Below are 451,668 nucleotides of genomic sequence, written 5' to 3'. Positions count from 1 at the left end.
CGAGGGCGACGAGCCTGTGAGCGCCGACCCGGCGTATCAGGACCAGCCCGACATCGGCATCCCCTCCAACGAAGAGCTTGCCGCGACCGAAGTGGCTGTCGAGACAGTCGAACAGGTTGCCGAAGTCGCCGTTGAAACCACGGACGCCGAGGTTGCGGAAGAGGCACCGAAGGCCAAGCCGAAGCGTGCGCGCAAGCCACGCGCCAAGAAGGCCGCTGCCGGCGAAGAGACCGCGACATCGGACGAGGCAACCGGAGATGACGACGCCTCGGGCGGCACGATCGCCGCCATGGTCGAAATGGATGAAATCTCCGAAGACGCCGGTCGTCGTCGCGGCCGCGATGACGACGATGATGATGACGACGATCACATCGAGGAAAAGGAAGAGATCGAATCCGTCGGCGCCGAAGACGCGATGGAAGAAGTTCCGGACCGCGTCCAACGCAAGCCGCGCAAGCTGTATCGCATCCAGGAAGTGATCAAGCGCCGGCAGATCCTGCTGGTGCAGGTTGCCAAGGAAGAACGCGGCAACAAAGGCGCGGCGCTGACCACCTATCTGTCGCTCGCCGGCCGCTACTCGGTCCTGATGCCGAACACCGCACGCGGTGGCGGCATTTCGCGCAAGATCACCAACCCTGCTGACCGCAAGCGCCTGAAGGAAATCGCACGCGGTCTCGAAGTGCCGCAGGGCATGGGCGTGATCCTGCGCACCGCCGGCGCCAACCGCACCAAGGTCGAGATCAAGCGCGATTTCGAATATCTGATGCGCCTGTGGGAAAACGTTCGTACGCTGACGCTCGCCTCGACCGCACCTTGCCTGGTCTACGAGGAAGGTTCGCTGATCAAGCGCTCGATCCGCGACCTTTATAACAAGGACATCAGCGAAATCGTCGTGTCCGGCGAGGAAGGCTATCGCGAAGCGAAAGACTTCATGAAGATGCTGATGCCGAGCCACGCCAAGGTGGTTCAGCCTTACCGCGACCTGCATCCGATCTTTGCGCGCTCGGGCATCGAAGCCCAGCTCGACCGCATGCTGCAGCCGCAGGTGACGCTGAAGTCCGGCGGCTACATCATCATCAACCAGACCGAAGCGCTGGTCTCGATCGACGTCAACTCGGGTCGCTCGACCCGCGAATATTCGATCGAAGACACCGCGCTGCAGACCAATCTGGAAGCGGCAGAAGAAGTCGCACGCCAGCTGCGCCTGCGCGACCTTGCCGGCCTGATCGTCATCGACTTCATCGACATGGAAGAAAAGCGGAACAACCGCTCCGTCGAAAAGAAGCTGAAGGATTGCCTGAAAAACGACCGCGCCCGTATTCAGGTCGGCCGGATCTCGCATTTCGGCCTGCTTGAAATGTCGCGCCAGCGTATTCGTGCTTCGGTGCTGGAATCGACGACCCAGGTCTGCCCGCACTGCCAGGGCACCGGCCTGATCCGCTCGCAGTCGTCGGTTGCCCTGCACGTCCTGCGCGGCATCGAGGAATTCCTGCTGAAGAGCACGACCCACGACATCATCGTGCATTCGACGCCGGAAACAGCGCTTTACCTGCTGAACCAGAAGCGTGGCACGATCGTCGATTACGAACAGCGCTTCGGCGTCTCGATCGTCGTCGAAGCCGATCATGCCGACCACAGCGGTTCGCAGCACTTCACCATCGAACGTGGCGAAGCCGTGCCGAACCCGGTCAAGATCGAAAGCCTGATGTCGCTCCTGCCGGAACCGGAAGAAGACGAATACGTTCCGGAGCCCGAGGACGAGGATGACGAAGAGCTGGTGGCAGCACCGGTTGCCGCCGCAGCCGCTCCACAGGCCGACGCTTCGGCCAATGGCGACGAACAGGGCAATCGCAAGCGCAAGCGCCGTCGTCGCCGTCGCGGCAAGAATGGCCAGAATGGCGAGACCACAGGCACCCAGGCTTCCGGCATGGAAGACGATGGTGACGAGGACGAAGGTGACGAGGGTGACGACGATGCCGTCGAAGGCACCAACGAAGCCGTAGCCGGCGATGTCGACGCCAATGGCGACGACGCCCAGAAGCGCAAGCGCCGCCGTCGCGGCAAGCGCGGTGGCCGTCGCAACCGTCCGGGCGAAGAAGGCTCGCTCGAGGCTGGTGATGACAATGGCGAAGACGGTGACGACGCCGAAGAGACCGACGGTGTGAGCGTAACCGCTGAGGAAGCGGCTGACGAACGCGTCGTCGAAATCTCTCCGTCGATGGCAGCCGTCGATGCGACGGAAGTGACCCCTGCGGCCCCTGCCCCGAAAGCGCGCCGGACCCGCAAGGCGAAGGTGGCTGCCGAGACGGTCGAACCGGCTATCGCTGAAGCCGTTCCGGCGGCTGTGGTTGCCGAGCCGGTTGCTGCCGAAGTCGTGGCGCCGGCTGTTGCCGAGGTCGTTGAACCCGCCGCTGCACCGATCGTAGCGCCGGCTGAGACCCCGGTTGCCGAGGTGACCGTCGAGGAAGCCGTGGTCGAGGACAGCAAGCCGACCCGCGCCAACCGTGAATCGAATGTCACGTCTTCCGAGCCGGTCGTCACGTCGGTAAACTCTTCCGACGAGACCGGAGAAGCCACCAAGCCCAAGAAGGGCGGCTGGTGGCAGAAGCGCGGCTTCTTCTGAGCCGCAGCTGAAATCGAGACTGAAAAAGGCCCCAAACGGGGCCTTTTTTCTTGTCTGGGTGGCAGGTTGTGTGCGTGCCTCAGGCCGGACGGAAGCGCTGCATGACCAGCGTCGGCTTTTCCATGAAACTCGCATCGTGGCTGCGGACATAGCCGCATTTTTCGGCAACGCGGACCGATCCCTCATGCGACGGATCGAAGATGGCAACGGTGCGTTCGGTCAGAAAGTTGGCATCGGCCCAGCCATGCGCCGCCTTGACGACTTCGGTCGCCAGCCCCTTGCCATGGGCGCTTGACACCAGCGCCCAGCCGGCTTCCGGGACATGGCCCAGCGGCGGGGTGATTTCCCGCTGATAATCGGCAAAACCGGTGTCGCCCAGATATTCGCCGGTCTGGCGATCCTCGACTGCCCAATAGCCAAAGCCGACCGCTTGCCAATGACCGATGTAGCGCAGCAGTCTTGACCAGGTTTCAGACGGTGCGAATGGCCGGCCGAGAATGAAGCGTACAACGGCCTCCTCCGCCCACATGGCTGCCATCGCCGGGAAGTCCTCGACCCGATGTGCGCGCATGCGCGTCCGTTCGGTCAGAATTTCCGGTGGCGACTGCAAGGGCCGAGCGACTAGATTCTGAAACAACAGTCTGCTCCTTTCCGCGAGGATGGCTTACTGCAAGTCGCCCTCAGGTATCGATTCAACACATTGGTAAACTGATTCCGCAAACGGACCGAAGTCCCTGATGCGGAATCTTTTTCGCTCATTACCTTAATGATCAACGCAGCCATGCGGCGAGGCGGTCGGTCGCCTCGACCATCTCCGCCATGGTGCCCGCATAAGACAGCCGCAGCGCCAGATGCCCATCGACCGGATCGAAATCCATGCCCGGCGTCGCGGCGACATCGATCTCGGCCAGCATGCGTTTTGCAAAGGCCATGCTGTCATTGGTGTAGCGGGTCGCATCGACATAGGCATAGAAGGCGCCGTCCATGGGTGAAAGCAGCGGCAGGCCGAGTTCCGGCAGGCGTCGCATGAGGAAGTCACGGTTGGCGCGGCAGCTTTGCTTGTAGTGCTCCAGCTCTTCGGTGGCGCCCAAGGCGGCGATCGCGGCAATCTGCGACAGCTCGGGCGCGGAAATGTAGAGGCTCTGGGCAACACATTCGATCGGCCGGACGAGTTCCTCCGGCAGCACCATCCAGCCGATGCGCCAGCCGGTCATGCAATAGTATTTGGAGAAGGAATTGATCACCACGGCCTGCTTGCCGATGGTGAGGGCTGATGCCTCTTCGGCGTCATAGGTCAGGCCATGATAGATCTCGTCTGAAATCAGCGCGATGTCGTGTCCCTCGCAATAGTCGTAGACCGCCTTGAGTTGGGCCGCGGACGTCACCGTTCCGGTCGGATTGGCGGGGCTTGCCAGCAGCACGCCTTTCAGGCGGACACCGGCGGCAGACTGGGCCTGCTCCAGACTTTCGGGCGTCAAGGTATAGCCGGTCTCGGCGCTGACCGGCACTTCGATGACAATCAGCCCCAGGGCCGACAGGATGCTGCGATAGGCGGGATAGCCGGGACGGGCAATGGCGACCGCATCGCCGACATCGAAGAGCGACAGGAAGGCAAGGTTGAAGCCGGCGGAAGACCCCGTGGTGATCATGATGCGGCCGGCATCGACATCAATACCGTGGCGATCGCGATAGTCATCGGCCAGACCCTGGCGCAGTGCGGCAAGCCCCAGGGCATCCGTGTAGCCAATTCGACCCGCGACCAGGGCTGTCTGGGCCGCCGCCAGCGCGGCCTTGGGCGCAGGATGGCCGGGCTGGCCGACCGCCATCGAGATGACCGGCTGGCCCGCCTGGCGACGCCTTGTCGCCTCCGCGAGGATATCCATGGCGTGAAAAGGCTCGACTGCGCTGCGTTTGGAAATGGAAAGCACGGAATGGACGCTCCTGTCATCGAATGCGCCTGACATTTGCCGCAAAGCTGCGGCCTTCACAATGGCGAGAGGGAGAAAGCGGCGGCGATTTTGCGATTTCGCTTGCCTGAGGCAAAGGTTAGGTTACCGATGCCCACCGCTCGATATCGCCCTGGCCGATTGCCGGCTGGCAGAATGCAAGACGAGGAAAGACATGGCTCTGAATTTCAAGACGATCGCCGCCACGGCACTGGTTCTCCTTCCGGCCATCCTGCCAAACCCCGCGAGCGCGCTCGACGACACGCAGAAAAAGGAAATCGGCGCGTTCGTCCGCGAGTATCTGATCGAAAATCCGGAGATCATGCTGGACGTGCAGGATGCACTGCAGAAGAAGCAGGAAGAGGCGCGGCTGAAAAAGGCTTCCTCAGCCGTTGCCGACCACAAGGATGCGCTCTTCTCTTCGGAACATGACATCGCCATCGGCAATCCGAAGGGCGACGTGACGCTGGTCGAGTTCTTCGACTACAATTGCGGCTATTGCCGCCGGGCGCATGACGACATGAGCGCACTGCTGGAGAAGGACAAGAACATCCGCTTCGTTTTGAAGGAGTTCCCGATCCTCGGCCCTGAATCGATTGCGGCGCACAAGGTTTCCGACGCGGTGCGCAAGCTTTCGCCGGAAAAATATCCGGACTTCTTCCACGCGATGATGACATCGGACGGCCGCGCTTCGGAAGAGAGCGCCATTGCGATCGCCGTCGGTCTCGGCCTGACAGAAGAGGCCCTGCGCGCGAAGATGAAGGACAGCCCGAACGATGCTTCGGTGCAGGAGGCCTATCAGCTGGCAACCAGTCTCGGCATTACCGGAACGCCGTCCTATATCCTTGGAAACGAGGCCGTTTTCGGCGCCGTCGGCTCCGAGGCGCTGGAAGCGAAGGTCGCCAACGTGCGCGCCTGCGGCAAGGCGACCTGCTGAGGCCGCAAGCCCTCGGCCCGGGGACAACCGTTCCTGCCTTAACCCTAGTGGCATTTTCCGGGGAAGGTCCTTCGCTATTGTGGCAAAGGGCTTTCCCTGCAGGGCCGCGCGGTCTATAGGAGGCGGTTGAAAACCGACGGAACTGTAGATGACAAAGACCATTTTTGTTCTGAATGGCCCCAACCTGAATGCCCTCGGCAAGCGGGAACCGGGGATCTATGGCGGCAAGACGCTCGCCGACATTGAGGCGGACTGCAAGGCAGCCGGCCTGGAACTCGGGCTTGAGGTGGATTTCCGCCAGTCGAACCATGAAGGCGTCTTGATCGACTGGCTGCACGAAGCCGGCGAAAAGGCCGCCGGCGTGGCCTTCAATGCAGGTGCTTATACGCATACGTCCGTCGGCCTGCATGACGCGATCCGCGCCATCCCGGTGCCGGTGATCGAAGTGCATATCTCGAACGTGCATGCACGCGAGGAATTCCGCCACAAATCGATGATAGCGCCCGCCGTCAAAGGGGTTATCTGCGGTTTTGGCCCCTTAAGTTACATCCTGGCGCTGCAGGCGCTGAAAAACATCACGCAATAACAAGAATACAGGACATCATCCATGGCTGAGAAGAAATCGGGTATCGATCAGGCGCTGATCCGTGATCTGGCGAACATCCTCAACGAAACGGATCTGACCGAGATTGAAGTCGAGCAGGACGACCTGCGCATCCGCGTTTCGCGCAACGGCACGCAGGTCATGATGCCGCAGATACAGTCCTACGCACCGGCCGCGCCGGTTGCCGCCGCTCCTGCAATCGCTGCAGCACCGATTGCCGCCGCACGGGACCTGTCCAAGGCCCTGACCGCACCGATGGTCGGAACCGTCTACCTTTCGCCGGCTCCGGGCGCCCGCGCTTTCGTTGAAGTTGGCGCGACCGTCAAGGAAGGCCAGACCCTCCTGATCATCGAAGCGATGAAGACGATGAACCAGATCCCGGCCCCGCGCTCGGGCAAGGTCGTCGAAATCCTGATCGAAGACGGCAGCCCGGTAGAGTACGGCGAGCCGCTCGTCGTCATCGAGTAAGCCGATGACCGCTATTTCAAAGATCCTCATCGCCAATCGCGGCGAAATCGCGCTGCGCGTGCTGCGCGCCTGCAAGGAACTCGGCATCGCCACCGTTGCCGTGCATTCCACCGCTGACGCGAATGCCATGCATGTGCGCCTGGCAGATGAAAGCGTGTGCATCGGGCCGCCGCCATCGCGCGACAGCTATCTCAACATCCACCAGATCGTCGCGGCCTGCGAAATCACCGGCGCCGACGCCGTGCATCCGGGCTATGGCTTCCTGTCGGAAAACGCCAAGTTCGCCGATATCCTCGACGCGCATGGCATCACCTTCATCGGACCGACGGCGGAGCATATCCGCCTGATGGGCGACAAGATCACGGCGAAGAAGACCGCAGTCGAACTCGGCATTCCGGTCGTTCCCGGCTCCGCCGGCGAGGTCCTGCCGGAAAACGCGCTGGAAATCGCCCGCGAAATTGGCTTCCCGGTGCTGATCAAGGCGACCGCCGGCGGCGGTGGCCGCGGCATGAAGGTGGCGAAATCCGAGGAAGACCTGGAAGAAGCCGTCTCGACGGCCCGTTCCGAGGCGCTCGCCGCTTTCGGCAACGACGCCGTCTACATGGAAAAGTATCTCGGCAAGCCACGCCATATCGAAGTGCAGATCGTCGGCGACGGCGCCGGCAATGCGATCCATCTGGGTGAACGTGACTGCTCGCTTCAGCGCCGCCACCAGAAGGTCTGGGAAGAAGCAAATTCCCCGGCCCTCAACGTCGAACAGCGCATGAATATCGGCCAGATCTGCGCCGATGCGATGAAGAAGATGAAGTACCGGGGCGCCGGCACGATCGAGTTCCTCTACGAGAACGGCGAGTTCTATTTCATCGAAATGAACACCCGCCTGCAGGTGGAACATCCGATCACCGAAGCCATTACCGGCATCGACCTGGTGCATGAGCAGATCCGGGTTGCCTCCGGCGCCGGCCTCTCGGTCACGCAGGACGAGATCGTCTTTTCGGGCCATGCGATCGAATGCCGCATCAATGCCGAGGATCCGCGCACCTTCGTGCCGTCGCCCGGCACGATCACGCATTTCCACGCGCCGGGCGGTCTTGGCGTTCGCGTCGACAGTGGCGCCTATGCCGGCTACAAGATCCCGCCGTACTACGACAGCCTGATCGGCAAGCTGATCGTGCATGGGCGCACGCGCGTCGAATGCATGATGCGCCTGCGCCGCGTGCTCGACGAGTTCGTCGTCGACGGCATCAAGACGACATTGCCGCTGTTCCAGGACCTCGTGTCCAATCAGGACATCGCCAATGGCGACTACGACATCCACTGGCTGGAGAAATATCTGGCCGAAACATCGGCCTGATAGACATATGGCTGGGCGGCGCAGCAGGGACCAAGGGATAACACCGGAGCTCCTGCTGCGCGCCTATTCGATCGGGCTCTTCCCGATGTCGGACTCGGCCGACGATCCCGAACTGTTCTGGGTCGAACCCGAGATCCGGGGGATCATTCCCCTCGATGATTTCCACGTTTCCAAAAGTCTCGCCAAGGCGATCCGCCGAAAGCCGTTCGACATCCGCTTCGACACGGTGTTCGATACGGTGGTGGAAAAATGTGCCGAAGAGGCGGACGACCGCCCAAGCACCTGGATCAACCAGCAAATTCGCGAACTCTATGGCGCCCTGCACAGGCTCGGCCATGCGCACAGCGTCGAAGCCTTCGAGGACGACGAACTGGTCGGCGGGCTTTACGGGGTTTCGCTGGGATCGGCCTTTTTCGGCGAGAGCATGTTTTCCAGGCGCACCAATGCGTCGAAGATTTGTCTCGTGGCACTGGTGGAGCGGCTGAGAGAACGCGGGTTCACGCTGCTCGATACGCAGTTCACGACGGAGCATCTGAAGACGTTCGGGGCGGTGGATATTCCGAAGGCGGAATATGGGGCGTTGCTGGAGCGGGCGATGGAGGGTGGGACGGTTGGGTTTTGAGGGGTCAGATCAAGACAAGACTTCACGAATAGAGGCTGCAGAGGGTGTCGGAAAACTCGTACCCGACGACACTATCAACCTACCCAGTTCAATACCGGCCTACAGATTTCTTCAATCAGCGCTACGGCTCTATCCACGTCAGTTCCGATTCTATTTTTCTTTTCAAGCTCACCAACTCCTTCCCAGATATCCGCTATCAGTTCCTCAGTCAGCGCTCTATCAATTTGGTCATGATCAGTAGCCCATTTTACCAAGAGTGAGGACGATACCCTCACCCTGTGAAGGGCTTCTTGCAAAAGTAAAAAAGCTTCTTCAGCTTTCGGCCCAAAATGAGCGTGACATGTAGTTCGTCTCGCAAAGAATGCGCTTATAAACTCGTTCTCGGTATTCAATCGCTCTGTCGGAACATAGTAGGTATCACGAAGTCGCTTTATCTGCTCTTCTTCACCTCCTTGTTGAACGCGAGTACTCCCCTCGTCTCCGAAGGCCGCACCATTCCGGACATACTTCAGGAGCGACCTAAACCGGTAAGCATCGGCTAGAAATTGTTCCGCGATATCGAACCGACGTTTGAAAACCGCCTGCTGTTTATCGTACTCGAATTTTTGGCGTGCCAGCACTTGGTCTGACTCTATTTTTTCACGGTGAAGGCCAATTGTGGTCGATCGCGCTACGAGCATACCAATGACCGTGATTACCCCGGAAACACCAGCGGCAACTACCGCCGGGCCGATCAAAGCCCCAAATTCCATCTTTCACCTCAGCGTTCTATAAATTAGCCATCCTTCTCCCTCACCCCCGCCGCGCCGCATCAATCTTCGCCACGTCAATCTTGCCCATCTCCATCATCGCCTCGAACGCCCGCTTGGCCTCCGCGCCGCCCGCCGCCATGGCTTCGGTCAGGGTGCGGGGCGTGATCTGCCAGTTGATGCCCCATTTGTCCTTGCACCAGCCGCAGGCGCTGGTCCGTCCGCCATTGCCGACGATGGCGTTCCAGTAGCGGTCGGTCTCTTCCTGGTCGTCGGTCGCGATCTGGAAGGAGAAGGCTTCCGAGTGCTGGAAGGCGGGGCCGCCGTTCAGGCCCATGCAGGGGATGCCGGCGACGGTGAAATCGACGGTCAGCACGTCGCCCGCCTTGCCGGAGGGATAGTCGCTTGGCGCGTGGTGGACGGCCAATACTTCCGAGTCGGGGAAGACCTCGGCATAGAAGCGGGCGGCGGCTTCGGCGTCCTTGTCGTACCAGATGCAGATTGTGTTCTTGGGGCTTGGCATGGTTTCTCCTCCCAACGGGACTTCTAATGTTGCCAGGCGATGCGGTACCAAAGCGGGACCCCGTCCCGCACGACGGCGACGCCCACATTGCCAATCAGAACATGCGGCTCATAGCGTTTCGACCGAGCCAGCCAGAGCCGATCACCTGGCTGCATACGATCCAGCAGGGTCTTCAATTCTTCTTCCGGACTGGGCCAGCGGAGCCGTAAATCATTGTCAATAAAACCGCCTATCAAGTCCATGTGCCACGCGCGATAGCTCTGCGGCGTCGCCTCCTTCAACAGGACGATTTCGTCAGCGGTGACGGCATGATCGATCTGCACGACAATTGCTCCATGGACATCCACCTTTGACGACAGTGTATCCCAACACTTGCGCCTATCAAACCTGAGGATGAACAGCACCTAGTGTCCATAGCTTCAAAGCGCGGGGCGTGCCCCCCTCTGCCCTGCCGGGCATCTCCCCCACATGGGGGGAGATCGGAATGCGGAACGCCTCAGTTCGTCGTCAAATCCGCAGTCTCGCCGAAGGCGATGATCAGCTTGGGGCTGGTCATGTCGCCGCTTTCCTCGTCGACCTGGATCGAATAGGCGGCGACGCCGAGGTGGCGGGCGGACATGGCGGTGGCGATCTTTTCGGCGGAGGCGGCGCTGGAGGCCTGGCGCATCTCGCCGGGCACGACATTGCCGCGGTTCTTCTTGAAGGGAAGGACGATGAATTTTTCGGAGAGGGACATGGTGGAGAACTCCTGTTCGTTCTCTTCCTGTTCTCTATTGCCGGTTATGTCAATCGCTAAGCGTTGACAGAGCGACTACCCCTTGCCTGCGCATTCCGGCTGGAGGACATCTGGCGCAGATCGCGGCGGCGGATGAAACAGCGCCTCCGGCCTGCCGGCCATCTCGGCCCGACAAGGGGTGTCGGTGGCGGGAGAGAAGACTGCGGCCTTTAGTAGAGGCCGGCGCCTGCGGGCGCTGTCAGGACGGGAGGCTGCGGCTGCTGCCCCTGAAACTCGGGATTGGCGTCCTGCGGGACATCGGCCGGCGGCAGGGCTTCGCCGAAGGTCTCGTCGGGAATTTCCTGCGGTGCCTCGAGCGGCGGGACAGTGCCCGGCGCGGGCTCTGCCAGTGCGGGCTGTGCCGGTGTCGGCTGTGGCGGTGTGGGCTGTGACGTTGTGGGGTCTGGCGCTACAGCTGCTGGCGATGTGGCGGCGCCTGCATTGCCGGCGGGCTGAGCGGTGGTTGCGCCGGTCGCCGGCGTTTCGGCAGCCTTGACGGGTTCGGGTGCCGCTTGCACAGCCTTGACGCCGAGGGGGGCCGGAACCTCGGAACTCGCCTTGCAGCCGGTCAGCCAGACGTCATAGATCGCGTGCTCGACGGCATTCAGCGCCGGGCTGTCGGCAAACATCCAGCCGGAAAAGATGCGGCGGATCTTGCGGTCGAGGGTGATTTCGTCGACCTCGACAAAGGCATCGACCTTCTGGGCTTCGGTCTCGTCGCGGGAATAGCAGACCTTCGGCGTGACCTGCAGCGCGCCGAACTGCACGGTCTCGTTGACATAGACGTCGAAGCTGGTGATCCGGCCGGTGATCTTGTCGATACCGGCGAATTCGGCAACGGGATTTTCGAGGCGCGCGGCATGGGCCGGTGTCTGGATGAAGACGGCGGTCAGGATTGCAGCACCGAGAGCCGAAAGCGCCATGGCAGGCAAACCGCTGTTTCGTTCCGGACGCTTCATCTGCCGCTCTTTCACAGTCAATTCATCTCAGGCCCAGATACGACAAGGGCCTCACGAGAGAGGCCCTAACGGCGAATTATGGCCAAATCGGGTAATCGTGGCCGGCTGATCAGTTGCCGGGCGTCCAGGCGTCGTAGTCGCCCGTCACACGCGGACGCTCGCCAGCAACGGCGATCGAACCCGGCGGACGATAGGCGGCAGAGGTGCCGGTCAGGTTCTCGCGATGCGGGAGCTGCCAATCGGCGGGCTTGTAATTGTCCTTCGGCGGGGCGACGTCGGTGCGGTAGTGCATCCAGCCGTGCCAGCCCGCCGGAATTTTCGACGCGTCGGCATAACCCTTGTAGATGACCCAGCGGCGCGGAAGACCAAAAGAGGTGGTGCCGCCTTCATAATAGACATTGCCCGCTTCGTCTTCACCGACGCGCTTGCCGTTGCGCCAGGTGAAAAAGCGGGTCCCCATGGTCTGACCATTCCACCAGGTGAAAACTTGCAACAGAAACTGCTTCATGTCGTGTCCTTGGATTTCAGCCGAAGCCCAACATACGGGCGCTTTAAACATAGGCTGCACCGTATAATATCTTCTTGCTTATGCCGCCTTGCCTTTCGCTTGTCCAGTGATTCGCGGTCGCAGTCGGTCATTTCAGCTTTAACTTGAAGCCCAGATGACTCGGCGCAAATCCGAGCCGCGCATAGAAGCGGTGGGCATCCGTGCGCGCGGCATTCGAGGTCAACTGAACGAGGCGCACGTCCTCGGCGCGGGCGCGCTCGATCGCAAATGCGATCATTGCCGCGCCAATCCCCTGCCCGCGACAATCCGCCCGCGTCTGGACCGCCTCGATGATCATCGCCGACGATCCGCGCGCGGTCATCGTTGTGGTGACGAGGGTCTGGAACGTGCCGACGATTTCGCCATGCCTGTCGGCCACGTAGAGGGTTTCGTTCGGCGAGGCGGCAATGCGCTGAAAGGCCGCAAGATAATCCGGCAAAACCTCCGGGTCGGTCGTATCGCCATGGCCGCCCAATGCGTCATCGGCAAACAGCGCCGCGATCTCCGGTACATCCTCCGGCCGGGCCGCGCGTATCCGCACATCAGTGTCCTGCATGCAATGCCTCTCCTGCTCTCTTCAAGACGCGCAGAGCTACAGTGCGGTTCGCGACAGATTGATGACGGACACGGGCCAAAGGGCGGTTACAGGAGCGGCTTTTCCATGATGATCGCTTCGATGCCACTGGTCGGCCCGCCGCAATTCTTCGTCCTGTCGACTTCGACAAAGCCATGGGCCTCATAGAAGGCAACCGCGCCCAGATTCTTCGGCTCGACCTCGAGCCGCATGATCTCGGCATCGGGAAAGCAGCTTTCGATCTCGGCGAACAGATCGCGGCCGATGCCCTGGCGCTGGCAATCGGGATGAACGTAAAGCTGGTAAAGCATGGCCGTCTTTGCCAGCCTGTCCGACATGGCAGCAAAGGCCATGCCGCCGATGCGCTTGCCGTTGTCGGCGACGAGGAACTCGCCGCCCTTCTGGTTCACCCGCGCCTTGAGCGCGACCGGCGAATGCCAGCTGTCGATCAGTTCCTTGACCTTGGTCGGCCCGTAGACCGCATCATAGGTCGCGTGAAAAGTCGTTGCGAGCAGCGACCGGAGCTGCTGGATATCGCCTTCACCTGCGGTGCGGACGAAATACAAGGGCCTACTCCTCGACGATGCCGAGCTTGGCCTTGACCAGCGCCTGGACGGCTTGCGGGTTGGCCTTGCCACCGGTGGACTTCATCACCTGGCCGACAAACCAGCCGGCGAGCGTCGGCTTGGCCAGCACCTTGGCGACCTGGTCCGGGTTGGCGGCGATGATCTCGTCGACGGCCTTTTCGATGGCGCCGGTGTCGGTCACCTGCTTCATGCCGCGGGCTTCGACGATTTCGGCCGGGTCGCCACCTTCGTTGAAGATGATCTCGAACAGGTCCTTGGCAATCTTGCCGGAAATGGTCTCGGCCTTGATCAGGTCGATGATGCCGCCGAGCTGAGCCGGGGAAACCGGAGTCTCTTCAATGCCTTTGCCGGCTTTGTTCAAGGCGCCAAGCAAGTCGTTGATGACCCAGTTGGCGGCGATCTTGCCATCGCGGCCTTCGGCCACGGCCTCGAAATAATCGGCGATCGCCTTTTCCGAGACCAGAACCGAGGCATCGTAGACGGAGAGGCCGAGTTCGGCGACGAAGCGGGCCTTCTTGTCGTCCGGCAGTTCCGGCAGATCCTTCTTCAGGTTCTCGATGAAGGCATCGTCGAATTCGAGTGGCAGCAGGTCCGGATCGGGGAAGTAGCGATAGTCATGCGCATCTTCCTTCGAGCGCATCGAGCGTGTCTCGCCCTTGCCCGGATCGAAGAGGCGGGTTTCCTGGTCGATCGTACCGCCATCCTCAATGATCGCGATCTGGCGACGGGCCTCGTATTCGATGGCCTGGCCGATGAAGCGGATCGAGTTGACGTTCTTGATTTCGCAGCGCGTGCCGAATTCGCCGCCGGGCTTGCGCACGGAGACGTTGACGTCGGCGCGCATCGAGCCTTCGTCCATGTTGCCGTCGCAGGTGCCGAGATAACGCACGATCGAGCGCAGCTTGGTCATGTAGGCCTTGGCTTCGTCAGACGAGCGCATGTCAGGCTTCGAGACGATTTCCATCAGCGCGACGCCCGAGCGGTTGAGATCCACATAGGACATGGTCGGATGCTGGTCGTGCATCGACTTGCCGGCATCCTGCTCCAGATGCAGGCGCTCGATGCCGATCTCGATGTCCTCGAAATTGCCCTGACGGTCGGGGCCGAGCGAGATGATGATCTTGCCCTCGCCGACGATCGGGTCCTTGAACTGCGAGATCTGATAGCCCTGCGGCAGGTCGGGGTAGAAATAATTCTTGCGGTCGAAGATCGAGCGCTTGTTGATCTGTGCCTTCAGACCGAGACCGGTGCGCACGGCCTGCGCCACGCATTCCTCGTTGATCACGGGCAGCATGCCGGGCATGGCGGCATCGACCAGCGAGACGTTGGAATTCGGCGCATTACCGAACACCGTCGACGCACCCGAAAACAGCTTGGAATTGCTCATCACCTGGGCATGGACTTCCATGCCGATGACGATTTCCCAGTCGCCTGTGGCGCCGGGGATGAAGCGTTTGGGATCGGGTGTGCGCGTGTCTACCAGGGTCATCGGATGCTCGTGTCATGCGTGGGTCTATAAGCTCGTGAGGTAGAGCATATGGGCCGGCGGTGCAAGGCTTGTGACGCCCGGCGTGTCTCAGGATGATGGCAATGCCTGCAGAGGAAATCGCTTAACCCGGGTGGAATAAGCTGCCGGCCATGGCAAGCGAAACAATCCTCACCGTGGCCGCGCTTGCGGCGCTCTACAATATCGTGGTGTTTGGCATCTACGCCTTCGACAAGCTTGCCGCGCGCGAGGGCGGTTGGCGGGTCAGGGAGAGCACGCTGATCCTGCTTGCCGTGGCCGGCGGCGGAACCGGGGCCTTTGTCTGCCAGCGCCTGTTACGGCACAAGACGCGCAAGCCGCCCTTTCGCCTGTTGTTGCCGATCCTGTTCGTCCTGCAATCCACACTCGGACTGATCCTGCTGCTGGTGCCGGACCAGGTGATTGCTGCCGCAGGACACCTGGTCGCGCTCGCGCCCCTGCACTAGAATTCCTGGCCGTAGCCCAGTGGCTCGACCGCCACCAACTGCTTCGACAGGCCGACGGACTGGACGTCGCGATCGAGTTTCGGGTTGTAGGCAATCGTCAGCCAGTTCACCGCATAGCCGTGTTTCTCGAAGAAGCCGATCGCCTCGCTGTTCATGGCATGGGTCTGCAGGCTGGCCTTGTCGAAGCCCTGCCGCACGATCTCGGCCTCGATCGCTTCCAGCAGCGCAGATCCGAGCCCCAGGCGCTGCTGGTCCGGATCGATCCAGAAGTCCGTGATGTTCTCGTCGAGATCCTCGCGGGCAGCCCATCCGGCGGCAAAGCCACCCCTGTCGGCCACCATGATCGTCACCCGTCCCTGATGGGTGAAATGCCGGAAGGAGGCGCGGGCATTGTCGACCATCGACCGTGTATCGCCAACCGGGATCATCGCCTTTTCCCAGGCGCGGACACCGATCTCGGCCAGCAGATCCGCTTCTTCCAGCCTTGCGCTCCGAATGGTGATCATCGACGCTCCACTTGTTGACAATAGTAGACCATCACGTGTGAGGTTTTTCCAGTGGCGCTATCTATCTATCTGATTCGCCTTACATAATTCATTAAAACAAAGACTTATCTGTGCTCTCTCATGAATTGATTCAGATGACCGCAGGCAGCGGAAAGGCAACAGGCCCGCTTAAATGAATGGAGCTGAGTTTCATTCCTGCGCACCGAGTCGGGCAGAAATGACCAAACGCACATATATCAGCTTGAGTGTAACTACGAATGTAGTTACACTTTCCTATGCCATTCGAGTGGGATGCCGCCAAGAATGAGATCAACAAAATCAAGCATGGCATTTCCTTCGAGGAAGCCTGTTTGATCTTTCGCGGCGAGGTCTTGAGTGGCGTCGACAACCGCCGAGACTATGGCGAGCCACGAATCTTGAGCATCGGCGCCATAGATCGCATCGTCGTCGTCGTCGTGCACACCGACCGCATGGGTGCGACCCGCATCATATCCGCACGGCTTGCGAACCGCAGAGAAAGGCAGAAATACAATGAGCATCTCGGACGCCCGGCTTAAGGAACTGCAATCCCGGCAAGACAGCAATATCGACTACAGCGATATTCCAGAACTCGACGATGCCTTTTTTGAAGCGGCCAAGCTCAAGTCACCCTCTGACAAGACGCAGATCACCGTGCGCCTGGACAGCGATGTGCTGGAATGGTTTCGCTCTCAGGGCAAAGGCTACCAAACACGGATGAATGCCGTATTGAAGGCTTACATGCAGAGCCAGCGGCGAGGATAGGTCAGAGCGGTCGCTCCAGCCGAACCTTCTCGACATCCATCTGCATCGCCTGCGAGTGCTCCAAACCTTGCCAGACAAGATTGAAGCCGCAGCGTTCATAGAGGCGGATCGCGCCGCTGTTGCCGGCATGGGTGGCGATGCGTGCCATCTTGATGCCCTCGCGCTTCATCAGGAGGAAGGCGTGTTCGAGCAGGGCCCTTCCGACGCCCCGCCCTTGGTGGTCAGGCGCAACCCACAGATCCGAAATATAGTCGGGTTCGCCGTCGCGCGCCGTCCAACCGACGATCTTTCCGTCCGTTTCAGCCACAACGATTGCCGTGACATTGTCTGCCGGGAAATCATGGAAGGCCTGGCGAACGCGCTCCGACATCTCCACGCCGAAGCTGTTCAGAACCAGATTGCCAGACCATGCGGCAAAACCAACTTCGCCGACGCTTTGGGCGTCGGCGAAGGTCATCGGTCGAATGTTAAACTGGCTTACCACCACTTCGCCGGTGTGAACGTGCCGGCAGCCTGTTCGATGACATGGGCGGTCTTGAACAGGGTTTCTTCATCGAACGGCTTGCCGATGACCTGGAGACCGAGCGGCAGCCCCTTGGCATCGAGGCCGGCGGGGACGGAAATGCCCGGCAGGCCGGCCATGTTCAGCGTGATGGTGAAGACGTCCTGCAGGTACATCTTGACCGGGTCGGCTGCCAGTTCCTTGTCGCCGATGGCAAAGGCCGAAGACGGAGTGATCGGCGCGAGGATTGCATCGACGCCGGCGTTGAACACGGTCTCGAAATCGCGCTTGATCAGCGTGCGGACCTTCTGCGCCTTGAGGTAATAGGCGTCGTAATAACCGGCCGACAGAACATAGGTGCCGACCATGATGCGGCGCTTGACTTCCTTGCCGAAGCCCTCGGCGCGGGTCTTTTCATACATGTCGGCAATATCCTTGCCATCGACACGCAGGCCGTAGCGAACGCCATCGTAACGGGCGAGGTTCGACGAGGCTTCGGCAGGCGCAACGATATAATAGGCCGGCAAGGCATATTTGGTGTGCGGCAGCGAGATATCGACGATCTCGGCACCCGCATCCTTCAGCCACGCGATGCCCTGGGCCCAGAGCTTTTCGATCTCGTCCGACATGCCTTCGACGCGGTATTCCTTCGGAATGCCGATCTTCATGCCCTTCAACGACTGGCCGAGGGCTGCCTCGTAGTCCGGAACCGGCAGGTCGACGGATGTCGTGTCCTTGGCATCGACGCTCGCCATCGACTTCAATAGGATCGCGGCATCGCGAACGTCACGGGCAATCGGGCCGGCCTGGTCGAGCGACGATGCATAGGCGACGACGCCCCAGCGCGACACGCGGCCATAGGTCGGCTTGATGCCGACCGTGCCGGTGAAGGCGGCCGGCTGGCGGATCGAGCCACCGGTGTCGGTGGCCGTGGCGCCGGCGCACAGATGGGCGGCAACGGCTGCAGCCGAACCACCGGACGAACCGCCCGGCACCAGCTTTTCATCCGAGCCCTTGGCCTTCCAAGGGTTGACGACCGGGCCGTAGTAAGAACTCTCGTTCGACGAACCCATGGCGAATTCGTCCATGTTGAGCTTGCCAAGCATGACGGCGCCCGCGTCCCAAAGGTTCTGCGTGACGGTCGATTCGTATTCCGGCTTGAAGCCGTCGAGGATATGGCTGCAGGCCTGGGTGTGCACGCCCCTGGTGGCAAACAGATCCTTGACGCCGAGCGGAATGCCTTCGAGGCTGCCGCCCTTGCCATCGGCAATGCGGGCATCCGAGGCCTTGGCCATGTCGAGCGCGATATCGGGCGTCACGGCGACATAGGCGTTGATTTCAGGGTTGGCGGCCTCGATCGCCTGGAGATAGGCCTGCGTCAGTTCGACGGCCTTGATCTCCTTCGCGGCCAGTTTGGCGCGGGCTTCGGCGATGGTCAGGCTGGTCAGTTCGGTCATGATCGGTTCACTTCAGACTGTCAGCGCCCCGGGCGGGCGCAAAAGGGAGAGGATGCGGCATCGGATACGCGGCAGACGAGGCCAGCGCTTATTCAACGACTTTGGGCACCATGAAGAAATTGCGGTCGCTTGCGGGTGCATTGGCAACGATGGCGTCGGACTTGTTGCCATCGGTAACCACGTCTTCGCGCTTCTTCATGGCCATCGGCGTCACCGACGTCATCGGCTCGACACCAGTGACATCGACTTCCGAAAGCTGCTCGACGAAACCGAGAATGCCATTCAGTTCGCCGGTCATCCGTTCGGCTTCCTCCTCGCTGACAGCGATGCGGGCAAGGCGCGCGACGCGCTTGACGGTGGCGAGATCAACAGACATCGGCATTCTCCAGGGTAGCGGTTTTCTCCGCTATAATGGCCGTCAAGCGCGGGCGCAACGGGGATTTGTCAGAGCTGGACGGCAATACCGGCCGAAGGCGTGACAACCTTGGTCCGCGTGCCTTCCATGCCGGCAACGAATTTCTCCGGAGTCGGATCGATGATCGGAAAGCTGCCGTAGTGGCAGGGAATGGCCGTCTTGAAGTCGAAGAAGCGCTGGCATGCAAGTGCGGCGACCGCACCGCCCATGGTGAAACGATCACCGATCGGAACGAGCCCGATATCCGGCTGGTGCAGTTCGTTGATCAGCTTCATGTCCGAGAAGATATCGGTATCGCCCATATGCAGCAGCGAGGCGTCGCCGTCGAAATGCAGCATGAGACCATTGGCACTGCCGAGCGAATGGGAGACACCGTCCTCGGTCAATTGCGCCGACGAGTGCAGGGCATTGGTGAAAGTTGCGGAAAAGCCTTCGAAATGCACCGTCCCGCCGGTATTGCCCATCTCCAGCTTCTCGACGCCCTTGGACCCCAGCCAGGCGGCAAGATCGGCATTGGCGAGCACGGTGGCGCCCGTGTCCTTGGCTAGACGAATGGTGTCGCCGACATGGTCCCCATGGCCATGGGTCAAAAGTATGTGGGTGATGCCGGATGCGGTATCCTTGGCGTCGATGCCGGCAAAACCCGGATTGCCGGTCAAGAACGGATCAATCAGGATGCTCGCGCTGGACGTGTCGAGGCGAAAGGCCGAATGGCCGAGCCAGGTGATTTTCATGGATGTCTCCTCGCAAAAGGCTGAAATGGATAAGGGGTTTCCCAGCCAGCAGATATGGCATAAGCGCTTGACGGAAAGTAGTTGACCCCCCGAAACACGGAAAACAAAATGTTTGTGCTGACCCTCGAGGAGCTCGCCGAACGCCTGCAGCCGAACCAGGCCATCGCCGGTCTCGATCTCGGGACAAAGACAATCGGTCTTTCGGCATCGGATCTCGGCAGGCGCTTCGCCACGCCGCGCCCGGTCATTCACCGGACGAAATTCACCCAGGATGCGGGCGTTCTTCTGGCGTTTGCCGAGAAGGAAAAAATCGCGGCGTTCGTCATCGGCCTGCCGACGAACATGGACGGCTCAGCAGGGCCGCGCGTTCAGGCGACCCGGGCCTTTGTGCGGACAATGGCACCAAAGACCGACATACCTTTTGTCTTCTGGGACGAGCGCCTGTCGACGGTTGCCGCGCAGCGTGCGCTCCTGGAAATGGATGTCTCGCGCGCCAAGCGCAAGGAGCGGATCGATTCCGCGGCCGCCAGTTTCATACTTCAGGGAGCGCTGGACAGGCTGTCCATGCTGGCGCGCGCCTCGGACGAAAGCGGCACCGATTTTTCCTGACGGGCTTTCCACCAGGCAATGATCTTCTTGCGGCGGCGAAAGCCGATGATGGCAAACAGAACCGCACTGTCGACCACGATCGCGCGCATCACCAGCGGCGGAATGGTTTCCGGCGGAATGCCCAGCACATTGCCATAAATCTGGAAGACCAGTTCATGCGCCTGGCGCGTGAGCATGAAGATGCCGAAGCTGATGTCGTAGTAGGACAGACTGTACCAGGTGCCCAGAAGCACTATGGGCATCGCCCACAAAAGCAGGAATGTCTTCATGCCGTTTCTGCCTTTCGCATAGACGACGAATCATTCGCCGCCGGCCAGTTTTCCACCAGCCACTTCAATGTCGCCATCGACGTCAGCGCGACCGCGGGAACGGCGATATCGAGTGCCAATCCCGAAAAGAAGACCATCATCATGATGGTCATGATCAGTCGTACCGACACGTCGCCCGTCACTGCCCTGCCCTTTAACGTCTGTCCCATGGCAAAGTTGCAGCGTTCGGTCGCGCGGCGCAATGTAAACCCTTTGTTAAGGTTAACGGCGATTGGGGATAAGTCGGCATAACGGGATAGCGCAGGAGCCGGCATTGGCGGTTTCAGCGGTTGCAAGCCGTCACCCCGCCCGTTAACGGTTGCGAACCCTTTCAGCGCAGCCGGGCTTTTTCATGCTGATCATCTTCGAAAGCATCCTGCCGATCTTCCTGCTGGTCCTGATCGGTGTGGTGCTGAAGCGGACACCACTTATCAATGAAAGCTTCTGGGGCGGGCTGGAGCAGTTCGGCTACTATGTTCTCTTCCCCTCTCTGCTGTTCAAGACGCTGGCGACGACAAACTTTTCCGCGATGAACAGCGGCAGCGTCAGCCTTGTCTCGCTTCTGGCCGTCGGGGTCATGTCTGGCGTTTGTCTGGCGCTGTGGCCGATTCTGCATCGGAAGGGCATGGGGGCGCCCGCCTATACCTCAATCTTCCAGACGGCGACCCGCTGGAACGGCTTCATGGCGCTTGCGATCGGCGAAAAGCTTGCCGGCCCGGACGGGCTGGCGGTGATCGCCGTGATCATGGCGGCGATCATCGTGCCGCTGAACCTGATCAATGTCGGTGTCATGGTCTGGTTTTCCGGCCGGGGACGCAGCTTCAAGGCTTTCGCGCTTCGAATCATCACCAATCCGATCATTGTCGGCTCGGCCCTTGGCGTCATCGTCAACGTTCTCGGCGTTCGGATCTACGACCCGTTGATGACCACGATCGGGCTAGTCGCGGCCTCATCGCTCAGCCTCGGGCTGATCAATGTCGGGGCCGGACTGCGCATCCAGGACGCATTGAAGCCGCAGCCGAGCGTGCTTCTGTCGGTCTTTCTCAAGCTCGTCCTGTTTCCGGTCGTCTCGGTCAGTCTCGCGCTGCTCTTCGGCCTCAGCGGCGAGACCGTGGTCATGATCGCTCTCGGTGCCGCCGTACCCACCGCCATGAACGGCTACACGCTGGCGAGACAGATGGGCGGCGACGCGGAACTCTACGCGGCAGCGGCCACCGTGCAGACGGTCGCCGCCTTCTTCACCATTCCGGCCGTACTCTATCTCGTCGCTCAGGTGGCGGCGGGATAAAGCAGGTCCAGGACGTAGCGGGCGTCGAAACGCGCATCGAGAACGCCGTAGGTGTGGCGCCAGCCGCCAGCCAGGCGGGTCTCCAGGAAGGCATCGGCGATCTTGCCGGCTCCGAGGCGATACAGCTCGGCCGCACCGGCGGCCAGCGCCAGCTGTTCGATCAGAAGGCGACCGGCGCCCTCGTCGCGTTCAGCCAGAGCGGTCGCCGCACGCAGGACCTCGACGGTCTTCTTGCCGGACGCGCCGAGATCGCGTTCAAGCCCGGCAAACAGGGTCTCGAAGAGATCCTTGCCGCGATTGAGCACACGCAGCACATCCAGCGCCATGACATTGCCAGAGCCTTCCCAGATCGCGTTGACCGGGGCCTCGCGATAATGGCGGGCAATCGGACGCTCCTCGACATATCCGCTGCCGCCGATCGATTCCATCGCTTCATAGATCAGACCGGGGGCGATCTTGCAGATCCAGTATTTGACCACCGGCGTCATGACGCGGGCATAGGCCGCATCCACCGGGTTCTCACGGGCGCGGTCGAAGCTGTCGGCAAGGCGGAAGGCGAGCGCGGTGGCGGCCGCCACATCGAGCGCCATATCGGCAAGGACTCGTGTCATCAGCGGCTGGTCGATCAGCTTCTTGCCGAAGACGACACGGCCACGCACATGATGCACCGCTTCTGCCATGGAGGCCCGCATCATGCCGGCCGAGGCGAGCGCGCAATCGAGCCGGGTCAGGGTCACCATGTCGAGAATGGTGCGCACGCCGTCGCCGGGCGTGCCGAGCAAAAAGCCGAAGGCCTCGTCGAACTCGACCTCGGACGAGGCGTTCGAGCGGTTGCCGATCTTGTCCTTCAAGCGCTGGAACTCCAGCCCGTTGGCGGATCCGTCCTCCAGCAGGCGCGGCACCAGGAAGCAGCCCATGCCGTCCTTGGTCTGGGCGAGCATGACGAAGGCATCGCTCATCGGCGCGGACATGAACCACTTGTGACCGGACAGGCGGTAGATGCCCTCGCCCACCCGCTCGCCGCTGGTGGTATTGGCGCGCACATCTGTGCCGCCCTGCTTTTCCGTCATGCCCATGCCGATCGTGACGGCACTCTTTTGCATCGGCGGCTTGTTGGCGGAATCATATTTCCGCGAGAGGATCTTCGGCGTCCATTCCTTCTGCACCGCCGGAGACGCAACAAGAGCCGCCACGGAGGCACTGGTCATGGTCAGCGGGCAGAGATGACCGCTTTCGAGCTGAGCGGTCAAAAAGAAGCGGACGGCGCGCGCCTTGTGTTCATGGCCACGGGCGTCCGTCTGGTTTTCCCAGACTGAGCAATGCAGACCGGACGACATGGAGCGCCGCATCAGGGCGTGATAGGCCGGATGAAATTCGGTGACGTCCAGCCGCTCGCCGCGCACGCCATGGGTGCGCAATTGCGGCGGGCTGGCATTGGCCATGCGGGCCAGTTCCTGCGCCTCGGGCGAAGTGACATACTTGCCGACCACATCATATTCGTCGCGAAGCGAGCGTGCGAGCGTGGAGGTCAGATCGACGAGAAGCGGGTCGGATCGATAGGCATTGACACCGGACCATGGCTTGGGCTGGTTCAGGGCGGCGAGTTTTTCTTCAGTCCGGTTCATTATTGTCATGCCGTTCTACTAGCGCAAAGAATTTCGTTTAACATGGGGAACGCGCCGCAATCCACATAGCATATGCTTGCCCGGCCGCCTGCCAGTCATTATAGACCGCGTGACATCTACGGAGGGCGTCCATGGTCTTCTTTCCCCACCGCCATCTCATCGGCATCAAAGGCCTTACCGAACAGGACATCACGTACCTGCTCGACAAGGCGGACGAAGCCGTGAAAATCAGCCGCCAGCGGGAGAAGAAGACCTCCACCTTGCGCGGTCTTACCCAGATCAATCTGTTTTTTGAAGCCTCGACGCGGACGCAATCCTCGTTCGAGCTTGCCGGCAAGCGGCTTGGCGCCGACGTGATGAACATGTCAGTCGGCAATTCGTCGGTAAAAAAGGGCGAAACGCTGATCGACACGGCCATGACACTGAACGCGATGCGGCCGGACGTGCTTGTCGTGCGCCACTCCTCGGCTGGGGCGGCAGCCCTTCTCGCCCAGAAAGTCGCCTGCTCGGTGGTCAATGCCGGCGACGGTCAGCACGAGCATCCGACGCAGGCCTTGCTTGACGCGCTGACCATCCGTCGCGCCAAGGGCAAGCTGTCGCGCATCATAGTCGCGATCTGCGGCGACGTGCTGCATTCGCGCGTTGCGCGTTCCAACATCCTTCTGCTCAACGCCATGGGTGCGCGCGTCCGGGTGGTTGCGCCTGCAACACTGCTGCCATCCGGTATTGCCGACATGAGCGTGGAAGTCTTCCACGACATGAAGGAAGGGCTGAAGGACGCCGATGTGGTGATGATGCTGCGGCTGCAGCGCGAGCGCATGTCCGGCGCCTTCGTGCCGTCGGTGCGGGAATATTTCCACTTCTACGGCCTCGACGCCGAGAAGCTGAAATATGCCAAGGAAGACGCGCTGGTGATGCATCCCGGTCCGATGAACCGCGGCGTCGAAATCGCCTCGGAAGTCGCAGACGGTCCGCAGAGCGTGATCGAACAGCAGGTGGAAATGGGGGTCGCCGTGCGCATGGCGGTGATGGAAACATTGCTGACCTCGCAAAACAACGGTCCGCGCAGCGAGGGAATGGGCGCATGATGAAACCGCTCGTCCTGAAAAACGCTCGCATCCTCGATCCTTCACGCAAGCTGGACGAGGTCGGCACGATCATCATCGGAGCCGATGGCAAGATCCTGGCGGCCGGTACCGATGCGCAGAACCAGGGTGTGCCCGAGGGCGCCGAGATCCGCGATTGCCGCGGCCTCACCGCCATTCCGGGGCTCGTCGATGCCCGCGTATTTGTCGGCGAACCCGGCCACGAACACCGCGAGACGATCGCATCCGCCAGCCGTGCCGCGGCCGCCGGCGGTATCACGTCCTTCATCATGATGCCGGAAACCGATCCCGTCATCGATGACATCGCGCTGGTCGAATTTGTGAAGAAGACGGCGCGCGACACGGCCATCGTCAATGTCTATCCGGCAGCGGCCCTGACCAAGGGCATGACCAGTTCGGAAATGACCGAAATGGGCCTGCTGCAACTCGCCGGCGCCGTCGCATTCACCAATGGCCGCCATGGACTCAACGACACACAGGTCCTGCGTCGGGCGATGACCTATGCCCGCGAATTCGGTGCGGTCATCTCGCTTGAGACGCGGGAAAAATATCTCGGCGCCAATGGCGTGATGAACGAGGGGCTGCTGGCCAGTTGGCTCGGGCTGTCGGGCGTGCCGAAGGAAACGGAAATCATTCCGTTGGAGCGCGATCTCAGGATCGCCGCCCTGACCAAGGCCAAGTATCACGCCGCCCAGATCTCGGTGCCTGAATCGGTCGAGGCGATCCAGGTGGCGCGCAAGCGCGGCGCCAAGGTCACCTGCGGCATCTCGATCAACCATCTGGCGCTGAACGAGAATGACATCGGCGAATATCGCAGCTTCTTCAAGCTCTATCCGCCGCTGCGCTCGGAGGACGATCGCATGGGCATGGTGCAGGCGATTGCCGATGGCAGCATCGACATCATCGTCTCGTCGCATGATCCGCAGGATGTCGACACCAAGCGCCTGCCGTTCGGCGAGGCGGCGGACGGGGCAAGCGGACTGGAGACCATGCTGTCTGCAGCCCTTCGCCTGCATCACGCCGGCCATGTTCCGCTGATGCGGCTGATCGATGCGATGTCGACGCGGCCGGCCGAAATCTTCGGCCTGCCGGGTGGCACGCTGAAGCCGGGTGCGAGTGCCGATATCGCACTGGTCGATCTCGACGAGCCATGGTTGGTGTCGAAGGATCAATTGCTCGGCCGCTCCAAGAACACGCCGTTCGAGGATGCGCGCTTCTCGGGACGGGCGGTCGCGACCTATGTTGCCGGTCGCTGCGTACACGCGCTCGCATAAGATAAAGACAAGCAGGGGGAAACACGGTGCCAAGCGTCAACTATCTCGCCATCGGTTGGCCGGCGCTCGTCGCTGTCCTTGCTCTGGGCTATCTGCTCGGCTCAATCCCGTTCGGCCTTCTTCTGACCCGGATGGCCGGTCTGGGCGACCTGCGCTCGATCGGCTCCGGCAATATCGGCGCAACCAATGTCCTGCGCACCGGCAACAAGAAGCTGGCCGCGGTGACGCTGTTGCTGGACGCACTGAAAGCCACGGCGGCAGCGGTGATCGCACAAGCGATATTCGGACAGAATGCCGGACTGCTGGCCGGCTTTGCCGCCTTCATCGGTCATCTCTTCCCGATATGGCTCGGCTTCAAGGGCGGCAAGGGCGTGGCAACCTATATCGGCACGTTGCTCGGCGTGGCGCCGCTGATGGTTCTGGTCTTTGCCGTGGCCTGGCTCTCCGTCGCCTTCATCACTCGCTACTCTTCGTTGTCCGCTCTGATCGCCACACTTGTCATTCCGGTTGTGTTGTGGATACTTGGAGTTGAAGAGGCGGCACTTGTGACGGCGGCCATGACCGCCATAACGTTTTGGCGCCACAGACCCAATATCGAACGGCTGATCGCCGGAACCGAAAGCAAGATCGGACAAAAAGGCTAGGAGAGCCATGCCGGACGACAGCGCAAGACGAAAAGGGATTGCGCTGACGGACCGGCAGAGGATTTCCTGGCTGCGATTGATCCGCAGCGACAATGTCGGGCCTGCCACCTTCCGCGACCTGATCAACCATTTCGGCTCGGCGGAAGCTGCGCTCGAAGCCCTGCCGGAACTGTCGCGGCGGGGCGGATCGTCCAGGACCATCCGGATCGCCAGTGTCACCGATGCGGAGCGCGAACTGGAGACCGCCTACCGGTTCGGCGCCCGGTTCGTCGGGATCGGCGAGCCGGACTATCCGCCGGCATTGCGCCAGATCGAAGGCGCCCCTCCCCTGATCGCGGCAAAGGGCGACCTTGCCACCGCAGAACGTCCCGCCGTCGGCATCGTCGGCTCCCGCAATGCTTCGATCAGCGGCGCCAAGTTCGCCGCGATGATGGCCCGCGACATCGGCCAGGCCGGTTATGCGATCGTCTCCGGCCTTGCACGCGGCATCGACGCGGCAGCCCATCGGGCAAGCCTCGATACCGGCACGATTGCCGCCATGGCCGGAGGGCTCGATCAGCCCTATCCACCGGAAAACATCGATCTACTGCGCGCCATCTGCGACGGTCGCGGACTGGCGATTTCGGAAATGCCGTTCGGCTGGGAACCCCGCGCCCGCGATTTTCCGCGGCGCAACCGGTTGATTGCCGGCGTCGGTCTCGGCGTTGTCGTCATCGAAGCGGCCGCACGATCGGGATCGCTGATCACCGCGCGGCTGGCCGGCGAATTCGGTCGGCTGGTGTTTGCCGTTCCCGGCTCGCCACTCGATCCGCGCTGCGAGGGCACCAATGGCCTGCTGAAGGACGGCGCCACGGTCACGACACGATCTTCGGATGTTCTTCAGGCGCTGGCGCCTTTGTCACGGATCGATTTGTTTCAGCAGCCGGAGGCAGATGAACCGGGCGATCAGGAGAATGGCCCTCGGGCCATGGCACCGCCGCCGAATGATGACGAACGTTCGATCATCGTTGATGCGCTTGGGCCGACGCCCGTCGAAATTGACGACATCATCCGGCATACCGGTCTGCCAGCATCATCCGTCTATCTTGTCCTGCTGGAGCTGGATATCGCCGGGCGCCTAGATCGGCACGCCGGGGGATTTGTTTCGCTGACCATGACCGAGTGACAGCGCGCGGCGTCCAGACTGGACGTCACCGGCTTCGACGTAAGCCATTTCAATCAGGTAGCATAGCATTTCGGCACCCTCGCTCTCGGCCACGCCGCGCAACTCGCCCAACATCTGCCGGATGTAGGCAATGTTCGCCATAGTGCTGGATTCTCGACCATTCAAACCGATCGGGTCTCTTGCCATCCTACATTGCTCACAGTTGCAGACGGTGTCGCCAACATGCCGTCAAAGTTCCAATATGCCCACGATAGCGCAATTCTTAAAAATTGCAAATTTCATAAAAGCTCTCATTGGTTGCATCACGTTGCAAACGCGGAAAATCACCCTCCCCCCTTGACCGCAGCGCTTTCGCCCTCCATGTCGGAAATCCGGTATTCCAATGCCGCGGCACTGTGCAGCCGATTGAGAGCACTGATGAAGGCGCAAAGAAGCAATGAACGTCGTAGTTGTAGAATCCCCGGCCAAAGCCAAGACGATCAATAAATACCTTGGACCGGGGTATAAAGTGCTCGCTTCTTTCGGCCATGTGCGCGATTTGCCGGCCAAGGACGGATCCGTGCTTCCCGACAGCGATTTCGAAATGCTTTGGGAGGTCGATACGGCATCGGCCAAGCGCATGAAGGACATCGCCGACGCGTTGAAGTCCGCCGACGGACTGTTTCTCGCGACCGACCCGGATCGCGAGGGCGAGGCGATTTCCTGGCATGTGCTCGATCTTCTGAAAAAGAAGAAGGTGATCGGCGACAAGCCGGTCAAGCGCGTCGTCTTTAATGCGATCACCAAGAAAGCCGTGCTCGACGCCATGGCAAATCCGCGCGACATCGATACGCCGCTGGTCGACGCCTATCTGGCCCGCCGCGCGCTCGACTATCTTGTCGGCTTCAACCTGTCGCCGGTTCTGTGGCGCAAGCTGCCCGGTGCCCGCTCGGCCGGCCGCGTGCAGTCGGTGGCGCTTCGCCTCGTCTGCGACCGCGAAAACGAAATCGAACGTTTCGTCGCCGAGGAATACTGGAACATCTCCGCCCTTTTGAAGACGCCGCGCGGCGACGAATTCGAAGCGAAGCTCGTGTCGCATCTGGGCAAGCGCATCCAGCGTAACTCGGTGACCACCGGCGACCAGGCAGCCACCATCAAGGCGCTTCTCGAAGGCGCGCGTTATGCCGTGGACAGCGTCGAAGCCAAGCCGGTCAAGCGCAATCCGGGGCCTCCGTTCACCACCTCCACGTTGCAACAGGCCGCGTCGTCGAAGCTCGGCTACTCGGCCTCGCGGACGATGCAGATCGCGCAGAAGCTTTATGAAGGGATCGACATCGGCGGCGAGACCGTCGGTCTGATCACCTATATGCGTACAGATGGCGTGCAGATGGCGCCCGAAGCGATCGATGCCGCGCGTGCCGCCGTCGCCGACCAGTTCGGCCCGCGTTACGTTCCGGAAAAGGCGCGCATCTACTCGACCAAGGCGAAGAATGCGCAGGAAGCGCACGAAGCCATTCGCCCGACGGAATTCACCCGTTCGCCGGACAAGGTTCGCCGTTACCTCGATGCCGACCAGTTGAAGCTCTACGACCTGATCTGGAAGCGCGGTATTGCCAGCCAGATGGCATCCGCCGAGATCGAGCGCACGACCGTCGAGATCCTTGCCGACAACAATGGCGAAAAGGCCGGCCTGCGCGCTGTTGGATCGGTCATCCGCTTCGACGGCTTCATTGCCGCCTATACCGACCAGAAGGAAGACGGCGAACAGTCTGACGATGGCGACGACGAGGATGGCCGCCTGCCGGAGATCAATGCCCGCGAGGCGCTGGCCAAGCAGAAGGTCAATGCCAGCCAGCACTTCACCGAGCCGCCGCCGCGCTATTCGGAAGCCTCGCTGATCAAGAAGATGGAAGAACTCGGCATCGGCCGCCCGTCCACTTACGCTGCGACGCTGAAGACGCTTTCCGACCGCGAATATGTCATCACCGACAAACGCAAGCTGATCCCGCATTCCAAGGGCCGGCTGGTGACGGCCTTCCTCGAAAGCTTCTTCACCCGCTATGTGGAATATGATTTCACCGCGGATCTGGAAGAAAAGCTCGACAGGATTTCGGCCGGTGAGCTGAACTGGAAGGACGTGTTGCGCGACTTCTGGACGAATTTCTTCGGCCAGATCGAGGACACCAAGGAACTGCGTGTCACCAATGTGCTGGATGCGCTGAACGAAGCGCTGGCGCCGCTGGTCTTCCCCAAACGCGAGGACGGTTCGGATCCGCGGATCTGCCAGGTCTGCGGAACCGGCAACCTGTCGCTGAAGCTGGGCAAGTACGGCGCCTTTGTCGGCTGCTCGAACTATCCGGAATGCAACTTCACCCGCCAGTTGTCCTCCGAAGGCGGCGCCGAGGCGGAAGCCGGCGGCAACGAGCCGAAGGCTCTCGGCAAGGATCCCGTGACCGAGGAAGAGATTTCGCTGCGGTCCGGCCGGTTTGGCCCCTATGTCCAGCGCGGCGACGGGAAGGAAGCCAAGCGCTCCTCGCTGCCGAAGGGCTGGTCTCCGGGGGACATCGATTTCGACAAGGCGCAGTCGCTGCTTGCCCTGCCGCGTGAAGTCGGATTGCATCCGGAAACCGGCAAGATGATTTCGGCAGGCCTCGGCCGCTATGGTCCCTTCGTCCTGCATGAAGGCACCTATGCCAATGTCGAGAGCATCGAGGACGTGTTCACCATCGGTCTCAACCGTGCGGTCACAGTTCTGGCTGAAAAGCAGAGTAAGGGACCAGGCGGACGGACTGCTGCCGTTGCCCTGAAGGAATTGGGCGACCATCCCGATGGTGGCGCGATGACCGTTCGCGAAGGGCGTTATGGCCCCTATGTGAACTGGGGCAAGGTCAATGCTACCTTGCCGAAGGGCAAAGAACCGCAGGCGGTCACGGTGGAAGAGGCGCTGCTTCTGATCGCCGAGCGCATCGCCAAGGACGGCGGCGGCAAGGCCAAGGCCAAGAAGGCGCCAGCAAAGACCGCAGCCAAAGCGGGAACCAAGGCAGCAGCCAAGACGCCGACCAAGACCGGGGCAAAAGCCACAAAAACGGCGAAAGCCAAGGTTGCCGATGGCGCCGAAGCCAAGCCGGCAAAAACATCCGCCGCCAAGCCGAAGGCCAAGGCGGCCAGCAAAGCGAAGAAGAGCTGACATTGACCAAACTGCCGCGTGAACATGGCCACTCGACCGGCCCCGCCAATCGCAAGGCTCGGCGGGCGGCGAACGCGGCAGCCGGTGCCGTGCCCGATAAGCCGGTGATCATCCACGGCGAGGTTCCGCCGCGCGATGTTCTGATGCAGTTCATCACCGACAATCCGGACCGGGCCTCCAAGCGCGAGATTGCCAAGGCATTCGGCCTGAAGGGCGAGCAGCGCGTCGAGTTGAAGCAGGCGCTGAAAGATCTCGAAAACGACGGCATGCTGACCAAGAACCGCAAGACGCTGGCGCGTCCCGGTGCCCTGCCACCTGTGACTGTTCTCGACATCACCACCCGCGACAAGGATGGCGAACTGATCGGCCGTCCGGCGGAATGGCCGGAAGAACTTGGCGCTGCACCTGCCGTATCCATCCGCCAGTCGAGCAGTGACCGCACCAAGGGCAAGACGCCGGTCGGCGGACTGGGCGACCGGGTGCTGGCGAAGATCTTCCCGTCCAAGGACAGGGCAGGCCCCGCCTATACGGCACGCGTCATCAAGATCATCGACAAGCAGCGCGGCGCCCTGCTTGGCGTCGTTCGCGCCATGGCAGACGGCAGTGCGCGCCTGATGCCGATCGAGCGGCGCGGCGAGGAATTGCAGATCGATGCGACGGATCTCGGCGAGGCCAAGGACGGCGACCTGGTCGAAGTCGAGGTCGCGCGCTCCAGCCGCTTCGGCCTGACCCGCGCGCGCGTCTTGAACGTGGTCGGTTCGGTCGCCACGGAAAAGGCGATCTCGATGATCGCCATCCATGCACATGGCATTCCCTATATCTTCCCGCAATCGGTCATCGCTGAAGCCGAAGAGGCAAAACCGGCCTCGATGTCGCATCGCGAGGACTGGCGCGACGTGCCGCTGATCACCATCGATCCGGCCGACGCCAAGGATCACGACGACGCGGTCTATGCCGAACCGGACCCTTCGCCGGACAATCCGGGCGGCGTGATCGTCACGGTGGCGATTGCCGACGTCTCCTATTACGTGCGGCCGAAATCCGCGCTGGACCGTGAGGCGCTGAAGCGCGGCAATTCGGTCTATTTCCCCGACCGCGTCGTGCCAATGCTGCCGGAGCGCATCTCCAACGATCTCTGCTCGCTACGCGAAGGCGTCGATCGTCCGGCCCTTGCCGTGCGTATGGTCTTCTCCCACGAAGGCCGCAAGGCCGGACACACCTTTCATCGCATCATGATGAAAAGTGCGGCCAAGCTCTCCTACCAGCAGGCGCAGGCAGCGATCGACGGGAAACCGGACGACAAGGCCAGCCCGCTGCTCGAGCCCATCCTGAAGCCGCTATGGGCCGCCTACGCGACACTCAAGCGCGGCCGCGACCGACGCCAGCCGCTCGAGCTCGACATGCCGGAGCGCAAGATCATCCTGAAAGAAGACGGCACCGTCGATCGTGTGCATATTCCCGAACGCCTCGACGCACACAAGCTGATCGAGGAGATGATGATCCAGGCCAATGTCGCAGCCGCCGAGACGCTGGAAAAGAAGCGCCAGCCGCTGGTCTACCGCATCCATGACGCGCCGACGCTGTCCAAGCAGGAGGTGCTGCGCGAATTCCTGGCGACGATCGGCTTCTCGCTGGTCAAGGGCGGCAACCTGCGCTCGAACTCATTCAACGGCATCCTGGCCAAGGCTGTCGATACGCCGCACCAGATCATGGTCAACGAGATGGTGCTGCGCAGCCAGAGCCAGGCAATCTACAGTCCCGAAAACATCGGACATTTCGGCCTCAACCTGTTGAAATATGCGCACTTCACCTCGCCGATCCGCCGCTATGCCGACCTGATCGTACATCGGGCGCTAGTCGGTTCGCTGGGTCTTGGCGAAGGCGGGATCACGCCGGAGGAAGAGGCAAGCCTCGACGATATCGCCGCCGAAATTTCGACCTTCGAACGCCGCGCCATGGCCGCCGAGCGCGACACGATCAACCGACTGATCGCGCATCATCTCGCCGGTCGCATCGGTGAAGCGTTCGATGGCCGGGTGTCGGGCGTGACCAAGGCGGGCCTGTTCATCAGCCTGCCGCAGTTTGGCGCCGATGGCTTCGTGCCGGTGTCCACCCTGGGCCGCGACTACTATATCTATGACGAAGCGCATCAGGCACTGGTCGGCGAACGAACCGGGCTCGGCTATCAGTTGGGTGACAGCGTCGAGGTTCGCCTGGCGGAAGCAGCACCGCTTGCCGGTGCCTTGCGGTTCGAGATGCTGAGCGAAGGCCGAAAGCTGCCGGTCGGCACCCGCTCGTTCCACAAGTCTGGTCGACGCGGCGCAAAGACGCCTGGAACGCGGCCCAACCGCCCAAGACGGTGAGAACTGTCACCACGGAGATGACGGACATGACTGCAAACCGGATGGGTGGGAACCATATGGATACGAACCGCGGGGATGGCGTGGCCACATTCGGCGGTGGCGCCCAGGTCGAGCGTCCGCTCGGGCGCTCGATCAAGCGCGGCATGCTGAACAGTTGCCCCGCCTGCGGCTCGGGGAAGCTGTTTCGCAACTATCTCAAAGTCGTCGACAATTGCGCGTCATGTGGCGAAGCCTATCATCACCATCGTGCCGACGACCTGCCGGCCTATCTGGTAATCCTGGTGCTCGGCCATGTGCTCGTCGGCGGGTTCATGCTGACCGACCTTGCCTTCCCTGCGCCCGGCTGGGTGCATTTTGCCATCTGGGCCCCGATCGGGGTGATTGCCTCGCTGCTCAGCCTGCAGCCGATCAAGGGCGGTGTCGTCGGCCTGCAATGGGCGCTGAGGATGCACGGATTCAGCGGCCGCGAGGACGAGGTCGAGACTCCCCTTCCGGCACCCGACGAATGATGGCCAAAGCGCCGGTATCGTCACAATAGCTTCAACCTTATGCCCGTGTTTATCGATAGAAACAGAACTGGCCGCGATCTCAAGCCGATTCGTCTTGCCGGTTGGCGACACGGCCACTTGACTTGCGCACTATTTGCGATCTGAACATGCCGCAGTCCTTATGGACATCCTCGGAGATAGATAAGCACCAATGCCATTCGACATGCCCGTTTTCCTGTTGCGCAGGCTCGACATTCCTTCTTGCACCTGCGGCGCAGTGTTTTGCTGTGGCCTGGGGGCATTGCATGTCTGAGCCGAGCAACGGCCTCAACGGCCACCGCGACGATATCCACTGGCCGTCGCTGGTTGCGGCCATCTCGGCGATTTCGGCTGTCGGCATTGCCATCGGCCTCGGCCTTCCGTTGCTCAGCATCATCCTGGAAAAACGCGGCATCTCGTCGACGCTGATCGGCTTCAATTCGGCGATGGCCGGCATCGCCGCGATGATTGCCGCGCCGATTTCCACCAAGATGGCGCATGCCTTCGGCGTCGCGCGCACCATGCTCTGGGCCGTCGTGCTGGCTGCGATCAGCGCAGTCGGCTTCTATTATGCCGAACAGTTCTGGATGTGGTTCCCACTGCGACTGGTCTTTCACGGCACGACCACGACACTGTTCATCCTGTCAGAATTCTGGATCAATGCCGCCGCCCCACAGAGGCGCCGTGGGCTCGTGCTCGGAATTTATGCCACAGTCCTTGCGGTGGGCTTTGCATCCGGCCCCCTGCTCTTCTCCGTCATCGGCAGCGAAGGTCTGCTGCCGTTCCTGATCGGCGCGATTGCCATCCTGGCTGCGGCGATACCGATATATATCGCCCGCAATGAAAGCCCGGTGCTGGACGAAAAACCGGAACGGCATTTCCTGCGCTATGTCTTCCTGGTCCCAAGCGCGACCGTCGCCGTGTTCGTCTTTGGCGCGGTCGAGGCAGGCGGCCTGTCCCTCTTTCCGATCTACGCCACCCGCACCGGCTTCAGTGAGACACAGGCAGCACTGCTGCTGACCGTCATGGGTATCGGCAACATGGTGTTCCAGATCCCGCTCGGTCTTCTGTCCGACCGGATGAAGGACCGTCGGCTGCTGCTGTCAGCGCTGGCCATGATCGGCCTTGCCGGGTCGCTCGCGCTGCCCTGGCTGTCGTCGAACTGGCAATTGATGGCCGTGGTGCTGCTGTTTTGGGGTGGCAGTGTCTCCGGGCTCTACACGATCGGCCTCAGCCATCTCGGATCGCGACTCACCGGTGCCGACCTTGCGGCGGCCAATGCCGCCTTCGTTTTCTGCTATGCGGTCGGGACAGTCGCCGGTCCACAGGCAATCGGCGCGGCGATCGATATCTCCGGCAATGACGGTTTTGCCTGGGCAATAGCGGGTTTCTTTGCCCTCTATGTGGTTGTTTCCCTGGGGCGTTGGCTTTTTAGCCCGAAATAGACTTGACTTTTCGGGCGCGATTTGTAGTTTCGCGCCAGATTTGCCGGGGGCCTCGTTCAGTCGTCCACGGCTTAGTTTATTAGAGGCAGGACGACCATGGCCAAGGCTACAACCATCAAGATCAAGCTTCTGTCGACGGCCGACACGGGTTTCTTCTACGTTACCACGAAGAACAGCCGTACGATGACGGATAAGATGAACAAGACGAAGTATGACCCGATCGCGCGCAAGCACGTCGAGTTCAAGGAAACCAAGATCAAGTAATCCCTGATCTCTTCCTATCAAAAAGGCGTGTCACGCGAGTGACGCGCCTTTTTCATTTTGTGCTGCTGCTCAAGGGCGTACATCGGTTCAACGCGATCCCGTGAAACGAAAAACACCGGCCTCCTTTCGGAGACCGGTGTTTTTCAATTAGGGGGTCGGTCGGTACGCAAACACGGCACGAGGAACCGTTTTGGACGTTGCATACCAACCGACCGACCCCACGACCCAGGAGATGCGGCGGACCTGAGCATCATGGGGTATCAAGAACCTCTTTGAGAGGTTTTGTTCCACACAGTGAAAATCACTCAACTGGAGAAAAAAATCAACACTTTATTAACTGCGAGACAGTCAGCGATTCAATTATGGTTAAATTAACTATCAATGATTGTGCATAAACGCCTCGAGAGACAATGAAGGCGATTTTTCTACTTGGACTTGACCAAGATTTCTCCAAGTACATCTCAGTCAAATCCCTCAAAAATCACGACAGGTAGCACCGACCCAATCCCGGGCGGCCGTATACGCGCAAAAATTTGAAATATTGCCGAACTGGATCATTGCGCAGCACGCGCCAGAGTGTGTCGTGAAGGACACTATGAGGAAATTAATAGTTGCCGGCCGTCAGAAGGTCGGTTTTGTAACTGCTCAAAATCACATCAGCATTAGGAATGTATGCTCACTTGGAATGCAGACCACAAAGCTGTGAACAATCGCATTGTTATCAACCGACAAGGCCAACGCAACACCCTGATTTTAGTGGTGGAATTTTAGAGCCGAGGCCGCCGGCTCACGCAGCGGCAGCAACGACCCGGTTGCGACCGGAATTCTTCGCTTCGTAAAGCGCGCGGTCGGCCTGTTTCAGCAACTGCTCGGGTGTAACGATACCCGGCCCCATCGTGGCAATGCCCATGGAAGCAGTCAGCATCAACGACTTCTCGCCGGACCGTAGCTGGAAGGGCCGTGCCTCGATCATGCCGCGCAGGCGCTCGGCCACCACCGTTGCAACTTCGGCGGACGTATCCGGCATCACGACAACAAATTCTTCGCCACCGTAGCGGCAGGCGAGATCTGCCCCCCGCACGGTCCCGCGGATGCGTCCAGCGAACTCCTTCAGCACTTCGTCGCCCGCATCGTGGCCATGCACATCGTTGACCTGCTTGAAGCGGTCGATATCGGTGATGCAGAGCGTCAGAGGCCGGCCACGTGCCATGGCGCGGGCAAACAGGGTGCGCAGGTGGTTGTCGAGATAGCGTCGATTGTGGAGGCCCGTGAGGCCATCCGTGACAGCGAGTTCGACGGTCTGGCGCACGCTGTTGCGCAGCTGGTCGTTGAAACGCTTGCGACGCACCTGGGTCAGCGTACGGGCCACCAGTTCGTTGGGGTCGAGCGGTCGGACGATATAGTCATTGACGCCAAGATCGAGCGCACGAATGATCATCTGCTCATCGCCCTGCTCGGTGATCAGCAGGATGGGGATGAAACGCGTCCGCTCCAAAGTGCGCAGCTGCGAGCACAGGCGAAGCGGATCATAGTCCTCGAGATTGCAGTTGACGATGACCAGATCGAATGGGTTTTCCGCAGCCTCAAACACCGCCGCCTGCGGGTCGGACATGGCGCTGACCATGGCGATCGGCTTCAGCGACTTGATGATGCGCTCCTGCGAGGCGCCGCGGCTGTCGACCAGCAGGATCTGCGCCGGTTCGTCCAGGCGCCCGTCATGCAGGCGCAGCGCGTCCTCGATGCCGGCGTGCCGCGCGTCGTCGGAGCGGATGCGCAATTCGTCGCTGAGCGTCTTCAGCCGCACAAGGCTTTTCACCCGCGAGATCAGTTGCAGGTCGTTGACCGGCTTGGTCAGAAAATCGTCGGCACCCGCCTTCAGTCCGCGGACCCGATCGGATGGCTGGTCGAGCGCGGTCACCATGACGACGGGGATATGGGCCGTGCGCGGACTGGATTTGAGCCGCTCGCAGACTTCGAAGCCATCCATCTCCGGCATCATGATGTCGAGCAGGATGACGTCCACCTGGGTGCTGTCGCAGATATTGAGCGCATCACGACCATTGTCGGCGGTCAGCACTTCGAAATATTCGGCCATCAGCCGCGCTTCGAGCAACTTCACATTCGCGGGGATATCATCGACAACGAGGATGCGCGCGGTCATGGCTGGTTTCCTTACGCGTCCCCGAGATAGGTCTTGATGGTTTCGATGAACTTCGGCACCGAGATCGGCTTGGAGACATAGGCCTCGCATCCTCCCTGGCGGATGCGCTCCTCGTCACCTTTCATGGCAAAGGCCGTGACCGCAATGACCGGGATCACATGCAGATCAGGATCTTCCTTCAGCCACTTCGTCACTTCAAGACCGGAGACTTCCGGCAACTGAATGTCCATGAGAATCAGATCGGGCTTGTGGCGGCGCGCCAGATCCATCGCTTCCATGCCATTGCGGGTCTGCACCGTCTCGTAGCCGGAGGCCTCGATAAGATCGCGGAAGAGCTTCATATTCAGCTCATTGTCTTCAACAATCATTACCTTTTTCGGCATTCACCCGGTCCCTTATCCCGCACCTAACAGATCTAAACGCGAGATCCGGCGGCGGGTTGCATCTTCCGTCATCACGCAAGGTAGTGCTATTTGGTTTCGAAATCGGTAATTCGACAGGCAGACAGGAAAAGACTTGATGGAAAACAGGCATATACACCAGGAAGCCGAAGCAACAGCGGTGGCTGTTCTCGGCTGGCTCGCAAGCGAGCCCGACATGCTCTCTCGTTTTCTGGCGCTTTCCGGCGTGCGGCCGGACCAGATGCGCCAGGCGGTCAATGATCCCGGCTTCCTCGCCGGCATGCTGGATTTCCTGATGGCGCATGAACCGACGCTGATGGCGTTTTGCACGGCGACCGGGACGAAGCCAGAAACAGTCATGGCCGCTGCGCAGCGCTATTCGCAACCAACCCTTGATTCCGGCGAAATCTGATGGCAGCCGGCATCGGCACTATCCGCCTCACCGATAAACCACTGATCGTCTGCGATGTCGATGACGTGGTGCTACAATTTGCGACGCCATTCGCCGCCTTTCTCGAAAGCTGTGGCCATCGCCTCATCCCCCGGTCATTCAAACTCACCGGGAACATCGTCTCAAGCCTCGACGAAACCGTTCTGGACGCGCCGGCCGTCCAGTCGCTGATCGATGAGTTCTTCATGGCCCAGGAAAGCTGGCAGACGCCGTTTGCCGAGGCGGTCGAGGTCCTGCATAGCCTGGCCGGCGCGGCGGACCTGGTTTTCCTCACAGCGATGCCGCCACGGCACGTGGACGCGCGTCGCCGGCTGCTCGACCAGCTGACACTGCGCTATCCGCTGATCGCCGCCGACGAAGCCAAGGGGCCATTGGTGGCGGCACTACATGCGGACAGGTCTCTGCCGGTCGCCTTTGTCGATGACATGGCGCATAACCTGCATTCGGTCGGCGAACATGTCCCCGCCTGCCTGCTCGTCTATATGCCGCCGCCGGTCGAGATACACACCTATGCTCCTCTGCCCCCGGCCCCTGTGCGAAAGGCGGCCGACTGGATCGAGGCGAAGACCATGATCACCACGCATTTCGGCACCTGAGGCGGGTCGGCACCTGCAATCCGAACGAAAAGAGTGGGCGGCCTGGATTCGGCTCTGATCATGGCTTGTAAGGCAGAATACATCCGCTAATGTGGCGATGTTCAATTTTTGTTCCTGTCATGACGCGCACCGAACCACAGTTTCCAGGCTTTTGCCGTGACTGCCTCAAGGGGCAGCCTGATGGCCGCAAGCGATGCCATGCCTGCGGAAGTCCGAGGCTGGTCTATCACTCGGAACTTCGCCGCCTGACCCTTGCCCATGTCGACTGCGATGCCTTTTATGCGTCGATCGAGAAACGTGACAATCCGGACCTGATCGACAAGCCGGTGATCATCGGCGGCGGCAAACGTGGCGTGGTCTCGACGGCATGTTATGTCGCGCGTATTCATGGCGTGCGTTCCGCGATGCCGATGTTCAAGGCGCTGGAAGCCTGTCCGCAGGCCGTGGTGATTCGGCCGGACATGGAAAAATATGTGCGTGTCGGCCGCGAGGTGCGGGCTCTGATGGAGGAACTGACGCCGCTGGTGCAGCCGATCTCGATCGACGAGGCTTTTCTCGAGCTCAAGGGGACCGAGCTGCTGCATCACGAGCCACCGGCCATGGTGCTGGCACGGTTTGCGCGGCGGGTGGAGCATGAAATCGGCATCACGATCTCGGTCGGGCTGTCCTACTGCAAGTTTCTGGCAAAGGTAGCGTCCGACCTGCAGAAACCGCGTGGTTTTTCGGTTATCGGCGAGGAAGAGGCCTTGCGGTTTCTGGCGGACAAGCCGGTGACGATGATCTGGGGGGTCGGCAAGGCCCTGGCGGCCACCTTGGCGCAGGACGGCATTCGCAGTATCGGCCAATTGCAGACCATGGATGAAACCGATCTGATGCGGCGCTACGGCGTCATGGGACAGCGGCTCTCGCGGTTGTCGCGCGGGATCGACGATCGCGAGGTGCATGCCAATGAGGCTGCCAAGAGCGTTTCGGCGGAAACGACGTTTTTCGAGGATACCAGCCGGGCGGATGAGCTGACCAAACATCTGAGGGAGATGTCGGAAAAGGTGGCATGGCGACTGAAACGCCACGGCATCGCCGGACAAACCGTCGTCCTCAAACTGAAAACCGCGGATTTCAAGACACGAACGCGCAACCGCAAGCTGGACGATCCGACGCAACTGGCGGACCGGATTTTCCGCACGGGCTTGTCCCTGCTCGAGAAGGAGACCGATGGCACACGCTTTCGCCTGATCGGTATCGGCGTCTCCGATCTCAAGGATCCTTCAGTCGCCGATCCGCCTGACCTGGTCGACGAACAGGCATCGAGACGGGCAGCCGCGGAGGCCGCAATGGACAAATTGCGCGACAAGTTCGGCAAGGGTACCGTGCAGACCGGCTATACCTTTCCCGCCAAACGCTCCTAGCGCGCTTGCGGTGAAGGCGAGATAGCTGCAGCGGTCCGTTTCGCGGATTGAAGCGGCAAATTGGTTCTCAGGACAAGGCAATGCATACCCTATCGGAAAGCCAGAAGACAAAGGTGCAACGCCGCACATTCGCACGACGCAAGTCGCTGAGGATCTTTCGCATGGCGGCTTCGCATCGGCGCAACGCGCCGAATGACATCATGCTCGGCATGGTTCTGTCCTTCGTTGCCGGCGCGATCAATGCAGGCGGCTTTCTGGCGATCGGCCAATACACCTCGCATATGACCGGCATCGTTTCGTCGATCGCAGACAATCTTGCGCTTGGGCTTGTCGGGCTCGTGGGCGTCGGTCTTGCGGCACTGGTATTTTTCACGACCGGCGCTGCCTGTTCGGCGATCCTGATCAACTGGGCAAGGCGTCATCGACGACACCAGCAATATGCCTATCCGCTGGCGCTGGAATCCGGCCTGCTGATTGTCTTCGGTGCAATCGGCGCCTTTCTGCCACATGCGCCGATCATGGCGATTTCGACCGGGCCGCTGCTGTGCTTCATCATGGGCCTGCAGAACGCCACCATCACCAAGATTTCCGGTGCCCGCATCCGCACGACCCACCTGACCGGCATGGTCACCGATATCGGCATCGAACTCGGTAAGCTCGGCTACAGGAGGGCTGCGCGGCTGGCGCAACATGCGCCCGTGACGGCCGACGGAAAGAAACTCGGGGTGCTGGTGCCCATCGTCACGATGTTTTTTCTCGGCGGTCTCGTCGGTGCATTGGGTTTCAAGCATCTGGGTTATGGCTTTTCCCTTCCGCTTGCCGCGCTGCTACTGGCGCTTGCCTCGCCGCAGCTTCGGCCAAGGGGCGCGCGTTCGGCCTGAGACGAGACGTGTCAAATCCGCCCTGTGGATATCGCCTTGGCACAGTTCACAGTCACGTGTTCGCGCCGATCACACAGCTCAGACAAAAGCTTTCTTAAACTTCGCGTCCTAGGATCGCCGCCAACCCAGTATTGCGTATCAACGGTCGGTCCATGTTCCAGCGTTTTGCCCTCGCCTTCGGTCTCTGTCTTGCCGCCAGCACGGCACTTGTCTCGCCAAGTCATGCCAATGGGTCGGCACCGCTGCAGATCTATGTTTCGAAGACAGACCAGACGCTGACCGTCTATGACGGTGACCAGATCGTGGCGACGTCCAGGGTCTCGACCGGCAAGGCCGGGCACACCACGCCATCGGGCGTGTTCTCGATCCTGGAAAAGCGCAAGTATCACGAGTCCAATCTCTATTCGAACGCACCGATGCCCTTCATGCAGCGACTGACATGGTCCGGCATCGCGCTGCACGAAGGCAAGGTGCCGAATTATCCGGCCTCGCATGGCTGCGTGCGCCTGCCGAACGGATTTGCCAAATCACTGTTTTCCATGACCGAACGTGGCGCGCATGTGATCATCACCGATGATCCTGTGACGCCGCGCACGCTGTCGCATGCGACGCTCTTCGTGCCACGCATTCCGGTTGAGGACGGCCAGTTGCTCTCGGATGTTCAACTGCGTCCGACAACGATTGACGCATCGCTGAAGCCGGTCGAAGTGGCAATGAACCAACTGCCTCCCAAAGCCGGCGCGTCGGCCTCGCTGGTTCTCGAGGACGAAGAACCGGCACTGCGAATTCTCATTACCCGGCGCAGCGAGCGCGAACAGATCCTCGACGTACAGCATCTGCTGGCCGATCTCGGCTTTGACGTGGGCGTTGCCGACGGACTGCTGGGCTCCAAGACCATTGCCGCGATCAAGGGCTACAAGCGCTGGAAATCCATCGAAAAGAGTGACACCATCCTGTCGAAGAGCTTCCTCGCCGCGCTTTACCAGTCTGCAGGCAAGGGACCGCCGCCAGCCGGCCAGATCATGATCCGGCAGCAATTCAAGCCGCTGTTCGAGGCACCTATCTCGATTGCCAGGCCGGAACTGGCGCTCGGCACGCATTTCATCGAGGCAACCTCCGTCGACCGCTACAAGGGCAAGGCCGAATGGCGTTCGGTCACGTTGGAAAACCACCTGACGAAGCCGGCCATGAAGCGTCTCGGCATTGTCACACCGGCAGACGATCAGGCCGTGTTCAGCGCCGAAGCCGCACTGGCACGGATCGAGATCCCGGGCGACATCCGCGCCAAGATCGAGACCATGCTCAGCGAGGGCACCTCGATCACGATTTCGGACATCGGCCTCGGTACGGAGACCGGCGACGGAACGGACTTCATCACAGTGACACGGCCGCCGCCCCGAGGCTGATCGTCAGCTCACCAGTTCGACATCGAGCACGCCGGGCGTCGAGCGCATGGCAGCGGCGATTTCCGGCGAAATGCGGAATTTCTCCGTCAGTTCGACCTCGATCTCGCGTTTGCCGTCATCCTTGATGACGATAAACGAGACAAGCCCGTCGCCGCGCGCATTCAAATGTGCGGCCACGGCGCGCAACGGCCCTGAATCGCGGACATAGACGCGCATCGCCTTCTGCATGCGGATCGACTGTTCCTCCAGCGACTGTGCCGTCTGGATGCGAAGGCCGATGCCTTCCGGACGTTCCTCGGCCGCGACGGTAATGACCAGCGACTTGCCCGATTCCAGCAGATCGCGATACTGATTGAGGCCTTCGGAAAACAGTACCGCTTCATATTGGCCCGAGGCATCGGAGAAGGTGACGATGCCCATCTTGTTGCCGGTGCGGGTCTTGCGTTCCTGACGGGAAATCACGGTGCCTGCCAGACGACCCGCGGTGGCTCCCTGCTTCACTGCAACGGAAAAATCGGCAAAGTTCTGGACGCGCAGCTTTTCAAGCAAGGAGCGATAGGCATCGAGCGGGTGAGCCGAGAGATAAAAGCCCAGCACCTGGAACTCGCGCATCAGCTTCTCGGAGGAGAGATACGGCGTGTACGGCGCAAAGACGATGCGTTCCGGGCCGCTCGCTCCGCCGGAGCCGAACATATCGGACTGGCCGCTGACGGCATTTTCCTGGGCGCGCTGGGCATAGCCCATGATCCGGTCGAGGCTGCCGCTCATCTCGGCGCGGTCATGGCCGAAACAATCGAAGGCGCCAGCGGAAATCAGGCTTTCAAAGACGCGGCGGTTGACCTGCTTGGGATCGATGCGCAGGCAGAAATCCTCGATATCGGCAAAGGGCGTGTCTCCCCTTACCTGCACGATGTGATCGACTGCCGCTTCGCCGACGCCCTTGATTGCGGCTAGCGCATAGAAGATCCTGTTCGGGCCAGTCTGGAAATGGCGGAAAGAGGTCTGCACCGAGGGCGGCACGACCTGGATACCCAGGCGACCGGCATCCTGGCGAAAATCCACCAGCTTTTCCGTGTTCGACATATCGAGCGTCATCGACGCTGCGAGGAATTCAACCGGATAATGCGCCTTCATATAGGCGGTCTGGTAGGAGACGATGGCGTAGGCCGCGGCATGCGACTTGTTGAAGCCGTAGTTGGCGAACTTCGCCAGAAGTTCGAAGATGTTGACGGCCTGCGGTTTCGAGACGCCGTTCTTGACCGCGCCGTCGACGAAACGGGCGCTTTGCTGGTCCATCTCGGCCTTGATCTTCTTACCCATGGCGCGGCGCAGCAGATCGGCCTCGCCGAGCGAATAGCCCGACAGGACCTGGGCGATCTGCATGACCTGCTCCTGGTAGACGATAACCCCTTGAGTTTCCTTCAGGAGATAATCGATCGACGGATGGACGGACTCGATTTCCTCTTCGCCGTGTTTGCGGGCGTTGTACGTCGGGATGTTCTCCATCGGACCCGGGCGATAGAGGGCCACAAGCGCGATGATATCCTCGATGCAGTCGGGCCGCATGCCGATCAGCGCCTTGCGCATGCCGGCACTTTCCACCTGGAACACGCCGACCGTCTCGCCGCGCGACAGCATGTCATAGGTCGGCATGTCGTCGAGCGGGATGGCCGCCAGATCGACCTTGTGGCCACGCTGCTCAACGACGAAGTCTACCGCCGTCTTCAACACGGTCAGCGTCTTCAGGCCGAGAAAGTCGAATTTGACCAGACCCGCCTGCTCCACCCATTTCATGTTGAACTGGGTAACCGGCATGTCCGAGCGTGGATCGCGGTACATCGGCACGAGCTTCGACAGCGGGCGGTCACCAATGACGATGCCGGCGGCGTGGGTCGAGGCGTGACGATAGAGACCCTCGATCTTCTGGGCGATATCGAGCAAACGCCCGACGACCGGCTCCTTGTCGATCTCTTCCTGGAATTTCGGCTCTTCCTCGATCGCCTTCGACAGAGGCGTCGGATTGGCGGGGTTGTTCGGAACGAGCTTACAGATCCGGTCGACCTGACCATAGGGCATTTCCAGAACACGGCCGACGTCGCGAAGGGCCGCACGCGCCTGCAACGACCCGAAGGTGATGATCTGCGCCACCTGCTCGCGGCCGTATTTCTGCTGGACGTAGCGAATGACCTCTTCGCGGCGGTCCTGGCAGAAGTCGATATCGAAGTCCGGCATCGAGACACGGTCGGGGTTGAGGAAACGTTCGAACAGCAAGGAGAAGCGCAGCGGATCAACGTCGGTGATGGTCAGCGCATAGGCGACAAGCGAACCCGCACCGGAACCACGTCCGGGACCAACCGGAATGTCGTGCTGCTTTGCCCATTTGATGAAGTCGGCAACGATCAGGAAGTAACCGGGGAACTTCATCCGCTCGATGACCGAGAGTTCGAAATCGAGCCGTTCGCGATACTCGTTTTCCTCGTAGCCCTTCGCCATACCGAGCGTTGCCAGACGCATGTCGAGGCCCTCGACCGCCTGACGGCGCAATTCGCGCGACTCCTCGCGCTCGGCCTCTTCCGGATCGTCACTGCCGCCGGTGAAGCGCGGCAGGATCGGCTTGCGTGTGTCGAGCACGAAGGAGCAGCGCCGGGCGATCTCGATCGTATTGTCGAGCGCTTCCGGCAGATCCGAAAACAGTTCGACCATCTCGGCACGGCTCTTCAGATAATGGTCCGGGGTCAAGCGAAACCGGTTGTCATCCGAGACGATCGCGTTGTGGGCAACGGCCATCAGCGCGTCATGGGCATCATAGTCGGCTCGCGACGGGAAGAAGGCTTCATTGGTCGCCACCAAGGGCAGGTCGTGATCATAGGCGAGCTGAACCATGCGACGCTCGTGGCCACGATCATAATTGCCATGGCGCTGCAGTTCGACATACAGCCGGTCGCCAAACAGTGCCTTCAGCGCCAGCAGCCGGCTCTCGGCCTGCGCCTTGTGGCCGTCCTTCAGCATGAGGTCGACGGGCCCGTCGGATGCTCCGGTCAGCGCAATCAGCCCATCGGTTCCGGCTTCCTCGAGCCACGACATCTTCACGTGCACGGCGTGACCGGCATCGCCACCGAGATAGGCGCGACTGACGATGTCAACCAGACGTTCGTATCCGGCCGGATTGGCTGCCAGAACGACGATCGATGGCAATTTCGCCACATGGCCATTGCGCTTTTCGCCGGACGAATCCTCCATTTCGATCGACAGTTGACAGCCGATGATCGGCTGGACGCCGTCACCAAGTGCCTTCTGGGAAAATTCGAGTGCAACGAAGAGATTGTTGGTGTCGGTGATCGCGATTGCGGGCTGGCTATCGGCAACCGCCTTGCCCAGAATCTTTTTCAGCGGCAGCGCACCTTCCAAAAGCGAGAAGGCCGAGTGCACGCGCAGATGGACAAAACCCGGGCTTCCACCCAACCGATCGGAAGTTTCCTTGCCGCCGTTTGCCTCGCCCATCGGTTTCATCCTCACGCATCTTGAATCAGCGCAGTTTTCAACGTTCGAAGATGTGAAGTCCAGCGGAGTTTGATCCGGCAAAGCCTCTCTCTACAGCTTTGCCGGAAGAGTGCTTCAGAGTGCCAGCATGATCAGCGACATACTACCAACAAACATAGCAAGGGAGGCGAATGCAGCAACGTCACGAAGTATCTCGGTCATGTCTGTCTCCTGTCTCTTTATGTTTTTATTTTGTTCTCATTACGTTCCGTTGTCAACCAAAAAAAAGCCCGCCGTCGAACGGAACAGAATTCCATCCAACCGCGGGCCGCTGCCTGTTCGAATTTATATCAGGGCTGGAATTCGACGATCTTGCCGTCAACCAGGGTTACACAACGATCCATGCGTCGCGCGATCTCGTGATTGTGCGTCGCGATCATCGCGGACAGTCCCGATTGGCGCACCAGCGCTTCGAGCGCCGAGAAGACGTAAGAGGCGGTTTCCGGATCGAGGTTGCCGGTCGGTTCGTCGGCGAGCAACACCAGCGGCGCGTTCGCGACCGCGCGCGCAATCGCGACGCGCTGCTGCTCACCACCGGACAATTCCGCCGGGCGATGTTCTGCCCGCGGACCGATGCGCATATAGTCGAGAAGCTGCTTGCCCCGTTCCTTCGCCTCGGCCTGGCTGAGGCCCGCGATCAACTGTGGCATCATCACGTTTTCCAGTGCGGTGAATTCCGGCAGGAGATGATGAAACTGGTAGACGAAACCGACGGAATTGCGCCGGATCGTCGTGCGCTGTTCATCGCCGAGCTCCTGGCAGGCAATGCCGCCGACCGTGACTTCGCCGGCGTCCGGATGCTCAAGCAGACCGGCGATATGCAGAAGCGTCGATTTGCCGGTGCCTGACGGCGCCACAAGCGCGACAGTCTCACCGGTGCGCAGGGTGAAATCGGCACCTTTCAGGATGGAAAGCACGGTTTCGCCCTGACCGTAGTGGCGGTCGATGCCGGCAAGCGAAAGAACAACGTCGTTGGCCATCGGGGTCGGCATCCTTATTCGTAGCGCAATGCCTGCACCGGATCGAGGCGCGAGGCCCGCCAGGCAGGGAAAATGGTCGCCATGAAGGACAGGCTGAGCGCCATCACCACCACGGAAATCGTCTCGCCGACATTCATGTCCGCCGGCAACTGGCTGAGGAAATAGAGTTCCGGATCAAACAGCACCGTGCCCGACACCCAGGAGAAGAACTGGCGGATCGATTCGATGTTCAGACAGACGACAACACCGAGCAGAACGCCGGCGAATGTGCCAGTCGTGCCGATGGCCGCACCCGTCATGAAGAAGATGCGCATGATGGCGCCCGATGTCGCACCCATGGTGCGCAGGATAGCGATGTCGCTCGCCTTGTCCTTGACCAGCATGATCAGGCCGGAAATGATGTTGAGTGCCGCAACAAGCACGATCAGCGTCAGGATCATGAACATGACGTTGCGCTCGACCTGAAGGGCCGAGAAGAAGGTCTGGTTGCGCTGGCGCCAGTCGGTGATGAAGATCTGGCGACCGGCGGCCTGCTCGATCAACGGCCTCAGGTCGTCCACTGCGTCGGGATCCGAAATGAAAAGCTCGATCGACTGGACGATGCCCTCGACATTGAAATAAAGCTGCGCCTCCTCCAGCGGCATATAGATGATCGAGGCATCATATTCCGACATGCCGATCTCGAAAATGCCCGAAACCGGGTAGGACTTGACCCGCGGATTGACTCCCATCGGCGTCACATCGCCTTCAGGCGAGACGAGCGTGATCGTGTCGCCGGCGCTCAAGCCCAACTGGGCGGCCATGCGCGAACCGATCAGCACGCCCTGCCCGGCGGTGAAGCCGACCATGTCGCCGGAGCGGATATTGCTGGAGACGACCGTGAGCTTGGCGAGGTCATCCGGACGGATGCCGCGCACCAGCGCGCCGGTGCCTGCCCCTTCCCGACCCGATGCCAGCGTCTGGCCCTCGACCAGTGGCAAAGCCATCGTGACACCCGCAACGGACGAAAAGCGGGTTGCGAGATCGGCATAGTCGTTCAATGGCTGATCGATCGGTTGCACGATCATATGGCCGTTGATGCCCAGAATGCGCGAGACCAGTTCCGTCCGGAAGCCGTTCATCACCGCCATGACGATGATCAGCGTCGCCACGCCAAGCATGATGCCGACGAAGGAGAAACCGGCGATCACCGAAATGAACGCCTCCTTGCGCCGCGCCCTCAGGTAGCGCCAGGCGACCATGCGTTCAAAGGCGGAAAAAGCCCGTGCGGCGGTGCCCTTTTGGGCTGTGCCCGTCTCGTTGCCAGCGGCTTTGCTCGCCATGGTGCCTCCCTGCTTTCGCCCTTAGGCAGTCAGCTTGTTGATCGCCGCTTCGATCGTCATCGTCTCGCGCGCACCGGTCTTGCGGTCCTTGAGCTCGATTTCGCCAGCGGCGACCGAGCGAGGGCCGACAATGATCTGCACCGGCACGCCGATGAGGTCAGCCGTGGCGAACTTGGTGCCCGCGCGATCATCCGTATCGTCGAGCAGAACGTCCTTGCCGGCCTTGAGCAGGGCCGCGTAGAGCGTTTCACACGCAGCGTCGCAAGCCTCGTCGCCCGCTTTCATGTTGATCACGGCTGCATCAAACGGCGCGACGGATGCCGGCCAGATGATTCCGTTGTCGTCATGCGAGGCTTCGATGATGGCGGGAACAAGGCGTGACGGTCCAATGCCATAGGAACCCATGTGGACAAGGTGTTCCTTGCCGTCCGGACCCTGGACCTTGGCGCCCATCGGCTCGGAGTATTTCGTGCCGAAATAGAAGATATGGCCGACTTCGATGCCGCGGGCAGACAGGCGATCGCCTTCCGCAATGGCGTTGAAGGCCGTCTCGTCATGCATTTCCGACGTCGCGGCATAGACCGAGGTCCATTTGTCGAAGATCGCCTGCAGGCCGGCCACATCGTCGAAGTTCGTGTCTTCTGCCGGAATCTCGAAATCGATGAAGGCCTTGTGCGAAAAGACTTCCGATTCGCCGGTATCTGCCAGAATGATGAATTCGTGGCTGTGGTTGCCGCCAATCGGGCCGGTATCGGCGCGCATCGGGATCGCCCTTACACCGAGACGGGCAAAGGTGCGCAAGTAGGCTGCAAACATCTTGTTGTAGGAATGGATCGCCTCTGCCTGGGTCAGGTCGAAGGAATAGGCATCCTTCATCAGGAACTCGCGCGAGCGCATGGTGCCGAAACGCGGACGGATCTCGTCGCGGAACTTCAGCTGAATATGATAGAGGTTGAGCGGCAGGCTCTTGTACGACTTGACCGAAGAGCGGAAGATGTCCGTGATCATTTCCTCGTTGGTCGGGCCATAGAGCATCGGGCGGTCCTGACGGTCCTTGATGCGCAGCATTTCCTTGCCGTAGTCCTCGTAGCGACCGCTTTCCTGCCAGAGTTCGGCGGACTGCAGGGTCGGCATGGACAATTCGATGGCACCGGCGCGGTTCTGCTCCTCGCGGATGATCTTGTTGACCTTGTCGAGCACGCGCTTGCCGAGCGGCAGCCAGGAATAGATCCCCTGGCTCTGCTGGCGGATCATGCCCGCGCGCAGCATCAGGCGATGAGAAACGATTTCGGCTTCCTTCGGGTTTTCCTTCAGGATCGGCATGAAATAGCGCGACAGACGCATAACGAATTCCAGCTGGTTGATGATCCGGCCAAGGGGCGGAATCAGCGATTGAAATGGGATATCCGGATGCGTTCATAGCCGTTTCGGCATCCGATGAAAACCCGCAAGCGAGATCCCGCGAAATCGCCCACAAGCGGTTGCGCCAGTCGTTGCGTCCCCTTCGAACATGCTGCAAATGCTGGCGTTTTGTGGCAGCCGTGCGACATTTAGGGCTTAGGCGATTTTTTTCGGTGACTGTAGCATTTATGCAAATTTTAGGGGTGACAACGTCCACGGATTGGGCTAGTTTCAGCCCATAAAAGAGGCAAGGAGTTCAAATTCTTGCCATTATCGCGGTAAAGTCTTGGGAGGATCAGATCTTAGGCGCGCTTGTCGCAGCCCCTTAATTGGTGAAGGATCACGCGATTATTAGAACAAGGTCTTCACAGACCTTGTTTTTTTTTGGCCTGTCAAAACAACGAAAAGAACGACCGAGGTCGCCCGTTAGACGATACTCCCGAGCGCGCCGTCTCTTACTTCTGGAAGTCCGGAAGAATGCGGGGCAAGTCATTGACGCTGATACCGAAATAGGCGCTCGCCACGTACCATCCGCCATAGATCAGCGCGGAGACGACTGTCGTCGTCATCATCACCCGGAAAGCGCGAAACCTTGTGGGTGCGCTGGCGACGGTGCCAAGCACCACATCGTTATCGTCATCCTGGGTTCGCAGACCAATCGGCAGGACGACGAACAGTGTCAGCCACCAAATGACGAAATAAACCGCCAGCGCTGAAATGATGGCCATGGGTCTGCTCTCCGCTTGCCGCGCCTGCGGCCCCTGCTGTTGCATGATGCGCCCGGGACGCCCGTGCTCGCACCGTTGGTTGCTATAGTCCCTTGCCGGCTCTGCCACAAAGGACAAAGCGACGCATCAGACCTGTTCAAGTTCGATCAATGTGCCGAAGAAGTCCTTGGGGTGCAGAAAAAGAACCGGCTTCCCATGCGCGCCGATCTTCGGTTCGCCCGAACCCAAAACGCGTGCGCCAGCCTCGGTCAACTGGTCGCGCGCAACAAGGATGTCATCCACTTCATAGCAGATATGGTGCATGCCGCCGCCGGGATTCTTGGCCAAAAATGCCCCGAGAGGTGACTCTTCGCCGAGCGGGGCCAACAGCTCCACCTTGGTATTGGGCAATTCGACGAAAACCACGGTCACGCCATGCTCCGGGAGAGCCTGCGCCTGGGATACTTTCGCACCCAGAGTATCGCGATAACCGGCCGTTGCGCTGGCGAGATCCGGAACGGCGATGGCGATGTGATTGACGCGACCCAGCATACTGCTTCTCCTCGAAAATCGGTGCGGGGACCCTAAAGCGTCGGTCCCCGCCTCGTCTCTCAGACTTTGGTCAGGAAAACCGTGACGATCGGCTTCTTGCCCCAGGCCTCATTGGCAGCCGAGCGGACAGCGCGCCGAACGGCTTCGCGCACCACTTCGAGTTCCTTACGACGGGTGCGTGGAATGCTCTCGACAGCGCCGAGGACGGCGTCATACAGCGTGTCTTCCATGTCCTCACCCTCGATGTCGAGTTCCGGCAGACCGTAAGCAACCACATCCGGATCACCGAGGAAATCGTAACGGCTATCGAGAAGAACGTTGACCGACACATGTCCGGCATAGGACAGCCGCTTGCGATCGGCGATGCCCATGTCCTCGAGATTGCCAACCAGCTTGCCGTCCTTGTAGACCCGTCCGACCTGGGCCTTGCCGATCACTTCTACAGCCCCGGGTGCAAGACGCAGGATGTCGCCGTTGCGGACCTTCGGAACGGTTTCGATGCCGGCCTGAACCGCAAGTTCGCCCTGGGCAACCAGATGTGCGGCCTCGCCATGAACCGGGACAAGGACCTTCGGCCTGGTCCATTCATACATCTTCAGCAGTTCATTGCGGCGGGGATGACCCGACACATGCACCAGCGCCTCGCTGTCGGTGACGATATGCACGCCCTGCTCGACGAGACCATTCTTGATGTCCTGAATTGCCTTTTCGTTGCCTGGGATCGCGCGGGAGGAAAAGACGACCGTATCGCCGGCGGCAAGGGCGACATTGCGCATCTCATCGCGCGACAGCTTGGCAAGTGCTGCGCGCGACTCGCCCTGGCTGCCGGTGAGGATGACGACGACCTTGTCGCGCGGGATGAAGCCGAATTCGTCTTCGGCGATGAACGGGCGCAGTCCTTCCATGATGCCGATATCATGGGCGACGGCGGTCACCCGCTTCAGTGAACTGCCGAGAAGCAGCACTTCGCGACCGGAGGCTTCCGCTGCCTGTGCGATCGAACGAATACGACCGACATTCGATGAGAAGGTGGTGATGGCAACGCGACCTTCGGCGGCCGCGATGATCTTGCGCAGGCCCTCGGAGACTTCTTCCTCGGACGGCGAGACACCATCGCGCATGGCATTGGTCGAATCGCACATCACCGCAAGCACGCCTTCGTCGCCGATTGCACGGAAGCGCTGCTCGTCCGTCATCGGACCGAGCGAGGGGTTGTGGTCGATCTTCCAGTCGCCGGTATGGACCAGATTGCCAAGCGGCGTGCGGATGATCAGCGACATCGGCTCGGGGATCGAATGATTGACACCGATCGCCTCGATCGAGAACGGACCGACATTGATCGTGTCACCGGCCTTGAAGGGCGTGATCGGGATCTCGGCCCGACTGCCTTCGTAGGCGCGCTTGGCTTCTAGCATGCCGGCGGTGAAGCCCGAGGCATAGACCGGCACGTTCAGGCCCGGCCACAGGTCGTTCAGGGCGCCGTAGTGATCCTCGTGCGCATGGGTGATGATGATGCCCTTGAGGTTCTTCTTCTGCTTTTCGATGAAGCTAATATCGGGGAAAACCAGATCGACGCCGGGAAGGTCGGGACCGGCGAAGGTCACGCCGCAATCGACCATAATCCATTGGCGATTTGCGGCCGGGCCGTAGCCATAGAGCGCGAGATTCATGCCGATTTCACCCACGCCGCCAAGCGGCAGGAAAACCAGTTCGTCGTTGTTAGCCATTCTTTTTCCTGATCCAGTTTTACCCGAAAAACACATCACCTGCGGCGATGGTCATCGTTCCATCGGCACCGCGGTCGAGCAATAGAACTCCCTTATCATCGATTCCGGCAAAGATCCCGGGAATCGAGCGATCCGGCAGATTGACAGTTATTTTCTCGCCAAGCCCGCATGCCGCATGCCGCCACCGCTTGACGATTGCGGCAATGCCCCTGCCCTCATCCCAGATCGAGATCGCATCGGCCATCTCGGCATACAGATGAGCAAAGACCTCTTCAGGGGAGATCGACACGCCTTCATCGGCAAGCGAGGTCACCGGATAGAACCCGTGGTCAGGACGCACGACGATATTGATACCGATACCGATCACCAAGGCGGTGCGTCCATCGGCAAGCTTCTCCGCTTCAATCAGGATGCCGGACGTCTTGCGGCGGCCGATCAGCACATCGTTGGGCCACTTGATTTCGACGGGAGCGGCGCCGAGCGGCATGACGGCACGAATGGATGCGTGCACAGCTGTCGCCACCGCAAGCGGCAGGGATGCCAATTCTTCCATCGGCGCCGGATCGATCAGCAGCAAGGACGCATAAAGATTGCCCCGTTCCGAGACCCAGGTGCGACCGCGTCGACCGCGACCGCCGCTCTGGCATTTTGCCGTGACCCACAAAAAACCAGAATCGCCCGCGCGAGCGCGGGCGAGACATTCACTGTTGGTGGACGCCACTTCGTCCAGAGACACGTGCCGGAAGTCGTCAATGGACAACCGGCGGGATCTGCGGACGCCTGTCAATTAAACAGCGTCTTTGCAGCGGCCTCGGCGGCTGCACCGAGCGGGCCGCCGAAGACGACGTAGCCGACGACAAACAGGCCGGAGAGGCCGAAGACCAAACGCAATTCGCCGGCCGTGCGGGCAAACTCGCCCTTGGCTTCATCGAACCACATGACCTTGACGATGCGCAGGTAGTAGAAGGCGCCGATGACGGACGCCAGAACACCGATGATCGCCAGCGCATAAAGCTTTGCTTCGATCGCCGCGACAAAGACGAAGTACTTGGCGAAGAAGCCGGCCAGCGGCGGAATACCCGCCAGCGAGAACATCAGCGCGGTCAGAACGAAGGCCATGAACGGACGCGTGGTCGACAGGCCGGCGAGATCGTCAATGTTCTCGACATTGCCGCCTTCCTTCTGGCGCATCGCCATGATGCAAGCGAAGGTGCCGAGGGTCATGACGAGGTAGATCGCCATGTAAAGCAGGACGCCGGACACGCCGCCGGCGGTGCCGGAGGCCAGACCAACTAGCGCATAGCCCATGTGGCCGATCGAGGAATAGGCCATCAGGCGCTTGATGTTGCGCTGACCGATAGCCGCGACCGAACCCAGAACCATCGAGGCAATCGAGATGAAGACGACGATCTGTTGCCATTCCGCGAAGATCGGCAGGAAGGCATCGATGACGACACGCACGAAGATTGCCATGGCACCGATCTTCGGTGCGGCAGCCAGGAAGGCGGTGACCGGGGTCGGCGCACCTTCGTAGACGTCAGGCGTCCACATATGGAAGGGAACGGCAGAGATCTTGAATGCGAGACCGGCCATGATGAAGACCAGACCGAAGATCAGGCCGATCTGCGGCTCGCCGACCGACAGGACTGCGGCAATTTCGTCAAAGCCGGTATTGCCGGTGAAGCCATAGACCAGCGACATGCCGTAGAGCAGCATGCCGGACGACAATGCACCGAGAACGAAATATTTCAGGCCGGCTTCCGTGGAGCGGAGGCTGTCGCGATTGATCGCAGCGACCACATAAAGCGCGAGCGACTGCAGTTCGAGCGCCAGATAGACCGAGATCAGGTCGTTGGCAGAAATCATCAGCATGATGCCGAGCGTCGCCAGAACCAGCAGGACCGGGAATTCGAACTTGTCGAGATGGTCGTTCTTGGCATGGCCGACAGCCATGATCATCGCGGTGATCGAACCGATCAGGGCCAGGATCTTCATGAAGCGGGCAAAGCCATCGGCGATATAGGCGCCGTTGAAGGCTTCGCCTTCGCCGGAAATCCAGATGACACAGACGCCGGCTGCAAGCAGCAGCGCAACGGCGAGACCCGTGACGGTACCGGTCGCCCGATCGCCCGAAAACACGCCAATCATGAGCAACGCAAGCGCGCCGACGGCGAGGATCAGTTCCGGCGTGACCAGATGCAGGCTTGCGATGAGAGTTTCAACGGTCATATCCAAAGGATCCTGTCGTCAGTTCGCAGTCAGCGCCAGGGACTGGGCTGCTTGCAAGGCTGCGGAATAGTTGTTCACCAGATGGTCAACGGAGGCGGCGGTCACATCCATGATCGGGGCCGGATAGACACCGAAGAAGATGGTCAGCGCGATCAGCGGGTAGAGAATGAGCTTCTCACGACCAGACAGATCGAGCATCGCCTTGACGCTTTCCTTCTCCAGCGCACCGAAAACGACCCGGCGATAGAGCCAGAGCGAATAACCCGCCGAGAGAATAACACCGGTAGCGGCAAACAGGGCGACCCAAGTATTGGCACGGAAGACGCCAATCAGGGTCAGGAATTCGCCAACGAAGCCCGACGTGCCAGGCAGGCCGACATTGGCCATGGTGAAGACCATGAAGGCAACCGCATATTTCGGCATGTTGTTGGCCAGGCCACCATAGGCGGTGATCTCGCGGGTGTGCAGGCGGTCATAAATGACACCGACACAGAAGAAGAGTGCGGCCGAGACGAAGCCGTGGCTGATCATCTGGAAGATCGCACCCTGGATGCCCTGAGCATTGGCGGCAAACGTGCCCATGGTCACGTAACCCATGTGGGCGACGGACGAATAGGCGATCACCTTCTTCATGTCGTCCTGCATCATCGCGACCAGCGAGGTGTAGATGATGGCGATGACCGACAGGGTGAAAACGAGCGGCGCAAAATAGTCAGATGCCAGCGGGAACATCGGCACCGAGAAGCGCAGCAGGCCGTAGCCGCCAAGCTTCAGAAGAATACCGGCCAGGATCATCGAGCCGGCCGTCGGCGCCTGAACGTGGGCATCCGGCAGCCAGGTGTGGACCGGCCACATCGGCATCTTCACCGCGAACGAGGCGAAGAAGGCGAGCCATAGCCACGTCTGCATCTGCGGCGGGAAATCGTGAGCGAGAAGCTGCGCAATGTCGGTCGTGCCGGCATCCCAGTACATCGCCATGATGGCGAGCAGCATGAGGACCGAGCCGAGCAGCGTGTAGAGGAAGAACTTGTAGGACGCGTAGACGCGGTCCTTGCCGCCCCAGACACCGATAATGATGAACATCGGAATGAGGCCGGCTTCGAAGAAGACGTAGAAGAGCACGATGTCGAGCGACACGAAGACGCCGATCATCAGCGTTTCGAGCAGCAGGAAGGCAATCATGTATTCCTTGAGGCGCTTCTGGACTGAATTCCAGCTGGCCAGGATGCAGAACGGCATCAAAAGCGTCGTCAGGACGACGAACAGCATCGAGATGCCGTCGACGCCGACATGGTAGGCTATGCCGGTGCCGAGCCAGTCATGCTTCTCGACCATCTGGAAGCCGGTGTTCGCATTGTCGAAACCGATCCAGATGAACAGCGAGACGACAAAGGTGAAGACCGTCGTCAGCAGCGAGACGTTGAGAATGTTGCGGCGACCAAGGGAGGTATCCCCGCGGGTGAGCAGCAGCAGCGCCACGCCAACCAGCGGCAGAAAGGTGACCGTCGAGAGAATGGGCCAATCGGTCATCAGAAGGAGCTCCCGAGCATCATCCAGGTAATAAGGGCCGCGACGCCGATCAGCATCGCGAAGGCATAGTGGTAGAGGTAGCCGGACTGCAGGCGGACGACCTTCTGGGTCAGGCCGGCAACAGAAGCGGCAACGCCGTTCGGGCCGTACGCGTCGATGGTAGCAACGTCACCCTTCTTCCACAGGAAGCGGCCGAGTGCCTTGGCCGAGCGCACGAACAGGAAGTCGTAGAGCTCGTCGAAGTACCACTTGTTGAGCAGGAACTGGTAGAGCATCCATTGCTGTTCGGCGAGCTTCTTCGGTGCCGATGGGTTCTTGATGTACATGTACCAGGCGATGACGAAGCCGAGCAGCATCGCGACGAACGGGCTGAGCGCAACCCAGGCCGGAACGTGATGGAACTCGTCCACCAGCTCGTTTTCCGGCAGGGTGAACAGGGCGCCCTTCCAGAAATCGGCATAGTGGTGACCGAAGAAATAGCCTTCGAACACGACACCGGCGAAGATCGCGCCGACTGCGAGAAGGATCAGCGGCAGAAGCATCACCATCGGCGATTCATGCACATGATGCATGACGTCGGCGGAGGCGCGGGGCTTGCCGAAGAAGGTCATGAACATCAGCCGCCACGAGTAGAAGCTGGTGAACAGAGCCGCAATCACCAGCATGGCGAAGGCAAAGCCCGCGATCGGCGAATGCGATGCGTATGTCGCTTCGATGATCACGTCCTTGGAGAAGAAGCCGGCAAAGCCGATTGGCGTGAACGGAATGCCGACGCCGGTAATGGCAAGCGTGCCCAGCAGCATCATGGCAAAGGTGACTTTGATATGCGGACGCAGGCCGCCCATGTAGCGCATGTCCTGCTCACCATCGACGGCATGGATAACCGAGCCGGCGCATAGGAACAACAGCGCCTTGAAGAAGGCGTGAGTGAACAGGTGGAAGATGGCAGCGCCATAGGCACCAACGCCGAGTGCAACGAACATGTAGCCGAGCTGCGAGCAGGTCGAATAGGCGATGACGCGCTTGATGTCATTCTGCACCAGACCGACGGTCGCAGCAAAGAAGGCGGTGATCGCGCCGACCAGCGTGACAACGGTCAGCGCATCCGGCGACAGTTCGAACAGTGGCGACATGCGGGCAACGAGGAAGACGCCGGCGGTCACCATGGTCGCGGCATGGATCAGCGCCGAAACCGGGGTCGGGCCTTCCATCGCGTCTGGCAGCCAGGTGTGCAGCAGGAACTGTGCCGACTTGCCCATCGCGCCCATGAACAGCAGCAGGCAGGCACCGGTCAGGGCGTGACTGCGGTCGAGCTGCATGCCGAAGAGGTTCATCACCACTTCCGGCGAACCAGCACCTTCAGCCGGCAGATAAGTCTGGGCTGCGGCAAAGATCGTTTCGAAATTGATCGAGCCGAACATGACGAAGACGCAGCCGATACCGAGGATGAAGCCGAAGTCGCCGACGCGGTTGACGATGAAGGCCTTCATGGCAGCGGCCGAAGCGGACGGCTTCTTGAACCAGAAGCCGATCAGCAGATAGGACGCCAGACCCACGCCTTCCCAGCCGAAGAACATCTGCAGCAGGTTGTCGGAGGTCACCAGCATCAACATCGCGAAGGTGAACAGCGACAGATAGGCAAAGAAACGCGGACGATGCGGATCGTGATGCATGTAGCCGATCGAATAGACATGAACCAGCGTCGAGACCGAGTTCACGACGATCAGCATGACAGCCGTCAATGTGTCGACGCGCAGCGCCCATTCGACGTCGATGCCGCCGGACTGGATCCAGCGCAGGACCGGAACCTTGATGACTTCGTGTGCCTCGTGGCTCATCGCCACGTTGAAGAAGACGATCCAGGACAGGATCGCGACAATGATCATCAATCCGGTGGTGACGTATTCCGATGCCTTGGCGCCAATCTGGCGACCGAACAGGCCGGCGATGAGCGCACCGATCAATGGAAGAAAGACGATAGCCTTGTAGATGAGCATAGCCGTATCAGCCCTTCATCACGTTGACGTCTTCGACGGCGATCGAGCCGCGATTACGATAGAAGACCACGAGGATCGCGAGGCCGATCGCGGCTTCGGCCGCTGCAACCGTCAGGATGAACAGCGCGAAGACCTGGCCGACGATGTCGCCGAGGAAGGCAGAGAAGGCCACCATGTTGAGGTTGACGGCCAGAAGGATGAGTTCGACCGACATCAGGATGATGATGACGTTCTTGCGGTTCAGGAAGATGCCGAAGACCCCGAGGGTAAAGAGAATGGCACTGACCGTCAGGTAGTGGGAAAGACCGATTTCCATGATTTACGTTCCTTGACCTCGTGCTCGGCTCAGACGCCCTGGCCCGGCTTGACCTTGACCACCTTGACGGCGGTCTCGGGCGAGCGGGCAACCTGGCGAGAAATATCCTGCCGCTTGATGTTTTCGCGGTGACGCAGGGTCAGGACGATTGCCCCGATCATCGCCACCAGCAGCACCAGGCCGGCGATCTGGAAATAGAAGATGTAATTTGTGTAGAGCACGTCACCTAGCGCCTGGGTGTTCTGGCGTTCCGACAAAGCCGGGATCGGCAATGCAATAGCATCCTTTGCCGCCGGGCTGATGACGCTGCCACCGATCACGAAGACCAGCTGGGCTGCAACGATCAGACCGATCAGCGACGCCATCGGCGCATATTTCGCGGCACCCGCACGCAGCTCGGTGAAATCGATATCGAGCATCATGACGACAAACAGGAAGAGAACCGCCACGGCGCCGACATAAACGACAAGGAGGATCATCGCCAGGAATTCAGCGCCGGTCAGCAGGAACAGACCCGCTGCATTGACGAAGGTGAGAATGAGGAACAGGACCGAATGGACCGGATTCCGAGCCGATATCACCATGAAGGCCGAAACCACGGCGACAATGGCGAAGAGATAGAAAAAGAGAGCCTGAAGACCCATGTTGGTGCCTTTTCATCTTCCCCCGGACGAGGGCCCTGCCCCGCCGCCCGATAAGACATGACCGATATCCCCACCGGCATGCCCGTTACAAACATCAATGCTCTGGCGGGGCCGCGTGCCTCGCCCGAGCGACTTGATCCCTTGGGATCAGCGATACGGAGCGTCGAGCGCCAGGTTGCGCGCGATTTCGCGTTCCCAGCGGTCGCCGTTATCCAGAAGCCGCGCCTTGTCGAAATAGAGTTCTTCGCGGGTCTCGGTGGCGAACTCGAAGTTCGGACCTTCGACGATCGCGTCAACCGGGCAGGCTTCCTGGCAGAAACCACAATAGATGCACTTCACCATGTCGATATCGTAACGCACCGTGCGGCGGGTGCCGTCGTTGCGGCGCGGGCCAGCCTCGATGGTGATGGCCTGGGCAGGACAGATCGCCTCGCACAGCTTGCAGGCAATGCAGCGTTCTTCGCCGTTGGGATAACGGCGCAGCGCATGCTCACCACGGAAGCGCGGGGAGATCGGCCCCTTTTCGAAGGGGTAGTTAATCGTCGCCTTCTGACGGAAGAAGTAACGCATCGAGAGGAAAAACGCCCCGACAAATTCCTTCAGGAAAAGTGCGTTGATAGCCTGTGTAAGAGCAGCCATCCTAATCTCCTAATCAGCCGAGTTTCCGGGTGGACATGATCATGCCCAACCCATCAGCTTCAGCACGAATGCAACGATGACGACCATGGCGAGCGAGAGCGGCAGGAATACCTTCCAGCCCAGACGCATCAGCTGGTCGTAGCGGTAACGCGGAACGAAGGCTTTCACCATGGCGAACATGAAGAAGACCATGGATGCCTTCAGCACGAACCAGATGATGCCGGGAACCCAATTCAGGAACCAGACGTCTGCCGGCGGCAGCCAGCCTCCAAGGAAGAGGATCGTGGTCAGCGAGCACATCAGCACGATGGCAGCGTATTCGCCAAGCATGAACATCATGTAGGGGGTCGAGCCGTATTCGACCATGAAGCCGGCGACCAGTTCGGATTCGGCTTCCGGAAGGTCGAAGGGCGGGCGGTTGGTTTCAGCCAATGCCGAGATGAAGAAAACCACGAACATCGGGAAAAGCGACAGCCAGTGCCAGTCGAGGAAGGATGCCGGCAAGCCCATCATCGTGCCGAGACCGGTATTTTGCGCGGTGACGATATCGGTCAGGTTCAGCGAACCGACGCACAGAAGAACGGTGACGATGACGAAGCCGATCGAAACTTCATAGGAAACCATCTGCGCGGCCGAGCGAAGCGCGCCGAGGAACGGGTACTTCGAGTTCGAAGCCCAGCCGCCCATGATGATACCATAGACTTCCAGTGACGAGATGGCGAAGACATAGAGAATGCCGACATTGATGTTGGCGATCACCCAGCCATCGGCAACCGGCACCACGGCCCAGGTAGCGAGCGCCAGCGTCACGGCAACGAGAGGTGCCAGAAGGAAGACGCCCTTGTTGGCACCGGCCGGAATGACCGGCTCCTTGAAGACGAACTTCAGAAGGTCGGCGAAGGACTGGAAGAGACCCCAGGGACCAACGACGTTCGGGCCGCGACGCAACTGGACGGCTGCCCAGATCTTGCGGTCTGCGAGAAGGATATAGGCGATGAAGACGAGAAGGCAGACCAGAAGCAGAAGCGACTGACCGATCATGATGGCCGCGGGCCACACATATGTGGAAACGAAATTATCCATGGTCCCCTGCCCTTACTCTGCCGCAGCCTTGAAATTGTTGCGGGCCAATGCCGAGCACTCGGCCATGACGGCCGAAGCGCGCGCGATCGGGTTCGTCAAATAGAAGTCTTTGATCGGCGACGCAAACACAGACTTGCCCATCTTCCCGGCTTTTTTCGCCAGCGCAGCAATATCAGCCGTAGAGCCCGGCGCGACTTCGTCGATCGCAGCGAAATGCGGGTAGGCCTCATAGAGCTTCACGCGCAGTTGCGACAGCGAATCGAACGGCAGCTTCTTGCCGAGCACATCGGAAAGCGCACGCAGGACGGCCCAGTCCTCGCGTGCCTCGCCCGGCGCGAAGCCAGCGCGATTGCCGATCTGGACACGGCCTTCGGTATTCACCCAGGTTCCAGACTTTTCGGTATAGGTCGCGCCCGGCAGGATGATGTCTGCATGATGCGCGCCATTGTCGCCGTGGCTGCCGATATAGACGACGCATTTGGCGGTCTTGGCCGAGAAGTCGAGTTCGTCGGCGCCGAGCAGGAAGACAACATCGAGCGAGGACAGCATGGCGCCTGCGGCAACACCGCCCTCACCGGGCACGAAGCCGAGATCGAGGCCGCCGACACGGGCCGCTGCCGTGTGCAGGACGGAAAAACCGTTCCACTCTTCGGTCAGTGCACCAACGGCATTTGCCAGTTTTGCGGCATTGGCAAGAACGGCGGCCCCTTCGGCACCGATCAATGCGCCCTGGCCGATGATGATCAGCGGGTTCTTGGCCGCGGTCAGCTTTTCGACAAAGCTGTTCTTGCCGGAAACCAGATCGGACAGCGTCTCTGTGCCTGCACCCAGATATTCATACGGATAGCGCAGATCGCCGGCTTCGCCGATCACGGCGATTGGCAGGCCACCACGGCGCCAGCGCTTGCGGATGCGCGCATTGAGAACGGAGGCTTCGTAGCGCGGATTGGCGCCAACGATGAGGATCGCGTCTGCAGCCTCGATGCCTTCGATGCCGGAATTGAAGATATAGCTGGAGCGGCCGCGCGACGGATCGAGTGCCGTCCCATCCTGGCGACAGTCGGTATTGGCCGAACCGAGCGAGGCAAGCAGCGACTTCAGTGCAAACATTTCTTCAACGGAAGCCAGGTCGCCGGCAACAGCACCGATCTTGTCGGCAGTCGTTGCAGCTACAGCCGACTTGACCGCAGCAAAGGCTTCCGCCCAGCTTGCCGGCTGAAGACGGCCGTCCTTCTTCACATAAGGACGGTCGAGACGCTGGGTCTTAAGGCCGTCCCAGATGAAGCGGCTCTTGTCGGAGATCCACTCTTCGTTGACCTGCTCGTTGACGCGCGGCATCACGCGCATGACTTCACGGCCACGGGTATCGACGCGAATAGCCGAACCGAGTGCATCCATCACGTCGATGGATTCAGTCTTGCCAAGTTCCCACGGACGGGCGGTGAAGGCGAAGGGCTTCGAGGTCAGCGCGCCGACCGGGCAGAGGTCAACGACGTTGCCCTGCAGCTCCGACGTCATCGCCTGCTCGAGATAGGTGGTGATTTCAGCGTCTTCGCCTCGGCCGATCAGGCCGAGCTCGGCAATGCCGGCGACTTCGGTGGTGAAGCGGACGCAACGGGTGCAGTGAATGCAGCGGTTCATCACCGTCTTGACCAGCGGGCCGATATACTTGTCTTCGACGGCGCGCTTGTTTTCGGTGTAGCGCGAGCTATCGATACCAAAGGCCATGGCCTGGTCCTGCAGGTCGCATTCGCCACCCTGGTCGCAGATCGGGCAATCCAGCGGATGGTTGATCAGCAGGAATTCCATCACGCCTTCGCGGGCCTTCTTGACCATCGGCGTGTTGGTGAAGACTTCCGCCAGTTCGCCGTTCGGGCCACCGCGGATGTCGCGTACGCCCATGGCGCAGGAGGCTGCCGGCTTCGGCGGTCCACCCTTCACCTCGACAAGGCACATCCGGCAATTGCCGGCGACCGACAGCCGTTCATGGAAACAAAAGCGCGGGACTTCAGCGCCGGCTTCCTCACACGCCTGCAACAGCGTGAAATGATCCGGAACCTCGATCTCTTTGCCGTCGATCTTCAGCTTTGCCATATTCGCCTTCCTGCCTCACGCGCACCGCGCACTTTGCCGGAGTTTTCGCTCCGACTGGCTCGGCGCCGATCCGCAGATGCAGCGCCCTCGCCCGTTCATTTCCTGCAGCCAGACACAGCGCCGCTGCGCGGTCCGACCGTAAACTTACTTGCCTGAGCGGACCTTGCCGCCCGTCAGACGGCGGGCCTGCCCCGCCCAGTCGTCCCGTAGCACGCGGCCATCGAGACCAATATCCTTGTCCAAGGTCACAAGCGCCTCGTCACCGAGTTCCGCGATCTGCGCAAAACGGCTGATGCCTCTGCCGTTCAGCACCTGCTCGAGCTTCGGACCAATACCCTCGATCTTTTTCAGATCGTCGGCCTTGCCCGAGGCCTTTGCGCGAGGCTTTGCAACCGGTGCTTGAGCCGGCTTTTCGCCAGCCGAAACCTTGGCGACCGGCGTCTTCACCGCAACGGACCTGGATGGCGCCGGCTTGGCCACAACGCGCTTCGCAGCCTTGACCGGAGCCGCGTCCGCCTTTGCCTTGGCGTTGACCTCCGCCTGAGCCGACGCAGCCTTGGTCACCTCTGTCGAGGCGTCTCGCCCCGAGACTTCCGACAGCTTGCGGTCGTCCTCGATCTTGCGCGCAAGCTTGCCGGACGCATCCATCACCCCTTGAAGGGAGCCGAGGAAAAGACTGGTCATATGCGTTGCAAGTCCGAAACCGATCGCAGTGGCTGCCGCCATGGCGGCTGCCGGATTGCTCATCAGCGGGTTCAGCGCTTCTGCCAGACGAGCGGCATCGACCGGATCAACCGGTTTGCCTTCTCCCGTCTTGTCAGAACCGCTGACCATAGCCCAAGACCCTTCGTTTGCCTTACTCGGCCGCTTCCATGACGACGCCATGTGCGATCGCGTTGCGGGTATACTGATCGATACGGGCTTCGATCTCGGGACGGAAGTTCCGGATCAGGCCCTGGATCGGCCAGGCAGCCGCATCGCCGAGCGCACAGATGGTGTGGCCCTCGATCTGCTTGGTCACCTGGAACAGCATGTCGATTTCGCGCTTCTGGGCATTGCCCTTCACCATGCGCTCCATGACGCGCATCATCCAGCCGGTGCCTTCACGGCACGGCGTGCACTGGCCGCAGCTCTCGTGCTTGAAGAAAGCCGAGATGCGCCAGATGGCCTTGATGATGTCGGTGGACTTGTCCATGACGATCATGCCGCCGGTGCCGAAGGAGGACTTCACCTCGCGCAGACCGTCGAAGTCCAGAACAACATCCATCATGTCCTCAGCCTTGACGACCGGGCAGGATGCGCCGCCCGGGATGACCGCGAGCAGATTGTCCCAGCCGCCACGGATGCCGCCGGCATGCTTCTCGATCATTTCGCGGAAGGTGATGCCCATGCTTTCCTCAACCGTGCAAGGACGGTTGACGTGGCCGGAGATCATGAACAGTTTGGTGCCGACATTGTTCGGACGGCCGAAGGACGAGAACCAGCCGGCGCCACGGCGCAGGATTGTCGGGGTGACCGCGATCGACTCGACGTTGTTGACCGTGGTCGGGCAGCCATAGAGACCCATGTTCGCCGGGAACGGGGGCTTCAGGCGCGGCTGGCCCTTCTTGCCTTCGAGGCTTTCGAGAAGGGCTGTTTCCTCGCCGCAGATATAGGCGCCGGCGCCGTGATGGACATAGATGTCGATGTCGTAGCCGAGCTTGTTGTTCTTGCCGAGGAGGCCTGCGTCGTAGCACTCGTCGATCGCGGCCTGCAGAGCCTCACGCTCGCGCATGAACTCGCCACGCACATAGATGTAGGCGGCGTTGGCGCCCATGGCGAAGGACGCAATCACGCAGCCTTCGATCAGCGTATGCGGATCGTGACGCAGGATGTCGCGGTCCTTGCAAGTGCCGGGCTCGGATTCGTCGGCATTGACGACGAGGTAATGCGGGCGGCCGTCGGATTCCTTCGGCATGAAGGACCACTTGAGACCCGTCGGGAAGCCCGCGCCGCCACGGCCGCGCAGACCCGAATTCTTGACCTCGTTGATGATCCAGTCACGACCCTTTTCGAGGATCTGCTTGGTGCCATCCCAGTGGCCACGCGCCATGGCACCCTTCAGGGACTTGTCCTTGAGGCCATAGATATTGGTAAAGATGCGATCCTGATCCTTCAACATATCTCTTTACCTCTCAGCGCGGCTTCTTGCCGAAGACTTTGATGTATTCGGCTTCGCCACCTTTGGCGAGGGCCTTGGCCTGCTTGACCCAGTCGTCACGCTCGATGCGACCGGAGAACTTCAGGTAGGTATCGACCCATTCGCGCTCGGCCTTCTTCCACTTGGAAATCTGCTCGAACTTGTAGATGCCAAGACCATTCAGAGTGGCCTCGATCTTCGGGCCAACGCCGGAGATCATCTTGAGATCATCAACGGCGTCCGGCTTCTCGATACCGGCCGGACGGTTCTTGTCCTCCAGCGAAGGCTTTTCGGACCGCGCCGTATCGGCGTTGTCGCCCTTGACCTTGATGTTTTCAGCGGCGGCCTTTTTGTCGGTCGCCGGTGTCTTGAGCTTCTGGTCGGTCTCCGGCGCATCGGTGACCGGCTTTGCGGCATTCGAAGGCGTTACCGGGGCAGCAGCAGCCGGGGCCGGCGCAGCAGCGGCGGGCGTATCCTGGAAGCGGATCGGTTCGATCGGCTCGATCAGCGCGGTCGGACCACCTGCGGCGGCGGAGAAAATACGGTCGATCTGCGGGCCCGGCTTGATGTCGGAACCCTTGCCTGCCTCAAAACGGTCGATGATGTGCTCGAGCTGGGTCGGCGTCAGGTCTTCGTAGCTATCCTTGAAGATCATGATCATCGGTGCGTTGACGCAGGCGCCCTGACACTCGACTTCTTCCCACGACAGCGTTCCCGATTCATTCACTTCGAGAGGATCGTGATGGATCTTCGACTTGCAGACCTTGATCAGGTCCTCGGCGCCGCGCAGCATGCACGGCGTGGTGCCACAGACCTGTATATGGGCGCGGGTGCCGATCGGGCGCAGCTGGAACTGGGTGTAGAAGGTCGCGACCTCCAGCACCCGGATATACGGCATGTCGAGCTTCTGGGCGACGAATTCGATCGCCGCCTTCGTCACCCAGCCATCCTGCTCCTGCGCCCGCATCAACAGCGGGATCACCGCCGATTGCTGGCGGCCTTCCGGATATTTGCGGATGGTGGCTTCAGCCCAAACGGCATTTTCCGCATTGAAGGAAAAGCCTGCCGGCTGAAATTGCTCTTCGGCTAGTCGACGAACGGACATACTTCCTCACGCCTTGTATCAGTTTATGGAACCACACCGCGTATTCGCCACATTGGCAAATTCGCAGGCATAGGCCGACTTATCTTTCTGCAGAAATACGAACAGCTTCGAGCCGGTCCAGGACGAGCTCTTGATCTCATATCCCTGCTTGATGAGATTGGCCATCGATAGCGATGACCTGCTCGCCGTCACGTCGCTTTCCTGCGCCACCGCAACGGTGGCACAGACAAAAGCAGCGATCGCGACGAGGATTTTCAGCATCAGCGGTCAACTTCCCCGAACACGATGTCCAGCGAACCCAGAATGGCGGACACGTCCGCCAGCTGGTGGCCGCGGCAAATGAAATCCATCGCCTGTAGATGGGCATAGCCCGGGGCGCGGATCTTGCAGCGGTAGGGCTTGTTGGTGCCATCGGAGACGAGATAGACGCCAAATTCGCCCTTGGGCGCTTCAACGGCAGCATAAACCTCACCCTCAGGCACATGGTAGCCTTCGGTATAGAGCTTGAAGTGATGGATCAGCGCTTCCATCGACCTCTTCATCTCGCCACGCTTCGGCGGAACGACCTTACCATCCAGCGCCGAGATCGGCCCGGTCCTGGCGTCGCCAAGCAGACGATTGACGCATTGCTTCATGATCTTCACCGACTCACGCATCTCGAACATGCGGATGAGATATCGATCGTAGCAGTCGCCATTCTTGCCGACCATCAGGTCGAAGTCGAGATCGGCGTAACATTCGTAGGGTTGCGACTTGCGCAGGTCCCAGGCCGCGCCGGAACCGCGGACCATGACGCCCGAGAAGCCCCAGGCCCAGCAATCATCCAGCGTAACGACACCGATATCGACGTTACGCTGCTTGAAGATACGGTTGCCGGTCAAAAGGTCGTCGATATCATCGACAGTCTTCAGGAAGGGATCGCACCACTTGCCGATATCCTCGACCAGTTCATGCGGCAGGTCCTGGTGCACGCCGCCCGGACGGATGTAGGCCGAATGCATACGGGCGCCACAGGCGCGCTCGTAGAACACCATCAGCTTTTCGCGCTCCTCGAAGCCCCAGAGCGGCGGCGTCAGCGCACCAACGTCCATCGCCTGCGTGGTGACGTTCAGGAGATGCGACAGGATACGGCCGATTTCCGAATAGAGAACGCGGATCAGCTGACCACGGATCGGGATCTGCAGACCGAGCAACTTCTCGACCGCCATCGAATAGGCGTGCTCCTGGTTCATCGGCGCGACATAGTCGAGACGATCGAAATAAGGCAGCGCCTGGAGATAGGTCTTGGTCTCGATCAGTTTTTCGGTGCCGCGGTGCAGCAGGCCGATATGCGGATCGACGCGCTCGACGATTTCACCGTCGAGCTCGAGCACGAGACGCAAGACCCCGTGCGCCGCCGGATGCTGCGGACCGAAGTTGATGTTGAAGTTGCGGACGTTGTGTTCTGTCATAGCCCCAAACCTTCCGCTTACTTGGCTGCCTTCTCATCGCCGGGCAGCACGTAATCCGTGCCCTCCCAGGGCGAGAGAAAGTCGAAATTCCGGAATTCCTGCTTGAGCTCGACCGGCTCATAGACGACGCGCTTGGCGTTGTCGTCGTAGCGAACCTCGACGAAGCCCGTTGTCGGGAAGTCCTTGCGCAGCGGGTGCCCCTCGAAACCGTAGTCGGTGAGGATGCGGCGCAGGTCCGGATGGTCGGTAAACAGGATACCGTACATGTCCCAGGTCTCGCGCTCGAACCAGTCAGCGCCGGGAAACACGGGACAGGCCGAAGGAACCGGCTTGAATTCACCGGTGGCAACCTTGATGCGGATGCGCAGGTTCTGGCGCGGCGACAGCAGGTGATAGACCACGTCGAAACGGTCTTCGCGCTTCGGATAGTCAACGCCGCAGATATCGATCAGATTGACGAAACCGCACTGGACGTCATCCCGCAGGAAGGTCAGCAGCGGAATGATATCCTCCGCCTTGGCGGTCAATGTCAGTTCACCATAGGTGATTTCGCTCGTCGCGATCAGCGCGCCGCGCATTTCCTTGAGATAGGATGCCAGCTCGTTCAAGGCTTCAGTCATTGTCTCGTCCCTTCGCCTTACCGCTCGATCGTTCCGGTGCGCCGGATCTTCTTCTGCAGCAGCAGCACCCCGTAAAGAAGCGCTTCTGCCGTGGGGGGACAGCCCGGCACATAGATATCGACCGGCACGACACGGTCGCAGCCGCGAACGACGGAATAGGAATAGTGATAATAGCCGCCGCCATTGGCACACGAGCCCATGGAGATGACGTAACGCGGCTCCGGCATCTGGTCATAGACCTTGCGGAGCGCAGGCGCCATCTTGTTGGTCAGCGTGCCGGCGACGATCATCACGTCGGACTGTCGCGGCGAGGCGCGCGGTGCGAAACCGAAGCGCTCGACGTCGTAACGCGGCATCGACAGCTGCATCATCTCCACGGCGCAGCAGGCGAGACCGAAGGTCATCCACATCAGCGACCCGGTGCGGGCCCAGTTGATCAGCTCGTCGGTCGAAGTGACCAGAAAACCCTTGTCGGCGAGCTCGTTGTTGATCTCGCCGAAGAAGGCATCATCGCTGCCGATAGGCTTGCCGGTGTTGGGGTCAATAATGCCCTTGGGCTGCTGGGCGACCAGCGTGTTGGACTGGATCACTCCCATTCGAGCGCCCCCTTCTTCCATTCATAGATAAAGCCGATGGTGAGAACAAAGAGGAAGGCCATCATCGACCACAGGCCGAACCAACCGATCTCGCTGAACGAAACAGCCCAGGGAAACAGGAAGGCCACTTCGAGATCGAAGATGATGAAGAGGATCGACACCAGATAGAAGCGGATGTCGAACTTCATGCGCGCATCGTCGAAGGCGTTGAAGCCACATTCATAGGCCGAGAGCTTCTCCGAATCAGGCGCCTTGTAGGCAACGGCAAAAGGCGCAATCAAGAGCGCCAGGCCGATGACGAGGGCTATACCGATGAAGATGGCGATCGGAAGGTAGGAACTGAGAAGTTCAGTCATCATATCACCCTGCTTGTCTCTAATGCCGGGAAGCATCTGGGGCGGAGCCGACAAGCCGAAAGAGAGTTGTAACGAGCCGTGGTTAGCGCAGCCTGTCGGTCAGCGCAAGTCCAACCAAAGCCTTTTCACCCGATACCCGACCACACCTTACCAGCGGGTAAAATGGGTGTCGCGCGAAATCCGCTTTAGATATGTTTGAAAACAAATTTAATTCTGGAAAGAGGAGGAGTGGCGCGAGTGACGGGGCTCGAACCCGCGACCTCCGGCGTGACAGGCCGGCACTCTAACCAACTGAGCTACACCCGCGCATTTTGGATACCAATGATATCCGATCTCCTCGGCAATCAAGTGACTGCCCTGCTTTTGCTTTTTCTGGGAATGGCGCGAGTGACGGGGCTCGAACCCGCGACCTCCGGCGTGACAGGCCGGCACTCTAACCAACTGAGCTACACCCGCGTATTTCCAGATGAGGAGTAAAGCGCTCCTCGCCGAGCGGGCTAACCCGTTCGATGAGCGGCTAACTAAGGCGTTCGTCTGGGAGTGTCAAGCAGCTTTCAAGACAAAACTGCGACCAAGTCATTTTTATCCAATGCCCCCTTCCCCACCCTCTCGAAGCGTCAAGCCTCGCGACAACGGGACGCAGGACGAAGGTCCCGAATTTCCGGGCTTTTTCACAATGCCCTCATCAATTGCGATCAAAAAAAACAAAAAAACTTCACAAACACCCTTGCGGATTTTCCCCGATCCGCATAGATCACGGCCACCGACGCGGCGGACATGATCCGGTCAGCGGGCGGGCGATTAGCTCAGTTGGTAGAGCGCCTCGTTTACACCGAGGATGTCGGCGGTTCGAGTCCGTCATCGCCCACCATTTCTTCTTCTCTGCATTTTTGAACAGTCAAACAGCGGCTACGCGTGCTCTCTGCGCAGGCGCATACGCATGTGTCCTCCTTCATGCTGTTCAATTTCAAACGCTCCAGCCTTTAGCACCAATTGGCTCAGCTTGGTGTGGCCGTAAGTTCTCGGATCGAATTCGGCCTTCATGTTCGAAAGCTGCTTGCCGAGTGCAGAAAGCGGCACCCACCCGTCCTCGCTGTGGATTTTTGCCAGCACTCGCTTGATGATCGGCGTTGCTGCGCTCGGCGGTTTGTGCGGCGACGTGGGCTTGGAGCCGACGTCCACGGCAGGCTGAACTAGAAGATTTTCGGTATTGATGAATCGCCGACATGCTTGCCTGAAACTTTCCGGCGTCTTCAGCCTACCGAAACCGAACACGTCCAAGCCCTGCTCGCGGATTCTCGACGCGAGTCGGGTGAAGTCACTGTCCGACGAAACGATGCAAAAGCCATCGAAGCGGCCACTGAGAAGCAGGTCCATGGCATCAATGACCAATGTGATGTCCGACGCATTCTTTCCGGCCGTGTGGGCGAACTGCTGCTGTGGAACAATAGCGTGGCGCGTAAGCGCTTCGGACCAGCCTTTCGAACATGGGCTGGTGAAGTCACCATAGATTCGGCGGACGCTCGCCTCGCCGATTCGCGCTATCTCTTCAAACAGTCGGTCGACGATCTTGGAAGACGTATTGTCGGCGTCGATCAGGACAGCCAGGCGCGGCAGACGATTATTGACGGCCAACACTATACGCTCCCTTTGCCTCTGAGCCTCGGCTCAGACTATCAGCCAATCAGCCTATGGTGCATTTAGTGGCGCCTCATGCAAAGCAGAGTTGTTTTTCTCGGTAAACAACTGGTCATCAAACGCGCAATCAGAAAAAAACCCACCGGAGCGATCCGGCGGGCTTTCAACCTGTATATGCCTCAAACCTCACGCAAACGGCTCAGCCGGCCCCTTGGACGGTTCAGTGAACCAGTGGGCACCGGTTGCGCCCATGTAGATGTGATCCTCCAGCCGAATGCCGTAGCGTTCCGGGAAGACGATCATCGGCTCGTTGGAGAAACACATGCCGGGCGCGAGCTGGGTCTGGTTGCCGCGGACGATATACGGTTCCTCATGGATCTCGAGGCCGAGGCCGTGGCCGGCGCGATGCGGCAGGCCGGGAAGCGCATAGTCCGGCCCGAGGCCATGGCTGGCGATCAGGGCGCGGGCAGCATCGTCCAGGCTGCCGCAGGCGGCACCGAGCTTTGCCGCGTCGAACACGGCCTGCTGCGCCGCGCGCTCGATCGCCCAGTTACGGGCAAAATCGGCATCGGGCGTGTCGAGCACATAGGTGCGGGTCAGGTCGGAGTGGTAGCCGTCCAGCCGGCAGCCGGTGTCGACGAGGATGACATCGCCGGACTGGTAGGTCTGCTCGCCGTCGGCGCCATGCGGGAGCGAGGTCGCCACCCCGAATGAGACGATGCAGAAGCTGGAGCCAGAGGCAGCGCCCAATTCGCGGTGCTGCTCATCGATATAGCGAACGACTTCCGAGGCTAGAATGCCCGGGCGAATGAAATCGTGGGCACGGCGATGCACCTCCAGCGTCAGGTTCATCGCGTACTGGATGATAGCGATCTCAGCATCGGACTTGCACAGACGGATATCGCGAATCAATCGACCGCCATCGATCAGCCGGTCTGGGCCAAGGGTCGCGGCCAGCGCGTGGTAGACAAAGAGCGGCAGGGCATCATCGAGGGCGAGCCGTGCGCCCTGCCCGAGCAACCGTGCCACGCATTCAGCGCTGCTTTCGTCTTCCTGCCAGAGAGCGATGTCTCCATCGAGCTTGGCCAGAGTCTCGACCTTGCTCTGCTCGAAGCCCGGCACGATGTAGGTCAGGCCGGTCTCCGTCACCAATGCGCCGACAAGGCGTTCGCTTGCGTGCCAGACCATGCCGGTGAAATAGCGCAGGCTCTCGGTCGAGCCGAGCAGAAGGGCGTCGATGCCAGCTGCCTGCATGGCGGTGCGCAAACGCGCGAGCCGCTGCTGCCGCTCGGCATTGGAGATCGGGGCGGGACGAAAGGAAGACGACATGACAATTCCTTGAGAGAGTATCAGAGACGCGGCATCGACAGGGCACTGCCATAGGCACGCGAGACATATTCCTGGATCTGGTGGACGATCTGCGCCGCATGCGCGCTCGCCAATCCATCGGCGCGCTCGACATCGCCGTCGACGATCGCCCTGATCATGTCTTCGTGCTCGTCGACATACTGACGTGGCAGGCGATCGTCGAAGGTCGAATAGTAGAGACGCAGGATACGCCGTCCCTCGTCGAGCAGGCGGGCGAAGAAGTTCGCGTAGTAGGGATTGCCGGCACGCTCGGCGATGGCGACATGGAACTCGCGATTGGCCTCGATCATGGCAAAGGCATCCTGTGCGGCAACGGCTGCGGTGAATTCGCGCTGGCGCTGGAGAATCATCTGCATGCCGCTGTTGCCGCTCCTTTTGGCCGCACCGCGGGTCGTCACCCGGTACATCAGCGTCAGAGCCTCGAAATAGGTCGGAAGCGTGGAAAAATCGATGACCGCGACAATGGTGCTGCGATTGGGCAGCGTCGTGACAAGTCCTTCGGAGGCCAACCGCAGCAGGGCTTCGCGCACCGGCGTCCTCGACATGCCGAAATGTTCGGCCAGCGTCACCTCGTCCAGCGGACTTCCCGGTGCCCGGGCCATCGACAGAATATCCTGGCGCAATGTGCTGTAAACGATCTGACTGCCGGAGCCGCGGGCCCGGGCACCTTCGACCACATTGCCATCCTTCGTCTCGTCCATCGCCGCCATCCGCTTTCACCCATCTTGCCGGGGGCCAGAGGTCCGCCGGATAAGAATGAAGCTCATCCGGCATCCCGCGAGAAAGTCAAGGTCGGGCCTATCGGAAGCAGACCGGCAGACGTCAGGACGATGGAATATCGAGGGCGTCGCGCAGCCGCCTGTGCGCGCTCTCATCCAGCGAGAATCGCCACATGATGGCAATGGCGGCAAGCTTCGGCAGGATCGGCAGCCAGGCATAAAGGCCGCCGAGGACAGTCAGCGACGTTTCCGTCTGGACCACGTCCTGCTCGCCGACAAACCCCGCAAGATCGAGAAGCGGGAAAACCACACCGGCCGACAGGGCAACCGCCAGCTTGGTGATAAAGCTCCAGGCGGCGAAATAGAGGCCGGACCGCTGTTCGCCGGACACCACCGTGTCATTGTCGATCACATCGGCCTGAATGGCGGGCGGCAAGGTCAGGTCGAAGCCAAGCAACAGACCTGTCGTGACGCAGACCACGGCGAAGAGCGTCACATCTCCTTCGCGCAGGAAACCCGCGCCGGAGAAGATCAGGCAGGCGGCTAGCATGGCGAGACACCAGGCGCGATGCTTGCCGATCCAGCTCGCGCACCAGACGGCAAGCGGAATCCCGGCAATCGCGCTGAGGAAATAGGCAAATAGCAAAGGGCCCTGCAATGCCGGCACGCCAAGCCGCTCACCGACGAAGTAGATGAACAGCGACGCGGGTACGGCATTGGCAAAGCTGTTGAGCAGGAAGGCTGCCGCCAACCTCAAAAACGGACGATTGCCGCTCAGATGTGCAAGGCTTTCGCGTAGCGACAGGCGACGACGCGAGACATCCTGAGGCTCGGGGACCGCAATCACCGTCACCAGGCCGGCCAGCGGCAGGACGATGGCTATGAAGACGGCGATCCAGGCGAGGCCATGGAAGCCGGCAGAGGTTCCCAGACCACCAACGAAAGGCAGCGAAATGGCCAGCAGCGAGCCGATCAGGGTCGCCCCCTCGCGGAATGCCGACAGTCGGACACGCGCCTGATATCCCGTCGCCAGTTCGGCGCCCCAGGCTGTGTACGGCAGAAGCGTCCAGGTGGCGCCGACCGAAAGCGCGGTTCCCCAGAGCCCGAGATAGGCAAGACCCGCATTCTGCGGCGGCCAGAACAGCATGAATGCGGCAAGCGAGGTGAGCGGCAGTGATAGCGCGAAAAAGACGCGACGGCGACCACGGCGATGGGCGAAGCGGTCGGACAGCCAGCCGAAAAACGGATCGGTCACCGCGTCGATCAGGCGGATCGCCAGCAGCGTGGCGCCAATGGCGGCAAGCGGGATACCGAAATTGCCTGCGTAGAACGTCGGAACGACGATATAGAACGGCAGCGCGATGGCGGCGAGCGGCAGGGCCGGCAGGGCATACAGCGCAAATAGGCGGTTGAAGGTCATTGTCTCAGGTGCGGGCGGGCGCATGGTGGTCCTTGTCGGCGCAGTCGCCTGACTGCTGCGTCCAAGGCAATACGCATTCAGCGGTGCGGCGGTTTTCCCACGGGGGCCTCTACGCGTGCATATTCGGCCGCTTGGGCGCGACGCACGGCTTCAGATCACCGATACAAGCTTGAAAACCGGCTTGAGCTGTCGGCGACACGGAAAAAGCAAAAGTCTGGCGGCCTGCCGCAGGCAAAAGAGCGCAAGGCTTGCGGCCAATCCAGCCAACGCGGCGACGAGCAGATAGAGGTCCCAGCCGATCGTCATCAGGCTGCGACCGAGAAATTTCATCACCGCCGTGCTGCGGTCGCCAAAATGAAGGCCGATACGCTGGAGCCGCCGCAGGTCTGACGGGCCTTCGGCCAGCGACAACGCCTGGACTGCGGCACGCGGGCCACCAGCCGTGCCGATTTCACCCAGCACCCGCGCATCATCGACCAGAGCACCTGCCGCCTTGCGGTCAACAACGCGAGCCGCGATCGCACGGGCGCGCGACAGTCCCAACGCTCCCTCATCCACAGCCGAAGCAATTTCCCGACGCAGGCGTTTCGTATCAATGACCTGACCGGCGGTTTTCGCGAGATAGGCCGCGAAGGGGCGGCTCATTTTGCCGGCACGACGGACATTCTTGACGACCGCAAATCCCGCGTCGGCAAGACCGGCCGCCCCCGCCGTTCCGTAGGTTGCAGCCGTGAGGCCAAGACCGATAACGGACAGCGTGAGCAGGACAGGATCATAATCACCGCCGGCGGCCAGCCTGATGCCCTGCACCGAAAAATCGCGAAGATCGCCGAAACCGACAAGATCGCTGGAAACCGAGCCGGCAATCTCCGCGCCGTTGTCGATCGAACCGAAAACAAAACCGTTTGCCACGCCACTGCCGGTGACAAATGCCCGGCGCAAAAGCGTTCCCTCAGCCCGTTCGCCAAGGTCCATGGGCAGATGATGACCTTCGTGGATGGCCAATTGGTAGAGGCTACCGGCATAGGCATAGTCGTCCGCAGCAATGGCAGTCTCGATCTCGTCGCGAACCTGATCCGTTGACGCTAAGGCCAGCCGATACTGCGCAAGGGAGACCGGATCGACAAGGCCGAGCGCGACGCCGCTGCGATATAAGGGCAAGGCCACTTCCCATACGGCAAGTCCGGCAACACACAGAGATACCAGCCGTAACAAGCGCAGAAATCGATAAACGAGCGTCATCATCCCGATCCGGCCGGACCATCCGGCCAGGGCAACGTCTAAGGGCGGTTCACGGTGTTTTTGCGACATGACGGATGATTGGCCGTTGACCCCCGTTCGCCCCTGCTCCACTTGATAGCCGCGACATTCAATCGAGGGAGAGAAACACGATGAGACAACATGCTTTCGGCCGGACGGAGTTCAAGGTCAGCGATATCGGCTTCGGCGCCTGGCAGATCGGTGGTTCCTGGGGCGAAGTCTCCGAGGCGGATGGCCGTGAGGCGCTCAATGCCGCACTTGATGCCGGCATGACCTTTGTCGACACGGCCGACGTCTATGGTGACGGCCGGTCCGAGCGGATCATCGCCGATGTCCTGAAGGCACGCGGAGGCCAGCGGCCGATGGTCGCGTCCAAGGCCGGCCGCCGGCTCAATCCGCATGTCGCCAAGGGCTATACCAAGGCCAATATCGAGGCTTTCATCGATCGCTCGCTGAAGAACCTAGAGGTGGACAGCCTCGACCTCGTGCAGTTGCACTGCCCGCCGACCGAGGTCTACTACCGTCCGGAAATGTTCGAAGGACTGGAAGAGATCCGCAAGGCCGGCAAGATCAAGCATTACGGCGTCAGCGTCGAAAAGGTCGAGGAAGCGTTGAAGGCGATCGAATATCCGGGCGTCGCCAGCGTGCAGATCATTTTCAACATGTTCCGCCAGCGCCCGGCCGGCCTGTTCTTCCAGGAAGCGAAGCGCCGCAATGTCGCGGTGATCGCGCGCGTGCCGCTGGCAAGCGGCCTGCTGTCAGGCAAGATCACGGCGCAGACCCAGTTCGCGGCTGAAGACCATCGCAACTTCAACCGGAACGGCGAGGCATTCGATGTCGGCGAGACCTTTGCCGGCGTGCCGTTCGAAACGGGGCTTGCCGCCGTTGAAGAGATCCGCAAGCTGGTGCCGGCCGGCGGAAGCATGGCGGCCTTCGCACTCCGCTGGATACTGATGCATGAGGCGGTCACGGTCGTCATCCCCGGCGCCCGCAATGGCGAGCAGGCCAAGGCCAATGCGGCTGCATCGGATCTTGGTGCCCTGTCCACAGACGTCATGGCCGCAGCGAAGGACACCTATGACCGGCTGATCGCGCCGCATGTGCACCAGCGCTGGTAGTCATCTCTTGTCGAGATGAAACAAAGAGAGGCCGGGTGAGCGATCACCCGGCCTCGTCTGTTTCAGAAAACCAAGATCCGACGCGGGATCAGTTGGTGCCCTTGAGGTTGACCTGCCAGAACAGGGTTTCGCCGGAGCTGTCGTCCACGCCGTCATTGTCCGTTACGGCAAAGGCATTGCCGGCAGCATCGAAGGTGAAACCTTCCAGCTTGTCGACGACATAGCCGTTGGTGGCGGCCTTCAGATCCGGCAGAAAGTCATGCGCTTCCTGCTTGGCAACGACCGGGAGCTTTTCGCCGAGCTTGGCAGGCTTCAGGTCGGCAATCGCGACCATATAAAGCTTCTTCAGCTTGGCATTGTCACCGACCTGGTTGTCACGTTCAACGATGTAGAGATTGCCGTCATGCGCGGTGATCTCAGACAGGCCGACCCAGCCGGCTTCGGTCTTGTCGAGCGGATAGCTGACTGCGCCCCATTCCTTGGACTTTATGTTGTAGGATACCAGCTTGACGGTGCCCTTCTCGCCGTCCTTCCATTCGCGCTGCACGGCCATCCAGAGCGTCTGGTCGTCGCCTTCGCCAACGGAGGTGATGCCTTCGAGGCCGAAGCGTGTCTGACCGGCGAGGAGCTCGACCGGGAAGCCGATTTCCGACTTGATCTCGCCCTTGGCGTCGACATTGTAGATGCCATGGCCGACCAGCTTGGCCGGATCGCCTTCGGAGGCGAGCCAGAAACCGCCCTTGCCGTCCAGCGTGATGCCTTCGATGTCAAGCTTCTGCGCTGCAGCGCCGCCACGGGTGACTGGGAGCGCTGCGGTGATGACAGCAGGCTTCTGCGTCGCATCGATGGTGAAGATGGTCGGCTGCATGCTGAAGAAGCTGTCGTTAACGGCGTAAAGCTGGCCCGCCTTTTCGGCATCGCCAACCAGGCCGGAAAGAGCACCCCAGCCAATCGGCGCGCCGTCGACGATGTCGGAACGGATCATCGGATAGGCCGGCGTGCCTTCCGCCAGTTCATAAAGCATTACATGCGAGCGCGGACCGCCGTCTTCACCGAGGTCCACTTCGTTGGCGGTGGCAAGCAGGTTGCGACCCGGGATGGCGACAGCCCCTTCCGGCGAGACGCCAGACGGCAGCAGCTGCACCAGCTCCGGTTCGGCGCCGGTGTCCTTGTAGACGCCGACGATGGACGCGCGCTCGGAGAGCACGAAGAAATACTTCTGATCGCCGAAGGTCGCAGCTTCCAGGCCTTCGAGTTCAACACCCTTGGACTTTGCCCGCTTGTCGGGGAAGTGGCCGATCTGGGCGATGGCGAGTTCCAGCGACGGACCTGATTCGTAGGCAACCTTGCCGGTCTTGTCGAAGATGGTGAAACTGCGCGAGCCGCCTTCATAGTCGCCTTCGTTGGCGACGACGAAACGGTTGTCGTCGAGCCATTTCAGGGCGTCGGGTTCGCGAATGACGCCTTCCTTCTTAGCCGTAAACTTCAGGGCGCCATCCGACTTGGTGTCGATGCCCTCGAGGTCGACAGTGCCGGCGGTGAAATGGGTCTTCACTTCACCGTTCTTGCCGTCGACGATGACGATCTCGTTGTTTTCCTGCAGCGTGACGGCGATTTCGCCGAGACCGTTGATCGAGACGAATTCCGGCTCCGGATCGTCGCCGGCCACACCGGCGAGGCCGGTCATGGCAACATGCTTCAACGAAGCGCAATCCACAGTGCCGTCCTTCAGTCCGACGATGACGAGATCACCAGCAGGCATCTGCGGCAGCTTGCCTTCGTTCAGCTCCTCGTCACGCTCGTTTTCGATAGCGATGACGGCAAAGGTCTTGTCCGGCGAGATCGCAACCGAATCCGGCTGGCCGCCGAGATCGCAGGTCGCATCGATCGCCTTGGACGCGATATCGACGACGGCCAGGCGACCAGACGGATTGACTTTGCTCTCGGAAGTGTTGACGGCCACGAGCACCTTGTTGCCAAGAGCCGCAACCGATGTCGGTTCGCCATCCATCAACAGGGCGCCACCGGCCTTCGGAGCCTTGGCGTCGGAGATATCGATAAAACCGATGCCACCGAGCGGGCTGTCGGAATAGATCAGCGTCATGCCATCTTCCGAGGCGGTGACGATCTCGGCCGAGGTGGTCGAGAGCTTGTCCTTGTCGGCCGGCAGGTTGGTGGCGACCGGGAAGGCGGAAATACGGTTGAAGACCTGTTCAGCCGCTGCGGGCAGCGCCACGGATGCGAGAAGAGCCGCCGTCAGGGCGACACGGGAAAGACCAAACGTCATGGGGAAACCTCCTGTTTCCGGAAAAGGGAACAGGAGGCTTTTGCGTCATGCGAATGACAGGGAGATGACAATTGCCATCGCGGCGGACACCAACGCTGAGTTTAGTTCGACCGAGCCTCGCGGCCGGCTTCGCGCAGCATCAGGAAGAGCGAAGCCGAGAGAATCAGCAGTGCTCCGATCCACAGATAACCGCTGGGCGCATAACCGAAGACCAGCCAGCCGGCGAAGACATTCAAAGGCAGCTTCAGGTCATCGAACGGCTGCACATAGGCGGCATCGGCCGCATTGTAGGCAAGCGTGAGCAGATACTGGCCGATCGCGGTCAATAGACCCGCCGCCAATAGCAGCCAGAGCGCCACCCCTTCCGGCATGACGAAACCGGAGGCCATTGCAAGGCCTGCATTGATTGGCGTCAACAGGACCAGGAGCCAGACCGTGATGGTCTCCGGCGCTTCAAACTTCGTCAGGTTCTTCATCAGCAATGACGATCCGCCCCAAAGAAGGGCTGAGAGAACAGGCAGCAGCGCTGAAAGCGAAAAGCTGTCCGACCAGGGCTGGAGAATGATCATCGCACCAAGGAAGCCAGTGAAAGTGGCAAGCCAGCGATCCGTACCGACGGTTTCACCCAGGAACAGACGGGCACCGATAATGATGAAGAAAGGCGACGTCATCACCAACGCGATCGCCTGCCAGATCGGTACCGTGGCAAGGCCCATGACCCAGGCCTGAACACCGAAGGCTGCAAGCAGGACCCGGAACGCGTGGCGTAGCGGATAATCGGTGCGCATCGCCTTGAGCCCGAGACGGAACAGCAGCGGCAGCGAAAGGACAAGGGCAAAGCCATATTGCCAGAAGGCTGTGGATGCGGCCGGGAAGCCCAGCGTCATGGCGAGCCATTGCGTGACAACATTGAGCAGGGCAAAGGCGATGCCCGCCAGTACCATGAAAGCTGCACCGATAAAGGCGCGTGAGCGGAAGAGCGACAAGGAGCTCTGATTCATGTCCATTTTCCTTCTCAAAAGGAGCAACACAAATCAGGACAGATGAGGCGGCGACAGACTCTCCGGGGACCGAGGTCGCGACCGGGGCGTCAAGACGACAAATCGCGTTCATCCGACACGCCGGACAAAGCAGCAATCAAGGACCTCATTCTCTTTCATCCGGACTATACCGTCGGCTCCGGGATCGCACCGGATCTGCTGACCCTGCCCCGGCGACGTTGCCGTCTGAGAAACAGGCGCTCGCGGGCTTGGAGGGATCTCCTTACCGCCGGTGGGGAATTGCACCCCGCCCTGAGAACGAATGCCGGCAAGCCGGCGAAAGCAGAGTTAGGATACCCGTTGCGTTAACGCAAGGCGTCCAAAAAGAAAGCCCGGCACGAGGGCCGGGCTTAAGTCTCTTTGGCCACCGCCGCGAAATGCGGCGTGGCCTGCCGTTCTCCCTTAGGAGTTGACGGCGTCCTTCAGGCCCTTGCCGGCCGTGAACTTCGGAACGTTGCGAGCCGGAATATCGACTTCTGCGCCGGTGGACGGGTTGCGGCCCTTGGAGGCTTCGCGACGCGCTACGGTGAACGCACCGAAACCGGCGAGACGGATGTCACCACCGCTCTTCAGTTCAGCCTGGACCGTTTCAAAAACGGCATCGACGGCAGAGGCCGCATCGGCCTTAGTCAAGCCAGCCTTCTCGGCTACCGCGGATACGAGTTCGTTCTTGTTCATGTTTCCACCCTTTCTGATTGGTATGAAACGACTCAATTGATAAGTCGGGCGGAGAATACGAATGCTTCTGCCCTGCGCAACCCAAAAGCACCCGAACACCCCGGAAAACAAGCCTTTCCGAAGACTTTTCACAAAAAAGGCTGGCAAAACTGCCAGCCTTTTTTGATGTTTTTCGCCTTTATGGCGCAAGCATGGCAGAAATGCCTCAGTGGGCGATCGCCGCGCCGGTTTCATCGACACCTTCGACTGTGCCGATGGCAGGCGTTTCAACGGTGCCATCCCACTCGATCGGGTCCGGAACTCGCAGTAGCGCATGGCGAATAACCTCGCCCATGCGCGACACCGGAACGATCTCAAGATTGTTCTTCACGTTGTCCGGAATGTCCGCCAGATCCTTGGCGTTCTCTTCCGGGATCAGAACCTTCTTGATGCCGCCGCGAAGTGCTGCAAGCAGCTTTTCCTTCAGGCCGCCGATCGGAAGCACGCGACCACGCAGGGTGATTTCACCCGTCATCGCCACATCCTTGTTGACCGGGATGCCGGTCATGATCGAGACGATCGCGGTCGCCATGGCGACGCCGGCCGACGGGCCATCCTTCGGGGTGGCGCCTTCCGGCACGTGCACGTGGATATCCGACTTGTCGAAGCGCGGCGGTTCGATGCCGAAATCGACGGCGCGCGAGCGGACATAGGATGCCGCCGCCGAGATCGATTCCTTCATGACTTCCTTCAGATTGCCGGTCACGGTCATGCGACCCTTGCCCGGCATCATCACGCCTTCGATCGTCAGCAGCTCGCCGCCAACTTCCGTCCAGGCCAGACCCGTGACAACACCGACCTGATCTTCGCCTTCGGCTTCGCCATGGCGATAGCGCGGAACGCCCAGATAGTCGTTGATGTTTTCGCCGGTCACGGCAACAGACGTCACCTTGCCCTTGATGATCTCGGTGACCGCCTTGCGGGCGAGCTTCATCAGTTCGCGTTCGAACGAACGTACGCCGGCTTCGCGGGTGTATTGCTGGATGATCGCCATGATCGCGCTGTCTGCGACGGAAAACTCTTCCGGACGCAGGGCGTGTTCCTTGATCGCCTTCGGCAGAAGGTGACGCTTGGCAATTTCCAGCTTTTCATCCTCGGTGTAACCGGCGATCCGGATGATCTCCATGCGGTCCATCAGAGGGCCCGGAATATTCAGCGTATTCGCGGTCGTGACGAACATCACGCTGGACAGGTCGTATTCGACCTCCAGATAGTGGTCCATGAAGGTCGCGTTCTGTTCCGGGTCCAGCACCTCGAGCAGAGCCGAGGACGGGTCGCCACGGAAATCCATGCCCATCTTGTCGATCTCGTCGAGCAGGAAGAGCGGGTTGGATTTCTTCGCCTTCTTCATCGACTGCACGATCTTGCCCGGCATCGAACCGATATAGGTTCGACGGTGACCGCGGATTTCCGCTTCGTCACGAACGCCGCCGAGCGCCATGCGCACATATTCGCGTCCGGTCGCCTTGGCGATCGACTTGGCGAGCGACGTCTTGCCGACGCCCGGAGGTCCGACGAGGCACAGGATCGGGCCCTTGAGCTTGGTCGCGCGGGCCTGCACTGCGAGATACTCGACGATGCGCTCCTTGACCTTGTCGAGACCGAAATGGTCTTCGTCGAGGATCTTCTCCGCGAGATTGAGATCGACCTTGACCTTGGACTTCTTGCTCCAAGGCAGCCCAAGCAACCAGTCGAGATAGTTGCGGACAACGGTCGCTTCCGCCGACATCGGGCTCATGTGGCGCAGCTTCTTCAGCTCCGCATCGGCCTTTTCCTTGGCTTCCTTGGACAGCTTGGTCTTGGCGATGCGCTCTTCCAGTTCGGCCATCTCGTCACGGCCGTCCTCGCCGTCGCCGAGCTCCTTCTGGATCGCCTTCATCTGTTCGTTCAGGTAATATTCGCGCTGGGTCTTCTCCATCTGGCGCTTGACGCGCGAGCGGATGCGCTTCTCGACCTGGAGGACCGAGATCTCGCCTTCCATGAAGCCGAGCGCCTTCTCAAGACGCGTCTTTACGCTCACCGTCTCCAGCATTTCCTGCTTTTCGGTGATCTTGATCGACAGATGCGAGGCGACAGTGTCGGCCAGCTTCGAGTAGTCCTCGATCTGGCTGGCGGCACCGACGACTTCCGGCGAAATCTTCTTGTTCAGCTTGACGTAGTTCTCGAACTCGGAAACCACCGAGCGCGACAGCGCCTCGATCTCTACGGCATCTTCTTCCGGTTCAGCCAGAATGTGGGCCGTTGCCTCATAGTAGTCTTCGCGACCGGTATAGGTCTCGATCTTGGCACGGGCGCGCCCCTCGATCAGCACCTTCACGGTACCGTCAGGCAGCTTCAGCAGTTGCAGGACGTTGGCGACCGTGCCGACCTCGTAAATCGCCGAGGGGGCCGGATCGTCATCACTGGCATTGATCTGTGTGGCCAACATGATCTGCTTGTCGGAGCCCATCACCTCTTCAAGAGCGCGGATGGATTTTTCGCGACCGACGAACAACGGAACGATCATATGCGGGAAGACCACGATGTCGCGCAGGGGCAGTACCGGATAGGTATTGCTCTCGTGTGCAGCAGACGTTTTCGACATTTCACTTCCTTTCCGAGATCCCGGTTTTACCCGGGACTAGATGTCCGTCCCCGAAGGCGACGGGCATATTTCTTGCTCCCCCAACAAGTGGAGTGGCGGTGTGCGTAATTCAAGCCTGACCAGCATGGCGGTCGCGAATCTGTGACGACAGCATGACAGAGTACGTCGAACTTTTACACTAGTCCCTTAGGCTGGTCCGAACCATGCGTACCTGTCTGAATGCACTGTGGATTGCGCTGAAAAGGGCAAGGCTCAATGCGCAGGCTGCGGACGACAGAGCCGCCATCCTTCCGCGCCACCCCCTGCCCCATCGATTGCCGGCGATATCGGTAGTGAGACCGAGCGGATCGGCATGCGGATGGCGCGGCCATGAACGAAAAAGCCCGCCAGAACGGCGGGCAATCTCAATCTCGTCGGCGCCGTCTATCGGAGCCGAAAGCTCACGCCGAAGCGTTGGCCTTTTCTTCCTGACGATCCGCGTAGATATACAGCGGACGGGACGAACCCTTGACCACATCGTCGGAGATGACGACTTCGCGAACGCCTTCCAGTTCCGGCAGTTCGAACATGGTATCCAGCAGGATCTTCTCCATGATCGAACGCAGGCCGCGCGCACCGGTCTTGCGGGTGATCGCCTTCAGCGCAATCTCGCGCAGGGCGTCCTCATGGAATGTCAGCTCCACATCTTCCATCTCGAACAGGCGCTGATACTGCTTGACCAGAGCGTTCTTCGGCTCGGACAGGATCTGGATCAGGGCATCGGCATCCAGATCTTCAAGCGTCGCCAGGACCGGCAGACGACCGATGAATTCCGGGATGAGGCCGAACTTGACCAGATCTTCCGGTTCCAGTTCGCGCAGAACTTCGCCGACGCGGCGATCTTCCGGCGAGGTCACTGTCGCGCCGAAGCCGATCGAGGTCTTTTCGCCGCGGGCCGAGATGATCTTGTCGAGACCGGCGAATGCACCGCCGCAGATGAACAGGATGTTCGTCGTGTCGACCTGGAGGAATTCCTGCTGCGGATGCTTGCGGCCACCCTGCGGCGGAACGGAAGCAACCGTGCCTTCCATGATCTTCAGAAGCGCCTGCTGTACGCCCTCGCCCGACACGTCGCGGGTGATCGAAGGGTTGTCAGACTTGCGGGAGATCTTGTCGACTTCGTCGATATAGACGATGCCGCGCTGGGCGCGCTCGACGTTGTAATCCGCAGCCTGGAGAAGCTTCAGGATGATGTTCTCGACGTCCTCACCGACGTAACCGGCTTCGGTCAGGGTCGTGGCGTCTGCCATGGTGAACGGCACGTCGATGATGCGGGCCAGCGTCTGGGCGAGATAGGTCTTGCCGCAGCCGGTCGGGCCGACAAGCAGGATGTTGGACTTCGCCAGCTCCACGTCACCGCCCTTGGAGGCATGCGACAGGCGCTTGTAATGGTTGTGGACCGCGACCGACAGGATCTTCTTGGCCTGCTTCTGGCCGATCACGTATTCGTCGAGGATCTTGATGATGTCCTGCGGCGTGGGGACGCCCTCGCGGGACTTGACCATCGAAGACTTGTTCTCTTCGCGGATGATATCCATGCAGAGTTCGACGCATTCATCGCAGATGAACACCGTCGGTCCGGCAATCAGCTTCCGGACCTCGTGCTGGCTCTTGCCGCAGAAGGAACAATAAAGGGTATTCTTGGAGTCACCGCCGTTGCTTCCGCTGACTTTGCTCATGTCTTTATCCTTCCAGCACGCCGCGCCACCGCGTTGTTGCGGCAGGGCGATCACTCAACCGTCCGGTTCCGACCGCATGTACCGGCCGAAACCCTTTCCGATCAGGAGCTACTAGCCGATCCGAAATAGACCCGGAACGGCGGCAACGAAAACCCCTTAACGCGGCAGACTATGTCATAAAAATTCAACATAGCCTTAATTCTACTAATAGCGCTTTCGCGACGACTTTAAACCCCTTGGCTGTTCACATCCTCCGGCACCCGTGGCGCCGAAGGATAAGCCGAGTGTCATCAGGCCGACGGAGCCGCGCCTTCAATTTCCACACGCGAGGTCAGGATGCGGTCGATCAGACCCCATTCCTGCGCTTCGCTTGCTTCCATGAAATGGTCACGATCCAGCGTGTTTTCCACTTCTTCAAGCGTGCGACCGGTGTGCTTCACGTAAACTTCATTCAGGCGACGCTTCATCTTAATGATGTCACGAGCATGACGTTCGATGTCGGATGCCTGGCCCTGGAAGCCGCCCGAAGGCTGGTGAACCATGATGCGGGCGTTCGGGGTCGCAAAGCGCATGCCCTTTTCGCCGGCCGCCAGAAGCAGCGAGCCCATCGACGCGGCCTGGCCGACGCACAGCGTCGAAACCGCCGGACGGATGAACTGCATCGTGTCGTAGATCGCCATGCCGGCGGTGACGACGCCACCCGGCGAATTGATGTAGATGGCGATTTCCTTCTTGGGGTTTTCGGCTTCAAGGAAAAGCAGCTGCGCGCAAACCAGCGATGCCATGTTGTCCTCGACCGGACCGGTCAAAAAGATGATCCGCTCCTTCAGCAGTCGGGAGAAGATATCGTAGGAGCGCTCGCCGCGATTGGTCTGCTCCACGACCATCGGCACCAGAGCCAGGGCGGTATCAACGGGATTTCTCATGTCGGTCCTTTATCAGCTTCTCCCCGACACCGGTCGGCGAAGGGAATCACATAAAATCTGTCAACCCCTACATAGAGTGTCCGCACCCTGACATTCAAGACGCGAGAGAGGGATATCCTTAATGGTGCCATGCAGACCACGGCCATTCGACTAGCGGGTTTCTCAGGCTTTGGCCAACGGCAAGGCACAGCATATTCGACGCTTCACAAGAAAGGCCTAACATGGTGAATCTTCGGTAATTCTCGGTTTGACGCAAATCAGCGACGCAGCCCCAAGTCAGCGGCCTTTCGTAGCGACTGCTTAACCCCTGTGGATCATTTTAGCGTCGATACTGCTTCGACTAATTTTAGGATTGTTCGTCGTGCTCGATGTGAAGACGGCGTTTCTGCTCCGGATCACCCAGACCGGGACGTTTTCGATTCTCCTGTTAGCGATCTGGCTCCACGCCCCAAACCAGAGGCACTATCTGTGGTTTGGCCTGGGCTTTGCCGGTCACGCGCTTGGCCTCGGTCTCATTGCAACCCGCAACGAGATTCCGGATTTCATCTCGATTCAGGTTGCCAATTTCATTTCGCTCTCTTCCTTCAGCTTCTGGGTCGTCGGCCTTGCGAGATTCGACGGACGACAGCCGCCACGGCTGTTCCTGCTGCCGGCATTGCTATGGACGGCCGCCAACCTTCTGCCCTTTGTTCGCGCCGAGTTTGCCTACCGCTTCGCCACCTACGAAATCGCCACCAGCGTCGGCTTTGTCATCATGGCGTTCACGGTCGGCAAATCGGCCTTCAGCACCATTCGCTATCGCCAGATGCTCGCGACGGTCTGGATCCTGCAGGCCATCAGCGGGATCGTGTTTGCCGGGCTGGTCATCATGCTGATGCCAGGCGGCTTCCCTGAGCTGACGATCAAAGCCCATATCGGCCTGGTGGCAATTGTCGGCTTCGTGACGGCTGTCGTCATCCTGGCCAAGATGCTGATGGATCAGTCCGAGGCAAGATTGCGCGAACTGGCCTGCACGGACCCGCTCACCGGCGCGCTCAATCGACGCGGATTGAGCGATGCTTTCGAGGACATGATGCGCGCGGGCGAAAAACCGGCCATCGCGCTGCTGCTGTTCGATCTCGATCATTTCAAGCAGGTCAACGACCGATATGGTCATCAAACCGGCGATCTGGTGCTGTGCGAGTTTGCGCGCCTGTGCAAATCACTCCTGCCGCAAGGCACTGCCTTCGGGCGGACAGGTGGCGAGGAATTCGCCGCCGTACTTACCGTCGCCGAGGCGCGGGATGCGGCACTCATCGCCGAAACGGCCCGTCTGGCCATGGCCGAACGGAAAATTCCCGCCGGGGCCGTTGCGACATCCGTGACCGTGAGCATCGGGATTGCCGTGGCGACGATGGCGGAAGCCACCCTGGACCAATTGATTAAAAACGCCGACAAAGCACTCTACAGGGCGAAAGCTCAGGGCCGCAACCGGACTGCGGTGACGAACGGCAAGCGCGTCGTGACCATGCCCCTGAACCGCACGGATCCACTCGACGACCAGGCCGACCGTCAGGTCGCGATCCTCAAGCGCCTTGCTTCCGCGGCTGGCTCGGATAAGTCCTAGTTCATACGCATCCGTTCTCCTTGCCCCACTCTCAGCTCAGTTAAACAGGCCCAATGACCGACCTTCCCTTCCTTTCGATAGATCCCGCAACCCGTCGTGTGTCCCTCGATGCCCGCGATCCAGCGTTCTACGGCGATCCGAACACCACATATGCAGCCCTGCATGCCGCCTGTCCGACGTTTTACTGGGAAGAGCAGAAGGCGTGGTTCTTCACAGGCTATGACCACGTGAACGCCCTGCTGCGCGACCGTCGCTTCGGCCGACAGATCCTACACGTTGCGACGCGCGAAGAACTCGGCATGCCGGAACCCGCGGCGCATACCCGACATTTCGACAAGGCCGAAGAGCATTCGCTGCTCGAGATCGAACCGCCCGAGCACACCCGGCTGCGAACCCTGGTCAATCGCGCCTTCGTCTCGCGCCATGTCGAGAAGATGACGCCGGAAATCGCCGAGCTTGCCAATGGCCTGATCGATCGCTTCGAAAATGACGGCAAGACGGAGTTGCTGACGACATTTGCCGACATCATTCCGGTGACGATGATCGCCCGGATGATCGGCATTCCCGAGGAGATGGGGCCGCAACTGCTCAAGTGGAGCCACGACTATGTCGGCATGTACATGTTCAAGCGCACGCGCGCCGACGAAGATGCCGCCGACCGTTCATCAAAGGCGTTTGCCGACTACGTGCGCAGCGTCATCGCCGAGCGACGCGCCCATCCACGCGACGACCTGCTGAGCCACATGATCCACACGGAGCATAAAGGCCAGTATCTGAGCGAGGACGAATTGGTCTCGACCACGATCGTTCTGCTGAATGCCGGGCATGAAGCGACGGTACACCAGATCGGCAATTCGGTGCGGCTGATCCTCGAGAGCGGGCTGGACCCGGCGCAACTGTTTTCGGACGCCAAGGCGACGGAACGCACCGTCGAGGAAACGTTGCGGATCGGCGCGCCGGTGCATATCTTCCAGCGTTACTGTCTGGAGCCCTGCGAGATAGACGGCGTCGCACTCAAGCGCGGCGACAAGGTCAGCCTGCTGTTGGCGGCGGCCAACCTCGATCCGAACAAGTTCAGCGATCCCCTCACCTTCAAGCCGATGCGCGACGAAGGCGCCAACCTGTCCTTCGGCGCCGGCATCCATTTCTGCATCGGCGCGCCGCTGGCGCGGCTTGAACTGAACATCGTGCTGCCGCTGCTCTTCAAGCGGCTGCCGGGCCTGAAGATTGCCGCCCCGCCCGTGGTCAAGGATGTCTACCACTTCCACGGCCTGGAGAAGCTCGAACTTACGTGGTGATATCGGCGGGCGCTGGCGTGTAGCGTGCCATCAAGGTCTCGATGGCCCGCTGCATCGCGAGGCGCAGCTCCGGCGGGTCGATGACCTCGACCTCCGGCCCCAGCTTCAGCATCTCGGATACGGCCATGCGCTCGTGCGCGACGGGCAATCGGGCGATCCGCCAGCCGCGCTCGTCGGTGTCTGCGGACAGCTGGAGATTGGCACGGACGTATGGTGGCGCCATGTGTTCGATCTCCTTCAGAGCCCAGGGGGAAAGCCGGACGGTTGCCCAGTTCGGATAAAGCTCCAGTTCCAACCGTTTCGTGCTCTCGCCCCAATAGGTCGCCAGATCGAAGTCCTTCGGCCAGTCGAAGCGCTCGTCGGTGACGATGAGGTCGAGCACGCGGGATATGCGATAGGTGCGGACGCTCCCATCGACGCCTGCGACGAGGTACCAGGCGCCGCCCTTCATGACGATGCCGAGCGGCTCGGCGACCCGGTTCTTCTCGGCCTTCCACGAACGGTAGCGCATGCGGATGCGTTTGGAATTCCAGACCGCATCGGCAACGGCCTGGAGGTAGACGGGCTGCTCTCCCTCGGCGAGCCAGGCGGGCGCATCGAGATGGAACTTCGACTGCATGCGCCGGGCGCTTTCACGCAAATCTTCGGGCAAGGCGGCCGTCAATTTCTTCTGGGCGCCCGCCATCAGCGAACCCAGGCCGAGATCGGCAGCGGCACCGGGGATGCCGGAGAGGAACATGGCCTCCGCCTCGGCAGAGGTCAGACCATTGAGGCGGACGCGGTATCCGTCGAGCAGTCTGTAGCCGCCCTCGGAGCCGCGTTCGCTGTAGACAGGGATACCAGAGAGCGAGAGGGCATCGATGTCACGATAGATGGTACGCACAGAGACGTCGTTTTCCTCGGCGAGTGCCTCAGCTGTTACCAGCCCCCTCGCCTGCAGGGTCGTCAGAATGTTGATCAGTCGGCTGGCACGCATCGAAAAAACCTCGTCTCGATGAATATACTAAACCAACCTGACACAATCTGACAGGTATGGTGGCGCAATCTCCCTTCGTTGCCTCACGGCGAAATCCAATACCAAAGGGAGACTTCCGATGACCAAAGACCAGCAGATCACGCTCTTCTACTCGCCCCAGACCCGCGCCACGGGCGCGCGCATCCTGCTGGAAGAGTTGAGTGTGCCCTACACGATGCATGTCCTCAACATGCTGGCCGGCGAGCAACGGCAGCCCAACTATCTCGCCATCAATCCACTGGGCAAGGTCCCGGCCGTTCGCGTCGGGGATACGCTCGTCACGGAACAGGGTGCCATCTACCTCTATCTCGCTGACCTGTTTCCCGAGGCTGGCCTGGCGCCGGCACCAACCGATCCCGATCGTGGCGCCTATGTCCGCTGGCTGTTCATCTATGGAAGCTGCTTCGAGCCCGCCGTGATCGACCGCTATTTGAAGCGGGAACCGGCTTCGCCGAACGAAACGCCCTATGCGAGCTACGACGCGCTGATCGATACACTGGAGGGGGCACTTCAGGCCGGGCCCTATCTGCTCGGCGAGCGCTTCACCGCCCTCGACCTGCTCTGGGGTGTCGCCCTGAACTGGACGATGATGTTCGGCCTTGTCGAGGAGCGGCCGGTCTTCCGGGCCTATTCCGATCGGATCGCGGCTCGCTCGAGCTTCCGAAAGGTCCACGCCGAGGACGCTGAAGTGGCCGCACGGCACAAGGCTTCGGCAGAGATGCTGAAGGCCGCGAGCTAGAGCCGGATCACATAGTCCTTGCGAGTCGTTTCAAGGACTTCCCAGGTCCCCTTGAAGCCGGGTCTGAGGATCAGGCGGTCGCCAGCCTTCAGATGGATCGGCGCACCGCCCTCCTCGGTGACGACCGAGTGGCCTTCGAGAATGTGGAAATACTCCCATTCATCGTAGACGATCCGCCATTTGCCTGGGGTCGACTGCCAGACACCCGCATAAATGCCGCCGTCAGCCTCCTCGATGTTCCAGGTGGTGAAGCGCGGATCGCCTGAAATCAGGCGATCCGGTGCGGGGGCGCCCTCTTCCGGCGTGACGGTTGAGGGATCGAACGGCAGCGACAGGGTCATGATGGTCTCCGGATGGGGGGAAGCGGCGGTGTCAACGCACCGCCGCCCCTGGACAGGTCAGGCGTTAGCAAGAGCCTGTTCGAGGTCGGCAATGATATCCTCGGCATCCTCGATACCGATGGAGAGCCGAACGACGTCAGGGCCAGCACCCGCAGCGACCTGCTGTTGTTCCGTCAGCTGTGCATGCGTGGTGGAAGCAGGATGGATGATCAGTGAACGGGTGTCACCGATATTGGCCAGATGCGAGAAGAGCTGCAGTCCCCCGACCAGCGCCTTGCCGGCTTCCAGTCCGCCCTTGATGCCGAAAGTGAAGACGGCTCCCGCGCCCTTCGGCGAATAGCGCTTCTGCAGCGCGTTGTTCGGATCGTCGGGCAGTCCGGCGTAATTGACCCAGGCGATCTTGGGATGACCCTTGAGCCAGGTTGCAACCTTCAGGGCATTGTCGCAATGGCGCTGCATCCTAAGCGGAAGCGTCTCGATGCCGGTCAGGAGAAGGAACGAATTCATCGGCGCGATTGCTGGCCCCAGATCGCGCAGACCAAGAACGCGGCAGGCAATGGCGAAGGCAAAATTGCCGAAGGCCTGATGCAGGACGAGGCCGGAATATTCCGGACGCGGCGTGGACAGCATAGGATACTTGCCCGGTACCGCAGACCAGTCAAACGTGCCGCCGTCGACGATGACGCCGCCCATGGAATTGCCATGGCCACCGAGGAACTTGGTTGCCGAATGCACGATGATATCTGCACCATGCTCCAGCGGGCGGACCAGATAGGGGCTCGCCATCGTGTTGTCGACGATCAGCGGCAAGCCATGGCGATGTGCCACTTCGGCAATCGCAGCAATATCGACGAATGTACCGCCGGGATTGGCAAGGCTTTCGATGAAGATCGCCTTGGTTTTCTCATCGATATGGGCCGCAAAGCTTTCCGGATCGGCTGGATCGGCCCAACGCACCCGCCAGTCGAAATTCTGGAATGCGTGGCCAAACTGGTTGATCGACCCACCATAGAGCTTGCGCGCGGCGATGAAATTCTCACCGGGCTGCATCAGGCTGTGGAAGATCAACAACTGGGCGGCGTGGCCGGATGCCACGGCAAGTGCCGCAGTGCCGCCTTCGAGCGCGGCGACCCGCTCCTCGAGAACCGCCTGGGTCGGGTTCATGATCCGGGTGTAAATATTGCCGAACTGCTTGAGGCCGAAGAGGGCTGCGGCATGGTCCGAATCGTTGAAGACATAGGCCGTGGTCTGGTAGATCGGCGTGATCCGCGCACCTGTCGTCGGATCAGGCTGGGCGCCGGCGTGAACGGCAAGCGTGGCAAATCCCGGATTGCTGTCGGACATTGTTTTACCCTCCCTTGTTGATGACGCGGATCATAGAGCGTCGTCATGGCTTGTCAGCCAGCAAAATTTCAATCTCAACGTCCGGTGGAGAAAATTCCTCCTTGATCAAGGTCAAGGCGGACCACGGCGGCCGATGGGATCAGTGTTGCAGCCAACGGAGATATCCATGACACTTGCCATCGCAGAACCAATCCGCCAGTCGCTGACCCAGATCCTGTCGTGGTTTGCCAAGAGTTTCGAGGCTTCTTCCGAAGCCGACATTCTTGCGGCAATGGACGAAAAGGACGTTATCGCCCTGGCCGAGGATTGCGGCATATCGACCGACCAGCTTCTGGCGCTGGTCAAGGCTGGCCCGCACGGCGCCGATGAAATGCCGCAGATGATGCGGGCGCTCAACATCGACCCGGCGGAAGTCGAGTTCAGGATGAGGAAACTCTTTCGCCACATGCAGACCGCCTGCGCGGCCTGCGGCGCCAAGGACCGATGCCGGCGAGACCTCGTCCATGCCGTGGCGGATCAATCCTTCATGGAATATTGCGGCAATGCGGAAACGCTGAACGCACTTCGCGCCGATCCCGACCTGCTCGCGGAAGGCTGAGACCTCAGAGGCCGAGGCGCGGAATTTCAATCGCCGGGCACCGGTCCATGACAACCTTGATACCCACCGCCTCGGCGGGTTGCACCGCAACGTCGTCGCGCACGGAAAGCTGCCCCCAGATCACCTGTGGCCGCGTCTTCAACGCCAGCGCTTCCGCAACCACTTCGCCCAGGAATTCCGGCGCCCGGAACACGTCGATCATGTCGATCTCATCGGGAATGTCGGCCAGTCTGGCATATACTTTCTGACCCAGGATCTCCTTGCCGGCCTGGCCCGGATTGACCGGGATGACCGCATAGCCCCTCGACAGCAGATACTGCATGACGCCAAAGCTCGGACGATCCGCCTTGGGAGACGCGCCAACCAGAGCAATGGTGCGGGTCTCCTGCAAAATTTCCGCAATATCATCATCATTGTAGTGGTCGTGGTCCGTCATCGCGCATTCCTGAACTGGTTCCGTTTCCATTCAGCACTACATGGGGTTGCTGGACGCAACAACAAGATGCGAAAGCCATGTGAACCGGCGACCCCACCGGCACGAGCGTTACGGAAATCTCTGGGAAATCTCTGTTTGACGAGGTGATAGGCATGATCATGAAACGAATTGCGGTGGCTTTGCTGGTGCTCAGTGCGGCTTCGCCTGTGATGGCCATTTCGCGCTACAACTCCCTGTCGCTGACCTGCGAGGCCGCGCGACAAAAGGTGATCAACGAAGGCGCTGCCATCCTTCGTTATCCGTCGACCCGCGTGAAAGGCATGACCCTCTACGATCGCTACGTCACGCGCAACGAGCAATGCGACGCCCACGAATATGCCGAACGATCCTATGTGCCGACGCGCGACAATCCGCGTTGCCCTGTCCTCAATTGCCAGACCTATGATCCTGTGACCGGCAACGGTATTTTCGGCAAGCCGCGCATCCGGTTCTGACCGGCAACGGCATTGCCGTTCATGCCGCATGGGCCGATCGGTCGCCGGAGGCTTCAAGGTGATGGGTGAGCTCGTAGACCAGCGGATATTCGCTGACGAGCGAGCGGTTCATGACCATCTTGATGCCAGCTGATTCAGCCCTGGCGGCCGCTGCATCATCGCGTACGCCAAGCTGTCCCCAGATCGCCTTCGGTCGTGGCTTCAGCGCGAGGACCTGATCAACGACATCACCAAGATGCTGCGAGCGGCGAAACACGTCGACAAGATCAATCGGATCGGCAATATCGGCAAGCGTTGCGTAAACCTTCTGCCCAAGGAGGGTTTCTCCCGCATGTCCGGGATTGACCGGGAAAACACGGTATCCCTTGCCGAGCAGGAAGCCGCAGATCCAATGGCTGGGGCGGTGGTCGTTGGTCGAGGCGCCGACCACCGCGACATTGCGGGACGAGGCGAGGATCTCCGACAGATAGCTGTTCACATAGGCGTCGTGGTTCATGGCTTGCTCCTCCCGGCCCGTTGCCGGGCCTGCCAATTTACCGTCCCCTGCTCCCAATACCGTTATAGTCCTGCTTCGTTAAGCAGGCCTCGCCACGATCATTAAAATGCCTACGATCATTTCGGCGATCATTCCGGCAAAACGAGATGGCCATGCTCGTCGAACGGAAAGAATGGATTGTGGGCAATCTCCCAGAGATGGCCATCAGGGTCGGCGACATAGGCCGAATAGCCACCCCAGAACACCTTTTCGGGCGCCTTGACCACGGTCGCTCCGCAAGACACCGCAAACTTCACAACCGCATCGACGCCAATCTCGCTCGCGACGTTGTAGGCGAGCGTTACGCCGGAGAAGCCCCTTGGCGTGTTTTCGATGCGGGCGTCTTCGGCCAGCGACTGGCGCAAAAACAGCCCGAGGACGATGCCTTTGAGCTGGATAAACGTGACATCGTCATTGGACGCCGACGACTTCGACCAACCGAGCCGTTGATAGAATTCGGTGCTGAGAGCGACGTCGGCAACGCCGAGTGTGATGAGGGAAATTCGACGTTCAAGCGACATGCGCATCTCCATGAAAGGTCGCCTGCCGATACGTTCGTTTTATGTTTTCATTATGTTCATGCTCATATTAGCATGATCATAGGTTGCGAAATTGTATGTAATACAATCTTTCCATTTTGGGTCAAATTTTGTGCACACGCACCACAAATGGATGATTTTCGCTCGAATTCCCGGAGGCCGACGGCCGTCCGCTGAGCGCAAAGGCACACGACGACGGACTTTGCGGCGCAGAAATATCCGCATTAAGAGACAATTTCGACCGTGCAACGGCAAAAGCTAGGGCAAAAATCAGCACCTCGCATGGGGTAAAATAATACCACATAGTTAACCCATTGATTTTGTTTAGTTGAAAACAAATGCGATCTTGCCCGACTGCTTGACCGAGTATTCCATGCGGATTATACACCGCCGCAGAACGCGAGCCTTCGGGCCCGCTTTCTTTTTGCATTCTGCGGAATGCGAACCAAGCAACAAGAAACGCCCGGTCGTTCGCTTCAACGATGACCAGGGATCAAAACTGAAAGAGACCGCAATGTCTACCTTCGTTCAGAAGCCTGCAGAGGTGGAGAAGAAGTGGATCATCATCGACGCCGAAGGGCTCGTTGTTGGCCGCCTCGCCACCGTTATCGCCACGTACCTGCGCGGCAAGCACAAGGCCACCTATACACCTCACGTTGATGATGGCGACAATGTCATCGTTATCAACGCCGAGAAGGTTGTCCTCACTGGCAAGAAGTATTCGGACAAGACCTACTACTGGCACACCGGTTACCCGGGTGGCATCAAGGAACGTACTGCCCGTCAGATCATCGAAGGCCGCTTCCCGGAGCGCGTTCTCGAGAAGGCTGTCGAGCGTATGATCCCGCGCGGCCCGCTCGGCCGTCGCCAGATGAAGAACCTGCGCGTTTACGCCGGCTCCAACCATCCGCATGAAGCTCAGCAGCCCGTCGCACTCGACGTCGCTTCGCTGAACAGCAAGAACACAAGGAGCGCCTGATAATGGCCGATCTTTCTTCCCTGAAGGACCTTGCCCCGGCACAGGACGCAGCTCCGGCGCACGTCCGCAAGGTCGACTCGCTGGGTCGCTCCTACGCCACCGGCAAGCGCAAGAACGCCGTCGCCCGCGTCTGGGTCAAGCCGGGCACCGGCAAGATCACGATCAACGGTCGCGAGTTCCGCACGTACTTCGCCCGTCCGGTTCTGCAGATGGTTCTGCAGCAGCCGATCGTCGCAGCTGCCCGTGATGGCCAGTTCGACATCATCGCCACCGTTCACGGCGGCGGTCTGTCCGGCCAGGCCGGTGCAGTTCGTCACGGTCTTTCGAAGGCCCTCACCTACTTCGAACCAGGCCTGCGCCCGGTTCTGAAGAAGGGTGGCTTCCTGACCCGCGACAGCCGCGTCGTCGAGCGTAAGAAGTACGGCAAGGCCAAGGCCCGTCGTTCGTTCCAGTTCTCCAAGCGTTAATCGCTGGATCACCGGAAACGGAAATCAAGGCGGGGCTTCGGCTCCGCCTTTTTTTGTTTGGCGGCACCTGGCCGCGACGAAAGACCGGTACCCGACGTTGAACGCCAAAGCGCGCCGATCTAGTCTCGGCCCAAACAATCAGCAGTCGGAGAGCATTTCGCATGGCAAGCAAATCGATAGACAATGCCTTTACCGCCAAAGCCCTGCGCGGAGCCGCCACCGACCCGACCTATGCCGGTGCGCTGTCCTTCATGCGCCGCCCGTATTCCAAGGTGCTGGAGGATATCGATGCCGCGGTCCTTGGCATCCCCTTCGACGCCGCTGTTTCCAATCGGCCCGGTGCGCGCTTCGGGCCGCAGGCGATCCGCCGCGCTTCGGCGATCTTCGACAATGATCCGCAATATCCGTTTGCCCGTGACCTGTTCGAACAGATGGCGGTGATCGACTACGGCGACGTGCTTCTCGACTACGGCAATCACCAGGAGACGCCGGGCCTGATCGAGCAGGAAGCCGCCAAGATCCTCGCCTCCGGCGCCTATCTGCTCGGTCTCGGCGGCGATCACTTCGTCACCTGGCCGCTGCTCAAAGCCCATGCCGACAAGCATGGGCCGCTGGCGCTGGTGCATTTCGATGCGCATCAGGACACCTGGGACGATGACGGAAAGCGGATCGACCACGGCTCGTTCGTCTGCCGCGCCGTGCGCGAGGGCGTGATCGATCCGGCCCATTCCATCCAGATCGGCATCCGCACGGAGGCGCCGGAAGATTTCGGTTTCAAGATCCTGCATGGCTATACCGTGGAGGATCTCAGCGCCCAGCAGATTGCCGACCAAATCCTTGCCCATGTCGGCAACCAACCCTGCTACCTGACCTTCGACATCGATTGCCTGGATCCCGCCTATGCGCCGGGCACAGGAACGCCGGTGGCGGGCGGCCCCTCCTCAGCCAAGATGCTGTCGGTGCTGCGCAAACTCGGCAGCCTCGACATTCGCGGCTCCGACATCGTCGAGGTGGCGCCAGCGTATGACCATGCCGATATCACCGCCATTGCCGGTGCGACAGTCGCAATGTATATGCTGGGGCTCAGGGCAGAACGACTGGCTGGCAGCCGTTAAGAAACTGAATCATGCGGCGGATAAAGTGATTCCGCCAGGCTTTGTAACCTTCTGAATTTATGGATAAAGACATGAGCGCGAAAATCTTCATCGACGGCGAACACGGAACCACGGGACTGCAGATCCGCACCCGCATGGCCGGCCGCCGCGATGTCACGCTGCTGTCGATCCCCGAGGCCGAACGGCGCAATGCCGCGATGCGCGAAGACCTGTTGAACGGCGCCGACATCGCCATCCTCTGCCTGCCGGACGATGCCTCCAGGGAGGCTGTCGCCATGCTGTCGGGCAACAACAAGGTTCGGATCATCGATACGTCGACCGCCCACCGGGTTGCTCCGGACTGGGCCTATGGCTTTGCCGAAATGGACAAGGCGCAGGGCGACAAGATCAGGTCGGCGCGCTGCGTCGCCAATCCGGGCTGCTACCCGACCGGCGCCATCGGCCTGATCCGGCCGCTTCGCGCTGCCGGCATCCTGCCGGACGGCTATCCGGTCTCGGTCAACGCCGTTTCCGGCTATACCGGCGGCGGCAAGCAGATGATTGCCCAGATGGAGGATGTGAACCATCCCGAGCATCTGGCGGCCAACAATTTCCTCTACGGCCTGCCTCTCAAGCACAAGCATGTGCCGGAGATGACCATTCACGGCCAGCTCGACCGTGCACCGCTGTTTGCCCCATCGGTCGGTCGCTTCGCACAAGGCATGATCGTCCAGGTGCCGCTGTTCATCGACGACCTTGCCGCCGGCACCTCGATCGAGAGCATCCACGCCGCGCTGGTATCGCACTATGCCGGTCAGGATATCGTCTCTGTCGTGCCGCTTTCCGACAGCGCAAAGCTTGCCCGCGTCGATGCGGAGGAACTGGTCGGCCAGGACACGATGAAGCTCTATGTCTTCGGCACGCCGGGCGGCGCGCATGTCAACCTCGTGGCCGTGCTCGACAATCTCGGCAAGGGCGCCTCGGGCGCTGCCGTGCAAAACATGGACCTGATGCTATCCGCCTGAGATGTTTAGTGAGAGCAATGGTCTCTGCGTCTCACGTTTAAATAACCTCGGAAAATGAATGAAGCCCGCCGGATCGAAAGTCCGGCGGGCGTTTTTTTCTCAGGCAAGTAATGTTGACCCACCGCCCCTACTGAGCATCAATCCCTGAATTCCAGAACCAGTGGCTTGACCAGCTCGCCGTAGAAGCCGCGCCAGTGGGCGACCGCGAAGGCAAGCACCACTAATGCGCCCCCCTGGTGTGCCAGGCCGGCATGCAAGGGCACCTGCGTGATCAGGGTGACAATACCGATAACGGCCTGAATGGCCACGAGGGCAAACAGAACCACGCTGCGGCGGGCGTGGGTCGTGTTCGCGTCGGCCTTCAGCGACAGCAGCATGTGCAGCAAGGCGGCGGCAAATAGCAGGTAGGCACCGAGACGGTGGACGAACTGAACGGTCTTCGGGTTTTCGAATAGGTTGATCCACCATGGCTGCTGGACGAACAGGTCGCCCGGTATCACCGCCCCGTCCATCAGTGGCCAGGTGTTGTAAGAAAAGCCTGCATCCAGGCCTGCAACCAGGGCGCCGAGATAGATCTGGAAGATCGTCACGGCAACGAGGATACCGGCAAATCGGCGCGAGCCGGTGGTCGGCGCCGGATCCTTGCTGTGTGGCGTCAGGCTGCGCATGATCCAGACACAGCCGGAGAAGATCAGACAGGCGATGATCAGATGGGTCGCCAGCCGATACTGGCTGACATCGACGCGCTCGCTCAAGCCCGACGACACCATCCACCAGCCGATGAAGCCCTGGAAACCGCCCAGAGCCAAAAGACCGACCAGAGGCAGACGCAATTGTCGTTCAATGCGGCCGGTGAGCCAAAAGAAGAGCAGCGGCAGGGCAAATACCAGTCCGATCAGGCGCGCCAGCAGACGGTGTCCCCATTCCCACCAGAAGATGTTCTTGAACTCATCCAGCGTCATGCCCTGGTTGATCTGCTGGTATTCGGGAATTCGCTGATAAAGCTGGAACTCCTCCTCCCATTCGGCGACGGAAAGTGGCGGAATGGCGCCGTGGATCGGCTTCCATTCGGTGATCGACAATCCGGAATCGGTCAGCCGCGTCGCGCCGCCGACCAGAACGAGACAGAACAACGTGACGATGACGACGCCGAGCCAGATCCGGATCGCCAGCCGATTGGCTTCAACCCGTTTGATTTGTCGGCGGATATCCACCTCGGCTCCGGTCATCGCAACTGTCATGCGTCAATCCTCTTTTCGAGAGTTGCCTCGTTTGGCCTGTTGATTTGCATCACTTGGGCGTGCAAAACAACCCCGGCCGTTTGCGGCAAGCGGTCGCGTCAGCACGCGTCCAGACCGATGTTTCAGACGCAAGCAAAAGGATACGACATGCCCATCAGACTGCGCAAATTCATCGGCACTGTTCTGATCATCATCCTGGTGCTTGTCTATGCGCTGCTGGCGACGACGATCGCGACTGCCACGCTCGCCACGTCGCCATGGTGGATACATGTGCTCTATTTCACCCTCACCGGCGTGTTGTGGATTCTGCCGGCAATGCTGATCATCCGCTGGATGGCCGGGCCGATCCAGAAGTGAACCGGGTGCCGCATTAACCCGGTATTCACCGCGTTCACCGGCAGGCTCACCGCAATCCATCTCGATAACCGAATATTGCCAATCAGCATCTAGCCTTCTCCCGCGTACAGGTCGGGACGGGAGAGAGCGCGTGCAAGCATTGCGGCCAGAGACAACGGCAGTAGCAGCGGCTGACGCAGCTCCTCTGCGCCTGACGCTCAAGGTGCACAATTCGATGGCCATCGTCGAGCGCGACTGGCGCCTCCTCGAATCCGATCCGCACAATTCCCTGCATCAAGGTTTCGACTGGTGTTCGGCATGGGTGAAAACCCACGGCCATCCGCTTGCCATTGTCGAGGGCCGCATCGATGGCGTGATGGCGTTTCTGCTGCCGCTGGAAATCCAGCGGCAGCACATGGTCCGCTGCGCCCAATTCATCGCCACGCGCTTTACCAATTTCAACAGTGGCCTATTCTCTGCTGATTTCCGCGCGAAAGCCGCCGCGTTGCCGGCGACCGAGATTGCTGCGGCTCTGCGCGAAGCACTATCCGACCAGGCGGACCTGATCAGCCTTTGCAACATCCCGCTTGATTGGCGCGGCGAACGCCATCCGCTTGCCGATCTCGCGACGGTCGAAAACCAGAACCATGCTTTTCAGCTGCCGCTGGGCGCAGACATGGAACAGACCATCGCACCGCTCAATGCCAAGCGGCGACGCAAGAAATATCGCGTCCAGATCCGCAAACTGGAGAGCGCTGGCGGCTTTGACCACGTCCAGGCGCGATCGGCGCGGGAAAAAGCGCAGCTGCTGGAGCTGTTCTTCGTCCAGAAGGCTGCCCGGTTCAAAGCGTTTGGCCTGCCGAATGTGTTTCAGGCGCCGGAGACCCAAGCCTTCTTTCACATGCTTCTCGACCTCGACCGCGGCGGTTCGGATGTTCCGCTCGAACTGCATGCCATTCGGCTGAAGGGTGAACATGATGGCAAGATTGCCGCCATTGCCGGTCTTTCGCGCAAGGGCGATCACGTCATCTGCCAGTTCGGCTCCATCGACGATACGCTGGTTCCGGAGGCGAGCCCGGGCGAACTGCTGTTCTGGTTGGTCATCGAACGCAGCTGCCGCAATGGCGCGGCGCTGTTTGATTTCGGCGTGGGAGACCAGGACTACAAGCGCAGCTGGTGTACCCAGGAGACCGTGCATCACGACATCCTGATGCCGCTAACGGCATCTGGCCGGCTGGCTGCCCTGGCCCAGCGAAGCGTGACGCGGACCAAGGCAGCGATCAAGAGAAATGCGCATCTCTATGGCCTGCTCCAACGTCTGCGTGCGCAGGCGACGACAGCGTCAAGCAAATCTCCGGACGCCGACGACTGAAAAGGCTCTAGTCAAGCCGCGTTGCGGTCGCGATCATCGGGTACCGGTAAGCGCGCGGCCATCAATACCAGATCCGAATAGCCAGCATTTTCGAAGGCAGCCATGATTTCGGCCAGCTCTTCCGGATTGGGCTCCGGGGCCGACAGAATGATCTCATGCGTGCCGCTGCGGCTCAGGCGCGCAACACCTTCGGCATTGGCCGGACCGCATTCGACCACAACCATGTCATAGGCATCTGCGAGCGCATCGACGATCATCGACAGGCGATCAGCACCACGCATCGCTTGGCGGATGTCCGAATTGCCCTGTGGGATGATATCGGCACCGGACAGCCGGTCCGGATGGATCGTATCGGCAAAGGCTGCGTCGCCGCACAGAAGATCGGTCACGCCCGGCAGGTCGGAATCGGTTGCCATCAGCATCGTCGGGCAGGCCGAACCGGTCATGTCGACCAGAACCACCCGGACGCCGCGGCTGGCAAGTTCGCGGGCCAGGAGGACCGTACCCGCCGAGCCATCGTCACCCGAAGGCGAAATCGCAAAGGCGATCCGGGTTCCCTCCTCCATCAGATAAGTCGCCACGGCAGAGACAGAGAACTCGTCTTCCTCTTCCGGCTCTACCGGTTCGTGCGCAAAGTCCGGCTCATCCCGATCCGGGCTTTCCGCCTGGAAATCAAGCGTCTGCTCCATCTCATAGGCCAGATCATCGTCGGCTTGCGCTTCGATCTCGCTTGCGGCCGTTTCAGCGGGGATCTGCGACAGAACAGTCTGCGGGCCGGCCAGTTGCGGCTCGAATTCATCGTCATGCTCGCGGTTGTCTGCCTGGCTTCCGCTCGGGCGCAAGGCGCGACCGCTAAAGAGTTCCAGCATCATCACCAGAACCGCGCTCAGGATCAGCGTCGCCAAGGCCGCGACGATGGTGATCGGAATAACTTTAGGGAAATTCTGCTCGGAAGGCTCGATGGCGCCGGAGACGACACGCGCATCCGCCGGGCTCGCATCCTTGCCTAGGCGGGTGGAGGCTTCGCGGTAGCGGGCGAGATAGGTTTCCAGAAGCTGGCGCTGGGCCGTTGCCTCCCGCTCCAATGCCATCAGGCCCACTTCGTCCTCGCCGGCGCGGGCACTGTCGGCCTTGACCGTGTTCAACTGGGCGATCAACTGGGTTTCACGCTCACGCGCAACCGCTGCGTCATTTTCCAGGCTTGCCGCGATCTTGGACGATTCGGCTGCAATCTGCTCGCGGATGCCGGAAAGCTGCGCGCGCAACGCCTTCATCTGCGGATGCCCATCCAGCAAGGTGGTCGACAGATCGGCGATCTGGCCACGGATCTGCGATTCCGTCGTTTTCAGCCGCTGGACCGATTCCGATCCGGCGATGGCATCGAGAGTATCCGTCGGCCTTCCGCTTTTCAGGGCCGCCAGGACGTTCTGTGCCTTGGCCTCCGCATCGGCACGCTCGCCGCGGACACGGGCCAATTCTGACGAGATATCCGCCAGTTGCTTGGAACTGAAGGAGGACGAATCGGCGCCCAGCGGCATCAGTCCGGCCGACGAGCGATATTCGGCAACCTTCTGCTCGGCATCGCGCACCTTCTCGCGCAGGTTGGCAATCTCGGTCTCCAACCAGCGAGCGGCATCGGAATTGCTGTCGAGTTTGGCGCCACTTTGTAGTTGGCGATAAACGTCAATGATCGCATTGGGCACGGCTGCCGCCAGCGCCGGATCCTTAGACGTGAATTCGATGCCGATCACACGCGACTTTTCAACCTGGTAGACCTGCAGCTTTTCTTTGAATGCCCTGAGCACTCTTTGCTCGGGCGGCAATTCAAGCGGGTTTTTCTTCAACCCGAAGAGGACGAGAAAGTCGGAAATCGCCGATGGCTTGGTGTCCGGATCGAACTCTTCGCGTTCATAGAGTTTCAGATCGCGGGCGACCTGCTTCATCAGATCTACCGACTGCAGAAGCTGGACCTGGCTGACGATATTGAGTTCATCCGACAGTGGCTCGCTGGTTGTCGCGGCGGAACCCGGCGACAAGAAAGTCGGCTGCCGCGGCTCGATCAGAAGGCGTGCGTCGGCCTCGTAGGTTGGATCCATCAGGCTTGATCCCACGAAGGCAAGAGCGCCGGTCAGTGCCGTCGCAGCGAGGATCCTGCCCTTACGTGCCCAGACGGCACGGAATAGCTGTGCGAGATCGATATCCACGTCCTGATGACCGTTGCCCAAACTCGACATGCCCAACTCCCGGTACAAATTCAGCGCGAAAGTAAAGGAACATGGTAACTCAACCGTTAATATATCCGTGCGGCCGGGATGCGGACCAGTACCGCGCAAGCAAACGGCAATTTTCTTTACCCGGTGTTAACCCTAACCGATTGATAACGAGGCATCGAATTCTGAAAGATCGGGAGCGCGTAGGCGCATGGCAAGGGCTGGTACAAACGGGATATTGTTGCTCGCGGCAGCAGTTCTGTCGGCAGGACTGGCCGGCTGCGCAGGTTATCGGCCTGCACCCAAGGTCTTTCATGAGGCAACCATCCAGCCTTACCGGCTGGACAGTGGCGACCGTTTGCGCGTCACAGTCTTCGAACAACCCAGCCTGAGCAATACCTATACCGTCGACCAGGCCGGCTATATCGCCTTCCCGCTGGTCGGCCAGGTTCCGGCACGCGGCTCCTCCCTTACACAACTCGAAGGTGCAGTAGCCCAGAAGCTCAAACAAGGCTACCTGCGTGATCCGGACGTCACCATCGAAATCGACCGGTATCGCTCGATCTTCGTCATGGGTGAAGTCGGACAGGCGGGACAATATGCCTATGTGCCGGGCATGACCATTCTCAATGCCATCGCGGTTTCCGGCGGCTTTTCCAGCCGGGCCAACCAACAGGATGTCGATGTCACGCGCAAGATCAATGGCCAGATCCTGACCGGTCGCGTGCCGATCACCGATCCCATCCTCGCTGGCGACACGGTCTACGTACGCGAGCGGCTGTTCTGATTTATGCAGCAGACGGGAGCACTTCGCATCATTCATTGTTTCAGGTCGCCCATCGGCGGAATCTTCCGCCATGTCCGCGATCTGGCTGAATACCACAGTCGCGCCGGTCACCAGGTCGGCATCGTTTGCGACAGTTCCACCGGCAGCGAGCATGAAGACAGGCTGTTCGAGCAGATCTCTCCCTATCTCTCGCTTGGCCTGACACGGATCCCCATTCGACGCTCCATCAGTCCCGGCGATCTGTCAGCACTGATCAAAAGTTACAAGAAAATCGAGGAATTGCAGCCGGATATCCTGCATGGACACGGCGCCAAAGGCGGCGTGCTCGCGCGGATCATCGGCTCAGCCCTGCGGGTGAAAAAGTATCGCGTTTCCCGCTTCTATTCGCCCCACGGGGGCAGCCTGCACTTTTCCGGCGAGAAGATCTCAGGAAAGGCCGTCTTCGCCATCGAACGAGTGCTTGAACACATGACGGAGGCTATCTCCTTCGTCTGTGACTACGAGCGCAATGCTTACGAGGCGAAGATCGGCAAACCCCGTTGTGATTCCGCGCGCATCTACAATGGCATCAGTGATGGCGATTTCGAGCCGATCCCGACCGGTACCGACGGGGTGGATCTGCTCTATGTCGGCATGCTGCGCGACCTGAAGGGTCCGGACGTCTTCATCGACGCCTTCGCCCAGGCGGAAAAGCTGGTCGGTCGTCCGCTGAAAGGACTGGTCGTCGGAGACGGTCCCGACAAGGCAAAATACGAGCGCATGCTGGAGCAGAACGGGCTTTCGGGCCGTGTCTCCATGCTGCCCGCCATGCCGGTCAAACAGGCCTTTGCGAAATCAGAAATCATCGTCGTGCCGTCGAGGGCAGAGGCGATGCCCTATATCGTGCTGGAGGCCCTGGCCGCCGAAAAAACCGTGATCGCATCACGCGTCGGCGGCATACCGGAGGTTCTGGGACAAGCCAGCGAGGCGCTGGTCGAGCCCGGCAATTCGGCAGCCTTGGCCGGTATCATGGCAAAGGCAATCCTTACGCCCGGATGGGGTCGCGACACGATGCCGAGACGCGAGCAGTTCCAATCGCGTTTTTCCGCGTCGGTGATGGCCCATGAACTCGAAGGCCTCTACCGCAGACACTTGATCCTCCCTTAACCGCGGCGGATCGTTCTGCGCCAAATCGGCACAGATTCTTCGGTTCGCACCCCGGAAGCTCAAGCGTTTCTTAGGACCTTGCTGGTAGCTTTCGCGCACACACATGCGAGAGCGAGCAATGAACAAGGTTGATAAGCCAGACGCATTCGACCTCGGTGCCATGCGCCAGAAGGCGAGCCAGGCGACCACAGATCCCGACGCATCCCCCGGACCAACGGAGCCGGTGGAAATCAGCGCTTTGGCACGCCAGATCGCCGGTCAGTACAGTGACGTCAACTATTCGCCGACGATCATTATCGGCCAGCTTCGCTTTCTCGAATTCTTCAGCCTGTTTGCCATCGCGCTTGGCGCCAATTTCTTCTTCGCGCTGGCGCCCTACGACCATCTCCTGGGTTCGGCAGCCAACGGCTTCATCAGCGCGGCACTGGCTTTGGTGCTGATGCAGGCCGCCGACTGCTATGACGTCTCGATCCTGCGGACCCCCATGCGGTTCATGGGCCGCGTGCTGACCAGCTGGATGGCATCTGTTGCCATGATCGCACTGGTCAATTTGCTGTTCTTCGCCAACGATGCCCACTACCGGACGGTACTGGCGGCGTGTTTCCTGCTGGGTGCGGCCTATCTTTTCGTTGAACGCAACCTGATCGGCTTTGCCATCCGTCGCTGGGCGCGCAACGGCGTTATGGAACGTCGGGCCGTGATCATCGGCGGCGGCAAGCCGGCAAAAGACCTGATCCGGGCGCTGGAACAGCAGCCGGAGAACGACATCCGCATATGCGGCATCTTCGACGACCGCAACGCGCAGCGCTCACCGGATGTAATCGCCGGATATCCGAAGCTCGGAACGGTGGCCGAACTGGTCGAGTTCGCCCGTCTGGCGCATATCGACATGCTGATCATTTCACTGCCGCTGAGCGCCGAGGCGCGCATCATGCAGCTGCTCAAAATGCTCTGGGTCCTGCCCGTCGATATTCGCCTGGCTGCGCATTCCAACAATCTTCGCTTCCGCCCGCGTGCCTATTCGCATGTCGGCGCAGTGCCGCTGCTCGATATCCTCGACAAGCCGATCCGCGACTGGGACTCGGTGGCGAAGCGGGCCTTCGACATCTTTTTCAGCCTTCTGGCCCTCGTCCTGCTTTGGCCGGTGTTCATCGGCGCAGCATTTGCCGTGAAAATCAACTCTAAAGGCCCGGTCTTCTTCGTTCAGAAACGCCATGGCTTCAACAACGAGATCATCAACGTCCTCAAGTTCCGCTCCATGTATACCGAGATGAGCGATCCGACGGCGCGCAATGCGGTTACCAAGAACGACCCGCGTGTCACCTCTGTCGGGCGGATCATCCGCAAGACCTCGATCGACGAATTGCCGCAGATCTTCAACGTGCTACGCGGTGACCTGTCGCTCGTCGGCCCTCGCCCGCATGCCATTCTCGGCCAGACGCGCGACAAGCTCTATGGCGACGTGGTCGAGGGCTACTTCGCCCGTCACCGGGTCAAGCCGGGCGTGACCGGCTGGGCGCAGATCAACGGATGGCGCGGCGAGATCGACACCGACGACAAGATCAAGTTTCGCACGGCCTATGACCTCTATTATATCGAGAACTGGTCGCTGCTTTTCGATCTCAAGATCCTGTTCCTGACGCCGATCCGTCTTCTCAACACGGAAAACGCCTATTGACCGCGATCGCCGCCCACCAGCCGGCTCCCTTCAGGCCGCAGGCAGCGGCCGTTCAGATGGTCGCGTCATGGCTGATCGCTTTCGGTGTCTTTCTGTCCGGCTTCGTCATCTCCGAACCTGCCCCCTATGAAATGCTGATGGTCGTGCAGGTGGCCTTGTGGTTCCTGCTCGGGCTGAAGATCTCGCGCGCCGTGGCCCCGCTGCTGGCACTTCTGCTGACCTTCAATGTCGGCGGCATGCTGTCGCTGACCGTGCTGCGCGATATCGTAACTGACCAGGTTCTCTATGTCGCTGTGTCGATATTCCTGGCGATTACCGCCGTCTTCTATGCCGCGATCATCGAAGACCGGCATCAGAGGCTGAAGCTGATCTTCCAGGCCTGGGTGGCAGCTGCCGTCATCACCGGCATGCTCGGCATCCTTGGATATTTCCACGCCTTTCCGGGCGCCGAGATCTTTACCCGCTACGACCGCGCCATGGGCGCGTTTCAGGATCCGAACGTGTTCGGCCCGTTTCTGGTCGCGCCAGCGCTTTACCTGATGTACGGCCTGCTGACCGGGCGTCTGGTCGACGCTCCCTTGCGTGTCGTCGGCATCCTGATCATCGCCTTTGCCGTCTTCCTGTCATTTTCGCGTGCCGCCTGGGGCCTCTTCCTGTTTTCGGCGCTGGCGCTTGTCTTCATCATGCTCCTCAAGGAACGCACGAATGCATTCCGGCTGAAGATCCTGATGTTGTCACTGGCAGCCGTCGCGATGATCGTGCTTGCTCTGGTCATTGCGCTGCAGTTCGAAAAGGTTCGCGACCTGTTTCTTGCACGCACCCAGCTGGTGCAAGATTACGATGGCGGGCATCTCGGCCGCTTCGCCCGCCATAGGCTCGGCTTCGAAATGGCGATGGAGCGACCATTCGGGATCGGCCCGATGATGTTCAGCAAGATCTTTCCGGAAGACGAACACAATATCTGGCTCAAATCGCTGATGACCTATGGCTGGCTCGGCTTCGTGTCCTATGTGACGATGATCCTCTGGACCTTCTCGATGGGCTTTCGATACCTGCTGCGCGACCGACCGTGGCAGCCTTACCTGATGATGTCCTGGATCGTTCTGGTTGGCCACATGCTGATCGGCAACGTCATCGACACCGATCACTGGCGGCATTTCTATCTCATTCTCGGCATTGTCTGGGGATGCGGCGCACTCGAATGGCGCCATCAGCGGCAGATCAAGCGCAACGCAGCCTGATCGACGCGCGGTTATCAATAAACTCAGAGAAGATTTGATTCCTGCACCATCTGCGCCATATTGTTCTTCATGATCTCAGCTGCACAAATCCGCGCCGCCCGCGCCCTTATCGACCTGACAATCGACAAGCTGTCGGCAGCAAGCGGCGTTTCCGCGCTCCTGATCCTGCAGATCGAAACCGAACGCGCCTATGATGCCGGCCCCGACGCTTATGCGCGGCTCAAAGAGGCTCTGGAAGACATGGGCATTGCGTTTCTCGACGCTGGACAGGGCGGTGAAGGCGGCGAAGGCATTCGCCTTGCCCGTCGGCCCCATGAGGTCGATGGCATCCGCCCGGAAAACCTCAACGCGACCAACGACGATTAATTTCGCGGTGCATGGAACAAAACTTTGTTCCATGGCTTACCTGCCTGAACGACACAGACAGGAGAAATTCATGAATCGAAGCAACGGTCTCTACCTCATCATCGGTGCACTCGTCGTGGCCGTGGTCGGCCTTGGTGCCTACGTATACCGCGAGGAAAGCAAGCCACAGGGCGTGGAGCTTCGCATCGGCGAGAATGGCGTTTCGGTGGAAGAGAACTGAGCGACGAGCGGTGAATTAGACCGGCTTGATGAAGCTTCGATAGAATTGCACGGGGGCGCTTATGGCGCCCTCAAGCATGTAGGGCTGGCGCTCTGTCGTGCCGGCGCGCCGGGTGATCGGCAGTCCGTGATCAAGCCCGTCAATCAAACGGAACTCGATGAGCACCCTGCCCTGTCGATCCTTCCAGACCAACGACTTGCCTGAGGCTGTGACCACTTCGACACCGTCCTGCTCGTTCAGGCCGTAGAGATCCAGCCACTGGACAAGACTGGCCCTCGCATTGACCGGGGCGACAACATGGTCGGCGCTGCCGTGCCAGATCGATATCGCCGGCTGGGCCTGCGTGTCCGGCCGAACCTGCCTGATCAGATCTCCCCATTCAGAGGGACTGCGGTTGGCTCCCGATTTCATCACCGACAAGGCAGTCATCGCATCGCGTGCGGCGCCAAAGGGTAATCCGCCGACGATCTGGCCTGCGGCGAACAGGTCCGGATAGGTGGACAGCAAGGCGGCGGCCATCGCGCCGCCCGCCGACAGCCCCTGGATGAAAATGCGGTCCGGCGCGACACCGTGTCGGGCGGCTGAATGCTCGATCATCTGGCGGATCGACATCAGCTCGCCACGATCCCTGGCAACGGCGCTGGGGCGAAACCAGTTGAAACAGAGGTTCTGGTTGTTCTGCTTGGTCTGCTCCGGGTAAAGCAGGACAAAGCCCTTTTCTCGAGCCATCCGGCTCCAGCCGCTGGCGTGATCGAACCCTTGAGCGGTCTGCAGGCAGCCGTGCAGCACGACCACAAGGGCGCCGCGCTCTGCTTTTGTGGATGGTACGAATTCCAGCATGCGCAGCCGGCCTGGATTGTGGCCGAAGGCATGGACCTCCACGAGCCCGGATCGGTTTGCCCGCGCACGAGCAGGCTTCGGTGCATCGATCGTCGGCAGCGCCCGCATCGCAGTGGTCAGTTTCCTGCCCCACTTGCGCTGTTCCCGCAGGATCGAGGATAGCGGCATAGGGATCTTGAAGCGCATCGGGCTCTCACTCTCTATCAGTCTCTATCATCGCATATAATGCTGCAATGCAGCAAACATAGGACAAGAGATGAGAAAAGTTCAGCTTGACGGGCAGAGCCCGTGCATCTGTCTACCGATGAATTTGAATACTACTGGGATATCAAGGATTAAATGGTCGGGGCGGCCGGATTTGAACCGACGACCCCTTGACCCCCAGTCAAGTGCGCTACCGGGCTGCGCTACGCCCCGACCCGCCATAAAGGCAAGTTTCCTTTAGACAGTCAGTCGAAACGGTGCAAGGGGAAACTCGGAAAGAGCAGAAAAAATCACATCCGGCTCCTCGCTCCGTTCTGGCCTGGCAGTTACTTCAACCTGGCCATCAGGGCCTGAACCTCGAGCAGACGGCGGCGATCTTCCTGGTCCTCGCTATCGATCGCGTAACATGTTGTGTCCATGCAGAAGCGCGTCACCTTCAGCGGCTGCGCATCCGGATCGAACTGGCATTCGATCTCCTCGTCGATCTCGGTATCTTTTGCATCCAGCTTGGTAGAATAGGTCAACCGCGCTCCCGGCGGGCTCAATTCGGGAAAGGACTGGACCACGCCGACTTTCAGATCCTTCACCATGAGCATGCTCTTCGCTACAAATATGCAGGCGTCTTCAACCGTCTTCGGTGCCGCCCCTGGGGACTGGGCAAGGACCGGCGTGACAAGCCCCGAAGAAGCCAGGAGAACTGCAGCGAAAAGATTGGATTTCATGGTGCCTCGCATGTGCCGATAAAGTTCGGAAACGAGGAAGGCAGGGGTATGTTCCATCACGAAGCAATGAAACGATCTTCGACCGATCACTGGCCCCTTATCGGACCTGATCGAGCAGGCGCTTGCATTCGAGCAGGTCGAACAGTGCCTCTTGCAGCAATGCACGGTCCTCCTTGCCGATCGCGCCCTTGCCGACGGTGATTTCCGACGCATGGTCGCTGCCGCTGCCAAAGCCGAAGAAGCGGCCGCTTGCGCGGATCTTCGGACGCCCGACCAGCTGATCCTCGTCGAGGCCACCGCCGAGCTTGGGGTCATCGCCCTTGGCGGCGCTTGCGGCAACCAGCGCTTCCATCGTGGCCACGTCACCGGTCGCGACAGCCATGACAAATTTATTGCCATTGGTCTTCAGAAGCTTCTGTACGCCCTTGATCGTATATCCCTGATCGTAGAGCAGATTGCGGATGCCTTTGAGCAACTCGACGTCGTCTGGGCGATAGTAGCGCCGGCCGCCCCCGCGCTTCAGCGGCTTGATCTGGGGAAAGCGGGTTTCCCAGAAACGCAACACATGCTGCGGCAGATCGAGATCATCAGCGACTTCGCTGATGGTGCGGAAAGCATCCGGGCTCTTGTCCAATTGCATTTCACCGCTCCTCATGCGCCGCACTCCCGGCCGCGCACATCGCTGCGCATTTCAACAATTTGTCGCAATGGCTGCAAGCCATGCGTGACTGCGGGCAAAATGTTGCACCGCTTGTGCTCAGGCAGCCGGATTTGCCGGCTTCTGCTTGGCCTTGCGGGAAATATGGGCACGCAGGATACGCTGTTTCAGGACGTTCGACGCCTTGAAGGTCATGACGCGGCGCGGGGAGATCGGAACCTCCTCGCCAGTCTTCGGATTGCGACCGATGCGTTCGTTCTTGCTGCGCACCTGAAAGGTGGCAAAGGACGAAAGCTTGACCATTTCGCCCCGCACGATGGCGTTGCAGATTTCGTCGATTACCGTTTCGACAAGCTCAGCCGATTCCGTGCGTGACAGCCCTACTTTCCGGAAGACCGATTCAGCCAAATCCGCACGCGTCACTGTCTTCCCGGCCATAGTTCTCGCCCGCCTAAATCAATGATCTTGTTGAATTCCGTAAAGACTATTGTCCTTAACGGCGACGGTCAAGCGCTTGTTGATGCGCATTTTTTGGCTCTGCCCTACCAGCGGAGCATCACAGCACCCCAGGTGAAGCCACCGCCCATCGCTTCGAGCATTACCAGGTCACCCTGCTTGATGCGACCGTCACCGGCTGCCGTGGCAAGAGCCAGAGGAATGGAGGCTGCCGAGGTATTGCCGTGAAGATCAACGGTGATCACGACTTTCTCGGACGGGATGCCCAATTTCTTCGCCGAAGCGTCGATGATGCGCTTGTTGGCCTGGTGGGGAACCAGCCAGTCGATATCACCGGCGGTCGTGCCCGTGGCATGAAACGCAGCCTCGATCACGTCCGTGATCATGCCGACAGCGTGCTTGAACACTTCCCGGCCTTCCATGCGCAGATGGCCGACGGTGCCGGTTGTCGACGGGCCGCCATCAACATAGAGCTTTTCACGATGGACGCCATCCGAGCGCAGATTGGCGGTCAACACACCGCGGTCCGCAGTCGTCCCATTCCCCTCCGCCGCTTCGAGCACGATTGCGCCGGCGCCGTCACCGAAGAGAACGCAGGTGGTCCGGTCGTGCCAATCAAGGATGCGCGAGAATGTTTCGGCGCCGATCACCAGGATGCGCTTGGCCATGCCACCGCGGATATAGAGGTCGGCCGTCGACAACGCATAGATAAATCCCGAACAGACCGCCTGCACGTCGAAGGCGAAGCCGTGATGCATGCCGAGGCGGTTCTGGATATTCACAGCCGTTGCCGGGAACGTGTTGTCCGGCGTGGAAGTGGCGCAGATGATCAGGTCGATATCGGCGGATGTCAGGCCAGCGCGATCAAGCGCTGCCTGGGCTGCGGCCGCACCGAGCGACGCTGTGGTTTCGCCTTCACCGGCAATATAACGCTGGCGAATGCCCGTGCGCTGCACGATCCACTCATCAGACGTTTCCACCAAACCCTCAAGCTCGCCATTGGTCATCACCCGCTTCGGGAGCGACGCTCCGAAACCGCGAACAACAGAACGAATCATTATGTTTCCTACCTAGTGTTCATGCGGCTTCGGGGCCCGCTGGAGACGGGTGCCGGGCATGATATTTTTTCAAATCGTTTTCGATCTTTTGCGTCAGACCGTTCCGGGCCATGTCATAGCCGACGTCGATGGCCGCTGCAAAGCCTTCCGCATCGGTGCCGCCATGGCTCTTGATGACGATGCCGTTCAGGCCGAGGAAAACACCGCCATTGACCTTGCGGGGGTCCATCTTGTCGCGCAGGCGGTCAAAGGCGCCCTTGGCCAGAAGATAGCCCAGCTTGGCGACCAGCGTCCTCGACATGGCAGCGCGGAGATACTCGGCGATCTGGCGCGCGGTTCCCTCCGCGGTCTTCAAGGCTATATTGCCGGTGAACCCTTCCGTTACCACCACGTCGACCGTACCCTTGCCGAGATCATCACCTTCGACGAAGCCGAAATAGTCAATCGTGTCGAGCCCCGCCTCACGGATCAGGCGGCCGGCCTCCTTGACTTCTTCCTGTCCCTTGATCTCCTCGACGCCGACATTCAGCAGACCGACCAGGGGACGCTCGATTTCGAACAATGCGCGCGCCATGGCGCCCCCCATAAGGGCGAAATCAAGCAATTGCTGGGCATCGGCGCCAATCGTCGCACCGACATCGAGAACGATGCTTTCGCCAGAGAGCGTGGGCCAGATCGCGGCGATAGCCGGACGTTCGATGGTGGCCATCGTGCGCAGGCAGAACTTGGCCATGGCCATCAGGGCACCGGTATTGCCGGCCGAGACCACCACATCGGCCTGTCCGGTCTTCACCGCCTCGATCGAGCGCCACATGCTGGAAATGTAGCGACCGCGGCGCAGCGCCTGGCTGGGCTTTTCGTCCATGCCGACAGAGACTTCGCAGTGATGGAAGACCGATTTGGCCTGTAGCTTCGGATATTGCGCCAGGATCGGCAGACACCGCTCCTGCTGCCCGTAAAGGATGAAGGTGACGTCCGGGTGACGATCAAGCGCCTTGGCAGCGCCGGGTATGACGACTTCGGGACCGAAGTCGCCGCCCATGACGTCGAGAGAAATTCTGATCACTGAAACCTGACCCTTCTTCTTCGCTGCCTAGCGAAATTTCGGCCAAAATACCGCTTTTGTGTCCATGCACAACCCACCCATGGGAGCAGATGGGGCCTGATCAGTCCTTTTTCCAGTCTTTCAACACCGCGAAAGGCGAAGGCTTGCGGTCTTCTTCGTCCACGCTCTCGATATGCGCCGTAAACTCGGCGCCGGGCTTTTTCGGGTAAGGATCAATGCCGAGAGCGGCAAACTCGGCCACCAGTTCACCAGCATCGATCGTATCGCCGACGAAGGTTTCCGGCAGATCCGGGCCATCCGGATCAAGCACCATTTCGCCGACGCCATCGGCGACGATCCGGGCAAGCTTGGAGCCTTCGGGCACGAAGATCTGGTCGATTTCCTGCTCGATCATCGAGACCACCGGCTCCAGCGTCACGATGCAGGCCTGGACGATTTCGCCGGAGACATGCCCTTTGATACGCACCCCGTCCCTCTTCCACCGGGCAATCTGAAGTTCGGCCGTCAGACTGTTGACGCCTTCGATGTTCCAGATCTCGGCCAGGGCATGCCGTTCGCGCTCGTCCGCGGAAAGGCGAACCCTTACCGGGTTTGCCGACACATGGCCGACCTTTACCAGATAGCTGAAGGCGGCCGCATCACCGGGCTTGTTCGTGCTCATGTCAATTCAATCCTTCGGTCGAGGCCGTGGGCACGGCAAGACTCGCCTGTCCGGTTTCTATCGACGCCTCTTCTATGCCGGACAATGCACGCTCCGCGGCGAATATCCACTCCGCCAGGGACTGCATGGAAGGCGCAGCAGCGCCGGCCTCCGGATGCAGGTTGCGACGAAGGGCTGCGTCCAGTGCTGTGGCGTCATTGCCGTCGAGCGCTGCCGCATAGGATTCAAGCCGACCATAAAACATGCCGGCCAGTTTCTTCATGCGTTTCGGCACCCCCTGGTCGCCCACGCCAAGCTCGCGAATGGAGTGATCAACGTCCTCGAAAAAGGCGTCGATGATCTCCTGCGCAATCTCCTGACCACTGCGATCAGACTTTGCCGTGCGACGGAAATAGAGAATCAACATGATCGACAGCATTTCGAACCGGCCCATGACCGTGTCCGGAACATGCATGTCGCGATAGAAGGCCGGCGCGCGCGCAGCCGATGTCAGCGCGGCGTATTGGCGCTCGACAATTGCCCTGTTGTTTCTTTTCTTCCGGAAGAAGCCGAATACCATCCAATTCCACCAAAAAGAGCCTGCCGAACGGGTCGGCCCGCACGTGGTCGTGTTGCATGATTGCGAAAGCTGGTTTACCGAAGCAGACGTGAATTGCAATGCCGTTCTAGAGCGCCGTTGCCGCATCCTGCGGCAGACTGGCGCTGAAAAGTGCGGAATACCATGGTGTTGGCCGCGCCTTTTCCCCGGAAAGGCCACAATGCTATGCGCAGAAGCGGTGCGGCGCTCAAGGGCGCCATCGACAGTCATGGGAGACGTGCGTGGAAATTCGGATTTTCAGATCGGACAGCAAGGTTCTGAGCTCGACGGCCCTCGCCGTGGCGCTCGCCATCAGCGGCCTTTCCGGTTGCCAAACCGCCGAAGTCTTCCATAACGGCTATGTGGTGGATCAGGCAGCCCTTGACCTCGTCCCCGTCGGCTCAAGCCGCGAACAGGTTCTGCTGTCGCTCGGAACGCCATCGACCACGGCGACCTTCGAAGGCGAGGTCTTCTATTATATCTCGCAGAAGCGCACCCGTTCGGTTGCCTTCATGAAGCAGAAGCTGGTCGAGCAGCAGATCCTGGCGATCTATTTCGACAAGGACGGCATCGTCACGCAGCTCGCCAACTACACGCTTCAGGATGGAAAGGTGTTCGATTCGATCTCCCGTACCACCCCGACAGGCGGCAAGGACCTCACCTTCATCCAGCAGCTGCTTTCGGGCGGCGGCAGCGCAGCCAACAGCATCAAGAACGTGCTTGGCGGCGGCGGCATGGACGGCATGTAAGCCTCATTTCATTCAACAATACAGAAAACCGCGGAAGAGCATTCCGCGGTTTTCTTGTTTTTGCACGGTGTGGTCGGATCAGCCCGCCAGAACAGCCAAAAGCAGCAGCGCCACGATATTGGTGATCTTGATCGCCGGATTGACGGCCGGACCTGCCGTATCCTTGTAGGGATCGCCGACCGTGTCGCCGGTGACGGAGGCCTTGTGGGCATCCGATCCCTTCAGATGGCGAACGCCATCCTTGTCGATGAAGCCATCCTCGAAGCTCTTCTTGGCATTGTCCCAGGCACCGCCGCCTGACGTCATCGAGATGGCCACGAAGAGGCCATTGACGATCACGCCGAGCAAGGATGCGCCAAGCGCGGCAAAGGCCGAAGCCTTGGAGCCGGAGATCAGCAGAACACCGAAATAGACCACCAGAGGCGCCAGAACCGGCAGCAGCGACGGAATGATCATCTCGCGGATGGCGGCCCGGGTCAGGATATCGACCGCACGGCCATAATCCGGCTTCTCGGTGGCCTGCATGATGCCCGGCTTTTCGCGGAACTGGCGGCGGACTTCCTCGACGATCGAACCGGCTGCGCGACCAACGGCCGTCATGGCGATGCCACCGAAGAGATAGGGGATCAGGCCACCGAAGATCAGGCCGGCGACGACATAAGGGTTCGAAAGATCGAACGAAATCGCACCCATGTCGGCAAAGTACGGGTACTGGGCGCTGTTTGCGGCAAAGTACTGCAGGTCGTTTGAATAGGCGGCAAAGAGGACCAGAGCGCCGAGGCCGGCCGAGCCGATCGCATACCCCTTGGTCACCGCCTTGGTGGTGTTCCCCACGGCATCGAGCGCATCGGTCGACTTGCGGACCTCCGGTGGCAGGCCGGCCATTTCGGCAATGCCGCCGGCATTGTCGGTGACCGGACCGAAGGCATCGAGCGCGACGATCATGCCGGCAAGGCCAAGCATGGTAGTGACTGCGATTGCCGTGCCGAAAAGGCCGGCCAGCTGGTAGGTGGCAATGATGCCGCCAACGATGACGATGGCGGGCAGAGCGGTGGATTCCAGCGATACCGCCAGGCCCTGGATGACATTGGTGCCATGACCGGTGACCGATGCCTGGGCGATAGAGTTGACCGGGCGCTTGTTGGTGCCGGTATAGTATTCGGTGATCACCACGATCAGCGCCGTGACGATCAGACCGAGGATGCCGCAGAAGAAGAGATTGAGGCCCGTGACATCCATGCCGGCAACGGTACCGATCGAGCCCCAGCCGATCGTCAGAGACGTGGCGAGTGCAAGGCCGCCGATCGACAGCAGGCCGGTGACGATCAGGCCCTTGTAGAGAGCGCCCATGATCGAACCGTTGGTGCCGAGCTTGACGAAGAAAGTGCCAATGATCGAGGTGATGATGCACGCGCCGCAAATGGCGAGCGGATAGATCATGGCGACTTCAAGCGCTGTGGACCCGGCAAAGAAGATCGCCGCCAGAACCATGGTTGCCACCACGGACACCGCATAGGTTTCGAAAAGGTCGGCGGCCATGCCGGCGCAGTCGCCGACATTGTCGCCGACATTGTCGGCAATGGTTGCCGGGTTGCGCGGATCGTCTTCGGGAATGCCGGCCTCGACCTTGCCGACAAGGTCACCGCCGACATCGGCACCTTTGGTGAAGATGCCGCCGCCGAGACGGGCAAAGATGGAGATCAGCGAGGCACCGAAGCCAAGCGCCACGAGCGAGTCGATGACCTCGCGCGAGCCGCTTTCATGGCCGAGCATCGTCGTCAGAATATAGAAATAGATCGAGACGCCGAGCAGTGCCAGGCCTGCGACGAGCATGCCGGTAATGGCACCAGACTTGAAAGCAATGTCGAGACCGGCGGCCAGGCTGTGCGAGGACGCCTGTGCAGTGCGCACATTGGCGCGGACGGAGACATGCATGCCGATAAAGCCGGCCGCGCCCGACAGGACGGCACCGACGAGGAACCCGATGGCTGCGGTAGCGGACAAAAGCAACCATGTGGCGATGAAAACGACGGCACCGACGATCGCGATGGTCAGGTATTGGCGAGCGAGATAGGCCTGCGCACCTTCGCGAATATAGCCTGCGATTTCCTGCATTCGGGCATTGCCCTGGTCAGCCGCCAGCACTGAGCGTGTCGCCCAGACAGCGTAGACCACCGACAAAAACCCGCATAAAATTACGCCTAAAAGAACCGTCATTCGCAATACCCTCCCGTATTGCCCGCGCCTCACTCTTCGCGGGCGGTGTCACGCAGACTCAAGGCCCCTCCTCCGAGACCTCGTCGACGCGAGGCGAGATTGCGTTGCACTTTCCTTTGCGTCAAGTGCGCATATTCGGCGCGACGGAAGGCTCAGCCGGGCTTTCGGGATGCAACCCGCATCTGCAGCAGGACCAGAACAAGGCAGAGAATTGTCACCGGCCAGATGACGAGGTTCATGACCGACCAGCCAAAGGCGGTGAAGACCTTGCCCGACGAGAAGGAGGAGAGAGCGACGGTCGAGAACAGGATGATGTCGTGAAAACCCTGGACCTTGTCGGCTTCGGCCGGACGGTAGCTCGAGGCGACAATGGCCGTTGCACCGATGAAGCCGAAATTCCAGCCGATGCCGAGCAGCACCAGCGCGCCCCAGAAATTCCACAGCTCGATGCCCCAATGGGCCACCACCGCACAGGACATCAGGATCAGCAGGCCGGCCGCGACAATCTTTTCCGGCCCATAACGGGATATCAGCATGCCGGTGAAAAAGCTCGGCGCAAACATGGCTATGACATGCCACTGGATGCCGAGTGCCGCGAGGTCCGACGAAAAGCCGCATCCTATGACCATGGCGAGCGGCGCGCCGGTCATCATGAAGGTCATCAGGGCATAGGAGCCGATGCCACAGACCATGCCGGTCATGAAACGCTGTGTCATGACGATTTCCCGCAGCGGCCGCGTGGGCTCAGATGCCGCGGACACCTTGCCCGCAAGGCTCGGCAGCTTGAGAAAAAAGAGAACGCCGATCGCGGCCAGCAGGAGCGGAACAAGGCCGAGGAAGGCCCCGGCAAATGTCACCGGTGCGAGACTATCCTTCAACCATATCGCGATCTGCGGGCCGACAATGGCCGAGACGATGCCAGCCGCCAAAATCCAGGAAATCGCCTTGCCCTTGTAGAAACTCGGCGATGCATCCGCCGCGGCAAAGCGGATCTTCTGGGTAAAACCGGCGGATAGCCCCATCAACGCCAGCGCGACGACGAAGAGCCAGAAATTCGACTGAACAAGGGCAAAAGCAGCCAAGGCGCTTCCGGTTGCTCCCAGCAGGGCACCGATCATGAAGCTTTCGCGCCGGCCGAGAAGACGCGATGCCGCCGCGACACCAACGGCACCCAGTGCGATGCCGACATTGAAGCCGGTCAGAGGCGCGGTGGACAGAGACTTGTCGGCGCCGAGCATCTGGAAGCCGGCAAGTCCGCCGACCGAAAAGGCCAGCGGCGGAGCTGCGCCCAGGATAGCCTGGGCGACAGCCAGGAGGGAGACGTTTCGCTTGGCCGTCGCAAGTTGACCGTCCAGCCCCGCGTTCGACGTCCCGTCCATCCCTGTCCTGCCTTATTTTTGCGCCGGTACGCGGACCTGCTTTGCAATGCGATCGAGCACCGCATTGACCAGCTTCGGCTCGTCATCAGAGAAGAAGGCCTGCGCGATCTCGACATATTCCGTTACGATAACCGCGATAGGCACGTCCTTGCGCTCGATCAATTCGAACGTACCGGCACGCAGGATCGCGCGAACGGTGCTGTCGATACGCGACAGCGCCCAATCGTCCTGAAGCGCCTGGCGGATCATCGGATCGATCTTGGTCTGGTCACGGACAACACCGGCAACAATCGAGCGGAACCACGATGCATCGGCCTTGAGATAGGTGTCGCCATCCACTTCCTGACCGAGGCGGTGTGCCTCGTATTCCGCGACAACTTCAAGCACACCCGTGCCGCCGATATCCATCTGGTAGAGAGCTTGAACGGCCGCAAGCCGGGCCGCGCCACGCTGGTTTGCCGTTTTGGCCGGCTGTTTGTCTTCGGTCGTCATTGATCAGCTACCCAGTTTGTTCTTCAGCGCGATCATGGTCAGCGCCGCGCGGGCGGCAAAGCCACCCTTGTCCTTTTCCGAGCGCTTGACGCGCGCCCAGGCCTGCTCTTCGTTTTCGACCGTCATGATGCCATTGCCAATGGGAAGGGATTCCGAAACGGCGAGGTCCATGAGGGCGCGCGAGGATTCGTTGGACACGATGTCGAAGTGATATGTCTCGCCCCGAATGACCATGCCGAGCGCAACAAAGCCGTCATAGACGGTGCCTTCGTCGTCAGACGCATCCAGCGCCATGGCGATTGCCGGCGGAATTTCGAGTGCACCAGGCACCGTGATGATGTCGTAGGTAGCTCCGGCTTCATCGAGCGCTACGCGTGCACCGTCCAGAAGTGCATCAGACATATCGTCGTAGAAACGTGCCTCGACGATCAGCAAATGCGGCGAAGCCTTCTTCTTTCCCATAACCTGATCCGATCTTGATTGTGAATGTGATTGTGGCCCACGGCCAAACAGAAACGCGGTCAAACCACGCTGTTTCACGGAAGGCAAGCGTTTTTCGGCCAGCCAAGCGATCCGGCGCCTGCACCGCTGAAGACGAGATCTGCGCCAATGGTGCGACTGCGCATTCCTGCACGCGCTAATGCGGGCAAAACAGTGTCGAAGATCATGACAAATCTTTAATGCAATTCAGTAGCTTACAGGCTGGATTTCGCCGCAATCCGAACCCAGCTTCTTTCCTGCAAGCGAGCGACGGAATTCCCCGCCATCGCAACTTCCCTTGAAAGGATGAGGACAATGAATCGCTTTGCATCCGCACTCAGTGCATCGGCAATCTCCGCACTCGCCTTTGGCGGCGACAGCTACGCAGCCATGCCGGTCGTCGGAAACACCGGCTCGCAACAAATCGAGCAGGCGATTACCGGATTGACCGCCAACCATTTCGACATCGTTCGCCTGGAGGAATTGGACAAGGGAGATCCCGTACTGCAGAAATTCGAGACGGTTGCGCCGGGCTCGCAGGAGGCCAGGATGATCCAGGCATCGGTCATCGCCAACACGTCGCTGTCGCGGAGGCTGCAGGCCGAAAAGGTGGAACTGACCAATATTGTCGGCGCCGAGCGTGCCAGCGACGGCACAGTCACCTTCTATCTCCGTTAGCGGACCCAGCTCCCTCGCCCCGTTTCCAACACCCTCGCGCTTCCGGCGCGAGGGACGTTTTGCCCCAGGCGGAACAAATGAGGCCAACTGCGTGTTGTCAGACTACCGAGGCGGAAAAATGCTCCGGCTGATGCAGTCACAGGAAACAGGAGGTCACCATGGGACGCAGTATTCTTCTCTGGCTGGTTGGGGTTCCGATCCCGGTCATCATTCTGATCATGCTGTTCTGGCGCTAAGGCGTCAGAGCCAGGCCGACGCCGGAAGGCGTTCGAATACCAACAGCTGATCGGAGCCGAAAGTCTCCGATCGCTGCAAGGAAAAGCCGGCGGGAGGCCGATCACCGGTAATCGGTGAAGGAATTCCTTCTCCGATGGTCGCAGCACCGCGATACAGATGGATGAAATCGACAAGGCCGTGGCTGAGGAAGTTGGCCGCGACGCGGGCGCCACCCTCAACCATCAACGAAGACACTCCCCTGCGAGCCAGCAGCAGCAACATATCCTCGATACCATCGACCTCAACTATCTCGACACCCAGCGCCTCAAGCGCCTGACGATTTCCGTTGGCTCCGGCACTGGCAGCCAGAAGCACGGGCACCCGGTGCGCCGTCTGCGCAAGCCTGGACAAAGGCGAAAGTTCGAGATTGCGATCCAGCACGATCCGCAGCGGCGACGTATGCTCCAGCCCCGGCAACCTGACCGTCAGCTCCGGATCGTCGGCATTGGCGGTTCCGATGCCCACCAAGATCGCATCGCTTTTCGAACGCAGCAGGTGAACTTCGGCACGCGCTTCCGGCCCGGTGATCGCAACCTGTCCGGCACCAGCCTTTCCCAACATGCCATCGGCAGAAACGGCAAGCTTGAGAGTCACTTGCGGCCGTCCCTTTGTCTGGCGCGTGAGATAGCCGGACATTGCCTCGCGCGCCTCGCGCTGGAGAATGCCGGTGGTGACCTCGATACCGGCATCCGCCAAGATCTGCAGACCCCGCCCGGATACCCGCGGATCTGGATCGGCCACGGCAACAACCACGCGTCCCACGCCGGCCGCGATCAGCACGCCCGCGCAAGGCGGGGTCATACCATGATGTGAACAGGGCTCCAGGGTGACATAGGCGGTCGCCCCCCTCGCCCTTTCGCCTGCATCGGCAATCGCCTGGGGCTCGGCATGCGGCCTGCCGCCAGGGGCGGTCACGCCGCGGCCGACTACCTCGTCATCCTTGACAATGACGCAGCCTACGGAGGGATTGGAGCCCGTCTGGCCAAGATGGGTCAGCGACAGACTGATCGCCTCGCGCATGAAGGCCTCATCCTTTGCCGTGACCGACAAGGGATCAGTCCACCCCGTTGTCGCGCGAGATCTTTGCGTTGATCTCGGCGATCACATTCTCGAAGTCTTCGGCATGAGAAAAATCGCGGTAGACGGAGGCATAACGGACGAAGCCGACGTCATCGAGGCCCTTCAGAGCCTCCAGCACCTGCAGGCCAATCGCCTCGGACGAGATTTCCGTCTCTCCGGAACTTTCCAGCCTGCGCACGATGCCGGATACCGCGCGTTCGATCCGGTCGCGGTCCACGGGACGCTTGCGCAACGCGATCTCGAAAGACCGCACCAACTTGTCGCGATCGAACGGCGCCTTGCGACCGGTCTTCTTGGCAACCATCAGCTCACGCAACTGCACCCGCTCGAAGGTGGTGAAACGGCCGCCGCAATCGGGACAAATGCGACGCCGACGGATGGACGTGTTGTCCTCCGCCGGGCGCGAGTCCTTGACCTGTGTTTCATCCGAGCCGCAGAAGGGGCAACGCATCAGCCTTAAGCCTTACATGTAGGGGTACATCGGGAAGCGGCCCGTCAGAGCCACGACCTTTTCGCGAACGTTTGCTTCGACGGCCGCATTGCCCTCGTCGGAATTGGCGACCTTCAAGCCATCGAGGACCTCGACGATCAGGTTGCCGATTTCCTTGAAGTCAGCTTCCTTGAAGCCGCGGGTCGTACCGGCCGGCGTGCCGAGGCGGATACCCGAGGTGACAAAAGGCTTTTCCGGATCGAACGGGATACCGTTCTTGTTGCAGGTAACAAAGGCGCGGCCGAGCGCGGTCTCGGCGCGCTTGCCGGTCGCATTCTTCTTGCGCAGATCGACCAGCATCAGGTGGTTGTCTGTACCGCCCGAGACGATGTCGAGACCGCCGGCCACCAGCGTTTCAGACAGCGCCTTGGCGTTCTTGACGATCTGGGCCGCGTAGTCCTGGAACTCGGGCTTCAGCGCCTCACCGAAGGCAACGGCCTTGGCAGCGATGACATGCATCAGCGGGCCGCCCTGGAGGCCCGGGAAGACGGCCGAGTTGAACTTCTTCGCCAGATCCTCGTCATTGGTGAGGATCATGCCGCCGCGAGGGCCGCGCAACGACTTGTGGGTCGTGGTGGTGGCGACATGGCAATGCGGGAATGGCGACGGATGCTGATTGCCGGCAACGAGACCGGCGATATGCGCCATGTCGACCATGAGGTAGGCGCCGACTTCATCGGCGATCTCGCGGAAACGCTTCCAATCCCAGATGCGGGAATAGGCCGTGCCGCCGGCGATGATCAGCTTGGGCTTGTGCTTGCGGGCGCTTTCGGCAACGGCATCCATGTCGAGAAGGTTGTCGCCTTCACGGACGCCGTAGGACACGACATTGAACCACTTGCCGGACATGTTGACCGGCGAACCATGCGTCAGGTGCCCGCCCGAGTTGAGGTCGAGACCCATGAAGGTGTCGCCCGGCTGCAGCAGTGCCAGGAACACGGCCTGGTTCATCTGGCTGCCAGAATTCGGCTGGACGTTGGCGAAGTTGACGCCGAACAGCTTCTTGGCGCGCTCGATGGCGAGCTCCTCGGCGATATCGACGAATTGGCAGCCACCGTAGTAGCGCTTGCCCGGATATCCTTCGGCATATTTATTGGTCATGATCGAGCCCTGCGCTTCCAGCACGGCACGCGAGACGATGTTCTCGGAGGCGATCAGCTCGATCTCGTGACGTTGGCGACCAAGTTCTTTCTCGATCGCGCCAAAAATGTCCGGATCGGACTCAGCCAGGGGGCGAGAGAAGAAGGCATCGGTATTCGACATGATCGCAGGCTCCTCAAAGAGTTTGATGCAGTGGGGTATTAACGTTCCGCAGGGCCGAGGGCAATACGATCAGCGACATTTGCGCATCAAATGACGCGGCCCTGGAGAACAAGTACGAATGCGGGTCACGCCAAACGAAAAAAGCCGCGTCCGGGAAGGACGCGGCCATGGTTTCAGCCAGAAGCGGCCAGGCTTATTGCGGCAGAAGATCGTCTTCGATCGATCCGGAGACCTGCTCGACGCCAATATTGGCCTGAAGGGCCAGCTGTGCGTCACCATCCTTCTGGTAGATATCATCGCGGAACTGCACGACCTGGTCCTTGGCAGACCACGCGGTGATGTAGACGATATAGACAGGCACTTCCTGCGCGAGCTTGATCGGGGTGTTCTGACGCGTGGAGATGACGCGCTCGATTTCCTGACGCGACCAGCCTGACGTGTCGCGCAACAGCCAGGTGACCAGATCGCGCACGTTCTGCACACGCATGCAGCCGGACGACTCGAAGCGCATCAGCTTGTTGAACAGGCCCTGCTGGGGCGTGTCGTGCATGTATTCATTGTTCGGATTGTGGAAGTTGATCTTCGTCGAGGACATGGCGTTGATCTTGCCGGGGTCCTGACGGAACATCAGGTTCGGTGCCTTGGGCGCGAACCAGTCGACGCTTTCCGGCGATACTTCCGTACCCTGGCCATCGATCAGACGGATGTTGTTGCGCGTGAGATAAGTCGGATCCTTCTGCATCAGCGGCACGATGTCCTTTTCGACGATCGAACGCGGCGCCGTCCAGTAAGGATTGAGAATGACCTCATAGATCTTGGAATTGATCGTGTGGGTCGGGCGGTCGATGCGGCCGACAACCGCGGTGTTACGCAGTGCCACACTGTCGTTTTCCACCGCCTCGACATAGGCAGCCGGAATGTTGACCATCAGGTAACGCGGACCAAGATCGCCCGACATGGACTGAAGACGGATCAGGTTGGTGTTCAGCTGGTTGAGACGCACATCGGCGCTGACGTTCAATGCCTTGACCGTGAACTCACCCAGGACGCCGTCTTCCGGCAGGCCGTGACGGGCCTGGAACCGCTTGACGGCACCATCAACATAGCTGTCGAAGGAGTTCGACATGCCAGCTTCCTGCGGCAAGTCTCCCGAAATCATCAGGCGCTGGCGCAAGGCCTGAACCGACGGATCGGTGACGCCGAGACGCAACTTGACCTGAGGATTGACCGCAGGCCAGCCACCATTCGACACGATCGCCTGATACTGTGCGATTGCCTGCTGCATATTCGTGGCGCTGTTGCCGCTGATCATCGGGGTGTTGGATGCGACCGCCGTGACTGTCCGCGAAGCCTGGGCATCGAACTGGTCATCCCAGTTGCCGCGGCGCGGCGCATTGATCAGTTCATCAATAGCCGTCTGGGCCAAGGCCTGTCCCGCGATTGCCGCGACACTGACAGCTCCCGCGCCCCGCAGAAGCGATCGACGCGAAAGATCAACAATTCCAGACTTTTTGGACATATTTCCTACCGTTTCGTTCTGACCCACATGGAAACGCATACCGCGCCATGGTTAACAAAGAGACGCTTTTTTCGCAGATCGAGACGATCCACAGCGTCAGGCGGGGGCTTTGAGCCAGCCCGATTTCCACCTTGGCGGTCACATATCAATATGGCCAATTCGTGTCAGGTCGGCGGGCTGTCACAAGACTGTGTTCATGACCGAACCCATGTGATCGATAAACGGCAAAACGGATGCTTCGCGGGAAGCATCCGTGTTTGGCGGTGGATCGCAGTCGCTGGAGGTGCGCTTGGCCGTGCGTCAGAGACGATAGGCGATGCTGTCGTTCCAGAAACGATCGAGGCGCTGCAGCAGCTTGTTCATTTCGGTGAATTCGTCCGCACCGATGCCGCCGACCTTCTGGATCGAGCCCATGTGACGCTCATAGAGCTTGGCGACGGTCTCGGCAATTTCCTGGCCGCTGTCGGTCAGGCTGATGCGAACCGAGCGACGGTCGACACGCGAACGCTGGTGGTTGATGAAGCCGAGATCGACGAGCTTCTTGACGTTGTAGGAAACGTTCGAGCCGAGGTAGTAACCGCGCGAGCGCAGCTCGCCGGCGGTCAGTTCGGAATTGCCGATGTTGAAGAGGAGGAGCGCCTGGACAGCGTTGATGTCGCTGCGACCCTTGCGGTCGAACTCGTCCTTGATGACATCGAGAAGGCGGCGGTGGAGACGTTCCACCAGATGCAGGGACTCCAGATAGAGCGAGCGGATTGCTTCTTCCTGCGGATCGAGAGTGGCCGGCTGTGGCTTGAGCTTGGTGTTCATGTCGGTCTGCCTCACTGTTTTGTTTGGCGGTGTTGGTTTTTTCTCCCGCCTTGGTGAGGACCATATCCAATGCGCATAAAATTCTATTTAAAACGCAGGCTTAACAGAGGCTTACCAAAGCCGCTGATGCAATCAGAGTAAATCAACCGTTACGCTCTCCTGCTTGTGTCTGCTTTCAAGCCACAATGCCAGGCGGAAGGCCAAGTAGACCAGCGCAACCACACTATGCAGGACGATGGCCAGGGGATTGCGCCCGAAGATCTCGGTCCACAGGCCGAACATCAGGATCTGCCCGCCGGCAGCCAGCACCCAGATGACCGGCCCCCATGAGCCCCCCAACCAGAGCCCAAGGGCCGCCACCGGGAAGACAACGGCAAGTCCGGCAGCGGCCACGCGCCATGGCAGGCTGAGCAGGTCGAAACGACCAAGTCCGGCATGGCTGTAGCCGACAAGCATCGACCAGTATTGCAGGCCGAACCAGAGGCAGGCGATGGCAACGACGCGCAGGAAGACTACGAAGATGGTCTCCGTCAGGCTGCGCTTGGGCGAATTCGGCGAATCAGATTCCATCGTGGCAGAATAGGCCTGGGCGCCTTCAGCCGCCAACTGGATTGCCCTGCCCTCCCCAGACCTTTCCATCCGCTGTTCCTTCCTGGCACACAGACACCGCAACAAAGCGGTTGGGCGAAGTGGGACAATTCGCCCGGCTCAAAATGATCCAGCGACAGTCTACAACGGTTTTGCTGTGCGCGCCGACATGATATCAGCGGCTGACGACAAGACGAGGATACCCCATGCAGGACAAGACACATCTGGTCGATGACGTGACCGGCCACCGGCGCATGCGTCGCAACCGCAAGGCGGACTGGACCCGTCGCCTGGTGCTGGAAAACCGGTTGACGGTTGACGACCTGATCTGGCCGATCTTCGTGGTGCCGGGCACCGGCATCATCGAGCCGATCGCGGCCATGCCGGGGGTCAACCGGATGAGCGTCGACAAGGCCGTCGAAGCCGCCAGGGAAGCCGCCGATCTGGGCATCCCCGCGCTGGCGACGTTCCCGAATGTCGGCATGGAACTGCGCGATCAGACCGGATCTCAAATCCTCGAGGCCAACAACCTGCTCAACCAGGTGACCGCGGCAATCAAGAAGGCCGTCCCGAACATCGGCGTGATTACCGATGTCGCGCTTGATCCGTTCACCAGTCACGGCCATGACGGCATCCTGCGCGACGGCGTGATCGTCAATGATGAAACCGTGGACCAACTCGTCAGGGCAGCCATTCTGCAGGCCGATGCCGGCTCCGACATCATCGCGCCATCGGACATGATGGACGGCCGGATCGGCGCGATCCGCCGTGGTCTGGACGCCGCCGGCCACCAAGATGTCGGCATCATGTCCTATGCGACGAAATTCGCTTCCTGCTATTATGGTCCCTACCGCGAAGCGATCTCGACCAGCGGCCTGCTGAAGGGCGACAAGAAGACATACTATATCGACCCGGCGAACGGCACCGAGGCGTTGCGCGATGCGGCACTCGACGTCGAGGAAGGCGCAGACATGCTGATGGTCAAGCCCGGCCTGCCCTATCTCGACATCTGTTGGCGAATGAAGGAAGCCTTCGGCCTTCCGGTATTTGCCTATCAGGTGTCTGGCGAATACAGCCAGATCAAGGCTGCGGCGGCCAATGGCTGGATCGATGGCGAACGGGCGATGCTGGAGACGCTTCTGTCGTTCAAGCGTGCCGGCTGCGATGGCATACTGACCTATTTTGCGATGGAGGTTGCACGGCACCTGGCCAAGAAAGGCTGACCTAACGGGGCAATATTGTATTTCCCGTGTTGCTCACCATATCTGATGGGCAATATCAAAGGAGCCGACCATGAGCCTCGACAGCAACCCGATCTACGCCGCCCCCGAAGACTGGCGTGCCTATAGCGGCGTGCTGTCTCGGCGGGTGTTCGCTTTCATCATCGACTACATGCTGGTCGCGCTGTTGTGGATACCGGCGGCCGTCGTCGTGTTCTTCCTCGGCATCCTGACACTGGGCCTTGGCTGGTTGCTCTATCCGATCCTGTTCTTCATCGTCGCAGGGCTTTATTTCGGCATGTCGCTGGCCGGTGCCGCACAGGCAACGCCCGGTATGCGCGCCATGGGCATCGCCATGGTCCGTCTGGACGGCCGCAAGCTCGATTTCGTCACGGCAATTGCCCATCTTGCGCTGTTCTGGATCCTGAACTCGATCCTGACGCCACTCATTCTTCTGGCCGGTCTGTTCATCGAGCGGTCGCGTCTGGTCCATGATCTGTTGCTGGGTACGGCAACGATACGCACGGCCTGAACCTAGCATTTCAGTCCTGGACCAAGAATACACTCCGGCAATCCACACCGGAGTGTTGACCTTTTGCAATCTTGCGCCATCCTATCCAATCACGACAGGCAAGAGGATTCTCGTCAGCGGCAGATGAATACCCAAACCTCTCCATCCCCGCAGTTTTATCTCACGGCTCCGGCGCCGTGTCCCTATCTGGCGGGGGAAATGGAACGGAAGGTGTTCACGCATCTGGTCGGCCAGCGGGCGACGGAAATGAACGACCTTCTGACGCAAGGCGGGTTCCGCCGGTCGCAGAACATTGCATACCGCCCGGCCTGCGAAAGCTGCCGCGCCTGCGTCTCCGTCCGGATCCTCGTGAATGAGTTCGTGCCCAGCCGCGCTTTCCGCCGGGTCGAGGCAAGCAATCTCGATGTGATTGCGACGATCTTTCCCGCCCAGCCCTCGACCGAGCAATTCTCACTGTTTCGCGCCTATCTCGACGACCGGCACCCGCATGGCGGCATGTCGGACATGTCGGCACTGGACTATGCGATCATGATCGAGGACAGCCATGTGCAGACGCGAGTGATCGAATATCGCCTGCGCAGTCCCGGCGACGGACTTTCAGCGCACCCGAAAGGCGAACTGATCGCCGTTGCGCTCACCGACCTGATGAGCGACGGGCTGTCGATGGTCTATTCCTTCTTCAACCCCACGATGGACAAACGCTCCCTGGGCACGATGATGGTGCTTGATCACATATCCCGCGCCAGGACGCTGGGATTGCCGCATGTCTATCTTGGCTATTGGGTGCGGGGATCGCACAAGATGGGCTACAAGACCCGATTCCAGCCGCAGGAGCATCTGCTCAATCAGGGCTGGACACGTTTCATTCCCGAAACAAAAGAATAACCGCCAAGTCTATCAGGCAGTTGTACCAAATTCATACAACAAGGCCCCGGATGCTATTAAGCCATCCGGGGCCTTGTTGTTTCGTTTCAGGACAGCTTGCGAATGATGCCGTAAACGACATTGCGGTTCTGGCCGAAACGAACGCTGCCTTCGAACTTCTGATCACCGACGCTGCCGTTGATGATGCGCCACATGTCTTCTTCGCTGCGTAGCAGCAAAGCCCAGTTCATGAAGCTCTCCATATAGCCGTCGACGCCGATGTCGGTGGCAAAATTGGCAAACAGGAAGACACCGTTCGGCTTCAGCATGCTGAGGCAACGCTGCGTCAATTTCATCGACACCTTGTCGTTGAGATAGTCGTAGAGACCGGCCGCGTAGATGAAGTCGAACGTGCCGAGCTGGTGGCGACCAGCGAGGAGACCACGGACCGAACCATCGATTGCTTCGATGCAGGTTCCTGAGAAATCGCGCGTGATCGAACCGACACTGATCGGGTCCTGGTCCAGCGCAACCCAGCGCTTCAAACGCCCTTCCTTGAGGGCGCTGGAGCGATTGGCTTCGCGCAGATGACCGGCGGCGATCGTCAGGATTTCCGCTCCAGGACCACGAGATGTAGCAATTTCATCAACATGCTGAGTCAGCAGGTCGCGACGCTCGCGGACAGCAACGGAGGATGACGCATCCTTGGTGTAGTCATAGAGCGCCTTGCCAAGCGGTGTCGCCTTGGCGATCTCGTCGGCAACGCTCGGGTGGCCGTAGATAAAATCGAGAAGCTGGGCATCCCCGGAATAACCGCGCGGCTTTGTAAAGGACCAGCGGGTAAACGGGTCCTGGAGAAAATAGCTTGCAACCGGGTGTTGCTGGGCAATCGGGATCAATTGCTGCCAGACGCTCGGTTCGTAACGCATGCGGGCCTCATGAAGAGAACCGGCGATACGGTGAATGACCTGCTGCGGCTCGGCGCCGCGTTCGAATTGCTGCATCGCAATATTCAGCATCAGGCCAAGCTCTACCTTGGCATTCTGCAATTCGTCCGCCTTCCAGCGGGTTCCGGGCGCAACCATGTGCGCGGCAATGGATTCAGGAGTAATAAGGCTTTCGCCGTCCAATGAAATTTCGATCTGTCTCATACGCCGACCCACCAAACACAAGAGTTACCGTTAAGAATTTAGTTACCATAGTTGTAATTGAGGAGGGGTTCTACTCACTTTGGTAACTTTTAAGTAGTTTGGTTAATGCTATTGGCATCCACACGCCGTGCCCGGAACGATCGCGCTGAACCTTTTTGGGATGCAACTCGAAGCCGGTTGGCCTTCTTCTCGAAGTTGCGCTATGCACGAATGACTGGATGGACGGCCCGTGATACAGAAAAGCAGGTGCTTATTGTCTATTCCTACCGGGGTTCGTGCGACCGACATCGGCTCTGTATGGGACGGAGCGTTAATCGATGGATTGCTCTATGCAGACGACCTTGCTCAACGCAATTGAGGCCAGCTGGCCTCAGCGGCCGCAGGACGCTCCGACGGCGGAGCTGTATAGCCTGTACCGGCGCCATATAGAGCCTAGGCGTGCCAGAGCGGCGCGCCAGGGGTTATGGGTCGCCGTCATTGTCTATCTGCTGTTTGCGATCACCGACATCATCCTGATTTCCGACGTTGCCCGCGATACGATCGTAGCGCGTTTCATGGTCGGGGCATCGGTTCTGACGGTGCTCGAAACGCTGGTCTGGTTTCGCGCCGGCGCCAAATGGCTGGACATTACCTGCGCTGCCGCACTGGTGACGGGCTATCTGTTCTGGCTGATGCCGGCTGCCACCACCACGGCGACGGAGAGTATCCGCTACTACATGATCTTCGGTACCATCTTCATGATGGGCGCCAATCTGTTTTTCAGCTTCTTCGTGCTGTTGTCGGCCGTGACCTCGGCCTTCGTCCTGGTGATCTTCTTCACCAGCATCATGATGCTCTTCCCGACCGATATTCCCTATCTGGTCGCATTCGGCACATTCTACATTTCCTGCTTCATCTTCACGTCCTACATCAACTGGAAACTGAATGGCGAGCGCTACAACGTCTTCCTGAATGCGCTGGAAGCACAGCACCAGCATTATGAAGCCGAACAGCGCGGCAAGTCGCTGGAGCGGCTGTCGAACACGGATTATCTGACCGGCATCGAAAATCGCCGGGCAATCGACAAGCGGCTTCGCGACCTGTGGAATGCGTGGCACAACGACGGCACCGGCTTTGCCGCAGTCCTGGTCGATGTCGACTTCTTCAAGAAATACAACGATTTTTACGGTCACCAGGCGGGTGACCGTTGTCTTATTCTGGTTGCCAATGCGCTTCAGGAAGCACTGACGCCATACAACGCCTCGCTCGGCCGCTACGGCGGCGAGGAATTCATCGTTCTGGCACAGATCGCAAAGCGCGACCAGGTCTCGATGCTGGCTGAAATCATCCGCAGCACGGTGGAAAGACTGAACCTGGTCCATGACCAGCGCCGTGACGGGCAGGCCGTGGTCACGGTGAGCGTTGGCGCCTCCTATACCAGACCGAATTCCGGACCTAAGCTCGAGCGGATCATCGACGAGGCTGACCGCGCGCTCTATTCCGCCAAGGCGAACGGCCGCAACTGCATTCGCCTGTTCAATCCCGACGATCCACTCAGCAGCGACGACAACGAGAATATCGCCTCGCTGCTGCGCATGGCGGTGAAGAAGGACCTCGTCAGGCTTGTTTACCAGCCGATCCAGAACCTGCAAACCGGCAAGCTTGAGGCCGTCGAAGCGCTGATGCGACTGCAGATGATCGACGGCACACCCATTTCTCCCGGGCAGTTCATTCCGATCGCCGAGCGCACCGGCTCGATCCTGGAACTCGGCCTCTGGGCGATCCGCAGGGTCTGCACCGAAATGCTGGCGCCGGGGCATGTTCCGCTTTCCAGCGTCAATGTCTCCGCCATCCAGCTCAAGTCGCGCGGCTTTGCCCTCGCGGTCTCGACGATCCTCGAGGAGACCGGCGTCAAGGGTGAGCGGCTTGCCTTCGAAATCACCGAAGGCATCGACATGGAAGGGCAGTCGGACGTCATCCGTTGCATCAAGGACCTGGAATCCATGGGAATCCGGATCTGGCTTGACGACTTCGGCACCGGCTTTGCCGGCCTCTCCTGGCTGCGGCTGTTTCCCTTCGACACCGTCAAGATCGACCGGTCGTTTCTGCAGGATACGGACAAGCCGCACGGCCGCTCGATGCTCGAGGACATCATTCGCCTGGTGCGCAATCGCGGCCACAAGATCCTCATCGAAGGCCTTGAGACGCCCGAGCATGTGGCCCTGATGCACGAACTCGGCATCCTGCACGGTCAAGGCTTCTATCTCGGCCGGCCGGCGCCGGTGACGGAATTCAGGGAACTGGCAAAGTTGCCGGCAGCCGTCGGGCGCTGAACAATGCCGCCGTCTTCAATGATTGCAAGAAAACAAAAAAGCCGATCGCGAAACGATCGGCTTTTCTTCTAACTGCCGTTGCGCAGCTCAGCCTGCGAACTTGCCGCTGCGCGGGAAACCCTTTGGCACGATACGGCCGGCGGTCGCACGATCGGCGAGCCATTCGACCAGCTCGTCCTTGGTCTTGGTGAAGGTCCGGCCTGCCGAATCCTCCCATGTCAGCCCGTCGGCAATGGCAAAACACTTAACGTCGGAAATGCCGCCGTCCTTGTAGCGCTGCAGCCGCACACCCTTGCCACGGGTCATTTCCGGGATCTGGGCGAGCGGGAACACGACCATCTTGCGGTTCTCACCGACGACAGCGACATGATCGCCCGTGACGGTGACAACCAGCTTGGTTTCGTCCGGCATGCCGACATTCATCACTTGCTTGCCCTTGCGGGTATTGGCGACCACCTCGCCTTCCGGCACGATGAAACCATTGCCTGCGGTCGAAGCGAGGATCAGCTTGCGGCTCGGATCGTGAACAAAGGCCGTCAGCACGTCCTGGTCGTTTTCCATGTCGACGATGATGCGGAGCGGTTCGCCATGACCACGACCGCCCGGCAGCTTGTCTCCGCCGAGCGTGTAGACCTTGCCGCCGGTTGTCACCAGCAGGATCTTGTCGGTGGTCTGGGCCGGGAAGGCCACACGCAGTCCATCACCTTCCTTGAAGGTCAGGGATGACGTGTCGGAGATGTGGCCCTTGAGGGCGCGGATCCAACCCTTTTCGGAAATCACAACCGTGATCGGCTCTTTCTCGATCATGGCCTGCTGGATGGCTTCGATGTCGGCTTGCGGCGCATTGGCGAACAGCGTGCGGCGGCGACCGAGCTCGGTTGCCTTGGCATACTTCTTCTTGACCTCGCCGATCTCCCAGGCAACGGTCTGCCACTGCTTGTCGGCCGAGGCGAGCAGGGATTCGATCTCGGCCTTTTCTGCCGAAAGCTCCTCATGCTCCTTGCGGATCTCGAATTCCTCAAGCTTGCGCAAATTGCGCAGGCGCATGTTGAGGATAGCTTCAACCTGGTTGTCGGTCAGATCCCACTTCGCGACCATCACAGGTTTCGGTTCGTCCTCCTCCCGGATGATGCGGATCACCTCATCGAGGTTGAGGTAGGCAATCAGCAGGCCGCCAAGAATTTCCAGACGCCGGTCGATCGCCGCCAGACGGAAGCTCGACCGGCGCACCAGTACGTCCTTGCGGTGGTCGAGCCACTCGGTCAAAACCTCGTTCAGCGCCATGACCCTGGGCACCTTGCCCATGGACAGAACATTCATGTTGAGCGGAATGCGGCTTTCGAGTTCGGTCAGCTTGAACAGCGATTCCATCAGGATGGTCGGATCGACAGTGCGGCTCTTCGGCACCAGAACGACGCGCACATCCTCGGCCGACTCGTCGCGAATATCTTCGAGCAGCGGCAGGCGGCGGGCGATCAGCAGTTCGGCAATCTTTTCGATCAGGCGCGATTTCTGCACCTGGAACGGGATCTGGGTGATGACGATCTGGTATCCGCCACGGCCAAGATCCTCCGTCTCCCACTTGGCACGGACGCGGAAACCGCCGCGACCGGTGCGGTAGGTCTCCAGCATGCTTTCGCGGCTTTCGACGATGATGCCGCCGGTGGGGAAATCGGGACCTTCGATACCGCCCTTCTGGGGATTAGCCGGATCGGCCAGCAGTTCCTCGACGGGCGCGCCGGGGTTCTTGATCAGGTACAATGCTGCGTCGCAAAGTTCATGCGCGTTGTGCGGCGGGATGGAGGTCGCCATGCCAACCGCGATGCCGGAAGAGCCATTGGCGAGCAGGTTGGGAAACGCACCCGGCATGACGACCGGTTCGTCGTCTTCTTCGTTGTAAGTCGGGCGAAAATCGACAGCGTCCTGATCGATGCCTTCCAGCAGCAAGGCTGCGACATCGGTCATGCGTGCTTCGGTGTATCGATAGGCAGCCGCACTATCGCCGTCGATATTGCCGAAATTGCCCTGACCATCGACGATCGGATAGCGCTGGGAGAAATCCTGCGCCAGGCGCACCAGCGCATCGTAGACCGACTGGTCGCCATGCGGATGGAATTTACCGATCACGTCACCGACGATACGGGCACATTTCTTAAACGCCGAGTTCGGACGAATGCCCATCTCGCTCATCGCATGAATGATGCGACGATGGACCGGCTTCAGGCCGTCGCGCACGTCGGGCAACGCCCGGTGCATGATGGTCGAAAGCGCATAGGCAAGGTAACGCTCTTCGAGCGCTGCCTTAAGGTCCACTGGCTGGATGTGATCGCCCCCGTCGCCGGGCGGAATTAGATTTTTCCCCATGCCCCCTGCCTAGCCGAGATATGGCGCAACGGCAAGGAATCCGGGGATTCTGGCTGTGGATTAACGCTGTGTGATCCCGATCACCAAACAACAGCCGCTTAACTCTGCCGGTGGAAAAGCGATGGAACTTTTTACAATCCCTCATATAAATGACACGGAATTCATGCCGAGTGTCGAAACACCGGCCATTCTTACAGAGGAACACTCGATGACGATCTATCGCTCCACCCGGATCCTGCTCGCCGGAGCCGCCCTCAGCGCTCTTTCCAGCCAGGCCTGGGCTCTTGACGGTCAGGATGTGCTGAAAAAGCTCAATGCCGCATTTGCCACCGGCGGCACTGTCATCTCCGCTGATTCGGTCGATGTGAGCGGTGAGGACGTCATCCTGAAAGGGGTGAAATTTACCGTCAATGGTTCGACCGAAAGCCCGTTGAAACTCGAAGAGCTCACGCTCGAAGGCGTCAGCGAGGAAGATGGCGGCGCCTACTATATCGACCGCGTCGAATTCCCGGAAATCGACATGACGGAAGAAAAGTCGACGTTTTCGGTGGAAGATCTCTACCTTGCCGGCGTCTTCATTCCGGGCGATGTCAATGCCACCGGCATCGACTCGATGATGTTCTACGAGGAAGCGCATAGCGGCCCGGTCAATGTCACCGTCGATGGCAAGCAGGTCTTCTCGATGAACGAGGCGACGGGCACCATGAGCCTGTCCGAAGACGAAAAGACGATCTCGTTTGAAGGTTCCGCAACCGCCATCAAGGCAGACTTGACCGTCGTCGAAGATCCGAAGAGCAAGGAAACGATCGATGCACTCGGCCTGCAGACGCTGGATGGCAATCTGAGCATGTCCGGCAGCTGGGAAATCGACAGCGGCACGATCGACATCGAGGACTACTCGATCGATTTCGCCAATATCGGCAAGCTGAGCCTGTCCTTCGGCATGTCCGGCTACACGCTGGATCTCGTCAAGCAGATGCAGGAGCAGGCACGCACCATGCAGACCGATCCGAAGAACGAGCAGGCGCAGCAGGCCGCAGGCATGGCCATGCTCGGCCTGGTACAGCAATTGTCACTGATCAATGCCAAGGTTCGTTTCGAAGATGCCGGCATTACCAAGCGCGGCCTCGACTATGCGGGCAAGACCCAGGGCACCGACGGCGCGCAGATGGGCCAGATGATCAAGGGCATGCTGCCGATCCTGCTGGCGCAGGCCAAGCTCGGCGCCTTGCAGAACGAGGTCTCCACGGCCGTCAACGCTTACATCGACGATCCGAAGGCGCTGACGATCCTTGCTCAGCCGGCCAATCCTGTCGCCTTCCCGATGATCATCGGTGCCGCCATGGGCGCGCCCGAGAGCATTCCGGCGCTGATCGGCGTCAAGGTGACCGCGAACGACTGAAGTCGTTCAACGCCAGGTTCGAAACGAAAGCCCGGATGTTCACATCCGGGCTTTTTCATTGGAGCGCCGACAAAAGAAAGAGGCCCCGGAGCAATCCGGGGCCTCTTCAGTTCCATCGCTCGATCGCGGCGATCAGTCCTTCTTCGGCTGCGGCACGACGCGCAGCGCGAGTTCGCGCAGCTGGGTGGGCGTTGCCGGCGACGGTGCCCCCATCAGCAGGTCCTGGGCCTGCTGGTTCATCGGGAAGATCGAGATCTCGCGCAGGTTCTTCGCGCCGACCAGCAGCATGATGACCCGGTCGACACCGAAGGCACAACCGCCGTGCGGCGGTGCGCCATACTGGAAGGCACGGTAGAGGCCACCGAAGCGATCCTCCACGTCCTGCTGGCTCAGGCCGACCTTTTCGAATGCCTTGACCATCAGTTCCGGCGACTGGTTACGGATCGAGCCAGAGGCGATTTCGAAGCCGTTGCAGACGGCGTCATACTGATAGGCCTTGAGCGTCAGCGGATCCTGGCTGTCGAAGGCCTCCAGACCACCCTGCGGCATCGAGAAGGGGTTGTGGGCAAAGTCGATCTTCTTTTCTTCCTCGCTCCATTCGTAGAACGGGAAGTCGACGATCCAGCACATTTCGAAACGGTCGCGGTCGACGAGGTTCAGTTCCTCGCCGGCGCGGGTGCGGGCTTCGCCGGCAAACTTGTAGAACTTCGATGGCTCGCCAGCGACGAAAAAGCAGGCGTCGCCGGCTTCGAGACCGAGCTGGGTACGGACCGCTTCGGTGCGCTCCTCGCCAATGTTCTTGGCGAGCGGGCCCGAGCCCACGACCTTGCCGTCCTCTTCCTTCCAGAAGATGTAGCCGAGGCCCGGCTGGCCCTGCCCCTGCGCCCAGGCGTTCATGCGGTCGCAGAAGGCTCTGGAACCGCCGGTCTTGGCCGGAATCGCCCAGATCTCAACCTTCGGGTTGGACGCGATCATGCCCGCGAAGACCTTGAAGCCGGAATCGCGGAAATGGTCGGTGACGCCTTCCATGACGATCGGGTTGCGCAGGTCCGGCTTGTCGGAACCATACTTGCGGATCGCGACATCGTAGGGAATGCGCGGCCACTTCTGCGTCACCGGCTTGCCTTCGGCGAACTGCTCGAAGACATGGGTCATCATCGGCTCCATCGTCTCCCACACATCTTCCTGGGTGACGAAGCTCATTTCGACGTCGAGCTGATAGAACTCGCCCGGCAGACGGTCGGCGCGCGGGTCTTCATCGCGGAAGCAGGGAGCGATCTGGAAATAACGGTCGAAACCGGCGACCATCAAGAGCTGCTTGTACTGCTGCGGCGCCTGTGGCAGCGCGAAGAACTGGCCCTCGTGGATACGCGAAGGAACCAGGAAGTCGCGCGCGCCTTCCGGCGAGGAGGCGGTCAGGATCGGGGTCGAATATTCGGCAAAGCCGGCATCGGCCATGCCCGAGCGCATGGCGGAGATGATCTGCGTGCGCTTGACGATGTTCCGGTGCAGCGTATCGCGACGCAGGTCGAGGAAGCGGTACTTGAGGCGGACATCTTCCGGATAGTCCGGCTCGCCGAAGACCGGCAGCGGCAATTCCTTGGCGGCGGACAGGACTTCGATTTCCTGGGCGTAGAGTTCAATCTCGCCGGTTGCCATCGTCTTGTTGGTGGTGTCTTCCGAGCGGGCCTTGACCAGGCCGTCGATACGGATGACCCATTCGCCGCGCACGGTTTCAGCCAGCTTGAATGCCGGGCTGTCCGGGTCAGCGACAACCTGGGTAATACCGTAGTGGTCGCGCAGGTCGATGAACAGGACGCCGCCATGGTCACGGACGCGATGGACCCAGCCGGAGAGACGAACGGTCGAGCCGACGTCGGACTTGCGGAGTGCGGCACAGGTGTGGCTGCGGTAACGATGCATGGTCAGGTTTCCCGATGTATGACGGCCGGAAAGGCGCTTCACGGAGCAGCACACGGCCGATAGAAAATCGGGCGGAAAAGCGCATGGTGCGCCTGATTTGTCAAGGCTGAAGGCAAAATGGGATAGTGCCCGCGACGCCGGGTGGAGGACCGGCCCGGCCTCTTCCCATCGGTTTCGTTGATGCGCCCATTCAATGCTTTTGCTGTTGTCTGACGCATAGGCGACTTATTGTCAGCCAAATGATCCGGGATAAACCGTCTGATTCCCCCGTCGCTCGCGCAGAAAAACCAGTTCATGTATGACATTCGTCCGCTCATCCCGCTTCTTCTCACGGCTGGCATTCTAATCGGGGGCAATGGCCTTCAGGGTACCTTCATATCCCTGAGAGCGCTCGAAGAGGGGTTTTCACCCTCGGTGATCGGCATGATCGGCACGGGCTATTTCATCGGCTTCGTGATCGGCTGCATCTATGTCACCAAGATCATGCGCGCCATCGGCCATATCCGCACATTCTCCGCCCTTGCCGCGATTGCCTCCGCAGCATCGATCATGATGGTCATGGTGATCGATCCGGCGTCCTGGTTTGCCATGCGCCTGATCCAGGGCATCTGTTTCGCCGGACTTTTCGCCGTCGTCGAAAGCTGGCTGAATGCGCGGGTGACCAATTCCACGAGGGCGCGCACGCTGTCGATCTATCGTTTCGTCGACCTCGGCTCGGTCACGGCGGCGCAATACCTGATCCCGGTCTTTGGCCTCGGCGGTTTCGACCTTTTCGCCATCATCTCGATGGCCCTGACCCTGTCGCTGGTGCCGATCTCGTTTGCCGACCGCTCCAGCCCTGCCCCGCCGCAGGATGTGAAATTCGATATCCGGGTGCTTTGGTCGGTCTCGCCGCTCGCCACGGTCGGCTGCATCATCGTCGGCCTGACCAATTCCAGCTTCCGGTCGCTGGGACCGATCTATGCCGACGGGATCGGCCTGTCGGTCACCGGCATTGCCACCTTCATGAGCATCGGCATCTTTGCCGGTATCGTCCTGCAGTATCCGCTCGGGCATTATTCCGACAAGCTCGACCGGCGCGTCGTGATGCTGATTGCCACGTTTGGTGCGCTGGCCGCCTGCATCTTCCTCGCCTTCGTCGCGGGCGAGAGCGAGCTTTTGAACTTCATCGGCATTTTTGCTTTCGGCGCATTCGCCATGCCGCTCTATTCGTTGTGTTCGGCCCATGCCAACGACCACGCGGCACCGGGGCAGCATGCGCTGGTCTCGGCCGGCACCCTGTTCTTCTGGTCCGTCGGCGCCGTCATCGGACCGCTGTTTGCATCCTTCCTGATCGATGCCTTCGGACCGCATGCGCTGTTTACCTACATGATCGTCGTGCTCGCCTTCTTCATGGGCTACACCTTCTTCCGCATCACCGCCCGCGAAGGCGTGCCGACCGAACAACGGCGCATGCGGTTTCGCAATCTGCTGCGCACCTCGACCTATTTTACCAAGCTTGCGGCGCCGCCATCCGAGAGAGACGACTGACGGCCTGCGACAGCATGGTCGCCGCCGCTCTATTGCTGAAAGCACGGCTCAACTTTAAAACAGAGAAAACCACTCGGAGTCTTTTGTGTTTCGTCTCTCGCGCCGCACCCTGCTCAAATCTGCGGCCGTTGCCGGTGCCTATGGCGCGGGCATGGCGCTTCTGCCCCGCGTCCACGATGCAATTGCCGCCCCGGATCCGATCCTGCTCGAAGCCCGCAGCATCGATACGATGCTGGATGGCAAGGGATTGACGCGCAAGGTGATGAGCTACAGCGACGGCCGGTCAACCGAGGCCGCGCCGCCGGTCCTGCGCGTCCAGCGCGGCGAGAAATTCGCGGCCACACTGATCAACGCGCTCGACGAGCCTTCCACCGTGCACTGGCACGGCATCCGTTTGCCGAACGATCAGGATGGCGTTCCATTCCTCAGCCAGCCGTATGTCTATCCGGGCGATCGGTTCGACTATGCCTTCACCCCGCCGGATGCCGGGACGTTCTGGTACCATCCGCATTGCAATACGCTGACGCAGATGGGCCGGGGACTGGCGGGCATGCTGATTGTCGAGGACAAGAGCGATCCGGTATTCGACGCAGAGTTTGCATTGAACCTGCGCGACTGGCGGCTTGGCGGCGACAGCCAGTTCATTGCGCAGTTCAGGCCGCGCGATGCGGCGAAGACCGGCACTTTCGGCACGGTGCGCACCGCCAACTGGCAACTTTCACCGACCTATGATGCGCCCGCAGGCGGACTTGTGCGCCTGCGCGTCCTTGCCTCCGACGTCACACGCATCTTCAATCTCAAGCTTGACGGCGCCGATGCAGAGATCATCGCGATCGATGGCCATCCCGTCCCGGTGCGCATACCGCTCGACATGGTCGTGGTTTCGCCGGGGCAGAGGCTTGATCTCGCAGTGCGCATGCCCGACAGCGAAGGGGTCATTGCCGCGCTGGAAGACATTCGTCCCTCCACGCCGAAGGTGGTGGCCTCACTGCGCTCCGTCGGACCTTCGTTGAAGCGCAACCTCGCCGACCTCGGTCCGCTTGCGGCCAATGCCGGTGTCGATATCGACATGGGCACGGCAACGGAAATCCCACTGCTGCTCAGCGCCACGGCCGAAAATGCCGCCAAGGACAGCATCTGCGGCACCCTTGGCTATTCCTTCTGGGCGATCAACAAGAAGCCATGGCCCGGCGACAGCGCCGACCCCATGGACCCGATCGCGGAATTGAAGCTGGGCAAGAGCTACATCTTCAATGTCGAAAACGTCACGCCGCATGCTCATCCGATCCATCTGCACGGGATGAACTTCAAGGTCATCGCTTCGAACAAGCGTACCATTCAGCAGTCGCTGGTCTCCGACACCTACCTGATGCTGCCGGACGAAAAGGCGCAATTGGCGCTTGTGGCCGACAATCCGGGTGACTGGGTCTTCCATTGCCATATCATCGAACATCAAAAGACCGGGATGACCGGCTATATCAGGGTGGTCTGAAACCAATGAACACCGGCACGGACATCTCGGCGACAATGCGCATCCACCAGCCCTATCCGGGACTGTTTGCCTATTACGACGGACGTATTGCGGGAAAGAGGCTGCATTCAGCCGAACCGAACTGGCTTGACGATGGCGCATACAGCCTCGGTGTCGCCAGCTTCGCCCTGGTGTCGGGTTCGCAGGCATTGGTCTACGACACCCATATCTCCCTCGATCATGCCAATGCCATTCGCCGCCATCTGGAAAGTCTCGGCGTCACCTCGATCCGGGTCGTGATGAGCCACTGGCATACCGATCATGTGGCGGGCAACGGCGGCTTCGCCGATTGTCCCATCCTCGCCAACAGCCTGACGATCGAGACACTGAAAGCCAAGCGCGAGGTTCTGGAAAACAAGACGCCGCCGATCAAGCCGGTCGTCATGCCGACCGAAAGTTTCGACCGGGAACTGACCCTGACCATCGGCAACTGGACCGTCCGGCTGCTGCAATTCGACATACACAGCGCAGATGGCACCGTTCTGTTCATCCCGGCGCTGGGCGTGCTGCTTGCGGGCGACACACTGGAAGATACCATCACCTATATTTCCGAGCCGGAACATATCGACCGACATATCCTCGACCTGAAGAGAATGGCCGAACTGCCGATCCGGCGCATCCTGCCCAATCACGGTGCCGAAGAGATCATCGCCGCCGGCGGCTATCCGCCCTCGCTGATTGAGGCCAACAGGGCCTATCTCGAGCGACTGCTGGCCCGCCGCGACGATCCGCGGCTTGACGACGAAAGCCTTGCAGTCTTCGCGGAGCCAGAAATCTCGACTGGCGCCATCGGCTATTTCGCCGCGTATGAAGAGGTCCACAGCCAAAACATCGCAGTCCTGCGCGGTGCCGCCCCGGATGAATAGTGGCGAATTCGCGGCTGCAAAGCCGGCTCCATCCGCGTTTGAAGCCCGTTCATATTGACATCTCGGGCAAGAAGGGAAAGTAAGGTTGATCCGTATTTTTCCATGACCGAGACGAAATGATCGATACCACTGCCGCGCTTGAGGAGGCTTGCCGCCAACTCGCCAAATCCGATTTCATCACGATCGACACGGAATTCCTCCGCGAAACGACCTTCTGGCCTGAGCTCTGCCTGATCCAGATGGCGAGCCCGGATTTCGAAGCCATCGTCGATCCGATGGCCAAGGGGCTGGATCTGGCGCCCTTCTTCGAGCTGATGGCCAATCCTGCCGTCGTCAAGGTGTTCCATGCCGCCCGGCAGGATATCGAAATCATCTTTCATCTCGGCAATCTGATCCCGCATCCGATCTTCGACACGCAGGTTGCGGCGATGGTGTGCGGCTTCGGCGACTCGGTTTCCTATGACCAGCTCGTGCAGAAGGTGAAGAACGTCCATATCGACAAGAGCTCGCGCTTCACCGACTGGAGCCGCAGGCCGCTGTCGGAAAAGCAGCTCGACTACGCGCTGGCCGACGTCACCCATCTGCGCGATGCTTATATCAAGCTCAAGGCCGATCTTGAACGCGAGGGCCGTGCCGAATGGCTGACCGAGGAAATGGCCATCCTCGAATCCCGCGACACCTATGACCTGCATCCCGACCAGGCCTGGCTGCGCCTGAAGATGCGCCTGCGCAAGCCGCAGGAACTCGCCGTCATGCAATATGTGACGGCGTGGCGCGAACGCGAGGCCCGCGCCCGCAACGTCCCGCGGTCGCGCGTTCTGAAGGACGATGCGATCTATGAGATCGCCCAGCAGCAGCCGAAGGATACGGAAGCGCTTGGCCGTTTGCGGACGATCCCCAAGGGCTGGGAACGCTCGACCGCCGGTGCGGTCATCGTCGAACAGGTCAATGCCGCGCTGGCGCTGCCGAAATCGGAAATGCCGCATGTCCAGCGACACACCCATGCGCCGGAAGGGGCACAATCCGCCGTCGAACTGCTGAAGGTGCTGCTGCGCCTGACGTCGGAAAAACACGGTGTCGCGTCGAAGGTGATTGCAAATAGCGAAGACCTCGAGCGGATCGCCGCCGAAGGCGAAAAAGCGCCGGTGGCCGCGCTTCAAGGCTGGCGCCGCGAACTGTTCGGCGATCTGGCACTGAAACTGATTTCCGGTGGAGTCGGCCTGCGCTTCGTCGACAAGCGCGTCGAAGCCGTGGAATTCTGAGCCGTGCCGGCGCTTACCTTGCGTCCGGCCCTGGCGAAGGATGTTCCGCTCATCATGGCGACCGAGCGTCTGCCGGGCTATGATCGCTTCATCGGCAAATACAGTGAGGACGAACATCACAGCAACATGGCATCGGCAGCCTTTTGCTATCTGATCGGACAGGACGACAAAGGCGCAGAGATCGGCTTCGTCATCCTGAATGACCTCGACCGGCGCGACGGCAATATCTGCATCAAGCGCATCGCGGTCGCAACGCCCGAAAAAGGCTATGGCTCGCAGCTTCTTGCAGCCGCCGTTGACTATGCTTACCGCGAGACCCATGCCTATCGGCTGTGGCTGGACGTGGTGCGGGAAAATGGTCGCGCCCGGGCCGTCTACGGCCGGACGGGCTTCATCGAGGAAGGCACCATGAGGCAAGCAGCCGTCATGCCCGATGGCAGCCGGACCGATATGCTGATGATGTCGATGCTCCGCCCGGAATGGGCCGCAAAACAAAGCGATTGAATCCATGGAACTTCCCTCCCCGCTTCGCGCCGCCGTCGACCAGATGCTGGCCGGGGAGCCCCTGGATCGTCTGACCAAGGCCAGCGCCCTGCTGTCCGATCGCTATCGTCGCGAAGTACGCGACGGCCGGTTTCACATCGATGACGCACTGGCCGCCAAGGCCTATCTGGCGACGCGCATGCCGGCGACCTATGCGGCCGTGCGCGCGGCACTGGCGATGGTCGAGGATGTGGCGCCCAACTTCGAGCCACGGAGCCAGATCGATCTCGGCTCCGGTCCCGGCACCGCATTCTGGGCAGCGCAGGATGCCTGGCCGCAGATACAGTCCGCGGACATGGTCGAGGCCAGCGCTGCCATCCGCAGTGTCGGTGATGCGCTGTCCCGGCACGCAAATGTCACGGCCCGCTGGCATGCCGGCGACGTCACGGGCAAAATTCCGACACTGGAGCCGTCCGACCTGGTTACCCTCGCCTATGTCCTGGACGAACTGGCACCCTCTGCCATTGCCAGTGTTACCGCCAGGCTCTGGGCACTGACAACCGGCATGCTTGTCATCATTGAGCCCGGCACGACGGCCGGCTGGCAACGTATCCTTGCCGTGCGCGACACGCTGATAACCGCTGGCGCCCACATGGTTGCCCCCTGCTCGCATGCGCATGACTGTCCAATCGCCATTCCCGACTGGTGCCACTTCTCGCGCCGCGTCGCCCGATCGCGGGTGCATCGGCTGGCCAAGGGGGCGGAGGTGCCCTGGGAGGATGAAAAGTTCATCTTCATCGCCGCTTCGCGCCTGCCCGTCACCTTGTCCGGCGCGCGTGTGCTTTCACCGCCGCGTGTGTCGGGTGGCGTCGGCCGCGTCAAACTCTGTCGTACCGATGGCTCTGCGGGCGAGGTCACGCTCAGCAAGCGCGATGGCGACGCCTTCAAGCAGATCCGCCGCGCCGATTGGGGCGACCGCATCGACCTGGAGACCTGAGCCATGAAGGTCGCCCTCGATGTTGAGCTCGCCGAACGTCTTGCCGCCATCGTACTTGGCCATGTCCGCCGCGAGTATCCGAACCAGATCTCGCACGGCCTGGACGGACCGCAGGATGCACAGGTGCCGTCGGAACTTCATCCGATCTTCCATGGCAGCTATGACTGGCATTCCTGCGTGCACGGGTACTGGACGCTGGCGCGCCTGCTGCGGCTCTATCCCGGCATGAAACATGCCGATGCCATCCGCAACCTGTGCACGACGATGCTCACCAATGACAAGGTTGCCGGCGAATGTGCCTATTTCGACCGACCGTCAGCCCGTGGCTACCAGCGTCCCTACGGCTGGGGCTGGTTGCTGAAACTCGCCACAGAACTGCATGGGCATGAAAATGCGCAATGGAGTGCCGCGCTGTCACCGCTGACGGAGCGTATCGTCCAGCGCTTCTTCGACTTCCTGCCGATCGCAACCTATCCGGTACGCGTGGGAACGCATTTCAACACGGCCTTCGCCATGCGGCTGACTGCTGACTACGCGGAAACCTTCGGCGACAGCGATCTGTTCGATCTGCTCCACGACAGTGCCATGCGCTGGTATGGCGCAGACCGGCAATGCACCGCCTGGGGCGAACCCTCCGGCGACGACTTCCTGTCTTCGACACTGATCGAAGCGGAATGCATGCGCCGGCTGATGCCCGCCGGGGATTTTGCCGGCTGGTTCGACGGCTTCCTGCCTGATCTTTGCGCGAGCGAACCGGAAGTGCTGTTCTCACCGGCAAGGGTTTCCGATCGTTCGGACGGCAAGATCGCTCATCTCGACGGGCTTAACATCAGCCGTGCCTGGTGCTGGCGCTCGCTCAGCGCCGCCCTGCCGGCAGACGATCGGCGGCGAGACATTCTGTTGCGCGCCGCCGAAGCACACCTTGACGCCGGTCTTGGCCATGTCGCGGGCGACTATATGGGCGAACACTGGCTGGCGAGCTACGTGATGCTGGCCTTGACGGAGACACCAGCATGATCAGCGGACAAGTCATCGTTGCGGGTCAGGCCGAAGGCGAAATTCTCTACAGCGATGTGCCGCTCAGCTTCTGGGGCGGCGTCTCATCCGACACAGGCGAAGTGATCGACCGGCATCACCCACTCAGCGGCGAGATCCTGGCCGGACGCGTGCTCGCCATTCCGGGTAGCCGTGGCTCCTGTTCCGGCAGTGGTGTGGTTCTCGAACTGATCCTCAACGGAAACGGTCCGGCAGCGATCCTGCTGGAACGACCCGAAGCGATCATAACGCTTGGGGTGATTGTTGCGCAGGAAGTGTTCGGGGTCTCGATCCCGGTTCATTGCCTCGGGCCGGACAGCTTTCAAAACCTGGCGAAAACAGGCCCAGTTCGCGTCAGTGGAACGCCGCCCCTATCCCCGGACACAGTTCCGGCCATCGCCCTGTCGGAGAAAGACCAGGCGCTGCTCGACGGTCGCTTCGGCGCAGCCGCACAGGTGGCGATGCGCATCGTGTTGCGCATGGCGGCGATCGAGGGCGCAACTGAATTGATCGACATCACCCAGGCCCATATCGACGGCTGCATCTATACCGGCCCGGGCGGCCTCGCCTTCGCCGAGCGCCTGCGCGACCTCGGCGGCAGGGTTGTCGTTCCAACCACGCTGAACGCCATCTCCGTCGATCAGCGGCGCTGGCGCAGGCAGGGGATAGATCCCGCGTTCGCAGACGCCGCCAGTAGGCTGGCGGATGCCTATGTCGACATGGGCGCCCAGCCGAGCTTCACCTGTGCACCCTATCTGCTCGATACCGCACCGAAGCGCGACGAACAGGTCGTCTGGGCTGAGTCCAACGCCGTGGTTTATGCCAACAGCGTTCTTGGCGCGCGCACGATGAAATATCCGGACTATCTGGATATCTGCATCGCGCTGACCGGGCGGGCACCGAAAGCCGGTTGCCATCTCGATGCCCAGCGACAACCGGCGCTTCGCATCATTCTTCCGGCACTTGGGGCGGTAGACGACAGTTTCTATCCGCTGATCGGCTATCTGGGCGGCACACTGGCTTCCGACGACATCCCGATCATCGGCGGCCTCGGCCACCTTGCGCCGGACACCGACGCGCTGAAGGCCTTCGGCGCGGCTTTCGCCACAACCTCCGGGGCACCGATGTTCCATATCGCCGGCGTGACGCCGGAAGCCCGCGACGCTGGCGACTTCAATGCCCTGCCCTTGCGGCAGCACCGCGTCAGCCACGCCGACCTACTGCGGGCATGGGGCGAATTGAATGGTGCCGATGCCGGCGCCATCGACCTGATCGCGCTCGGCAATCCGCATTTCTCCGCGACCGAAATTGCCGCACTTGTGGGCCTTTGTCGTGGAAGAACGAAACATGCGGATGTCACGGTCATCGTGACCTGCGGCCGCTGGACCCTTGAGCAAGCGCGGAATGCCGGCCATGTGGCGGCACTGGAAAGCTTCGGCGTGCAGTTCGTCACGGACACCTGCTGGTGCATGATCATCGAACCGCTGATCCCGCCGCACACCCGAACCATCATGACCAATTCCGGAAAATATGCGCATTACGGTCCCGGTCTCTCCGGTCGGGCAATGCGCTTCGGCAGTCTGGCGGCCTGCGTGGAGGCCGCCGTCTCGGGTCGCGATGCGGGCCACCTGCCCGACTGGATCGTAAGATCCTAGTCAGCAAACCCGAGGGAGACTGTCATGCGTGCATCCTGGCACCCTTGCTGATCTTGTCGGCGATCTTCTTGTCGGTATGCATGGCGATGCCAACCACTTTCGCATCGTCGGGGTTGAACGCGGCGAATATCTCGCGATTGGCAGCATCGTGACCGGTGGAGAACATTTCCTCGATATAGAGCGAACATGGAACCTCGCGTTGCAGCGCGCGGCGATGAATGGTCCGCAACAGTTCCTGCTCGGCCGACAGGACAACGATCGGCTGGATACACAGCGGATTGTACGCATTGCCGTCCGCATCCCTGTAGACCTCTCCGATCAACTCCTTGTTGGTGCCCGCTATGCCACTGACCAAAAAGGCGGTAACATTCAGCTTTTGCCACGCGAGAAGATCCTCGCGCAGGACGATGACGAATTTTGTGTCGAACATGAAGCACTCCGAAGCAGGCTGGTTGGATGATGTGGCTGAGCTAGCAAACGCCGGGTCGGACCGTCTTGAACGTTCGTGCAGCGACGCGGACGTAATCCGGACGGGCATCGAAACGGGCGGGATCGAGCGTATCGAGGCGATGTTTTCCGGCAACGGCTTCTCCCCGCACCGGCACGACACCTATGCGCTCGGACTGACCTTGAGCGGGGTCCAGACATTCGCCTACCGGGGCGCTTCGCGTTTCAGCATGCCCGGCAATGTCATCGTGCTCCATCCCGACGAGTTGCATGACGGTGGTGCCGGCACCGAGGCGGGATTGCATTACAGAATGATGTATATTCCGCCGGAATACCTGCGCGAGGCGGGCGCAAGCCGGTCCACCGCTCTCCCGTTCGTCGCCAATCCCGTTCTATCCGACGATCGCCTGGCGCAGGCGCTTGCGGATGCATTGATGAATCTTGAACAGCCGCTCGGCGACCTAGCCTACGCCGATCTTCTTACACGCATTGCCGACGGCCTGGGGCGTCATGCAGGCGCGCCTGCCCGGCTCTCGCCAGTTGCCGAACGTGCGGTGTCCGAGGCCTGCGCCTATCTCAGGGAAAATGCCACGGGAACCGTGCTCGCGGAAGAGCTGGAGACCGTCACGGATATCAACCGCTACACTCTGGCAAGGCAGTTCCGGCTCGTCACCGGCACCAGTCCGCATCGCTACCAGGTCATGCGCCGGCTCGAACAGGCCAAGCGCCAGATGCTGGGCGGCATCCCGATCGCGGAAGCGGCAATCGATGCGGGCTTTGCCGACCAGAGCCACCTGACCCGGCATTTCAAGGCATGTTTCGGCATGCCGCCCGGCCGCTGGCTGACACTGGCGACGGGCCACCGGATTGTGCACAGTCACTGAAACTTCATCGAACGGCAATCGGTGCGACATCAAGCCTGCCTAAGCATGCGGCGTTCCATCCTTCCAAAAAAGGTGACGCCATGAAAAAGGCTCTTCTGACTTCCGTATCCCTTTGCCTTCTGTTTTCCGCCTCGGCCATGGCCGAGGAAAAAGCCTATTCCGCCAAGCTCGTTTCCCACGCCATCCTGCCGGCCAACACAATCATCGCGGCACCCGCCGATGCGCCTGAACATCTGAAGACCTCCGGCAAGTTCACCACTGCTGACCGCAAGCGTGCTGAAGGCCTCGGGACCGTTCCGGGCAAGGACGGCGTTCGTGAAACCGGGCTGAAAATGCCATTCGATGGCCAGCCCATGCAGGGTTTTTCCGGCATCAAGACCATGGAGGACGGCACGTTCTGGAGCCTGTCCGACAACGGTTTCGGCTCGAAGATCAATTCCTCGGATTCGATGCTGATGCTGCATCACATTAAGTTCGACTGGGAGGGCGGCAAGGTCGAGCCGATCGAGACCGTCTTCCTCTCTGACCCCGACCGGAAGGCGCCCTTCCCGATCGTCATGGAAGGGTCGGACCAGCGTTATCTCACCGGGGCCGATTTCGACATCGAGTCGATCCAACCGGTTGCCGACGGCTTCTGGGTAGGCGAGGAATTCGGTCCCTCGATCCTCAAATTCTCCAAGGACGGCAAGCTGACCGATGTCATCGCCACCAAGGCCGGCGAGATCGAGGTGAAGTCTCCCGACAATGTCACACTGGTCGTTCCGGCCAATCCGACGGCAAAGATGCCGGCCTTCAACCTCAAGCGTTCGGGCGGCTATGAAGGCCTTGCCATGTCGAAGGACGGCTCGAAGCTCTATGGCCTGCTTGAAGGCCCGCTCTATCTCGAAGACGGTACCGTCGAAAAGGCCGACGGTCTGACGGCCCTGCGCATCATCGAGCTCGACATCGCGACCAAGGCATGGACGGGTCGCAGCTGGCTCTATCCGCTGTCGGAAGGTGGCGAGGCGATCGGTGATTTCAACATGATCGACGCCACCACCGCCCTTGTGATCGAACGCGACAACGGCGCCGGGACGGTCGACAAGGCCTGCGCCGACCCGAAGGCACCGGCGGCCGACTGCTTCGCCGTTCCGGCCAAGCACAAGCGGATCTACAAGATCGAAATGTCGGAAGAAAACGTCGGCAAGGCCGTGCGCAAGATCGGCTATATCGACCTGATGAAGATCGAGGATCCGGACAACAAGAAGCTACAGGGCGGTGGCGACGGCTTTTACGACATGCCGTTCGTGACAATCGAAGACGTCGATGTCGTCGATCCGACGCACATTGTCGTCGGCAATGACAACAACCTGCCCTTCTCGGCTGGGCGGACGCTGGACAAGGCGGACGACAACGAGTTCGTGCTGCTCGAAGTTGGTGACTTCCTCGCGGCGAAGTAAGCCAGGCAATCTGTTCTCAAACGTGAAAGGACCGGGTTTTCGCCCGGTCCTTTTCATTTTCCCCTTTGTCTACAGCCTTATTCGAACCTGAAGCTCAGGCGCTTGCCGGTCAGCTTCGCAAGCTGTTGCAGACGGCCATCGAGACGTTCGCCGGCAAAATCGAAATAAGCATGCGGAACGACGAATTCGAGATCGACATCCGGTCGCTCGGAGCGCTGGAAGCGCAGGTTGTGCACGACGCCCGGCATGGAGGCCGAGAAGAGATAGACGACTCGCAGCATGCCGCCCAGCAGTTTGGCGCGTTCCAGCAGGCGTTCGGTTGCGATTGCAGCCAGCGGACCGGTACGGCCGTCGTCATACAGACCTTCGAAACGATAGTAGTTGGTCAAGGCGATGAAGGCGCGGCCCGGATGCGTGATGCCAACGAAGGACGAATGCGCGATGACGTTGAGCGCCTGCAGTCCGCGATAGTCCGGATGAGCACGCCAGCTGATATCGGCAAGCAGGCAGGCGGCCTGACGATAACGCGCATCCTCTTCCGTCTCGACAACGTCGAAATGCGGCATCATCTGCCCGGTCCATTCTGCGAGTTCCCGTGCATGTTCCGGGGAACGGGCACGCAGGATCGCCAGTTCGTCGGCTGCTTCGACCAGAGGGTCGAGCGCCTTTTCGTCGTCCGGAAGCAGCGAATAGAGATATCCTTCACGCACGCCCTGCGCCGAGAAGCAGACGCTTTTCGGCTTCATCACCTCAATCACCTCGCGCAAGGCGACTGCGCCGAAAGGGATGAGCGTACGGCGGTTCTTGGAAATACTCGTCCAGGCCGGATCACGGCTGTTGGCACCGCTGATGATTTCCTCGAGGAAGAAGGCAACCTCGTCATAGGGCAGCTCGTAGCCCTGCATCATGTGCAGCGGATATTTGCGAATCTCCATATGCAACTTGGCAATGTTGCGCCACGTGCCGCCGACTGCATAAAAGGTTCGCCCCTGGCCTTTCTGGAGGAGCTGTGCGTCGGCCACCAGCTTCTTGGCATGAGCTCTCGCCTTCGGTAGCGATCCCCCCACCGTCTCGGAGAGGCGCAGGCCGCCGAGCGGAAGCGTTATACCCTTGCCGAATTCGCGGCCGCGGATGTCGATCAGTTCAAGCGAGCCGCCGCCGAGGTCGCCGGCGATGCCGTCGGCATAGTGGAAACCGCTGATGATGCCGAGCGCCGAATAAAGCGCTTCCTCCTCGCCGCTCAGGACCTGTATTTCATGGCCGAGGATCGATTCGGCACGCGTGATGAAATCCGCACCGTTGGACGCATCGCGGGCGGCCGCTGTCGCCAGGACATACATCCGGCTCGCCTGCGCCTGCTTGGACAGTGCATTGAAGCGCCGCAGCGCCAAAAGGGCCCGTTCGACACCTTCCTCGTCCATGCGACCGGTGGTGGCCAAGCCTTTTCCCAGCCCGCACAGGACCTTTTCATTGAAAAGAACCGTGGGGGCGCGTGCCAATCCCTCATAGACCACGAGACGGATCGAGTTGGATCCGATGTCGACAACGGAAACAGGGGCGATACCGGGTAGACGCCCCCGTGCTTCAGATCTTGTCATGAAGTTCCAGTTTTATCGTTTCCTGCCGGAAATCAGACCGGCTATCAGTTTCGGTGCGCTCGATTTCAACGCTTCACCCCGACCCGACAGGCTTGGGTTGGTCATGAAATACTGTTGCGCGTTGAAAGGTTCCTCACCCTGCCGCACTTCAATGCGACGAGACGTTCCATCGGCCAATATCTCGTAGCTCTGCTGATTGTCAATCAGATTGCCCAGCATGATCTGGGACAAAACCTGCTCATGCACGGTCGGGTTGATCAGCGGCACAAGCGTTTCAACGCGCCGGTCGAGATTGCGCGGCATCATGTCCGCCGAGCCGATATAGACAAGCGCCTTTTCCGACGGCAGTCGATGGCCATGGCCAAAACAGAAGATCCGGCTGTGCTCGAGGAACCGACCGACGATGGATTTCACCCGGATATTATCCGACAAACCCGGAACCTGCGGCCGCAGGCAGCAGATGCCGCGAATGACCAGGTCGACCTCGACGCCCGCCTTGCTTGCCCGGTAGAGCGCATCGATGATCTCGGGATCGACGAGGGAATTCATCTTCATCCAGATGCCGGCCGGCAGACCGTTACTGGCGTTCTGCGTCTCCTCCTCGATATGGCGCAGAATGCGCGGACGCAGCGTGTAGGGCGATACCGCCAGCTTCATGCTTTCTTCCGGCTCGCCATAACCGGTGATGAAGTTGAAGATATTCGCCATGTCATGGGCAATCTTCGGGTTGCAGGTGAAGAAGGACAGGTCGGTATAGATCTTCGCCGTGACCGGATGGTAGTTGCCGGTACCGAGATGGCAATAGGTGCGCAGCTTGCCGTCCTCGCGGCGCACGACCATCGACATCTTGGCGTGGGTCTTCAATTCGATGAAGCCGAAAACGACCTGCACGCCGGCGCGCTCCAGGTCGCGAGCCCAGCGGATGTTGGCCTCTTCATCGAAACGGGCCTTCAGCTCGACCAGCGCCGTGACCGACTTTCCGGCATCGGCGGCATCGATAAGGGCGCGGACAATCGGGCTGTCGTTGGATGTACGGTAGAGGGTCTGCTTGATCGCAAGCACGTCCGGATCACGGGCCGCCTGCAGCAGGAACTGCACGACCACGTCGAAGCTCTCGTAGGGATGATGAACGATCATGTCCTTTTCGCGGATCGCCGCCAGGCAATCACCGGCATGCTCGCGCACGCGTTCCGGAAAACGGGCATTGTACGGCTCGAAGCGCAGGTCGTCGCGCGGTGCCTTGCAGATCTCCGAAATGGTATTCAGGGCAAGAAGGCCCGGCAGGACGGCGACACGGTTGTCCGGCACATTCAGTTCATGGACGACGAACTGGCGGAGCGCGACCGGCATTTCGCTGTCGACCTCGATGCGAATGACCGAACCACGGCGACGGCGTTTCAGGGCCGTTTCGAAGAAGCGGACCAGATCTTCCGCCTCTTCCTCGACTTCGATATCGCTGTCGCGAATGATGCGGAACGTGCCGAAGCCCTTGACCTCGTAGCCGGGATAGAGCCGGTTGATGAACAGCCCGACGACATCCTCCAGCGTGATGTAGCGGATCGTCTGTCCCTGATCCTGCAGGCGAATGAAGCGATCAAGCGTCGGCGGCAGGCGCAGCAGAGCGGTCATGGGCTCGCTCGTGCGGCTGCTGGCCAGCTGAAGCCCCATGGAAAAGCCGAGATTCGGGATGAACGGGAACGGATGGGCCGGATCGATCGAAAGCGGCGTCAAAACCGGGAAGATCGAATCCTCGAACGTGTTGGCCAGCCAGTTGCGATCTTCGTCCGACAGGGCCGCCGGACGGACAATCAAGATCTCCTCCTGCGCCAGATATTGCTGAAGTACGGCAAGCGACGCCTGCTGCTCCATCTGCAGGTTGTCGATTTCCTTCAAGATGTCATTCAGCTGCTCGGCCGGCGTCTTGCCGTCGGGGCTCCTGATGGTGATGTTCTGCCGGACCTGTCCCTCGAGGCCCGCGACACGCACCATGAAGAATTCATCGAGATTGGCAGCGGAGATCGACAGGAAGCGGACCCGTTCCAGCAGCGGATGCGCGGTATTGAGGGTCTCTTCGAGAACGCGGCGGTTGAACTGCAGCCACGAGAATTCACGGTTGATGAAACGCAGCGGGCTGGTCATCAGGTCGTCCGAGGCAAGCGCCTCAGCTTCGACGTGGCCGTCCATCTCGTTCACCACAGAGTCCATGATTCCGTCCCTTCGTTCTTCTTTCCTGGCCGAATATAACAGTTTGACGACAGATCTGTGACATCTACCCTTCGTCGGTCGCGGCTTCGAGCGCTTCCAGCACCTCGGCTGCGAGGTTGCGCGTGATGCGCACGCGACGGGCAAGCGCCAGCTTGTCCAGTCGGTCGACAATCTCCTGCGCCGCCGAAAATGACCGCTCCATGCGCTGAACGATATAGCCGACGATCTTGTCATCGATATAAAGCTGGCGGTCGGCGAACAGTTTCATGATGACCTGTCCCAGCAGGTCTTCATCGGGGGTTCCGATTTCGACCACGGTTGCGGCCTTGAGCCGAGACCGAAGATCGGCCAGCGTGACATTCCACGAAGGCGGAAAGCTGCGCGAGGTGATCAGCAGCGTGGTGCCATGCTGCTTGACGCTGTTGATGACATGGAAAAGCTCGACCTCATCGAAACCCTGGCGGTCGGCATCCTCGAAAACCACCGGGCCGAGCGCTGCAACCGCCGGCGCATCGCGCCCCGGCTGTGGATCAATGTCAACGGCTCCGCTCTGCTGGCGGAAGATCTCGGCGAGGTGCGACTTGCCAGACCCGGCAGGCCCGGTGAGGACCACGACGGGTGCCGGCCAGGCGGGCCAGCTGTCGATCAGGGAGACAGCGGCGGCCAGACGCTCGGAGACAAGCAGGTCGTCGCGACCGGTCGCCGATCCATGGTCGAAGACAAGCGGCAATTGTTCTGCGGCACCGCGCCGCTCGGGGGGCTTCCTGACGTCAGCCATTTACGTCTCAGTCGTCTGCGCCGGAATTTCGATCACCGGAGGCTTCGGCTCTCCGGCAATGTCAATCACCGCTCCGTAGTAGAGATCACTCTCAAGATACCGCGACAGCGCGAACCGGACAAGCACACCGACCGCCGCGGCCGCCGGTACGGCGACCAGGACGCCGACAAAGCCGAACAGCGAGCCAAATGCGAAAAGGGCAAACATCAGCCAGACGGGATGCAGGCCGACGCTCTTGCCGACCAGTTTCGGCTGCAGGATATTGCCCTCGAGAAACTGGCCGAAGAAGAAGATGCCGGCAATGAAGCCGATCCAGAGGTAATCGGGCCAGAACTGGACGAGCGCAACACCGATCGCCAGCAGCAGCCCCACCGTCGAACCGACATAGGGGATGAAACTGATCAGGCCGGTGAAAAAGCCGATCAGCAGGCCGAAATTGAGCCCGGCCAAGGACAGCGCGATGGCGTAGAACAGTCCGAGGATCAGGCAGAGCGACCCCTGGCCACGGACAAAGCCGGCAATGGTATTGTCAAGTTCGGTTGCCAGCTTGCGCACCGTCGGAAGCTGGCCGCGCGGCACCCAGCTATCGACCTTGGCGATCATGCGGTCCCAGTCGAGCAGAAGGTAGAAGGCGACAACCGGCGTGACCACAAGAAGCGATACGATATCCAGCAGCGCCTTGCCGGAATTCCAGATCTGCTCGACCAATGTGCCAAGAAAGCCGACGCCCTCGCTGATGTAGCGGGAGAAATTGCTCTTGATCGTATCCATCTGGCCATTCAACCATTCCGGCAGCCAGGAGGCATTCGAAGTGGCAATGAAATTCTGCAGCTGGGTCATGTATCCCGGCACGCGCTCGATGAAGTCATTCAACTGGCTGGCCAGGATCGGGATGATGATCATCAACGACAGGGCAAAGACGATGACGAAGGTCACAAGGATGACCACGGTTGCCATCAGGCGGCTCAGCCCCAGACGCTCGAGCCGGTCGGCCACCGGATCGAGGAAATAGGCAAGCGCCATGCCGGCAATGAAGGGCAGCAGGATCGAGCTGAACATCAAAAGGAAAAGGACGAAGACGGCAAGAGCGACAAGCCAGAACATCACCTGACGCCTGAGGCCAATCCCGCTAATATACTTCGGCATGTGTGGTTCCCAATTTCATCCGTCCAGCGCCAGTTGTGCGACGCACCCGACCATTCTCTAGCAGCAGATAGAGCGGGCCGAAACCCTCGGTCACAAATGTGACCTCCCGAGGGCCGGATCTTGTGCGCCGGCACCAGATTTGACAGGAAATCGGGGCCTAATTCTCCTCGCGACTTGCATCTGGGGGCTCTTCATGCAATGGCCAGCCAAACTCTCTTAGGATCGGAGGCACGGATGAGCCAGGCTGGCAAGAACGGTTTGACCTACAGCGATGCAGGCGTCGACATCGACGCTGGAAACCTGATGGTCGAGAAGATCAAGCCGGCCGTGCGTTCGACGCGCCGTCCGGGTGCCGATGGCGAAATCGGCGGCTTCGGCGGCCTGTTCGACCTGAAGGCCGCCGGCTTCAACGACCCGATCCTGGTGGCCGCCAACGACGGCGTCGGCACCAAGCTGAAGATCGCCATCGATGCGAATATTCATGACACGGTCGGCATCGACCTGGTGGCCATGTGCGTCAACGATCTCGTGGTTCAGGGTGCCGAACCGCTGCTGTTCCTCGACTACTACGCCACCGGCAAGCTCGACCCGGATCAGGGGGCAGCAATCGTTCAGGGCATCGCGGCCGGCTGCCGCGAGGCAGGCTGCGCGCTGATTGGCGGCGAGACCGCTGAAATGCCGGGCATGTATTCGCATGGCGACTATGATCTGGCAGGCTTTGCCGTCGGTGCGGCCGAGCGCGGCGAACTTCTGCCGGCCGGCGATATCGCCGAAGGCGACGTGATCCTCGGCCTGTCGTCGTCGGGCGTGCATTCCAACGGCTTCTCGCTGGTGCGCAAGATCGTCGAGTTGTCCGGGCTTGGCTGGGACGCCCCTGCCCCGTTTGCTGCCGACAAGACCCTGGGCGCTGCCCTGCTTGCGCCGACCCGCATCTATGTCAAGCCGCTCTTGAAGGCGATCAAGGAAACAAGGGCTCTGAAGGCGCTCGCCCATATCACCGGCGGTGGCTTCCCGGAAAATATTCCGCGCGTCTTGCCGAAGCATCTGGCAGCCGAGATCGACCTGTCGTCGATAGAGGTTCCGGCCGTGTTCTCCTGGCTGGCCAAGACCGGCGGCGTTGCGCAGAACGAAATGCTGCGCACGTTCAACTGCGGCATCGGCATGATCGTCGTCGTTTCGGCGGAAAACGCCGACGCGGTGACATCAGCGCTTCAGGCAGAAGGCGAAACCGTTGCCCGCCTCGGCCGCATGGTCGCGCGTGAAGACGGCGCGCATGGCACGATCTACAAGGGCACGCTCGCCCTATGAGCCAAACCCGCAAGCGCATCGCTGTCTTCATCTCCGGCAGCGGATCGAACATGCTGGCGCTTGCAAGAGCCTGCGAGACGGCCGGTTTTCCGGCCGAGATCGTTGCGGTGTTCTCGGACAAGCCGACTGCCGGGGGGATTGCCAAGGCGCAGGCACTTGGCATCGCCACACATGTTTTCGAGCGCAAGGACTATACAAGCAAGGCTGAGCATGAGGCGGCCATTCTGGCTGCCCTCGACGCTGCCTCACCGGACTTTGTCTGTCTGGCGGGCTATATGCGTCTGCTGTCGGGCGAATTCATCCAGCGTTACGAGGGCCGGATCCTCAACATCCACCCGTCCCTCCTGCCGCTGTTTCCCGGTCTTCACACCCATCAACGCGCGCTCGACGCCGGTGTCATGGTCGCCGGGTGTACCGTGCATTTCGTCACCGAGGGCATGGACGAAGGTCCGGTCATTGCCCAGTCGGTCGTACCGATCCTGCCCGGCGACACGGCCGAAGATCTTGCCGCACGCGTACTCACCGTCGAGCATTCGAGCTATCCGCTGGCCCTGCGCCTGGTGGCCGAAGGCAAGATCCGCATGCTCGCCGATGGCAAAGTCGAACGCCAAACCTATCTCGGCGACCCGGCGGCACAACTGATCAGCGCCTGACGTTCAGACAGTCCATACCGCGCGGAGACTGCGGTAGATCGTATAGGTGGCAAGGATCGAATCGCCGCCGCCCAGAAATCCAAGCGAGAAACCGACGACGCTACCGGAGCCAATGGCGGGGAGAAGCGTGCCTGTCACGAGAGTTGACCGGCAGCACAGCGATCATGCGTGATCATGCCGGCCGGCACGGAGACGCCAAAAAGGACGATGGCCCAACAACCCATCGGCGGGGCGGCAACCACCAGCCCCGGACACAGACCGCCAAGCCCCCAGCCCAAGCCGAAGATCACCGAGCCACGCAAAAGCGGCAGATCTATCTTCGTCTGCTTCGGAATATGGAAGCATCCTGCCAGGAGCGGACGCGCCATCCTCTTCACAAGCAGCATGGCAGCCAAGGCGACGACCGCCTTTGTCTCGCGGCTATAACCTTGGGCCAGCCGTCCGACTATGCCACTGATACCGGCAATGCGGCCATTCAGGACGAGCGGCAGGATGGCGGAAAAACCGATCAGCGCGGCGGCGGTCAACGATTGCAGGTATTGCGTGATCTGTGGGCCTCAGGCGGGCATGTCCTCTGCGCAGAAGATGGCGTACAGGGCCGCTACAAGCTTGGCGGTTTTTGCCTCGACCAGACGGTAGAAGATCTGCTTGCCCTCCCGGCGGGTCTCGACAATTCCCGCATCGCGCAGGACGGTGAGTTGCTGGGACAGGGTTGGCTGATGGACATCAAGCCTCTCCTCCAGTTCCCCAACCGCATATTCGCCCTGCGCCAGCGTGCACACCAGCATCAGGCGGACGGGATGTGCCAGCGTCTTCAGGTGGCTTGCGACGTTTGCTGCCCGTGTTTCCATGAGATCAGGGCTCATCGTCGTGCGATGTCGGAATTCCAGCACGTTCACCACTTGGCTCCCGTCAATGCATCCAGCGGGATCTTCAGATATCGCCGACCATTGCTTTCGGGTTCAGGCAACCGGCCACCGCGCACATTGACCTGCAAGGCATGCAGGATCAGCTTCGGCATCGCCAGAGTGCGGTCGCGCGCCTGCCTGAGATCGATGAAGGCCTGCTCGCTGATCCCGGCGAGATGCGTATTTGTCAGCTTCTGCTCTCCAACCGTGCTTTCCCAGCGGGGATGGCGGCCGCCCGGCTGGTAGTCATGACCGGTGAAGACACGGGTCTCGTCCGGCAATGCAAGGATATCCTGGATCGAGTTCCAGAGGGCCTGGGCGCTGCCGCCGGGAAAATCGGTGCGGGCCGTACCGCTGTCGGGCATGAAGATCGTATCATGCACAAAGGCGGCGTCACCAATGACATAGGTGATCGAAGCCAGGGTATGCCCCGGCGAAAACATCACTTTTGCGTCGATCGAACCAAGCTTGAAATGTTCGCCCGGCTTGAACAGGCGGTCCCAATAGGAACCATCGGTGCGCAGTTCCGGCCAGTTGTAGATGTCCTTCCACAGAGCCTGCACCTCCACCACATGATCACCGATTGAGGTCTGCGCACCTGTCTTCGACTTCAGATAATGTGCGGCGGACAAATGATCGGCATGCGGATGGGTATCGAGGATCCACTCGACCGACAGCCCATGTCTTTCGACATAGGCCAGAATACGGTCGGCATTGTCGGTCGAGGTCTGTCCAGATTTCTCGTCGAAATCCAGCACCGGATCGATGATGGCGCATTTGCCGGTCTCGGGATCGGAGACGACATACTGAACGCTCCAGGTGCGCGGATCAAAGAAGCCCTTGACCTGCGGGCGGCGGGCGGCACGCCGATCGAGAAAGGCGATGACGGCAGTCAGGTCCATGCCGTGGCGGTCGCCGAGGGCCAGAACCTGGTCCCGCGTCATGCGACCGTCCAGGACCTCGATGATGGCATAGAGCGCTAGCGCACGATGGCCGGTGCGGCAATGCGCAACCACGGGTCCCTTGCCCGGCGCGGTTGCCTCTGCGCGAAATGCATCGACATCGGCGTCGGTCAGTCCCGCCAAGGTCAGCGGCATGAAAATGTAGGATAGTCCGGCCTCCGCGGCTGCGTCCTTTTCGGCCCGCGTGCCGATTGCGCCTTCCTCGCCTTCCGGGCGGAGATTGACGAGCGCCGAAAAGCCCGCCTCCCCCAAGCGCTCGATCTCTGCAACAGAAGGCTGGGCGGCAATGCAAAGTCGGTCATTGATACGTGTGGCGAACATAGAAATATCCCCAATGATCAATATATTAAAATGCATACTGTTATTGGTTGCGCCTTCAAGTCAATCGGCTTCCGGCTTCCCTCAACATCATGCACGCGTAAAGCAAAGATTAACCAAGATCGTACAACCTGAAACTGTCTTCTTCGTTCGGGATTCAGTGATGATATATGCGACCCGTTTCCGGCCAACTTTGACAACTGCCCTGTTGCCCACTCTCCTGCTGGCAATGCCGGTGGCGGCCGCTGCGCAGGAGCGGCTTTACACGTCGTCTGACGGCGCGGTCTCGTTTCAGGCCGGTCTTGGCATCGCCAACATCAAAGCCGGCGAATACGTCTATGATGGCGACCACAAGCTTAGCCAGCTCGATTGGGAGAGCAAGGGCGTGAAGGTCGGCACTCTCGGCACCGAGATCGAGCTTGGCTACAATTGGCGTATGAAGGGTCGCATCGATGTCGGCTTCGGCGGCAATGGCGAGATGGAAGACCGCGACTGGATGGACTATTCGAACGACGACTGGACCCATCAGTCGCTGCATCCGGACACAAAGCTCGACCACTATGTCAACGTGACGATTGAGGCGGATCGCGCGCTTGTCGACAACGGCTCAACCCGCATCGCACTTGGCGGCGGCGCCGGCTATACCGACGTCAAATGGAAAGCCTATGGTGGCAGCTATATCTACAGCTCCAGCACCAGTTCGCTCTACGATACCACCGGCACGTTCGACCCCGATGAAAAGGGTATTAGCTATCGCCAGAAGATACCGGTCGCCTATCTGAGTGCGAGCGCAGAGCAGACGGTCGGCGCGTTCAGCGTCTCCGGCAGCATGCGCGGCGGCGTTGCCTTTGGCTTTGACGGTGTCGATGACCACTGGATGCGCGATCTGCGCTTTTTTGACGAGGTCAAGATAGCTCCGATGGTCGGGGCAACCGCCTCAGTCGACTATCGGTTCCTGCCGATGGCATCGATCTATCTGTCTGGCAGCTTCGACAAAATGTTCGAAGGGAAAGGCGACACGCGCGTGGTTCATACGCCGACCAGCCTTCAGGCGATCTTTGCCGACACTGCCGGCGCCGACTACCAGGTGATGTCGGTATCGATGGGCCTCAAGGGCCGGTTCTGAAAACGTGCACGATTGCTTCAGCTGGCGCCCTTCGCTGATTGCAGGGCCGCCCATTGCAGCAACATGATCGTTTTCGCATCGACAATCTCGCCGCGAGCGATCATCGCCAGCGCCTTGTCGAACGGCAGTTCTACCACTTCCAGGTCTTCCTTCTCCTCGACAAGTCCACCACCCTCTGCAACGCGATCCGCATCCACGACCGTGGCGTAAAAGCCGTGCAGCTTCTCCGTCACCGATCCAGGCGACATATAAGGCGCGAATGCCTTTCGAACCGATGCGACCCTGTAGCCGGTTTCCTCATAGGCCTCGCGGATGGCCGCTTCCTCCGCCGTCTCGCCATCGTCGATGAAACCGGCTGGAACCTCAAGCAGGAAAGGATGATCACCCATCAGATGGGCGGGAATCCGCAACTGCCGCACAAGCGTCACGGTATTCGTCTCGATATTGTGCAGCAGAATGCCCGCGGCCTCAAACCGATCGAAGACTTCCCATTCGTGACGATGCGGCTTTCGACCTTCGCGGAAGAAATCGAAGGTGACGCGGCGCAGGTGGCTCCAGCCCTTCCACAGCGTCTTGTCCTCGACGATGGAAATGCTGCTCTTGTCAAAAATGCTCATGATGAGATGTCGTGCCTATCAATGTTCGGCGGTGGCGCCCGGATTCCTAAACGGTGCGGAGCCAGACCTTGTTGTCGTGAAAGGCCGCGCCACCATGGGGAGCGGCAGCATCGGCACCGGTCAGGACATTGATGCCCTCGCCGTCGAGGTGCGACTTGTTCGGCCACAGGCCTTCGGCGACCAGAACGCCGGCCTTGACCGCCTCGGTAACCTTGGCGTGGATGCGCAGCTCACCGCGGCCGTTGCCGATCCGGACGACGTCACCGTCATTTATCGCCAGAGCCACGGCATCGGCAGGGCTGACCATGACTTCAGGGCGGCCTTCCTTGTCGCGCGAGGTCTTGGTCTCGGCAAAGGTGGAGTTGAGGAAGTTGCGCGCAGGCGATGTCGCCAGCCGGAAAGGATGCTCCGCATCGGCAAGTTCGATCAGGTCGACCTGGTCCGGGAAAACCGGCAGCGCCTTGACCGGTCCAAACGAACCGAGGACGGCCGGCGGCTTGTTCGGCGCCGGCGTACCTTCCCAGTCCGGCCTGAAGCGGAACTTGCCGTCCGGGTGGGCAAAACCTTTGAGATAGTGCGCGTCCTCGAAGGCCGGCTGGCAATCGAGCCATTTTTCCTCGGCCAGCGTATCAAAGTCGGGCTTGCCACTGACTTGCAGCATATGCTCGATATGCTCGCGTTCGGTCAGACCGAAGCCTGGGCGGTCAGCCACTCCGAGGCGCCTTGCCAGTTCCTCGATGACGAAGAGATTGGTGCGCACGTTATCCGGCGCATCGACCAGCTTCGGTCCGAGCAGGATATGGCTCTGGCCGCCGCCGCGATAGATGTCGTCATGCTCGACGAACATGGTCGCCGGCAGCACGATATCGGCAAGCTCCGCCGTCTCGGTCATGAATTGCTCGTGCACGGCAACGAACAGGTCGTCGCGCAGGAAGCCCCGCTTCACCAAGCGCTGTTCGGGCGCAACGTTGATCGGGTTGGTGTTCTGGATGATCATGGCGGTGACGGGGCCGCGATGGCGTAGCGCCTCGGCGTCGCCCGTCAGCACGCGGCCGATCTGCGACTGGTCGAGCATGCGGATATCGGGATCGACCATGGCCGTGCCCATGAGATCCGCCTTGTTCAGCTTGAATATATCGCTGTTGGAGTGGAATGCCCCGCCGCCTTCATGCTGCCAGGAGCCCAGGACCGTGGCGAGCGAAAGCGCCGCATGCATGGAAACGGCACCGTTGCGGCTGCGGGTGAAACCATAGCCGAGGCGGAAGTAGGTCTTCCTCGTCTGGCCGACATGGCTGGCGAAGGCTTCGATCTCCGCAACCGTCAGGCCGGTGATGGCCGCGGCCCATTCCGGCGTCTTGTCCTTCAAGTGCGCTTCGAGGCCCGCCGGATCATCGGCGAACTTCGCCATATAGGCCCGGTCGGCATAGCCGTCGCGGAAGGCGATGTGCATGGCGGCGCAGGCAAGTGCCGCGTCGGTGCCCGGCCTGACGATCAGCGCCATGTCGGCCTGCTTCATCGTCGGGTTTTCGTAGACATCGATAACGACGATCTTCGCGCCGCGATCCTTGCGGGCCTTGATCGCATGGGTCATCACGTTGACCTGGGTCGCAACCGCATTGGTGCCCCAGATCACCACACAATCCGACACGGCCATCTCGCGGGGATCGGGCCCGCGCAGCGTTCCCGTTCCCATCACATAGCCGGTCCAGGCCAGGTTGGTGCAGATGCTGCCGAAGAAGCCGGAGTAGCGCTTGGCATGACGCAGCCGTTCGATCGAATCGCGTTGCACCAGTCCCATCGTGCCGGCATAGAAATACGGCCAGACGGCCTCGCTGCCGTGCTTCTGCTCAGCCTTGACGAAAGCATCGGCAATCTCGTCGAGCGCCGTTTCCCAGGTCACGTCCTGCCACTGTCCCGCTCCCTTGGCGCCGGCCCGGCGAACCGGCTTCATCAAACGGTCGGGATGATAGAGGCGCTCGGCATAGCGGGCGACCTTGGCGCAGATGACGCCGGCCGTGTAGCTGTTTTCCGCGGCACCGCGAACGCGGCCAATCCGGCCGTCCGGCGTCAGATCGACATCGAGCGCACAGGTGGATGGACAGTCATGCGGACAGGCCGTATGACCAACGGAACGATTGCGGATGGGGCTCTGGATATTCATGCCATTTTTATAGGGCATGGCGTGAGAGCTCAAAAGCCCCATTCGCACAAATCATCAAAGCCATCGGAACCGTTCATGAATTATCGCCACATCTATCACGCGGGCAATTTCGCCGATGTCTTGAAGCATCTCGTACTGTCTCGGCTGATCGTCTATTTGCAGCAAAAGGACAAGGCTTTCCGGGTGCTGGACACCCATGCCGGGATCGGGCTCTACGACCTTTCCTCGGAAGAGGCGCAGAAGACCGGCGAATGGCTGGACGGTATCGCAAAGGTCATCGATGCGGAGCTGCCGGCCAAGGTTGCCGAAATCATGCAGCCCTATCTAGACGTGGTGCGGGCGCTCAATCCCGACCGCGCGCCAAATGGACCGCTGACATTTTATCCCGGTTCGCCAAAGCTATCACGTGATCTCTTCCGTCCACAGGACCGGCTTTCGGCGATGGAACTGCATCCCGACGATTCGCGCGCGCTGGCCCGCCTGTTCGAGGGCGACTATCAGGTTCGCGTGACCGAACTCGACGGCTGGCTGACGCTCGGCGCCCATCTGCCGCCGAAGGAAAAGCGCGGCATCGTGCTGATCGATCCGCCGTTTGAAATCGAAGGCGAATACGAGCGGCTGGTCGAGGGACTGGCCAAGGCACATCGCCGGTTCGCCAGCGGCGTCTATTGCCTGTGGTACCCGATCAAGAAGGGCGCACCGATCATCGCCTTCCATGACGCCTTGAAGGCGCTGGAGATCCCGAAAATGCTTTGCGCCGAGCTTGCAATCAAGAGCGACCGCGACCAGACCGGGCTTTCCGGCACCGGGTTGATCATCGTCAACCCGCCCTTCACGCTGAAGGACGAGCTGCATGCGGCCCTTCCGGAGCTGAAGCGCCTGATGGCGCAGGATCGATACGCGTCGCATCGTTGCTTCTGGCTGCGCGGCGAAGACTGAGACCGCGACCGAAGGGGTCTTACACCATGCGTTTCCATGCCGGATTTCTTGCGCTGGGCGCCATGACGATCGCGGCCCTGGTGTACGGCCTTGCTGGGGAATACGGCCCGGCCGACAGCACAACGGACGCCGTCGTCAGTGTGCAAAAGCCCGTTGCGGCGCCTTCGGAACCGAAGTCGGTCAAGCCACGAGTGGGCACCGACGCCAAGGTGCCGCAAGGCACCGGCTTCGACTTCTATGTCCTGTCATTGTCGTGGTCGCCGACCTTCTGTCAATCCAATGGCGCCAGTCGCAACCGCGAACAATGCGGGCAGGACAAGCGCTTCGGCCTGATCGTGCACGGGCTATGGCCACAATATGAGCGCGGCTTTCCCGAAAGCTGCCCGACCGACCAACCACAGCAAGTGCCCCGAAGCCTTGGACGCCAGGTGATCGACGTCATGCCGGGTATGGGGCTGATCGGTCATGAATGGCGCAAGCATGGCACATGCTCCGGGCTGGACATGGCGGATTATTTTTCGGTGCTGCGGCAGGCCTATGACAACGTCCGGATCCCGGATGTGCTTCGCGGCACGCGCCATCAAACCCGCACGTCGCCGCAAGCCCTGGAAGACGCGTTCATGGCGGACAATCCCGGACTGTCGCGCTCGGCAGTGGCCGTAACCTGTGATAACCAAAGGCTGGACGAAGTCCGCATCTGTTTCAGCAAGTCGCTCGAGTTTCGTGCCTGCCCTGAAGTCGACGCACGGGCCTGCCGGCGCTCAGAGTTGACAATACCGCCCTTACCGCAATGAAAACCAACAGAGACTGGAAACGCCGATGAAGCTGCTCTTCTCGCCAACCTCGCCTTATTCGTCGAAAGTCCGGATGGCGGCCCGCCATCTCGGCATCGCGATCGAGGAGGTTCGGGTCAATACTGCCGAAAACCCGCCGGAACTGGTGGAAACCAATCCGCTCGGCAAGATTCCGGCGCTGATCACCGACGACGGGGATGCCATATATGATAGCCGCGCCATCATGCACTACCTGCACCGCGTCGGCGGCAAGGCGCTCTACCCGAAGAAGGACAAGAAGCGCACGGAGGCGGAAGTGCTTGAGGCCCTTGCCGACGGCATCAACGACTGCCTGCTGGCGATCGTCTACGAGAAGCGTTTCCGGCCACCGGAACTGGTGAGCCAGGCGGCAATGGATCGCCAATGGGAAAAGGTCAATCGCAGTCTGGACTATCTGGATGCGCACCTGCCGAAGATCGGCAAGAAACTGCATGGCGGCCATTTTGCACTGGCTTCCCTGCTCGGCTACCTGATGCTGCGCTTCCCGGGAGAATGGGAAGGCGGCCGCACGGCGCTGACCGAATGGCCGGCCCGGTTTGCCAAGCAGTTCGAGGCCTATCCAGCGCTGCGTCCGAAAGCGTGAACCAGATAGAAGACAACAAAAAAGCCGGGGTGAAACCCCGGCTTTTTCGAAGATTGCTGATCGAGTGGATCAGAACTTGACGCCCATACCAACCTTGACGGAGTGGTCGTCGAAGCCCTTGGACACGGTGCCAGAGCTGAGTTCGAAATCGCGCTTCTGGTAGTCCGAGTAGCGGTATTCGACGCGAGCGGTGATGTTGTTGGTGACCATGGCTTCAACACCGGCACCAACCGTGTAACCGGCTGCAATGCGTTCGTCGTTAGAAGCACCGTCTTCCATCTCATGGTTGGCAACAGCCAGACCGGCCGTGCCATAGAGCAGGAAGGGGTTCATGTCGTAACCGACGCGGCCACGGAGCGAGCCGTTGACGCCCTGGGTGCCGGTCAGAGCCGCACCGTTTGCCGCAGTGCCGGCGCTGCCGTCTTCACCGCTGTAGCCGAGGTCGGCTTCAGCGCCGTATACGATCTGGCCGTTCTGCATGTTGTAGCCGCCGTAAACCGAGCCGCCGAGGCCCTTGGCGTCACGACCGTCGTTCGAACCGGTGAACTTGCCGAAGTCATAGGTGGCTGCGCCACCGATGTATGCGCCAGACCAGCTGCCGGCAGGAGCAGAGTAGCTTTCCGTCGCAGCCGGTGCTTCCGGGATCTGGTCGATCGCGTCAGCGGCCTGGACAGCCTGAAATGCGACGAGAGTGGTTGCAGACGCAATGAGCATCATCTTGAAGGTACGCATAAATAGTCTCCTTTCGGTTCTCGACCGCACTTACTAATAACCAACGGCGGCCTGAACGATATCTTGGGTATTCCCTGCCCGTTCCGACTGAACAAATGGACGCCAAATGAGGAATTGAAAGAGCCGAAATGTGAATTGTTTGTGGCAACCGCATGACGAAATTTGGATGTTGCTTCGGCGCAACAGGATATTTGTTAACCTTAATAAACTCTTTACACAGGAAAATGAAGTTTATCCAAATTTATATTTATGCTTCTCGAAGTATAATTTGCTGCAAATCGCAGAGAACAATTTCTCGTCCCCTGTTCAATTTTTCAATCGCCGCCATATATGCAGCGCAGCACATTGATTACCAAGGTTAAACCGAATGCAGCCGAGCATACCCAAAGCCGCCCTCGTGACCGGATCCGCCAAAAGACTTGGTCGTGTGATTGCCGAGGACCTTGCACGTCATGGTTTTGCCATCGCCCTGCATGCAAACACATCGATCGACGAATGCGCGGCACTGGCGGCAGCGATGCGGGCCGACGGACATCGAGTTACGGCGCTGAAGGCGGACCTTACCGATATTGCGGAGACCGCATCGCTGATCTCCCGGGCGGAGGCTGAAATCGGCCCGATCGGGCTGCTGGTCAACAATGCCTCGGTGTTCGAGGAGGACAATGCGGATGAATTCGATGCCGAGCGATTCGCAAAGCATTTCGACCTGCATGTCCGGGCGCCAGCCATCCTGGCGGCCGCATTTGCGAAGGCCCTGCCTGCGGCGCTGCCTGGCCTCATCGTCAACATCATCGACCAGCGCGTGCTGGCGCTGAAGCCCACCTTCTTTTCCTATACGCTGTCGAAATCCACTCTATGGACGGCAACGCAAACCATGGCGCAGGCCTTCGCGCCGCGAATCCGGGTCAACGCAATCGGCCCGGGGCCGACTTTGATTTCGGACCGGCAGCGTCAGGAAGACTTCGAGGCGCAGATCGACAGCCTGCCGCTGAAGCGCGGCCCCTCTCTTGAGGAATTCGGCCGCACCATCCGCTTTCTTTTTGACACGCCTTCGATCACCGGCCAAATGATTGCCCTGGATGGGGGACAGCATCTGATCTGGCCGGGATCGACGGGCGTGGAGATTGTTGAATGACCGGAGGAAAGCTGCCTGATGGCGGTGTTCTCTATGACGGAACCGAAGACGACGACGATGACGCCATCGTCGAGAATGATTCGGCTCGCCTGCCGCTCAGCATCGACTGGAACGAAGGCGACCTCAACGCGACCGACCTTACCGGCGCCGATCTGATCGCGGAATTTGTCAAACAATTGCCCAACAGCCCCGGCGTCTATCGGATGATGAACAGCGCGGGTGACGTTCTCTACGTCGGCAAGGCGCGCAGCCTGAAGAAACGGGTCAGCAACTATGCCCAGGGACGCCTGCATTCAAACCGCCTGACGCGCATGGTGCGCGAAACCACGCATATGGAATTCGTCACGACCCGGACCGAGGTCGAGGCGCTGCTTCTGGAGGCCAATCTGATCAAGCGGCTTCGGCCGCGCTACAACGTGCTTCTGCGCGACGACAAGAGTTTCCCCTATATCCTGATCACCGGCGACAGCCGGGCGCCGGCTATCTACAAGCACCGCGGCGCCCGCGCCCGCAAAGGCGATTATTTCGGCCCGTTTGCCTCGGCCACAGCAGTCGGCCGCACGATCAATTCGCTGCAGCGCGCCTTTCTGCTGCGCACCTGTACCGACAGCGTGTTCGAAAGCCGGACGCGGCCCTGCCTGCTCTATCAGATCAAGCGCTGTTCGGGTCCATGCACCCACGAGATTGATGACGCGGGTTACGCGGAACTGGTCTCGGAGGCCAAGGATTTCCTGTCCGGCAAAAGCCAGAACGTCAAGGAAGCCATGGCTCGTTCGATGAACGAGGCAGCTGAAGATCTCGATTTTGAGCGGGCCGCCGTGTTTCGCGATCGCCTCGCCGGCCTGTCGCATGTGCAGAGCCATCAGGGCATCAATCCGGCCGGCGTCGAGGAAGCCGATATCTTCGCCATTCATCACGAGGGTGGCCTGACCTGCATCCAGGTGTTCTTTTTCCGCACAGGGCAGAACTGGGGCAACCGTGCCTACTTCCCCAAGGCCGATCCGCAATTGACCGGCGCGGAAGTGCTGAGTGCCTTTCTGGCACAGTTCTACGACGACAAACCCTGTCCCCGGCAGATCCTCCTGTCGGAGGGGATTGACGAACAGGATTTGCTGGCTCTCGCCCTGTCTGAAAAGGCCGGGCACAAGGTCAATGTGCTGGTCCCGCAACGCGGCGAAAAGAAGGATCTGGTCGATCACGTGCTCGCCAACGCCCGCGAGGCGCATGGTCGCAAGCTTGCCGAGACAGCCTCACAATCACGCCTGCTGCAAGGCCTGTCCGAGACCTTCGCGCTGCCCTATGTGCCGCGCCGCATCGAGATCTACGACAACTCGCACATCATGGGAACCAATGCCGTGGGCGGCATGGTGGTCGCCGGGGCCGAGGGTTTCGTGAAGGGCCAGTATCGCAAATTCAACATCAAATCGACCGACATCACGCCCGGGGACGATTTCGGCATGATGCGCGAGGTGATGACACGGCGTTTCTCCCGCCTGCTGAAGGAAGAGGGAAAGCCGGACCGCACTGTCGCTCCGGACGACAGCGCGGATGCGCCCTTCCCCGCCTGGCCGGACGTCATCCTGATCGACGGTGGCCAGGGGCAGATGAGCGCGGTGCGCAAGATTCTTGAAGATCTCGACATCACCGACAGCGTGATTGCGATCGGCGTCGCCAAGGGCGTTGACCGTGACGCGGGCCGCGAGCGGTTCTTCGTCGCCGGCAAACCGGACTTCACCCTGCCGCCGCGCGACCCGGTGCTCTATTTCGTCCAGCGCATGCGCGACGAGGCGCACCGTTTTGCGATCGGGACACATCGGGCGCGCCGCAAGAAGGAAATGGTGAAAAATCCGCTGGATGAGATTTCCGGCATCGGTCCGACACGCAAGCGCGCGCTGCTGCAGCATTTCGGCACGGCCAAAGCCGTCTCGCGCGCCGCAATCGGCGACCTCATGGCGGTCGACGGCATTTCCGAGGCCGTCGCGCGCCTCATCTACAATCATTTTCACGAAAGCGCCGTCGAGTGACCGACACAGCGCAATTTGGCCGCAGAAAATGGTAAAAAGGAATCAGAATTCTTGAGTTGACGGTTTACCCGCAAACCCGTCATCTAGGCGTCGCATCTCTTTCAAAAGTCAGGGCATCATGGCATCGCGCGCATACAATATACCCAATCTCCTCACCTACGCCCGCATTCTGGCCGTGCCGCTGATCGTCGTCTGCTTTTTCATCGAGGGACGGCTGGAAAGCTCCGATTTTGCCCGCTGGACAAGCCTCGGGCTTTTCGTCGTCGCGTCTTTCACCGACTATCTTGACGGCTATCTCGCCCGCATCTGGAACCAGACGTCGAATATCGGCCGCATGCTCGACCCGATTGCCGACAAGCTGCTGATCGCCTCGATCCTGCTGCTGATGGCGGCTGACGGCACGATTGCCGGCTGGTCGCTCTGGGCCGCGATCACCATCCTTTGCCGCGAGATCCTCGTTTCGGGTCTGCGGGAATATCTGGCCGCGCTCAAGGTCAGTGTTCCGGTCACACGGATCGCGAAATGGAAGACGGCCGCGCAGATGGTGGCGCTTGCCTTCCTGCTGGCAGGCCCGGCCGGCGACAAGATCCTGCCCTACACGACAGAACTCGGCATCACGCTCCTGTGGATCGCGGCGATCCTGACAATCTACACCGGCTACGACTACTTCCGCGCCGGCGCCAAGCATATGGTCGATTGAAATGGTCAAGCTCGTCTATTTCGCCTGGGTGCGCGAACGGATCGGCAAGGGTGAGGAAGAGCTCGACCTTCCCGCCTCCGTCGTCACGGCCGGTGACCTGATCGCGCATCTGGCAACGCTTGGCGAAGGCTACGAATCCGCCCTGCAGTTCCCGAAGGCGATCCGCGTCGCGATCAATCAGGAACATGTCGAGCATGACGAGAGGATTGCCGGCGCGCGTGAGATCGGCCTGTTTCCGCCGATGACAGGCGGCTGAGATGACCGCCCTTGAGCCCGTCGAACCGGTCATCCGCGTTCAGCTTGAGGATTTCGATGCGGCTGTGGAAAGCAGCAAGCTAGCGCAGGGCCGACACGATATCGGCGCCCTGGTTTCGTTTGTCGGGCTCTGCCGCGATGAAGCGGGAAGCCTGCAGGCGCTGGAGCTTGAACACTATCCCGGCATGGCCGAGGCGGAAATGCTACGGATCGGCTCATTGGCGATCGAGCGCTTCTCCTTGCTCGGCCTCACGGCCATCCATCGGCATGGACTTATCGAGGCGGGCGAACAGATCGTGCTGGTGATTGCCGCAGCGACGCACCGGCAGGCCGCATTCGACGGCGCCAACTTCGTCATGGACTTCCTCAAAACATCCGCGCCTTTCTGGAAGAAGGAACATGGCAAGGACGGAATGAGCGGCGACTGGGTTGCCGCGCGAGATGCCGACGACACGGCCCGCGACCGCTGGACCAGCATTTCGGGTGTTTCGGACGTCACGGAATAACGCGCTCGCGGCGACTGACAATCAGGATCGCCACCAGAACCGTGATCACGACGGCATCGCGCCATACCATCGGCCCATACCCGCCCCACAGCGTTTCGGCGACACCGACGACCGCTGCACCCAATGCCGAGCGTAGCGGCACCGAATGGCCGCCGGCCGCAGCGATCAGCACGACTTTCAGGCCGAAGATCATGCCGGCGCCGAAATCCATCGTGCCGTAAAGCGCCGTCGTCGAGAGGCCCGCGATTGCGGCAACCAGGCTTGCTGCCACCAGCGACAGGACGAAGACCGCTCCGGCATCGACGCCGCAAAGCCTGGCGGCCAACGGATCCTCGCTGACGGCGTGCCACTGCCGACCGAGACGGGACCGAGTGAGCAGCGACTGACCGACGGCAATCACCAACAACAGCACGCAAACATGTACCAGTTGCATGACGGTCAGGCTGACGGAAAACCCATCGATCTCGGCGAGGATCACGCGCTGGCTGCCGATCGGCGGCAGCCAGAGGCTGCGCGTATCGGCGGCCAGCCGCGCGGTTTCGGACAGGATGATCACAACCGCCAAAGCGGCAACCAAGACGGCATTGCGTGCATGATCGTGGAGAGGCCGCATGACATGACGGGCAATCGTCCAGCCGGCCAACACGGCGTAGGCAAGACCAGCCACGGCGCCGAGACATAACGCGGCCGGCAAGACGAGATTGAAGCGATTCCAGCCGAATTCGACGAACAACAGCCCGACCTGCCCGGCAAAGGCAAACAGCGCACCAAAGGTGATGTCGGCCCGCCTGGTCATGCCGAAGCCAAGCGCATAACCAAAGGCGAGGCAGGCATAGAGGGCCGCCACCGGCACCGCATTCGACAATTGCTGCAACAGATAGCCCATGACATCCCCTCGCGACATTTATAACTGTCATTTCATGTTTTACCAGTTATAATGCCGTAATGGATTTCAGATGGACCGCACATCGTTTTACCGGGGGTGCATTGGCGCTAGATGTCGCCAATAGCGTAATCCTGCGGCATGAACCCGAACGCAGCCGCGACAGGTTCGCGATTGCCGCTCAACGGGACGGATTTGCGCAAGCAGCGTCGGAACTCTCGGCGGAACGGTTGCTGTTTGACCCTTTGCAGCCGGTCGATGCCGAAAACCTGGAAACCTTCCTGCAATTGCGCGAGACGATCGACTGTTATTTCCGTGGCCGCACGGCCGGCCATGACACACGGGACGCACTCGCCGATCTGCTCGAGGTGATCGCCAGAGCCTTGCGGCTTGCGCCATCAGAGGACAGCCTTGAATGCGCTACGGCCCGGTCGGCACTTAGACTTCTGGGCGAACCTGCTGCGGAGCGGATGAAGATCTGCGGCAATTGCGGCTGGCTTTTCCTCGATCGCAGCAAGAACAGAAGCCGCTACTGGTGCGACATGGCGGTCTGCGGCAACCGCGCCAAGGCGAACCGCCACTATCACCGCAAGAAGGATGCATCGCCATGAGGACGTCTCGCGCGAGGACGATGTGGCTGGCTCTGCTGTTCGGCGGTCTCGCCCTGCTTGCGAGTTGTCAGCGCGAAACCGAGGCGGAACCGTTGACCCTGACCGGCCGGGTGTTCGTCTTCAACTACCGCATAGCCCAAGCCAGCTACCTAGTGACCCTCGCCCGCAATGCGCCTCTGCCGGAAGGCAGCCTTGCCGAGACAATCTTTGAAAATCCGGCCGGCGGCGCGCCGATCACCACCCGGACAAAGATCTTCCCTTTCTGGGACAAGATCTCACTAGACAGCCCACCAGTGCATTGCGTCGTCAAGGACAGGCCCTATGCGGTGACGATCCGCATACTCGATGGCCAGAACCGGCTGATCCAGCAGATAGACACAAGCATAGCCTCGACGCTCGACCAGAGCGTATTGCCGGCAAAGCCTCTGGTCGTCGGGCCGCTCTACACGCCGAATCCGGATGTATTCAAAGCCGACGGATCGACCGACTATGCAGCAGAAACCGGCTGTCCGGAGACGGCGTCAAAGGGGTGAGGTTCCGATAGCGGAACAACAAAAAACCGGAGCGTTGCCGCTCCGGTTTGATCAATGCAATCAGGTCTCTAAGGCGTGAGCCTCAGGACATGATTCAGCCGACGATCTCGGTGTCGGAGAACCAGTACTTGATTTCCTGAGCAGCGGTTTCCGGAGCGTCGGAGCCGTGAACCGAGTTTTCGCCGATCGACAGAGCGTGAGTCTTGCGGATCGTGCCTTCGTCAGCGTTCGCCGGGTTGGTGGCGCCCATGATTTCGCGGTTCTTCAGGATGGCGTTCTCGCCTTCGAGAACCTGAACGATGGTCGGGCCAGACGTCATGCCTTCAACCAGTTCGCCGAAGAACGGACGTTCCTTGTGAACTGCGTAGAATCCTTCAGCTTCGCGGGTGCTCATCCAGACGCGCTTCGACGCGATGACGCGCAGACCGGCATCCTCGATCATCTTGGTGATAGCGCCCGTGAGGTTGCGCTTGGTTGCGTCCGGCTTGATCATCGAGAAGGTGCGTTCAATCGCCATCAGTCTCATCCTTGTTTGTGTCATCGGGAAAGTGGGCGGTATCTAACCGCCCCGAATCACGAAAACAAGGGGGATCTGCGAATTTCACAGCTCCGTCACATTCGCGAGCGCGCGGATAAGACCATTGCGACGCCGTCTCTTCAAGCAATCGCGCGGGCGGCGCCCTCGTAGAGGTCGAGGCAGCGCTCGAACCATTGCGCCACCGGGTCATCCGCCGGGAGATGCAGCGATCCGCTGGTCAGACGGAGCCATTGCAACGCACCGAACAGGATGTAGTCGGCAAACAGCGGCGTCTCGCCGCCGACGAAAGGCTGGAAACCGAGCATATGGCGCATGGGCAGCAGGCGTTCCGGCAGCAGCGCGATCGCCTCGTCGCGGCTGGCCCTGATCTCCTCGAGCGTCTTGCCCAATCGTGCTTCGCGGCTGGATCGGAAATACGCCTGATCATCCGGAGCAAGCATGGAATGGATGTCCGACAGGGCAATGCGGGTAATCACTGGATGCACCAGCGTCTGGCAATACCCCTCAATGAGACGAGCCGATGCCTTTCCACCCTCACCGCCAAACAGGCTCGGCTGATCGGGATAGGCCTCTTCCAGATAGAGTGCGATCCGGAAACTGTCGGAGATCAGTTCCTGGCCGTCGCGCAGGACGGGAACGGTCTTCGAAAAGCCGTCTTCGACTTTGGGGATCGCCGTGAACGGCAGCGGCCTCTCCTCGAAATCAAGGCCCTTGTGGCGCAGGGCCATGACAATCTTCCAGCAATGGGGCGAAAATGGCCGTGCTGCATCGGCGCCACAGAGCGAATAGAGGGTGCGAACCATGGTCTACTCCAAATTGAGATCAGGCGTAGACAAACCGAACAGGACGACAAAATCAAATCAGGAAATTTCATGGGTGCGATCACACCGACAAGGGCAATGTTCGGCTACCATGCGGCAAAGCATGAGAACTTGACGAGGCACAAGATGGATCACTATCGCATGTTCGCCGCCTACAATGCCTGGGCCAATATGTTGCTCTACGAGGCTGCCGCTGGATTGAACGAGGAAGAGTTGCACAGGGACACCGGCGCCTTTTTCCGCTCCCTCTTCGGCACTCTCAACCATCTCGTGACCGCCGACAGGGTCTGGCTGCACCGTTTTACCGGGCACGGCCCGCACCCGACATCGCTCGACGCCCGTGCCGCTGACACGTTTGCGGATCTTTGGGCGGCGCGACGCGAGGAAGATGCCCGCATCACGGCCTTTGCCGAGAGCCTCACGGCCGAAGCGCTTGCGGCGACATTTCACTACAGCCCGATCACCAAGCCGGAACCCGTCTCGCACAAGCTGGGGCCCGCGGTTGCGCATTTCTTCAACCACCAGACCCATCACAGGGGGCAGGCGCATATGTGCCTGACGGTTCTTGGCAAGCCAAGTCTCAGCCTGGACATGATCTATTTCGTCCGTAGCGCCGGGCTTTCCTTCCTCTGACGATAGAAAAGCCGCGGGATCAGGTCAGACCCCACGGCTCTTATTCGTCACGTTTTGGCGGGAAAGGATCAAGCGGCTCGGCGGGTCTGCGGCCGCATGGCGGCGCTGGAGAAGCGCCCCATCAATCCTTCCAGCGTTTGCGTCTCATGAACCAGTTGCTGGATTGCGGCAGAGGATTCCTCGACCATGGCCGCATTCTGCTGAGTGTTGCGGTCGATATGGCCGATCGCTGCATCGATTTCGCTCAGGCCAACGGCCTGGTCACGGGCCGCCGCGACGATCTTGACGATCTCGGTGCTGATCGCGTTGACCTCCTTGGAGATATTGCTCAACGCATCACCGGCCTGATCGACGAGGGCGACACCGGCTCGAACCTGGTCGCCGGAGGCGTTGATCAGGGTCTTGATCTCCTTTGCTGCCGTGGCCGAACGCTGGGCCAGTTCGCGGACCTCCTGGGCGACGACGGCAAAGCCCTTGCCGGCCTCGCCGGCACGGGCAGCCTCGACGCCGGCATTGAGCGCCAGCAGGTTGGTCTGGAAGGCAATCTCGTCGATCACGCCGATGATGTTGGAGATCGACTGTGACGACTGCTCGATCTGGCTCATCGCGGACACCGCATCGGTGACAATCGAGCCGGAACGCTCGGCGCCGCTGCGCGCCTGTTCAACCATGCGACCAACGGCTTCGGCGACCTGCGCCGTCTGCTTGACCGTCGTCGACACGCCGGAAAGCGCGCTTGCGGTTTCCTCGATCGAAGCGGCCTGGCGCTCGCTGCGCGACGAGAGGTCGTGGTTAGCCTGACCGATCTGGCTAGTGCCATTGCGGATGACCTGCGCAACCTGGCCGACCTGGCCAACAACGGATTCGAGGTTTTCCACGGAGCCGTTGAAGGAGGTGCGCAACTCGTCCAGCTTGCCGGGGAACGCCGTGTCGATCCGACAGGACAGATCCCCGCCGGACAGGCGGGCCAGTGCAGTTGCCAGCTCCGACACGACCAGTTGCACAGCCTCGGCTTCACGTGCTTTGTCGGCCTCGCGCTGCACACGCTCCGCTTCGGCCGCGGCATCGGCGCGGCGTGCATGATCCGCCATGCTGGTCGCTTGATTCTGAGCGGCCGTGGCGGCCTCGACAGCCTTGTCGGATGCGACGAAGGCGCGAACCACTGCCGAGGTCAGCGCGATCAGGACACCGCTCTGCAGGACGAGGACAACCGCATGCAGAACGACACGGGAGAATTCCGATTCACCGGGAAAGACGGCCAATGGCATGGCGAGGAACAGCATGACGTGGTGTACCGCCACCAACGCCGCATAACCGACAATCGCGCGCCAATCGATCCAGGCGGCACAGATCGCAAGGCTTGCGAAGAAGTACATGTGGATGTCGACCTGCAGCGGCGAACCGGAGAAGTCATAGACCAGCATCGCCACCGTTGCCGCGTGAGCGATCGACGTCAGTATGCGGGTCGATGGCCCGGTGCGGTCTTGCAGCCAGGCGAGCGTCGCGGGTGCCAGAACCAAAAGGGTGGCGACCACCGCAACCCAGTCCGGACCTTCCGGGCGTAAAAGATTGCGAAGCGCGATCAGGGCAAAGTTTACCCACAGCAGCGCGAATATGCCGACCGATGCGATCTGACGAAGTTTCTGCAACTCTTTCATTTCTATTGTCCCTCAAGGCAACCCACTGCCAAGTCATGATTGAGAACCAAGATTGCGCCCGCCTTGAACAAGCGCGAGGCGAAATCCGGGGCATCCGATTGCGCTACCGATATCCAGGAGTATCGACCCGACCAGACAAACCGACCGCCCGCTCCCGTTACCGCCGCCATATTGCCAACGGCATTGTCTGCCGGATTGGTCACGACGACGACAAACGGTCCCGTCGGGCGCGCGATGACGCCGATGAGAAGGATCGAGGCGAAGGTGAAATAGCTGGTGATCGCTAGTCTGGCCGAAAGCACGTCTGACCGTTTTCCTTTCCGGCACTGTGCTTCGGCAACGCGCGGCCAGGGCATCGGATGTTGAAATTCCTATGAGCATCAGCTTAGCCATCAGTTGGCTAATTTTTATTTAAAGATAACACGAATGACTGATATTTAGCCAAACCGACGCAACCGTAAGCAGTAAAAAGATTGGGTTAACCGCGTTTTCCGGGTCCTGGCCGCGTTTAACCATTTCACAAAGGGGAATCCGGTAGGCCTCATGCAGGCAGAGGATCTTTTGATGGGGGACGGGCAGATCATGGAAGCGGCACACCAGCAGGGGCATACGCGTTCCAGTGGAGCGGCGGGTGATCCATTGGCGAAGATCGCATCCTTCATGGCACGTCATGGCATTGCCGGCCTGCCGCGCAATTTCGATTTGGTGCACGAAGCGTTTAACGGACAAAACCCCGAGCTCGCACGCGAGCTTGCAGCGCTCGGTGCCCAACCCAGCCAAAACAGTCTCGATCAACTGGGCCTCAAGCACAGGCTTGCCGCCCACTGCGGCCTGCAGACGGAACGTCTTCACGCCGAAGCGTTGACGACCCTGTCGCGGATCAAGGACCAGATCACGCTCGGCCTGTCGCAGAAGCGCAGTTTTGCCCGGTCTGTAGAAACCGTCACGCAAGCGATCCAGGAAGACATGAACCAGGGTGTCGAGCAATTGTTGAGCGAGCTCGACCTGTTGACCTCGGTCGCAACCCAAATGGTGCAGGCGGAAACCTTGCTGGTAAGCGAGATTGCTAGTGGCATCGCCATACTGGCGCAGGCAGACCGGGCGGCACGCGCCGCCAAGGGACTTGCACTGCGTGACCGTCTGACCGGCCTGCCGAACCGGGTCGCCTTCCTGCAGCAGCTTGAAAGCCTCTATGGGGTCGAGGGTACCGGTGCTGCCCTGATCCTTATCGAGGTTCCCGATCTTGCCGGAATTCAGCACCAGTATGGCGAAGAAGCCGCAACCAAACTGATCAAAAAGCTTGCAACGATCTTCCGCAAGACGATCAAGAAACATGACTATGCAGCGCGCATCGAGATCGGCACCTTCGCCTTCCTGTTCACCGATGTCAGCGCGGATGACGCCCATGTCATCGCCGAGCGGCTTTACAGCGCGGCCGAAAACAACCTGGTTTTCGCCACGGAGAACAGCAATGACCCCGGCGGGCTCGCACTGGCAATCGGCCACGCCCTGAGCGCAGATACCCAGGACGGCTTGCAGTTGCTGGGGCTGGCGGAGACGGCGGTGCAGATGGCACGCGCCAATCCGCGCCAGCCGATCATCGGTCATCGTGCCGCAGGGCGACGGGTCGCCTGACGGCCAATCTGCCGGCCCGCTTGCCTTTGGCCGAAACATCGGCCAAAACGCCGCCATGATCACGATCAACGACATCTCTGCCCGCATCGCCGGGCGCCTGCTCATCGACCATGCCACCGTCTCGTTGCCCGCCGGCACAAAGGCCGGTCTCGTCGGCAAGAATGGCGCTGGAAAATCGACGCTGTTCAAAATCATCACAGGCGACCTGTCAGCCGAAACCGGCAATATCTCGATCCCGAGAAATGCGCGCATCGGTCAGGTGGCACAGGAAGCGCCGGGCACCGAAGAATCGCTGATCTCGATCGTGCTGTCTGCCGACAAGGAGCGGGCCGCCCTTCTCGCGGAAGCCGAACATGCGACCGATGCGCACCGGATCGCCGAAATACAGACGCGGCTTGCCGATATCGGTGCCCATTCGGCGGAAGCGCGTGCCGCCACGATCCTGTCGGGTCTGGGCTTCGACCACGCGGCACAGCAGCGCCCGGCCTCGTCCTTTTCCGGCGGCTGGCGCATGCGCGTCGCACTTGCAGGCGTGCTGTTTTCCGAACCCGACCTGCTGCTGCTCGACGAGCCGACCAACTATCTTGACCTGGAAGGTTCGATGTGGCTGGAAGACTATGTGCGGCGCTATCCGCATACGGTCATCATCATCAGCCATGACAGGGATCTGCTGAACACGGCGGTCAATGCGATCGTGCATCTTGACCAGAAGAAATTGACCTTCTATCGCGGCGGCTATGACCAGTTCGAGCGGCAGAAGGCTGAAAACGACGAGTTGCAGACCAAGGCCAAGGTCAAGAACGATGCGGCGCGCAAGCATCTGCAGAGCTTCATCGACCGCTTCAAGGCCAAGGCGACAAAGGCCAAGCAGGCGCAGAGCCGCGTCAAGGCGCTGGAACGCATGGGCACGGTTGCGGCCGTTATCGAGGATCATGTCCAGCCGATCAACTTCCCGGCCCCGGAAAAGCAGCCCGCCTCCCCGATCATCGCCATTGCAGGCGGCGTGGTCGGCTATGAGCCCGGCAAGCCGATCCTGAAGAACATCAATCTCAGGATCGACAATGATGACCGCATCGCGCTGCTCGGCTCGAACGGCAACGGCAAGTCGACCTTCGCCAAGTTCATCTCGGGCCGTCTGCAGGCCCAGGCAGGCGAACTGAAGCTCGCACCTTCCCTGAAGATCGGCTTTTTCGCCCAGCACCAACTGGACGACCTGATCCCGGACCAGACGCCGGTCGAGCATGTGCGGCGGTTGATGCCGACCGAACCGGAAGCCAAGGTTCGTGCCCGCGTCGCGCAGATGGGCCTGCTGACGGAAAAGATGGCGACGCCCGCCAAGGACCTGTCGGGTGGTGAAAAGGCGCGCCTGCTGATGGGGCTTGCGGCGTTCCATGCGCCCAATCTGCTGATCCTCGACGAGCCGACTAACCATCTCGACATCGACAGCCGCAAGGCGCTGATCGAAGCGCTGAACGACTACGAGGGCGCGGTCATCCTGATCAGCCACGATCGCCATCTGATCGAGGCGACCGTCGACCGTTTGTGGCTGGTCAACAACGGAACCGTCACCAGCTTCGACGGCGACATGGAAGAATACCGCAGCCTGATCGTCTTGTCGGGCAAGAAGTCTGCCGAGAAGGAAAAGACGGACGTCGGTGCCGAGCAGGTCAACAAGGCAGAGCAGCGCAAGGCTGCCGCAGACAGGCGTGCCAGCCTCGCGCCGTTGAAGAAAAAGATCAACGAAATCGAGTCGGTAACGAAGAAACTGGAGACGTTGATTCAGGCGCTTGACGCAGAGCTTGCGGATCCCCTGCTCTATGAAAAATCTCCGGCCAAGGCTGCCGAGAAGGCCAGACAGCGTGGCGAGGCGGCAGCCAAGCTGAACGCGGCGGAAGAACAATGGCTGGAACTGTCCGCCGAATATGAGGACGGCATGGCCGGCTAACTGCCGGCTTGCCCACGTTCACAGCTGTCACCGTCACCACGATCGAGGTGAACGAAAACCGAAGGCTTCAAGCCTTCTTTTCCCAGCGACCTTCCGTCGTCTGCTGCCAATAGGTCAATGCGTGCCCTTCGCCCTTGAGGCGCTTCCACTGGCCGCGCGCCGCCTCCAGCTGCGGCTGATCATAACCGTCGAAGACAAACACGACACGATCATAATCGAGGACCGGCGGCGGCTCTGCGCCGTCGACCATGAAGCGTACAGTCGCGTTGTTGATATTGTCAGGAAGCACGGTCAGCAGGATCGGCTGGCTGTCCGGGGACTCTCCGTCATCGGTGCCATGCGGCAGGAAACTGTCTTCCCGGTAAACCCACAGATGCTGATCGAGTGCATCGCGCAGGTCCTCGTCGCTGGTCTGGACGGTGACCCTCCAGCCGCGCTCGATGCTCTTCTCCAGCAATGGCGGCAGCGCATCCTCCAGCTTGGATTCCGTCAGGTGGTAGAAAAGTATCTCAGCCAAATGCCCTGCCCCTTCCGATCTCAGGCTTCGTAGTTGGCGCGAACCAGCTCGTCGAGCAGGCGCACGCCGAAGCCGGAGCCCCAGGACTGATTGATCTCGTCCGATGGCGAGCCCATGGCCGTGCCGGCAATGTCGAGATGCGCCCACGGCGTATCCTTGACGAAGCGCTTGAGGAACTGGGCAGCGGTGATCGAACCTGCATGACGGCCGCCGGTGTTCTTCATGTCGGCGAATTTCGAATCGATCAGCTTGTCATAGTCCTTGCCAAGCGGCATGCGCCATAGCCGCTCCTTGGTGGTGAGACCGGCAGACAAAAGGTTTTCCGCCAGTTCGTCGTCATTGCAGAACAGACCGGCATGGAGATTGCCGAGCGCCACCAGGATAGCGCCGGTCAGCGTCGCGAGATTGATCATGAACTCCGGGGCGAAACGTTCGTTGCAATACCAGAGCGCATCGCAGAGAACGAGACGGCCTTCGGCATCGGTATTGATCACCTCAATCGTCTGGCCGGACATCGAGGTGACAATGTCGCCCGGACGCTGCGCATTGCCGTCGGGCATGTTTTCCACAAGGCCGATGATGCCGATGACATTGGCTTTCGCCTTGCGGGCGGCGAGCGTGTGCATGAGGCCCGTCACGGCGGCGGCGCCGCCCATGTCGCCCTTCATGTCTTCCATGCCGCCAGCAGGCTTGATCGAGATGCCGCCGGTATCGAAGACAACGCCCTTGCCAATAAAGGCGATCGGCTTGTCCTTGGCCTTGCCGCCATTCCATTTCATGATGACGAGACGCGGCGGACGTACGGAGCCCTGGGCCACGCCGAGCAGCGCGCCCATGCCGAGCTTCTTCATTTCCTTTTCGGTCAGGATCTCGATCTCGACGCCGAGGTTCTCCAGTTCCTTTGCCTTTGCTGCAAATTCCAGCGGGCCAAGAACATTTGCAGGCTCATTGACCAGGTTCCGGGCCAGGTTCACGCCCTCGGCAACCGCTTCGGCTTCGGCAAATGCCTTCTTTGCTGCACCGGCATCGGCCGTGACGATGGTGACCTTGATGGTCTTTTCATTCGCCTTGCCGTCATCGTCGTCAGACTTCTTGGTGGTCTTGTAGTTGTCGAACTTATAGGCGCGCAGCAGCATGCCAAGGGCGAAATCGGCGGCGGCCTTAGGCGACACGGCAAGACCCGGCACATCGAGATAGACCGTGACCTTTTCGGCACCCTTCATCGCCGCCGTTGCGACACCGCCGGCGCGAAGCCAGTCATGGCCGGTCAGCGCCTCGGCCTTGCCGAGACCGATCACCACCAACCGGTCGGCATCAGAACCGTGCGGCGCGACCATATCGAGTGTCGCCATGGACTTTCCGGCAAACTTCCCGACCTTGGCGGCGCGCGCATACACGCCGGCAGGATCCGCATCCGCGATACCTGCCGGCATCTCGGCTTCCGTAGTCTTGAGCAAGATTGCAACGCCGCCGCTGACGGCGTGAGACTTGTTGAAGACGATTGTGAGCTTTGCAGACATGGTGTTTCCCCTGGCCTGGATAGGGCTGTTAGACGTGTCGCGATCATCGCCTTTTCAGCCGCGAAGGCAAGGCCATGCCGGACCGTAAGTGGCTGTATCCCCGTCTGATCTTGCTTCGAGACCGGCGGATTTTGCAGGCACTGCGTCGTGGAAATCACGCTGTTAAAAAAAAACGGAACATGAAGGGGGAAAAAATCCTGTTCGCGGTCGCCAAATGGCCGCAAGCGTCGTAGAGACAAGCTCCTAAATCGCAGACGGGCCTCCCGGTTCGTCTTCAGGAAACCGCATGAAGCTTCTTGAACTCTATATCCTGCGACGTGTCGTGCAGATGTTCCTCACCGCCTTGCTGCCGGTGCTGGCGATCATTTGGACGACTCAGGTCCTGGCGCGCATCAATCTGGTGACAGACAGCGGTCAGTCGGTCGGATCGTTCATGACGCTTGCGACGTTGATCCTGCCGACGATCGTGTCCGCCGTGCTGCCGTTTGCCCTGGTGATCGGCATCACGCAGACGCTGACGGCCATGAACAATGATTCCGAACTTGCGGTTATCGATGCGGCAGGTGCCGCGCGGGGAACCATCCTGCGGCCGATCATCACCATGGCGGTCGTCCTCAGCGTCTTTTCCTTCGCGATGATCAATTTCGTCGAGCCGAAAATGCGGGTGAATGTGCGCGAAATGATCGCGGCCGCCTATGCCGACCTGTTGTCCACCGTGATTGAGGAGAAATCCTTCCGCCGACTGGATGAAGGGCTCTACATTCAGATCTCCGAGCGCCAGGGGCGCATCCTGAAGGGGCTTCTGGTCGCCGATTCCCGCGACCCGGCATCGGCATTCATCTACTATGCGCGCGAAGGCGCGGTGGAGGAAAACGGCCAGGCGCTTCTGATGCGCGACGGCGAAGTCCAGCGAAAGACCGTCGAAGGCAATGTCACGGTCATCCGCTTCGATTCCTATTCCTTCGACCTCTCCGAGCTCTCCAGCAACCGTGGACAGGCGCGTTTGAATTCTGGCGACAGAAATCTCGCATTCCTCCTCAATCCCGACCCGAATGATCCGCAGTACAAGGAGCGCCCCGGGAAATACCACGCCGAGCTTCATCGACGCATGAGCGTGTGGCTGTTTCCGCTTGCGTTTGCGTTGATCTCTCTCGTCATTTGCGGTGATGCGCGGTCACATCGCGAAGCACGATTGCACCCGATGGCTGCCTCGCTGCTTTTGACGCTCGGCCTCTTCTGGCTTTCCAACTACACCGTTTCGCTTGCGGAACAGGCAAGCGCGACCACGCCGCTTATCTACGTTGTTCCGCTGTCGGCGATTATCCTGTCGGGCTGGGCGCTCTACAGTGGCAAACGCCTGAGTTTGCCGAAACCGGTTGCAAACATGCTGACCCGCGTTCAGATGCGGCTTCGCAAGCTGACGCCGCAGGATGAAAGCTCGAGCACCGGGGGTGCCGCATGATCCGGACACTCGGCCGTTACTTCTTCCGCCGCTACATGATGACCGCCTTCTGGTTCTTTATCGGCGTCACGTCCCTGGTCTTTCTCATCGATTTTACCGAGTCGTCGGGACGTTTTGGCTCGCTGCCCGGCGCTTCGGTGACCGGCACGCTTCTGTTGACCGCCTTGCGACTGCCGCTGATCATCCAGCAGACGGTCCCGTTCATCGGTCTGTTCGTCGGCATGACCACCCTGATTGCACTGAACCGGAAGTCGGAACTTGTCGTCGCGCGCGCGGCAGGCATCTCTGCCTGGCAGTTCATGATGCCGTTCCTGTTCGGCGCATTCCTGATCGGTCTTGCCACCACGTTGCTGATCAATCCGCTCGCCGCCTATGGCCAGAGCAAGGCTCTGTCGCTCGAGGCGGAATGGCGCGAAGGCTCCAATCGCACCACAACTGTGTCCGTGCCCTGGCTGCGTCAGATCAGCGGCGATACCGACGTCGCCATGGGTGCCCGCACGGTTCTGGAGGGCGGAACGCAGCTCGTCGATGCGGTTCTCATCCACTTCGATTCCGAGGGGCGAATTGCGCTGCGGCAGGACGCACGCACAGCGAACTTGAAAGATGGTTACTGGCTTCTTAACGATGTCCTGGAGACCCGTCCCGGCGAGATACAGAAAAGGCTCGCAACAGCCCAGGTTGCTACAAACCTGCAAAAGGATTTCATCCAGGAGCGTTTGGCACAACCGGAAACTGTTGCTTTTTATGATCTTTTTCAGAAAATCCGAGTGGCTCGCTCATTCGGAGTCCCCACACAGGCACTGGAAACGCAGTTTCATTCCCTGCTCTCCATGCCCTTTCTTCTCGTTGCAATGACCCTGATCGCCGCAACCGTGTCCATAAAGTTCAGCCGGTTTAACCAATCCCGCTCCGTGATTCTGGGTGGAATCGTTTCAGGCTTCGTGCTTTATGTTGCAACAGTGCTCGTAAAAGCATTCGGAAGCAGCGGCGTGATGCCGCCATATGTTGCGACCTGGGTACCAGTTATCGTAGCGATGGCATTGGGAGCAACGATTCTGCTTCACAAGGAGGATGGTTAGTGGCGGTAAAAGACCGCGGGAATATCAGAAGGCTCACCGTAGCCCTGCTGACGAGCGTTGCTGTGTGTGCGTTTCCGCCTGCAGGGCAATTCGCTTTTGCACAGGACGCGAGCCAGACCTCCGCATTGACTTCCAATCTTCCCGAAGACGCCAAGCTCCTGCTTGCCGCCAACGAACTCATTTATGACAAGGATGCCGAGCGGGTTTCCGCCACCGGCGCCGTGCAGATCAATTATGCGGGCTACCAGATGGTTGCCCGCCGCGTGGACTATGACCAGAAGACCGGACGCGTCACCGCTTCCGGAAACATCGAACTGATCGAACCCACCGGCAACCGGATCTACGCCGAATCGCTCGACGTCACCGACAACTTCTCCGACGGCTTCATCAAGGCGTTGCGGATCGAGACGTCGGACAATACCCGCGTGGTCGGCGAAAGCGCCGAACGCGTCGGCGGCACGCAGATGATCCTGCACAAGGGCGTCTACACGGCCTGCCTGCCCTGCGCGGAGAACCCGGAACGCCCACCGCTTTGGCAGGTCAAGGCCGAACGCGTTGTCCAGGACGGCAAGAAGCATACCGTGCGGCTGGAAAAGGCCCGGTTTGAGCTGTTTGGCTATTCTCTGGCCACGCTGCCATTCATCGAAGTGCCGGACAATACCGTCAAGCGCAAGACCGGCTTCCTTTTCCCCGAAATGCGGACCTCCGAGAACCTCGGTTTCGGCATCGCGGTTCCCTACTACATCGCCATCGCGCCGGATCGCGACGCCACCATCACGACGACCGGTTACACCGAACAGGGCGCATTGCTCGAAGTAGAACTGCGCCAGCGGTTTGAAAAGGGCGAGGCCAATCTGCGGCTTGCCGGCATCGACCAGATGAACCCGGACCGCTTTACCAGCAATACAAGCGACGCAAACCGCGATGTGCGTGGTCTTGTGGCGTCAAAAGGGGCGTTCAGGATTAATCCCCGCTGGTCTTTCGGCTGGGACGTGATGCTGCAAAGTGACAACAACTTTGCCCGGACCTATTCTCTTGACGGTCTCAATCAGTCCACGCACACGAACACCGCATTCCTAACAGGCCGCGGCGAGCGCAACTTCTTTGACATGCGTGGCTATTATTTCGACGTGCAGGATGCCGACGTCAACGACACGGCTGAAAAGCAGCAGGCGGTCGTCCTGCCGACGATCGACTACAACTATTACTCGCCTGAGCCTGTCGCTGGCGGACAATTGTCCGGCACGTTGAATTTTACCTCGCTCTCGCGCTTCGATGGTGACGAAGCGCTGATCGATACGAATGGCGACGGCATTGGTGATTTCACGCGTTTTCGTGGCCTGAAGGGCAACTCCACCCGGCTTTCGGCCGAAGCGGAATGGGAGCGGACGTTCAGTGCGCCGGGCGGCCTGCAGCTGACGCCATTGCTTGCAGCGCGTGGCGACGCGTTCGGCCTGTCGATGGATGCGCCGGTTGGCTATACCGGCAACTACACCACCGACGATGCCGCGACACGCTACATGCTGACGGCGGGGCTTGAGGCTCGCTATCCGTGGCTGATCACGACCAATAACAGCAGTCATATCTTCGAGCCGATCGCGCAGATTTACGTGCGCAACGACGAGCAAATGGCTGGCGAACTGCCCAATGAAGACGCGCAGAGCTTCGTCTTTGATGCGGCCAACCTGTTCGAGCGTGACAAATTTACCGGCTATGACCGCGTCGAAGGCGGCTCCCGTGCCAACCTCGGCATCCGCTACACCGGCAGCTTCGACAACGGCGTGGGCCTGCGCGGCATCCTGGGCCAATCCTTCCATCTAGGCGGGGTAAACTCGTTTGCAACGGAAGACCTCGTCGCCGTCGGCTCGGATTCAGGCCTTGAAACCGATGCCTCCGACTACGTGGCCATGGCCGGCGTCGATCTTCCCTTCGGCGTGTCGCTCAGCACCAGCGTGCGTCTCGACGAAAAGACGCTGGAACTGCGCCGCACCGATGCAACTGCCGCTTACACATCGGATCGGCTGCAGACGAGCCTCACATTCACACAGCTCGACGCACAGCCGGAATACGGCTTCGATGAGGAAAACCAGGCGATCAGTTCGTCGGCTTCGGTCAAGATCAACGAGTTCTGGTCTGTCTATGGCTCGGTGAATTATGACATCGACGCCGACGTGTTCAATCGTCGCAGCATCGGCATTTCCTACGCCGACGAGTGCACCGTTCTGTCGATCGGCTATACCGACAAATACGATCCGGATGACTCGTCTGCCAGCGACTGGACGATCGGCGGTCGACTGGTATTCCGCACACTCGGCGAGATCAAACTCAGCGACAATTCGTTCGAGTAGGCGATCGTTTCTATGAGGTCATTGTTTTGCCGCATGGATTGTGCAATTCCTGCGGCAGTCTTTTGGTCAACATGAAGAAATTGAACCGGTCAGCGCTCTTGGCTGGTCGGGGAAAGGATTACAGATGGCTTCCGCGAAACAAGGGACAAGCTTCATGCTTGCCGCAGTGATCGCGCTGTCCCTCAGTGTCAGCCCCACATTTTTCGCCGCCCCGGCAGCGGCAGCGACTTCGGTTGTCGCCGTTGTCAACAAGACGGCAATCACCAGCGGCGATGTCGCGCGGCGGGCCGCATTCCTGCGTCTGCAGCGCAGAGGCGGCAACACGCAGAAGCTGGCCAAGGAGCAGCTTGTCGATGAAGCCCTGAAACGTCAGGAGATTTCACGCGTCGGCATGTCGGTCAGCACGAGCGACGTCGATGCGGCTTTCGAACGCTTTGCTGCTTCCAACAAGATGACCACCGCGCAGCTCAGTGGTGTGCTCGATCAGGCCGGCGTCGGCGCGGCACATTTCAAAGCATATATCGCGGTGTCGATGAGCTGGCCGCGGCTGGTCAACGCACGCTATGCGGCTGGCTCGAAGAACAAGCTCTCCAACCAGGAGCTGGTTACCCGTCTTCTGGAGAAGAAGCAGAAGCCTGTGACAACCGAGTATTTCCTGAAGCAGATCATCTTCGTGGTGCCTGCTTCGAAAAAAGGCATTGCCGGCAAGCGCAAGGCCGAAGCGGAAAAGTCACGCGCCTCCTTCCCAGGTTGCGACCAGGCCATGGTGTTTGCCAAGAACTATCTGGATGTGTCCGTCCGCGATCTCGGTCGCGTCCTTGAGCCTGAGCTTCCGCCGGATTGGAAGCCCCTGATCGAGAAGGCCAGCGGCGGCACTACCGGCACTCGGGTGACCGAGCGCGGGGTCGAATATCTAGCAATCTGCAACCAGCGCCAGGTTTCCGACGACGTGGCGGCGGAGGTTGTTTTCCGTGCCGAGGACCTCGGCAAGGAAAGCGAAGGGGAAAACCCCGATTCTGACAAGTATCTGGAAGAGCTGCGGTCCAAGGCCCAGATCGTCATCCAGTAAGAAGGGCCACGCCGACATATGACCGATGCCCTTCTTCCGCTCGCTCTGAGCCAAGGTGATCCTGCAGGCATCGGTCCGGATATAACGCTGCAAGCATGGCTGCGACGCGATGCGCTTGATCTGCCGCCTTTCATCTATATCGGCGACGCCGATGTGCTTCGCATACGGGCGCGGCAGCTGGATCTGGATGTGACCATTCAGGAAACTCACGTCGCCGAAGCCACCTCGGTATTCGGTTCGGCTCTGCCTGTCTTTCACATGCCTATCGGCACCGATGTTCTGGCCGGATCGCCGCATGTTGCCAACGCGAAAGGCACGATCGGCGCGATCGAGACCGCGGTACAGTTCTGCCTCGACGGCAAGGCACGTGGCGTGGTTACCAATCCGATTGCCAAATCCGTGCTCTACGAAGCAGGCTTCGGTTTTCCGGGTCATACGGAATTTCTTGCCGATCTGGCGGCCAGACATCTTGGCCATCCGGTCACGCCAGTGATGATGCTGGCCGGACCAAAGCTGCGAGCAGTGCCCGTTACCATACACATTCCGATCAAGGACGTGCCTCACGCGCTGACTCAGTCAGGAATCGTCGAGACTTGCCGCATTGTCGCGCATGACCTGAAACAGCGCTTCGGCATTTCCACGCCACGGCTCGCGGTGGCTGGTCTGAACCCGCACGCGGGTGAAGGCGGTGCCATCGGACACGAGGACGACGACATCATTCATCCGGCAATACGGACATTGCGCGACGAGGGTATCGATGCCTTCGGCCCCCTGCCCGCCGACACGATGTTTCATGACGAGGCCCGCCAGCGCTATGACGTCGCGGTCTGCATGTACCACGATCAGGCGCTGATCCCGGCAAAGGCACTCGGTTTCGACGACAGCGTCAATGTAACGCTTGGCCTGCCCTTTGTCCGCACATCACCGGATCACGGCACCGCCTTCGGCCTCGCCGGCACTGGCCTTGCCCGCGAGCACAGTCTCGTTGCGGCGATCCGGATGGCTGACCAGATCAGCCGTCTGCCGAAAGCGCAATCCTGATGGCTGCACTCGATGGATTGCCGCCGCTTCGCGATGTCATTGCCCGGCACGGCCTGGATGCGCGCAAGGCACTTGGCCAGAATTTTCTGCTCGACCTCAATCTTACGCAGAAAGTAGCGCGAACTGCCGGATCGCTGGAAGGCGTCACCGTCTTCGAAGTCGGCCCGGGGCCCGGTGGGCTGACGCGCGCCATCCTTGCCCTTGGTGCCAAGAAGGTAGTCGCCGTCGAGCGCGATCCGCGTTGTCTGCCGGCGCTGGCCGAAGTGGCTGATCACTATCCCGGCCGTCTTGAGGTGATCGAAGGCGACGCGGTAAAGACCGACTTCGAGTCGATGGCGGCGGACGGCCCGGTAAAGATCATTGCAAACCTGCCGTATAACGTCGGCACGCAACTGCTGGTCAACTGGCTGCTGCCACGGCAATGGCCGCCATTCTGGCAGTCGCTGACGCTGATGTTCCAAAAAGAAGTCGGGCAGCGGATCGTCGCGAAAGAGGACGACAATCACTACGGTCGACTTGGGGTGCTCTGCGGTTGGCGGGCCGAATCGCACATGGCCTTCGACGTTCCGCCACAGGCGTTCACGCCACCACCCAAGGTCACCTCGACGGTGGTCCACCTGACGCCACGTCTCAATCCGTTGCCGTGCGACCCCGACAAACTCGAGAAAGTCACCATGGCGGCATTCGGTCAGCGACGTAAGATGCTGCGGCAGAGCCTGAAGCCGGTGGGCGGTGAGGCGCTGCTCACCAAAGCGGACATCGATCCGCAACGCCGTGCTGAAACGCTGAGCGTCGAGGAATTCTGCCGGCTCGCCAATCTGCTGTGAGCCGCTGTCTTGCGCGGGAATAAATCCGTGTAAACAGGACCGCCTCGACAGGAGAGGTACCCGATCCTTTCCGGATTTACGGCACGGCGGCATTTCAGCGTGATGCCCCGAACTTTCGCCACCTTCCGGCGTTCGAGATCAGCATGAAAACGACGCGGATAAGCGAGATCGCGGATCCCAAAGCGTGGAATATTCCCCGATACTCTGGTTCACGGAGGGTCTGGATATCGCCTCCGGCTTGGTACCGGCAAGGATCTTGATGTCCGCGCCGGCTTGAACCCAAACAATCTGTAACTCGGACTTTGAGGAAAACGACGTGGTGCAATCTCGCCCAAATATCCTGATCCTGATGGTGGACCAGTTCAACGGTACGCTCTTTCCCGACGGGCCAGCCGAATTTCTCCACGCACCACATCTGAAAGCGCTGGCTAAGCGTTCCGTGCGTTTCGCCAACAGCTACACGGCAAGCCCCCTCTGTGCCCCTGCCCGCGCCTCCTTCATGTCCGGTCAGTTGCCGAGCCGCACGCGGGTTTACGACAATGCGGCGGAATTCGCCTCAGACATCCCGACGTTCGCACATCATCTGCGGGCTGCGGGTTACCAGACGAGCCTGTCCGGCAAGATGCATTTCGTCGGGCCGGACCAGTTGCATGGCTTCGAGGAACGGTTGACCACAGACATCTATCCGGCCGACTTCGGCTGGACACCGGATTATACCAAGCCCGGCGAACGTATCGACTGGTGGTATCACAATCTCGGCTCAGTGACCGGCGCAGGCGTCGCGGAAATCACCAACCAGATGGAGTATGACGACGAGGTTGCCTATCATGCCACGCGCCGGCTCTACGATCTCTCTCGCGGGCAGGACGATCGCCCCTGGTGCTTGACCGTAAGCTTCACCCATCCGCACGACCCCTATGTCGCGCGTCGCAAATATTGGGACCTTTACGACGATTGCCCGGAACTGGCGCCGACGGTCGGTCCTATTGCCTATGAGGATCAGGATCCTCATTCCAGGCGCCTGATGGATGCATGCGATCATACCGCCTTTGCCATCACCGATGAGAACGTTCGACGCGCCCGCCAGGGCTATTTCGCCAATGTTTCCTATGTCGACGACAAGATCGGCGAGATACTCGACGTGCTCGAACGCACCCGCATGGCCGACAACACGGTGATACTGTTCGTCTCGGACCATGGCGACATGCTCGGCGAACGCGGGTTGTGGTTCAAGATGAACTTCTTCGAAGGCTCGGCCCGCGTACCGCTGATGATGTGCGTTCCGGGTCTGGAGCCACGTCTGGTGACGCAACCCGTTTCGACCCTCGACGTGACGCCGACGGTTGCCGGACTTGCCGGCATCGATATCTCGACGCTTGCGCCGTGGACCGACGGCGAAGACCTGATGCCGCTGGCCACCGCCACGGGCGGGCGTGGTCCGGTGCCAATGGAATATGCCGCCGAGGGCTCCATCGCCCCACTCGTCGGAATCCGGGATGGAAAATTCAAGCTGACGCTCTGCGACGTCGATCCGCCGATCCTGGTCGATCTGGAAGCCGATCCACAGGAATTGGTCAATCTGGCCGATGATCCGGCTCATGCCGAGGTCTTCACGCAATTGAAGGCAAAGGCGTTGGCTCGTGGCGACCTTTCACGCTTCGACGCGGCAGTCCGGGAAAGCCAGGCGCGGCGCCATATCGTCTATGCCGCCCTTCGCAACGGTGCCTACTTCCCATGGGACTACCAGCCCCTGCAAAAGGCATCCGAGCGCTACATGCGCAACCACATGGATCTGAACATACTGGAAGAGAGCCAGCGCTTCCCGCGCGGCGAATAGTCGAAAAAGGGCCGGCACCGGATGTCATCCGCGTGCCGGCAGAAACCCAGCAGCAAATCCTGTTGTCAGGCGATCAGGCCTTCGACAAAATCAAACAGGCCGTGGCGGCGGTCGCGGCGGAGGCGTTCGGCCTTGACGATCGACTGCACGGCATCGAAAGCAGACTGCAGATCGTCATTGACGATCACATAGTCGTATTCGCGCCAATGGGCGATTTCTGCCCGGGAATTTGCCAGACGCGTCTGGATGACCTCTTCGGTGTCTTCTGCGCGGCGATGCAGGCGTGACTGGAGCTCGGCCATGGTCGGCGGCAGGATGAAGATCGACACGACATCGGCCGACATCTTTTCCTGCAATTGCTGCGCACCCTGCCAGTCGATGTCGAAAAGCATGTCGCGGCCCTCGCCCATCGCCGTTTCCACGGCCTCGCGCGGGGTGCCGTAGAAATTTCCATGGACCTGCGCCCATTCGAGCAGCGAGTCGGAATCGCGCAAGCGCTCGAATTCCCGCTGGGAAACGAACTGGTAGTGCACGCCCTCGATTTCACTCTGGCGACGCTGGCGTGTGGTGACACTGACCGACAGGCCGATCTGCTTGTCCTTGTCCATCAGCGTGCGGGCAATTGTGGATTTCCCGGCACCGGACGGCGAAGAGATGACCAGCATCAGGCCACGCCTGGCGATCTTGACGTGTGCGGGCGCAATGTCGGCCATAAACTACTCCAGATTTTGAACCTGTTCCCGGAACTGGTCGATGACGACCTTGAGTTCTATGCCGGCGGAGGTCACCGCAACGGCATTTGATTTGGAACAGATCGTATTTGATTCTCGGTTAAATTCTTGTGCCAGGAAATCGAGTTTGCGGCCAATCGGACCGCCTGCGGCCAACAATTCGCGCGCGGCAATCACATGCGCCTTCAACCGGTCGATCTCTTCGCGCAAATCCGCCTTGGTTGCAATCAGGGCAATCTCGGAATGCAAACGGTCGCGATCAAGGCCCGATGTGTTGTCGAGAATGGCGGCCAACTGGTTCTCCAGCCGGCGACCAATCTCATCCGGTTGCCGGGAGGGGTCGGCCTCGATCTGAACCGCAAGCTCTTCGATCCGGGTGATGTGGTCTTCCAGCACGCGGCGCAAGGCGTCACCTTCACTGGCGCGCATGTCGACGAGAGCCGCGACGGCACGCTCAAGCCCGGCGACAATGTCGCCGTCGCGCGCGGTGATCGCTGCCTCGTCATCTGTCGCCTCGCGCAAATCGACAAGACCGCGGATCGATAGAAGCGTGTCCAGGCGAAGCGGTGCGGGATCGATCAGTCCGGGGCCGAGTTCGTCGCGCAGCCGCAGCACCGCGTCGAGGGCATCGCGATTGAGCACGGCTTCGACCCGATTCTCGCTGACGGTCAGCGACAGACCGACCTGCAAATTGCCGCGCGTCAGACGCTCGGTGACCAGGCGACGGACCTCTGTCTCCAGATGCTCCAGCCCCTGGGGCAATCGCGCACGGATATCGAGGCCCTTGCCATTGACCGAGCGAAACTCCCAGGCCCAGCGGTAGCGCCCGGTCGTTCCTTCATTGCGGGCAAAACCCGTCATCGATTGCAGCATCATTGGCCGTGCCCCCTTGCCCGGTCGTCAGTTCTTCTTGGCCTGCGGATCCACTTCCGGCGCAACATCCAGCGTTGCAGGCGGATTGGCGGCACGCTCCGCTTCGAGCTTGCGCCAACGACGAACATTGGCATTGTGCTCTTCGAGCGTGGCGGCAAACACGTGTCCCCCCGTGCCGTCCGCAACGAAGTAGAGGTCCTTGGTCTTCCACGGATGCGCAACAGCTTCAAGGGCGGCGCGGCCCGGATTGGCGATCGGCGCCGGTGGCAAGCCCTTGATCACATAGGTGTTGTAGGGCGTTTCCTTCTTGATATCCGATTGGAAGATAGGCCGATCGGCCGGCTTTCCGTCACCACCAAACAGACCATAGATGATCGTCGGGTCCGACTGCAGGCGCATGCCCTTGGCCAGGCGGTTGATGAAGACCGAGGCCACATGAGCGCGTTCGTCATCCTTGCCGGTTTCTTTCTCGACGATCGAGGCGAGCGTGATGAACTCTTCCTTGGTCTTGACCGGAAGATCGGGATCGCGCCGTTCCCAGATCTGATCGATCAACTTCTCCTGCGCGGCTGCCATTTGGCTGACGATCTCGGCACGATTGGTACCGCGCGAAAATTTGTAGGTATCCGGCCGCAGGCTGCCTTCGGCTGGCAGTTCGGTCGGCAGGTCGCCTTCAAGGACATTGTCTTCGGCCAGACGCTGGAACATCTGCTTGACGGTCAGGCCTTCCGGAAGGGAAACAGAATAAAGGATCGACTTGCCCGACTGCAGCAGTTCAGTCACTTCCTTCATCGACGCGCCCGCCTTGACCTCGTATTCGCCGGCCTTGAGCGTGTCGCCCTCTTCCAGGTAGGTCGCGGTCACGTACCGATAGATGCGGGCATCCGAAACGATGTTGTTGCGTTCGAGATTGTTGGCGATCTCAGCCAGTCCTGCGCCGCTGCGCACGACAAAGTTGGTGTTGGTCGCTAGAGGACCGGGCTTCTGGTAGCTGTCCATGACATAGAAGAAGCCGGCAACAGCAACCACGCCGACGAAAACGATCATCGTCATGACAAAATTGAGGAAAATCACCAGCTGACTGCGGGCCTTGCGCGAACGGCGCGGCGGCTGCGGCACGCGTTCCGGGCGCAATGCCTCGTTTGGCGACTTGGGAATGATAGGTCCCTTTGTCGTCGCCTTGGCTTCGGCCTCGCGGCCAAAGGAAACACCGTTGTTCTGGCTACCGCCGTTTTGGCTGTTGTCGGTCACCGGCAATCCTTCTTTGTTTCGCTGTCGCTGCTCTTTCAGCCAGCAATGCGGCAAAATCCGGGTAAGCGCTCAACGCGGTGCGTCGAGCGGGCGTGAGATTTCTATCCGCAAAAAAGGGGTGCGGGCAAGACCGGCACCCCCGTCATTCATGGGCAAAGGCCGCCTGTAGACAGCCGTCGCCTCTTTCGCCTCAGGCGTCGTAGCGGCGCAGGACGAGCGAGGCATTCGTGCCGCCGAAGCCGAAGGAATTCGACAGGGCAACATTGATGTCGCGCTTGCGGGCCGTGTGCGGCACGAGATCGATCGCAGTCTCGACCTGCGGGTTGTCGAGGTTCAGCGTCGGCGGCGCGACATTGTCACGGATCGCCAGCGCCGAGAAGATCGCCTCGACGGCGCCTGCGGCACCGAGAAGATGGCCGATGGCCGACTTGGTCGAGGACATCGAGATTTTCGAGGCGTGTTCGCCAACCAGGCGTTCGACGGCGCCGAGCTCGATCGTGTCGGCCATGGTCGAGGTGCCATGGGCATTGATGTAGTCGATATCGCCAGCCGTCAGACCGGCGCGCTTCAGCGCCATTGTCATGCAGCGGAATGCGCCGTCGCCGTCTTCGGATGGAGCGGTGATATGGAATGCATCGCCCGACAGACCGTAGCCGACGACTTCGGCATAGATCTTGGCGCCGCGCGCCTTGGCATGGTCGAGGTCTTCCAGCACGACGATGCCGGCACCTTCGCCCATGACGAAACCATCGCGGTCCTTGTCATAGGGGCGAGACGCCTTGGTCGGGTCGTCGTTGCGGGCGGTCGACAGCGCCTTGCAGGCGGCAAAGCCGGCCAGCGAGATGCGGCTGATCGGCGATTCCGTGCCGCCGGCGACCATGACATCGGCATCGCCGAGTGCAATCAGACGGGCAGCATCGCCGATGGCGTGCGCGCCGGTCGAACAGGCCGTGACGACGGAATGGTTCGGGCCACGTAGTTTGTGGCGGATCGAGACCTGGCCCGAGGCGAGGTTGATCAGTCGGCCCGGAATGAAAAACGGCGAAAGGCGACGCGGCCCCTTGTCGCGCAGGATGTGACCGGCTTCGACGATGCCCTCGAGACCACCGATACCCGAGCCGATAAGAACGCCCGTGGCGCACTGATCGTCATAGGTCTTCGGCTCCCAGCCGGCATCCTTCAGCGCCATGTCAGCCGCTGCGATCGCATAAATGATGAAATTATCGACCTTGCGCTGCTCTTTCAGTTCCATCCAGTCGTCAGGGCTGTATGCACCCTCGCCTTCGGTTGGAATTCGGCAGGCAATCTTGGCCGGGAGGTCATCAACCTGAAATTCAGTGACGAGGCGCGCACCGCTCTGGCCGGCCAGAAGGCGTGCCCAAGTCAGTTCCGTTCCGCATCCGAGAGGAGATACCATGCCGGTACCGGTGATAACGACACGTCTCATCGTCCGAGCCCATCCCACACTTTTGACCGCAGTCTTTTAAATACAGCAAGGCCCGCATGTCGCGGGCCCCGGCAGGATGGGTGGCCTGGACCACCCTCCCGCATTATGTCTGTCGATTAGGCCTGTGCCTTCTCGATGAACTTGACAGCGTCGCCGACCGTCAGGATCGAGTCTGCTGCATCGTCCGGAATTTCAACGCCGAATTCTTCTTCGAAGGCCATGACCAGTTCGACAGTGTCGAGCGAGTCGGCGCCCAGATCGTCGATGAAGCTCGCGCCTTCGACAACCTTTTCAGCGTCTACGCCGAGATGATCAATTACAATTTTCTTCACGCGTTCTGCGATATCGCTCATGTCGGTTTCCTCGACCTTCTTAATCTCAGAGGGTGCCGTAATGGCGTCCCTGCCCTGCATTAGCCGGTGATCGTCTCAGACCCCACCAGCAAACCTGATCTGCTCCGCCCAGAGCAGTTTATGCAAACAAAAGCATAAACTTCGGCCCATGGAGCGGAACGACTGTTTACAGTCATGGCCCGCTTAACACGGTTTCCCCGCGCCGCATAGCCAGAAATTCGCCCGCCGCGCTTGCTCAACATGCAATTTCGGCAAACGAAAACTGCGCACCTTCAGGCGTCAGATCATCGCCATGCCGCCGTTGACGTGCAAGGTCTGGCCGGTCATGTAGCCCGCCTCGCTGGAGGCAAGATAGAGAACGGCCGCAGCGATGTCCGATCCGGCGCCCATGCGCTTCATCGGGATCGCGCCCATGATCGCTTCTTTCTGCTTCTCGTTGAGCTTGCCGGTCATGGCGCTCTCGATAAAGCCCGGCGCTACGCAGTTGACCGTCACGTTGCGCGTGGCGATTTCCTGGGCGAGCGACTTGGAGAAACCAATCATGCCGGCCTTTGAGGCGCAGTAGTTGGCCTGGCCCGGATTGCCGGTCACGCCGACGATCGAGGTGATGTTGATGATGCGGCCATAACGGCGGCGCATCATCGGATGCGTCAGCTCCCGCGTCAGGCGGAAGACGGAGGTGAGGTTCACTTCCAGAACCGCGTCCCAGTCGGCGTCCGACATGCGCACGAAGAGGCCGTCCTTGGTGATGCCGGCATTGTTGACGAGGATGTCGACGCCGCCGAGCACTTCTTCAGCCTTTTCGCCCAGCGCCTTGACTTCGTCGCGGTCCGAAAGGTTTGCCGGGAAGATGTGAACGCGGTCGCCGAGTTCGGCGGCCAGCGCTTCGAGCTTCTCGACGCGGGTGCCGTGCAGGCCGACGATGGCGCCCTGCTTGTGCAGCAGGCGGGCGATCTCTTCGCCGAGGCCACCGGTTGCGCCGGTAACGAGGGCCTTGCGGCCGGTCAGATCAAACATGATCACGTTCCTTATGGATCCAGATTTTTCTATCAACCGTTCAGCGCGGCAAGCGCCGTATCGATATCGGCCGGCGCATTGACGGCAACGCCGGAAATGTTCTTGTCGATGCGGCGGGCAAGACCGGAGAGGACCTTGCCGGAGCCAATTTCATACAGCGTGGTGACGCCATTGGCGGCAAACCATTCGACCGTCTCGCGCCAGCGGACCTGGCCGGTGACCTGCTCGACGAGAAGATCGGCAATCCTGCCGGCATCCGCAACCGGAGCCGCCAAGACGTTGGCGATGACCGGCACGACGGGCGCATTCTTCTGAACCTTTGCCAGCGCCTCGCGCATGGCATCGGCGGCCGGGGCCATCAGTGCCGAATGGAAAGGGGCGGATACCGGCAGCATGATGGCGCGCTTGGCACCCTTTTCGGTTGCCAATGCCGCCGCCTTCTCGACGGCCGCCTTGCCACCCGAAATGACCAGCTGGCCGCCGCCATTGTCATTGGCGATCTGGCACGGGCCAACGGCAGAGGCTTCAACGCAGATTGCCTGCACATCGCCATGCTCGAGGCCGATGATCGCGGCCATCGCGCCTTCGCCCACCGGAACGGCAGCCTGCATGGCATTGCCGCGGATGCGAAGGAGACGGGCGGTATCGCCGATCGAGAAGGTGCCGGCGGCACAGAGCGCCGAATATTCCCCGAGCGAATGGCCGGCGACGAAGGAGACCTTGTCCTTCAGCACGAGGCCTTTGGCTTCGAGCACGCGGATGAAAGCCATGGACACGGCCATCAGCGCCGGCTGCGCATTGGCGGTCAGTGTCAGGGTTTCTTCCGGGCCGTTCCACATGATGTCGGACAGCTTCTGGCCAAGCGCCTCGTCGACTTCCGCGAAAACGGCGCGCGCCTCGGGATAGGTATCGGCAAGATCCTTGCCCATTCCAACGGCCTGGCTGCCCTGGCCGGGAAAGGTGAATGCGACTGTCATGGGCTTTTCTCCCTGGGTTTTTCCTTTCCAATTCACATTCTCAACCGACGAGTCAAGCCTCGCGGCGGTCAAACACCCGTCGCGGACAGCTCAACTCACAAGCAGGTTACAGGCTTTTTGCGGGCAAGAGCCATCTTGCGGTGCGTCAATTTCCCACTAAATTGTTGGCGACCTTCCAAGGCCCTTTTCGGGCGACATTCCATATTCGAGGCATATCTGATGAAAATGAACCGGCTCGGCCGTACCGATATCCATGTTTCCGAGATCTGCCTTGGCACCATGACTTGGGGGTCGCAGAACACCCAGGATGAAGCCTTCGCGCAGATGGATTACGCGCTGGAACATGGCGTCAACTTCTTCGACACGGCGGAACTCTATCCCACCACACCGCTATCGCCCAAGACTTATGCCGACACCGAACGGATGATCGGCAACTGGTTCGAAAAGACCGGCAAGCGCCAGGATGTGGTGCTGGCGACGAAAGTGGCGGGTGCCGGCCGGGAGTATATCCGTGGCGGCGCGCCGATCACCGCGCAATCGATTCTGGATGCCGTCGATGCCAGCCTTTCGCGGTTGAAGACGGACTATATCGATCTCTACCAGATCCACTGGCCCAATCGCGGCCACTTCCATTTTCGCGGCGCCTGGAATTACGACCCCTTTGCCCAGGACAAGGCACGCACCGAGGACGAGATTGGCGAGAAGCTGGAAGCGCTTGGCGCCTGCGTGAAGTCCGGAAAGATCCGCGCGATCGGCCTTTCGAACGAGACGACCTGGGGCACCCAGAAATTCCTGACCCTTGCCGAGCAGCAGGGGCTGCCGCGGGTCGCGACCATACAGAACGAATATAACCTGCTTTACCGCCACTATGACCTCGACCTTGCAGAGTTGTCGCATCACGAGGATGTCGGCCTGCTCGCCTATTCGCCGCTGGCCGGCGGCATCCTTTCGGGTAAGTATCTCGACGGACACAAGCCAAGCGGCTCTCGCGGCACCCTTGGCGATATCGGCGGACGGCTCGTCTCCCACCAGGAGCCGGCGACCCGCGCCTATGTCGATCTTGCCAAGACACACGGCATCGACCCTTCAGCCATGGCACTCGCCTTCTGCCTGACGCGCAAGTTCATGGCTTCCGTCATCATCGGCGCAACTTCGATAGAGCAGCTAAAGACCGACATCGGCGCTGCCGATCTGAAACTCTCCGACGAGATCCTCAAGGAGATCGCCAGGATCCATCGCCTCTATCCGGCAACGATCTGAATTCGGCCGCTGAAGAAATCAGACCACACGCGACGAACGGCGGCGCCATCAAAATTGTGCGCCGCCCTTGCCTTTCCGGCAAATGCGCGTATAAGCCGCGCTGTTCACAACACCCGGTCTCATGGCTGGTGGCTGAACGGAGGGCCGGCTTTCGCAAGAGAGCCGCAGGAACCGAAGGGTTTTCCGGCCTCCCGTGTCTCCGCTCTCGACCGTCTCGATACAACAGCTTTTCTTGCCTTGGCCTTGGCCAAACAGGAGCAGTCGTTGAGGCTTAGCGCCGGATCCGGGTGACGACAAACGCAAGAAAGGCAAAGCTATCATGGCTCTTTACGAACATGTACTCCTTGCCCGACAGGATATGTCCGCACAGCAGGTTGATGCCCTCGTAGAACTCTACAAGGGTGTTATCGAAGCTAACGGCGGCAAGGTCGGGCGTGTAGAAAACTGGGGCCTCAAGTCCCTGACCTACCGCATCAAGAAGAACCGCAAGGCTCACTACGCACTCATGGACATCGAAGCACCGGGTGCTGCGATCCACGAGATGGAGCGCCAGATGCGCATCAACGAAGACGTTCTTCGTTACATGACCATCGCAGTGGAAGCCCACGAAGAAGGCCCGTCTGCCATGATGCAGAAGCGCGACCGTGACGACCGTCCGCGCCGCGAAGGCGACGACCGTGGCCCGCGCCGCGAAGGTGGCTTCGGCGATCGTGGTCCGCGTCCGGACCGTGCACCGCGCGAAGGTGGCTTCGAGCGTCGTCCGCGCGAAGACCGCGCGTAATTTCGAGCAACAGGAGAAAACACAATGGCTGATGCATCCTCTGCTCCGGCACGCCGCCCGTTCCATCGTCGTCGCAAGACCTGCCCCTTCTCGGGCGCGAATGCACCGAAGATCGACTACAAGGACGTTCGTCTTCTGCAGCGCTACATTTCCGAGCGCGGCAAGATCGTTCCTTCGCGTATCACAGCAGTTTCCCAGAAGAAGCAGCGCGAACTGGCCCAGGCCATCAAGCGCGCCCGCTTCCTCGGCCTGCTGCCTTACGTTGTAGCCTAATCGAATTGACGGCCCGCTGATCTCGGATCGGCGGGCCATCATCCCTTCCGCGTTGGGCGCGGATCGGAACCAATGCCCGAAGATGCTTCATACACGACATGAGCGCCTTCAGGTGAAATCCCATGTTGGGGACCGGCTTCACATCTTGAGTCCGGACTATCCCCTAACTGCTTGAACCAGCAGGACAGCGACATTGCAAAAACTGGACGGAAAATTGCTGATGACCGGCGTACTCGCCGGTATTACCGCCGCACTTCTGGTGCTGGGCGCGACCGCACAGCCGTCTCTTGCATCCATCCTTTATGCGGCATCCGCCCTTCCCGTGCTGATCGTCGGTCTCGGCTGGGGCAATCTTGCCTCGATCGCCGCCATCGTCACGGCTGCAGCGCTTGGCGCAGTCAGCGTGTCGCCGATGTTCGCCATCGGCATGGCGCTGTTCACGCTAGCGCCCGCCGGCTGGCTCGCACATCTGGCAAGCCTTGCACGGCCGGCGTCGGAAATCGGCGGCCCCGACAACCTGATGGCCTGGTATCCGCTGTCCGATATTCTGCTGCAACTCTGCGCCTTCGTGGCCGCAGCGGTCATCCTTCTCGGCATCATCATCGGTTTTGGCCCGGAACTGACCGGCCAACTGGTCGATGCCCTGACGACCGCGATGAGCGCGCAGGACCCTGCCATGCTGCCGGATCCCGCGGCGCTGGAACAGCTGAAGCGCACGATGCTGCTGCTTCTGCCGATCATCCAGGGCGGCACATGGGTCATCCTGCTGTTCACCATGTACTACATCGCCATGCGGATCGTTTCCGCCTCGGGTCGCGCCCAGCGCCCGCGCGAAGACATCCCGTCGGCGCTGCGCATGAACCGCAATGCGGTTTTCGTATTCCTCGCCGGCATTCTCGCCTGCTTTGCAGGTGGCGTGCCGGCCATGATCGGCGCAACCGTCTGCGGCACGTTCGGCGCCGGCTTCCTGATTTCGGGCTTTGCCTCGCTACACTTGCGGTCGCGCGGCAAAGACTGGCGCCTGCCCGTACTCGTGCTCGCCTACCTCTCGGCGATCATGCTGCTGCCGCTTCTCATACCTCTCATCATCGGCCTGGCGGATACCCGCCGTGCCGTTGCCCTGACGCCGGCCCCAAAGGCCGACATCCCTCACGACGACCAACCGTAACCCAACACTGAAAGGAAAAGATCATGGACGTCATTCTTCTTGAACGCATCGCCAAGCTTGGCCAGATGGGCGAAACCGTCAAGGTTCGCGACGGCTTTGCCCGTAACTACCTGCTGCCGCTCGGCAAGGCCCTGCGTGCCAACGCTGCCAACAAGACCCGGTTCGAAGCCGAGCGTGCAACGCTCGAAGCCCGCAACCTCGAGCGCAAGTCGGAAGCCCAGACCGTTGCCGACGCTCTCGAAGGCAAGTCCTTCATCGTCGTCCGTTCGGCTGGCGAAACCGGCCAGCTCTACGGTTCTGTTGCTGCTCGCGACGTTGTCGAGATCCTGGCTGCCGAAGGCTTCACCATCGGCCGCAACCAGGTCGAGCTGAACACGCCGATCAAGTCCATCGGCCTGCACAGCGTTGTGCTGCACCTCCACGCTGAAGTCGAAATGGCAATCGAACTGAACGTTGCCCGTACGGCCGACGAAGCCGAGCGCCAGTCCAAGGGCGAAAGCCTCACTTCGGCCGACGCCATCTACGGCATCGACGAAGACGCGCTCCGTCCGGAAGACTTCTTCGATCCGGACGCTGACCGCGACGGCGACGACGAATAAGCCTTACGGTTTATCCGCATGAAAATGCCCGGTTCGAGACTTCGAACCGGGCATTTTTCGTTTGTAAGCAAGCAGAGCCGACGCGTTTCCCGGCTATCGCATCTCCGGCTCCGACTGCTTGTCCACCCGGACGACCACCGACATGCCGGGCGACAGGCGCTGCAACAATTCCTGACCAGGATCGACGCTGATGCGGGTTGCGACACGCTGGGCGATCTTGGTGAAGTTGCCGGTGGCATTGTCGGTCTTGATGACGCTGAATTCGGAGCCGGTCGCTGGCGAGAAACGCTCGATATGGCCCTTCAGTGCGGCACCGCCCAGGGCATCGACGGTAAACTCCACCGGCTGGCCGGGTTTCAACCCATCCAGCTGGGTTTCCTTGAAATTTGCAATCAGCCAGACATCTCCGGGCACCAGCGTGGTCAACTGGCTGCCGGCAGAGACATACTGGCCCAGCCGGGCGCCCACTTCACCGACATGACCGTCGCGCGGCGCGACGATCCGGGTGTTGTGCAGATCGATTTCCGCCAGTTGGACGGCCGATTCTGCGCCTGCCACCGATGCCTGCAGCGAGGCGCGGGTGCCGAGGATGGTTGCCACCTTCTGGCGGGCAACCTCAACCGCAGCCTCCGCCTTCGTCACCCCGGCCTGTGCGAGAGCCAGATTGTAGCGGTTGGTTTCGATCACGGTTTCGGTGACGACGCCGGTGGTTGCCAGCCGCTGGCTGCGGTCCCAGTCCGATTGGGCCTTTTCCAATGCGGCACGGGCGCTCGCCACTTCGGCATCGGCGGAGCCGACGGCGGCTTCTGCCGATTTTTCCTCCTGAAACGAGTTGGCCAGCGTGGCCTTCTGCACGTCAAGCGTCGCCTTTGCCTGGGCGAGCTTCTGCGCGAAGATACGATCGTCGACGCGGGCGATCAGGTCGCCCTGCTTTACTTCCTGGAAGTCCTGGACGGCGACTTCCGCAATATAGCCGCTCAGTTGCGGACTGATCACCGTGATATAGCCTTTCACATAGGCGTTGTCGGTTGTCTCGATAGAGGTACGGAACGGCGGCAGATGCCAGGCATACAGCGTGACCGCCACGCCGACTGTGCCGAGCAGAAGTACGAAAAGGGATGCTGGATTGCGAAGGGTATTGAACATGGTGTTATTCCGCATTTGATGCTTGCAGTTCGGGCATCTTTGTCCGCTGCCGCAGCCACTCGAAACCAAGATGGCCAAGAAGGGCTGCGAGCGCGAGCCCGGCGATGATGGAGGTCAGGAGAAATGTGTCGTTATAGGCAAGCACATAGGCTTCCCGCGAAATCTGCTGCTGCAGCAGCGTGATGCCTTCTGTCGCCAGCGCGGCCTTGTCGGCGACCACCTTTGCGTAGGTCGCCGAGAGTGTCTGGACGCGGTCAGCAACCATCGGGTCGGTCAGGACAAAGTGCTCCAGCAGCGTCTTCAGATGAAATTGCTGCCGAAGGACCATGAACGTGCCGAGCGCCGCCGACGCGATCAGCCCGCCGATCGCCTGGGTGAACAGGAAGATAACGATGAAGGTCAGCATGTATTGCGGCCCCTTGGCCAAGGCGGCCACAAGGCCCTTGGCCATGGCAGTCGGCAGGAAAAGTGCCGCACCCGCTGCCACCATGGCCTGACTGAGATACATTTGCTGCGGCCGGGTCAGATTGGTCGCATGCGCGTCCAGGTAGGCGCCGGTCGCGATCAGCAGCAGCGCGAGCACATGGGCTGTCTCGATCTTCTTGCGATCCAGAAACCAGGCGCTGGCCAGCCCTCCGGCAAGCGAACCAGCCAGCATGATCCAGTACAGTGTGGGGATCTGAGCATCGTTGATACCGAGATTGAGGTAGAAGCTGGTTGCGGTACTCGTCTGTTCAGCGGCCACGAAGCGAAATACCAGCAGGACCGCGATGAAATGCAGGTTCTGCGGCGTCAGCAGCCAGCGGATATCGACCATCGGCGCAGTGCGCGGCAATTCCATCAGGATAAATAGCGTCAGTGCCGCAATCGAGACCGCAAGCAGCACGCCGATCCAAGGAGCCTCGAACCACCAATAGAGGCGTCCGACGGACAATACGACCGCCAGCGCTCCAAAGCCGACGGCAACGCAAAGATAACTCAGCACATCCTGCCTGCCGATCACCTTGGCATGGGGGATCGGCGTCAGGGGCAGCAGGTAGATGATCGGGAAAATCAAGAGCGCGAGACCAAGCTCGAACATGTAAAGGCTGTGCCAACCGCCATAGGTGATCAGGATCGGCGAAATCAGTCGCGCCAACGGCGCTGAAAGCGCCGTATTGGTCAGGGCCAGTGCAATGCCGACGGTGAGTTTCCTGGCGGGCGGAAAGGCCTCCAGCATGTAGAGGAAACCCAGCGTGGAAAGTGGAGCCGCCCCCATGCCGCTGATAAAGCGTACAACCATGCCCGACTGGAGGTCGTGGACCGCGAGATTGAGGATCGACACACCGAGAAAAATGATCACGCTCCACTCGGCGAAGCGTCTGAGGCCGACCTGGGTGCGGACCTTGACCAGGGCAATCGCCATGCTGGCATAAGGCGCCATATAGGCAGCCATCAGCCATGCGGATTCGTTGGTCGTTGCCTGCAATTCACCCTGCAACTGCACGAGGTTTGCCGAGGCGAACTGCATGCCGAGGCCCTGGGTGACGAACAGCAGGATAGAGGCTCCGATATAGAGCGCGGCGCGCGCCGGTGGCATGGGTTGCGGCATGGGTTGCGGCATCGGTTGCGGAGCGGCGGGGATGGAAGCAGCATTACTCACCGGCCGGCGCTCCTTCCCCCATGTCCACCAATCTGTCGAGTAGGTGGCGCACCATGGCGAGACCACCGTCGATGGCGTCATCGGTCATGTCGATCAGCAGGCGGTCGCGAAAATCGTCGGCGAAGATACTCATTTCGGCGGCAATCGCCGCACCCATCGGCGTCATGAAAATCTGCTTGGCCCTGCGATCGGTTTTAAGCTCCCGGCGCTCGATCAGCCCCTGCTCCTCCATCGAATCAAGCAGACGTACGAGTGTCGGCGTCTCGATCTCCAATTCGGCGGCAAGCGCTCGTTGGGTCTGTCCGTCTTCGGCGAGCAAGGTGTAGAGCACCCGCACCCTTGGCAAAGTCAGGCCCCTCTGGCGGACCGATGCGTCAAAATGCGCCCGCAGTTTGCGGGAAAAATTGAGAAGTTCCTGAACAAGAAGGCGCTGGCTCGCAGGACGGTCCATCACATCACCAATTGATAGCACACTAATTATATTTGCCCTACTTAATAGACATGACGACCCTGCGCAAGAGGAACAGACTGCATGGCTGAGCGTTCATTTTCGCAAAGCTGCCCGCGCGATTCCCTTCCAAAGCGAGTCAAGAAAAACATTGAGAAAAGAGCAGAGCCTGTGGAAACTTGGGATGAGTTCGAAAAGCTCAATGCCCCCCTCCCGAGGGCCGTCCAAAGGTTGAATTGCTGTTGACTTGAGCGACGGGTGCGGACAAACCCATTGCACAATCCGATAGCCAGACATGAAGAAACGGTAGACCGCTATGAGCGATGCATTGCGAAAAATTGCTCCGGCACAACAGGGCGAACCGCTCTACAGGGAAGCTCCGAACAATATCGAGGCGGAGCAGGCGTTGCTGGGTGCCATCCTGGTGAACAACGACGCCTATTATCGCGTCTCGGACTTTCTCAAACCGCCGCATCTCTATGAGCCGCTGCACCGCAAGATCTTCGAGGTTGCCTCGGAAATCATCCGCATGGGCAAGACCGCAAACCCTGTGACGATCAAGACCTTCCTGCCTGCCGACCAGCGCGTCGGCGACCTGACGGTGGCGCAATATCTCGCCCGCCTGGCGTCGGAAGCGGTCACGATCATCAATGCAGAGGACTATGGTCGAGCCATCTACGACCTGGCACTGCGCCGGGCGCTGATCACGATCGGCGAGGACGTGGTCAACATTGCCTATGACGCACCGCTCGACATGCCGCCGCAGACGCAGATCGAAGATACCGAACGGCGGCTGTTCGAACTCGCGGAAAACGGCCGCTACGATGGCGGTTTCCAGTCGTTCAACGACGCCGTTGCGCTCGCCGTCGACATGGCCGGCGCAGCGTTCGAGCGTGATGGCAATCTTTCCGGCATCTCGACAGGCATCATGTCGCTCGACAGCAAGATGGGTGGCCTGCAGCGGTCCGACTTGATCGTGCTCGCCGGACGTCCGGGTATGGGCAAGACCTCGCTTGCGACCAACATCGCCTGGAATATCGCCGCATCCTATGACCCCGAAGTCATGCCTGACGGTTCGATGAAAGCGAAGAACGGCGGCGTCGTCGGCTTTTATTCACTCGAAATGTCGTCGGAACAGCTGGCCACCCGTATCATGTCGGAGCAGACGGAAGTCTCTTCGTCGAAGATCCGCCGCGGCGACATCACCGAGCATGATTTCGAAAAGCTGGTCGGCTTCTCGCAGACCATGCAGAAAGTGCCGCTGTTCATCGACCAGACCGGTGGTATTTCCATCGCCCAGCTGTCGGCACGCGCGCGCCGTCTGAAGCGCCAGCGCGGGCTCGATTGCCTAGTGGTGGACTATATCCAGCTGATGACCGGCTCCGGCAAGTCCGGGGAAAACCGCGTTCAGGAAATCACCCAGATCACCACCGGCCTGAAGGCGCTCGGCAAGGAACTCAATGTTCCGATCATCGCGCTGTCGCAGCTGTCGCGTCAGGTCGAAAGCCGCGAAGACAAGCGTCCGCAGCTTTCCGACCTTCGTGAATCGGGTTCGATCGAGCAGGACGCCGACGTCGTGCTGTTCGTGTTCCGTGAGGAATACTACGTCAAGAACCTCGAACCGCGCGATATGGGAGATCCGAAATATCCCGAATGGGAACAGCTGATGGAAAAGGTCAAGGGTACGGCCGACGTGATCATCGCCAAGCAGCGCCACGGACCGACCGGCACCGTCAAGCTCGCCTTCCAGTCGGAATTCACCCGCTTTGCCGACCTCGCCGAGCCGAGCTTCACCCAATATGAAGAGGCATGACGGTTTGGACCGTCATGCTTTCGAAGCGATAACGACTACGCGCCGAGCCAGCGCAAGAGCGCCACGGTAAAGACGCCCGCTGCTGCCGCAGGCAGCAGCGGCAAGCGGAGTGCAGCCACGGCCGTGACCGCGCAGCCCACGGTTTCGGCCCATCCGGCTGCCAGCGCGGTCGGCGTGACCACGGCCATCAGGACGGCCGGCGGCACGACCCCAAGCGCCTTTTGCGCCTTCTCGCCAAGATCGAGCCGCCTGACCAGCTGCGACCCCGCCAGCCGCGTGAACACCGTGGCGACCATCATCGCGACGATGGCGGCCAATGTTGCCAGGTCAAGGCTCATGCCGTCTGCTCCTTTTGCACACGCGGCACAAAGGCCGCACCGAGACCGGCCACGGCACCGGCTGCAATATACCAGGCACCCGGCACGAGATGATAAACGGTCAGCGAAGCAGCGGCGCTGGCAATCAACACCAGCCCTGTTTCCCGCCCTTTCCAGAATCCCATCAACAAGACGATGAAGACCGCCGGAAAGGCGAAGTCGAGGCCGAAGACCGCCGTGTCGCCGATCACCTCACCCAGCAGCGCGCCCGCTAGGCTCGAGAAGATCCAGCCGCAGTAGAAGGGCAAGGCAAGACCGAGGTAGAAGGCCGGGGTCAGCACCATGGTCCGCGCCCTTGCTTCTGCCACCGCCCAGATCTCGTCGGCCATCAGCAGCAGCGACGGCAATTTGAGCCACGCGGGAAAACGCCCAAGGCTGCGCTCCAGCGATGCCCCCATGAGAATGTGGCGCAGATTGACCAGCAGGGCCGCAAAGCCGAGTGCTGCCCAGGAGGCCGGATGCGTCCAGAGGTCCATGGCAACGAATTGCGAGCCGCCAGCAAATACCAGGGCACTCATCAGGCCCACTTCCAGTGGCGAGAGCCCCTGCCCCACCGCCACCGTCCCGAAAACGAAACCAATGGGCACAGCGGCAAAGAGCAATGGGGCTATGGCGCGCAACCCACTGAGGAATTCGCGCCGGAACGATATTTCATACATTGGAGACCTCCCGTTGTCCGAGGTCCTAGTGATCCGGCCGATGGCCGTCTTGAACGAAAGTGACTATCGACGGTACTTGCCCGGCGTCAGACCTGTGCGCGCCTTGAAGTGGCGGGTGAAATGCGCCTGATCGGCAAAACCGCAAGCCAATGCGGTATCGGCGGGGCTCTCCCCACTGCGCAGGAGATGGCGGGCATGGCGAATGCGCAGGTCGGTCTGATAGGCGTGCGGCGTGATGAAATAATGCCGGCGGAAGGCCCGGATCAGATGGGCACGGCTGAGCCCGGCCTCGCGCGCCAGATCCTCCAGCCCGATCTCCCGGTCGAAATGTGCGAGAATATAGTCACGGGCGCGGCGCACGCCGATCGGCTCGCGGAAATCCTGCGGGACGATGATCGCGCTGCCATAGCGGGAAAACATCGAGGATAGCGCCGTGTACATGCTCTCTTCGCTTTCGAGCTCGCTTGAGCCATCCTCAAGCTTGCGGTGGGCGCGACTGAAGGCTTCGGCCAGTTGCGGATCGACCAGCAATTGCCGGGAAAAGCTCGGCGTGCCGTGAAAGGCGCGTCCGGTCGCCTCTTCCAGGATCTCGGTGAACAAAGCAATGTCGGGATAGACCATACGGTACCGGTAACCCTCGTCGGTTCCCGGCTGACCGTCATGCGTTTCACCCGGATTGATCAAGTAAAGCGCTCCCGGTCCGGTATGCTCCCGCGCGCCACGGATCATGGCAACCTGGCATCCGGCCTCGATAGCCCCGATGGAAAACGTGTCGTGCGAATGCGGCGAGAATTCGTGCGTGATGAAGGTGGCCGCCATGCATTCCATGTTGCGGAAACGCTGGTCGCGCCAGAACCGCGTCCGTTCGGTCTGAACGGTCGGCATCGCGTCGGTGGCTTGTTTCTGCGAAACGTTGTGCATTGCAGAATTCTATCTCGCCTCAGCATTTCAGTCTTGTAGAAAAGTGCTAGGGTCCGAGCCAAGATCCATGCCTCCATTTTCCGGTTATCGATGCCCCAGTTTTCCGACCTCACCGACGTCTCCGAAGCATTCCTCAGCGCACCGCTGCGCCTGACCGTTGACCTGCAGGCCATTGCAGACAACTGGCGGGAAATGGCCAGGCGCTCGGGCAAGGCGCGCACAGCCGCCGTGCTGAAGGCCGATGCCTATGGTCTCGGCATCGAGGATGTCGGCGAAACGCTGTATATGGCCGGCGCCCGCGACTTTTTCGTCGCCGTTCCCTCCGAAGGCGAAACGTTGCGCATCTATGCGCCAGAGGCGCGGATCTACGTGCTCTCCGGCATCTGGCCGGGCGTCGAACACTTCTTTTTCGACAACGATCTCGTCCCGGTGATCGCATCCGAGGAACAACTGGCCTTCTGGATGGCGGTCGTCTCGGAGCATGGCGACCATCCGTGTGCGCTGCATGTCGATACCGGCTTCAACCGGCTCGGCCTGCCCCTGGCCGATGCGCTGATCATGGCCGACGACGTTTCCCGCCCGGCGAGCTTCTCGCCGGTTCTGGTGATGAGCCATCTAGCGTGCGGCGATGATCCGGCATCTCCGATGAACCGCCAACAGCTTGAGGCTTTCCGGCAGGTTAGCGAGGCTTTCGAAGGCATTGATTCAAGCCTTTCAGCCTCCGCTGGAACCTTCCTTGGGTCCGACTTCCATTTCGATCTGACCCGACCGGGGATAGCGCTCTACGGCGGCGAAGTGGTAAACGGGATGAGCAACCCGATGCGGCCGGTCGCCAAGGCCGAAGCGCGCATCCTGCAGATCCGCGAGGCCAAGGCCGGCGAGACAGTCAGTTACGGCGGCACCTGTAGCTTGTCGCGCGACAGCCGTCTCGCCATCGCCTCGGTCGGCTATGCAGACGGCTATCTGCGCAACCTTTCCGGCCACGGTGTCGCCCTGCGCGACACCGGTATCGCTGGCGCCAACGGCTTCATCGCCGGCCACAGGGTACCGGTTGTAGGGCGTGTCACCATGGACCTGACCATCTTCGATATTACCGATGTGCCGAATGCTGCCATCGCAGCCGGCGACTACATCGAACTATTCGGCTCCAACATCCTGCTCGACGACGTGGCGCGGGCAGCCGGTACGATCGGCTATGAAATGCTGACAGGGCTCGGGTTGCGCTACGAGCGACACTATATCCCGACCGAGATTTAGAAGTAGCACAGCAGTTTTTGTTCTGCTATTGTTCCGTCAATCGGGAAGCTTTTCAGGTGCCATGGAGAGGGATCGTGCCGCCAATTCGATTGAACAAGAACGACGAAGTCTTCGTCGACGAACAGGTCAAATCCGGCGTCTATGGCAGTGCGGATGAGATGATCAGCGCCGGTCTCGCCAGGCTTCGCGAACAGGATACAGAAACTCTCCGCCTCCTCATTCAGGAGGGAATCGACGATATCGAAGCCGGGCGATTCCACGTCTACGAGACGGCCGAACAGTTTCTTGCAGATATTCGCCCAACCGCAGATGGCGAGTAGGAAGCGACAGGTTCGGTGGTCCTCGAAAGCACGCAAGGACCTTCGGGAAATCTATCGCTATATAGCCAAGTACAATCCGGCCGCAGCCGAGCAGTTCGCGATCAGCCTCCACAGTCAGATGATCAAACTCGCATTGCTTGGGCTCACCGGAAGCCAAAGCGATGCCCAATCAGACATTCGCATTTTTGTGTTTCGGGAGCGCCGTATCTACATCCGTGTCACCGACACAGCAATTTCCATTCTCCGTGTCGTCCATGGCCGTCAGGATCAGGCGACAATCGACTTCACAGACAACGAAAAAGACTGACCTTCACTTTATGGCAAAAGCAAAAACTCAATTCATCTGCCAGAACTGCGGCACCGTTCACAGCCGCTGGGCCGGAAAATGCGACGGTTGCGGCGAATGGAATACCATCGTCGAGGAAGATCCGATGGGCGGGATCGGCGGCGGGCCTGGCAAGACGCCGAAAAAGGGCCGCGCGGTAACGCTGACGGCGCTTTCGGGCGAGATCGAGGAAGCCCCCAGAATTCCCACCGGAATGGCGGAGCTTGACCGGGCAACCGGCGGCGGCTTTGTCCGTGGTTCGGCCGTCCTGATCGGCGGCGATCCCGGCATCGGCAAGTCGACGCTGCTGATGCAGGCTGCCGCCGCCCTTTCGCGCAAGGGCCACCGGGTGATCTATGTTTCGGGCGAAGAAGCCGTGGCACAGGTTCGCCTGCGGGCGCAAAGGCTTGGCGCGGCCGAAACGGATGTGCTGCTGGCCGCCGAAACCAATGTCGAGGATATCCTGGCAACGATCTCGGAGGGCAAGCGCCCGGACCTGGTGATCATCGATTCGATCCAGACCCTGTGGAGCGACACGGCCGACAGCGCACCCGGCACCGTCACGCAGGTGCGGACCGGCGTTCAGGCAATGATCCGCTTTGCCAAGCAGACCGGCGCGACCATGGTGCTGGTTGGCCACGTCACCAAGGAGGGCCAGATCGCCGGCCCGCGTGTCGTCGAGCACATGGTCGATGCGGTTCTCTATTTCGAAGGCGACCGCGGCCACCACTACCGCATCCTGCGCACGGTGAAGAACCGTTTCGGGCCGACAGACGAGATTGGTGTGTTCGAAATGTCGGACAAGGGTCTGCGCGAAGTGGCCAATCCGTCGGAACTGTTTCTTGGCGAACGCAATGAAAAAGCTCCGGGGGCAGCGGTGTTTGCCGGCATGGAGGGCACGCGCCCGATCCTGGTCGAAGTCCAGGCGCTGGTGGCGGCAACCTCGCTCGGCACGCCGCGCCGCGCCGTCGTCGGATGGGATTCGAGCCGGTTGGCGATGATCCTGGCCGTGCTTGAGGCCCATTGCGGCGTCAGGCTCGGCCAGCACGATGTCTATCTCAACGTCGCCGGCGGCTATCGGATTTCGGAACCGGCCGCCGACATGGCAATTGCATCGGCGTTGGTTTCCTCGCTTGCCGGTCTTGCCCTTCCCGCCGATTGCGTCTATTTCGGCGAGGTCAGCCTGTCAGGGGCGGTGCGACCGGTTTCGCATACGGCCCAACGGTTGAAAGAGGCGGAAAAGCTTGGTTTCTCCGCTGCGGTATTGCCGGCTGCCTCGGCCGAACTGCCTAAGGGTTCGACGGGCAAATGGAGGGAAGTGGACAGCCTTCCCGATCTTGTGGCGCGGATCGCCGGTTCCCGGTTGAAAGCGCGCAACGATCAGGAGGATGGTTGATCCGCTCCGACGCGCGAAAATCGCGTGTTCAGGCGGTGTCGCGGTGACAATCATGCCGGTCTGGGCCGGCAGTCTTGGAGTTGGTATTTATGCCTATTACGATTTTTGACGGTATCGTCATCGGCGTCGTGCTGTTTTCAGCGGTGCTGGCGATGGTGCGCGGCTTTTCGCGCGAAGTGCTTTCCATCGCAAGCTGGGCCGGTTCTGTTGCGGCCGCCTACTATCTCTATCCGGTGCTGGTTCCCTATGTGAAGAACTATACCAGCGATGACCGTATCGCCATCGCGGGCTCCGCCGGCATCATCTTCCTCATCGCGCTGATCGTGATTTCCTTCATCACCTCGCGCATCGCCGATTTCATCATCGACAGCCGTATCGGCGCCTTGGACCGGACGCTCGGCTTCCTGTTCGGCGCCGCCCGCGGCATTCTGCTTCTCGTCGTTGCCGTCGCCTTCTGGAACTGGCTGATCGACGTCAAGCAGCGGCCCGACTGGGTCAACAATTCCAAGTCCAAGCCTTTCCTCGATGCGCTGGTGCTGAAGCTGGAAGCGGTCCTGCCGACCGATATCGAGCCGCAGATCCGCGCGCGCATCCTGGGTCGCGAGGAAACGGAAACGGCGCCGGACGGACAGGCCACACCGGCCGAGCAGGCTCCGGCGGAAACCGCGCCTGCCGATACCGCACCATCGGGCGAGGCGCCGGCCGAGAATTGAAATTTGCGCGGCGACCAGCCGCGTCCTATATAAGACCCAGACGCCGCCGGATCGGGACAGACCGGCGGCTTATCTGTTAAAGGCGCTGCTTGCTGCATCTGTCCCCGTGAACAAAGGCGACTTGCCATGAACCACTTCATCCCTACCGACGTCGTATACGGTGCCGAGGACGACAAGTTTCATGAAGAATGCGGGGTTTTCGGGATCCTGGGACACAGCGATGCGTCGACGCTGACAGCGCTCGGCCTGCACGCGCTCCAGCATCGCGGCCAGGAGGCAGCCGGCATCGTCTCCTTTGACGGCCGACAATTCTACACCGAAAAGCACATGGGACTGGTGGGCGACCACTACACGAACCCGGTGACGATAGCGAAGCTGCCGGGCTCGATGTCGATCGGCCACACCCGCTATTCGACGACCGGTGAAGTTGCCCTGCGCAATGTCCAGCCGCTGTTCGCCGAACTCGAGGAAGGCGGCATCGCGATTGCCCACAACGGCAATTTCACCAATGGCCTGACGCTGCGACGCCAGATCATCGCCACCGGCGCCATCTGTCAGTCTACCTCGGACACCGAAGTTGTCCTGCACCTGATCGCCCGCTCGCGACATTCCTCCACCGCCGACCGCTTCATCGACGCGATCCGCCAGATGGAAGGCGGCTATGCTATGATCGCGCTCACGCGGACCAAGCTGATCGCCGCCCGCGACCCGATCGGCATTCGTCCGCTGGTCATGGGCGAACTCGACGGCAAGCCGATCTTCGCTTCCGAGACCTGCGCCCTCGACATCATCGGCGCAAAATTCATCCGCGACGTCAAGAATGGTGAAGTGGTGATCTGCGAAATCCAGCCGGACGGCTCGATCAATATCGAATCACGCATGCCCGCCCGGCCGCAGCCCGAGCGTCTCTGCCTGTTCGAATACGTCTATTTCGCCCGTCCCGATTCCGTCGTCGGCGGCCGGAACGTCTACACGACCCGCAAGAATGCCGGCATGAACCTGGCGATCGAAGCGCCTCTCGAGGGCGACGTGGTTGTGCCGGTTCCCGATGGCGGCACGCCGGCTGCCCTCGGCTATGCCCAGCAGAGCGGCATTCCGTTCGAATACGGCATCATCCGCAACCACTATGTCGGCCGTACCTTCATCGAGCCCACCCAGCAGATCCGCGCCTTCGGGGTCAAGCTCAAGCATTCGGCCAACCGGGCGATGATCGAGGGCAAGCGCGTCATTCTCGTCGACGATTCCATCGTGCGCGGCACGACGTCGCTGAAGATCGTCCAGATGATCCGTGATGCCGGCGCGAAGGAAGTGCATGTGCGCGTTGCCAGCCCGATGATCTTCCATCCGGACTTCTACGGCATAGACACGCCCGACCGGGACAAGCTCTTGGCCAACCAGTATGCCGACGAAGCCGCGATGGCGAAGTATATCGGTGCCGACTCGCTGGCCTTCCTGTCAATCGACGGTCTCTACAAGGCCGTTGGCGGCGAGGCCCGCGATCCTGCCAATCCGCAGTTTACCGACCATTATTTCACCGGCGACTACCCGACCCGTCTCCTGGACAAGGAAGGCGAAAAAATGGTTGGCCGCAAGGAATCCATGCTCGCCGCAAACGGCTAAGATCGCAGACAACAGGACTGATCATGACCATTGACCTCAAGGGCCGGATTGCCCTCGTCACCGGCGCCTCGCGCGGCATCGGCTATTTCACTGCGCTCGAGCTTGCCAAGGCAGGCGCCCATGTGATCGCCTGCGCGCGCACTGTCGGCGGCCTGGAAGAACTGGATGACGCGATCAAGGCCGTTGGTGGTTCGGCGACGCTGGTTCCGTTCGATCTGTCCGACATGGCAGCGATCGACCAGCTCGGCGGCCACATCTTCGATCGCTGGGGCAAGCTGGACATCGCCGTGCTCAACGCCGGCGTGCTCGGGGTCATCTCGCCGATCGGCCATATCGAAGCCAATGTCTTCGACAAGGTGATGACGATCAACGTGACGGCGACCTGGCGGCTGATCCGCTCGCTGGAACCGCTGCTGATCAAGTCCGACCAAGGCCGTGTTCTGATCCTGTCTTCGGGTGCCGCCCACAAATGCAAGCCGTTCTGGAGCGCCTATTCCGCCTCCAAGGCCGCCGTCGAGGCGCTGGCGCGCACCTGGGCCGGCGAGACGCAGCGGCTGCCGCTGCGCATTCTCTCGGTCGATCCCGGCGCCACCCGCACCGCCATGCGCGCGCAGGCCATGCCTGGCGAAGATCCGACCACCCTACCCCACCCGTCGGAAGTCGCTGCCAAGCTTTTGCCGCTGGTTGGCCCGGCACAGACGGAAACCGGCAAGCTCTACATCGTTCGCGAAGGCAAGATCGTCGATTATCGGATGCCGGAGTAAACGTCAGGATCCGCCCCGGCTGGCGATGATTTCGACTTGATCACCGCCGGTTCCGCATCCTTTTTTGGAAGACGCCATGCGCCCCAGAGATATTGCCGCCTACACGTTTCTGGCATTTGCCTGGGGCCTTTCCTTCGTTCTGCTTCTGCATGTCGTGGCTGCCTTTGGCTGGATCGGTGCCGTCACGCTCCGCTCGTTGATTGCAGGCGGCCTATTGTTTGCCGTGGCGCGCCTGACCCGGCGCAAGCTGTCGTTTGGCGCCGGGTGGCTGCCGCTTGCGGTCGTCGGCGCAACAACGGTCGCCGGCCAGCTGATCGGGCTGTCCTATGCGACGCCACGTATCGGAACAGCCATGGCGGCCATCTTCGTAGCTGCGATCCCGCTGTTTTCGATGATCATTGCGCAGATCTGGGGTCTGGAGCGGATTACACCGGCGCGCGTCGTCGGCCTGGTACTCGGCACGATCGGTATCATCATGCTGGTCGGGTTTCCGGCAGTCCCGGTTGACAGGACCTTCGTGCTTGGCTGTGCGGCGATGGTCTTCTCGACCTTCTCCGCCGCGTTCGGCAGCAACTATGCCAGCCTGCACCTGAAAGGCACCGACGCATGGGAGGTGACGATCGGGTCTTTCATCGCCGGCGGTATCCTCACCCTGCCACTGCTCGCCTTCGTGCCGGTGCCGGGCATTCCGGCTCCGATCGACTATCTCTATCTGGTGGCCCTGGCCGGCCTGATGAGTGCCCTGACCTATGTGCTCTATTTCGATCTGGTCAAGAGCATCGGCCCTACGCCGGCGATCAGCGTCGAATTTGCCGTCACCGTCGTCGCCGTCCTGGTCGGCGCGCTGGTGCTGGACGAACCGCTGACCGTTCTGCAATTGCTCGGAGGTGCGGTGATCATCGCCGGTTGCGCGCTGGTACTCGGTCTCTTGCCCTTCGGTCGTTCGGCCCGCAAAACAGCCTGACACGCCGTCGCGTCAGCCGACCCTGCTCAACCTCAGGGGCTTGTTCGGAACGACCCGCTGCTCTCGCTCGGCCTCGATCTCGCAGTAGGATGCCCGCACAACCGTGTTGCGGCCGGATGCCTTGGCCCTGTAGAGAGCCCGGTCGGCGGCATTGAGCAGATCGGAGCGATCGCGAACGCCCGATTGCGACAGCGTGGCAAGACCGAGGCTGATCGATACGAAGCCAGAAGGGCTGCCGGCATGCGCCTCGGACATCTCCTGCATGGCGAGCCGCATGCGCTCGGCGGCCAGGAAGGTGGTGTTCTCCGACGCGCCGGGCAGGATGATGCAGAACTCCTCGCCGCCGTAGCGCGCCGCATGATAGCCACAGGACTCGGCCACCGAGCGCAGAATTGCGCTGACCGTCTTCAGGCATTCATCGCCGGCCGAATGGCCATAGTGGTCGTTGTAAGCCTTGAAATAGTCGACATCGGTCAGGATCAGGCCGAGCTCCTGCCCCTGGGCTTTCGCCACCTCAAAGGCCTCTTCGAACGCTTGGTCGAAGGCGCGCCGGTTCATCAGGCCGGTCAGGCCATCGGTGGCGGCGGCTTCCGCCAGCAGCAGGTTGGCATCCCGCAACCTTTCCTCCAGCCGCTTGTGAACGCTGAAATCGCGCAATGTGCCGACAATACCGGTTTCGGATCCGATCTGCGAAAGTCCGAGTGCCTTTACCTGCATCTCGACCCAGACCGGATGCCCGTCGCGATGCAGGAAGCGGTGAACGCCGCCATGACGTTTCAGCTCACCACTGGCTAGCGCACAAAGGATGGCACGGATGCTTTCCGCATCCTGCGGATGGACGAGATCGTAGAGGCAGCGGCCATCGAGGTCCTCCAGCGCATGCCCGAGAATGTCCGGACCTGCCGGCGACACATAGGTAAAGGCGCGGCCGGCATCCAGCTGAAACACCATGTCCGTCGAGTTTTCGGCAAGAAGGCGGTATCGTTCCTCGCTCTCGCGCAGCTTGGTCTCGGCATCCACCCGCGCATCGACATGCTTGCCGACGGAATGGATCGCCGTGACGATACCATTTTCGTCCTTGAAGGCCTTGTTGGTCCACGACACCCAGCGCGGTTTTCCATCCGGCGACAGGACCTGGTTCTCGATGTCCTTGGCCTCGCCGACGATTGCGACATGCTGCATGTGCTGCGCCAGTTCCCCGCGGATCTGTGTCGGCACGAAGTCATAGAGGCTCCTGCCAATCATCTCCTCCGGGGTCGTCGCATGATGCTCGGCATAGGCGCGATTGACGAAGAGCAATTCGCCGTCGACCTTTGCCAGCGACACCATTTCCGACTGATACTCGACGAGATAGCGGTACTTGGCTTCGCTTTCGGCAAGCTTTTGCTCGATCGCCCGCAGCTGGGTTATGTCTGTAAAGCTCGATATGGAAACATGATCCTCGCCCTGCCTGACCAGCACCGCGGAGAGGAGGACATCGATAGGCGAACCGTCCTTGCAGATCATCTGGAATTCGACGTTTTCGACACGGCCGGTTTGGAACAGCTGCGGGATCTTTTCCAGGCGGACCCTTTCCCGGGACCTTTCCGGCATGAAATCCGTCGAGCACTTGCCCAGAACCTCGCGACGTTCGTAACCCAGCTTGCGCAACCAAGAGTCGCTGACCGCAACAAGAACGCCCCGGCTGTCGATCGAATGCGACATGGCAGGCGTCATCTTCATCCAGTCGGCAAGGCTCATGCCCAGATCGGCCGTCAACAGGCTTCCAGCTGCATTCAATCGATCACTCTCTTGATCACTGGCCATTGTCTCAAGACATCCGATGCTCGGTTCGTTGGACCGCAAAAAGCCGGTCGCTTCGGCAAAGATAGGCGAAACCCCCATAAAAACCGTTAAACGACGCGCCCAAAGACAACTCAAAGTTCGTCTGCGCTCCCCCTCCTGCCCCTTGACCAAATCACGGCCCCGCGCCATAACACCGGCCATGAAAACGACCATCTGCATCTGCTGGATCATTATTCGCTAGCGCATACGCTGGCCCGGCCGTTTTCGTCTCCTGAAAAGTCCCAGATGACAAACGACCCGGTCCAGCCGGATGGTTTTGTTATGGGAGACAGGAATGCCGACGGGCCTCAAGCTTTACAACACACTTGCGCGCGAGAAGGTCGACTTCGAGCCGATCGACCCGGACAATGTGCGCATGTATGTGTGCGGCCCGACCGTTTACGATTTCGCCCATATCGGCAATGCGCGCCCGGTCATCGTCTTCGACGTCCTCTACCGGCTGCTGCGTCATATCCATGGTGAAGACAAGGTCACCTACGGGCGCAACATCACCGACGTCGACGACAAGATCAATGCGCGGGCTCTGCGTGATTTCGGGCAGCAGATCGCCGACGGCAGCCTGTCGCTGAATGCGGCGATCCGCGCCGTGACCGGCAAGACGGAAAGCCAGTTCCACGCGGATGTCGCAGCGCTCGGCTGCCTCAAGCCGACCGTCGAGCCACGCGCGACTGACAATATCGACCAGATGATCGCGATCATCCAGCGCCTTCTCGACCAGGGACATGCCTATGTGGCAACCGGCTCGGAAGGGCGAGAGGTGCTGTTTGCCACGGCTTCGATGGCCGATTACGGCCAGTTGTCGAAACGCAAGCTGGAGGACCAGCAGGCCGGTGCGCGCGTTGCCGTCGAAGCGCACAAGACAAACCCAGGCGATTTCGTGCTGTGGAAGCAATCGGCCGATACCGAACCGGGCTGGCCGGGCAATTTTACCTTCGAAGGTGAGAAGATCGCCATCCACGGCCGTCCAGGCTGGCATATCGAATGCTCGGCCATGGCCAACCGCTACCTGTGGGAAGAGATCAGAGACCGGCTGTCGCCCAAGGGCAAGGCAAGGCCGCACCAGTTCGACATCCATGGCGGTGGGCTCGACCTGATCTTTCCGCACCATGAAAACGAGATCGCCCAGTCCTGCTGCGCCTACGACACCGACATCATGGCCAATGTCTGGATGCACAACGGTTTCGTGCAGGTCGAGGGCCGCAAGATGTCGAAGTCGGAAGGCAATTTCGTTACCATCAACGAGCTGCTTGAGACGGAGACCTTCGGCGGCCGCAAATGGCCGGGCGAAGTGCTGCGGCTGGCGATGCTGATGACCCATTACCGCGAACCGATCGACTTTTCCGTCAAGCGACTGGAAGAGGCCGAGCGCCTTCTCGCCAAATGGCCCGCCGCCGAGGCAAGCGGTCTGGCTCCGTGCGAGACTGTATTGGAGGCGTTGCATGACGACCTGAACACGGTGGCCGCCGTGCAGGCACTGCATGCGCTCGCCCACGACGCAAGCGCCGATCCGGCCCTGCTGCCGCTGTTTGCCGCCAGCGCGGCCCTGCTCGGCGTATTGCCGAAAAAGGCGGAGGTCAGCGACGACCTTTCGGCCGCTGTCGATGCCCTTGTCGAGATGCGCCTGGAAATGCTGAAGGCGAAGAACTTCGCTGAAGCCGACAAGATCCGCGAAGATCTGGCCGCCCGGGGCATCCAGCTCAAGGACGGCAAGGACAAGGAGAGCGGCGAGCGCGTGACGACGTGGGAGGTGAAGCGCTGATTTGCGGAAAATCGCTTGGAGGCATATGCTGAGGCATATGCCATTGTCGGGAGTGAATTCGGATGGGTATCGAAAGACAGGTTCGCGTTTTCAAAAACGGCCGCAACCGCGCCGTTCGTATTCCCGTGGAATTTGAATTCCCGGGTGACGAAGTGATCATGCGCAAGGAAGGCGGCCGGATCATCCTCGAACCGGTGGTCAAAGCCAAGAAAGGAAATCTCATCGAGTGGCTGCGCCAGCAGCAGCCAATCGATGAGGATTTCGATTTCGACATTCAGGAACCACCGCCCCGGGATGTCGATCTATGACTCCTCTCTACATGCTTGATACGAACATCGTGTCCGACGCCATCCGCAATCCGTATGGGCGCGCGGCAGAGCGAATGGCAGCGATGGACGACGAGATGATCGCGATCAGCGCAATCGTCGCCTCGGAACTGCGCTTTGGCGCGATGAAGCGTGGTTCTGTACGACTGACAAGCCTGATTGAAACGGTTATCGGCCGGATTTCGGTTTTGCCTTACGAGAACGTGGCAAGTCATCATTTCGCGGAAATCCGATTGAACGTCGAACGTCAGGGAAAACCGGTAGGCACAACGGATCTCTTCATCGCCGCGCACGCTCGTTCGCTCGACCTGACGCTGGTCACCGCCAACACACGGGAATTTTCCCGTATTCCCGGTCTGAAGGTCGAAAACTGGCTGGAGGATATGCACGATGACTGAAGCCATCCATTCCGGCGGATGCCAGTGCGGCGCGGTGCGGTTCCGCGTGACCGGTGTGCTGAAGGACAGTTCCATCTGCCATTGCCGGATGTGCCAGAAGGCCTTTGGCGCCTATTATGCGCCGCTGGTCTCGACACGCGGGGCTGTACTCGAATGGACCCGCGGCGAGCGCAAGAGCTTCCGCTCCTCGAATTTTGCCCTTCGTGGCTTTTGCGGCGATTGCGGTACGCCGATGACCTATGAGGCGCCGGACGGGATTGCGATCGCAGCCGGCGCCTTCGACGATCCGTCGCTTTTGCCGCCCGTGGTGCAGTTCGGCATCGAGGGCAAGATCGACTTCGTCGACCACTTGCATCTGCTGCCCGGCCACACGACCGAGGAAGACGCTGTCGAGGCGCCCTTCGTGCTGGAGGTCGTATCCTATCAGCACCCGGACCGCGACACCGAGCATTGGCCGGAGGCGCCGCGATGACGAATCCGAATACGCAAATGCCGAAATGGCTGCTCTACGGACTGATCGCCAAGGGCGTGATCGTCACGGCCATCATCGCCGGCGTGGTCGTTTACGTGATGTTCAAGTGAGGAGAGCGGCATGAGCGAAATCTTTTCAGGCGGCTGCCAGTGTGGCGCCGTGCGGTTCCAGGCGGAAAAGCTCGGACGACCGTCGATCTGCCACTGCCGCATGTGCCAGAAGGCGTTCGGCAGTTTCTTCGGTGCCTTTGTCACCGCCGACCATGCCCATCTGACCTTTACGCGCGGGCAGCCGATGCTGTTTCGCTCCTCGGCGAAGGTGAAACGCGGCTTCTGCGGAAGATGTGGCACGCCGCTGACCTATCATCATGGCGAGGGCATCGAGATCGCCATCGGCGCCTTCGACAACCCGGCGAAATTCGAACCCCAGGTGCAGGTCAACCATCATCATCGCCTGCCGTGGATCGAGCACCTATTCGAGAAACCTGCCTATACGAGCCCCGCGATGGAGGAGCATTTCGCTTCGGTCGTGTCCTTCCAGCATCCCGATCATGACACATCCGCCTGGCCGCCGGAGGACGAGGCATGAACCGAGAGGTGCATTCGGGTGGCTGCCAGTGCGGTGCGATCCGCTACAAAGTGGCAGGCGAACTCGGTTATCCGCATATCTGTCATTGCCGCATGTGCCAGAAGGCGGGCGGCAACTTTTTCATGGCACTGGCCGGCACCCGCGCCGAGAACCTGCTGATGATGCGGGGCGAACCGCGCTGGTTCCGCTCGTCCGACCCGTGCGGCCGCGGCTTTTGCGACAATTGCGGTACGCCACTGCTCTTTCGCACGGTCGGCTCGCCCTATATCAGCGTGACGATTGGCAGCCTCGACAAGCCGGAGGCGGTCGTACCCGTCTCGCAGGATGGCGTGGAATCACGCCTGTCCTATTTCGACAAGCTTTTCAGCCTGCCGGAGAACCCGACAGACCGCTCCGACCTGGCGGACGGCAATGCCGCCATCAGCGCGAGCAATCATCAGCATCCCGATCATGACACCGTGGTCTGGCCGCCGAAAAGGACTGAACATGACCAATGAGTTGCGGGGCTTCTATCCGGAGATCGAACCCTTCGAGACGGGTTTCCTCGATGTCGGCGACGGCCATACGATCTACTGGGAACGCGTCGGCACCAAGGGCGCCAAGCCCGCCGTCTTCCTGCATGGCGGCCCGGGCGGCGCATCGAACCCGACCCAGCGGCGCGTCTTCGACCCGGCGCTTTATGACGTGATCCTGTTCGACCAGCGTGGCTGCGGAAAGTCGACGCCGCATGCCGGCCTCGACGCCAATACCACCTGGCACCTGGTCGCCGATATCGAGCGCCTGCGCGCCATGATCGGTGTCGAACAGTGGCTGGTCTTCGGCGGATCATGGGGATCGACGCTGGCGCTCGCCTATGCGGAAACCCATCCGGAGCGGGTTTCCGAACTGGTACTGCGCGGGATCTACACGCTGACCAAGGCGGAGCTATCCTGGTACTATCAGTTCGGGGTCTCCGAAATGTTTCCCGACAAGTGGGAACGCTTCATCGCACCGATCCCGCTTGAAGAACGCCACGACCTGATGGGCGCCTATCGCAAGTACCTGACCGGCAACGACCGCAAGAAGCAGCTCGAATGTGCGCTGGCCTGGAGCACCTGGGAAGGCGAAACGATCACGCTGCTGCCCAACCCGGACTATGCCGCCCATTTCGGCGAGGACGATTTCGCCATCGCATTTGCCCGTATCGAGAACCATTTCTTCGTGCATGGCGGCTGGGTCGAGGAAGGCCAGCTCTTGCGCGACGCCTACAAACTCAAGGACATTCCAGGTGTCATTATCCATGGCCGATACGACATGCCCTGCCCTGCCAGATATGCCTGGGCGCTTGCCAAGGCCTGGCCGAAGGCGGATTTCCACCTGATCGAGGGCGCTGGGCATGCACTTCTGGAGCCGGGCATCCTCGATCAGCTGATCCGGGCGACGGACCGGTTTGCGGGAAAGAGCGCCTAGGACAAGAATGCCCTCACCCTGCCCTTCGGCCCGCCTGCGGGGCGAAGGTGGCGACAGCCGGATGACGGGACCACGACACGGAATGCCTCGGAGGCACTGCAATGACACGCGAAAAAATCTATCTCTTCGACACGACGCTGCGGGACGGCCAGCAGACGCCCGGCATCGATTTTTCGGTCGAGGACAAGATTGCCATCGCCGCCATGCTCGATGAATTCGGCCTCGATTATGTCGAAGGCGGCTATCCGGGGGCAAACCCGACGGATACGGCCTTCTTTGCCAAAAAACGCACGAGCCGGGCCGGTTTCGTCGCCTTCGGGATGACCAAGCGGGCCGGCATTTCCGCCTCCAACGATCCAGGTCTCACCCAGCTGATCCAGGCGAAGAGCGATGCGGTCTGTCTGGTCGCCAAGAGCTGGGACTACCACGTCAAGGTCGCGCTCGGCTGCACCAACGATGAAAACCTCGAAAGCATCCGCGACAGCGTCAGGGCCGTGGTCGCGGCGGGCAAGCTCGCCATGGTCGATTGCGAGCATTTCTTCGATGGCTACAAGGCCAATCCGGCCTATGCGCTCGCCTGTGCGAAGACGGCGCATGACGCCGGTGCGCGCTGGGTGGTTCTCTGCGACACCAATGGCGGGACGCAGCCGCCGGAAATCCGCGAGATCATCGCGGCGGTGGTTGCCGCCGGCATTCCGGGCAGCGCGCTCGGCATTCACGCCCATAACGACACCGGCCAGGCCGTTGCCAATTCGCTGGCCGCGGTGGAGGCCGGTGTCCGGCAGATCCAGGGAACGCTGAACGGTATCGGCGAACGCTGCGGCAATGCCGATCTCGTGACGATCATCCCCACGCTCTGTCTCAAAGACACCTACGCGACACGCTTCGAGACATCGATCGACCGCGAGGCGCTGGTCGGCCTCAACCGTCTGTCGCGCGCCTTCGACGAGTTGCTCAACCGGTCTCCCAACCACCAGGCGCCTTACGTCGGCGCCTCGGCGTTTGCCACCAAGGCTGGCATCCACGCCTCGGCCCTGCTCAAGGATCCGAAGACCTATGAGCATGTCGAGCCTGAAAGCGTCGGCAATTTCCGCAAGGTCATGGTCTCCGACCAGGGCGGCAAGGCTAATTTCATCAACGAACTGAAGCGGCGCGGCATCCGCGTCGAGAAAGACGATCCGAAACTCGATACGCTGATCGCCATCGTCAAGGAACGCGAAGCCTCCGGCTATGCCTACGAGGGAGCGGATGCGAGTTTCGAACTGCTCGCCCAGCGCACGCTGACCAGCGTTCCGGACTTTTTCCAGGTCGAGAGCTTCCGGGTGATGGTCGAACGGCGCTTCGACAGCCATGGGCGGCTGAAGACCGTATCGGAGGCAGTGGTCAAGACGATCATCGACGGCGAAATGCTGATGTCGGTGGCCGAGGGCGACGGCCCCGTCAACGCGCTCGACATCGCGCTGCGCAAGGATCTCGGCAAGTACCAGCACGAGATCGGCGATCTGGAACTGGCGGACTACAAGGTGCGTATCCTGAACGGCGGTACCGAGGCGATCACCCGCGTCCTGATCGAATCCACCGATGATAGCGGCGCACGCTGGTGGACGGTCGGAGTGTCGGAAAATATCATCGACGCCTCCTTCCAGGCGTTGATGGACTCTGTTGTCTACAAGCTGCTGAAGAACCGGCAGATGGCAGGTCAGATCGCCGCCGAATGACGGCGGCGATCCTGCGCGATCAGGGTTGTCCGCCTGACCTCACACTTCTGCAAGCGCCGTGGCCAGCCTGCGGCGTTCACTGACCATCGAAGCGATGGCCAGCACCAGGGCCGCCAGCGGAAATCCCGCGGCCACCAGCGGCAGCGCGGCCAGGCCAGCGCCATGCTCGATCGCCAGACCACCGACCCAGGCGCCAATGGCATTGCCGAGATTGAAGGCGGCAATGTTGAAGCTCGAGGCGAGCGCCTGCCCTGCACCTTCCGCCTTCTGAAGTACCCGCATCTGCAAGGGCGCAACCGTTGCAAAACCCGCCGCGCCGACAAGGCCGACAAAGGCGATGGTCAGGTTCCTGTGTTCAAGAACCAGGGCCATGACCCCGAGCGACACCGTCAACACCGCCAGCGTCAGCAGGACCGAACGGTCGAGATTGCGATCGGCGAGTTTGCCGCCCAGAAGATTGCCGACGATCAGTCCACCGCCGAAGACCAGCAGGATCGGCGAGACCGCGGCGGCCGAAAAGCCGGTGATCTCGGTCAGGACCGGCGCGATATAGGTGAAGACGGTGAAGACGCCGGCATAACCGAGCACGGTGATCGCGAGGCCGGCGAGGACCTGCGGGCGGGCCATGGTGGCTAAGTCCGAGCGCCAGTCCTGCGCTTCGGGCTGTTTGTCGTCGCGCGGCAGGAAGACGGCAAGTACGGCAAGAGCCGCAATGCCAACGATGGCCACGGCCCAGAAGGTCGTGCGCCAGCCATATTCCTGGCCGAGCCAGGTGCCGAAAGGAACGCCGGCGATATTGGCGACCGTGAGGCCGGTGAACATCACGGCAATGGCCGATGCGCGGCGCTCCGGCGCGACCAGTCCGGTTGCAACGACGGAACCGACACCGAAAAAGGTGCCATGCGCCAGAGCCGCGAGCAGTCTGGCGGCCATCAGCGTCTCGTAATTGGGCGCCAGCGCACAGGCGATATTGCCGATGGTGAAGATGATCATCAGCGCGATCAGCACGGTCTTGCGCGGCCATCGGCCGGTCAAGGTGGTCAGGATCGGCGCGCCGAAGACGACACCGAGAGCATAGCCGGAAATCAAGAGACCGGCGGCCGCGATCGAAATGCCGAGATCGGCGCTGACATCGATCAGCAGGCCCATGATGACAAATTCCGTGACGCCGATGCCAAAGGCACCAACGGTCAGGGCATAGAGAGCAAGAGGCATGGTGTGCGTCCTTGTTGAAATGGGATGCACTGCAGATAGACAGCAAAGGATCGGTGAAATAGTCTTCGGATAAGCACAACATTCATGAATTGAATTCACATCGTGGCACGGCAGGACATCAACAGATCCGGCGAAATGGAAGTCTTTGTCCAGGTGGTGGAACAAGGCGGCTTCTCGGCGGCGGCCCGCTTCTTCCGCGTGACACCATCGGCTGTCAGCAAGCTGGTTGCACGGCTCGAGGCCCGGCTCGGCACGCGCCTTGTCAATCGATCAACGCGCAAGTTGCTGCTGACGGCGGAGGGCCGAAGTTTCTACGAACGCTCCGTGCGCATTCTGGCTGATATCGAGGAGGCCGAACGCATTGCCGCCGATCTTGACGATCCAAGAGGCCTCATCCGGATCAATACCAGTGCTGCCTACGGCACGCATGTGCTGGCACCGATACTGTCGCAATTCCTCGATCTCTATCCCGGCATCTCGGTCGAGGTGATCCAGACCGATCTTGTCGTCGACCTCCTGGCCGAGCGGGCCGATATCGCCATCCGCGCCGGTGTCATGCCCAATTCCAGCCTGGTCGCGCGCAAACTCGGCGACACACCCCTCGTCATTGTCGCGTCGCCCACCTATCTGGCGAGCCACGGCGTGCCGGAAACGGCATCAGAACTGGAGCGACACAACCGGCTGGGGTTCGGCTATGTACGGGCGCATCGCGACTGGTCCGCGCCAGAAGGCGATACGATCGTGCAGGTGCCCGTGGCCGGTCGTCTCAGTGCCAGCGACGGCGAAGCGCTCCGGCATTTCGCCATCGGCGGTGCCGGTCTTGTGCAGCTTGCCCGCTTCACCGTGACAGAAGACCTGAAGGCCGGCCGGCTGGTCACCGTACTCGATGATCCGCGCACAAGGCGCAGCGAGCCGTTCCATGCCGTCTATGTCGGCCAGGGCGGCCACCTGCCGGCGCGTATCCGGGTCATGCTCGACTTCCTCGCCGAGCATGGGCGCGTTTCCTGAGACACCAAAATAGTGGAGTTCCTACGTCTCGTCGTCTGTCCCGCAACGCTATTTCTAACAGGGCGAGTGCTCTGGGAGTGCTTCACGGCGACAGAAACAAATCTCCTCGCTGAATGTTTTCTTCAGAAAAGCTTTATACAGATATCTACTTCATATACATTTATAAAATTAGAGGATGATTTGACCCGGAGGTTGTCAATATGAGCTCTAGTTCGCTTTGGCAGGAAATTTTTATTCTACATTTTGAAGTGCGAAAGCACTTGAGCGACAAGGGCCAAACCCTGATAAACGTAATAGCGCTTCAGATCGCGGGAACGATATACCTTCTAACGAATACAGATTCTGGCAACTCATTCGATTCAGAGCTCGTTCAAGTTCTTTGTCTTATGTCATTGGCGTTAATATTTTCGGCAGCAATCCTGACGTTCTTAGGATTTCAGGCTGATAAAATTTTTGTTCCCGGCGATCCAACGGCAATTTATCAACATAAAACTTCACTAAAAAATGGATTTCCTGAAATATGGCAGGATCACTTTTCCGCCTACATTGAGGAAAACTTTGTAAAGTCATCAGAATTAATATCAGAACAAAATAAAAAAATGAGTTACTTATTTCGGAGAGCACGGCTTCTAACTTCTATTTCGCTCTTAATCACCGTTTTGTCGTTTTTTATTTTCGCCAGCACTTTGATAGACTGGTGTATTTTGACTAATGACAACTGCCCACCGACACCTGCACGGCCCGCCATAGGCTTGGATGCTGGAGCAAATTCAAGCCAACAGGCTGTACCAAAAGGTCCACCCGTCGTGGTGGTTCCATAGCCCATTTATGACTCATATCACCTCGCGTGAAAAACGCTTCACGGAAATGAATTTGCGTGCGCCAACCGGCAGGCGTAATTCCGTTTCGAAGCATAAAAAACGTCAGGAAATACCATGGCCGACCTCACCGCTCCCGCCGAGAACAAGGACAGCCTGAACGGCTTTCTCTTCGCCCTCTCCGCCTATTTCCTCTGGGGCTTCCTGCCTCTCTACATGAAGGCAGTCGGGCATATTTCTCCGACAGAAGTGATTGCCCACCGCATTCTGTGGTCTGTTCCCGTCGCCGGCCTGATCCTGCTCGCACTTCGACGCATGGACGATCTGAAACTCGCCTTCCGCAGCCCGCGCATGCTGGGCATGGCCGCCGTCACCGCCTTTCTGATCAGCATCAACTGGGGCATCTATGTCTGGGCAATCGGTGCCGGCCATGCGCTGGATACGGCGCTTGGCTATTTCATCAATCCGCTGTTTTCGGTCTTTCTCGGTGCCGTCCTGCTGAAGGAAAAGCTGAAATCCGCGCAGATCGCGGCACTTGCCCTTGTCGTTGTCGCCGTCGTCATCCTGACGGTGGATGCCGGTCGCCTGCCGATCGTGGCACTTTGCCTGACCTTGTCCTGGGGGCTCTACGCCTTCTTTCGCAAGACGCTTCCGATCGGGCCAAACCAGGGCTTCCTGCTCGAAGTGCTGCTGCTGGCGCCGTTTGCGCTGTGCTACGTCATCTATCTGGCGATGACCGGACAAGCGCATTTCGGCACCAATACCAGCGATACCGTGCTTCTGGCCTCGAGCGGCCTGGTGACCGCGATCCCGCTTATCCTTTACGCCAATGGTGCAAAGCTGCTGAAGCTATCGACCATCGGCATCATGCAATATATCGCCCCAACGATGATCTTCCTGATCGCGGTATTCATCTTCAAGGAGCCCTTCGGCACGGCGAAAATGATCGCCTTCCCGCTCATCTGGGCTGCGCTGTTCATCTATTCCTGGTCAATGCTGCGCGACTACCGCGCGCGTTGAGCCTCATTGCGGAAACAATCAATGAAAATTGCCGACATACCGTTCGGAACGACCGACTGGGCCAGCGTGGAAAAGACCGAGCACAAGGGCGAGACCGGCTCGGCGACGTGGCAGACGCGCCACTTCGGCGACATCCGGGTGCGCATCGTCAATTATACGCCCGGCTATCTGGCAGACCACTGGTGCGTGAAAGGCCATATCCTGCTCTGCCTCGAAGGCGAACTCACAACCGAGCTTGAAGACGGGCGCGTCTTCGTTCTCAAGCCGGGCATGAGCTATCAGGTTGCCGACAAGGCCGAACCGCATCGCTCATCGACTGCGGTCGGCGCAAAGCTTTTCATCGTCGACTGATACCACGCGACCCCAAGCCTCAGAGCTTGGAAATGATCGCCGATTCACCTTCGGGATTGGCGCTCATGGCCCAGCGATCGATGATCGCGGGAACGATGTCCGGCACCGCATCGATAACCAGCGGGCGGACGCGGTGCGCCGTATGGATGAAGCCGGCCGCCGACATGTGGTCTATCAGTTCCAGCATCGGCTTCCAGAAATCGTTGATATTGGCAAAGACCATCGGCTTGGCGTGCCGGCCGAGCTGGCCCCAGGTCATGATCTCGACGATCTCCTCAAGCGTGCCGATGCCGCCCGGAAGCGTTACGAAAGCATCCGATCGCTCGAACATCGCATGCTTGCGCTCGTGCATGTCCTGCGTGATAATGAGTTCGCTGAGTTGGCCGAGTGAATGGCGTGTCGCCTCCATGTCGACCAGGAATTCGGGAATGATGCCTGTGACCTGCCCGCCGGCGGACAGAACGCCCGCGGCGACGGCACCCATGATACCCTTGGTGCCACCACCATAGATCAGGCGGATGTTGTTTTCTGCAAGCGATCGGCCCAACTGGCGGCCGGCTTCCATAAAGGCGGGATCGCGTCCGGGCTGAGAGCCGCAATAAACGCAAACGGATCGAATCGTGGAGTTATGCTCTGTCATACCCACAAAAGACTATTTGCCGCCGGTCAGGTCAACAAATTTGGCTAAAAACCCTTGTGCATTCGGCCAGAATCACATGCCGCCGCTTGTCCTAGACATCGGATAACGCTAGCAATTCCAATGGATATGGCGGATTTACCGCTAGGAGACCGTTGATATGAAGAACCGCGCCCTCTGGCTGGTCCTGTTCGTCCTTGCCATCGCAACCATGCTGATGGTGTTTGTCGTGATGCCGCGCCTCAATCCGACGGATACATCGGGGCCGTCGGTCACGGCGGCTACCGATGCGGCAAAAGCAATCGCCGACCAGGCCTCTGCAACAGCCGAGACTGTCGCCGGCGACATCGCCGCGGTCGCCAGCGAGAAGATGGATCGCCTCAAGGCCGAGGCCGTCAAGGCAGTGGATGGCATCTCGACCCTGTTTGCCGACGGCCGGACACCAGGCGTTGAAGCCTATAGCGCGGCAAAGACGCTTGCCCAGGCTGCGATTACGGCGCTTGCCGCGATCGACATTCCGGACGGACTGGACGCGAAGATCGTCGAGACACTGAAGACTGCGCAGGCGGATGCGGCGAAGGCTCTGGCCATCATCCAGCAGCTGCCGGCCGATCCGGCCAAGGCGGCCGGCATGATCGGCTCGATCAAGGATGCGCTGCTCGGCAAGCCTGTCGAGACGGCAGCAGCGCCGAGCGATGCCGGATCCGCATTGCCGCGCTTTGACGTGTTGCGCGTAGAGCCGGATGGCTCGACGGTCATTGCCGGCAATGCCGCACCGGGCGCCAAGGTCGAAATCGTCAACGGCAACACGGTGATCTCATCGCTCACCGTCGATGGCACCGGCGATTTCGCCGCCGTGCTGGATAATCCGCTCGCCGCCGGTGATCATTCGCTGCAATTGCGGGCGACCGATCTGAATGGCAAGGTCGTGACTTCCGACGAGGTCGCAACGATCTCAGTGCCAGAGGGTGGCAAGGGCGAACTCTTGGCAATGGTCTCGAAGCCGGGCGAAGCAAGCAGGCTGATCACGCTTCCGGGCCAGACAGCGCCTTCGGGCAAGACCGCCACGCAGGGAAGGCTCCCGGCCGCGACCGCATCGGCGGGCAGCGCGGCAACACCTGCAGCACCGGCAGACCTGTCCGGCGCGACACCGGCAGTCGCCTCCACCGACGTTGCTTCTGCCGATCCGAGCACCGCGGCCTCACCGGTAACCGGTGCTGCAGAAGTTCAGGTCAGCGCTGTCGAAATCGAGGGTGACAGGATTTTCGTCGCCGGCAAGGCTCCGGCCGGCTCGACCGTGCGCGGTTTTGCCGACAAGACGCTGATCGGCCAGATTGCTGCTGATGCCAGCGGCAACTTTATCATCGAGGGCGAAGTGAAGCTTTCCGTCGGCAGCCACATCATCCAGGTGGAACTGCTCGATACGGCCGGCAAGGTGATCGTACGTGCTTCCGTGCCGTTCGAACGGCCTGAGGGCGAGCAGGTCTCCGTCGTGGCACAGACGCCGGGCGCCGATGATGCCGCGGCAAAGGCCGGCCCAGACCTCGCCGAGTTCGAGCGCCTGCGCATGGCTCTGACCAAGGGGCTCACCATCCTCGAAGGCCTGTTTGCCGATGGCAAGGTTCCGGTGTTGGAACAGGTCGCCGCGGCCCGATCGGCAACCGAGTTTGGCCTGCAGTCGATCATCGATTTCCGGCCGACCGCTGCCGCGCCGGCGGAACTGTCCGAGCAGGTCGCAAAGAGTGCCACCAGGGCCCGCGAAGCGCTGGCGGCATTGCGCGCGATAAAGCCCGGCGATATCAGCGGACTTGGCACAGCGCTGCCGAAGATCCTCGGCATGATCCGCGAATTGTTGGCCGTACCGCTTCCAGCTCCCGCCTTGGCGATGGATGCACCCGTCATCACCACGCCGGCAACGGCCACCGAGACCGCCACAAGCACTTCCGGCGAACCGAAGGTGATCGAGCAGGCACCTCTGGCCGAGAGCAAGTCGAGCGTGATCATCCGCCGTGGCGATACGCTGTGGCAGATCTCGCGCCGCCTCTACGGTCAGGGCGTGCGTTACACCACGATCTACCTCGCCAATGCGGAGCAGATCAGCAATCCTGATCGTATCGAGCCCGGCCAGATCTTCACGGTTCCGTCGGAGGCGCTGCCGAACGCCGAGGAAATCCACCGCAAGCGGCTTCACGACAAGGCGGTCAACTGAGCGTTCAGCGCACTCGCCTTCGCCGATCATTGCAATCGGCAGCTACAGAACTTATGTGATGCCAAGCGGCGGCCCCAAGGGGTCGCCGCTTTTTATCTGCATGCGCGATCACGGCGGGGCTCGGCCAATGGCAACGAAGAAGAAGACCGTTTCGGCGGATTCCAGCAATCCGATGGATACGCTGGTCAACCTCTGGCCCTATATGTGGCCTTCGGACCGACTGGACCTGAAGATGCGGGTCGTCTGGGCCACCGTCTTCCTGGTGATCTCGAAATTCGTACTGATCCTGGTGCCCTACTTCTTCAAATGGGCGACCGATGCACTGAACGGCAAGCTCGACATGGTCGGGCTACTGCCAACCTTCCTCTTGGGCGCGGTCGTGCTGGTTGTCCTCTACAATCTGACCCGCATCGCCCAGGTCGGGCTCAACCAGCTGCGTGACGCGCTGTTTGCCAGCGTTGGCCAGTATGCCGTGCGCCAGCTTGCCTACCGTACCTTCGTGCATATGCACCAGCTGTCGCTGCGCTTCCACCTCGAGCGCAAGACCGGCGGCCTGTCGCGGATCATCGAACGCGGCACCAAGGGCATCGAAACCATTGTCCGCTTTACCATCCTGAATTCCATTCCGACGCTGATCGAATTCCTGCTGACGGCTGCCATCTTCTGGTGGAGCTACGGCTTCTCCTATCTGGCCATTACTGCTTTCACCGTCTGGGCCTATATTTGGTTCACTATTCGGGCCAGCGACTGGCGCATCGGCATCCGCCGGGCGATGAACGACAGCGACACCGATGCCAATACCAAGGCGATCGATTCTCTGCTGAACTTCGAGACGGTCAAATATTTCGGCAACGAAGAGATGGAAGCCAAGCGCTTCGACCAGTCGATGGAGCGTTACGAAAAGTCCGCGACCCAGGTCTGGACTTCGCTCGGCTGGCTGAACTTCGGCCAGGGTGTGATCTTCGGCGTCGGCACTGCCGTCATCATGGTGATGTCAGCACTGGCGGTGCAGAGCGGCCAGCAGACGATCGGCGACTTCGTCTTCGTCAACGCGCTTTTGATGCAATTGTCCTTCCCGCTCAATTTCATCGGCTTCGTCTACCGCGAAATCCGCCAGGGCCTGACCGATATCGAGCAGATGTTCGATCTTCTCGAAGTCGAGGCGGAAGTCGTCGACAAGCCGGATGCCACGGCGCTTTCCGTCGGCCAGGGTGCGATCGCGTTCAACGATGTGCATTTCCACTACGATCCCGAACGCCCCATCCTCAAGGGCATTTCCTTCGAGGTTCCGGCAGGCAAGACCGTCGCCGTGGTCGGCCCGTCCGGGGCGGGCAAGTCCACGATCTCGCGCCTGCTCTACCGTTTCTACGACGTGCAGCAGGGTTCAATCACCATCGATGGCCAGGATGTGCGCGACGTGACGCAGAAATCGCTGCGCAGCGCCATCGGCATGGTGCCGCAGGACACCGTGCTGTTTAACGACACGATTGCCTACAATGTCCGCTACGGCCGGCCCGACGCCAGCGACGCCGACATCGAACAGGCAACTGAAATCGCCCAGATCGGCCGCTTCATCAAGGAACTGCCGGATGGATACGGCACCATGGTGGGTGAGCGCGGCCTGAAGCTGTCGGGTGGCGAAAAGCAGCGCGTGGCGATTGCCCGCACCGTGTTGAAGGCCCCACCGATCCTGATCCTCGACGAGGCGACCTCGGCGCTCGACACCACAACCGAACATGAGATCCAGTCGGCGCTCGACATCGTGTCGAAAAACCGGACGACGCTGGTCATCGCGCATCGGCTGTCGACGGTCGTCGGCGCCGACGAGATCATCGTGCTCAAGGGCGGCGAAATTGCCGAACGCGGAAGCCACAGCGATCTTTTGTCGCAAAACGGTCTCTATGCCTCGATGTGGAACCGTCAGAGGGAAGCAACACAGGCCGAGGAACACCTGCGCCAGGTGCGCGAAAGCGACGAACTGGGTGTGGTCGTACGGCGCCCGCCGGCCATCTGAGCAAAGCGGGAAACCGCCCGAGACCGCCCCTATCTGGCGCGGCTCAGGCGGTTTCGACCATGGTGCTTGGCGTGATAGAGTGCTGCATCGGCGCGGCGCAGGGCTCGGTCGATATTTTCGGCCGCCGGATCAAAGGCCGCCATGCCGACACTGATCGTACCCGCAAGCCCGACCGCGGTCCGAATCTGGCAATACTGGCTTATCTCGGTGCGCATCGCCTGCAGGATTTCTTCTGCCCGGGCAGCAGCCGCGCCGAAAAAGAAGACGAAGAATTCCTCGCCACCAGCACGCGCCACGATCACGCCTTCGGTCTCGTGCGTGCGCAGGATATCAACGATCGAGCACAGCGTGATGTCACCTTCGGCATGGCCGAACTCGTCGTTGATCGACTTGAAATTATCGACATCGATAGCCGCGACACACAGCGTATCGCCGTGGGCGACCGCGTCGCTGATTGCCTGGTCGGCAAGTTCAAAGAACTTTCGGCGATTGTAGGCATCCGTCAGCGGATCACGCTCTGCGGCGTTCATCAGCCGTGCCTCGAGACGTTTGCGCTCAGTGATATCGATCATGACGCCGGCAATTCCGCAGGGCTTGCCATGTTCATCGGAGACCAGTGCCTTGTGCAACATGACGTAGCGTTGATCGTCGTCATGCAGGCAGACATCGGTCTCATAGCACATCAAGCCACCGAGCTCGCGAAGACGGGCGTCGGACGTTTCGTGCTTTTCGGCCGTTTCCGCCGGGGCGAGTTCCTCCAGACGGTGGCCTATGACCTCTTCGCGCGGGCGGCTCAAAAGGTTGGCAAAGGCCGTATTGCAGGCCTGATACCAGCCATTGATGTTTTTCAGGTAGATCGGCGTCGGCAGATGGTCGAGTGCATCCTGCAGGATGTCCAATTGCGCTTTCAGATCGCGACGCTTCGTCTCGGCGCCATGCGATCGCTCAAAATGGCGCTTGGCGCGCGCGAGACAGGCAAACATTGCCACGCACCCTTCCAGCACATGGACGTCGTCAGCGCCTTCCGCATAAAGCTGCTGCTGGCGGGCGAGGCTCACCGGCAACTGTGACACGGCGATGATATAGATGTCCTGCCCGTGAAGCGCACGGATTTGGCCAGGACCAGGTCCCGTGGTATCGGGACGGACCGGCAGAAGCAGAACCGCATGCGCCTCCACGGTCCGGATATCGTGTATGATTATCGGTGCGACATCCAGCTCTGGCGGTACGGGTTCGCCATCGGCGGCATACCAGTAAAGGCCACTCAGGGTCTCGGTTGATGCGTCCGAAAGCTCAGGTCTTCTGGCTAAATTCAACAATTTCATCCATGTCATTCAACGCGCCTGGCGACGACGCGCATGCATTTCATATCTTCGCCTCCCCTTTTTTAGGGAGCAATTATTGATAGATTGTCGCTATAGTTCATAAACACCCCGATTTATTTTGGGCCGATGCCAAATGCCGCAGGCGGCCTTTTGATGGGCTGATTGGCCCGTCAGCATTGCCCGCGCCCCGCTTTCGCGGTACTCAGCGAGCGAACTTTATCAAGAGACTGAGGATTCCATGGATTTGCTCGAAACCATCCGCAAGACGATCGTGCCCGTGCACAAGGAGGGCTATCCCTTCGTCGCGGCATTCTTCGTCGGCTCGCTGGTCCTTGGCTGGCTGTGGAACCCGCTCTTCTGGGTCGGTCTGGTACTGACACTCTGGTGCGCCTACTTCTTCCGTGATCCCGAACGCGTGACGCCACAGGATGATGATCTGGTCATCAGCCCGGCAGATGGTCGGGTGTCGTCTGTCCAGATGTCGGTGCCGCCGGAAGAGCTTCAGCTGGGCTCCGAACCGCTGTTGCGGATCACCATCTTCATGAATGTGTTCAACTGCCATGTGAACCGCGCACCGGTGCGTGGACGGGTAACGAACATTGCATACAAGGAAGGCAGCTTCCTGAATGCCGAGCTGGACAAGGCAAGCGTCGAGAACGAACGCAATGGACTGGTGATCGAGACGGTTCACGGCAATATCGGCGTCGTGCAGATCGCCGGCCTCGTCGCGCGTCGCATCGTCTGCTGGACCAACCCGAACGAACCGCTGGATGCCGGCGAGCGCTTCGGCCTCATTCGTTTCGGATCGCGCCTCGACGTCTTCCTGCCTGCCGGCGCCGAGCCGCGGGTATCGCTTGGACAGACAGCAATTGCCGGTGAAACCGTCATTGCCGAATTCGGTTCGGCCAAGGGTCCGGTCGTCAGCCGCCGCAGCTAAGGGACGCGCCGATGGAAACGTCAGACCAGACATCCGGCAACCAGGGAGCGGCGCCCGCTCCGGGCTTGTCCCATCAGTCGGACAACAGTGCCCGTGGCCCAAGGCTTCGGGAAATCCCCCTGCGATTGGTCGTGCCGAACCTGATCACGGTGCTGGCCATCTGCGCCGGACTGACCGGCATCCGGCTGGCGTTTGAAAACCGCTACGAACTGGCCGTCGCGATGGTGCTTGCAGCCGCCTTCCTCGACGGCATCGACGGGCGCATCGCCCGGATGATGAAGGCGACGTCGAAATTCGGCGCGCAGATGGATTCGCTGGCCGACATCATCAATTTCGGCGTGGCCCCTGCCCTTGTGCTTTATGTCTTCGTGCTCGACCAGGCCCGTTCGCTCGGCTGGATCGCGGCGCTGATCTACGCGATCGCGGCCGGGCTTCGACTGGCGCGTTTCAACGTCATGTCAGAGCGCGAAACCAAGGCCCCCTGGCAATCGGAGTTCTTCGTCGGCGTGCCGGCACCGGGCGGTGCCCTTTTGGTCCTTCTGCCGGTCTATCTCGGCTTCCTCGGCGTCGCACCCGTTGGTCTCTTCGCCTATGCCAGCACCGCCTATACGATCATCATCGCCTACCTGCTGGTCAGCCGCCTACCGGTCTGGTCGGGCAAATCCGGCTTCGGCCATATCCGCCGTGACCTGGTCTTCCCGATGATCCTCGGCGTGGTGCTGTACGTCGCCCTCTTGATGAGCTTCACCTGGGAAGTCCTTGTCGTCACGGTGATTCTCTATCTCTGCTCGCTGCCCTTCGGCGCACGCAGCTGGCACCGCCGCTATGGCACGCTGACGATTGGCGAGGAAACAGCCGAAAAAGGTCTGAGTGAGATCGATCGGGGCGTTTGAGCCCCGTTTCCAGCGTTTTCGGGGAAAACCACGGCTAAAATCGCGCGTTTTTCCGAGCAAAGCTCGCTGATTGTATCCTTTTTGTTTAAATTTGATTTGTGTCGGCGCTTCGGTCACGCTTTTGTCATGATCTCCGCAGAGAGAGCGAAAAAACAAACACTGCGGTCAGGAAACATTCAGAGGAACATGACAATGACAGCCCAGAACGAAGCCGAGCAGCAAAAGCCGGCGAACCAGAATCTGGTTTCGAACTACCAGCCGATCGGCCTCAAGGCCGTTATCGCTGCAGCGCTGATGCTGAAGCGCAAGCCGGCCCCAAAAGTCGCCTAAGCGGCCCCCGTTTTCCTGATCAAAACAGGCTCATCTGCCCGCCATCGGATTTCTTCGAGGCGGGCTTTTGCAGTTCAAAGCGCGGCGTTACCGGCGTCTGCAGATCAGGGCCGAGATTGGCGACCTTGTTGACCAGATCCGAGACGGCGATCGCTTCGAACAGATCTTCGTCAGCCGGCTTCATCAGGTCAGCCACTTCGCGCGGTTCCTGACTGAGGCAATCGAGCCAACGGGTGAAATCCTGCCGCGCGATCACCACCGGCATCCGGTCGTGGACCGGACTGATCGTCTGATTCGCGGCAACCGTCAGTATGCAGCCGGTGTCGATTTCCGAACCATCCTTGGAAAGATAGGTTTCCATCAATCCGGCAAAGGCGACGATGCCGCCCTGTTTCGGACGTATCCAGTAGGCCTGCGATTTCTCGCCGCTTTCCTTCGATGGCCTATGCCATTCGTAGAAGCCGGATGCAGGGATCAGCACACGTCGATGGCGCATGGCGGCCCTGAAAGAAGGCTTGTCGATCGCGGTCTCGGAGCGGGCATTGAGCAGAAGGGTGAATTCGCCCGGATCCTTGACCCAGCCAGGAATGAGGCCCCAGCGGACCAGCAGCGCCTTTCGGTCCGGCGCGTTGCTGCCGCGTTCGCCAGGCGGAGCGGGCTCGACAATCAATATCGGCTGAGTCGGGGCGATGTTGTAACGCGCAGGAAAGTCCTCGACCTCCATCAGGCCGAAATGTTCGATCAGTTCTTCGGCTGTCGCCATCAATGCGTATCGTCCACACATCGGCATGTCATCGCACCCTGTATTGGACCGGTCAAGGCGCAGCAGAGCTTGCAGCCGCCGGCAAAAGCCGCGATAGTTTGCGCCATCACTGCTTCGCTTTTTTCGATCGCCGCCGCGTCTGCCTGACATCTGGAGTATGCCTGTCCATGAGCCAAGCTCGTCTTGCCTCCTCAGCGATTGTCGAACGGTCCGGGCGCTTCCTGCTCGTGCGCCGGGGCAATCCGCCGGCAGCCAATCTGTTCGCCTTTCCGGGTGGCCGTGCCGAGCCCGGCGAGACACCGGCGGAAACGGCGTTGCGCGAACTTCAGGAAGAGACCGGCGTGATCGGGCGCAATCCGCAGCTGTTCGAAACAGTAGAACTGCTGCCTGAGCCGGGCGTTGCCGGCAGTCACTATCTGCTCTCGGTCTTTCGCGTCGAGGCTGACGACACCTGTGTCGCCAAGGCGGAAAGCGACGCGGTCGAGGCCGGCTGGTTCCTGCCCGCCGAAATCTTCGAACTCCCCGTTCCGCCGAGCGTGCGTGAGTGCGTGGCGCGGCTGGTCGCCCTTCGCGACATGTCGGAAGCCTGATCCATGGCGCTGAACAACATCGCCAGCAAGGCCCTTTGGCCAGCCATGGCCGCGGTTGTGGCAACTGCGGTCGTCGCTGCGCCATCGAGCCCGGCGTTTGCGCAATACACGATCGAGGACATTATTCGAAACGCGCCGGATCCGGAAAAACCCACCCCCTATGACAGCAGGCTCGGGCGGCTTTCGGAAGTCGTCGGCGCCGTGCATTACCTGCGTAATCTGTGCAACAAGCAGAGCGAGCCGGAATGGCGGGATGCGATCCAGGCGCTGATCGAAGTCGAGACGAAAGACGAGCCGAAACGGCGGGCACGGCTGACAGCTGCCTATAACAGAGGCTACCGTTCCTTCGCCTCGGTTTACACCTCTTGCACTGCCGCTGCGGTTCGGGCAGAGGAGAACTACCGTAACGAAGGCGCAACACTCGCCACAGAAATTACCGCCCGCTATGGAAATTAACGATTAATTCACCTCTTTTGTCTGTGGCCCGTGTCGTTTTGGCAAAAGGCTGATAGTGTTGTTAATGACTGAGTAAGATTGTGCTTCGAGGAATGCCCATGGAACCGCGCCGCAACGAGATCGACGAAATGATCGTTCACGAAAAGATGCAGGCCGCGCTGGAATACCAGAATGAAGCCTGGGCCGATGGCATGGCAGACGGTATCGAGCCGGAAATCATCGCGGACGCCGCGTTTGCGCTGGCCATGCGCGAGACCATTCGCATTCACGGGGAACATGGCGCAGAAGCCATTCTCGACGCACTGAAGGACCGGCTGCTCGCCGGCGAGTTTTCCCCCGAACGCCGGGTTCAGTGATACTTAATCAGGGATGCATCATGACGTTCGCTTCGCGGGTCCGGCTTCTTTGCCTGACGAGCGCCTTGACCGTTTTCGCGGCAACTGGCGCGACGATTTTCTCTGTATTTCCTGCGTTCGCGCTCTCCGACATCAAGGACATCACCCCGCCAGCCGCCGACAAGGCTGCGCCGGACCCGGCTGAACCAGAGATCGACGATGAAGGGGAAGAACTGCTGCCGGAAGATGCATCGCCCGCCATTCCGGACCCCGATCCGCTGATCAAACCGGCAGACCAGCAGGATACGGCTGCGCCTGAGCCCGACGCTGCGCCGGTAGAGATCATCTACGACATCGAGAAGGCGCCAGAACCCGTGCGCCGCATGCGCCAGTTGATCATTGATGCTGCGACTTCCGGCGATATATCCCGCCTGCGCCCGCTGATGAATCCGGGTCCGGACCAGACCCAGGTGCAGCTCGAAGGGAGCGACAAGGACCCCATCGACACATTGAAGTCGCTGTCGGGCGATCCCGAGGGCATGGAGATCCTTGCGATCCTTCTCGACATCCTGTCGACCGGCTTCGTGCATCTCGACAAGGGCACGCCGGATGAAGCCTATGTCTGGCCCTACTTCACCGGCAAGCAACTGGGGCAGCTGACACCGGTCGAAAAAGTCGAATTGCTGCGAATCGTGACCGCCGGCGATGTCGCCGAAATGCAGGAATACGGCAACTACAACTTCTTCCGGGCCGGCATCACCCCGGACGGTCGCTGGAAATTCTTCACCGCAGGCGATTGATTGACCATGGTCAAACTGTGGGCTGTGACGGAGGCTGCTTGTCGTTTAGACTTGCAGCTCTTAACTCTTCCGGCATCGAACTCATCGCGGTGACATATCATGCCTTCAGCTTTCCTGCCCGACCGCGCCTTCATCCGGATCAGCGGTCCGGATGCCGAGCCCTTTCTTCAAAACCTGATCACCACGGACCTTGCCGCCCTCGAGCCGGGTGTCGCGCTGCCCGGCGCGCTCCTGACGCCGCAGGGAAAGATCCTCTTCGACTTCCTGATCTGGCGTGACGCCGATAATCTGGTGATCGACAGCCGGGCCGATCAGCAGGATGCGCTGATCCGTCGGCTTACAATGTACAAGCTGCGTGCACCTGTCGCGATCGAAGCTTTCGGCGAGAATGGCGCAACCGTGACCTGGGGCGCGGATACCGTGGATGCAGCCGGCGTTTCCGACCACCGCTTTGCCCTGGCAGGTGTAGAGGTTCGCCGCACTGCAGGCCGGCTCGGAGAAACCGGCCCCGCCGGTGCCTATGATGCCCTGCGCATCCTGAGCGGCGTCATTGAATCAGGCAGCGACTATGTCCTGCAGGATGCCTTTCCGCATGACGTGCTGCTCGACAAATCCGGCGGCGTCTCGTTCAAGAAGGGCTGTTACGTTGGCCAGGAAGTGGTGTCGCGCATGCATCACCGCTCGACGGCGCGCCGCCGCGCGGTGATTGTTGCGGGCGACGGTCCCCTGCCGCAAACGGGCAGCGACGTGACGGCCGATGGCAAGGTGATCGGCACGCTCGGCACCGTTGCCGGACAACGCGGACTGGCGATCCTGCGCATCGACAAGGCCGGTGAGGCCATGGCCAGGGGTGTGGCGATTCTTGCCGGGCAGACACCGATCACCGTCACCCTGCCCGCATGGACCGCGCTGACATTTCCGAGCAGCGCGGAGGAGAGCTGAGCATGGCGCTTGCCGATACCGTTTCGGGACGTGCCTGGCAGCGGATGCTTTCGGGGCGCCGCCTAGACCTCCTCGATCCTTCGCCGCTCGACGTGGAAATCTCCGACATTGCCCATGGCCTCGCCCGCGTCGCCCGCTGGAACGGCCAGACTTCGGGCGATCACGCCTTTTCAGTCGCCCAGCACAGCCTGATCGTCGAGGATATCTTTCGTCGCTCGAACCCCAAGGCGACATTGGACGATCTGCTGGTCGCCCTGCTGCATGACGCGCCGGAATATGTCATCGGCGACATGATCTCGCCGTTCAAGGCCGTGGTCGGCGGCGGCTACAAGGTTGTCGAGAAGCGGCTCGAAGGCGCCATCCATCTGCGTTTCGGTCTTCCGGCGCATCCTAAGACTGCACTGAAGGATCAGATCAAGAAGGCCGACATTGTCTGCGCCTATTTCGAGGCGACCGTGCTTGCCGGCTTCTCCGAGGCCGAGGCGCGCAAGTATTTCGGGCAGCCGCGCGGCTTTACCCGTGACATGCTGGCGATCGACCCCTTGCCCGCTTTCCAGGCCCAGGCGAAATTCCTGGAGCGCTTCGAGGCACTGGAGGCGCAACGCGCATCTGTCGGCATGGTGGCGAAATGAGCCTGATCGTCGTTTCGCCGCTCTCGCGCATCGCGGAAACGGCCGTTCGCCACAAGGCGCGCGAAATGATCAGCCTCTTGGCGGTCAATCAGGATTTCCACCGGCCGGCCGTGATCCGTGCCGACAGGCACCTGAAACTCGGCGTCAATGACATCACGGTTGCCGGCACCGGCGACCTGATCGCGCCGCAGGCGGCGCATGTCGGTCAGATCATCGACTTTGCCCGGTCCTGGGATCGTCAGGCACCGCTGATCGTGCATTGCTGGATGGGCGTGTCGCGCTCGCCGGCCGCAGCCCTGATCGCGAGCCTTGCAGTCGCCCCGGAGGACGATGATGAGAATCTGGCCAACAGATTGCGCGCGGCCTCGCCCTTTGCCACGCCGAACATGCTGCTGATCGAGATCGGCGACGAGATGCTCGACCGGGGCGGCCGATTGATCGCCGCAGTCAAGGCGATCGGGCGCGGCGCCGATGCGGACGGCAATACGCCTTTTGTCTTGCCTTTGCCGATGCGCGAAACCATCAGCCGATGAGCGCTGCGGCCGAGATCGAGATCGGGCTCAATGCGGCTATCGTCGCGATGGCAGGGCGCAGCCCGCGTCTGCTGGTCGTCGGCGAACACCACAATGCACTGGAAGGCCTGCCGTTTGGGCCTTTTGATCCGACCCGGCACCGGACCATGGAAATGTCGCTGCGCCACACGGTCGAGGCCCAGACTGCACTCGATCTCGGCTATATCGAGCAACTCTACACTTTCGGCGATCGCGGGCGGCACAAGATGCCGGGCGATCGCGGGCCGCATGTCGTCTCGGTCGGCTATCTGGCCCTGACCCGCATGGAGACGGAGCGGGCTGCGCGACTGGAGGCGTCCGGGGCAAAATGGCGCGACTGGTATGGCTATCTGCCCTGGGAGGACTGGCGCCAGGGCCGTCCCGTGGTTCTGGATCAGGTCATTCTGCCGGCCCTCCAGCACTGGGCTGAAGACCCCGTGCATGCTACCGCCGGCGGACCATCGATCGCGCGGCGGGCCCGTCTGAAGCTTGCCTTCGGGCTCGATGACTTCCCCTTCGATGAAGAGCGCGTGCTGGAGCGCTATGAACTGCTCTACGAGGCAGGCATGCTGGACGAGACCGTTCTGGACGGTCGCGTGGCGGACCGACGGATCGCCAGCGCGCTCGGCATACCGATGCGCCATGACCACCGGAGGATCGCGGCCACGGCGCTGGCGCGGCTGCGCGGCAAGATCAAGTATCGGCCGGTGGTCTTCGAACTGATGCCGCCGGAATTCACCCTGACCGACCTGCAGGCGACCGTCGAGGCGATTTCGGGCCGACATCTGCACAAGCAGAACTTTCGTCGGCTCGTCGAGGGCGCCGAACTGGTCGAACCGACCGGCTCAACGCAATCCGCAACCGGTGGACGGCCCGCTGCGCTCTTTCGCTTCCGGCGCCAGATTCTCGAAGAAAGACCGGCACCTGGTCTCAAGCTCGGCGGTCGCGCTGGAGGCTGACCGCAGGCCACCCCCACTCGACCTAACGTTCTGAAAGCAACGATATGACGTGATGGTCGAGATCGGCAGTGTTTGCCGATGACATCCTTCATCGCCCTGTGATGGCGGAGGACTTGCCCTGTCCGACCGTGGACGTGCCGCCCTTGTCGAGCAGGTGGGTGGCAGTTCAACCAATCTCACCCGATGGTACTGGACAAATGCTTTCGATCCTGGCCCGGGTCGCGCGCGATGACCAAGACGTTCAGGGTCTCCTTCGACGGGAACGGAAACTCCATTCCGTTCCCGCAGCTGACGCATAACGGCTTCGTTCCGTCCGTCAGCCTCCCTCGGCAATCCAAAGACGCAGAGGCGAAGACGGCCTGAATACCGGACTGCCGCCACAGCCCGGCATTGGCTATCAGGCCGGATCGATTTCCGACGAAACGTCGGCATTCTCTCGGTAGGCGTCGATCACCCTCTGCATCTCGTCGAGAACGTCGAGAAGACTGATCGTCGAGCCGTCATCGCCGGATTGCGCATCTGCTACCGGCGGCGCAGCCATTGGCGGTCCGCTGACCTCAAAAGCCTCAACGAACTGAGCCTCGGTCAGAGAGCCCAGGCCCTCGCGGTCGGCGGCAGAAAACAGGCTGATCGCCTCTTCCTCGCTCATGTCAGCAGGCCGTCCAGTGACGAATTCCTCCTGCGTCACCGTGCCATCGGCGTCTGCATCAATGGTGGCAAAGAGGTCGCGTGCATGCTCGCTCGGCTGGTGATTACCTTCCGCCTGGCCGGCACGGCTCTCGAGCAGCATGGTGATCAGGCTGCTGGTTAGTTGGGAGGCCATGCCGGTCGCCGCATTTTCGCTCTCGACCGTCGGATCCTGCGTTCGGGAAGGCTTGGCCGCTTCGAGTTCCTCGGCGCTGACGACACCGTCGCCATTCGTATCGAGGCTGGAAATAGAGAGAGTTGAGCCAGCGGTTCCGCTGCCCGACATAGATGTAATACTCGTCATACAAACCTCCTTATGAAAAGGGCTTCGATGTTTGTATCCGCAGTACGCAAAAACAAAATCTGAGAACGATTTCGGGCTAGGAGATTCGATCTGAGGCGTCAAAAACCAATAATCACCCCTGAAAAGTAGCGCATCACACTGCTAATATTCAGCCAAGACATTGATAAATATTAATTAAGCAATAACAGTTTGGGACCTGGCGGCAGGATACATCGACAAATATAGTCCTTTTAGGTACCAAAATTATTCGAGTTCGATATCGAGGCCGATGTCGAGTGTCGGGGCAGCCATGGTGATCTTCGAGGTCGAGATGTAATCGACACCCGTCTCCGCGATGGCTTTGATGGTCTGGAGATTGACGTTGCCGGACGCTTCCAGGGCAATCCGGGCCGGGATTTCGGCATAGGCTTCCACGGACAGGCCGTGGTGCTTGCGGTTGATTTCCACCGCTTCGCGCAGCATGTCCGGGGTCATATTGTCGAGCAGAATTGCATCGGGCCGGGCCGCCAGTGCTTCGCGCATCTGCTCCAGCCCATCGACCTCCACCTCGACCTTGACCAGATGACCGGCATAGGCACGCGCCGCAAGGATCGCCGATGCGACGCCGCCAGACACGGCGATGTGGTTGTCCTTGATCAGGATGGCATCGTCCAGGCCGTAGCGATGGTTCGAACCGCCGCCGAGCCGCACCGCATATTTCTCCACAGAACGCAGTCCCGGCAAGGTCTTGCGCGTGCAGGTCACACGGGCGCTGGTATGGGCGATCTCATCGGCGAAACGGGCGGTATAGCTTGCAACGCCGGAGAGATGCATGAGGAAGTTCAGCGCGACGCGCTCCGCAGACAATACCGCACGCGCAGGACCTTCGACCCGCGCCAGCGGCTGGCCGGGCACGACGCGGTCACCATCGGCGACAAGCGCCTCGAAGCGGAGCGCTGGATCAAGCAGGCGAAAGGCAGCGCGGGCAAGCGGCAGGCCGGCTACCACGCCATGCTCACGGCTGTTCATCGCGGCGAGAGCCCTCTTTTCCGGCCCGATCGTCGCATAGGTGGTGATATCACCGGCGCGACCGAGATCTTCAATCAGTGCGGCACGCACAAGATCGTCAACCATCAGCGGCGAGAGTTCGGGACGAAGGCTGCCGGTCATGATGCTGTCCTTTTCCTGTCTCAGCCGATGATCTCGGCAACGATGCGATTGGCATCCTTGAGTGTCATGTAGGTGCGATGACGCTGGGCGTCGCTTGTTTCGGGAAAATCCGCGCGCATGTGTGCGCCCCGGCTCTCCGTCCGCTGCAAGGCACCGACGGCAATCAGCTTTGCAACGGCTGCCATATTGCTGAAGCGTACGCGGCTGTTCTCCCGTTCCAGGCGGGCGATTTCGCGGATCAGCGTCTTCAGGCCTTCACCGTCGCGGATGACGCCGGCATGGGTGCTCATCAACTGGCGGAGGGTCCGCAGTTGCGGACTGTCCTCGACGGTCACCAGATCGTCGTTCTCACCGGCCGTTTTCGGCCACTCATACAGCGTCGCCTCGGGCATCAGTCCCTTGATATGATCGGCGATGCGTCCGGCAAAGACCACCGCTTCGAGCAATGAATTCGACGCCAGCCGATTGGCGCCATGCACGCCGGTCGAGGTCACTTCCCCGGCCGCCCACAGACCATCGAGCGAGGTGCGACCATCGGCATCCACGGCAACGCCCCCCATGTGATAGTGCACCGCCGGCACAACCGGTATCGGCTGGGTGACGGGATCGATGCCGGCCGCCATGCAGGAGGCATAGACCGTCGGGAACTGCGTGGGAAAATGACTGCCGACCGCCCTGGTGCAATCGAGGAACGCACCACGCCCGGCTGAAACCTCGGCGAAGACGCCGCGCGCAACGATGTCGCGTGGCGCAAGTTCGGCCTCGGGATGCAGGTCGGTCATGAAGCGATGGCCGGCCTTGTTGACCAGGATCGCGCCATCGCCGCGCAGGGCTTCGGTTGCCAGAGGCGCCGGATAATGGCCGATGTCGATGGCCGTCGGGTGGAACTGGACAAATTCGGCATCGGCGATCATCGCGCCGGCCTTCGCCGCCATGCCGACACCCGTGCCGCGCGCTTCCGGCGGGTTGGTGGTCACCTTGTAGAGATGCCCGACGCCACCGGAGCACAGCACGACGGCACGGGCGGGAAAGGCGACGCGGCTCTTCGATTGTCCGGCGTCCGGGCGGGCGACAACACCGGAGACGAAGCGCCCTTCGGCGATGAGTTCCTCGACGACATAACCTTCCATGACTCGGATCGATGGGGTGCGGCGGACAGCCGCGATCAGGGCCTCCATGATCGCCCCACCGGCCCGATCTCCGGCCACACGCACGATGCGGCGTTCGGAATGGGCGGCCTCGCGCGACAGCAGCAGATGGCCTTCCAGATCGCGGTCGAACGGCACGCCGTAGGCGAGAAGGTCATGTATCCGGTCCGGGCCTTCCGAGATCATCAGCCGGGCGATCTTTTCTTCGACTATCCCGGCACCGGCGGCGACCGTATCGGAGAGATGCTTGTCGAAACTGTCGCCGGGGCTCATGGCCGCCGCGATGCCGCCCTGCGCCCAGGCAGAAGACGCTCCCTGCCCGATGGGTGCTGCCGCCAGGATCGTCACCGGACGCGGGCTCAGCTTCAGGGCGCAGAACAGCCCCGCCAGTCCGCCGCCGACGATGACGATGTCGTCGATCCCCTGCCAGGATTGCGGCCGCATCGATTCTAGATTGATTGCCATGTCTGCCTCCCCCAGCGCCGGCCGGGCATTCCTAGTTCTTCAAATTGATCATCCGCTCGACTGCCAAGCGCGCGCGGCCGGCAATCGCCGGATCCACTGTCACCTCCTCCGTCATATAGAGCAGGCTGTCGAGGATCTTCGGCAGGGTGATCCGCTTCATGTGCGGACAGAGATTGCATGGCTTGACGAAGTCGACGTCGGGCAGTTCGACCTGGATATTCGAGGCCATCGAGCATTCGGTGACCAGCAGCACGCGAGCCGGCCTATTCGTCTTGACGTAGTCGATCATGCCCTTGGTCGAGCCGGCATAGTCGGAGACCGCAAGCACGCTCGGATGGCATTCCGGGTGCGCGACGATCTCGATGCGGGGATCGGCGCGCTTGTATTCGAGCAGTTCGTCGGCCGTGAAGCGCTCGTGCACCTCGCAATGGCCTTTCCAGGTCAGGATCTTCTTGGTCGTCTGGTTGGCGACGTTCATCGCCAGATACTCGTCCGGGATGCACAGGACCGTGTCGCTGTCGAAACTGTTGACCACGTCAACCGCATTGGCCGAGGTACAGCAGATATCGGTCTCGGCCTTCACATCAGCGGAGGTGTTGACATAGGTGACAACCGGCACGCCAGGATACCGCTGTCTCAAAAGACGGACATCGGCGCCGGTGATCGATTCCGACAGGGAACAGCCGGCGCGGCCATCCGGGATCAGAACGGTCTTTGCCGGATTGAGCAGTTTCGAGGTCTCGGCCATGAAATGCACGCCACACTGGACGATGATCTCCGCATCAACACGGGTAGCATCGCGGGCGAGCTGCAGCGAATCGCCCTTGATGTCGGCGACGCAGTGGAAAATCTCCGGCGTCTGGTAGTTGTGGGCGAGGATGACCGCGCCACGCTCCTTCTTGATACGATTGATCGCATGGATATAGGGGGCGAACACAGGCCATTCGATTGCCGGAATGAAATCCCGCACCTTGTCATAGAGATGCGCGGTTTCCTTGGCGACGGCCGGGGTATAGCTGAGGTCAGGACGCTCCAGCACGCCGAAACGCTCGGCGGCGGTACGTGACGATGCCCTGGCCGTATCGGCCTTCAGTGCATTTGCGTCTTCCATGGCGGCCTCTCCTCCCATAATTATGCTCAATTTGAGCATAATAAAATCCAAAGAAAACCGGCTGCTGCCGGCGAATCCGATTTAGGAAGTTTCCCTTCGGAATGCAAGCACGTTTGCATAAAGGCTTGTTCGGCTGCAGCGGCACGTGATCTTGCGCTCTTTCACCTCGGCCGAAAAACGCTAGTGTTGCCCAACCCAAAGTACCTACCGCGAGGCAGCATGCTCGAAACCCTGGTCCTGATCCTTGTCGGCATCCTGTTCGTCACCCAGCGCGGTGCGAGCAAGCGCATTTCAAAGCTCGAGCACGATATGGCCAGCCTGAACGAGCGGCTGGCGATGCCGCTTGCAGCACCCGCCGTCTCGCCCGAAACCGCACCGAGCCTTGCGCCGAAGGACGTTGGCCAGCAATCGCCGGAACAGCCGCCCGTTGTGGCTGCAATCGAAGTAGGCGAAGCGGACGCGGACCGGGACGTCGAAACAAGCGAGCATGCTGTTGACGTGACACCGGCGAGTGCGGCGGACGCTGAGACCATTGCAGCGCGCACGCCGTCGGCCGGAAATTCCGACACGCTCGAAAACCTGCTCGGTGCACGCTGGGCGGTCTGGGCGGGTGGCCTTGCCCTGGCGCTCGGCGGACTGTTCCTCGTGCGCTATTCGATCGAAAGCGGTCTGCTCGGTCCGGCTGTCCGGCTGACGCTTGCCGCCCTGTTCGGTCTGCTCCTGTTTGCCGGCGGTGAACTCGTGCGGCGCAAGGCCTTGCCGAAGATGGCGGCTCTGCATGAAAACGCAATGATCCCGGGCATCCTGACAGCCGCCGGAGCGCTGACGCTGTTCGGCGCGATCTATGCGGCACACGGTGTCTACGACTTCATCGGAGCGACCACCGCCTTCCTGCTTCTGTCGCTCGTGGCCTTTGCCGTGCTTAGCCTGTCGATGCTGCATGGCCAGGCGCTGGCAGGACTTGGTCTCGCCGGCTCGATGATCACGCCGGCGCTGGTTTCCAGCACCTCGCCAAGCCCGTGGACACTGTTCGGCTTCCTCACGGTATCTCTGATCGCCACGGCTGCCGCCTCGCGTTTCCGGGGCTGGAACATCGTGCCTTCGATGGCCCATGCCGGTCTCGGACTCTGGGCGCTGGTCTATATCGCCTTCAGCGAGCCGGTGGACCTGACGCCGGCGACGCTGGCGTTGATTGCCATGGTCGCCAGTTGGCTGCTGATCTGGCCGGGCACGACATTCAGCGCGGAGCCGGACGATACGGCTGTGTCCTGGGAAAATCTTGGCAAACTCGCTATTCGCGGCGCCGTTGGCCTCGACATCACGATGGCGCTCGCCGTGCTCTTGCCGGCGCTGGCATTTCTGCTCGTCGGCAGCGTGGCGGATCTCTTTCCCCTCTATGCCTCAGCGGTACTGATCGCGTCGCTTGCGGCGGCAGGTGCTGCCCGTCATGGCGCATTCTGGCCGACCGTGCTTGCGACAAGCGGCGCCGTTCTACTTGTCCTGGCCGAAGCCGCGTTGACGACGAATGTTCTCTGGATGCTCGGCTCGGCGCTGGGCAATACTGCCGCCCTGCCCAGCCTTGGCGGTTTGCAGATCGTCGTGTCTCTGGGGCTCGGCGGGATATTCCTGCTGCTCGGCCTTGCCTTCATCCGCCATCGCGGCGCAAGCGATCCGATCTTCGCCACGCTGTGGGCCGGAATTGCGGTCGCCGTTCCGACCGTGCTCGCCGCGGTCAGCTTCGTCTTCTACGGCGTCTACAGCCGCGACTGGACCCATGGCATCTACGGGATTGCAGTCGGTCTCGTGCTGATTGCTGCGGCCGAGGTGATCGGCAAGATCGATCGACAGAATGACCTGCAGCGCGCCCGCGACCTGTTAGTTGCCGGCAGTTTCGCAGCTTTGGCGTTCGCCCTGCATGCACTGACCGACGGCATCGTCACGACCATCCTTCTCTCTGTGCTCGGTTTTGCTTTCCTGATGGCTACGCGCCTGCGCCCCTGGAGTGGATTGCCGTGGATGATGGCGGCAGCCTCGGTCGGCGTGCTGCTGCGCATCGGCTGGGAGCCGACGCTGGTTGGTGCGGACGCGCTGGGAAGGACGCCGCTTTTCAACGCGCTTCTGCCCGGTTATGGCATCCCGGCACTTCTGGCCGCAGTGGCGGCCTACGAATTGCGTCAATGGCCGGGCGCGCGCGTCCGCAACGCCTTGCAGGCGATCGCCAGCCTGCTCGGTCTTCTTGCCGTCGCAATCCTCATCCGCCATGCGATGAACGGCGGCGTGCTCGACGACAGCGTGCCGACGCTCGGTGAGCAATCGATCTACACGCTGCTGTTCATCGGCCTTTCCGGGATCATGATGACGCTGGATCTGAAATCGCCAAGCCCGGTGTTCCGCTACGGGTCGATGGCGGCCGGCGTGATTTCCATGCTGCAGGTGCTGACTGCGCATCTCGGCGCGCTGAACCCGTTCTTCACCGGGGAAAACACGGGCAACTGGCCGCTGATCAACCTGCTGCTGATCGGCTACCTTTTGCCTGGCCTCGCCTATGCCGGGCTGGCCCTATACGCCCGCGACAAGCGGCCCCTGCCCTATGTGACGCTCCTGGCCGTCAGTGGCGCGGCCCTCGGCTTTGCCTGGGTGACGCTCAGCGTGCGCCGCTTCTGGCAGGGCGAATTCATTGCCGAATGGAAGGGCTTCCTGCAGGCTGAGACCTACAGCTATTCGGTCGCCTGGCTTATGATCGGCGTTGGGCTTCTGGTGCTCGGCTCCCGGCTGAACGCCCGCAGCCTGCGCATCGCCTCTGCGGTGCTGGTCATGCTGTCGGTCGGCAAGGCGTTTCTGATCGACATGAGCAATCTCGAAGGCGTGCTGAGGGCCCTGTCCTTCATCGGGCTTGGCGCGGTGCTGATCGGCATAGGGCTGTTCTATCAGAAGATCCTCAGCAGAAGGTCATCGCCGAGCACCGGCATTGAAGCTGAAACCGGGGCAAATCTCCCTGCGCCGACAGAAGAGGCGGCGGAGAAAGGCTGACGCCCCAATTGCGAGAGGTAATGAGGACGGTCTAAATGGCGTGCCGAAACCGCGTGGAATCATCATGCCCGAGACATTGACCGCAACCGCCTTTGCGCCTTTCGAAGCCCTGGCTGCGCAACTCCTGCCGTACGCTGTGGATACGGATGACGGCTCGCATGACATCGCCCATATCCACCGCGTGTTCCGCAACGCGATGCGCATTCACGCAAGCGAGGGGGGAATTGGCGAGGTGCTGGCTGCAGCCGTGCTGCTGCACGATTGCGTGGCGGTCGAGAAAGACTCGCCACTGCGCGCCCAGGCATCCCGTCTGGCGGCCGAAAAGGCATCCGGCATCCTTGCCGGCCTCGGCTGGAACGATACCCGGATCGCAGCCGTCTCCCATGCCGTTCTGACGCACAGCTTTTCCGCCAACATCGCCCCGGAAAGTACCGAAGCGAAGATCCTGCAGGATGCTGACAGGCTTGACGCGATCGGCATGGTCGGCGTGGCACGCTGTTTCTATATTGCCGGCCGCATGAGCTCGGGGCTCTACGATCCGGCCGACCCCGAGGCCAGAGACCGGCCACTTGACGACAGGCGTTTTGCCATCGACCATTTCCCGGCCAAGCTGCTGAAGCTCTCCGACGGGTTCCAGACGGCGGCCGGCCGCGATCTTGCCACCGAGCGGCACGAGCGCCTGACCCACTTCCTGTCCCTGTTCCACGATGAAATCTGAGGCTGTCATGCAGGTCACCGAACTCAATATATTCCCCCTGAAGAGTGCCCGCGGCATCACCGTACCCTCCGCCCGCATCGAGGCCATGGGGCTTGCCGGGGACCGACGCATGATGATCGTCGATCCGACGGGTCAATTCATCACCCAGCGCGAGTTGCCGGCTCTTGCCACACTCGCGGTCGTTCCGACCGAGATCGGTGTGCGCCTGACGCTGGATTATGGCCGCGAGGCGCTGGTCCATCCTCCACAGCCGGACAGCCGCATGGACGTTGCCGTGTGGAAATCGATCGTCAGCGCCGCAGTGGCAGACGATGCCACCAACGCGACCCTGTCGGCCTGGTTCGGCACGGCGATGAAACTGGTGTTCTTCGACACGGATGCCCGACGTCTTGCCAGCAAGGAATGGGCCGGCGACGGCAGTCCTGTCAGCTTCGCCGACGGCTATCAGGTTCTGGTGACGACCACCGGCTCGCTGCGAGCCCTGAACGAAGACATGAGCAAACATGGAGAAGGCACGGTCGGCATGGAACGATTCCGACCGAATATCGTCGTCGATTGCGACGAGGCCTGGGCCGAAGATGGCTGGACGGCGCTGGAAATCGGCGGGATTCGCTACGATCTGGTCAAGCCGTGTGCCCGCTGCATCATGACCAGCCAGGACCAGACGACGGGATCGCGCGAAGGCGCCAATCCGATCCCGGCCATGGGGCGCATCCGCATGTCCGCCGACCGCCGCGTTCCCGGCCCACTGTTCGGCTGGAATGCCGTGCCGCGGGGCGAAGGCGCAATCGCCGTCGGCGATCAGGTGACCATTGTCGAAAAGCGTGCGGAAAACTGGGCAATCAAGCGGCGCTGACAGCAGGATCGGCCGGTCCCCCAGTCGGTCACCACCCCGCACAGACTGACGTCGATCAATTCATTTGATGGCCACTTCACCATTTGGCGTTTCTGCCGCCGGCAGACCTCGGCTATCGTTTCGACATAAGAGGAGACGAATCTCATGGCCACGACTGCAAGCCGCCCGACAATGCCCTGGCTGATCATCATTGCCGGGTCGCTGGTTGCCGTGATGACCTTCGGCCCGCGCTCGGCCATGGGCTTCTTCCAGTTGCCCATGCTCGCGGATCGCGGCTGGGACCGCTCGACCTTCGGCCTGGCGATGGCGGTGCAGAACCTGTGCTGGGGCCTCAGCCAGCCGTTCTTCGGCGCACTCGCTGACAAATATGGCACCGGCCGGGTTATCGTCATGTCCGGCGTGCTGTATGCGCTCGGCCTGTTGATGATGGCGCATGCGGCGGCCCCCATCTGGCTGCATATCGGTGGCGGCGTGCTGGTCGGTACGGCCATCGGCGCCGGCTCGTTCAGCGTGATCCTGTCGGCATTCGCCCGCAATGTGACGCCCGAACAGCGCTCCATGGCGTTCGGCATCGGCACGGCGGCCGGCTCGGCCGGGATGTTCCTGTTTGCGCCTCTAAGCCAGGGACTGATTTCAGCCGTCGGCTGGTCGGACGGGCTGGTCTATATGTCGATGATGATGCTGATCGTGCCGCTGCTCGCCTATCCGCTGCGCGGCAACGCCAGTTCCGGCAGCCAATCGAAGGCGCAGTATGAGCAGACGGTCGCGGCCGCGCTGAAGGAAGCATTGACGCATAAAAGCTACCTGCTGCTGACCACCGGCTTCTTCGTCTGCGGCTTCCAGGTGGCTTTCATCACCGCGCACTTTCCCGCCTATCTCGGCGATATTGGCATCGAGGCAAGCTATGCCGTGATCGCCATGGCGCTGATCGGCTTCTTCAACATCATCGGCTCGCTTGCCGCCGGGGTTATCGGCCAGCGTTATTCCAAGCCCTATTTCCTGGCGCTGATCTATATCGGCCGCTCGATCGCGGTGACGGCCTTCCTGCTGTTGCCACAGTCGCCGGCATCCGTGGTGATCTTTGCCGCCGTGATGGGCCTGCTTTGGCTGTCCACCGTGCCGCCGACAAACGGCCTCGTGGCGATCATGTTCGGCACGCGCCATCTCGGCCTGCTGGGCGGCCTGGTGTTCCTGTCGCACCAGATCGGCTCCTTCCTCGGCGTGTGGATGGGCGGCTATCTCTACGACCGCTTCGGCACCTATGACCAGGTCTGGTGGCTGGGTGTAGTCCTCGGCCTGTTCGCGGCTGTGGTGCATTGGCCCATTCGCGAGAAGGCGGTCGACCGCCCGGCTGTCGTCGCGGCTTAAATTTGCTCCAAATGAGATTATATTTCGGCTTTTCGGCCGGAGCGGATCAATTTTGCCTCATTTTGTGCACCTGCGAACATTGGCAGAAAATTATTTTATTTTTATCGACACCCCCGTTGACGGATTCGCATCAGGCACCTACCTTGTGGAAGCTGGTTCGATACTGACTACGATCCCAGCATATGGTCTTCAATACTGAGACCGCAGCCAAAGAAGGAGGTCAGCGAAATGCCAGTTGTATTTCATGATACCGCCCGATCCTGGCAGATTACCCCGCGCTTTGTGATGGGCAAATCCTATCTCAAATGCACCTGTCGAATGTGACACTGCGCAAGCACTGAACCCAATACATCGACATCTAGTTTTGCTCCGTGCAGCGCACGGGCGGGGAATATTGTTATGAAGAAGCAAGTCATCGAATATGCCGGGATTCCGGTCGGAATCACCATACCCGACGGTGATCGGTTCAAGTTCATTGCCGTGAAGTATCCAGTCATTGATCTGGATGGCGGCAGCTACCGCAGCATTGGCGACCTTCAGGTGGCCATTCACCAACATATGCAGAAGTCTGCGCCGGAAGATCAGGAAATTTTCTTCGGCGCAGCCAATTCGGCGGGCTCGGCCAGCGACCGCAAGGTCTTCAATGCTGCCTGACAAAACCCTTCGCGTGCCGTGCCGGCCTCAAGCCCGCGCGGCACGTAGACATGGCGATCGAGAAAATAGCGGGTCAACTGAAACGCCCGTGCCAGGCTTTCAGGATCTGCGGCCCGCCTCGTTCCCGGAGAGAGGAAGTCGGGCAATGCCAACATCTTGTCGGCCCAGGGCTGACCTGCAGCGCGGCTGACCGCACGGCCCGTTTTTGGCGAGACAAAGACCAGATCCTCACGTCCGCCGGTGGCTGCACATTCTTCCAGATCGAGACCGAATCCCAGATCATCGAGCAGCGCCAGTTCGAAGCGCACGAAGAGTTCCCCGGCCGAGGCCGGTTCGTGCAGGTGATCGAGGATCACATCAAGTGCCTCGAAAAGATGCGGATGCGGGTCCCGTTCGGGCAGCAACCGGAGCAACGAGCCGAGCGCCTGAACGCCGTAGACGGCTGTGGCACTCTCCATCAGCCGTCCCGCCCGCAACTCCACCGGCTCGACCCGATACTCGCCGATATGCTCGTCGAGACGCGCGCGCCATGTCACCTCCAGCCGGTTTCCAGGCTGCAGGACCGGCTGCATCGTGCGGGAGCGACCGGAGCGCACCATCCCGAGATGACGGCCGCGCTGACGCGTCATCATTTCGGCGATGACACTGGTTTCACCATGTCGCCGCACACCGAGAAGGATTGCTTCATCTGTCCATTGCATCGGTGGATTCTACTCCAGTCGCGGCATGAATAACAACCGCAGCGGAGGCCTCATCCGGCCATATCGGCAAGATAGGTGACCACCCAGCGACGCCAATGTGCCAGCGTCAGAGACTTGCCGGGGAAGGCACCCTCCTGATGGAACTGGGCCATCGCCTTCATCGCTTCCAGCACGACAGCGGCCATGGCCTGCCGCTCCTCGTCGCCAAGCGATGGACGCCAGGCGCCGAGGATCGCCGCGATCTGCTGCCGCAAGCTGGCCCGCAACACCCCGGGCCGCACACCGGGTTGCTCCCAGCGCGCATCGAGCAGGCTGAGAACCAGGCTCCGCTCCGATGCATGCGCCAGAAACATTTCCAGCAGTCTCTGCGAGAGGCCTTCCGCCTGCAATTGCGGGGCGGCCAGGCGAATCGCCTCAAGCTCCGTCGCAAGATGTTCCGCGTAGCGGGCGACCAAAGCGTCCGCGAGCAGATCCTTGCTGGGGAAAAACTGGTAGAGCGAGCCGATAGGTGCCCCTGCCCTTGCGGCTATCTCGGTCATTGTCGCGGCCTTGTAACCTTGTTCGGCAAAGACTGCGGCACCGGCGTCCAGAAGCTTGGCAACACGCGCGATACCACGCTTTCGCTTGGGTTCCTTGGCAGTGGGCAGCGTCGTCAAACTTGACTTTTGCGAGACCATCTTCATAAATTTCAATTGTGAGCCTTGCCTCATTTATTGACTATTTCGACGTTTCGTCCAGCCTTTTCGTCAAAGGGCGACCGAGATGAAAGACGGAGCAGCGCATGTCCGACGATCAGGGTCAAAACAGTCCGGAAGCCATGGCGACGGATGAAGGCCCGATGGCCGTGGCACCGGTACCAGCACCGCCCGCCGGACTGCTGACCTCGCTGCCGACACCAATCCGCTGGGCTATCCTGGCATTGGTCTCCTTCGCGCTCTCGGCGGCGCTGTTTCTCAGCCATATTCCGGGCGCACTCCTGCTCGGGCCGATGGCCGGCGCCATCCTGGTGGCGACCAATGGTGCGCGGCTTTCCGTGCATCGCGTGCCCTATATCGTGGCTCATTCGCTGATCGGCTGTATCATCGCGAGATCGCTGGATCTCGAAACCCTGAAAGCCGTGGCGCATGACTGGCCGATCTTCCTCGCCATCGTGCTCGCCGTCATCGCGGCCAGCAGCCTGCTCGGTTACCTGATCGCCAAGGCCGACATCCTGCCGGGCACGACTGCGGTCTGGGGCACGTCGGCCGGCGCGGCATCGGCCATGGTGCTGATGGCGGAAGCCCATGGCGCCGACGCCCGCCTCGTTGCCTTCATGCAATATCTGCGGGTCGTGTTTGTCGCCACCGGCGCCTCGATCATGGCCGCTTTCGTCTTCAACGTCGAAGCCGGCGCAGCCCAGGCCGTCGTCTGGTTTCCGCCAACCGACTGGATCGAGTTGGCGAAAACCGTGGCTGTCGCGCTTGTAGCAGCCCTGATCGGGGCAAAACTCAGGATGCCAGCCGGCACGATGCTGCTGCCGATGATCGCCACTACTGCACTTCATGTGCTGGGTTACATCACGATCGACCTGCCCGAATGGCTGCTGGCGGCGGCCTACGGACTGCTCGGATGGAAGATCGGGCTCAGCTTCACCCGGCGCATCCTGCGTCATGCGGCAAGCGCCCTGCCCCAAGTTGTCGGCTCGATCGTGCTGCTGATGGGCTTTTGCGGCGGGCTGGCCTTCCTGCTCTGGTGGCTGAAGGGGATCGATCCGCTTACCGCCTATCTGGCGACGAGCCCGGGCGGGCTCGATTCAGTCGCCATCATCGCCGCCTCGACGCCAGTCGACATGTCCTTCGTCATGGCCCTGCAGACCACGCGCCTGTTGCTGATCATCCTGATCGGCCCGGCGATCTCCAGCTTTGTCGCCCGACGCCTGACGGCTTAGGCAAACCGCGCGACGTCAGTCGCGCGGGAATTCCAGACCCATTTCGCGGAAGCGTTCCGGATCGTTGCCCCAGTTTTCGCGAACCTTGACGAACAGGAAGAGATGCACCTGCTGCTCGAGGATTTCCGACATCTCGCGGCGGGACGAACTGGAGATCGACTTGATCGCCTCGCCGTTCTTGCCGAGCACGATCTTCTTCTGGCTGTCGCGCTCGACATAGATGACCTGCTCGATGCGCACCGATCCATCCTTGCGCTCTTCCCATTTCTCCGTCTCCACATGGGACGAATAGGGAAGCTCCTGATGCAGGCGCAGGAACAGCTTCTCGCGGGTGATTTCGGCGGCAAGCTGGCGCATCGGCAGATCGGAGATCTGATCCTCAGGATAATACCAGGGACCTTCCGGGAACGTATCGGCCAGATAATCCATGATGTCTTCGCAGCCGGAACCGGTGGTTGCAGAGATCATGAAGGTGCGGTCGAACTTGACAGTCTCGTTGGCGGTGGTCGCCAGCTTGAGCAGCGCTTCGCGCTCGACACGGTCGATCTTGTTCAGCACAAGGATCTTCGGCTGCGGCACATCCTTCAGCGCCTCGAGGATCGCTTCGGCATCGCCGCGCAGGCCGCGCTCGCTGTCGATAAGGAGCAGGATCAGGTCGGCATCCTTGGCGCCGCCCCAGGCCGAGGTGACCATGGCACGATCGAGCTTGCGACGCGGCTTGAAGATGCCCGGCGTGTCCATGAAGACGATCTGGGCGTTCTTGTGGATCGCGATGCCGCGCATCACGGCGCGCGTCGTCTGCACCTTGTGGCTGACGATCGACACCTTGGCGCCGACGAAACGATTGACCAGGGTCGACTTGCCGGCATTGGTCGGACCGATCAGCGCAACGAAACCGGATCGGGTCGGGCCGGTGCGGGTCGGGTTGGCGTCGGGCGCTTCACCGACGTCAGGAGTTTGGTTCTCTGTCATATCTTCCAATCAGTTTGCGTCTGGAGTCTTGGCCCAGATGCCTTCGCGTTCGAGAATCTTTGTGGCTGCCACCTGTTCGGCGGCACGCTTGGAACGGTCCGTTCCCGTTTCCGGCTTCACGCCGGGGATTTCGACGATCACCGTAAAGCGGGGATCATGATCCGGTCCGGAGCGTTCGGCAACCTTATATATTGGCGATGCCGAATGTTTGGCATGCGCCCATTCCTGCAGTTCCGTCTTGGCATCGCGGCGGGCGCCATCTGCGCGGCTGGCGCGAGCCGTCCAGAAACGCAGGATGAAACCGCGTGCAGCCTCCAGGCCGGCATCGAGATAGATCGCGGCAATCAGGCTTTCGACGACATCGGCGCGTACATTGAGCATGTTCGACGCGGTGATTGCCTTCACGTCGGCGCCGGTGCGGATGTAGCGATGAAGCTCCATCTCGTCGGCAACCGCAGCGCAGGTCTCGGCACTGACCAGTTGGTTGAAGCGAACGGAAAGCTCCCCTTCCGTCGCATTGCGATAGATGGAAAACAGCAGTTCGGCGACACAGAGGCCGAGCACCCGGTCACCGAGGAATTCCATGCGTTCGTAATCGCCACGGCTCTTCGAGACATGGGCGCTCGCATGCGTGAGCGCCCGCTGCAGCCGTTCGCGCTCGGCAAAGCTATGACCGATCACAGCTTCAAGCTGCTTCCAATCCTCTTCGCCGAGCCCTCTTGCCTTTTTCATTCGACAACCTTGAAAAGACGGTCCCAACGCATGTTGGCAGGCCATTTCCAGATCTCGCGGAACGAGGTGTCGTTGCCAAGCGAGAAGAAGATCACAGAAGCGCGGCCGATCAGGTTTTCGGCCGGCACGAAGCCGACATCGAAGCGGCTATCGAGCGAGTTGTCGCGATTGTCGCCCATCATGAAGTAATGGCCTTCGGGCACGATGAACTCGCGGGTGTTGTCGCCACGGGTATCCGGTGCCTGGTCAAGCGTCTGATAGGTGACGCCATTGTCCATGGTTTCGCGGAAGACCGGCACATCCGTGCCCGGGTCCATGCGGTAGTCGGAGGTAAACGCACCGTCCGGCGCCCGCGGTACCGGCTGGCCGTTGATGTTCAGCACACCGTCGATCACCTGGATACGGTCGCCCGGCAGGCCGACAAGGCGCTTGATATAGTCGATCTTCGGGTTCGGCGGGAAGCGGAACACGACGATATCGCCGCGCTCCGGCGCGCTTTCGAAGATACGGCCCTCGAACAGGTTCGGCGAGAAAGGCAGCGAATACTTCGAATAACCATAGGAAAACTTGTTGACGAAGATGTAGTCGCCAACCAAGAGCGTCGGCATCATCGATCCGGACGGGATCGTGAAAGGCTGGAAGAACACGGTGCGGATGACCATGGCCAGCAGCAGGGCCTGAATGATGACCTTGATGTTCTCCCAAAGGGCGCTATGCGTCTTTTCAGCTCGTTCGCTCACGCGGTTCTATTCCTTTTTGCGAATTTCTTGCCCTGTCTAGTCGGTTCGCATCGACGCGGCAACCGCCGACGGTGGCAAACAGGCGCGACCAAGCAGCTCAGCGGCTCTCCGGCAGGGCTTCAATGATGACGAATGCCTGGGCTAGCGGGTAGTCGTCGGTGATTGTCAAATGAATGGATGGCACATGGCCGGGCGGCATCAGGCCAAGCAGAATGGTTTGCGCCCCGCCGGTCAGCTTCATCGTCGGCTTGCCGGATGGCAGATTAACCACGCCCATGTCTTTCCAGAAGACATTCTGGGCAATGCCCGTTCCGAGCGCCTTGGACATGGCTTCCTTGGCGGCGAAACGCTTGGCATAGGAGGCCGCGCGGTTCTTGCGGCCATCCGACTTCATGCGCTCGATTTCGGTGAAACAACGATGGGTAAAGCGGTCGCCGAAGCGCTCGATGGACTTTTCCACCCGCCTGATGTCGATGAGGTCGCTTCCAAGGCCGATGATCATGATCAGACGCTCGCGGTTCCGTCGAGTGCCTCGGCCAGACGCTGGCGGGCTCGGATTGCCAGATGACTGCGCCGCCGGCCCTGAAAGCCGTGCACCGCCCAGTAAGTCACGCCGTAGATCACAGCCGCGCTGATGGCGGCCAGCGGAATTGCGCCGATCAACATCGGCTTCAATACCGGCTCCCACAAATGGGTCAGATCAAGGGAATGCAAAAGATGATGCAAGTCGAGCGGGGCTCCCTGTTGGGGTCCACCGCGACCGAGCATGACTTCGCCGACTTCCCAGGTGGAAGCCCAGATCAGCGGAAAGGTCAGCGGATTTCCGAATGCCGTGCCAAGAGCGGCGGCGGCAAGATTGCCGGCGATCAGATAGGCGATGGCAAGCGCGAGCACGATGTGCAAGCCCATGAAGGGCGTCCAGGAAGAGATGACGCCTGCAGCCACTCCGGCCGCGATCGCATGCGGCGACGCCGTCAGTCGCAGGATCCGCTTGCGTACATAGTGCACCGAACGCACGAAACCCTTGCGGGGCCAGAAGAAGTCCCGGAGTTTCTGTGACAAGGGCTGTGGTTGGCGGCGTCTGAACAGCATGCTGCACATGTAGTGGATCGAACATGCATCCCGCAAGAGCCGGTCCGAAATTCGACATCAGGCCCAAAAGCGAACGCCGGCACTAAAGCCGGCGTCGAAATCATCACGATCGGATAGGATCGATCAGCTTAGAAGCCGCGACGGAAAGCGCCACGATCGATTTCGCGCTGACGATATTCCAGGTCAACCAGGTCACGGGCGCCGTTCAGGTAGTTCATTTCGCGCTCGGCAACAGTCGGGACGCGAAGGGCACGAGCAAATTTACGGATAGGAGCAAACATTTTTCTGTCCTCAGTTCTGTGTTTCATCTGTTGAGGAGAAGATAATATTGCGCCGCACAAACCACCAGTCCTGATTGGCGACACCAGCCATGCGCAAGGCGCATGTCTAGGCCCTTCAGGTTTACGTTTTAGGCAGAATAGTGACTAAAAGTAAGGCAGGTCGCCGCCAATGTGGCCCGGACGGGCCACACTGCATGCCGCAGCATGTGGGAACGGCAAGGCAACCGACCGGAAGGTTCAGTCGTAGATCCGCTTGACCGTTGAGATACAGTCGAGTTCCTTGAGTTCACCGATCAGCTGGTTGAGCTGGCGCAGATCCCAAACCTCGACATCAAGGCCCATCTCTGTGAAATCGGTGGCAATCCGGATCATGTTGAGCACGCGGATGTTGATATCGAGGCGTGCGATGCTTTGCGCAACCGTGGCAAGCGTGCCCGGCTCGTTCAAGGCATTGATCAGGATGCGCGCGACGAATCGCGATTTGTTCGCCTCGTCCAGATCCCAGCGCACATCGATCCAGCGCTCTGGCTCGTCATCGAAACGCTGCAGCGCCGAGGCCTGGATCGGATAGATGGTGATCCGCCTGTCGTCTTCCATGATACCGACGATGCGATCGCCCGGGACAGCGCCCGCCGGACCGAAATGCACTTCGGCATTGCCCGAAAGACCGCGGATCGGCAGTGGCTCCGGCCCGTCGCCCGCTGTCGGCGCATCGCCAACCGGCCTGGACTTGCCCGGAATCTTGAAGACCATGCCGTTGGCGCTGTTCATCGCGAACCACCCCTCATCGGCATTCGGCTTCACGGTGACACGCTCGTCCTGATAGTCCGGATAGACGGCGCGCAGGACATCCAGCGACGACATTTCACCGCGACCGACGGAAGCGATGGCGTCCTCGACATCGCGTTGGCCCAGCCGGTGCAGGACCGGGCGGAGATTGTCCTTCGAGAAGACCTTGCCGGCGCGCTCGAACGTGCGCTCGAGGATACGCTGTCCCAGACCGGCATATTGCTTGCGGATCGCCATGCGCGTGGCGCGGCGGATGGCGGCGCGGGCCTTGCCAGTGACGACGATCTCTTCCCAGGCGGCTGGTGGAACCTGGACGCCAGAGCGGATGATCTCAACTTCGTCGCCATTCGACAAGCGCGTGACCAGCGGCATGATCGACCCGTTGATCTTGGCACCCACGGTCGTATCGCCGATGTTGGTGTGGACCGCATAGGCAAAGTCGATCGGGGTCGCGCCGCGCGGCAGCGCGATCAGCTTGCCCTTGGGCGTGAAACAGAAGACCTGGTCCTGGAACAGCTCGAGCTTGGTGTGCTCGAGGAATTCTTCCGGGCTGTCACCTTCGGCAAGCGCCTCGATCGTGTGGCGCAGCCAGGAATAGGCATTGCTCTCCCTCGACAGCAGTTCACCCGGCTCGCCGTTTTCGCCATCCTTGTAGAGGGCGTGCGCGGCAATACCGAATTCGGCGATCTCGTGCATGCGGCTCGTGCGGATCTGCAGTTCGATACGCTGGCGCGACGGACCGACGATGGTCGTGTGGATCGACCGGTAGTCATTCTGCTTCGGGGTGGAGATATAGTCCTTGAAGCGGCCCGGCACGACGCGCCAACGCGTATGCACGATGCCGAGCGCCCGGTAGCAGCCGGGAATGTCATCGACCAGAATCCGGAAACCGTAGACATCGGATAGTTGTTCGAAGGACAGCGACTTCGACTGCATCTTGCGGAAAACCGAATAGGGCTTCTTCTGCCGGCCCTTGACGGAAGTGTTGAGCAGTCCGTTGGCGACGAGCAGGTCACGCAACTCATCCTCGATCTTGGTGATCAGCCCTTCATTTCGGGTCGACAGTTCCGCGAGCCGCTGGGTCACGGTCTCATAGGCTTCGGGATTGATGTAACGGAAGGACAGATCCTCCAGCTCGTCACGCATGTCCTGCATACCCATGCGACCGGCAAGCGGCGCATAGATTTCCATCGTTTCTTCCGAGATGCGGGCGCGTTTGTCGTCGCGCATATGCTCGAGCGTGCGCATGTTGTGCAGACGATCGGCGAGCTTGACCAGCAGTACGCGCACGTCATCGGAAATGGCGAGCAGCAGCTTGCGCAGGTTTTCCGCCTGCTTGGCCTTTTTAGAGACCAGATCGAGCTTCTTGAGCTTGGTCAGGCCTTCGACGAGGCGACCGATATCCTCGCCGAACAGTTCATCGATCTCGGCACGGGTCGCGGATGTGTCTTCAATCGTGTCGTGCAGCAGGGCAACGGCAATCGTCGATTCATCGAGACGCATGTCGGTGAGGATAGCAGCGACCTCGAGCGGATGGGAGATATAGGGATCGCCACTGGCACGCGTCTGCTTGCCATGCTTTTGCATGGCATAGACATAAGCCTTGTTGAGAAGAGCTTCATTGGCATCGGGCTTGTACTTCTGTACCCGCTCCACAAGCTCATACTGCCGCATCATTCAGACGTCTCCCAGAAACGAAAAGCGCGCCAGTCTGTGTGACTGGCGCACGCAATTCAACCGTCCGAAGCAGACTAAAGTCTGACCTGTTGACGATTAGTAATCGTCGCTCTTTTCCGGCGGCACGAGGCCTTCAATACCGGCCAAAAGATCTTCTTCCGACATCTGGTCGAAAGTCACGGTTTCCGGCATGTCATCCTCGTCGTCGGTCTTGGAGGCGCCAGAGCCGGCAATCATCGAACCCGAATCCTGCTCCGGCTCGTCGACTTCGACATGCTTCTGCAGCGAATGGATCAGATCTTCCTTCAGATCGTCGGGGGACAAGGTCTCGTCGGCAATTTCGCGCAGAGCGACGACGGGGTTCTTGTCCTTGTCGCGATCGATGGTGATCGGTGCGCCTTGTGAAATCTGGCGGGCGCGATGGCTTGCGAGCAACACGAGCTCAAAGCGATTTTCGACTTTGTCGATACAGTCTTCAACGGTGACACGGGCCATTGCCTGTCCTTTGCGGTCATGAATGCATGGGATTGGGGCTGCGATACAATCAATAGAGGGGAAATTCAAGTTTTTCGTCATTCTCCCTTGCCGGAACGGCCAATAAAACGCGGGAAAGCCAAAAAGCGTCACCTGATTCAACCTGTGCGTGCTTGGAATATTAGAAATCCTGCCCTACATATTTTCATATATGAACACTTCTTAATGTACCTGGGGTGCTCTGAAGTTGAAAGGCAAAGTCTTGTTTTGATTACTTTTTGCCCCGCATGAATATTTGCATTCAAGGATAATTCCGATGTTCGACCCCCGCGAGAAGATCGCCCTTTTTATCGACGGCGCCAATCTCTACGCTGCTTCCAAGAGCCTTGGCTTTGATATCGACTACCGCAAGCTGCTCAAGGCCTTCCAGAAGCGCGGTTATCTGCTGCGCGCCTATTACTATACGGCGCTGATCGAGGATCAGGAATATTCGTCGATCCGACCGCTGATCGATTGGCTCGACTACAATGGCTACAAGGTCATTACCAAGCCGGCCAAGGAGTTCACGGACTCCATGGGCCGCCGCAAGGTGAAGGGCAATATGGATATCGAGCTGGCCATCGACGCGATGGAGCAGTCGGAAACCGTCGATCATCTGGTGATCTTCTCCGGCGACGGGGATTTCACCACACTGGTCGAAGCGCTGCAGCGCCGGGGCCGCAAGGTTTCCGTGGTCTCGACGATGGCAACCCAGCCGCCGATGATCGCCGATGACCTGCGTCGCCAGTCGGATCATTTCATCGACCTGATGACGCTGAAGGCGGAAATCGGTCGTGACCCGAGCGAGCGGGCAGCGCCGCGCGTGATCACCGAGCCCGTGCCGGCAAGCGAACACGACCACTGAACACGTCGAGCCGAGGAGCGAGGATTGCCTCCTTCGTCCTCGCTCAAAGAAATTGAGCAATATCGGCGCCCGATTTTCGGCGGCAAAACGTCCGCTTTGCGCTAGCATCTCCGAATGCTGTTCAAACGCCCCACCCACGACACGCTCTATACCGCACTCGTCAATCGCGACGCCGCCTATGACGGCTTTGCCTATGTCTGCGTGACATCCACCAAGATCTTTTGCCGTTTCACCTGTAGCGCGCGCAAGCCGCGGCCGGAAAACTGCATTTTCGAAGAGACGATGGCCGCCTGCATGGAGGCCGGTTTCCGGCCATGCAAACGCTGCCGTCCAATGCTGGCCTACGGCACGCCGGATCCATTGGTGAAAAGCCTGCTGGAGGCCCTTGATATGGATCCCTCCCGACGCTGGAGCGAGGACGATCTTGTCGCGCTCGGTCACGACCCCTCGACGGTGCGTCGCAACTTCAAGAAGCGGTTCGGCATGAGCTTTCTGGAGATCGCCAGACTGAGGCGAGCGGGCCAAGCCGCCCAGACCCTTTCGCAGGGCGAAGCGGTGATCGATGCGCAACTCGATGCCGGCTACGAGTCGGGCAGCGGTTTCCGTCATGCCATCACCCAGTTGTTTGGCGCAGCCCCTGCCGAACTCAAGGGTCGATCCCTGCTCAAGGCGGATTGGATCGAGACGCCGATCGGCCCGATGATGGCCATCGCCGACGATCATGCCCTGCACCTGTTGGAGTTTGCCGATCGCCCTGCCCTGCCGAACGAGATCCGCCGGCTGCAGAAGCTGAACGGCCAGGCGGTCGCACTCGGGCGCAACGTGGTGATCGAGCAAATCTCGGCCGAACTCTACGATTATTTCAACGGTTCGGCGGCCCCGTTCCAGACCCGGCTTGCCGGCCACGGAACCGCGTTCGAACGCGCCGTCTGGCAGGCGCTGCGACAGATCCCGATCGGGGTAACCCGCAGTTATTCCGGGCTCGCCGCTGACATCGATCGACCGTCAGCCGTCAGGGCTGTTGCCCGCGCCAATGGCGCGAACCAGATCGCAATCGTGATCGCCTGCCACCGGGTGATCGGGGCCGATGGCAGCCTTACGGGATATGGCGGCGGGCTGTGGCGCAAGCAATGGCTACTCGAGCACGAGCGCCGCATGGTCGAAGCCATGCCCAATCGACAATCAGCAAACGGCTGATATCAGACCGGCTCGAACGCAATCGGTTGCGCGCCCTGCCACAGCACCATCTTGCCCATGGCTTCGAGTTGGTCCTGTCCCTTGGTCAGGGTGAGGAAATGATTGCCGGCAAGCGCGCCCATCTTGCTGGCGAAATGCGAACTGCCATAGGCAAACAGCAATTCGGTTTCGCTGTAGCCACCGGGATAGAGCAGGATATCGCCGCGCGACGGATGGCAGGTGTGGTTCTCGAAACCCGGACCGAACTGGAAATCGCCGAGCGGGACCCAGACCGCCTCGCCGCTCCAGCGCGAATGAATGGTCTGGTTGCGGAACGGCAGGAAGGTCTGGAAGAGCCGGCAGGTTTCCGGCGCTTTTTCCAGCTCGAAGCGAGCTTCGAACACGAAGGGGCCGACGGTGACCTTCAAATGCGATACACTCATCCGATCAACCACCCGTCTTCAGCAGGCGGCTCTTCTGCCGGTTCCAGTCGCGCTCCTTCTCGGTCTCGCGCTTGTCATGCAGTTTCTTGCCCTTGGCGAGCGCCAGTTCGAGCTTCGCCCTGCCCTTTTCGTTGAAATAGATCTTCAACGGCACCAGCGTCATGCCTTCGCGATTGATCGAATTGCGCAGGCGATGGATCTCGCGCTTCGACAGCAGCAGCTTGCGACGGCGACGCGGCTCGTGATTGAAGCGATTGGCCTGCAGATATTCCGGCAGATGGGAATTGATCAGCCAGATCTCGTCGCCTTCGTCAGACGCATAGGATTCGGCGATATTGGCCTTGCCTTCGCGCAGAGACTTGACCTCGGTGCCGGTCAGAACCAGACCGGCCTCGTAGGTGTCGATGATCTCGTAGTTGAAGCGCGCCTTGCGGTTTTCCGCGACGATCTTGTTGATGGTGCGCTGTGAGCCTTTGGGGGCCATGGCCTGATCTTCCGTTTCGCCCGGGATTTTGTGGCATTTCGACCGCGCCTGGGCGGAGCGCGATTGTTGGGTTACCATGTAGTATAGGACGGGGTGGAAATAAAGGCGGCGACGTAGACTGAGGCCAGTCCCGCATCCTGACACTGGCCTCGCCATCACGCCTCAGCAGTGGAACCTCGCTGAATTCAACCCGTGACGACTGCGGCACAATTTCGATCGCCCGGGCTATTCGCGGTCACACGCAATCATGCCAATAGGTGAAGGTCACCTCTGGTGCTCGGGACAAGATCACGATGCAGCATCTGCGACCTGAATTTTCTCTTTCGGCTCGAAACCGCTCGTCTCCCAGCTTCGGACCGCGTCGCGACCAGATGCCTTGGCGCGGTAAAGCGCTTCGTCAGCATTACGAACCAACTGAACCGGCGTCACGCCGCGAGAAAACCCATCCAAAGTCGCGATTCCGATACTGACGGTCACCACGCCCTTCTCGCTGCCAATATGCGGAATGTCGAGAGCGCGGATTCTTGTCTTCAGTTCATGCGCGAGCGCCAGCGCACCCTCTTCAGAGGCGTTGGGCAATACGACCGCCATCTCCTCTCCACCGTATCGGGCCGCACGGTCGCCGGGACGTTGCGCGATTGAGCGCACGACCTGCGCAACCCTTTTCAAGCAGTCGTCGCCGGTCGTGTGGCCATAGGTGTCATTGTAGGCCTTGAAGCGATCCACATCGATCATCAGCAAACTCAGGGTCGAACCCCGTGCCTGGCAATGACCAATCTCGGAGGCTAGCGCGGTGTCGAAGGCACGGCGGTTCAGAAGCTCCGTCAGGCTGTCCGTCATGGCCATTTCGCTGAGCTTGACGTTCAGGTCGCGCAATTCCTCCTCGTCTCGCTTCGAGCGCGTAATGTCGGAGCACACGACCAGGCATCCCCCGTCCTCAAACGGCGTGGTGCGCGATTCGACCCATCGACCGTCGTATAGGGGGAACTGAACGATACCGGGAAGCCTGAGGCGTGACATGGCACCTTCGATGAATTCCGTAACCTTTTCCGGCGCGATATCTTTGAACTCCCCGCGTGCGATCGCAGTCTGAAGGATCGTCCGGGCCGGAACGCCCGGAATTCGCACGTCTGCTGTCAATGGAAACATGGCGCGATACTGTTCGTTGCAGAAGACTACATTGAGCTCGGCATCAAACATGATCAGGCCGTCGGCCATATTGCTGAGCGCGATATTGGCCCTCTTCTCGCTCTCTGCAAGCGCACGAAGCAGGCGCTTCTTCTCCGTCAGATCCCGGTTGTGCGTGACCAGGCCGAAGAGCGCTCCCGACTCGTCATGCAGCGGAGCCTTCAATGTAGAGAGGACCAGATGCCGTCCATCTTTGTGAACGAATTCCTGCTCCGACATTTTGGCACACTCTTGCGAGAGAACGTCAAGTTCCTCTTTTCGAAACATGTCGGCGATGTCCGAGGGGTAGAAATCATGGATGGTGCGACCCAACAGCGACTTCGGCGATTCCTGGCTCATCAGCCGCGCGGTGGCCGCGTTCGCGAGAAGAAAACGCCCCTCCTTGTCTTTGACGTTGAGGCTTTCCGGAAGCGACTGGATCGCCGCTTCGTACATCTTCAAGCTTTGATTGGTATCGCGCCGTCGCAGTTCGGCAAAGACGGCCAGGGAGCCGAAGATCGTGGCCACAAAAACCAGACCCACCCAAAACGGTGCGCCCCCTTGCATCTCTTCTAGGGCAGAACTGCGGGTGAACACCAAAAGCGCTACCAGGTCCGCCAGAGCAACGAGGGCGGAAAAGGCGGCAATTTCACGATAATTGGCATAGCGGCGATCGAGCCATACCGACGCTAGGATGCCGACGCCGGTCGTCAAAACGATCACCGTGACCCCCGGCAGCGCGCCCGCTCCTCCCAGCCAGATGCGCAGGAGGCTTGCCATCGATGCTGCAACGACGCCGGCGGGCCAGCCCCCGACGAGACCCGCGATCGACAGTGGAACCGTTCTGAGATCGACGTGGATGCCCGGTTGGATCTCATAAGGGCGCAGCATGACGGCCATGGCGCACACACCAAAGAACATTCCGAAACGAACGGATGAAGAGAAACGTTCTGGACCTTTGCGCTGCGGCAGATTGGTCCAGGCCAGAATTCCGAACAGAATGATGGCACAGTTGGCCAAAAGATGGTTGAAGAGCGCGTCCACGAGTCTTTCCGAAGCGTTTCGCCGAAATCGGTACTTTAGCTGCACCAGCTAAACCAAGCGTTACAACGGCCAGAAAACTTGTGTCTAAACCATTAACCCGGCGGCGATGGGCAGCGACTTGCCAAGCCGCCGCAAACGCCGGGTTTCTTTCCAGAGCCACTCGCGACCTAACGCGGCATCCAGCGTCCGGAAACCTCGCTGGTCAGCCAACCGCACGCTGGCGACCGATCAGTTCACCAGTCCCGCATGCTTCAGCGCCGCGTCGATCGCGGCCTCCGTCGAGGCCTCCAGCGTGCCCAGCAGCGGCAGGCGCACGGTGCGGCTCATCCGGCCGAGGCGGTTGAGCGCGTATTTCGCCCCGCACAGCCCCGGCTCCATGAAGATGGCCTTGTGCAGCGGCATCAGGCGATCCTGATAGTCCAGCGCCTTTGCATAATCACCGGCCAGCATGGCGGCCTGGAATTCGGCCGAAAGGCGCGGTGCGACATTGGCGGTCACCGAAATGCAGCCGACGCCGCCATGGGCGTTGAAGCCAAGCGCGGTTGCATCTTCGCCGGACAGCTGGATAAAATCCTGTCCGCAGGTGATGCGCTGCTCGGACACGCGCTCGATCTTCCCGGTCGCATCTTTCACGCCGACAATGTTCTTGTGCGCCTTGGCGAGCACGCCCATGGTCTCCGGCGTCATGTCGACCACCGAACGTCCCGGGATATTGTAGATGATGATCGGCAGCGTCACGGCCTCTGCGATCGCGGCATAGTGGCCGATCAGGCCCTTCTGTGTCGGCTTGTTGTAGTAGGGCGTCACGACCAGCAAGGCATCCGCACCGGCCTTTTCAGCATGCTGTGCGAGGTCGATCGCTTCCTTGGTGTTGTTGGAGCCGGCACCGGCAATCACCGGCACGCGCTTGGCCGCCACCTCGATACAGAGCTCGACGACACGCTTGTGCTCGGCGTGGGAGAGGGTTGGCGATTCTCCTGTGGTGCCGACCGGCACGAGACCGGATGAACCTTCGGCGATCTGCCACTCGACATGCGCGGCGAAAGCGGCTTCATCAACAGTACCCGCTTCTGTGAAGGGGGTAACGAGAGCGGGAATCGATCCCTGAAACATGCACTGAACTCCTCAGGGCCGATATCCACGCTTCGGCCGCATTCTCTATTTAAATCGGGGGCACATTACTTCGCGCCTTCGGGTGCGACAAGCGCATGTCGCGTGCTTTTGTGATAGTTTCAACGGGCTGATCGACGGAATGTGATCACCCCGGTTAAGGACTTGTTAAGCAAGGCTTCGCCTTACTGGAGAGGTGGCGCATATAGATCTGGTGTTTGGATGAGAAAGTCGTCTCTGTTTGTCTCGGTCCTGGGGCTCGGCATGGCCGCGCTCATTGGCGTACAGAACGTCGCCGCGCTTTCCGACGTCCCGGCCGTCGTTCCGGTTCCGGCGGCGAAGCCGCTCGGCTTTGCCCCGATGAAGGCCGAACCTCCATCCTTCGAGACCACCGGCACCATTCCGAAGACCTCCTCGCCTGCTGCATCGGTCAACCCGCTGCTGAAGGCAGGCCTCGACGCGCTATCGGACAAGGATGGCGCCAAGGCGCTTGCCATTCGCGACAGGATGGCAGCGGGGCTCGATCGCCATATGCTGACCTGGTCGATCGCCATGTCAGGCTTGCGCGACGTATCGTCCAGCGAAATCGCCACCGCCCAGCGTGATCTCAAGGGCTGGCCCGGATTGAAATCCTTCCGTGCCAATTCGGAGCGGGCACTCTATCGGGAAAACCCTCCTGCGAAAGGCGTTCTCGCCGCATTCGGGAATTCCGCAGCCGAAACGACCGAGGGCGCGATACTGCTGGCGCGCGCGCATCTTGCAACCGGAAACCCGGCGCAGGCGGCCAAGGTGATCCGCAAGCTCTGGTACGAAGATGGGCTCGACAAGCCGACGGAAGACAGGATTCTCGGCGAGTTCGCCGCACTTCTGCGGCCGGCCGATCACAAGACGCGCATGGACTACCTGATGTATCGCGGTCGCACGAGCCAGGCCAAACGCTTCTCGTCGCTTGGCGAGGCGCAATCCCTCTACAATGCCTGGGCGGCACTGATCCAGAAATCCGGCAATGCCGCCGCGCTGATCAAATCGGTCGACAGCCGCTGGGCCTCCGATCCGGCCTATCTCTTCATCCGGATCGAGACCCTGCGCCGCCAGGACAAGTATGAAGACGCCGCCAAGCTTCTCGAGCAGATGCCACGCGAAAAGGCCAAGCTGGTGAATACCGGCGAATGGTGGAATGAACAGCGGATCGTGGCGCGTGGGCTTGCCGATCTCGGCAAATTCCGCGCCGCCTACCAGGTCACCGCCCGCCATGCGGCGAGCGAGACGGCCGATGTTGCCGATGCCGAATTCCACGCCGGCTGGTATGCCTTGCGCGGCCTGAAGGATCCGCAGACGGCACAGAAACACTTCCAGCGCATTCTGGAGGTATCCAACCGTCCGCTTTCGGCGTCACGCGGCTGGTACTGGCTTGGCCGTGCAGCCGAGGCTGCCGGCGATGGCAAGGCGCGCGACTATTTCAATCGTGCAGCCCAGCATCCAAGCACCTTTTACGGCCAGCTGGCCAGCGCGCGGGTACAGATGGGCGCAATCAAGATCCCATATCCGGCACCGTCTCCCGCCGAGCGGGATCTTTTTGCCTCGCGTGAAGCGGTTCAGGCCATTTCACGCTATGAAGCGGCCGGGCACGGCTGGCGTGCGCAAAGTCTGTACCGGGCGCTTGCCGAACAGCTCGACAATCCCGGCGAACTTGCTCTCCTCAGTTCGCGTGCGGAAAAATCCGAAGGCGGGCACCAGCTTTCGCTGCAGATCGGCAAAACCGCCTATGCGCGCGGCATCAACGTGCCGGCCCTTGCCTTCCCGATCGGCGTCATCCCCGCCTCCGCCAACATCGCCGGCTCCGGCAAGGCTTTGGCCTATGCCATCGCGCGGCAGGAAAGCGCCTTCAACCCGGCCGCCGTTTCGCCGGCAAATGCGCGCGGCCTGTTGCAATTACTGCCCTCGACGGCAAAAGGCGTGGCTGCCCGGCACGGGCTTGCCTATGCACCGGCCAAACTGACCAGCGACCCCGGCTTCAATGCCACGCTCGGCGCGCATTATCTCGGCGAGCAGATCGACACGTTCGGCGGCTCCTACATCATGACCTTCATTGCCTATAATGCCGGCCCCCGGAAAGTGCCGGAATGGATCGGCCGTTACGGCGACCCGCGCGGCAAGTCGATCGACGAGGTCGTCGACTGGATCGAGCGCATCCCCTTCCCCGAAACCCGCAATTATGTGCAGCGGGTCATGGAAAACTATCAGGTCTACAAGAGCCGGCTCGGCCAGGAGACGGACATCGTGCACGATCTGCGCTTCGGCCGCTGATCGACGCGGCCGCAGATCTTCTGATAGCGTGTTCTCCAGCACCACTAAGCGGAGAACCAAATGCACGAACACGCGACCGTCAGCATCAAGGATCACTTCGTCAGCGTTCCCGATGGCCTCAAGCTTCATGTCCGCATTCTTGGCTCTGAAAACGCCGGCCTGCCCGTCGTCTGCCTGCCTGGGCTGACCCGCAATGGCCGTGACTTTGAGGCACTTGCGGCAATCCTGTCCTCAGCGCCGCATCGTTTCAAGGTCATCAGCATCACCTCGCGCGGGCGCGGGCTATCGGACCGCGATCCGGATCCTTCCCGTTACACGATCCCGGTGGAGGCCATGGATGTGATGGCGGTTCTCGATCACCTGGCAATCGACAAGGCCCATTTCATCGGCACATCGCGCGGAGGGCTGATCCTGCATGTGCTTGCGATCACCCATCTGGATCGGATCGCCAGCGTCATTCTCAACGATATCGGGCCTGTTCTCGAGGTCGATGGATTGCGACAGATCCAGGCGTATCTCGGCGGGCGACGAAAGCCGCAGACATTTGCCGAGGCGGCCCTGATCCTGAAGGCGGCGCATGGGGCCGAATTTCCGGCCTTGTCCGACGAAGACTGGCAAGGCCTGGCAACCGCGATCTACCGGGAAACCGAGGGCGAGATCGTCACAGACTATGATCCTGAAATCGGGGCGCAGTTCCGCGCCGCGGACTTCAACCAACCGCTTGCCGATCTGTGGCCGCAGTTTGCATTGCTGGCCGGCCATCCGGTCATGGTGATCCGGGGGCAACATTCCAGGCTTCTGTCATCAGATACTGTCGATGCAATGGGTGAGCGGCATCCGGGTCTGGTTGTGGTAACGGCGGCTGGCCAGGGCCATGCCCCGCTGCTGGATCTTGAGGACCTGCCCGGGCAGATCGCCGGGTTCCTCAGCAGAGCCATCTAGTCGAAACAGCTCAGTCGAGACGACGCCCTTGGCTTTATCGGCGAGAGGACATGCACGACCATTTGTCGGCAATGTCGGCCAAAACGGAAAAAGCCCGGCACAAGGCCGGGCTTTCCCTATCCAATCCGAGGATTGAATTAGAATGCGCGCTGCAGACGGAAGTAACCGTACGGGTTGTCGGTTACGTCGTCGTACTGAACCGACAGACGGGCCAGCAGGTTTTCAACAGGCTTGTAGTCGAGCGTGATGCCGTACTTCAGCTTGTCGCCGCCGACGTATGCGCCGCCGTCTTCGAGGTTATCCCAGTACTGGATGCCCGGGGTAACGGTCAGCTTGTCCGTTGCCTTGAAGGCGTAGGAAGCAGCAACCGACCATTCAGCGTCGTCGTAGTAGGCGCTCGGGTCAGACGAGTAGATACCAGCGAGGTAGAAGGTGCCCGGGCCGACTTCAGCCGAACCGATAGCGCGAACTGCGCCTTCTTCTACGTCGAAGTCGTAACCGCCGAGGATGGCGATCGAAGCCGGACCGAAGGTCGCGGTGACAGTGCCCGACAGGCCGATGTCAGCGGTATCCGTCACGATGGACTGGATTTCGTCAACCGAAGCGCCGATCGAGAAGGATTCTGCGGTGTAGGTGTAGGAGAAGGAGACGAATTCGGTCTGGTTGCCGAGGCCGTCGGTTTCGCCAGCGATACCCAGATCCCACCAGTTGTAGAACCAGCCAGCCTTGAAGCCGCCGAGAGCGAGGAAGGCTTCGTCAGCGTAGAAGCCCTGGGCTTCGTTGTCGACGGAGATGTCGCTTTCGAGAGCGATGAAGGACTGCAGAACGCCGAGCTCGGTGTCCGACTTTGCGTCAACCGTTACGAGGGCCGAAGCGCGCATGTCGTAGTCGTTGTCCGAACCAGAGTCAGCGTTCGGTCCGAAGTCGACCTGTGCACGAACCCAACCACCGATCTGGAGGCAGGTTTCGGTGCCCGGGATGTAGAAGTAGCCGGTGCCGAAAGCGTCGCAAACGCGAACGTATTCCATCGGCTCAGGCTCAGCAGCAACGATAGCGTCGGCAGCCTGGGCGCCAGATACTACAGCGAGAGCTGCAGCGGAGCCGAGAAGAAGGCTCTTGATGTTCATTATTGACCTCCAGTCAAGTTTCGTATGGGTCTGGCCAAATTGGCTGAAGGACAGCAGTTCCTGCCCCATCCCCGTCGGTTTCTCAGAAGACGGACGATCCACCGCCTCGCTTCCGATGTTGAAAATACAAAACGCGGCCGGTCATGCAATCACCAAACAGCGGAATGAATAGAAACCGGGAACCCTTCCGTCTGCATTGTTGCTCAAAGGACACAAAACCGTGTCCAGGGATCATTAAAAATTTACAGTTCGTTAAGAAACCCCTTAGGAAATGGGGACTTAGCGGCCGGAGGACGGGTTGGGCCAGCTCAAAACATCGATCAATTTCCGGCCAAAAACACCGAGATCCCCTGCTGCAGCGCAATTCCTGTTCGCAACCGCGTCGTGCGTCTCCTTTATATATAGCGCGGCGATTGACGCAAAACGCTGCGAGCGGCCACCGGTTTTTGCCCGGCGAAGCAGAATCACACGCAGAAAAGTTTTGCGATTCGAGAATCGGCCAGGTCCCGGCGCCATGTCCCGCGTGCAAAGACCTGGAAAATCGAGCACCCGGTCAGGTAAAATGTGCAGAGATGCGAAAATCCCTTGCAATCGCCGATTCAAGCACATAATCAGGCCGCACCGGAGAGGTGGCCGAGTGGTCGAAGGCGCTCCCCTGCTAAGGGAGTATACGTCAAAAGCGTATCGTGGGTTCGAATCCCATCCTCTCCGCCATTCAACAAAATTCCCAAGTTCCTTCGATTGCGTGTGGTGCCTGCATTGCAGAGCTGCACAGGTTCATGGTTGCGCACGCCCTCTCCAAGCGTCGGCGGCTATGCCACCTGGGCACCATTTTGGCACGTTCAGCGGCCGAAAGCAGGCGGCACGACGCGGGCGCCTGCGGGCAATACTCCACTAACTATCTAATTTCAAATAATAATATGGAAATAATTGACGCGCTCTGGTCTATAATTGACTGGAGGTCAATAATGAACATCAAGAGCCTTCTTCTCGGCTCCGCTGCAGCTCTCGCTGTAGTATCTGGCGCCCAGGCTGCCGACGCTATCGTTGCAGCCGAGCCTGAGCCGATGGAATACGTTCGCGTTTGCGACGCTTTCGGCACCGGCTACTTCTACATCCCGGGTTCGGAAACCTGCCTCAAGATCAGCGGTTACGTTCGCTTCGAGACCCAGTTCTCCGAAGACGACAACGAAGACCTCGACTGGAACATGCGCACCCGCGCCAAGATCAACTTCGAAGCCAAGAGCGATTCCGAACTCGGCACCGTTGGTTCCTACATCGCAGTCCGCACCTGGGCTGAAAGCGATGGCACCGACAGCGGTTCGGGCAACGACCTCGAGATCGACGAAGCCTACATCACTGTCGGCGGCCTGAAGGTCGGCTACATGTACAACTACTGGGATAACGATCTCTCGGGCGAAACCGACGATCTCGGCTCGAACCGCATCAACGCAATCGGCTATCAGTACACTGCCGATGCATTCTCGGCTGGCGTTTTCCTCGACGAGCTGACGAAGACCTATTCCGGCGACTTCGACACCTTCTATGATGACAACGACAACCTCGGCGTTGAAGGCCAGATCGCTGCGACCTTCGGCGTTGTAACGGCAGAACTTCTCGGTTCTTACGACTTCGCAGCAGAAAACGGCGCGATCCGTGCAAAGCTGCTGGCTGACGTTGGTCCGGGCACATTCGGCCTGGCCGCCATCTACTCGACCGGCGCAAACGCCTACTACGACGTTTCCGAATGGACCGTTGCTGCCGAATACGCCGTCAAGCTGAGCGACAAGTTCACCCTGACGCCTGGCGTTCAGTACTGGGACAGCTATGGCCTGGTTTCGGCTGACGACTTCGACTCCAGCAACGACGCCTGGAAGGCCGGCCTGACCCTCGACTACAAGGTCACCGAAGGCCTGACTGCCAAGGTTGCCGTCAACTACTTCGACGAAGACGCAGCTGATGACGGCGTATGGGACGGCTTCGTTCGTCTGCAGCGTTCGTTCTAATCCGTTCTGCGGATCGATACGAGATCCGGCCTTCGGGCCGGATCTCACTCAAAACCCGTCAAGACGTGGTTTTGCCAGATACAGGTTTTGAAATGTCCAGAGCTGGCCAGTTGTGACGACTGTTGCCGGCATGCATCGTTACGTGAGGAAAAAACTCCACCATCCGTGCTTCTGCGCAATTATGATCTATACTTTTTATAATGTATAACGATATTCGATCTCGTGAGGCCCGCATGTCGCTGGCCGGATCGTAGTGAGGCAATCGCGTGAACAACATGATATCGGAAAAAAGCGAGGCATTCGACACAGCCGTCGAAGTGCCTTCCTATTCCGTTCATTATCAGTATGGGTCCGCGAACAAGCTTTTTGAAGTTCGCGACACATCGCTGCGCGCGCTGTTCGCGAAATATGGCGACATCCTCTGGCTCAATGGCAGCCACAAATACAACGTCACTAACTTCATCGCCGAGCTTCATGACATGTTGGATATTCCGGGCTTCTCGACCTTTTCCCAGGAGATGCTCGACCAGTTGATTGGAAAATTGCGCAAACGCGGTAACAGCAACGCCACCATCAATCGAAAGATGGCGGCCTTAAGCAAACTGCTGCGAAAGGCGTATAAAATGGGAGATGTCTACAGTCTGCCCGAATTCAAGCGCGAAAAGGAAAAGGCCGGGCGTATCCGCTTCCTCGATCGAAACGAAGAGGAATTGCTGTTTGCCGAAATCCGCGCGCATAACGAACTGTACTACCGCTTCTGCACGTTCCTGGTGGATACCGGCGCTCGTCTCAGTGAAGGCACGGACCTGCGCTGGGGCGATCTGAACGCGCACCGTGCCACCTTCTGGGTGACCAAGTCGGGTCGCTCCCGCTCTGTTCCCCTCACCCACCGGGCGGCGGCGGCGATCTCGGCCTCGGATCGACGTTTCCCTGGCCCGTTCTCGGAGATCGACCAGCAAAAGTTCCGGATCGCCTGGCACAATGCCAAGGAGGCGATCGGTCTCGGCGACGACAAGGACGTGGTACCGCATGTGCTGCGCCATACCTGCGCTTCCCGTCTTGTCCAGGGCGGAATCGACATCCGACGCGTTCAGATGTGGCTCGGCCATCAGACGCTGACAATGACCATGCGATACGCACACCTCGCCTCGCATGATCTCGACATGTGTGTGCCCGTTCTGGAGCGTGCGGCGGCAAACTAGCAGTTCATTTTTTTGTAAGTGATATGATAGCGCTACCATCACTTTGATATTGCTCGATTTTGTTATTCTAGATAACAGTTATCGTCACAACGCAAAAGGGGCCCCGGTGAAAAAACCGGGGCCCCTTTCTGTCTCTATATATTGACGTTGCCTTTGCAGGTCCGCGTATCAGGTGATCAGGGTCTTCAGGTCCACCGCGGGGTCGGCGATGACCGCCTTGTCAGGGGTACGGCCCAGATCGAGAAGCTTCTTTCCGGCGACATACGCCTTGGCGTCATTGATCGCATCGACAGCGATGAATTCGCCCCCGGAAAAATACCAGACGGACAGGCTGCCTTCCCTTGCGCCGGGCCGGACAACCGTCTCGTCGTAGCCAAGATTGAAGCCGGCGATCTGCAGCTTGACATCGTACTGATCCGACCAGAACCACGGCTTTGGCCGATAAGGCAGCGTAGCGCCCGCCAGATTGGTTGCCGCAGCTTCCGCCTGGTCCACGGCATTCTGCACCGACTCGAGCCGGATCTTCTGCCCCTTCCAGTCGAAGACCGCGCAATCGCCCACGGCATAGACATTCGGGTCGGAGCTTTGCTCCATGTCGTTCACGAGGATGCCATTGGCGGTTTCGATCCCGGCTTCCGCAGCAATCCGATCATTGGGCACGACGCCGATGCCGGCAATGACCAAATCTACATCGATGACGCTGCCATCCGACAGTTCGGCCGCCTTGACCCGCCCGTCCTCGCCGATCAACCGGGTGAGGCCGGTCTTTTCGCGAATGATCACACCCTGGGCCGCATGGATCGCACGCATCGCGTCGGCAGTTTCACTCGCTGCGACGCGGGCCAGAATACGATCGGTCATTTCAATCAGGGTCACGTCAAGACCCAGCTTGCGCGCAACGGCTGCCGCCTCCAGCCCGATATAGCCGCCGCCGACGATCAGCAGACGCCGCCCCGCCTTCATCTCATCGGCGAGACGGTCGGCATCGGCCTTGTCGCGCGCGGTATAGACGCCGTCGAGATCGCCGCCGATCTGGGGTGGCAGGCGCCGCGGCGTCGCGCCGGTGGCAAATACCAGCGTCTCATAGTCCAGCACCGAACCGTCATAGAGGCGAACCTGCTTGGCCACTCGATCGATTGCCTCGACCGGTGTCGAGAGCCGGATCTCGACGTTATTCTCCTCGTACCAGCTCTCCGGGCGAAACAGCAGGCGATCAAAGCTCATCTCACCGAGCAGGTATTTTTTCGACAGCGGCGGACGCTGGTAGGGAAGGCAGGGCTCCGCACCCAGAAGCGTGATAGGTCGCTCGTCCTTCAGCGTCCGAAGTTTCGCCGCCAGGGCAAATCCAGCCTGGCCCGCACCGATGATCACCAATCTGCCCGCCACGTGTCGCGCCTCGTCTCAAATCCTGAACAGTGCCACCATCCCGAACAGAGGCAGCGGATGAAAGATCAAGGCCTAGCTTTGTGGCGAATTCCGGTCAAGCGCCGGATGGCGCCGTTTGTCCTGCGGCCGAGGGTAAACACCTGAGTCCAAAGCAAAAAACCGATTTGCATCGCATTTTAACGATCGGATAGAGAAAGTGTCGAAGAAGATGCGTTAATTTGGGACCGTGCAAGATCACCAAAGGAGGGTGAAATGCCCTTACAGATGATACCAGACGCAAAAGCCAACATTCCGCAGGACAAGGTCTTCGAAAAGTTCAAGATCGACAGGCCGGGCAAGATCATATTCGTCGGCCATCACCTGAGCACGAAAACCTCACTCCGCTGCCTGATCCGCACGATATCCCTGCACGGGGCTGAGCTTGAAGTCTCGCCGCATCTGCCGATGCCGAGCAACTTCTTCCTGGAGATCCTTGGCATCCACGATGAAATCGGCTGCACGCTGGTCCGCCGCGAAGCCGAAAAACTGACGATCGGCTTCAACATGCTGATCGACCCCGAATTCCTGCATCACGTTGTCCGTCTGTCCTTCGAACTCAACCACTAAAATCGACACGCGGCGCGGCGAGACAGAGCTTGGCGCGCCGGTTCAGCATGCAACGCGCTTCATCACAGTATTTTCCTGCGGTCTCTTCCTCCTCATATTCGGTAAAACGAAGATACCTAAAACTTGACTGATCCTATTGACGCTAATGCAAATATTAGAACCCACAGTGCAAGCAACACCGGGCTTGGAACGCGAGATTGATAATGGAAAACGCAACGCATCTGGCGACCGTCAAGTCGGAAATGTACGAGCGCAAATGGGAACGCTTCTACGTTCAGCGTCCCGCCAAGGTGATGGCGGTCAGCCCGGGGCTCAGCGGCATCACGATCCGCAGTTGTGAAGTCGTGGACATCTCGCAAGGCGGCGCTGCGCTTGTGATGACCACGACCATCGGGCTGTCCTCGCATTATTACCTGCAGGTCGTCGGCCTTGCCGATCGCATCGGCTGCGCGGAAGCCTATCGAAACGGCAACCGGGTCGGCGTGAAATTCATCCGGCCCATCCCGGAGGCCATGCTGCACCGGATCGTGCGTGCCGACTTCATGCTGGGTGAAAAGATGGAAGCGCCGATCAAGCCATTCACCAATGGAAACGGCGCGCGCCTCGGACGCTGATTGCTGCAAAACGTCTGAAGCGGGCCTTTGACCCGTCTTGCCGCCCTTGCGCGCGTCCTGCGGAATCCTATTGTGGGCAAAGTTCAACATCTGCCAGGGATCCCAGCATCGCATGTCCGCCTTTTCTCGCTTCACGCCCCTGACATCTTCCCTGCCGGCAACGGTGCCTTTCATCGGACCAGAGGCCATCGAGCGCCAACGCGGACTGCCGGTGAAAGCCCGGATCGGAGCGAATGAAAGCGGCTTCGGGCCTGCTCCCTCCGTCATCGCCAGGATTGCCGAAAAATCGGTCGAGATCTGGAAATACAATGATCCGGAAAACCACGCCCTGAAGACCGCGCTGGCGACACATCTGTCGCTCAAGCCGGAGAATTTCGTCATCGGCGAAGGCATAGACGACCTGCTCGGCCTGATCGTCCGACTGGTGATCGAGCCAGGCATGCCGGTCGTCACGTCGCTCGGCGGCTATCCGACCTTCAATTTCCATGTAAACGGCTTCGGCGGTCGCCTGGTCACCGTGCCCTATCGCGACGACCGCGAAGACCTCGACGGACTGCTTGCAGCCGTCAAGGCGGTGGATGCGCCGCTCGTCTATTTCGCCAATCCCGACAATCCGATGGGCAGCTGGTGGGATGCGGACGCGATTGTCGCCTTTGCCCGCTCCCTGCCCGAGACGACCCTGCTCGTTCTGGACGAAGCCTATAGCGAAACGGCACCGGCGGGCTCGATCCCGGCGGCCGATGCCTTGATCGACCTGCCCAACGTGATCCGCACGCGGACATTCTCCAAGGCCTATGGTCTTGCCGGCGCACGCGTCGGCTATGGCATCGGGACGGCGGGCACGGTTTCCGCCTTCGACAAGATCCGCAATCATTTCGGCATGCCGCGACTTTCGACGGAAGCCGCCCTCGCGGCGCTGAAGGACCAGGCCTATCTGTCGGATGTGCTTTCCCGGATCGCGGAATCGCGCACGCGCATTTCAGCCATCGCCACGGCCAATGGCCTCAAACCGCTCAGATCCGCGACGAATTTCGTCACTGTCGATGCTGGCCGAGACGGCGTCTATGCGCGTGCGATCGTCGATGGACTGATGGAACATGGTGTTTTCATTCGTATGCCCGGTGTCGCGCCGCTCAACCGCTGCATCCGTATATCGACCGGCCTGTCGGCCGATATGGATCTTCTCGAAGATGCGCTGCCCAAGGTTCTGGCGTCGCTGGCGTAGCGGCGGCCAACCTGCAATAAAAAGAACCGCGCCGGCCTTGTTCCTGCCGGTCGCGGTTCGGATGTGTTGGCACTGGCCCCGTCCAAAGGTCCCCCGCCACGTTCCCCTCTTCAGGGTTCTTGTGCTTTTTCAGCCCCCGCCACAGGCGGGGTAATCTTCTTCAGTGGATGGTCATCCATTCGCGTGCGGCGCGCAGCGCTGCGGCGAGATCGGGCTTGCTCATCGTCTGGGCGAGATCGGCACGCAGCTCGGCGGCGCGCTCGCATCCCTTGATCGCGGCGATGTTCAGCCACTTGTGCGCCGAGACCAGGTCGATCGGGCAACCGCGGCCGGTTGCGTACATCAGACCCATGTCGCAGAAGACATCGGCTCGGGTTTCGCCACCCATTGTGGCCATTTCGGAATTGCGCATTTCAAAGCGTGCCATCGGATTTGTCCCTGTCTAGCCTAGTGGTTTAAACTGTCCCTGTTTTGCCCCTTTCGGAGCGCCTTCCGGACCGTTGCCATCTTCTTGCGTGGCGTTTCGAACCTTCAGGTATCGGCGGGTTTTTCCCTGCTCGTTTGATGACCCAACTATGCCGGAAGGCTTTCAATGGTCGCTTAAAATGCATGCTTAATTTGCTGAAAACAAAGTACAAATGCTTCGTAAACTTGGGTTTTTGTTAAGCATCGGATGCCCTGCATTTTAAGGAATTTGCGGTGAAATTTACGAAAATTTCAGTTCTGGAAATCAACCGATTGTTCACCACGAAATTCGAAGGCGGTTTTTACGAAGCCCGGAAATGCCGGTTTTTCGCCTCGTCCACAGACGTCAAATGCAGCGGATTGCATTTTACCTTTACGTGTGCGTAAGATATTTCTTAACCGATGGACCCGTGATTTCCGCGGACAACACGCGGGTTCAGCGGCTGGCACCATCATCTCGGGAGGAGACATCAAACATGCGGACCATCATCATTGCAGCCGCGCTGGCGTTTTCGGCCATCACCGCGCAGGCAGCCGAGCCCATCGAGGGCAATTGGAAGACGGCAACCGGCGCCACGGCCGAGATCGCGCCTTGTGGCGGCGCATTCTGCGTCACGCTGAAAAGCGGCAAGTTCACCGGCAAGCAGATCGGCAAGATGTCGGGAAGCGGCGACAGCTATTCCGGCGAAATCACCGATCCGGAAACGGACAAGACCTATTCGGGATCTGGCACCGTCTCCGGCAGCTCGCTGAAGATGAAGGGCTGCGTTCTCGCCGTGCTGTGCAAGAGCCAGACCTGGTCACGGCTCTGATCGACTGACACCTTTACTATAAAGAGGGGAACCGGGCGGCGGGAGCGATCCCCCGCCCGATCTTTTGCGGCGTGAACGACGCTAGTCGACGGCGCGATAGGCGTCCGGGATGGTGAAGACCATATCGGCGCGGGCGTAACCGCCATCCTTGACTTCTTCTATCAGCACCATCGTATGCGGTCGGGCCGCCTCGGAAAGATACTCGACCAGCATGGCGGTCGTCCGATGGACGATTTCTTCCTTCTGGCTCCTGGACAGCGCCCCTTCCGGGGTCTTGATATTGACGAAAGGCATCTTGTTCTCCTGGTTTTCTCCGCTTGCGATCGGGATGTTTCAGACCACGCCGCCATTGGCGCGGATCACCTGGCCGTTGACCCAGCCGCCATCGGCACCGGCAAGGAAGGACACGACACCTGCAATGTCATCCGGCTGGCCGAGCCGCTTCAACGGGTTCATGCCGGCAATCGTGTTGACCAGTTCGTCCGACTTGCCCTTCATGAACAGTTCGGTCTCGACCGGGCCCGGTGCTACCGCATTGACGGTGATCGCCTTCGGGCCGAGTTCCTTTGCCAGGATATGGGTCATGGCCTCCACCCCCGCCTTGGTCGCGGCATAGACGCCATAGGCCGGCTGGTAGAGACCGACGACGCTGGTCGAAAAGCTGATGATGCGGCCGCCGGGACGGATGCGATTTGCGCCCTCGCGCATGCCGCGAAAGACGCCGCCGAGATTGATCGCGACCTGGCGCTCGAAAGCCACGTCCGGCGTCTCTGCGATCGGCGAAAGCTGCATGATGCCGGCATTGTTGACCAGCACGTCGACGCCGCCGAAAACCTCTTCGGCAGTATCGAAGAGTGCCTTCATGCCATCGCTGGAAGCGATATCGGCCTTCACGGCGACGGCACGGCCGCCTGCCGCCTCGATCTGGTCGACAACGGCTGCGGCGGCATCGGCGCCGCTTGCATAATTGACCACGACGGCAAAGCCATCACCGGCAAGACGCCTGGCGATCGCCGCGCCGATGCCCTTGGACGAGCCGGTAACGATGGCGGATCTGTTGCTGTTCTCAGTCATGAAGACGCTCCTTGTTCTGTCTGCCGAGAAGATATCCCGATATGAAACTCAAACAATCATGCAGAACTTGACATTATAATTCTGACAGTGCGAACAATACGGCATGGACCGTCTGGATCGCATGCAGCTCTTTGTTCGCGTAGTGGAGCGGCGCAGTTTTTCTGCGGCGGCGGCCGATCGCGGACTGGGCCGATCGACGGCAACAGAAGCGATCAAGCAGCTGGAGGCGGATCTCGGCGCCCGGCTCCTGGAGCGCACGACGCGGCATGTGACGCCGACGCTGGAAGGACAGGCGCATTACCAGCGCTGCCTGGCCATTCTTTCAGACATCGAGGAGGCGGAATCGGCCTTTCGCGACAGCCGCCCGCGCGGGCTTTTGCGGATCGATGCACACCCGCTGCTGACGCGAACCTTCCTTTTGCCGAAGCTGCCGGCGTTTCTCGAACGTTATCCCGGTCTCGATCTGCATATCGGCCAGGGTGACCGGCTGGTCGATATGGTGCGGGAAGGCGTCGATTGCGCCCTTCGCGCCGGGGAGCTGGCCGATAGCGGCCTGATCGCGCGCCGGCTTGCGACGATCAACGAAGTCACCTGCGCCAGCCCCGCCTATCTCGCTCGCCACGGCATTCCGGCCACACCCGCCGAGCTTGAGGCCCGGCATCTGTGCGTCGGCTTCGTCTCGTCGCGCACCGGCGAGGTGATGCCGCTCGAATTCATGGACGGCGGGCAGGTCCGGCTGGTCGCGCTCGGCTCGCGTGTAACGGTCAACAATTCCGACACGATGACGGAGCTTTGCCGTCTTGGCTTCGGCCTGATGCAGGCGCCGCGCTACCGGCTGGCCCAGGATCTCGCCGAGGGGCGTCTTGTCGAGGTTCTGCCGGACCATCCCCCCTCGCCCACGCCGCTTTCGGCGGTCTATCCACAGAACCGGCATACCGCGGCGCGCCTGCGCGTGTTTCTCGACTGGGTGACGGAGATCTTTGTGAGAGCCGAATTGTAAACGGTCACCGCATCAGCCCGCGTCTCGTTCCAAGGTACCTGCCTGGCCGGCATGGAATGCGGCGCGCCATCCTGAATGCCGGATGAACCCGGTTCTCAGAAGTTGTTCAGCCAGTTGTCAGCATAGTCGGTCACAGGGACAAGGGACTGGAGACTTTTACATGAGCACGCTTTCTCGCCGCATGACCATTCTGACACTGACCATGGCGGTTTTCGCCTTCCTGTTCGCCCAGCTGGTCGTCTCCACCGGACCCGGCTTGCGGCACGGGCAGGCAGCCGCAATATCGAACTGCGGCCTTCCCGGCAGCCCGCTGTGCAAGGCTGTCTTCTAAGCATGGATTTGCGTCTGGCCCGGGCTGAAGCTCGGCCTCGGCCAGTTGGCCTGCAGTCACCGCCTATTTGGCCAGCAGCTTGTTCTTGATCAGGCCGACGACCACCTGCACGACCAGGCCCGCGACGCCGCCGCCGACAAACTGGCCGGCAAGGGCTGCGATATCGACGCCACCGGCAGCGGCTCCTCCCGCTCCGAGAAGCGACCCCAGAATCGTTCCGCCGCCAACGCCGCCGATCGCACCGGCAAGCAGATTGCCGATCTGACCGAGATCCGAATCCTTCAGAATTTTGCCGCCCGCCGTTCCACCGGCCGCGCCACCGATGATCTGGGCCAGGATTGATGCGATATCCATGACAATCGCCCTCCAAACGGTCCCGTCCACCAGGACGGAACAACGGTTGCATTGTAGGCTGCATACCATCTGCAGGAAAGCGTCCGCAAAATTTAAATATTTCTATATTCTAAATCTTGGCTTGATCCGACACGCGCTTCATGCCGCCGCCAGCATCCGATGGCGAGCGATACGGTCGCCGCCCCAGGCAGCAAAACTCAAAACCCGACGAGATCGCGCCGACCGCTGCTTCTGCAAGACGTGACCTGCCGCTGAATTCTGAAATTCGTCACCAAAACGTCGTTTGCTTGTCAATCACTCTTTCCTATAATGCGTCATGAACACACGAATCCCTATTTCCGCACCCGTCAATTTCATCAGCCCCAAGCCGTATGAACCGCAGGCGTTCAACAATGCCACCGAAGCGGTCGATGCGCTGACTGCGCTCTACGAGCGCAATACCGACTTTCTGATTGATGCCTTTGGCGGCCTTGCGCAAGGTGGACCGATCGCGGGCCGCTACCGGTCATTTTATCCGCAGGTTGCGCTCGAGACGACAAGCTTCGGCCATATCGACACCCGTCTCGCCTACGGACATGTCACGTCTCCGGGCCTCTACACCACCACGATCACGCGCCCGACTCTGTTTCGCCACTACCTGAAGGAACAACTCGGGCATCTGATGCGCAATCATCAGGTTCCGGTCATCGTGTCCGAGTCGGCGACCCCGATCCCGCTGCATTTCGCCTTCGCCGAAGGCGCGCATGTCGAGGCCTCGGCCGGCGGTCTCGCCGACATGCAGCTGCGCGATATCTTCGATACGCCGGACCTTGCCGTCACCGATGACGAGATCGCCAATGGCGAATACGAGCCGAAGCCGGGCGAGCCTCATCCGCTTGCGCCGTTCACCGCCCAGCGCATCGACTATTCGCTGGCCCGCCTGTCGCACTACACGGCAACCGGCGCCAAACATTTCCAGAACTTCGTGCTGTTCACGAATTACCAGTTCTATGTCGACGAGTTCTGCGCTTATGCCCGTAAGCTGATGGCAGACGGCGGTGACGGCTATACGGCCTTTGTCGAGCCCGGCAACATCATCACCAAGCCCGGCGATACCGAGCCAAGCGAGGGTGTGTCTCTCGGACGGCTGCCCCAGATGCCGGCCTATCACCTGAAGATGAAGGGCCATGCCGGCATCACGCTGGTCAATATCGGCGTCGGCCCGTCCAACGCCAAGACGATCACCGACCACATCGCAGTGCTTCGGCCGCATGCCTGGCTGATGCTCGGCCATTGCGCCGGCCTCAGGAACAGCCAGCGGCTCGGCGACTATGTGCTTGCCCATGCCTATGTGCGCGAGGACCATGTTCTCGACGACGACATTCCGGTCTGGGTGCCGATCCCGGCGCTCGCCGAAGTGCAGCTTGCGCTCGAGGATGCAGTCGAGGAAGTCACCGGCTACGAAGGCTTCGAGCTGAAACGCATCATGCGCACCGGAACGGTCGCCACGATCGACAACCGCAATTGGGAACTGCGCGACCAGCGCGGACCGGTCAAGCGTCTGTCACAGTCGCGCGCGATTGCACTCGACATGGAATCGGCCACCATCGCCGCCAACGGCTTTCGCTTCCGCGTGCCTTACGGCACCCTGCTCTGCGTCTCCGACAAGCCGCTGCATGGCGAACTGAAACTGCCGGGCATGGCGACAGCCTTCTATAAGACCCAGGTCAGCCAGCACCTGCAGATCGGCATCCGGGCACTGCAGAAACTCGGCGCGATGCCGAAGGAAAAGCTGCATTCGCGCAAGCTCAGAAGCTTCTTCGAGACGGCGTTTCAGTGAGGAAGCGCGGCCTCGGCGTCGTGCCGGGGTCTTGTGTCTCCATATTCCCTTGTCGGCTGCCCGGCTCCATGCCGAGCGGCAAATGGCAGGCAGGCCGTTCGGCTCCAAGGACGTCACAACGGGATCGGCACCCTTCTGCGCTGCACCGCGCACGGGGATCAGCAGCTCCAGCGATCGTCGCGCATGGCGAAACACACCATCGTCGGACAAAAACCGGGCAGATCCGGTTGCCTTTCGGAGACCATGACCATGAATTTGATCGAACAAAGGGTTGCGATGGCGCGGGCCGGTACAAATCCGTTCGTCATTTCGCGGCTTGCCTCCGGCTGGCTGGTGATCGGCGACGTACAGCCCCTTGCCGGATATTGCCTGTTGCTGGCGGATCCCGTTGTGCCCAGCCTCAATGCTCTTGGACCTCTGGAGCGGGTCGCATTTCTCGGCGACATGGCACTGATCGGTGACGCGCTCATCGAGGTGACCGATTGCGCTCGGGTCAACTACGAGATCTGGGGCAATGCGGAACCTGCACTGCATGCCCATATCATGCCGCGATACGCTTCGGAGCCGGAGGACAAGCGCCATCGGCCCGCTTGCATGGGTTATTCGTGGAATGACGCTCCGAAATCGACCGAGGCGCGCTACACGGCGCTGTCTGATGGATTGCGCGCCTATTTTGCGGCTCGAGAATCCACGACGACCTGAGGCGACAAAAGCCTCTTCCACGGCCGTCGGTCTCCTGATCCAGGCGCCAGATACCTAGGTGGCGGATCGCGTCGGCCGCTGAAATACGGGCGTCGCAGCACCCGCGCCGCCGCTCGACGGTGCCATTGTCGTCACGCCTCGATGATCTCGGCCTGACAGCGGACCGGGAAATTGACCGAATTGGCGATGAAGCATTTTTCGTGTGCCTCTGCATGCAGTTCGGCAGCGATGTCAGGATAGGTGCCGGCCTTGATCGTCACGCGCGGCTTCAACAGCACGTCGGTGAAGCGGCCGGTGCCTTCCGCGTCGATTTCCATCACCCCTTCGGCGTGATCTTCGTAGTGGGTGACGATGACGCCTGAGACGGCGCAGAAGTGCAGGTACCAGAGCTTGTGACAGGCAGACAACGAGGCGAGGAACAGGTCTTCGGGGTTCCAGCGGGCGGCATCACCGCGAAAGGCGACGTCCGAAGAGGCGAGGATGTCGGGCTTTCCTTCCGCCGAAATCACATGGTCGCGGCCGTAGTCGCGGTAACCGGACGTACCGGTTCCGGTATTACCCTGCCAGGTAACGGTCACCTTATACTCGTGGCGCTTGTCGGTCATTGTTGTTTCTCCTGCTGCCTTGCCCGTTCACCAGCCGCGCCCGAATGCTGTCGCGTTGATTTGCACGACGATAGGCCAAGCGCCATCCCGCCGAAAGCGCCGCACGGCCCTGCCCTGCATCTTGTTAAAAATTAATCGCAGCCGCTCTTGCATTGATCGCACTAAGATATATCTTAGATGCAATTGAAACCTATCAGAAAGAAACCCAGATGAGACATTCGAACTATGATCACAAAGGACGCGACAGGTTTGCCCGCGCCATGCACGGCGCATGTGATGGCATCCGTCATGGTATGCGGCATGGAGGCCCCTTCGGCGGCCGGCCGGAAGGCGGACCCCGCGGACGTGGCGGCGAACGCCGCAGGATGTTCGAGAGCGGCGAACTGCGCCTCGTGCTGCTGAAGCTGATCGAGGAACAGCCGCGCCATGGCTACGACCTGATCCGCGAAATCGAAACCCTCTCGGGTGGCGCCTATGCACCAAGCCCCGGCGTGGTCTATCCGACCATGACGCTGCTGCTCGACATGGGCCTTGCCGACGAGCAAGCAAGCGACGGTCCGCGCAAGCTGCTCGGCATCACCGAAGCGGGTCGCCAGCATCTGGCCGAGCGCGCCGACGAGGTGGCCACCGCGATGGCGCGCCTGACAGCCCTTGCCAAGGTCACCGAACGCACGGACGCGGCACCGGTTCGCCGTGCCATGCACAATCTGCGCGCCGCCCTGCAGGACCGCCTCGCCCTTGACGGCGTGACACGCGAAACCCAACTGGAAGTGGCCCGCATTCTCGACGAAGCGGCCAGCAAGATCGAAAGGCTCTGATCATGGCGAAAGTAACGGCAACGGTGACCACCCAACACGGCTGGAAATATGTCCAGCAGCTGTGCAAGCACTGGGCACACAAGCTCGAGGTCGAACTCACGGATAACAAGGGCGTGGTCAAATTCTCGGAAGCGACGGCGACCATGACATCGGACGAGGCCGGCCTGATCGTCGTCATCGAGGGCGAGAACGCCGAGGTGCTCGAACGAATGAAGGGCGTGGTTTCCAGCCATCTCGATCGCTTCGCCTTCCGCGAGGCGCCGCTTCCCTTCGCGTGGCAAGCCGCTTGAGACAAGATCCTCCGCTGCGCGCAGCGGGGAACGGATATTCTTCAGACCGGTCTTGCCAAGTGACGGCATGACCGGTCTAAGCTTGTCCGGCAACAAAAGGATTGCCGCATGACCGATCACCTCACCATTCCAGACATTTCCGGCAAAGCCGTGCTTATCACCGGTGCCTCGAGTGGTATCGGTGCAGCGCTGGCACGCGCCTTTGCCGCCCAGGGGGCTCTGGTCGGCCTGCACTACAATTCCAAGGCCGAGGCTGCAGAAGCGATCGCCGGCGAAATCACGGCGTCCGGCGGCAAGGTCATTGCCATCAAGGCCGATGCGACGAACTCTGCCGAGATGGCGACGGCGGTCGACCAGGTGGCACAGGCGTTTGGCCGGCTCGACGGCCTGGTCAACAATGCCGGCAGCATGATTGCCCGCGTGGCCTATGAGGACATGACGGACGCGCACTACGACAGGGTGATGGACGTCAATGCCCGCTCGGTCATCTCGACCAGCCATTCCGCACTGCCGCACCTGAAGAAACACGGCGGCTTCATCATCAACACCACTTCGGTTGCGGCTCGAACCGGCGGCACCGCCGGGTCAGGCGTCTATGGCTCGTCCAAGGCCTTTGTCGGCGCGGTCACCAAGGGCATGGCGCTGGAATTCGGCAAATACGGCATACGCGTCAATGCCGTGGCGCCGGGCTTCATCGCAACCCCGTTCCAGGACAACTATGCGCTGCCCGGCCAGGCCGAGCAGGTGGCATCTGCCGTACCGCTGAAACGGGCGGGCACGTCCGACGATTGCGTCGGCGCCTATCTCTTCCTCGCCTCGGACATGCTGTCGGGCTACATCACCGGCCAGACAATCGACGTGAACGGCGGTCAGTTCATGCCGTGATGGACCTGCCTAGTTCGACATCAGAGTTCATATGGCACTCTGATGTCGAGATGCTGACGCGGAAAGCCCTTGGTATCACGAGTTAACAACAAGAGACCATTCGCCCTTGCCGATGCCCATATCATGGCATCGGGGTAGTTTCAGCCGATGGTTTTGCCGCACCGTAACCGCCTCGTCAGCAACATCCTGCGACAAACCAATCACGTCGAAACCTTTGAGAAATGCGCGTGTGGCGTCGCCAAAACTTGCCGGAGCCCCGACCATGACCTCGATCCAGGTGATTATGCTGATCGCCGGCTCTGGATAAGTATTCACGACCTCCAACGCCTCAGGGAAGCCGTTGAGGATATCAATTACGATATTGGTATCGAAAAGGACTTTCACCATTCGGAGCGAAGTCGGCGCTGTATCGACAGCCCATCCTCCGTATTGCCCCAAAGCCCGAAACCGTTGCGGACAGCATCGTCTTTCTGCCGATCCAGCAAATCGCCCACAGCCTCCCTGATGAGATCAGCACGGGAGACCTGCTTCTGGGCAGCAAGCTTGTCCAGGGCTTCTATTTGTGTTTCCGGAATATCGACCAAGGTGCGCATGAGTGCTCCAAATGATAGGATCGAAGCCTATCACGCCACTGAGAATTTCTCCCGCGGCAGCACCAATGAACGCCTCATCCCTCGCCGCGATTGTCCTTCAGCCAGTCCAGCCCGTCGCGCAGGGCTCCGACCGCCTGGTCGACCTCGGAGCGAGAGATGATCAGTGGCGGCGAAAACAGCATGCGGTCCCCGGTGGCGCGCAACACCACGCCGGCATTGACACACTGGTTGCGGACAGACGCGCCGGTATCATCGGGTTTCTTGAAACGCTGGCGGGTGGCCTTGTCGGCGGTAATCTGCACGGCGCCCATCAGTCCGACACTGACCGCCTCACCGACCATGTCGTGGTCGGCAAGCGAAGCCAGAGCCTCGGCAAGATAGGGACCGATATCGTCACGCACGCGCTCGACCAGCCCCTCCTCCTCGATGATGCGGATATTCTCAAGCGCTGCGGCTGCCGCCACCGGATGCCCCGAATAGGTATAGCCGTGATAAAAATCGCCGACCTCGTCCATCATCACCTGGGCGACGCGGTCGGAGACCAGCACGCCGCCGATCGGCAAATAGCCGGACGACAGGCCCTTGGCGATCGGGGCCAGATCCGGCTCGAAGCCGAAATATTGATGGCCGAACCATGTGCCGAGACGGCCGAAACCGCAGATGACTTCATCCGCCACCAGCAGGATCTTGTACTTGGCGCAGATGCGCTTGATCTCCGGCCAATAGGTCGACGGCGGAACGATGACGCCGCCGGCTCCCTGGATCGGCTCGGCCACGAAGGCCGCGACATTCTCCTCGCCCAGTTCGATGATCTTGTCTTCCAGCTCCCGCGCCACCTTCAGGCCGAAGTCCTCCGGCGTCATGTCGCCGCCCTCGGCATACCAATAGGGCTGGTTGATATGATGGATACCCTCGATCGGCAGGTTGCCCTGTTCGTGCATCCACTTCATGCCGCCGAGCGAAGCGCCGGCAACGGTCGAGCCGTGATAGCCATTCTTGCGGGCGATGACCTGCGTCTTGGTCTCGTGCCCAAGCGCTTTCCAGTAGACGCGCACGATGCGGAACCAGGTATCGGAGGCTTCAGAGCCGGAATTGGAGAAAAAGACGTGGTTGAGCGTCGGACCGGCCTTTTCCGCCACCTTCTGAGCCAGCAGCGTTGTCGGTGGCGTCGTCGTGCCGAAGAAGGTGTTGTAATAGGGAAGCTCCTGCATCTGCGCATAAGCCGCGTCGGCGATCGACTTGCGGCCGTAGCCGACATTGACACACCAGAGGCCGGCAAAGGCGTCGAGATACTTCTTGCCGGTGGAATCCCAGATATGCACACCATCCGCACGGTTGATGATCTTGGTGCCTTCGGCATTCAGCTTCTTCATGTTGGAGAAGGGATGCAGGTGGTGGGCGGCATCAATGGCACCGAGATTGGAAGCGGTGGAGGCAATCTTGTTCATGGTTTCTGATCCTTGCCGGAGGCGATGGGACCGCTCGCCCGGCCAATCTTGGTCCGGTCTGGCGCCTGCCTCCGCATTGAAAGGCGGAACTTTATCGGCTACGAACATGACCTTCCAAAACGCGTTTGGCAAGGCACCGCGTGCCTCGTTCCTTCAGCCAGAAACGTGCCCATCGAGCCCATGAAAGTCCTTCCGCATGACCGCACAGACCGAGGCCGCCGACCTGAATACACCTGATGCTTCCGCACGCATCGAAGTGCTGCTTGTCGGCATGAATGGCGACCTGCGCGGCAAGATGATCCCGATCGGCGCCGAGGAGAAGGTCTGGAAGAATACCGTGCGGCTGCCGGCCTCGACCCAATCGCTCGACATCTGGGGCGACGACAATGACGACATTACCGGCCTGTCGCTGACGCTTGGCGACCCTGACGGCATCTGCGTGCCGGACAAGACATCGCTCACCTCCCTGCCCTGGGGACCGGCGGGCTCCAAGCAGGTGCTTGCCACCATGCACACGCTGGAGGGCGAGCCGCATTTCATCTGCCCGCGCGCCATCCTCGCCAAGGTGCTGAAACGCTACGAGGAGCGCGGCCTGACGCCGGTGGTCGCCACCGAACTCGAATTCTATGTCATCGAAGACGACTGGCGCGAAACCGGCAAGCCGACGCCGCCGAAGGCGCTGACCTATCGCGGCGAGCCGAACGGCTTCCAGCTCTATGACATGAGCGCGACGGCGGCGATGGAGGACTATCTTTCGATCATCCGCCGTTACTGCGACGACATGGGCCTGCCGGCCGATGCGACGACCGCCGAATTCGGCCCGGGCCAGTTCGAGGTCAACCTGCTGCACAAGCCCGACGCGCTGGCCGCAGCCGACGACTGCATCTACCTGAAGCGCGTCGTCGATTTCGCCGCCCGTCGCCTCGGCCTGCGCTCGACCTGCATGGCCAAGCCCTATGGCGACCAGGCCGGATCCGGCCTGCATGTGCACGCCTCGATCATCGACAGGGACGGCCGGAATATCCTTGACGCCAAGGGCGGCGATCCGGTGAAGCTGCGCTCGGTGACGGCTGGCATGCTGAAGACCATGCAGGACGCCCAGCTGATCTTTGCGCCGCTGGCCAATTCCTATCGCCGCTTCCAGCCGGGTTCGTTTGCGCCCGACAAGGTCGACTGGGGCTTCGGCAATCGCGGCACCGCCGTGCGCATTCCAGACAAGGATGGCCCTGCCGCCCGTGTCGAACACCGCGTTGCCGGCGCCGACGCCAATCCGCATCTGCTGCTCGCCGCCATTCTCGGCGGCATGCTGCTCGGCCTCGACGAGGATCTCGATCCCGGCCCGGTCACCACGCCGACCAGCGCACCGGAAAATCCGGCCATGCTGACGCATGATTTCCTGACCGCGGTCGATCGTTTCCGCCATTCGCCGTTCATCGCCGACGTCTTCGGTGCGGGTTACCAGAAGCTCTATGGCGACACGAAGCGCAAGGAGGCAATTGCCTATCTGCGCACCGTTTCCAGCTTCGACTATCAGACATATCTCGCGCGGCTCTAGCAGATATCAACAATACCAATTTTATCGGACAACTAAAAATGTCGTGATTGCGACGCAATCTTTGCATTGATTGCGCCAGAATCAAATTTCCGTTTGAAATCGTGCGTTTGCACCGACTTCGATCAATTCCGGCGCGTGCACTAAATTTGGCCTCTTGTATTTCATGTCTTTTTCTCGTCTGTTTCGGCCTTCCATCACGCCTGAAAGGGGAGAACAAAATGACAAAAATTCAAAAATTGGCGACCTCACTGCTGTTCGGTACCATGCTCATGGGTGCAGCTCCGGCATTTGCCGAAGCCGTCCTGCATCGCGGCAATGCCGGCGAACCGCAGACACTCGACTATGCCCATATTTCGATCGACATCGAAGGCTTCGTCGTCCGCGACCTGTTCGAAGGCCTGACGATTTTCGACGCCAAGGGCGAGATCATTCCGGGCACGGCCGAAAGCTGGACGGTGTCCGACGACGGCACGGTCTACACCTTCAAGATCCGCGAAAATGCAAACTGGTCGGATGGCTCGCCGGTCACGGCTGAAGACTTCGTCTTTGCAATGCGCCGCCTCGAAGATCCCAAGACCGCCGCTGAATACGCCAACATCCTTTATCCGATCAAGAACGCCGAAAAGGCCAACAAGGGCGAAGTGCCGATCGACCAGCTGGGCATCAAGGCGATCGACGCCAAGACCGTCGAGATCACGCTTGAGCGCCCGACCCCGTTCTTCCTGCAGCTGCTCGCGCACTATACCGCGCTGCCGATCAGCAAGGCCAATTTCGAGAAGTTCGGCGACCAGTTCGTCAAGCCGGGCAACATGGTCACCAATGGCGCCTTCCTGCTTCAGGCACATGTCCCGAACGACACGCTGACCGTGGTGAAGAACGAAAAGTACTGGGATGCGGCCAACGTCAAGCTCGACAAGGTGATCTTCTACCCGATCGACGACGATGCCGCTTCGGTTCGCCGCTTCGAAGCCAAGGAACTCGACCTCGTCTACAATTTCTCGGCAGACCAGATCAAGCGCCTGCGCGAAAGTTATAACGACCAGGTGCACGTGACGCCGGGTCTCGCCACCTACTACTACGTCTTCGACAACCGCGAGCCGCCTTATAACGACGTCAATGTGCGCCGGGCGCTTTCGATGGCTGTCGACCGCGACTTCCTGGCCCAGGAAATCTATGCCGGCGCCCAGCTTCCAGCCTACAACCTCGTACCGCCGGGCCTCGAAGGTTATGGCCAGGGTCCGCAGCCGGACTTCGCGACGCTGTCGCAGATCGACCGCGAAGACAAGGCTGTCGAGCTGATGAAGGCTGCCGGTTACGGTGAAGGCGGCAAGCCGCTGGAAATCGAGATCCGCTACAACACCAACGCCAACCACGAACGCGTCGCAACCGCCGTCGCCGACATGTGGAAGAACACCTTTGGCGCCAAGGTGTCGCTGGTCAATCTCGACGTGGCCTCGCACTACGCATACCTGCAGGAAGGCGGCAAGTTCAACGTGGCGCGCGCCGGCTGGAACGCCGACTACGCCGATCCGGAAAACTTCCTCGCCCTCAACGTCAGCACCAACACCACGTTCAACTACGGCAAGTACAAGAACGAGGAATTCGATGCGCTGATGAAGAAGTCCTACGAGGAAGCCGATCCGGCCAAGCGCATGGACGAGCTGAAGAAGGCTGAAGGCGTTCTGATGAACGATCAGCCGATTGCGCCGCTGATGAACACCGCCAACCTGTGGCTGGTTTCCTCGCGCGTTTCGGGCTGGGGCGACAATCCGGTGAACGAACACCTGTCGAAGTTCCTCAGCGTTTCCGAATAACGAACATAGGGAATGACGCGCGGCAGCATGATGGCTGTCGCGCGTCATCTTTTTTCACCATGATCTCATTTGTCCTGCGCCGACTTCTGAGCGCCGTGCCCACGGTGTTCGTCGTCGTGACGATCTCGTTCTTCCTGATGCGTTTTGCGCCGGGTGGTCCGTTCAATCTCGAACGCCCGCTTCCGCCGCAAACCATGGCCAACATCATGGCCACCTACAAGCTCGACCAGCCGCTGTGGCGCCAATATGTCAACTATCTCGGCAATGCCGCGACCGGCGATTTCGGGCCAAGTTTCATCTACAAGGACAACACGGTTTCCGAGCTGATCGGCAAGGCCCTGCCCTATTCGGTAGAACTCGGGCTCTACGCCATCCTGATCGCCCTGATCGGCGGCGTGACACTCGGCACCATTGCCGCCCTTCGCCAGAACAGCGCGCTCGATTTCGGCCTGATGGCCTTTGCCACCGTTGGCGTCACCGTGCCCAATTTCGTCGTCGGCCCCGTGCTGACGCTGATCTTTGCCGTGATGCTGTCCTGGCTGCCGGCCGGTGGCTGGGGTGACGGTTCGGCCCGCAACCTGATCCTGCCGATGACGGCGCTTGCGCTTCCGCAGCTCGCCGTGTTTGCGCGCCTCACACGCGGCTCGATGATCGAGGCCCTGCATACCGACCATATCCGCACCGCCAAGGCTTATGGCCTGCCGTCGCGGGTGGTGGTCATCACCCACGCGCTGCGCGGTGCCATGCTGCCGGTGGTCTCTTATCTGGCCCCGTGCGCCGCCGCCCTGCTCACCGGTTCCGCCGTGGTCGAAAGCATCTTCACCATTCCCGGCGTCGGTCGCTACTTCGTGCTCGGCGCGCTCAACCGCGATTATCCTCTGGTCATGGGCACCGTCATTCTCGTCGCGCTGTTCGTGATCGTCTTCAACCTGCTGGTCGACATCGCCTATGGCCTGCTCGATCCGAGGGTCCGCCATGACTGATACAACAACGACAACATCTCATGCGCCTGTCGTCGAAGGCCGCAGCCTCGGGCAGCTGGCCAAGATGCGCTTCCGGCGCAACAAGGCGGCCATGGCCGGCTGCGTCGTGCTGCTGCTGATCTGCCTGTTCTCGTTTGCCGGCCCGCTCGTCTCGCCGCATAGCTATGACCAGGTCTTCCCGTCCTATGTCTCCATCCCGCCGAGCCTGACGCCACGGCCGGATCCGCAGACACTGGCCGAGGTTGCCGAAAGCACCGCCAAGCGCGCGCGCCTGACACTGGAAAGCTTCGAGATCGAGAGTGGCGTGTTCACCGCCAAGGTGACCTCGGCACGTCCGATCGATCCGCGCTCCGTGCGCTATTTCGACCGGGTCAACGAATTCAAGAACACCACCGTCGCCGAAACCTCCGCTGATGAGCTGTCGATGACCCTGACCGGCTCGGTCGACCAGCAGTATTTCCTCTTCGGCACCGACAGCAACGGCCGCGACCTTCTGGTGCGCGTCATGCTCGGCGGCCAGATCTCGATCGCCGTCGGCCTTGCCGCCTCGCTGGTATCGCTCGGGATCGGCGTCATCTATGGCGCGACCTCCGGCTATATCGGCGGGCGGGTCGACAACGTGATGATGCGTCTCGTCGAGATCATCTATTCGCTGCCCTTCGTCTTCCTCGTCGTCGTGCTGGTGGTGTTCTTCGGCCGCTCGATCGTCTTGATCTTTGCCGTCATCGGCGCGGTGCAATGGCTGGAAATGGCCCGCATCGTGCGCGGCCAGACCCTGTCCCTGAAGCGCCGCGAATTCGTCGGCGCAGCCCAGGCGCTCGGCCTCACCGACTGGCAGATCATCCGCCGTCACATCATCCCGAACACGGTCGGACCGGTCATCGTCTTCGTCACCGTCGTGGTGCCGCAGGTGATCCTGACCGAGAGCTTCCTGTCCTTCCTCGGCCTCGGCGTCCAGGCGCCGCTCGCCAGCTGGGGCACGCTGATCTCGGAGGGCACGAAGAACATGCAGAGTGCGCCCTGGCTCCTGATCTTCCCGGCGATCTTCTTCGTCATCACGCTGTTTGCCCTCAACTTCGTTGGCGACGGCCTGCGCGATGCGCTTGATCCGAAGGACCGATAAGCATGGACAAGACAGAGATGAACAACGTGCTTGCCGTTAGGGACCTCAAGGTCACCTTCACCACGCCGGACGGCGAGGTGCAGGCGGTGAAGGGTGTCACCTTCGACGTGAAGAAAGGCGAAACCCTTGCCATCGTCGGCGAATCCGGTTCCGGCAAGAGCCAGACGATGATGGGCATCATGGGGCTGCTGGCATCGAACGGACGGGTCGAAGGTTCGGCGTTTTACGGCGCGACCGATCTTGCCCATGCCGGACTGAAGGAACTGAACGAGGTGCGCGGCTCGAAGATCACCATGATCTTCCAGGAGCCGATGACCTCGCTCGATCCGCTCTACACGATCGGCAGGCAGATCGCCGAGCCGCTGCGCTACCACCGCGGCATGGGCAAGCGACAGGCGCGCGAACGCGTGCTCGAATTGCTCAACCTGGTCGGTATTCCAGACCCGAACCGGCGCATCGACAGTTATCCGCACGAGCTTTCCGGCGGCCAGCGCCAGCGCGTGATGATCGCCATGGCACTTGCTAACGAGCCGGACGTGCTGATTGCCGACGAGCCGACCACGGCGCTGGACGTTACCATCCAGGCGCAGATCCTCGACCTGCTCGCCGACCTGCAGAAGCGTTTCGGCATGGCGATCGTGCTGATCACCCATGATCTCGGCGTGGTCAAGCATGTCGCCGACCGCGTCGTCGTGATGCGGCGCGGCGAGGTCGTCGAACAGGGCTCGCGCGAGGACATCTTCGAACGACCGACGGCGGACTATACCAAGATGCTGCTGGCGGCCGAGCCGCATGGCACCAAGGCACCGCCCGCCGATGACGCGCCGATCATGCTCGAGGGCCGCAACGTGGTCGTCGATTTCAACATTGGCGGCGGACTGCTGTTCAAGGGCACGAAGACGTTCCGTGCCGTCGACAATGTCAGCCTGACGCTGCGCCAGGGCCAGACCATCGGCGTGGTGGGAGAATCGGGTTCGGGCAAGTCGACGCTCGGTCGCGCACTGCTGCGCCTGCTGGCGTCGGACGGTCGCTACCGCTTCGAGACGACGGATATCTCGCTGCTCGACCGCAGCCAGATGCGGCCCTATCGCCGGCAGATGCAGCTGGTGTTCCAGGACCCCTACGGCTCCCTTTCGCCACGCCAGACCGTCGGCGAGATCATCACCGAAGGCCTCTATGTGCATGAGCCGCAACTGACCAAGGCAGACCGCGACAAGCGGGCAATCGCCGCCCTCAGTGAAGTGGGCCTCGATCCGGCAGCCCGCAACCGCTATCCGCACGAGTTCTCCGGCGGCCAGCGTCAACGCATCGCCATCGCCCGTTCGATCATCCTGAAACCGAAGGTCATCGTGCTCGACGAGCCGACCTCCGCGCTCGACCGATCGGTTCAGTTGCAGGTCATCGAACTGCTGCGTGACCTGCAGGCCAAGCACGGCCTGTCCTATGTCTTCATCAGCCATGACCTGTCAGTGGTCCGGGCGATGTCAGACCATGTGGTGGTGATGAAGAACGGCAAGATCGTCGAGCAGGGCGATACGGAAGCCATCTTCGAGCGGCCAGCAGAGGACTATACCAAGACGCTGATCGCAGCCGCGTTCGCATAGCAAACTGCCTGCCCGAAGGGTATCCCCCTCTGTCGGCGACACCGATATCTCACCCTCAAGGGGGAGATATCGGTCAAGGCAGAGGAGAGGTTATCGGACTGGCACATGAAAACTCGTCTACGCCGTCGCCGGAACCAGCACCTTCAACTCGCCGGCGTGGATCTTGATCTCGACATCGCGCGGCATGCGCAGCAGTTCACCGTCGACAACACAGGCTGCCCCCTGACGATGCTTGGGGAAATGCAGGCGCAGTACCTTGGCAGTCGAGGCGGTCACCGCCTGATTGTCCGTGAAGCGCCCACGCATGATATCGAAAGCCAGCGAAAACACGCCCGTCGGCTCGAGTGGATCGGCGAGATAGACGCCAAGCTTGCCGGTGGTCAGGTCATCGGCGAAGAACAGTGCATTGTTGCCCAGCGGGTTGTTGGACACCGAAATGGCCGAGACCGGCCGTTCGTCGCTGCGGCCGTCGCCGTCGATGTCGAAGATCACCTCGAAACGCGGTGGATCCAGCATCACGCCGAAGGCGGCATTGGTGCTGGCGCGCATCTTGCCGAGCTTGGAGGCGAAATTCATCGAATTGCGCATGCGCACCATGCGCGCGTGAAGGCCAGCTGAAAACTGGTGCACATAGGGACGGCCATTGGCCGTTGCGATGTCGACGGACTGGACCTGCGCATCGGCCAGCGTGTCGAGCACCTTCCAGATATCCAGCGGCAGTTTCAGCGAGCGGGCAAACAGGTTCATCGTGCCGGCCGGAACCACGCCAAGCGGCAGTCCGGCTTTCCAGGCGACGCCCGCCGCGGCCGAAATCGTGCCGTCGCCGCCACCCGCCACCAGCGCATCCGCACCGGAAATGCTGGCTTTTTCGAGCGCCGAAACGACCTCGTCGCCGCCGACCACGGCGCAATCGAGATCATGCCCCTTGGCCGCGAACGCCTTGACGGCGCTGGCGCAATAGGCCTGCATGTCGGTGGTCTTGAAGGTACCACCGTCGCGATTGAGTACAGCCGTGATCTTCATCTCGTCCTTTCGCAGTGCCAACATGCGCCGCAGCTTGCGACAACGCGCCATTTCGTCAATTGTTTCCTTATCGCAACAGATCGCGTCCGAAGCGCTAAAATTCAAGGGCGTGGACAAAAGCCTTTGCCGCAGCGCACAATGATATGATAAATAACAATTCTGCCTTTGCTTCGGTCCATCAAGGACCGCCTTCCATTCCCTGCTTCTGCTGAAGCTCTACGCGCCGTCGCTCCCAGCCGGCGCCCCGTGGTGTTTTGATGACCGACTGCACGACCGCCGACCGTTCCCTCGTTGACCGCCGGATCGATCCGGCCCAGCTATCGCCCGCCACCGTCCTGCTGATCGAAATTGCACTGGCTGCCGGCGGCTTCGGTATCGGCACCGGCGAATTTGTCATCATGGGCCTTCTGCCGGAGGTCGCCACCACCTATCAGGTCAGCGTACCGGATGCCGGCAATGTCATCAGTGCCTATGCACTCGGCGTGGTCATCGGTGCACCGATCATCGCAGCGCTTGCGGCCAAGCTGCCGCGCAAGACCCTGCTTCTGCTGCTGATGAGCCTGTTTGCCATCGGCAATTTCGCCAGCGCCATGGCGCCCGGCTTCCTCTCCTTCACCGCCTTGCGCTTCATCACCGGCCTGCCGCATGGCGCCTATTTCGGTGTCGCGGCCCTGGTGGCCGCTTCGATGGCTCCGCCACACAAGCGGGTTCGCGCGGTCGGCCGCGTGATGCTCGGCCTGACCATTGCCACCCTCATCGGCACGCCGATAGCGACCTTCCTCGGCCAGTTGATGAGCTGGCGGGCTGCGTTCTTCATGGTGGCTGCAATCGGCGGCCTGACGGTTGCGCTGATTGCGATCTATCTGCCGAAGGACGAGGTTGCCGAAGGTGCCAGCATCCGCCGTGAACTCAGCGCCTTCGGGCGCCTGCAGGTCTGGCTTTCGCTCGCCGTGGCGGCAATCGGTTTCGGCGGCATGTTCGCGATCTTCAGCTATATCGCCAAGACGACGACCGACACCGCCGGACTGCCGACCACCATGGTCGCCATCGTGCTTGCGCTGTTCGGTATCGGCATGAATGTCGGCAATGTCGTGGGTTCGCGCATGGCCGACTATTCCCTCAACGGCACCATCGGCGGCGTGCTCGCCTTCAATGTCGTGCTGATGGCGGTCTTTTCGCTGACGGCTCATAACCCGATCATGCTGTGCGTCTGCGTCTTCCTGACCGGCTGCGGCTTTGCCGCATGCCCGGCCGTGCAGACCCGGTTGATGGATGTGGCGGCTGACGCCCAGACGCTCGCCGCCGCGTCCAACCATTCGGCCTTCAACATAGCCAACGCGCTCGGCGCCTGGCTCGGCGGCGTGGTCATCGCAGCCGGCTACGGCTATGGCGCAACCGGCTTCGTCGGCTCGGTCCTGTCGGCACTCGGCCTGGTGGTGTTCCTGATCTCCGTCGGGCTGGATAAGCGGACGGCACGCAGCTGAGACATTCCTTCGCCGAGCCGGCCCGGGCTTTTTCCGATCAGGGCCTTTCGCCGGTGGTTGAAACACGTATGGAAGCCTGGCTTCGCATGCCGATCGCCACACCGACCAGCGCCATGCCACCACCGACCAGGTGGAAAAGAGCCAAGGTTTCGCCGAGCAGCAACCATGCAAGCGCCGCCACCAGTAGCGGCAGCAGGTTGATGTAAAGCGCACTGCGTGCCGCGCCGAGTTCGCGCACGGCAATCATCCAGCAGAACGGCGCCAGAAGCGATGTCGGAATGGCGGCGAACAGGACCAGCGGCAGGTTGTCCGCCGTGATCGGACTGATGTCGCTGAGCAGCCAGAGCGGCAACAGGAACGCCGTGGCCACGGCGATCTGGCACCAGATCTGCTGCCACATCGGCAGCGGCAGTGCCCAGCGCCTGAGCAAAACGCCATAGAAGGAATTGGCAACGATGGCGACGATCATCAGCGCGTCACCGACATGAAGGCCGCCCGCCAGGAGCTGAAGCGGATCGCCGTGGGAAATCAGATAAACGACCCCCAGCAGCGACAACGCCCCACCCAGCATGCGCGACCGGGTTAGGCGCTCGCCGGCGAAAGCCGAAGCCAGGAAAATGGCAATCAGCGGCATCAGTGCCGCCAGAAGCCCCATGTTGAGCGCCGTCGTGGTCTTGGCCGCCTCATAGGCGAGGCTCTGGTAGATCACCATGCCCAGCATTCCAAGCACGGCCAGCTTCCACCAGTGTCGCAGGGCCGGCCGGCGATTGGCCCACAGACCACGCATGACGAAAGGCGTCAGCAGCACGAGGGCAATCAGCCAGCGATAAAATGCGATCGAGGCCGGCTCGATCAACCCGGCCGATGCCTTGGTGACGATGGTATTGCCCGCCCATATCAACATGGTCAGCAGCGGGATCAGAGCCATAACGAAGCCATGGCTCATCCGACTGGTCGTCTGCGCTGCCATTGTCATCCTGCGTGCCTCACCTTCAGGACCGCAAACCCTGATGGCTGCGATCGTCGCCCCTTTCTCTAGCAGGCGTCCTGATTTCGTTATATAATGAATTTTGGACACAAGATTGCGGAGAACGGCCATGCTCTATGCGCATGAAGGGATTGATGGCGAACAACCCCGACCGATATCGTTCCGCACCGTTCGCTACCAGGGCGGCAGCGGATTTCCCGCCAAGCGTCAGGTCTGGGGCGAATTGAATTACGCCCTGCAGGGCATCGCCCAGATCAACATCGAAGGCGTGCGCTTCCTGTCACCGCCCCAATACGCCATCTGGATCCCGCCGGGTTTCGAACACGATGCCATCAACCCGCAGGACGTGCTTTACGTCACGACCCATATAGAGGCCGGGCTTTGCGCGGATCTGCCGCAGCAGCCATGCACGCTGGATCTGAGTGCCCTGTTGAAAGCCATTCTCGCCGATTTCGCCCGGCGGGGCATCCGCCATCCGCGCACGCCCGACGATCTGCGACTGGCGATGGTGATCGTCGACCAGGTGCGGGCAGCACCCCGTTTCGCACAATATCTGCCGACCACCGACGATATTCTGCTCGGCCCGATGCTCAGCCAGTTGCAGCAGGAACCGGGAGACAAACGCTCGGCTGCCGAATGGGCGAACCGCGCCGGCACCACCGAACGCACGCTATCGCGCCGCTGCCAGGAGGTGCTCGGCATGTCGTTCAACGACTGGCGCCAGCGGCTCCGGCTGTTGACCGCCCTTGCGCTGCTCGATGAGGGAGAAAGCGTTCATGGGGTGGCGGAGCGGCTGGGCTACAGCAACCCCTCCGCCTTTATCGCAATGTTCCGCCGACTGACGGGCGTCAGCCCGTCACAGATGCGCAAGCGTCAATAGGGATCAGGCCTGCAGCACGACAACCTTGTCGCCGACCTTGGTGCGGGCATACAGATCGATGACGTCGTGGTTCATCATGCGCACGCAGCCCGACGACATTGCCTCGCCGATCGACCATGGCTGGTTGGTGCCGTGCAGGCGAAACAGCGTATCGTTGCCGCCGCGATAGAGATACATGGCGCGGGCGCCGAGCGGATTGTTCGGGCCTCCCGGCAGGCCGCCGGCATATTTCAGGTTCTTTTCCGGGTCGCGGCGGATCATGTTGGGTGTCGGCGTCCAGGTCGGCCATTCCGCCTTGCGGCCGATATAGGCATTGCCCGCCAGCGCATAACCGTTGCGGCCGACGCCGATGCCGTAGCGCATCGCACGACCATCGCCGAGAACGTAGTAGAGGCGGCGCTCGGGTGTGTCGACGACAACCGTGCCCGCAGAATGGGCCGTCTCATAGGCCACTTCCTGACGGCGCAGTTCCGGCTTGATCTTGTCGAGCGGTACCTTTTTCAGCGGAAAGGGCTCGGTCGTGACGTCGCCATACATCGCCTGCTGGTTGGGCATGGACTGGCAGCCGGCGAGGAGAAGCGGCAGGCCGATCAGCAGGCTGCGACGGGAAATGGTCATGGATCAAACGTCCTCGGAGATGATTCTTCTGCCGAGAAGCCTAGGAAATTTATGGTTAATGCCTGGTTAAATCGAGGATGAGGCGATTAACAACCGCGTCATAATTGTGGCGGATGGCGCGCGGATTTACTTGGACAACGCGCCGCAGTGCCACGCCTTCTGTTGAAATGCAGGGCCATCCCAATACGAAGAAGGGCCGCACACTGGCGGCCCTTTCGTGACACTTACATATTTGGATAAACCGGCCCCTCGCCGCCCTGTGGCGGAACCCAGGTGATGTTCTGGTTGGGGTCCTTGATGTCACAGGTCTTGCAGTGCACGCAGTTCTGCGCGTTGATGACGAAGACGTCTTCGCCATCCTTTTCGACCCATTCGTAGACGCCGGCCGGACAGTAGCGGGTCGAGGGACCGGCAAAGATACCGAGTTCGGAACGCTTCTGCAGGTCCATGTCCTTGACCTTGAGGTGGACCGGTTGGTCCTCCTCATGATTGGTGTTGGACAGGAAGACCGACGACAGGCGGTCGAAGGTCAGGACGCCATCCGGCTTCGGATAGGCGATCGGCTTGTGTTTTGCAGCGGGCTCCAGCGACTGGGCGTCGGTCTTGCCATGCTTCAGCGTAAACGGCGAGGTGCCGAAGATCTGGTTGATCCACATGTCGAGGCCGCCGAGCGCTACGCCGAGTGCGGTACCGAACTTCGACCACAGCGGCTTGACGTTGCGCACGCGCTTCAGATCCTTGCCGATATCGGTCTTGCGCCATTCGTTTTCGATCTCGATCGGCTCGTCATTGGCGCGGCCGGCGGCAATGGCATCGGCGATCTTGTCGGCCGCGAGCATGCCCGAAAGCACGGCATTGTGGCTGCCCTTGATGCGCGGCACATTGACGAGGCCGGCGGAACAGCCGATCAGCGCGCCGCCGGGGAAGGACAGCTTCGGCACCGACTGATAGCCGCCTTCGGTGATCGCACGGGCGCCATAGGACAGGCGCTTTGCCCCTTCGAAGGTCTTGGCGATCGCCGGATGGGTCTTGAAGCGCTGGAATTCCTCGAAAGGATAGAGATAGGGGTTCTTGTAGTTGAGGTGCACGACAAAACCGACCGCTACCGTGTTGTCCTCGAGGTGATAGAGGAAGGAGCCGCCACCGGTCTTCATGCCGAGCGGCCAGCCGAAGGAGTGCTGCACGAGGCCCGGCTTGTGGTGCTCAGGCTTGACCTGCCAGAGTTCCTTCAGGCCGATACCATATTTCTGGACGTCGCTGTCGCGGGAAAGGTCAAATTTGGCGATCAGCTGCTTGGCCAGCGATCCGCGCACGCCCTCGCCGATCAGCACATATTTGCCGAGCAGTTCCATACCACGGGTGAAGTTCGGACCCGGCTCGCCATTCTTCTCGATGCCCATGTCGCCGGTCGCCACGCCGATGACGGCACCTTCGTCGTTGTAAAGCACTTCCGTCGCAGCAAAGCCCGGATAGATTTCAACGCCCAGCGCTTCGGCATGGCCGGCCAGCCAGCGACAGACATTGCCGAGCGAGACGATGTAATTGCCGTGATTGTTCATCAGCGGCGGCATGGCAAAATTGGGCAAGCGGATGGAGCCAGCAGGCCCGAGAAGCAGAAACTGGTCATCGGTGACCGGCGTCTTGAACGGATGGTCGGCCTCTTTGCGCCATTCGGGCAAGAGTTTGTCGATGCCGATCGGATCGACCACGGCACCCGACAGGATATGCGCGCCGACTTCGGCGCCCTTTTCCAGAACGACCACGGTCAGGTCCGGATTGACCTGTTTCAGCCGGATCGCCGCAGACAGGCCCGCTGGCCCCGCGCCGACGATCACCACGTCGAATTCCATGCTTTCGCGTTCCGGCAGTTCCATCTCAGTGCTCATCGTCAATCCTCCGCGCGGCGGTTCTTTGCGCCTATCTCCTTGACAAAACCCAACCTGATTGTCGAGCCGAAGCGCGACACGCACAGGCGCAAATTCCGGCAGGGTGGTGTGAAGGACGAGAATATCTGACGTGCACGTAAGCGTCAATCAGGTAGCCAGAGGCAAAATAGGGAGTGCCCCTACCCTGTTTCGGGCTGTCGCCATGTGCAGAATGCCCGGCGGCCAGCCCTCCCCCAAGCAGCGACTGTGAACGACTGATGGGGCCAACGACCTGTCAGCGCATACCGTCTACCGGGCGAACCGTTTTGCACCGGCGACGCACAGCACGACCGCCACCGTGCTTGCCAGCATGCCGAGGCTCACCTGTTCGTGCAGCAGCGTCGCGGCAAGGGCCAGGCCGAAAAACGGCTGCAACAATTGCAACTGGCCGACCGCGGCGATCCCTCCGAGCGCAAGTCCGCGATACCAGAAGACGAAACCGACCAGCATGCTGAACACCGAGACATAAGCGAGCCCGAGCCATGCGGGCATGGTGACGGCCTGCCAGGACACGGGCATGGTCAGCAGGGCAAGCGCGACCATGACCGGCAGCGACAACAGCAGCGCCCAGGAAATCACCTGCCAGCCGCCGAGCCGGCGCGATAACCGGGCGCCTTCGGCATAACCCAATCCACAGAGCACAATGGCCGCGATCATCAGAAGATCGCCCAGGCTTGATGTTGCGTCACCGGTGACCAGGGCGAAGCCGGCAACGATGGCGCTGCCGAGGCAGGAGAACAGCCAGAACAGTGGCTTGGGTCGCTCTCCGCCGCGCAGGACCGCAAAGACTGCCGTCATCAGGGGCAGCAGGCCGACAAAAACCACCGAATGCGCCGCGGTAATGGTCTGCAGCGCCAAGGCGGTCAGCAGCGGAAAACCGACGACGACACCGAGCGCAACGATGGCAAGCGAGACCATGTCGCGGCGAACCGGACGCGCCTGACGCCAGATGACCAGCAGGACTGCGGCCAGCAGGGCTGCGATCACGGCCCGCGCCGAAGTCAGGAACAGCGGTGAAAAACCGCCGACGGCGACGCGTGTCGCCGGTAATGATCCACTGAAGATCAATACGCCGAGCAGACCGCTGCCCCAACCGTCCATGGATGTTTTCATTGGCCCTCGCTTTCTGACACCGTCCTAGCTTTGGAACACTGGCGAAGACAGCAACAGTTCGGTACAATTGAGCAAAACTGTACTGGTTCATTGCCCATACAGTCGAGCCTTCCGGAGAGTTTCAGAACCATGGACAGCAACACGCGCACCGGCGAGGTGATGGCAGCCATCCGGCAAAGGATCGCCGGCCGGGCGCTGGGCTCCGGCGACCGCCTGCCGTCGATTCGAAGCTTTGCCGGCACGATGGGCGTTTCCCCTTCCACCGTGGTCGAGGCCTATGACCGCCTGGCGGCGGAAGGTCTGATCCGGGCGCAACGCGGTTCGGGCTTTTATGTCTCGACTAGTGCGCTCATGCCCCTGAAGCTCGCCGAGGCATCCGCACCGCTCGAGCGGGCGGTCGATCCATTCTGGGTCTCGCGCCAGTCGCTCGATGCAGATGCCGCGGTGCTGAGGCCCGGCTGTGGCTGGCTGCCGGCAGCGTGGATGCCGAATACGGCGCTCAGGCGGGCGCTGCGCAGCCTGTCGCGCGCCGATGACGCGCTGCTGTCGGACTACGGCAATACGCGCGGCCCGCTGGCTCTGCGTCGGCTGCTGCTGTCGCGCTTTGCCGAAGATGGCATTCAAGCCGCACCCGAGCAATTGCTGCTCACCGGATCAGGTACCCAGGCGCTGGACCTGCTGTGCCGGTTCCTGCTTCGGCCCGGCGAGACCGTGCTGATCGACGATCCCTGCTATTTCAATTTCCAGGCGCTGCTGCGCGCCCATCAGGTCAGGATCGTCGGCGTGCCGTATACGACCACCGGCCCGGACGTCGCCGCTTTCGAGGCTGTGCTTGCCGCCGAGAAGCCCCGCCTCTACATCACCAATTCCGCCCTGCACAACCCGACCGGGGCAACGCTTGCGCCCCAGGTCGCACACCGCCTGCTGAACGCGGCAGCGCTGCACGACCTGACGATCATCGAAGACGATATCTTTGCCGATTTCGAGCCCGAGCCGTCATCGCGGCTGGCGGCCCTTGACGGATTGCACCGCGTCATCCGCATCGGCAGCTTCTCCAAAACGCTGTCGTCATCGGTCCGCTGCGGTTACATCGCCTGCCGGGCGGACTGGATCGAGGCGCTTGTCGACCTGCAGGTGGCGACCAATTTCGGTGGCGCAAGTCCCGTTGCCGCGGCCTTGACCCTCGACGTTCTTGCCGGCGGCAACTATCGCAAACACATGGACGAACTGCGCCAGAAGCTGGCGCGCGCACGGCGCCAGACCGCCGAACGCCTGCAGCATCTCGGCATCGAGCCGTGGCACATGCCGCGCGGCGGCTTCTATCTCTGGTGCCGGCTGCCGGACGGCCTGGACTCGGCCGAACTGGCACAGTCGGCCCTGGCAAAAGGCGTGGTCCTGGCGCCGGGCAATGTCTTCAGCGTGGCGCAATCGGCCGGCGCCTTCCTCCGCTTCAATGTTGCCCATTGCCAGGATCCGGCCATGTATGCCGTGCTGACCGCTCAGATCGACGAGATGCGCCGTCGCTGATCGCCGGCATGACCAAAGGTCGATGGATTTTGGCAAACAGATCGATCGCGCAGCGATCGTTCTTGCCGGCCGACAACGCCGGCAAAATCCCTGACCCTATCGCGTGGCCGGCCTGTCCTTGATAGCAATTACGTGCCCGCCCCAAAAACTGCATTTGAACACCCGCCCGCTTTGGCGCAGTCTCCCTTGCAACGACTGAAGGAGAAGAGCGCGACATGGCAGTCACATACGGTTTCATCGGTCTCGGCCATCTCGGCCGGCATCTGGCGGGCAGCCTGGTCAGGGCAGGATTTGACGTCACGGTCCATGACCTCGACCGGGACAACGCAAAAGACCTTCTCGCCGGTGGCGCACGCTGGGCGGACGATCCGCAAGCGGTGGCAGAGGCCGTCGATGCCGTGATCACCTGCCTGCCCTCGCCGCGTGTCAGCGAAAAGGTGCTGGCCGGCGAGCGCGGCATCCTTGCCGGACTGAAATCGGGTAGAACCTGGATCGAGATGAGCACGCTCGACGAGCAGGAGGTGCTTAGACTGGGCAAACTTGCGGCCGATCATGGCGTGCGCATGCTCGAGGCGCCGGTCACGGGCGGCGTGCATCTGGCGGCCTCCGGCGAGATCACCGTGATTACCGGTGGCGACGCCGACCTGCATGCCCTGCACCTGCCGGCGTTCGAAGCGATGGGTAACAAGATCTTCCGCGCCGGCCCGCTCGGCAAGGCCTCGGTGATCAAGGTGATCACCAACATGCTCGCCTTCATCCACCTGATCGCGACCGGCGAGGCGCTGATGCTGGCGAAGAAGGGCGGCATCGACCTCACCGGTGCCTTCAACATCATCAAGGCCTCCTCGGGCAACAGCTTCGTGCACGAGACCGAGGGCCAGGTGATCCTGAACGGCAGTTACAACATCAATTTCACCATGGATCTCGCGGTCAAGGATCTCGGCTTTGCCCTCGGCTTCGGCCGCGAATACGGCGTACCGCTCGATCTTGCCGGCCATGCGTTGCAGACCTTCATCCGCGCCCGCTCCACCTATGGCGGAGACGCCTGGTCGTCGCAGGTGGTCAAGCTGCTCGAAGACGCCACCGGCACGGATCTGCGCGCACCGGGCTTTCCGGCGGAGCTTTGAGCGAGCAAAGCGAACGTCGTCACTTGCGGCGATCCGTCTTTCCGGCGAAGAAGCCGAAAGACATTTCCAGGCTTTTCCCATGGCATCACATCCGCCCCTCTCTCCCCATGATATCGCCCGCGCACTCGACGGGCTGCACCCGGATCTGCGCATCCTCGGTCCGGACGCGATGGCTGGCCGCCATCCCGGCGAGGATCCGACTAATCTGGCCGCTGGCGTCGTGGCGCAGCCTGCTTCGACGGCTGCGGCGGCGGCACTGATTTCCTGGTGCCGGGCAAATCATGTCGCGATCGTTCCGCAAGGAGGCCTCAGCGGGTTGGTCGGCGGCGGCGTCAGCCGGCATGGAGATGTCATCCTTTCCAGCGCCCGGCTCAACCGCGTCATTGCCATCCATGCAGATGAGGAGACCGTCGAGGTCGAAGCCGGGGTGACCTTGGAAGGGCTGCAGGCCGCACTCGCGCCGCATGGTCTGACCACCGGCATCGATCTCGGTTCGCGAGGATCCGCCACCATCGGCGGCATGATTTCGACCAACGCCGGCGGCATCCTCGCCTTCCGCAATGGCGTGATGCGCCATCAGATCCTCGGTCTGGAAGCCGTCCTGCCCTCGAGCGAGATCCTGTCGGACATGACACGAGTGGTGAAGGTGTCGGCCGGCCCCGACATCAAGCAAATCTTCATAGGCGGCGAAGGCGCCTTCGGTTTCGTGACGCGGGTGGTGATGAAGGTGGAGCGGATACGGCCGCATCGGGCGGTGGCCCTTCTCGGCGTTACGAATGCCGGCCGTGCGCTCGAGGTCGCGGCACGCCTGCGACGCCATCCGTCCCTCTTGCTCGAAGCCGCCGAAATGATGTGGCCGCGCTATGTGCGCGACCATGCACAGCTGAAGAGTTTCGACCTCTCATGGCTCGAAGACCGTGCCTCATTGCTTCTGGTCGAAATATCGGCGCAGAGCGGTGACCACGCGACCTCGCTTCTCGAAGAAGAACTCGCGGCAATCTGGGACGCGGCCGAGATCAAGGGCGGCATCGTCGCCCAATCTTCGGAGCAGGCGCGGCGTTTCTGGGACCTGCGCGAAGACTCGGGCTTCTATTTTTCAGCTTTTCCACAGGCTCCCTCTTTCGACGTCTCTCTGCCGCCGACGCTCGTCGACCACTATGTGGCCGAACTCACCCACCGCCTTCGATCAATCGGAAGCGGCTACGACACCTATGTCTATGGTCATATTGCCGATGGCAATCTGCATATCGCGCTGGCCACGCCCGGCCCTCTTTCGCCCGACATCAAGCATGATGTGGAAGACGCCGTCTATGCTGGGATCACCGCCTGCGGCGGCAGTTTTTCGGCTGAACACGGCGTCGGGCTGGACAAGCACCGTGCCTATCTCGAACACGCAGACCCGGGAAAACAGGCACTCGCGCGGCAGTTCAAAACCTTGCTCGATCCGGACGGCCTGTTCAATCCGGGCAAGGTGCCGTTTTGATTTTGCGACTGCCGACGGAGGTCAGGCTTCCGTCCGCCATCAACGCTCGATAGACTGCGTTCAATACATTTGCATCAGACAAGGACATCGCCATGGATTTCGGTATTTCCGGTAAACGCGCTCTCGTACTCGCCGCTTCGCGCGGCCTTGGCCTCGGCATCGCCAAGGTCCTTGCGGCTGAAGGCGTGCATGTGCTGATCTGCGGCCGCACGGAAGACAAGCTGAAGGCCAATGTCGCGGCGATCCAGGCTTCCGGCGGCAAGGCTGACTATGTCGTTGCCGATCTCGCCGACGCGCATTTCGTCGATACCATGCTTTCGGCAGTGCATCACAAGCTCGGCGGCATCGACATCCTGGTCAATAATACCGGTGGGCCGACCCCCGGCACGGTCGAGGATATGGATGCCGAGAAGCTCTACAACTTCTTCCAGTCCATGGTCGTGCGCGTCATCACGCTCACCAATGCGCTCGTGCCGCTGATGAAGACGCAAGGCTTCGGCCGCATCCTCACCGTCGCGTCCTCGGGCGTGTTCGAGCCGATCCCGAACCTTGCGCTGTCCAACACGCTGCGCGGCGCGCTCGTCGGCTGGAACAAGACGTTGTCCTCGGAGGTCGCCTCCTATGGCGTGACGGCCAACATGCTGCTGCCCGGCCGGATCCACACCGACCGCATCGATGAACTCGACGGCGCCAATGCCAAGCGTAGCGGCAAGTCGCTGGAGGAAATCCGCAGCGCTTCGGTCAAGTCGATCCCGGCCCAGCGACTGGGCACCGTCGAGGAATTCGCCGCAGCCGGCGCCTTCCTCTGCTCGGCCCAGGCCAGCTACATCACCGGCACCATGCTGCGCGTCGACGGCGGCGCGGCGAAATCGAACTGAGTGCAATCGGCACAGGCGGGCATGGCACTCCATTGCCTGCCTGTGCAGAGACCAGATGACTATCGACGCGCATGTTTGCCACCCTTCGTGCGCATCATCACAGCGCCCTTCGGTGAAACGGCGGCATATCGGCCGCGTCATTGCCAAGCTTGCATGCCCCTATTCGTCCAGAGGATCCGTGTCATGGCAGTCATTCGTATCGTATTGCAGGTCATCTGCGTGCTCGCCGCGCTGATCGGCCTGATCTGGATCGGCCAGGGAACCGGCGTCTTCCCCTACCCGGCCTCCAGTTTCATGATCAACCAAACGCCGTGGATCCTGCGCGGCGCGATCCTCGCGGCTGTCGGCTTTACCGTCCTCCTGTTCGTCCGGCGGCGCAGATAGACCTTGCCGCGCTTCGCAACGCAGCATTTCTGCTTGCCCTTCAGCCACCCCTGTGGCATCAGGCGCGCTTTCCCGTGCCCGGCCAGACGCCCGGGCCATGTGCCGGCTTGACCGGCATTCTCTGACAGTATCACCATGAAGGAGCGGCGGCCATGGCACACGCGCTTGGGCTCGATTTCGGCACGACCAATACGGTAATCGCGCAGGCCGAAAACCTGGAGCAGACCCATTCGATCCGCTATACCTCGCCGGCCGGCACGTCCGACAGCATGCGCACGGCGCTCTCCTTCCTCAAGGATCGCCAGCTCGGTGCAGGCGCGCTCAAGGTCGAGGCCGGGCAGGCCGCCATCCGCACCTTCATCGACAATCCCGGCGAATGTCGATTCCTGCAGTCGATCAAGACCTTTGCCGCCTCCGCGGTGTTCCAGGGCACGCTGGTGCATGCAAGGCGCTTCCAGTTCGAGGACCTGATGGAGGTTTTCCTCAAGCGCCTTGAGGCTTATGCCGGCGACGGCTGGCCGAGCGACGCCAAGCGGCTGGTCGCCGGACGCCCGGTACATTTTGCCGGCGCAAGCGCCGATCCGGCGCTCGCCACCACCCGCTACAACGAAGCCCTGTCGCGGCTCGGCTTCCCCGAGATCCACTATGTCTACGAGCCGGTAGCGGCGGCCTTCTACTTCGCCCAAAACCTGAAGCAGGACGCGACAGTGCTCGTCGCCGACTTCGGCGGCGGCACCACCGACTTCTCGCTGATCCGCTTCGAAACCGCCGGCGGCAAGCTATCGGCACGGCCGCTCGGCCATTCCGGTGTCGGCATCGCCGGCGACCAGTTCGATGCCCGCATCATCGACCAGTTGGTCGCGCCGGAAATCGGCAAGGGCAGTCAGTTCAAGAGCTTCGGCAAGCTGCTCGACGTGCCGAGCAACTACTATCTGTCGTTCTCGCGCTGGAACCAGTTGTCGGTGTTCAAGACGATGAAGGAATTTACCGATCTGCAGTCGCTGGTGCGTCAGGCTGTCGAGCCGGACAAGCTCGAGCTATTCATCGAACTGATCGAACATGACGAGGGCTACCCGCTCTATCAGGCGGTCTCGGCCACCAAGATGGCGCTGTCGTCGGCCGACGAGGCTGAGTTCCGCTTCGCACCGCTTGGCAAGGCCGGCGAAAAGCGGGTCACCCGCGCCGAGTTCGAAAGCTGGATCGCCGAAGACCTTTCGCGCATGGAAGCGGCGCTCGACCAGCTTTTGACCGAGACCAGCACAACGACCGGCGAGATCGACAAGGTCTTCCTCACCGGCGGCACGTCCTTCGTGCCGGCCGTGCGCGACATCTTCAAGCGGCGCTTTGCCGCCGACAAGATCGAAACCGGTGGTGAACTCGTGTCGATCGCCCATGGTCTTGCCCTGATCGGCGAGCGCGACGACATCAGTCAGTGGACAGCCTGAGGCCAAAGGCTGGCGACAGGCTTGCGACCGCGGAATCGGTTTGCATTACGATGGCGGGCAAGGCTAGAACAAGGCCATGATCCAAGCCCGTGACATGACGCATGCCGAACTGGCCGCGCTTTTGCATTTCCATGCGGAAGCCGGGGTCGAGTGGCTGGTCGAAGATCAGCCGATCGACAGGATCGCAGCCTTTGCCGCGGAGAAGACGGCACGGCAGGTCGCGCGGACAGCGCCCGAGCCGCAAGCGGCCTCCGCTGCGCAGGCACAACGCGGAACATCCGCGAATGAACGCCAGGCGGCACGGCCGGCCCCGTCGCTGTCCTCTGCCCTGCCCGCCATTCCCGATGAAAACGCCGTGGCGGAAGCCCGTTTTGCCGCTGAAAGCGCACGCTCGCTGGCTGAACTGAAGACGGCCATCGAAGGCTTTGCCAGCTGCAACCTGAAAACCAGCGCCCGCTCGACCATCTCGGCCGCGGGCGGTGCTGAATCCGGGATCATGCTGATCGGGCCGATGCCCAACGCCGATGACGACCGCGAGGGACAGGCCTTTTCCGGACGCGCCGGCCTCATGCTCGACCGGATGCTGGCCGCAATCGGCCAGACCCGCGAGACGGTGACGATCACCACCATCATTCCCTGGCGCCCGCCCGGCGACCGCATGCCGTCCGTTCCGGAATGCGCGATCTGCCGGCCGTTCATCGAACGACAGATCGCGCTTGCCGCACCGAAACAGGTGCTGGTGCTCGGGAATTTTGCCGCACGATTCTTTTTTGGCGAGAACGGCACGATCCATGCCCTGCGCGGACAGTGGCGCTCGCTTGGCGCCGGCGGCCACGCGGTGCAATCCATGGCAACCCTGCATCCGCAAGAGCTGTTGACCGCGCCGGCCAGCAAGGCATTGGCCTGGCAGGATCTTTTGGCCTTTGCCGCGCGGATCCAAACCGGCGAAACTGACTAAAAAAGCGCCATCATTAAAGAAATATGAAATCAGCCATGCGTTTTACGCAAGGCAGAGCCGCGCTTGGCGAGCTTGCCGAATCTATGTTGCACTGCGATATCTGTCCGCAGAAAGGGAGGACGTGCTTAACAAGGAATTTCATCGTGAGCCTTCGCACACGCCCGATCCACTGCAAGTTTGAAACCGTGCGCCTCGCGGGCGAATACGCACGAACAAGCAACCCCTATCACCGCGGCGCCGCACTTGCCGCCTGCGAACAACTGAGCGCCCGCTTCACCGAAGCCAATGGTCGCATCGCTCGCCCGGCGAGCGTGTTCGCCGATTTCCGCGCCTGAGCCAATTGGCGTGAAGCCCTAGCCGCGCAGCGCTTCTTCAGCGACGCGCGGATCGTGCCGCCAGCATTCGATCAGCGCCGCTTTTCCGATATAATCCGCAGGGATTACTAGCCCGGCACAGTTCGGTGCGGCCTGCCGCGGTCACGCCTGCATATGGCGCATAGCAGGGTCTTCGATTTGTGCATTGCACAAAACGTTCAGTCATGAACTAATAAAGACCTTCACGCTGACATGCATCGAAAGCAGAGGACTGACCATGACCCTACCCTTCCATCCCGTCCGCAGCCTGCGCCAGGTCGTTGATCAGATCGGCCACGCCGTCAACGCCTCGGCCGAATATTCCCACGCCGCCCGCCAGCGTCAGGCCTCTCTGTCACGCGGCGAACGTCCGGCGGTTCAGCCGCTGGCTTTCTGATTGATCCGATAGCTTAAAATACAGCCCGACACAGGATGAGGCCCGCGGCGAAATCGCCCGGCCTATCAGGCATTGCGGTAAACCAATGCTCGCAGGCTCACGCCTCGCAGACCGCCGCCAGATGCGGTTCCGGGTCTTCCAGACGGGCCGGCCCGCAGATCATCTCGTAGGCATGATCGACGATCGAGAATTTCACCGCCTGCCAGCCGCAATATTCCGCTAGAAAATCAGCTTTCAGCAGATACCGGCTCTTGGCTTTGTCCGACCAGGCGAGGCAACCGGTCTCGACGGCACGGCGCACCAGGCGCTGCAGGTGCGTTCTCGATATCATGAACTGCTCAGCCATCAGCCGGGCGTCGATACGGCCGATGTCGTAACCGTCGGCACCCGGCGCCAGATGGATCGCCCGGCGGATCAGATCGTCCATCACCAGGCCGCCGGCTTCGGTCCATAAAAACAGCGCCACACGCGGCGGCGGCTCGAGCCAGCGCGGATCAAGGCAGGCGCGCCTTGCGATCTGCGGCTGTATCTTGTGCATCAACGCAGGTTCTTCGATCAGCCGCGCCACGCGCCCTGCTCCGTCAAGCCGATCAAGAACGGAGAGATTGGCCAGAACCCAGCGATACATCGCCGCCGTGGAGATTTCGGTTGCCTCATAGCGGCGTGGGCGACGGTTGCTTTCCCCGGCGATGCGCAGGAAGCGATAGCTCAGCAACTGGTCGAGGAAGTTGAGCACGGTGTTGCGGCTCGCCGCATTGCTGGACGTGATGATCTCGCGCAGGTTCGTGGTCGTCAGGCCGCTTCCCGGCTGGCTGGCATCGTATTCGAGCTGTAGGGCAAAGGCAGCCTGGCTCAATAGCCACCGCTGATGCGACGCCAGCATGCGTGACAGCCGGGGACTTTCATCGAACTGCGCTCGAAGCGTGGCGGCAAATCCCTGCAATGCCTCGATAAAGCCGGGATGGCCCGTCACGTCTTCCACCTTCAAAGCCATCGGCAATCTCCAGCAGCCGATGCTTCACGGGTCACTTGGCCATTGCTCGGGTGCCCATTGACCTGGCGTCCATGGGCCCTGTCTCGATAAATCCGCGCCAGCCGGTCGGCACCTGAACCAAACCGGCACAATGCATCGATCGCCGTCCGGCAAGGGACAGCGCGTCGCAGCATTGGAGAGTGTTCAAGATGCATGGAACCCCTGTGGCTTTAAGCATTCCCCGCACGTCACGTTCACCGTTTGGGAATTCTTAATATCGTAAATGAATTCGTGTCGCTTTTTCAATCAATTATTGCCGCGCCAACATGACAATACGTGAAACGACGTAGAAGCTTTGCGTCGTTTCACGTCGCAATCGACAGTTCACCCAAGAGCGAATATTGGCAGAGTCCGTTTTCCCGCGCTGGATAGGTACCCCATTGATCAATAGCCTCGCCTCGATCGCCACCCTGATGTTCTCGACGCTGCTGATGATGGCCGGCTTCGGGCTGATGGGATTCATGCTGCCGATCCGCTCGATCAGCGAGGGCTGGTCCACCTTCACCATTTCCGTCATCGCCACCGGCTATACGTTCGGTTTCACGGTCTCGTGCATCGTCACGCCGATCTTCGTGCGCCGCGTCGGACATGTGCGGGTGTTCGGCGCGCTGATCACCCTGCTCACCGTGTCCATCCTGCTTTGCGCGCTGGTGGTCGAATGGTGGGCATGGATGATCTTCCGCGGCATGTCCGGTTTCGCCATTGCCGGTGCCTATCTGCTGATCGAGAGCTGGCTGAACGAACGGGTGAACAATGCCAATCGCGGCGCCCTGTTTTCTGTCTACATGGTCACCTGCCTCGTCGGCTCGATCGGCGGCCAGTATATCGTGCCGCTCGGCAACCCCGACGGACCGGAACTGTTCATGGTCTGCGCGCTGATCTTTTCGCTGGCGCTGTTTCCGGTGGCGCTGTCGACGGCCCAGTCGCCGACCCCGATCGCCGAGGCCAAGTTCGACCTGAAGCGGCTCTATCGCCGTTCTCCCCTGGCCTTCTTCGGCTCGCTGCTGTCCGGCGCGCTGTCCGGCACCTGGGGCAGCCTGGGGGGCGTCTATTCGCAGAATATCGGCATGAACACGACGGAGGGCGCAACGCTTCTGGCGGCCCTTCTCGCCGGCGGCGCCATATCGCAAGTGCCGATCGGGCGACTGTCGGACCGGATCGATCGCCGACTGGTGATGATCGGGGCCGGGATCTTCGGCGTCCTGGCCTGCCTGATGATGACGATGTTCGATGCCGACAATGCCGTCGCTGTCTATATCGCCGGTTTTTTCGTCGGCACCGTTCTCTATCCGGTCTATTCGCTGAACGTCGCCCATGCCAATGACCTGGCCGAGCCGGATGAATATGTGACGCTGTCCAGCGCCATCATGATCCTCTACGGTCTCGGCACAGTCACCGGACCGGTCATGGCGGGCTCGTTGATGCAGTGGCTTGGTCCCGGTGCGCTGATCTGGTTCCTGGCAACGGCCTTTGCGCTTTATGCGGGTTATGCCGGCTGGCGCATTTCGCGCCGCCCCGACAGTGGCAACCAGGCCGACAAGACAGACTTCCTCGCCGTTGCCCTGCCGATGCAGGGCACCGACGTCACCGGCTCGCCAAACACGCCGGACCCGGACGAGCGGCTGCGCTGACAGGCAGGCCGCTCAGCCCTGCGGGGTCGAGGCCTTGCGCGCCGCACGGCGCTCGAGGCCCAGCTGGTGCTCGCGGAAGATGATGAAGATCCCGGCGCCGACCACGATCGCCGCCCCGATCAACGTGGTCGAGGTCGGGATGTCGTCGAACAGGATATAGGCGATGACCGAGCCCATGATGATCGAACAGTATTCGAACGGGGCGATCGTCGAAACATCGGCGAAGCGATAGCTCTCGGTCAGCAGGATCTGCCCCAGCCCACCGCAGAAGCCGGCAATCGCCAGGAGGCCGAGCGCGGTCCACGACAGCTCGACCCAACCGAAGAACCAGGTGCAGGCGGAGAGCAAAGCCGCGATGACGGAAAAGAACAGGACGATTGTCGAGGTCTTTTCCACCCGCACGAGCTGGCGGACCTGCAGCATGGCGGCAGCACCGAGCATTGCGGCGACAAGCACGGCAATGGCGCCGAAAGCCTGTTCCGATCCCATTTCGCCATCACCGAACAGACTCAGCTTCGGTAGCGATATGATCAGCACCCCGATCATGCCGACCACGACGGCGGTCCAGCGGTAAAGCCTTACCGTTTCGCCGAGAAAGACCGCGGCGAACACGACGGCAATCAGCGGCATGGCGTAGCCTATGGCGATCGAATCCGGCAGCGGCAGATGCACGAGGCCGTAGAAACCGGCGCCCATGGCAAACACGCCGAGAAGCGCGCGCTTGACGTGGCCGAAGGGATTGTCAGTCTGCAGCGCCTGGCGCAATTCGCCCCGCCAGCCGAGATAGAGCATGATCGGCAGGATGGCGAATGCCGATCGGTGAAAGCTGATCTGGCCCGCCGGAATGCCGGTACCGGCAAGCTTGATGCAGGTTTGCATGCCGACGAAAACGGTGACGGAACAGATTTTCAGGATAATGCCGCGAAGCGGATCAGGGTCGGCAAATGCCATGCAATTGACTAACGTATCGATGCGGAACAGGGCGACGGAGAACGGCGACGGGAAAGTTCCGTGACCGGGAATGCCACGGGATGAATCGCTGCAACCAACCTTGCACTTCGCCAGCCGACAGACAAGCCCGCAAATTAACCAGATTAAACCCAGAAATGGCTTGAAATCGGGGGTTTCTCGCCTGATTTCCTTAACGGTTATTTTAATCTCAATTAATTATCTTTCCCGCCAGTAGCAAGTTTGGCCGCCGAATTGCGGTTCGCATGACATTGATTTTTGAAACGGTTCCTTTTTTACCCCCGGATGTTGCCATGACACAGACAGCGGCCAAAACAGCCCCCTTCGCAGCCGAACTCGCCACGCCCCGTTCCATGCGGCTGATCACCGAGAGCATCGGCGCGGATCTTGAACAGTTCAGCGCCGACAATACTCATGTCGTGCGGCAGATCAGGCTGCTCGCCATCAATGCGCTGATCGAGGCGGCGCGGGCCGGCGAAAGCGGCAAAGGCTTTGCCGTCGTTGCCAACGAGGTCCAGCGACTGGCACAGGGCGCGGCCGACATTGCCGATCGCTTCCAGGAAAACGTGCTGACCCGCATTGGTCTCAGCCGGTCGATGGCCGATGCACTGGTCGAGGAAATGGAAGGCGTGCGGCTGATAGATCTGGCCCAGACGCTGGTGCAGTTCATCGTCCGCAACCTGTTCGAACGCACCGCGGATGTGCGCTGGTGGGCGACGGACTCGGCGCTCTGGGGCGCGCTGGCGCAGCCTTCGGCCGACGCCTTTGCCCATGCCGCCGAGAGGTTGGGCGTAATCAATCGCTTCTACACCGTGTATCTCGATCTTGTCATGACCGACACCAAGGGGCGGGTCGTCGCCTCGGCCAACCCGAAACACCAGCGCAAGACGAAGGATTGCAATCTTGCCACCGAAGCCTGGTTCAAGGCGGCGCGCGAATGCAAGAGCGGTGACGATTATGTCGTCGACGAAGTCAGGCGCAGCGCCCTGCATGACGATCGCGACGTGCTCGTCTATGCCACAGGCATCCGCGACGGCGGCCGCAGCGATGGCGCGCTTGTCGGCACGCTCGGCGTCTATTTCGACTGGCAGGGCCAGGGCACGGCCATCGTCGAGAAGGAAGCCAACCTGCCGCCGCAGATTGCCGAAAAGACGGAAGTCCTGCTGCTCGACGGCAATAACATGGTGATCGCCTCGAGCCGGCCGCAGCGCGCCTATACGCATTTCGCCCTGCACAATCCGCAGCGCGCCATGCGTGGCAGTTACTATGACAACAACGGCGCAATCGTCGCCTTCGCCCGGACCCTTGGTTACGAGGATTACGATGGCCTCGGCTGGTACGGCGTCATCATCCAGCAATCCGACAGCGACGACGCGATCCGTCGCCAATTGTCGCTGAAGTAACACCCCGGCGTCGACAAATACGCATGCAGGCGAAGTTGAACCGGCGACAGGCGGATCGCTATTCTATGCGACCGTCCGGATTTGCCTCGCGTGGTTCGACCTTTATCGGTCTTTCGCGCATTAAATTGTATCGTGTTTTAATAATCGTTCAGAAATTGGTGCAATCATCGCCCTCGATTTGGCCTGGAGAGGTGAGGGAAACCCTTGCCTTGTTCCGGCCTAGCCTCGAAGCGACCAGGACAAAACATGCGCACAGACACGGGCCGGATCGTTCATCTGGCAGACTACCGCCCCACTGACTTCGTTCTGGAACGGGTTGATCTGACCTTCGAACTGGACCCTACTGATACCAAGGTGGAAGCCCGATTGATCTTCCACCGGCGCGAAGGCGTCGATGCCTCCACACCGCTCGTGCTTGATGGCGACGATCTCAACATGACCAGCCTGCTGTTCGACCAGGTCGAAATGGCGAAAGACCGCTACACCGCGACGCCCGAGAGCCTGACGATCAACGGCCTTCCGGCCGAAACTCCCTTCGAGATCACGGTCACCACGATGATCAATCCGGAGGCCAATACCCAGCTGATGGGCCTCTATCGGTCGAACGGCATTTATTGCACGCAGTGCGAAGCCGAAGGTTTCCGCCGCATCACCTATTTCCCCGATCGCCCGGATGTGCTCGCCGTCTACACAGTCAACATCATCGCCGACAAGGCGGCCAATCCGCTGCTCCTGTCGAACGGCAATTTCCTCGGCGGTGCCGGCTTCGGCCCGGACAAACATTTCGCCGCCTGGTTCGATCCGCATCCGAAACCGAGCTATCTGTTCGCACTGGTTGCCGGCGATCTCGGCGTGGTCGAAGATACATTCGTCACCATGTCCGAGCGCGAAGTGACGCTGAAGATCTATGTCGAGCATGGCAAGGAGGCGCGTGCCGCCTATGCCATGGACGCGCTGAAGCGCTCGATGAAATGGGACGAAGAGGTCTTCGGCCGCGAATACGACCTCGACATATTCATGATCGTCGCCGTGTCCGACTTCAACATGGGCGCCATGGAGAACAAGGGCCTCAACATCTTCAACGACAAGTATGTGCTGGCCGACCCTGAAACCGCGACCGACCAGGACTATGCCAACATCGAGGCGATCATCGCCCACGAATATTTCCACAACTGGACCGGCAACCGCATCACCTGCCGCGACTGGTTCCAGCTGTGCCTGAAAGAAGGCCTGACGGTCTACCGCGACCACGAATTCTCCGCCGACCAGCGCTCGCGGTCGGTCAAGCGCATCGCCGAAGTGCGCCACCTGCGCTCGGAACAGTTCCCGGAAGATGCCGGCCCGCTCGCCCATCCGGTCCGCCCGACCACCTTCCGCGAGATCAACAACTTCTACACGACGACGGTCTATGAGAAGGGCTCAGAGGTCACCCGGATGATCGCGACCATTCTCGGCCGCGACGATTTCAAGAAGGGCATGGACCTCTATTTCGAACGTCACGACGGCGATGCCGCCACCGTCGAGGATTTCGTCAAGTGCTTCGAGGAAGCGAGCGGTCGCGATCTCAAGCAGTTCTCGCTCTGGTATCACCAGGCGGGTACGCCGCAGATCACCGTGTCCTCGACCTTCGATGCCGCCTCCAAGACCCTGTCGCTCTCGCTCGAGCAGATGGTTGCCGCGACCCCCGGCCAGACGGCCAAGGAACCGATGCACATTCCGCTGCGCTTCTCGCTGCTGACGGAGAACGGCGCGGAGGCCACCGCAACCGCCATTGCCGGCGGCGAGGTTTCGGACGACGTGCTGCACCTGACCGAGCGCAGCCAGACCTTCACCTTCTCCGGCATCGGCGCGCGTCCGGTCGTGTCCCTCAACCGCGGTTTCTCTGCCCCGGTCACGCTGCATTTTGACCAGAGCAAGGACGATCTGTCCCATATTGCCCGCCACGACAGCGATCTCTTCGCCCGCTGGCAGGCGATCACCGACCTCGCCTTGCCGATCCTCACGGCATCGGCCGATGCGGCCCGCAGCGGTGGCGAAATTCTCGCCGATGCGGCTCTCACCGACGCACTTCTGGCCATCGCGGCCGACGAAAGCCTGGAGCCGGCCTTCCGCGCCCAGGCGCTCGCCTTGCCCAGCGAAGCCGACATCGCCCGCGAACTCGGCAGCAACAACGATCCAGATGCGATCCATGCCGGCCGCCAAGCCGTTCTGGGCGCCATCGCCAATGCCGGCGTGGAGATCTTCCGCACGCTGCACGCGACCCATTCGGACACAGGCGCCTTTACTCCGGATGCGGCCGGCGCCGGTCGCCGCGCGCTGAAGAACGCCGCCCTTGCCTTCCTGACCCAGGCGGAAAACAGCCCGGCACTCGCCGCAGACGCTTTCGCCAAGGCCGACAACATGACCGACCTGTCGCAGGCGCTGACGGTGCTGGCCCATCGCTTCCCCGACGCTGCCGAAACCAAGTCGGCGCTCTCCAGCTTCGAACAGCGTTTCGCCAGCAATGCGCTGGTGCTGGACAAGTGGTTCGCCATCCAGGCGACCATTCCGGGTGCTGCCGCACTCGAGCGTGTGCAGGAACTGATGAAGAACCCGCACTTCATCGCCAGCAATCCGAACCGCGTCCGCTCGCTGGTCGGCACATTTGCCTTCTCGAACCCGACCGGCTTCAACCGCGCCGACGGCAAGGCCTATCGGTTTTTCGCCGAGCAGATCCTCGACATCGACCCGCGCAACCCGCAGCTTGCAGCGCGCCTGCTGACGGCGCTGCGCTCCTGGCGCCTGCTGGAGCCGGTTCGGGCAGAGCATGCCCGCTCGGCCCTGCAGGTGATCGAAAGCACCGGCACGCTTTCCACCGATGTCAGCGATATCGTCGAGCGTATCCTGAAGGGCTGATCGCCTTCGCAACGAACCATGCCGAACAAACGAAAGTGGCGCGGGCAAGTCCCGCGCCACTTTCGTTTGCAATCCTGAAAACCGTGGAGCCGAAGCACTGCCGCAGGGGACAAACCTGAGGCCAAAGCCATCGGTTTGCGTATGCGCCGGACTACAGCGAGAGGCGGCAGCGAGGCAGATATTCAATCCTGACCCTTCATCGTCAGATACCGGCGCAGAAAAAACGGATTCGGAAGAATGGCTTAAGAATTTCTTTACCCACCCGGTCTGGACAAGCCGAATCGAGCATGATTCCTTGGATACGGTTCGGGCGAGCGGCGCAGCGAATCACACGAGGGATAGAGGCAGGGGCAATGTTGAACGCGCGGCGGGTTTCCGCAGCCGATGATCGGTTGCGCATCAAATTTTCGGGTGTTGCGGCAGTGTTCGAAGAATTCGGCCGGAGGCTGCTCCGGTCTTCACCGTCCCTGCGGGAGGATGGCAGCGGGCCGTCGAGCCCCGTCGAAACCTTGCTGCGCCGGTCCATCCCGATCCTGATCATCGCATTCCTGTCCGTCGTCGCCCTGGCGCGGTTCGTCGGCATCGTGTCCGAGCATGGCAGGATGGAAGCGTCGATCCGGCAATCCACCTCGCTGATCTCGCTCACGGCTCAGTCGGTGCTTGCGACCCGGCCGGAGCTGTTTGCCGGTCGCAATCGCGAAGGTGCCGAACAGGCGCTGTTTTCCTATCTGACACCGGGATATCTGTCCGACGGCGCCTTCGTGCTGCTGGTCGATCCGGCGGGCCGCGTGTTCGGCGCATCGCCGGGCGCCTCCGGCCAGGTCGGCTTCATGCTCGCGAGCCTGCTGCCGGAGGTGACCACCATCCGTCGCTTCGGCGACCGATCCGGCGCGATCGAGACCAATATCAACGGTGAGCCGCATTATGCGGTCGTCACCCCCGTCGGCACCGATGGCGCCCTGATCCTGACCGCCCATTCGCTGCAATCGGTCAACGAGTTCTGGCGCCGCGAACTGGCGCTCAATGTGACGCTGTTTGCCGGCATCTCGCTGACGCTGCTGGTAGTACTCTACGCCTATTTCCATCAGGTTCGGCGGGCCCGCGAGGCGGACGATATCTTCCTCGAATCCAACATGCGCGTCGAAGCCGCCCTGTCACGCGGCCGCTGCGGGCTGTGGGATTTCGACCTGTCAAGCCGCAAGCTGATCTGGTCGCGCTCGATGTACGAGATGCTCGGTCTCGCGCCGTCCAACCAGCCGCTGGCCTTTGCCGATGCGGCCCGCCTGATGCATCCGGCCGACGGCAATCTCTATGCACTGGCCCGCTCGGTCGGCCGTGGCAGCTCGCGCCAGATCGATCAGGTCTTCCGCATGCGCCATGCCCAGGGCCACTATGTCTGGCTGCGCGCCCGCGCCCAGATCATCTGCTCCAATACCGGCTGCCTGCATGTCATCGGCATCGCGATGGACGTCACCGAACAGCACCGCCTGGCGCAGCGCTACGCCGAAGCAGACCAGCGCCTTGCCGACGCGATCGAATGCACGTCCGAAGCCTTCGTGCTGTGGGACAAGAACGACCGGCTGGTGATGTGCAATGCGCATTTTCAGAAGGTCTACGGCCTTCCGGACAGCGTGCTCGTGCCCGGCACCGAACGCGCCAGCGTGCTCGGCTCGGCCTCGCGTCCGATCATCCAGCGCCGCATCGCCGATCCGGATCTCGGCACCACGTCGCGGACCACGGAAGTCCAGCTTGCCGACGAACGCTGGCTGCAGATCAACGAGCGCCGTACCCGTGACGGCGGCCTCGTCTCTGTCGGCACCGACATCACCCTGCTCAAGCGTCACCAGGAACGGCTGCGTGACCAGGAGCGCCGCCTGATGGCGACCATCGGCGATCTGTCGTCCTCACAGAAAATCCTCGAGCGGCAGAAGACCGAACTGTCGGATGCGAACGAAAAATACCTGGCCGAGAAACAGCGTGCGGAAGCGGCCAACAAGGCCAAGTCGGAATTCCTCGCCAACATGAGCCACGAGTTGCGCACGCCGCTCAACGCCATCCTCGGCTTTTCGGAAATCCTGCTCGCCGGCATGTTCGGCCCGGTCGGTTCGCCGAAATACGAGGAATATGCCAAGGACATTCACGAGAGCGGCAAACATCTGCTGAACGTCATCAACGACATTCTCGACATGTCGAAGATCGAGGCCGGGCAGATGAAAATTCGCTGCGAGACCATCGATCTCGGACCGCTTATCGAAGAGAGCATGCGCCTCACCGCCATCCCGGCGCTGGAAAAGAACATCACCGTTTCGCAGCGTGTCGATGATGGCCTGTCGGTGGTCGCAGACCGCCGCGCGATGAAACAGATCCTGCTCAACATCCTGTCAAATGCAGTCAAATTCACCAATGACGGCGGCAAGATCGCGTTGCGTGCGCACAAGGTCGAAGGTGCCGTCATCGTGTCGATCGTCGACACCGGCATCGGCATTCCGAAAAGCGCGCTGAGCAAGATCGGCAGCCCGTTCGAGCAGGTGCAAAGCCAGTATGCCAAATCGAAGGGTGGTTCGGGCCTTGGGCTCGCCATCTCGCGCTCGCTGGTCTCGCTGCACGGCGGATCCTTGCGTATCCGCTCCCGCGAAGGACAGGGCACCGTCGTGTCGCTGCGCATCCCGGACATGATCGTGATGCCGATGCGCCGTCGGGCCTGACGGCTCCGCACACGCGGGTCGGTCGACAACGGACCCGCTCCCTCCAGCCCCGCGCCTTAGCCGCGCTGGACGACCCTGCCGAACACCTTGCGCACCGCCTTGGACAACCGCCTGATCTCCGCCTCCAGCGATTTCAGGTCCGGGCTGTCGCCGGCCCGGGCAACAAGGTCGGTCAGGCCGGCCGGGACATGGGCCGGCTCGAACGGGCCTTCAATGCACAGCCGGATCACCTGCGACACATCGGTGTAGAGTTTCAGCGCCTGCTGGCAGGTGTCCAGATCGTTCGGATCGATCAGGGCGGCCAGCGCCTTCAGCGCCTCTGTCGTCGACAGTCCATTGGTCCGCACGGGGACGCCGCGGCCGGCGGCAACCAGCGCCAGATGCTGGGCAATGAACTCGATGTCGATCAGTCCACCCGCAACAAGCTTCAGGTCCCAGATATCGCGGGGCGGCTTTTCCTTGTCGATCAGCGCCCGCATCTCGGAGACGTCCCTGGCGGTCTTGGCCTCGTCGCGGTTCAGCGCCATGATTTCGGCGACGATCGCCTCGGCATCGGCAATGAGCGAGGCATCGCCACACAGCAGCCGCATGCGCGACAGTGCCATGTGCTCCCAGGTCCAGGCCTCCTCGCGCTGATATTTGGCAAAAGCCCTCAGCCGTGTCGCGACCGGTCCCTTGTTGCCGGACGGACGCAACCGCATGTCGACTTCGTAGAGCACGCCTTCAGCCGTCGGCGCCGACAAAGCCGCGATCAGCCGCTGGGTCAGGCGGGTATAGTAGCGCACGGGATCGAGCGGCTTTGGCCCGTCGGATTCGTGCGCGTCGTCGTCATGCTCATAGAGCAGGATCAGGTCGACATCGGAGCCCGCCGTCAGTTCATAGGAACCGAGCTTGCCCATTCCGGCCAATGTCACGCGCCCGCCCGCCAGCCGGCCATGGGCCAGCTCCATTTCGGCAATCACTGCCTTCAATGCGCTTTCGATCACCAGCCCGGCGAGGTCGGTGAAGGCGCGCCCGGCCTGGCTGCCGGCAATCGAGCCGGTGAGCAGGCGAATGCCGATCAGGAAACGCTGCTCGGCGGCAAAGATACGCAGCCGGTCGAGGATTTCTTCATAGTGCCGGCAGCCGCCGAGAAAGGCGGACAGCCGTTTCGCCAGATAATCGTGGGTCGGGATCTCCACCATCAGGCCCGGATCGAGCATGCCGTCGAAGACATGCGGCCGGGCTGCGATGATCTCGGCCAGTCTCGGCGCCGAGGACATGATGTTGACCAGCAGGTCCAGGAGGGCCGGGTTGTTGCCGAGCAGCGAGAACAGCTGGATGCCGGCCGGCAGTCCGGCGAGGAAACTGTCGAAGCGCAGCAGCGCCTCATCGGCACGCCGGCTTTCGCCGAAGGCTTTCAACAGGTCCGGCGTCAGTTCGGTCAGGCGCTCGCGCGCTTCGACCGATTGCGTTGCGCGGTAGCGGCCATAATGCCAGGTGCGGATGACGCGAGAGATGTCTTCGGGGCGCTCGAAGCCGAGCCCTTTCAGCGTCTTCAGCGTGTCTGGATCGTCCTTCTGACCGGTAAAGACCAGGTTTCCGGTCGCGCTCGACAGGCCCTCCTCCTTCTCGAACAGCCGCGCATAACGGCGCTCCACCGTCTTCAGCACGGTTTCGAGCCGGCTAGAAAAGGCCGTGGTGTCGATGAAGCCCAGCATGAAGGCGATGCGCTTCAGCTCGGCCTCGGTATCGGGCAGGACATGGGTCTGCTCGTCATGCACCATTTGGATGCGGTGCTCGACATCGCGCAGGAACCAGTAGCAGCCGATCAGTTCCTCGGCCGTCAGCGGATCGATCCAGTGGGCACCGGCCAGTGCATTCAGTGCCGCCTCGGTCGGACGTAGCCGCAGGTCCGGCATGCGGCCGCCGGCGATCAGCTGCTGGGTCTGGGCGAAGAACTCGATCTCCCGGATGCCGCCACGGCCGAGCTTGACGTTATGGCCCTTCACCGCGATCGCGCCATGGCCCTTGTGCACATGGATCTGCCGCTTGATCGAGTGGATGTCGGCGATCGCTGCGTAGTCGAGATATTTGCGGAAGACGAAGGGCGTCAGTTCACGCAGGAAGCCCTCGCCCGCCTTCAGGTCGCCGGCGACCGGCCGCGCCTTGATATAGGCGGCCCGTTCCCAGTTCTGGCCGCGACCCTCGTAATAGATCAGTGCCGCCTCGACGGGCACGGCGAGCGGCGTAGAGCCTGGATCGGGCCTGAGCCTGAGGTCGGTGCGGAAGACATAGCCGTCGGCCGTGCGCTCCTGCAGGATGCGCACCAGCCGGCGCATCATGCGGCCATAGGTTTCTGTCGCATCGTCCCGGTCCTTGAGGATGCCGGCTTCGGGATCAAAGAAGACGACAAGGTCGATGTCGGAGGAATAGTTCAGCTCGCAGGCACCGAGCTTGCCCATGCCGAGCACGATCAGGCCACTCCCCGTCGCCGGTGCCGCCGTGTCCTTCAGAGTCAGCTTGCCGGACTGATGGCCCGCCAGCAGCAGATGGTCGATAGCCGCGGCCACGGTCGCGTCGGCCACTGCACTCAGCCAGGCCGTCGTGTCGCGCGCGTCGAAAATCCGGGCGAGATCGGCCAGCGCGGTGAAGAAGGACACCCGCCGCTTGGCATTGCGCAGTCGGGTCATCACCTCGGCTTCCGTCGGAACGATCCCCTCCGCGCTTGGCAGCCAGGCTGCCCTCGCCTCGGCGACCGCGGTCTCGAGCAGCGGTTCCAGCGGCTGGCTGATCGCCTCGGCCAGAAGTGCCGGCTTCAGGTTGGCTATGTCGCGCAGATAGGGAGACAGGGTGAAAGCCGTGGCGAGGAATGTCTTCAGCGGCCCATCGCCCGCCATCAGCTCGGCAATCAGCGGCTCCTGCCTGGCCAGATCCTTCAGCGTCGCGTTGGCGGCCTTCAGTTCGGCCTGGTTGAACGGCCGGATGATCCCGTCCGTCACCTCGGCCAGCCGTCTTGCCGCCTGTTTCGCCTCAGATTGCTGCGCCATCGCATGAGCCTCCCTTCCCTTGCGCCGGAGATCTCGCCGAATCTCTCAAGCGCTGGCAGGTTATGGCTTCATGCCGGGAAAGACCATGGTTGCCGTCAGGCCACGCGCGCCTTCGTCGCCGCCGTTTGTATCGGACAGCACAAGCCGCCCGCCATGCAGAGCCATGATCGCTTCGACCAGCGACAGGCCCAGCCCGGTTCCCGGCTTGGAACGGCTCTTGTCGAGCCGAACGAAGCGCTTGACCACCTCGGCCCGCTTGTCTGCCGGCACGCCCGGCCCCTGGTCGGAAACGGAAATCTCGACGCCTGACGCACCCCTGGCAACCCTGACCGTGATCTTTGGCGCCGCCTTGGCCGGATCATCGGAATGCACAGCGTCGGAATTGCCCGCGCCATACTTGATGGCGTTGTCGATCAGGTTTGAAATCGCCTGTCCGATCAGTTCGCGGTTGCCACGCACGGACAGCCCCGGCGCGATGTCACAGACCATCTGCTGTCCCGCCTCCTCGACAACCGGCTCGTAGAGTTCAGCACTGTCGGCGGCAATGGCGGAAAGATCGATATCCGTCAGTTCGGCGGCGATCGAGCCTGCCTCGACGCGTGAAATCATCAACAGAGCATTGAACGTGCGGATCAACTGGTCGGATTCGACGATGATCGCTTCCAGCGCTGCATGTTTGGCACTCTCGTCCACAGCCGACAGCGCATCGGACGCCTTGTTGCGCAGCCGTGTCAGGGGTGTCTTCAGGTCATGGGCAATATTGTCGGAGACCTGGCGCAATCCCTCGTTCAACTGCTCGATACGGCCCAGCATGCCATTCAGCGACGAGGACAGCCGGTCGAATTCGTCGCCCGAGCCGGAAACCGGCAGGCGCTGCGACAAGTCGCCCGCGGTGATCTTCTGGCTTGCGGCCGAGACGCGGTCGATGCGCTTCAGCGCATTGCGGCCGATGGCAAACCAGATCACCACGGCTCCAATGCCCATGATCAGCAGGGCCACCATCAGGGCCTGGCGCACCAGCAGCCGAAATTTGCTCGGTTCGCCGAGATCGCGCCCGACCAGGACACGAAAGCCGTTGTCGAGGAAAAACACATGCGCCGTCGCCAGATGCCGCTTCACGCCGCCGCTGTCGTTGTAGCGCTCGTAGCGGAAGGGAAAACCTGTCCAGCCCTCCTCATCGAAGACACCCGGCTGGACGGATGCGACATTGCCGGCAACGATCTCGCCGTTCGGCCCGGCGATGACATAGAGGTTTGCGCCCGGCTGGCGGGAGCGCCGTTCCATGGTGCGCAGAAGCTGGGTGACCCCGCCCCGCTCATAGGCCTTCTCGATCTCCTGCACTTCCTCTTTCAGACTTTCGCGGGTCTGGTTGTTGAGGATGCGCTCGGAAAGGCCCGTCACGTAAAACACGAGGAATGCCGCACAGAGGGCAAAGAGCAGGATGTAGAGCGCAGACAGCCTGACGGCCGTCGACTTGAACAACACGCCCAAACGGCTTTTCACCGGCATGTCAGCCTTCGTCCTTGATCATGTAGCCGGCGCCGCGCACTGTTTTCAGCAACGGCCGGTCGAAATCCTTCTCGATCTTCGAGCGCAGGCGCGAGACATGCACGTCGATGACATTGGTCTGCGGGTCGAAGTGGTAGTCCCAGACATTTTCCAGCAGCATGGTGCGGGTCACCACCTGTCCTGCATTCTTCATCAGATATTCGAGCAGGCGGAATTCGCGCGGCTGCAGCAGCACATCCTTGCCGGCGCGCTTCACTTCATGGGAGAGCCGGTCCAGCTCCAGGTCGCCGACGCGGTAGACCATGTCCTGTTCCGGCTTGCCCTTGCGGCGACCGAGAACTTCCACCCGGGCGAGCAGTTCGGAAAAGGCGTAAGGCTTGGGCAGATAATCGTCGCCGCCGGCGCGCAGGCCCGTGACGCGGTCGTCGACCTGCCCGAGGGCCGAGAGAATCAGCACCGGCGTATCGACGCCGCGCTTGCGCAGTTCGGTGATCACGGACAGGCCATCGCGGCGCGGCAACATGCGGTCGACCACCATCACGTCATAGGTGTTCTCCGAGCCCATGAAGAGCCCGCTTTCACCGTCGCTCGCATGGTCGGCGACAATGCCGGCCTCGCGGAAAGCCTTCGTCATATAGGCCGCAGCCTCGAGGTCGTCTTCAATCACCAGTATTTTCATATGGGCGACATTAGCGCCGGCTGTCGCATCCGTCCAACCGGTTTCACCACTTTGCACGGCTGTGCCATCCAGGTTCGTCGTCTGCTCGCCGGCCATACCGTTTCTCCCTGTCCGTGAATGGAAAAGGGCGCCGCCGGTTGGCAAAACCGTCGGCGCCCTCGTCATCTGGCGGGTAATCAGCCCTGGTTGATCGGGAGAGCGACGAAGCGGCTGCCGCTTTCCGATTCAACCTGGAAGAGGGCCCGGGTACGGCCGTCCTTCTTGGCCTGATCGACCACCTTCTGAACTTCTTCAACCGAAGAGACCAGCTGGTTGTTGACCGAGGTAATGGTCTCGCCGGCCTTCAGGCCCTTGTCGGCCGCGTCGCTATCCGGATCGACATCGACGATGGCCAGGCCCTTGCCGTCCTCAGCCGGGCGAACGGAGAGGCCGAGATTGGCCAGTTCCTGCTCGACGGCCGGTGCCGGTGCGGCATCCTCTTCGGTGCCGTCGGCAGCCGAAGCCTGTTCCGTCGGCAGTTCGCCGAGCTTGACCTTGATTTCGGTCGACTTGCCCTCACGCCAGACGGCAACATCAACCGTGGTGTCGGGGGCAAAGGCTGCAATGCGGCGAGCAAGATCGCGCGGATCCTTGACCGGCTCGCCATTGACGGCGGTAACCACGTCACCCTGCTTGATGCCTGCCTTTTCACCCGGCGAACCCGCCTGCGGCGAGACGACCAGCGCACCCGACGCCTCCGACAGGCCGAGCGAGTCGGCGATGTCGTCGGTCACCGGCTGGATCTGGACGCCGAGCCAGCCGCGTTCGACGGTGCCGCCATCCTTCAGCTTTTCGATGACATCCTTGGCCACGGAAGCCGGGATGGCAAAGGCAATGCCGACATTGCCGCCGGACGGCGAGAAGATCGCGGTGTTGATGCCGACGACTTCGCCATTCAGGTTGAAGTCGGGACCACCGGAGTTGCCGCGGTTCACCGCTGCGTCGATCTGCAGGTAGTCGTCATAGGGGCCGGAGCCGATGTCGCGGCCACGGGCCGAGATGATGCCGGCGGTCACGGTGCCGCCAAGGCCGAAGGGATTGCCGACAGCGACGACCCAGTCACCGACGCGGGACTTTTCGTCATCGGCGAACTTCACATAGGTGAACTTCTGCTTCGGGTTTTCGATCTTGAGCAGCGCAAGGTCGGTGCGGCTGTCCTTGCCGACCAGCTTGGCATCGAGTTCCTTGCCGTCGTTCATCACGATGGTAAAGGCAGCGCCGTCATCGACGACGTGGTTGTTGGTGACGATATAGCCGTCTTCGGAGATGAAGAAGCCGGAACCCTGGGACGTCGGACGCAGGCGACCTTCATGACGGCCGGGACCCTTGGGGCCACGCGGCGGGCGCGCTTCCTCGTTGGGGCCGCCCGGACCGCCGAATTCCTTGAAGAAGCGCTTCAGCGGATGGTCGTCCGGCAGGTCGTTGAAATCGCGACCGCCAAAATTGAAGGAGAAATTGCTTTCGTCGTTGGACGTGTTCTGGATGTTCGACTGAACACGAACCGACACGACGGCCGGCTGTACGGCGGCGACGACATCGCTGAAGCTCGGAACCTGGGGCGCGGCGACCTGTACCGGATCGGCATAGGCGTTGAGCACAACAAGCGGAACCGCGCCGACCATCATCGCGGCAGCCAGGCCGGCAACGGTCGAATTCTTCAGGATCGTCTTGAGGTGGGAGCGATCTTTAGTCTCGGTCATGGATCTTACCTTCATCGTTTCTTCCGACTGGAGCCGCCGGCTATCGGCGGTTTTGAAGCGGTGGATGAAGAGAGATATAGGTGTTGTCACCTTACTGCGAACTGTACGGCAGATGAATTCTTCGTAATCTTGGCAGAAAGGTTCCGGCAAGGAACGGGCCTGTTCCGCCAACCGGCGCGTGCCAAAATGGCGATCGTCCTATGAGACATGATGCAGCGCTTGCCGACGACCTGGGCATTGTTTGACGCGTTTGCCATGGCATTGTAGTCTTGTATTACAAATGAAGGGAAAAACGATGTCAGAACGTGAACTTTCCGACCCGATCACGGTGCGCCTGCCGCTCGACCTGCTGGCCGAAATCGAAGATATCGCCGCTATCTGTGAGCGAAGCCGCAGCTGGGTTCTTGTCCGCGCGTTGAAATCCTTTCTCGCCGCCGAAGGTCGTGAAATCATCGAACTCGACAAGGCAAGGCGCGATGTCGGCGCTGGCCTCGGCGTCGATCTCGATGACGTGATTGATGAGGTCGATGCGATCGTCAAGGGCGCTGCCGCGTGAAGGTTGTCCTGTCACCGGATGCCAGAGCATATGCCGTCGCCGAAGCGACTTACCTGAAAGAACGAAGTCCGCAGGCAGCGGAGCAGTTCGGCGCAATTCTCAAGCAAGTACGCCGCGACCTCAGCCGCTTTCCTGAATTGGGGCATGTCGCGGAGGAAATCCCAGTCGCCGGGATACGCCGGCTGGTCGTCGGCTCCTATCTGATCGATTACGAATTTCAGGGGCCCGCAATCGTCATCCTGGCAATCCGGCATGGACGCCAGCGTCCGCCCGGGATCGAGATTGAGGACGACTTCGACTATGAAGCGGTGGACCGTGACATCCCGGGAGACTAGAGCATTTCCGGTGATCCCGTGATCACCGGAAATGCTCTAGGCTTTTGTTTTTCCGCATTGTCCGACGCCGAAGCGATTACGCTTCGGCTGGAAATGCTCTAGTCGGCAGCCTTTTGCCGAACTGATCCGTCCCTCACTCGTCCAGCAGCTTGCCGAGGCGGGCTTCTTCCTCGGCCGACAGCTTTTCCACCGGCTCGCTTGCCCGGCGGCGCGCATAGAAGACCGCGACGATCATCGCGATGAGGGCCAGCGTCGCGGGGGCGCCCCACAGGATCAGCGTCTTGGCGCTCAGGCGCGGCTTCAACAGCACGAATTCGCCGTAGCGCGACACGACATAGTCGAGCACCTGCTCATTGGTGTCGCCATTGACCAGCCGCTCGCGCACGACAAGCCGGAGATCGCGGGCAAGCTCGGCATTGGAATCGTCGATAGACTGGTTCTGGCAAACCATGCAGCGCAATTCGGATGACAGGGTGCGCGCCCGCTGTTCCAGCACGGGATCCGCCAGCACCTCGTCGGGATTGACGGCAAAGGCATGGATGGGGGCAAGGAGCAGCATCAGCATTGCGCCGAGGCGCGCCACGGCAGCGATCCGTTTGGTCGCCGGTCGCGCCGTCTCGATACCCCCCTCTGTCCTGCCGGACATCTCCCCCACACGGGGGGAGATCGCATGGAGCGCCGGTTCACGTTTCTCGCAGAGGTCAAGATGCGAGTTCGCCATCCGCTGGGTTGAGGTCAGAGAGGATCGGAATGCTGTCCGCGCATCGATCTCCCCCCGTCTGGGGGAGATGTCCGGCAGGACAGAGGGGGGTGCTTGTCTGGCACACATATCCGACAGTTTCATTCCGCCGCCTCCGCCACCTGTTCGGGCACGGGCGTCGCCGCCTTGGCCTTGCGCTTCGGCACGCCGACGCGCAGACGCCGGTCGGACAGTGACACGACACCGCCCGCCATCATCACCAGCGTGCCGAGCCAGATGCACAGGATCCACGGCTTCCACCAGATCCGCACGACCAGACCGCCGTCGGCCATCGGGTCGCCGAGCGAGACATAGAGTTGGCTGAGCCCGAATGTGACGATACCGGCCTCGGTCGTCGGCATGCGTCGCGCCGTATAGAGACGTTTCGAGGACCAGACGTCTGCGACCGCCACGCCGCCCTTGCGGATGGTGAAATGGCCGCGGTCCTCGGTATAGTTCGGTCCCTGGGCCGGGCGCAGGCCGTCGAAGGTCAGGACAAAGCCACCCGCCTCGGCCGTCATGCCGGGCTTCATCTCGACCACGGTTTCCGTCTCGAATGTGGTCACGGCAACAATGCCGAGCACGGTGATGCCAAGCCCCATATGGGCAAGCGACGTGCCGAAGGCCGAGCGCGGCAGGCCCTTGAAGCGGCCCCAGGCGACCGCTGCGGTCTGCTTGCCGAAGCCGGCGCGATACCAGAGATCGGCGAGCGCCCCTAAGATCAGGAAGAAGGCAGCGGCAAGGCCGAAGACCGAGAGCACAGGACCGCCGTTCTCGGCATAGAAGAGGGCAAGCCCCGCCACCAGCGCCAGTCCGGCCGCCAGATAGAGCCGCTGCAGCGCCGCCAGCAGGTCGCCGCGTTTCCAGGCGAGCATCGGCCCGAAGGGAACCGCCAGCAAAAGCGGCGACATCAGGAAGCCGAAGGTCAGGTTGAAGAAGGGAGGCCCGACCGAAATCTTCTCGTTGGTCAGCGTTTCGAGCAGCAGCGGATAGAGCGTGCCGATCAGGACGGTCGCTGCCGAAACTGTCAGGATCAGGTTGTTGAGGACGAGCGAGCCCTCGCGCGAGATCGGCTGGAACAGGCCGCCGGCCTTCAGCATCGGTGCGCGCAGGGCAAAGAGCGAGAGCGCGCCGCCGATGAAGATCACCAGGATGCCGAGAATGAAGATGCCGCGTGTCGGATCGGTGGCAAAGGCATGCACCGAGGTCAAAACGCCGGAACGCACCAGGAAGGTGCCGAGCAGCGACAGCGAAAAGGCGATGATCGCCAGCAGCACCGTCCAGATCTTCAGCGCATCGCGCTTTTCCATCACCAGCGCCGAATGCAGGAGCGCCGTGCCGGCGAGCCATGGCATGAAGGAGGCGTTTTCGACCGGGTCCCAGAACCACCAGCCGCCCCAGCCCAGCTCGTAATAGGCCCAGTACGAGCCCATCGAGATGCCCGCTGTCAGGAAGGTCCAGGCGGTCAGCGTCCAGGGCCGGACCCAGCGCGCCCAGGCAGCGTCGATGCGGCCGTCGATCAGGGCGGCGACGGCAAAGGAGAAGCAGACGGAAAAGCCGACATAGCCGAGATAGAGCAGCGGCGGATGAATGGCGAGCCCGACATCCTGAAGCACCGGGTTAAGGTCCTGGCCTTCGGCCGGTACCGGCGACAGGCGGATGAAGGGGTTGGACGTCAGGAGGATGAACAGCGTGAACGCCGTGGTGATCCAGGCCTGCACCGCCAGCACATTGGCCTTCAGGCGGTCCGGCAGATTGGTGCCGAAAAAGGCCACCATCGCCGAAAACAGGGTCAGGATGAGCACCCAGAGCATCATCGAGCCTTCATGATTGCCCCAGACGCCGGAGATCTTGTAGATCATCGGCTTCATCGAATGCGAATTCTCGTAGACGTTCTGCACCGAAAAATCCGAGACGACATAACCCCAGGTCAAAACGCTGAAAGAGAAGGCGACAAGGCCGAACAGGGCATAGGTTCCGGTGGTCGCCACCGCCATCAGGGCGGCGTCGCCGCGCCTTGCGCCGATCACCGGCAGCACCGAGATGACGAGACAGGTGGCAAGCGCCAGCACCAGCGCATAATGACCAAGCTCGATGATCATTGGGTCTTTTCCTCGCCCTGCCAGACGCCGTCCTCTTTCAGGCGGTCGGCGACTTCCTTCGGCATGTAGTTCTCGTCATGCTTGGCCAGAACGGTATCGGCGACGAAGACCTGGCTGCCGGCGGTGAACATGCCTTCGGTCACCACGCCCTGCCCCTCACGGAACAGGTCAGGCAGGATGCCGGTATAGGTGACCGGCACGGTGCCGTTGCCGTCGGTCACGGAGAATTTCACCGTCGAGCCCTCGCCGCGCACCACCGAGCCCTCGGCGACAAGCCCACCGAGGCGGATGCGGGTATCGGGGCCGACGCCCTTTTCGGCGATGTCGGACGGCATGTAGAAATAGGCGATCGACTGCCCGAAGGCGAACATCACCAGAAGCACCGCCGTCAGGATGAAGCCCATGCCGCCGGCGATCACGGCGAGACGCTTCTGCTTGCGGGTCATTGCACGATCTCCTCGACAGCCAGCCCGAGCTCGCGCGCGGCGGCGATCAGCTGCTGGCCTTCTGCACCCGATGCCGGAAAGGTCTTCAGGCCTTCCTTCAATGCGGCAACGGCGCGGTCCGGTTCCTTGAGCATGGCATGGGAGCGGACTAGCCGCATCCAGCCTTCGAAATTGTTCGGATCTTCTTTCAGCTTGGCATCGAGGCTGTCGACCATGCCGCGGATCATCTGCGACCGGTCACCCTCGGTCATGCCTTGAGCCGCAGCCACATCCTCGGCCGTCGGTGCGCCGAGCGGCTTGGGACCGCCGGCCTCGGCAGCGGCTGCGGCCGGGGCATCGGCCCGCGGCATGCCGGCGCTGTTGGCGGCGATGTGCTGGTTGATCAGGTCCATCCAGGGCGCCGTTGGCGGCGAAGCCTTGGCGATCGCCTCGAACGCCGCCAGTGCGTCCACCTTCCGGCCGGCCTGTTCCAGTGCCAGGGCAAGATAGTAGTCGGCGCGCGGATTGTCCGGCTGGAGCTGCACCGAGGCCTGGAAGGCCTGACGTGCGTCCTCGGTCACGATGCCGTCGTTGAGCGTGACCAGGGTTTCGGCAAGCCCGTTCATGCGATCGGCGCCCGGCCCCAGCAGGCGAATGGCATTGCGATAGGCAAGCTCGGCATCGCCGAGCCGTCCGACCCGAACATAGACGGGTGCCAGGACGTCCCAGCCGGCGCCGTCCTCGGGACTGGTCGCCAGATGCCGCTCGACCTTGGCGATCAGCAGCGTCACGTCGTCGCCGGGGTTCTCGATGCGCGCTGCCAGCGGCGCTGCCGGCGTGCCGGGACTGCCGGTCAGCAGATAGACATAGAGCCCGACGGCGGGAAGACAGAGAATGATGAAGGCCTGCGACAGGGTATAGGCCTTGCGCCTCGCCGGTGCGGCGGTCGGCTCGGGCCCGGCTTCCTCCGTCTCAGCGGCACTGTCCGCCACGGACACGGCCAGGAGCCGCCGGCCGATTTCGGCGCGGGCATAGGCGGCGTCCTCGCTCGAGATCAGCCCGCCTGCCTTGTCGCGCTCGAGTTCGCGCAGCTGGTCGCGGTAGACAGCGGCTTCGCCTTCGTCCTCACCATGGGTACGGGCACCAGCGCGCATCAGCGGCAGCAGGAGCAGGACAGCGACGGCAACCGTCAACAAGGCGGATAGGATCCAGAACAGCATGAGGCCCAATTACTTCAACGCAAGTCGCATTCCAACAGACAAACGGCCAATGACACAAAGTTGAGGCGTTTGGCCGCAAGCCGGATCTATAGGGGAGCGAATGGCGCCCGACTTTGACCTAGCGCAATTCCAGACGGGGTTTTCGGCGACGATCAAGTCACCGTCGGCACCGGTTCAGACCTGCGTCAGCTCAAAGGTGTCCACGTGCCGTTGGCATTGCGACAGGCAACGCCGCGGGCCTGGATCTCGCGTCCGCCGTCGTTCAGCTTGTGGGTAAACTGGCGGCAATTCTGCTTGCCAACCTGATAGGGAGCCGCCGCCACCACTTGGCCGCTGACGCTGCTGCCTGCCCAGATCACCGGCTGGCCGCCGGCGGCTGCTTCCAGCGCACGGTATTCGGCCTCGAGGGCCCGCTGCGTTTCACTCTTCGACAGCTTGACGCCGGTGCGCGATACGATGCCACCCTGAAGGGCGGCAATATACACGGCGGAATCAGTCTTTGTCGACGCGCCCTGCTTGCCACCCGTCGTGGTGCAAGCCGAAAGCGCCAGCATCGCCACAATGGCGACAGCCGCGGACCCATATCGCGAAACACCCATCACACCAGTCCAAGTCTCATCGAAACGTTCAAGCATTACCACGGTATCCGCCTTGCTGTGTCAAACACATGGCATATTTACGGCCCACCGCCATACTTTCATAGCTCTATGTAATCTCATAGGAAAATTGATCACGCAGTGTCCTTTGTCACAGCCGGAAGCGTCACTTGTGCGCGAAGTCCGCCGATATCGGCCCGCGACAGGCCAAAACTGCCCTGGTATTCGCCGGAAATCTCCTTGACGATCGACAGACCCAGCCCGGTTCCCGGCTTGCTTTCGTCGAGCCGACGGCCACGCTTCAGCGCCTCGCCGATCTGTTCGGGCTTCAGTCCCGGTCCGTCGTCCTCGACGGTCACCTCGACCCAGCTGCGCCGTCCGTCCTGGGCGCCTTCGACGGGTGTCGTTGCGGCAATGCGGGTGACGACGCGCGTCTTTGCAAAACGCGACGCGTTTTCGAGCAGGTTGCCGACGACCTCCTCGACATCCTGCTGCTCCATGGCAAAGGTCAGGTCGGGTGCGACCTCCAGGACAAAATCGATCTCGGCATTCAGCTTGCGCATCACCCGCACCAGACGCTCCAGCACAGGCTGGGCATCCGTCCTCGCCAGCACGCTGTCGCGCTGGGCGGCGATCCGGGCGCGGTTGAGATAGGAGCCGACCTGCGCCTGCATCGCCTCCGCCTGGCTGCTGATCACCTCGGCATGGGTCTTGTCGAGCGTGCGTGCCTCGTTGAGCAAGACCGCAATCGGCGTCTTCAGCGAATGGGCGAGATTGCCGACCTGCATGCGAGCGCGCTCGACCAGGCGACGGTTGCTCTCGATCAGCGCATTGATTTCGCTTGCCAGCGGCTGGATCTCGCGGGGGAATTCACCCTCGATCCGCTCGGCTTCGCCGCGGCGGATACGCTCCAGCGCCCGGCGGGCACGGTCGAGCGGTTTCAAGCCGTAGAGAATGGCGAGGCCGTTGACGATCAGACCGCCGATGCCGACCACGGCCAGCGCCGCATAGAGACGGTTGCTGAAGAAGGCGATTTCTTCCTCGATGACTTCCAGATTGCCGGAAACACGAAACCGCGCCGCCCTGCCCTGGTCGTCAAGCACGACCTCGGTTTCGACGACACGGATGCGGTTTCCGACGCTGTCGTCCATTTCATAGAACCGCTCGTAATTCTCGTCGAACGGCGTCTCGTCGAGACCCGGCACCGCGAGATTGGCCATGCCGAGCGAAGCCGAGGCTAGCGGCGCGGTCGCGTAGTTCCCCAGCGGCTCGACCAGCCAGTACCAGCCTGTCTCCGGCTGCGAAAACCTGAGGTCGCCGAGTGCCGGACTGCCGGCAAGGCTGTCGCCATCGCCGATCGAGACGGAATTGACGACATTGTAGAGCTGGGCGCGCAGGAGATTGTTGAAGCCGCGCTCGACACCCTCCCGGTAGAGGGTGGAAATCGCCACCGCAATCGTCACAAATGACAGCGCCGACCACAGGGTGGCGAGCAGGAGGACGCGCGCGGTGAGCGAGCGGATCTTCATGCAGCAGGGGCTTGGATACGGTAGCCGAGGCCGCGCACGGTCTCGATCATGTCGATGCCGATCTTCTTGCGCAGACGGCCGACAAACACCTCGATGGTGTTGCTGTCACGGTCGAAATCCTGATCGTAGAGATGTTCGACCAGCTCGGTGCGCGACACGACCTCGCCCATGTGGTGCATGAGATAGGACAGGAGCCGGTATTCGTGCGAGGTGAGCTTCAGCGTCACGCCGTTGACCACGGCCTTGGAACTCTTGGTGTCGAGGCGCACCGGACCGCAGACGATTTCCGACGAGGCATGGCCGGCGGCGCGGCGGATCAGCGCGCGGATGCGGGCAAGCACTTCCTCGACATGGAACGGCTTGGTGACATAGTCGTCGGCGCCGGCGTCGATGCCGGCAACCTTGTCCGACCAGCGGTCGCGGGCCGTCAGGATCAACACCGGCATGACACGACCCGAGGCCCGCCATTTTTCCAGAAGCGTGATGCCATCCATCTCCGGCAGGCCGATATCGAGGATGACGGCGTCATAGGGCTCGGTATCGCCAAGGAAGTGACCTTCCTCGCCGTCAAAGGCCTTGTCGACAACATAGCCGGCCTCCTGCAGGGCCTCGACCAGCTGGCGATTGAGATTGATATCGTCCTCGACGACGAGAATGCGCATGAAGCCCCACCCCTGTATTGGACATGTGCATCGTCACATGTCCTGGCAAATGTATCGGCGCCCCGGCCAGGCGGCCGGAGTCAAATCATCCGGCAACCCGCATGGTAACCTTGCGGGGACGCTCGCTGCCATTGCCCGGCACGAGCACGATGATCACGCATTCACCGCCCGATTCGCGCACCGAAAGCAACTGCCCGCCGATTTCCGCCACGACACGCGCCGCCGCCGCGCGGCAATCGGCCGCGTTTTGCGCCACCATCTGACCTTCAACCCGCTTCGGCTTCGCAGCCTCTTGCCCGGATGCAGGCAGGGGCGCCACCGCCGCGGACGCGGCAACCGATACGGCCCCAGACACGGCTATGGCGAAGGCCAATCCCGTGATTTTCATGAATAATGCCATTGCTGCTTCTTCTTGGTGAGGTCCACTCTCATGAATTTATGTACCGCAAGCCTTCTGAATGGCAAATGAATGCTTGTCCATGTGGTGTGGATGAGCGTGATCCGGCCGCCTTTTCGGCCGTCAGCCGCCTACGCCCTTCGTCGCCGTCAACCGGCCATAGAGCGCCAGCAGGCCGCCGAACGTGCCGGCCAGCGTCACCAGCGCATCGGCAAGGGCTGCCTGATCGCTGCCTCCGAGATCGAGCCCCACGCCGCGCAGCAGCGGGGCCGCCATGGCGATCAGGGCGCCCCAAACGGTCTTCGACTGGTACCAGGGTTTCATATCCAGCATGATGTCTCTCCGTTTGTTCAAGGTGAGTGAAGTTCAGCGGATGCGGACCGTCGCCTCGGCTGCAATACCGGCCGAAAGCCGGCCGATCTGGGTGACCCGCAGCGCCAGCGTGACCTGCGGCGCGCCGAAATCGGCGATTTCCGCAAGCCGCGCATAGGTCCAGCGCGGCGCGGCGACGTCCAGCAGGCGCTTCGCGCTCCCACCCGACGTGACCGCGTCAAAGATCTCCAGCCGATAGGCCTCGGCCGGCTCATCGAGCGGAATATCGGCTGCGGCCCAGCCATCCGCCTCGATGCGCCCGCGCCTTGTCCAGGTGATCTCGACATCGCCGCCCGGCTTGCGGGTCGCCGTCAGATGCACCGGCGTCAGTGGCGTTTCCGCCCGCATGCCGCCGGAAAATACATGCCGTTGCGCCTGGCCAGCAGCCATGCCGAGCGGTTCGAACATCCAGTTCTGCACCCTGCCGCGCTCGCCCGTGGCAAGCCCGAGCGGCTGCACAGCCTGATCGAGCAGGACCACCGCCGCCCCCTCGACAGCACCCGACGCCATCGCATCTTCGGTGCCGCCGAGCGCACGCAACAAACCGGTCAGGCGGAACCGGTTGACCGAGATTTCCTCGGCCGTGGTGAAGGCGATGACCTCCAGCAGCCCGTTCGCGCAGGCGAGCGCCAGCCGGTTTTCGCCGTTCAGCACAGCAAGCCGGCTGGCGGACGCGAATGCCCCGAATGCAAGGTCGACAACCAGCGCATTGGCACGGTCGAACCGCCCCGGCGGCCCCGGCGCAAGCGGCTCGACCAGTCGTCCGAGCGTTGCCGGCCGCTCCAGCACCAGCCGTGGCCGGTAGCCCTCCGCCTCCACCGAACTCGACACGACGATACGCCGCCAGGGCCGGCAAAACGCAGCCACGGCCGCATCGCCGGCGCTTGCGCCATCCTCCAGCCTTGGCAGATCGAGAAATCGCACGATCGGCGCGAAGCCTTGGGCTGCCGGATTGTCCGGGCTGCGGCCCGTCTCCGATGGCAGCACCGGTGCCGAGACCTGCCCGGCAAAGCTGCGCAGCGTCAGCCGCCGCTCCAGTCCGTCATCGATCTCGGTGACAAGAAAGCGGCCGGATGGACCATCGGCGATGCTGAGCACATCGCCCGGCTGCACCGCCATCTCGCCCGGCCCCAGCGCCAGCTGCAATGTCCGGCGCGCCAGACGGTTGTCGCGCAGCCAGGTTTCGGCGGCCGCAATTCCAGTCTCCTCCGCAATCACCGCCGGAAGGTCGCGGGCCAGTTGCCGTTGCGTGGCGGCGTTCAGCCTGCGCGAGCGGGCGCTGCTCTCACCATAATCTGCCGCCGGATCATAAAACGTGATCAGCGCTTCCGAGGCAAAATCGCCGTCATGGCCCCGCGTCTCGCGCCACAGCGTCTGCCCGTCGATGTCGGCGAGCACATCGATCCGGCGTGCCGGCAGGCTTGCCGTCGTGCGGGTGCGAAAGCGCAGGATCCCGGCATCCTCGATCACATCTATCTGGAACACCTCGATCAGCGGTTCGATCAGTTCGCGCGCCGAGGTCAGGTCGCCCTTGACATAGCCGCCGAGATCGCCGGCCACCTCCGACACATCGAATTCGGAAAAGCCGTGATCCGTCAGGATGCCCGCGAGGGTATCGGCCAGGGTTGCCGTGCCGAGCCTGCCGTTCAGCCAATGCCCCGTGCGCCAGTTGTGGCCGTCGGCCCAGAGCCTTGTGTCGGCCGGAAATGCCGGCTGCGGCCGGGCGTCCCAAGTCCAGACGAAGACATGATCCGGATCGACCATGCCGACCGGTGCCCCACCGTCGGCAGCACCATCCTGCCAATGGGCAAGATGCGCCTCGAGAAAGCGACGTTGCTGGCTTTCGCTGCGCCGGCCCGCCGACAAATGCGGCCTCGCGCTTTCCGCCGACTTGCCGTCGACAAAGACATTCGGCTGGTTCGCCCCCTTGTCGGCCGCGCCGCAACCAAGTTCGGTGAACCAGATCGGCTTCATGCCCGGCTGCCAGACCGTCGGGCTCGCCACTTCCACGCCGCCCAGCCGGTTGTAGTGCCGGTTACCCCACCAGCCCTGGAGATCCTTGAACCGGTAAACCCAGGGTTTCCCCGCCGCACCATCGGTGATCGGCGTGCGAATGCGGCTCTGCCGATCGCTGTCCGAGGCGTAGTACCAGTCAAACCCCTCGCCCGCCGTGATCATCCTGGCAAAACCCGCCCGGTCGTCCGCACCGGAAAACCCGTCCGGACTTGCGCTTTCCAGATCCTCGTCGCGCCAGTCGGCCAGCGGCATGTAATTGTCGATCCCGACAGCGGTGATCGCCGGCGCGGCCCAGAGCGGGTCGAGATGAAAGAACACGTCGCCGGACCCGTCACTCGGCTGATGGCCGAAATATTCGCTCCAGTCGGCGCCGTAGGTGATTGCCGTGCCGGCCCGAAGCACGGTGCCTGCCGCCTGCGCCAGCCCGACCAGCGCCTCAACAAAGGGAAAGCCGTCGGCACCGTCCCTGAGTGTCGTCAGCCCGCGCAGCTCCGACCCGATCAGGAAGCCGTCGACGCCGCCCGTCGCTTCTGCAAGCCCCGCATAGTGCAGGATGAAGCGCCGATAGCCCTCGGCGCGGTTGACGAAGGTATCGACATCGACCCGCGCCGCCGCCGTGCCATCGGCCGACATCGGAAAGGCGGTGATGCGCCCGCGCCAGGGATAGGCCGCCTGCTCGGCTGCGCCATAAGGATCGGGCAGGCCGTTGCCGGCCGGAATATCCATCATAACAAAGGGATAGAGCGTGACCTTCAGGCCACGGTTCTTCAGGTCGCGGATTGCCTCGATGACGCTGTCATCGCTCGGACTGCCGCCATAGGCCGGCCCTCCATCGTAGCGGCTGACGACATGGGCGCCGTCGCGAGCGATGCCCGCCACGCTCCATGCGCGGCTTTCACCCTCGCGCACCGGAACCTCGACACCGGGCAGAACCCGGCATTGCCCGGCGCGAAGGTCGGTACCGAACCAGGCGACCACCAGTGCCACATGGACAAGATTGGGACACAGCGCCTGCAGCTCGTCCAGCGACGCCTGCCAGTCTGTCTCGGCGGTCAGCGTATTGCGGTTGAGAAAACGCTGCTCACCGTCGCCTGGCTGCTCCGACACCTTGATCGTCGCGTAGCCATGTTCGGTCGCGCCCGGAATGATCGTCACCGCGCGTATCCGGCTTTCCAGCTCGCCGACAGCCCGGATAACCTCGAATTGCAAGAGCGGGATACGGTTGCCGAAGTCGTCGAGCGGCAAGCGCTCAAAGACGACATAGGCCAGTCCGCGATAGGCCGGAACCCTGGTCTCCCGCTGCCGAGCCAGCAACAAAGGATCGGCCGGCTGGTCGGACGTGCCGCGATAAACACGCATCTCGATGCCGGTAAGATCCAGCTCGCGTCCATCGGCCCAAACCCGCCGCACGCCGGCAATCTCGCCCTCGCACAGCGCCAGCGCCAGATTGGCAAAGTAGCGATAGCTCTTGGTCCGCGTGCCGCTCGCCTTGCCGCCGGCCCGCTCTGTCACCGTCTCCTCCTCGAAGCGCGTCGCCCAGATCAGCGTTCCGCCAAGCCTTGCGGTGCCATAGAGGCGCGGGATGGCCGTACCCTCGCTGGCGCCGGTCAGGCGCGCCGACGACAGCCGCGCGCCGGAGACCGTCGTGCCGCCCAGCAGGCTGCGGTCGATCACGCTGCCGGCCAGGGCGCCGGCTGCCCGGCCGAGCACCGCGCCGACCGGCCCGAATACCGAGCCAAGCGCGGCCCCCGCCGCCTGCAATAAGACTGTCGCCATGGATCAGACCTCCGGAAACCTGTAGACCCCGGCGATCCGCCGTCGCCACGCCGGCACCAGCGTCGAGCGGATCACCGCGGCCTGCTCATAGGCATGAATGAAATGGTCGGGTGCGTCCCAGGCAGGCGACCGCGCGCCGGACACAACACCTGCGGCCGAAACACCGTTGGAGGAGCCACCCGGCCCGGCGAGAATGCCCGCATGCTTGGCCGCACAGCCTGGCCGAAAACGAAAGATCACCAGATCGCCTGGCAGGCTCAGATGCCGCGAGACCACCGGCTCGAAATGCCGTCCGGCCGCCTCCAGCAACCGCTCTTCGCCCGAGCGCTCGGCCCAGTCGGCCGCATAGGCCGGCACCCGTTCCGGCTCGCATCCATAGAGCTCGCGCCAGATGCCGCGCACCAGCCCCAGGCAATCACAGCCGACACCGATCGCTGAGCCCTGATGCCGGTAGGGCGTGCCGATCCATTGCTCGGCAATGCCCAGCACCCGCGCATTGATGCTCATCCGACTATCCTTGATGAAAGTGGTTTGGGCCACAAAGGCCTCGCCAACCTCGACGTCTTCCCTCTCCCCATCGAGGGAGAGGACACAATTTCATCAGCTTAGCTTTAGCTAAGTGCTAGAAATTGTTGGTGAGGGGGACCCCCGCATAACGATACTCACTCAAACAACACCGACCCATCATGCGTGGTCTCGCCGCCGACATAGGAATAGGCAAAGTCGCTGCCCGGCATGTGCGGGAAGCCCTGGAAGTTCAGTCCGTTGGCAAAGCGCTCCCGGCACATGGCAAAACTCTTGTCGCAGCCAACACTGAGCGTCACAGCGTCGCCGACCGCAGGCGCCGCCTCCAGCGGCAGCCACAGCCGCACCCTTGCGCTGCCTTCGTCCGTCGCCCCGCTGTCTTCGATCGCCACCGTTCGCCCGGCCAGTGCGCCGCCATCAAACCGCAGGCGGCCGAGGCGAAAATGTCCGGCGCCCAGGTCCGGCAGGCCCGCAATCAGCAGCCTGTCGGGCGTCTCCACCGCCGCGACCAGACCCGTTACGCGGCGGCCGGCAATTGCAAGATCGACACGGCAGCGGATGTCGCCGAGTTCGGCATCGCAGCGGCGGTTGTAGATCCGCCCCGTCGGCTGCTGCAGCCGATGGGCAAAGCTTCGAAGTTCCGCCGTGAAACCCGGCCCTGCCCGGCTGACCTCGCCGATCTCCTGCACCGCCAGCAGCACATGCTGATCCCGTGGCACCTGCCAGTTGACCATGAACAACTCGACACGGGCACCGTCATAGCGTCCGGCGGCGAGATCGGCTTCGCTAATCGACACGCTGGAAAACCCGCCTTCGACACCCGCTGCAGGCGCCTGCAATCCGCTCGCCGCCCGCGCCTCGGTCGCCGCAAAGCCGCTTGCCGCCTCGAATGTCGTGCCGGCAAAGTCCAGCGCATGGTCATGCTCGGTAAAGCCGAGCACCGCGCCGTCCTGTCGCGTCAGCCGCCAGGCGCGGCACAGCGTCGTTTCGCCTGAGGCGATATGGGCCTTCAAGGCCTCGGGCAGCGTTCTCATGGTGCGATCTCGATCAGCGGGATGGAGGGAATGCGGCCGGCGCGAAAGGCTTCGAGGTTGAGTTCGATGCGGTCGAGGTCGAAGCGCACCGGCACGTCAAACTCAAAACCGGCGCGGATGGCGACCCCCTCTGCCGGCACATGGCCCTCGGCAAAATGCACGATGCCGGTCGCCGTATCGACGGCAAAGGCGTCTGCCGCCACCGGCATGCCGCCGACCGCGACCCGCACGGTTGCCTCGACCGGCTTTTCGATCCGCCGCCGATGGCTCGCGGCAACATCGCCATAGGTCTTTGTCAGCTGAAAAACCGCCGTCTCGCCGTCACCGATCCCGATCGGCTGGTCGAGGCCGGTCACCGGATCCCCCGGCGCGCTCGAGGAAAAGTCGACCGGATCGCGAAAACGGAAGCCATGCAATGCGCCGCCGCGCGCCTCGAAGAATTCGAGCAGCACGTACAGATCGGCAACGGACCGTACGCCCGATCCTGCATCGTAGCGCCGCCGTGCATCGCGCCAGCGCCGGTTGCGCGCCTCGCGGCCGTTCGACAGGTTGACGATGTCGACCTTGCGTTCCGGCCCGCCGCTGACCGACAGCGACAGGCGCAGCGGAAAGCGCACCTCGTGGAAGCTCATGGTTCTCTCCGATTGATCAATGTCGGCCACAGCCATGGCGCCAGCGGCGACGCGGTTCTCGCCTATTCCTGCCTTACCGCCGACGTCATCGCCCGTAGCCGCTACGCCTTACGCCGATTGGCCTACAGGTTGCGCCGGCCGCGCCCGACGGAGCGGGCCAGCATTGCGGTGATCTGGCCCTCGCTGCGGGCAAAACTTGCCGCATCGGTCGCCGTCACGTTGAAATGGATCTGGGGCGCGCCACCGCTTGCGGATGCCACGCCGAGCGATCCGTCGGCGCCGCGCTTCAACGGCAGGATCGCCTCGGCCCCGGCTTCGCCCATCAGGCCGAAGCCGCCGGCCATCGGAAAATAGCTCGGCGCAGAGACCACGCCGCCATCGGCAAACGGCATGATGCGCCCCGGCAAGCCGCCGGCAGCAAAGGCCGTTGTGGAGGCCGCGCCGGCGGAAAGCCCGGATGCAAGACCCGAGGTCAGGCCAGAAGTCAGGGTCGACACCAGCCCCGACGCCGCTTGGCCCAGCAGGTTTTCCAGGGGCTTCAGCCCGGCGGACAGAGCAATATCGGAGAGCCGCAACCCGACTGTGCGCAACGTCTCCTCCAGCCCCTTGCCACCCGTTGTCGCCGTCTTCAGCGCCCCGGTCAGCGCACGCCCAAAACTGGCCGAGCGGTTTTCGAGGTCGTCGAGCACGGCCAGCGCCGCCGATCCGTCGAGATCGAGCGAAACGGCAAGCCGATCATCATCATCGGTCATCGGGTCTCTCCTGTGATTGTTTGCCGAATGCGCCGCATCGATAAGAGGCTACTACGAATGCCGGCAGCGCTCCCCACCTCCCCCTTGAGGGGGAGGTCGACGCGAAGCGGCGGGTGGGGGTGATCCCCCGTCCCGTCAACCGTGATTTTCCGCCCTGATGGCGTATCACCACAAGGAGAACCTCCAGCCAGCGGGTCACTGATCGGGAAACCGCTGCATCAACCCCGCCAGAACCGGCCGCGTCAGCGCACCGCCGCCCTCGCCGATCAACCCGGCCGCGGCGGCAAATTCGCGCATTGTCAGCGCCCAGAACACGCTTGGTTCAAGCCGCAGACGACCGAGCCCGACAGCCATCGCCATGTCCCATGGAAAGGGACGCGGCGCGCCTGTCGTCTCATCGCCTGCGGCCATCAAGGGGACCGACTTTTCTCCTGCGCCCCCGAGACATCGCCATCCGCAAACGTCACCGCCAGCAGGTCCCCGACCAGTCTTGCGGCTCCCGCCAGCCCGCCCTCGACCATCATGTCGGCGACATCGTCGTCGGACAGCCGGTTGCCGCCGCCACGCAGGCCGCAGGCCAGGATGCGGATCAGGTCGGCGCTTTTCAGCCGGTTGCCGGAAAAGCGCGTGCCGAGATCCGCCAGGCTTTCGGCGCAAAAGGCGGTTTCCAGCTCCGCCAGCGCGCCGAGCGTGAGGCACAGGATGCGCCGTTCACCATCGATCATCGCCTCGACCTCGCCGCGATGGCGATTGGCACGGTTTACCGTCACAGGGTCGCGCATCGCCACCTCACAACGCGGCAAAGGAGACGGCGCCGGCCGATTCCAGCGCCAGCTCGAAGGTCAGTTCGCCGTCGTGATTGCCGGCATATTCCAGCGCGGTCACCTGGAACGCTGCCGTTACCGTGCCGAAATCGGGGATCACGACCTGCCAGTTGAGGATCGAACCGGCAAAGAAACTCGCCCTGACCAAGGCGTCCGATGCCTGGTCCTTGAACAGCCCGGCCCCGGTCAGCGAGGCCCGCCGGACGCCAGCACCCGCCAGCAATTCGCGCCAGCGCCCGGCGCTCTCGGCATCGGTCACGTCGACCGTCTGCGCATTGAACGCCAGCCGCCGCGCCCGCAGCCCCGCCACCGTCACAAACCCCGTGCCCTCGTCAATCTTGAGCAGCAGGTCCTTGCCCTTCTGTGCCACCATGGCCACGATCCCTCTGTTTACAGAACTATTGGAATGTCTCACTGGACGAGATTTACCGCTGTCGCAGTGCGTGTTTTGCCCCTACAACCGCGCCATCCCTCCGGTTGTATCCCCCATCTGAGTCGCCATGAACATCTCCCGCACCGCCCTGATTGCCGCCCTGTCTGCCAGCCAGATCATCGGCTGGGGCACAAGCTATGACATGCCCGGCCTGCTCGGCCGCAAGATCGCCGCCGATCTCGGCATGGCCAATGAGGCGGCCTTTGCCGGCCTGACGGTGATGATGCTGGTGATGGCTGCCCTCGGGCCGCTGACCGGCCGGTTGATCCGCCAGCATGGCGCGGCGCGCACGCTGGCGCTCGGCTCGCTGCTGATGGCCTTCGGACTGTTCACGCTGGCGGCCGCGCAGGGGCTCGTTGTCTACGGCCTCGGCTGGCTGCTGCTCGGCCTCGGCGGCAGTTTCGGCCTCTCGGTGCCGGCCTTTGCCGCCGTCGTCGAGCGCGAAGGCCGCGGCGCCAAGCGCACGATCGGCATTCTGATGATCTTCACCGGCCTGTCGTCGGCGATCTGCTGGCCGCTGCTGGCGCTCGCCGAACAGGCGCTCGGCTGGCGCGGTGCGCTGGTCGCATCGGGCCTTGCGCAGCTGATCCTCTGCCTGCCGATCCATCTCGGCATCGGCCGGATCGCGATCGAGCGCTCCGATGCGGAGCGCGCCGCCGACAGCGTCGAGCCGCTGGCGCTCAGCCGGCGCATGGGCATCGCCGCCTTCCTGCTGATCGCCCTGTCGACCTCGCTGGTCAGCCTGATCACCTTCGGCCTGTCGCCGTCGCTCTTGCATATCCTCGAACTCTCGGGTGCCACGCCGCAGCTGGCGCTCGAACTCGGCGCACTGCGCGCGGTGTTCGGCATTTCCGCCCGCGCCGTCGATGTCGTCTTCGGCACGCGGTCGACGCCGCTGATCACAGGCCTGATCGGCACCGGCCTGCTGGTCTTGGCCACCCTGTCGCTGATCTTTTCAACCGGCGACACCACCGGCCTCTTCATCTTTACCGCGCTTTACGGTTTCGGCTCCGGCGTCTCGACGATCGCCCGCGCGCTTCTGCCGCTGAGCTTCTTTTCGGCAAGCCGCTTCGCCGCGCAATCGGCCCGCCTTGCCCTGCCGCAAAACCTCGCCAATGCGCTGGCCCCCGTGCTGATGACCGCAATCATCGACCGCTCCGGCGTCGATGCAGGCCTCTATCTGTGCACCGCCTTCGCCCTTGTCGCCCTGCTCAGCGTGGTGGCGCTTGCCATGATCGCGCGTCGGTCCGCAGCGACGGCCTGAGGAGCCGCCTGTCTCTGTACTACCATCGCGCGTCCGACTGATCTCTCCCCTTGTGGGGAAGACGCCCGGCAGGGCAAAGGGGGACCTCGGCTGGGTTCCGAACATTCAACCAGCCCCCGCTACTCCACCACCGCCCGCATCGTCACCTCCGCCACGAACAGCCCCGTCTTCGCCTCCCGCCGGCTGACAGTGCGGCGATGGACCATGTTGACCAACCGAAAACTTGCCAGTTCCGGCGGCAATCCCTGTGCCACCCGCCGCAGACCCTCCGCCACCTCTTCCGCCTCGCGCCGTCCGCGTTCGCTCCAGGCCTCCAGCGTCAGGATGATCTCGAAGCCGGTCTCGGTTCCCGTCGACCAGTCTCGCGCCTCGACATTGCCGATGCTGGCGGCTGGAAGGCGCGTCGCGCGCAACCTCCGGTCTGAGAACCCCTCCGCGCCGATTGATGCGGCCAGCGCCGCGTCGGCCACGACCGCCCTCTGCAGGGCGGCCAGCAGTTCATTTACCGGCGCGCTCATCATTGCCCTCCGCCATGTTTGCGATTGCGTCATGCTGTCCGGTTTCCACCGGCAATGGACGTTCGGGCTCCCGGCGCTCGAGGCGCATCGTCAAGGCCCGTCGCAGCAGACGCGCCAGAGCCGTTCCCGTTTCCTCAAGCGTCGTCATCCGACAAGCTCCCGGCAGCGGGCAAGCGCATAGCGCCCCGTCTCGTCGGGATCGCGCAAGGCGGCAATGACAAACAGTCGCGCGCCTTTGCGAAACCGCTGGCCGGGCGCCAGATCGGCCCTTGCCCGCAGCGTCACATGGTGCGTCACGCTCGAAACCGCGCCCGCCGCCCGCTCTTCCTCGGCAAAACTCACCGGCTCGATCAGCGCCCAGACGCTGGCGATCTCGACAAAGCCAATCTCGGTCCCGCCCTGGCCGTCACCGACGGGCTCCGGTCGCTCCAGCACCACCCGTGCCGTCAGCCGGCCGGGATCGAGATCCATAAGCGTCATTTTCAGAGCCTCCGCCGGCAATAGGGCGCAATCAGGCGGTCGTAGCCCGGCGGCACCACAGCCGGCTGGGCATCGGGCGCCACCACGCCGCGAAAGGCAAACATCGCCGCCACATGCAACAGCATGGCCCGCTTCAGCGTGTCGGGAACATCGGCACCGGTCGCGCCCAGGCCCGCCTCGAAATCCACCTCGATGCCGTTCAGCGCCTGGCCCGGCTGCGGCACGTCCCGCAACCAGAGCCGCGCCGGCCGCGCTTCGCCATCGAGCAGATGCCCGTCGAGCGACACCGCCTGCGGCGCGCCTTCGCCATCGTAGACGATCACCGACGTCACCGCCCTCACCGGCCCGTGCGCCAGCGGCAGGATACCGTCGTCCGGCCAGCGATCGAGGCACAGGCGCCAGCCCTGCGCGATCAGCGACAGACCCGTCTCGCGCTCCAGATGCTGGCGCGCCGCAGCGATTAGGCCGAGCAGCAGCGCGTCTTCATCCTCGCCATCAAGCCGCAGATGCGCCCGCGTCTCGACCAGCGTCAGCGGCTCCACCGCAGGCGGCGCCGTCCGGATATAGGTCATGGTTTTTTTCCTGTTGTATGGATTGGAAGATTGGAGCTGCGTCAGCGCCGCAGCCCGCTTCTCTCCTTGCGGGAGAAGAAGCAAAATCGAGGGCTTAGCCGAAGGCAAAACCTCAGATTTTGCAGATGAGGGGGACGATGACGTCTCCGCCTCAAGGGGGGAGATGAACCGACGCGTCGCGGCCACGCGCAATCGATCTGGTTGTCGTATCCGAGCTTTCGAAGGTTTCGTGGATGCACCGCCGCCGCCCCAACCGATCTCCCCCCGTGTGGGGGAGATGCCCGGCAGGGCAGAGGGGGGTAACCACGGCACCAGTCGGCTACCGGGCTACTGGGCTAACCCCACACTTACCCGGCGGCACCCCCCTGCCCCTCAAGCCGAAAACTTCACCAGCTTGATCGCCTCGAAGTTCTGCACCCCGCCGCCGACGCGCTTGGTGGTGTAGAACAGCACATAAGGCTTGGCCGAATAGGGATCGCGCAACACGCGCACCCCGACCCGGTCGACGACCAGATAGCCGGCGCGGAAATCGCCAAAGGCGATCGCGGTCGCGCCGGCGGCAATCGTCGGCATGTCTTCCGCCTCGGCGACCGGGAAACCGACCAGTGACGCCGTGTCGCCGACCCGTGCCGGCGGCTGCCAGAGATAGTTGCCGTCGGCATCCTTGAGCTTGCGGATCTCGCCTTGCGTCCTGCGGCTCATGACGAAGCTGCCGTTCTGACGATGCCCGGCCTTCAGCGCATAGATGACGTCCATCAGCACGTCCGAGGCGCCGCTGGCGGCAAAACCGCCGGCGACGCCGGTCGCCTTGTAGCCGATGCTGCCCCAGGTCCAGGCGCTGTCGGCGACCTGCGTATAGCTGAGGAAACCCTTCGGCTTGTTGATCCCGTCACCCGAGACGAAGGCGGTTCCTTCCTGCTCGGCAAAGGCGATGTCGACTTCCGCGGCGATCCACACCTCGATATCGACGGCGGCATCGTCGAGCAGCGCCTGGCTTGCGGCCGGCATGGCATAGAGTTCCATGGTCGGAAACGACAGTTCGGACAGTTCGGGCGTCGCCGTCTGCGGTCGGGCCGCTGTCTCCGCCACCCAGCCGGCGGCAAAGCCCGCGGCCGAAAACGGCTTCTTCAGCACCGAACCCGATACCTGGCGGACCGTCGCCAGCGCGCGGATCGGCGAAATCACGGCCAGCCGCCGACCGATCTCGCCGTCTGTTTCCGGCGGAACCAGATAACCGCCCTCGCCGGACACGCCGGCATTCAGCGCCTTCTGGTCGAGGTCACGCAGTGCCGCATCGTCGCCGCGGCGGATATAGGCCTCGAAAGCCGCCTTGTGCTCGGCATCGCCCCCACCATCATGGCCCCCATCGTGCCCGCTATCGCGGCTGCCGCGCGACAGCGGCGGCCTGAGCTTCTTCAACGCCAGTTCATCGAGCAGCCGGCCATGGTCGTCCATCGCCTTGTTGATCCGCTCGACCTTGTCGCGGGTCACGACATCGGCAGTCAGCTTGTGCTCGATCTCCGACAGCCGCTGGTCATTGCCTTCCTTGAAGGCCTCGAAGGCCTGCATGAAGTCCTCGAACGCCGCCGTCACCGTATCCGGCGCTGCCTTGACCTCGGGCGCCACCGGCGCCATTGCATCGCCTGCCTGTTGACCTGCCCGTCGACCTGTCCGCCGCGTCATCGCGCTATCCTCTATCCCCTGTTCGTTCATCGCGTCATCCTTTCGTGAAGAGTGTTCCTGCCATCGACCGTGCCGCCCGGCGCATCAGCCGGACGAGTTCGGTTTCCCTGTCGCGGTAGAACCGCTGATGCTTGACGTTGGAGACCCTGGCTGTCGGCAGCATGGGAAAGGTCACCACCGAGATTTCCCAGAGATCCGCCTCGAGGATGCGCCGCACGCCGGTCCTGCGATCATTGCGCGATTTCACCGCGCGAAAGCCGATCGACAGCCCGTCGAGCGCGCCCGCCTTCATCAGCGCATGCACCTCGCGGGCGCGGGCAACGTCAGTCGCCAGCCGGCCCTCGACATACAGGCCGCGCTCGTCCTCGCGCAGCGCCGTCCATGTGCCGATCACGTCGGCCGGATCATGCTGGTAGAGCATGCGCACGCCGCCCGCTCCGCGCTTGGCGAGCGAGGCCCTGAACGCGCCGGGCTCGATCGCATCGCGGCCGAGATCGACCTCGCCGAACAAGCTGGCATAGCCGGAAAACGTGCCGTCGCCGGCCACGCCCTTGAGCACCAGGTCGGCATATTTGAAACTCGGAGCTCCGGTTCCCTGACCTGCTCCTGCCCCCGCCCTTGATGGTCGCAGCATCTTGCTCTCCTCGTAGTCGTGATGATCTGTGTCGGGCGTCTCGGCGCCCAGAGCTTGTCGCCGGATTGAGAGACCAACCCCAGCCGCCACCCTCCCCTTGAAGGGGAGGGTCGGACAAAAGGTCCGGGGTGGGGTGACGGCCCAGCCCACCAACGCCCAGCCCCCCGAAGCCCAGCTCGCCAACGCCCAAAAAGGCCAGTGCCGCCCATCCGGCCGATCTCCCCCCCTTGTGGGGGAGATGCCCGGCAGGGCAGAGGGGGGTATCCCGGACCGCAAACGTGCCCCCCAAAAAACCACCCCTCACATCCCCGACTTCGGCCCCGCCCGCGTGGTCAGCCGGACCAGGAGTCCGAGCCCCCACCAGGCGGTGAACGAAGCGAGCGTCGCGCCGGCCAGCATGACCTCCGACGCCCGCAGATGCTGCGTCAGTCCCAGCCGCGTCGCGCACCAGACGCCTGCCGGTCCGCCGAAGATCAGCCCGCAGGCGACCCCGGTCGCGAGCCGCACCGCCGCCTCGCGGCGACCCTTGGGCAGGAGATAGATCAGCGAGATCGCGGAACCCGCGACAGCACCGATCAGCCGTGCCGAAAACACGCCGCCGTCGTGGCTGAAGTCAGTCATTTGTTCATCTTTCGCGATTAGTCTTTTACCCGCGCCGGCCTGAACGATCCCGCCTCTGTAGGCGTCGGCCGGCGCAACTTCCCCCTCGCAAGACCCGCGTCATCCGGCGGTTAGCGCTTCATGTCTCACATGAAGTGCGATCGTTTTCGCGAGTCGATGGAATCGCTTAGGCGCCAAAGCTCAGGTTTTGAGTCCGCGCCTCAATGTGGCGGATGAAGTGCTTGCGGTTCCGATTCAGGTTGAGGAAGCGGCGAACTCGAAGAAGCTCCCAGCCGACCATCATCATTCGGCCCAATCGCCATCGGGCGAGCCAGTAGGCTCCGCCCCAGTGCCACACACTTTCAACGCCCGTTGGTGGTGCATGTCGCTACAAAGCTTGCCCGGCTCCCGATGCGTTCATGCCATCTTTGCAGGTTGATGATCTTGCCCACGGCTTGTCTGGCTTCGGGCACCATCAGAAAATAGTCGAGCATCGGCGCGAGATAGAGGTCGGCAAGCGTCAGTCTGTCGCCACAGAGCCAGGGGCCGTCCGCGAGAAAATCCGACAGGACACCGAGGCATACCGGCATCTTGGCACGCGCTTCACCAACCCGTCGCGGATCGGGCATCTCGCCATCGGCCGGTTTCGAAACCAGCTCGACATACAGTCCCCAGACAAGGTGCCGATAGATGTAGGCGTCCGCAATGCTGATCAACTGGTTCATCCGGGCCCGCTGCCTCGGGTCTTCGGGTTGCAGCGCCGGTCCGGGAAATGCCTCGTCAACGTAGCGGGTGATGGCTCCGGTCTCGTACAGGCGGAAACCGTCATGGTCGAAGGACGGGATCTTGCCGAAGGGCTGCCTGTCGCCATAACTCGCCGGCACGCTGTCCGGTGCAAATATGTCGATCGGCACCAGTTCGTAGTTGACGCCCTTTTCATACAGGGTCAGACGCGCGATACGGACATAGACGCTGTCATCGGCGCCGAACAGAATGGCCTTGTTCATATGCTGCCCTTGTGAAGGAACCCAGACGGGCGAGGATAGCATCTGCAGCGCGCGCGACAACGCGCCACCGGCAAACGCTCCCGCACCCTCAATAGCCCACAGCCTCGCGCTTCTCGTCGTCGCTCAGGAACCCCGCCGCGCCCACCCGTGCCCAGAGCGCGTCGCGCTCGGTGGCCAGTCCCGCCACGGTGTCGAGATCCGGGGCCAACCGCAACGCCTCGCCCGTGAGGTCGCCGAGGAACACAGACAGGCTGGCGGCGATGCGCGCCACCAGCGGCAGCACGGTCAGCCGGTAGAAGGCGCGGTTGGCCTCCTGGTAATTGGCATAGGTATTGTCGCCCGGAATGCCGATCAGCATCGGCGGCACGCCGAAGGCGAGCGCGATGTCGCGAGCGGCATCATTCCTCGCCTCGACGAAATCCATGTCCTTCGGCGACAGCCCCATCGACTTCCAGTCGAGCCCGCCCTCGAGCAGCAACGGCCGGCCGGCGCGCATCGGGCCGGAATATCCCTCGTCGAGTTCAGTCTTCAGCCGCTCATACTGGTCGGACGACAGGTTGCCGCCCTCCTTCGGCTGGTAGACCAGCGCGCCCGACGGCCTCGCCGAATTGTCGAGCAGCGCCTTGTTCCAGCGGCCCGAGGCATTGTGCAGATCGAGCGCCACCTGGGCTGCCGCCAGCGGCGGATAGCCCTGGTGGTCGTCGAGCGGATGAAACAGTTTCAGATGCAGCAGCCCGCCCGCCGCGATCCGCCGTGCCGCGGCACCGGCGCGGTAGTCGTAGCCGACCGGCCAGCCATCGGCGCCAAGCACCACGCCTGTCCGGTCCGGTCGCAGCAGATGCAGTTCGGCGGCGCGCTGGGCAAGGCTCAGCGGCTCTACATAGGCATTGCCGGCAAGCAGCAGGTGGCCATAAAGCGTCTCGAAGAAATCCGGCCCGGTCATCGCCGCGTTGGGCCGCGCCAGAAGCGCCAGCGCCGGATGATCCGGCCGCTCGGTTGCACCCTGATAGGCAAGCCAGGGAATGCTGGCCGCCGCCTCGGATATCATCCGCACCGCACGATAGGCGACCGGGTTCTTCATGAAGCCCTCGCGCGACAGGGCGCCGTAGGAGCGCCCGGTCCAGCGCGCCTGCCCCTCGCCGGCAATCAGCGCCAAGGGACCCGTTAGGGCCTTTTCGTCCCGCACGGCCTTGCCTGCCGAAGACCAGGTCCACGGCATTCGAAATGGGATTTTCATCGGGTGTCTCCGTTGATCGTGGAGGAACGGTCGTTCTGCGCGAATGCGGCGTTTCGCCTGCGGTTAGGGTCGGGGATGCACACACAGCGACAGGGAGGTTACCCCCCTCTGCCGTGCCGGGCATCTCCCCCACACGGGGGGAGATCGATCTGCCGCACGGCTCTGCCCCAAATGTTCAGCAGTATCGCTCCAACATCACAAAGGCGGCGCGGCAAATATCAAAGGCACAATGCGTCGGGTATGTGGGTCGAGCACAAGGCTGGCGGCCGATCTCCCCCCGTGTGGGGGAGATGTCGGCGTAGCCGACAGAGGGGGGTGCCCCAAAGCGCCGTCCCGATCGCCTGAGCTAGATCGCCGCCGTCACCGCCGCGCCAACCTCGTAGTCCGCGGCATAACGCTCGTCGCGCAGCGGCTTCACCCGGTCGATGCTTTCCTGATAGAGCGGATGCGCCTTGTAGGCGGCCAGCGCCGCCGCATCGTCGAACTCGCCGTAGACGACCAGGTCGATGCCCTGATCGAACTGGTCGGTCTTCACATTGGTGCCGATTTCAAGCCTGTTTGCATGCGGAATGCCGGTCAGGATCGACAGCCCCGCGCGCACCGCATCCAGATTCTCCGGCCGGACGGTGAAGAAGACGATATGGCGGATCATGGACAGGCTCCCGGCAACAAACGAATGCTGCGGCGCGATAGCATGACCGCCTGCCCGGCTCAATGCCGGACCGCCGCGCCGGGCGCTGCTTCCGTTCGCCTGCCTGACCCAGGACCGGCGATCGGCGGTCGGTTTCGCGCACGCCCCAAGTCCTAGGCTCCAAAGTCTTAGGCCCCCAAGTCCTGGCCCCCCAAATCTCGGTCCCAAAGTCTCAGCCCCCCGCCCGTTTAGCCCCAGCACTCAGAGCCCTGCCCGGATCGCCGCGTCGAACAGCCGCGCGGTCGCCGCTACCTTGCCGGCTCGCTCCTGCCCGTTGATGATCCGGCGCGCACCGGTCCAGTCGGCCTTCTGGCCATCGAAATAGTCCTTCAGCCGGTGGCCGGTGAACGTGCCTTCGGTCATGCCGGCGAGCATGATCGTCACCGCGATATCGGTGCGCAGGGCGAGATCGGGGTCGGCCACCAGGTCGACGCCCGTCACCCGGCTCATGGCCGCGTAATTCGCCCGGTGCGTCAGCTGCACCAGCCCGCGGCCGAGCCAGCTCTTTCCGTCTGCATCGCGCCTCCAGTACGGCGTCGCCACCCAGGGCAGCCGGCCGCCGCGCCAGGCGCGTTCCAGGATGGCGATTGCTTCGTCGTCCGTTGCCGCCAGCGTCTCGCGCACCGGCTGCATCCTTGCCGCCGTCTCGTGATGGGCGGTGGCCAGCATATAGGCAAGGCAGCGCGGATCGCCCCAGCCGCGCCGCTCGAACCGGGTGAGAATCGCCTCCATGCCCGCCACCTGATCAGCCGTCAGCCGGCCGCCGAACACGGCAGCGCGGACGCCGGCAAAGAACGTCTTTCTGGCGATCGGCATGGCGATCCCTCACTTCTGGCGGGTGAAAAAATGGCGAAGGTCAAGGGCGCTGAGGTGGCTCTGAAAAAATCTGCGGATTTAAACCGATTGAAGAAAATTCAATCGTTTAAAGGGGCATCGGCCCATATTTACAAAGATTTAACACTGTGGAACCTTCGTCTCACAAGGACGTTTGAGGCACAGACTTCCAACGCGAGGAGGATACACATGCAGACGAATACCGCTTCCCAGACCAAGGCCACGGCCGTAGCAGCCACGTCAGCGGCGCCCATCCCGGCCCATGTGCTGGAACGCCTGGAAAACGAGTGGCGCCAGATGCGCGCAAGTTCGTCCCAGCCATCATCCGCTTCGAAATAAGCGATCCACCGCCCAGATTTCAAACCGGCGTCGAAAGGCGCCGGTTTTGTTTTGCCCAGTCTTTTGTCCGGGCCGTCTTTTGTCCGGGCCGTCTTTGTTCTGGGCCAGTCCTGTCCGGGCCTATCTCGTCCGGGCCAGCCTCATCAGGGCCAGTCTCCAATTCAACGTCAGACCCGTGCTTCCGCTCAGATCCCCCGGATGCGCGGCTCGCCGCCGGCCTCGAGCAAAAGCGCCGTCAGCGCCCAGACCAGCGCGTCGAGCCGGTCGGGCGAACGGCCGCTGCTCAGGCCGTCCGGGCCGAAATCGCACATCTGGTCCTCCAGCGCCGAGAACCGCGCGGCATGCACGACCCGGCCCTGCTCGTAGAGTGCGGCCACCGGTTCGGCGCGCAGGAACTTGCCGCGCGTCGCCCGCACCGTCGTAATCGGCAGCGATGCCTCGATGCCGGTCAGGACGCTTGCCACCATGTCGCCGCCCTGGTTGATCTCGGCCACCACCCGGTCGGCCTCGAACCGGCGAAACGCCGCGACCACGGCGCGGGCCCAGACCGCCGGACTGGCGCCTTCGACCGAAACATCGGCGAGCACCACTGCCTGGCCGTTCTCCTTCAGCCCGGCGACCACGATGCCGCAGCAGGATGATGTGCCGCCGGCCGGCGGATCGACCGCCACGACGATGCGGCGCAAGGGTTCGGTCACCCTGACGACGATGTCGTCCAGCCGCTCGCGTTTCCACAAGGCGTCCGGCCGGTCCTCGATCAGTTCACCGTCCAGTTCCTGGCGCCCGAGCCGCGTGCCGCCATAGCGGGCGTCAAGCGTCGCGATGAAACCCGGTGCCAGATTGCCGGCATTGCCCGCCGTCGATATCCGCGTCAACGCCGTGGTTGCGTCCGTGATCAGCCGCTTCAAGAGCGACACGGCGCGCGGCGTCGTCGTCACCACCTGGCGCGGCCGCTCGCCCAGCCTGAGGGCAAACTGCAGCATGTCGAACGTCGCGTCCGCATGTTTCCATTTGGCCAGCTCGTCGCACCAGGCGAGATGAAACTGCGGTCCGCGCAGGCTTTCGGGATCTTCGGAGGAAAAGATCTGGGCCATCGCGCCATTCGGCCAGACCAGCCGCCTGCGGCTGATCTCGACCTCCGGCACCATCGGCCCGGCAAGGCGCGCAAGGCCGGAAGCCCCGTCGATCATCACTTCCCGGGCATCGCCCAGCGTCTCGGCGACCAGCGCGATGCGCAGGTCCGTGCGCCGCCCGGCGGCCAATACCTGCGCCTGCACCCATTCGGCCCCGGCCCGCGTCTTGCCCGAGCCGCGACCGCCGAGGATCAGCCAGGTCAGCCAGTCGCCGTCCGGCGGCTGCTGCTCGGCCCGGCCGACCAGCGACCAGTCGCGCAGCAGAAAGGCCAGCGCCGAAGGTTCAAGGTCTGAAAGCGTGCCGGAAAGGTCCATCCCCACCAGGTCGGAAACCATGCGACCCGGCACCGAAGCAGCGCCGAGCGCATCAACCGGCCCGGCGATTTCCCGGCCGCTCCGCCCATGGATCGATCCACCGATCGCCTCCGCTGCCGCCCTTCCCGAGGCCAAAGCCATGGTGCGATGCGCATTGACAGCGTCCATACCGGTTGAATATCGATCCAAGATGCCAATCGCCCTACGCTCCTGACCGCGCTGCACCCGATCATCACTGCTCCTGGTCATCGCCACTCCTGACGCCTTTCCTCTCCCCTTTGAGGGAGAGGACGGAAAATCACGATCTTAGCCAAAGGCTAAGTCGTAGATTTTCCTGGTGAAGGGGACGTTCACTCCGAGCCCCCCCCCTCATCTGCGAAATCTGAGGTTTAGCCTTCGGCTAAGCCCTCGATTTCGCTTCTTCTCCCTCAAGGGGAGAAGCGAGGCGTCGCGTTCAAGCGCGGCCTTCGAGAACCTCGACAAGATGGCGAAGCACATCGTGAAGGCTGGAATAGACGTCCTGGTTCCAGTAGCGCAAAACCCGGTAGCCGAGCGTGTTCAGATATTGGTCCCGCACCAAGTCATGGCTGCTTTCCGCATGCTGAAACCCGTCCAGTTCCACGACAAGCTTTCGCTCCTGACAGCCAAAATCCGCGATATACGGACCGATTGGCACCTGTCGGCGAAACTTGAAGCCATTCAACAAACGATTTCGAATATGCGACCAGACGATCGCCTCGGCATCCGTCGCATCCAGGCGCATCGATCGCGCTCTGCTGCGGGCAAGTGGCGGAAGGGTCCTGGACATGGCGAAACCTCTTTTCGAAATTGTGCCAAAAGCCCGTCGAAACAAAAGCCCAGCCCCGAAACTCCATCTATGGTGGCGCCATCAGCGCCAACCTCGACGCCTTTCTTCTCCCCATCGAGGGAGAAGAAGCGAAATCGAGGAATTAGCCGCAGGCTAAACCTCAGATTTCGCAGATGAGGGGACATACCGCGGCCGGCAACTCGCCCGCGCGCCAACACTCACCCGCAAGGCGGCGCCCGCGCGGCCAACTCCATTTCGACCCGCTCCGCCACCCGCGCCTCGATCATCAATGCGAGCTTCCGGCGCAGGCCCTGCGGATCGCGTTCCAGCTGCCGGCGTTCATCGGCCTCGGTCCGGTCGCGCGCCAGCTGGCGCTGCAGGCTGTCGATCTTTTCCAGCGTGCGGATGATCAGCGCGATCGCATCGGTCGCCGCCTTGATGTCGGCGCGGGCCAGCTTGGCCGCTGCCTCATCGGCACCGTCGAGCAGCGCCTCCGCCGCCGAGCGCAGCCGGCGGAACAGATCAAACTGCGCCCGCATCTCGAGGGTGAAATCGGAGAGCAGCCGCGCCAGTTCGCCCTCAGCGCCACCGCGCGTACCAACCGGCATTCCACTACCCGCACCATCAACCACCTCATCACCCGATTTCATCTCGAGCGGGGCCAGCAAAGCCAGATCCACAGCCTCGTCATCGGCCATCATGTCTGCCTCCCGAAAACAAAAAAGCCCGGGCAGACCCGAGCTTTCAACGTCAGTACCGAACCAGACCGGCCGCCATCCGCAGATTCCCGACCATGACCAAACACTAGCAAAGCAGCGTCACGCCGTCAAGGATTATTTTCCTATCTCGCCTATTTTACCCTGCCCCTCAGGCTGCCCGCGAGCGGTCGCGACCCTGGCGCTTGGCCTCGTAGAGCGCCTGGTCGGCGCGGGCGAGAAGCGTGCCGGCCGTGCGCGGCAATCCGGCCTGCGTGCCGGCGAAACCGGCGCTGACGGTCACCACCGAGAGCCCGTCGCTGCGGGCCGGATGGGGAATGGCGAGCGTGCGCACCGCCTTGACGACGCGGTCGGCGAGAAAGGATCCGCCATTGGCCGCATCCATCTGGAAAATCAGGGTAAATTCCTCGCCGCCATAGCGGGCGGCAAAGCCGTCATAGTAGCGGGCGTAGTCGGCCAGACGCTGCGCCACCAGCTTCAGGCATTCGTCGCCGGCGGGGTGGCCAAGCAGGTCGTTATAGGCCTTGAAGTGGTCGACATCGACCATCATCACCAGCACGTCGGAACCGTCCTCCAGCCAGCCCGCCAGCGTCTCGTCGAGGTGGCCGCGATTGGCGATGCCGGTCAGCGTGTCGGTGCGCGACAGGTCACGCAGCCGGTCGCCCAGCCGTTCGGCCCGGTCGGCGCGGCTGCGCGCATCATACTCGGCAAGATAGGACCGGCAGCGCACGCGCTCGACATGCCAGTTGGCATAAAGCGTCAGGAAGGAGCCGGTGACGATCTGCACGAAAAACGGGAATTGCAGCGCCGGATCGATGCCGGCCCTGGTCGATACCACAAGCATGGCGACACCGCAGGTGATCACGGTGAACGGAACGGCATAACGAAACCGCAGCACCAGCAGCATGTTGCCGAAGACAAGCGTCAGCGGCAATTCGCCGATCGTGTAGGTCGCCAGCGGCGATTGCGACAACCAGAGCAGAAAGAGCGGCAGCAGGCTTGCAACCATCACCCCCGGCAAAAGGATCAGTTCCCGCCAAGCTGCCGGCAGGCGCGGCACGAGGCAGAAGATCAGCAGGGAACCGGGCGTCAGCACGCAGAGGCGCAGGAAGACGGTCCAGAACTGGATATCGGCCATCAGGTAGAAACTGGTCAGGTTGTAGACATTGTAGACCGCAAGTCCGACCAGAATGGTCTGGCGCAGGTGCACGATGCGCATGGCGCCATAGGCGCGCTCATGGGCCGCCTCGACCTCGGCGCCCATCCGCAAAAGCCAGTCCTGCCTGGCGCCACCCCGTTTCATTGCCTGCATGCCAAAGCCTCGACCGTCGGGAAACGCATGGCGCGTCCGACAACAGATCCGCTTGTCTCGCAAACAGCTTTCTAAATTAGACGCGACAATCGCTAAAAGTTGAAACGACCGTCATTTTCCCCGGTATTTCGGCCTTTCCGCCACAGTCCGAGCACCGGGATCGGCTCAGGCGAGCTGGCCCGGCGCGCCGGCAAGGTGATTATCGCAAGGGATAGGAACAGGCGATCCGAGCGCGTCCGGCGGCGCGGAGCGCCTTGGGAATAGGCATGGAAACGGGAATGAGCCGGGCGATCCGTCAGAGCCTGACGGGCGTGTATCCCGCCTCGCGGATCGCGGCTTCGGCCTTGCCGGCAACGCCGGTGTCGCCCTCGATGCTGACGGTATGGGCTGTCAGATCGATGTGCACGGCCGCCCCCGGCAGCGAGTCGGCCAGCGCCTTCGTCACGGCCTTCTCGCAATGGCCGCAGGTCATGTCCTCGACCGAAAATTCTGCACGCATGCTCACGTCACACTCCTGTAAATTCCAATGTCGCCGATCTCTAGATCACCCTTCTGCACCCTGCCCCGATGGCAAGGTCAAGGGTTTTTCACCACTTCGCCCCCGGCCTTTTGCCGCACCGGACGACCGGCAAGGTCGGCGAGGATCGGGCAATGCGGCCGCGTGTCGCCATGGCAGCTGTCGGCCAGATGCGTCAGCGTGTCGACCATCGACTGCATCTCGGCGATCTTGACCTCAAGGTCGGCGATATGGCTGACCGCCAGCGCCTTGACCTCGCTGCTGGCCCGCTCCTTGTCGGCCCAGAGCTTCAGCAGCCGCTCGGTCTCCTCCAGCGAGAAGCCGAGATTGCGGGCCCGCCGGACGAAGCGCAGCCGGTTGACCACGTCCTCATCATAAACCCGGTAATTGGCGGCCGTGCGCCCGGCCGGCTCGATCAGCCCGATTTCCTCGTAGTAGCGGATCATCTTGGCCGACACGCCGGAGGCCGCCGAGGCTTCACCGATATTCATCTGTCTCTCCATGGTTTTTTCGCATGACAAAGCCCCCTCACCTGGAAAATCTACGACTTAGCTGACGCTAAGATCGTGATTTTCTGTCCTCTCCCTCCAAGGGAGAGGATTTGCGCCGCCTTTCTTCTCCCCTGGAGGGAGAAGAAGCGAAATCAGCACCTTAGCTTCAGCTAAGTGCTAGATTTCGCAGATGAGGGGGACGGCCCGACGACGGCATCAGCCACAACATCCGTCACCCTCGCCCGCTTCAACCGCAGCGCATTCGACAGCACAAACACGCTCGACAGGCCCATGGCGCCGGCGCCGATCATCGGCGAGAGCATCCAGCCGAAGGCCGGATAGAGCGCGCCGGCGGCAACCGGGATCAAAAGCACATTGTAGCCGAAGGCCCAGAACAGGTTCTCGCCGATATTGCGCATGACCTTTCTCGAAAGTTCGATCGCATGCAGGGCGCCGGCGAGATCGCCACCGACCAGAACCACATCGGCACTTTCGATCGCCACATCGGTGCCGGTGCCGATCGCGATGCCGGCATCGGCAGTGGCCAGCGCCGGCGCGTCATTGATGCCGTCGCCGACAAAGGCGAGTTTTGCGCCACGTGCCTGCAGGTCCCTGATTACGCTGACCTTTCCTTCCGGCAGAACCTCGGCGACAAAGTCGTCGATGCCGGCCTTTTTAGCAATCGCCCTTGTGGTGCGGCCGTTGTCGCCCGTCACCATCATCACCTTCAGGCCAAGCCCCTTCAGGGCGGCGATCGCAGCAGCGCTGGTCTCCTTCAGCGGATCGGCCACCGCCAAAGCCGCCGAAAGCCTGCCATCGATCGCGACATAGAGCGGACTTGCGCCCTGATCGGCCAGTTCGGCAATACGTGTCGAGAATGGTGTCACATCGAGCCCGAGCTTCACCATGTAGCGATCCGCGCCGGCCGAAACCTTGCGACCGGCCACTGTTCCGGAAAGACCAAAGCCAGGCACGGCCTGCATGGCCTCGACCGGCAATAGGCCAAGCCCGCGCCCTTCCGCCGCCCTGACGATCGCGTCGGCGAGCGGATGTTCGGAGCGCGCCTCCAGGCTCGCAACGAGGCCAAGCACCTCCGCCTCGTCAAAACCCTCGGCCACCACGATCCCGGTCAGTTCCGGCCGGCCGCGGGTGATGGTGCCGGTCTTGTCCATGACCACGGTGTCGATGCCGGCCAGGGTCTGCAGCGCCTCGCCCTTCCTGAACAGCACGCCGAGTTCGGCCGCCCTGCCGGTACCGACCATGATCGAGGTCGGGGTGGCCAGACCCATGGCGCAGGGGCAGGCGATGATCAGCACGGCGACGGCGGCGATCAATCCGTAAGTATAGGCGGGCTCCGGCCCGACGGCCAGCCAGACGAAGAAGGTGGCGATCGCCACGGCGATGACCGCCGGCACGAACCAGGCCGTCACCTGGTCGACCAGCTTCTGGATCGGCAGCTTGGCCCCTTGCGCCTCCGCGACCATGCGGATGATGCGCGATAGCATCATGTCGGCGCCGACGCCGGTCGCGGTGAACCTGAGGCTGCCGGACCCGTTGACGGTGCCGCCGATCATGGTGGCCCCCGGCCCCTTCTCGACCGGGATCGGCTCGCCCGAAATCATCGCCTCGTCGACCGCGCTCGTGCCGTCGATCACCGTTCCGTCGACCGGAATGCGTTCGCCCGGCCGGACCAACACCGTATCGCCGACCACGACTTCGGCAATGTCGAGATCGACGGTGCGGCCGTCGCGCTCGACCCTCGCGGTTTTTGCCTGCAGACCGGCCAGCTTGCGGATCGCCGCGCCGGTGCGGCCCTTGGCGCGGGCCTCGAGCAGGCGGCCAAGCAGGATCAGCGTGACGATGACGGTGGCGGCTTCATAATAGACATGCCGGGCTTCGGCCGGCAGCAGGCCGGGCGCAAACGTCGTCACCAGCGAATACAGATAGGCGGCACCGGTGCCGATCGCGACCAGCGCGTTCATGTCGGGCGCCAGCCGGATGAGGGCCGGCACGCCCTTGGCGAAAAAGCGCCGGCCGGGGCCGAAAAGCACCAGCGTCGCCAGCACGAATTGCAGATAATACAACGTGTTACCCGGGAATACCTGCATCAGCATGTGATGCAGCGGCGGATAGAGATGACTGCCCATTTCCATGACGAAGAGCGGCAGCGACAGGACAAGCGCGATCCACATGTCACGCGTCAACGCGGCGATCTCACGGGCGCGGCGCGCCTCGCGGCTGTCGTCGGGCTGTCCGCCTACGCCCGCATCTGCCATCGGCCCGTGGCGCGTGCCATCCCTGCCGCCGGCAGGGTCCGAGGCATTTACCGCCGGCCGGCCTGTTGCCTGCGGCACAACCGGCCGCAGCCGGTAACCGGCCTTGTCGACGGCCGCCTGCATGTCGGCAAGCGCCAGCGCGCCGCCCAGCACGGTGACGATCGCCTCGCCGGTCGCCAGATTGACCGAGGCCGTCTCCACCGCCGGCACCGACAGAAGCGCCTTTTCCACCCGGCTGACGCAGGAGGCGCAGGTCATGTCCTCGACCTCGAGCACCAGCTTTTCCGCCCGCGCCTCATAGCCGGCATCGGCGATCGCCCGCATCAGCGCCGCCGCCGAAAAGCCCGGCCCCGGCGTGACGCTCAGCGTCTCGGTGGCGAAATTCACCGCACTCGCCGCGACGCCCTCAACGCCAGCCGCCGCCTTCTCGACACGGCGCACGCAGGACGCGCAGGTCATGCCCTCGACCGGGACCTGCAGCGGCGGAACATCGAAAAACGTTCTGGATTGCACATTCATCATCATCACCTCTGCCCCCTACATGGACCTTCCCATCATGGGAGGGTCAAGGGGTGGAAGGCGATTTTTCGTGTCTTGTCGCATCGGGTCGCCACGCGACGGAATTGCTTGAGGCGGTTGAACATCCGCTCAATGCGGTTTCGGTGCTTGTGGGCCCGGTAGTCCTCGGTGGGCGGGTTCTTCCGGCTTGCCTTCGGCAGAAGTACCGGCCCGATCCTGTGGATCAGGAGTTGTTCACGCAGGAAATCACCGTCGTAGCCTTTGCCAGCAAAGGGCAGCCTCTTCTTGCCGACCGGTATCGCCAGCAGGTCCGGAACGGCGTTGTCGTCTGAAGCCTCCCCGTCCGTCAGGACGAAGCCGAGAGGGCGTCCCTGACCGTGTGCCCGGGCGTGGATTTGTGGCGCAAAGCCGCCGCGTGATCGACCAAAGGCCTCCTGATATGTCCCCGTTAGCGCCCGCAGCCAGTGAGAACACTCCGACCTGGTCGGCAGCCGCCGCCAGCGAGGCTACCGCGCACCACGCCAAATCGATCTCAAACAGCCAGACGGAAATGCCACTTGACAAGCACATGTTCATTCGCGATTGTACCGATCGGTAAACTGATTACCAATTGGTACAAACCTCAACTTGACAAGGAACTGAAGATGTCACGTCCCCCACTCCCCCCGTTCACCCGCGAAAGCGCCATCGAAAAGGTCCGGTTGGCCGAAGACGGCTGGAACACGAGAGACGCAGCGAAAGTTGCCCTGGCCTACACGCTCGACACCCGCTGGCGGAACCGCGTCGAGTTCGCGAGCAATCGCGAAGAAGCTCAGGCATTTCTGACACGTAAGTGGAACAAGGAGCACGAATACCGCCTGATAAAGGAGCTTTGGGCTTTCACCGGCAACCGCATCGCGGTACGTTACGCGTATGAATATCGCGACGATGGCGGCCGCTGGTATCGCGCCTATGGTAACGAGAACTGGGAATTCGCGGAGGACGGTCTGATGGCGCACAGGCACGCGAGCATCAATGAAATGCCGATTGCTGAAAGCGATCGTTTGTTCCACTGGCCTCTTGGCCGCCGGCCGGATGATCACGCCAGCCTCAGCGATCTGGGCCTCTGATCATGGCTCGCATGGTCGCTGAAAGAGCCGACGTCATAGCCCCGTTGGCTGAAGTTTTCCGCGAACATGGCTATGAAGGCGCAAGCCTTGCCTTGATCGGCAAGGCGACCGGTCTCGGCAAGGGCAGCCTCTACCATTTCTTCCCGAACGGAAAGGAAGAGATGGTGCGGGCTGTTCTCGACGAAATCGGCCAATGGTTCGAGGATGCCGTATATTCCCCGTTGCGCAACGAGGGCGATGTCAATGGCGCCATCCGTGCCATGCTTGCCTCGACGGACCAGTATTTCAGGTCCGGCAGGCGCGTATGCCTCGTCGGTGCCTTGGCAGTGGCCAATACACGTGACCTCTTCGCGCAAGCCATCCGAGGCTATTTCGTCGCCTGGGTCGACGCTTTGCAGTCAGCCCTTGTTCGGCAGGGCCGTGAAGCCGATCAATCGCGCATCCTCGCGGAAGAGGCCGTTCTTGCTATTCAAGGGGCAATTGTTCTTTCCCGGGCAATGGACGATCCTGCCGTTTTTCAACGGGCTATCGACCAACTACGGATACGATTGGTGATCGAGAACGACACCTCTGACAACAAAGGCACAACCGACGTTTCACCGCAAAATTAAGGTCGGCTTGTCTGAGATCAGCGGTGATATCAACACAGTGCGGAGCGGCGGGAGCCTCAGCAAAGCGTCCGCAGGGAGACGGGACAAATCTTTGTCAACCGAGCCTGGTACATCAAGCAATCAAGTTTGAAACAATGAATGTGACTTCCGATACTCAAGTGATCGGGTTCACGTTCAATCTTCACGCCTCCTTCAACAAGCCGGATGCCAGGGCGCGAAACGCCTCGATGGCCTTGGGCAGGACGTCGCGCGGGCGCTCGCTGGCGGCGATCCACAGTGCGGCGTTGAGGGCAGCACCGCTGACCAGCCGCGCCGCGGCCTCGGCATCCACCGGCTTCAGGACACCTTGCGCCAGCAGGTCCGTGATGGCCTGCCGGGTTGCAACGAGGCAGCTGTCCTGGCTCGGCCACCGCGAAGGGTCGCCGAGGACGGCGGGGCCGTCGAGCAGGACAATGCGTTGTATCTCCGGGTCCAGCGCCATCTCGATATAGGCGACCCCCTCGGCCAGAAGCGCTTGCCAGCCGTCTGCATGCGCTGCGCCGACTGCCTTCGCATGCGCCGCCATCTGGCTGTCGATCTGGTGGACAACGGCGGCCAGCAGGCCACGCTTGTCGCCGAAATTGTGGTAGAGCGCGCCGCGCGTCAGGCCGACCTCGGCGGTCAATTCATCCATGGACGCCGCTGCATAACCCTTGGCCGCAAAGGCCCGGCGCGCGGCCGCGATCAGCCGGGCACGATTTTCCTCCATCTTTTCATGACGCTTGGCAGCCATGGCGCTTCCTCTCTCACATACGTTGCGTATTTGAATTTGACATACGATCCGTATGCGAATATCAATTTCACATACGAACCGTATATCACCTCCCGCCGATGACGGGAAGCATCCGCATTCGATCGTCGCCCTGCGGCGCATCGACACCTGCAATCAGCAAAGGAACCGACAATGAGCAAACGCGACCCAGTTTTCCCGGCGAACCGGCACGCACTCTATGAAGCCCACGGCTATTCGGCCGCCATTCGCTCGGGCGACTTCCTGTTCGTCTCCGGCCAGGTCGGCAGTCTTGAGGATGGCACCGCAGAACCGGATTTCCGCAAACAGGTCGAGCAGGCCTTTGCCAATCTCGAGGCCGTGCTGAAGGCCGCCGGCTGCGGCTTCGACGACATCATCGATGTGCAGACGTTCCACACCGATCCGCAGACACAGTTCGAGACAATCATGGCGGTGAAAAACCGCGTCTTTCCCGAGGCGCCCTATCCGAACTGGACCGCCGTCGGCGTTACCTGGCTTGCCGGCTTTGACTTCGAGATCAAGGTCGTCGCGCGCATTCCGGCGAAAGACTGACTGCCGGGCGACACAAGGCACGGCCAGGCGGTGCCTCGTGCCTTACTCCGCCCTCTCCCCGACGGTCAGCGGCCAGTCGACGACGAAATCCTCGAAATCCTCGACATCGACCTCGTCCTCCGAGATCGTGCGGCCGCGGGCGGAAATGCCGGCCTGGTGCACTGTATCGGGATCGCCGGAGACCAGCGGGTGCCACCAGTAGAGGTCGCGGCCCTCATGCACGAGGCGGTAGCCACAGGTCGGCGGCAGCCAGGCGATGGTGTCGACCTGGTCAGGGGTGAGCTGGATGCAGTCGGGCACGATCTTCTGGCGGTTCGGATAGTCCTTGCACTGGCAGCTGTTGCCGTCGAGCAAAGTGCAGGCGACCGAGGTGAAGACGACCTCGCCGGTGTCCCAGTCCTCCAGCTTGTTGAGACAACAGAGACCGCAGCCGTCGCACAAGGCTTCCCATTCGGAAAGGCTCATTTCGACAAGGCTCTTGGTCTTCCAGTAAGGGGTCTGTGTCATGCCGCCTGCCATGCTCTTTCTCGTGCCTGCCGTCATGCTGGTTCGCTTGCTGGTTCCGATGCCGGCCTGAGCGCCCTGCATGCAATTCTTCTTGTTCTTTGTGGCCAAATCGACCATCAATCAGCAAAGGCCGATTTGCCCCTCACCCGCCCCGGTCCTGACCCGTTCAGACCTTCGCGTCAAGGGATTTGGACCAGGTCGGCCCGGCAGCGTGCCCGAATCCGACTTGCGGGCGGACTTGCAAGGCCGACTTGCAAGGCCGACGGGGGGCCGAACGGTGATGGCCGCGACAATGCGATCTGCCTGATGTAAGGCTGAGAAAAAAGGCAAGACCAAGGTGACCGAGGACAACACCCCAGCACCGGAGAAGAAGCCCCGCCTGAAGCGGCATTTCTTCCTGCGGATCGACAGCTGGCTCGACAGCACGCTGTGGAATGCCGGCTATGACCTGGTCGAGATCTGGGAAGAGATCACCATCTTCTTTCGCAGGTTCCGGGTGCGCGGCCTGAAGAAGCTTGGCTTCGAGATCGCCGGCGAGGCGATGACGCTCGGCACGGCCGGCATGGTCGTGCTTTTGACGCTGGCCCAGCCGGCACTCGAGGAAACCAAGAAGGACTGGCGCAACCACGACAATTTCGCCGTCACCTTTCTCGACCGCTACGGCAATACGATCGGCCATCGCGGCATCATCCATGAAAATCTCGTGCCGATCGACGACCTGCCCGATCACTTGATCAAGGCGGTGCTGGCGACCGAGGACCGGCGCTTCTTCGAGCATTTCGGCATCGACTTCCTCGGCCTTGCCCGCGCCATGACCGAAAACGCCAAGGCCGGCACGGTCGTGCAGGGCGGCTCGACGCTGACCCAGCAGCTGGCGAAGAACCTGTTTTTGACCAATGAACGGTCGATCGAGCGCAAGATCAAGGAAGCCTTCCTGGCGGTGTGGCTGGAAGCCAACCTGTCGAAGAAGGAAATCCTGTCGCTCTATCTCGACCGCGCCTATATGGGCGGCGGCACCTTCGGGGCGGCGGCTGCCTCGCAATTCTATTTCGGCAAGAGCATCACCGAGGTGACGCTGGCGGAAGCGGCCATGCTCGCCGGCCTGTTCAAGGCGCCGGCGAAATATGCCCCGCATGTCAACCTGCCGGCGGCGCGCGCCCGCGCCAATGACGTTCTGACCAACATGGTGCAGGGCGGGCTGATGAGCGAGGGCCAGGTGGTCTCGGCCCGGCGCAATCCGGCAACCGTGGTCGATCGCAACGAAGCGGAAGCGCCCGACTATTTCCTCGACTGGGCCTTCGACGAGGTGCAGCGGATCGCGGCGCGCTTCAAGGATCATACGCTGGTCGTGCGCACCACGATCGATACCGGCCTGCAGCAGGCGGCCGACGAGGCCGTCGCCTCGTCGCTGCGCGAATATGGCGAGAGCTACAATGTCCGCCAGGGCGCGCTGGTGATGCTGGAAAGCGGCGGTGCCGTGCGCGCCATGGTCGGCGGGCGCGACTACGGCGAAAGCCAGTTCAACAGGGCGACGCGGGCGCTGCGCCAGCCGGGTTCGTCGTTCAAGATCTACACCTATGCGCTGGCGATGGAGAACGGCTATACGCCCTCGACCATGGTCACCGACGGGCCGATCTCCTGGGGCAACTGGAGCCCGCACAATTACGGTAACAGCTATGCCGGCCGCATCACCATCGAGACGGCGCTGGCGAAATCGATCAACACCATCCCCGTGCGGCTGGCCAAGGAAAAGCTCGGCATCGACGCGATCATGCAGACGGCAAAGGCGATGGGCGTGGAAACGCCTCTGCGCAAGGACGTGACCATTCCGCTCGGCACGACGGAAGTCACCGTGATGGACCAGGCAACGGCCTATGCCGTGCTGCCGGCCGGCGGCTACCAGTCGCGCCGGCACGGGATCGCGCAGATCATGAACTACCAGGGCGACGTGCTCTATGATTTCGACCGTGACGAAAAACCGGCCGACCGCATCCTGACGGCGCAGGCCGCCGCCTACATGAACCAGATGATGACCAAGATCCCCTATATCGGCACGGCTAGGCGCGCAGCGCTCGATCACGGCATCGTCACGGCCGGCAAGACCGGCACGACCCAGGCTTACCGCGATGCCTGGTTCGTCGGCTATACCGGCAACTACACGGGCGCCGTCTGGTTCGGCAACGACGACTATACCTCGACCAACAACATGACCGGCGGTTCGCTGCCGGCGATGACCTTCAAGAAGCTGATGGATTATGCCCACCAGGGCATCGACCTGAAGCCGATCCCCGGCATCGAAAATCCCCTGCCAGGCCCGGATGCGGCAAAGGCCGTGGCAGACGCCAAGCCGGCCGACGACCCGGCCGCCCTGCCGCCGATGGTGCGGCCCCGCTCGCTGTCGTCGCAATCGACCCGGCTTATTCGCGATATTGCCGCGAAACTGCGGCTGGCAGCGCCGCTCGGGCCATCGGCGAATGCGCTGCGCGGCAGCGTCGACCCGCAGCAGACCGCGACGGCAGGCGCGACGACGAACTGAGACACCTGTTTCTCCGTCTCCAAATGCGGATTTCGGAGAACCATGAGTTCATCGACGCGGTTTTCTCGTTCCTGGGCGGGTTGGACCAGCGAGGCGGCCTCTTCTGTCTCGTCACGCCCGTTTGCATCTGGTTCCACGTCAAGGCCGTGATCGCCAATTGCCTGCGAGGGCTATGTTTTCGGGCTGCCCGGCCAGGTCAATTTCGTGGGCTTTTACGCAAGCGCAGTCTTCGCGCTCACAACAATCAACCTTTTCATCCTTGTCTTCCAGATGCGTGTGAAAAGCGATCGATAGGGCGTGCCACGAATTTGATTCGCGATATTGCGGCGAAACTGCGGCTGGCGGCGCTGCCCCGGCCCCGGCAGAGCGCATCCATCCTGAATTGACACAGATGCGCCCCGACCGGCAGGGCGACGACACCCCATTTTTAGGGTGCCATTAATCATAGTCCAAGCGATCGTCCCGGGTTTCCCGCATCGGGACACATCCTTCACCCATGCTTAAATTGGCTGGGCTAAGAATCCGGCCAGATTTGATCAACGCATTTTCTTTCGGTGATTGTACATCCATGACGAGATGGTCGACCTTGTTCCCGCGACTTCGCATGACGGCGGACCAGCAGAACGCATTTCTTGTCCTGCGCACGCCGGCCCGGACCCGGCTGCTGCAAAGCTCGGTGATCGGCGTTTGCGGCTTCTACCTCTGCTGCATCCTGTTCGACATCCTGCTGCTCGGCGATGTGACGCTGCTGGCAATCAGCCTGCGCTTCGGCGTGGTTCTGCCGGCGGCCCTGGTGCTGATGACCTATGTCAGCGGCGACCATCCGATCGCGCACAAGGAGCATGCAGCCCTTGGTGTCGCCATCCTCGGCAATGTCTGCTGGTGCATCATACTGCTGGCGAGCCGCAATCCGGCGGTGCTCGGCTATTTCTATGCCGCCGCCTCGTTCCAGATGGTCGTGACCATTGCCGCCGCCTCGCCGTTTCGCCCCAGCCTGATCGCCAGCCTGCTGATCTTCGTGCTCAACTATACCGTCATCTGGTTCCTCGAAGACAGCAGCCCGGCCTATGTGCTGCAGCATATGGCGGTCTATCTGCCGACCGTGGGCATGACACTGCTGGTCACCTACCAGCTGGAAAGCGAGGCGATCGCCAACTTCCTGCAGATGCAGGAAAACGAAGTGTTGAAGCGGGAATTGTCACGGCAGAACAAGGACCTGGCGCGGCTATCCGTGACCGATCCGCTGACCCGTCTGTCGAACCGGCGCGGCACCGAAAGCGAGCTTTCGCGGCTTCGGCTGGAAATGCCGCAGGCGATGGAAAACGCGGTCGTGCTGATCATCGACGTCGATCATTTCAAGGCCTTCAACGACGGCTACGGCCACGGCGCCGGCGACGACTGTCTGAAACGGGTGGCGCGCGCCATGCGCCGGGCCCTGCCGCTCGACGCCCACCTGGCCCGCCAGGGCGGCGAGGAGTTTCTTGCCATCCTGCCGGCCACCAATGCCGAAAACGCGGCGATCATCGCCGAAGCCTTGCGCCGCTCGGTGCGCCAGCTCGGCATTGCGCACGAGTTTACCCGCGACCGAAACCGGCATGTGACCGTCAGCGTCGGCGCCGCGACCGGCACGATCCTCAACGACGACGACTTCCAGTCCCTCCTCGATTGCGCCGACCAGGCCGTCTATGCGGCAAAAGCCGACGGTCGCAACGGCTGGCGGGTGAACGAGCGGCGGCCGGTGGCGCAGGACGTGGCGTGAGGATGGGTGCGACGCCGGGCTTCAAGCGGGGCGTGCAATGGGCGGCGCGGGGCATCCTGACAGCCTACGCGGCCGGGGGACAGAGCGGCCTGGCCGCAGCGCCGCCGTCGAACCCATCGTATTTTAGCGATTCCTTTTACTAGAAAGACAGACCTTCAATGTTACAACTCCTGGCCTGTGGTTCGGGGGTGGAACATGAAGTTTCCAACGCTTGTCATTATCAGCGCCGCAATTGCATTCCTCAGTGCCGGTGGCCAGGCATATCTGCCGTCACCGAGCGTCGGCTCGCTGCCGAACGCGCTCAACCCGGCCTGCAAGATCAAGGGCAATATCAGCGCTGCCAGCGGCGAACGCATCTATCATGTGCCGGGCCAGTACTGGTACGCCGAATCCCGGGTATTACCGCACCGTGGCGAACGCTGGTTCTGCACCGAGAACGAGGCGCGGGTCGCCGGTTGGCGCAAGGCGAGTTACTGAGCGGACCTAGGTAAACGTTGCACTTTCCAGGCACGACCATGTCGGCCCTTCTCTTGCCACCGCCCCTTCTCTTGCCCCTCGCCCTTCTCTTGCCGCTTCCCCGCTCATCCCTTCATCCTATAGAGATACAGCCGTGTCTTGCGGCGGTCGGACAGGTCCCAGATCTCGTCGGCATCGAGGCCGGGAATGGCGAAGCTATTGGAGACCAGCAGGCTGCCGGGCTTCATCTCGCGGCTTGCCTTGGCATGGATCGCCGGCATCGGTTCGGGCGAGAGAAAGACATAGACGAGATCGGCGTCGGTAATGTCGGCCGACCAGATGTCGCGACGGTGGATCGCGCCGCGGCCGGTCAGCTTCGACAAGACGGCCGAGATGAGAAAGGCCATCGGCGCGGTCTCATAACCTTCGGCCTTGCGGCCGTCGCCGGAGAGTCCGCGGACGACACCGCCCAGGCCAGAACCGAGATCGATGAACCTCGTGCCGCCGTGCTCGCGCATCAACTTACGCAGCGCCTCGATCGTCGGGCGGTTGGTCAGATAAAGCGGCACGCGCTCGCGGGCGGTGTTGGAAAAGAACAGGTAAAGCAGCAGGAAAGCGAGGCCGAAGGGCCAGGCCGGCAGGCTGCCGGCGGCAAGGGCCGCGGCCATGGCGAAGGGAAAGGCGAGCGCGATCCATTGCCACCAGACCGCAAGGCCGAGCGCCCGGGTCAGGCAGGCCGACAGCAGCGCCTGCAGCGCCAGCGCAGCCCAGAGGATCGGATCGATGCCGAACCGGGCACTCAGCGATGGCAGCAATGCCTGAAGAAGGCCGGCGACCACGAGCGCTGCCAGCGCCTGGGCAAGCAGGGCGCCCAGGATTGGCGTTGCGCGAAGGAAGTTCATGGCGGTCGGGCCTTTCGTTCTGGGCAGTCACTGTCGGTTCGGCAGGCTGGCAGTCTGGCGTTTCCGGCGGCTCGCCTGCCGACATCAGGTGGGCCGCCGGTCGCCTTCACTTAGCCGCCGCGGCCTCCCGGCTCGGCCCGACAGACGGCATTGCCGAGCGCAACACTGGCAGCGGCGGGGATGATTCTCAAGATGTGAGAACGGGTGACCACAGGTCAGGCGGTGCATAGACCGGCATTCAGGTCGAGGATCCAGGATCGAGAAATTCGGGATTGGCGTCCGAGCGCGGAGAGGCCTCGCCTGTCAGGGCACAGGGTGGCCTGCGCGGTCCGCCGAGCGGAGCCTATGCGCAGGCCGGCATTTGCCTGCCACCGAATACAACTTTAAGCTGACATTCTTGGAATTGATAACATCCATTAGTTGCTTATCATTCAGGGGAGCAATCCTCGGGAGAAACCGCAATGTCCCATGACCCGGCGCGCGGCAAGCGCGTGCGCGATGCGATCTTGAAGCGGCAGATTCACAAGACACTGGCGCTGGCGGCCGAGCTCGACGTCTCGGCGGCGGCGGTGTCGCGCTGGCAGAACGGCGGCCACCTGTCGCTGGAAAGCGCCTGCGCGCTCGCCGAACTGCTCGACATATCGCTCGACTGGCTGCTGCTCGGGCGCGGCACGATCGACTGGCACCGCGACAATTCGGTCTCAGCGGCGGAGATCGGCTGGATCGTCGGGCTGCGGGCGCGGCCGGACAGGATCCGCCGGCTGCTAGTCGAGCTGCTCGAGGCGATCCCGCCGGCCGGCCCCGCGCGCTGAGCCGTTTGCGCTGAACGCAAATCCCGATGACATTTCAACCGGCGCTCAACAGCTATTGGTTGCTTAAATTCATAACTCAACCAAAATATGTGCAGGTTTCAGCACGACAGCCACACACGACATCGACATCCGCGCCACACGGGCTGGACGGGTGCTGGGGCCCTTTTGTCTTCAACGCAACACGAGTTTCAACGCAACACGGCAACGCAACACAAAGGTGAGACCATGTCGACCATGCTGACGATCAATGTGAAGAATTTCGAGCCGCAGACGCAGAATTTCTACTTCTTCCAGCAACCGGCGCTCTATACCGGCGGCGGGCAGGTTTATTCCAACAGCCTGTTTTCCCAATCGCTCGGCAATTACGACGCGACCGGGGCGATCCTGACCTTCCAGGTCAACCTGCAGTTCTATGCCGGCATCCAGCAGGCCAACCAACCGCCACAGGTCGGCTCGTCCTCCGGCTTCTCCTCGGCCAGCCGCGCCATCGAGCTGGCGCCGGCGCAAGGCATTACCACCAAGCCGAACGACACGACGACGGCAACCGTCAGCGGGCCCAATACCAGCCTCGGCCTGTCGGCACCGGTGTTTGTCGCCGGCATCCAGGAAGGCTCCTTCCGGATCATCACCCCGAGCTTCACCTCGCCGCCCTACTACAATGTCGGTTCGGCGGTCTCGGTGATGGGCGGGATCGTGCTGTCGAATTTCGTCCAGGCCAATCCGGCCAGCAATACCGATTGCCAGCCGATCCTGAAATATTACGTGCAGACCGGCTCCTATACGCCGGGCAACGTGATGAACTTCACCCAGTCGAGCGCCAATGCGGCGCTGTGCGACTTCACCGGCGGCTACGGGGTCGCGAATGTCAACCTGAAAGCCAACGGCAACTGGGACGTCCAGCTGCAGTAGCGCCTGCCTGGCGGATCCCGGGGGTGAGGGCGAGGCACGCCCCCGCGCCTCTCTCCCCCCCCCGAGATCCGACACGGACGGAGGCTTGCGCCGGACACGGAAAGGAGTGCTGCAGACATGGCCAGTTCCTACCAGATCATCGTGCGGAACCTGTCGCAGAACACGCAGTATTTCTTCGTCTTCCAGAAGCAGGCTCGGTTCCAGCCGGCGGCCGCCGCCAGCCAGATCCTCGCCAGCAGCCTCGGCTGCCAAAGCCTTGGCAACTATGGCATGTCGGGTGCGCAGATCAGCTTTTCCTTCGACACCCAGGTCTATGCCGGCGCGGTCAGCACCATGGCGCCCTTGCCGCCACCGCAGTTCAACGCGCTGATCCAGCCCGCTGCGACGCAATATCTGGTGACGAGTACGGCGGCTGCCCAGCCGATCGCGCTGTCGACCGGCGTGCAAGGAGCAAGCCCCGCCAATTGCACCATGCTTGCGCTCAGCCCCCTCGGGCTTTCGGCGCCGGCCTATCAGGCAGGACTTGCGGCCGGCAGTTTCGGCATCGCCGTGCCACCCTTTACGCCGGCGCCGATGCCGGAGCTTTTCTGCGGCGTGGCAGCGCTGACCGGCGGGCAGAACATCGTGCTGTCGAGCTTCGTCGCGCCGACGCCCAACATGACGACGGCTTGCGCGCCGCAGCCGGTCTATTTCGTCAAGATCGGCTTCGAGCCGACGGGAAACGTCATTGCCTATGACGAGAGCCTGTCTGCGCGCTGCGACTTCACCACCGGCTTTGCCAGCATCACCGCGACCTACAACGCCAATGGCACATTCTCGACGAAAGGAGGGCCGTAGAACCAGCCAGCATGCGGAAATTCCAGAACTTTCAGTACCTTGATCATTCACCCCGATGTCAAACCAACTTGAGGAACATCACCATGAACATTCAGAACCAAAGCACACACGCAGCGCCGCAGCAGGGCCGGAACGGGCCGCAGCCGGCGCCCGCATCGCGGGCAAAGGCGGCCATGGCCATCGTCGTCGCCGCCCTTGCGGCATGCTCGACCCCCGCGACTGCACAGATGGCCTTTTCGCCGAACTGCGCCATCTTCACGCCGCTCGACGTCAACCCGCCGCAGAACGCCATCCTGCTGTCCAAACATCCGGTGCCGCATCCGGCCGGGGACGCAACCGTGTTCTCGATCAACGGCCTGAACAACTATGTCGTGCCGGCCGGCTTCAATTCGTGCATCGTTGCCGCACCCGACGCGCAGGACGTCTATTGCTTCCAGGCACGCAACGACCCGACGATCAGCCATGTCGGCATCGCAGCGGTCGTCAATCCGGGCGGACTGACACCTTGCCAGTGAGGCCAGAAAATGAGGCCTGACATCAGGCAAACGAGCGATCAGGACTGGGCCGAAAGGCGCAGCCCTGATTTGTCGTTTGCCGAAGCCGGCCGCTCCCTCAGTCCATCGAGCCGTCCGGCAGTTCGTCGCGCCAGTTATGCTGTTCGCGAAAGCCGAGCACGGTGCGGATCTTGGCGTTCGACAGCGGCGCTGCATAACCATCCAGATCGTTGGCGAGATCGCTGGTGATCGGGGTATTGGGCGCCCATTTGCCGAGGAAATCGCGGGTCGGTTCGTTTGCCGTGATCGTGTCGTTGACGGCGTTGAACACCTGGAAGCCGAGGCCATCCTTCATCACGCAGAGATCGACGATCTGGCCGAGGTCGCGGGCGTCGATATAGCTCCAGGCATTGCGCTTGCGGCTGGGCGGATCGGCGAGGAAGCCGGGGAAATTGGCATAATCCTCGGGCGAAATGACATTGCCGATCCTGAGCGCATAGATGTCGGCGCCGGTGCGCATGGCAAAGGCGCGGGCCGTCTTTTCGTTGACCACCTTGGACAGGCCGTAGCTGTCCATCGGATCGACATCATAGTCCTCGGTCAGCGGGAACTGGTGATAGTCCTTGTCGCCTTCGGCAAAACAGACGCCGTAGGTGGTTTCGCTGGAGGCGATGATCACCTTGCGGATGCCGAGCTTCACCGCCGCCTCGATGACATTGTAGGTCGAGACGGTATTGGTGGCGAAGGTGGTGTTGTCCGGCTTCATCAGGATGCGCGGCACGGCGGCGAAATGCACCACCGCATCGACCTTGGCCGGGCCGTCACCGGTGTCGAAGCCGTCAAAGCCGAAATGCTGGGAGAACGCGTTGAACACCTGGCCGCTGTCGGTGAGGTCGGTCAGCAGCGTGTTGACGCCGGGGCAATCGAGCGGGGTGAGATCGAGATTGAGGACCGCATGGCCGCGGCCGGTCAGATAGGGCACGACATGGCGCCCGGCCTTGCCGCTGCCGCCGGTAAAGATGATCCGCTTGCCCATGATGCCTGCTCCTCCCGATGCATGATGTCTTGTGCCGTGTCTTCCGGCCCGGGCAAGACATAGCGCGGGGGATAGGCGGTGGCGAGGGGGATTTTGGCGGAGCCCGCGAGGCCATGTAGAGGCAGGGGGAGCCGGTGCGGGAACGGCAAGGGGCCGTTCCCCGGATGCAGCGCCGGCAAGCGCGATGGAGCGCGTCGTTTGCGCCCGCTCAGTTGGCCGGCTTCAGCGACTTCAGGATGGCGACGAGGTCCTTGCTGTGAGCCCCTTGCGTTTCCTTGGTGCCCCAATAGGTGACGACCAGCATCTTGCCTGCGGATGGTGAGGCAAAGCCGAGCGACACCTCGACCGGGCCATCGGCATCCTCGCCGTCGAATTCGATGCTGCCGAAGGTCATGCCGTTGATTTCGACATCGCCGGAATCGCTCTTGGTCGTCTCGTCGATCGTCACGCCGTTGTCGGTCAAGAACTTGATCGCATCGTTGATCACCTGGTCCATCGTCGCATCGGAGGCGACATCGATGGAGAAATAGATCGCCGCATCCGGCGAGGTCGCCTCGATGCCCGAAATGGTTTCCTTCGGCTCCCAGGCGTCCGGAATGCTCACCGAGGCAATCGGCGCATCGCTCGGAAACTCAAGCGTGGCGGCTTCGGCGCGGATCGGGCCGAGCATCGGGGCGAACAGGGGCGCGATGGCGAGCGCCATGGCGAGGACGAGCATTCTCTTCATCGGAAATCCTTCTGGAGTGTGGGAAGGCCCGGTGTATCAGGGATTGGCGAAGGAAGGGTGAAGATGGGGTGGGCCGAATCCCTGCCCATCGGGCATGGCATCCAGACTCTCTCCAAGGGCATCAATAAGATAGGAGACATGTTCGATTCTCCTTCCTGAATTATCATATTTGTTGTTCTAGAAAGATAAGCCTACGATTCACTCCAGCTTTTCCGCGTAGGCACGCATGTCGATCATAGGCACTGTCGCGACCGCCTGCAGTCTCGATATCAACTCTAGAAGGAAACGCGTGACTGGCTTCGTTTCCTCAGCAAGGGAATAGCCACCATTTTCATTGACCCAGAGGTTGCCGCAGTCGGCGACACAGCCAAGGTCGAGACGCTTATCGCCCTGCCCACTCTCAAGATAGCCAAGCATGGTGTCACCGAAGACCGGACGCCATTTGCAACTGAGGGTCAAAACTCCACCCAAGACCGGAGTCAACTCCTTTGCCCTCTTTGTGCCGTCGATAGTGGGGATCGGGAGCGATGTCCGGTGAAGCCTGCGCACGGAGGAAATCTTCTGCTGAGCGTAAGCAATGTGGTGTGCGTTCATCTCTTGCTTGGATTCGAACACAGCATAAACGCTCTCGGCAGGAATGACATGCTTGTCTTTGAAGGTGAAAACAAGTGGTGTATACTGTCGATCGTGAATGACCACGTCAATTTGATCGCTGAAAGTTCCTTTGCTATCCACGACCGTTGCCTTGATAGCGTGATAACGGCGAGGAAGATACTTGTTGAAAAGCTCAATCCAGATCTCTTCAGTCGCATCCCCCAGATCAGTTGGATGCCCGAGGGTTTTACGCGCACGCTGCAGGTCTGCAGTCACTGACGCATTCAGCTCATCGAGAAGGATCGGAAGGGACCAACTCATACTACAATTTGGCTCCAGTTGGTGGCGTGCCGTGCGGTAGCAGCCGCGTTGGCAAGAGTCTGCTTCTCGGCTGCGGTCAGATCATCGGAGATCCTATTATTAGTGTTTGCAGGATCGATGAAAACGGCCGCTGCAATGTTGTCGCGGATATATGCAAGCGTCGCCCAGACATTTTCCGAAAGGTCACCAACCTTCCGGCCTCGGCATGCCTCGATCGTGACAAGCTCTAGGTAGAACGATGGGAACGTGAGTCTCTTCTGCTCTCGCCAAGCTTTCACGATCATGATCTCCTCGGCGCGGCCTGAGGTCCGAACCGTGTTGATGTGGCTAATGACATTGGTCTGGGTCCAGCTCTCAGCTTTGCGGCGATAGAGGCTGTGAAACTGACCCGTTGGCCCCTGTCGGCGCGCAGGGACAACGTCGACTGAATAAGTTCCGATCTTGATGCCGATTGAAACATTCTGTGGCCGCGGACTGAACCCCTCATTCAGCAGTTGATTGAACAGCGTATTGTAGATCACCGCGAGGCTGTCAGTCACTTGGCTAGAGAGTGAGACGAAGATGTCAATGTCGGTGCCGCCACGGATTGCCGTACCCTTGGCAAATGAGCCGCTCGGTTCCATGCTGACCAAATACTGGCCAGCCCAACGCTGCAGTGAGGGCCGCAAATTCACCTGAACCCCACGAGCCGCCGAATTGGGGCCCGTGTCTACTCGGAGCCTCGCCAGCACTTGGCGGAGATATGCGTCAGACACTGAGTTGGGCCTCCTACAGGTCGGCTTCTGCAAGGGCCGACCGCCAATACTTAACTACCAGCTAGCGCTTCAGCAACCAGTCCCACGAATAACGTAGCGTAAGTGGACTGCCCTCGCCAACACGCCGCCACTCCCTCCCCCTCCTCCGTTTACATCCGCGCCTCCCTCGCCTACAGACAGCGCACTCCCAACTCCCCCATATGTGCAGGTGCCATCCATGTTGATCAAGCAGAGCGACTACCAGCGGATCTACCGCGTCATCAACAGCCTGCTGGTCAATGAAAATGCCGATCCGGCGGTGGGGGCGATGTATTTTGCCACCTTCGGCGCCTTCATTCTCAAGCAGCATTTCAAGGTCAATGCCGTGCCGAAGAGCGGGCTTGCGGCCTATAATCTCGGGGGCACGCTGATCCTGTTTGCCGATCACCGCGACGACGGGCATGTGACCGGGGCGGGGGAGAATTTCCATTGCTGGGTTGAGGCGGACGGCTGGGCGATCGACTTCATGGCACCGGCGTTTTCGGAAAGCGCGCGGGAATTGGCGCTGCCGTCGAAGATGTTCCAGAAGCCGCTTTCAGCGATGGCGGATGACATCAATGCGCTCGGCCAGTCGGGCGATTTCTTCTACCAGTCCGAGCCTGAAGCCAGCGCCCGGCGGTTTGCCGCATGGCGCGGCCAGGCGATGATCGGCGATCTCGCAACCGTGGCCGCGCAATGGTTTCGCCGCTCGCCGAAACATATGGCAAGCGCAATCTCGTCGAAAGATCCGCGGAAAGATCCGCGCGGCAAGCTGCGGGAGATCCCGCTCTCGGGCAATGCGCTTTCCGGCAGCTGGTGAGCCCGTAAGCTGGAGAGCCTCGCAGCTGGTGAGCCCGGCAGCTGGTGAGCGCCGGTCGGCGCGGGTCCTGTTCTTCAAACGCCATTCGTCTCAAGGATAACCAGCGGCCGCTAACCGCAAAAACCCGGCGCGCGGCGCCGGGCTTCTGGCAGATCGTCCTCGGGATGATGAGCGTCAGTCGAGGATCTGGACGACGGCGCGGGTCTGCGGGTCGACGATGACGCGGCGTTCGTTGACGACGGTGTAGGAATAGCCGTCATAACCATCGATCGGGTAGAGCTCGACCGGATCGTCGATGACGCGGCCGATCAGCACGTCGCCTTCATAAGGCACCGACTGGACCTGCTGCTCCATGACATAGGTGCGGACCTCGCCGGGGATGACGACGGTCTGCGGCGCCGGCGCGGGCGCCTGCTGGATGATGACGGTTTCCTGGGCGCCGGCCGTTCCGGACAGCGTCAGAAATGTTGCGGTGGTGGCCAGGGCGGTTGCCAGAATGAGCCTGTTGCGCATGTTCGTTCTCCTCATGGTTCTCGTCGTATCGGTGTTTGCTGCTCTGGCTGGACAACGGTTCGCGCCGGCATCGGTTCCATGGAGGGGGCCATGGGGGCCATGGGGGCCACGCAGGGCTGCTCGGCATGGCGGCGGCCGGTGGCGGGATGGCGGGGCTTTTGATGGCCAGGTGCTGGATAGGCTTCTCGGGGTGGGCCTCTGGCGGGCCTGGGGCGCGCTTGGGGCGGGCCCGGGGGGGCGAGATGGCCGGCGGCGGGATCTGCGGCTTGCCTTTTCCCGATGCCGAATCAGTGATACCGCTAGCCGCCAAGTCCGGCGGTCGCCGGCAAGGTCGAACAAGGTATCTGACGAGACGTGTTTCGTGTCCCCCTGCTCATTGCGCTTACCCTGATCATCGCGTTTGGCGGCGGCATCCTGTCGTCGCTGTCGGCGCTGAATGCCTCTGTCGGCTTCGGGGCGATCCGGATCGGGGTGTGGTCGGCCTTTCCCGCCGCCCAGACGGCCGAGGCCGATCCCTATGCCAAGGCGCATCGGGCCAAGGCCGGGCGGCTGCTCTACGGTTCGGCCGAGGGGCTGACCTTTACCGCGTCCGCCGACGACGCCGGCCAGCGCCTGACCGGCACCTGCACCTACAAGCTGTCCGGGCGCACGCCGACGGCACGGCTGTGGACGCTCTATGCCGCAGACGGCGACGGCCTGCCGCTGGTTTCAAGCGCCGACCTGCCGACGTCGCTGAATTCGCAGACCGTTCTGCGCCAGCGCGACGGCACGTTCTCGGTGACGATTTCGCCGACGGCCAAGGCCGGCAACTGGCTGGCTTTGCCGGATACGGGCGCATTTTCGCTGGTGCTGACGCTGCTCGACACGCCGGCGGCCGGCTCGACGGGGCTGATCGGCCTCGACATGCCGGGGATCGAGACGCTCGGGTGCGGCCATGAGTAGACTGCTTTACGCCGTCATCACCGGGGTCTTCGGCGCGGTGCTCCTGCATATCATCATCATTCTCGGCATTCCGCATTTTACCGGCAAGGATGCCTATACGCGGGTGGTAGCGGAGGGCGCGCCTTTCGTCTTCCACCGGCTCGAGGTCAAGCCGGACGCAACCGGGCTGTCGAGCCTCGATCCCTATATGCGGGTCGCGGTCTGCCATTTCGACATCAGCCGGCAGCCGCTGTCGCTGGTGGCGCTGGGCAGCGGCAGCTTCTGGTCGATCTCGCTGTATGACAAGGATTCCAACGAGGTGTTCTCGATGAACGACCGGACCTCGGTTGCCGGCGATGTCGATGTGCTTCTGGCGACGCCGGTGCAGATCGCGCAATTGCGCAAGACGCCGATCCCGGCGCTGGCCCAGACGATCCTGGTCGAACATCGCGGCACGACGGGTTATGCGGTGTTGCGCAGCATGGTGGCGCAGCCGAGCTTCGAGGCGGAGGCGCGCGAATTCCTGGCCGAGGCCGAATGCCTGCCGTTTACCGGGCGGTGATTTTTTTTGCGAAGCCGGCCACGACCGGCCCGAGGCCAGTGATTTTTTAGCTGCGGTCTTTCAGCCGGTGTCTTTGCATTCGCAATTGCGCACGCAAAACCGGTTCCCACTTATGCTGGAATTTCTCTAGAACGGCATCACGTCCGGGCTGACGCTCTGGTCGAGCGGCTTGGGCAAAGCCGGCACGCGCGGCTTGTTCTTGCGTGTTGTGGGGATCTGCGCCGTTTCGCGGCGCTCGTAGCGAATGCCGGTGAAGAGCAGGATTTCCGCCTTGCGGCCCTCGGTCTGTTCACGGGTTCGCGACAGATCGAGCCTGTCCTTCATCCTGATGATTTCCGCCATGCCTCGTCTCCATTGAGCAGTCGAGACGGATGAAAAGATCGATTTCACCCTGCCCCCGGTTAGGAGGGCTGGCACAATCCGGGTCGTGTCGCGGAAGATTTCGCACAATCCGGGGTCATCTGCGCCTTTCTCTGACGCGCCCCTTCTGTCGTGGATCTGGCCCACTCTACTCGGGGCACGCATATTCCTAATATCTGAAACACTACGCGAATCGCCGTCCAGTGCCATCCGCGTTTGTTGATCAAGCCATAGGTTAGTTAACAGCTTGCTAACAAATTCGTTCTAAACTGAGCCACAGTTGTATTGCGTTGGGGTGGGTTTGTCGTGAGCGATCAGTTTCGGGAGCTGGAAAAGCCCATCAGCGTGCGTAAAAAGGACGTTGTTCTGATGGCCACGGTCACGAGTTTTCAGGCGCTCTCCTTCCCCGGCAAGTCGGAGCTTCGACTGTTTGCCGAGCTGTTCCAGCCGCTGTTTGCCAATTCGACCGTGGAGGCCCGCCGCGAGGCAGTCGCGGCGCTGTCGCAGAGCCCGAACCTGCCGATGGCGATCACCGTGTTCATCGCCACCCAGCCGATCGCCATCGCCGCACCGTTCCTCGCCGCCTCGCCGGCCCTGACCGACGAGATGCTGGTGATGATCGCCCGCACGCAAGGGGCGGACCATGCCCGCGCCATCGTCAAGCGCGAAAAGCTGTCGCCAACCGTGATCGATGCGCTGGTCGGCCTGCGCCACAGCGAGACCGCCCGCGACATCGAGCGTAAACTGGCGCGAGAGACTGTACAGGCAACGGGGATGGGCTCGGGAACGGCGGTCGGCGAGACCGGCGCCATGATGCCGGGGCTGAGCACCATTCCGAATGTGCGCCGGACCGAAATGGACATTCCACCGCCGCCGACCGACGATGAACGTCTGGCGCGCGAGGAAGAGCTGCGCCAGCAGATCAAGCGGCTCGCCCATCACCTCAATCCGCCCGACAGCGACCGGCTTGGCCGGCGGACCGTCAGCCAGATGCAGGCTGCACTGCTCATCCGTTTCGCCCGCAGCCACGAGGGCGGCCATTTCGTCACGACGCTTGCGGATCTGCTGTCGTCGAGCCGCTGGCTTGCCGAGCGCATCCTGCTCGACATTTCCGGCCGGCAACTGGCCACGACGCTGGTTGGCGTCGCGATGCCGCTGGCCGAAACCGTATTCGTGCTCGAACATATCTATCCGCATCTGGCGCGGGCCGAAGGCGGCGTCAGCCGGGCCGACCGGCTGGTCTCCAGCCTCGATCCGCATGATTGCGAAGCGCGCATCGACAGCTGGCAGCGGGCCGACAGCTATACATTTGGTACAGATGGCGGCACGGATGGCGAAGAAACGCGCGTGACGGCGGCCAGCAACGGTCCGAGGGCGGCCGTTGCGCCCAGCCCGCCGGCCTCGGCGCGCAAGCCGGTCGGCGACGAACTCGGCCGGCAACTGCTCAGGGCGCGCAAGCGCTAGGCGCCAGGTTCCAAGCAACCGGCTCAAGGTGCCAGGCTCCAGGCGCCAGACTCCAGGCGCCCAGCTCCGGAGCCCGCGTCTTCGGCTTGCGGCTCTAGGCCTTGCCGAGATGCTTCGGCCAGAACTCCCGATGCACGTCGGCTGCTTCCTCTTCAAGACTTGGGCCAAGCACCGTGACGACGCGTGCGCCGGTCTGCAATATCGCCCGGCTCGGCACGTTCAGGCCGATCCCGGCGATCTCGCCAAGCCGCACTTCCGAGCAGGCAAATATCATCCGCCCGACGCCCGACCAGTAGATGGCGCCGGCACACATCGCGCAGGGCTCGGTGCTGGTATAGACGGTGCAATCGGCGAGGAAAGCTGCGTCGTAGTGCCTTGCGGCCAGCTTGATCAGGTTCATCTCGGCATGGTTGGTCATATCATGGCCGGTGAAAACGCTATTTTCGGCGCGCAGGATGACCTCTCCATCCCTGGCCAGCAGCGCGCCAAACGGCTCGTTGCCGTGCTCCATCGCAGATCTCGACAGCGCAATCGCCTCGCGCAGATATGGCTCGTGGTCTTCCATCAGCGTTCCCCCGAAACTAGAGCGGATCATCCTCGCCTGAATTCGCCGGATTTCATAGGGCGGATAACCGCAGCGATGCGTTTCAGCCCTGCCCACCGGCAAGCGGGACAAAGTCGCCGATCTCGTCGACCTCGATTTCCACCAGCCAGAGATCGCTGTCAAAGCGCTGTTCGCGGGCGATCAGGGCGCTCAACGCCTCCGGCTCGGCACGCGCCAGGCGGATCTCGAACTGGCGATCATCGCGATCCTCGACCATCACCATCGACTGCGGGGCCGGACCATAAAGCGTCTCCAGCCCGTCGCGAAATCGCTGGCGGATGAAGATCGCGCCGGAGGCGTCCGATCCCTTGGCCACAACCGCGGCAAAGCCGCCGGCGGAAAAGACGCGGCGGGTGAGAGCAGAGACGAAGATGTCGGAGCGGATGCGCATGGCACGGGTGTAGGCGATGTCGGGACGGATGGGAAGCAGGGGGACCGAAGCGTAGCGTTCCGGTGTACCGACAGCGCCAACCGGCATGACGGCGATCTCCGGACCGCAGGATGGCGGGCTAGACCTTGACGGCCAGTCGCAACCCGCCCCAGTGGCGGCCGGAAATGGTGATCGGGGCGGAAATGTCCTTCATCAGCACGAAGTTGCCGCCGCCCATGTCGCGGCGGTAGGTCTGGACGAGGAACGGCGCCGTCGAGCGGCCGGCGGCCAGACCGACGCGGTCGTTGAAGATGCGGCGATTGCGGCAATTGGCGGTGTTCCACACGGTGTCGCCGGGACGCTGCGGGGCGGAGAATTTCCGGTTATGCGTCGGCAGGTAGCCGTTCTCGTCGACCGGGGCGCAGAATCCGATACGCTCGCTAATGGCGGCGGCTGGTTCGAGGATCGCCGGCAGGACCTGGTCGGTGAAATCGGTGAAGGCCGTCATCATCTGCACCGGATCGGTGCCGGGGATCGGCCGATAGGTGCGGTCGAACAGCGCCTGCATGGTGATGCGGCCGCTGTCGATCGCCCGCTGGAAGACGGCGGACACATCGGCGGCGACGGCGGTTGCCGTGTCGATCCATTCACTGTCGGCGGTGCGGATGCCGGCGCTCGCCGTCAGCTGGATCAGCGTTTCCGACAGTGCTACCACCTTGTCGACCCGGCCGGCGGCATTCTGCAGCGCCGCGTCCGAACCTTTGACCTCGCCCGCCATGGTGCTGAGCGTGGCGACGAATTCGGCACACTGGCGGTCGACCATGTCGGTCGTCTGCGCCATGGCGGAAGAGCCGTCGAGAATGCGGGTGATCACCTGCTCCATGGCGCCGAAGGAGCCGTTCAGCGCCTGCGATGTCTGGCGCACGTCGCGGGCGCTGGTGCTTGCGCCCCGGCCGGCCTCGGTCAGGCGGTTGATCCTGGTGCGGATCACGCCCAGCGTCTGCTGGATGGCGCCGGTGGCCTGCGAGGTCTGCAATGCCAGCGTGCGCACTTCGCTCGCGACGACGGCAAATCCCTTGCCCGCCTCCCCGGCCCGCGCCGCCTCGATGGCGGCATTGAGGGCGAGAAGATTCGTCTGGCGGGCGATTGCGCCGATCTCCTCGGCAACCTTGTCGACCTCGGCAAGCGAGTGCGCGAATGTGCCGATCTCGTTGCCGATCTCCTCGGAGGTGGCGACCATGTGATCGATCTTGCCGACGGCGCCGGTCAGGCGGGTGGCGGATTCGCCGAGCATGCGGCGCGCTTCTCCTGCCGTGTCGTCGGTCTCGCGCAAGGCGGTCGCGACCTCGCGATTGGTTTCGGCAATCGACAGCGCGGTGCGGGTGACCTGATCGAATGTGCCGGAATGGCGCCGTGAGGTTGCCGCGACATCCTGAATGGCGCCGGCGATGTCGACGATGTCGATGCCCAGGCTCGACGCCTCGTCGGCCAGGCGGCCAATGATGTGCTTCAGGGTTTCGGCATCCGCACCTGTCGGCGCGGTTGCCAGGTCATCCTCATGGCGAGGCATGCCGTTCACAGCGTTCATGGCCTGGTCTCTCCTCCGGTGAGGAATATTGGCCATGGTATGGTTAACGAGATGCTTACGGGCGTTTTCGACTTTCGTCGGATGAGGAGCCACTGACCACGGGCCGTGACGACTGAATCTACAGAGCGCCGATCGACTTCAGCTTCTTCAGCACGACGGCGCTCGGCTCGCCGGTCTCGGCCATCTTGTAGTGGCGCTCGAAGCGGCGGATGGCGTTGCGGGTCTGCTCGCCGGGCACGCCGTCGATGGTGACGTCGCTATAGGCCATGTTGGACAGGCCGCGCTGGATTTCCATCACCAGTCCCGGATCGAAGCTCGCCTGCTGCACCGGCAGCGGCGCATCCGGACGGGCTGCGGTGGCGCGGATCTCGCCGGGGGGAACCGGTGTCGGCGTGGATGGCTTGGCCACCTCGCGACGCGGCGCGGTGACGACCTGGGTCTCGGCACGGCGGATCGCTGCGGCGACCGGGTCGACGCCTGCGCTGTCGCGAACCAGATCCGGCGCCGGGCGCTGGGCAGGCACGGCGGCCGTGACGCTGCGATCAACCCTCAGTGCTGCGACCAGTTCGGCGCTGACCAGGCCATTCGGCTCCATGCCGACGGATTTCTGGAAGACGGCAATCGCGGTTTCGGTGCGTGGACCAATCACGCCATCGGCATCGCCGTCGTAGAGGCCGCGGCGGGAAAGCTCGGCCTGGACATCGCGGATGAGCACGGCCGTCTCGCCGGTTGCGACAGGCCAATCGGTGGATGTCGCCGGCGCAGCGGTCGGAGCCGCTGTCTCGGCGATCGCCGCGGCGGGCGTTACCGCTGCCACATCAAGGCTATCCTCTACGGGTGCGGCCGCCTCGGCTGCCGGGTCCTGCTCTCCCTCGCGGGCGATCTTGAATGTGGTGACATTGGCATGCGGCGGTTCGGCCAGATGCGGGGCGCGGCCCACGCCGGCAAGGGCGCTGAAATTGGCGGCATCACGGGTGCGCAGGAACGGCGACGGGTGCTGGCCCGGCTGGTACCAGAGCGCATTAGCGGCAACGGTGCCGAAGATCACCGCGAACGTGGCAAGACCACCCACCAGGCGCGGATGGCGCCCGGCAAGCCGCGCAAGCGCTGTAACGCCGGCCGAAAGAAGGCCGAGCGCATGCTGCGTCGGCTTTTTCTTCTTCTCAGGCGATTTTCGCGTTCGCTTGGTCATACCCGGTCTCTTTGCCTTCCCTTCTGCGAGCCGCCGGCTGCGCGGTCAGGCGCGGCGGAAACTCGACCATATTATCTTCATTGCCAGCCTGCGCGACAGCGCCCGAGCCGTCAACCGGCAGCGTGACGGTAACCACAGTCCCTTCGCCCGGACGGCTGGAAATCGCGAATGTGCCGCCATGCAGGGCGATCAATCCCTTGACCAGCGACAGGCCAAGGCCGGTGCCTTCATAATTGCGGTTGAGTTCGTCGTGCACCTGGGTGAACGGCCGGCCGAGCATGCTCAGCTTCTCCGGCGCCATGCCGATGCCAGTATCGCTGACGCTGATCACCAGGTCGGTGGCGGTGCGGCTGGCATCGATGATCACGGCGCCGCCATTGTCGGTGAACTTGATGGCGTTGCCGACGAGATTGATGATCACCTGGCGCAGCGCGCGGCTGTCGGCGACCGCTTCGCCGAGACCGCGCGGCAGCCGGCTGGTCAGCTTGACGCCCTTGGAGGCCGCCTGCAGCGACAGCATGCGCTCGCATTCGGTGACGGTTTCGGCAATGGCGAACGGCTCGAGCAGCAGTTCGTAGCGACCGGCTTCGATCTTCGACATGTCGAGCATGGTGTTGACCACCGACAGGAGATGAGCGCCCGACTGGCGGATCAGATGGACATATTCGCGCTGGCGGTCGTTGGCGAGCTTGCCGAAATATTCGCCGGCGAGAATGTCGGAGAAGCCGAGGATGGCATTGAGCGGGGTGCGCAATTCGTGGCTGACGGCGGCGAGGAACCGGCTTTTCGCCTCATGGGCGGCAACCGCCTCGTTTTCCTTGACGCTGACGGTGTCGCGGATCTGCATTTCGCCCTCGATGTCGAGGATCTGCGCCTGGACGCCGGTCAGCGCGCCATCGGCACAGCGAACGGCGGTCATGTCCATGCGGACATTGAGGAACTGGGTCTGGTCGAGGCCGAGAACCGGGCGATCGAGGCGAAGGTCGATGACCACGGCATCGGCACCCTGGCGCAGGGCATCGAGCGCCTGGACGAAGGACAGGCGGTCGGAGACATGCACCTGATCGACGAAGGGGCGCGACAACGGTTCGCGCAGGAAGGAGACGAACATCTGGCGATCGCGGCCACCGGCGGTGCGCACCAGGCCGGCCGCATCGAGGCCGAGGAACAGGCCGGGGCAGAGATCGTAGGGCGAGCCGGCGTCGGCCGACTGGGCAGCAGCGGCGGCAGCCGCAAGATTGGCAACGCTTTCGGCGCCGACACGGCGGCCGGCGATCAGCGCCACGGCGGCCATCATATAGAGGGCGACAACGAGACCGAAGCCGAGCGGCAGGCCGATGGCGGCACCGAGGGTCAGCGAGACCGCGGCAGGCACGACCGGCAGGGCCGGCAGGAAAGCCAGGGTCAGCTTGCGCATCAGCCGGATTTCGGCGGCATCGGCCATGCGTCCATGGGACTGGCGCGGCAGGCACCGTGCAGCCAGGCGATCGATGATCGCCGTCAGTCCATCCACATTTTTACGCAATACAAACACGCGGGAAATCCGAGACTCATTTTCGTCTTTTCGAGCCCGACCATAGGCTTCACGCGCTTAAGGAAACGATAAGGCGAGGCCTTCGGAAGGCCCGGAATTGGCTCATCTGACCCGAAACAGAACAGCCGGGCCGGGCTTTCGATTTTATGGTTAATCGGGCGTAAGCAACGGATTTCCAAGAGTTTTCACAGTCGCGTTAACACTTGTGTCGACCACTGCCGGCAAAAGCTGCGGGATTGTCGGGCGGGCGCCACAATTATGCTTAACGGCAACCGTTACAATTTGAAACAAAGGCGCGAAACACGCGATTTAGGTGGCATTTTAATCAATCTTGTCTCAAAGCCGAACAGCTTCTGAAAAGCGATCTTTGCGACTCAGCGATAGGTTCAAATCACGAATTCGGGACGCAACCCGAGAGGTCCGGCAACGACCGGCAACAGGGATTTGGTGACGACAATGTGGTTTCTGATCAAGGGAACTTTCTATTGCTCCATGGCGCTGGTGGTGCTGTCGTTCTTCGGCAATCCGCCGCAGGAGGAAACCGCCGGCGGACCGCGCCTCGTCATGGGCGATGCGATCGCGGCGGCAACGGATGCCTACCAATATGTCTCGGCGATCTGCGTCGAGAAGCCGGAGGTCTGCGAAAAGGGCAAGGAAACCTTCCAGGCACTCGGCCAGCGGGCCCGCGAAGGCGCATTGGTTGCGTTCCAGCTGCTCGACCAACAGTTTACCGATGACGGCGCCAGCGACGTTGCATCACCGGCCAAGGGCCGCGTCGAGATCGTCAAGCCGGCCGTCGAAACCGCAGCCGGCCAGGCGCTCGATCCGATGCCGGTCGACCTGTCCGAAAGCCTCGACACGGCAGCGATCGTGACCGGCACCGTCGTGCCGACACCGCGGCCGGACAACAAGAACCTGCCGAAACCCTATACGCCGCCGAAGCCTTGAGGCGGCCGAACCTTCCACCGTCCGGAGCGACAGCGCAAGCATAGCCTGCAGCAGATCGTCTCGAACGCCATGCAATCCGGGGCCCGCGCCCCACCCCTCTTGCATCAGAGCGACCGTCCCCGTGACGGTTGTGCGGATGCCTGTCTGCCTGTCCTAAACTGTCCCTTTGGCATTTTGCCGGGCCGCGAGGTTAATCGCCTCGCGGCTTTCTTTTTTTCGCGTGACGGAGATGGTTCAAAACGGCCGTCGCTTCGCCTATATGGCTTGCAACAGGAACAGACCCGGTGCGCCATGACCACGCTTGAGCAGATGATCGACGATTTTGCCTATCTCGACGACTGGGAGGACCGGATGCGGTTCGTCATCGAGCTCGGCAAGGCGTTGCCGGACCTTGCCGACGACGACAAGAGCACCGAAAACAAGGTGCAGGGCTGCGCCAGCCAAGTCTGGCTTGCGACCTCGTCGGGCGATGGCGCGGATCCGGTGATGACCTATCGCGGCGACAGCGACGCCTTCATCGTGCGCGGCCTCGTCGCCATCGTGCTTTCCGCCTATTCCGGCAAGACCGCGTCCGCCGTCGTCGATTTCGACGCGATCGACCTGTTCAAGCAGCTCGGCCTTCTTGAGCATCTGTCGGCCCAACGGGCCAACGGCCTGCGCTCGATGATCCAGCGGATCCGCGAGGAAGCGGCCCGCCGGCTGGTGTAAAAGTCAACGGACCTCCTTTGACATGATATCACCGATGATATCATATAGGCACATGATCGTTGTCGATGCGAATGTCTTGCTGTCAGCCATGCGCTCTTCAAACGGTGCATCGCATGTTGTCTTGCGCGCCCTGATCGCTGGCCAACTGAGATTTGCGGTTTCGCCTGCCGTGGTCGTGGAATACGAAGATGTGCTCAAGCGCCCCGGCATTCTTGGCCGTCACTCCACGATCAGCACGAGCGACATAGATGTGGTGCTGGATGCGATGATCAGCAGAGCCCGACTCGTCTCGCCGCATTTCCGGTTTCGACCATTTCTCGATGACCCGAAAGACGATCTCTATGTCGAATGTGCCTTGAGCGCGGGTGCCAAGACAATTGTCAGCAATGACAAGCACTTCAACCATCCCGCCATGGCGGCTTTCGGCCTGAATACATGCAGAGCGAGCGATATCGCGAGAGAACTGGCGACGAGGAGTACCGATCGATGAGCACCTATCCGTTAAGACTGCCCGAGCATGTGATGGACGAGGTCCGGCAGGCAGCTTCAGAGGACAATGTCTCGCTGAACCAGTTGCTGACAGCGCTGGTTGCCGACGGCATCGGCCACCGCAGGGCGATCATGACTCTCAAGGCGCGTGCCGCTCGCGGTGACGCGAATGCGGCTCTGGCCATCCTGGACAGAGTGGCGAATGTCGATCCCGATCCAGCCGATGCGCTGGATACAATCGATCCCAAAGCGGAGCGGAGAGGCTAAAATCGCTGACGCCCCTCATCTGGTCGAACCCGGAAGTTCAGGCCGGTAGCCTTCTTCGCCCCAGTGGCGCGGGCGGCGCTGGCCTTGCCTGCCTGGCGGCGGGGCGTAGTGGCGGGCGAGCGCAAGCAGGGCTGCGCGCAGCAGGAGCTTGGCCGAGCGGGCGGGCCACTGGCGTTCACGCTCGACCGTTTCCAGCCCCTTTCCGAAGCAGCAAACATCGAGCGCCACGCCGGACAGTTCCGGCCCCATGGCGGCGACGGCGGCCGCGAGACGGCGGCGGGCGGATTGCGCCATGTCGGAGAGATCGTCTGCCGCCGGCGCCTGCCCCCTCGCCCGACTGGACAGGCGCGGCTCCCAGGATGCGGTGATGCGGGGCTGCAGGCCGCCACGCTCGAAATCCTGCGCCAGCCGTTCCCCGGCCCGCACCGCATCCTCCGGCAAAAACGGCAGACCCTGCCTGTCCTTCAGGCGCAGCAGCGGAAACAGCGGCTGTTCGGCCAGATTGCGGCGCACGCTGCGGCGGCCCTCGGGCTCCTGCAACGTTACCGTCTCCAGCACGCGGTGCTGGTCGAGAAAGGGTTCCGACGCCGCATCACTGAGCGAACGGCGCAGCCAGGTTGCGGTCTCCCGCGTGGCGGCGTAGCCCTCGGGCACGCGGACCAGCAGGCCATCGGCAACGAGCCGGCGCAGCAGGCCCGGATCGACGCCGGTGACCGTCCGGCCGCCGGCTACGACGTCCCTGCGGGCTTCCCCCTCCCCTGACAGGCGCAGCGGGCCATCGATCGCCAGGCGCAGCAGGCGGCGGACCTGCTTGCGGTCGGCGGGATTGAGCGCCGTGCCGGTGATGGCGGCCTTGTCGATGCCGGCGCTCGGGGGTGTGGCGGCAGCGCTTCCTTTGGCTGAGCGGTCGGCACCTGAGCTTCGGGCAGCGGCGGCACCGCTGGAGGCATTGCGGTCTCGGGGTGCATGGGGAATGGCGGTTGGCCGGGGCTTCGTCATCGGATCTCCTCGCTGTCAATATCGGTCTGGCGTATCGGGCGGCGCGCATGCCTTTCGGCCGGGGCTTTTCCGCCTTGACGAGTGGTCTTGTGGAGAGGCATGCGGGGCCGCGCTTTCAGGGCCATGGGAACGGGTGGAACGGGCAGCATCACGCCTTGCCGCTCATGGCCTCGGGCCGGCGACAAGGACGACGGCGCAGGCCATGCGCTCGACGATGGCGACAAAACCGTCATAGGCCGGGTCGTCCCGGCGATCCTCGACCATGCGGCAGGCATGGCGGACAGTGGTGCGGTCGCGGCCGAAGGCTTCGGCGACCTCGACCATCGGCATGGAATAGGCGACATGGCAGACATACATGGCGATCTGGCGGACGTGATTGTTGGCGCGGCGTCGACCGTCGCGCTCGGCGTCGAAGCCGACGGCGGTCAGAAGCTCGATGGCAAGCTGGCGGACCACCATGCACAACAAGCGACGCTCCGGAGTGAGCGGCCTCGCCTGCGCCAGGCAATCAGGTGCGTCATCGGGAAGCGGGTGAGGTTCGGGCTCGGAGACACTAGACATCGGCAACTCCAAAATAGGATTATCTTCCTACATTGATAGCAGAGTCTGACCGGAAAGATACCCTTAGATTTCGAGGGGTGGGACTGAGTCATCCGGCTGGCCCGATGATGGCGACCTCATCGCTGGCGACGAAAATTAGATATAACAAGGAATTCAGCGCCGAATCCGGGCCGCTCGATACCGTCGACGTCTTGTGCGTCACCGCACCTGGATATCAACAAACAGGGCACAATGGGATTATTTTCACATTCCCGAACAACAAAAAACCGGACCCCTGGGCCCGGTTCCTGTTCGGCTTATGGCGCCGGATCCTGCTGCGGCTTACTTGCCGCGCTTGCGGCGCTGGCCGAGACCCATTTCCTTGGCGAGACGCGAGCGCGCCTCGGCATAGGCCGGCGCGACCATCGGGTAGTCGACAGCCAGATCCCACTTTTCGCGGTACTCTTCCGGGCCGAGCGAATGATGGGTCATCAAGTGACGCTTCAGCGACTTGAACGAACCGCCGCATTCCAGGCACACGATGTGATCGTCCTGAACCGACTTGCGCACGGCGACAGCCGGCTTCGGCTTTTCAACCACGGCGACCACCGGTGCAGGCGACGATGTATTGCTCAAGGCCTGGTGGATATCGGCAATCAGATTGGTCAGATCGCCAACCGGCACCACATGGTGGCTGACATAGGCCGCAACAATATCGGCAGTCAGCTCGACCAGCAACTGCTGGCCCGGGCCCTGTTGTACTTCAATCATTTCATTCTCCTGTTCATCTCGTCGTTGGCCGCCGCCGCACCCAACATTAGTCAATTATGTGCGTTCCTACCGGTCGCCTATCGACCAGTCCCGGAACCAGTAACCACCCCACAACCCGCCTATCTTCCGGTTCGGCCCCAAACCGTCCCGTCCTGTACCGCAGTTGATATGACCGTCACCGCGAATATTACCAAGTGGTAATCATTGGCTCCGGCCCACTCTCAATCAACGAATACAGCGAATAAGCAGCGTATCAGTGGATTAGCACTCCCTGCGCAAATGTCCACCGGATATTTCTACTAGATGTCACGGGTATAAACCGGATTTACTCTGATTTTGCTTTGAGCAACCCGGCCTTTACCGCCCACAGATTGCAGAGGATCTGCTAAAATAACCTGAGAGACCACTATGACAGTTTTTTGTTCATGTCATCTTGCAGTGATACAGCCGATAGCTTGTAGCCAACCTTGTGTGCGGCGCGGGCGAGCAGATGGGCCGATACCGGGGCGGTCAGGATGAAAAACACGAATCCGGCCAAGGCACGGATAAAAATTGCAAATTCGCCGGAGTGGAGGCCGACCGCGAGTAGCAGCAGACCCGAGCCGACGGTGCCCGCCTTCGATGCCGCATGCATGCGCGTATAGAGATCCGGCAGCCGGTTCAGGCCGATCGCGGCCACCAGGGAAAACAGCGCGCCGGCAACGATGATGGCGGCAATCACGAGCGCGACGAGAATATCGATCATTTGGCCTCCTTGCGGGGGCTGGTGCGGGATTTTGCCGGCTTCGATGCCTTGGCCGGCCGGGGTGGCTTTTCTAATACAGGTTGTGGTTTTGGATCGGTGCCAAATCCACGGAAATCATCCGCCTCTCCCTCGCCAACCATACCGCGGGCGAGGATGAACCGGGCAAAGGCGACCGTTGCCAGGAAGCCGACAAGGCCGAGCGAGATCGCGATGTCGATGTAGAGCATATAGCCGGAGCGCAGCGCGATCACCGCGATGAAGCCGATGACGATGCCGACCAGCATGTCGAGGGCAATGATCCGATCCGGCAGGGTCGGGCCGACGACGGCGCGATAGACGGTCAGCAGAAAGGCGATGCCGAGCGCCAGCAGGGCAAAGACACAGGCATATTCGACGATCAGGCCAGGGGTGGTCATGCAAAGGCCTCGCGGATCTTGCGCTCGAACCCGTTGGCAATGTCCAGCCGGGCGGCGTCCGGGTCGGCACAGTCAATCGCATGGACATAGAGTGTCTTGCGATCATCCGAGACATCGACCGACAGGGTGCCGGGGGTGAGCGTGATCAGATTGGCCAGAAGGGTGATCTCGAGATCGCTGGTGACCGTCAGCGGATAGGCAAAGATGCCGGGCTTCACGTCGAGCTTCGGCCGGGTGACCATGACGGCGACCTTCCAGGCGGATTTGGCGAGCTCGACCAGGAAGAGCCAGACCAGCGACAGGATGCGCAGGGTGCGATTGGGCGGTGCGCCGTCGAGCAATTGTTCGCGCAGCAGGCTGAGGATGACCAGCGACAGCACGAAGCCGAGCAGGAGATTGTGCAGGGCAGCACTTTCGCTGACGGCCGCCCAGATCGCGGTCATGATGACGCTGATGGCAAACAGGCTCATGGCGCACCTTTCTCGGGAAAGACTGACAGGATGTAGGCCGTCGGATCGGAGAGACCAGCGGCCGCCTGCTGGCTGACGACGATGAGCGGATCGGGAAACAGGCCGAACCAGACGACGAAGATTGAGAGAAGCAGGATCGGCGCGCTGCGCCACAGGCTTGTGCGGGGGGCCGCTGGCGGCGGCGCGAAGGCGGCCGGTGCAGGTGTCGTCTCCGTCGCAGACGGGGGGCCGCTCACCACGGCGGGACGCCAATAGGCGAGCAGGAACAGACGGCCGAAACCGATGGTGCACAGGAAACCGGACAGCAGAACGGACCCGGCAAGCCACCAGGCGCCGATATCGAGCGAGGCCTTGACCAGCAGCGCCTTGGGCCAGAAACCGGAGAACGGCGGCAGGCCGCTTGCGGCAAAGAACAAAGCGAGCGACAGGCCGGCAAAGGCGGGGGCCGATGTCCACAGGCCGGCCAGCTTCGTCAGGCTGAAACCGCCGCCGAGGCGGGCCGCCTCGCCGACGACGAGGTAGAGTGCCGTCATCAGCAGGATGGAATGCAGCGCATAGAAGATCGCCGCACCGACCGCCGCCTCGCCGCCAATGGCGATGCCGGCCATCATGTTGCCGATGCCGGCAATGACGATATAGCCCATGAAACGGCGGATGTCAGTCTGGGCCAGCGCGCCCATGGCGCCGAGGATCATGGTGAGGGCTGCGACGATGGCGATAACGAGGCTCAGCGCCTCGCGTTCGATCGGCAGCAGCATGACCATGACGCGCAGCAGCGCATAGACGCCGACCTTGGTCAGCAGGCCGGCAAACAGCGCCGACACGACGACGCGCGGCGTGTGATAGGAGGCCGGTAGCCAGAAATTGACCGGAAAGGCGGCCGCCTTCATCGAGAAGGCAAGGACGAAGAGCGCCGACAGCGTCATCAGCGGCGCCGAACCCGAGAGTTCCGGCGCCTTCAGGGCGATATCGGCCATGTTGAGCGTGCCGAAGATCGCATAGAGGTAGCCGACCGCGATCAGGAACAGCGTCGTGGCGATCAGGTTGAGCACCGCGTATTTCAGCGCGCCGTCGATCTGCTCGCGCTCGGAGCCGAGGATCAGCAGGCCGAAGGACGAGATCAGCAGCACCTCGAACCAGACATAGAGGTTGAAGATGTCGCCGGTCAGGAAGGCGCCGGAGACGCCGGCCATCAGCACCATCAGCAGCGGATAGAAACCGTAGCGGCGGCCGCTATTGTCGATATCGAGCTCGGCATAAAGCGCGGCGGCGAAGGCGACGATGGCGGCAGCCAGCGCCAGGAGCGCACCGGTGAGATCCACCGTGATGGCGATGCCGAAGGGCGGACGCCAGCGGCCCATCATCATGGTCAGCGGCCCATCGGCGAGAACCCTGGACAGCAGCAGGATATCGACCAGCACCAGCAGCGCCAGGCCAGCCAGGGCCACCGGCGGATGCCAGGCGATGCGATGGCGGATCATCATCAGAAGCGCGCCGGTGCCGAGGCACAGGCCCATCGGCAGGATGGCCAGCCAATGGGCGGCGGTTGCCGGATCGAGGACCATGGCTGCGGACAGGTCAATCGGGGTGGATGGAGACACGGCCATCATCAATATCCCGTCGGAGGCATGGGTTCATCCTTCGGCTCGGCGACACGCATGTCGTCGGTGTCGTCGGTGCCGAGGTCCTGATAAGCGCGGTAGGTCAGCACCAGCAGGAAGCAGAAGAAGGAGAACGAGATGACGATCGCCGTCAGGATCAGCGCCTGCGGCAGCGGATTGGCGGCACTCATGGCCAGCGTGTCGCTGCCGACCGGGATGATCGGCGGCACTTCCGCGGTCAGCCGGCCCGTGGTGAACAGCAGCAGGTTGACGGCATTGCCGAGCAGGACGACGCCGAGCAGGACACGGATGATATGCTTGGACATCATCAGATAGAGGGCGGCGGCGAAGAAGATGCCGACCAGGACTGCAAACAGTGCTTCCATCAGCCGTCGTCCCTTTCTTCGAGCGCCAGCGCGATCGAGGTGAAGGCGCCGAGCACGACGAGATAGACGCCGACATCGAAGGACATGACGGTGGCAAGCGGCACCTCGACGCCGAACAGGCTCGGATAGATCCACACGCCGGTCATGAACGGCAGGCCGAGCGGCGCCGAGACGAAGCCGGACAGGGTCGAGACCAGCAGGCCACAGCCGGCGATCGACATCGGATGGAAATAAAGGGCACGGCGCACGGCCTGTACGCCAAACGCGATGCCATAGATGGCAAAGGCGGAGGCCGCGATCAGGCCACCGATAAAGCCACCGCCGGGCTCGTTGTGGCCGCGCAGCAGGACAAAGATCGAAAACAGCAGCATCAGCGCGGTGAGGAAGGGCGCAACCGTGCGGAAGATCAGGGTGTTCATTTCTTCGCGCCCTTCTTTTTCTTCGCGGCCGGCGCTGCCGGCTCCGCGGCGCTGGCGGCGGTCGCCGGAACCGTTAGGGCAGCCGGACGGCTGCGCACCCGGATCAGGGCGAGGATCGACAGGCCGGTGATCATCACCACCGAGATCTCGCCCAGCGTGTCGACGCCACGGAAGTCGACGATGATGACATTGACGACATTGGCGCCGTGGGCAATCACCTTGGAATAGGTGTTGAAGAATTCAGTCAGCGTCGTGTCGAAGGGCATTTCGGTTGCCGCCATCAGCAGCAGCGCAAAGCCCGTGCCGCAGGCAACCGCCACGGCGCCATCACCGAATGTGGCCCAGAGCGGGCGGTGATCAGAGAGCGACAGCCTAAGGCGCGACATGACCAGCGCCAGGATGACGACAGACAGGGTCTCGACCATGAACTGGGTGAAAGACAGATCCGGCGCGCCGAAAAGCAGGAAGATGACCGCGATGGCAAAACCCTGGATGCCGAGGCAGACGATCGCGGTCAGACGGTCCTTGGCGGTGAGCACCGCGAGCACGCCGATGACGGCGATGGCGAAGATAGCCAGTTCGTGGAAACGCAGGTTCGCCGGCCATGCGGGCAGACCCGGAAACTCGTCATAGACCAGCGGCGGTACGAGCAGGACCACGGCGAGAAACACAAAGGTGCTGGTGATATAGACTTCCAGCCGTCCGCCCTGGAGCCTGCGCGTGAGGTGATAGGATAATTTGACCAGGCCGCCGATCGCATGATCGAAGCCGCGGTCGGGACCGGCGCCGATCGCCTCGAGCAGCTCGGCAACCAGGGCACGGGCGCGGTCGAGACTGCGGTAGACCAGAATGCCGAGCGCGATCGTCAGCAGCGACAGGACCAGCGGCATGCCGGGATGCGGGATCAGGCTGATCGACACGACCTGCCTCTCGCCATCGATGGCACTGGCCATAGGCGACGAGATCAGCCAATGGGCGAGCGGGGAGAAAACCGCCAGCAGCAGACCCAGAACAGCCAGTTTCAGCGGCCCGAGCCAGAGCAGGACCGGGCCTTCATGGGCATGTTTCGGGGTTTTTGCCAGCGGGCCGACAAATGGCTTGAGGCCGACGGCAAAGGCGATGGCGAACATCAGCACATTGCCGAACAGGGCTACGGTGGTGAAGACGACGGCACGCGGATTTGTCCCGACAAGGGCCGTGTAGATCTCTTCCTTGGCGAGAAAGCCGAAGAGCGGCGGCAGGCCGGCCATCGACAGGGCGGCAATCAGACCGGCGGCAAAGGTGACCGGCATGGCCTTTCGCAGGCCACTCAGCTTTCTGACGTCGCGGGTGCCGGTTTCATGGTCGATGACGCCGGCGACCATGAACAGCGCGCCCTTGAACAGCGAATGGGCCACCAGATAGAGTACCGCCGCCTCGGTCGCATAGGGCGTGTCGAAGCCGGTCAGCATGACCAGAAGGCCGAGCGAGGCGACCGTGGTATAGGCGAGCATCAGCTTCAGGTCCGTCTGGCGGATGGCAAGCACCGCGCCGACGATCAGCGTGACGCCGCCAAAGAAGGGCAAGAGGATTTCCCAGGCTGGCGTGCCGCCCATGGCCGGATTGAGGCGCATCAGCAGATAGACGCCGGCTTTGACCATGGTGGCGGAATGCAGATAGGCCGAGACCGGCGTCGGCGCTTCCATGGCATTGGGCAGCCAGAAATGGAACGGGAACTGCGCCGATTTGGTGAAGGCGCCGCCGAGCACGAGGAACAGGGCGGCCAGATAAAACGGGCTGGCGCGCAGGTTGTCGCCCATGTGCAGGAGCAGGGACAACTGGCTGACGCCGGTGATGTTCCAGACCAGGATCAGGCCGGCAAGCAGAAGAAGACCGCCGCCGCCGGTGACGACCAGTGCCTGCAGGGCGGCGCGGCGCGAGGCCTCGCGGCCATGGTCGAAACCGATCAGCAGGAAGGAGGTGATCGAGGTCAGCTCCCAGAAGACGAAGAGCATCAGCAGGCTGTCGGAAACGACGACGCCGAGCATGGCGCCCATGAACAGCAGGATGAAGGCGAAGAAGCGGCCCTGCTGCGCATGGCCCTTCATGTAGCCGCCGGCATAGAGCACGATCAGCGCGCCGATGCCGGTGATCAGCAGCGCGAAGGTCAGCGACAGGCCGTCAAGGAACCAGGAAAAGGACAGATTGAGGCTCGGCACCCAGGCATAACCGCCGGTCACCACCTCGCCGGCGGCGATTTCGGGCATGAAGCCGATGAAATGCAGGAAGGCAAGCGCCGGGACCAGGGCGAGCAGCCAGGCTGCCGACGCGCCAAGCCTTGCCGTCAACCATGGCGCGACAAGCGCACCGGCAAAGGGTAGCAACATTGCGATCCAGGTCAGATCGCCGGTCAAAACAGGCATTCCACCTCCCCGGGCGGTCGTTCGATGGTGAACTTGGCTGCGATGCAAGGAGGTTCCGTGTTAGGACATGGGGGGCGTGGCCTCAAGCAAAAACGGACCAAAATCCCATCACGGAGGCGTCAACCCCCGGTTTCCTCTCGCCAAACCGCCTTTCGCGCCGTGCGTTGACGGCACAGGAGCTTGTCCTGCGTCCCGACCGGGGCGCCGCGGAGAAGACTGCGTGCAAGAGGATTTGCCGCAACCGCCCCGGCGTCCTATCTATAGGACAAACCATAGGACAAAGGGGGGCCGGATCGCCGGCCACCAATTCGAGATTTTGGCCCGAAATTCCAGCCGGAGACGACATGATGAGCGACAGCACCACTGCACCGAAGATCACCAAGAGCGAAGCGGAATGGCGCGAGCAGTTGACACCGGAACAATACCGGATCCTGCGCGAGCACGGCACCGAACGCGCCTTCAGCGGCCCCTATTGGGACACGAACGACAAGGGGCTCTATCGCTGCGCCGCCTGTGACGAACCGTTGTTCGTGTCGGACACGAAATTCGATGCCGGCTGCGGCTGGCCAAGCTATTTCGAACCGGTGAAGCCTGACGCCGTCACCGAACATCGCGACACCGCCTATGGCATGGTGCGCACCGAAATCCGCTGCGCCAATTGCGGCGGCCATCTCGGCCACGTCTTTCCCGACGGCCCGAAGCCGACCGGCTTGCGCTATTGCATCAACGGTCACTCGATGGTGTTTGAACCGCTGGAATGAGCGAGACGCCGGGTCATCGCACGGCGGCGGCACTCTCCCCGTCCTTCCGGGGAGAGAAACCGTTTTGAATTGCTGATCTTGCCCCCATGTCGTCACCGACCGCTGAAATCCCTGAGTGCCTTTGGCGATACCCGTTTCCATATGCCGATCAGCAATAGCAGCGACAGCACGGCACCCAGGGCAAACGGGGCGGCCAGCGCCTGGCTGCGCGGCATGAAGCCTTCGGCGATGGTGACGCTCAGGCCGGAGACGATCAAGCCGAGCGGCATGGTGCCGAGACCGAAGAAGCGGTAGACGCTGTTGACCCGGCCGAGCAGATGCGGCGGGATCATGCGCTGGCGCAGCGACACGGTGATGATGTTCCAGATCATGCCGGTCAGGCTGGCGAGCAGCAAAGCGAGCCAGACGGCGACGGCGGACGGCAGTACAAGCGGCACGACAGCGAGCAAGAGACACGCGGCGATGGCAAGCCTCAGGCAGGCTGATGGGCCGAGGCGGCGGATGATGTGTTCGCCAGACAGGCCGCCGAGCAGGCCGCCGGCAGCGGCACCGGTGAGCAGCAGGCCATAGTGCGCCGAATTGAGGCCCATGACCTCCTGGGCATAGAGCACCAACCCGATCAGCAGCATGTTTTCCACCGCATTGAAGGCGCCCAGACCGATCGCCAGATCGCGCAGCAGCGGGTGACGGAAGAGATAGGCCGCTCCTTCGCGCATTTCCGCGACCCAATGGCGCGGGGCGGCCCGTTCGGCACGGAAGCGACCGGGAATGGACAGGATCAGCATGCCGGCAAAGGCGAAAGCCAGCCCATAGAGGCCGAAGGCGAGCGGCAAAGCGAGCCCGATCAGCAGGCCGGCGAGCGGCGGGCCGATCATCATGTTCATCAGCACTTCGAGGCTGCCCATGCGGCCGTTTGCCGTTTCCAGCCGCTCCAGGGGCACGATTGCCGGCATCAGGGTGACGGCAGAATTGTCACGCAGCACCTCGGCAAAACCGACCAGCAGGGCGGCCAGCAGGAGAAGCCAGTAGAGCGTGGCCGTGGGGAAATCGGCAACGGGATTTTCCGGCAGGAGGCCGGGAACCAGAAGCGCTACGGCCAGCGCCATCAGCGTGACGAAACGCACGAAATCCATGGCGACCACCAACATGCGGCGGTCGAGGCGATCGGTGATCACGCCGGATGGCAGGGCAAAGAGGAACCAGGGCAGCTTTTGCGCGGCGGCCACCATCGAGATTGCCAGCGGATCGCGGGTGATCAGCGAGGCGAGCCAGGGCCAGGCGACGATGCCGACGCCATCGGCGAGATTGGCAAGGCCGCTCGACAGCCAGAGGCGATAAAAACTGGCACCGAGCTTCGGTTGTGGCGTGACATGCTGGTTCATGACGATTCCTTGTGCGACCGCAACGGAGCATTGGCGATGCGGCTTGGCAAGCCGTGAAAAAGCACGGGAAACGGCTGGGGACGATCGGTGGACGGGTTGTCGGTTGCCCCGCCTGCGCGAGAGGTTCAGGGCTAGGAGGCAGATCCCGAATATCGCGATACTCTAGCCGCGCGCGGCCAGCACCTTCAGGCACTCTTCGAAGGCGGTCAGGTCGTGGTAGAGGCGGTCGGGGGTGGCGGCGTGGATGGCGATATGGCCGCCACGGCGGGTGACGCCGCCGTGCAGCATGAGGTTCTCGATCATCTCGAAATCCTCCAGCGCATGGCCGTCCGGGCCGCGCTGGCGGCCGTTCTCGTCGACGGTGAGTTCGCCGCCATACCAGGCCCTGGTGCGGGCGAAATGGCTGTCTGTGACATTCGTATAGGCGGCGACCAGCTTGCCGGAGGCGCACATGTAGCCCAGCTCGAAGACCGTGCCCGGATCGGCGGCAATGCCGCGGAACGGGGTGAGGTTGGCGATGACGCCATCGGCGGCGTTCATGAAACCCTCGTCGACGGCGCTGATCTTCAGGCCGAATTCATGGCGGGTCGGGGCCGGTTCGATCGCGATGTCACCGGGGCAGATCGGCTCGAAACCATAGGCGCGGGTCATGGCGGCCTTTGCGTCGAGCACGGCTCTGGCATCGGGCAGGAAGACTTCGGGGCCGGCGAGATAAAGCTTGAGAGGCATCTTAAATTCCTGGGTGATCAAATCATGCGCCAAAGGAACAGCGCGATCAGGCGAAAGGCAAGGCAGTTCGGGCTTGAGAATGCTGCTTTGCACACTTTGTGAGGCGGCGGGTTGCGGGGCGGCTCTGGGCCATGCAGCATCGCCGCCGAAGTCGTCGGAGGATGCTCGACCGGAGCGCAGTCTGGTTGCCGGCATTAACATACAGCGGTTCCCGGCATCGGGACGGACGGGCTCGCCGGCAGGCAGATACCGGTTCAGCGGATCGATCTGCGGCCTGTTGCGACAACGGTCGCTTCGTCCTCAGCGGATCGTGGCGACTGCCGGCGCCAGTCGCTCGGGCTCATGCCGGTGACCCGGAGGAATTCGCGGTTGAAATTGGACTTGGTCATGAAACCGGAGTCGAAGACGATGCGGGTGACCGGCAGGTCGGTCTCGGCCAGCAGCCGGCAGGCCTCGCCGATCCGGTGGTTGTTGACATAGTGCGAAACGCTGATGCCGTGGACGCGATTGACCGCCTGGGAGACGCTGCGGGCGGGAAGCCCCATGCGGCGGGCAATCCGCGCCAGGTTCAAGCCGGTATCGGCATAGAGGCGGCGCTCGACCATCAGGCGATCGAGATCGGCGGCCACCTGCCGGTCTTCGGGTGAAACGACGGTGGCGGCGGACGGTTGTTCGGTTCCGTGGGTAAGCCCAAGCGCGCGCCCCTCCTTTGGTGCCGGATCCAATCCTTCCATCTCGTCCTGCCCATCGCCCTCGCCTTCTTCCGAGCCGGCAGCGACGGCGGCAATGCCGAGCAGCAAAAGAATGGCGGTCGTTGACGCCGAAACGACCAGAGCGGAATACTGGCCGCCACTCCACAGCATGTCGAGGCTGATGGCGATATCGGTCAAGGCCGAGCCGATCAGCGCAAGCCCGGTCAGCTGCAGCGAGCGATAGGAGCGCAGCGTGCCGTCAAGCCTGGCTGCGACAAGGCCATCGGGGCCGAGACGGGCGAGCCAGAGCAGCGCCAGGCCATAGGCGAGAAATTCCGCAATGATCAACAGGTCGAGCAGATCGCGCCAGACCAGCATCATGAGCATCAGCGCGGCTGTCGGCACGAGATGCGGCCAGTCCCGCCATGACAGGCCGTGCCGTTCACGGGCGAGATCGCGGAAGGCGAGATAGGACAAGGGCGGCATCAGAGTGGCCAGCGTCATTTGCAGTGGCAGCACTGCCATGACGCCATAACCCCAGCGCAGGCCGATCAGCACGGTCTGGACGATATAGACGGCAATAAGCAGCAGAAAGAGGCCGTTGGCTGCAAAACTTTCGCGGCCGCGCAGCAGCAGCCGGACCAGAAAGACCGCCAGATAGAGCGAGACAAGAAAGGACAGCGGGACAAATATCATCGGCGTCTTGAAACGAAAGGATGTGGAATGGGCGGGCGTCACTCCTGAGGAGTACCACCCGATGCGGGGCAATGCCCGATGCATGGCACATCATGACCTCAAACGCGATCCGCTTCGACCTGAAACGCGATCAAGGTCGCGATGCGCACAGGCAGACGGCACGGTCGGGGCTCAAACCACGGCCCGACGCGGCCAAACCTGGAGCCCAGCCCGATGAAAACCAGAACCATTCTCTTCTCCGTCGCCGGCGTGATCGTCGCCATGCTTGCCATCGATGGCGCCGTGTCGCTGATCAGCGCCCGCGACAGCCTGTCCGGGCCGCTCGACCTTGCGGGGATAAAGAAGCTCCATGTGACCGGCACGGCGAGCGACATCATGATCGCCGCCAAGGCGGACGCGCCGCAGGTTGCCGAACTGACCGGCGAACGGCATGGCTGGGGCGCGCTCTGGCGTTCCAGCTGGTTTTCCGGTTCCTGCCCGGCCAAGGGCTCGATGCGGATAGATGGCGACATGCTGACGGTCGATGTCGGGCGCGGTGGCCGTTTCTTCGACTGGAGCTATTGCACCATGACGCTGACCGCCAATCTCCAACCCGGCGCCTCCGTCTCCATAGACCAGCAGGCGGCGCGCACGCGGCTCGACGGAGAATTCTCGGCGCTCGACATCCGCAGCGATGCCGGCGATATCGCCTTTACCGGCCACGCCGCATCGATCGCGGTTTCGGGGGCAGCACTTCGGGCACGACTGACCTTCGAGCGGGTCATGCAGACCGAAGCGATCATGATCTCCGGCACCATGCTCGATGCGACCGTGCGCTTCCTGCAGCCGACGCCGATCAGCTACCTAGTCGAAACCGTCGCTTCCTATGTCGACAGCGCGCTGCCGAACACGCCGGGCGCCAGGCCGTCGATCACCATTCGCGGCGAGATGGCGCGGGTCAGGATCGAATAGGCGCAAACGTGCGGCATCACCGGACGCAAGGGAGGGACAGAAGAGGGAACAAAGCACATGGAGCGCGTCCGGATTTCGGAGTATTGTCGAGGCAGACCGGGTACGCCAGGGAGGGGACGGCATGAACCAGAGCGAGTTTCACCGCCAGCCGGATGCATTCTCCCGCCCACCTTCGCTTGCACCTTCCCGGCCGCCTTCGCCTCCGCCTGGCGTCCTGCCGGACGGTGCGGACGGATCAACCGAGCCGGCGGGTGCGGCCGGTCAGCCGGCGATCCCGCGCAGCCCCGGCTTTGATGAAACCGTGAAGCTTGCGCGCGAAGGCTATGATTTCCTGTCGCAGCGCTTCCGGTCGATGAACAGCCCGATCTTTCGCACCCGGCTGATGCTGCGCGACGTGCTCTGCCTCACGGGGCCAGATGCTGCCCGGTTGATCTATGACGACGACCGGCTGACCCGGGTTGGCGCCATGCCGCAGATGGTACTGCGGCTGCTTGCGGGCAAAGGCAGCGTGCAGCAGCTCGACGGCGCCGAGCACCGGCACCGCAAGGCGATGTTCGTGCGCATGCTGGTCGAGGACCGCACCGGTATCGACCGGCTGGTGGCGATCTTCCGGCGCAATTTCATCGAGCGGGTGCCGGACTGGATCCGCTGGGGGGCGGTGCCGCTCGGGGCGGAGCTGGACCTGATCCTGATCCGCACGGCGCTTGCCTGGACGCATGCGCCGATCGATCCGGAGGAGATCGACAGGGACGACGCGCTTTTGACGGAACTCGCCGAGCAGGCCGGGCATTTCGGGCCGCGCCGCCTGCCCCTGCCCCTGCTGCCGGGTCTGCTGGGTCGGCGGTCAGCCCTCGAGCGGCGGCTGACGGCCGCCTTTCGGCAGATCCGCCGCGGCCGCCAAGCGCCGCTGCCGGGCACGCCGATGGCGATGATTGCCGGCTACCGCGATCAGAAGGGCCAGCCGCTGGCACCGGCCGTTGCGGCCGGCGAGCTGATCAACCTGCTCGGACCAATCGCTTCGCTCGGGCGCTACATCCTGTTTGCCGCGGTCGAGCTGGAGCGGCACGGCGAATGGCGGGAGATCCTGCGCGTGCCGGACGACCGGCTGCTCACCGATTTTGCCGAGGAAGTGCGGCGCTGCGTGCCGTTTTATCCATTTGTCGGTGCCGTGGCGCGCACCGGCTTCCACTGGAACGGCCACCAGATCCGGCGCGGTCAATGGCTGCTTTTTGACCTCTACGGCACCTGCCACGACGAGGCTCACTTTCACAATGCCGGCGAGTTCCGGCCGCTGCGCGAACTGCGGCACGGGCCGAACGACTACAGCTTCGTTGCGCAAGGGGCCGGATCGGTGAAGGACGGCCATCGCTGTCCCGGCGAAGAGGCGACGCTTTCGATCATCAAGGAAGGCGTGCGGCTACTGACCACCGCGATCGACTACGACATGCCGGCAGAGCAGGATATGTCCGTATCGTTGTCGGACATGCCATGCCGGCCGAAGGACGGCGTGGTGATCTCCGGCGTGCGCTGGCAGGAGATGGCAGCGGGCTGAGATGGGACGTCTGGCTGAATTGCGGTGCCGAGCCTACCCCCTCTGCCCTGCCGGGCATCTCCCCACAAGGAGGGAGATCGGCTGAGAAGCTTGTCTCGTCGTCCAACCGTTGAACCTTGATAACACAAGGTGAAGTCGACGGAGTGCAAGTGATGTCGTCTATCTGATCTCCCCCCGTGTCGGGGGATGGCCGGCAGGCCAGAGGGGGGGTAACGGCAGATCAAGACAAAACCGTCTTAGCTTGTGACCTCTCAATCCTTCATCGCTTTGTCTCTGCGCGAAGCGCTCAGACCCTCAACTCCATCATCGCCAGATCGAGCCAGCGGCCGAATTTGGTGCCGACTTCGCGGTGGATGCCGACGAGGGTGAAGCCCATGCGCTGGTGCAGTGCGATCGAGGCAGCATTCTCGGCCTCGATGGCGGCAATCATCACATGGACATTGCCGGTTTTTGCCCGTTCGACAAGTGCTGCCATCAGCTGCCTGCCGATGCCGCCGCCGCGGCAGTCCTTGTCGACATAAACCGAATGCTCGACCGTGTGGCGATAGCCGTCGAAGGCGCGCCAGTCACCGTAGGAGGCATAACCTGCCACCTTGCCGTCACGCTCGGCGACCAGCACCGGAAAACCCTTGGCGCGGCGCAGCTCCAGCCAGGCGCGGCGGTTGTCGACGTCGATCAGCACCTCGTTCCAGATCGCCGTGGTGTGTTCGACGGCGTGGTTGTAGATGTCGCGGATCGCCGGCAGATCGGCTTCGGTGGCGTCGCGGATGATGAGGTCGGTCATGGGCATGCTCATGGCTGTGGGCGTTGGTCCTGTACAGAGCTATAGGGTGGCTTGCCTGATTGCGGAAGGCGGTGATTGTGTCGGTCACACGCTTTTCCCGGAGAGCTGGGCTCCAGCGTTCGCCGATCGGATGGATGCGGATATGTTTCGCCTGTCGCAGGACTCGGTAGGTCCTCGGGTCAAGCGCGAGGATGACGGTGGATGTGGAGGTCGAGGATGACGGCGTGATGAGCCCGAAGAGGACGGCCGGTGTGGCGAGGATGACGGACGGGGTATGATCCAGCCCCTGTCTGTCGTCATGCTCGGGCAGGTTTTCACCGAGACCTGCATTTGCTTGCTGTAGAGATTTGAAGGCAATCCCCGCAGCCAACGACACATAATAGTCTCTCCGCTCCCATATGATGGTGGTGGTCTTTGCGTTTTGGATCTCAGGTCACCGGGCCGCCTCGGGCAGACACTCTTCTGTTGCAGCCTATACCCTCATTACAGCGACTTCGGGTAGGCTATGACCTGAGACCCAATTGACCTCCAGATTTTGGGATCAGAACATAAGTTGCAAAATCTGACATTCTGCCTTTGCACTTATTGACCCAAGGTTGAATCAATATCAGTCTGTCGCTAGGTTGTTTTAATTGTAGAAGAATATGAAATGCTTTCAGTCGGACCGGTAACTATCTTCCTTTTTTTGGCGTCATTGCTGCATGTAAGAAACAAAACAAGATCTAAATCGGATTTTGACGGAGTCACGATAGGTTCGCTGTCCGTTATTTCTTCTACTTTTGCAGCCATATTTTCGGCTCTATATGAACCGACGAATCGTAATATCGTATACCTGCTTCAGCTTTCATCTTCATTATCTGTAGTAATATTTATGTTATATTTGCGATGCAGTAGTGAATCTAATCTCGGTTCGCGACTTATTTCTCCATCTGCGAGTTTTATAACTGTAGCATTGGCGGTATTGATTGGATTGTTTATTGCTTTTTTCCTCGGATATAACCACATTTACCCGGATAGTCGATGTGATTCTTCTCGCTGCGGCGCCCTGTACTTCCTGTTCGGCGCGAATGAATACTTTACGGGAAGCTTTTTTGTTTATCTTATATCTACTGTCGCGCTGCTCCCTTTCGTGTCTTTGACGTTTGAGAAATTACTCAAGAAACTGTAATTTTGAGGGGTGGTTTTTCTGTCCGGCGGGTGACGATCCAACTGCCGTTTCCCGCCCCTCGCCTCAGGCGATCGCGGTAAACACCGCCGAATAATGGACCACGGCGGCGGTGACGACGAAGCCGTGCCAGATGGCGTTCTGGAAGCGCAGGCGTTCCCAGACGTGGAAGATCACGCCGGCGGAATAGATGCAGCCGCCGATGATGATCAGGGTCAGCGTGATGCCGGGGATGATCTCGGAAATCGGGCCCATGGCCAGCGCGCCGCTCCAGCCCATGCCAAGATAGAGCAGGATGGCGAGCCGGTCGTAACGGCCGGGATAGCGGAATTTCAGCCAGATGCCGAGGGCGGCCGTCAGCCAGATGCCGATCAGCAGCGCCAGGATCATCGGCTGGTCGGCGCCCTGGACGAGAAAGGGCGTATAGGTCGAGGCAATCAGGATGAAGATCGCCGAATGGTCGAAGCGGCGGAGTATCCACTTGATACGCGAATGCGGCCACATGTTGTAGGTGAAGGAGACGCCGAGCGCGATGACAAGGCCGAGGCCGTAGATCCAGGAGGCGGCGATATCGGCATAGCCGGAATAGACCGTCGCATAAAAGATCAGCGCAGTGGCGCCGACCAGCGCAAAGACGACGCCGATGCCATGGATGATGCCGTCGGCGACCAGCTCGTGCAGGTCATAGGCACGGCCGAACTTGAAGCTTTCCTCGTTCTCCCCGGCGCTCGCGTCCATGCTCCGTGCATGGGTCGGTCCGGCGGTTGTTTCACCGTTCGCTTTGCTGGCCAGTTTGGCGGCCAGCTTGGGGGCCAGGTCGCGGCCCAGATCGAGGGCCAGATCGGGGGTCGTTTCGGCAGTCATCAAGGCGGCCTTTCCTGCGCGCACAGGCTGCAATGCAGCTTGTGGAATGATGGCGGAATTCGTCGTTTGGCGCAAGCTTTGATGCGGTGCGCCGCAGCATGGCGCTTGCGCGGCCCTGGCCTTTCTCCTACCAGTTGATGGTTACTCAATGACGGTTTGATGGTCGTTTTCAGAATGATTTTGGAGCAGGTTTCGATGCGGTTCACCATTCTGGCGACATTCTCGGCGCTGATGACCTATTGCTGGTTCATGATCAAGGTGGCGCGGGCGCGCAAGCAGTTCGGCGTCGAAGCGCCGAAGACCTCCGGCAACCAGAATTTCGAACGCATCTTCCGGGTGCAGCAGAACACGGTCGAGCAGCTGGTCTTGTTCCTGCCGGCTTTGTGGATCTTCGGCACCTATGTCTCGGACCAGCTCGCCGGCCTTCTCGGTCTCGGCTGGACGGCGGCGCGGGCGCTTTATGCGGCAGAATATTACACCGATGCGAATAAGCGCGGACCGGGGGCGGCGCTGACGACGCTGATCGGGCTGGTGCTGCTGGTCGGGGGCACGATCGGGGCGCTGGTGAAGATGGGGTGATTGGGGGGCTGCGTGGTTTGATCGTGAGCGGCGTTGTGCTGGTTCTTATGGCTGCTGCGTCCTGGTTCGCGACAGATATCAATCGTGCGATTGCTGAGTGCGATGACAGCTCCGCGGGGGAGCACATTGCGGATCAGGAAACACGGGGGCGAAATGCGATTGGTCGGACAGCCGCGGCTAGCGTGTAGCTCAGAACGTGCAGGCATCAATTCTGATGTCGCCTTTTAGCGCTTCCATGGCATGGCGGCCGTCGGCGCTTTGCGGACATTGACATTCGGAGCTATTCGGAAAGCTAGATTCATGGAACGGTGTAGTCGTCTGCGAGCCAGCAAGGGTCTTGGCCAAACATGAGGAAACGCTACGGTTCCCATCCATTCGGAGGCAGGTAACGGAGATGCAGCATATTCCAGATGATGCCTGGGATGCTTGGGCACCGGGACTGCTTTTCGAGCGCCTCTGCTATCAGAGTTCACCCTGCTACGTTGTCGGTGGCTGGGCACTGGACCTGTGGCACGGCCACCAGACCCGCGATCATGAAGACCTCGAGTTCTGTATACTCTCAGAAGATGTCGATCTCTTTCGCTCAGAGTTACGTGAGTTGGACTTCTTCGAAGTCCAGAATGGCACGTTTACCTACCTTGCACCAGAAACTAGGCCTCGGCCAGAAACTACCCAATTGTGGGGAGCCGATATGGCGAACCTTTGCTGGCGTGTAGACATGATGATCGAACATGGAACCCCAGAAAACTGGATTTACAAACGCGATCCATCTTTCCGTTTGCCCAGGTCGACTGTGGTTCGAGAAACACCGAGCGGAATTCCTTATCTCGCTCCTGCTCTTGCCCTGTTGTTTAAAGCAAAACACGTTCGAGCCAAGGATTTGGACGACTTGCATGCTGCCTTGCCTAAGCTTGACGATCAGGAAAAGGCTGACCTGCGCTGTTGGCTTGATGCGATGTATCCTGGGCATGAATGGATCACACAACTTTAGAGAAAAGCAGGATGTCCGCTGTTGGCGCGATCTGGACATGGTCCATCAACCGCCGTTGGCGTGGCCCCTCCGTCACGTCACCGGTCGGCCAGAGTAGCAGCCCAATGCGTGGCGCGATGTATGTGCCTCAGACCGCCGGCCAACCGCCTCAAAGCTTGCGTGCCTCAAGGCGGCGCTTGTCGCGCGTGACGTGGTCCAGGCCGAGCTTGGTCAGGCAGAACTGGCGCTTTTGAAACTCGCCGCGGATCAGGATGAAGCCCTGTTCTTCGGCTTCGCTCAGCGTCTTCAGGCTGGTGCCCTTCGGTGGGGTCTGCCAGCCGGTGCCCTCGGCGCTGTGCAGCAATACCATGATCTTGATAATTTTCGTCTCCATGGCTGGCGCAGATGGCCATGTTGCGGCGGCTCTTCGACGTCGTTGGTCGGGCCGGGATTTCACTCTACCGATCCTATGCCCGAGCGACGGCGAAGCGTCGAGGGGGAATTTCGTTTCGAAGGATCACAAGACGCATGGTCCCTTCCCCGCCGAATGATACGTGTGTTGCAGCAGCGGTGGCGCACTACAACAGGCCCGGCAATCCCTGACCTCACCTGCTGCGTTTCGCAAGGATTTCCCGCAGCTTTTGTCCATCTTCGCCACGCTCCTGGAAGACGAAGGCGGCCGGCAGGATCGTGGCACTGGGCCCGCGCAGGGGTTAGCGGGGAAACGAACGGCGTATGAACCGTATTGTATTTCACAATACAAACTGCAATACTGACCGCTTATGAGGAGTGATGTCATGTCTCGCGCGACCGATCGTAAAGACCATCCGATTTCCATGCGTCTGCCGGACGCGGATGTGGCGATGATTGACCGTGCCGCAGCGCTGAAGGGACGTTCGCGTACCGATTTCGTCCGCGAGGCCGCCGTTCGAGCCGCAGAGGAAGCAGTGATGGAGCAGCAGCTGGTTCGCATGACGCAAGACGGATTTGCCGATTTCATCACGCTCCTCTCGGCCCCGGCGGAGGCTCCTGCCGGGATGGTCGAGGTGTTGCGCCGGCCTGCACCCTGGGAAGCGGGTTATCGACCGAAGGGCTGAGCATGGCGCTTTCCGCTCCCGAGCCGCTGCATGACGGCCATGACCTGAGACGCTTTTCCTGCGGCAAGCCCGCCCTCGACAGCTGGCTGAAGACACGGGCCCGCGGCAATCAGGAGAACGGCTTCACCGTTGTCATCGTGGTGCATGACGAGGGACGGGTCGCCGGCTATTACGGACTCTCGCCGACGGCGGTCCTTCCGGCCGGCCTGCCGCGCGCCATCCGCACCGGCCAGCCTCCCAATCCGGTGCCCTGCCTGCTGCTCGGGCAGCTCGCCGTCGACCGGAACTATGGCGGATACGGGATCGGGACGGGTCTGCTCAAGCACGCCCTGTCGCGCTGCGTGCAGGGAGCCGCGCTGGTCGGCGGGCGGGCGCTGATCGTCAATGCGATCGACGAGGAGGCGCGGCTGTTCTGGACACGGCGCGGATTTATGCCTTCAAAGGACGATCCGTTCCGGCTGCTGCGACCGATCTCGCATATAGCTGCTGCGCTTGCGGAGGCGGCGCGGCAATCCGGGTAAGGCTCGGCCGAACACACCTTGGGGCAGCCCCTTCCGCAAAGCGACTTCTAGTCGCAATCGCCGCCGTCTCAAGGAAGACAATTTCGATCGCGTTGGCGCGAGCCGGGCGCGCACCCTAAACGAAAACGAGGGAGCTTTCGCCCCCTCGCATCTATCACATCACTGCCGATCTTCACGCCGTCTGCATGGCGCCCGGGCCGGGGATTGCGCCGGGGGGGCACTTGCCGAGGATGATCATGCCGAGCACTTCGTCCTTGGTGACATCCTGGGTTCGCGCGTGGCCGACGACGCGGCCGTTCTTCATGACGAAGACGCGGTCGGCGAGGTCGAAGACGTCGTGGATGTCGTGGCTGATCAGGAAGATGCCGATGCCTTCCTTCTTCAGCTGAACGATCAGTTCGCCGACCTGGGCGGTTTCCTGCGGTCCGAGCGCTGCCGTCGGCTCGTCCATGATCAGGATGCGGGCGTCAAACAGGATGGCACGGGCGATCGCCACCGACTGGCGCTGGCCGCCGGAGAGCGCCTTGACCGGCTCCTTGAAGCGCTGGAAGTTGGGGTTGAGGCGTCCCATGACTTCGCGGGCCTTGGCTTCCATCGCGACGTCGTCGAGCGTACCCCAGGGGGTGCGCAGCTCGCGGCCGAGATAGAGGTTGGCGGCGGCATCGACATTGTCGGCGACGGCGAGCGTCTGGTAGATCGTCTCGATGCCGTATTTCTTCGCATCGCGCGGATTGCCGATGTCGACAAATTCGCCATTGATCAGGATATCGCCGTTGTCGCGCTTGTAGGCGCCCGACAGGATCTTGATCAGGGTCGACTTGCCAGCGCCGTTGTGGCCGAGCAGGGCTACGACTTCACCGGGGAAGAGATCGACGGAGGCGTCGTCGACAGCATGGATGCCGCCGAAGGAGATGGAAACATTGCGCATTTCCACCAGTGGGGTGCGGTCTTCTGTCATTGGTTCAACTCCCCTTACTTGGCGCGGGCGCGGTAGACGGTGTCGAGCCAGACCGCGACGACGAGCACAATGCCGATGACAATGCTCTGGAGCGGTGTGTCGAGACCGAGCAGGACCATGCCCGAATTCAAGGATTGCATGACGACGGCGCCGAGCATGGCACCGGCAATGGTGCCGACACCGCCGGCGAGCGACGTGCCGCCGATCACGGCCGCAGCGATGGTATAGAGCTCGTCGAGCGTGCCCTGCGCATTGGTCGCGGCGTTCAGGCGGGCGGTCGAGATCGCGGCGGCGACAGCGCAGAGTGCCCCCATCAGCGCAAACATCTTGACGGTGACCCACTTGACCTTGATGCCGGCGAGTTCGGCGGCTTCCGGGTTGCCGCCGATGGCGAAGACGTAGCGGCCAAAGCGGGTGCGGTTGGTGATGAAGGCCATGAACATGGCGATGCCGATGGCGATCAGGACCGGAATGGCGATGCCGAGACCGATCTGCAGGCCGCCGTCCGGCCAGGCGATGCCGTGGGCTTCGGCATATTTCTTCGCCAAGTTGACCGGCATGTAATAGCTGTTGGCGACCCAGACGGCACCAAGGATGGCGGCGCAGCCGGAGGCGACGAGGAAGTATTCGGCCCAGAGCGGGCGCAGCGGGAAGCCGAAGCGGCGGCGCTGCTTGCGGGTGTTCAAGATCGACAGCACGATCAGAACGCAGGCGACCGCGCCGACGATCCAGCTGGCGGTGACCCCGATCGAGCCATCCGCGCCACCGCCCATCAGGCGATAGGTGCTGTCCATGGGGGCAACGGTCGCGCCTGAGGTGACCATCCAGGCCGCTCCGCGCCAGACAAGCAGGCCGCCGAGCGTGACGATGAAGGCGGGAACGCCGAGGAAGGCGATGATCGCGCCATGGAAGGCGCCGATCGCCGTGCCGACCGCGATGCCGGCGGCAAGCGCGATCACCCACATCAGCGGATGTTCGAAGCCGATGATCGGCGGCAGGATGCGGGCCTGAAGGACGGCCATGATCATGCCGACGAAGCCGAGAATGGAGCCGACCGAGAGGTCGATGTTGCGGGTGACGATGACCAGCACCATGCCGGTTGCCATGACCGAGACGGAGGCCGCCTGAACCGAGAGGTTCCAGAGATTTCGCGAGGTCAGGAACAGGCCGTTCGACAGGACGTCGAAGCCGATCCAGATGATCGCGAGCGCGATCACCATGCCGAGCAGGCGCGTATCAATTTCGGTGGCTTGAAAGAAGCGTTTTACCGCTGACATATTGGATGCCCGGGCTGCGGGCGCAGGCGTGGCAAGGCTATGATCCGCCATACAGATATCTCCCCAGTCGTTTTACGGCTTGCGACCTTTGCCGCATCGTTGCGTGCGGCGCCGGCCTTTTGGCCGGCAATGCGGATCGAGTGCTTCCTGCAACGGACAAGGACCCGTACCGGCCGGAAGGGCGCCCGGGTGACGGACAGCCTCATGGTGCCGATTGTCGCGTCAAAGGTCTTGCCGCTTGAAGTTCCCGATCAGCCGAAACGCCGCAGCAACTGGGCTGCGGCGTTTGCGGCTCAAGCTCGGTGGTCAGTTAAACCAAAGCATTCAGTTGCAGGCTGCGACAGAACCGGCAGCAACGCTCTGGCAAGCTTCTTCCTTGGAGATCCAGCCAGCGTCGATGACGACGTTGAGGTTTTCCTTGGTGATCGGCTGCGGGGCGATGAAGTAGGAGTTCATCTCGAGACCCTTCGGGCCACCAGCGAACTTCACGGCGCCTTCAACGGCATCCATCGCGGTGCCGGCTGCGAGGGCCGAGGCGATTTCGCCGGCCTTCTTGCCGAGTTCGCGGCTGTCCTTCCAGACAGACACGGTCTGGGTGCCGAGTGCCACACGGTTCAGAGCTGCCTTGTCGCCGTCCTGACCCGAGACAGGAACCGAACCGGCCATGCCCTGGGCTTCGAGAGCAGCAACAACACCGCCGGCCATGCCGTCGTTGGACGATACAACAGCGTCAACCGCGTTGTTGTTGGCGGTCAGGAACTGCTCCATGTTCTTCTGGGCAGCTTCCGGCTTCCAGCCGTCGGTATAGGCTTCGCCGACATTCTTGATCTTGCCGCCGTCGATGGCTTCCTTCAGCACTTCGATCTGGCCGGAATAGAGGAAGTCGGAGTTCGGGTCGGTGGAGGCGCCCTTGATGAAGACGTAGTTGCCTTCCGGCTTGACCTTCATGACTTCGCGGGCCTGCATGCGGCCGACTTCCTTGTTGTCGAAGGTGATGTAGAAGGCGTTCTGGTTCTCGATCAGGCGGTCATAACCGACGACCGGGATGCCTTCGGCAACAGCCTTCTCGATGGCCGGGCCGATGGCTTCCGAATCCTGGGCGAGAACGATCAGGGCGTTTGCGCCCTGGGCGATCAGGCTTTCGATGTCGGTCAGCTGCTTGGCGGCAGACGTCTGGGCGTCAGCCGAAATGTACTTGTCGCCACTGGCTTCCAGTGCAGCCTTGATCGCGGCCTCGTCGGTCTTCCAACGCTCTTCCTGGAAGTTGGACCAGGAAACGCCGACGATCATGTCCTTGGCGCTTGCGACGGAATGCAGGCTCACGATGACGGCGGTGCACGCCATCAGCTTCAATACGGATTTCATTTTAAACCTCCCAAGGTGATAGCGGACCGTTGGAAGACCTCCCAACCAAACGACCCGCTGCAAAACTGCCCTTACCCCATGGACCCCCGTCCAATGGTTTTTCTCGACAGTCGAGAAAATAACTGGCAGAAGATTCCGGTGCTGTCAACACAGGCCTGTCCTGGCTTGCAATGCAGCCGACCAAATGCTTTGGGAGGAGCATGCGGTGGATACACAAAAACCGGCCACAAGGCCCATGCTGAACAAGTCCAGCCAGAAGACCAGCAACGAAAGCGTGCGCCAGCAGAACAGCGGACTGGTGCTGCAGGCGCTGCGACACGACGGGCCGCTGGCCCATACGGACCTGTCGGCATCGACCGGGCTGTCGTCGGCAACCGTTTCGGCAATTACCGCAGAACTTGAGAAAACCGGCCTGATCGAGCGGCGGGAGGTTGCCAATGTCGGCCATCGCGGCCGGCCGCGCGTGCTGTTCAGCCGGCGTCGGGATGCGGCCCATGTGATCGCCGTGCGCATTTCATCGCATGCCGTACAGTATTCGCTGGCCGATTATCGCGGCACGCTGATCGACCGGATCGAAGAGCCGCGCGACCATGGCGCGACCACAAGCCAGGCCTTTCTCGCCGGATTTCGCGCAGCGATCGAACGGCTGATCCGGCGTTCGCGCCTGCCGGAGGACGCTGTGACGACGATCTCGATCAGCAGCAAGGGCATCGCCGACCGCGATGGCGCAAAGCTGCTGTGGTCGCCGATCTTCGGCTACGAATCGCTCGATTTCGAGAGCGCGCTGTCCGGTCTGTTAAACTCCGGTTTTTCGGAAAGGGGCAGCATCCGGCTGTTCAACGAGAGCCTGCTTGTCACCCATGCGCTGCTGCTTCGGCTGGAAAAGACCCGTGAAGCACCCCTGCCCGCGCTGGCGACGCTATCGCTCGGCCACTCGATCGGGCTCGGGGTGGCGCTGCGCGACCGCAACGGGCTGGTGCGTGTCGTCGCCCCGAATTTCGGCCATATGCTGCATGCGGCGGATGGCAAGCTCTGCCGGTGCGGCGCCTATGGGTGCGTCGAGGCGTCGGCCGGTTTCTACGGTATCCTGCGCGCCGCCTTCGAAGTGCCGCCGGATACGATCCCGGCGAAATTCGTGCCGCTGACCGAAATGGAAAAGATCGCCAGCCGGGCCCGCCAGGGACACCGGGTTTCGGAATATGCCTTCCGCCAGGCAGGCCTTGCGCTCGGCCAGAGCCTGTCACGCATGCTCAGCCTTGCCGAGGAAACCATGCCGATCGCGATCACCGGCCCCGGCACGCGCTTCATGGACCTGCTGATGCGCGGGCTGACCGAAGGGCTTGGCCAATCGCAGCATGTCCGGGTGCACGGCGCGCCGGAACTGCTGATCATCACCGAGGAAGAGACGCTGGTCTTCGAGGGCCATGTCGACAGGGCGCTGACCGAGATCGACCAGGATCTCGGCGGGTAGCATCGCGGTGTGCGAGCGGTTCTCGCGCCTGTCACGCCACGAATCTTCTCTATTCTGCGGTGTGAGGTCGAGCGTCTTTCGTGCTTTTTCCCGGACGGGACGATGCGGGATTATCGTCCGCAGTCTGCCCGAACCTGCCATTCCAGCACCGGTTCACAGATGTCTGAGATGAGGTGGAAAGCTGCCGTGTCGATAACCAATTTGACTGATTGACAACTTAGCGCCGAGCCGGAATTTGTTGCTCCAGTTCCCTGTGACAGGTTTCTGTCGCAGCCAGAAATGACGAGAAAATGATATGGCGTCGAACGAAGGCGAATTTCAGGCCCGGGTCCATTCGTGGATGTTACGCTGCTTCGGCAACAAACTCACGCAAGACAGAGACGAGCGCAACAGGCGATTCTTAGAAGAGGCTTTGGAGCTCGTGCAGTCATTGGGATGCACCAAAGAGCAAGCATCGAGCTTAGTAGCCTATGTGTTCGACCGTCCCAGCGGCGACCCAGGCCAAGAAGTTGGAGGAGTTGCCGTAACTTTGGCGGCACTTTGTCACGCGAACCAGTTGGACATGTGCTCCGAAGCTACCAAGGAGATCGTGCGAATAGAAGACCCGCAGATTACGATCAAGATTAGGGAAAAGCAGCTGCAGAAGCCGACACATTGACCAGTTGAGCCAGAAGCGGTCATCGTCGACCTATAGTGCCGGCAAAAGGGAGTATCGCCATGGCCTGGTCGGCGGAGCAATATCTGAAATTCGAGGATGAACGCACCCGCCCGGCGCGGGATCTGCTGGCGCAGGTGCCGCTGGCCTCTGCTTCGCGCGTGATCGATCTCGGCTGCGGGCCGGGCAATTCGACCGAACTGCTGGTCGAGCGCTTCGGACAGGACGCCGTCAGCGGCATCGACAGCGACCGGGACATGCTCGATAAGGCGCGGGCGCGGCTGCCGCATATCCGCTTTGCCGAAGCCGATCTCAGCCAATGGGCGCCACCGGCCGACGCCGATCTGCTCTATGCCAATGCGGTGCTGCAATGGATCCCGGACCATCTAGCGCTGATGCAGCAATGGCTGATAGCGCTTCGACCCGGCTCGGTTCTCGCCGTGCAGATGCCCGACAATCTCGACGAGCCGACGCATCGGATGATGGAGGAGACCGGCGCTGCCGGGCCGTGGGCCGATCGTTTTGCCGGCGGGCGGCTGCGCCGGACGTCGCTGCCGCTGCCTGCCCGCTACATCGATGCGCTGTCGCCGCTCTCAGCCCGCATCGACATCTGGCATACGATCTACAATCACCCGATGGTCGATGCGCAGGCGATCGTCGAATGGGTGCGCGGCACCGGCCTTCGGCCTTATCTGGCGGCTGCCGGCACCGAGCACGAAGCCGCATTCCTCGCCGACTATACGGCCAGGATCGACCACGCCTATCCGCCGCTTGCCGACGGGCGGCGATTGCTGCGTTTTCCGCGGCTGTTCGTCGTCGCCGTGCGCGCCTGACGGGAAGACGGGGAGCAACACGAACAGGACCGTCAAGAAGGGGACCGTTGCGCCGGCAACGCCCCCCTCGCCTCATGCCATGCTAGAGCCAGCCGCGACGGCGGAAATAGAGGTAGGGCAGTGCCGCCGAGAGAACCATCAGGCCGATCGCCATCGGATAGCCGATCTGCCATTGCAATTCCGGCATGGTCTCGAAATTCATGCCGTAGATCGAGGCAACCAGCGTCGGCGGCAGGAAGGCGACGGAGGCGACCGAGAAGATCTTGATAATCTGGTTCTGCTCGAGATTGATCAGGCCGAGCGTCGCATCGAGCAGGAAATTGATCTTGCCCTGCAGGAACTGGGCGTGATCGCCAAGCGAGACCGCATCGCGCTGCAAAAGCTTGATGCGCTGGCGGGTTTCCTTGGCCACCTTGCGGGCGGGCGTTTCCAGCGCGGCATGATAGGCAACGAGGCGCGAGATCGACACCAGGCTTTCGCGGGCGGCGGTCAGGAGGTCGCCCTTGCGGCCGATCTGCTCGATCAGCGACTGCAGGTCGCGCGTCTTCTTGTTGACCTTGGCCGCCTTGGAGCGGAACACCTCGCGCGAGACGCCGTCGATCTCGTTGCCGACCCGCTCCAGCACATCGGCGAGACGATCGATGATCGATTCGAGCAGGCCGAGCATCACCGTTTCGCCATTGGTGCAGACCAGCCCGTTCGCCCGCTTGGCACGGATGATGAAGGTCTCGAAGGGCTTGGGATCGGCGTAGCGCACGGTGACCAGGCTTTCACCCTTGAGGATGAACGTGACCGGCGTCTTGACCGGATCGTCGCCGTCAAGGCCGGCGAGCGCCGTCATCGTCATGAACTCGGCGCCGTCCTCCTGATAGAGACGGGCGGAGAGTTCGATCTCCTCCATCTCGTCACGGGTCGGGATGGCGATGTCGAGGGCCGCTTCGACCGCGCGGCTCTGGTCAGCAGCCGGGTTGAGCAGGTCGAACCAGATGACGGGCATGGGCTCGACGGCAGCAGGATCTGCAGACACGATATGATCGGCTTGACGCGAAAAATTGCGCAGCATGGGGCACTCCTTGGCGACCTCGCGGTCACCGGGCGCCTCGACGAGGGCTAGATGACCGTTGTTCGCGGGCTGTCAGACGTCGAACTTCGACTGTCGGGGTTCATCTTCCTGTCCTCGGTTCGGGTGGCACGTGTTGCGGCGCACCCATCAGGGGCACATGGACCCTGACGGACGGCAAGTCAAGATGGGTATTTGCGGTCTTCACGCGCCGGCCAAGGCGGCCAAGGCCGCCAGGGCCACAGCGGCTGCGGGCGGCGCGCAGAAGCCGCCGGAAGGCTCCGACGGCTCTATCCTGTCTCGATCGATTTGCGGCAAGCCGGGCGCCTCAGCGGGCGGTGACGATGACCTCGAGATAGTCGCTCGACATCACCAGCGTGCCGTCCTCGGCCCGGTTGTGGCCGTTGATCACGGCCAGGATGTCGCGTTCGAGGGCGGCACGCGCCGTATCATCCGGCAGGCTGGCAAAGGCCTTGTGGACCGGGCCGTACCAGGTGCGGAAAATATCCAGCCAATGGGCCGGCGAGCGATAGCGGAAAGTGTAGCTGCGCTGGGTGGTTTCGATGCGTTCCGCATCCTCGAACAATTCCGACAGCCTTGCCCGGGTGCCCCAGAGCGCCGGAGACTTGACGCCGGCCGGCGGTGGCAGATGCCGGCCGAGTGTGGCGAACAGCTGGCCGATGATGCTTTCCGGCGTCCAGTTGGCAAGACCGATGCGGCCACCCGGCTTGACCACACGCAGCATTTCGGCGGCCGCCTTGCCCTGATCCGGCGTGAACATCACGCCGAATGTCGACAGAACCACATCGAAGCTCTCGTCGGCAAAAGGCAAAGCCTCGGCATCGGCCGTCTGGAAGGTCACGTCGAGACCTTCGGCTCTTGCCCTTGCCTTGGCCTTTTCCAGGAGCGCCGGCACATAATCCGTCGCGGTGACGTCGCACCAGCGGCGGGCGGCGGCGAGCGTCGCATTGCCATTGCCGGCGGCGACATCGAGCACGCGGCTGCCGGCATGCAGGTCAAGCGCCTCGCACAGGTTTTCACCGACGATCTGCAGCGTGGTGCCGATCACAGCATAATCGCCGGACGACCAGGCGCCCTGCTGGCGCGCCTTGACGGCGGCGAGATCAGCCGTGGCCGCGGGCGAGCCGGGCGGCATCGGGGCTGCCGATGGCGAGGGATGCACGGAGGAGTGAGGGGAAGTCATGGCATGTCTCCTTGGGCGGATTGAGGTGATGACAGGCCGGCGCGAAGGCCTGACCTGCTGAGACCAAGGATGCGCCCGCGCCCCAGGCGCGGCCAGTGCAGGAAGTGTAGCGGGCGATACAGGAAGTGTAGCAAAGGCGGGTGGTATCGGCGAGGCGCCTCTTTTCGAACGGTGCGTCAGCGCTCTCGAACGTCACCCTCGGGCTTGTCCCGCGGGTCTGCTGCGTCCTGCTTTTTGCATTGTTTTTATCTGCTAATTACGGGCTTTGGCCGGCTTTGGCAGATGCTCGGCACAAGGCCGAGCATGACGATCGTCTTGTGTGTCGGATTTGCCGGGAACTGGTTTTGCGTTTTTGCGAACGGAAAACCGCTTACGCACTTTTCCTCGAATTGGCTCCCAGCACGCAATTCCTGACGGAAAACCGCTTACGCACTTTTCCTGGAATTTGCCTCCAAGACGCAATTCCTGACGGAAAACTGCTTACGCACTTTTCCTGGAATTGCTGGGGCAGACCGCCGCATAGGAACTGCGGACCAGCCAGCGGTCGATGGTTGCGGCAAGCGTGCGATCGCCGATCAGGGCGATGCGTTCGCGGGCGATTTCGGCGGGAAAGGTCGAGTGGCCCATCCAGGCGGCAGTCATGGCGTAGAGATCGGCGCGGACGAAGAGATCGACATTATATCGCGGGTCGATCGAGCAGAGATCGACAACGTCTCCGGGCTTTGCAACCAGCCAATAGCTCTGATCCTCGCGCGGCAATTCCGGAAAGGTGAACTGGATCACCGAGCGGCGGGCGGGCGGCAGGAAGCCGGGATCGACCTTGCGGCGGATGTTCCACATCAGGAGCCTGGCATCGAGATGCTCCAGCGTCACCTCGGTATCGACATTGCGATGCGCCCACTCGCCGAGCGCATGCACGATCGGCTCCAGTTCATCGGCAACCGCTGTCGTGCGGTAGTGGATCTCGCCGCCGCTCTGGCCTTCCCGGCGGTCGACCAGGCCACGCTCCTCCATCTCGCGCAGGCGCTTGGACAGGAGCGTCGGCGAAATGCCCGGCACGCCGCGCTGGATCTCGTTGAAACGGGTCGATCCGGCCCACATCTCGCATAATAACAGCATGGTCCAGCGCGGCTCCAGCAATTCGCAAGCCTTGGCCACGGGGCAAAACTGGTGATAGCCGTCCCTGGACATTACAGATCCTCCGCGCAAGATCCTCCGCCGGACCCGACTATGATCCTGCGGCCACCGGCCGTCCAGTACAGATAGTGTAGTGGCGGCGGGGCGCACTTGGCACTATAGAGGACAAATCGGGGTCGCCTGCCGGCCCCTATACGTAGTTCCCTGCCCGCAATTCCTTGCCTGCGGTTCCCGCCCACAGTTCCACCCGCCTTTTCGAAAGCCGAAGCCCGATGCACAAGACCTGGACCCAACCCGTAACGCTTGCCATCGGAGACGATGGCGCAGACGTCACGATCGACAGCACCATGGCCGCCTGCTGGGCGCTGATCGAGGACTGGCCGACGGAAGACGGCGCCGCGCTGGACAAGGCCTTGCTGGTCTGCGCGGCGGTCGATGCCGGCAAGAAAACCGACGAGGATGCCCGCAAGGCGTTCATCGCGGCGGCGATCGAGGCCGGGATCAAGATCAAGGGATGAAAACGAACGGCGCGTACCTGCCCCCCTTCAGGCACAACCGCCTGCACCGGATACGGGAAATACAGCCGGTCAAAACAGGCCAGACTGCCGATAACAAATTATAAAATACTATGATTTCACTTGCATCCGCCGAGATATATTACAACAGCATTTACTCAACTTGTGGACAAGTCAGCAACATCAATCAACTTCTAATAAAAATTATTTGACGCTCGTCAAACGCGAGCGCAGATTTTCCGACATGTCTTACGTGAAGGGGCATGATCGTGATACTGGGGCGGATACTCTTTCTCATCACGCTGGGGCTCATCGCCGGCTGCACCCCGGCGCTTGGCGACAGAGGGGTCGGGCAGGATCTGTATTCCAGCCAGACACCCCGCGCGACCAACAATATTGCCGCTTACTTCGGTGAACTCTGCAACCAGACCAATCTGCAGCGCAGCGGCACCGCGGCCGATTGCAGCGACTACTCGATGCTCGTGCAGGCCGGATTCAACGATATCGACGCCCGGTGCGACCACTATCTGGCATGGATCGACAACAAGCGGGTCGAGGCCGGCCGCGTGCATTCCTCGCTGGTGGCGATCGGTAGTGCTGCAACAAGCGTCCTGACGATCGCCAGCGCCAGTACCGACACGATTGCCTATGTCGCCCAGGCACTGGGCCTCACCGGGTCGCTGTATGACGCCTTCAACAATTCCCTGTTGATGGGGCTGGAAAGCAGCACGATCAAGCGGATCGTCTACGAGCGACGGCTGGAGTTCCGCCGCCAGTTTATGCAGGTGACTTTTTCGAAAAGTCCGGAAATGGTCTTCGCACTGCGCGGCTATCTGCGGATCTGCACGCCACAAACGATCGTGCTCGATGCCAATACATATGCGCTCGCTGCCGCCTCCGGCATCGCGCCGCAATCGCTTGCCGATAGCATACAACAGGAAGTGGACGCGATCAGCGCCTTCAAGTCGGGAAAAGGTCCTGCCACAGCTGGCATGCAGGCAGATCAAAAGCCGAGCCGCGGCAAGGTTTCCTGTAAGGAATGCGACAAGATTTTTCCGAAGGAAAGCGGCTATACGGAGGCCGAGATCAAGCTGGTGCAACGCGCGATCTGCGTCCCAGAGGACGGAAAACCCGGCTCGGACACGCTGGCGGGCATCCAGAACTATCGCGACACCCAGGGATCCCGGAATACCGGCCCGCTGCAAAGGGCTGAGTTCGAATTCCTAGCCACATCGGGCTGCAGGTCGGGCGATCCCGAAAAGGGCGTGAAAAACTTCTACGAAGCGGTGGTGATGCGCGACAATCCAAACCGGCTTTCTGACCTGATCGACGACCTGAACGCCGTGATCAAGAAGCTTCCCGCCCTCGACAAGGCGACAGTGACGCTGAACACGCCGGAACTGCGCGACAGGATCGCAGACGCGAGAAACTTGTACGGGATGCAGGCCACCACCACAAATCAGAATAGGTCTCTGAGCGCAGAACTCGTGAAGAAGTTAGCAACCGCAGCCGCACAATAGGAGCCGGCCATGGAGCAAGTCTATGTCGTAGTGGCGTCTGGCCAGAAACGTCGGGCACGGCTCTATCAAGAGCCATCGACGGACTCCGCTCTGGTCAACATCCTTTCCATCGACGACACGATTTACCTCGACCTTTCGTCAGATCAGAACGTATCGGCACTCGAAGAATGGCGCCATGTCACCTACAGACCGACCTCAGGCGCCGTGGGCGACAGCGGCTGGATCCAAATCGGTCATATCGGTCCGTTGAAGACATTCGATGTGCCGCCGGTGGACGAGGACGTATTCGTCAAGCACTGCGCACGGATAGAAATCCAGGCACATGCCAGCGAAACGGACGGGGCGCCGGCGATCCTTGCGGACTATCTAATCGCGCTGGCCTGGATCGAAAGCGACCTGACGAAGTTCGGCAACCGGCTGCCTGGAACGTCGGCCATCGGGCCATTCCAGATTACCGAGGAGGAATGGGCAAGCTTCGTGGCCGCCAATCCGGAAGCCGGATATGGGCCGTTTCAGCGCTACAACCCACTCTCGCAGGTGACGGCAGCACAGTTCCTGACGCAGCGAGACTGGGAAACTCTGGAGGCGGAGGCCGTCACCTCCGGCATTGCCGAGCCGGAGCAAAGCTTCATCCCAAGCTTCCTGCTTCTCTTCCAGTCGCGACTGGTGGGTGCAGAGGCGGCATTTGCCATCGACCGGATCCATGCCGAGGGCAATGCGCAGACGCCGGTTGCCGACGCGCTTGTACAATTTTTTCCGAAGGCTGCCGAGCGGAAGGCGCTGATCGGCCGCCGGCAGCGCTTCCTGCAGCAGGGGCTGGCCGGCCACGTGACCACGGTGGACGAGTTCGTCGAGAAGACCGCAGCCGTGTTGAACGAAGCGTTCCAGGTCGGCTTTTCCAAGCTGAAACAACATTTTCCTGAATTTGCCATTCCGCCGGTGACCGCCCTTGGGGGTGGAACGCCGTGGCTGGCCTTCGCGCAGACCGAGCAGACGTTCTGGGCACGAGCCAATGTCAGCGAAACGACGCCAGCCGGCAAGGCCAGGGTGAAGGCCTATTTCAGCGCAACAGAGCATCATCCGCCTACGGTAGAGCCGTGGTGCGGTGCCTTCGTCGCCTGGTGCCTGACACAGGCAGGCGCTCCTGTCGTGAAACAGGCCGCCACGGCAAAAAGCTGGAAAACCTGGGGAACGGTGGAGTTGCGCAAGGGCGGGCTGACTGACCTCAAGGTACAGGCCGCACTGGAAGGCGCAGTCGTCGTGCTGCATCCCGGCAAGGATACCGGCACAACCGGGCATGCCTGTTTCGCGCTCAGCCGGATGGAAAGTTCCCGCAAGTTGACTTGTATCGGCGGCAACCAGGGCGACACCGTGCGCACCGAGCCTTTCGATCTCAGCCGGGTCGCATCGATCCGGGCGCTGACGCAAGTGGACATGCCGACCGGCGACGAGCAGCTGATTCTGGCGCGGACGATTTACGGCGAGGCACGCAGCGAAAGCGAGATGGGGCGCCAGGCCGTGGCCGAGGTCATCCTGAACCGCAAAGCGTCCCACCGCTATCCGGACAGCATCATCGAGGTCTGCCTGCAACCCTCGCAATTTTCCTGCTGGAATGCCAGTGATCCCAACCGTTCGCAGATCATCAATCTCCAACCCGGTGCGGATAAGCACTTCGATGAATGCCTCGTCGTGGCACGCGATGCCCTGGCCGGGAAGATCAATCACCTGACCGACGCCGTACTGCACTATCACTCCACATCGATCGGCAGTCCCGACTGGGTGCGAAAATCTCCAAACGCGTTCATGGAACGGAAGATCGGACGCCACCTGTTCTACCGCGGCATAGCCTGACGCGCGAGGGCGCCCTTGCGGATCGCTGCGAACCGATCGATGCCTCCGCCGGTCTTTTCCGCAGTCCGGGGCTTGGCACGACGCCCGGCGCCGGCAGTCTCCGGCACGGGTCGCATGCAGCTCGCTTCTTCAAGCAGGATCGGAAAAGCGTGGCATGCGAGCTGCTGCCGTCCGAACATTTTCGATCACATATTCGCGATCCGGGCAAAATCCGCTGGAGAACACCGGCATGATAACCGGATCTCAATACAATATGCCTTTGCTACTGCTGATAGCACCGGTTCATCGCCGGACAAGCAATGTTACCCGAAGCGCTCTGATGGCGCGACAGGAGGCGCCCATCGAGACGATGCGGGCAGCCGCTGCGGGACGATGGATGTGACGCATGGATACGCCGGTTGGTTGCAGCCGGTGTCTGCCGCGCCGGCCGGTCCATGACGGACGCCGATGTGGCACGATGATTGTGGGGCACAAGACTTTTCGATGATGACACTGGATGATTTCAGCGGGGCCGTGGTCGTCATGGCTCACCCGGATGACGAAATTCTCTGGGCCAGCTCGATCCTGGCATCGGCGAAGAAAATCATCATCTGCTACAACGAAGCCCCCAATAGCGGCGATATCAGCCTGGGGCGGCGGACGGTCTTCCAGGACTTTCCGCTCAAGACCGTCGTCGATCTCGCCATTGTCGAATCCAATACCTACCAGACGACGAACTGGCGTAAGCCGGAGGAGACCGTCTATGGCATCCGCTGTGAGCGCAACAGCGATGCCTATGCGAAAAACTTCCACCTGCTGACGGCAGCGCTTGAAGCGCATCTGGACGCGGGAGACATCGTCGTCACCCATAACCCGTGGGGCGAATACGGCCATGAAGAGCATGTGCAGGTGTTCCGCGCCGTCTCGCATATCAAGCGCCAGCGCGATTTCCGGCTTTTCGTCAGCAATTATGTCAGCGACCGGGTCCTGTCCTTCATGGAGAGGAATACCGTTCGCCTCGGCCCGGCCTTCGCCATGCTGCCGACTGACAAGGCGCTTGGCGCACAGCTAATGAAGCATTATCAGACACATAACTGCTGGACATGGGAAGACGGCTACAACTGGCCGGATTATGAATGTTTCTACGAGGTGCGCGATCCCGACGGGCCATTGCGACCCGAAGTGCGCACGATGTCATCGCTGCCGGTCAATGTGATCTTTCTCGACGAGCAGACCCTGGTGTGGAGCCGGGTGTGGCGCACCCTGAGACGGCGGATCGGCACGATGATCCACGGCCTGCTGCGGCCGGAACACAAGCAGCCGAAGCACAAGACGAGAGAAGCTTGAGCGGCGGCTGCCTTTTGGAGAAGTGCGATCGTCGGCAAACGTCGAGGCCCAAGCTGCAAATATTGAGCGCTTTATCGGGCGGCATCAATCCGCGGCAAAGGCGGATTGATGCCGCGCCGGTCAATTTTGCAGAAGGTCGGGCCCCGCGACTTGCCTGGCGCGGAGCCCACACAGGTTAGATGCCCTGACCGCCCGACACTTCGATACGCTGTGCGTTGATCCAGCGGTTGTCATCCTTGAGCAAGCCGGCGATCACCGGACCAATATCGTCGGCAACCCCGACACGCCCCAGCGCAGTCATGTCGGCGAAGAACTTGTTGAAGTCGGGCGTGTCGCGAACGGCGCCGCCAAAGAAATCGGTTTCGATCGCGCCGGGAGCGACGGTGTTGACCGCGATGCCGCGGCTGCCGAATTCCCTGGCCATGTAGACGCTGAGGACTTCAACCGCAGCCTTGACCGCCGAGTAGGCTGACCAGCCGGGAGCCGAGACGCGTGTCAGGCCGGAAGACAGGTTGACGATGCGACCGCCGTCGGCAAGCAGCGGCAACAGTTTCTGGGTCAGGAAGAATACGCCCTTGAAGTGGACGTCGACGAGCCGATCGAACTGCTGTTCGGTGGTGTCGCCGATAAGGGCATACTCGCCATGACCGGCATTGTTGACAAGGGCGTCGAAGCTGTCGCGTTGCCAGGTGTCACGGAGCGCTGTGCGCAGCGTCTCGACAAAGGCATCGAAACTGGCGACCGTGCCGGTGTCGAGCTGAAGGGCGACCGCCTTGCGGCCCATTGAACGAATGGCCGATACGACGGAATCGGCATCGTCCGACCGGCTGTGATAGGTGACGACAACATCGCCGCCGCCCTTTGCGATACTGAGCGCGGTGTTGCGCCCGAGACCACGGCTGCTGCCCGTGATCAGAGAAATCTTGGTCATGATCCATGTCTTTCCTGGCGACCACCCCAATGTGATCTGGCCCAATATGGCCTGACCGCTTTATCGCTTCGATCGATCAGGCCGTGTTGCCAGAATCTCGTCAACTCTTGCCTAATCCTCCAACGGGACTAGGCGCGCCCCTGAGCGAGGCGTATGGTCGCCGAATGGAAACGCTTTTCGATACGGTCCGCAGATATGCCGATGCCCATGCGAACGCGACAGGCATCGCCCTGACACCCATTCCCGGGCTTTCAACCGTCAGGGCGACGGCACCGAGCAACCTGATGCACGATATATCGCGGCCGCTGGCATGCCTTGTCGTGCAAGGTGCAAAACAGGTGACGATGGGAACGCAGCAATATGCGTTCGCCACCGGAGACACGCTGCTGATCACCGCCGATGTGCCGACGGTGAGTCAGATCACCCGCGCCAGTATCGCCTCGCCTTATTATTCGCTGGTGATGGAACTCGATCCGGCGATCATTGCCGAGCTTGGCGTGGAAATGATTGCCGCACAGGTCGGCGACCAGGCCGCGGTCAAGGTCGGCCCGACGGATGCCGAGGTGTCAGACGCGGCATTCCGACTGATGCGCCTGCTTGATAGGCCCTCCTCCCGCCCCGTGCTGCAAAGCCAGCTTTTGCGCGAGATGCACTACTGGTTGCTGGCGGGGCGTCATGGCGATGCGATCCGACGTCTGGGCATGATGGGAAGCCATGTCGAACGCGTGGCACGCGCGGTCGCCGTCTTGCGGCATGACTATGCCGAAACGATCCCGGTGAAACGATTGGCGTCGGTCTCCGGGATGGGCGTGTCCTCGTTTCACCATCATTTCCGGGCCGTGACCTCGCTGTCTCCCCTGCAATTCCAGAAACATCTGCGCCTGATCGAGGCCCGCAGGCTGATGATGTCCGAGGGCGCGCCGGCAAGCGTTGCCGCCTTCAAGGTGGGATATGAAAGCGTATCCCAGTTTACCCGCGAATACGGTCGCCTGTTCGGACTGCCGCCCGTCCGCGACGTGCAGGCCTCACACGCCGTGGCGTGATGAGGTGGCGTGCTTGTTTTGGAGATAGGCGCGTTGGGGTGGCGTGTTGGCTGCCGGATCGAGACCGCAGCCGGGCTTGGGATTGTGGTGCTCAACCCGCCTAGGTGCGTGCCTGTGCCTATGCGCTGGGCCGCCGGGCTAGGGCCGGTGGCCGGTGGAGCACAAGACGAGAGACGTGAGCGGAAATGCCGGGCGCAAGCTCAGTCGTCGCGGCGGATCATGCCGGAAATAGCGGCGGCGGCGATGGCGGTGACGACCCAGCCGAGGACGATGAACATCTTCTGGAGGTAGAACATCCGGTAGCCCCAGTCGCCGCGCGCCGGGGACGGCGCCCAGGCGTCGGTCTGGCCGAGATCGAGGACGGGGACGACGACATCGAGGGCGTAGGCGAGGGAATAGAAGGATTCGTAGTCCTTGCCGGGGGCATCGAAGTTTGACCAAGGATGTGCAGGCGTCATGTCTTCCACGATCATCTGCTTCTCGTTTTCGGAGAGGGATGCATAGACCTCGGGCAAATCTGCCACAGCCTTCCACTCGGGAGATGTCAGGACGATGGCAGAGTTGGGCGCGAAGTCACCGGCGTCCCATGTGAAGTAGGCAACAGTCCAGATGATGCCGATCATACCCGCAAGCCAGGCAAGGCTGAGCCAGGGTTTGTAGCCGTAGCCGGCGATGTAACGGATGAGGACATCCCAGAACCAGTTCCAACCGATCCTCAGCCAGGGCGACAGATAGAAGCTGATCCAGCGCCTGGTTGCATCCCACGACCACGGCAAAGCTGTTTTCACCGAAAATGGAACATCGCTTTCGGCCTTGCGTCTGCCTTTGCGGATTGACGCCCGCACGGCCATGCGCTGTTCCCTCTCCTTCTCGATCAAAATTTCCCGCGCCTCATGGCGATGGCCGGTCTCGCGGTAGAATTTGGCGAGTTGCTGATAGGGCTGGGGGTGGAACTGGCCCACATGGCTTGCGCCTTTTTGGAGCCAACGTTTGCGGAAGGGGAGATTGTGAGGGCCGACCAGGTTTTCATAGGTCATACCAACAAGCCCCAGCGAAGACACCGTATTCCAGCTTTGTTCGTCGTCCACCAGATCGCCGAGATGCGCAGCATCAAGGTGAACTGTTCCGGTGACGAGTTTGATGTTCCACCAGAAAAGGCTACTAAGGACGGTCATCCGTTGCGCGTTCAGGGCCATGCCCTCCCCGCCATTCAACTCGGCGCCATTGAACGATAGCTGACCGCCGATCTCGGCGCCGGAAAACGAGACTTCACCGGTGCTCTTCAGTTTGCGAAGGAAGGTGCCGCCCCTGATCGTGGCGCCCTGCGCATTCAGGGCCCTGCCCTCCCCGCCATTCAACTCGGCCCCCTCCGCGGAGAGTTGACCGCCGATCTCGGCGCCGGCGAACGAGACCTCGCCGGTGCTCTTCAAATTGTCGAGGAAGACGCCGCCCCTGATCGTGGCGCTGTGCGCATTCAGGGCATCGCCCTCCCCGCCATTCAACTCGGCCTCCTTCGCCGAGAGGACAGCGCCGATCTCGGCGCCAGAAAGCGAGACCTCGCCCGTGCTCTTCAAGTTATCGAGGAAGGCGCCGCCCCTGATCGTGGCGCCCTGCGCATTCAGGGCTGCACCCTCGCCGCCATTCAACTCGGCCTCCTCCGCCGAGAGTTGACCGCCGATCTCGGCGCCAGAAAGCGAGACCTCGCCGGTGCTCTTCAAATTGTCGAGGAAGACTTGGCCCTTTATCTTGGCGCCCCCCGCATTCAGGCCGGGCAGACTGCTGCCATTGAGGACCAGGCGATCGAAATTGGCCTGATCAGCCACGATAGATTCCGCGAAAGCGCATCGGAGCAATAGAACCGCGCCCTTGGCAGACGCAAAGCTGAGGTCCAGCTCGCCCACGATCCAGGCGCCCTCCAGTTGCACGCCCTTCTCGTGCACCCGGCACTGCTCACAGCCACCGATGATCAGGTAGCGCAGCAGGTCGGCGCGGATGGTTCGCGCTTTGCTCGGGCGCTTAGGCCGGGTCCCATTGCCAAGGGTGGTCAGTTCGCCATGCTTACAGCCCTCGATCAGTTTCTTTTCGGCGGGGCTGAGCGCGACCTCACCTTCCAGTCTCTCGATGTCGGCATAGGTTCGGATCAGCATGGTGGCCCCAGAGGTTCAAGGTGATCGCGAGACTAGCTGCGGGTTACGCTGCCTGCAACCGCAGGATAGCATTGCGCCTGTGGTTTCCCCTCACCCGGCCTCCGCTTCGCTCGGCCACCCTCTCCCCCGAGGGGGAGAGGAGCAGTCGCCGGCGCTGCGGCGACGAACGGCCAAAACGCAAAAGCCGCCGAGTCGCCCCGACGGCTTTTGCATTTCGACCTTGCAGATCAACTCAGACGAACTGGCTCAGGCCCGGGACCGAGGCGATGACTTCATCGACGGTTTCGGCGCCGGCGTATTCGCGGGCAACGGCCATGGTTTCCTTGGCCAGCGTGGTGATTTCGCCCATGCCGAGGCCCTGGGCCATCAGCTGCTGGCCGAGACCCATGATGCCGCCGCCGCCGATGGCGCTCATCAGACCGCCGAGCAGACCGCCGCCGCCGGAGCCTTCGCCGTTGTGGGCGGCAACGAGTTCGGCAGCACCAGGGATCGCTTCGATCATCCGGGCGACCGGGCCGTCGGCTGCTTCGCGCTGCAGGAAGCCGAGCATCATGCCGAGCGCCTTTTCGGCGAGATCCGGGGAAATGCCGACGCTGTCGGCGATGCGGGTGACGATTTCGCTCATGATTTGGAGGCCTCCTGCCCGTAGAATATTGACGTTAACGTCAACGTAATGGATGTTTTCATCGAACTCAAGTGACCTGTGCCGGACTTTGGCGTGCGGATGCCGATAATCGGTGCAAAACCGCAGCGCCAATATCGCCCCGCCTCGCCCGGTTCTGCCCTGAGGCACGTGCCCTGGCCGCCATTTCACCGCCTTTCGGAACACTACCTTGTTCCGTGGCCAGTTCTTTGGCCGGTTCATTGAACCGTCGAATGACCCGTTCGGTGGCCGGTTCTTTGCCAGATGCTTGGCCAGATAGCAGACCGGGTGTCATTCGAGAATGACCGATACCGGACGTTGTCGATGTTCCACACTATCCTTATAAGAGCAAGCGGACGAATGCGTTTAGCGCCAGGGAGATGAGTGCATATGCTGAAAGACGGCGAACTCTATATCGGCACCAGCCGCAATCCGGACGACAGCCTGAACAAGGGCGAATATCTGGCGCTGAAATATGGCAACCGCCATGGCATCGTCACCGGCGCGACCGGCACCGGCAAGACCGTGACGCTGCAGGTTCTCGCCGAAAGCTTCTCCGAGGCCGGGGTTCCGGTGTTTGCCGCCGATATCAAGGGCGATCTTTCGGGCATTGCCGCCATGGGCGAGCCGAAGGACTGGATCACCCAGCGGGCGACGCAGATCGGCTTTACAGATTATGCGCCCGCCGAATTCCCCGTGATCTTCTGGGATCTCTACGGCGAAAAGGGCCACCGGGTGCGCACCACCGTCGCCGAGATGGGCCCGCTCCTGCTGTCGCGGCTGATGAACGCGTCCGAAGCCCAGGAAGGGGCGCTCAACATCGCCTTCAAGATCGCCGACCAGGGAGGGCTGCCGCTGCTCGACCTGAAGGACCTGCAGGCGCTCCTGACCTATATGGCGGAAAACGCCACCGAGCTTTCCAGCCAGTTCGGCCTGATCTCCAAGGCCTCGATCGGCACGTTGCAGCGCGGATTGCTGGTACTCGAGCAGCAGGGCGCGCAGAATTTCTTCGGCGAACCGGCGCTGAAGATCACCGACATCATGCGCACCACCAATGACGGCCGCGGCGCGATCTCTGTGCTGGCCGCCGACAAGCTGATGATGAACCCGAGGCTCTATGCCACCTTCCTGCTCTGGCTGCTGTCGGAACTGTTCGAGGAACTGCCGGAAGTGGGCGATCTCGACAAGCCGAAGCTGGTCTTCTTCTTCGACGAGGCGCATCTCCTGTTCAACGACGCCCCGAAGGTGCTGACCGAACGGGTCGAGCAAGTGGTGCGGCTGATCCGCTCCAAGGGCGTCGGCGTCTATTTCGTCACGCAGAACCCGCTCGACGTGCCGGAAACAGTGCTCGCCCAGCTCGGCAACCGGGTTCAGCATGCCTTGCGCGCCTATACGCCGCGCGAGCAGAAGGCGGTGAAGACGGCGGCCGACACGTTCCGCCCCAACCCGGCCTTCGATTGCGCCACCGCGATCACCCAGCTGGGGATCGGCGAGGCGCTGGTCTCGACGCTCGAGGCCAAGGGTGCGCCGTCGATCGTCGAGCGCACGCTGGTGCGTCCGCCGTCTGGCCGCGTCGGGCCGCTTTCGGATCCCGAGCGGCAGAAGGTGATGAACCTCAGCCCGGTCGCCGGCCTGTATGATGCGGATCTCGACGCCGAATCGGCCTACGAGATCCTGAACGCCCGCGCCGCCAAGGCGGCAGAAGCCGCGGCCGCCAAGCGCGCCGCCGAGGAACGGGCGAAAAACGGCGAGGCAGAGGACAGCGCGTCCGGCCGCTGGACGCTGCCGGGTTTCGGCGACGACGACCGGCAAGACGAGGACGGCGAGCGCAAGCCGACGCGCAAATCGTCAGGCTACCAGCGCGAGACGGTGATCGAAGCTGCGATGAAGAGCGCGGCCCGCTCGGTCGCCACCTCCGTCGGCCGGGCCCTGGTGCGCGGCATCCTGGGCAGCCTCAGGCGCTAACCCGTTATCTGCGCTGCCAGTCGACCACCACCTTCGCCGCGAAGATCACTGCAACCTGCTGTCGTCTTCGCGGCTGGCGGCGACCCTCTTGCCGGGGCGCATCAATGCCGGCCCTGCCGGTCGGGGCAACATAGCAACAAGATCAACTTGCCATTGCGAAAGTCTCTGTTTTTACTCAATATTGAGGCCAAAGCTTTTACGCGGGCGAAAGCTTTGGCTGTTCCAGAGCAGGACAGTCGAACCGAACCACAATATTTGACCCGTTAAACCTCAGCGTGAAATGGGGCTGGTTATTCACCGAAGCGCAACGGATACTGGGTTATGATCGGCAGATTATCGATGACTGGCGATTGTCCAGTCTTGCGTGAGGTGTAGCGTGGATAGCGGCCTGAACCATGTCGTCCTGGTGAACAATGCCAGACGGGCCCTTGAGAAGGGCCGCTTCGAGCTGATCTACCAGCCGATCTATTCGGTCGGCCACAGGGAGGTCGACAGCCTGGAGACGCTGCTGCGCTGGCGCATGGAGCCGGGCAAGCTGGCGGCCGCGCAAGAATTCCGCGGAATTTTCCGCGATCCGTCGATGTCGCTGTCTATCCGCAATTTCGTGCTGGAAAACACCATTCGCCAAGCCGCCGCCTGGCAGGACGATGGCCATCACTTTGGCCGGTTGAGCATCAACACCACCGCCTTCGACCTGTGCTCAGGCGATCTCGCCGGCCGGCTGGAAACCATGCTCGAGCTGTACCGGCTGTCGCCGGACATGATCGAGATCGAGGTGCCGGAAAATGCGCTCTACGGGCCACGCGCCATCGAGGTGGGACTGGCGATCGAAATGCTCTGTTATTCCGGATTCTCGCTGGCGCTCGACAATTTCGGTGCAACCTATGCCGGCTTGTCGGCGTTGCGTCGCTATCCGTTCAGCCGGCTGAAGATCGACCGGAGCCTGATCCGCAATGCGCTGACCAATTCGGTCGACCGGGCGATCATCCGCCATGTGATCGGCCTTGGGCATGACCTCGGGATCACCATCACCGCCTCCGGCGTCGAAAGCGAGGCGCAGATGGAAGCCGCCCTGCATCTCGGGGTCGACAGCATCCAGGGCTATTTCGTCTGTTTCCCCAAGGAGGCCGAGATGGTGCCAAGGGTCTGTCATGTGCTGAACCTGCAGGGCCGCAGCGGCTGATCCCCCGCCCACCCGTGCCTCATGTGCAGAAACGGTCGATGACACTGGAATGTCGGCCGGGATCGTGGCAGGGTCGGCCATGCTTTTCGTGATCTATGCCAGTGCCGCCCTTGCCGAAATTGCCGGATGTTTTGCCTTCTGGGCCTGGTTACGGCTAGGCCATTCGCCGGTGTGGCTGGCGCCCGGCGTCCTTGCCCTGGCGCTGTTTGCCTTCCTGCTGACCCTGGTACCTTCGGACGTTGCGGGGCGCGCCTATGCGGCCTATGGCGGCGTTTATATTGCTGCCTCGCTCGCATGGCTGTGGCTCATCGAGGGCCAGCGCCCGGATCGTTTCGATCTGGCCGGGGCGGCCATCTGCCTTGTCGGCGCCATGGTGATCCTGCTGCCGCAGCGAGGTTAACGGCCCGGCCGCCGCCATATTGAGCGTTTTGGGCCGATTTCCCCTCAAAACCCGGAATACCTGCTTGCGGAATTTCCGTATATACATAAATTATGATGATCGTCTGGGATGAACCGAAACGGCTCGCCAATCTCGACAAGCACGGGCTCGATTTCGCTGACCTGTCGCTGGGCTTTTCTCGACGGCCATCGTCCGGCCAGCCAAACGCGGACGAAAGCAGGCGATTGGAAGGCTCGAAAACGGGAGGATCGTGGTGATCTTCGTTCTCCTCGGCTCGGAGTGTCTCTCTGTTATTTCAATGCGTCCGGCAAACCTGCAGGAAAGGAGATTGATCCGATGAAGCGCCAAAAACCTTTGAAAGCCTTCGCAGAAGGCCGTGGCTATTCGCGCGCCGACTGGGATGATGTTGACGACAATCCGGAAGCGACCGAAGAAGAATTGAAGGAATTCCGGCCGTTTCGCAATGTTTATCCCGATATTGCCGCAGCGATCGACCGCAAGCTTGCCGGGCGGCCGAAATCGGACGCGCCCAAGCAGGCGATCAGCATCCGGCTCGATGCCGAGGTGATCGCGCGCTTCAGGGCAACCGGCGATGGCTGGCAATCGCGGATCAACGAGGCGCTGCGCAAGGCCGTGGGATTGTGAAACGAAAAAGGGGAGAGCGATCCGCCCTCCCCTCCTTCAATCAGTCGATGTTCGATCACACCGCGACGGGCTTGCGATTGGCTTCGCGGAAAGACACAAGCCGGCCGAGCTTTTCGTCCCAGAGGACGAGCTTCACGCAGGCGAAGCTTTCGCGCAACGTGATGCGGCTGATGCCGCGCAGTTCCGGATGATCGCGCAGCACTTCCGGCAGGCGGTAGTAGGGAACCTTGCTCGACAGGTGATGCACATGATGCACGCCGATATAACCCGTCAGCCAGCGCAGGCCCCAGGGCAGGTCGTAATGCGAGGCGCCATGCAGCGCCGCATGCTGGAACTGCCATGCCGGAGGGTTCGACCAGTGGGTATCCTCGAACTGGTGCTGGACATAGAACAGCCAGATGCCGGCGGCACCGGCCATCAGCACGATCGGCAGATGCACGGCGAGGAAGGGACCGAGACCGACGGCCCAGATCAAAACTGCTGCCAGAACGACCATTCCGACATTGGTGGCCATGGTCGAGATCCACGGCAAGGCGCCCGAGCGCATCATGCCGAATGGCAGACGCTGCTTGAGAAGGAAGACCCAGGCCGGGCCGATGCCGAACAGAACCAGCGGATGGCGATAGAGGCGATAGAGAAGACGGCCGCGGGCCGAGAGCGCCTTGTATTCGGCAACCGTGAGCGTGGTGATGTCGCCAATGCCACGTTCGTCGAGATTGCCGGCCGATGCATGGTGCTCGGCATGGGCGCGGCGCCAGTAGTCGTAGGGGGTCAGCGTGAAGACGCCGAGAATGCGACCGGTCCAGTCATCGAAACGGCGGCGGGCGAAAAACGCGCCGTGGCCGCAATCGTGCTGGATGATGAAGAGGCGCAGCAGGAAGGCGGCGGCCGGAATGGTCAACAGCAGGCCGGCCCAATAGCCGTAGTGCAGAAGCGCCCAGCTGGCGACCCAGAGCAGCACGAAGGCAAGGCAGGTGACGGCCAGCTCGAAGGTGCTGCGCTTGAGGTTCGGCTGGCGGTAGGCGTTGATGATCTTCAGCCACGCCTTGGCGTCGCGGCTGTCGTCAACATCTGGCGTTTCGACGGAGAATTCCAGTGCCGCACTCATGAGCGGCCTCCGATCTCGTGGCTCGCAACAGGCGCAAAGACGGCGGCGGGCGCCGGCTTGGCTGCAGGAGGCGCAAAGTCGACACGCGAATTATCGGCAGAATACATCGTCATAGTGCTTTCAGATCGTCCCGAAACAAGTGCCCCCGGACGGTCATCAGCGCGGGGATAAGCTCCCCTAGCCTTTTTTGGCGGTAAAAGAAACCAATTCCGCTTGCGCAATTAGACGCATCCGGGGAAATCAATGGCCGCACGGCCTGCCAAAAGCGGATCGACCGTGGTCAAAAACAGGTGGCGTATCGGCGCGCCACCTGTCTGAACGGTTCGGCCTACGTCTCAGTTGACCGGCTTGACCGTCGCGAGGATCTTGGCGACTTCCGGCATGTTGCGCTCTTCGGTTTCCGCTGACGCCCAATATGTGACGATGGCGATCTTTTCGGCCGACAGGCCGATGATACCGACGCCGATCGAGACCGGACCGTCCTTGTCCTTGCCCTTCCAGTCGATGGCCTCGAACGGCATGCCGTTCAACGTATCCTTGCTGTCCTTCTGGGTTGCCGGATCCGGCTCGACACCATTTTCAGACAGGAAGTCGAAGACCTGCGTCATCACCGCGTCCATGTCGCTGTCGCCGGCGATATCGAAGGAGATATAGGTGCCGCCGTCATCGGAAGTGCCTTCGACGCCATACTCGGTTTCCGACGGCTGCCAGCTGTCGGGAATGGTGACGGTCGCTACCGGCGCGTCGGAGGGGAAGGCGAACTCGCCCGCGAGGGACGTGGTGGCGGAGATCAGCAGCATGGCTGTCGCGGCAAGAAATTTCTGCATCGGATATGGCCTGTGGATAGCGTTTTGTGGATGTGCACCAACCGGATCGACCAGGCGACCGCGGCGCTGCGCGCTTCTTCCCTTAGCAGGCGGACGACAGAATCGTTGTACTGTTTCTGCAGGGGACGGCATGCGGACCGGGAAATCCGCCAATATGCTAAACAAGCAGGGAATGGCGTCGCGCAACCCTGTAGCGGAGTGGTGGCGGGTAGAAAGAATCCGGCGGCAACCCTTGCGTATATCCTTGTGAAAACAGGCTGTTCGGCCGGATTTATCGCTGTATGACGCAGGCCTGCGCCGCGGCCTTGGGCCTTTTTTCTTGTGTTTGATCGCTGGCAGTCTATATTGCGCCCATCGAAGATTGCTAGTGACCTTTGTCTACGCGCCAGCGGCGCACGCCAGATTTCCTCTCAAGATCGATAGAGCCGGTGGAATATCTCTCCGGCCAATCCAACGATTGAAAGGAAATCGTTATGAGCACAGGTACCGTTAAGTGGTTCAACAGCACCAAGGGCTTCGGCTTCATTCAGCCTGACGAAGGCTCCGCTGACGTTTTCGTGCATATCTCGGCCGTCGAGCGTTCGGGCATGCGCGAACTGACCGAAGGCCAGAAGGTCGAATACGAAATCGTGAAGGACAAGCGCACGGGCAAGAGCTCGGCCGACAATCTTCGCGCCGCTTGATTTTGTCGCTCGCCCCGCCGGCCACGGATTTTCCGGAACGGCCGGCTGAGTGACAGGAAGAGGTCGGGTTTTCCCGGCCTTTTTATTGTTTTCGGCCGAGAGGCCATTTTCAGCGATTTCGGCACTTTTCCGGGATCTTTCGAGGGGAATGGCGCATTTGCCGTTCATCCCCATATTCCGTCCATTCAAACTCGCGGGCCCACAGCCCGGAAAGGAAGCGAATTTGCAAGTCCTCGTCCGAGATAACAATGTCGACCAAGCCCTGCGCGTTCTCAAGAAGAAGATGCAGCGCGAAGGCCTGTTCCGTGAAATGAAGACCCGCAGCGCTTACGAAAAGCCTTCGGAAAAGCGCACGCGCGAAAAGGCTGAAGCCATTCGCCGCCAGCGCAAGCTTCAGCGCAAGAAGCTGCAGCGCGAAGGCCTGCTGCCGGCGCCGAAGAAGGTGCTGCGCCCGGCCCGCTAAGGGGCCATGGGTTCGGGCGCGCCAGAGGCGCGCGCCCGCCGCTGCCTGTCTCCCAGGTCGGCAACCACGCAAGAAGCAACCCAATCCCGAATGACGACCGATACCGTGGAGGCCGAAAGAATGACGGCCCATACCGCGGAGGAAGGACGGATATGACAGCGACCAAGGACAAATTCTTCAAGCCCGAGAAAATCGCCGCCCAGGACAAGGCGACGACGACCGACAGCGCCGCACGCGCGATCATCGAGCAGGAAGTCATACAACGCGACCGCAAGACCGAAGCGCTTCGCGCCCTGCGCATGCAGCGTGAAGCCGAGCAGGCCGTGGCACCACCGGCACCAAAAAAGACCCGCGCGCCGCGCAAGGTTGCCGTCACCAAAGCATAGTGCCGACCGGCCCTGCCTCGGGCTCGGCCATTGGCCTGATCCCGCGGATCGGGCGTTTCTTCCTGATATTCGATCGTGTCCAACCCGCCGACTGCCGCTTTTCGCCTGTCGGGACGCCGTCGTGATGGCTTTTCTCCCTGGCTTGAGCACCTGACTGCCGCTGCTACGGTGCGCTTTCCGCTGGTACGATGACGGTCGTGATCAAGCCGCGCATACCGTCTCCCTCCCCGTCAGCGCCTGCCGGCCCCTGAAGGAAATGCTGCCGTAATGACAGCCGTGGCAGCCCCCCTGCCCGCGAACAGGGAGGATCAGGGACGCGGGCGATCGCGGCGCGCGCAGAGCCGGGCGCGAAGGCTGTTAGCGCTTGGGCGCGACGAGGGCGAAATAGGCACCCTGGGGATCGATGGCCTGGATGATCCAGGCGGGACCAGGGACTTCCATAGGCTCCTGGATCACCGTGCCGCCTGCTTTCTGCACCCGCGCGACGGCCGCGTCGATCGCGTCAACGTTGACATAGTAACCCCAGCAGGGGAGAGGCATTTCGGCGGGCTTGGTCATCATGCCGCCGATCACCTGGTCGTCCTTGCGGAACAGCTGGTAGACGCCCATCGGACCCATGTCGATGGCGGTATCCTTTTGCCAGCCGAAGATGCCCGAATAGAAATCGAAGGCTTCCGTGCCGTTGCGCGCCATCAGTTCGCGCCAGCCGAAGGTGCCGGGCGTATCGGGAGCCGGTTCGGGCGGCACACCACCTGCGGGAATGATCGGCGTCATCACGGCGAGGACTGCACCCTGCGGATCGGCAAGCACGGCGAAGCGGCCAACGCCATGGATGTCGATCGGGCCATGGACCACCTTGCCGCCATCGCTGACGAAGTGATCCGCAACCCGGTCGACATTATCGACGGCAACATATCCGGTCCAGTTCGAGGGAATGCCGCGGGCCTTTACCTCATCGGTCAGCGGCAGCATGCCGGCCACACCCATTTCGGAACCGGCAATCGACAGGATCGTGTAGTTCATGTCCGGCATGCCGCTGTCCTTGGCGGTCCAGCCGGCAACCTCGCCATAGAATTTGGCCGCCCCAGCGGTGTCGCTGGTCATCAGTTCATACCAGATAAACTTGCCGTGCATGCTGTGCATGGTGTTCTCCCTTTGGGCCGCTTCAGGCGCGGCGCTTGCTTTCGCTGGTCATGAAAACATGGAAACTGCCATCCGGCTTGCGGACGCTACCGGAGAACGACCGGTGATCATCATCGTGGAAATGAATGACATCGCGATAGATCTCCGTCCTTGACGGATCTTCGAACGACGGTCCCTCCGCCTCCAGCACGAGCGTTTGACCTTCGTCCTCGACCCAGCCCTTGTAGACCCAGAGCTTGTCCATCATAGACCCGATCCAGGTTCCAACATAGTGCCCGAGACGGGGATCATAGCCAAGTGTCATGATCATCGAAGATCGGCTGCCATCGCCCATGCCGCCCTCGCCTTCCGAGATCACCCAAAGGCCGCCGATCGAACGAACGGTCTCCGTCCAGACCTTGTCCGGATCATCGGCGTCATAGTCCTTGTGGCCGGTGGAACTGGTATAGATCCAGTCGCCGAGGAGCCTGTCGAGAAAGCGATGTTCTTCGCGCGGTTTTGCAAATTCCATGATGATTTCCTCCCATCTGCAGTCAGGGCATCATCGATGACACATCCCATCGGCGATGCACTGCGCGTTTGCATTCGATGTCATTGGAGACGCAGATTCACAGGCGCGGCCTTGCCGTCGCGACTTTTGCGGCGCAGCATTACCGGAATGCGCCGGCGATCAGGACACCTGCGTCATTTGGGCCAGCGACA

The 451,668-nt window shown here is 61.4% G+C and carries 448 protein-coding genes, 5 tRNA genes, 3 pseudogenes and 1 riboswitch (1 of these 457 only partly in view); of the genes and pseudogenes, 212 read left to right on the top strand and 244 right to left on the bottom strand.

Annotated elements, in window-relative coordinates:
- On the top strand, positions 1-2,623 hold the 3' portion of the coding sequence (locus IM739_RS10615; RefSeq protein ID WP_237367768.1) for an Rne/Rng family ribonuclease. The gene continues 308 nt to the left of window position 1, outside the view; the window shows 2,623 of its 2,931 coding nt (coding positions 309-2,931); its start codon lies off the left edge, out of view; it ends in the stop codon at positions 2,621-2,623.
- 79 nt (positions 2,624-2,702) lie between these two features.
- Here IM739_RS10615 and IM739_RS10610 read toward each other — a convergent pair whose 3' ends face one another.
- Complete coding sequence (locus IM739_RS10610) at positions 2,703-3,260, bottom strand: GNAT family N-acetyltransferase (RefSeq protein WP_237367767.1); 558 nt, start codon at positions 3,258-3,260, stop codon at positions 2,703-2,705.
- A gap of 133 nt (positions 3,261-3,393) precedes the next feature.
- Complete coding sequence (locus IM739_RS10605; protein ID WP_237367766.1) at positions 3,394-4,551, bottom strand: pyridoxal phosphate-dependent aminotransferase; 1,158 nt, start codon at positions 4,549-4,551, stop codon at positions 3,394-3,396.
- Between the two features lie 193 nt (positions 4,552-4,744).
- Between IM739_RS10605 and IM739_RS10600 the strand changes: the two genes are divergently transcribed.
- From IM739_RS10600 to aat, 5 genes are all read left to right on the top strand, one after another.
- Positions 4,745-5,506: a DsbA family protein gene (locus tag IM739_RS10600; protein WP_237367765.1), complete on the top strand. Its 762-nt coding sequence runs from the start codon at positions 4,745-4,747 to the stop codon at positions 5,504-5,506.
- A gap of 148 nt (positions 5,507-5,654) precedes the next feature.
- A complete protein-coding gene (gene aroQ, locus IM739_RS10595) occupies positions 5,655-6,092 on the top strand; it encodes a type II 3-dehydroquinate dehydratase (protein ID WP_007599278.1) in 438 nt (145 codons plus the stop codon).
- Between the two features lie 21 nt (positions 6,093-6,113).
- Positions 6,114-6,578: an acetyl-CoA carboxylase biotin carboxyl carrier protein gene (gene accB / locus IM739_RS10590; protein WP_237367764.1), complete on the top strand. Its 465-nt coding sequence runs from the start codon at positions 6,114-6,116 to the stop codon at positions 6,576-6,578.
- A gap of 4 nt (positions 6,579-6,582) precedes the next feature.
- Positions 6,583-7,932 carry an acetyl-CoA carboxylase biotin carboxylase subunit gene (gene accC / locus IM739_RS10585; protein ID WP_237367763.1) on the top strand — a complete coding sequence of 450 codons (1,350 nt, stop codon included), beginning with the start codon at positions 6,583-6,585 and terminating at the stop codon, positions 7,930-7,932.
- 7 nt (positions 7,933-7,939) lie between these two features.
- A complete protein-coding gene (gene aat / locus IM739_RS10580; RefSeq protein WP_237367762.1) occupies positions 7,940-8,554 on the top strand; it encodes a leucyl/phenylalanyl-tRNA--protein transferase in 615 nt (204 codons plus the stop codon).
- 74 nt (positions 8,555-8,628) lie between these two features.
- Here aat and IM739_RS10575 read toward each other — a convergent pair whose 3' ends face one another.
- The 9 genes and pseudogenes from IM739_RS10575 to gatB all read right to left on the bottom strand — a co-directional run bounded on the left by IM739_RS10575 (position 8,629) and on the right by gatB (position 14,757).
- Entirely contained in the window at positions 8,629-9,306 is a 678-nt protein-coding gene (locus IM739_RS10575) for a hypothetical protein (RefSeq protein WP_230171254.1), read from the bottom strand.
- 40 nt (positions 9,307-9,346) lie between these two features.
- Positions 9,347-9,826, bottom strand: a complete 480-nt coding sequence (locus tag IM739_RS10570) for a VOC family protein (protein ID WP_237367761.1) — start codon at positions 9,824-9,826, stop codon at positions 9,347-9,349.
- A 23-nt stretch (positions 9,827-9,849) separates the two neighbouring features.
- Positions 9,850-10,149: a hypothetical protein gene (locus IM739_RS10565; RefSeq protein WP_237367760.1), complete on the bottom strand. Its 300-nt coding sequence runs from the start codon at positions 10,147-10,149 to the stop codon at positions 9,850-9,852.
- 173 nt (positions 10,150-10,322) lie between these two features.
- Complete coding sequence (locus IM739_RS10560; RefSeq protein WP_007599287.1) at positions 10,323-10,562, bottom strand: hypothetical protein; 240 nt, start codon at positions 10,560-10,562, stop codon at positions 10,323-10,325.
- Between the two features lie 554 nt (positions 10,563-11,116).
- Positions 11,117-11,560 (bottom strand): annotated as a pseudogene (locus IM739_RS10555) (DUF2155 domain-containing protein); the annotation flags it as partial.
- Positions 11,561-11,669: 109 nt separating this feature from the next.
- Positions 11,670-12,068, bottom strand: a complete 399-nt coding sequence (locus IM739_RS10550; protein WP_237367759.1) for an NADH:ubiquinone oxidoreductase subunit NDUFA12 — start codon at positions 12,066-12,068, stop codon at positions 11,670-11,672.
- 127 nt (positions 12,069-12,195) lie between these two features.
- Complete coding sequence (locus tag IM739_RS10545) at positions 12,196-12,663, bottom strand: GNAT family N-acetyltransferase (RefSeq protein ID WP_237367758.1); 468 nt, start codon at positions 12,661-12,663, stop codon at positions 12,196-12,198.
- A gap of 86 nt (positions 12,664-12,749) precedes the next feature.
- Positions 12,750-13,247, bottom strand: coding sequence for a GNAT family N-acetyltransferase (locus tag IM739_RS10540; protein ID WP_237367757.1), 498 nt, complete (start codon positions 13,245-13,247; stop codon positions 12,750-12,752).
- A 4-nt stretch (positions 13,248-13,251) separates the two neighbouring features.
- A complete protein-coding gene (gatB, locus tag IM739_RS10535) occupies positions 13,252-14,757 on the bottom strand; it encodes an Asp-tRNA(Asn)/Glu-tRNA(Gln) amidotransferase subunit GatB (RefSeq protein WP_237367756.1) in 1,506 nt (501 codons plus the stop codon).
- A gap of 149 nt (positions 14,758-14,906) precedes the next feature.
- On the opposite strand from gatB, the gene IM739_RS10530 reads away from it, so the two are divergent.
- Positions 14,907-15,239, top strand: coding sequence for a DUF1294 domain-containing protein (locus IM739_RS10530; protein WP_237367755.1), 333 nt, complete (start codon positions 14,907-14,909; stop codon positions 15,237-15,239).
- Here the strand turns inward: IM739_RS10530 and IM739_RS10525 are convergent.
- Positions 15,236-15,745, bottom strand: a complete 510-nt coding sequence (locus IM739_RS10525; RefSeq protein WP_237367754.1) for a GNAT family N-acetyltransferase — start codon at positions 15,743-15,745, stop codon at positions 15,236-15,238. The two genes, IM739_RS10530 and IM739_RS10525, sit on opposite strands and share 4 nt — an antisense overlap.
- A gap of 275 nt (positions 15,746-16,020) precedes the next feature.
- Here IM739_RS10525 and IM739_RS10520 point away from each other — a divergent pair, with 275 nt between their 5' ends.
- On the top strand, positions 16,021-16,302 hold the full coding sequence (locus IM739_RS10520; RefSeq protein WP_237367753.1) for a BrnT family toxin: 282 nt from the start codon (positions 16,021-16,023) through the stop codon (positions 16,300-16,302).
- A complete protein-coding gene (locus IM739_RS10515) occupies positions 16,277-16,528 on the top strand; it encodes a BrnA antitoxin family protein (RefSeq protein ID WP_237367752.1) in 252 nt (83 codons plus the stop codon). Before IM739_RS10520 ends, IM739_RS10515 begins: the two co-directional genes overlap by 26 nt.
- A 1-nt stretch (position 16,529) precedes the next feature.
- On the opposite strand, the gene IM739_RS10510 is transcribed toward IM739_RS10515, so the two are convergent.
- The 4 genes from IM739_RS10510 to IM739_RS10495 form a co-directional block, all read right to left on the bottom strand.
- Complete coding sequence (locus IM739_RS10510) at positions 16,530-17,012, bottom strand: GNAT family N-acetyltransferase (RefSeq protein WP_336886371.1); 483 nt, start codon at positions 17,010-17,012, stop codon at positions 16,530-16,532.
- Positions 17,006-18,487, bottom strand: coding sequence for an Asp-tRNA(Asn)/Glu-tRNA(Gln) amidotransferase subunit GatA (gatA, locus tag IM739_RS10505; protein WP_237367750.1), 1,482 nt, complete (start codon positions 18,485-18,487; stop codon positions 17,006-17,008). Before gatA ends, IM739_RS10510 begins: the two co-directional genes overlap by 7 nt.
- 88 nt (positions 18,488-18,575) lie before the next feature.
- Entirely contained in the window at positions 18,576-18,863 is a 288-nt protein-coding gene (gatC, locus tag IM739_RS10500) for an Asp-tRNA(Asn)/Glu-tRNA(Gln) amidotransferase subunit GatC (RefSeq protein WP_237367749.1), read from the bottom strand.
- Positions 18,864-18,931: 68 nt separating this feature from the next.
- A complete protein-coding gene (locus IM739_RS10495; RefSeq protein ID WP_237367748.1) occupies positions 18,932-19,636 on the bottom strand; it encodes a metal-dependent hydrolase in 705 nt (234 codons plus the stop codon).
- Positions 19,637-19,744: 108 nt separating this feature from the next.
- On the opposite strand from IM739_RS10495, the gene ruvX reads away from it, so the two are divergent.
- On the top strand, positions 19,745-20,245 hold the full coding sequence (gene ruvX, locus IM739_RS10490; protein ID WP_237367747.1) for a Holliday junction resolvase RuvX: 501 nt from the start codon (positions 19,745-19,747) through the stop codon (positions 20,243-20,245).
- Here the strand turns inward: ruvX and IM739_RS10485 are convergent.
- Complete coding sequence (locus IM739_RS10485) at positions 20,176-20,514, bottom strand: DUF6105 family protein (RefSeq protein WP_237367746.1); 339 nt, start codon at positions 20,512-20,514, stop codon at positions 20,176-20,178. The two genes, ruvX and IM739_RS10485, sit on opposite strands and share 70 nt — an antisense overlap.
- Positions 20,511-20,723: a hypothetical protein gene (locus IM739_RS10480; RefSeq protein ID WP_237367745.1), complete on the bottom strand. Its 213-nt coding sequence runs from the start codon at positions 20,721-20,723 to the stop codon at positions 20,511-20,513. Before IM739_RS10480 ends, IM739_RS10485 begins: the two co-directional genes overlap by 4 nt.
- 182 nt (positions 20,724-20,905) lie before the next feature.
- Here IM739_RS10480 and IM739_RS10475 point away from each other — a divergent pair, with 182 nt between their 5' ends.
- Complete coding sequence (locus tag IM739_RS10475; RefSeq protein WP_237367744.1) at positions 20,906-21,841, top strand: AEC family transporter; 936 nt, start codon at positions 20,906-20,908, stop codon at positions 21,839-21,841.
- Here IM739_RS10475 and IM739_RS10470 read toward each other — a convergent pair.
- Positions 21,823-23,475, bottom strand: a complete 1,653-nt coding sequence (locus tag IM739_RS10470; protein ID WP_237367743.1) for an acyl-CoA dehydrogenase family protein — start codon at positions 23,473-23,475, stop codon at positions 21,823-21,825. The two genes, IM739_RS10475 and IM739_RS10470, sit on opposite strands and share 19 nt — an antisense overlap.
- A gap of 122 nt (positions 23,476-23,597) precedes the next feature.
- On the opposite strand from IM739_RS10470, the gene IM739_RS10465 reads away from it, so the two are divergent.
- From IM739_RS10465 to dprA, 4 genes are read left to right on the top strand one after another with little or no spacing between them, the layout of a single operon-like run.
- Positions 23,598-24,554: an aspartate carbamoyltransferase catalytic subunit gene (locus tag IM739_RS10465; protein ID WP_237367742.1), complete on the top strand. Its 957-nt coding sequence runs from the start codon at positions 23,598-23,600 to the stop codon at positions 24,552-24,554.
- Positions 24,551-25,846, top strand: a complete 1,296-nt coding sequence (locus IM739_RS10460) for a dihydroorotase (RefSeq protein ID WP_237367741.1) — start codon at positions 24,551-24,553, stop codon at positions 25,844-25,846. The genes IM739_RS10465 and IM739_RS10460 overlap by 4 nt, the downstream gene beginning before the upstream one ends.
- 26 nt (positions 25,847-25,872) lie before the next feature.
- Positions 25,873-26,490, top strand: coding sequence for a glycerol-3-phosphate 1-O-acyltransferase PlsY (gene plsY / locus IM739_RS10455; protein ID WP_237367740.1), 618 nt, complete (start codon positions 25,873-25,875; stop codon positions 26,488-26,490).
- 7 nt (positions 26,491-26,497) lie between these two features.
- On the top strand, positions 26,498-27,655 hold the full coding sequence (gene dprA / locus IM739_RS10450; protein WP_237367739.1) for a DNA-processing protein DprA: 1,158 nt from the start codon (positions 26,498-26,500) through the stop codon (positions 27,653-27,655).
- Here dprA and IM739_RS10445 read toward each other — a convergent pair.
- The gene (locus IM739_RS10445) at positions 27,608-27,841 is read right to left on the bottom strand and encodes a hypothetical protein (RefSeq protein ID WP_237367738.1); all 234 of its coding nucleotides are present in this window, start codon (positions 27,839-27,841) and stop codon (positions 27,608-27,610) included. The two genes, dprA and IM739_RS10445, sit on opposite strands and share 48 nt — an antisense overlap.
- A 250-nt stretch (positions 27,842-28,091) precedes the next feature.
- Here IM739_RS10445 and topA point away from each other — a divergent pair, with 250 nt between their 5' ends.
- From topA to rpmG, 5 genes are all read left to right on the top strand, one after another.
- Complete coding sequence (topA, locus tag IM739_RS10440) at positions 28,092-30,821, top strand: type I DNA topoisomerase (RefSeq protein ID WP_237367737.1); 2,730 nt, start codon at positions 28,092-28,094, stop codon at positions 30,819-30,821.
- An 89-nt stretch (positions 30,822-30,910) separates the two neighbouring features.
- The gene (rnr, locus tag IM739_RS10435; RefSeq protein ID WP_237371037.1) at positions 30,911-33,184 is read left to right on the top strand and encodes a ribonuclease R; all 2,274 of its coding nucleotides are present in this window, start codon (positions 30,911-30,913) and stop codon (positions 33,182-33,184) included.
- Between the two features lie 56 nt (positions 33,185-33,240).
- On the top strand, positions 33,241-33,693 hold the full coding sequence (locus IM739_RS10430) for a DUF983 domain-containing protein (protein WP_237371036.1): 453 nt from the start codon (positions 33,241-33,243) through the stop codon (positions 33,691-33,693).
- A gap of 284 nt (positions 33,694-33,977) precedes the next feature.
- Entirely contained in the window at positions 33,978-35,156 is a 1,179-nt protein-coding gene (locus IM739_RS10425) for an MFS transporter (protein WP_237367736.1), read from the top strand.
- A gap of 96 nt (positions 35,157-35,252) precedes the next feature.
- Positions 35,253-35,420, top strand: a complete 168-nt coding sequence (gene rpmG, locus IM739_RS10420; protein WP_007599340.1) for a 50S ribosomal protein L33 — start codon at positions 35,253-35,255, stop codon at positions 35,418-35,420.
- Positions 35,421-36,207: 787 nt separating this feature from the next.
- On the opposite strand, the gene IM739_RS10415 is transcribed toward rpmG, so the two are convergent.
- Both IM739_RS10415 and IM739_RS10410 read right to left on the bottom strand, forming a co-directional pair.
- Positions 36,208-37,581, bottom strand: coding sequence for a PleD family two-component system response regulator (locus IM739_RS10415; RefSeq protein ID WP_237367735.1), 1,374 nt, complete (start codon positions 37,579-37,581; stop codon positions 36,208-36,210).
- An 11-nt stretch (positions 37,582-37,592) separates the two neighbouring features.
- Positions 37,593-37,964, bottom strand: a complete 372-nt coding sequence (locus IM739_RS10410; RefSeq protein ID WP_007599342.1) for a response regulator — start codon at positions 37,962-37,964, stop codon at positions 37,593-37,595.
- Between the two features lie 136 nt (positions 37,965-38,100).
- On the opposite strand from IM739_RS10410, the gene IM739_RS10405 reads away from it, so the two are divergent.
- From IM739_RS10405 to IM739_RS10385, 5 genes are all read left to right on the top strand, one after another.
- The gene (locus tag IM739_RS10405; RefSeq protein WP_237367734.1) at positions 38,101-38,394 is read left to right on the top strand and encodes a DUF3572 domain-containing protein; all 294 of its coding nucleotides are present in this window, start codon (positions 38,101-38,103) and stop codon (positions 38,392-38,394) included.
- On the top strand, positions 38,394-39,029 hold the full coding sequence (locus IM739_RS10400) for a hypothetical protein (RefSeq protein WP_237367733.1): 636 nt from the start codon (positions 38,394-38,396) through the stop codon (positions 39,027-39,029). The genes IM739_RS10405 and IM739_RS10400 overlap by 1 nt, the downstream gene beginning before the upstream one ends.
- 119 nt (positions 39,030-39,148) lie before the next feature.
- Positions 39,149-40,435: a DNA polymerase IV gene (locus tag IM739_RS10395; protein ID WP_237367732.1), complete on the top strand. Its 1,287-nt coding sequence runs from the start codon at positions 39,149-39,151 to the stop codon at positions 40,433-40,435.
- Between the two features lie 80 nt (positions 40,436-40,515).
- The gene (locus tag IM739_RS10390) at positions 40,516-41,316 is read left to right on the top strand and encodes a YoaK family protein (protein WP_237367731.1); all 801 of its coding nucleotides are present in this window, start codon (positions 40,516-40,518) and stop codon (positions 41,314-41,316) included.
- A 152-nt stretch (positions 41,317-41,468) separates the two neighbouring features.
- Entirely contained in the window at positions 41,469-42,722 is a 1,254-nt protein-coding gene (locus IM739_RS10385; RefSeq protein ID WP_237367730.1) for a L,D-transpeptidase family protein, read from the top strand.
- Positions 42,723-42,725: 3 nt separating this feature from the next.
- On the opposite strand, the gene dnaE is transcribed toward IM739_RS10385, so the two are convergent.
- From dnaE to IM739_RS10255, 26 genes are all read right to left on the bottom strand, one after another.
- Positions 42,726-46,223, bottom strand: a complete 3,498-nt coding sequence (gene dnaE / locus IM739_RS10380) for a DNA polymerase III subunit alpha (RefSeq protein WP_237367729.1) — start codon at positions 46,221-46,223, stop codon at positions 42,726-42,728.
- Between the two features lie 329 nt (positions 46,224-46,552).
- Entirely contained in the window at positions 46,553-47,242 is a 690-nt protein-coding gene (locus IM739_RS10375) for an ABC transporter ATP-binding protein (protein WP_007599375.1), read from the bottom strand.
- Positions 47,243-47,256: 14 nt separating this feature from the next.
- Entirely contained in the window at positions 47,257-48,564 is a 1,308-nt protein-coding gene (locus IM739_RS10370) for a lipoprotein-releasing ABC transporter permease subunit (RefSeq protein WP_237367728.1), read from the bottom strand.
- 21 nt (positions 48,565-48,585) lie between these two features.
- Complete coding sequence (proS, locus tag IM739_RS10365) at positions 48,586-49,908, bottom strand: proline--tRNA ligase (RefSeq protein ID WP_237367727.1); 1,323 nt, start codon at positions 49,906-49,908, stop codon at positions 48,586-48,588.
- A gap of 512 nt (positions 49,909-50,420) precedes the next feature.
- Positions 50,421-50,693, bottom strand: a complete 273-nt coding sequence (locus IM739_RS10360) for a DUF1467 family protein (RefSeq protein ID WP_237367726.1) — start codon at positions 50,691-50,693, stop codon at positions 50,421-50,423.
- A gap of 126 nt (positions 50,694-50,819) precedes the next feature.
- Positions 50,820-51,224, bottom strand: a complete 405-nt coding sequence (gene mce / locus IM739_RS10355) for a methylmalonyl-CoA epimerase (protein WP_237367725.1) — start codon at positions 51,222-51,224, stop codon at positions 50,820-50,822.
- A 59-nt stretch (positions 51,225-51,283) separates the two neighbouring features.
- Positions 51,284-52,951, bottom strand: coding sequence for a ribonuclease J (locus tag IM739_RS10350; protein ID WP_237367724.1), 1,668 nt, complete (start codon positions 52,949-52,951; stop codon positions 51,284-51,286).
- 19 nt (positions 52,952-52,970) lie between these two features.
- Complete coding sequence (locus tag IM739_RS10345) at positions 52,971-53,738, bottom strand: biotin--[acetyl-CoA-carboxylase] ligase (RefSeq protein WP_237367723.1); 768 nt, start codon at positions 53,736-53,738, stop codon at positions 52,971-52,973.
- On the bottom strand, positions 53,735-55,180 hold the full coding sequence (gene nuoN, locus IM739_RS10340; protein ID WP_237367722.1) for an NADH-quinone oxidoreductase subunit NuoN: 1,446 nt from the start codon (positions 55,178-55,180) through the stop codon (positions 53,735-53,737). Before nuoN ends, IM739_RS10345 begins: the two co-directional genes overlap by 4 nt.
- An 18-nt stretch (positions 55,181-55,198) precedes the next feature.
- Positions 55,199-56,710, bottom strand: a complete 1,512-nt coding sequence (locus tag IM739_RS10335) for an NADH-quinone oxidoreductase subunit M (RefSeq protein WP_237367721.1) — start codon at positions 56,708-56,710, stop codon at positions 55,199-55,201.
- On the bottom strand, positions 56,710-58,707 hold the full coding sequence (gene nuoL, locus IM739_RS10330) for an NADH-quinone oxidoreductase subunit L (RefSeq protein ID WP_237367720.1): 1,998 nt from the start codon (positions 58,705-58,707) through the stop codon (positions 56,710-56,712). Before nuoL ends, IM739_RS10335 begins: the two co-directional genes overlap by 1 nt.
- A gap of 7 nt (positions 58,708-58,714) precedes the next feature.
- Complete coding sequence (gene nuoK, locus IM739_RS10325) at positions 58,715-59,023, bottom strand: NADH-quinone oxidoreductase subunit NuoK (protein ID WP_113141000.1); 309 nt, start codon at positions 59,021-59,023, stop codon at positions 58,715-58,717.
- 29 nt (positions 59,024-59,052) lie between these two features.
- Positions 59,053-59,667 carry an NADH-quinone oxidoreductase subunit J gene (locus IM739_RS10320; RefSeq protein WP_237367719.1) on the bottom strand — a complete coding sequence of 205 codons (615 nt, stop codon included), beginning with the start codon at positions 59,665-59,667 and terminating at the stop codon, positions 59,053-59,055.
- Positions 59,668-59,814: 147 nt separating this feature from the next.
- A complete protein-coding gene (gene nuoI, locus IM739_RS10315) occupies positions 59,815-60,306 on the bottom strand; it encodes an NADH-quinone oxidoreductase subunit NuoI (RefSeq protein WP_237367718.1) in 492 nt (163 codons plus the stop codon).
- 39 nt (positions 60,307-60,345) lie between these two features.
- Positions 60,346-61,389 (bottom strand): NADH-quinone oxidoreductase subunit NuoH, encoded by a 1,044-nt coding sequence (gene nuoH, locus IM739_RS10310; RefSeq protein ID WP_237367717.1) that lies wholly within the window; start codon positions 61,387-61,389, stop codon positions 60,346-60,348.
- Between the two features lie 12 nt (positions 61,390-61,401).
- The gene (gene nuoG / locus IM739_RS10305; RefSeq protein WP_237367716.1) at positions 61,402-63,483 is read right to left on the bottom strand and encodes an NADH-quinone oxidoreductase subunit NuoG; all 2,082 of its coding nucleotides are present in this window, start codon (positions 63,481-63,483) and stop codon (positions 61,402-61,404) included.
- 144 nt (positions 63,484-63,627) lie between these two features.
- A complete protein-coding gene (locus tag IM739_RS10300) occupies positions 63,628-64,317 on the bottom strand; it encodes a hypothetical protein (protein ID WP_237367715.1) in 690 nt (229 codons plus the stop codon).
- Between the two features lie 22 nt (positions 64,318-64,339).
- Positions 64,340-65,644 (bottom strand): NADH-quinone oxidoreductase subunit NuoF, encoded by a 1,305-nt coding sequence (gene nuoF / locus IM739_RS10295; protein ID WP_237367714.1) that lies wholly within the window; start codon positions 65,642-65,644, stop codon positions 64,340-64,342.
- 13 nt (positions 65,645-65,657) lie between these two features.
- The gene (locus IM739_RS10290; protein ID WP_237367713.1) at positions 65,658-66,767 is read right to left on the bottom strand and encodes an NADH-quinone oxidoreductase subunit E; all 1,110 of its coding nucleotides are present in this window, start codon (positions 66,765-66,767) and stop codon (positions 65,658-65,660) included.
- An 18-nt stretch (positions 66,768-66,785) separates the two neighbouring features.
- The gene (locus IM739_RS10285; protein WP_237367712.1) at positions 66,786-67,028 is read right to left on the bottom strand and encodes a hypothetical protein; all 243 of its coding nucleotides are present in this window, start codon (positions 67,026-67,028) and stop codon (positions 66,786-66,788) included.
- The gene (locus IM739_RS10280) at positions 67,028-68,218 is read right to left on the bottom strand and encodes an NADH-quinone oxidoreductase subunit D (protein ID WP_237367711.1); all 1,191 of its coding nucleotides are present in this window, start codon (positions 68,216-68,218) and stop codon (positions 67,028-67,030) included. The genes IM739_RS10285 and IM739_RS10280 overlap by 1 nt, the downstream gene beginning before the upstream one ends.
- Positions 68,219-68,235: 17 nt before the next feature.
- Entirely contained in the window at positions 68,236-68,838 is a 603-nt protein-coding gene (locus tag IM739_RS10275; RefSeq protein ID WP_237367710.1) for an NADH-quinone oxidoreductase subunit C, read from the bottom strand.
- Positions 68,839-68,855: 17 nt separating this feature from the next.
- Positions 68,856-69,434 (bottom strand): NuoB/complex I 20 kDa subunit family protein, encoded by a 579-nt coding sequence (locus tag IM739_RS10270; RefSeq protein ID WP_007601786.1) that lies wholly within the window; start codon positions 69,432-69,434, stop codon positions 68,856-68,858.
- On the bottom strand, positions 69,425-69,790 hold the full coding sequence (locus tag IM739_RS10265; RefSeq protein ID WP_037073464.1) for an NADH-quinone oxidoreductase subunit A: 366 nt from the start codon (positions 69,788-69,790) through the stop codon (positions 69,425-69,427). The genes IM739_RS10270 and IM739_RS10265 overlap by 10 nt, the downstream gene beginning before the upstream one ends.
- A gap of 229 nt (positions 69,791-70,019) precedes the next feature.
- Positions 70,020-70,096, bottom strand: a tRNA-Asp gene (locus IM739_RS10260).
- 73 nt (positions 70,097-70,169) lie between these two features.
- Positions 70,170-70,246, bottom strand: a tRNA-Asp gene (locus IM739_RS10255).
- Positions 70,247-70,585: 339 nt separating this feature from the next.
- On the opposite strand from IM739_RS10255, the gene IM739_RS10250 reads away from it, so the two are divergent.
- Positions 70,586-70,661: transfer RNA gene (locus IM739_RS10250), tRNA-Val, on the top strand.
- 38 nt (positions 70,662-70,699) lie between these two features.
- On the opposite strand, the gene IM739_RS10245 is transcribed toward IM739_RS10250, so the two are convergent.
- From IM739_RS10245 to IM739_RS10225, 5 genes are all read right to left on the bottom strand, one after another.
- Positions 70,700-71,425: an NYN domain-containing protein gene (locus IM739_RS10245; RefSeq protein WP_237367709.1), complete on the bottom strand. Its 726-nt coding sequence runs from the start codon at positions 71,423-71,425 to the stop codon at positions 70,700-70,702.
- Positions 71,426-71,614: 189 nt separating this feature from the next.
- Positions 71,615-72,757 carry a M24 family metallopeptidase gene (locus tag IM739_RS10240; protein WP_237367708.1) on the bottom strand — a complete coding sequence of 381 codons (1,143 nt, stop codon included), beginning with the start codon at positions 72,755-72,757 and terminating at the stop codon, positions 71,615-71,617.
- A 20-nt stretch (positions 72,758-72,777) separates the two neighbouring features.
- Positions 72,778-73,497, bottom strand: coding sequence for a GntR family transcriptional regulator (locus tag IM739_RS10235; protein ID WP_237367707.1), 720 nt, complete (start codon positions 73,495-73,497; stop codon positions 72,778-72,780).
- Positions 73,498-73,618: 121 nt separating this feature from the next.
- Positions 73,619-74,935, bottom strand: a complete 1,317-nt coding sequence (locus IM739_RS10230) for an MFS transporter (RefSeq protein WP_237367706.1) — start codon at positions 74,933-74,935, stop codon at positions 73,619-73,621.
- Between the two features lie 150 nt (positions 74,936-75,085).
- Positions 75,086-76,096 carry a hypothetical protein gene (locus tag IM739_RS10225; protein ID WP_237367705.1) on the bottom strand — a complete coding sequence of 337 codons (1,011 nt, stop codon included), beginning with the start codon at positions 76,094-76,096 and terminating at the stop codon, positions 75,086-75,088.
- A 230-nt stretch (positions 76,097-76,326) separates the two neighbouring features.
- Here IM739_RS10225 and IM739_RS10220 point away from each other — a divergent pair, with 230 nt between their 5' ends.
- Complete coding sequence (locus IM739_RS10220; RefSeq protein WP_237367704.1) at positions 76,327-77,313, top strand: aldo/keto reductase; 987 nt, start codon at positions 76,327-76,329, stop codon at positions 77,311-77,313.
- A gap of 88 nt (positions 77,314-77,401) precedes the next feature.
- Here IM739_RS10220 and IM739_RS10215 read toward each other — a convergent pair whose 3' ends face one another.
- The 6 genes from IM739_RS10215 to clpP all read right to left on the bottom strand — a co-directional run bounded on the left by IM739_RS10215 (position 77,402) and on the right by clpP (position 86,585).
- Complete coding sequence (locus tag IM739_RS10215; RefSeq protein WP_237367703.1) at positions 77,402-79,600, bottom strand: esterase-like activity of phytase family protein; 2,199 nt, start codon at positions 79,598-79,600, stop codon at positions 77,402-77,404.
- A gap of 101 nt (positions 79,601-79,701) precedes the next feature.
- On the bottom strand, positions 79,702-80,601 hold the full coding sequence (locus tag IM739_RS10210; RefSeq protein ID WP_237367702.1) for a DMT family transporter: 900 nt from the start codon (positions 80,599-80,601) through the stop codon (positions 79,702-79,704).
- A gap of 143 nt (positions 80,602-80,744) precedes the next feature.
- Positions 80,745-80,904: riboswitch (FMN riboswitch) on the bottom strand.
- 138 nt (positions 80,905-81,042) lie between these two features.
- Positions 81,043-81,318 (bottom strand): DNA-binding protein HupB, encoded by a 276-nt coding sequence (hupB, locus tag IM739_RS10205; RefSeq protein ID WP_007606160.1) that lies wholly within the window; start codon positions 81,316-81,318, stop codon positions 81,043-81,045.
- A gap of 205 nt (positions 81,319-81,523) precedes the next feature.
- Positions 81,524-83,941, bottom strand: a complete 2,418-nt coding sequence (gene lon / locus IM739_RS10200) for an endopeptidase La (RefSeq protein ID WP_237367701.1) — start codon at positions 83,939-83,941, stop codon at positions 81,524-81,526.
- Positions 83,942-84,381: 440 nt separating this feature from the next.
- The gene (clpX, locus tag IM739_RS10195) at positions 84,382-85,659 is read right to left on the bottom strand and encodes an ATP-dependent Clp protease ATP-binding subunit ClpX (RefSeq protein WP_237367700.1); all 1,278 of its coding nucleotides are present in this window, start codon (positions 85,657-85,659) and stop codon (positions 84,382-84,384) included.
- Positions 85,660-85,949: 290 nt separating this feature from the next.
- On the bottom strand, positions 85,950-86,585 hold the full coding sequence (clpP, locus tag IM739_RS10190; protein ID WP_237367699.1) for an ATP-dependent Clp endopeptidase proteolytic subunit ClpP: 636 nt from the start codon (positions 86,583-86,585) through the stop codon (positions 85,950-85,952).
- A gap of 361 nt (positions 86,586-86,946) precedes the next feature.
- On the opposite strand from clpP, the gene IM739_RS10185 reads away from it, so the two are divergent.
- Positions 86,947-88,191, top strand: a complete 1,245-nt coding sequence (locus IM739_RS10185; RefSeq protein WP_237367698.1) for a GGDEF domain-containing protein — start codon at positions 86,947-86,949, stop codon at positions 88,189-88,191.
- Positions 88,192-88,244: 53 nt separating this feature from the next.
- Complete coding sequence (locus tag IM739_RS10180) at positions 88,245-89,489, top strand: cytochrome P450 (RefSeq protein ID WP_237367697.1); 1,245 nt, start codon at positions 88,245-88,247, stop codon at positions 89,487-89,489.
- Here IM739_RS10180 and IM739_RS10175 read toward each other — a convergent pair.
- A complete protein-coding gene (locus tag IM739_RS10175) occupies positions 89,479-90,465 on the bottom strand; it encodes a helix-turn-helix transcriptional regulator (protein ID WP_237367696.1) in 987 nt (328 codons plus the stop codon). The two genes, IM739_RS10180 and IM739_RS10175, sit on opposite strands and share 11 nt — an antisense overlap.
- Before the next feature lie 118 nt (positions 90,466-90,583).
- Between IM739_RS10175 and IM739_RS10170 the strand changes: the two genes are divergently transcribed.
- Entirely contained in the window at positions 90,584-91,243 is a 660-nt protein-coding gene (locus tag IM739_RS10170; protein WP_237367695.1) for a glutathione S-transferase family protein, read from the top strand.
- Here IM739_RS10170 and IM739_RS10165 read toward each other — a convergent pair.
- Positions 91,240-91,584 (bottom strand): cupin domain-containing protein, encoded by a 345-nt coding sequence (locus IM739_RS10165; protein ID WP_237367694.1) that lies wholly within the window; start codon positions 91,582-91,584, stop codon positions 91,240-91,242. The two genes, IM739_RS10170 and IM739_RS10165, sit on opposite strands and share 4 nt — an antisense overlap.
- A 57-nt stretch (positions 91,585-91,641) precedes the next feature.
- Positions 91,642-92,928 carry an O-acetylhomoserine aminocarboxypropyltransferase gene (locus IM739_RS10160; RefSeq protein WP_237367693.1) on the bottom strand — a complete coding sequence of 429 codons (1,287 nt, stop codon included), beginning with the start codon at positions 92,926-92,928 and terminating at the stop codon, positions 91,642-91,644.
- A 166-nt stretch (positions 92,929-93,094) separates the two neighbouring features.
- Here IM739_RS10160 and IM739_RS10155 point away from each other — a divergent pair, with 166 nt between their 5' ends.
- Complete coding sequence (locus IM739_RS10155; RefSeq protein ID WP_237367692.1) at positions 93,095-93,526, top strand: DUF6455 family protein; 432 nt, start codon at positions 93,095-93,097, stop codon at positions 93,524-93,526.
- A 4-nt stretch (positions 93,527-93,530) separates the two neighbouring features.
- On the opposite strand, the gene IM739_RS10150 is transcribed toward IM739_RS10155, so the two are convergent.
- Positions 93,531-93,962 (bottom strand): CoA-binding protein, encoded by a 432-nt coding sequence (locus IM739_RS10150; protein WP_237367691.1) that lies wholly within the window; start codon positions 93,960-93,962, stop codon positions 93,531-93,533.
- A 158-nt stretch (positions 93,963-94,120) separates the two neighbouring features.
- Here IM739_RS10150 and IM739_RS10145 point away from each other — a divergent pair, with 158 nt between their 5' ends.
- Positions 94,121-94,456: a hypothetical protein gene (locus tag IM739_RS10145; protein WP_237371035.1), complete on the top strand. Its 336-nt coding sequence runs from the start codon at positions 94,121-94,123 to the stop codon at positions 94,454-94,456.
- Positions 94,457-94,475: 19 nt separating this feature from the next.
- Here IM739_RS10145 and IM739_RS10140 read toward each other — a convergent pair whose 3' ends face one another.
- Together IM739_RS10140 and IM739_RS10135 are read right to left on the bottom strand one after the other, a co-directional pair.
- Positions 94,476-94,952: a CoA-binding protein gene (locus IM739_RS10140; protein ID WP_237367690.1), complete on the bottom strand. Its 477-nt coding sequence runs from the start codon at positions 94,950-94,952 to the stop codon at positions 94,476-94,478.
- Between the two features lie 128 nt (positions 94,953-95,080).
- Entirely contained in the window at positions 95,081-95,512 is a 432-nt protein-coding gene (locus IM739_RS10135) for a VOC family protein (RefSeq protein ID WP_237367689.1), read from the bottom strand.
- Between the two features lie 532 nt (positions 95,513-96,044).
- Between IM739_RS10135 and rplM the strand changes: the two genes are divergently transcribed.
- From rplM to argC, 4 genes are all read left to right on the top strand, one after another.
- Positions 96,045-96,509 carry a 50S ribosomal protein L13 gene (gene rplM / locus IM739_RS10130; protein WP_007606184.1) on the top strand — a complete coding sequence of 155 codons (465 nt, stop codon included), beginning with the start codon at positions 96,045-96,047 and terminating at the stop codon, positions 96,507-96,509.
- 2 nt (positions 96,510-96,511) lie between these two features.
- Positions 96,512-96,976: a 30S ribosomal protein S9 gene (rpsI, locus tag IM739_RS10125; protein WP_007606185.1), complete on the top strand. Its 465-nt coding sequence runs from the start codon at positions 96,512-96,514 to the stop codon at positions 96,974-96,976.
- Between the two features lie 161 nt (positions 96,977-97,137).
- Positions 97,138-98,091, top strand: a complete 954-nt coding sequence (speB, locus tag IM739_RS10120; RefSeq protein WP_237367688.1) for an agmatinase — start codon at positions 97,138-97,140, stop codon at positions 98,089-98,091.
- A 71-nt stretch (positions 98,092-98,162) separates the two neighbouring features.
- Entirely contained in the window at positions 98,163-99,095 is a 933-nt protein-coding gene (argC, locus tag IM739_RS10115; protein WP_237367687.1) for an N-acetyl-gamma-glutamyl-phosphate reductase, read from the top strand.
- A 137-nt stretch (positions 99,096-99,232) separates the two neighbouring features.
- Here argC and IM739_RS10110 read toward each other — a convergent pair whose 3' ends face one another.
- The gene (locus IM739_RS10110; RefSeq protein WP_237367686.1) at positions 99,233-100,336 is read right to left on the bottom strand and encodes a COX15/CtaA family protein; all 1,104 of its coding nucleotides are present in this window, start codon (positions 100,334-100,336) and stop codon (positions 99,233-99,235) included.
- Positions 100,337-100,483: 147 nt separating this feature from the next.
- On the opposite strand from IM739_RS10110, the gene IM739_RS10105 reads away from it, so the two are divergent.
- Complete coding sequence (locus IM739_RS10105; RefSeq protein WP_237367685.1) at positions 100,484-100,693, top strand: DUF2842 domain-containing protein; 210 nt, start codon at positions 100,484-100,486, stop codon at positions 100,691-100,693.
- A 130-nt stretch (positions 100,694-100,823) separates the two neighbouring features.
- Positions 100,824-102,044 (top strand): GNAT family N-acetyltransferase, encoded by a 1,221-nt coding sequence (locus IM739_RS10100; RefSeq protein ID WP_237367684.1) that lies wholly within the window; start codon positions 100,824-100,826, stop codon positions 102,042-102,044.
- An 11-nt stretch (positions 102,045-102,055) separates the two neighbouring features.
- On the opposite strand, the gene IM739_RS10095 is transcribed toward IM739_RS10100, so the two are convergent.
- Entirely contained in the window at positions 102,056-104,278 is a 2,223-nt protein-coding gene (locus IM739_RS10095) for a GumC family protein (protein WP_237367683.1), read from the bottom strand.
- Positions 104,279-104,465: 187 nt separating this feature from the next.
- On the opposite strand from IM739_RS10095, the gene IM739_RS10090 reads away from it, so the two are divergent.
- The 6 genes from IM739_RS10090 to IM739_RS10065 all read left to right on the top strand — a co-directional run bounded on the left by IM739_RS10090 (position 104,466) and on the right by IM739_RS10065 (position 109,692).
- Complete coding sequence (locus tag IM739_RS10090; protein WP_159952147.1) at positions 104,466-105,041, top strand: polysaccharide biosynthesis/export family protein; 576 nt, start codon at positions 104,466-104,468, stop codon at positions 105,039-105,041.
- A gap of 3 nt (positions 105,042-105,044) precedes the next feature.
- A complete protein-coding gene (locus IM739_RS10085; protein WP_237367682.1) occupies positions 105,045-106,187 on the top strand; it encodes a glycosyltransferase family 4 protein in 1,143 nt (380 codons plus the stop codon).
- Positions 106,188-106,305: 118 nt separating this feature from the next.
- Positions 106,306-107,865 (top strand): undecaprenyl-phosphate glucose phosphotransferase, encoded by a 1,560-nt coding sequence (locus IM739_RS10080; RefSeq protein ID WP_237367681.1) that lies wholly within the window; start codon positions 106,306-106,308, stop codon positions 107,863-107,865.
- A complete protein-coding gene (locus IM739_RS10075; RefSeq protein ID WP_237367680.1) occupies positions 107,862-109,106 on the top strand; it encodes an O-antigen ligase family protein in 1,245 nt (414 codons plus the stop codon). The genes IM739_RS10080 and IM739_RS10075 overlap by 4 nt, the downstream gene beginning before the upstream one ends.
- A 69-nt stretch (positions 109,107-109,175) precedes the next feature.
- Positions 109,176-109,472, top strand: a complete 297-nt coding sequence (locus IM739_RS10070) for a hypothetical protein (RefSeq protein ID WP_237367679.1) — start codon at positions 109,176-109,178, stop codon at positions 109,470-109,472.
- Positions 109,473-109,542: 70 nt separating this feature from the next.
- Positions 109,543-109,692: a hypothetical protein gene (locus tag IM739_RS10065; RefSeq protein WP_007598321.1), complete on the top strand. Its 150-nt coding sequence runs from the start codon at positions 109,543-109,545 to the stop codon at positions 109,690-109,692.
- A 15-nt stretch (positions 109,693-109,707) separates the two neighbouring features.
- Here IM739_RS10065 and IM739_RS10060 read toward each other — a convergent pair whose 3' ends face one another.
- The 9 genes from IM739_RS10060 to IM739_RS10020 form a co-directional block, all read right to left on the bottom strand.
- The gene (locus IM739_RS10060; protein ID WP_237367678.1) at positions 109,708-110,718 is read right to left on the bottom strand and encodes an extracellular catalytic domain type 1 short-chain-length polyhydroxyalkanoate depolymerase; all 1,011 of its coding nucleotides are present in this window, start codon (positions 110,716-110,718) and stop codon (positions 109,708-109,710) included.
- Between the two features lie 154 nt (positions 110,719-110,872).
- Positions 110,873-110,949, bottom strand: a tRNA-Pro gene (locus IM739_RS10055).
- Between the two features lie 113 nt (positions 110,950-111,062).
- Positions 111,063-111,458, bottom strand: a complete 396-nt coding sequence (locus IM739_RS10050; protein ID WP_237367677.1) for a hypothetical protein — start codon at positions 111,456-111,458, stop codon at positions 111,063-111,065.
- A 97-nt stretch (positions 111,459-111,555) separates the two neighbouring features.
- The gene (locus IM739_RS10045) at positions 111,556-112,092 is read right to left on the bottom strand and encodes a MerR family transcriptional regulator (protein ID WP_237371034.1); all 537 of its coding nucleotides are present in this window, start codon (positions 112,090-112,092) and stop codon (positions 111,556-111,558) included.
- Between the two features lie 123 nt (positions 112,093-112,215).
- Positions 112,216-112,554: an integration host factor subunit alpha gene (locus tag IM739_RS10040; RefSeq protein WP_007600004.1), complete on the bottom strand. Its 339-nt coding sequence runs from the start codon at positions 112,552-112,554 to the stop codon at positions 112,216-112,218.
- A 104-nt stretch (positions 112,555-112,658) separates the two neighbouring features.
- Positions 112,659-113,630 carry a beta-ketoacyl-ACP synthase III gene (locus tag IM739_RS10035; protein WP_237367676.1) on the bottom strand — a complete coding sequence of 324 codons (972 nt, stop codon included), beginning with the start codon at positions 113,628-113,630 and terminating at the stop codon, positions 112,659-112,661.
- Between the two features lie 19 nt (positions 113,631-113,649).
- Positions 113,650-114,696, bottom strand: coding sequence for a phosphate acyltransferase PlsX (gene plsX / locus IM739_RS10030; protein ID WP_237367675.1), 1,047 nt, complete (start codon positions 114,694-114,696; stop codon positions 113,650-113,652).
- A 100-nt stretch (positions 114,697-114,796) separates the two neighbouring features.
- Entirely contained in the window at positions 114,797-115,357 is a 561-nt protein-coding gene (locus tag IM739_RS10025) for a YceD family protein (protein ID WP_237367674.1), read from the bottom strand.
- 1 nt (position 115,358) lies between these two features.
- Positions 115,359-115,916, bottom strand: coding sequence for a ubiquinol-cytochrome C chaperone family protein (locus IM739_RS10020; RefSeq protein ID WP_237371033.1), 558 nt, complete (start codon positions 115,914-115,916; stop codon positions 115,359-115,361).
- A gap of 260 nt (positions 115,917-116,176) precedes the next feature.
- Between IM739_RS10020 and IM739_RS10015 the strand changes: the two genes are divergently transcribed.
- Positions 116,177-116,683, top strand: a complete 507-nt coding sequence (locus tag IM739_RS10015) for an outer membrane protein assembly factor BamE (protein WP_237367673.1) — start codon at positions 116,177-116,179, stop codon at positions 116,681-116,683.
- Positions 116,684-116,761: 78 nt separating this feature from the next.
- On the opposite strand, the gene IM739_RS10010 is transcribed toward IM739_RS10015, so the two are convergent.
- From IM739_RS10010 to ribH, 4 genes are all read right to left on the bottom strand, one after another.
- On the bottom strand, positions 116,762-118,900 hold the full coding sequence (locus IM739_RS10010) for a sodium-translocating pyrophosphatase (RefSeq protein ID WP_237367672.1): 2,139 nt from the start codon (positions 118,898-118,900) through the stop codon (positions 116,762-116,764).
- Positions 118,901-119,052: 152 nt separating this feature from the next.
- Positions 119,053-120,279, bottom strand: coding sequence for an MFS transporter (locus IM739_RS10005; protein WP_237367671.1), 1,227 nt, complete (start codon positions 120,277-120,279; stop codon positions 119,053-119,055).
- 12 nt (positions 120,280-120,291) lie between these two features.
- The gene (nusB, locus tag IM739_RS10000; RefSeq protein WP_237367670.1) at positions 120,292-120,771 is read right to left on the bottom strand and encodes a transcription antitermination factor NusB; all 480 of its coding nucleotides are present in this window, start codon (positions 120,769-120,771) and stop codon (positions 120,292-120,294) included.
- Between the two features lie 3 nt (positions 120,772-120,774).
- Positions 120,775-121,233, bottom strand: a complete 459-nt coding sequence (gene ribH / locus IM739_RS09995; RefSeq protein WP_237367669.1) for a 6,7-dimethyl-8-ribityllumazine synthase — start codon at positions 121,231-121,233, stop codon at positions 120,775-120,777.
- Between the two features lie 333 nt (positions 121,234-121,566).
- On the opposite strand from ribH, the gene IM739_RS09990 reads away from it, so the two are divergent.
- On the top strand, positions 121,567-121,929 hold the full coding sequence (locus IM739_RS09990) for a hypothetical protein (protein ID WP_237367668.1): 363 nt from the start codon (positions 121,567-121,569) through the stop codon (positions 121,927-121,929).
- Positions 121,930-122,169: 240 nt separating this feature from the next.
- Here the strand turns inward: IM739_RS09990 and ribD are convergent, their stop codons facing one another.
- The 6 genes from ribD to IM739_RS09960 form a co-directional block, all read right to left on the bottom strand.
- Positions 122,170-123,255 carry a bifunctional diaminohydroxyphosphoribosylaminopyrimidine deaminase/5-amino-6-(5-phosphoribosylamino)uracil reductase RibD gene (ribD, locus tag IM739_RS09985; protein ID WP_272911305.1) on the bottom strand — a complete coding sequence of 362 codons (1,086 nt, stop codon included), beginning with the start codon at positions 123,253-123,255 and terminating at the stop codon, positions 122,170-122,172.
- A gap of 4 nt (positions 123,256-123,259) precedes the next feature.
- A complete protein-coding gene (gene nrdR / locus IM739_RS09980) occupies positions 123,260-123,736 on the bottom strand; it encodes a transcriptional regulator NrdR (protein ID WP_237367667.1) in 477 nt (158 codons plus the stop codon).
- Positions 123,737-123,748: 12 nt separating this feature from the next.
- Positions 123,749-125,038 carry a serine hydroxymethyltransferase gene (gene glyA, locus IM739_RS09975; protein WP_237367666.1) on the bottom strand — a complete coding sequence of 430 codons (1,290 nt, stop codon included), beginning with the start codon at positions 125,036-125,038 and terminating at the stop codon, positions 123,749-123,751.
- Between the two features lie 193 nt (positions 125,039-125,231).
- Positions 125,232-126,557 (bottom strand): L,D-transpeptidase family protein, encoded by a 1,326-nt coding sequence (locus IM739_RS09970; RefSeq protein ID WP_237367665.1) that lies wholly within the window; start codon positions 126,555-126,557, stop codon positions 125,232-125,234.
- A 300-nt stretch (positions 126,558-126,857) separates the two neighbouring features.
- Positions 126,858-127,367, bottom strand: a complete 510-nt coding sequence (ldtR, locus tag IM739_RS09965) for a transcriptional regulator LdtR (RefSeq protein WP_237367664.1) — start codon at positions 127,365-127,367, stop codon at positions 126,858-126,860.
- 132 nt (positions 127,368-127,499) lie between these two features.
- Entirely contained in the window at positions 127,500-127,937 is a 438-nt protein-coding gene (locus IM739_RS09960) for a DUF6163 family protein (protein ID WP_237371031.1), read from the bottom strand.
- Positions 127,938-128,161: 224 nt separating this feature from the next.
- Here IM739_RS09960 and hemB point away from each other — a divergent pair, with 224 nt between their 5' ends.
- From hemB to IM739_RS09945, 3 genes are all read left to right on the top strand, one after another.
- Positions 128,162-129,178, top strand: a complete 1,017-nt coding sequence (gene hemB / locus IM739_RS09955; protein WP_237367663.1) for a porphobilinogen synthase — start codon at positions 128,162-128,164, stop codon at positions 129,176-129,178.
- A 70-nt stretch (positions 129,179-129,248) separates the two neighbouring features.
- Entirely contained in the window at positions 129,249-129,707 is a 459-nt protein-coding gene (locus IM739_RS09950) for an RDD family protein (RefSeq protein ID WP_237367662.1), read from the top strand.
- Positions 129,708-129,830: 123 nt separating this feature from the next.
- The gene (locus IM739_RS09945; protein ID WP_237367661.1) at positions 129,831-130,592 is read left to right on the top strand and encodes an arginyltransferase; all 762 of its coding nucleotides are present in this window, start codon (positions 129,831-129,833) and stop codon (positions 130,590-130,592) included.
- An 86-nt stretch (positions 130,593-130,678) separates the two neighbouring features.
- Here the strand turns inward: IM739_RS09945 and IM739_RS09940 are convergent, their stop codons facing one another.
- Complete coding sequence (locus IM739_RS09940; RefSeq protein ID WP_237367660.1) at positions 130,679-131,722, bottom strand: class I SAM-dependent methyltransferase; 1,044 nt, start codon at positions 131,720-131,722, stop codon at positions 130,679-130,681.
- Positions 131,723-132,051: 329 nt separating this feature from the next.
- Here IM739_RS09940 and IM739_RS09935 point away from each other — a divergent pair, with 329 nt between their 5' ends.
- Positions 132,052-134,034: a putative bifunctional diguanylate cyclase/phosphodiesterase gene (locus IM739_RS09935; protein ID WP_237367659.1), complete on the top strand. Its 1,983-nt coding sequence runs from the start codon at positions 132,052-132,054 to the stop codon at positions 134,032-134,034.
- A gap of 87 nt (positions 134,035-134,121) precedes the next feature.
- Here the strand turns inward: IM739_RS09935 and parC are convergent, their stop codons facing one another.
- Positions 134,122-136,398: a DNA topoisomerase IV subunit A gene (gene parC, locus IM739_RS09930; RefSeq protein ID WP_237367658.1), complete on the bottom strand. Its 2,277-nt coding sequence runs from the start codon at positions 136,396-136,398 to the stop codon at positions 134,122-134,124.
- Between the two features lie 208 nt (positions 136,399-136,606).
- Between parC and IM739_RS09925 the strand changes: the two genes are divergently transcribed.
- Complete coding sequence (locus IM739_RS09925) at positions 136,607-137,800, top strand: hypothetical protein (RefSeq protein ID WP_237367657.1); 1,194 nt, start codon at positions 136,607-136,609, stop codon at positions 137,798-137,800.
- Positions 137,801-137,932: 132 nt separating this feature from the next.
- Here the strand turns inward: IM739_RS09925 and aspS are convergent, their stop codons facing one another.
- Positions 137,933-139,723, bottom strand: a complete 1,791-nt coding sequence (gene aspS, locus IM739_RS09920; protein WP_237367656.1) for an aspartate--tRNA ligase — start codon at positions 139,721-139,723, stop codon at positions 137,933-137,935.
- A gap of 294 nt (positions 139,724-140,017) precedes the next feature.
- Between aspS and IM739_RS09915 the strand changes: the two genes are divergently transcribed.
- The 8 genes from IM739_RS09915 (at position 140,018) to lhpI (ending at position 149,082) form a co-directional block, all read left to right on the top strand.
- Positions 140,018-141,253, top strand: coding sequence for an MFS transporter (locus IM739_RS09915; protein WP_237367655.1), 1,236 nt, complete (start codon positions 140,018-140,020; stop codon positions 141,251-141,253).
- A gap of 85 nt (positions 141,254-141,338) precedes the next feature.
- Positions 141,339-142,745 carry a multicopper oxidase family protein gene (locus tag IM739_RS09910; protein WP_237367654.1) on the top strand — a complete coding sequence of 469 codons (1,407 nt, stop codon included), beginning with the start codon at positions 141,339-141,341 and terminating at the stop codon, positions 142,743-142,745.
- Between the two features lie 5 nt (positions 142,746-142,750).
- Positions 142,751-143,650, top strand: a complete 900-nt coding sequence (locus IM739_RS09905) for an MBL fold metallo-hydrolase (RefSeq protein WP_237367653.1) — start codon at positions 142,751-142,753, stop codon at positions 143,648-143,650.
- Between the two features lie 116 nt (positions 143,651-143,766).
- Positions 143,767-144,912 (top strand): ribonuclease D, encoded by a 1,146-nt coding sequence (gene rnd, locus IM739_RS09900; protein ID WP_237367652.1) that lies wholly within the window; start codon positions 143,767-143,769, stop codon positions 144,910-144,912.
- A 3-nt stretch (positions 144,913-144,915) separates the two neighbouring features.
- Positions 144,916-145,416 carry a GNAT family N-acetyltransferase gene (locus tag IM739_RS09895; RefSeq protein ID WP_237367651.1) on the top strand — a complete coding sequence of 167 codons (501 nt, stop codon included), beginning with the start codon at positions 144,916-144,918 and terminating at the stop codon, positions 145,414-145,416.
- Between the two features lie 4 nt (positions 145,417-145,420).
- Complete coding sequence (locus IM739_RS09890) at positions 145,421-146,392, top strand: small ribosomal subunit Rsm22 family protein (RefSeq protein ID WP_237367650.1); 972 nt, start codon at positions 145,421-145,423, stop codon at positions 146,390-146,392.
- A 3-nt stretch (positions 146,393-146,395) separates the two neighbouring features.
- Entirely contained in the window at positions 146,396-147,409 is a 1,014-nt protein-coding gene (locus IM739_RS09885; RefSeq protein ID WP_237367649.1) for a DUF2891 domain-containing protein, read from the top strand.
- Positions 147,406-149,082 carry a cis-3-hydroxy-L-proline dehydratase gene (lhpI, locus tag IM739_RS09880; RefSeq protein WP_237367648.1) on the top strand — a complete coding sequence of 559 codons (1,677 nt, stop codon included), beginning with the start codon at positions 147,406-147,408 and terminating at the stop codon, positions 149,080-149,082. The genes IM739_RS09885 and lhpI overlap by 4 nt, the downstream gene beginning before the upstream one ends.
- A gap of 22 nt (positions 149,083-149,104) precedes the next feature.
- On the opposite strand, the gene IM739_RS09875 is transcribed toward lhpI, so the two are convergent.
- Complete coding sequence (locus IM739_RS09875; protein ID WP_237367647.1) at positions 149,105-149,512, bottom strand: DUF2000 family protein; 408 nt, start codon at positions 149,510-149,512, stop codon at positions 149,105-149,107.
- 22 nt (positions 149,513-149,534) lie between these two features.
- On the opposite strand from IM739_RS09875, the gene IM739_RS09870 reads away from it, so the two are divergent.
- Together IM739_RS09870 and IM739_RS09865 are read left to right on the top strand one after the other, a co-directional pair.
- A complete protein-coding gene (locus IM739_RS09870; RefSeq protein WP_237371030.1) occupies positions 149,535-150,413 on the top strand; it encodes an AraC family transcriptional regulator in 879 nt (292 codons plus the stop codon).
- 80 nt (positions 150,414-150,493) lie between these two features.
- A complete protein-coding gene (locus IM739_RS09865) occupies positions 150,494-151,852 on the top strand; it encodes an esterase-like activity of phytase family protein (RefSeq protein ID WP_237367646.1) in 1,359 nt (452 codons plus the stop codon).
- A 77-nt stretch (positions 151,853-151,929) separates the two neighbouring features.
- Here IM739_RS09865 and ppx read toward each other — a convergent pair whose 3' ends face one another.
- The 4 genes from ppx to IM739_RS09845 all read right to left on the bottom strand — a co-directional run bounded on the left by ppx (position 151,930) and on the right by IM739_RS09845 (position 157,579).
- Positions 151,930-153,450 carry an exopolyphosphatase gene (gene ppx / locus IM739_RS09860; RefSeq protein WP_237367645.1) on the bottom strand — a complete coding sequence of 507 codons (1,521 nt, stop codon included), beginning with the start codon at positions 153,448-153,450 and terminating at the stop codon, positions 151,930-151,932.
- Between the two features lie 12 nt (positions 153,451-153,462).
- Entirely contained in the window at positions 153,463-155,634 is a 2,172-nt protein-coding gene (locus IM739_RS09855) for an RNA degradosome polyphosphate kinase (protein ID WP_442981130.1), read from the bottom strand.
- Between the two features lie 85 nt (positions 155,635-155,719).
- Entirely contained in the window at positions 155,720-156,433 is a 714-nt protein-coding gene (gene hdaA, locus IM739_RS09850) for a DnaA regulatory inactivator HdaA (protein ID WP_237367643.1), read from the bottom strand.
- Entirely contained in the window at positions 156,434-157,579 is a 1,146-nt protein-coding gene (locus tag IM739_RS09845; RefSeq protein ID WP_237367642.1) for an AI-2E family transporter, read from the bottom strand.
- Positions 157,580-157,813: 234 nt separating this feature from the next.
- On the opposite strand from IM739_RS09845, the gene purM reads away from it, so the two are divergent.
- Positions 157,814-158,887 (top strand): phosphoribosylformylglycinamidine cyclo-ligase, encoded by a 1,074-nt coding sequence (gene purM / locus IM739_RS09840; RefSeq protein ID WP_237367641.1) that lies wholly within the window; start codon positions 157,814-157,816, stop codon positions 158,885-158,887.
- Positions 158,884-159,540: a phosphoribosylglycinamide formyltransferase gene (gene purN, locus IM739_RS09835; RefSeq protein ID WP_237367640.1), complete on the top strand. Its 657-nt coding sequence runs from the start codon at positions 158,884-158,886 to the stop codon at positions 159,538-159,540. Before purM ends, purN begins: the two co-directional genes overlap by 4 nt.
- A 3-nt stretch (positions 159,541-159,543) precedes the next feature.
- Here the strand turns inward: purN and IM739_RS24045 are convergent, their stop codons facing one another.
- The 4 genes from IM739_RS24045 to blh are packed head-to-tail and all read right to left on the bottom strand — an operon-like array spanning position 159,544 to position 161,731.
- Positions 159,544-159,678, bottom strand: coding sequence for a hypothetical protein (locus IM739_RS24045; RefSeq protein WP_272911304.1), 135 nt, complete (start codon positions 159,676-159,678; stop codon positions 159,544-159,546).
- Positions 159,675-160,067: a DUF6691 family protein gene (locus IM739_RS09830; protein WP_237367639.1), complete on the bottom strand. Its 393-nt coding sequence runs from the start codon at positions 160,065-160,067 to the stop codon at positions 159,675-159,677. The genes IM739_RS24045 and IM739_RS09830 overlap by 4 nt, the downstream gene beginning before the upstream one ends.
- 30 nt (positions 160,068-160,097) lie before the next feature.
- Positions 160,098-160,406 carry a sulfite-sensing transcriptional repressor BigR gene (gene bigR, locus IM739_RS09825; RefSeq protein WP_237371029.1) on the bottom strand — a complete coding sequence of 103 codons (309 nt, stop codon included), beginning with the start codon at positions 160,404-160,406 and terminating at the stop codon, positions 160,098-160,100.
- A gap of 29 nt (positions 160,407-160,435) precedes the next feature.
- A complete protein-coding gene (blh, locus tag IM739_RS09820) occupies positions 160,436-161,731 on the bottom strand; it encodes a bifunctional sulfur transferase/dioxygenase Blh (protein WP_237367638.1) in 1,296 nt (431 codons plus the stop codon).
- A 160-nt stretch (positions 161,732-161,891) separates the two neighbouring features.
- Here blh and IM739_RS09815 point away from each other — a divergent pair, with 160 nt between their 5' ends.
- On the top strand, positions 161,892-162,854 hold the full coding sequence (locus IM739_RS09815; protein WP_237367637.1) for an omptin family outer membrane protease: 963 nt from the start codon (positions 161,892-161,894) through the stop codon (positions 162,852-162,854).
- A 17-nt stretch (positions 162,855-162,871) separates the two neighbouring features.
- Here the strand turns inward: IM739_RS09815 and IM739_RS09810 are convergent, their stop codons facing one another.
- Both IM739_RS09810 and IM739_RS09805 read right to left on the bottom strand, forming a co-directional pair.
- Positions 162,872-163,471, bottom strand: coding sequence for an NUDIX domain-containing protein (locus IM739_RS09810; protein ID WP_237367636.1), 600 nt, complete (start codon positions 163,469-163,471; stop codon positions 162,872-162,874).
- A gap of 46 nt (positions 163,472-163,517) precedes the next feature.
- Positions 163,518-165,632: a molybdopterin-containing oxidoreductase family protein gene (locus IM739_RS09805; protein ID WP_237367635.1), complete on the bottom strand. Its 2,115-nt coding sequence runs from the start codon at positions 165,630-165,632 to the stop codon at positions 163,518-163,520.
- Positions 165,633-165,707: 75 nt separating this feature from the next.
- Between IM739_RS09805 and IM739_RS09800 the strand changes: the two genes are divergently transcribed.
- Genes IM739_RS09800 through IM739_RS09790 form a run of 3 tightly spaced genes read left to right on the top strand, consistent with a single transcriptional unit; the run spans position 165,708 to position 167,987 of the window.
- Positions 165,708-166,571, top strand: coding sequence for a 23S rRNA (adenine(2030)-N(6))-methyltransferase RlmJ (locus tag IM739_RS09800; protein ID WP_237367634.1), 864 nt, complete (start codon positions 165,708-165,710; stop codon positions 166,569-166,571).
- Positions 166,572-166,597: 26 nt separating this feature from the next.
- A complete protein-coding gene (locus IM739_RS09795; RefSeq protein WP_237367633.1) occupies positions 166,598-167,365 on the top strand; it encodes a ribonuclease T2 in 768 nt (255 codons plus the stop codon).
- A 25-nt stretch (positions 167,366-167,390) separates the two neighbouring features.
- Positions 167,391-167,987, top strand: a complete 597-nt coding sequence (locus IM739_RS09790) for a glutathione S-transferase family protein (protein WP_237367632.1) — start codon at positions 167,391-167,393, stop codon at positions 167,985-167,987.
- Positions 167,988-168,056: 69 nt separating this feature from the next.
- Here IM739_RS09790 and IM739_RS09785 read toward each other — a convergent pair whose 3' ends face one another.
- On the bottom strand, positions 168,057-168,719 hold the full coding sequence (locus IM739_RS09785; RefSeq protein WP_442981038.1) for an outer membrane protein: 663 nt from the start codon (positions 168,717-168,719) through the stop codon (positions 168,057-168,059).
- Positions 168,720-169,086: 367 nt separating this feature from the next.
- On the opposite strand from IM739_RS09785, the gene IM739_RS09780 reads away from it, so the two are divergent.
- The 5 genes from IM739_RS09780 (at position 169,087) to IM739_RS09760 (ending at position 173,339) form a co-directional block, all read left to right on the top strand.
- Complete coding sequence (locus IM739_RS09780) at positions 169,087-169,854, top strand: SDR family oxidoreductase (RefSeq protein ID WP_237367631.1); 768 nt, start codon at positions 169,087-169,089, stop codon at positions 169,852-169,854.
- A complete protein-coding gene (uvrC, locus tag IM739_RS09775) occupies positions 169,851-171,878 on the top strand; it encodes an excinuclease ABC subunit UvrC (RefSeq protein ID WP_237367630.1) in 2,028 nt (675 codons plus the stop codon). Before IM739_RS09780 ends, uvrC begins: the two co-directional genes overlap by 4 nt.
- A gap of 118 nt (positions 171,879-171,996) precedes the next feature.
- Positions 171,997-172,578: a CDP-diacylglycerol--glycerol-3-phosphate 3-phosphatidyltransferase gene (gene pgsA, locus IM739_RS09770; RefSeq protein WP_007608954.1), complete on the top strand. Its 582-nt coding sequence runs from the start codon at positions 171,997-171,999 to the stop codon at positions 172,576-172,578.
- Between the two features lies 1 nt (position 172,579).
- Positions 172,580-172,834, top strand: a complete 255-nt coding sequence (moaD, locus tag IM739_RS09765; RefSeq protein ID WP_237367629.1) for a molybdopterin converting factor subunit 1 — start codon at positions 172,580-172,582, stop codon at positions 172,832-172,834.
- A gap of 1 nt (position 172,835) precedes the next feature.
- Positions 172,836-173,339, top strand: a complete 504-nt coding sequence (locus tag IM739_RS09760) for a molybdenum cofactor biosynthesis protein MoaE (protein ID WP_237367628.1) — start codon at positions 172,836-172,838, stop codon at positions 173,337-173,339.
- On the opposite strand, the gene IM739_RS09755 is transcribed toward IM739_RS09760, so the two are convergent.
- Positions 173,329-174,225 carry a branched-chain amino acid ABC transporter permease gene (locus tag IM739_RS09755; protein WP_237367627.1) on the bottom strand — a complete coding sequence of 299 codons (897 nt, stop codon included), beginning with the start codon at positions 174,223-174,225 and terminating at the stop codon, positions 173,329-173,331. The two genes, IM739_RS09760 and IM739_RS09755, sit on opposite strands and share 11 nt — an antisense overlap.
- A 59-nt stretch (positions 174,226-174,284) precedes the next feature.
- Between IM739_RS09755 and IM739_RS09750 the strand changes: the two genes are divergently transcribed.
- Together IM739_RS09750 and IM739_RS09745 are read left to right on the top strand one after the other, a co-directional pair.
- A complete protein-coding gene (locus tag IM739_RS09750; RefSeq protein ID WP_237367626.1) occupies positions 174,285-174,833 on the top strand; it encodes a CGNR zinc finger domain-containing protein in 549 nt (182 codons plus the stop codon).
- On the top strand, positions 174,830-175,366 hold the full coding sequence (locus IM739_RS09745) for a hypothetical protein (protein ID WP_237367625.1): 537 nt from the start codon (positions 174,830-174,832) through the stop codon (positions 175,364-175,366). The genes IM739_RS09750 and IM739_RS09745 overlap by 4 nt, the downstream gene beginning before the upstream one ends.
- Before the next feature lie 94 nt (positions 175,367-175,460).
- On the opposite strand, the gene ndk is transcribed toward IM739_RS09745, so the two are convergent.
- A complete protein-coding gene (ndk, locus tag IM739_RS09740) occupies positions 175,461-175,883 on the bottom strand; it encodes a nucleoside-diphosphate kinase (RefSeq protein WP_237367624.1) in 423 nt (140 codons plus the stop codon).
- A gap of 140 nt (positions 175,884-176,023) precedes the next feature.
- On the bottom strand, positions 176,024-176,707 hold the full coding sequence (locus IM739_RS09735) for a glutathione S-transferase family protein (RefSeq protein ID WP_237367623.1): 684 nt from the start codon (positions 176,705-176,707) through the stop codon (positions 176,024-176,026).
- A 144-nt stretch (positions 176,708-176,851) separates the two neighbouring features.
- On the opposite strand from IM739_RS09735, the gene IM739_RS09730 reads away from it, so the two are divergent.
- Positions 176,852-177,358 (top strand): DinB family protein, encoded by a 507-nt coding sequence (locus IM739_RS09730; protein ID WP_237371027.1) that lies wholly within the window; start codon positions 176,852-176,854, stop codon positions 177,356-177,358.
- Positions 177,359-177,426: 68 nt separating this feature from the next.
- Here IM739_RS09730 and IM739_RS09725 read toward each other — a convergent pair whose 3' ends face one another.
- Together IM739_RS09725 and IM739_RS09720 are read right to left on the bottom strand one after the other, a co-directional pair.
- Positions 177,427-179,016 (bottom strand): methyl-accepting chemotaxis protein, encoded by a 1,590-nt coding sequence (locus IM739_RS09725; RefSeq protein ID WP_237367622.1) that lies wholly within the window; start codon positions 179,014-179,016, stop codon positions 177,427-177,429.
- Positions 179,017-179,018: 2 nt separating this feature from the next.
- Entirely contained in the window at positions 179,019-179,318 is a 300-nt protein-coding gene (locus tag IM739_RS09720; protein ID WP_237367621.1) for a hypothetical protein, read from the bottom strand.
- Positions 179,319-179,580: 262 nt separating this feature from the next.
- On the opposite strand from IM739_RS09720, the gene IM739_RS09715 reads away from it, so the two are divergent.
- Positions 179,581-180,651, top strand: a complete 1,071-nt coding sequence (locus IM739_RS09715; RefSeq protein ID WP_237367620.1) for a GGDEF domain-containing protein — start codon at positions 179,581-179,583, stop codon at positions 180,649-180,651.
- A gap of 55 nt (positions 180,652-180,706) precedes the next feature.
- Positions 180,707-182,596: a ribosomal protection-like ABC-F family protein gene (abc-f, locus tag IM739_RS09710; protein WP_237367619.1), complete on the top strand. Its 1,890-nt coding sequence runs from the start codon at positions 180,707-180,709 to the stop codon at positions 182,594-182,596.
- 67 nt (positions 182,597-182,663) lie between these two features.
- On the opposite strand, the gene IM739_RS09705 is transcribed toward abc-f, so the two are convergent.
- Together IM739_RS09705 and IM739_RS09700 are read right to left on the bottom strand one after the other, a co-directional pair.
- Positions 182,664-183,113, bottom strand: coding sequence for a DNA polymerase III subunit chi (locus IM739_RS09705; protein ID WP_237367618.1), 450 nt, complete (start codon positions 183,111-183,113; stop codon positions 182,664-182,666).
- A 20-nt stretch (positions 183,114-183,133) separates the two neighbouring features.
- A complete protein-coding gene (locus IM739_RS09700; protein WP_237367617.1) occupies positions 183,134-184,633 on the bottom strand; it encodes a leucyl aminopeptidase in 1,500 nt (499 codons plus the stop codon).
- 286 nt (positions 184,634-184,919) lie between these two features.
- Between IM739_RS09700 and IM739_RS09695 the strand changes: the two genes are divergently transcribed.
- The 7 genes from IM739_RS09695 (at position 184,920) to betC (ending at position 194,296) form a co-directional block, all read left to right on the top strand.
- Positions 184,920-186,095, top strand: a complete 1,176-nt coding sequence (locus IM739_RS09695; protein WP_237367616.1) for an LptF/LptG family permease — start codon at positions 184,920-184,922, stop codon at positions 186,093-186,095.
- Positions 186,092-187,174 carry an LPS export ABC transporter permease LptG gene (gene lptG, locus IM739_RS09690; protein ID WP_237367615.1) on the top strand — a complete coding sequence of 361 codons (1,083 nt, stop codon included), beginning with the start codon at positions 186,092-186,094 and terminating at the stop codon, positions 187,172-187,174. The genes IM739_RS09695 and lptG overlap by 4 nt, the downstream gene beginning before the upstream one ends.
- Entirely contained in the window at positions 187,174-189,522 is a 2,349-nt protein-coding gene (locus IM739_RS09685) for an LPS-assembly protein LptD (RefSeq protein ID WP_237367614.1), read from the top strand. The genes lptG and IM739_RS09685 overlap by 1 nt, the downstream gene beginning before the upstream one ends.
- A 124-nt stretch (positions 189,523-189,646) precedes the next feature.
- Positions 189,647-190,591, top strand: coding sequence for a SurA N-terminal domain-containing protein (locus tag IM739_RS09680; protein WP_237367613.1), 945 nt, complete (start codon positions 189,647-189,649; stop codon positions 190,589-190,591).
- A gap of 18 nt (positions 190,592-190,609) precedes the next feature.
- Positions 190,610-191,632, top strand: coding sequence for a 4-hydroxythreonine-4-phosphate dehydrogenase PdxA (gene pdxA, locus IM739_RS09675; protein WP_237367612.1), 1,023 nt, complete (start codon positions 190,610-190,612; stop codon positions 191,630-191,632).
- A complete protein-coding gene (gene rsmA / locus IM739_RS09670) occupies positions 191,632-192,459 on the top strand; it encodes a 16S rRNA (adenine(1518)-N(6)/adenine(1519)-N(6))-dimethyltransferase RsmA (protein WP_237367611.1) in 828 nt (275 codons plus the stop codon). Before pdxA ends, rsmA begins: the two co-directional genes overlap by 1 nt.
- Before the next feature lie 316 nt (positions 192,460-192,775).
- Complete coding sequence (betC, locus tag IM739_RS09665) at positions 192,776-194,296, top strand: choline-sulfatase (protein WP_272911303.1); 1,521 nt, start codon at positions 192,776-192,778, stop codon at positions 194,294-194,296.
- Positions 194,297-194,361: 65 nt separating this feature from the next.
- On the opposite strand, the gene gmk is transcribed toward betC, so the two are convergent.
- The 7 genes from gmk to fabD form a co-directional block, all read right to left on the bottom strand.
- Complete coding sequence (gene gmk / locus IM739_RS09660; protein WP_237367610.1) at positions 194,362-195,009, bottom strand: guanylate kinase; 648 nt, start codon at positions 195,007-195,009, stop codon at positions 194,362-194,364.
- 3 nt (positions 195,010-195,012) lie between these two features.
- Positions 195,013-195,903, bottom strand: a complete 891-nt coding sequence (locus tag IM739_RS09655) for a YicC/YloC family endoribonuclease (RefSeq protein WP_237367609.1) — start codon at positions 195,901-195,903, stop codon at positions 195,013-195,015.
- A 24-nt stretch (positions 195,904-195,927) separates the two neighbouring features.
- The gene (mltG, locus tag IM739_RS09650; protein WP_442981129.1) at positions 195,928-197,061 is read right to left on the bottom strand and encodes an endolytic transglycosylase MltG; all 1,134 of its coding nucleotides are present in this window, start codon (positions 197,059-197,061) and stop codon (positions 195,928-195,930) included.
- Positions 197,062-197,341: 280 nt separating this feature from the next.
- Positions 197,342-198,598: a beta-ketoacyl-ACP synthase II gene (gene fabF / locus IM739_RS09645; protein ID WP_237367607.1), complete on the bottom strand. Its 1,257-nt coding sequence runs from the start codon at positions 198,596-198,598 to the stop codon at positions 197,342-197,344.
- Positions 198,599-198,714: 116 nt separating this feature from the next.
- The gene (locus tag IM739_RS09640) at positions 198,715-198,951 is read right to left on the bottom strand and encodes an acyl carrier protein (protein WP_027507378.1); all 237 of its coding nucleotides are present in this window, start codon (positions 198,949-198,951) and stop codon (positions 198,715-198,717) included.
- A gap of 279 nt (positions 198,952-199,230) precedes the next feature.
- Complete coding sequence (gene fabG / locus IM739_RS09635) at positions 199,231-199,968, bottom strand: 3-oxoacyl-[acyl-carrier-protein] reductase (RefSeq protein WP_237367606.1); 738 nt, start codon at positions 199,966-199,968, stop codon at positions 199,231-199,233.
- Positions 199,969-200,000: 32 nt separating this feature from the next.
- Positions 200,001-200,945 carry an ACP S-malonyltransferase gene (fabD, locus tag IM739_RS09630; RefSeq protein WP_237367605.1) on the bottom strand — a complete coding sequence of 315 codons (945 nt, stop codon included), beginning with the start codon at positions 200,943-200,945 and terminating at the stop codon, positions 200,001-200,003.
- Positions 200,946-201,164: 219 nt separating this feature from the next.
- Between fabD and IM739_RS09625 the strand changes: the two genes are divergently transcribed.
- The 5 genes from IM739_RS09625 to rplI all read left to right on the top strand — a co-directional run bounded on the left by IM739_RS09625 (position 201,165) and on the right by rplI (position 205,026).
- A complete protein-coding gene (locus IM739_RS09625; protein WP_237367604.1) occupies positions 201,165-202,205 on the top strand; it encodes an aldo/keto reductase in 1,041 nt (346 codons plus the stop codon).
- A gap of 319 nt (positions 202,206-202,524) precedes the next feature.
- Positions 202,525-202,986, top strand: a complete 462-nt coding sequence (gene rpsF / locus IM739_RS09620) for a 30S ribosomal protein S6 (protein ID WP_237367603.1) — start codon at positions 202,525-202,527, stop codon at positions 202,984-202,986.
- Between the two features lie 24 nt (positions 202,987-203,010).
- A complete protein-coding gene (rpsR, locus tag IM739_RS09615) occupies positions 203,011-203,259 on the top strand; it encodes a 30S ribosomal protein S18 (protein WP_028736123.1) in 249 nt (82 codons plus the stop codon).
- Between the two features lie 193 nt (positions 203,260-203,452).
- Positions 203,453-204,427 carry a DUF2232 domain-containing protein gene (locus tag IM739_RS09610; RefSeq protein ID WP_237367602.1) on the top strand — a complete coding sequence of 325 codons (975 nt, stop codon included), beginning with the start codon at positions 203,453-203,455 and terminating at the stop codon, positions 204,425-204,427.
- Between the two features lie 23 nt (positions 204,428-204,450).
- Positions 204,451-205,026, top strand: coding sequence for a 50S ribosomal protein L9 (rplI, locus tag IM739_RS09605; RefSeq protein WP_237367601.1), 576 nt, complete (start codon positions 204,451-204,453; stop codon positions 205,024-205,026).
- A 93-nt stretch (positions 205,027-205,119) separates the two neighbouring features.
- Here rplI and IM739_RS09600 read toward each other — a convergent pair whose 3' ends face one another.
- Genes IM739_RS09600 through IM739_RS09590 form a run of 3 tightly spaced genes read right to left on the bottom strand, consistent with a single transcriptional unit; the run spans position 205,120 to position 208,265 of the window.
- A complete protein-coding gene (locus IM739_RS09600) occupies positions 205,120-206,172 on the bottom strand; it encodes an HlyD family secretion protein (protein WP_237367600.1) in 1,053 nt (350 codons plus the stop codon).
- Between the two features lie 4 nt (positions 206,173-206,176).
- Entirely contained in the window at positions 206,177-207,775 is a 1,599-nt protein-coding gene (locus IM739_RS09595) for an MFS transporter (RefSeq protein ID WP_237371025.1), read from the bottom strand.
- Between the two features lie 31 nt (positions 207,776-207,806).
- Positions 207,807-208,265 (bottom strand): MarR family winged helix-turn-helix transcriptional regulator, encoded by a 459-nt coding sequence (locus IM739_RS09590; RefSeq protein WP_237367599.1) that lies wholly within the window; start codon positions 208,263-208,265, stop codon positions 207,807-207,809.
- A 313-nt stretch (positions 208,266-208,578) separates the two neighbouring features.
- Between IM739_RS09590 and IM739_RS09585 the strand changes: the two genes are divergently transcribed.
- Positions 208,579-210,075: a replicative DNA helicase gene (locus IM739_RS09585; RefSeq protein WP_237367598.1), complete on the top strand. Its 1,497-nt coding sequence runs from the start codon at positions 208,579-208,581 to the stop codon at positions 210,073-210,075.
- A 35-nt stretch (positions 210,076-210,110) separates the two neighbouring features.
- Here IM739_RS09585 and IM739_RS09580 read toward each other — a convergent pair whose 3' ends face one another.
- The 3 genes from IM739_RS09580 to IM739_RS09570 all read right to left on the bottom strand — a co-directional run bounded on the left by IM739_RS09580 (position 210,111) and on the right by IM739_RS09570 (position 212,032).
- On the bottom strand, positions 210,111-210,413 hold the full coding sequence (locus IM739_RS09580) for an AzlD family protein (protein WP_237367597.1): 303 nt from the start codon (positions 210,411-210,413) through the stop codon (positions 210,111-210,113).
- A complete protein-coding gene (locus tag IM739_RS09575; protein WP_237367596.1) occupies positions 210,410-211,111 on the bottom strand; it encodes an AzlC family ABC transporter permease in 702 nt (233 codons plus the stop codon). Before IM739_RS09575 ends, IM739_RS09580 begins: the two co-directional genes overlap by 4 nt.
- A gap of 63 nt (positions 211,112-211,174) precedes the next feature.
- On the bottom strand, positions 211,175-212,032 hold the full coding sequence (locus IM739_RS09570) for an AraC family transcriptional regulator (protein ID WP_237367595.1): 858 nt from the start codon (positions 212,030-212,032) through the stop codon (positions 211,175-211,177).
- Between the two features lie 90 nt (positions 212,033-212,122).
- On the opposite strand from IM739_RS09570, the gene alr reads away from it, so the two are divergent.
- From alr to IM739_RS09530, 8 genes are all read left to right on the top strand, one after another.
- Positions 212,123-213,289 carry an alanine racemase gene (gene alr, locus IM739_RS09565; RefSeq protein ID WP_237367594.1) on the top strand — a complete coding sequence of 389 codons (1,167 nt, stop codon included), beginning with the start codon at positions 212,123-212,125 and terminating at the stop codon, positions 213,287-213,289.
- A gap of 74 nt (positions 213,290-213,363) precedes the next feature.
- Complete coding sequence (locus IM739_RS09560) at positions 213,364-213,609, top strand: type II toxin-antitoxin system ParD family antitoxin (protein ID WP_237367593.1); 246 nt, start codon at positions 213,364-213,366, stop codon at positions 213,607-213,609.
- A complete protein-coding gene (locus IM739_RS09555; RefSeq protein WP_237367592.1) occupies positions 213,575-213,916 on the top strand; it encodes a type II toxin-antitoxin system RelE/ParE family toxin in 342 nt (113 codons plus the stop codon). The genes IM739_RS09560 and IM739_RS09555 overlap by 35 nt, the downstream gene beginning before the upstream one ends.
- A 10-nt stretch (positions 213,917-213,926) precedes the next feature.
- The gene (radA, locus tag IM739_RS09550; RefSeq protein WP_237370921.1) at positions 213,927-215,330 is read left to right on the top strand and encodes a DNA repair protein RadA; all 1,404 of its coding nucleotides are present in this window, start codon (positions 213,927-213,929) and stop codon (positions 215,328-215,330) included.
- Between the two features lie 89 nt (positions 215,331-215,419).
- The gene (locus IM739_RS09545) at positions 215,420-216,043 is read left to right on the top strand and encodes a CvpA family protein (protein ID WP_237370920.1); all 624 of its coding nucleotides are present in this window, start codon (positions 215,420-215,422) and stop codon (positions 216,041-216,043) included.
- A gap of 126 nt (positions 216,044-216,169) precedes the next feature.
- Positions 216,170-217,663, top strand: coding sequence for an amidophosphoribosyltransferase (gene purF, locus IM739_RS09540; RefSeq protein ID WP_237370919.1), 1,494 nt, complete (start codon positions 216,170-216,172; stop codon positions 217,661-217,663).
- 23 nt (positions 217,664-217,686) lie between these two features.
- The gene (locus IM739_RS09535) at positions 217,687-218,427 is read left to right on the top strand and encodes an SDR family NAD(P)-dependent oxidoreductase (RefSeq protein ID WP_237370918.1); all 741 of its coding nucleotides are present in this window, start codon (positions 217,687-217,689) and stop codon (positions 218,425-218,427) included.
- Positions 218,428-218,503: 76 nt separating this feature from the next.
- Positions 218,504-219,391 carry a DMT family transporter gene (locus IM739_RS09530; RefSeq protein ID WP_237370917.1) on the top strand — a complete coding sequence of 296 codons (888 nt, stop codon included), beginning with the start codon at positions 218,504-218,506 and terminating at the stop codon, positions 219,389-219,391.
- A gap of 12 nt (positions 219,392-219,403) precedes the next feature.
- On the opposite strand, the gene IM739_RS09525 is transcribed toward IM739_RS09530, so the two are convergent.
- The gene (locus tag IM739_RS09525; protein ID WP_237370916.1) at positions 219,404-221,149 is read right to left on the bottom strand and encodes a PAS domain S-box protein; all 1,746 of its coding nucleotides are present in this window, start codon (positions 221,147-221,149) and stop codon (positions 219,404-219,406) included.
- A 361-nt stretch (positions 221,150-221,510) separates the two neighbouring features.
- Between IM739_RS09525 and cysS the strand changes: the two genes are divergently transcribed.
- The 8 genes from cysS to cimA all read left to right on the top strand — a co-directional run bounded on the left by cysS (position 221,511) and on the right by cimA (position 227,946).
- Positions 221,511-222,995 (top strand): cysteine--tRNA ligase, encoded by a 1,485-nt coding sequence (gene cysS, locus IM739_RS09520; protein ID WP_237370915.1) that lies wholly within the window; start codon positions 221,511-221,513, stop codon positions 222,993-222,995.
- A gap of 62 nt (positions 222,996-223,057) precedes the next feature.
- Positions 223,058-223,303: an antitoxin gene (locus tag IM739_RS09515; protein WP_237370914.1), complete on the top strand. Its 246-nt coding sequence runs from the start codon at positions 223,058-223,060 to the stop codon at positions 223,301-223,303.
- Between the two features lie 11 nt (positions 223,304-223,314).
- Positions 223,315-223,719: a type II toxin-antitoxin system VapC family toxin gene (locus IM739_RS09510; protein WP_442981109.1), complete on the top strand. Its 405-nt coding sequence runs from the start codon at positions 223,315-223,317 to the stop codon at positions 223,717-223,719.
- Positions 223,712-224,191 (top strand): GFA family protein, encoded by a 480-nt coding sequence (locus IM739_RS09505; protein WP_237370912.1) that lies wholly within the window; start codon positions 223,712-223,714, stop codon positions 224,189-224,191. The genes IM739_RS09510 and IM739_RS09505 overlap by 8 nt, the downstream gene beginning before the upstream one ends.
- Before the next feature lie 120 nt (positions 224,192-224,311).
- Positions 224,312-224,779: a GFA family protein gene (locus IM739_RS09500; RefSeq protein WP_237370911.1), complete on the top strand. Its 468-nt coding sequence runs from the start codon at positions 224,312-224,314 to the stop codon at positions 224,777-224,779.
- On the top strand, positions 224,776-225,276 hold the full coding sequence (locus tag IM739_RS09495; RefSeq protein ID WP_237370910.1) for a GFA family protein: 501 nt from the start codon (positions 224,776-224,778) through the stop codon (positions 225,274-225,276). The genes IM739_RS09500 and IM739_RS09495 overlap by 4 nt, the downstream gene beginning before the upstream one ends.
- Positions 225,266-226,228: a prolyl aminopeptidase gene (gene pip / locus IM739_RS09490; protein WP_237370909.1), complete on the top strand. Its 963-nt coding sequence runs from the start codon at positions 225,266-225,268 to the stop codon at positions 226,226-226,228. Before IM739_RS09495 ends, pip begins: the two co-directional genes overlap by 11 nt.
- A gap of 101 nt (positions 226,229-226,329) precedes the next feature.
- Positions 226,330-227,946 (top strand): citramalate synthase, encoded by a 1,617-nt coding sequence (cimA, locus tag IM739_RS09485; RefSeq protein ID WP_237370908.1) that lies wholly within the window; start codon positions 226,330-226,332, stop codon positions 227,944-227,946.
- 39 nt (positions 227,947-227,985) lie between these two features.
- Here cimA and IM739_RS09480 read toward each other — a convergent pair whose 3' ends face one another.
- Positions 227,986-229,161, bottom strand: coding sequence for an MFS transporter (locus tag IM739_RS09480; protein ID WP_237370907.1), 1,176 nt, complete (start codon positions 229,159-229,161; stop codon positions 227,986-227,988).
- 102 nt (positions 229,162-229,263) lie between these two features.
- On the opposite strand from IM739_RS09480, the gene IM739_RS09475 reads away from it, so the two are divergent.
- From IM739_RS09475 to IM739_RS09460, 4 genes are all read left to right on the top strand, one after another.
- Positions 229,264-230,169 carry a LysR family transcriptional regulator gene (locus tag IM739_RS09475; RefSeq protein ID WP_237370906.1) on the top strand — a complete coding sequence of 302 codons (906 nt, stop codon included), beginning with the start codon at positions 229,264-229,266 and terminating at the stop codon, positions 230,167-230,169.
- Between the two features lie 200 nt (positions 230,170-230,369).
- Complete coding sequence (locus tag IM739_RS09470; RefSeq protein WP_237370905.1) at positions 230,370-230,990, top strand: hypothetical protein; 621 nt, start codon at positions 230,370-230,372, stop codon at positions 230,988-230,990.
- A 114-nt stretch (positions 230,991-231,104) separates the two neighbouring features.
- Positions 231,105-232,007: an EamA family transporter RarD gene (gene rarD / locus IM739_RS09465; protein ID WP_237370904.1), complete on the top strand. Its 903-nt coding sequence runs from the start codon at positions 231,105-231,107 to the stop codon at positions 232,005-232,007.
- Positions 232,008-232,028: 21 nt separating this feature from the next.
- Complete coding sequence (locus IM739_RS09460) at positions 232,029-232,358, top strand: DHCW motif cupin fold protein (RefSeq protein ID WP_237370903.1); 330 nt, start codon at positions 232,029-232,031, stop codon at positions 232,356-232,358.
- Positions 232,359-232,377: 19 nt separating this feature from the next.
- Here IM739_RS09460 and IM739_RS09455 read toward each other — a convergent pair whose 3' ends face one another.
- The gene (locus tag IM739_RS09455; RefSeq protein WP_237370902.1) at positions 232,378-232,998 is read right to left on the bottom strand and encodes a TIGR00730 family Rossman fold protein; all 621 of its coding nucleotides are present in this window, start codon (positions 232,996-232,998) and stop codon (positions 232,378-232,380) included.
- 157 nt (positions 232,999-233,155) lie between these two features.
- Between IM739_RS09455 and IM739_RS09450 the strand changes: the two genes are divergently transcribed.
- Positions 233,156-235,204 (top strand): LysM peptidoglycan-binding domain-containing protein, encoded by a 2,049-nt coding sequence (locus IM739_RS09450; protein WP_237370901.1) that lies wholly within the window; start codon positions 233,156-233,158, stop codon positions 235,202-235,204.
- A gap of 127 nt (positions 235,205-235,331) precedes the next feature.
- Positions 235,332-237,218: an ABCB family ABC transporter ATP-binding protein/permease gene (locus tag IM739_RS09445; RefSeq protein ID WP_237370900.1), complete on the top strand. Its 1,887-nt coding sequence runs from the start codon at positions 235,332-235,334 to the stop codon at positions 237,216-237,218.
- Between the two features lie 29 nt (positions 237,219-237,247).
- Here the strand turns inward: IM739_RS09445 and IM739_RS09440 are convergent, their stop codons facing one another.
- Positions 237,248-238,534 carry a GGDEF domain-containing protein gene (locus IM739_RS09440; RefSeq protein WP_237370899.1) on the bottom strand — a complete coding sequence of 429 codons (1,287 nt, stop codon included), beginning with the start codon at positions 238,532-238,534 and terminating at the stop codon, positions 237,248-237,250.
- A gap of 247 nt (positions 238,535-238,781) precedes the next feature.
- On the opposite strand from IM739_RS09440, the gene IM739_RS09435 reads away from it, so the two are divergent.
- From IM739_RS09435 to IM739_RS09425, 3 genes are all read left to right on the top strand, one after another.
- Entirely contained in the window at positions 238,782-239,480 is a 699-nt protein-coding gene (locus tag IM739_RS09435; RefSeq protein WP_237370898.1) for a phosphatidylserine decarboxylase, read from the top strand.
- A gap of 11 nt (positions 239,481-239,491) precedes the next feature.
- Positions 239,492-240,373 carry a CDP-alcohol phosphatidyltransferase family protein gene (locus tag IM739_RS09430; protein ID WP_237370897.1) on the top strand — a complete coding sequence of 294 codons (882 nt, stop codon included), beginning with the start codon at positions 239,492-239,494 and terminating at the stop codon, positions 240,371-240,373.
- Between the two features lie 192 nt (positions 240,374-240,565).
- Positions 240,566-240,703: a hypothetical protein gene (locus tag IM739_RS09425; RefSeq protein ID WP_007600259.1), complete on the top strand. Its 138-nt coding sequence runs from the start codon at positions 240,566-240,568 to the stop codon at positions 240,701-240,703.
- A gap of 19 nt (positions 240,704-240,722) precedes the next feature.
- Here IM739_RS09425 and IM739_RS09420 read toward each other — a convergent pair whose 3' ends face one another.
- The gene (locus IM739_RS09420) at positions 240,723-241,487 is read right to left on the bottom strand and encodes an SOS response-associated peptidase (protein ID WP_237371024.1); all 765 of its coding nucleotides are present in this window, start codon (positions 241,485-241,487) and stop codon (positions 240,723-240,725) included.
- Positions 241,488-241,633: 146 nt separating this feature from the next.
- Between IM739_RS09420 and IM739_RS09415 the strand changes: the two genes are divergently transcribed.
- From IM739_RS09415 to IM739_RS09380, 8 genes are all read left to right on the top strand, one after another.
- Positions 241,634-242,056 (top strand): NUDIX hydrolase, encoded by a 423-nt coding sequence (locus IM739_RS09415; protein ID WP_237370896.1) that lies wholly within the window; start codon positions 241,634-241,636, stop codon positions 242,054-242,056.
- 3 nt (positions 242,057-242,059) lie between these two features.
- A complete protein-coding gene (locus tag IM739_RS09410; protein WP_237370895.1) occupies positions 242,060-242,512 on the top strand; it encodes a TIGR02301 family protein in 453 nt (150 codons plus the stop codon).
- Between the two features lie 98 nt (positions 242,513-242,610).
- Positions 242,611-242,868, top strand: coding sequence for a hypothetical protein (locus tag IM739_RS09405; RefSeq protein WP_007600255.1), 258 nt, complete (start codon positions 242,611-242,613; stop codon positions 242,866-242,868).
- Positions 242,869-242,888: 20 nt separating this feature from the next.
- The gene (locus IM739_RS09400; RefSeq protein ID WP_237370894.1) at positions 242,889-243,647 is read left to right on the top strand and encodes a hypothetical protein; all 759 of its coding nucleotides are present in this window, start codon (positions 242,889-242,891) and stop codon (positions 243,645-243,647) included.
- 99 nt (positions 243,648-243,746) lie between these two features.
- Positions 243,747-244,589 carry a CAF17-like 4Fe-4S cluster assembly/insertion protein YgfZ gene (ygfZ, locus tag IM739_RS09395; protein ID WP_237370893.1) on the top strand — a complete coding sequence of 281 codons (843 nt, stop codon included), beginning with the start codon at positions 243,747-243,749 and terminating at the stop codon, positions 244,587-244,589.
- Positions 244,590-244,591: 2 nt separating this feature from the next.
- The gene (locus IM739_RS09390; RefSeq protein ID WP_237370892.1) at positions 244,592-245,221 is read left to right on the top strand and encodes an HD family hydrolase; all 630 of its coding nucleotides are present in this window, start codon (positions 244,592-244,594) and stop codon (positions 245,219-245,221) included.
- Entirely contained in the window at positions 245,218-245,754 is a 537-nt protein-coding gene (locus IM739_RS09385) for a tyrosine phosphatase family protein (protein WP_237370891.1), read from the top strand. Before IM739_RS09390 ends, IM739_RS09385 begins: the two co-directional genes overlap by 4 nt.
- Positions 245,751-246,731 carry an NUDIX hydrolase gene (locus IM739_RS09380; protein ID WP_237370890.1) on the top strand — a complete coding sequence of 327 codons (981 nt, stop codon included), beginning with the start codon at positions 245,751-245,753 and terminating at the stop codon, positions 246,729-246,731. Before IM739_RS09385 ends, IM739_RS09380 begins: the two co-directional genes overlap by 4 nt.
- 397 nt (positions 246,732-247,128) lie before the next feature.
- Here the strand turns inward: IM739_RS09380 and IM739_RS09375 are convergent, their stop codons facing one another.
- From IM739_RS09375 to nadA, 4 genes are all read right to left on the bottom strand, one after another.
- Positions 247,129-247,722, bottom strand: a complete 594-nt coding sequence (locus IM739_RS09375) for an EF-hand domain-containing protein (protein ID WP_237370889.1) — start codon at positions 247,720-247,722, stop codon at positions 247,129-247,131.
- A 243-nt stretch (positions 247,723-247,965) separates the two neighbouring features.
- Positions 247,966-248,871, bottom strand: a complete 906-nt coding sequence (gene nadC, locus IM739_RS09370; RefSeq protein ID WP_237370888.1) for a carboxylating nicotinate-nucleotide diphosphorylase — start codon at positions 248,869-248,871, stop codon at positions 247,966-247,968.
- A gap of 20 nt (positions 248,872-248,891) precedes the next feature.
- On the bottom strand, positions 248,892-250,484 hold the full coding sequence (locus IM739_RS09365) for an L-aspartate oxidase (RefSeq protein ID WP_237370887.1): 1,593 nt from the start codon (positions 250,482-250,484) through the stop codon (positions 248,892-248,894).
- A gap of 31 nt (positions 250,485-250,515) precedes the next feature.
- Complete coding sequence (nadA, locus tag IM739_RS09360) at positions 250,516-251,595, bottom strand: quinolinate synthase NadA (protein WP_237370886.1); 1,080 nt, start codon at positions 251,593-251,595, stop codon at positions 250,516-250,518.
- Between the two features lie 219 nt (positions 251,596-251,814).
- Here nadA and IM739_RS09355 point away from each other — a divergent pair, with 219 nt between their 5' ends.
- From IM739_RS09355 to IM739_RS09335, 5 genes are all read left to right on the top strand, one after another.
- Positions 251,815-254,625 carry a DUF2339 domain-containing protein gene (locus IM739_RS09355; RefSeq protein WP_237370885.1) on the top strand — a complete coding sequence of 937 codons (2,811 nt, stop codon included), beginning with the start codon at positions 251,815-251,817 and terminating at the stop codon, positions 254,623-254,625.
- Between the two features lie 64 nt (positions 254,626-254,689).
- Positions 254,690-255,343, top strand: a complete 654-nt coding sequence (locus IM739_RS09350) for an HD domain-containing protein (protein ID WP_237370884.1) — start codon at positions 254,690-254,692, stop codon at positions 255,341-255,343.
- A 7-nt stretch (positions 255,344-255,350) separates the two neighbouring features.
- Positions 255,351-256,199 carry an MOSC domain-containing protein gene (locus tag IM739_RS09345; RefSeq protein WP_237370883.1) on the top strand — a complete coding sequence of 283 codons (849 nt, stop codon included), beginning with the start codon at positions 255,351-255,353 and terminating at the stop codon, positions 256,197-256,199.
- Between the two features lie 144 nt (positions 256,200-256,343).
- Positions 256,344-257,567 (top strand): MFS transporter, encoded by a 1,224-nt coding sequence (locus IM739_RS09340; protein WP_237370882.1) that lies wholly within the window; start codon positions 256,344-256,346, stop codon positions 257,565-257,567.
- A 399-nt stretch (positions 257,568-257,966) separates the two neighbouring features.
- Positions 257,967-258,221, top strand: coding sequence for a hypothetical protein (locus tag IM739_RS09335; protein WP_237370881.1), 255 nt, complete (start codon positions 257,967-257,969; stop codon positions 258,219-258,221).
- On the opposite strand, the gene recO is transcribed toward IM739_RS09335, so the two are convergent.
- The gene (recO, locus tag IM739_RS09330) at positions 258,149-258,922 is read right to left on the bottom strand and encodes a DNA repair protein RecO (RefSeq protein WP_237370880.1); all 774 of its coding nucleotides are present in this window, start codon (positions 258,920-258,922) and stop codon (positions 258,149-258,151) included. The two genes, IM739_RS09335 and recO, sit on opposite strands and share 73 nt — an antisense overlap.
- Positions 258,923-258,972: 50 nt before the next feature.
- Complete coding sequence (locus IM739_RS09325; RefSeq protein WP_237370879.1) at positions 258,973-259,578, bottom strand: TetR/AcrR family transcriptional regulator; 606 nt, start codon at positions 259,576-259,578, stop codon at positions 258,973-258,975.
- Positions 259,579-259,703: 125 nt separating this feature from the next.
- Between IM739_RS09325 and IM739_RS09320 the strand changes: the two genes are divergently transcribed.
- Entirely contained in the window at positions 259,704-260,849 is a 1,146-nt protein-coding gene (locus IM739_RS09320) for an AbrB family transcriptional regulator (protein ID WP_237370878.1), read from the top strand.
- Positions 260,850-260,864: 15 nt separating this feature from the next.
- Here IM739_RS09320 and era read toward each other — a convergent pair whose 3' ends face one another.
- From era to rpoZ, 8 genes are all read right to left on the bottom strand, one after another.
- Complete coding sequence (gene era / locus IM739_RS09315) at positions 260,865-261,821, bottom strand: GTPase Era (protein WP_237370877.1); 957 nt, start codon at positions 261,819-261,821, stop codon at positions 260,865-260,867.
- A gap of 9 nt (positions 261,822-261,830) precedes the next feature.
- Positions 261,831-262,553 (bottom strand): ribonuclease III, encoded by a 723-nt coding sequence (rnc, locus tag IM739_RS09310; protein WP_237370876.1) that lies wholly within the window; start codon positions 262,551-262,553, stop codon positions 261,831-261,833.
- The gene (gene lepB / locus IM739_RS09305) at positions 262,550-263,293 is read right to left on the bottom strand and encodes a signal peptidase I (RefSeq protein WP_237370875.1); all 744 of its coding nucleotides are present in this window, start codon (positions 263,291-263,293) and stop codon (positions 262,550-262,552) included. Before lepB ends, rnc begins: the two co-directional genes overlap by 4 nt.
- 97 nt (positions 263,294-263,390) lie before the next feature.
- Positions 263,391-263,795: a holo-ACP synthase gene (gene acpS, locus IM739_RS09300; RefSeq protein ID WP_237370874.1), complete on the bottom strand. Its 405-nt coding sequence runs from the start codon at positions 263,793-263,795 to the stop codon at positions 263,391-263,393.
- Between the two features lie 2 nt (positions 263,796-263,797).
- Positions 263,798-264,385 (bottom strand): DUF2062 domain-containing protein, encoded by a 588-nt coding sequence (locus IM739_RS09295; RefSeq protein ID WP_237370873.1) that lies wholly within the window; start codon positions 264,383-264,385, stop codon positions 263,798-263,800.
- A 128-nt stretch (positions 264,386-264,513) separates the two neighbouring features.
- A complete protein-coding gene (locus IM739_RS09290; protein WP_007600225.1) occupies positions 264,514-264,666 on the bottom strand; it encodes a DUF3563 family protein in 153 nt (50 codons plus the stop codon).
- Positions 264,667-264,903: 237 nt separating this feature from the next.
- Positions 264,904-267,132, bottom strand: a complete 2,229-nt coding sequence (locus IM739_RS09285) for a RelA/SpoT family protein (protein ID WP_237370872.1) — start codon at positions 267,130-267,132, stop codon at positions 264,904-264,906.
- 96 nt (positions 267,133-267,228) lie between these two features.
- A complete protein-coding gene (gene rpoZ, locus IM739_RS09280) occupies positions 267,229-267,627 on the bottom strand; it encodes a DNA-directed RNA polymerase subunit omega (protein WP_237370871.1) in 399 nt (132 codons plus the stop codon).
- A gap of 295 nt (positions 267,628-267,922) precedes the next feature.
- Between rpoZ and IM739_RS09275 the strand changes: the two genes are divergently transcribed.
- Both IM739_RS09275 and IM739_RS09270 read left to right on the top strand, forming a co-directional pair.
- Complete coding sequence (locus tag IM739_RS09275; RefSeq protein WP_237370870.1) at positions 267,923-268,510, top strand: LabA-like NYN domain-containing protein; 588 nt, start codon at positions 267,923-267,925, stop codon at positions 268,508-268,510.
- A gap of 114 nt (positions 268,511-268,624) precedes the next feature.
- Entirely contained in the window at positions 268,625-269,707 is a 1,083-nt protein-coding gene (locus tag IM739_RS09270; RefSeq protein WP_237370869.1) for a bifunctional transcriptional activator/DNA repair enzyme AdaA, read from the top strand.
- Positions 269,708-269,709: 2 nt separating this feature from the next.
- Here the strand turns inward: IM739_RS09270 and IM739_RS09265 are convergent, their stop codons facing one another.
- From IM739_RS09265 to dapA, 4 genes are all read right to left on the bottom strand, one after another.
- Positions 269,710-270,129 carry a DUF3830 family protein gene (locus IM739_RS09265; protein WP_237370868.1) on the bottom strand — a complete coding sequence of 140 codons (420 nt, stop codon included), beginning with the start codon at positions 270,127-270,129 and terminating at the stop codon, positions 269,710-269,712.
- Between the two features lie 4 nt (positions 270,130-270,133).
- Entirely contained in the window at positions 270,134-270,613 is a 480-nt protein-coding gene (smpB, locus tag IM739_RS09260; protein WP_237370867.1) for an SsrA-binding protein SmpB, read from the bottom strand.
- A gap of 288 nt (positions 270,614-270,901) precedes the next feature.
- On the bottom strand, positions 270,902-272,824 hold the full coding sequence (locus IM739_RS09255) for a diguanylate cyclase (RefSeq protein ID WP_237370866.1): 1,923 nt from the start codon (positions 272,822-272,824) through the stop codon (positions 270,902-270,904).
- Between the two features lie 228 nt (positions 272,825-273,052).
- On the bottom strand, positions 273,053-273,937 hold the full coding sequence (gene dapA, locus IM739_RS09250) for a 4-hydroxy-tetrahydrodipicolinate synthase (protein WP_237370865.1): 885 nt from the start codon (positions 273,935-273,937) through the stop codon (positions 273,053-273,055).
- Between the two features lie 219 nt (positions 273,938-274,156).
- Between dapA and IM739_RS09245 the strand changes: the two genes are divergently transcribed.
- Both IM739_RS09245 and IM739_RS09240 read left to right on the top strand, forming a co-directional pair.
- Positions 274,157-276,241: a lytic transglycosylase domain-containing protein gene (locus IM739_RS09245; protein ID WP_237370864.1), complete on the top strand. Its 2,085-nt coding sequence runs from the start codon at positions 274,157-274,159 to the stop codon at positions 276,239-276,241.
- Positions 276,242-276,301: 60 nt separating this feature from the next.
- On the top strand, positions 276,302-277,183 hold the full coding sequence (locus tag IM739_RS09240; protein WP_237370863.1) for an alpha/beta fold hydrolase: 882 nt from the start codon (positions 276,302-276,304) through the stop codon (positions 277,181-277,183).
- Positions 277,184-277,320: 137 nt separating this feature from the next.
- Here the strand turns inward: IM739_RS09240 and IM739_RS09235 are convergent, their stop codons facing one another.
- Complete coding sequence (locus IM739_RS09235; RefSeq protein WP_237370862.1) at positions 277,321-278,310, bottom strand: porin; 990 nt, start codon at positions 278,308-278,310, stop codon at positions 277,321-277,323.
- Positions 278,311-278,933: 623 nt separating this feature from the next.
- On the opposite strand from IM739_RS09235, the gene IM739_RS09230 reads away from it, so the two are divergent.
- From IM739_RS09230 to IM739_RS09220, 3 genes are all read left to right on the top strand, one after another.
- Positions 278,934-279,024, top strand: a tRNA-Ser gene (locus IM739_RS09230).
- 254 nt (positions 279,025-279,278) lie between these two features.
- Complete coding sequence (locus IM739_RS09225; RefSeq protein ID WP_237370861.1) at positions 279,279-280,316, top strand: porin; 1,038 nt, start codon at positions 279,279-279,281, stop codon at positions 280,314-280,316.
- Positions 280,317-280,591: 275 nt separating this feature from the next.
- The gene (locus IM739_RS09220; protein WP_442981128.1) at positions 280,592-281,518 is read left to right on the top strand and encodes a tyrosine-type recombinase/integrase; all 927 of its coding nucleotides are present in this window, start codon (positions 280,592-280,594) and stop codon (positions 281,516-281,518) included.
- Positions 281,519-281,686: 168 nt separating this feature from the next.
- Here the strand turns inward: IM739_RS09220 and IM739_RS09215 are convergent, their stop codons facing one another.
- Positions 281,687-282,904, bottom strand: a complete 1,218-nt coding sequence (locus tag IM739_RS09215) for an NAD(P)/FAD-dependent oxidoreductase (protein ID WP_237370859.1) — start codon at positions 282,902-282,904, stop codon at positions 281,687-281,689.
- Positions 282,905-283,156: 252 nt separating this feature from the next.
- Here IM739_RS09215 and IM739_RS09210 point away from each other — a divergent pair, with 252 nt between their 5' ends.
- The 3 genes from IM739_RS09210 (at position 283,157) to IM739_RS09200 (ending at position 285,349) form a co-directional block, all read left to right on the top strand.
- The gene (locus IM739_RS09210; protein WP_007600186.1) at positions 283,157-283,510 is read left to right on the top strand and encodes a hypothetical protein; all 354 of its coding nucleotides are present in this window, start codon (positions 283,157-283,159) and stop codon (positions 283,508-283,510) included.
- 203 nt (positions 283,511-283,713) lie between these two features.
- Positions 283,714-284,124, top strand: a complete 411-nt coding sequence (locus tag IM739_RS09205; protein ID WP_007600184.1) for a PilZ domain-containing protein — start codon at positions 283,714-283,716, stop codon at positions 284,122-284,124.
- A gap of 112 nt (positions 284,125-284,236) precedes the next feature.
- Positions 284,237-285,349: a pyridoxal phosphate-dependent aminotransferase gene (locus IM739_RS09200; protein WP_237370857.1), complete on the top strand. Its 1,113-nt coding sequence runs from the start codon at positions 284,237-284,239 to the stop codon at positions 285,347-285,349.
- A gap of 160 nt (positions 285,350-285,509) precedes the next feature.
- Here IM739_RS09200 and IM739_RS09195 read toward each other — a convergent pair whose 3' ends face one another.
- Positions 285,510-285,776 (bottom strand): SEL1-like repeat protein, encoded by a 267-nt coding sequence (locus IM739_RS09195; protein WP_159952933.1) that lies wholly within the window; start codon positions 285,774-285,776, stop codon positions 285,510-285,512.
- A 514-nt stretch (positions 285,777-286,290) separates the two neighbouring features.
- On the opposite strand from IM739_RS09195, the gene IM739_RS09190 reads away from it, so the two are divergent.
- Positions 286,291-286,626, top strand: coding sequence for a DUF2147 domain-containing protein (locus IM739_RS09190; RefSeq protein WP_237370856.1), 336 nt, complete (start codon positions 286,291-286,293; stop codon positions 286,624-286,626).
- An 81-nt stretch (positions 286,627-286,707) separates the two neighbouring features.
- Here the strand turns inward: IM739_RS09190 and IM739_RS09185 are convergent, their stop codons facing one another.
- A complete protein-coding gene (locus tag IM739_RS09185; RefSeq protein WP_237370855.1) occupies positions 286,708-286,920 on the bottom strand; it encodes a tautomerase family protein in 213 nt (70 codons plus the stop codon).
- A 39-nt stretch (positions 286,921-286,959) separates the two neighbouring features.
- Positions 286,960-287,700 carry an SDR family oxidoreductase gene (locus IM739_RS09180; RefSeq protein WP_237370854.1) on the bottom strand — a complete coding sequence of 247 codons (741 nt, stop codon included), beginning with the start codon at positions 287,698-287,700 and terminating at the stop codon, positions 286,960-286,962.
- A gap of 103 nt (positions 287,701-287,803) precedes the next feature.
- On the opposite strand from IM739_RS09180, the gene IM739_RS09175 reads away from it, so the two are divergent.
- Together IM739_RS09175 and IM739_RS09170 are read left to right on the top strand one after the other, a co-directional pair.
- Entirely contained in the window at positions 287,804-288,700 is an 897-nt protein-coding gene (locus tag IM739_RS09175; RefSeq protein WP_237370853.1) for a LysR family transcriptional regulator, read from the top strand.
- 160 nt (positions 288,701-288,860) lie between these two features.
- A complete protein-coding gene (locus IM739_RS09170; RefSeq protein ID WP_237370852.1) occupies positions 288,861-289,031 on the top strand; it encodes a hypothetical protein in 171 nt (56 codons plus the stop codon).
- Between the two features lie 63 nt (positions 289,032-289,094).
- On the opposite strand, the gene IM739_RS09165 is transcribed toward IM739_RS09170, so the two are convergent.
- A complete protein-coding gene (locus IM739_RS09165; protein ID WP_237370851.1) occupies positions 289,095-289,385 on the bottom strand; it encodes a hypothetical protein in 291 nt (96 codons plus the stop codon).
- Positions 289,386-289,701: 316 nt separating this feature from the next.
- Here IM739_RS09165 and IM739_RS09160 point away from each other — a divergent pair, with 316 nt between their 5' ends.
- The gene (locus IM739_RS09160) at positions 289,702-291,204 is read left to right on the top strand and encodes an AMP nucleosidase (protein WP_237370850.1); all 1,503 of its coding nucleotides are present in this window, start codon (positions 289,702-289,704) and stop codon (positions 291,202-291,204) included.
- A gap of 249 nt (positions 291,205-291,453) precedes the next feature.
- A complete protein-coding gene (locus IM739_RS09155; RefSeq protein WP_237370849.1) occupies positions 291,454-291,906 on the top strand; it encodes an HIT family protein in 453 nt (150 codons plus the stop codon).
- A 131-nt stretch (positions 291,907-292,037) separates the two neighbouring features.
- Here IM739_RS09155 and IM739_RS09150 read toward each other — a convergent pair whose 3' ends face one another.
- Complete coding sequence (locus IM739_RS09150) at positions 292,038-292,511, bottom strand: OsmC family protein (protein WP_237370848.1); 474 nt, start codon at positions 292,509-292,511, stop codon at positions 292,038-292,040.
- 209 nt (positions 292,512-292,720) lie between these two features.
- On the opposite strand from IM739_RS09150, the gene IM739_RS09145 reads away from it, so the two are divergent.
- The 3 genes from IM739_RS09145 (at position 292,721) to IM739_RS09135 (ending at position 294,504) form a co-directional block, all read left to right on the top strand.
- Positions 292,721-293,329, top strand: coding sequence for a PadR family transcriptional regulator (locus IM739_RS09145; protein WP_237370847.1), 609 nt, complete (start codon positions 292,721-292,723; stop codon positions 293,327-293,329).
- A 2-nt stretch (positions 293,330-293,331) separates the two neighbouring features.
- The gene (locus tag IM739_RS09140) at positions 293,332-293,619 is read left to right on the top strand and encodes a DUF2218 domain-containing protein (RefSeq protein ID WP_237370846.1); all 288 of its coding nucleotides are present in this window, start codon (positions 293,332-293,334) and stop codon (positions 293,617-293,619) included.
- A gap of 108 nt (positions 293,620-293,727) precedes the next feature.
- Positions 293,728-294,504, top strand: coding sequence for an SDR family NAD(P)-dependent oxidoreductase (locus tag IM739_RS09135; RefSeq protein WP_237370845.1), 777 nt, complete (start codon positions 293,728-293,730; stop codon positions 294,502-294,504).
- 75 nt (positions 294,505-294,579) lie between these two features.
- Here IM739_RS09135 and IM739_RS09130 read toward each other — a convergent pair whose 3' ends face one another.
- The 3 genes from IM739_RS09130 to IM739_RS09120 all read right to left on the bottom strand — a co-directional run bounded on the left by IM739_RS09130 (position 294,580) and on the right by IM739_RS09120 (position 296,545).
- Entirely contained in the window at positions 294,580-294,891 is a 312-nt protein-coding gene (locus tag IM739_RS09130) for a VapC toxin family PIN domain ribonuclease (RefSeq protein WP_237370844.1), read from the bottom strand.
- Positions 294,885-295,097: a ribbon-helix-helix domain-containing protein gene (locus IM739_RS09125; protein WP_237370843.1), complete on the bottom strand. Its 213-nt coding sequence runs from the start codon at positions 295,095-295,097 to the stop codon at positions 294,885-294,887. Before IM739_RS09125 ends, IM739_RS09130 begins: the two co-directional genes overlap by 7 nt.
- 74 nt (positions 295,098-295,171) lie before the next feature.
- Entirely contained in the window at positions 295,172-296,545 is a 1,374-nt protein-coding gene (locus tag IM739_RS09120; protein WP_237370842.1) for an aspartate aminotransferase family protein, read from the bottom strand.
- A gap of 196 nt (positions 296,546-296,741) precedes the next feature.
- Here IM739_RS09120 and IM739_RS09115 point away from each other — a divergent pair, with 196 nt between their 5' ends.
- The 5 genes from IM739_RS09115 to IM739_RS09095 all read left to right on the top strand — a co-directional run bounded on the left by IM739_RS09115 (position 296,742) and on the right by IM739_RS09095 (position 303,624).
- Entirely contained in the window at positions 296,742-298,100 is a 1,359-nt protein-coding gene (locus IM739_RS09115; protein WP_237370841.1) for a glutamine synthetase family protein, read from the top strand.
- Between the two features lie 218 nt (positions 298,101-298,318).
- A complete protein-coding gene (locus IM739_RS09110) occupies positions 298,319-299,914 on the top strand; it encodes a peptide ABC transporter substrate-binding protein (RefSeq protein ID WP_237370840.1) in 1,596 nt (531 codons plus the stop codon).
- Positions 299,915-299,973: 59 nt separating this feature from the next.
- Positions 299,974-300,897, top strand: a complete 924-nt coding sequence (oppB, locus tag IM739_RS09105) for an oligopeptide ABC transporter permease OppB (RefSeq protein WP_237370839.1) — start codon at positions 299,974-299,976, stop codon at positions 300,895-300,897.
- Complete coding sequence (locus IM739_RS09100; protein WP_237370838.1) at positions 300,890-302,020, top strand: ABC transporter permease; 1,131 nt, start codon at positions 300,890-300,892, stop codon at positions 302,018-302,020. The genes oppB and IM739_RS09100 overlap by 8 nt, the downstream gene beginning before the upstream one ends.
- 2 nt (positions 302,021-302,022) lie before the next feature.
- A complete protein-coding gene (locus tag IM739_RS09095; protein WP_237370837.1) occupies positions 302,023-303,624 on the top strand; it encodes an ABC transporter ATP-binding protein in 1,602 nt (533 codons plus the stop codon).
- Between the two features lie 117 nt (positions 303,625-303,741).
- Here the strand turns inward: IM739_RS09095 and IM739_RS09090 are convergent, their stop codons facing one another.
- On the bottom strand, positions 303,742-304,647 hold the full coding sequence (locus tag IM739_RS09090; protein ID WP_237371023.1) for a diacylglycerol/lipid kinase family protein: 906 nt from the start codon (positions 304,645-304,647) through the stop codon (positions 303,742-303,744).
- A 257-nt stretch (positions 304,648-304,904) separates the two neighbouring features.
- Here IM739_RS09090 and IM739_RS09085 point away from each other — a divergent pair, with 257 nt between their 5' ends.
- A complete protein-coding gene (locus IM739_RS09085; RefSeq protein WP_237370836.1) occupies positions 304,905-306,131 on the top strand; it encodes an MFS transporter in 1,227 nt (408 codons plus the stop codon).
- Positions 306,132-306,168: 37 nt separating this feature from the next.
- Here the strand turns inward: IM739_RS09085 and IM739_RS09080 are convergent, their stop codons facing one another.
- The gene (locus IM739_RS09080) at positions 306,169-307,101 is read right to left on the bottom strand and encodes a DMT family transporter (protein WP_237370835.1); all 933 of its coding nucleotides are present in this window, start codon (positions 307,099-307,101) and stop codon (positions 306,169-306,171) included.
- Positions 307,102-307,228: 127 nt separating this feature from the next.
- On the opposite strand from IM739_RS09080, the gene IM739_RS09075 reads away from it, so the two are divergent.
- The gene (locus IM739_RS09075; RefSeq protein WP_237370834.1) at positions 307,229-307,999 is read left to right on the top strand and encodes an AraC family transcriptional regulator; all 771 of its coding nucleotides are present in this window, start codon (positions 307,229-307,231) and stop codon (positions 307,997-307,999) included.
- 3 nt (positions 308,000-308,002) lie between these two features.
- Here the strand turns inward: IM739_RS09075 and IM739_RS09070 are convergent, their stop codons facing one another.
- The 3 genes from IM739_RS09070 to IM739_RS09060 form a co-directional block, all read right to left on the bottom strand.
- Positions 308,003-308,617 carry a L,D-transpeptidase gene (locus IM739_RS09070; protein WP_237370833.1) on the bottom strand — a complete coding sequence of 205 codons (615 nt, stop codon included), beginning with the start codon at positions 308,615-308,617 and terminating at the stop codon, positions 308,003-308,005.
- A 224-nt stretch (positions 308,618-308,841) separates the two neighbouring features.
- The gene (locus IM739_RS09065; protein ID WP_237370832.1) at positions 308,842-310,503 is read right to left on the bottom strand and encodes an electron transfer flavoprotein-ubiquinone oxidoreductase; all 1,662 of its coding nucleotides are present in this window, start codon (positions 310,501-310,503) and stop codon (positions 308,842-308,844) included.
- A 288-nt stretch (positions 310,504-310,791) separates the two neighbouring features.
- Positions 310,792-311,655, bottom strand: a complete 864-nt coding sequence (locus IM739_RS09060; RefSeq protein ID WP_237370831.1) for a DMT family transporter — start codon at positions 311,653-311,655, stop codon at positions 310,792-310,794.
- A gap of 129 nt (positions 311,656-311,784) precedes the next feature.
- Between IM739_RS09060 and IM739_RS09055 the strand changes: the two genes are divergently transcribed.
- The 9 genes from IM739_RS09055 (at position 311,785) to IM739_RS09015 (ending at position 320,207) form a co-directional block, all read left to right on the top strand.
- On the top strand, positions 311,785-313,182 hold the full coding sequence (locus IM739_RS09055) for an aminotransferase-like domain-containing protein (RefSeq protein WP_237370830.1): 1,398 nt from the start codon (positions 311,785-311,787) through the stop codon (positions 313,180-313,182).
- A 215-nt stretch (positions 313,183-313,397) separates the two neighbouring features.
- Positions 313,398-314,309, top strand: a complete 912-nt coding sequence (locus tag IM739_RS09050) for an NAD(P)-dependent oxidoreductase (protein WP_237370829.1) — start codon at positions 313,398-313,400, stop codon at positions 314,307-314,309.
- 79 nt (positions 314,310-314,388) lie between these two features.
- A complete protein-coding gene (locus IM739_RS09045; protein ID WP_237370828.1) occupies positions 314,389-315,792 on the top strand; it encodes an FAD-binding oxidoreductase in 1,404 nt (467 codons plus the stop codon).
- 92 nt (positions 315,793-315,884) lie between these two features.
- On the top strand, positions 315,885-316,670 hold the full coding sequence (locus tag IM739_RS09040) for an SDR family oxidoreductase (RefSeq protein WP_237370827.1): 786 nt from the start codon (positions 315,885-315,887) through the stop codon (positions 316,668-316,670).
- A gap of 183 nt (positions 316,671-316,853) precedes the next feature.
- Positions 316,854-317,054, top strand: a complete 201-nt coding sequence (locus IM739_RS09035; protein ID WP_237370826.1) for a hypothetical protein — start codon at positions 316,854-316,856, stop codon at positions 317,052-317,054.
- A 152-nt stretch (positions 317,055-317,206) separates the two neighbouring features.
- Positions 317,207-318,499: an Hsp70 family protein gene (locus IM739_RS09030; RefSeq protein ID WP_237370825.1), complete on the top strand. Its 1,293-nt coding sequence runs from the start codon at positions 317,207-317,209 to the stop codon at positions 318,497-318,499.
- A 76-nt stretch (positions 318,500-318,575) separates the two neighbouring features.
- Positions 318,576-319,457: a uracil-DNA glycosylase gene (locus tag IM739_RS09025; RefSeq protein ID WP_237370824.1), complete on the top strand. Its 882-nt coding sequence runs from the start codon at positions 318,576-318,578 to the stop codon at positions 319,455-319,457.
- Between the two features lie 143 nt (positions 319,458-319,600).
- Positions 319,601-319,792 (top strand): hypothetical protein, encoded by a 192-nt coding sequence (locus tag IM739_RS09020; protein WP_237370823.1) that lies wholly within the window; start codon positions 319,601-319,603, stop codon positions 319,790-319,792.
- A gap of 256 nt (positions 319,793-320,048) precedes the next feature.
- Positions 320,049-320,207, top strand: a complete 159-nt coding sequence (locus IM739_RS09015; protein ID WP_237370822.1) for a hypothetical protein — start codon at positions 320,049-320,051, stop codon at positions 320,205-320,207.
- Positions 320,208-320,304: 97 nt separating this feature from the next.
- Here IM739_RS09015 and IM739_RS09010 read toward each other — a convergent pair whose 3' ends face one another.
- Positions 320,305-321,201 (bottom strand): hypothetical protein, encoded by an 897-nt coding sequence (locus IM739_RS09010; RefSeq protein WP_237370821.1) that lies wholly within the window; start codon positions 321,199-321,201, stop codon positions 320,305-320,307.
- Positions 321,202-321,620: 419 nt separating this feature from the next.
- Between IM739_RS09010 and IM739_RS09005 the strand changes: the two genes are divergently transcribed.
- On the top strand, positions 321,621-322,871 hold the full coding sequence (locus IM739_RS09005; RefSeq protein ID WP_237370820.1) for an MFS transporter: 1,251 nt from the start codon (positions 321,621-321,623) through the stop codon (positions 322,869-322,871).
- A 12-nt stretch (positions 322,872-322,883) separates the two neighbouring features.
- Here IM739_RS09005 and IM739_RS09000 read toward each other — a convergent pair whose 3' ends face one another.
- Complete coding sequence (locus IM739_RS09000) at positions 322,884-323,822, bottom strand: DMT family transporter (RefSeq protein WP_237370819.1); 939 nt, start codon at positions 323,820-323,822, stop codon at positions 322,884-322,886.
- Positions 323,823-324,133: 311 nt separating this feature from the next.
- Here IM739_RS09000 and IM739_RS08995 point away from each other — a divergent pair, with 311 nt between their 5' ends.
- The 3 genes from IM739_RS08995 (at position 324,134) to IM739_RS08985 (ending at position 330,843) form a co-directional block, all read left to right on the top strand.
- A complete protein-coding gene (locus tag IM739_RS08995) occupies positions 324,134-325,243 on the top strand; it encodes a methyl-accepting chemotaxis protein (RefSeq protein WP_336886410.1) in 1,110 nt (369 codons plus the stop codon).
- A gap of 246 nt (positions 325,244-325,489) precedes the next feature.
- A complete protein-coding gene (pepN, locus tag IM739_RS08990; RefSeq protein WP_237370818.1) occupies positions 325,490-328,138 on the top strand; it encodes an aminopeptidase N in 2,649 nt (882 codons plus the stop codon).
- A gap of 353 nt (positions 328,139-328,491) precedes the next feature.
- A complete protein-coding gene (locus IM739_RS08985) occupies positions 328,492-330,843 on the top strand; it encodes a PAS domain-containing sensor histidine kinase (protein ID WP_237370817.1) in 2,352 nt (783 codons plus the stop codon).
- A 56-nt stretch (positions 330,844-330,899) separates the two neighbouring features.
- On the opposite strand, the gene IM739_RS08980 is transcribed toward IM739_RS08985, so the two are convergent.
- From IM739_RS08980 to IM739_RS08965, 4 genes are all read right to left on the bottom strand, one after another.
- Positions 330,900-333,872 (bottom strand): bifunctional [glutamine synthetase] adenylyltransferase/[glutamine synthetase]-adenylyl-L-tyrosine phosphorylase, encoded by a 2,973-nt coding sequence (locus IM739_RS08980; RefSeq protein WP_237370816.1) that lies wholly within the window; start codon positions 333,870-333,872, stop codon positions 330,900-330,902.
- Between the two features lie 60 nt (positions 333,873-333,932).
- Positions 333,933-335,381 (bottom strand): sensor histidine kinase, encoded by a 1,449-nt coding sequence (locus tag IM739_RS08975; RefSeq protein ID WP_237370815.1) that lies wholly within the window; start codon positions 335,379-335,381, stop codon positions 333,933-333,935.
- Between the two features lies 1 nt (position 335,382).
- Entirely contained in the window at positions 335,383-336,156 is a 774-nt protein-coding gene (locus tag IM739_RS08970; RefSeq protein WP_272911337.1) for a response regulator transcription factor, read from the bottom strand.
- 80 nt (positions 336,157-336,236) lie between these two features.
- A complete protein-coding gene (locus IM739_RS08965; protein ID WP_237370814.1) occupies positions 336,237-337,799 on the bottom strand; it encodes a Do family serine endopeptidase in 1,563 nt (520 codons plus the stop codon).
- 295 nt (positions 337,800-338,094) lie between these two features.
- Here IM739_RS08965 and IM739_RS08960 point away from each other — a divergent pair, with 295 nt between their 5' ends.
- Both IM739_RS08960 and IM739_RS08955 read left to right on the top strand, forming a co-directional pair.
- On the top strand, positions 338,095-338,355 hold the full coding sequence (locus tag IM739_RS08960; RefSeq protein WP_237370813.1) for a CopG family ribbon-helix-helix protein: 261 nt from the start codon (positions 338,095-338,097) through the stop codon (positions 338,353-338,355).
- Positions 338,352-338,690 carry a type II toxin-antitoxin system RelE/ParE family toxin gene (locus IM739_RS08955; protein ID WP_237370812.1) on the top strand — a complete coding sequence of 113 codons (339 nt, stop codon included), beginning with the start codon at positions 338,352-338,354 and terminating at the stop codon, positions 338,688-338,690. Before IM739_RS08960 ends, IM739_RS08955 begins: the two co-directional genes overlap by 4 nt.
- Positions 338,691-338,823: 133 nt before the next feature.
- On the opposite strand, the gene IM739_RS08950 is transcribed toward IM739_RS08955, so the two are convergent.
- The 17 genes from IM739_RS08950 to IM739_RS08870 all read right to left on the bottom strand — a co-directional run bounded on the left by IM739_RS08950 (position 338,824) and on the right by IM739_RS08870 (position 354,664).
- Positions 338,824-339,255, bottom strand: a complete 432-nt coding sequence (locus tag IM739_RS08950) for a cytochrome c-type biogenesis protein (RefSeq protein WP_237371022.1) — start codon at positions 339,253-339,255, stop codon at positions 338,824-338,826.
- A 275-nt stretch (positions 339,256-339,530) separates the two neighbouring features.
- Positions 339,531-341,531, bottom strand: a complete 2,001-nt coding sequence (locus IM739_RS08945; RefSeq protein ID WP_237370811.1) for a heme lyase CcmF/NrfE family subunit — start codon at positions 341,529-341,531, stop codon at positions 339,531-339,533.
- Positions 341,528-341,977: a cytochrome c maturation protein CcmE gene (gene ccmE, locus IM739_RS08940; RefSeq protein ID WP_237370810.1), complete on the bottom strand. Its 450-nt coding sequence runs from the start codon at positions 341,975-341,977 to the stop codon at positions 341,528-341,530. Before ccmE ends, IM739_RS08945 begins: the two co-directional genes overlap by 4 nt.
- Entirely contained in the window at positions 341,974-343,176 is a 1,203-nt protein-coding gene (gene ccmI / locus IM739_RS08935) for a c-type cytochrome biogenesis protein CcmI (RefSeq protein ID WP_237370809.1), read from the bottom strand. The genes ccmE and ccmI overlap by 4 nt, the downstream gene beginning before the upstream one ends.
- Before the next feature lie 185 nt (positions 343,177-343,361).
- Positions 343,362-343,775: a hypothetical protein gene (locus tag IM739_RS08930; RefSeq protein WP_237371021.1), complete on the bottom strand. Its 414-nt coding sequence runs from the start codon at positions 343,773-343,775 to the stop codon at positions 343,362-343,364.
- A 131-nt stretch (positions 343,776-343,906) separates the two neighbouring features.
- The gene (locus IM739_RS08925; RefSeq protein ID WP_237370808.1) at positions 343,907-345,301 is read right to left on the bottom strand and encodes a sensor histidine kinase; all 1,395 of its coding nucleotides are present in this window, start codon (positions 345,299-345,301) and stop codon (positions 343,907-343,909) included.
- Positions 345,298-345,963, bottom strand: a complete 666-nt coding sequence (locus tag IM739_RS08920; protein WP_159952878.1) for a response regulator transcription factor — start codon at positions 345,961-345,963, stop codon at positions 345,298-345,300. Before IM739_RS08920 ends, IM739_RS08925 begins: the two co-directional genes overlap by 4 nt.
- Positions 345,964-346,048: 85 nt before the next feature.
- The gene (locus IM739_RS08915) at positions 346,049-346,363 is read right to left on the bottom strand and encodes a hypothetical protein (RefSeq protein WP_237370807.1); all 315 of its coding nucleotides are present in this window, start codon (positions 346,361-346,363) and stop codon (positions 346,049-346,051) included.
- A 120-nt stretch (positions 346,364-346,483) separates the two neighbouring features.
- Positions 346,484-346,693 carry a hypothetical protein gene (locus IM739_RS08910; protein ID WP_237370806.1) on the bottom strand — a complete coding sequence of 70 codons (210 nt, stop codon included), beginning with the start codon at positions 346,691-346,693 and terminating at the stop codon, positions 346,484-346,486.
- A gap of 33 nt (positions 346,694-346,726) precedes the next feature.
- Positions 346,727-350,524: a baseplate multidomain protein megatron gene (locus tag IM739_RS08905; RefSeq protein WP_237370805.1), complete on the bottom strand. Its 3,798-nt coding sequence runs from the start codon at positions 350,522-350,524 to the stop codon at positions 346,727-346,729.
- Between the two features lie 3 nt (positions 350,525-350,527).
- Positions 350,528-351,031 carry an NlpC/P60 family protein gene (locus IM739_RS08900; RefSeq protein WP_237370804.1) on the bottom strand — a complete coding sequence of 168 codons (504 nt, stop codon included), beginning with the start codon at positions 351,029-351,031 and terminating at the stop codon, positions 350,528-350,530.
- A gap of 155 nt (positions 351,032-351,186) precedes the next feature.
- Complete coding sequence (locus tag IM739_RS08895; RefSeq protein WP_237370803.1) at positions 351,187-352,083, bottom strand: DUF2163 domain-containing protein; 897 nt, start codon at positions 352,081-352,083, stop codon at positions 351,187-351,189.
- The gene (locus IM739_RS08890) at positions 352,080-352,715 is read right to left on the bottom strand and encodes a DUF2460 domain-containing protein (RefSeq protein ID WP_237370802.1); all 636 of its coding nucleotides are present in this window, start codon (positions 352,713-352,715) and stop codon (positions 352,080-352,082) included. Before IM739_RS08890 ends, IM739_RS08895 begins: the two co-directional genes overlap by 4 nt.
- A gap of 122 nt (positions 352,716-352,837) precedes the next feature.
- Entirely contained in the window at positions 352,838-353,467 is a 630-nt protein-coding gene (locus tag IM739_RS08885; protein ID WP_237370801.1) for a phage tail tape measure protein, read from the bottom strand.
- 195 nt (positions 353,468-353,662) lie between these two features.
- The gene (locus IM739_RS08880) at positions 353,663-353,878 is read right to left on the bottom strand and encodes a phage tail assembly chaperone (protein WP_237370800.1); all 216 of its coding nucleotides are present in this window, start codon (positions 353,876-353,878) and stop codon (positions 353,663-353,665) included.
- Entirely contained in the window at positions 353,878-354,249 is a 372-nt protein-coding gene (locus IM739_RS08875) for a gene transfer agent family protein (RefSeq protein ID WP_237370799.1), read from the bottom strand. The genes IM739_RS08880 and IM739_RS08875 overlap by 1 nt, the downstream gene beginning before the upstream one ends.
- A 7-nt stretch (positions 354,250-354,256) precedes the next feature.
- Positions 354,257-354,664, bottom strand: a complete 408-nt coding sequence (locus IM739_RS08870; RefSeq protein ID WP_237370798.1) for a phage major tail protein, TP901-1 family — start codon at positions 354,662-354,664, stop codon at positions 354,257-354,259.
- Positions 354,665-354,791: 127 nt separating this feature from the next.
- Between IM739_RS08870 and IM739_RS08865 the strand changes: the two genes are divergently transcribed.
- Positions 354,792-355,988, top strand: a complete 1,197-nt coding sequence (locus tag IM739_RS08865; RefSeq protein ID WP_237370797.1) for an MFS transporter — start codon at positions 354,792-354,794, stop codon at positions 355,986-355,988.
- A 119-nt stretch (positions 355,989-356,107) separates the two neighbouring features.
- On the opposite strand, the gene IM739_RS08860 is transcribed toward IM739_RS08865, so the two are convergent.
- From IM739_RS08860 to IM739_RS08810, 11 genes are all read right to left on the bottom strand, one after another.
- Complete coding sequence (locus IM739_RS08860) at positions 356,108-356,506, bottom strand: DUF3168 domain-containing protein (RefSeq protein WP_237370796.1); 399 nt, start codon at positions 356,504-356,506, stop codon at positions 356,108-356,110.
- The gene (locus IM739_RS08855) at positions 356,487-356,654 is read right to left on the bottom strand and encodes a hypothetical protein (RefSeq protein ID WP_237370795.1); all 168 of its coding nucleotides are present in this window, start codon (positions 356,652-356,654) and stop codon (positions 356,487-356,489) included. Before IM739_RS08855 ends, IM739_RS08860 begins: the two co-directional genes overlap by 20 nt.
- Positions 356,651-356,986: a phage head closure protein gene (locus IM739_RS08850; protein WP_237370794.1), complete on the bottom strand. Its 336-nt coding sequence runs from the start codon at positions 356,984-356,986 to the stop codon at positions 356,651-356,653. Before IM739_RS08850 ends, IM739_RS08855 begins: the two co-directional genes overlap by 4 nt.
- Positions 356,987-356,988: 2 nt before the next feature.
- Positions 356,989-357,558, bottom strand: a complete 570-nt coding sequence (locus IM739_RS08845) for a head-tail connector protein (protein ID WP_237370793.1) — start codon at positions 357,556-357,558, stop codon at positions 356,989-356,991.
- Positions 357,559-357,930: 372 nt separating this feature from the next.
- Positions 357,931-359,241 (bottom strand): phage major capsid protein, encoded by a 1,311-nt coding sequence (locus IM739_RS08840; RefSeq protein ID WP_237371020.1) that lies wholly within the window; start codon positions 359,239-359,241, stop codon positions 357,931-357,933.
- A 34-nt stretch (positions 359,242-359,275) separates the two neighbouring features.
- Positions 359,276-359,875, bottom strand: coding sequence for an HK97 family phage prohead protease (locus tag IM739_RS08835; RefSeq protein ID WP_237370792.1), 600 nt, complete (start codon positions 359,873-359,875; stop codon positions 359,276-359,278).
- 300 nt (positions 359,876-360,175) lie between these two features.
- On the bottom strand, positions 360,176-360,496 hold the full coding sequence (locus tag IM739_RS08830) for a DUF6107 family protein (RefSeq protein WP_237370791.1): 321 nt from the start codon (positions 360,494-360,496) through the stop codon (positions 360,176-360,178).
- Between the two features lie 341 nt (positions 360,497-360,837).
- Positions 360,838-361,482, bottom strand: coding sequence for a glutathione S-transferase family protein (locus IM739_RS08825; protein WP_237370790.1), 645 nt, complete (start codon positions 361,480-361,482; stop codon positions 360,838-360,840).
- A gap of 88 nt (positions 361,483-361,570) precedes the next feature.
- Positions 361,571-362,719 carry a phage portal protein gene (locus IM739_RS08820; RefSeq protein WP_237370789.1) on the bottom strand — a complete coding sequence of 383 codons (1,149 nt, stop codon included), beginning with the start codon at positions 362,717-362,719 and terminating at the stop codon, positions 361,571-361,573.
- A 346-nt stretch (positions 362,720-363,065) separates the two neighbouring features.
- Positions 363,066-363,371, bottom strand: coding sequence for a Dabb family protein (locus IM739_RS08815; RefSeq protein ID WP_237370788.1), 306 nt, complete (start codon positions 363,369-363,371; stop codon positions 363,066-363,068).
- 240 nt (positions 363,372-363,611) lie between these two features.
- Positions 363,612-364,226 carry a glycoside hydrolase family 19 protein gene (locus IM739_RS08810; protein ID WP_237370787.1) on the bottom strand — a complete coding sequence of 205 codons (615 nt, stop codon included), beginning with the start codon at positions 364,224-364,226 and terminating at the stop codon, positions 363,612-363,614.
- Between the two features lie 207 nt (positions 364,227-364,433).
- Between IM739_RS08810 and IM739_RS08805 the strand changes: the two genes are divergently transcribed.
- Positions 364,434-364,583 carry a hypothetical protein gene (locus IM739_RS08805; protein WP_237370786.1) on the top strand — a complete coding sequence of 50 codons (150 nt, stop codon included), beginning with the start codon at positions 364,434-364,436 and terminating at the stop codon, positions 364,581-364,583.
- 185 nt (positions 364,584-364,768) lie between these two features.
- Here the strand turns inward: IM739_RS08805 and IM739_RS08800 are convergent, their stop codons facing one another.
- The 8 genes and pseudogenes from IM739_RS08800 to IM739_RS08765 form a co-directional block, all read right to left on the bottom strand.
- Positions 364,769-366,031, bottom strand: coding sequence for a DNA-packaging protein (locus tag IM739_RS08800; RefSeq protein WP_237371019.1), 1,263 nt, complete (start codon positions 366,029-366,031; stop codon positions 364,769-364,771).
- A gap of 454 nt (positions 366,032-366,485) precedes the next feature.
- Entirely contained in the window at positions 366,486-366,839 is a 354-nt protein-coding gene (locus IM739_RS08795) for an endonuclease domain-containing protein (protein ID WP_237370785.1), read from the bottom strand.
- Between the two features lie 218 nt (positions 366,840-367,057).
- Positions 367,058-367,540 (bottom strand): hypothetical protein, encoded by a 483-nt coding sequence (locus IM739_RS08790; RefSeq protein WP_237370784.1) that lies wholly within the window; start codon positions 367,538-367,540, stop codon positions 367,058-367,060.
- 166 nt (positions 367,541-367,706) lie between these two features.
- On the bottom strand, positions 367,707-368,867 hold the full coding sequence (locus IM739_RS08785; protein ID WP_237370783.1) for a GGDEF domain-containing protein: 1,161 nt from the start codon (positions 368,865-368,867) through the stop codon (positions 367,707-367,709).
- Positions 368,868-369,162: 295 nt separating this feature from the next.
- Positions 369,163-369,366: a heavy-metal-associated domain-containing protein gene (locus tag IM739_RS08780; RefSeq protein WP_237371018.1), complete on the bottom strand. Its 204-nt coding sequence runs from the start codon at positions 369,364-369,366 to the stop codon at positions 369,163-369,165.
- A 77-nt stretch (positions 369,367-369,443) separates the two neighbouring features.
- The gene (gene cueR / locus IM739_RS08775; RefSeq protein WP_237370782.1) at positions 369,444-369,875 is read right to left on the bottom strand and encodes a Cu(I)-responsive transcriptional regulator; all 432 of its coding nucleotides are present in this window, start codon (positions 369,873-369,875) and stop codon (positions 369,444-369,446) included.
- A gap of 170 nt (positions 369,876-370,045) precedes the next feature.
- The gene (locus IM739_RS08770; RefSeq protein WP_442981127.1) at positions 370,046-372,670 is read right to left on the bottom strand and encodes a heavy metal translocating P-type ATPase; all 2,625 of its coding nucleotides are present in this window, start codon (positions 372,668-372,670) and stop codon (positions 370,046-370,048) included.
- Positions 372,671-372,735: 65 nt separating this feature from the next.
- Positions 372,736-373,125 (bottom strand): annotated as a pseudogene (locus tag IM739_RS08765) (transposase); the annotation flags it as partial.
- 189 nt (positions 373,126-373,314) lie between these two features.
- Between IM739_RS08765 and IM739_RS08760 the strand changes: the two are divergent.
- A complete protein-coding gene (locus IM739_RS08760) occupies positions 373,315-373,779 on the top strand; it encodes a nuclear transport factor 2 family protein (protein ID WP_058321991.1) in 465 nt (154 codons plus the stop codon).
- 2 nt (positions 373,780-373,781) lie between these two features.
- On the top strand, positions 373,782-374,390 hold the full coding sequence (locus tag IM739_RS08755) for a TetR/AcrR family transcriptional regulator (RefSeq protein ID WP_237370780.1): 609 nt from the start codon (positions 373,782-373,784) through the stop codon (positions 374,388-374,390).
- Between the two features lie 181 nt (positions 374,391-374,571).
- On the opposite strand, the gene IM739_RS08750 is transcribed toward IM739_RS08755, so the two are convergent.
- Positions 374,572-375,162, bottom strand: a complete 591-nt coding sequence (locus IM739_RS08750; protein WP_237370779.1) for a TetR/AcrR family transcriptional regulator — start codon at positions 375,160-375,162, stop codon at positions 374,572-374,574.
- 171 nt (positions 375,163-375,333) lie between these two features.
- Here IM739_RS08750 and IM739_RS08745 point away from each other — a divergent pair, with 171 nt between their 5' ends.
- Positions 375,334-375,732: a RidA family protein gene (locus tag IM739_RS08745; RefSeq protein ID WP_237370778.1), complete on the top strand. Its 399-nt coding sequence runs from the start codon at positions 375,334-375,336 to the stop codon at positions 375,730-375,732.
- A 42-nt stretch (positions 375,733-375,774) separates the two neighbouring features.
- Here IM739_RS08745 and IM739_RS08740 read toward each other — a convergent pair whose 3' ends face one another.
- Positions 375,775-376,239, bottom strand: coding sequence for a YcgN family cysteine cluster protein (locus IM739_RS08740; RefSeq protein ID WP_237371016.1), 465 nt, complete (start codon positions 376,237-376,239; stop codon positions 375,775-375,777).
- Between the two features lie 337 nt (positions 376,240-376,576).
- Here IM739_RS08740 and IM739_RS08735 point away from each other — a divergent pair, with 337 nt between their 5' ends.
- The 3 genes from IM739_RS08735 (at position 376,577) to IM739_RS08725 (ending at position 381,011) form a co-directional block, all read left to right on the top strand.
- Positions 376,577-378,775 carry a transglycosylase domain-containing protein gene (locus IM739_RS08735; RefSeq protein ID WP_237370777.1) on the top strand — a complete coding sequence of 733 codons (2,199 nt, stop codon included), beginning with the start codon at positions 376,577-376,579 and terminating at the stop codon, positions 378,773-378,775.
- Between the two features lie 586 nt (positions 378,776-379,361).
- On the top strand, positions 379,362-380,534 hold the full coding sequence (locus IM739_RS08730; RefSeq protein ID WP_237370776.1) for a GGDEF domain-containing protein: 1,173 nt from the start codon (positions 379,362-379,364) through the stop codon (positions 380,532-380,534).
- Between the two features lie 195 nt (positions 380,535-380,729).
- The gene (locus tag IM739_RS08725; RefSeq protein ID WP_237370775.1) at positions 380,730-381,011 is read left to right on the top strand and encodes a sunset domain-containing protein; all 282 of its coding nucleotides are present in this window, start codon (positions 380,730-380,732) and stop codon (positions 381,009-381,011) included.
- 104 nt (positions 381,012-381,115) lie between these two features.
- On the opposite strand, the gene IM739_RS08720 is transcribed toward IM739_RS08725, so the two are convergent.
- Positions 381,116-381,892, bottom strand: coding sequence for a hypothetical protein (locus IM739_RS08720; RefSeq protein ID WP_237370774.1), 777 nt, complete (start codon positions 381,890-381,892; stop codon positions 381,116-381,118).
- 461 nt (positions 381,893-382,353) lie between these two features.
- Between IM739_RS08720 and IM739_RS08715 the strand changes: the two genes are divergently transcribed.
- The 4 genes from IM739_RS08715 (at position 382,354) to IM739_RS08700 (ending at position 384,965) form a co-directional block, all read left to right on the top strand.
- A complete protein-coding gene (locus IM739_RS08715) occupies positions 382,354-382,704 on the top strand; it encodes a helix-turn-helix domain-containing protein (RefSeq protein WP_237370773.1) in 351 nt (116 codons plus the stop codon).
- Positions 382,705-382,929: 225 nt separating this feature from the next.
- A complete protein-coding gene (locus tag IM739_RS08710; RefSeq protein WP_237370772.1) occupies positions 382,930-383,613 on the top strand; it encodes a hypothetical protein in 684 nt (227 codons plus the stop codon).
- 117 nt (positions 383,614-383,730) lie between these two features.
- Positions 383,731-384,450, top strand: coding sequence for a hypothetical protein (locus tag IM739_RS08705; protein WP_237370771.1), 720 nt, complete (start codon positions 383,731-383,733; stop codon positions 384,448-384,450).
- 83 nt (positions 384,451-384,533) lie between these two features.
- Positions 384,534-384,965: a hypothetical protein gene (locus tag IM739_RS08700; protein WP_237370770.1), complete on the top strand. Its 432-nt coding sequence runs from the start codon at positions 384,534-384,536 to the stop codon at positions 384,963-384,965.
- 97 nt (positions 384,966-385,062) lie between these two features.
- Here IM739_RS08700 and IM739_RS08695 read toward each other — a convergent pair whose 3' ends face one another.
- The 4 genes from IM739_RS08695 to IM739_RS08680 form a co-directional block, all read right to left on the bottom strand.
- On the bottom strand, positions 385,063-385,980 hold the full coding sequence (locus IM739_RS08695) for an NAD-dependent epimerase/dehydratase family protein (protein ID WP_237370769.1): 918 nt from the start codon (positions 385,978-385,980) through the stop codon (positions 385,063-385,065).
- A 208-nt stretch (positions 385,981-386,188) separates the two neighbouring features.
- Positions 386,189-386,707, bottom strand: a complete 519-nt coding sequence (locus tag IM739_RS08690) for a histidine kinase (protein WP_237370768.1) — start codon at positions 386,705-386,707, stop codon at positions 386,189-386,191.
- A 198-nt stretch (positions 386,708-386,905) separates the two neighbouring features.
- Positions 386,906-387,622: a DUF6602 domain-containing protein gene (locus tag IM739_RS08685; RefSeq protein WP_237370767.1), complete on the bottom strand. Its 717-nt coding sequence runs from the start codon at positions 387,620-387,622 to the stop codon at positions 386,906-386,908.
- Positions 387,619-388,296, bottom strand: a complete 678-nt coding sequence (locus IM739_RS08680) for a nucleotidyltransferase domain-containing protein (RefSeq protein ID WP_237370766.1) — start codon at positions 388,294-388,296, stop codon at positions 387,619-387,621. Before IM739_RS08680 ends, IM739_RS08685 begins: the two co-directional genes overlap by 4 nt.
- A 298-nt stretch (positions 388,297-388,594) precedes the next feature.
- On the opposite strand from IM739_RS08680, the gene IM739_RS08675 reads away from it, so the two are divergent.
- Entirely contained in the window at positions 388,595-389,215 is a 621-nt protein-coding gene (locus IM739_RS08675) for a DUF2026 family protein (RefSeq protein WP_237370765.1), read from the top strand.
- 174 nt (positions 389,216-389,389) lie between these two features.
- On the opposite strand, the gene IM739_RS08670 is transcribed toward IM739_RS08675, so the two are convergent.
- Entirely contained in the window at positions 389,390-389,728 is a 339-nt protein-coding gene (locus IM739_RS08670) for a DUF1236 domain-containing protein (protein WP_237370764.1), read from the bottom strand.
- Between the two features lie 354 nt (positions 389,729-390,082).
- On the opposite strand from IM739_RS08670, the gene IM739_RS08665 reads away from it, so the two are divergent.
- Together IM739_RS08665 and IM739_RS08660 are read left to right on the top strand one after the other, a co-directional pair.
- The gene (locus IM739_RS08665) at positions 390,083-390,670 is read left to right on the top strand and encodes a DUF1214 domain-containing protein (RefSeq protein WP_237370763.1); all 588 of its coding nucleotides are present in this window, start codon (positions 390,083-390,085) and stop codon (positions 390,668-390,670) included.
- Positions 390,663-391,211, top strand: a complete 549-nt coding sequence (locus IM739_RS08660) for a DUF1254 domain-containing protein (protein ID WP_237370762.1) — start codon at positions 390,663-390,665, stop codon at positions 391,209-391,211. Before IM739_RS08665 ends, IM739_RS08660 begins: the two co-directional genes overlap by 8 nt.
- Positions 391,212-391,337: 126 nt before the next feature.
- Here IM739_RS08660 and IM739_RS08655 read toward each other — a convergent pair whose 3' ends face one another.
- Positions 391,338-391,553, bottom strand: coding sequence for a hypothetical protein (locus tag IM739_RS08655; protein WP_237370761.1), 216 nt, complete (start codon positions 391,551-391,553; stop codon positions 391,338-391,340).
- A gap of 387 nt (positions 391,554-391,940) precedes the next feature.
- Between IM739_RS08655 and IM739_RS08650 the strand changes: the two genes are divergently transcribed.
- Positions 391,941-393,035 (top strand): DUF2336 domain-containing protein, encoded by a 1,095-nt coding sequence (locus tag IM739_RS08650; RefSeq protein ID WP_237371015.1) that lies wholly within the window; start codon positions 391,941-391,943, stop codon positions 393,033-393,035.
- 94 nt (positions 393,036-393,129) lie between these two features.
- Here the strand turns inward: IM739_RS08650 and IM739_RS08645 are convergent, their stop codons facing one another.
- From IM739_RS08645 to IM739_RS08625, 5 genes are all read right to left on the bottom strand, one after another.
- Positions 393,130-393,600 carry a nucleoside deaminase gene (locus IM739_RS08645; RefSeq protein ID WP_237370760.1) on the bottom strand — a complete coding sequence of 157 codons (471 nt, stop codon included), beginning with the start codon at positions 393,598-393,600 and terminating at the stop codon, positions 393,130-393,132.
- 82 nt (positions 393,601-393,682) lie between these two features.
- Positions 393,683-394,030 (bottom strand): DUF1491 family protein, encoded by a 348-nt coding sequence (locus IM739_RS08640; protein WP_237371014.1) that lies wholly within the window; start codon positions 394,028-394,030, stop codon positions 393,683-393,685.
- Positions 394,031-394,148: 118 nt separating this feature from the next.
- Positions 394,149-395,597, bottom strand: coding sequence for a methyl-accepting chemotaxis protein (locus IM739_RS08635; protein ID WP_237370759.1), 1,449 nt, complete (start codon positions 395,595-395,597; stop codon positions 394,149-394,151).
- A gap of 118 nt (positions 395,598-395,715) precedes the next feature.
- Positions 395,716-396,789, bottom strand: a complete 1,074-nt coding sequence (locus tag IM739_RS08630; protein ID WP_237370758.1) for a peptidoglycan-binding domain-containing protein — start codon at positions 396,787-396,789, stop codon at positions 395,716-395,718.
- Positions 396,761-398,323 (bottom strand): sensor histidine kinase, encoded by a 1,563-nt coding sequence (locus IM739_RS08625; protein ID WP_237370757.1) that lies wholly within the window; start codon positions 398,321-398,323, stop codon positions 396,761-396,763. Before IM739_RS08625 ends, IM739_RS08630 begins: the two co-directional genes overlap by 29 nt.
- 456 nt (positions 398,324-398,779) lie before the next feature.
- Between IM739_RS08625 and IM739_RS08620 the strand changes: the two genes are divergently transcribed.
- From IM739_RS08620 to IM739_RS08605, 4 genes are all read left to right on the top strand, one after another.
- Positions 398,780-399,271: a DUF5330 domain-containing protein gene (locus tag IM739_RS08620; protein WP_237370756.1), complete on the top strand. Its 492-nt coding sequence runs from the start codon at positions 398,780-398,782 to the stop codon at positions 399,269-399,271.
- A 291-nt stretch (positions 399,272-399,562) separates the two neighbouring features.
- Positions 399,563-399,979, top strand: a complete 417-nt coding sequence (locus tag IM739_RS08615; RefSeq protein ID WP_237370755.1) for a SufE family protein — start codon at positions 399,563-399,565, stop codon at positions 399,977-399,979.
- A 34-nt stretch (positions 399,980-400,013) separates the two neighbouring features.
- Positions 400,014-400,469 (top strand): putative toxin-antitoxin system toxin component, PIN family, encoded by a 456-nt coding sequence (locus IM739_RS08610; RefSeq protein ID WP_237370754.1) that lies wholly within the window; start codon positions 400,014-400,016, stop codon positions 400,467-400,469.
- Positions 400,466-400,735 carry a hypothetical protein gene (locus tag IM739_RS08605; protein ID WP_237370753.1) on the top strand — a complete coding sequence of 90 codons (270 nt, stop codon included), beginning with the start codon at positions 400,466-400,468 and terminating at the stop codon, positions 400,733-400,735. The genes IM739_RS08610 and IM739_RS08605 overlap by 4 nt, the downstream gene beginning before the upstream one ends.
- Positions 400,736-400,750: 15 nt before the next feature.
- Here IM739_RS08605 and IM739_RS08600 read toward each other — a convergent pair whose 3' ends face one another.
- The 10 genes from IM739_RS08600 to IM739_RS08555 form a co-directional block, all read right to left on the bottom strand.
- Positions 400,751-401,734, bottom strand: coding sequence for a DUF6456 domain-containing protein (locus IM739_RS08600; protein WP_237370752.1), 984 nt, complete (start codon positions 401,732-401,734; stop codon positions 400,751-400,753).
- A 162-nt stretch (positions 401,735-401,896) separates the two neighbouring features.
- Positions 401,897-402,295: a helix-turn-helix domain-containing protein gene (locus IM739_RS08595; RefSeq protein WP_237370751.1), complete on the bottom strand. Its 399-nt coding sequence runs from the start codon at positions 402,293-402,295 to the stop codon at positions 401,897-401,899.
- A gap of 321 nt (positions 402,296-402,616) precedes the next feature.
- The gene (locus tag IM739_RS08590; RefSeq protein WP_237370750.1) at positions 402,617-403,045 is read right to left on the bottom strand and encodes a MucR family transcriptional regulator; all 429 of its coding nucleotides are present in this window, start codon (positions 403,043-403,045) and stop codon (positions 402,617-402,619) included.
- A gap of 406 nt (positions 403,046-403,451) precedes the next feature.
- Complete coding sequence (mnhG, locus tag IM739_RS08585; RefSeq protein WP_237370749.1) at positions 403,452-403,790, bottom strand: monovalent cation/H(+) antiporter subunit G; 339 nt, start codon at positions 403,788-403,790, stop codon at positions 403,452-403,454.
- Positions 403,787-404,206, bottom strand: a complete 420-nt coding sequence (locus IM739_RS08580; protein ID WP_237370748.1) for a cation:proton antiporter — start codon at positions 404,204-404,206, stop codon at positions 403,787-403,789. Before IM739_RS08580 ends, mnhG begins: the two co-directional genes overlap by 4 nt.
- Positions 404,203-404,676 (bottom strand): Na+/H+ antiporter subunit E, encoded by a 474-nt coding sequence (locus tag IM739_RS08575; protein ID WP_237370747.1) that lies wholly within the window; start codon positions 404,674-404,676, stop codon positions 404,203-404,205. Before IM739_RS08575 ends, IM739_RS08580 begins: the two co-directional genes overlap by 4 nt.
- Positions 404,673-406,286 carry a Na+/H+ antiporter subunit D gene (locus IM739_RS08570; protein WP_237370746.1) on the bottom strand — a complete coding sequence of 538 codons (1,614 nt, stop codon included), beginning with the start codon at positions 406,284-406,286 and terminating at the stop codon, positions 404,673-404,675. The genes IM739_RS08575 and IM739_RS08570 overlap by 4 nt, the downstream gene beginning before the upstream one ends.
- Positions 406,286-406,663, bottom strand: a complete 378-nt coding sequence (locus tag IM739_RS08565; protein ID WP_237370745.1) for a Na+/H+ antiporter subunit C — start codon at positions 406,661-406,663, stop codon at positions 406,286-406,288. The genes IM739_RS08570 and IM739_RS08565 overlap by 1 nt, the downstream gene beginning before the upstream one ends.
- Entirely contained in the window at positions 406,663-407,082 is a 420-nt protein-coding gene (locus IM739_RS08560; RefSeq protein WP_237370744.1) for a Na+/H+ antiporter subunit B, read from the bottom strand. Before IM739_RS08560 ends, IM739_RS08565 begins: the two co-directional genes overlap by 1 nt.
- Entirely contained in the window at positions 407,079-409,484 is a 2,406-nt protein-coding gene (locus IM739_RS08555; protein ID WP_237370743.1) for a putative monovalent cation/H+ antiporter subunit A, read from the bottom strand. The genes IM739_RS08560 and IM739_RS08555 overlap by 4 nt, the downstream gene beginning before the upstream one ends.
- 347 nt (positions 409,485-409,831) lie before the next feature.
- On the opposite strand from IM739_RS08555, the gene msrB reads away from it, so the two are divergent.
- Positions 409,832-410,245, top strand: a complete 414-nt coding sequence (msrB, locus tag IM739_RS08550) for a peptide-methionine (R)-S-oxide reductase MsrB (RefSeq protein ID WP_237371013.1) — start codon at positions 409,832-409,834, stop codon at positions 410,243-410,245.
- A gap of 92 nt (positions 410,246-410,337) precedes the next feature.
- Here msrB and IM739_RS08545 read toward each other — a convergent pair whose 3' ends face one another.
- The 3 genes from IM739_RS08545 to IM739_RS08535 all read right to left on the bottom strand — a co-directional run bounded on the left by IM739_RS08545 (position 410,338) and on the right by IM739_RS08535 (position 413,744).
- A complete protein-coding gene (locus tag IM739_RS08545) occupies positions 410,338-411,627 on the bottom strand; it encodes an MFS transporter (RefSeq protein ID WP_237370742.1) in 1,290 nt (429 codons plus the stop codon).
- 162 nt (positions 411,628-411,789) lie between these two features.
- Positions 411,790-412,356: a nucleoside 2-deoxyribosyltransferase gene (locus IM739_RS08540; protein ID WP_237370741.1), complete on the bottom strand. Its 567-nt coding sequence runs from the start codon at positions 412,354-412,356 to the stop codon at positions 411,790-411,792.
- 254 nt (positions 412,357-412,610) lie between these two features.
- Positions 412,611-413,744, bottom strand: coding sequence for a helix-turn-helix domain-containing protein (locus tag IM739_RS08535; RefSeq protein WP_237370740.1), 1,134 nt, complete (start codon positions 413,742-413,744; stop codon positions 412,611-412,613).
- Between the two features lie 213 nt (positions 413,745-413,957).
- Between IM739_RS08535 and IM739_RS08530 the strand changes: the two genes are divergently transcribed.
- Both IM739_RS08530 and IM739_RS08525 read left to right on the top strand, forming a co-directional pair.
- Positions 413,958-414,695: a hypothetical protein gene (locus IM739_RS08530; RefSeq protein WP_237370739.1), complete on the top strand. Its 738-nt coding sequence runs from the start codon at positions 413,958-413,960 to the stop codon at positions 414,693-414,695.
- Between the two features lie 121 nt (positions 414,696-414,816).
- A complete protein-coding gene (locus tag IM739_RS08525; protein ID WP_237370738.1) occupies positions 414,817-416,247 on the top strand; it encodes a hypothetical protein in 1,431 nt (476 codons plus the stop codon).
- Between the two features lie 286 nt (positions 416,248-416,533).
- Here IM739_RS08525 and IM739_RS08520 read toward each other — a convergent pair whose 3' ends face one another.
- Both IM739_RS08520 and trhA read right to left on the bottom strand, forming a co-directional pair.
- Positions 416,534-417,031 (bottom strand): GNAT family N-acetyltransferase, encoded by a 498-nt coding sequence (locus IM739_RS08520; protein ID WP_237370737.1) that lies wholly within the window; start codon positions 417,029-417,031, stop codon positions 416,534-416,536.
- A gap of 1,231 nt (positions 417,032-418,262) precedes the next feature.
- A complete protein-coding gene (gene trhA, locus IM739_RS08515; protein WP_237371012.1) occupies positions 418,263-418,934 on the bottom strand; it encodes a PAQR family membrane homeostasis protein TrhA in 672 nt (223 codons plus the stop codon).
- A gap of 321 nt (positions 418,935-419,255) precedes the next feature.
- Between trhA and IM739_RS08510 the strand changes: the two genes are divergently transcribed.
- Both IM739_RS08510 and IM739_RS08505 read left to right on the top strand, forming a co-directional pair.
- Entirely contained in the window at positions 419,256-419,639 is a 384-nt protein-coding gene (locus tag IM739_RS08510) for an MAPEG family protein (protein ID WP_237370736.1), read from the top strand.
- Between the two features lie 394 nt (positions 419,640-420,033).
- Positions 420,034-420,630 carry an amino acid transporter gene (locus IM739_RS08505; RefSeq protein ID WP_237370735.1) on the top strand — a complete coding sequence of 199 codons (597 nt, stop codon included), beginning with the start codon at positions 420,034-420,036 and terminating at the stop codon, positions 420,628-420,630.
- Between the two features lie 148 nt (positions 420,631-420,778).
- On the opposite strand, the gene IM739_RS08500 is transcribed toward IM739_RS08505, so the two are convergent.
- The gene (locus IM739_RS08500; protein ID WP_237370734.1) at positions 420,779-421,003 is read right to left on the bottom strand and encodes a hypothetical protein; all 225 of its coding nucleotides are present in this window, start codon (positions 421,001-421,003) and stop codon (positions 420,779-420,781) included.
- Between the two features lie 403 nt (positions 421,004-421,406).
- Between IM739_RS08500 and IM739_RS08495 the strand changes: the two genes are divergently transcribed.
- Together IM739_RS08495 and IM739_RS08490 are read left to right on the top strand one after the other, a co-directional pair.
- Positions 421,407-421,706 (top strand): type II toxin-antitoxin system TacA family antitoxin, encoded by a 300-nt coding sequence (locus IM739_RS08495; protein WP_237370733.1) that lies wholly within the window; start codon positions 421,407-421,409, stop codon positions 421,704-421,706.
- A 2-nt stretch (positions 421,707-421,708) separates the two neighbouring features.
- The gene (locus IM739_RS08490; RefSeq protein ID WP_237370732.1) at positions 421,709-422,227 is read left to right on the top strand and encodes a GNAT family N-acetyltransferase; all 519 of its coding nucleotides are present in this window, start codon (positions 421,709-421,711) and stop codon (positions 422,225-422,227) included.
- A gap of 172 nt (positions 422,228-422,399) precedes the next feature.
- On the opposite strand, the gene IM739_RS08485 is transcribed toward IM739_RS08490, so the two are convergent.
- From IM739_RS08485 to xylF, 3 genes are all read right to left on the bottom strand, one after another.
- On the bottom strand, positions 422,400-423,185 hold the full coding sequence (locus tag IM739_RS08485) for an ATP-binding cassette domain-containing protein (protein WP_237370731.1): 786 nt from the start codon (positions 423,183-423,185) through the stop codon (positions 422,400-422,402).
- Positions 423,186-423,199: 14 nt separating this feature from the next.
- Complete coding sequence (locus IM739_RS08480) at positions 423,200-424,513, bottom strand: sugar ABC transporter permease (RefSeq protein ID WP_237370730.1); 1,314 nt, start codon at positions 424,511-424,513, stop codon at positions 423,200-423,202.
- A 273-nt stretch (positions 424,514-424,786) separates the two neighbouring features.
- The gene (gene xylF / locus IM739_RS08475; protein WP_237370729.1) at positions 424,787-425,827 is read right to left on the bottom strand and encodes a D-xylose ABC transporter substrate-binding protein; all 1,041 of its coding nucleotides are present in this window, start codon (positions 425,825-425,827) and stop codon (positions 424,787-424,789) included.
- 235 nt (positions 425,828-426,062) lie between these two features.
- Here xylF and IM739_RS08470 point away from each other — a divergent pair, with 235 nt between their 5' ends.
- The 3 genes from IM739_RS08470 to tam all read left to right on the top strand — a co-directional run bounded on the left by IM739_RS08470 (position 426,063) and on the right by tam (position 428,786).
- The gene (locus IM739_RS08470; RefSeq protein ID WP_237371011.1) at positions 426,063-427,298 is read left to right on the top strand and encodes an ROK family transcriptional regulator; all 1,236 of its coding nucleotides are present in this window, start codon (positions 426,063-426,065) and stop codon (positions 427,296-427,298) included.
- A gap of 295 nt (positions 427,299-427,593) precedes the next feature.
- Positions 427,594-427,956: a hypothetical protein gene (locus IM739_RS08465; RefSeq protein WP_237370728.1), complete on the top strand. Its 363-nt coding sequence runs from the start codon at positions 427,594-427,596 to the stop codon at positions 427,954-427,956.
- Positions 427,957-428,015: 59 nt separating this feature from the next.
- Positions 428,016-428,786 (top strand): trans-aconitate 2-methyltransferase, encoded by a 771-nt coding sequence (gene tam / locus IM739_RS08460; protein WP_237370727.1) that lies wholly within the window; start codon positions 428,016-428,018, stop codon positions 428,784-428,786.
- 82 nt (positions 428,787-428,868) lie between these two features.
- Here the strand turns inward: tam and IM739_RS08455 are convergent, their stop codons facing one another.
- The 3 genes from IM739_RS08455 to IM739_RS08445 all read right to left on the bottom strand — a co-directional run bounded on the left by IM739_RS08455 (position 428,869) and on the right by IM739_RS08445 (position 432,241).
- On the bottom strand, positions 428,869-429,849 hold the full coding sequence (locus tag IM739_RS08455) for a magnesium transporter CorA family protein (RefSeq protein ID WP_237370726.1): 981 nt from the start codon (positions 429,847-429,849) through the stop codon (positions 428,869-428,871).
- 325 nt (positions 429,850-430,174) lie between these two features.
- On the bottom strand, positions 430,175-431,050 hold the full coding sequence (locus IM739_RS08450; protein ID WP_442981108.1) for a class I SAM-dependent methyltransferase: 876 nt from the start codon (positions 431,048-431,050) through the stop codon (positions 430,175-430,177).
- 480 nt (positions 431,051-431,530) lie between these two features.
- A complete protein-coding gene (locus tag IM739_RS08445; protein WP_237370725.1) occupies positions 431,531-432,241 on the bottom strand; it encodes a winged helix-turn-helix transcriptional regulator in 711 nt (236 codons plus the stop codon).
- Between the two features lie 218 nt (positions 432,242-432,459).
- On the opposite strand from IM739_RS08445, the gene IM739_RS08440 reads away from it, so the two are divergent.
- The 4 genes from IM739_RS08440 to IM739_RS08425 all read left to right on the top strand — a co-directional run bounded on the left by IM739_RS08440 (position 432,460) and on the right by IM739_RS08425 (position 437,399).
- A complete protein-coding gene (locus IM739_RS08440) occupies positions 432,460-432,705 on the top strand; it encodes a DUF982 domain-containing protein (protein WP_237370724.1) in 246 nt (81 codons plus the stop codon).
- A gap of 260 nt (positions 432,706-432,965) precedes the next feature.
- The gene (locus tag IM739_RS08435; protein ID WP_237370723.1) at positions 432,966-434,222 is read left to right on the top strand and encodes a hypothetical protein; all 1,257 of its coding nucleotides are present in this window, start codon (positions 432,966-432,968) and stop codon (positions 434,220-434,222) included.
- A 9-nt stretch (positions 434,223-434,231) separates the two neighbouring features.
- Positions 434,232-436,073, top strand: coding sequence for a cell wall hydrolase (locus tag IM739_RS08430; protein WP_237370722.1), 1,842 nt, complete (start codon positions 434,232-434,234; stop codon positions 436,071-436,073).
- 483 nt (positions 436,074-436,556) lie between these two features.
- Positions 436,557-437,399 (top strand): hypothetical protein, encoded by an 843-nt coding sequence (locus IM739_RS08425; protein WP_237370721.1) that lies wholly within the window; start codon positions 436,557-436,559, stop codon positions 437,397-437,399.
- Between the two features lie 175 nt (positions 437,400-437,574).
- Here IM739_RS08425 and IM739_RS08420 read toward each other — a convergent pair whose 3' ends face one another.
- Positions 437,575-438,330, bottom strand: coding sequence for an SDR family oxidoreductase (locus IM739_RS08420; protein ID WP_237370720.1), 756 nt, complete (start codon positions 438,328-438,330; stop codon positions 437,575-437,577).
- Between the two features lie 164 nt (positions 438,331-438,494).
- Between IM739_RS08420 and IM739_RS08415 the strand changes: the two genes are divergently transcribed.
- On the top strand, positions 438,495-439,373 hold the full coding sequence (locus IM739_RS08415) for an AraC family transcriptional regulator (protein ID WP_237370719.1): 879 nt from the start codon (positions 438,495-438,497) through the stop codon (positions 439,371-439,373).
- A 200-nt stretch (positions 439,374-439,573) separates the two neighbouring features.
- On the opposite strand, the gene IM739_RS08410 is transcribed toward IM739_RS08415, so the two are convergent.
- Both IM739_RS08410 and IM739_RS08405 read right to left on the bottom strand, forming a co-directional pair.
- Positions 439,574-441,520, bottom strand: a complete 1,947-nt coding sequence (locus tag IM739_RS08410) for a hypothetical protein (RefSeq protein ID WP_237370718.1) — start codon at positions 441,518-441,520, stop codon at positions 439,574-439,576.
- 232 nt (positions 441,521-441,752) lie between these two features.
- The gene (locus tag IM739_RS08405) at positions 441,753-442,145 is read right to left on the bottom strand and encodes a hypothetical protein (protein WP_237370717.1); all 393 of its coding nucleotides are present in this window, start codon (positions 442,143-442,145) and stop codon (positions 441,753-441,755) included.
- A 408-nt stretch (positions 442,146-442,553) separates the two neighbouring features.
- Between IM739_RS08405 and IM739_RS08400 the strand changes: the two genes are divergently transcribed.
- The 5 genes and pseudogenes from IM739_RS08400 to IM739_RS08380 all read left to right on the top strand — a co-directional run bounded on the left by IM739_RS08400 (position 442,554) and on the right by IM739_RS08380 (position 446,356).
- Positions 442,554-444,128, top strand: coding sequence for a helicase HerA-like C-terminal domain-containing protein (locus IM739_RS08400; RefSeq protein WP_237370716.1), 1,575 nt, complete (start codon positions 442,554-442,556; stop codon positions 444,126-444,128).
- Between the two features lie 376 nt (positions 444,129-444,504).
- Positions 444,505-445,311: an EAL domain-containing protein gene (locus IM739_RS08395; RefSeq protein ID WP_237370715.1), complete on the top strand. Its 807-nt coding sequence runs from the start codon at positions 444,505-444,507 to the stop codon at positions 445,309-445,311.
- A gap of 79 nt (positions 445,312-445,390) precedes the next feature.
- On the top strand, positions 445,391-445,711 hold the full coding sequence (locus tag IM739_RS08390) for a YnfA family protein (protein WP_237371009.1): 321 nt from the start codon (positions 445,391-445,393) through the stop codon (positions 445,709-445,711).
- Between the two features lie 92 nt (positions 445,712-445,803).
- Positions 445,804-446,051, top strand: a pseudogene (locus tag IM739_RS08385) (BrnT family toxin).
- On the top strand, positions 446,048-446,356 hold the full coding sequence (locus IM739_RS08380) for a BrnA antitoxin family protein (RefSeq protein ID WP_237370714.1): 309 nt from the start codon (positions 446,048-446,050) through the stop codon (positions 446,354-446,356). Before IM739_RS08385 ends, IM739_RS08380 begins: the two are co-directional and overlap by 4 nt.
- 55 nt (positions 446,357-446,411) lie before the next feature.
- On the opposite strand, the gene IM739_RS08375 is transcribed toward IM739_RS08380, so the two are convergent.
- A complete protein-coding gene (locus IM739_RS08375; protein ID WP_237370713.1) occupies positions 446,412-447,464 on the bottom strand; it encodes a fatty acid desaturase in 1,053 nt (350 codons plus the stop codon).
- Between the two features lie 335 nt (positions 447,465-447,799).
- A complete protein-coding gene (locus IM739_RS08370) occupies positions 447,800-448,291 on the bottom strand; it encodes a histidine kinase (RefSeq protein WP_237370712.1) in 492 nt (163 codons plus the stop codon).
- A gap of 473 nt (positions 448,292-448,764) precedes the next feature.
- On the opposite strand from IM739_RS08370, the gene IM739_RS08365 reads away from it, so the two are divergent.
- The 3 genes from IM739_RS08365 (at position 448,765) to IM739_RS08355 (ending at position 449,823) form a co-directional block, all read left to right on the top strand.
- Positions 448,765-448,974, top strand: a complete 210-nt coding sequence (locus IM739_RS08365) for a cold-shock protein (protein ID WP_007599595.1) — start codon at positions 448,765-448,767, stop codon at positions 448,972-448,974.
- A 223-nt stretch (positions 448,975-449,197) separates the two neighbouring features.
- Positions 449,198-449,437 (top strand): 30S ribosomal protein S21, encoded by a 240-nt coding sequence (gene rpsU / locus IM739_RS08360; protein ID WP_007599597.1) that lies wholly within the window; start codon positions 449,198-449,200, stop codon positions 449,435-449,437.
- Between the two features lie 152 nt (positions 449,438-449,589).
- Complete coding sequence (locus IM739_RS08355; RefSeq protein WP_237370711.1) at positions 449,590-449,823, top strand: hypothetical protein; 234 nt, start codon at positions 449,590-449,592, stop codon at positions 449,821-449,823.
- A gap of 357 nt (positions 449,824-450,180) precedes the next feature.
- Here the strand turns inward: IM739_RS08355 and IM739_RS08350 are convergent, their stop codons facing one another.
- Positions 450,181-450,966 (bottom strand): VOC family protein, encoded by a 786-nt coding sequence (locus IM739_RS08350; protein WP_237370710.1) that lies wholly within the window; start codon positions 450,964-450,966, stop codon positions 450,181-450,183.
- Between the two features lie 22 nt (positions 450,967-450,988).
- Positions 450,989-451,477, bottom strand: coding sequence for a DUF1579 domain-containing protein (locus IM739_RS08345; RefSeq protein ID WP_237370709.1), 489 nt, complete (start codon positions 451,475-451,477; stop codon positions 450,989-450,991).
- Positions 451,478-451,668: the final 191 nt, after the last annotated feature.

The organism is Rhizobium sp. SL42, from assembly GCF_021729845.1.
Classification (GTDB): domain Bacteria; phylum Pseudomonadota; class Alphaproteobacteria; order Rhizobiales; family Rhizobiaceae; genus Allorhizobium.
The sequence above is the reverse complement of the archived record's forward strand: the minus strand, read 5'-3'. Positions and strand labels throughout refer to the sequence as shown.

Excerpts from the sequence above, each read along its gene's own strand:
- IM739_RS09435 (WP_237370898.1), top strand. The coding sequence starts at position 238,782 with ATGGATTTGCTCGAAACCATCCGCAAGACGATCGTGCCCGTGCACAAG.
- fabD (WP_237367605.1), bottom strand. The coding sequence starts at position 200,945 with ATGACAGTCGCATTCACCTTTCCCGGCCAGGGCAGCCAGGCCGTTGGA.
- IM739_RS09270 (WP_237370869.1), top strand. The coding sequence starts at position 268,625 with ATGCTGTTCAAACGCCCCACCCACGACACGCTCTATACCGCACTCGTC.
- IM739_RS10240 (WP_237367708.1), bottom strand. The coding sequence starts at position 72,757 with ATGTCGTCTTCCTTTCGTCCCGCCCCGATCTCCAATGCCGAGCGGCAG.
- lptG (WP_237367615.1), top strand. The coding sequence starts at position 186,092 with ATGATCCGGACACTCGGCCGTTACTTCTTCCGCCGCTACATGATGACC.
- smpB (WP_237370867.1), bottom strand. The coding sequence starts at position 270,613 with ATGGCCCCCAAAGGCTCACAGCGCACCATCAACAAGATCGTCGCGGAA.
- IM739_RS10080 (WP_237367681.1), top strand. The coding sequence starts at position 106,306 with ATGAACAAGGTTGATAAGCCAGACGCATTCGACCTCGGTGCCATGCGC.
- IM739_RS09580 (WP_237367597.1), bottom strand. The coding sequence starts at position 210,413 with ATGAGCCTTGACCTGGCAACATTGGCCGCCATCGTCGCGATGATGGTC.
- dapA (WP_237370865.1), bottom strand. The coding sequence starts at position 273,937 with ATGTTTCAGGGATCGATTCCCGCTCTCGTTACCCCCTTCACAGAAGCG.
- IM739_RS08400 (WP_237370716.1), top strand. The coding sequence starts at position 442,554 with ATGCTGAAAGACGGCGAACTCTATATCGGCACCAGCCGCAATCCGGAC.
- IM739_RS08405 (WP_237370717.1), bottom strand. The coding sequence starts at position 442,145 with ATGAGCGAAATCGTCACCCGCATCGCCGACAGCGTCGGCATTTCCCCG.
- IM739_RS10270 (WP_007601786.1), bottom strand. The coding sequence starts at position 69,434 with ATGGGAGTGATCCAGTCCAACACGCTGGTCGCCCAGCAGCCCAAGGGC.
- IM739_RS08700 (WP_237370770.1), top strand. The coding sequence starts at position 384,534 with ATGAACATTCAGAACCAAAGCACACACGCAGCGCCGCAGCAGGGCCGG.
- IM739_RS09130 (WP_237370844.1), bottom strand. The coding sequence starts at position 294,891 with ATGGTGAAAGTCCTTTTCGATACCAATATCGTAATTGATATCCTCAAC.
- IM739_RS08785 (WP_237370783.1), bottom strand. The coding sequence starts at position 368,867 with ATGCAGGCAATGAAACGGGGTGGCGCCAGGCAGGACTGGCTTTTGCGG.
- IM739_RS09505 (WP_237370912.1), top strand. The coding sequence starts at position 223,712 with ATGACTGAAGCCATCCATTCCGGCGGATGCCAGTGCGGCGCGGTGCGG.
- IM739_RS09110 (WP_237370840.1), top strand. The coding sequence starts at position 298,319 with ATGACAAAAATTCAAAAATTGGCGACCTCACTGCTGTTCGGTACCATG.
- IM739_RS08440 (WP_237370724.1), top strand. The coding sequence starts at position 432,460 with ATGCACAAGACCTGGACCCAACCCGTAACGCTTGCCATCGGAGACGAT.
- accB (WP_237367764.1), top strand. The coding sequence starts at position 6,114 with ATGGCTGAGAAGAAATCGGGTATCGATCAGGCGCTGATCCGTGATCTG.
- topA (WP_237367737.1), top strand. The coding sequence starts at position 28,092 with ATGAACGTCGTAGTTGTAGAATCCCCGGCCAAAGCCAAGACGATCAAT.
- purM (WP_237367641.1), top strand. The coding sequence starts at position 157,814 with ATGAGCCAGGCTGGCAAGAACGGTTTGACCTACAGCGATGCAGGCGTC.
- IM739_RS10400 (WP_237367733.1), top strand. The coding sequence starts at position 38,394 with ATGGCAGCCGGCATCGGCACTATCCGCCTCACCGATAAACCACTGATC.
- IM739_RS10025 (WP_237367674.1), bottom strand. The coding sequence starts at position 115,357 with ATGAGCACGAACAAGCCCGGTGATGCGGCCGCCTTCAGCTATCTGGTA.
- IM739_RS08770 (WP_442981127.1), bottom strand. The coding sequence starts at position 372,670 with ATGAATGTGCAATCCAGAACGTTTTTCGATGTTCCGCCGCTGCAGGTC.
- argC (WP_237367687.1), top strand. The coding sequence starts at position 98,163 with ATGAGCGCGAAAATCTTCATCGACGGCGAACACGGAACCACGGGACTG.
- IM739_RS09600 (WP_237367600.1), bottom strand. The coding sequence starts at position 206,172 with ATGTTCAATACCCTTCGCAATCCAGCATCCCTTTTCGTACTTCTGCTC.
- glyA (WP_237367666.1), bottom strand. The coding sequence starts at position 125,038 with ATGTCGAATACCGATGCCTTCTTCTCTCGCCCCCTGGCTGAGTCCGAT.
- pgsA (WP_007608954.1), top strand. The coding sequence starts at position 171,997 with ATGGCATCGCGCGCATACAATATACCCAATCTCCTCACCTACGCCCGC.
- IM739_RS08500 (WP_237370734.1), bottom strand. The coding sequence starts at position 421,003 with ATGGAGACGAAAATTATCAAGATCATGGTATTGCTGCACAGCGCCGAG.
- IM739_RS10395 (WP_237367732.1), top strand. The coding sequence starts at position 39,149 with ATGACGCGCACCGAACCACAGTTTCCAGGCTTTTGCCGTGACTGCCTC.
- IM739_RS09960 (WP_237371031.1), bottom strand. The coding sequence starts at position 127,937 with ATGGAATCTGATTCGCCGAATTCGCCCAAGCGCAGCCTGACGGAGACC.
- IM739_RS08985 (WP_237370817.1), top strand. The coding sequence starts at position 328,492 with ATGTTGAACGCGCGGCGGGTTTCCGCAGCCGATGATCGGTTGCGCATC.
- rplM (WP_007606184.1), top strand. The coding sequence starts at position 96,045 with ATGTCTACCTTCGTTCAGAAGCCTGCAGAGGTGGAGAAGAAGTGGATC.
- IM739_RS08825 (WP_237370790.1), bottom strand. The coding sequence starts at position 361,482 with ATGAACAAGGCCATTCTGTTCGGCGCCGATGACAGCGTCTATGTCCGT.
- IM739_RS10220 (WP_237367704.1), top strand. The coding sequence starts at position 76,327 with ATGAGACAACATGCTTTCGGCCGGACGGAGTTCAAGGTCAGCGATATC.
- IM739_RS08885 (WP_237370801.1), bottom strand. The coding sequence starts at position 353,467 with ATGACCGATGATGATGATCGGCTTGCCGTTTCGCTCGATCTCGACGGA.
- IM739_RS10165 (WP_237367694.1), bottom strand. The coding sequence starts at position 91,584 with ATGACCCTGTCGCTGCCGTTCGATCCCTCAACCGTCACGCCGGAAGAG.
- IM739_RS09015 (WP_237370822.1), top strand. The coding sequence starts at position 320,049 with ATGACCCTACCCTTCCATCCCGTCCGCAGCCTGCGCCAGGTCGTTGAT.
- IM739_RS09175 (WP_237370853.1), top strand. The coding sequence starts at position 287,804 with ATGGACCGTCTGGATCGCATGCAGCTCTTTGTTCGCGTAGTGGAGCGG.
- IM739_RS10140 (WP_237367690.1), bottom strand. The coding sequence starts at position 94,952 with ATGAACCACGACGCCTATGTGAACAGCTATCTGTCGGAGATCCTCGCC.
- IM739_RS08645 (WP_237370760.1), bottom strand. The coding sequence starts at position 393,600 with ATGGAAGACCACGAGCCATATCTGCGCGAGGCGATTGCGCTGTCGAGA.
- IM739_RS08565 (WP_237370745.1), bottom strand. The coding sequence starts at position 406,663 with ATGGAAGCACTGTTTGCAGTCCTGGTCGGCATCTTCTTCGCCGCCGCC.
- IM739_RS09405 (WP_007600255.1), top strand. The coding sequence starts at position 242,611 with ATGGAACCGCGCCGCAACGAGATCGACGAAATGATCGTTCACGAAAAG.
- IM739_RS10275 (WP_237367710.1), bottom strand. The coding sequence starts at position 68,838 with ATGACTGAAGCCTTGAACGAGCTGGCATCCTATCTCAAGGAAATGCGC.
- IM739_RS08490 (WP_237370732.1), top strand. The coding sequence starts at position 421,709 with ATGGCGCTTTCCGCTCCCGAGCCGCTGCATGACGGCCATGACCTGAGA.
- IM739_RS08845 (WP_237370793.1), bottom strand. The coding sequence starts at position 357,558 with ATGACCTATATCCGGACGGCGCCGCCTGCGGTGGAGCCGCTGACGCTG.
- oppB (WP_237370839.1), top strand. The coding sequence starts at position 299,974 with ATGATCTCATTTGTCCTGCGCCGACTTCTGAGCGCCGTGCCCACGGTG.
- IM739_RS10335 (WP_237367721.1), bottom strand. The coding sequence starts at position 56,710 with ATGACCGATTGGCCCATTCTCTCGACGGTCACCTTTCTGCCGCTGGTT.
- parC (WP_237367658.1), bottom strand. The coding sequence starts at position 136,398 with ATGGGGAAAAATCTAATTCCGCCCGGCGACGGGGGCGATCACATCCAG.
- rplI (WP_237367601.1), top strand. The coding sequence starts at position 204,451 with ATGGACGTCATTCTTCTTGAACGCATCGCCAAGCTTGGCCAGATGGGC.
- IM739_RS08410 (WP_237370718.1), bottom strand. The coding sequence starts at position 441,520 with ATGCTGATCCGAACCTATGCCGACATCGAGAGACTGGAAGGTGAGGTC.
- IM739_RS09755 (WP_237367627.1), bottom strand. The coding sequence starts at position 174,225 with ATGGGCTATCTGTTGCAGCAATTGTCGAATGCGGTGCCGGTGGCGGCC.
- rsmA (WP_237367611.1), top strand. The coding sequence starts at position 191,632 with ATGGCTGCACTCGATGGATTGCCGCCGCTTCGCGATGTCATTGCCCGG.
- IM739_RS08970 (WP_272911337.1), bottom strand. The coding sequence starts at position 336,156 with ATGGCCGGCGAGCAGACGACGAACCTGGATGGCACAGCCGTGCAAAGT.
- IM739_RS09125 (WP_237370843.1), bottom strand. The coding sequence starts at position 295,097 with ATGCGCACCTTGGTCGATATTCCGGAAACACAAATAGAAGCCCTGGAC.
- IM739_RS08875 (WP_237370799.1), bottom strand. The coding sequence starts at position 354,249 with ATGCGCGACCCTGTGACGGTAAACCGTGCCAATCGCCATCGCGGCGAG.
- rnc (WP_237370876.1), bottom strand. The coding sequence starts at position 262,553 with ATGAAAAAGGCAAGAGGGCTCGGCGAAGAGGATTGGAAGCAGCTTGAA.
- purF (WP_237370919.1), top strand. The coding sequence starts at position 216,170 with ATGAACCACTTCATCCCTACCGACGTCGTATACGGTGCCGAGGACGAC.
- IM739_RS09140 (WP_237370846.1), top strand. The coding sequence starts at position 293,332 with ATGGCGAAAGTAACGGCAACGGTGACCACCCAACACGGCTGGAAATAT.
- rnd (WP_237367652.1), top strand. The coding sequence starts at position 143,767 with ATGATCGATACCACTGCCGCGCTTGAGGAGGCTTGCCGCCAACTCGCC.
- IM739_RS09760 (WP_237367628.1), top strand. The coding sequence starts at position 172,836 with ATGACCGCCCTTGAGCCCGTCGAACCGGTCATCCGCGTTCAGCTTGAG.
- hemB (WP_237367663.1), top strand. The coding sequence starts at position 128,162 with ATGCAGGACAAGACACATCTGGTCGATGACGTGACCGGCCACCGGCGC.
- IM739_RS10460 (WP_237367741.1), top strand. The coding sequence starts at position 24,551 with ATGATGAAACCGCTCGTCCTGAAAAACGCTCGCATCCTCGATCCTTCA.
- IM739_RS08635 (WP_237370759.1), bottom strand. The coding sequence starts at position 395,597 with ATGAACGCTGTGAACGGCATGCCTCGCCATGAGGATGACCTGGCAACC.
- IM739_RS08655 (WP_237370761.1), bottom strand. The coding sequence starts at position 391,553 with ATGGCGGAAATCATCAGGATGAAGGACAGGCTCGATCTGTCGCGAACC.
- IM739_RS08525 (WP_237370738.1), top strand. The coding sequence starts at position 414,817 with ATGAACCAGAGCGAGTTTCACCGCCAGCCGGATGCATTCTCCCGCCCA.
- IM739_RS10350 (WP_237367724.1), bottom strand. The coding sequence starts at position 52,951 with ATGGCTAACAACGACGAACTGGTTTTCCTGCCGCTTGGCGGCGTGGGT.
- IM739_RS08590 (WP_237370750.1), bottom strand. The coding sequence starts at position 403,045 with ATGATTGAAGTACAACAGGGCCCGGGCCAGCAGTTGCTGGTCGAGCTG.
- IM739_RS10515 (WP_237367752.1), top strand. The coding sequence starts at position 16,277 with ATGAGCATCTCGGACGCCCGGCTTAAGGAACTGCAATCCCGGCAAGAC.
- nuoH (WP_237367717.1), bottom strand. The coding sequence starts at position 61,389 with ATGGATAATTTCGTTTCCACATATGTGTGGCCCGCGGCCATCATGATC.
- IM739_RS10520 (WP_237367753.1), top strand. The coding sequence starts at position 16,021 with ATGCCATTCGAGTGGGATGCCGCCAAGAATGAGATCAACAAAATCAAG.
- IM739_RS08890 (WP_237370802.1), bottom strand. The coding sequence starts at position 352,715 with ATGAGCTTCCACGAGGTGCGCTTTCCGCTGCGCCTGTCGCTGTCGGTC.
- IM739_RS09590 (WP_237367599.1), bottom strand. The coding sequence starts at position 208,265 with ATGGACCGTCCTGCGAGCCAGCGCCTTCTTGTTCAGGAACTTCTCAAT.
- abc-f (WP_237367619.1), top strand. The coding sequence starts at position 180,707 with ATGATCACGATCAACGACATCTCTGCCCGCATCGCCGGGCGCCTGCTC.
- IM739_RS10430 (WP_237371036.1), top strand. The coding sequence starts at position 33,241 with ATGGATACGAACCGCGGGGATGGCGTGGCCACATTCGGCGGTGGCGCC.
- lon (WP_237367701.1), bottom strand. The coding sequence starts at position 83,941 with ATGTCGAAAACGTCTGCTGCACACGAGAGCAATACCTATCCGGTACTG.
- IM739_RS08430 (WP_237370722.1), top strand. The coding sequence starts at position 434,232 with ATGGAGCAAGTCTATGTCGTAGTGGCGTCTGGCCAGAAACGTCGGGCA.
- IM739_RS08535 (WP_237370740.1), bottom strand. The coding sequence starts at position 413,744 with ATGATATTTGTCCCGCTGTCCTTTCTTGTCTCGCTCTATCTGGCGGTC.
- IM739_RS09990 (WP_237367668.1), top strand. The coding sequence starts at position 121,567 with ATGAATCGCTTTGCATCCGCACTCAGTGCATCGGCAATCTCCGCACTC.
- IM739_RS08690 (WP_237370768.1), bottom strand. The coding sequence starts at position 386,707 with ATGAAGAGAATGCTCGTCCTCGCCATGGCGCTCGCCATCGCGCCCCTG.
- fabG (WP_237367606.1), bottom strand. The coding sequence starts at position 199,968 with ATGTTTGATCTGACCGGCCGCAAGGCCCTCGTTACCGGCGCAACCGGT.
- IM739_RS08920 (WP_159952878.1), bottom strand. The coding sequence starts at position 345,963 with ATGCGCATTCTCGTCGTCGAGGACGATATCAATCTCAATCGCCAGCTG.
- IM739_RS09365 (WP_237370887.1), bottom strand. The coding sequence starts at position 250,484 with ATGGCAATCAATCTAGAATCGATGCGGCCGCAATCCTGGCAGGGGATC.
- IM739_RS08415 (WP_237370719.1), top strand. The coding sequence starts at position 438,495 with ATGGAAACGCTTTTCGATACGGTCCGCAGATATGCCGATGCCCATGCG.
- trhA (WP_237371012.1), bottom strand. The coding sequence starts at position 418,934 with ATGGACGCGAGCGCCGGGGAGAACGAGGAAAGCTTCAAGTTCGGCCGT.
- clpX (WP_237367700.1), bottom strand. The coding sequence starts at position 85,659 with ATGAGCAAAGTCAGCGGAAGCAACGGCGGTGACTCCAAGAATACCCTT.
- IM739_RS09200 (WP_237370857.1), top strand. The coding sequence starts at position 284,237 with ATGTCCGCCTTTTCTCGCTTCACGCCCCTGACATCTTCCCTGCCGGCA.
- IM739_RS10300 (WP_237367715.1), bottom strand. The coding sequence starts at position 64,317 with ATGGTCAGCGGTTCTGACAAGACGGGAGAAGGCAAACCGGTTGATCCG.
- IM739_RS09025 (WP_237370824.1), top strand. The coding sequence starts at position 318,576 with ATGATCCAAGCCCGTGACATGACGCATGCCGAACTGGCCGCGCTTTTG.
- IM739_RS09245 (WP_237370864.1), top strand. The coding sequence starts at position 274,157 with ATGAGAAAGTCGTCTCTGTTTGTCTCGGTCCTGGGGCTCGGCATGGCC.
- IM739_RS09010 (WP_237370821.1), bottom strand. The coding sequence starts at position 321,201 with ATGGCTTTGAAGGTGGAAGACGTGACGGGCCATCCCGGCTTTATCGAG.
- IM739_RS08480 (WP_237370730.1), bottom strand. The coding sequence starts at position 424,513 with ATGGCGGATCATAGCCTTGCCACGCCTGCGCCCGCAGCCCGGGCATCC.
- ndk (WP_237367624.1), bottom strand. The coding sequence starts at position 175,883 with ATGGCGATTGAACGCACCTTCTCGATGATCAAGCCGGACGCAACCAAG.
- IM739_RS08710 (WP_237370772.1), top strand. The coding sequence starts at position 382,930 with ATGTCGACCATGCTGACGATCAATGTGAAGAATTTCGAGCCGCAGACG.
- nuoG (WP_237367716.1), bottom strand. The coding sequence starts at position 63,483 with ATGGCAAAGCTGAAGATCGACGGCAAAGAGATCGAGGTTCCGGATCAT.
- IM739_RS09210 (WP_007600186.1), top strand. The coding sequence starts at position 283,157 with ATGCCCTTACAGATGATACCAGACGCAAAAGCCAACATTCCGCAGGAC.
- IM739_RS08355 (WP_237370711.1), top strand. The coding sequence starts at position 449,590 with ATGACAGCGACCAAGGACAAATTCTTCAAGCCCGAGAAAATCGCCGCC.
- IM739_RS09220 (WP_442981128.1), top strand. The coding sequence starts at position 280,592 with ATGATATCGGAAAAAAGCGAGGCATTCGACACAGCCGTCGAAGTGCCT.
- IM739_RS08995 (WP_336886410.1), top strand. The coding sequence starts at position 324,134 with ATGACACAGACAGCGGCCAAAACAGCCCCCTTCGCAGCCGAACTCGCC.
- IM739_RS10035 (WP_237367676.1), bottom strand. The coding sequence starts at position 113,630 with ATGATTCGTTCTGTTGTTCGCGGTTTCGGAGCGTCGCTCCCGAAGCGG.
- IM739_RS09725 (WP_237367622.1), bottom strand. The coding sequence starts at position 179,016 with ATGAAAGAGTTGCAGAAACTTCGTCAGATCGCATCGGTCGGCATATTC.
- IM739_RS09950 (WP_237367662.1), top strand. The coding sequence starts at position 129,249 with ATGAGCCTCGACAGCAACCCGATCTACGCCGCCCCCGAAGACTGGCGT.
- recO (WP_237370880.1), bottom strand. The coding sequence starts at position 258,922 with ATGCAATGGACAGATGAAGCAATCCTTCTCGGTGTGCGGCGACATGGT.
- IM739_RS08495 (WP_237370733.1), top strand. The coding sequence starts at position 421,407 with ATGTCTCGCGCGACCGATCGTAAAGACCATCCGATTTCCATGCGTCTG.
- IM739_RS09075 (WP_237370834.1), top strand. The coding sequence starts at position 307,229 with ATGCTCTATGCGCATGAAGGGATTGATGGCGAACAACCCCGACCGATA.
- IM739_RS09355 (WP_237370885.1), top strand. The coding sequence starts at position 251,815 with ATGCTCGAAACCCTGGTCCTGATCCTTGTCGGCATCCTGTTCGTCACC.
- IM739_RS10110 (WP_237367686.1), bottom strand. The coding sequence starts at position 100,336 with ATGACAGTTGCGATGACCGGAGCCGAGGTGGATATCCGCCGACAAATC.
- IM739_RS10360 (WP_237367726.1), bottom strand. The coding sequence starts at position 50,693 with ATGGCCATCATTTCAGCGCTGGCGGTTTATTTCGTCATTTGGTGGCTG.
- ldtR (WP_237367664.1), bottom strand. The coding sequence starts at position 127,367 with ATGAACACCAAGCTCAAGCCACAGCCGGCCACTCTCGATCCGCAGGAA.
- hupB (WP_007606160.1), bottom strand. The coding sequence starts at position 81,318 with ATGAACAAGAACGAACTCGTATCCGCGGTAGCCGAGAAGGCTGGCTTG.
- nadA (WP_237370886.1), bottom strand. The coding sequence starts at position 251,595 with ATGGAAGACGCAAATGCACTGAAGGCCGATACGGCCAGGGCATCGTCA.
- nusB (WP_237367670.1), bottom strand. The coding sequence starts at position 120,771 with ATGACGACCGAAGACAAACAGCCGGCCAAAACGGCAAACCAGCGTGGC.
- IM739_RS09085 (WP_237370836.1), top strand. The coding sequence starts at position 304,905 with ATGACCGACTGCACGACCGCCGACCGTTCCCTCGTTGACCGCCGGATC.
- gatB (WP_237367756.1), bottom strand. The coding sequence starts at position 14,757 with ATGACCCTGGTAGACACGCGCACACCCGATCCCAAACGCTTCATCCCC.
- IM739_RS08445 (WP_237370725.1), bottom strand. The coding sequence starts at position 432,241 with ATGTCCAGGGACGGCTATCACCAGTTTTGCCCCGTGGCCAAGGCTTGC.
- IM739_RS09480 (WP_237370907.1), bottom strand. The coding sequence starts at position 229,161 with ATGCCTCTTGCTCTCTATGCCCTGACCGTTGGTGCCTTTGGCATCGGC.
- IM739_RS09450 (WP_237370901.1), top strand. The coding sequence starts at position 233,156 with ATGAAGAACCGCGCCCTCTGGCTGGTCCTGTTCGTCCTTGCCATCGCA.
- IM739_RS08370 (WP_237370712.1), bottom strand. The coding sequence starts at position 448,291 with ATGCAGAAATTTCTTGCCGCGACAGCCATGCTGCTGATCTCCGCCACC.
- IM739_RS08725 (WP_237370775.1), top strand. The coding sequence starts at position 380,730 with ATGAAGTTTCCAACGCTTGTCATTATCAGCGCCGCAATTGCATTCCTC.
- gatA (WP_237367750.1), bottom strand. The coding sequence starts at position 18,487 with ATGACCGAACTGACCAGCCTGACCATCGCCGAAGCCCGCGCCAAACTG.
- IM739_RS09195 (WP_159952933.1), bottom strand. The coding sequence starts at position 285,776 with ATGGCACGCTTTGAAATGCGCAATTCCGAAATGGCCACAATGGGTGGC.
- IM739_RS08570 (WP_237370746.1), bottom strand. The coding sequence starts at position 406,286 with ATGATGGCCGTGTCTCCATCCACCCCGATTGACCTGTCCGCAGCCATG.
- IM739_RS08820 (WP_237370789.1), bottom strand. The coding sequence starts at position 362,719 with ATGAAAATCCCATTTCGAATGCCGTGGACCTGGTCTTCGGCAGGCAAG.
- IM739_RS10085 (WP_237367682.1), top strand. The coding sequence starts at position 105,045 with ATGCAGCAGACGGGAGCACTTCGCATCATTCATTGTTTCAGGTCGCCC.
- IM739_RS08605 (WP_237370753.1), top strand. The coding sequence starts at position 400,466 with ATGAGCACCTATCCGTTAAGACTGCCCGAGCATGTGATGGACGAGGTC.
- ppx (WP_237367645.1), bottom strand. The coding sequence starts at position 153,450 with ATGACAAGATCTGAAGCACGGGGGCGTCTACCCGGTATCGCCCCTGTT.
- IM739_RS08720 (WP_237370774.1), bottom strand. The coding sequence starts at position 381,892 with ATGAACTTCCTTCGCGCAACGCCAATCCTGGGCGCCCTGCTTGCCCAG.
- IM739_RS09655 (WP_237367609.1), bottom strand. The coding sequence starts at position 195,903 with ATGATGCTGCAATCGATGACGGGTTTTGCCCGCAATGAAGGAACGACC.
- pepN (WP_237370818.1), top strand. The coding sequence starts at position 325,490 with ATGCGCACAGACACGGGCCGGATCGTTCATCTGGCAGACTACCGCCCC.
- IM739_RS10060 (WP_237367678.1), bottom strand. The coding sequence starts at position 110,718 with ATGCGCTTCAAGATCCCTATGCCGCTATCCTCGATCCTGCGGGAACAG.
- IM739_RS09135 (WP_237370845.1), top strand. The coding sequence starts at position 293,728 with ATGACCGATCACCTCACCATTCCAGACATTTCCGGCAAAGCCGTGCTT.
- IM739_RS09090 (WP_237371023.1), bottom strand. The coding sequence starts at position 304,647 with ATGAAGATCACGGCTGTACTCAATCGCGACGGTGGTACCTTCAAGACC.
- IM739_RS08830 (WP_237370791.1), bottom strand. The coding sequence starts at position 360,496 with ATGACTGACTTCAGCCACGACGGCGGCGTGTTTTCGGCACGGCTGATC.
- IM739_RS09070 (WP_237370833.1), bottom strand. The coding sequence starts at position 308,617 with ATGACCATTTCCCGTCGCAGCCTGCTGATCGGCCTGCCGCTTCTCCTC.
- IM739_RS08620 (WP_237370756.1), top strand. The coding sequence starts at position 398,780 with ATGTGGTTTCTGATCAAGGGAACTTTCTATTGCTCCATGGCGCTGGTG.
- IM739_RS10445 (WP_237367738.1), bottom strand. The coding sequence starts at position 27,841 with ATGGCAAGAGACCCGATCGGTTTGAATGGTCGAGAATCCAGCACTATG.
- IM739_RS09335 (WP_237370881.1), top strand. The coding sequence starts at position 257,967 with ATGAAGAAGCAAGTCATCGAATATGCCGGGATTCCGGTCGGAATCACC.
- IM739_RS09805 (WP_237367635.1), bottom strand. The coding sequence starts at position 165,632 with ATGAATATCCAGAGCCCCATCCGCAATCGTTCCGTTGGTCATACGGCC.
- IM739_RS09030 (WP_237370825.1), top strand. The coding sequence starts at position 317,207 with ATGGCACACGCGCTTGGGCTCGATTTCGGCACGACCAATACGGTAATC.
- IM739_RS09145 (WP_237370847.1), top strand. The coding sequence starts at position 292,721 with ATGAGACATTCGAACTATGATCACAAAGGACGCGACAGGTTTGCCCGC.
- IM739_RS08930 (WP_237371021.1), bottom strand. The coding sequence starts at position 343,775 with ATGGGTGTTTCGCGATATGGGTCCGCGGCTGTCGCCATTGTGGCGATG.
- IM739_RS09730 (WP_237371027.1), top strand. The coding sequence starts at position 176,852 with ATGGATCACTATCGCATGTTCGCCGCCTACAATGCCTGGGCCAATATG.
- gatC (WP_237367749.1), bottom strand. The coding sequence starts at position 18,863 with ATGTCTGTTGATCTCGCCACCGTCAAGCGCGTCGCGCGCCTTGCCCGC.
- IM739_RS09750 (WP_237367626.1), top strand. The coding sequence starts at position 174,285 with ATGGATTTCAGATGGACCGCACATCGTTTTACCGGGGGTGCATTGGCG.
- IM739_RS08860 (WP_237370796.1), bottom strand. The coding sequence starts at position 356,506 with ATGAGCGCGCCGGTAAATGAACTGCTGGCCGCCCTGCAGAGGGCGGTC.
- IM739_RS10290 (WP_237367713.1), bottom strand. The coding sequence starts at position 66,767 with ATGTCCGTTCGTCGACTAGCCGAAGAGCAATTTCAGCCGGCAGGCTTT.
- IM739_RS09340 (WP_237370882.1), top strand. The coding sequence starts at position 256,344 with ATGGCCACGACTGCAAGCCGCCCGACAATGCCCTGGCTGATCATCATT.
- IM739_RS09410 (WP_237370895.1), top strand. The coding sequence starts at position 242,060 with ATGGCGCTGAACAACATCGCCAGCAAGGCCCTTTGGCCAGCCATGGCC.
- IM739_RS09695 (WP_237367616.1), top strand. The coding sequence starts at position 184,920 with ATGAAGCTTCTTGAACTCTATATCCTGCGACGTGTCGTGCAGATGTTC.
- IM739_RS08835 (WP_237370792.1), bottom strand. The coding sequence starts at position 359,875 with ATGCTGCGACCATCAAGGGCGGGGGCAGGAGCAGGTCAGGGAACCGGA.
- IM739_RS09205 (WP_007600184.1), top strand. The coding sequence starts at position 283,714 with ATGGAAAACGCAACGCATCTGGCGACCGTCAAGTCGGAAATGTACGAG.
- IM739_RS09400 (WP_237370894.1), top strand. The coding sequence starts at position 242,889 with ATGACGTTCGCTTCGCGGGTCCGGCTTCTTTGCCTGACGAGCGCCTTG.
- IM739_RS09530 (WP_237370917.1), top strand. The coding sequence starts at position 218,504 with ATGCGCCCCAGAGATATTGCCGCCTACACGTTTCTGGCATTTGCCTGG.
- IM739_RS10480 (WP_237367745.1), bottom strand. The coding sequence starts at position 20,723 with ATGGGACAGACGTTAAAGGGCAGGGCAGTGACGGGCGACGTGTCGGTA.
- rpsR (WP_028736123.1), top strand. The coding sequence starts at position 203,011 with ATGGCTGATGCATCCTCTGCTCCGGCACGCCGCCCGTTCCATCGTCGT.
- IM739_RS10530 (WP_237367755.1), top strand. The coding sequence starts at position 14,907 with ATGGCAAGCGAAACAATCCTCACCGTGGCCGCGCTTGCGGCGCTCTAC.
- cysS (WP_237370915.1), top strand. The coding sequence starts at position 221,511 with ATGCCGACGGGCCTCAAGCTTTACAACACACTTGCGCGCGAGAAGGTC.
- IM739_RS08615 (WP_237370755.1), top strand. The coding sequence starts at position 399,563 with ATGACCACGCTTGAGCAGATGATCGACGATTTTGCCTATCTCGACGAC.
- hdaA (WP_237367643.1), bottom strand. The coding sequence starts at position 156,433 with ATGGCTGACGTCAGGAAGCCCCCCGAGCGGCGCGGTGCCGCAGAACAA.
- rpsF (WP_237367603.1), top strand. The coding sequence starts at position 202,525 with ATGGCTCTTTACGAACATGTACTCCTTGCCCGACAGGATATGTCCGCA.
- IM739_RS09875 (WP_237367647.1), bottom strand. The coding sequence starts at position 149,512 with ATGTTCGACACAAAATTCGTCATCGTCCTGCGCGAGGATCTTCTCGCG.
- IM739_RS08425 (WP_237370721.1), top strand. The coding sequence starts at position 436,557 with ATGATGACACTGGATGATTTCAGCGGGGCCGTGGTCGTCATGGCTCAC.
- IM739_RS08745 (WP_237370778.1), top strand. The coding sequence starts at position 375,334 with ATGAGCAAACGCGACCCAGTTTTCCCGGCGAACCGGCACGCACTCTAT.
- IM739_RS09180 (WP_237370854.1), bottom strand. The coding sequence starts at position 287,700 with ATGACTGAGAACAGCAACAGATCCGCCATCGTTACCGGCTCGTCCAAG.
- ygfZ (WP_237370893.1), top strand. The coding sequence starts at position 243,747 with ATGCCTTCAGCTTTCCTGCCCGACCGCGCCTTCATCCGGATCAGCGGT.
- IM739_RS09595 (WP_237371025.1), bottom strand. The coding sequence starts at position 207,775 with ATGCCGCAACCCATGCCGCAACCCATGCCACCGGCGCGCGCCGCGCTC.
- IM739_RS09390 (WP_237370892.1), top strand. The coding sequence starts at position 244,592 with ATGGCGCTTGCCGATACCGTTTCGGGACGTGCCTGGCAGCGGATGCTT.
- IM739_RS09945 (WP_237367661.1), top strand. The coding sequence starts at position 129,831 with ATGAATACCCAAACCTCTCCATCCCCGCAGTTTTATCTCACGGCTCCG.
- IM739_RS10150 (WP_237367691.1), bottom strand. The coding sequence starts at position 93,962 with ATGACGGACCACGACCACTACAATGATGATGATATTGCGGAAATTTTG.
- alr (WP_237367594.1), top strand. The coding sequence starts at position 212,123 with ATGCCCCAGTTTTCCGACCTCACCGACGTCTCCGAAGCATTCCTCAGC.
- IM739_RS10280 (WP_237367711.1), bottom strand. The coding sequence starts at position 68,218 with ATGACAGAACACAACGTCCGCAACTTCAACATCAACTTCGGTCCGCAG.
- era (WP_237370877.1), bottom strand. The coding sequence starts at position 261,821 with ATGACAGAGAACCAAACTCCTGACGTCGGTGAAGCGCCCGACGCCAAC.
- purN (WP_237367640.1), top strand. The coding sequence starts at position 158,884 with ATGAGCCAAACCCGCAAGCGCATCGCTGTCTTCATCTCCGGCAGCGGA.
- IM739_RS08450 (WP_442981108.1), bottom strand. The coding sequence starts at position 431,050 with ATGACTTCCCCTCACTCCTCCGTGCATCCCTCGCCATCGGCAGCCCCG.
- IM739_RS09380 (WP_237370890.1), top strand. The coding sequence starts at position 245,751 with ATGAGCGCTGCGGCCGAGATCGAGATCGGGCTCAATGCGGCTATCGTC.
- IM739_RS08630 (WP_237370758.1), bottom strand. The coding sequence starts at position 396,789 with ATGACCAAGCGAACGCGAAAATCGCCTGAGAAGAAGAAAAAGCCGACG.
- IM739_RS08905 (WP_237370805.1), bottom strand. The coding sequence starts at position 350,524 with ATGGCGACAGTCTTATTGCAGGCGGCGGGGGCCGCGCTTGGCTCGGTA.
- IM739_RS08800 (WP_237371019.1), bottom strand. The coding sequence starts at position 366,031 with ATGGACCTTTCCGGCACGCTTTCAGACCTTGAACCTTCGGCGCTGGCC.
- IM739_RS08435 (WP_237370723.1), top strand. The coding sequence starts at position 432,966 with ATGATCGTGATACTGGGGCGGATACTCTTTCTCATCACGCTGGGGCTC.
- moaD (WP_237367629.1), top strand. The coding sequence starts at position 172,580 with ATGGTCAAGCTCGTCTATTTCGCCTGGGTGCGCGAACGGATCGGCAAG.
- nuoI (WP_237367718.1), bottom strand. The coding sequence starts at position 60,306 with ATGGCTGCTCTTACACAGGCTATCAACGCACTTTTCCTGAAGGAATTT.
- IM739_RS09545 (WP_237370920.1), top strand. The coding sequence starts at position 215,420 with ATGCCTATTACGATTTTTGACGGTATCGTCATCGGCGTCGTGCTGTTT.
- IM739_RS09735 (WP_237367623.1), bottom strand. The coding sequence starts at position 176,707 with ATGGTTCGCACCCTCTATTCGCTCTGTGGCGCCGATGCAGCACGGCCA.
- rpoZ (WP_237370871.1), bottom strand. The coding sequence starts at position 267,627 with ATGGCCCGTGTCACCGTTGAAGACTGTATCGACAAAGTCGAAAATCGC.
- ccmE (WP_237370810.1), bottom strand. The coding sequence starts at position 341,977 with ATGACCCGCAAGCAGAAGCGTCTCGCCGTGATCGCCGGCGGCATGGGC.
- IM739_RS09275 (WP_237370870.1), top strand. The coding sequence starts at position 267,923 with ATGTTCGACCCCCGCGAGAAGATCGCCCTTTTTATCGACGGCGCCAAT.
- cueR (WP_237370782.1), bottom strand. The coding sequence starts at position 369,875 with ATGAATATCGGTGAAGCCTCGGCGGCCTCCGGCGTGTCGGCCAAGATG.
- IM739_RS08505 (WP_237370735.1), top strand. The coding sequence starts at position 420,034 with ATGCAGCATATTCCAGATGATGCCTGGGATGCTTGGGCACCGGGACTG.
- IM739_RS09350 (WP_237370884.1), top strand. The coding sequence starts at position 254,690 with ATGCCCGAGACATTGACCGCAACCGCCTTTGCGCCTTTCGAAGCCCTG.
- IM739_RS08465 (WP_237370728.1), top strand. The coding sequence starts at position 427,594 with ATGGCGTCGAACGAAGGCGAATTTCAGGCCCGGGTCCATTCGTGGATG.
- IM739_RS10405 (WP_237367734.1), top strand. The coding sequence starts at position 38,101 with ATGGAAAACAGGCATATACACCAGGAAGCCGAAGCAACAGCGGTGGCT.
- IM739_RS09165 (WP_237370851.1), bottom strand. The coding sequence starts at position 289,385 with ATGGATATCGCATCAATCCTGGCCCAGATCATCGGTGGCGCGGCCGGT.
- IM739_RS08485 (WP_237370731.1), bottom strand. The coding sequence starts at position 423,185 with ATGACAGAAGACCGCACCCCACTGGTGGAAATGCGCAATGTTTCCATC.
- radA (WP_237370921.1), top strand. The coding sequence starts at position 213,927 with ATGGCAAAAGCAAAAACTCAATTCATCTGCCAGAACTGCGGCACCGTT.
- IM739_RS09795 (WP_237367633.1), top strand. The coding sequence starts at position 166,598 with ATGCGTTTCCATGCCGGATTTCTTGCGCTGGGCGCCATGACGATCGCG.
- IM739_RS09120 (WP_237370842.1), bottom strand. The coding sequence starts at position 296,545 with ATGAACAAGATTGCCTCCACCGCTTCCAATCTCGGTGCCATTGATGCC.
- IM739_RS08795 (WP_237370785.1), bottom strand. The coding sequence starts at position 366,839 with ATGTCCAGGACCCTTCCGCCACTTGCCCGCAGCAGAGCGCGATCGATG.
- rarD (WP_237370904.1), top strand. The coding sequence starts at position 231,105 with ATGGCCGACCTCACCGCTCCCGCCGAGAACAAGGACAGCCTGAACGGC.
- aroQ (WP_007599278.1), top strand. The coding sequence starts at position 5,655 with ATGACAAAGACCATTTTTGTTCTGAATGGCCCCAACCTGAATGCCCTC.
- IM739_RS08705 (WP_237370771.1), top strand. The coding sequence starts at position 383,731 with ATGGCCAGTTCCTACCAGATCATCGTGCGGAACCTGTCGCAGAACACG.
- IM739_RS08675 (WP_237370765.1), top strand. The coding sequence starts at position 388,595 with ATGTTGATCAAGCAGAGCGACTACCAGCGGATCTACCGCGTCATCAAC.
- IM739_RS08610 (WP_237370754.1), top strand. The coding sequence starts at position 400,014 with ATGATATCATATAGGCACATGATCGTTGTCGATGCGAATGTCTTGCTG.
- IM739_RS09715 (WP_237367620.1), top strand. The coding sequence starts at position 179,581 with ATGGGGGACGGGCAGATCATGGAAGCGGCACACCAGCAGGGGCATACG.
- IM739_RS09680 (WP_237367613.1), top strand. The coding sequence starts at position 189,647 with ATGGCTTCCGCGAAACAAGGGACAAGCTTCATGCTTGCCGCAGTGATC.
- IM739_RS08960 (WP_237370813.1), top strand. The coding sequence starts at position 338,095 with ATGTCAGAACGTGAACTTTCCGACCCGATCACGGTGCGCCTGCCGCTC.
- IM739_RS08810 (WP_237370787.1), bottom strand. The coding sequence starts at position 364,226 with ATGCCGATCGCCAGAAAGACGTTCTTTGCCGGCGTCCGCGCTGCCGTG.
- IM739_RS09865 (WP_237367646.1), top strand. The coding sequence starts at position 150,494 with ATGAAAAAGGCTCTTCTGACTTCCGTATCCCTTTGCCTTCTGTTTTCC.
- IM739_RS08950 (WP_237371022.1), bottom strand. The coding sequence starts at position 339,255 with ATGCTGATGCTGCTCCTTGCCCCCATCCATGCCTTTGCCGTCAATCCC.
- IM739_RS09885 (WP_237367649.1), top strand. The coding sequence starts at position 146,396 with ATGAAGGTCGCCCTCGATGTTGAGCTCGCCGAACGTCTTGCCGCCATC.
- IM739_RS08790 (WP_237370784.1), bottom strand. The coding sequence starts at position 367,540 with ATGATGGCCGATGACGAGGCTGTGGATCTGGCTTTGCTGGCCCCGCTC.
- IM739_RS09265 (WP_237370868.1), bottom strand. The coding sequence starts at position 270,129 with ATGAGTGTATCGCATTTGAAGGTCACCGTCGGCCCCTTCGTGTTCGAA.
- nuoL (WP_237367720.1), bottom strand. The coding sequence starts at position 58,707 with ATGCTCATCTACAAGGCTATCGTCTTTCTTCCATTGATCGGTGCGCTC.
- IM739_RS09000 (WP_237370819.1), bottom strand. The coding sequence starts at position 323,822 with ATGGCATTTGCCGACCCTGATCCGCTTCGCGGCATTATCCTGAAAATC.
- IM739_RS08945 (WP_237370811.1), bottom strand. The coding sequence starts at position 341,531 with ATGATCATCGAGCTTGGTCATTATGCGCTGGTGCTGGCGCTTGCCACC.
- IM739_RS09970 (WP_237367665.1), bottom strand. The coding sequence starts at position 126,557 with ATGTCCAAAAAGTCTGGAATTGTTGATCTTTCGCGTCGATCGCTTCTG.
- IM739_RS10370 (WP_237367728.1), bottom strand. The coding sequence starts at position 48,564 with ATGGCGAGCAAAGCCGCTGGCAACGAGACGGGCACAGCCCAAAAGGGC.
- xylF (WP_237370729.1), bottom strand. The coding sequence starts at position 425,827 with ATGAAATCCGTATTGAAGCTGATGGCGTGCACCGCCGTCATCGTGAGC.
- IM739_RS10545 (WP_237367758.1), bottom strand. The coding sequence starts at position 12,663 with ATGCAGGACACTGATGTGCGGATACGCGCGGCCCGGCCGGAGGATGTA.
- aat (WP_237367762.1), top strand. The coding sequence starts at position 7,940 with ATGGCTGGGCGGCGCAGCAGGGACCAAGGGATAACACCGGAGCTCCTG.
- IM739_RS09225 (WP_237370861.1), top strand. The coding sequence starts at position 279,279 with ATGAACATCAAGAGCCTTCTTCTCGGCTCCGCTGCAGCTCTCGCTGTA.
- IM739_RS08685 (WP_237370767.1), bottom strand. The coding sequence starts at position 387,622 with ATGAGTTGGTCCCTTCCGATCCTTCTCGATGAGCTGAATGCGTCAGTG.
- IM739_RS08880 (WP_237370800.1), bottom strand. The coding sequence starts at position 353,878 with ATGGCCGCAGGCGATGAGACGACAGGCGCGCCGCGTCCCTTTCCATGG.
- nuoK (WP_113141000.1), bottom strand. The coding sequence starts at position 59,023 with ATGGAAATCGGTCTTTCCCACTACCTGACGGTCAGTGCCATTCTCTTT.
- IM739_RS10095 (WP_237367683.1), bottom strand. The coding sequence starts at position 104,278 with ATGTCGAGTTTGGGCAACGGTCATCAGGACGTGGATATCGATCTCGCA.
- IM739_RS09585 (WP_237367598.1), top strand. The coding sequence starts at position 208,579 with ATGAGCGATGCATTGCGAAAAATTGCTCCGGCACAACAGGGCGAACCG.
- IM739_RS10410 (WP_007599342.1), bottom strand. The coding sequence starts at position 37,964 with ATGCCGAAAAAGGTAATGATTGTTGAAGACAATGAGCTGAATATGAAG.
- IM739_RS10475 (WP_237367744.1), top strand. The coding sequence starts at position 20,906 with ATGCTGATCATCTTCGAAAGCATCCTGCCGATCTTCCTGCTGGTCCTG.
- IM739_RS09640 (WP_027507378.1), bottom strand. The coding sequence starts at position 198,951 with ATGAGCGATATCGCAGAACGCGTGAAGAAAATTGTAATTGATCATCTC.
- IM739_RS10105 (WP_237367685.1), top strand. The coding sequence starts at position 100,484 with ATGCCCATCAGACTGCGCAAATTCATCGGCACTGTTCTGATCATCATC.
- msrB (WP_237371013.1), top strand. The coding sequence starts at position 409,832 with ATGAGCGACAGCACCACTGCACCGAAGATCACCAAGAGCGAAGCGGAA.
- IM739_RS09295 (WP_237370873.1), bottom strand. The coding sequence starts at position 264,385 with ATGCTGTTCAGACGCCGCCAACCACAGCCCTTGTCACAGAAACTCCGG.
- ccmI (WP_237370809.1), bottom strand. The coding sequence starts at position 343,176 with ATGCTGTTCTGGATCCTATCCGCCTTGTTGACGGTTGCCGTCGCTGTC.
- gmk (WP_237367610.1), bottom strand. The coding sequence starts at position 195,009 with ATGGCCGACATTGCGCCCGCACACGTCAAGATCGCCAGGCGTGGCCTG.
- IM739_RS08915 (WP_237370807.1), bottom strand. The coding sequence starts at position 346,363 with ATGGCATTATTCATGAAAATCACGGGATTGGCCTTCGCCATAGCCGTG.
- IM739_RS10135 (WP_237367689.1), bottom strand. The coding sequence starts at position 95,512 with ATGTCGCTTGAACGTCGAATTTCCCTCATCACACTCGGCGTTGCCGAC.
- IM739_RS10210 (WP_237367702.1), bottom strand. The coding sequence starts at position 80,601 with ATGAATCAGAGCTCCTTGTCGCTCTTCCGCTCACGCGCCTTTATCGGT.
- IM739_RS09235 (WP_237370862.1), bottom strand. The coding sequence starts at position 278,310 with ATGAACATCAAGAGCCTTCTTCTCGGCTCCGCTGCAGCTCTCGCTGTA.
- proS (WP_237367727.1), bottom strand. The coding sequence starts at position 49,908 with ATGCGTCTGTCGCGCTATTTCATGCCGATCCTGAAGGAAAACCCGAAG.
- IM739_RS10155 (WP_237367692.1), top strand. The coding sequence starts at position 93,095 with ATGACACTTGCCATCGCAGAACCAATCCGCCAGTCGCTGACCCAGATC.
- IM739_RS08840 (WP_237371020.1), bottom strand. The coding sequence starts at position 359,241 with ATGACGCGGCGGACAGGTCGACGGGCAGGTCAACAGGCAGGCGATGCA.
- IM739_RS09785 (WP_442981038.1), bottom strand. The coding sequence starts at position 168,719 with ATGCGTACCTTCAAGATGATGCTCATTGCGTCTGCAACCACTCTCGTC.
- nuoF (WP_237367714.1), bottom strand. The coding sequence starts at position 65,644 with ATGTTGAAGGATCAGGATCGCATCTTTACCAATATCTATGGCCTCAAG.
- IM739_RS10230 (WP_237367706.1), bottom strand. The coding sequence starts at position 74,935 with ATGACCTTCAACCGCCTATTTGCGCTGTATGCCCTGCCGGCCCTGCCG.
- dnaE (WP_237367729.1), bottom strand. The coding sequence starts at position 46,223 with ATGGGCGAGGCAAACGGCGGCAAGGAAACTTCCGATCGGTTGGGTGGA.
- IM739_RS08855 (WP_237370795.1), bottom strand. The coding sequence starts at position 356,654 with ATGACGACGCTTGAGGAAACGGGAACGGCTCTGGCGCGTCTGCTGCGA.
- mce (WP_237367725.1), bottom strand. The coding sequence starts at position 51,224 with ATGCTGGGTCGCGTCAATCACATCGCCATCGCCGTTCCGGATCTCGCC.
- IM739_RS09055 (WP_237370830.1), top strand. The coding sequence starts at position 311,785 with ATGGACAGCAACACGCGCACCGGCGAGGTGATGGCAGCCATCCGGCAA.
- IM739_RS10160 (WP_237367693.1), bottom strand. The coding sequence starts at position 92,928 with ATGTCCGACAGCAATCCGGGATTTGCCACGCTTGCCGTTCACGCCGGC.
- fabF (WP_237367607.1), bottom strand. The coding sequence starts at position 198,598 with ATGAGACGTGTCGTTATCACCGGTACCGGCATGGTATCTCCTCTCGGA.
- IM739_RS10470 (WP_237367743.1), bottom strand. The coding sequence starts at position 23,475 with ATGACAATAATGAACCGGACTGAAGAAAAACTCGCCGCCCTGAACCAG.
- mnhG (WP_237370749.1), bottom strand. The coding sequence starts at position 403,790 with ATGATCGATATTCTCGTCGCGCTCGTGATTGCCGCCATCATCGTTGCC.
- IM739_RS10090 (WP_159952147.1), top strand. The coding sequence starts at position 104,466 with ATGGCAAGGGCTGGTACAAACGGGATATTGTTGCTCGCGGCAGCAGTT.
- IM739_RS09430 (WP_237370897.1), top strand. The coding sequence starts at position 239,492 with ATGGAAACGTCAGACCAGACATCCGGCAACCAGGGAGCGGCGCCCGCT.
- IM739_RS09470 (WP_237370905.1), top strand. The coding sequence starts at position 230,370 with ATGAGCTCTAGTTCGCTTTGGCAGGAAATTTTTATTCTACATTTTGAA.
- IM739_RS08925 (WP_237370808.1), bottom strand. The coding sequence starts at position 345,301 with ATGAAGATCCGCTCGCTCACCGCGCGCGTCCTCCTGCTCGCCACCCTG.
- IM739_RS10525 (WP_237367754.1), bottom strand. The coding sequence starts at position 15,745 with ATGATCACCATTCGGAGCGCAAGGCTGGAAGAAGCGGATCTGCTGGCC.
- IM739_RS09150 (WP_237370848.1), bottom strand. The coding sequence starts at position 292,511 with ATGACCGACAAGCGCCACGAGTATAAGGTGACCGTTACCTGGCAGGGT.
- IM739_RS10180 (WP_237367697.1), top strand. The coding sequence starts at position 88,245 with ATGACCGACCTTCCCTTCCTTTCGATAGATCCCGCAACCCGTCGTGTG.
- IM739_RS08560 (WP_237370744.1), bottom strand. The coding sequence starts at position 407,082 with ATGAACACCCTGATCTTCCGCACGGTTGCGCCCTTCCTCACCGCGCTG.
- IM739_RS09190 (WP_237370856.1), top strand. The coding sequence starts at position 286,291 with ATGCGGACCATCATCATTGCAGCCGCGCTGGCGTTTTCGGCCATCACC.
- IM739_RS08540 (WP_237370741.1), bottom strand. The coding sequence starts at position 412,356 with ATGCCTCTCAAGCTTTATCTCGCCGGCCCCGAAGTCTTCCTGCCCGAT.
- IM739_RS08545 (WP_237370742.1), bottom strand. The coding sequence starts at position 411,627 with ATGAACCAGCATGTCACGCCACAACCGAAGCTCGGTGCCAGTTTTTAT.
- IM739_RS09320 (WP_237370878.1), top strand. The coding sequence starts at position 259,704 with ATGTCCGACGATCAGGGTCAAAACAGTCCGGAAGCCATGGCGACGGAT.
- IM739_RS09500 (WP_237370911.1), top strand. The coding sequence starts at position 224,312 with ATGAGCGAAATCTTTTCAGGCGGCTGCCAGTGTGGCGCCGTGCGGTTC.
- nuoN (WP_237367722.1), bottom strand. The coding sequence starts at position 55,180 with ATGACCGTTGAAACTCTCATCGCAAGCCTGCATCTGGTCACGCCGGAA.
- IM739_RS08815 (WP_237370788.1), bottom strand. The coding sequence starts at position 363,371 with ATGATCCGCCATATCGTCTTCTTCACCGTCCGGCCGGAGAATCTGGAT.
- IM739_RS08865 (WP_237370797.1), top strand. The coding sequence starts at position 354,792 with ATGAACATCTCCCGCACCGCCCTGATTGCCGCCCTGTCTGCCAGCCAG.
- IM739_RS10170 (WP_237367695.1), top strand. The coding sequence starts at position 90,584 with ATGACCAAAGACCAGCAGATCACGCTCTTCTACTCGCCCCAGACCCGC.
- IM739_RS08975 (WP_237370815.1), bottom strand. The coding sequence starts at position 335,381 with ATGCCGGTGAAAAGCCGTTTGGGCGTGTTGTTCAAGTCGACGGCCGTC.
- IM739_RS09040 (WP_237370827.1), top strand. The coding sequence starts at position 315,885 with ATGGATTTCGGTATTTCCGGTAAACGCGCTCTCGTACTCGCCGCTTCG.
- IM739_RS09375 (WP_237370889.1), bottom strand. The coding sequence starts at position 247,722 with ATGACGAGTATTACATCTATGTCGGGCAGCGGAACCGCTGGCTCAACT.
- IM739_RS09455 (WP_237370902.1), bottom strand. The coding sequence starts at position 232,998 with ATGACAGAGCATAACTCCACGATTCGATCCGTTTGCGTTTATTGCGGC.
- IM739_RS10375 (WP_007599375.1), bottom strand. The coding sequence starts at position 47,242 with ATGGCCAACGACGTTGTTCTTTCGCTTGCCGGCATCGACCGCCACTAC.
- IM739_RS09460 (WP_237370903.1), top strand. The coding sequence starts at position 232,029 with ATGAAAATTGCCGACATACCGTTCGGAACGACCGACTGGGCCAGCGTG.
- IM739_RS09035 (WP_237370826.1), top strand. The coding sequence starts at position 316,854 with ATGGCAGTCATTCGTATCGTATTGCAGGTCATCTGCGTGCTCGCCGCG.
- IM739_RS08755 (WP_237370780.1), top strand. The coding sequence starts at position 373,782 with ATGGCTCGCATGGTCGCTGAAAGAGCCGACGTCATAGCCCCGTTGGCT.
- IM739_RS09815 (WP_237367637.1), top strand. The coding sequence starts at position 161,892 with ATGATATATGCGACCCGTTTCCGGCCAACTTTGACAACTGCCCTGTTG.
- IM739_RS08640 (WP_237371014.1), bottom strand. The coding sequence starts at position 394,030 with ATGCGCATCCGCTCCGACATCTTCGTCTCTGCTCTCACCCGCCGCGTC.
- IM739_RS09420 (WP_237371024.1), bottom strand. The coding sequence starts at position 241,487 with ATGTGTGGACGATACGCATTGATGGCGACAGCCGAAGAACTGATCGAA.
- IM739_RS10425 (WP_237367736.1), top strand. The coding sequence starts at position 33,978 with ATGTCTGAGCCGAGCAACGGCCTCAACGGCCACCGCGACGATATCCAC.
- bigR (WP_237371029.1), bottom strand. The coding sequence starts at position 160,406 with ATGAGCCCTGATCTCATGGAAACACGGGCAGCAAACGTCGCAAGCCAC.
- IM739_RS09510 (WP_442981109.1), top strand. The coding sequence starts at position 223,315 with ATGCTTGATACGAACATCGTGTCCGACGCCATCCGCAATCCGTATGGG.
- blh (WP_237367638.1), bottom strand. The coding sequence starts at position 161,731 with ATGTTCGCCACACGTATCAATGACCGACTTTGCATTGCCGCCCAGCCT.
- IM739_RS08760 (WP_058321991.1), top strand. The coding sequence starts at position 373,315 with ATGTCACGTCCCCCACTCCCCCCGTTCACCCGCGAAAGCGCCATCGAA.
- IM739_RS10175 (WP_237367696.1), bottom strand. The coding sequence starts at position 90,465 with ATGCGTGCCAGCCGACTGATCAACATTCTGACGACCCTGCAGGCGAGG.
- IM739_RS10320 (WP_237367719.1), bottom strand. The coding sequence starts at position 59,667 with ATGGGTCTTCAGGCTCTCTTTTTCTATCTCTTCGCCATTGTCGCCGTG.
- IM739_RS10215 (WP_237367703.1), bottom strand. The coding sequence starts at position 79,600 with ATGACGTTTGGTCTTTCCCGTGTCGCCCTGACGGCGGCTCTTCTCGCA.
- IM739_RS09570 (WP_237367595.1), bottom strand. The coding sequence starts at position 212,032 with ATGCACAACGTTTCGCAGAAACAAGCCACCGACGCGATGCCGACCGTT.
- IM739_RS09045 (WP_237370828.1), top strand. The coding sequence starts at position 314,389 with ATGGCATCACATCCGCCCCTCTCTCCCCATGATATCGCCCGCGCACTC.
- IM739_RS09700 (WP_237367617.1), bottom strand. The coding sequence starts at position 184,633 with ATGTCTGCAAAGCTCACAATCGTCTTCAACAAGTCTCACGCCGTCAGC.
- IM739_RS10005 (WP_237367671.1), bottom strand. The coding sequence starts at position 120,279 with ATGGACGGGACGTCGAACGCGGGGCTGGACGGTCAACTTGCGACGGCC.
- IM739_RS08780 (WP_237371018.1), bottom strand. The coding sequence starts at position 369,366 with ATGCGTGCAGAATTTTCGGTCGAGGACATGACCTGCGGCCATTGCGAG.
- IM739_RS10495 (WP_237367748.1), bottom strand. The coding sequence starts at position 19,636 with ATGAAAATCACCTGGCTCGGCCATTCGGCCTTTCGCCTCGACACGTCC.
- IM739_RS10040 (WP_007600004.1), bottom strand. The coding sequence starts at position 112,554 with ATGGCCGGGAAGACAGTGACGCGTGCGGATTTGGCTGAATCGGTCTTC.
- IM739_RS09915 (WP_237367655.1), top strand. The coding sequence starts at position 140,018 with ATGTATGACATTCGTCCGCTCATCCCGCTTCTTCTCACGGCTGGCATT.
- IM739_RS10570 (WP_237367761.1), bottom strand. The coding sequence starts at position 9,826 with ATGCCAAGCCCCAAGAACACAATCTGCATCTGGTACGACAAGGACGCC.
- IM739_RS10020 (WP_237371033.1), bottom strand. The coding sequence starts at position 115,916 with ATGGTATTCGGCTTCTTCCGGAAGAAAAGAAACAACAGGGCAATTGTC.
- IM739_RS08650 (WP_237371015.1), top strand. The coding sequence starts at position 391,941 with ATGGCCACGGTCACGAGTTTTCAGGCGCTCTCCTTCCCCGGCAAGTCG.
- IM739_RS08660 (WP_237370762.1), top strand. The coding sequence starts at position 390,663 with ATGAGTAGACTGCTTTACGCCGTCATCACCGGGGTCTTCGGCGCGGTG.
- IM739_RS10385 (WP_237367730.1), top strand. The coding sequence starts at position 41,469 with ATGTTCCAGCGTTTTGCCCTCGCCTTCGGTCTCTGTCTTGCCGCCAGC.
- IM739_RS10600 (WP_237367765.1), top strand. The coding sequence starts at position 4,745 with ATGGCTCTGAATTTCAAGACGATCGCCGCCACGGCACTGGTTCTCCTT.
- IM739_RS09345 (WP_237370883.1), top strand. The coding sequence starts at position 255,351 with ATGCAGGTCACCGAACTCAATATATTCCCCCTGAAGAGTGCCCGCGGC.
- lhpI (WP_237367648.1), top strand. The coding sequence starts at position 147,406 with ATGATCAGCGGACAAGTCATCGTTGCGGGTCAGGCCGAAGGCGAAATT.
- IM739_RS10285 (WP_237367712.1), bottom strand. The coding sequence starts at position 67,028 with ATGCTGAAAATCCTCGTCGCGATCGCTGCTTTTGTCTGTGCCACCGTT.
- IM739_RS08520 (WP_237370737.1), bottom strand. The coding sequence starts at position 417,031 with ATGACCGACCTCATCATCCGCGACGCCACCGAAGCCGATCTGCCGGCG.
- IM739_RS09495 (WP_237370910.1), top strand. The coding sequence starts at position 224,776 with ATGAACCGAGAGGTGCATTCGGGTGGCTGCCAGTGCGGTGCGATCCGC.
- IM739_RS09050 (WP_237370829.1), top strand. The coding sequence starts at position 313,398 with ATGGCAGTCACATACGGTTTCATCGGTCTCGGCCATCTCGGCCGGCAT.
- IM739_RS08695 (WP_237370769.1), bottom strand. The coding sequence starts at position 385,980 with ATGGGCAAGCGGATCATCTTTACCGGCGGCAGCGGCAAGGCCGGGCGC.
- IM739_RS10235 (WP_237367707.1), bottom strand. The coding sequence starts at position 73,497 with ATGGACGAGACGAAGGATGGCAATGTGGTCGAAGGTGCCCGGGCCCGC.
- IM739_RS09185 (WP_237370855.1), bottom strand. The coding sequence starts at position 286,920 with ATGCCTTTCGTCAATATCAAGACCCCGGAAGGGGCGCTGTCCAGGAGC.
- IM739_RS09800 (WP_237367634.1), top strand. The coding sequence starts at position 165,708 with ATGAATTATCGCCACATCTATCACGCGGGCAATTTCGCCGATGTCTTG.
- IM739_RS08595 (WP_237370751.1), bottom strand. The coding sequence starts at position 402,295 with ATGTCTAGTGTCTCCGAGCCCGAACCTCACCCGCTTCCCGATGACGCA.
- IM739_RS08980 (WP_237370816.1), bottom strand. The coding sequence starts at position 333,872 with ATGGCGCAGCAATCTGAGGCGAAACAGGCGGCAAGACGGCTGGCCGAG.
- IM739_RS09780 (WP_237367631.1), top strand. The coding sequence starts at position 169,087 with ATGCAGCCGAGCATACCCAAAGCCGCCCTCGTGACCGGATCCGCCAAA.
- IM739_RS09415 (WP_237370896.1), top strand. The coding sequence starts at position 241,634 with ATGAGCCAAGCTCGTCTTGCCTCCTCAGCGATTGTCGAACGGTCCGGG.
- IM739_RS08965 (WP_237370814.1), bottom strand. The coding sequence starts at position 337,799 with ATGACCGAGACTAAAGATCGCTCCCACCTCAAGACGATCCTGAAGAAT.
- IM739_RS10070 (WP_237367679.1), top strand. The coding sequence starts at position 109,176 with ATGATCTCAGCTGCACAAATCCGCGCCGCCCGCGCCCTTATCGACCTG.
- IM739_RS09080 (WP_237370835.1), bottom strand. The coding sequence starts at position 307,101 with ATGGCAGCGCAGACGACCAGTCGGATGAGCCATGGCTTCGTTATGGCT.
- IM739_RS08510 (WP_237370736.1), top strand. The coding sequence starts at position 419,256 with ATGCGGTTCACCATTCTGGCGACATTCTCGGCGCTGATGACCTATTGC.
- IM739_RS08805 (WP_237370786.1), top strand. The coding sequence starts at position 364,434 with ATGCAGACGAATACCGCTTCCCAGACCAAGGCCACGGCCGTAGCAGCC.
- IM739_RS09285 (WP_237370872.1), bottom strand. The coding sequence starts at position 267,132 with ATGATGCGGCAGTATGAGCTTGTGGAGCGGGTACAGAAGTACAAGCCC.
- IM739_RS08600 (WP_237370752.1), bottom strand. The coding sequence starts at position 401,734 with ATGACGAAGCCCCGGCCAACCGCCATTCCCCATGCACCCCGAGACCGC.
- IM739_RS09160 (WP_237370850.1), top strand. The coding sequence starts at position 289,702 with ATGAACACACGAATCCCTATTTCCGCACCCGTCAATTTCATCAGCCCC.
- IM739_RS09940 (WP_237367660.1), bottom strand. The coding sequence starts at position 131,722 with ATGAGACAGATCGAAATTTCATTGGACGGCGAAAGCCTTATTACTCCT.
- IM739_RS09065 (WP_237370832.1), bottom strand. The coding sequence starts at position 310,503 with ATGAGCACTGAGATGGAACTGCCGGAACGCGAAAGCATGGAATTCGAC.
- IM739_RS08575 (WP_237370747.1), bottom strand. The coding sequence starts at position 404,676 with ATGAGCCTGTTTGCCATCAGCGTCATCATGACCGCGATCTGGGCGGCC.
- clpP (WP_237367699.1), bottom strand. The coding sequence starts at position 86,585 with ATGAGAAATCCCGTTGATACCGCCCTGGCTCTGGTGCCGATGGTCGTG.
- IM739_RS08580 (WP_237370748.1), bottom strand. The coding sequence starts at position 404,206 with ATGACCACCCCTGGCCTGATCGTCGAATATGCCTGTGTCTTTGCCCTG.
- aspS (WP_237367656.1), bottom strand. The coding sequence starts at position 139,723 with ATGCATCGTTACCGCAGCCACACCTGTGCCGCACTCCGCAAGTCCGAC.
- IM739_RS10560 (WP_007599287.1), bottom strand. The coding sequence starts at position 10,562 with ATGTCCCTCTCCGAAAAATTCATCGTCCTTCCCTTCAAGAAGAACCGC.
- IM739_RS09515 (WP_237370914.1), top strand. The coding sequence starts at position 223,058 with ATGGGTATCGAAAGACAGGTTCGCGTTTTCAAAAACGGCCGCAACCGC.
- IM739_RS08670 (WP_237370764.1), bottom strand. The coding sequence starts at position 389,728 with ATGCGCAACAGGCTCATTCTGGCAACCGCCCTGGCCACCACCGCAACA.
- IM739_RS08555 (WP_237370743.1), bottom strand. The coding sequence starts at position 409,484 with ATGCCTGTTTTGACCGGCGATCTGACCTGGATCGCAATGTTGCTACCC.
- rpmG (WP_007599340.1), top strand. The coding sequence starts at position 35,253 with ATGGCCAAGGCTACAACCATCAAGATCAAGCTTCTGTCGACGGCCGAC.
- pdxA (WP_237367612.1), top strand. The coding sequence starts at position 190,610 with ATGACCGATGCCCTTCTTCCGCTCGCTCTGAGCCAAGGTGATCCTGCA.
- IM739_RS08715 (WP_237370773.1), top strand. The coding sequence starts at position 382,354 with ATGTCCCATGACCCGGCGCGCGGCAAGCGCGTGCGCGATGCGATCTTG.
- IM739_RS10465 (WP_237367742.1), top strand. The coding sequence starts at position 23,598 with ATGGTCTTCTTTCCCCACCGCCATCTCATCGGCATCAAAGGCCTTACC.
- IM739_RS08390 (WP_237371009.1), top strand. The coding sequence starts at position 445,391 with ATGCTTTTCGTGATCTATGCCAGTGCCGCCCTTGCCGAAATTGCCGGA.
- nrdR (WP_237367667.1), bottom strand. The coding sequence starts at position 123,736 with ATGCGTTGCCCCTTCTGCGGCTCGGATGAAACACAGGTCAAGGACTCG.
- IM739_RS10550 (WP_237367759.1), bottom strand. The coding sequence starts at position 12,068 with ATGAAGCAGTTTCTGTTGCAAGTTTTCACCTGGTGGAATGGTCAGACC.
- IM739_RS09290 (WP_007600225.1), bottom strand. The coding sequence starts at position 264,666 with ATGTTTGCTCCTATCCGTAAATTTGCTCGTGCCCTTCGCGTCCCGACT.
- IM739_RS09810 (WP_237367636.1), bottom strand. The coding sequence starts at position 163,471 with ATGAGCATTTTTGACAAGAGCAGCATTTCCATCGTCGAGGACAAGACG.
- IM739_RS08345 (WP_237370709.1), bottom strand. The coding sequence starts at position 451,477 with ATGGAATTTGCAAAACCGCGCGAAGAACATCGCTTTCTCGACAGGCTC.
- ribH (WP_237367669.1), bottom strand. The coding sequence starts at position 121,233 with ATGGGAAAGAAGAAGGCTTCGCCGCATTTGCTGATCGTCGAGGCACGT.
- IM739_RS09855 (WP_442981130.1), bottom strand. The coding sequence starts at position 155,634 with ATGGACGGCCACGTCGAAGCTGAGGCGCTTGCCTCGGACGACCTGATG.
- IM739_RS10065 (WP_007598321.1), top strand. The coding sequence starts at position 109,543 with ATGAATCGAAGCAACGGTCTCTACCTCATCATCGGTGCACTCGTCGTG.
- IM739_RS09890 (WP_237367650.1), top strand. The coding sequence starts at position 145,421 with ATGGAACTTCCCTCCCCGCTTCGCGCCGCCGTCGACCAGATGCTGGCC.
- IM739_RS10415 (WP_237367735.1), bottom strand. The coding sequence starts at position 37,581 with ATGACCGCGCGCATCCTCGTTGTCGATGATATCCCCGCGAATGTGAAG.
- acpS (WP_237370874.1), bottom strand. The coding sequence starts at position 263,795 with ATGATCATCGGCCTTGGAAGCGACCTCATCGACATCAGGCGGGTGGAA.
- uvrC (WP_237367630.1), top strand. The coding sequence starts at position 169,851 with ATGACCGGAGGAAAGCTGCCTGATGGCGGTGTTCTCTATGACGGAACC.
- ruvX (WP_237367747.1), top strand. The coding sequence starts at position 19,745 with ATGTTTGTGCTGACCCTCGAGGAGCTCGCCGAACGCCTGCAGCCGAAC.
- IM739_RS08895 (WP_237370803.1), bottom strand. The coding sequence starts at position 352,083 with ATGAGAACGCTGCCCGAGGCCTTGAAGGCCCATATCGCCTCAGGCGAA.
- IM739_RS10050 (WP_237367677.1), bottom strand. The coding sequence starts at position 111,458 with ATGAAATCCAATCTTTTCGCTGCAGTTCTCCTGGCTTCTTCGGGGCTT.
- IM739_RS10145 (WP_237371035.1), top strand. The coding sequence starts at position 94,121 with ATGAAACGAATTGCGGTGGCTTTGCTGGTGCTCAGTGCGGCTTCGCCT.
- IM739_RS10265 (WP_037073464.1), bottom strand. The coding sequence starts at position 69,790 with ATGACTGAACTTCTCAGTTCCTACCTTCCGATCGCCATCTTCATCGGT.
- IM739_RS08470 (WP_237371011.1), top strand. The coding sequence starts at position 426,063 with ATGCTGAACAAGTCCAGCCAGAAGACCAGCAACGAAAGCGTGCGCCAG.
- IM739_RS10390 (WP_237367731.1), top strand. The coding sequence starts at position 40,516 with ATGCATACCCTATCGGAAAGCCAGAAGACAAAGGTGCAACGCCGCACA.
- IM739_RS08750 (WP_237370779.1), bottom strand. The coding sequence starts at position 375,162 with ATGGCTGCCAAGCGTCATGAAAAGATGGAGGAAAATCGTGCCCGGCTG.
- IM739_RS08910 (WP_237370806.1), bottom strand. The coding sequence starts at position 346,693 with ATGCTGGATATGAAACCCTGGTACCAGTCGAAGACCGTTTGGGGCGCC.
- IM739_RS09845 (WP_237367642.1), bottom strand. The coding sequence starts at position 157,579 with ATGCCGAAGTATATTAGCGGGATTGGCCTCAGGCGTCAGGTGATGTTC.
- IM739_RS08455 (WP_237370726.1), bottom strand. The coding sequence starts at position 429,849 with ATGCTGCGCAATTTTTCGCGTCAAGCCGATCATATCGTGTCTGCAGAT.
- IM739_RS09060 (WP_237370831.1), bottom strand. The coding sequence starts at position 311,655 with ATGAAAACATCCATGGACGGTTGGGGCAGCGGTCTGCTCGGCGTATTG.
- IM739_RS09155 (WP_237370849.1), top strand. The coding sequence starts at position 291,454 with ATGAATTTGATCGAACAAAGGGTTGCGATGGCGCGGGCCGGTACAAAT.
- IM739_RS08380 (WP_237370714.1), top strand. The coding sequence starts at position 446,048 with ATGAAGCGCCAAAAACCTTTGAAAGCCTTCGCAGAAGGCCGTGGCTAT.
- accC (WP_237367763.1), top strand. The coding sequence starts at position 6,583 with ATGACCGCTATTTCAAAGATCCTCATCGCCAATCGCGGCGAAATCGCG.
- speB (WP_237367688.1), top strand. The coding sequence starts at position 97,138 with ATGGCAAGCAAATCGATAGACAATGCCTTTACCGCCAAAGCCCTGCGC.
- IM739_RS09445 (WP_237370900.1), top strand. The coding sequence starts at position 235,332 with ATGGCAACGAAGAAGAAGACCGTTTCGGCGGATTCCAGCAATCCGATG.
- pip (WP_237370909.1), top strand. The coding sequence starts at position 225,266 with ATGACCAATGAGTTGCGGGGCTTCTATCCGGAGATCGAACCCTTCGAG.
- IM739_RS09625 (WP_237367604.1), top strand. The coding sequence starts at position 201,165 with ATGAAAATGAACCGGCTCGGCCGTACCGATATCCATGTTTCCGAGATC.
- IM739_RS08530 (WP_237370739.1), top strand. The coding sequence starts at position 413,958 with ATGAAAACCAGAACCATTCTCTTCTCCGTCGCCGGCGTGATCGTCGCC.
- nadC (WP_237370888.1), bottom strand. The coding sequence starts at position 248,871 with ATGACCGGCAGCCTTCGTCCCGAACTCTCGCCGCTGATGGTTGACGAT.
- IM739_RS09790 (WP_237367632.1), top strand. The coding sequence starts at position 167,391 with ATGAAGCTGCTCTTCTCGCCAACCTCGCCTTATTCGTCGAAAGTCCGG.
- IM739_RS08350 (WP_237370710.1), bottom strand. The coding sequence starts at position 450,966 with ATGCACAGCATGCACGGCAAGTTTATCTGGTATGAACTGATGACCAGC.
- IM739_RS09535 (WP_237370918.1), top strand. The coding sequence starts at position 217,687 with ATGACCATTGACCTCAAGGGCCGGATTGCCCTCGTCACCGGCGCCTCG.
- IM739_RS09745 (WP_237367625.1), top strand. The coding sequence starts at position 174,830 with ATGAGGACGTCTCGCGCGAGGACGATGTGGCTGGCTCTGCTGTTCGGC.
- IM739_RS08870 (WP_237370798.1), bottom strand. The coding sequence starts at position 354,664 with ATGGTGGCACAGAAGGGCAAGGACCTGCTGCTCAAGATTGACGAGGGC.
- IM739_RS08420 (WP_237370720.1), bottom strand. The coding sequence starts at position 438,330 with ATGACCAAGATTTCTCTGATCACGGGCAGCAGCCGTGGTCTCGGGCGC.
- IM739_RS08900 (WP_237370804.1), bottom strand. The coding sequence starts at position 351,031 with ATGAGCATCAATGCGCGGGTGCTGGGCATTGCCGAGCAATGGATCGGC.
- dprA (WP_237367739.1), top strand. The coding sequence starts at position 26,498 with ATGCCGGACGACAGCGCAAGACGAAAAGGGATTGCGCTGACGGACCGG.
- IM739_RS09905 (WP_237367653.1), top strand. The coding sequence starts at position 142,751 with ATGAACACCGGCACGGACATCTCGGCGACAATGCGCATCCACCAGCCC.
- IM739_RS09575 (WP_237367596.1), bottom strand. The coding sequence starts at position 211,111 with ATGTATGAAATATCGTTCCGGCGCGAATTCCTCAGTGGGTTGCGCGCC.
- IM739_RS09170 (WP_237370852.1), top strand. The coding sequence starts at position 288,861 with ATGAGCACGCTTTCTCGCCGCATGACCATTCTGACACTGACCATGGCG.
- IM739_RS09095 (WP_237370837.1), top strand. The coding sequence starts at position 302,023 with ATGGACAAGACAGAGATGAACAACGTGCTTGCCGTTAGGGACCTCAAG.
- IM739_RS09240 (WP_237370863.1), top strand. The coding sequence starts at position 276,302 with ATGCACGAACACGCGACCGTCAGCATCAAGGATCACTTCGTCAGCGTT.
- IM739_RS08740 (WP_237371016.1), bottom strand. The coding sequence starts at position 376,239 with ATGACACAGACCCCTTACTGGAAGACCAAGAGCCTTGTCGAAATGAGC.
- tam (WP_237370727.1), top strand. The coding sequence starts at position 428,016 with ATGGCCTGGTCGGCGGAGCAATATCTGAAATTCGAGGATGAACGCACC.
- cimA (WP_237370908.1), top strand. The coding sequence starts at position 226,330 with ATGACACGCGAAAAAATCTATCTCTTCGACACGACGCTGCGGGACGGC.
- IM739_RS10010 (WP_237367672.1), bottom strand. The coding sequence starts at position 118,900 with ATGACGGTTCTTTTAGGCGTAATTTTATGCGGGTTTTTGTCGGTGGTC.
- IM739_RS08850 (WP_237370794.1), bottom strand. The coding sequence starts at position 356,986 with ATGACGCTTATGGATCTCGATCCCGGCCGGCTGACGGCACGGGTGGTG.
- IM739_RS10485 (WP_237367746.1), bottom strand. The coding sequence starts at position 20,514 with ATGAAGACATTCCTGCTTTTGTGGGCGATGCCCATAGTGCTTCTGGGC.
- IM739_RS09925 (WP_237367657.1), top strand. The coding sequence starts at position 136,607 with ATGACGATCTATCGCTCCACCCGGATCCTGCTCGCCGGAGCCGCCCTC.
- IM739_RS09935 (WP_237367659.1), top strand. The coding sequence starts at position 132,052 with ATGCAGACGACCTTGCTCAACGCAATTGAGGCCAGCTGGCCTCAGCGG.
- IM739_RS09100 (WP_237370838.1), top strand. The coding sequence starts at position 300,890 with ATGACTGATACAACAACGACAACATCTCATGCGCCTGTCGTCGAAGGC.
- IM739_RS08375 (WP_237370713.1), bottom strand. The coding sequence starts at position 447,464 with ATGAGTGCGGCACTGGAATTCTCCGTCGAAACGCCAGATGTTGACGAC.
- IM739_RS10575 (WP_230171254.1), bottom strand. The coding sequence starts at position 9,306 with ATGGAATTTGGGGCTTTGATCGGCCCGGCGGTAGTTGCCGCTGGTGTT.
- IM739_RS09385 (WP_237370891.1), top strand. The coding sequence starts at position 245,218 with ATGAGCCTGATCGTCGTTTCGCCGCTCTCGCGCATCGCGGAAACGGCC.
- rpsI (WP_007606185.1), top strand. The coding sequence starts at position 96,512 with ATGGCCGATCTTTCTTCCCTGAAGGACCTTGCCCCGGCACAGGACGCA.
- IM739_RS09115 (WP_237370841.1), top strand. The coding sequence starts at position 296,742 with ATGACCGCACAGACCGAGGCCGCCGACCTGAATACACCTGATGCTTCC.
- IM739_RS09425 (WP_007600259.1), top strand. The coding sequence starts at position 240,566 with ATGACAGCCCAGAACGAAGCCGAGCAGCAAAAGCCGGCGAACCAGAAT.
- IM739_RS08365 (WP_007599595.1), top strand. The coding sequence starts at position 448,765 with ATGAGCACAGGTACCGTTAAGTGGTTCAACAGCACCAAGGGCTTCGGC.